Source organism: Klebsiella sp. MBT K-1 (assembly GCF_002556465.1).
In the GTDB taxonomy this organism is placed as follows: Bacteria; Pseudomonadota; Gammaproteobacteria; order Enterobacterales; family Enterobacteriaceae; genus Klebsiella; species Klebsiella grimontii.
Window position 1 is genome coordinate 1 of the sequence record NZ_PDEL01000007.1, and the last position, 323227, is coordinate 323227.

Here is a 323227-nt window from a genome sequence, read left to right on the forward strand (position 1 = left end):
ATGGAAACCGCCAGCCCATTCCCCGGAGGAAAACATGGTCAGGCAAAAGTGTAGCGGTATTAGGCGCAGCTATTTAGAAGAACCGGGAAGCAGTGACATAATGTCTCCGCTGTGTTCTTCTGTATGTGGTCATCCTGCCCCTGAAAGGATGCGATGAGTTACGGTTAAGGAATGCTGATTGCCAGCAGTGCTAGCTGCGCCAGCGTGAAGTGTACATAGGGACAGTGAATGTCATCATAAAATTAATTTCTCACTGTCTCCCTATAGTGCTACCTAATTCAAAACGCTTGACTTATGGTCAATTCTTAAGGCGATTTGGCGTATTTCCCTATAGTGAGTCGTATTAGACTTCCCCCCCTATAGTGTGCCCTAATTCCGAAGGACTATCCGGTAGCCTTGCCGTCCCGCTTTTCGATGCCTTGACGTGGACCTTCAGGCATACTCTGGAACATCGCTTCGATTTCTTTAGGTCTGGTGATGCGGTCATCGACAATGATATTCAATAACTTAAAGAGACTATGAGTTAACTGGGGGTCATCATCAAGGCTAATCTCTCCGGGATGCACGGCCTGATTACCAACGATACGACAAATGTCAGCAGCTTGTTGGATACGAGGAGGAAGACCTTTCTCAACGAGAGACTTAATGTCTTTGTTTATGTTCTCTCCCGGCTCGCCCAGATGGACCATGAGTTTCTGTAAACATAAGCGTAGGAGCGCAGCGGCACCTTTAGGAGACAGGTTGATTATGCTTCTGGCTTCCATGTAATCAGACTTACAATCTTCCGGCATGTCTACATTAGGCATTTCAACACTAGCTGAAGCCGGTAATATCATTATTTTTTTATACCAGTAAGTGAAATCATTACATCGACCACACATTGATATAATCATATCAGTTTCAGATAAATTAGAAGCATGAGGATAAATGCGATAGTGCAACGTCCTCCATTCTTGATGGGCATAAACGCCACAATGTGGGCAGTTAAAATTATCCTCACCATACTTTGCAGGAAAATACTCAGCCATTTACCCCTGTCTCCTTATAAATTTCAGCCAACACGTTAACCAATCGGTCTACCTCAACCTCTTTAGCGTAGCGGTCATAAGTAATAGACCCTGAGCTATGCCCCATAATAGCCTGAGCGTAAGCCAACTCGACGCCATGCTGTTTTAACTGAGTGGCGACCGTATGTCTAAACGAGTGGAACGCCAAGCCGTCACGGTCAGCCAGAACTTTAGGTAACAGCGTTCTGTTAAACCACTTGCTCACCTGCTCACCGTAGCCATTCTTCATGAGACGCAGACCATCGAATACCATAGCATTATCACTCCCAGCGTTTCTACGGGCTTCTAACAGGTCCATAAAGTCAGTCAATACAAAACCGTAGGCACCATCAACCAGAGGCACACAGCGATCACTGTGAGCGTTCTTGATGCTCTTACCGGGCAGGCTGCTGTCATCTTCATTGATATGAATATAAACAGTCCCGGCCTCAGTGACCCTAACATCTTTTACCTGAAGTTGAGCCACTTCATTGAGTCGCGCACCAGTGATGGCCGCCAGCGCTGTAACATAATAATGGTAAGGCTTGCCAGAGGTCTTCTGAGAGTATGCCTTAGCGGCGACCAGCAGTTGCCCTACCTGCTCTGTAGAGAAAGCGTTACGTGCCTCTGAGGCTTTACGCTGGGGAACCTTGAGTTCCAGCCCCTCAGTCATGTTCTTTTTAATCAGGTCATTACGTACAGCCCACTTAAAGACAGCCGCCATCTTAATGAGATATTTATTGTTGATGGTGACTACATCCAGACAATCTGTTTTCTCTTCACGGCCCAGCAAGTCAACCAACGGGGCATCCTTGAAGCGCTGCTTACGGTTCTTCGGTAACTGCTGGAGGACATCACGGACTCTAAGTACGTCAGCGCGTGTTACCGTATTGGCGTCAGCACCAAGACCCAGATAGTCGAAGATTTCGATTAACGCAGCGTGAGACGATTGGTTTTCCCTTAAGGTAGCAGGCTTCCAGTTCTGAGCGTTCTCCGCTTCGTATTGTTCAAAGAGGCTAGCCACAGTGACGCTTGGTGTGATTACTGGTTTTACTTCAGGAGCACTAACAGATAGGGACACAGAGGCTTGGTCATCTTGCCGATCAATACCATCAAAACGATCGACGTAATCTATCAGTGACTGACTGTCTCCCGCTTCGATACGCTTCATGCAAGCCTTGAGTACCTTCAGGGCCTCATTGATGTAGCGATGCTGATCAATACTCAGCGGTTCACTAGCCAGAGCATCGGTAAGGTTCTCACCAAGTTCTCCGTACTGGTCCCGATAGATATCCCTCATGTCCGGCTCGAAGAGGTCAGAGCGTCCCGTTGAAAGTTCCCACTCAGCGACATCCCGTAGGTGGCCCCTCATATCCTCATAGGAGGCTGTAGGGTCATCCGCATGTATTGCCTTGAGTGCTGCCTTAATATGCCGGGAGTGAGCCATAGCGGTTCGTCTATCCTTGGTCCTTAATGAAACTGAGGTCATTCTATCATTGTTTGATTGTCTAACTCGAAGACGAAAATAGTAGACGCCGTTACGCTGGTAAAGGTAGGTGTAGGAATTGAGCATGTACTGAGACCCTAGGTCCGCTCACTGTGTCAACATAAGGACGTAGCTTGGTCGCTACAGGGTTACAGTGTTGGTTACAGTGAGTAAAACTATCAGGAGGCTTAAAGCCGTATCCCTTAGGATTCAGTAAGTTGGAATACTTTAAGAAAGGTCATGGAGCGGGCGAAGGGAATCGAACCCTCGTATAGAGCTTGGGAAGCTCTCGTTCTACCATTGAACTACGCCCGCGAAGAGGTGCGTGGGTCATTATAGACCTTACGCACCCGCTGACAAGCCCAAAACAGGCTAACTGCCGATAAAATAACCTTTTAGCACTTAGGCTTACTGCCCTGCGGCGGCAAATAGCGCAGCGGGTCGATCGCCGTCGCCCGGTAGCGGATCTGGAAGTGCAGGCGCACGGAATCCGCGTCCGAGCTGCCCATGGTGGCGATCTGCTGGCCAATCTTCACGCTCTGGCCGTTGTTCACCATCAGCTTGTCGTTGTGCGCATAGGCGCTGATATAGTCCTCATTATGTTTAATCATAATCAGGTTGCCGTAGCCGCGCAGCTGGTTGCCCACGTACACCACTTTGCCCGCCCCTGCCGCATACACCGGCTGGCCGCGCTTACCGGCGATATCGATACCTTTATTGCCGCCATCGCTGGTGGAGTATGGCAGCACGACTTTACCGCTGGTTGGCCAGCGCCAGCAGCGTTGCCCGACCGGCGGCCAGGAGGACTGCGGCACCGCCGAAGAGGGCGTCACGGCGGCGGTACGTTTCGCTGACGATTTCTTGCCGGATGCCCCCGCCTTCGCCGTGGTTCCTGAACCGCTGTTCAGCTTCAGCTTTTGCCCGACTTCGATGGTATAGGGAGGTGAAATATTATTGAGACGGGCGAGATCCCTGACGCTGGTGCCAGTGGAACGTGAAATAGCGTACAGCGTGTCGCCGCGCTTCACGGTATAGGTGGAACCGGAATCGGATGAGCTGGAACACCCCGCGACGATCAGGCTGCTCAGCAACATTATTGCGATAACAAAGCGTTTTCTCATCAGGCGTCCTGCGCTTAACACAAACATTCACCTCAAAACCAGGGGCGATTATCATACCAGCCCGTAAGGCAATCCCCAATCGCTACCCTTCATACAGAAGTATTAAACGGATAGCCATGCGTAATAATATCCATCAGCGCGGGCAGATAAGGCATAGACGGCAATTTTACCAGCGCCGGGTAGAATATTTGCGGCGAGGGAAAAACATCGACCACGTAGCAGTGGCTAAGTTTATCGGCATCCACTTCTGAAGACGGTAGTAACGTCGCAGCCTCAAGGCCGGAGTCCAGCCAGTCGAGGATAACCCCTGGCTGCGTGATATGCATGATAACCTTCGCATTGACCCCAGATTTACGAAATAGATCCATCAGCATCTCGTAAGTCCCTGAATCTTTTGCACGATGCAACAACACTAATGGCAGCGCCGCCAGCGACGTGTAGCTATAGGGATTAGACGGCGGCTCCGGCAAGCATTTTTTATTGATCACCGCGACCAGCTTAATCGGATCAAAAGAGACATAATCAAAACCTTCGCTACGGTAGGGGCGCTGGATTAAGGCTAAATCAATTGCGCCCTCGGTTAATAACGTCTCGAGGTGGCTGGAGTCGGTAACGGAAATATTTATGGAAGTGTCGGGATGACGTCGATATACCTCCATCAGCAATGCTTTAAAATAATTCTGATAGAGATGAGTTAAGCCGATTCTCAATTCAGTTCTGTTTTTGTGCGCAATATCCGTCGTTTCCCGCGCCGTATCCTCTACCTGGCGTAATATTTCACACGCTTTTCGATAGAGAAAAAAACCGGCTTCCGTAGGCTCAATGCGGTTTCCCCGGCGAACAAAAAGCGATACCTGAAGCTCCTCTTCCAGCTCCTGAATTCGCTTGCTGAGCGGCGGCTGCGCCATGTTCAGAGACTTCGCCGCCTGGCTAACCGAACCTTGTTCCACCACCCGACAAAAATAGCGTAAGCGCTTTAAATCCATCATCATTATCCGCAGTGTAATTTATCACCAGTATCACACTTAGACGGAGAAATAAAAAGCCGCAGCGTTGCTCCTCATATTAATTAATCATTATTTAACACCTTTTTAAAATAAACTTTTTTGATCTACTGACCATCCGGTAAACGGTATTTGTTTATCCGCCGCAGTAAAAATATTGTGCTGGGAGCAAAACTTCTTTTCCGAAGGAACATCCCATGGCAAATAGTGATAACAAAACACCCTCATCGGTACATGATTTACGCTCCGCGCTGGAACTACTGAAAACCCTTCCCGGCGAGTATGTTGAAACCGATACCGAAGTCGACCCGCACGCCGAACTCTCCGGCGTCTATCGTTACGTAGGCGCCGGCGGCACCTGCCAGCGTCCAACCCGCAAGAATGGCCCGGTCATGGTCTTCAATAAAATTAAAGGCTTTGAAAATATCAGCGTGGCGATTGGCCTGAATGGCTCCCGTCAGCGCGTCAGCCATTTTCTCCAGTGTGAACCAGCTAAACTGGGGCATCTGCTGAAGGATTCAGTAGAAAACGCGATAGCCCCGGTGATGACCCAGAGCATAGCGGTTTGCCAGGAAGTGATTCATCTGGCGAGCGATGCCGATTTCGATCTGCGCAAGCTGCTGCCGGCGCCGACGAATACCGAAGAAGACGCCGGCCCCTATATTACGATGGGCCTGTGCTACGCCTCCGATCCAGAAACCCATGAGTCCGATATCACCATTCATCGCCTGTGCGTCCAGAGCCGCGACGAACTCTCCATGTGGCTAACGCCCGGCCGCCACATCGACGCATTTCGCATGAAGGCGGAAGCCGCAGGCCAGCCGCTGCCGATTTCAATCAGCATCGGCGTCGATCCGGCGATTGAAATTGCCGCCTGCTTTGAGCCGCCGACCACCCCGCTGGGCTTCAACGAGTTAAGCATCGCCGGCGCGCTGCGCGGCAAAGCGGTGGAGATGACGCAGTGTAAAACCATCAACGAGAAAGCGATCGCCCACGCTGAGATCGTGATTGAAGGCGAACTGCTGCCCCACGCCCGCGTACGCGAAGACCAGAACACTGATACAGGGCGCGCGATGCCGGAATTCCCCGGCTATACCGGCGAAGCGAAAGAAGCTATTCCGGTGATCAAGGTGAAAGCCGTCACCCATCGCATTAACCCTATCTGGCGCACCACCGTCGGGCCAGGCGAAGAACACGTCAATATGGCCGGTATCCCAACCGAAGCCAGCATCCTGGATATGGTCGAACGCGCGATGCCGGGCAAGCTGCTGAACGTCTTTGCCCATTCGGCGGGCGGCGGCAAGCTGCTGGCGGTGCTGCAGTTCAAAAAATCCTCCCCGGCGGACGAAGGGCGTCAGCGTCAGGCTGCTCTGCTGGCGTTCTCAGCCTTCCCGGAACTGAAGCACGTCATTCTGGTTGATGAAGACGTCGATATTTTCGACAGCGACGACGTGCTTTGGGCCATGCAAACCCGCTATCAGGGCGATGTCGATACAATCACTATTCCCGGCGTTCGCTGCCATCCGCTCGATCCGTCGCAGGTACCGGAATACAGCCCGAGCATCCTGCAGCAGGGAATGTCCTGCAAAACGATATTCGACTGCACGGTGCCGTTCCATCTGAAGCACAACTTCCAGCGATCCAGATTTAAAGAAGTGGACGTGAAGCGCTTCCTGGCAGATTTCGAATAAAAGGAGAACCTCATGACGGCACGCATCATCATTGGTATCAGCGGCGCATCCGGGTTTCAGTACGGCGTTAAGGCGCTGGAGCTACTGCGCCCGCATCCCGTTGAAGTCCACCTGGTCGTCTCTAAAGGCGCGGAAAAAACCTGCGAGCTGGAGACGGATTACCGCCTGGACGAGGTGATGGCGCTGGCCGACGTGGTGCATCCCATCGCCAATCTTGGCGCAGCTATCTCCAGCGGTTCATTTAAAACGCTGGGGATGCTGGTCGCGCCGTGTTCAATGCGTTCTTTGGGCGCCATCGCCCACTGCCTGACCGACAACCTGCTCACCCGCGCGGCGGACGTGGTGCTGAAAGAACGTCGTCGCCTGGTGCTGCTGGCCCGGGAAACGCCGCTGAACCTCGGCCACATCCGCAATATGGCCGCTGTAACCGAAATGGGCGGGATTATCTTTCCGCCGGTCCCGGCGCTTTACCAGCGTCCGCAAACGGCGGACGACATCGTTACCCATAGCGTCAATCGCGCGCTCGATCTGTTTGACCTGCAGGTCAACAACATCCCCCGCTGGGGTGAAGGCGAGCTACGTTTTAATTAACCGGAAATCATTCAATGTTAATCGGCCCATATGTAAACGGAGCCGCCGTGATTATCGGCGGACTCATCGGCGCTGCGGCGGGCGGCAAGCTCCCCGAGCGCGTCAAAACGGCGCTGCCGATGACCTTCGGCCTGTGCTCCGTTGGTCTTGGTATTACGCTGGTGCTCAAAGTGAAATATATGCCCGCCGTCGTGCTGGCAATGGTGATTGGCGCCATCCTCGGCGAACTGCTGCATCTGGAAAAGGGCATCGGTAAAGCCGCAGGCTCCACGCGCGGTTTGATCAACAAAGTGCTGCCGCCGGTCAATGGCCTTGGCCATGAAGAGTTTACCGAGAAATTTGTCGCCATCCTGGTTCTGTTTTGCGCCAGCGGCACCGGTATTTTCGGCGCGATGACCGAAGGCATGAGCGGCGATCCGTCAATTCTGTATATCAAAACGATTCTCGATCTGTTTACCGCCGGGATTTTCGCGACGCTGCTGGGCTACGCGGTGATGACCATTGCTATCCCGCAGGTCATTATTCAGATTGCGCTGGCGATGCTGGCGGTGGTTATTCTGCCGTCGATCTCGCCTGATATGATGGCGGATTTCTCCTGCGCCGGCGGGCTGCTGATGGTGGCGACCGGGCTGCGCATCTGTAACATTAAGCTCTTTCCAGTGGCCAACATGTTGCCAGGGCTTGTTTTGGTAATGCCTTTGTCCCATTTATGGGCTAACCTAGTGGCCTGAGTACATGACCCGGCGGGTTTGTGCCGGGTCATTTTTTATTTCAGGAGTTGTCATGGCCGGGGAACATGTCATTTTGCTGGACAAGCAAGATAAGCCTTCAGGTATGCTGGAGAAGTATGCCGCTCACACCCTCGATACCCCTTTGCATCTCGCGTTTTCCTGCTGGTTGTTCAATGAACAAGGCCAACTGCTGGTCACGCGCCGCTCGTTGGGCAAAAAAGCCTGGCCTGGCGTGTGGACGAACTCAGTCTGCGGGCATCCGCAAACCGGCGAAACCTTCGAACAGGCCGTTGAGCGCCGCTGCCGCTTTGAGCTTGGCGTTGAGATTACCCGCATCGCCCCAGTCTTTCCGGCATTTCGCTATCGGGCCGTCGCGCCGAATGGCATCGTCGAAAACGAGGTCTGTCCGGTCTATGCGGCACGAATAGCCAGCGCGTTACGGATAAATCCTGACGAAGTGATGGATGTTCAGTGGAGCAATCTTGCGGATGTTCTGAGCGGGATTCGCGCGACACCGTGGGCGTTTAGCCCGTGGATGGTGATGCAGGCAGCGGACGACAATGCGCGTAATGCGTTGATAAACTTTAGCCGTCAGGCATAAAAAACCCCAGCAGCGCTGGGGTTTCGTTTATTCGCGTAATGCTTATTTTACCGGACGCATCGCCGGGAACAGGATCACGTCGCGGATGGTGTGGCTGTTGGTAAACAGCATCACCATACGATCGATACCGATACCGAGGCCCGCGGTCGGCGGCAGGCCGTGCTCCAGCGCGGTAACGTAGTCTTCGTCATAGAACATCGCTTCGTCATCACCGGCGGCTTTCGCGTTAACCTGATCGAGGAAGCGCTGCGCCTGGTCTTCCGCATCGTTCAGCTCGCTAAAGCCGTTACCGATTTCACGCCCGCCGATGAAGAATTCAAAACGGTCGGTGATTTCCGGGTTTTCGTCGTTACGACGCGCCAGCGGAGAGACTTCTGCCGGATATTCGGTGATAAAGGTTGGCTGAATCAGATGCGCTTCCGCCACTTCTTCGAAGATCTCGGTCACGATGCGGCCCAGACCCCAGCTCTTCTCAACGTGAATGCCGATGCTTTCCGCAATGGCTTTTGCAGAATCGAAGTTATCCAGATCGGCCATCTCGGTTTCCGGACGGTACTTCTTGATCGCTTCGCGCATGGTCAGCTTTTCAAACGGCTTGCCGAAATCGAAGGTCTGATCGCCGTAAGGCACTTCAGTGTGGCCCAGAACGTCCTGCGCCAGGGTGCGGAACAGGGATTCGGTCAGCTCAATCAGATCTTTGTAGTCCGCATAGGCCATATAGAGTTCCATCATGGTGAACTCTGGGTTATGGCGAACGGAGATGCCTTCGTTACGGAAGTTACGGTTGATTTCGAACACGCGCTCGAAGCCGCCGACTACCAGACGCTTCAGGTACAGCTCCGGCGCGATACGCAGGTACATGTCCAGATCGAGCGCGTTGTGATGGGTGATAAACGGCCGCGCGGAAGCGCCGCCGGGGATCACCTGCATCATCGGGGTTTCAACTTCCATAAAGCCGCGGCCGACCATGAACTGACGGATGCCCGCCAGGATCTGCGAACGCACTTTAAAGGTGTTGCGCGATTCATCATTGGAGATCAGGTCCAGATAGCGCTGACGATAGCGCGCTTCCTGATCCTGCAGGCCGTGGAATTTGTCCGGCAGCGGGCGCAGGGCTTTGGTCAGCAGACGCAGTTCGGTGCAGTGGATAGAGAGCTCGCCGGTCTTGGTTTTGAACAGCTTACCGCGCGCGGCGATGATGTCGCCAAGGTCCCACTTTTTGAACTGCTCGTTGTAGACGCCTTCCGCCAGATCGTCACGGGCGACGTACAGCTGAATGCGGCCGCCAACATCCTGCAGCGTAACGAAGGAGGCTTTACCCATGATACGACGGGTCATCATGCGGCCAGCGACGGCGACTTCAACATTCAGCGCTTCCAGCTCTTCGTTTTCTTTAGCATCGAAGTCAGCGTGCAGTTGGTCTGAGGTGTGTTCACGACGGAAATCATTCGGGAACGGGATACCCTGCTCACGCAGCGCAGCCAGCTTTTCACGACGGGCTTTCAGTTCATTATTAAGGTCAATTGCCGCGTCAGCGCCCTGTGCTTGTTGTTCAGACATGTTGGTTCCTCATAACCCTGCTTTCAAACTTGCTTCGATAAATTGATCCAGGCTGCCGTCCAGCACCGCCTGAGTGTTGCGGGTTTCTACCCCGGTGCGCAGATCTTTAATGCGGGAGTCATCCAGCACGTAAGAACGGATCTGGCTGCCCCAGCCGATGTCGGATTTCGTATCTTCCATCGCCTGCTTCTCGGCATTTTTCTTCTGCATTTCCAGCTCATAAAGCTTCGCTTTCATCTGCTTCATGGCCTGGTCTTTGTTCTTGTGCTGCGAACGGTCGTTCTGGCACTGGGTCACTAAGCCGGTCGGAATGTGGGTGATACGCACCGCGGATTCCGTACGGTTAACGTGCTGGCCGCCCGCGCCGGAGGCGCGGTAAACGTCAATGCGCAGATCCGCCGGGTTGATGTCGATATCGATATCGTCATCCACTTCCGGGTAAACGAACGCGGAGCTGAAAGAGGTGTGGCGGCGGCCGCCGGAATCGAACGGGCTCTTACGCACCAGGCGATGAACGCCGGTTTCAGTACGCAGCCAGCCGTAGGCGTAGTCACCGATAATCTTGATGGTCACGGACTTAATGCCCGCCACTTCGCCTTCAGACTCTTCAATGATCTCGGTCTTGAAGCCGCGCGCTTCAGCCCAGCGCAGATACATGCGCGTCAGCATGCTGGCCCAGTCTTGCGCTTCCGTACCGCCGGAACCGGCCTGGATATCGAGGTAGCAATCGGCGCTGTCGTATTCCCCGGAGAACATGCGGCGGAATTCCAGCTGTGCCAGCTTCTCTTCCAGCACATCGAGCTCAGCGACGGCTTCGTTGAAGGTCTCTTCGTCGTCGGCTTCAACGGCCAGCTCCAGCAGGCCGGATACGTCCTCCAGCCCCTGAGACATCTGATCCAGCGTATCAACGATGGCTTCCAGCGAGGAACGCTCTTTGCCCAGCGCCTGTGCGCGCTCGGGTTCGTTCCAGACGTCCGGCTGCTCCAGCTCGGCGTTTACTTCTTCGAGACGCTCTTTCTTAGCATCGTAGTCAAAGATACCCCCTAAGAACGCCCGAGCGCTCCGTGAGGTCCTGAATGCGGTTTTTTACCGGATTTATTTCAAACATGGTCGGTTTCTTTTAATGGATTCGTCAAAATGCGGTGATAAGAGCGGAATTCTACCGGATTCGCGCTCTCATTAATATACTGTTGTCAATTTGGCCAGAGGTGGTCAATGATCAGCTGCAGGCTGCGGTTGCCGCGGAACTCATTGATATCCAGCTTATAGGCAAGCTGAACTTCGCGAACGCCGTTATCCGGCCAAAGGGAAGTATCAACATTGAACGCGATACCGTCCAGCAGCGGGCCGCCGCCGACCGGTTCAACCATCACCTTCAGATGACGCTCACCGACCAGCCGCTGCTGCAGCAGACGAAAACGCCCGTCAAACAGCGGCTCGGGGAACATCTGCCCCCACGGCCCGGCGTCGCGCAGCATCTGCGCGACCTCCATGCTCATTTCTGCTGCCGTCAGCGGACCGTCGGAGACCACTTCGCCCTGCAGCAGCGCCGGATCGAGCCACTCGGTCACCAGCTCGCCAAAGCGCTGCTGGAACTCTTCAAAGCGCGCCTCTTCCAGCGATAGCCCTGCCGCCATGGCATGGCCGCCAAACTTCATAATCAGCCCCGGATAGAGCGTATCCAGACGCTCCAGCGCATCGCGCATATGCAGCCCCTGAATCGATCGACCGGAGCCTTTGAGCGTACCGTCGCCGGTGGGCGCAAAGGCGATAACCGGACGATGGAAGCGCTCTTTAATACGCGAGGCCAGAATGCCGACGACGCCCTGATGCCACTGCGGGTGGTACATCGCCAGGCCGCCGGGCAGCGTCTCGCCGCTGCGCTCCAGCTTCTCACATAGGGTCAGCGCTTCCGCCTGCATCCCCTGCTCTATCTCTTTACGCGTCTGATTCAGCGCGTCCAGCTCATTGGCCAGCACCCGCGCTTCGCCGGTGTTGTCGCACAGCAGCAGCGCCACGCCGACGGACATATCGTCCAGCCGCCCCGCCGCGTTCAGACGCGGGCCGAGCGCAAAGCCGAGATCGCTTGCCGCCAGCTTTTGCGGGTCGCGGTTGGCGATTTCCAGCAGCGCTTTAATGCCCGGACGGCATTTCCCCGCCCGAATGCGGCTCAGCCCCTGCCAGGTCAGGATCCGGTTGTTGGCATCCAGCGGTACGACGTCCGCCACGGTGCCAAGCGCCACCAGATCGAGTAAGTCAGCCAGATTCGGCGGCGCGATGCCGCGCTCGTCAAACCAGCCTTTATCGCGCAGAAAAGTGCGCAGCGCCAGCATTAGATAAAAAGCTACGCCCACCCCGGCCAGCGATTTCGACGGGAACTCACAGTCGCGCAGGTTCGGGTTAATAATCGCTTCCGCCGCGGGCAGCGAATCCCCCGGCAGGTGGTGATCGGTTACCAGCACCGGAATACCCAGCGCATGGGCATGATCGACGCCAGCGTGCGAAGAAATGCCGTTGTCGACGGTCATAATCAGCTGCGCGCCGCGGGCGTGAGCCTGATCGACTACTTCCGGACTCAGGCCGTAGCCATCTTCAAAACGGTTTGGCACCAGGTACGAAACGTTGCCGTAACCCAGCGCGCGCAGAGCCAGCACGCTCAGCGCGGTGCTGGTGGCACCGTCAGCGTCAAAGTCGCCGACCACCACGATATGCAGCCCCTGCTTAAATGCGCCGTAAAGTATCTCTACCGCTTTTTCGACGCCGGTCAGCTGCGACCATGGCAGCATGCCTTTCACCCCGCGCTCCAGCTCCTGCGCGCTGCGCACGCCGCGGCTGGCGTACAGCCGCTGCAGCAGCGGCGGGAGATCGGCAGGTAAATCGACGCCGTCAACCGCCTCGCGGCGGCGTAGTTGTATCTGTTGTTTCACGCGAATCAGTTACCGCTTGTCTGTTTTTGATGCTCATCAAGGAGCGCTTTCAGGTCTTTCGGATCGCGATAGCCGGGCATAAGGGTGCCGTCGCTCAGCACCATCGCCGGCGTGCCGTTAACGCCAAGCTGCACGCCCAGCGTGTAGTGTTTAGCGATATCAACATCGCAGCTGGCCGGCTGCACGCCTTTGCCGCTCATCGCGTTATCCAGGGCTTTGTTGCGATCTTTGGCGCACCAGATAGCCTTCATGTTCTGCTCGGCTTCGCTTTGCAGCCCCTGGCGCGGGAAGGCCAGATAGCGCACGGTAATCCCCAGCGCGTTGTAGTCGCTCATCTGTTCGTGCAGTTTATGGCAGTAGCCGCAGGTAATATCGGTGAAGACGGTGATGACGTGTTTTTCCTGCGGCGCCTTATAGACGATCATCTCTTTTTCCAGCGCGTTCAGCTTACCGGCCAGCAGCGTATTGGTGACGTTTACCGGCTGCGCGCCGCTGACGTCGTACATCGGCCCCTGGATAATGTGCTTACCGTCATCGGTAACGTATATCACGCCGCTGTCCGTCAATGCGGTGCTGATGCCTTTGATCGGCGAAGGTTGCACGTCCGAACTCTGCACACCCAGCTTCGCCAGCAGTTGCTTAATCGCCGCGCTATCCGCATGCGCCGCACCGGATAAGGTGGTCGCCAGCAGAGTGAACATCAGTAAACCTTTTTTCATACTCAGTCCTTTTTTTCAGCACTCACGCACGCGGGTGATGCTGTTGATGGAGTTGTCGCAGACGCTCGGTCGCCACGTGGGTGTAGATCTGCGTCGTGGAGAGATCGCTGTGTCCTAACAGCATCTGCACCACGCGTAAGTCGGCGCCATGGTTAAGTAAATGTGTAGCAAACGCATGGCGTAACACGTGCGGGGAGAGCTTTTCGCTATCAATCCCCGCCAGTACGGCATAGTGCTTAATTCGATGCCAGAAGGTCTGGCGCGTCATCTGCTGCGCGCGCTGGCTGGGGAAAAGCACATCGGACGCCACGCCGTTCAGCAGCCAGGGGCGGCCGTATTCAAGGTAATTCTCAACCCACAGCACCGCCTCTTCGCCTAACGGTACCAGACGTTCTTTATTTCCTTTACCAATCACGCGCAGCACGCCCTGGCGCAGGCTAATGTCGCTCATGGTCAGGCCCACTAGCTCGGAAACGCGCAGACCGGTGGCGTACAGCACTTCCAGCATCGCTTTATCGCGCAGCTCCAGCGGCTGTTCAACCAGCGGAGCCTGGAGTAGCCGCTCCACCTGCGCCTCACTCAGATCCTTCGGCAGCCGCTGCGGCAGCTTTGGCGAGGCCAGCAGCGCGCTGGGATCGTCCGGACGAATTTTCTCCCGGTAAAGATGCTGGAAGAAGCGTCGCACGGCGCTTAGCAGGCGCGCGGTGCTGGTGGCCTTGTAGCCGCCGGTTTGCCGCTCCGCCAGCAGCGACTGGAGATCTTCGCCGCTGACGCTGGCAAGCGACAGGCCACGATGATGCAGCCATTCCACCACCATCGTCAGGTCCCGGCGGTAGGCGCTTAGCGTGTTCTCCGCCAGATTACGCTCCAGCCATAAGGCATCAAGAAACTGCTCGATTCGTGCGAGATCCTGTTCCACTCCGGCCTCTTTGCTTATTAAAACGGCGCCATTATACCCTAAATAATTCGAGTTGCAGGCGGGCGCGGCCTTTCTGGTACACTAAGCGCAAAGTCACAGCAAGAATTGAGACGTTTCCGCGATGAACATAGGTCTTTTTTACGGTTCCAGCACCTGCTACACCGAAATGGCGGCGGAAAAAATCCGCGATATTATCGGCCCTGAACTGGTCACGCTGCACAACCTGAAAGATGATTCCCCTGCCCTGATGACGCAGTATGACGTGCTGATCCTCGGCATTCCGACCTGGGATTTCGGCGAGATCCAGGAAGATTGGGAAGCCGTCTGGCAGCAGCTTGATACGCTGGATCTGCAGGATAAAATCGTCGCGCTGTACGGCATGGGCGACCAGCTCGGCTACGGCGAATGGTTCCTCGACGCGCTCGGTATGCTGCACGATAAGCTGGCGACCAAAGGGGTTAAGTTCATTGGCTACTGGCCTACCGAAGGCTATGAATTCACCAGCCCGAAACCGGTCATCGCCGACGGCCAGCTGTTCGTTGGCCTGGCGCTTGACGAAACGAACCAGTACGATCTGAGCGATGAGCGCATTCAGAACTGGTGCGAGCAAATCCTCGGTGAAATGGCTGAGCAGTTCTCCTGAGCCTTTGCCTACTCTTGCGTCGGTTTCTGTAACACCAGCCGACGCAGGTCGCGCCATTCTCCCGCGTCCATGCTATCCGCCGCGACCCATAAATGCTGGGTACGTTGGTTTTCCGTATTCCGCAGGCGCAGCAGCATGCCGCTGTTGATTACCCACGGCGTACCGATAATCTCCCACTCCGCCTTTTGCCAGCGCAGACGCGAATCGATCAGCAGCTTTATTTCGCCCTGACGGGCGTGGATCCGCCGCTGGCTGCGTACGCAGTCGAACACTACCAGCGACAGCAGTATCAGCCACAGCGGGGTATAGCTCAGCGGCCAGGGCATCAGCAGCACCAGCGCCGCCACCACGCCGTGCATCAGCAGTGAAAACCACTGCGCGCGCCACGAGATGCGTAAATCAGATTGCCACAGGACCACGTTCCCGATTCCGAGTCTGAATTAATTTTACCATCCGCTGCAGTTCAGCATCAGCCGGCTCGCCATGATTCATCAACCAGTTGAAGAGATCCGGATCGTCGTTTTCCAGCAGGCGGATGAATAACGCCTTATCGCCATCGCTTAGCGTATCGTACTCATGCTCGAAAAACGGCATGATGGAGATATCGAGTTCACGCATACCTCGACGGCATGCCCAATGGATACGGGCTTTATTGTTAATGTCCATGTTTTACTTCCTGCTTATAAATATCTCTTAGTTTAACCCGTTTTCGGCGCTGACTTCACTGGAATATCAAGATTCGCGAGCGCTATTCCATGAAATCCTTAAAATAATCAGGTTATTGGTTATTTCGCTCGTTTTAGCTCCCCGTTTTTTAGGGCACGAATGGCCTGTCAAAAGCGCTTGCATTGCACCATAGCTCTTTTACCATTAGTCACACACTCTGCGTTAAGCTATTCAGGATATGACTATGGCTTTTACACCTTTTCCTCCGCGTCAGCCCTCCTCTTCCGCTCGTCTGCCGTTAACGCTGATGACGCTGGACGACTGGGCGCTGGCGACGATTACCGGTCCGGATGGCGAAAAATATCTGCAGGGGCAGATCACCGCCGACGTCAGCCACCTGACCGACGAGCAGCATCTGCTTGCCGCGCACTGTGACGCCAAGGGCAAGATGTGGAGCAACCTGCGCGTTTTCCGCCGCAATGAGGGTTTTGCATGGATTGAACGCCGCAGCCTGCGTGATGCGCAGCTGACCGAACTGAAAAAGTACGCGGTGTTCTCTAAGGTGACGATCGCCGCCGATGATGAATCCGTGCTGCTGGGCGTTGCCGGTTTCCAGGCGCGCGCCGCGCTGACGCCGCTGTTGGGCGAACTGCCGAACGCCGAGAAACAGGTGGTCAGCGAAGGCGCTACCAGCGTGCTGTGGTTTGAGCATCCGGCCGAGCGCTTCCTGCTGGTGACCGATGCGGCAACCGCCACCCGCATCACCGATGCCCTGCGCGGCGAAGCGCAGCTTAACAATAGTCAGCAGTGGCTGGCGCTGAATATTGAAGCCGGTCTGCCGGTTATCGACAGCGCCAACAGCGCGCAGTTTATTCCGCAAGCCACCAACCTGCAGGCGCTGGGCGGCATCAGCTTCAAAAAAGGCTGCTATACCGGCCAGGAGATGGTGGCCCGCGCTAAATTCCGCGGCGCCAACAAGCGCGCCCTGTGGTATCTGGCGGGGACCGCCAGCCGCGTGCCGGAAGCCGGGGAAGACCTGGAGCTGAAAATGGGTGAAAACTGGCGCCGTACCGGCACCGTTTTAGCCGCCGTACAGCTGGACGACGGCCGTCTGCTGGTGCAGGTGGTGATGAATAATGATATGGAACCGGACAGCGTGTTCCGCGTGCGCGACGATGCCGGTAGCCTGAGCATCGAGCCGCTGCCGTATACGCTGGAAGAGCGTTAAAGCGATATTCCCGCCCGCCTTCTCCCCGGAGGCGGCGCTACCCAACCCGCAAACCACATAAAAACCGCGGCCTCATACTTTGAGCGAATGCGCCATCTCTGGCCCCAGACCACTTTCTTGCGTAGAAGAATAGTGTATGTTCTGAACAATCATTTATTTCTTAAGCGGTAAAGAGATGAGACGGATTGAGGTCATACTGGGGGAACTGGAGCGGCTAACGCGCGGGCTGAGTCTTGCGGATCTGGAACAGGAAACGGCTTTTACGGCCGAAGCCATCGGCTTTAACCTCGGGCTGGCGCGCAACTCGGTCAGTAAGGATCTCAATCAGTTATGGAACGACGGCCTGGCGATTAAGAGCAAAGGGCGACCGGTGTTCTTTCTGCACCGTCAGGCAATAGAAACGCTTCTGGGGCGCAGACTGAATGATACCGAATGTGAAGTGCGCACGGTTAGCGACCTTCTACCGCATCAGGAAGGTCGTTCGCCGGATGACCCCTTCAGCGGCCTGATTGGCTACGACCGCAGCCTCCGTGACGCGGTGGAAAAAGGCTGCGCCGCGGTGCTTTATCCTCACGGGCTCCATGTGTTGTTGACCGGTCCCTCCGGCGTGGGAAAAACTTTCTTTGCCGAACTGATGCACCGCTTTGCCTGCGAACACGCCGCGGGCTCTCCTCCGCCGCTGGTCTACTTCAACTGCGCGGAGTATGCGCACAACCCGGAGCTGCTCTCTTCGCATTTATTTGGTCATCGGCAGGGCGCTTTTACCGGCGCGAGTGAGAATAAAGCCGGTTTGGTGGAGCAGGCGGACGGCGGATACCTGCTGCTTGATGAGGTGCACCGCCTGCCGTATGAAGGACAGGAAAAACTCTTCTCCATTCTCGATAAAGGCCAATATCGCCCGCTCGGTTCAAGCGCTACGGCGCGTTCCATCACGGTACGCTTGATTTGCGCCACTACCGAACCGGTCAGCTCGGCGCTGCTGCGAACATTCCAGCGGCGCATCCAGGTCTGTATCGATCTTCCCGGGATCCGTCAGCGCTCGGTGGAAGAGCAGGTGGAGCTTATCGTCGGTTTTCTCCAGCGTGAGAGCCGAAAAATTGAGCGTACGGTTAGCATCGACAAAACGCTGTTGCTCTGGTTGCTGAATAAGCCGCTGGAAGGCAACATTGGCCAGCTCAAAAGCGATATCCAGTTTCTTTGCGCCCAGGCGTGGGCCGCGGGAATGACCGAGCATAACGACACGCTCCAGCTGGATAAACGGCTGGTAGAAGTGCCGTTCAACGCCACTCCGGAACAGCGTCTGCTGGTCGATACCTTGTTTGACGGTCAGGAGCGGCTAAGCGTTGATGCGCGCACGTTACCCGCATTGAAAACCTCTCTGGCGACAGGAGCGGAGATCGAAGAAAGCGATCTGTTTTACAGCTTCCTGACCCGCGAATACATCAACCTGCGCAACAGCAACGTCCCACCGGCGGAAACGCTGGCGATCCTCAAAAACAAACTCAGCTCCATCTTTGAATATGGCCTCTACAGCCGCGACAGCGTGGCCCATCCGCCGCGCTATGGCGATCGGATTGAAGAGCGGGTGACCCTGCTGATTGGCTGCGTGGAACAGGTGCTGGGCTTTACGCTGCCAGAAAACCTGATGAATCCGCTGCGTAAACACTTTCTGGCGCTGATTGGCTACGTCCAGCGCGGGCTGATCCCGCAGCTTTACTCCTCCAGCCTGATCCTCGACCGCTGCAAAGATGAGTATGAAAACGCGACTCTGCTGTGCCGGAAAATCAACGAACTGCTGCATATTCAGTGCCCGGCGACGGAGGTCGTCTGGCTATGTTTGTTCCTGAAAGAGTGCCGCCATTATCGCCAGCGTATCGACGCCAGCCCCGACTGCGGCGTCATTTTAATCGCCCACGGCGCGACGACGGCGACCAGCCAGGCCCAGTACGTCAATCGAGTGCTGGAGCGCGAGCTGTTCAACGCCATCGATATGCCATTTGAGCAGTCGGTGCATGACACGCTGGAAACGCTAACCCAGCTGATCCAAACCCAACGCTACCGGCGGCTGATTCTGATGGTGGATATCGGTTCGCTGGTGCATTTTGGCAGTACCATCAGCAAACTATTCCAGATTGACGTCCTGTTAATGCCCAATATTACGCTGACCAGCCTGCTGGAGCTGGGTCTGGATTTAAGCTATGAAACCAGCGAGCTACCGCAGCTTGCGGAATTACTGCAGAGTAAAAATATCCCCTGTCAGCTCTGTACTCCGCAGCAGGAGAACGGCGGTAAGGTGCTGGTGATCTCCTGCATTACCGGCATGGGAACCGCAGAGAAAATCAAAAAAGTGCTGGAGGAAAGTTTTGGCGAGCTGATGTCGCAGGATACGCGAATGGTGATCCTCGATTACAACGAGGTTCGCAGCCTTGAGCGCGTTCAGCAGTCGCTGCTGGCCGGTGAGCGACTGGCCGGGATTGTCGGCACCTTCCAGCCGGGGCTGCCGGACATTCCGTTTATCTCGCTCGAAGAGCTGTTCTCCGAGCAGGGGCCGGAGCTGGTGCTCAGCCTGCTCACGCCGGACCTTTCAAGCGGTGAGCGCCGTCTGGAGATGGAGCGCAGCGCGATGCGATTTATCAGCGCGCTGACCATGGAAAGTATCATCAACCATATTTCGGTACTCAACCCCCAGCGTATTCTTAAAGAGATGGAGGGCGTGTTTAACCATTTAACCACCTCGCTTTCGCTGAAACCCAGCCGCCAGGTGACACTACGCTTCCTGATCCACTGCTGTTGCATGGTCGAGCGTATCGTGATTAACCGAAAACCGTTACAGATGTCGCTAGAGAACAAGCCCGCTCTGGATGTCCGGGCGTTTAGTGTCATTAAATCCGCCTTTCAGCCGATCGAAGAGGCTTATGCCATTCGTTTATCCGACGCGGAATATTTTTATATCTACGAACTGCTGTATCGCTGATCCCTTAACTGACGTGGCGTAACGCCGCGCCAGCCCCCTTCTCTCTCCCGCGTGACACAAATTCTGGCACAGCCTTTGCTCTTACTACGTATGTCAACGTAATAGCGCCAGGAGGCCATTTTGATTCCCACTGAACCCTTGTCCCAGATCCTGCTGCTGACCCACGGCGGCTGGGGACAACAGCTCTGCAACAGCCTGTGCATGGTGACGGGCGAAATTAAAGGCGTAACGGAAATAGCCCTGATGCCGGTAGATACCTTGGGCGAGTTTTATCAGCGCGTAGAAGCCGTCGTGAAAACCCTGCCCGAAGGCTCACTTATTCTGACCGATTTTATCGGCGGGACCACCTCTAACGTGGCCGCGCGGCTAAGCGCCGATTATCCCGTGGCGGTGATTTCCGGACTGAATGCCTCGCTTCTTCTGGAGGCGCTGGACAAGCGTGAACAGGGGCCGCTATCCGCCTGCGTAGCCGAATTAGTTGAAGCCGCGCGCAGCAGCTGTCTGGACGTTGTCGCCCACGTTCGTCAGTTACAACAATCGCAATAAGGAAAAAATATCATGGCTAACATCGTGTTATGTCGTATCGACAGCCGCCTGATTCATGGGCAGGTGGTGACAAAGTGGGTCGGACAATCCCAGGCCAACCGGATCGCGGTAGTCAGCGATGAGCTGGACGCCGATCCATTTATGAAAAATATCTATCTGATGGCGGCACCGCCAAACATCAAAGTGGATTGCTACAGCAATCAGAGCTTTGCCGCATCGTGGAAAGAGAACCAGCTTGGCGACGGCAGCGTGCTGGTGCTGTTCCCCTCCCTCGCGGCGATTCAGGAGGCCGTACGGCTCGGGTTTGATGTTTCCGCCATTCAGGTTGGCGGCTTAGGCGGCGGGCCGAACCGCAAGGTCGTTTTCCAGAACATCACGTTGGATGAAAAAGACGTTGCTATTCTTCACGACCTGAAAAGTCGAGGGATTAAGGCGGTCTTCCAGACTATCCCGGAAGATAAGCCGCAGTCGCTGGACGATATCCTGAAAAAATTCTAATCCTCTGATAACAGGGTAAATAATTATGGATACTTTAGTCTTTGCAAGCCTGATGGGATTGTATTACTGGTTTGCCCGCTTACGCCTTGGCTACACCTTCTCCGCCATGCTGCTACAACCCGTGGTGATCGCCGTTTTTGTCGGCCTGCTGTTGGGCAACATGGAAACAGCGATGATTATTGGCGCTGGCATGCAGCTGGTTTACCTCGGCGTGACCTCAACGCCCGGCGGTAACGTGCCGTCAGATCCGGCGCTGGCCGCCTGTATCTCGATTCCTATTGCCGTAAAAGCCGGAATGGATCCGAATCTGGCCATCGCGCTGGCCATCCCGTTTGGCGTGATCGGCGTATTTCTTGACCAGCTTAGACGCACGCTGAACGCCGCGTGGGTTCATATGGCGGATAAACACGCGGAAACGGCCAACATGGGCGGCATTATGCGCTGCGCGTTCCTCTACCCGGCGTTGCTCGGCCTGGTGCTGCGTTTCCCGGTGGTGTTTGCTGCCAACTATTTTGGCCAGGACGTGGTGGAAAGTTTCCTCAAGCTGATGCCGCACTGGTTGACTCACTCCTTTGAAATTATGGGCGGAATTCTGCCGGCGCTGGGCTTTGCTATCACCATTATGGTGATCGGTAAGAAGAGCCTGCTGCCGTGGTTTATCGGCGGATTCTTTGCGGTGCTGTACCTGAAGGTGGACATCATGGCGATGGCGATCTTTGGTACCTGCGTGGCCTTCCTGATTAAAGGCCTGGCGAAAAATGAAGGAGCAGCATGATGAGCAGCGACGTAATGCAGCATGAACTGGTGGAGCGCGCACGTGAGAACGGCACGCTGACCAAAGCGGACATCACCAAGGCCTGGTTTATCTACTGGCTGGGCGCGGAAGTTTCCAGCTCCTATGAACGTTTACAAAGCCTGATTTTCTGCGCCTCCATGACGCCGATCATCAAAAAACTCTACCCGCAAAAAGAAGAACAGGTGGAGGCGCTAAAGCGCCATTTGAACTTCTTCAACTCTGAGCAGACCTTTGGCGCGGTGATACAGGGGATCTCCATTGCGATGGAGGAGCAGAAAACGCGTGGTGAACCCATCAGCGACGCTTCTATCACCGGTATTAAGACCGGGTTGATGGGGCCGCTGGCCGGGATGGGGGACTCGATCATCTGGGCGGCCGTCATGCCGTTGTTGATTGCGATTTTCATTCCGTTCGCCGCCAGCGGCAGCGCAATGGGCGGTATTGTGCCCTTAATTCTCTATCCGGCCATTACGCTGGCGATCAGCTACGGCATGGTACACAAAGGCTATACCCTAGGACGCGACTCAATAATCGGCCTGCTCCAGGGAGGGCGAATTAAGGAGCTTATCTACGGCGCGAACGTGCTGGGCCTGATAATGATGGGCGCGCTCTCCGCAAGCTACGTCAAAATAACCACCCCTTTAAAGCTCAGCGCGCTGAAGGGCTCAGAGGTGGTGGTCCAGCAGATCCTTGACTCTATCGCGCCCGGCCTGTTACCGCTGGCGGCGGTGTTCGCCATCTATTTCTATCTGGTGAAGAAAGGGCCGCGCTACACCACCATTCTGCTATCAATTGTCGCGCTCAGCGTGGTCTGTTCGCTGTTGGGAGTACTGTAAGCCATGACGCAGAATATCTATCAACAGCTGGGGCTAAAACAGGTGATTAACGCCTGCGGCAAAATGACGATTCTGGGCGTCTCCAGCGTTGCGCCGCAGGTGATGCAGGCAACGGCGCGGGCGGCGTCGGCCTTTGTGGAAATCGACAGGCTGGTAGACCGGACCGGCGAGCGGGTCTCCCGCTTTACCGGCGCCGAGGACAGCTATATCACCTCCTGCGCCTCGGCGGGAATCGCCATCGCCGTGGCCGCCGCGATCACCCGTGGCGACCAGGCGCGAGTGATGCAGATGCCGGACAGCGCCGGTATGGCCAACGAAGTTGTCATGCTACGCGGGCATAACGTCGATTACGGCGCGCCCATCACTAGCGCGATTCGCTTAGGCGGTGGGCGCGTCGTGGAGGTCGGATCAAGCAATCTGGCGGCGCGCTGGCAGCTGGAGAGCGCGATCTCTACCAGCTCCGCCGCCCTGCTGTATGTGAAATCACACCACTGCGTGCAAAAAGGGATGCTGGGCATTGAGGACTTCGCCCAGGCCGCGCAGCGCCACAACCTGCCGCTGATTGTCGACGCCGCCGCCGAGGAGGATTTGCTCGTCTGGGTCGCGAGCGGAGCGGACATGGTTATCTATAGCGGGGCAAAAGCGTTTAACGCGCCAACGTCGGGATTTATCACCGGGAAAAAACGCTGGATTGACGCATGTAAGGCACAGCATCACGGTATTGCGCGGGCGATGAAAATCGGCAAGGAGAATATGGTCGGTCTGGTTTATGCGCTGGAACACTATCATCAGGGGCAGAAGGTGGTCACTGCCGAAGAGCTCCAGCCTGTCGCGAAAGCGATTTCAGAGATCAACGGCTTAACCGCCGATATTGAGCAAGATGAAGCCGGACGCGCTATCTGGCGTATCCGCATTCAGGTGAATGCCCGTGAGCTGGGCCTGGATGCCCGCGAAGTCGAAGCACAGCTGCGCAACGGCGATATCGCCATTTACGCCCGGCGCTATAACCTTCATCAGGGAATCTTTAGCCTGGACCCGCGAACGGTAGCTGAAGGGGAAATGGCCCTGATCGTGGCGCGCTTAAAGGAGATTGCAAACCATGCAGCAAATTAATTTTTATCGCCAACGAGCGGCAATTAACGTACTGGCGAAAGATATCGCCAACGCCCGGGAAATTTATGATGCCGCCGAAGGCCATGCGGCGATCGGCGTCCTTTCGGCACAGTTTGCCTCGGTGGAAGAAGGTGTTGAGGAAGTAAAACGCTGGATGGCGGAGATACCCTCTATCTCCGTCGGCCTGGGGGCCGGCGATCCTGCGCAGTATTACAAAGCGGCGATGATCGCGTCCGCACTTCACCCGGCGCACGTTAATCAGACCTTTACCGGCAGCGGATTTGCCGCAGGCGCGCTGGCGGCAACGGGCGGGAAGCAGACCTATATTAATGCGCTGATCAGCCCAACGGGCACGCCTGGCGAGGTTCTTATCTCAACCGGCGTCTGCAGCAGTCAGGGCACACCGGCACGCGTCTCCTGCGATGCGGCGATACGCATGATGCAGGACATGGGGGCCCATGCGGCGAAGTTTTTCCCCATGGGCGGTGAGAAGTCATTACCGGAATTGTATATGCTGGCGACTACGGCAGCCCGTAACGGGATGACGCTGATAGAACCAACCGGCGGAATTGATCTCGATAACTTTGGCATTATTTTGCAAAGCTGTCTGGAAGCAGGCGTACCTCGCGTGATGCCTCATGTTTACAGCTCGATAATCGACCCGCAAACCGGCAATACCCGCCCAGAAGATATCCGCAGATTAATGGATATCGTGAAAGCTGTGGTCTGAATAAAAAACACCAGGCCGTAGCCCAGGCAAGCAAGCCATCACCAACGGAGAATGTCCCGGAGGCGACGCGACTCGCCTGTCCGGGCTACCAGCCCTCAGACGACCGTGAACCTGTAGCCCGGCTAAGCGTAGCGCGAGCCGGGAGATTTCTCAAAATTTAAACCTGCCCGACGTACAAATAAATGGCCAGGAAGTGGCACACGCTGCCGCCCAGGACAAAACCGTGCCAGATAGCGTGGTTGTATGGAATACGTTTGCAGACGTAGAAAATAACCCCCAGCGAATAAATAATCCCGCCAACGGCCAACAGCGTTACGCCGCCCACCGCCAGCTTAATCGCCAGTTGATAAACCACAATCAGCGACAGCCAACCCATCGTCAGGTAGGTCACTAAAGAGAGGATCTTAAAACGATGCGCAATCGTCAGCTTAAACAGGATCCCCAGCAGCGCCAGGCTCCAGATGACGATCATCAACCCGCGCGACAGCGGCGAATTTAGCCCTACCAGCAGAAACGGCGTATAGGTCCCGGCAATCAGCAGGTAGATCGCGCAGTGGTCGAATTTTTTCAGCCACAGCTTTGCCCGCTGATGCGGAATGGCGTGATAGAGCGTAGAGGCGAGGAACAGCAGAATCATGCTCCCGCCGTACAGGCTGTAGCTGGTGATGGCCGTTGCGCCGGCGTTACTATCCACCGCCTGTACTAGCAACAGCACCAGACCGACAATACCGAACACCAGCCCAATCCCGTGGCTGATGCTGTTGGCAATTTCCTCTGCCAGAGAATATCCCTGCGTGATTAACGATTTGCGAACCATATTTGACTCCGAAAACAAGTACGCTTTCAATAGCACACTTAGGTTAACTGAGAATGATTCCAGTGAACACCTGTTAGCTAAAATAAAAGGATGAATATTTATGAATATAATAAAATCAATAAGTTAAATTAAAATTTCAACTTACATTCGTTCATTATTTTATTAAAGCCTTTCGAATTCAATAACATAAAACAGCTTTTCTTCAGGGTAGATTTCCGCTATCACTTCGCGCAGCTGCGGCAGGGTCATATTCTCCTGCTGCGCGTGCCGTTCGTTCAGCGTATCCAGCGTCACCGTCGAGGTTGCGACTACGCGAATGGTGCAAAAATAGCCGTCATCTTCATAGCGACCAACGCGCAGTACATCGCCAGCTTTAAAGTGCGATTCCGCAGCATCGCGGATGGTAATGGTTTTGCGTCCGGCGAGGATGTCGTCCTGAAAACGCTGAAAAAAGGTTATGTTATTTGGCTGCATGATATCATTCCGTCCTGGTCATTATGAATTGTGAGTTTGCCACTGTGAGTATCTTCTCCCACGCCGCTATCGCCAGTCTCAATAATCTTGAGATGATGGTCTATCACTATGTCATTAAAAATCGCGACAAAGTGATGTACATGACCATCCGCGAACTGGCGGAAGCGGCCGGAGTCTCCACGACCACCGTCCTGCGCTTCTGCCGCAAGCTGCAGTGCGAAGGCTACTCGGAGTTTCGCGTACGCTTTAAATTATATCTGGAGCAGAATGAGCCTCAACAGGCAAATATCGGCGCCAGCGAAATAATGAGCTTTTTTAAAAGCGTTAATAACGATGAATTTGACCAACTGCTCGAGCAGGCGGTCGATATTATTCTGTCGTCAGAACGTATTATTTTCGTCGGCGCCGGCACCTCCGGCGCGCTGGCGAAATATGGCGCACGCTTCTTTTCTAACGTCGGAAAATTCAGCAACCATATCGACGATCCTTATTTCCCGGTGACCAATGATATGGCGCGTAATGCGCTGGCTATTGTACTGTCGGTCTCCGGAGAAACGGAAGAGATCCTGCGCTTTGCCAGCCAGTTCAGCCTGCATCGCTGTAAAGTGATGTCCATTACCAGCCACGAGCACTCACGGCTGGCAAAGCTTGCCGACTTTAATCTCTCCTGGCATGTTCCGCAAACGCGTATCGGCGGCGTCTACGACATTACCACTCAGATCCCGGTCATTTATATTCTGGAAACGCTGGGGCGTAAATTAGCGCGCAAACTCCGCTGAAAATAACAGGATGTTTTTTCGATGTAACAAATTCCATCCAGGACAAATTGTTATATCGTGACATTTATATCGCCTTTGTTAGACTCGAAACCAACAAGTAATTATGACGAGATGAGCAAAGATGAAGAAAATTCCTTTACCAAAAGACTTTTTATGGGGCGGCGCCGTCGCCGCGCACCAGGTTGAAGGCGGCTGGAATAAAGACGGTAAAGGTCCGAGCATCTGCGACGTGCTTACCGGCGGCGCGCACGGCGTGCCGCGCGAGATAACCCAGCAGGTAGAGCCGGGCAAGTACTATCCAAACCACGAAGCCATCGACTTCCATGGCCGCTACAAAGAAGACATCAAGCTGTTCGCCGAGATGGGCTTCAAGTGCTTCCGCACCTCCATCGCCTGGACGCGCATTTTCCCGCTGGGCGACGAAAGCCAGCCGAATGAAAAGGGGCTGAAATTCTACGATGATATGTTCGATGAACTGCTGAAGTACAACATCGAGCCGGTAATCACCCTCTCCCACTTTGAGATGCCGCTGCATCTGGTTCAGCAGTACGGCGGCTGGACCAACCGCAAAGTGGTCGATTTCTTTGTGCGCTTCGCCGAAGTGGTCTTCGAGCGCTATAAGCACAAAGTGAAATACTGGATGACCTTTAACGAGATCAATAACCAGCGTAACTGGCGCGCGCCGCTGTTTGGCTACTGCTGCTCCGGCGTGGTCTATACCGAGCATGAAAACCCGGAAGAGACCATGTACCAGGTGCTGCATCATCAGTTTGTCGCCAGCGCGCTGGCGGTGAAGGCGGCACGTCAAATCAATCCGCAGATGCAGGTTGGCTGCATGCTGGCAATGGTCCCTCTCTATCCGTACTCCTGTAAGCCGGAAGACGTGATGTTTGCCCAGGAATCGATGCGCGAACGCTACGTCTTTACCGACGTCCAGCTGCGCGGTTACTATCCGAGCTACGTCCTGAACGAGTGGGAGCGCCGCGGCTTCAATATCAAAATGGATGAAGGCGATGCGCAAATCCTGCGCGAAGGCACCTGCGCGTATCTCGGCTTCAGCTACTACATGACCAACGCGGTGAAAGCGGAAGGCGGCAGCGGCGACGCAATTTCCGGCTTCGAGGGCAGCGTGCCCAACCCGCACGTTAAAGCGTCCGATTGGGGTTGGCAGATTGACCCGGTGGGCCTGCGCTATGCGCTGTGCGAACTGTATGAGCGCTATCAGAAACCGCTGTTTATCGTCGAAAACGGCTTCGGCGCGTACGATAAAGTCGAAGAAGACGGCAGCATCAACGACGACTACCGCATCGACTATCTGCGCGCTCACGTCGAAGAGATGATCAAAGCGGTGACTTACGACGGCGTTGAGCTAATGGGCTATACCCCGTGGGGCTGCATCGACTGCGTCTCCTTCACCACCGGTCAATACAGCAAGCGCTACGGCTTTATCTACGTCAACAAACATGACGATGGTACCGGCGATATGTCCCGCTCGCGCAAGAAGAGCTTTAACTGGTACAAAGACGTTATCGCCAGCAACGGCGAGAAACTGTAAGCATCTTGCCCCTTTCCAGTCGGAAGGGGGTAAAACTTCCCACAAAACAGACACTTCTTTACAGCTTTAGCATTGCTAACGCGCGCTCAGCCGATAAGATAAACCCCATCAATCGTTGAGCCGCTGACCCTTACTCCGCAAATCAACGCCGCACGCTGCCGGCTTTTCCGGCGCATCACCATGTAGAAAAATGATGCTAAACGTCTTTAGACAGATCCTGACATGGCTGCTGATCGTTGCCGCCGTCAGCCTGGCGGTGGATTATCTGCGCAAACCGGCGCTGCCGCAGAATTTCTCCAGCACGCCGCTGCAAACGCTTGATGGCCGAACGGTCGATCTGGCGGCCATGAGCCACGAACGCCCCTTGCTGCTGTACGTCTGGGCGACCTGGTGCAGCGTATGCCGCTATACCACCCCGTCGGTGGCTGCTTTAGCCGACGATGGCGGTAATGTTATGACGGTAGCGTTACGTTCGGGCGATAACGCCACCCTGACGCGCTGGCTGGCGCATAAAAAAACGGCGCTGCCGACGATTAATGACGCCAGCGGTCAGCTATCCCAACGGTGGGAGGTACAGGTCACGCCGACCCTTATCGTTATCTCGCGCGGCGAGGTGAAGTCAGTCACCACCGGCTGGACCAGCAACTGGGGAATGCGCCTGCGGCTGTGGATGGCGTCGTAGGGAATTTCCCTGCTTGCTGAGCTACGGGTCGATGCGGTCTGAAGGTCTGGTAACCCGGAAATCCACAGTGTAATGGATCACAAAACTCCCGGTGGCGCTGCGCTGACCTGGCTACAAGTTCACAGTTGTCTGCGGGCTGGGAGCCCAGACAGGTGCGCAGCGCCGCCTCCGGGAAAGATTTACGGATTACTTCCCGCCCGCCAGCTCGAGGAAGCTGCCGGTAACGTAGGAAGCCTTATCGCTTAGCAGCCAGACGATGGCCTGAGCCACCTCCTCCGGCTGCCCGCCGCGCCGCATCGGCAGCATCGACTTGACGCGATCCACGCGCCCGGGCTCACCGCCGCTGGCGTGCATATCGGTATAGATTAAGCCGGGGCGCACGCCGTTGACCCGAATCCCCTGCGCCGCCACTTCCAGCGACAGGCCGGTGGTCAGGGTATCAACCGCACCTTTCGACGCGGCGTAATCCACATACTCCCCCGGCGCCCCGAGGCGCGATGCCGCGGACGACACATTCACAATCGCCCCACCCTTACCGCCGTGCTTGTGCGACATCCGCTTTACCGCCTCCCGGCAGCAGAGGAAGTAACCGGTCACATTGGTGGCCAGCACCCGGTTAATCCGGTCGGCGCTAAGGCTTTCAATCGTCCCCTGAGTAAATAAAATCCCGGCGTTATTGACCAGCGCGGAGAGCGGTTCGCCGAGACGGTCGATCGAGGCAAACATCGCCATCACCTGCGCTTCATCGCTGACGTCCGCCCGTAACGCAACGGCTTTGCCGCCGCTGGCGATAATCTCGTTCACCACGCCGGTCGCCGCGGCGCTATTCTGGTGGTAATTCACCGCCACGGTATAGCCTTCCTGCGCCAGCAGCAGCGCCGTCGCTTTACCTATTCCCCGGCTGCCGCCCGTCACCAATGCTATCGTCATACCATTCTCCCAAAATATAAAGGCGCCGCAGCGCCTTTAAAAGATAGTCTAATCAGCAGATTACTGGTATTCGCTCATCGGTACGCAGGAGCAGAACAGGTTACGGTCGCCGTAAACATCGTCCAGACGCTTAACGGTCGGCCAGTATTTGTTGTTCAGCCCTGCCGGGAAGACCGCCAGTTCGCGGGCGTACGGATGGTTCCACGCGCTCACCAGTTCACCCTGGGTATGCGGCGCGTTCACCAGCGGGTTATCCTCCAGCGGCCACTCGCCGGCTTTCACGCGGTCGATCTCGCCGCGAATCGCCAGCATCGCATCGATAAAGCGGTCCAGCTCCACTTTGCTTTCCGATTCGGTCGGTTCAACCATCAGCGTACCGGCGACCGGGAAGGACATGGTTGGAGCATGGAAACCAAAATCAATCAGTCGCTTAGCAATATCCAGCTCGCTGATGCCGGTCTCTTCTTTCAGCGGACGAATATCCAGAATGCATTCGTGCGCCACGCGACCGTCGCGGCCGGTATACAGCACCGGAAACGCGTCTTTCAAACGGGTAGCGATGTAGTTGGCGTTCAGAATCGCCATCTGGCTCGCCTGTTTCAGCCCTTCTGCGCCCATCATTCGGATATACATCCAGCTGATTGGCAGGATGGAGGCGCTGCCGAACGGCGCGGCGGAAACCGCGCCCTGGCGGGTCAGCATGCCTTCAATTTGCACCACGCTGTGGCCCGGCACAAACGGCGCCAGGTGCGATTTCACGCCAATCGGCCCCATACCCGGGCCGCCGCCGCCGTGCGGAATACAGAAGGTCTTATGCAGGTTAAGGTGCGAGACGTCCGCGCCGATAAAGCCCGGAGAGGTAATGCCGACCTGGGCGTTCATGTTCGCGCCATCGAGGTAAACCTGGCCGCCAAACTGATGCACCACTTCGCACACTTCGCGAATGGTCTCTTCGTAAACGCCGTGGGTGGACGGATAGGTCACCATGATGCAGGAGAGGTTCGCCGCATGCTGCTCGGCTTTCGCCCGCAGGTCCGCAAGATCGATATTGCCGTTTTTATCGCAGGCCACCACCACCACCTGCATTCCCGCCATCTGCGCGGAAGCCGGGTTGGTGCCGTGAGCGGAGCTTGGGATCAGGCAGATATCGCGATGCCCCTCGTTGCGGCTTTCGTGGTAATGACGAATCGCCAGCAGGCCCGCGTATTCGCCCTGCGCGCCGGAGTTCGGCTGCATGCAGACCGCATCGTAGCCGGTCAGCTTAACCAGCCAGTCGGAGAGCTGAGCGATCATCTGATGATAGCCTTCAGCCTGATCGACCGGACAGAACGGATGCAGTTCGGCGAATTCCGGCCAGGTGATCGGGATCATCTCGGCGGCGGCATTCAGCTTCATGGTGCAGGAGCCCAGCGGGATCATCGCCTGGTTCAACGCCAGATCCTTACGCTCCAGCGCGTGCATATAGCGCATCATCTCGGTTTCGCTGTGGTAGCGGTTAAACACCGGATGAGTAAGGATCGCATCGTCGCGCAGCATGCTGGCAGGGATCGAGCGGCTATCGAGGGCCACGTCTTTATCCAGGGTGTCGATATCCAGGCCATGATCGTCGCCAAGGATGGCGCGGAACAGGTTCAGGACGTCTTCACGCGTGGTGGCTTCGTCAAGGGTGATCCCGACGGCATGATGAATATCGCTGCGCAGGTTAATGCGCAGCGCTTCCGCCCGCGCCAGCACAGCGGCTTTATCGGCAACCTCAACGCACAGGGTATCGAAGTAGTGCGCATGGCGGAGCTTAAGGCCTTTTTTCTGCAGACCATCGGCCAGAATATCGGTCAGACGGTGAATACGGCTGGCGATACGCTTCAGGCCAGCCGGACCGTGGAATACCGCGTACAGGCTGGCAATGTTGGCCAGCAGCACCTGAGAAGTACAGATATTGGAGTTCGCTTTCTCGCGGCGAATATGCTGCTCGCGCGTCTGCATCGCCATGCGCAGCGCGGTATTGCCCGCCGCATCTTTCGATACGCCGATAATACGGCCCGGCATGGAGCGTTTGAATTCATCTTTGGCGGCAAAGAAAGCCGCGTGCGGGCCGCCGTAGCCCATCGGTACGCCAAAGCGCTGGGCGGAGCCAAAAACGATGTCCGCGCCCTGCTTACCCGGTGCGGTCAGCAGAACCAGCGCCATAAAATCGGCGGCGACGCTGACAATCACTTTGCGCGCTTTCAGGTCAGCAATCAGTTTGCTGTAATCATGAACCTCGCCGGTGGTGCCCACCTGCTGCAGCAGTACGCCGAAGACGTCCTGATGGTCGAGCGCTTTTTCCGCATCATCGACAATCACATCGAAACCGAAGGTCTCCGCGCGGGTGCGCACTACGTCCAGGGTCTGCGGGTGAACGTCGGCGGCGACGAAGAAACGGTTGGCGTTTTTCAGTTTGCTTACGCGTTTGGCCATCGCCATCGCTTCCGCGGCGGCGGTAGCTTCGTCCAGCAGCGAGGCTGAGGCGATATCGAGACCGGTCAGGTCGAGGGTCACCTGCTGGAAGTTCAGCAGCGATTCCAGACGGCCCTGAGAAACCTCCGGCTGATAAGGCGTATAGGCGGTATACCAGCCCGGATTTTCCAGCATGTTGCGCTGAATCACCGGCGGCAGCTGCACGGCGGTGTAGCCCATGCCAATGTACGACTTGAAGCGCTTGTTACGACCGGCGATCGCTTTCAGTTCCGCCAGCGCGGCGAATTCCGTGGTTGCCTCGCCCACCTGCGGCGGCGTCGCCAGCTGGATATCCTGCGGCACAATCTGGCCAATCAGGGCGTTAAGCGAATCGGCGCCAACGGTTTTCAGCATCTCCTGCTGCTGCAGGGCGTCCGGGCCGATGTGACGTTCAATAAAGGCGTCACGGTTTTCAAGCTGGCCTAAAGTCTGGGTCATGAGCGATGGTTCCTGAACGTGCGGTGAATCGTGATTGTCTGACTGGTTTGCCCGGCGAGCGCTGATGCTTGCCGGGCCAGAATACGCAAAATCATTGGCGTTGCAGGAAGCCAACGCCCCTGCAGCGTGAAGGATGAAGCGTATTTATTCGTCTTCTAACAGAGCTTCATATGCGGTCGCATCCAGCAGCGCGTCAACCTGAGCTTCGTCGCTGGCTTTGATTTTAAAGATCCAGCCGCCGGCGTACGGCTCGCTGTTGACCAGCTCAGGGGAGTCGTTCAGCTCGTCATTGACGGCAACGATTTCGCCGCTGATCGGCGCGTAGATATCGGAAGCCGCTTTGACGGATTCGGCAACCGCGCAGTCTGCGCCCGCTTCAACGGCGGCGCCCACTTCCGGCAGGTCGACGAAAACCATATCGCCAAGCAGCTCTTGCGCGTGCTCGGTGATACCAACGGTATAAGTGCCGTCCGCTTCTTTACGCAGCCATTCGTGTTCTTTGCTGTATTTCAGTTCTGCTGGTACGTTGCTCATCAATTCATCTCCAAAAGGGAAATCACACCACGGCTTTGCCGTTGCGTACAAAAACAGGTTTAGTCACTTTGACCGGCATTTCGCGGTTGCGAATCTGCACTACGGCGGTTTCACCGATGCCTTCCGGTACGCGCGCTAACGCAATACTGTAGCCCAGCGTCGGGGAGAAGGTGCCGCTGGTGATAATGCCTTCTTTCTGATTGCCGTCGGCATCGCTAAAGCGCACCGGCAGGCCGCCACGCAGAACGCCTTTCTCGGTCATGACCAGGCCCACCAGCTGCTCGGTGCCCTTTTCGCGCTGCATTTCCAGCGCTTCACGCCCGATGAAGTCACGGTCAGTCGGTTCCCAGGCAATGGTCCAGCCCATATTAGCCGCCAGCGGAGAGACGCCTTCGTCCATCTCCTGGCCGTAAAGGTTCATGCCCGCTTCCAGGCGCAGCGTATCGCGCGCGCCGAGGCCGCATGGCTTAACGCCCGCATCGAGCAGGCCGCGCCAGAAATCTACCGCCTGCTCGTTCGGCAGCGCGATTTCATAACCCGCTTCGCCGGTATAGCCGGTGGTCGCAATAAACAGATCGCCCGCCTGCACGCCAAAGAAAGGCTTCATGCCTTCCACGGCCTGACGCTGCGCGTCGGTAAACAGCGTCGCCGCTTTCTCTTTCGCCCTGGGACCCTGGACTGCGATCAGGGAAAGATCGTCGCGCACGGTTATTTCAAGACCATAAGATTCAGACTGCTGGGCGATCCAGGCGAGATCTTTTTCACGGGTGGCGGAGTTAACAACGAGGCGGAAATAGTCTTCAGAAAGGAAATAAACAATCAGGTCATCAATGACGCCGCCGGAGGCGGTCAGCATGCCGCTATAGAGCGCTTTGCCTGGCACGGTGAGCTTCGCTACGTCGTTAGCCAGCAAATAGCGCAGAAACTCGCGGATTCGGCTGCCGTGGAAATCGACGATGGTCATGTGCGACACATCGAACATTCCGGCATCGCCGCGCACCGCATGATGCTCATCAATCTGGGATCCGTAATGCAGCGGCATCATCCAGCCATGGAAATCCACCATGCGCGCGCCGCATAGCGTGTGTTGTTCAAACAACGGAGTCTGTTGAGCCATCTTTTCCTCATCGAATAAAACGGAACCAGCCACTATTTTTGGCGTTTTTGCGCCGCGAAAAACGCCGCCGGCATCGCTAACGGACACCGACGCAAACGTTCTCTTTGGCCTGAACTTACCACCGATATCCGCACTAAACCATAAGCCCGGTCAGGACATCACATTAGCTTATGACTAAAATCAGCCGAAGAGCCTACAGAGTTTTTAGCTACAATAAAGCGAGTTAAGCCGCATAAAATTAAACAAATAAGGTAAAAAAGCAGCGCATGATGATATTTTCTGCGAAATGACGAGCCTAATTTCTATAACAAAAAAAAGGTAACATTAATAAAACTAATGCGAAAAACGAGGTGAAATTAGATTATTTCAAATGAGAGGAGAAAACCCGGCGCGAGGCCGGGTGAGAGAAGTGTGATGGACTTAACGTAACCAGGCAGGCAGGTCGTGGAGCCCCATCGCCTGACGAATAAGCTGCGGCTTCACGCCGGGCAATGTATCCGCCAGCTTAAGGCCGATATCGCGCAGCAGTTTTTTCGCAGGATGGCTGCCGGAGAACATGTCGCGAAAGCCCTGCATCCCCGCCAGCATCACCGCGGCGCTATGCTTGCGGCTGCGCTCATAGCGACGCAGATACAGATGCTGACCGATATCCTTGCCCTGCGCATGCAGGCGTTTGAGCTCCTCGATCAGCTCAGCAGCATCCATAAAGCCAAGATTGACGCCCTGCCCGGCCAGCGGATGAATGGTATGGGCGGCATCGCCAACCAGCGCCAGACGATGGGCGGCAAACTGCCGCGCGTAGCGGCCGGTCAGCGGGAAAACCTGACGCTCGCTCTCCACGGCGCACAAACCCAGGCGGTTATCGAAAGCAATATTCAGCGCCTGGTTGAAAGCGGCATCGTCCGCCGCCCGCATCCGCTCCGCCTCTTCAGGAGAGAGCGACCAGACGATAGAGCAAAGGTGCGGATCGCTCAGCGGCAGGAACGCGAGGATCCCTTCGCCGTGGAACGCCTGACGCGCCACCGCTTCGTGCGGCTCTTCGGTGCGAATAGTGGCAACCAGCGCATGATGGTGATAATCCCAATAGGTCAGCGGAATATCGGCTTTGTTGCGCAGCCACGAATTGGCCCCATCAGCGCCAACCACCAGCCGGGCGGTTAACATGCCGCCGTCCTGCAGGCTAAGAAAGGCCTCATTCTCTCCCCACGCGACCTGCTGCAGCTGCGCCGGAGCCAGCAGGGTGACGTCCGCGCAGCGCTGCGCTTTTTGCCACAGAGCATGATGCACCACGGCGTTTTCAATAATGTGCCCAAGGTGGCTAAAGCCCATGCTCTGGTCATCAAAGCTGATGCGGCCAAAACTGTCTTTGTCCCACACTTCCATACCGTGGTAGCAGCTGGCGCGCTGGGCGATAATATCCTGCCAGACGCCCAGTTTGTTCAGCAGCTTCTCGCTGGCGGCGTTAATCGCCGACACCCGCAGCGCCGGCGGCGCATCCTCGCTCAAAGGCTGAGGCGCGGCCTGTTCCAGCACCGCAACGCGCAGCCCGCTGCCCTGTAAACCGCAGGCAACCGCCAGCCCCACCATTCCACCGCCAACAATAGCGACATCAACACTTTGCACGTTTCACTCCTTAACGGGGAACCCAACCGAGGGTACGCTGCGCCAGCGCATCGCGCGCCGGGGTAAATAATTCCATCGCCATCAGGCCCAGGTTGCGCCCCGCCACCAGCGGCGCCCAGCGATTGGCAAACAGATGCACCAGCCCGTCGGTGACGCCGATAGTGGCGGCCTTATCTTCGGCGCGCCGGGCCTGATAGCGACTTAAAAGCGAATAGCTACCCGGATCCTCTTCGTCAGCATGCGCCTGCGCCAGCATTTCCGCCAGGCTCATCACGTCCCGCAGACCGAGGTTAAACCCCTGTCCGGCAATAGGATGCAGCGTTTGCGCCGCGTTGCCGACCAATGCCAGCCGATGCGCAACCGTGCGGGCAGCCGAGGTCAGCGACAGCGGATAGACGCTGCGCTTTCCGGCCTGAACGATCCGGCCAAGACGCCAGCCGAATGCCTGCTGAAGTTCATGACAGAAGCGTTCATCCGACCAGCTCAGAACCTCTTCGTGCCGCGACTGCGAATGACACCACACCAGCGAGCAGCGGCCCTGCGACATGGGCAGCATCGCCAGCGGGCCGTGTGGGGTAAAGCGTTCAAATGCGCGCCCGCTATGCGGCTGAGCGGTACTAACGTTAGCGATAATCGCCAGCTGTTCATAGGGTTGCTGCTGCCAGCTGATACCGCAGCGGGCTCCCAGAGTGGAGCGCGAACCGTCGGCGGCAACCAGCAGCTTACCGCGGAGCGTTTCGCCGTTATCCAGCTGCAGGCTCACGCTCTCTTCGCTGCGGCTGACATTTTCTACCCTGGCCGGGCAGTGCAGCGTCACGCCCGGCGCTTTACGCAGTTGCGCAAACAGGCGCTGGCCGACATCGTGCAGCTCAACCACCTGACCCAGCGCCGCCAGCCCATAGTCCTCAGCCTCGAGGGTGACAAACCCCGCATGGCCGCGATCGCTAACGTGCACGCGCCGAATGGCCGTGGCGCAGTCGGCTATCTCTTGCCAGATATCCACGCGCGCCAGCTGCTGGCAGGTACCGGCGGCCAGGGCGATGGCGCGCGCGTCGAAGCCCGGATGCTGCGCGGACTCCGGCGCGGATGCTTCAACCAGATGCACCGGCAGCTTACCGCCGGTTAAGCGAGATATCGCTAACGCCAGCGTCGCGCCGGTCATTCCGCCGCCAACGATCAGGACGCTCATAGCTGGCGCGCCGCCGCCATCAGCGCCTCAATATCATCAGCCTTTTTCACTACCCCGGCGGTGAGGTTCTCGTTGCCGTCCTCGGTAATGACAATGTCGTCTTCAATACGAATGCCAATGCCGCGGTACTGGGCCGGAACGTCAGCATCCGTGGCGATATACAGCCCGGGCTCAACGGTCAGCACCATTCCCGGTTCGAGAATACGCGAACGTTCAACGTCATAGCTGCCGACATCATGCACGTCGAGCCCCAGCCAGTGGCTCAGGCCATGCATAAAGAAAGGACGATGGGCGTTATTAGCAATCAGCTCATCAATTTCGCCTTTCAGGATCCCCAGGCGCACGAGGCCGGTAATCATAATCCGCACCACCTGCTGGTTAACCTCGTTGATCGAGGTTCCGGGGCGATAGAGCTTCAGTGAGGTTTCCAGAGATTCAAGGACGATGTCGTAAATCTCGCGCTGCGCCGGGCTGAACTTGCCGTTAACCGGGAAGGTTCGGGTGATATCGCCCGCGTAGCCGCGGTATTCGCAGCCTGCGTCAATCAACACCAGATCGCCGTCGCGCAGCTCGCATTCGTTTTCGGTGTAGTGCAGGATGCAGCCATTTTCGCCGCCGCCCACGATAGTGTTATAAGAAGGGAAGCGTGCGCCGTGACGGTTGAACTCATGGAGGATCTCGCCTTCCAGATGATATTCGAACATTCCAGGACGGCATTTTTCCATAGCGCGGGTGTGGGCCAGCGCGGAAATCTCACCTGCGCGGCGCATCACCGCCAGCTCTTCTGGCGACTTAAACAGGCGCATCTCATGCACCATCGGTCGCCAGTCAATGACCGAGTTCGGCGCCTGCAGATTCTGCCGCACGCCTTTGCGCAGTTTTTCCAGCGCGTTAAACACAATTTCGTCGGCGTAGGCATATTCGCCTTGCGCAAAGTAGATAGCGTCGAGGCCGTTAAGGAGCTGGAACAGCTGCTGATTAATTTCACTAAACGCCAGCGCGCGATCGACGCCCAGCTTCGCGGGGGCAGCTTCCTGCCCAAGGCGGCGGCCAAACCAGATTTCAGCGGTCAGATCGCGCACGCGGTTAAACAACACGCTGTGGTTATGCGTCTCATCGCTTTTAATCAATACCAGCAGCGCTTCGGGCTCATTAAAGCCGGTGAAGTACCAAAAGTCGCTGCTCTGGCGGTAGGGATATTCCGAATCTGCGCTGCGTACCGCTTCCGGCGCGGCGAAAATAAGCGCTGCGCTGCCCGGCTGCATCTGCGCCAGTAGAGCCTGGCGACGAGAGAGAAATTCCTGCTGAGTCATGACGCCCCCTGAACGATTTAATGAATAATTAATGTAGCGTCGGCTTTTGCACTTCCGGCGCAGTGGGTTTCTGAAGAGAGAAGGTGTCGTGACACAGTAGCGCGGCAACGCGTACGTATTCGATAATCTCCTCCAGAGACATTTCGAGCTCTTCCTGATCCTCGTCTTCGTCATACCCAAGCTGAGCAATATTGCGCAGGTCGTCGATAGCTTCGCCGGTTTCGTCTTTGACTTTATCCAGCTTGGGCTGCGTCACGCCCAGCCCCAGCAGGAAATGGTTTACCCAACCCGCCAGCGCATCGGCGCGATCGAACACGCTCACCTCGTCGCCATCCGGCAGGTAGAGCTGGAATAAGAAACCGTCATCCTCCAGCGAATCGCTAGTGGCGGAATGCATGTTACGCAGCGCCTGCGCCAGCTCGTGACCAAAGGCCAGACCTTCGTTGGTCAGATCGTGCACCAACGGCTGCCAGCTGCTGTCTTTGTTGCCGCCGCACAGGATCCCGCTGATCAAACCGTGCATTTCGGCAGGGGTTAATCCCACCCCTTGTTGGTTCAGTAACTGGTCTACAGCGTTGTAGCCAGGCATTTCGTTCTGTATAGACATGCGCATTCGTCATCGTTGGGAGGAATATTCATGATATGCTACCACTTTGGACCCTGGTGAACCAGAATAGGGCTTGTATCTTAAAACCAGGGTAGCTATAGTGTCGCCCCTTCGCAGACCCTCCCAGGGCGTGAAGGCCGCGCAGTCAATCAGCAGGAAGGTGGCATGTCTGCACAACCCGTAGATCTCCAAATTTTTGGCCGTTCACTACGAGTGAATTGCCCGCCTGAACAAAGGGATGCCTTAAACCAGGCAGCTGACGACCTGAATCAGCGGTTGCAAGATTTAAAAGAACGCACTAGAGTCACAAATACTGAGCAGCTGGTCTTCATCGCCGCGTTGAACATCAGCTATGAGTTGACTCAGGAAAAAGCGAAAACCCGCGACTACGCCGCCAGCATGGAGCAGCGTATTCGGATGCTTCAGCAGACCATCGAACAAGCGTTGCTTGAGCAAGGTCGCATAAGCGAAAGACCCGGGCAGAAGTTTGAATAACACTTTGCATTTAACTGTGTTAGAGTAATCGCAAGAACAAAATTTCTCTGAGATGTTTGCAAGCGGGCCAGTCCCCTGAGCCGATATTTCATACCACAAGAATGTGGCGCTCCACGGTTGGTGAGCATGCTCGGTCCGTCCGAGAAGCCTTAAAACTGTGACGACACATTCACCTTGAACCAAGGGTTCAAGGGTTACAGCCTGCGGCGGCATCTCGGAGATTCCCTTCCTTTTTCGTTTCATCCCCTCTAAGTTAATTTTCGGCTTTTGCCATCGTGTATTAAACTACGCCTGTTTGTATCGTTTGCTTACCGATGAGACTCAGGTATGACTCTACTGTCAGATCCCCCCTGTACCAGACAGCAAATTCGCCAGCAGATCCGCCTGCGCCGACGCGCGTTAACGCCGGAGCAGCAAACGCAGTTCGCCCTCCTGGCGGCGGACAGAATGATGGCGTACCCGCCGGTTCTGCTCGCGCATACGGTCGCGGTATTTCTGTCGTTTGATGGCGAGCTGGATACGCGGCCGCTGATTGATCAGCTCTGGCGGGCGGGCAAACGGGTGTATCTCCCCGTGCTGCATCCGTTCAGCCCCGGCAATCTTCTGTTTCTCCACTACCACCCGAACAGCGATCTGGTGGTGAATCGCCTGAAAATCCGCGAACCAAAGCTCGACGTGCGCGATGTTCTCCCGCTTAGCCAGCTGGATGTACTGGTTACGCCGCTGGTCGCGTTTGATGCCGCCGGACAGCGTCTGGGAATGGGCGGCGGATTTTACGACCGGACGCTGCAAAACTGGTGGCAGCATCGCCTGCAGCCGGTCGGCTACGCCCATGATTGCCAGCAGGTCGACGCGCTGCCGACGGAGCAGTGGGATATCCCGCTGCCTGCGGTCATCACGCCGTCAAAAACCTGGCTCTGGTAGAATGTCCGAACAATTGACATTGCTGTTTTTTTCACCTAAATTCGGGTAAAGGGTGAGGGAGGCGAACCTCCCTCCTGCTTCCTCTCTGTTAATATGCTGGGTAGGCGATGATTAACAGGATAAGCAGCATGATGAAGAGTCTCATCATCGTCCCTTTCCTTTTTAAAGCCCCTGCTTCGGTAGGGGCTTTCCCGTTTCAGCCCCACGCTGAGTCTTTATCGTAAATCCCTTTCTTTCAGGCATAACGACATCTGACGGTTTTAATCGCCGTTTGCGGCCAGCCTCGCAAAGCGTTTGGAGGGCGACGGGAAATTGCTGAAGGGTCTGTCAGGAGAAAAGGGGCAGGTCGATGACCTGCCCGCTGGTAAAAAAGGCGTTAGAACAGCAGACGGGCGCGGATGGTGCCAGGAATAGCCTTCATCGCCTGCAGCGCAGCCTGCGCCACATCTTCTTCGGCTTCGATATCAATCACCACGTAGCCCATCTGCGGAGTGGTCTGCAGATACTGCGCCGCGATGTTAATGCCCTGGGCCGCGAAAATCTGGTTAAGCGCGGTCAGTACGCCCGGACGGTTTTCATGGATATGCAGCAGACGGCGCCCACCGTGCAGCGGCAGAGACACTTCCGGGAAGTTAACCGCGGAGAGCGTTGAACCGTTATCCGAGTATTTCGCCAGCTTGCCCGCCACTTCCAGGCCGATGTTCTCCTGCGCTTCCTGAGTTGAGCCGCCAATGTGCGGGGTCAGGATAACGTTGTCGAACTCGCACAGCGGAGAGTTGAACGGATCGCTGTTGGTGGCCGGCTCGGTCGGGAATACGTCGATCGCCGCGCCCGCCAGGTGTTTGCTCGCCAGCGCATCGCACAGCGCCGGGATATCCACCACGGTGCCGCGAGAGGCGTTGATCAGCAGAGCGCCGGGCTTCATCAGCGCCAGCTCTTCCGCGCCGATCATGTTCTTCGTCGAGGCGTTTTCCGGCACGTGCAGACTCACCACATCGCTCATGTTCAACAAATCAGAAAGATGCTGAACCTGAGTGGCGTTACCTAACGGTAGCTTGCTTTCAATATCGTAGAAATAGACGTGCATCCCCAGCGATTCAGCCAGAATCCCCAGCTGCGTGCCGATATGACCATAGCCGATGATACCCAGCTTTTTACCGCGCGCTTCAAAGCTGCCGACCGCCAGCTTGTTCCATACGCCGCGGTGCGCTTTAGCGTTTGCCGCCGGTACGCCGCGCAGCATAAGCAGCAGCTCGCCGATTACCAGTTCAGCAACGGAACGGGTATTGGAGAACGGGGCGTTAAACACCGGGATACCGCGTTTTGCCGCCGCGTTTAAATCAACCTGGTTGGTGCCGATACAGAAGCAGCCGACCGCGACCAGCTTCTCCGCCGCCGCGAAGATCTCTTCCGTCAGATGAGTACGGGAACGCAGGCCGATGAAATGGGCATCACGGATGGACGCTTTCAGCTCTTCGCTATCCAGCGCGCCTTTATGAAATTCGATATTGGTGTAGCCCGCTGCGCGGAGGCTGTCCACCGCTTTTTGGTGCACACCTTCAACCAGCAGAAATTTAATCTTGTCTTTTTCCAGTGATACCTTAGCCATTTCCCCGTCCTGTTTTTGTCTTAACTGATGTCGTGCGGAACGAAAGTTCTTCTCAGCAACATATCAAAAAAAACTATTGCGGCAATATGAACGTTTGCGTCGGCATCCTGAAGAAATATCAATCAGCGGGAAATAGCAGGACAAAACACCAGAAAGTAAAAGAAAGGTAGATTGTTACTGAGACAAGGCGCATAAATGTGACAGAAGTCACCAAAATAGGCCTGGAGAAAAAATATTTGCGAGGGAGCGATTCGCTCCCTCGGATCAGACTATTTAGTGATAGTTTTTACACCATCAGCGGTACCAATCAGCGCGACGTCCGCACCGCGATTCGCAAACAGGCCGACGGTCACGACGCCCGGAATACCGTTAATGGTATTTTCCAGCGCAATAGCGTCCAGAATTTCCAGACCAAACACATCGAGGATCACGTTACCGTTATCGGTCACGACGCCCTGACGATACTCCGGACGGCCGCCCAGCTTAACCAGCTGACGCGCTACGGCGCTGCGCGCCATCGGAATCACCTCTACCGGCAGCGGGAATTTACCTAAAATATCCACCTGCTTGGAAGCATCGGCGATGCAGATAAATTTATCGGCGACCGAGGCGATAATTTTCTCGCGCGTCAGCGCGGCGCCGCCGCCCTTGATCATCTGCATATGGCCGTTGATTTCATCAGCGCCGTCCACATAAATACCAAGACGGTCAACGCTGTTCAGATCAAAAACCGTAATACCGAGGCTTTTCAGTTTTTCAGTAGAGGCGTCGGAGCTGGAAACCGCTCCTTCAATCTGCCCTTTCATGGTACCCAGCGCATCAATAAAGTGCGCCGCCGTCGAGCCCGTGCCGACCCCAACGATGGTGCCCGGTTGTACATACTGCAATGCCGCCCAGCCTACTGCTTTTTTCAGTTCATCTTGCGTCATGATTATGGTCCGAGATGTGAATTCCTGTGGCGCATTATAGAACATCCGGGGTGCCATTGTCCCTGCGACGGCGATCACACAACGCAGTCGCCAATTTTTCATCTTCATCAAAAACAAATTTATGTCATAGTGCGAGTTAACGAAAAGTATTAGGGGGCACGCCAGAGCAATGAAACGACCGGACTACAGAACACTACAGGCGCTGGACGCGGTAATCAGGGAACGAGGGTTTGAGCGCGCCGCGCAGAAGCTTTGTATTACGCAGTCCGCCGTCTCTCAGCGCATCAAACAGCTGGAAAACATGTTTGGACAGCCGCTGCTGGTGCGAACCGTACCGCCGCGTCCCACCGAACAGGGGCAAAAGCTGCTGGCCCTGCTGCGTCAGGTTGAGCTGCTGGAAGAGGAGTGGCTGGGCGATGAGCAAACCGGCTCCACGCCGCTGCTGCTATCGCTGGCGGTCAACGCCGACAGTCTGGCCACCTGGCTGCTGCCCGCGCTCTCAAGCGTGCTTTCCGACTCCCCGATTCGCCTGAACCTGCAGGTGGAAGACGAGACCCGGACTCAGGAACGCCTGCGCCGCGGTGAAGTGGTCGGCGCGGTCAGTATCCAGCCGCAGGCATTGCCAAGCTGCCTGGTCGATCAGCTCGGCGCCCTCGACTATCTGTTCGTCGCCTCGAAGGAGTTTGCCCAACGCTATTTCCCTAATGGGGTGACCCGCTCGGCGCTGTTGAAAGCGCCGGTGGTGGCATTCGATCATCTCGATGATATGCATCAGGCCTTTTTGCAGCAGAACTTCGATTTGCCGCCGGGCAGCGTGCCCTGCCATATCGTCAACTCGTCTGAAGCCTTCGTGCAGCTGGCCCGCCAGGGAACGACCTGCTGTATGATCCCGCATCTGCAAATTGAAAGAGAGCTGAACAGCGGCGAGCTTATCAACCTCACGCCGGGCCTGTTCCAGCGCCGGATGCTCTACTGGCACCGTTTTGCGCCGGAAAGCCGCATGATGCGCCGGGTGACCGATGCGCTGATCGATTACGGCCACAAGGTGTTGAGGCAAGATTAACCCCCGCAAGCAGGCCGGAGTCATCCGGCCCGTGTGACCCACTATCCTCTTCTCATATCTTTGAAATACATCACAAAATAAAACATTCTATCCGGCAAAAAACGACGCATCGATGGCTGTTTTTTGCTGGCGACAGGGCCGATGAAAAAGCTCACCGTATTCGCAATACCCCATTTTATTGCGAATACGGAGCACAACATGTCTGAGTTGCAGGAGTGGCAAACGCTCGCCAACAAAGAGCTTAGCCGGCGAGAAAAAACCGTCGACGACCTGGTCAAACAGACGGCAGAGGGCATTGCCGTTAAGCCGCTGTATACCGAAGCCGATCTTGATAATCTGGAAGTGACCGGCACCCTGCCCGGCCTGCCGCCTTACGTTCGCGGCCCGCGCGCCACCATGTACACCGCACAGCCGTGGACCATCCGCCAGTACGCCGGTTTCTCTACCGCCAAAGAGTCCAACGCCTTCTATCGCCGCAACCTCGCCGCCGGGCAGAAAGGGCTTTCCGTCGCCTTCGACCTCGCGACCCATCGGGGCTATGACTCCGATAACCCGCGCGTGGCGGGCGACGTCGGTAAAGCGGGCGTGGCGATCGATACCGTCGAAGATATGAAAATTCTGTTCGATCGGATCCCGCTGGATAAGATGTCCGTGTCGATGACCATGAACGGTGCGGTGCTACCGGTGATGGCGTTTTATATCGTCGCGGCGGAAGAACAAGGGGTTGCGTCGGAGCAGCTCACCGGGACAATCCAGAACGATATTCTGAAAGAGTACCTGTGCCGTAACACCTACATTTATCCGCCGAAGCCCTCCATGCGCATTATCGCCGACATCATTGCCTGGTGTTCGGACTACATGCCGCGCTTTAACACCATCAGCATCAGCGGCTACCACATGGGTGAGGCGGGGGCTAACTGCGTGCAGCAGGTCGCCTTTACGCTGGCGGACGGTATCGAATATATCAAGGCCGCGCTCTGCGCCGGGCTGAAAATTGACGACTTCGCTCCGCGCCTGTCGTTTTTCTTCGGCATCGGCATGGATCTGTTTATGAACGTTGCGATGCTGCGCGCCGCACGCTACCTGTGGAGCGAAGCGGTGAGCGGCTTCGGCGCCACCAATCCGAAATCCTTAGCCCTGCGCACCCACTGCCAGACCTCCGGCTGGAGCCTCACCGAGCAGGATCCGTATAACAACGTGATCCGTACCACCATCGAAGCCCTCGGCGCCACGCTTGGCGGCACCCAGTCGCTGCACACCAACGCCTTTGACGAGGCGCTCGGCCTGCCCACCGACTTTTCCGCCCGCATCGCGCGTAATACGCAGATCATCATTCAGGAGGAGTCGGAGATCTGCCGCACCGTGGATCCGCTGGCCGGATCGTATTATGTGGAGTCGCTGACCGATCAAATCGTCAAGCAGGCGCGGGCCATTATTCAACAGATCGCCGAGGCGGGCGGAATGGCTAAGGCGATCGAGGCCGGGCTGCCGAAACGGATGATCGAAGAGGCCTCCGCCCGTGAACAGTCGCTGATCGATCAGGGCAAGCGCGTCATCGTCGGCGTTAATAAGTACAAGCTGGAAAAAGAGGATGAAACGGCGGTGCTGGAGATCGACAACGTCAAGGTGCGCAACGAGCAGATCGCCTCGCTGGAAAAAATCCGCGCTCAGCGTGACGATGTGACGGTAAAAGCCGCGCTGAACGCCCTCACCCACGCCGCGCAGCATCATGAAAATCTGCTGGCCGCCGCGATCAACGCCGCTCGCGTTCGCGCCACCCTGGGGGAAATCTCCGACGCGCTGGAGGCGGCGTTTGACCGCTATCTGGTACCCAGCCAGTGCGTCACCGGCGTGATTGCGCAAAGCTACCATCAGTCGGACACAGCCGCCGGCGAATTTGACGCCATCGTTGCGCAAACCGAACGGTTCCTGATGGATAACGGCCGCCGCCCGCGCATTCTGATCGCCAAAATGGGCCAGGATGGCCACGATCGCGGCGCCAAGGTGATCGCCAGCGCCTATTCCGATCTCGGCTTCGACGTTGACCTGAGCCCGATGTTTTCCACGCCGGAAGAGATTGCTCGTCTGGCGATAGAAAACGACGTGCACGTGGTTGGCGCCTCATCGCTGGCGGCAGGCCACAAAACCCTGATCCCCGAGCTGGTCGCCGCGCTGAAAAAATGGGGGCGGGAAGATATCTGCGTCATCGCCGGCGGCGTCATCCCGCCGCAGGATTACGCCTTTCTGCAGGCGCGCGGCGTGGCCGCCATTTACGGCCCCGGCACACCGATGCTGGAGAGCGTGCGCGACGTCCTGACGAGGATTAGCCAGCATCATGATTAACCCATCCACCCTGACCGACGCCATCCGACGATTACGTTTGGGCGAGCGGGCCACGCTCGCCCAGGCCATGACGCTGGTAGAGAGTCAGCATCCTCGCCACCAGGCGCTGAGCGCCCAGCTGCTGGATGCGATTATGCCCTTCACCGGCAACGCCCTGCGCCTCGGCGTCACCGGCACGCCGGGAGCCGGAAAGAGTACCTTTCTGGAAGCCTTCGGCATGCTGCTGATTCGCCATGGCCTGCGGGTTGCGGTGATCGCGGTCGATCCGAGCAGCCCGGTCAGCGGCGGCAGCATCCTTGGCGACAAAACGCGCATGATCGACCTGGCGCGATCGGATTCGGCCTTTATCCGCCCGGTGCCCTCCAGCGGCCATCTCGGCGGCACCAGCCTGCGCGCGCGGGAGCTGATACTGCTGTGCGAAGCGGCGGGCTACGACGTGGTGATTGTCGAAACCGTCGGCGTCGGCCAGTCGGAAACGGAGGTATCCCGCCTGGTGGACTGCTTTATCTCGCTGCAGATCGCCGGCGGCGGTGACGATCTGCAGGGCATCAAGAAAGGGATCATGGAGATGGCGGATATCGTCGTCATCAATAAGGATGATGGCGAGAACCGCGCCAGCGTCGCCATCACCCGGCATATGTATGAATCCGCCCTGCATATTCTGCGCCGCAAGCACGCCGCGTGGCAGCCGCGCGTTTTGAGCTGTAGCGCGCTGGAGCGGCGCGGCATCGAAGCCATCTGGCTCGCTGTTCTGGATTTCAAAACAACCCTGACTGACAGCGGCGATCTTGAAAAACTGCGCCAGCGCCAGGCGCTGGAGTGGCTGCAAAAGCAGACCGAAACCGAGGCGCTGCACCTGCTGTTTGCCCGAACCGACTTCGAGCGCTACTTCCAGCAAACGCTACAGGCGGTGAAAAACAACGGCCTCTCGCCGCGCACCGGCCTGCGGCAGATTAGCGAATTCCTTCAGAATCATTACTTTGCGTAAAAGGATATTTATGTCTTATCAATATGTTAATGTCGAAATTATCCGGAAGGTTGCGGTCATTGAGTTCAACTATAGCCGCAAGCTCAACGCCTTAAGCAAGGTGTTCATCGACGATCTGATGCAGGCGCTGAGCGACCTCAACCGGCCGGAAATACGCTGCGTTATTTTACGCGCGCCCGGGGGCGCAAAAGTCTTCTCCGCCGGCCATGATATCCATGAACTGCCCGGTGGGCGCCGCGATCCGCTCTCCTATGACGATCCGCTGCGTCAGATCACCCGCATGATCCAAAAATATCCGAAACCGGTGATCTCCATGGTCGAAGGAAGCGTCTGGGGCGGCGCGTTTGAGATGATCATGAGTTCCGATCTGATCATCGCCGCCAGCACGTCCACTTTCTCCATGACGCCGGTGAATCTCGGCGTGCCCTACAATCTGGTCGGCATTCACAACCTGACCCGCGACGCCGGTTTTCACATCGTCAAAGAGCTGATTTTCACCGCCCTGCCGATTACCGCCCAGCGCGCGCTGGCGGTCGGTATTCTCAATCATGTGGTGGACGCCGACGAACTGGAGGATTTTACCTTACAGATGGCGCACCACATCTCCGAGAAGGCGCCGCTGGCGATTGCGGTCATTAAGGAAGAGCTGCGCGTGCTTGGCGAAGCGCACACCATGAATTCCGATGAGTTCGAACGTATTCAGGGGATGCGCCGCGCCGTCTACGACAGCGAGGATTATCAGGAAGGCATGAGCGCGTTTATGGAAAAACGTAAACCTGAGTTCGTCGGCCATTAATCACGCCGGGTTAAGGAGTGCAAAATGAAACGGATGAGCGCCGATGAAGCGGCGGAGATTATCCAGCATGACCAGATGGTGGCGTTCAGCGGGTTCACGCCCGCCGGTTCGCCTAAAGCGCTGCCCGCGGCCATCGCTCGCCGCGCCGGTGAATTACATCAGGCGCAGCAGCCATTCCAGATCCGCCTGCTGACCGGCGCCTCCATCAGCGCTGCCGCCGATGATGCGCTCTCGGCGGCCGATGCCGTCTCGTGGCGCGCGCCGTATCAGACCGCCTCCGGCCTGCGGCAAAAAATCAACCAGGGGAAGGTGAATTTTGTCGACCTGCACCTGAGCGAAGTGGCGCAAATGGTCAACTACGGCTTCTTTGGCGAGATTGATGTCGCGGTGATCGAAGCCTCGGCGCTCGCGCCGGATGGACGGGTCTGGCTCACCAGCGGCATCGGCAACGCCCCAACCTGGCTGCTGCGGGCGAAGAAAGTGATCATCGAGCTGAATCACTACCACAATCCGCGCGTCGCCGAGCTGGCTGATATCATGATCCCCGGCGCGCCGCCGCGGCGCAACAGCATCGCCATCTTTCATACCATGGATCGCGTGGGCAGCCGGTACGTGCAAATCGATCCGCAAAAGATTGTCGCGGTCGTGGAGACCGAACTGCCCGACGCCGGCAACGCGCTTGATAAAATCAATCCCGTGTGCCAGCAAATCGCCGATAACGTGGTCACCTTTCTGCTGGATGAGATGGCTCGCGGGCGCATCCCGCCTGAATTTCTGCCGCTGCAAAGCGGCGTGGGCAATATCAATAACGCGGTCATGGCGCGGCTGGGTGAGAATCCGGATATTCCCGCTTTTATGATGTATTCGGAGGTATTGCAGGAGTCGGTGGTCCATCTGCTGGAAAGCGGGAAAATTACCGGCGTCAGCGCCTCCAGCCTGACGGTATCCGCCGATGCTTTGCGCAAGATTTACGACAATATGGATTTCTTCGCCAGCCGTATTGTCCTGCGCCCGCAGGAGATCTCCAATAATCCAGAAATTATCCGCCGCCTCGGGGTTATCGCCCTCAACGTGGGGCTGGAGTTTGATATCTACGGCCACGCCAATTCCACCCACGTGGCCGGGGTGAATCTGATGAACGGTATCGGCGGCAGCGGCGATTTTGAGCGCAACGCCTGGCTCTCCATCTTTATGGCCCCCTCCATCGCCAAAGAGGGGAAAATCTCCACCATCGTGCCGATGTGCAGCCACGTCGATCACAGCGAGCACAGCGTGAAGGTGATCGTGACCGAGCAGGGGATCGCCGACCTGCGCGGGCTATCGCCGCTGCAACGCGCCCGCGTCATCATTGATAACTGCGCGCACCCGCTCTATCGGGACTATTTACACCGCTACCTGGATAACGCGCCCGGCGGGCATATTCATCACGACCTCACCCACGCGTTCGACCTGCATCGTAATCTGCTTGAGCACGGCTCCATGCTCGGCTAGCCCTCCGTACCGTCGCGATCTTCCGTAATGTGCTGAAGCATCGTGGCGGTATAGCGATGGTTTTTCAGCGAATAGAGATACTCCTGCATATACATCGCGCTGCCGGGCGCATCGAAGTACTTCAGCTTCGCCGGGTTGACCAGACGCCAGGCGAAGTAGGGAATAACCGTCAAAAACTGCCCCCGCTCTACGGCGCTAATTTTGGCCATAAAGCTGTAGGGACGATAGATAATCGTCGGGTTGATCCCGCTGGGGCGCATATACGCGTCCAGCATCGCCTCAAAATTGGCCCGGTTCTGGAAGCGCATCTGCAGCCAGGGCAGCTCACGTAAAAGTTCCTGCGGCGGCCTATCTTCATAACGGCGGGAAACCAGAAACCCAAGCCGCAGCGGCGCGAGTTCGCTAATGGTCAAATTTTCCAGCTCCTGCACGCGGGCCGAAACGTGCTGCGGCGAGATAATAAAATCGAGCTGACGGTCGAACAGATTATCAATCACCCCGTTCTCGCTGAACTCCACGGCCTGGGTGGTCACCCCATCGTATTTATCGCCCAGGCTGATGAGCTGATCGAAAATAATCGTCGGATAGGTATTATCGATGCCGATAACAACGTTGCGCGAGCGGCGCGCGGAAAAGTGAATTTCGTTATCGATGGCCGATAAGCGCTGATAAATGGGAAACAGCTTCTGATAGAGCTCCTGCCCCGCTTTATTGAGGCTGATGCTGTTATCTTTGCGGGTAAATAGCGTATAGCCTATTCGATCCTCGAGCGCAGCAATGCTTTTGCCGAAGGGAGACGCGGTCATATGAATTTTTTCCGCCGCTCTGGCGATGTTGTTAGTCTGCGCCAACAAAATGAAATTGCGCATCTTTTTCGAAATAAAGATATCCATGCTCACCTCATAGTAGAACAGGGATATATCCTTACCTCATTCAGGGAAAAGACTTGTGTCGCGCTCTCACTTTTACAGATAGTCACAGAAAAAAGCCCGGCGCGAAGGCCGGGCGATAGGATTACTGCGCCGCTTTGGGTTGTTCGGCGGGTTTCGCCGGCTCCGCAGCTGCTGGCGCAGGCTGGGTCGACTGCAGCTCAAACACCACGTCCACCTGGTCATCAAACTGAATGGTCGCCTGCTCGTAGGTTTCCTGGGCAGAAACCGGCGCCGCATCGGCTTTCATCATCCGCACCATCGGGCTTGGCTGGTAGTTGGAGACATGATAGCGAACGCTATAGACGGGCCCCAGTTTGCCGTGGAAGCCGGTAGCCAGCTCCTGAGCCTGGTGAATGGCATCATCAATCGCCGCTTTACGCGCTTTATCTTTATAAGCGTCCGGCTGCGCCACGCCCAGTGAGACGGAACGGATCTCATTCAGACCGGCTTTAAGCGCGCCATCTAACAGACCGTTGAGCTTATCCAGCTGGCGCAGCGTCACTTCAACGCTACGCACCGCGCGGTAGCCCTTAAGAATGCTTTTGCCGTTCTGATAGTCGTAATCAGGCTGGGTACGCAGGTTGGCAGAGTTAATGTCTTTCTTCGCAATACCGCTCTTCTCCAGGAAGGAGAGATACTGGGCCACGCGCTCATCGGCCTGTTTTTTAGCGGATGCCGCGTCTTTCGCGGAGACGTTAACTTCAATCGCCAGCGTAGCGATATCAGGAACCGCCGCAACGCTGGCGGTACCTGAAGTGACAATATGTGGGCCGTTCGGCAACTCATTTGCCTGAGCTGCCATTGCGCTAAATCCGAGTGCCGCCGCCAGGGCCATGACTTTTAACTTCACTGTCGTTTCTCCATATTACATTGGTCGTCTATACACAGACGCATGCCAGCAAGCTTAGCGCTTACGCGGAGAAAGTCCATCGGACAAGGCTTAGTTAAGCAGCGCCTGCACGTGGGCCAGGCCATCTTTCGCCAGTTGCAGAGCAATGATCCACATCACCAGACCCACCAGCACGTTAATTATTCGCTGCGCCTTCGCCGTACGCAGGCGCGGGGCCAGCCAGGCGGCCAGCAGGGCCAGGCCAAAGAACCATAAGAACGACGCGCTGATGGTGCCTAACGCAAACCAGCGCTTTGGCTCCATCGCCAGCTGGCCGCCGAGACTACCAAGAACCACAAACGTATCCAGATAGACGTGGGGATTCAGCCAGGTCACCGCCAGCATGGTGACGATAATTTTCCAGCGCCCCTGCTTCATCACTTCCGCGCTGGCCAGCTCCAGATTGCTGCTAAAAGCCGTTTTCAGCGCGCCAAAACCGTACCACAATAAAAAAACGACGCCGCCCCAGGTCACCAGCGCCAGCAGCCACGGCGACTGCATCAGCAGCGCGCTGCCGCCAAAAATCCCGGCGCAGATCAGCAGCAGATCGCTGATGGCGCACAGCAGCGCGATCATCAGATGGTACTGACGGCGAATGCCCTGATTCATCACAAAGGCGTTTTGCGGGCCAAGCGGCAAAATCATGGCCGCTCCCAGAGCAAGGCCCTGAAAGTAATAAGATAACATGGGGAGTGATTTCCACTGAAAGAGTCAATGCCGGGGAATATAGCTCGCAAATAACATTAGAGGAAATTTAAAATATTAATCATTAATAAGCCAATCTAATGATCAGATTCGAATAAAAGGCCGGGCGTACCGGCCTTTTAGAGGGGAAACTACTCTGCTTTTTCCTGCGGACGAATCACATGCACATCCATCTGCGGATACGGGAAGCCGATGCCGTTGGCGTCAAAGTCGCGCTTAATGCGCTCCAGAACATCCCAGTAAACGCTTTGCAGATCGCTGCTTTTACTCCATACGCGTACCACGTAGTTCACCGATGACGCGCCCAGTTCATTCAGACGCACGGTCATTTCACGATCTTTGAGGATACGTTCATCCGATTCGATAATATTGGTGAGCAGCTGCTTCACTTTATCGATATCAGCATCGTAGGCCACGCCGATGATAAACTCGTTGCGGCGCACCGGCTCGCGGGAGAAGTTGATGATATTCCCGGCGATGATTTTGCCGTTCGGCACCACCACGATTTTGCCATCCGCGCTGCGCAGGGTCGTGGAGAATATCTGCACATTCAGCACGGTTCCCGCGATGCCGCCAAGGTCAACGTATTCACCGGCGCGGAACGGGCGGAAGACCACCAGCAGAACGCCAGCGGCAAGGTTAGACAGCGAGCCCTGCAGCGCCAGACCAACGGCTAAACCCGCGGCGCCGAGGACGGCAATGACCGAGGCGGTTTGCACGCCCACGCGGCCCAGAGCGGCTATCAGCGTAAAAGCAATAACGGCATAGCGCACCAGCGCAGAAAGAAAATCGGCAACGGTGGCATCAATATGCCGCGCCCGCATCAGGCGATTCACAGTATTGGAAACAATGCGCGCCACGATCAAACCGACAATAATAATCGCGAGAGCCGCGACGATGTTGACGGCATAGCTCAGCAGTAATGCCTGATTGCGCACCAGCCATGAACCGGCGTTATTTATGCTATCGACAACGTTCAAATCTTCCATTCAACTTTCCTTATGGATACCCGGACGGGAAATAAAAAAACCAAACCTGTAATGTCAGCCTGGTTAAGGGTAAACAATAACAGTGCGTTTTGCCAAATTGATCACATTTATTTAGCAACATTTCATATTGTTCAGATAATAAAAAAGCCCGCATTTCTGCGGGCTTCCGGGTAAGAAACGAAATTTTCTTACAGAACGTCGATCGCGTTCAGCTCTTTAAATGCCTGCTCCAGACGCGTCACCATGGAAGTCTGTGCAGCGCGCAGCCATACGCGCGGATCGTAGTATTTCTTGTTCGGCTGGTCTTCGCCTTTCGGGTTGCCCAGCTGGCCCTGCAGGTAAGCTTCGTTAGTTTTGTAGTACTGCAGGATACCGTCCCAGGTTGCCCATTGGGTATCGGTATCGATGTTCATTTTGATCACGCCGTAGCTTACGGAGTCTTTGATTTCCTGAGCGGAAGAACCGGAACCACCGTGGAATACGAAGTTCAGGCTGTTGTGCGGCAGGTTGTGTTTCTTAGAAACGTATTCCTGAGAGTCGCGCAGGATAGTCGGGGTCAGTACTACGTTGCCCGGCTTGTAAACGCCGTGTACGTTACCGAAGGAAGCGGCGATGGTGAAACGCGGGCTGATTTTGCTCAGCTCGGTGTACGCGTAATCAACGTCTTCCGGCTGGGTGTACAGCGCAGAAGCGTCCATGTGGCTGTTGTCCACGCCGTCTTCTTCGCCGCCGGTGCAGCCCAGTTCGATTTCCAGAGTCATGTCCATTTTGGCCATACGCGCCAGGTACTTAGAACAGATCTCGATGTTTTCGTGCAGGGACTCTTCAGACAGGTCGATCATGTGAGAAGAGAACAGCGGTTTGCCGGTTGCAGCGAAGTGTTTTTCACCGGCGTCCAGCAGACCATCGATCCACGGCAGCAGTTTCTTCGCGCAGTGGTCGGTGTGCAGGATAACCGGAACACCGTAGTGCTCAGCCATCTGATGAACGTGATGCGCGCCAGAGATAGCGCCCAGGATGGCTGCGCCCTGAGGAACGTCAGTTTTCACGCCTTTACCCGCGATGAACGCAGCGCCGCCGTTAGAGAACTGAACGATAACCGGAGAACGAACTTTTGCAGCTGCTTCCAGAACGGCGTTGATGGAATCAGTACCCACGCAGTTTACCGCTGGCAGAGCAAATTGGTTTTCTTTAGCGACCTGGAACACTTTCTGAACGTCGTCGCCAGTGATGACGCCCGGTTTTACGAAATCAAAAATTTTAGACATGTTACGTAGTCCTGTATCTGTATCTTCGACCGTTGAAGAAGGTTCGCGAGCTTTTACGCGCGCTGAAAAACAGGCGGGTCTCCCCGCCTGAACTGAATTACTGCTTAGCGCGCTCTTCGAGCATAGCTACTGCCGGCAGAACTTTACCTTCCACGAATTCGAGGAATGCGCCGCCGCCGGTGGAGATGTAGGAGATTTTGTCAGCAATGCCGAACAGGTCGATTGCTGCCAGAGTGTCGCCGCCGCCGGCGATAGAGAACGCTTCGCTGTCTGCGATGGCGTTAGCCACGATTTCAGTCCCTTTGCGGAAGTTCGGGAATTCGAACACGCCGACCGGGCCGTTCCACAGGATGGTTTTCGCATTTTTCAGGATTTCAGCCAGTTTCTCTGCGGAAGCATCGCCCAGGTCCAGAATCTGCTCTTCATCTTTGATGTCGTTAACAGATTTCAGGGTCGCGGTTGCGGTTTCAGAGAACTCGGTTGCCACGCGAACGTCAGTCGGAACCGGGATATCGCAGGTCGTCAGCAGACGTTTCGCTTCGTCAACCAGATCGGCTTCGTACAGGGATTTACCCACGTTGTGGCCCTGAGCGGCAACGAAGGTGTTGGCGATGCCGCCGCCAACGATCAGCTGGTCAGCGATTTTAGACAGGGAATCCAGAACGGTCAGCTTAGTGGAAACTTTAGAACCGCCCACGATAGCGACCATCGGACGGGCCGGTTCTTTCAGCGCTTTACCCAGGGCGTCCAGCTCAGCGGCCAGCAGCGGACCTGCGCAAGCGACGTCAGCGAATTTGCCGATACCGTGAGTAGAAGCCTGCGCGCGGTGAGCGGTACCGAACGCGTCCATGACGAATACATCGCACAGCGCAGCGTATTTTTTCGACAGCGCTTCGTCGTCTTTCTTCTCGCCTTTGTTAAAGCGAACGTTTTCCAGAACCACCAGCTCACCGGCAGCGACTTCTACGCCGTCCAGGTAATCTTTAACCAGACGTACCGGGTTAGACAGTTTGTCTTTCAGGTAGTTAACAACCGGCAGCAGAGAGAATTCTTCGTTGTACTCGCCTTCGGTAGGACGACCCAGGTGGGAAGTGACCATCACTTTCGCACCCTGCTTCAGGGCCAGTTCGATGGTCGGCAGAGAAGCGCGGATACGCGCGTCGCTGGTTACTTTCCCTTCTTTAACCGGTACGTTCAGATCCGCACGGATAAAAACGCGTTTACCAGCCAGATCCAGATCGGTCATCTTAATTACAGACATGGTGAATCCTCTCGTTGATTCTTGATAAAGTTTTGCAGGCGCCTGCGCGCCTTACCTGAAACCTTGTGCGGCCATCGCTAACGTGGTGTCGAGCATCCGGTTAGCAAAGCCCCATTCGTTATCGCACCAGACCAGCGTTTTGATCAAATGCGCGCCACTTACCCGCGTTTGCGTGCCATCGACGATGGCGCTATGGGGATCGTGGTTGAAATCTATCGAGACTAACGGCAATTCCGTATAGTCAACTATACCATGAAATACACCCTGCGCTGCTTTTTGCAGCAACTGGTTGACTTCACTTGCTTTTACCGGTTTTTTCACCGTGACGCTAAGGTCGATTGCCGTCACATTAATCGTCGGTACCCGGACCGCAATCGCTTCAAAACGATCGTTAAACTGAGGGAAAATACGCGTGATCCCCGCAGCAAGCTTAGTATCAACCGGGATGATCGACTGGCTGGCCGCTCGCGTCCGGCGTAAATCCGGATGCCAGGAATCAATGACCTGCTGATCGTTCATTGATGAGTGGATCGTCGTTACCGTACCCGACTCAATGCCATAGGCATCATCTAACAGCTTAATGACCGGAATAATGCAGTTGGTGGTGCAGGAGGCGTTGGAGACGATACGGTGCTCGGTTCTTAATTCGTCATGGTTTACGCCAAAAACGATCGTCGCGTCGAGATCGCCGCCGCCAGGATGTGAAAAAAGCACTTTCCTGGCGCCGGCCTGAAGATGGGCTTCGCCATGTTCGCGGCTGCCGTAAACGCCGGTACAGTCAAGTACCACATCAACCGCCAGTTCCCGCCAGGGCAACGCCTCAAGGGAAGGTTCATGCAGCAGACGGATGGCATCATCGCCAACAAACAGCTGCTCTCTCTCCTGACGCACATCCCAGGCAAAGCGCCCATGGCTGGTGTCATATTTCAATAAATGCGCGATGCCGGCAGCATCCGCCAGTTCATTGATTGCCACCACGGTAATTTCCGCACGACGCCCGGATTCATACAAAGCACGAACCACGTTACGCCCGATGCGACCGAAGCCATTAATCGCAATGCGTATGGTCATAGGTCTCCTGCAAGGCTGTCCATGATAAGAGGTGGCTGACAGAGTAATGCAGCAACGCTCTAAGGGAAACCTTACCTGTCGCAAACTGCGACTGATTGATTAATTGTCGAACATTTAGACGACTGAAACGCTTCAGCTAGAATAAGCCAAACAAGGAATAAAAGGAATGATTGTCCAGCTGGAGAAAGCATTTATCTGACTTACATCACACTTTCACGCTATCTGCTGGGGAATTTATTCCATATTCCAGAATGACGAATAAGCGTAGCAATATCTTTTCGTTGCCGGACCGCTAATACTGATTTATATCAGAAACTATACTGAAGAGCGGCGATATTATTACCGTTACGTCCGAGTTTCGGAGTCCCTCTAAAATCATGACAATTCCCCACATTCAGCCCTCTGCGGCACGTTACTATGCGCTTCGCTTACTTCCGGGCGAGGAGGTTTTTTCCCGCCTGCACGCGTTTGTGCAGCAACACCATATTCAGGCCGGCTGGATAGCTGGCTGCACCGGCAGCCTAAGCAACGTAGCGTTACGCTTTGCCGGTCAGGATCAAACCGCCTTATTGAACGGAATATATGAGGTGATTTCTCTGAATGGCACGCTGGAATTAGCCGGAGAACATCTCCATTTATCCCTATCCGATCCGCAAGGCGCCATGCTCGGCGGCCATATGATGCCCGGCTGTACCGTCCGCACCACCCTTGAGCTGGTGATCGGCGAACTGACCTCCGTGGCGTTTAGCCGTCAGCCGTGTGCGGTGTCCGGCTATGACGAATTGGTCATTTCATCCCGCTAACGTTTCACTTAAACGAGGTCTTCTATGGCGCGTCGCCAATTTTCCAGCCAGTCTCTGGTCCTGATTGTCATTGCTATCGCCATCAATATGGTCGGCGGTCAGCTGATCAGCATGCTGAAATTACCGATTTTTCTCGACTCTATTGGCACCTTAATCAGCGCGGTGCTGTTAGGCCCGGTGGTCGGAATGCTGACTGGCCTACTCACTAACCTGCTGTGGGGGTTATTGACCGATCCTATCGCCGCCGCCTTCGCTCCGGTGGCGATGGTTATCGGGCTGGTGGCTGGATGGCTGGCGCGGGCGGGATGGTTTCGCACCTTACCGAAAGTGGTGGCCAGCGGTGTCATCATTACTCTCGCCGTCACGCTTGTCGCCGTGCCTATTCGCACTACGTTGTTTGGCGGCGTCACCGGCAGCGGTGCCGATCTCTTTGTCGCCTGGATGCACTCGGTCGGCCAGAATCTGGTGGAGTCCGTCGCGATCACCGTGCTGGGCGCGAACCTGGTCGATAAAATCCTGACGGCGGCCATCGTCTGGGTCCTGTTGCGCCAGCTTCCGCTACGCACAACGCGCCATTTCCCAACCATGTCTGCTGTACGCTAAATGCATCCCTTTACCTCATTAAGCCTGTGGGCGCTCGCCGCCTGCTCCACGCTCCTGCTACCCGCGGGTGCGCCCTTAAGCCTTTACAGCGCGCTGACTTTCATCTGTTTACTGGGAATCAAGGCCACGCGACCACGGGCAAAATACGTACTCTGGCTGATGATCCCTTTAGGGTTAGGCCTGTGGCTGGTGCACGGCGGCTGGTTGAGCGAATGGATCGCTGGACAAGCGCGTGAACCTGAACGTTGGGCCAATGCCGTCACGCTCTGGCTGCGGATCCTGGCCATCGTATCAACATCGCAGCTGTGGATGCACTACGTGCCGGTTTCGCGGTTTATGCGCGCCCTGTTTGCCTCCCGCTTGCCGCCGGGTCTCGCCTATCTGTTTGCCGGCCCGTTGCTGGTTGTCGAGCAGCTCAAACGCCAGCTGGCGATTATTCATGAGGCCCAGTGCGCACGGGGCGTCCCGCTGGATGAGGCCTGGTATCATCGTTTACGCGCGATGCCTGCATTGATTGTGCCGCTTACCCATAATGCGCTCAACGATTTAGCCGTACGCGGTGCGGCGTTGGATATGCGAGGATTTCGCCTGCATCGGACACGCACCACGCTGTGGGCACCACCGGACAGCACCTTACAGCGTTGGGCACGCTACGCCATGGTGGCGCTGATAGTCACCGAGACCGGAGTCTGGATATGGTTACATTAGAACAGTTTCGCTATCTTCCAACCCATGCCACGCGCCCACCTACCTGCTTCGATTTTCACTACGCCGAGCCCGGTATGGTGGCGATTTTTGGCGATAACGGCAGCGGAAAAAGTACGCTTGCGCAGTTGATGGCGGGCTGGTATCCGGATTTCCTCCCCGGAGAAATTGAAGGTAAAGGAACGTTACTCGGGAACCCTATCGGACAGTTGTCGCTCGTCGAACAGGCGAGCACCGTCCAGCTGGTTCAACAATCCCCCTATCTCCAGCTTTCCGGCTGTACATTCAGCGTCGAAGAAGAGGTCGCTTTTGGTCCTGAAAATCTCTGCCTCAGCGAAGACGAGATTATGCGTCGTATTGATGAAGCGCTGACGCTGACGGCATGCCAGGCGTTACGTCATCGCCACCCGGCCACTCTCTCCGGCGGAGAAACCCAGCGGGTAGTCATTGCCAGCGCGCTTGCCATGCAGCCCAGGATATTGATACTGGATGAAGCGTTTAGCCGTTTGACGGCGCAGGCTAGCGCCATGCTTCTGGAGCGCTTGCGGCACTGGGCGCAGGCGCAGCGTTCCTTGATTATCCTTTTTGAACGAACTCCCTCGCCTTTTCTTGCCTGGTGTCAGCAGGGATGGCGACTGCATGATGGAGCGCTTTCCCCGCTATGCTGACGTTGAATCAGGTGACTTATCGCTGGCCCGGCGCGGCGGCAGACTGTTTGCAAAACATCTCGCTAAACCTCGGTGAAAACGAATGGCTGGCGCTCACCGGCGATAACGGCGCGGGGAAATCCACCCTGCTGCGGGTGATGGCCGGACTGCTACCCGCCACGTCCGGTACCGTCAATTTGCTGGATAAGCCGATGGCGCATTATAAAAATCGCCATCGCGCCGGTATGCTCGGCGTCCTGTTTCAGGAAGCTGAAAATCAAATCTTTCACAGCAAGGTGGCTGAAGAAGTCGCCTTCGGGCTGCGGCTACAGAAACGGTCTGCCGCAGAGGTTGCGCAACGCACCGCGGCAGCGCTGCAGCTTTGCCAGTTAGAGGACGTCGCCGATGCGCATCCGCTGGATTTGCATACCGCCCAGCGCCGCATGGTGGCCGTCGCCTGTCTGGAAGCGATGGCGCCAGCAGTTCTGCTGCTCGACGAACCCAGCCGCGATTTTGACCAGCACTGGCTGACGATATTTGAGGAGTGGCTTGCGGTTTGCCGCAAAAGGGGGACCAGCGTAGTGGCTATCAGCCATGACCCGGCTTTTATACAGCGCAACTTTTCCCGCATGGTGCGCCTGGAAAAGGGAAGGCTACTGAGTATTTCCTGAAAAAGAAACGGGCCGCCTGAGCGACCCGTTTTTTACGGTGACAACTAAAGTCTTTACCCGGAGGCGGTGCTGCGCACCTGCCCGGGCTACCCGACCGCACTGGCCCCGTAGCTCGGACAAGGCGCGGCTTTACCGCGCCGGAAGAGTGAAAGGACTACAGCAGCGCTTTCGCTTTCGCGATCACGTTGTCCACGGTGAAGCCAAACTCTTCAAACAGCAGCTCCGCCGGCGCAGACTCACCGAAGGTGGTCATGCCGACGATCGCGCCGTTCAGGCCCACATATTTGAACCAGTAGTCAGCGATACCCGCTTCGATAGCCACGCGCGCAGAGACGGCTTTCGGCAGCACGGCTTCACGGTAAGCGGCATCCTGCTTGTCGAACGCGTCGGTGGACGGCATGGAAACCACGCGCGCCTTCACGCCTTCGGCAGTCAGTTTTTCGTAAGCGGCGACCGCCAGCTCAACTTCAGAGCCGGTGGCGATGAAGATCAGTTCCGGCTGACCGGCACAATCCTTCAGCACGTAGCCGCCGCGGGCAACGTTCGCCAGCTGCTCTTCGGTACGCTCCTGCTGCGCCAGGTTCTGACGGGACAGAATCAGCGCGGTCGGACCGTCCTGACGCTCTACGCCGTATTTCCATGCGATGGCGGATTCCACCTGGTCGCACGGACGCCATGTGGACATGTTCGGGGTGACGCGCAGGGAAGCCACCTGCTCTACCGGCTGGTGAGTCGGGCCGTCTTCGCCCAGACCGATGGAGTCGTGGGTGTAGACCATCACCTGACGCTGTTTCATCAGCGCCGCCATACGTACCGCGTTACGCGCGTACTCGACGAACATCAGGAAGGTGGAGGTATACGGCAGGAAACCGCCGTGCAGGGCGATACCGTTGGCAATCGCGGTCATACCGAATTCGCGCACGCCGTAGTGAATGTAGTTACCGGCAGTGTCTTCGTTGATCGCTTTAGAACCGGACCACAGGGTCAGGTTACTTGGCGCCAGGTCAGCGGAGCCGCCGAGGAATTCCGGCAGCAGCGGGCCGAAGGCTTCAATGGCGTTCTGGGACGCTTTACGGCTGGCGATTTTCGCCGGGTTAGCCTGCAGCTTAGCGATGAACTCGTTCGCTTTCGCGTCGAAGTCAGCCGGCATGTCGCCTTTCATACGACGAGTAAACTCAGCGGCTTCCTGCGGGAAGGCTTTGGCGTAGGCGGCAAATTTCTCGTTCCACGCAGACTCTTTCGCCTGGCCGGCTTCTTTGGCATCCCACTGGGCATAGATTTCAGACGGGATTTCAAACGCCGGATGTTTCCAGCCGAGCGCTTCGCGGGTCAGCGCGATTTCCGCGTCGCCCAGCGGCGCGCCGTGGGAGTCGTGGGTACCGGCTTTGTTCGGCGAACCGAAACCGATAATGGTTTTGCACATCAGCAGGGACGGTTTGTCGGTGACCGCACGCGCTTCTTCTACCGCGCGTTTAATCGAGTCAGCATCATGGCCGTCAACGCCGCGCACCACGTGCCAGCCGTAGGCTTCAAAGCGCTTCGCGGTGTCATCGGTGAACCAGCCTTCTACATGACCGTCGATGGAGATGCCGTTGTCGTCATAGAACGCAACAAGCTTGCCCAGCTTCAGGGTACCGGCCAGGGAGCATACCTCGTGGGAGATACCTTCCATCATGCAGCCGTCGCCCATGAACGCGTAGGTGAAGTGGTCAACAATGTCGTGGCCCGGACGGTTGAACTGCGCCGCCAGAGTTTTCTCCGCAATGGCCATACCGACCGCATTCGCAATACCCTGACCCAGCGGGCCGGTGGTGGTTTCCACGCCCGCGGTGTAGCCGACTTCCGGGTGACCCGGCGTTTTAGAGTGCAGTTGACGGAAGTTCTTCAGCTCTTCAATCGGCAGATCATAACCGGTGAGGTGCAGCAGGCTGTAAATCAGCATGGAGCCGTGACCGTTGGACAGCACGAAGCGGTCGCGGTCGGCCCAGGACGGGTTCTGCGGGTTATGATTCAGGAAATCACGCCACAGGACTTCGGCAATGTCAGCCATACCCATCGGGGCACCCGGGTGGCCGGATTTGGCTTTCTGTACTGCGTCCATGCTCAGCGCACGAATAGCGTTAGCAAGCTCTTTACGTGAGGACATTTTGACTCCAGATCGGATAATGAAGGCCATGCCCGCAACGACTTGACGACAGCGCGTTTTGGGCTACGCCGGAAAAAAGTGTGAACAATGTAACCTAAGCGGCAAAGCATGTACATGGAGCATCCTTTTGCCGTTTAAGAAATCTCTGGAACACGTTGTGCTACGGCGTAATCCTCTCGCCCGCATTCTCATATAGTATTTATAATTTGCACAGGATACGGCAGGCAGCCATCGCCGTTTTTTCGGATAAATAACCATAAGATTGTGGAAGATAAAAAATGAAATTTCGTTCAGCTATTCTTGCCCTTGGGATCGCAGCAACGCTAACCGGATGCCAGAACATGGATTCCAACGGCCTGCTTAGCTCCGGCGCGGAGGCCTTCCAGGCTTACTCGCTCAGCGACGAGCAGGTGAAAGCCTTAAGCGACAAAGCCTGTCAGGAGATGGATGCGAAGGCGACTATCGCGCCTGCCAGCAGTGAATACAGCAAACGTCTGGGTAAAATCGCCGCCGCGCTGGGGGACAACATCAACGGCCAGCCGGTGAACTATAAGGTATACCAGACCAAAGACGTTAACGCCTTCGCCATGGCTAACGGCTGCATCCGCGTTTACAGCGGGCTGATGGATTTGATGAATGATAATGAAGTTGAAGCGGTCATCGGCCACGAAATGGGTCACGTCGCGCTGGGCCACGTGAAGAAAGGGATGCAGGTAGCGCTGGGCACTAACGCGGTACGCGCGGCGGCGGCCTCCGCGGGCGGCATCGTCGGTAGTCTGTCGCAATCGCAGCTGGGCGATCTGGGCGAGAAGCTGGTGAACTCGCAGTTCTCCCAGCGTCAGGAATCGGAAGCGGACGACTACTCGTACGATCTGCTGCGCAAGCGCGGAATCAATCCGGCGGGTCTCGCCACCAGCTTCGAGAAACTGGCGAAGCTGGAAGCCGGACGCCAAAGCTCAATGTTTGACGATCATCCGGCATCGGAAGCACGCGCTCAGCATATCCGCGATCGCATGGCGGCGGACGGCATCAAATAATTCTCGCCCCGGTTTGTAACAAATCGGACGTTATGGGCGGGCTCCGGACAGCGCACCGCCACCGGAGCGTACACGTCGTACGTGAGGATAGCGAGCGCTGCCCGGCTGCAAAATGGCGAGTAAAATAGTCCGCTTACTCGCCTTTTTTCGCCGCCTGGATATACAGCATTTCCAGCGCCAGCGTCGCCGCCGCCAGGGCGGTGATTTCAGACTGGTCGTAGGCCGGAGCGACTTCCACCACATCCATGCCGACGATGTTCAGATCCTTGAGGCCACGCACCAGCTTGATCGCCCGATCGGAGGTCAGCCCGCCGATCACCGGCGTACCGGTACCCGGGGCAAACGCCGGATCCAGACAGTCAATATCAAAGGTCAGATACACCGGCATATCGCCGACGATCTGTTTCACCTGAGCGATCACGTCGTCAACGCTGCGATCGTTGACCTGGCCCGCATCCAGCACCGTGAAGCCGTTGTCCTTATCAAACTCGGTACGGATACCGATCTGCACCGAATGATGCGGATCGATCAGGCCTTCGTTCGGCGCGGTGTAGAACATGGTGCCATGGTCAAATTCGCAGCCGTTAGCGTAGGTATCGGTGTGGGCATCGAAATGTACCAGCGCCATTTTGCCGAAGTGCTTAGCATGCGCGCGCAGCAGCGGTAGCGTCACAAAATGGTCGCCGCCGAAGGAGAGCATGCGTTTACCTGCCGCCAGCAGTTTTTCCGCGTGGGCCTGCAGCTTTTCACTCATTTCACGCGCGTCGCCGAAGGCATAAACCAGATCGCCGCAGTCCACGACGTTCAGGCGCTCGCGCATGTCAAAATTCCACGGGAAGCGGTTATGCTCCCACGCAAGGTTCGTCGACACCTGACGGATCGCCGCCGGGCCATGACGGCCGCCCGCGCGTCCGGAGGTCGCCATATCAAACGGTACGCCGGTGATGACCCAGTCCGCATCGCTGTCATACGGCATGAAATTCATCGGTAGACGCAGAAAACCAAATGCGTTGGATACCAGGGAGTTATCGTATTGATGACCTAAGGTGCTCATGGATATGACCTCTTTTACCGTCGTTGTATTGAAATACAAATATAAAAAAACCCCTCCGCGTCGTTAGGCCCGACGAGGAAGGGTTTTGAATGAGTTTACTGCTTAATTGGGCGAATTATCGCCGCAAATTTCTACGGGTTCAAGCAAGTTTGGCGAATGGCGCAATCGGCTTCGCCTTCCTCTTCCCTCTCCATTACGGAGAGGGCGTATATCACTCGTCTTCCAGATAAGTGTAGCCGTATAAACCTGCTTCGAACTCTTCAAGGAACTGCTGCTGCAGGGCGGCGTCCAGGTCCGTATTTTTCACCTGATCGCGGAATTGGGTCAACAGCGTGTTCGGATCGAGCTGTACGTACTGCAGCATGTCCGCAACGGTATCCCCTTCATCAGACAGCTCAACTTCCACGCTGCCGTCAGGGAAGACAAACACGTCTACGGCTTCCGTATCGCCGAACAGGTTGTGCATATTGCCGAGGATCTCCTGGTAGGCGCCCACCATAAAGAAGCCCAGCATAGGCGGATTCTCCGGATCGTATTCCGGCATCGGCATGGTGGTCGCAATACCGTCGCCATCCACATAGTGGTCAATCGCGCCATCGGAATCACAGGTGATATCCAGCAGCACCGCGCGGCGTTCCGGCACCATGTTCAGCCCTTCCAGCGGCATCACCGGGAACAGCTGATCGATACCCCATGCATCCGGCATCGACTGGAACAGGGAAAAGTTGACGTAAATCTTATCCGCCATGCGCTCCTGCAGCTCATCGATAATCGGACGATGCGCGCGGTTGCTGGGGTCGAGCTGCTTCTGGACTTCATGACACATATTCAGATACAGCTGCTCGGCCCAGGCGCGCTCCTGAAGATTAAAGGTGCCAGAGGAGTAGCCGATATGGATATCGTGCAGATCCATCTGGCTGTCGTGCAGCCATTCGCGCAGCGAGCGGCGGTTGCCGGTTTCCTGCATCTCCAGCCAGGTTTCCCACATGCTTTGCAGCGGACGCGCGGCGTCTTCCGCAGGCGGAGTCGCCTCGGTATATTCGTTACGCTCAACGCCGATAATGTTCGATACCAGCACGGTGTGGTGCGCCGTGACCGCACGACCGGATTCGGTGATCACCGTCGGATGCGGCAGACCGTTCTCTTCGCAGGCATCGCCAATCGCCCAGATGATGTTGTTGGCATATTCGTTCAGGCCGTAGTTCACCGAACAGTCGGACTGGGAGCGGGTGCCTTCATAATCAACGCCGAGACCACCGCCAACATCGAAGCACTGAATATTCACGCCCAGCTTATGCAGCTCCACGTAGAAGCGCGACGATTCACGCACGCCGGTGGCGATATCGCGAATATTGGCCATCTGCGAGCCAAGGTGGAAGTGCAGCAGCTGCAGGCTGTCCAGATGCCCGGCTGAGCGCAGAATTTCAACCAGCTGCAGAACCTGGGTCGCCGCGAGACCGAATTTGGATTTTTCGCCGCCGGAGGACTGCCATTTGCCAGAGCCCTGCGAAGCCAGACGCGCACGCACGCCAAGACGCGGCACCACGTTCAGCCGCTCGGCTTCTTCGAGCACGATGGCGATTTCCGACATCTTCTCGATGACCAGATAGACCTTGTGGCCCATTTTTTCGCCCACCAGCGCCAGGCGGATATATTCACGGTCTTTATAACCGTTACAAACAATCACGCTGCGGGTCATACCGGCGTGCGCCAGTACCGCCATCAGCTCGGCCTTCGAGCCGGCTTCCAGACCCAGCGGTTCGCCGGAGTGGATCAGCGATTCAATCACGCGGCGATGCTGGTTAACCTTGATCGGATAAACCAGGAAGTAGTCGCCGTTATAGCCATAAGATTCGCGCGCCCGTTTAAAGGCGGCGTTAATCGAACGCAGGCGGTGCTGCAAAATCTGCGGGAAGCAGAACAGTGCAGGCAGGCGCTGCCCCTGAGCTTCACGCGCTTTCACCAGCTCGGCAAGGTCAACGCGCGCTTCCGGGACGTCAGGATCCGGGCAGACGCTAATATGGCCCAGTTCGTTAACGTCGTAGTAGTTATTACCCCACCAGGCAATATTGTAAGTACGTAGCATCTTGCTGGCTTCCTGGGAGCTCATCGCAACCTCCTGCATGGAACGTAGTACACCGTGATCGCCTGCTGACGAAGGCGAAGATAAAGACATGTCGTCAGACATAGCGAACCTCAAATTTTAGTAACAAGTGTAAAACAGTTGACTACTATCGCAATCCGAAGAAGCGATAACAACCCATAAACAGTCCGAAATCCCAGTAGATAGTGCTGGTCTTGCGGCTGAGCGACCGGTTTCTTATTCATATCATCGTAAAACACGTACCCGAACGGAGTATGACAGTCCGGAGAAACCACGAGAAAACCCTTGCTATCGCAAGAGCGCCCTTGTTCAGTGTTCCAGCAGCCTGCCGGCCCGGGAATCCTGAGAAGCGCCGAGATGGGTAGAACATCGGCTGGTTTGCATGAGAGAGATGCGGGTTGCGGGATAGTGACGCGCGACGGAACGACGCGACGAATCAGGCGAAAAACGTGGGTTCATTATTTGGTATCACCTCCACACTGCCCCGAGACGGGCCAGCGACAAGCCAAAGCTATACGTTCCAGACAGCCAGCGAAAACGCCGCCGCGGGACTCTGTCAATACAGACTGCTTAACCCGGCTGGAAGTGGCGTCACGAAGCAAATGCTCGTGCGCTGTTTTAATGAGCCGCGCGCGGCGTTTTATACCGAGAAGCGGGGTAAAAAGCAAAATAAAAATATGCGCGTTGCCGGGGATTGTCAGGAAAAATTGCCACCGCCCTTTTTCTATAAATGCGACGAATATCAAAAAAGGCTGGAAATGGGGTCAAGAACTGCCCTAAAATAGCCGTCCAGAAGTTAATCCATCTATACTGATTAACACTCAGACTGCTCGTGTCGCTACCTGCAAGCTTTGGTAGAGTCATCCGTCAAAGCCATTCTACACAACAGTATGAGCTACCCGAATCGTCCACAGGTGAAATAAAACATGGCAAAACACCTCTTTACGTCAGAGTCCGTATCAGAAGGGCATCCCGACAAAATTGCTGACCAAATCTCCGACGCCGTGCTGGATGCGATCCTCGAACAGGATCCGAAGGCGCGCGTAGCTTGTGAAACCTACGTCAAAACCGGCATGGTTCTGGTCGGTGGCGAGATCACCACCAGCGCATGGGTTGATATTGAAGAGATCACCCGCAACACGGTCCGTGAAATTGGCTACGTGCATTCCGACATGGGCTTTGACGCCAACTCCTGCGCGGTCCTGAGCGCTATCGGTAAACAGTCTCCGGACATCAACCAGGGCGTTGACCGCGCCGATCCGCTGGAACAGGGCGCGGGCGACCAGGGCCTGATGTTTGGCTATGCCACCAACGAAACCGACGTGCTGATGCCGGCGCCGATCACCTATGCCCACCGTCTGGTGCAGCGTCAGGCCGAAGTGCGCAAAAACGGTACCCTGCCGTGGCTGCGCCCGGATGCGAAAAGCCAGGTCACCTTCCAGTACGACGACGGTAAAATCGTCGGGATTGACGCGGTTGTCCTGTCGACCCAGCACGCGGAAGATATCGACCAGAAATCGCTGCAGGAAGCGGTGATGGAAGAGATCATCAAACCGGTCCTGCCGACCGAGTGGCTGAACAGCGCCACAAAATTCTTTATCAACCCAACCGGCCGTTTTGTTATCGGCGGACCAATGGGCGACTGCGGCCTGACCGGGCGTAAAATCATCGTTGACACCTACGGCGGCATGGCTCGTCACGGCGGCGGCGCGTTCTCCGGTAAAGATCCATCTAAAGTGGACCGTTCCGCAGCCTACGCGGCGCGCTATGTAGCGAAAAATATCGTTGCCGCTGGCCTGGCCGATCGTTGTGAAATTCAGGTTTCCTACGCCATCGGCGTGGCAGAGCCGACTTCAATCATGGTTGAAACCTTCGGTACCGAAAAAGTGCCTTCTGAGCAGCTGACCCTGCTGGTGCGTGAGTTCTTTGACCTGCGTCCGTACGGCCTGATTCAGATGCTGGATCTGCTGCACCCGATCTACAAAGAGACGGCGGCATACGGTCACTTCGGTCGCGAACATTTCCCATGGGAAAAAACCGACAAGGCAGCCCAGCTGCGCGAAGCGTCCGGTCTGAAATAATCTCCGCACTCCCCCGATTTCAAGGCCAGCCCCGCGCTGGCCTTTTTACTTTAGCTCCCCTCCGCTGACGCCGAATTCTGCCTTAGCCCGCTCAAAATGGAAGCGATTACATCATATACAGAGCAAATATTTCCCTTAAATACGTGCAAAATGTAATAACGCTTCACTTTGTTACACAATATTTCAGCAAAGTCTGATTAGCGCTTTTAATTTCTTAAGCTAAACTCAATTAATATACTGATTTAAATACGTTTATAGTAATTACGTTTCTTTACTCTAGTGTAACCGATTACACAGCCGTGATTACTATCACATTTTTTTACTACGTATTTACCTACCCTACGCATCGACAGGATCAATAACTCAACCGGAGGGCGTTATGCCTGACAACAAAAAACAAGGGCGTTCGAACAAGACGATGACGTTCTTTGTCTGCTTCCTCGCCGCACTGGCTGGCCTGCTGTTCGGCCTTGATATCGGTGTTATTGCGGGTGCCTTACCCTTTATTGCCAATGAGTTCCAGATAAGCGCCCACACTCAGGAATGGGTGGTCAGCTCTATGATGTTCGGCGCCGCCGTCGGCGCGGTGGGCAGCGGCTGGCTCTCCTTCAAACTCGGGCGTAAAAAAAGCCTGATGATTGGCGCCATCCTGTTCGTTGCCGGCTCGCTGTTCTCCGCCGCCGCGCCGAACGTAGAAGTGCTGCTGATCTCCCGCGTGCTGCTCGGCCTGGCCGTGGGCGTCGCCTCCTACACCGCCCCGCTGTATCTGTCTGAAATCGCACCGGAAAAAATCCGCGGCAGCATGATTTCGATGTACCAGCTGATGATTACCATTGGTATTCTCGGCGCCTATCTTTCCGATACGGCATTCAGCTACAGCGGCGCCTGGCGCTGGATGCTCGGGGTGATTATTATCCCGGCGGTGCTGCTGCTGATTGGCGTGGTTTTCCTGCCGGACAGCCCGCGCTGGTTTGCCGCCAAGCGCCGCTTTGTCGATGCTGAACGCGTTCTGCTACGCCTGCGCGACACCAGCGCTGAAGCGAAACGCGAGCTGGATGAGATCCGCGAAAGCCTGAAGGTAAAACAGTCCGGCTGGTCGCTGTTTAAAGAAAACAGCAACTTCCGCCGCGCGGTATTCCTCGGCGTTCTGCTGCAGGTGATGCAACAGTTCACCGGTATGAACGTCATCATGTACTACGCGCCGAAGATTTTTGAACTGGCAGGCTATGCCAACACCACCGAACAGATGTGGGGCACCGTCATCGTCGGTCTGACCAACGTGCTGGCGACCTTTATCGCCATCGGGCTGGTCGACCGCTGGGGTCGCAAGCCGACGCTGATCCTTGGCTTTATCGTCATGGCGCTCGGCATGGGCATTCTGGGCAGCATGATGCATATCGGCATCCACTCCGCCACGGCGCAGTACTTTGCCGTCCTGATGCTGCTGATGTTTATCGTTGGCTTTGCCATGAGCGCCGGCCCGCTGATTTGGGTGCTGTGTTCCGAAATCCAGCCGCTGAAAGGGCGTGATTTCGGTATCACCTGTTCGACGGCCACCAACTGGATTGCCAACATGATCGTCGGCGCGACGTTCCTCACCATGCTGAACTCGCTGGGCAGCGCCAACACCTTCTGGGTCTATGGCGGCCTGAACATCTTGTTCATCTTCCTGACCCTGTGGCTGATCCCGGAAACCAAAAACGTTTCGCTGGAGCATATCGAACGTAACCTGATGAAAGGCCGTAAGCTGCGCGAAATCGGCGCGCGCGACTAGCCTGATACGCTTCCTCCCGCCCGGGAGGAAGCTTCTTCTTGCTCTCCTCACCCCGCCGCACTATCCTCTGGCGCTATGAAAACACCCCGAATTCCCATTGCCCTTCAACAGGCCGTTATGCGCAGCCTGCGGGAGAATCTGGCCAAAGCGAACCTCAAGCTGGGACGCCATTACCCTGAACCGGCGCTGGTTTATCAGCAGCGGGGAACCTCCGCCGGTACCGCCTGGCTGGAGAAAAACGAAATCCGCCTTAACCCGGTGCTGCTGCTGGAAAACCAGCAGGCGTTTATTGATGAAGTCGTGCCGCACGAGCTGGCCCACCTGCTGGTGTGGAAACACTTTGGCCGCGTCGCGCCGCATGGTAAAGAGTGGAAATGGATGATGGAAAGCGTGCTGGGCGTTCCGGCTCTGCGCACCCATCGTTTCGAACTCGATTCAGTCCGTAAAAATACCTTCCCCTACCGCTGCCAATGCCAGCAGCACCAGCTTACCGTCCGCCGCCACAATCGCGTGATGCGCGGGGAGGCCACCTATCGCTGCGTGCGCTGCGGAGATGTTCTGGTGGCGGAAAAGTAATCTCCGGAAATAATTGGAAATTTTCTGATCTGACTGATTGCGTCTGGCAATCACATTCGTTACGTTGCGGGCTCGTTTTGACACGGAGTTAACGATGTCCCGTATTCATACTTTTGCTGCCGCGTTTCTTAGCGCGGCGGTATGCGCCCCGCTTGCAGCGGAAGGAATCAACAGTTTTTCTCAGGCCAAGACCGCTGGGGTCAAGGTCAATGCCGACGCCCCCGGCGATTTCTACTGCGGCTGTAAAATCAACTGGCAGGGAAAAAAGGGGGTTATCGACCTGGAATCTTGTGGCTATAAAGTGCGTAAAAATGAAAATCGCGCCAGCCGGGTCGAGTGGGAGCATGTGGTTCCCGCATGGCAGTTTGGCCATCAGCGGCAGTGCTGGCAGGACGGCGGGCGCAAAAACTGCGCCAAAGATCCGGAATACCGCAAGATGGAAAGCGACATGCATAACCTGCAGCCGGCGGTCGGCGAGGTCAACGGCGACCGCGCCAACTTTATGTACAGCCAGTGGAACGGCGGCGAAGGCCAGTACGGCCAGTGCGCAATGAAGGTTGATTTTAAAGATAAAGTTGCCGAGCCGCCGGCGCGCGCGCGTGGCGCCATCGCCCGTACCTACTTCTATATGCGCGACCGCTACCAGCTCAATCTTTCCCGCCAGCAAACCCAGCTGTTTACCGCCTGGGATAAGATGTACCCGGTCACGACCTGGGAGTGCGAACGCGATGCGCGTATTGCCAAAGTTCAGGGCAACCATAATCCTTATGTCCTGCAGGCTTGCCAGGCGCAAAAGAGCTAACCTACACTAGCGGCAATTGTTAATTTGCAGCTTCACTCTTCCCCCTTGACTGGGGGAAGAGATATCTGCGCTAAGAACGGAACATCAAGCATGCGCATTCCTCGCATCCATCACCCGGAACGTATTACCACGGGTAGCCAGATAGCGCTTTCCGACGACGCGGCCAACCATGTCGGTCGCGTTTTACGGATGGGTAAAGGCCAGGCAATAGAGCTTTTTGACGGCAGCAATCAGATCTTCGAGGCGGTCATTGTCGAGGCCGGTAAGAAAAATGTTCTGGTTGAAGTACAGAGCAGCAAAGTTGATAACCGTGAATCCCCGCTGCATATCCATTTGGGCCAGGTGATGTCCCGCGGCGAAAAAATGGAATTCACCATCCAGAAATCGATCGAACTTGGTGTAAGCCTCATAACGCCACTGTTTTCCGAGCGTTGTGGCGTTAAACTGGACGCCGAACGTTTGCAGAAAAAGATCCAGCAGTGGCAGAAAATCGCCATTGCCGCCTGCGAGCAAAGCGGCCGCAACGTGGTGCCGGAGATCCGCCCGGCCATGCAGCTTGAAGCCTGGTGTGCGGAGCAGGACGAGGGTCTGAAGCTTAATTTGCACCCTCGCGCCAGCGCCAGCATTAACACGCTGCCGCTGCCGGTCGAACGCATCCGGCTGCTGATTGGCCCGGAAGGCGGCCTGTCGGCAGAAGAGATAGCGATGACCGCTCGCTACCAGTTTACTGATATCCTGTTGGGACCGCGCGTTCTGCGTACAGAGACAACTGCGCTCACTGCCATAACCGCCCTGCAGGTGCGTTTTGGCGACCTAGGTTGAAGCGTTAACGGAGAAGAACAATGATTAAGCTCGGCATCGTGATGGACCCCATCGCAACCATCAACATCAAGAAAGACACCAGCTTCGCCATGTTGCTGGAAGCGCAGCGTCGCGGCTATGAACTCCATTATATGGAGATGAACGATCTGTACTTAATCAACGGCGAAGCCCGCGCCCGTACGCGCAAGCTGAGCGTCGAGCAGAACTACGACAAATGGTACGCGTTCAACGGCGAGCAGGACCTGCCTCTCGCGGACCTTGACGTCATTCTGATGCGTAAAGATCCGCCGTTCGATACCGAGTTTATCTACGCGACCTACATCCTCGAACGCGCCGAAGAACAAGGCACGCTTATCGTCAATAAGCCGCAGAGCCTGCGCGACTGTAACGAAAAGCTGTTTACCGCCTGGTTCTCCGAGCTGACCCCGGAAACGCTGGTCACCCGTAATAAGGCGCAGCTGAAAGCCTTCTGGGAAAAACACGGCGATATCATCCTCAAACCGCTGGACGGTATGGGCGGCACCTCCATTTTCCGCGTTAAAGAGGGTGACCCTAACCTCGGCGTCATCACCGAGACGCTGACCGAGCTGGGCAACCGCTACTGCATGGCGCAGAACTATCTACCCGCCATTAAAGATGGCGATAAGCGCGTGCTGGTGGTTGACGGCGAGCCGGTTCCTTACTGCCTTGCCCGTATCCCGCAGGGCGGCGAAACCCGCGGTAACCTTGCGGCCGGTGGTCGTGGCGAAGCGCGCCCGCTGACCGAAAGCGACTGGGCCATCGCCCGCCGCGTTGGCCCCACGCTGAAGGCCAAAGGCTTAATCTTCGTCGGCCTGGATATCATCGGCGATCGCCTGACGGAAATTAATGTCACCAGCCCCACCTGCGTTCGTGAAATCGAAGCCGCCTTCCCGATTTCCATTACCGGGATGCTGATGGACGCCATTGAGCAGCGCCTCAATAAATAAAGCGCTTATTCCGGCTGCAGGCCTGCGCCTGTAGCCTGGAGCCAGCGCAGACGATTCGCTATCAGGTTCAGGCAGGCAATGCGCCTTGAGCCTGAAAGATAAAGTGAATCGACACTCCCTTGCTTTACCCGCATACTGGGTGCTGCTTTTTTGAACCAGGAACAGAACCTCTGACAATGAATTTACAGCATCACTTTCTAATTGCCATGCCTGCTCTCCAGGACCCGATGTTCCGTCGCTCCGTAGTCTATATCTGCGAGTATAACGATGACGGTGCCATGGGCATCATCATCAATAAGCCGATGGAAAATCTGCAGGTTGAAGGGATCCTGGAGAAATTAAAAATCACGCCTGAACCGCGCAATCCCGAGATCCGCCTGGATAAACCGGTGATGGTTGGCGGTCCGCTGGCCGAGGATCGGGGTTTTATACTGCATTCGCCGCCCTCCGATTTTTCCTCCAGCATCCGTATTTCCGATAACACGGTGATCACCACCTCTCGCGACGTGCTCGAAACGCTGGGTACGGATAAACAGCCAGAGAACGTACTGGTTGCGCTGGGCTATGCTTCCTGGGAGAAAGGCCAGCTGGAGCAAGAGATACTGGATAACGCCTGGCTCACCGCGCCGGCCGATCGGAATATTTTGTTCAGCACGCCGATAGCCGACCGCTGGCGCGAGGCTGCGAAGCTGATTGGCATTGATATCGTGACCATGCCAGCCGATGCGGGGCACGCGTAATGAGCGGAACGTTTTTAGGCTTTGATTTTGGTACCAAAAGCATTGGCGTCGCCGTAGGGCAGCGCATCACCGGCACCGCCCGCCCTCTCCCCGCGTTGAAAGCGCAGGACGGTAAGCCTGACTGGAACGTTATTGAGAAACTGCTGAAAGAGTGGCAGCCTGAAGCCGTGATTGTCGGCCTGCCGCTGAATATGGACGGCACGGAACAGCCCCTGACCGCCCGTGCGCGCAACTTCGCGAATAAAATTCATGGCCGCTTCGGCGTGCAGATAACCCTGCATGATGAACGTCTGAGCACGGTTGAAGCCAGAGCTGGGCTATTCGAACAGGGTGGATTCCGGGCGCTCAATAAAGGCAGCGTGGATTCCGCTTCCGCCGTTATTATTCTGGAAAGCTACTTCGAGCAGGGTTACTGAAGCTGAATGATGGCGCCCCATACCAGCGGCAGGCGCCATCATCCTGATTTCATGTTTAGTGGCGCAGATGTTCATTCGCCCAGCTGACCGCCTGAGTGCGGTTCTTCACGCTAAGCTTACGGAACACGTTGTACAGATGGGTACGCACCGTGTTTTCACTGATAAACAGCGCGCGGGCAATATCCAGATTGGTCGCCCCGCAGCGCAGTTCATTGAGGATTTCACATTCACGCTCGGTCAGCGGTGAATTTTCCGCAGGCGCCGATACATGATCCGCCGCATACATCGCCGGGTGCATCACGCTCAATTCAGCCGTCTGTTCGCCGTTCAGCACAGCCTTAACGCCCTCAATTAAGCGCGATTCATCATCGTCATGACGGAAAACACCATACAGCGCTGGCCACTGCGCCATTTCGTAGAGCTCATACTTTTGTGCGCTATTGATAATCAATAAACGAGGGTTATCTGCCTGCATGCGAATAATATCGCGCCATACGCTATTCAACTTTTTATTTGAAACCGCAATATCAAATAATATTACAGAATCTTTCAAAAGGCGTTGCGCGAGGGGTTTGTTAATATTTTGCAGAATGACCGATGCGGATAACCTTTCGGCCAGCCAGGTCGCAAATGCTTTGCTTTGAATGGAGGGGTGAGTAATAAAAGTAACCTGGTGAGAAAAAGCCGAATTCTCAGATAAATTAATCACTTAAAACTCTCCTTAGTTGATTTCCGCCTTCATAGCGGTTAAATGAATTAACAAGAATACGATCGCCTGTGTATTTATAAAAACAAATCATTTTTACACATTGAAACAATATTCCATGGGAATCTTCCTATCCCTGCAAACAGCATAAATCGAATGCCTTAAGAGAGTCAAAAGATTATCAAACTTTTTTCCTGGTTATGAGAGGTTTATGTCAATTCGTTTTTCATGGAATAGATTACTCGGCTTAATCTTAGGTGTTTATTTGTAATATCAAATAAAGGTACCAAACATTAATAAAACATTATTATAACAAGCTATTGGTAGGATCTCTGAATATAAAAAGCGCAGCTATAAAAGCCCCGCGGCCGTACGTTGCTGAAAGCTTTGCGTAAATGTTTGCATGCCCGATTGCTGCCCGGTTTGCATCACGCCGGGCAACTGATGCGCTTTCCCCTCTCTGATCAAATTAGCCACCGCCGGGGTGTTAACCAAAAGCTCGTATAACGCAACTCTGCCGCCAGCAGCATCTGGAAACAGTTTTTGTGCCAGCACCGCGCATAAGCTCCCCGCCAGCTGGCTGCGAACCTGCTCTTTCTCCTGCGCCGGGAAGACGTCCACCAGCCTCTCAACCGCCTGCGCCGCACCGCGCGTATGCAGCGTCGCCATCACCAGATGTCCGGTCTCCGCCGCGGTTAATGCCAGGCGGATCGTTTCGCTGTCACGCAGCTCCCCTAACAGAATGACATCCGGGTCCTGACGCAGCGCGGCGCGTAGGGCAGCGGCAAATGAGGGGCAGTGGCGGCCGATTTCCCGCTGCTGGATCAGACAGCGCTCGCTGCGGTGAATAAACTCAACCGGATCTTCCAGCGTCAGGATATGGCCGCTGAGGCGCTGGTTAAGATAGCCCACCATCGCCGCCAGGGTGGTTGATTTTCCGCTACCGGTAGCCCCCGTGACCAGGATAAGCCCGCTCTCTTCATTGAGCAGCTCCGTTAAGGCGGCCGGCGCGCCGAGATCCGCCAGCTGAGGGCAGGTTTCCGCCAGCAGACGCAGCGCCAGCGACAGACCGCGATTGTGCGCAAATGCGCTGGCGCGCAGGCGCGGCCCGTCCGCCGGAGTCAGCGCGAAATCGACCTGCCCGCAGGCCTGCCACTGCGCGAGCTGCTCGGCGTTGAGCCAATCAGTGAGTATCTTGCCAATATCGGGAGAGGTAAACGGCGCGGGCTCCAGCTTGCCCTGGCGACGCCAGCGCGGCGCTGAAGCATTGCACAGGTGTAGATCGGAGACGTTATGCTTTACACTAAGGGCCACTATTTCTTCCAGTTCCATAACTCATCCTCGGTATATGAACGATATTGCGCATAACCTGGCACAGGTCCGGGACAAAATCTCAGCCGCTGCCGCACGCTGCGGCCGTGCTCCAGAAGAAGTTACGTTGCTTGCAGTCAGTAAAACGAAACCTGCGAGCGCTATCGAAGAAGCGATGGCCGCCGGCCAGCTCGCGTTTGGCGAAAACTATGTTCAGGAAGGCGTGGATAAAATCCGCTACTTTCAGGAAACGGGCGCCACCGGGCTACAGTGGCACTTTATTGGTCCGCTGCAGTCCAATAAGAGCCGTCTGGTGGCCGAACATTTTGACTGGTGCCATACCGTCGATCGTCTCAAAATCGCCGTCCGCCTGAGCGAACAGCGCCCGGCTCAACTGCCGCCGCTCAACGTGCTGATTCAAATCAATATTAGCGATGAGCAGAGCAAGTCGGGTATTCCGCCTGAAGAGCTGGACGCGCTGGCGGCAGAAATCGCTAAACTCCCTAATCTGCAGCTACGCGGTTTAATGGCCATTCCCGCGCCAGAGTCAGAATATGTAAGGCAGTTTGCCGTCGCCCAACAAATGGCGGTAGCATTTGCGCGGCTAAAAACGCACTACCCTACCGTCGATACGCTGTCGCTGGGAATGTCGGATGATATGGAAGCCGCCATCGCGGCGGGAAGCACTATGGTGCGCATCGGAACCGCAATTTTCGGCGCGCGCGACTACAGCAAAAAACAAGGAATCTGAGGAACGCCATGAAGACGTTGACTTTCCTGCTCTCAACGGTCATTGAGCTTTACACAATGGTCGTGTTATTACGCGTCTGGATGCAGTGGGCGCGCTGCGACTTTTATAACCCGTTTTCGCAGTTCGTAGTCAAGGCTACGCAGCCTGTCGTTGGGCCGCTGCGCCGCATTATTCCGGCGATGGGGCCTCTCGATAGCGCTTCCCTGCTGGTCGCCTTTATTCTCTGCGTCGTGAAAGCTATCGTGCTGTTTATGGTCGTGACCTTCCAGCCGATTATCTGGATTTCCGCGCTGCTGATCCTCATTAAAACCGTCGGCTCGCTGATCTTCTGGGTTCTTCTGTTAATGGCGATTATGAGCTGGGTAAGCCAGGGCCGCAGTCCGGTGGAATTTGTTCTGATGCAGCTGGCCGATCCGCTGCTGCGCCCGATCCGCAGATTGCTGCCATCGATGGGCGGCATTGATTTCTCGCCGATGGTGCTGGTTCTGCTGCTGTACGTGATCAACATGGGTATCGCCGAACTGTTGCAGGCTACCGGCAACGTTCTGCTTCCGGGGCTGTGGATGGCGCTATGAGTGCCGTCGAAGCCTGCGCTGACGGGTTGGTCTTACGGCTGTATATTCAGCCCAAGGCCAGCCGCGACAGCATCGTTGGTTTACATGGCGACGAGCTCAAAGTCGCCATTACCGCGCCACCCGTTGACGGCCAGGCCAACGCCCATCTGGTAAAATTCCTCGCCAAACAGTTTCGCGTAGCGAAAAGCCAGGTGCTTATTGAGAAAGGCGAACTGGGTCGCCACAAACAGATAAAAATCATTCATCCGCAGCAGATCCCGGACGGGGTCGCCGCGCTGACGGAATAAACAGGATCTCTTATGCAAAAAGTTGTTCTCGCTACCGGCAACCCCGGAAAAGTGCGCGAGCTGGCCTCGCTGCTGGCAGATTTTGGCCTTGATATCGTTGCGCAAACCGAGCTGGGCGTGGATTCCGCAGAGGAAACCGGCCTGACGTTTATCGAAAATGCCATTCTGAAGGCGCGCCATGCCGCGCAGCTGACCGGGCTCCCGGCCATCGCCGATGACTCAGGTCTGGCCGTCGATGCGTTAGGCGGCGCGCCGGGCATCTACTCCGCCCGCTATTCCGGTGAAGGTGCGACCGACCAGCGGAATCTGGAAAAGCTGCTCGACGCGCTTCGCGACGTGCCGAACGATAAGCGCCAGGCGCAATTCCACTGCGTGCTGGTCTATCTGCGCCATGCGGAAGATCCGACGCCGCTGGTTTGCCACGGCAGCTGGTCGGGCATCATCGCTCGCGAAGCCGCAGGCAGCGGCGGCTTTGGTTACGATCCGATTTTCTTTGTTCCGACGGAAGGTAAAACCGCAGCGGAGCTAAGCCGTGAAGAAAAGAGCGCCATTTCCCACCGCGGACGCGCGCTTAAACTGTTACTGGAAGCCTTACGTAATGGCTAATTTGCCGCCCCTGAGCCTCTATATTCACATCCCGTGGTGCGTGCAGAAATGCCCGTACTGCGATTTCAATTCGCATGCGTTGAAAGGCGAGGTGCCGCATGACGACTACGTTCAGCATCTGCTGAACGATCTGCGAGCCGACGCTCACTATGCGCAGGGACGTGAAATCGGGACTATTTTCATTGGCGGCGGTACGCCGAGCCTGCTCTCCGGCCCGGCGATGCAAACCCTGCTCGACGGCGTGCGCGAGTCTCTTCCGCTGGCGTCCAACGCGGAAATCACCATGGAAGCCAACCCCGGCACCGTGGAAGCGGATCGCTTTGTCGAGTACCAGCGCGCGGGCATTAATCGTATCTCCATCGGCGTACAGAGCTTTAGCGAACAGAAGCTGCAGCGGCTCGGGCGCATCCATGGGCCACAGGAAGCCAAACGCGCGGCAAACCTGGCAAGCGGCCTGGGGCTACGCAGTTTTAACCTCGATTTAATGCATGGCCTGCCGGACCAGTCTCTGGAAGAGGCGCTGGACGACCTGCGCCAGGCGATTGCGCTCAATCCGCCGCATCTCTCCTGGTATCAGCTGACCATTGAGCCAAACACCCTGTTTGGTTCGCGGCCGCCGACCCTGCCCGATGACGACGCGCTGTGGGACATTTATGAACAGGGGCATAGCCTGCTCAGCGCGGCGGGCTATCAGCAATATGAAACCTCCGCCTACGCTAAGCCGGGCTATCAGTGCCAGCATAACCTGAACTACTGGCGCTTTGGCGACTACCTCGGGATTGGCTGCGGCGCGCACGGCAAAGTGACGTTCCCGGACGGGCGCATACTGCGGACGGCGAAAACCCGGCATCCACGCGGTTACATGGAAGGCCGCTATCTGGAGCGCCAGCATGATGTGGAAGATGCGGATAAACCGTTTGAGTTCTTTATGAACCGTTTCCGCCTGCTGGAAGCCGCCCCGCGCGATGAATTCAGCCGCTACACCGGCCTTGATGAGCGTACGATCCGTCCGCAAATCGATGCCGCCATCGCCGAAGGCTACCTGACGGAAGATGAGCGCTACTGGCAAATTACCGAGCACGGTAAGCTATTTTTGAATTCCCTTCTCGAACTCTTTCTCAGCGAATAACGCCCTCTCCGCCTATCCCGTTATAAAAATAACGGGATAATTAATTGCTCGACATTCTCGAAATATCAATAGCGCTATTTCCGAACTATTTCAATTCAACATTCATAATAAAAATATGTTCACATTAGTTTATTGAAAATAAATATAACCAACCGCACAAAAATACCTATTTGATCGATTCATTGAGAAAAAGTGTGAGTCAGACGGCTTAAAGATGTCAGACAACAAGGATAATATGTCATACAGAAACAAAGAATGACTCTTAAGATATTGACCAATTACCCCAAGTGCATGGAGCCGACTCATGAAAAAACTCTCTTTTTCTCGTTCTCTGGTGTGTGTATCTTTACTTGCCCTGCTCTCTTCAGGCGCCAGCGCGGCTGAAAAAGTCACGTTAAAACTGGCACATAACCTTGAACGCAGCCATGTTGTTCATCAGGCCTTTGAGGAGATGTCCAAAGAGGTTAACCAACTTTCCAACGGGGCTATGAAGATCCGTATTTATCCCAGTAGCCAAATGGGCAGCGCGCGAGAAACGCTGGAGTTATTACAAAATGGCGCGCTGGATATGACCAAAGGTTCCGCCAGCGATCTGGAGTCATTCGATAACGTCTACGCGATATATAATTTACCGTTCCTTTTTAAGGACCAGAATCACTTCAATAAAGTCGTTTTCGGTGAAGTAGGCAAAGAAATAATGGAGTCCACGAAAGATAAAGGCTTCTTTGCGCTTTCCGCTTATGTTGCCGGAACCCGCAGCTTTTACGCCAAAAAGCCCATCACTAAACCGGAAGATTTAAAAGGATTGAAGATCCGCGTCCAGGCCAGCCCGACAACCTTAAAAATGGTCGAATTAATGGGCGGTTCGCCAACGCCCATTTCCTTTGGAGAAGTTTATACCGCCATGCAGCAGGGCGTGGTGGACGGCGCGGAAAATAACGTGCCTTCCTGGGTGCAAACGCGCCATATCGAAATCGCTAAAGTGTTCTCTGAAGATGAACATGCCTCCATCCCGGATTTCCTCGTTATCTCCAGTAAAACCTGGGACAAACTGACGCCGGATCAGCAGCAAATCCTGATCAAGGCGGCGAAAGCTTCCGAAGTTTATCAGCAAAAACTGTGGGACAAGATCGACGCCGACACCCGCGCGCAGGCCAAAGCCATGGGCGGCGAAATCGTCAAAGTGGATAAAGCGCCGTTCCGCGCCGTCGTGCAGCCGCTGTTTGATGACTTCAAAAAAGATCCGAAGCAGGCTGCCCTGCTGGCCAAATTTGAAGCCGCTGCTGAATAACACTTAGCGGGCCAGCCGCTGGCCCGCTTTCACCGGGAAAACAATGATGATACTTAACCGCATAAAGCTGGCGGTAGACCGCGCGATCGCCGCATTCTCCGTCGCCGTTATGATTGCGCTGGTGGTCTGCGTCGTCTGGCAGGTGTTCAGCCGCTACGTGCTAAACCAGCCAAGCACCCTGACCGACGAGCTGGCGCGCTTTTTGATGATCTGGGTCGGGCTGCTGGGTGCGGCATATACCGTCGGCGCCCAGCGTCATCTGGCGATCGATTTACTCGCCATGACGCTTCCTCCCCGCAGGCAGGCACTGCTCAGCGTCATTATTAATCTGCTGATCTTTATTTTTGCCGGGTCAGTGATTGTCACCGGCGGCGTGAAGCTGATTGAAAAAACGCTATCGACGTCGCAGGTCTCGGCCGCGATGCAGATCCCCATGGGCTATGTGTATCTGATCCTGCCGCTAACCGGCATCATTATGATGTTTTACACGCTCTGTTTTATCAGCAACGGGCTGAAAAATATGAAGAACGAAGAAGCGGGGGCAAATTGATGGACAGCTATATCGCACTGATGCTATTTGGCTCTTTCTTTATTCTGGTTTTTATTGGCGTCCCCATCTCCTTCTCCATTGGCATCGCCACCGTCGGTTCAATGCTGCTGATGTTCCCGTGGGATATTGCCGTGATTACCGTTTCTCAGCGCCTGGCGAACGGCCTCGACAACTTCGCCCTGCTGGCGATTCCATTCTTTATCTTTGCCGGTACCCTGATGAACAGCGGCGGGATTGCCATCCGCTTAATCAACCTGGCGCAGGTGATGGTTGGCCGCGTACCAGGCTCATTGGGCCACGTTAACGTACTGGCGAACATGATGTTCGGCTCGATTTCAGGTTCGGCGGTCGCCGCGGCGGCGGCGGTAGGGGGAACGCTTAACCCCATTCAGACCCGGAAAGGTTACGATCCGGCTTTCTCCACGGCGGTTAACGTCTCGTCGTGCATCACGGGCCTGCTCATCCCGCCGTCAAACGTCCTGATCGTCTTCTCTCTGACGGCTGGGGGCGTCTCCGTCGCGTCGCTGTTTATGGCCGGTTATCTGCCGGGCATCCTGATGGGCCTGGCCATTATGGTGGTCTGCGCCATCATCGCTAAGCGTCGCGGCTACCCGGTTTCAGAACGTCCCACCTGCGCCCAGGCGGCAAAAGCGTTTTTCGACGCCCTGCCCAGCCTGCTGCTGGTGATCATTGTGATGGGCGGGATCCTCGGCGGCATTTTCACCGCGACCGAAGCATCGGCTATCGCCGTGGTTTACACCTTTATTCTGTCGGTGCTGATTTACCGGGAAGTGAAGTGGCGCGATCTGCCGAAGCTGATCCTTGAGTCGGTGGTGATGACCTCCATCGTGCTACTGCTGATCGGCTTTTCCGTCGGCATGTCGTGGGCGATGACCAATGCCGATATCCCCTACATGATAAGCGATGCGCTAATGGGGATTTCTGAAAACCCGGTGGTGATTCTGCTGCTGATTAATATCGTGCTGTTAATCGTCGGGATCTTTATGGATATGACCCCGGCGGTACTGATTTTCACGCCGATATTCCTGCCCATCGCGCAGGATTTGGGGATGGATCCGGTGCATTTCGGCATCATGATGGTCGCTAACCTGTGCATCGGTCTGCTGACGCCGCCGGTAGGCAGCGCGCTGTTTGTAGGCTGCTCTATTTCCGGCGTTAAAATTCAGCAGCTCATCAAACCGCTGCTGCCGTTCTACGCCGCCCTGCTGATCGCGCTGATGATGATTGTCTATATCCCGCAGATCTCGCTGTTTATTCCGCAGCTGCTGGGGCTGATGTGACCGACTGACCATAATCGCTACCTGCGCCCGCAGGTAGCGAATTAAAACTTACTTTAACGACCCCACCAGCGCTTTGCGGCTCTCCTCAAGGGAGACCACGCGGCCGCAGACGTCCTTACCAAACTGCTGGAAATCAGCCTCCTGGTTTTTCCATTCGTCCTGAATGGCCGTTTGCAGGCCGCCGAGGCTACCGAGGATCCCCTGCAGCGGGTTACCGCCGCCTTTGAGAACCGCCTTCGCGCCCATCTCGTTGATGCTGTCCTGCAGAATACCGCCCATCGCCTGGTTTACCAGCTGCTGGCCGTCGGCGCGCACCTGATCGATGGCTTTATAGTGGAAGGTCAGCCCATCGTTGCGATGTTCAATAATGCGGCCCATTTGCGCTTTCAGCTGCGCATCAAGCTTGGTCAGGCTGCTATGCATGCTGCTGCTGGCCCCCACCTGTTCGGTAATGATTTTATCCAGCGCGGCGCGGCCTTTTTCTACCCGCGTGCGGGCGCCTTCATCAATCCACGGCAGGCTGCTGCGCAGTCCAGCCTGATAGTCCTGCGCCTGCTCGCGCTGAGCGGCGTTCAGCGCATAGGCTTTCCCGTTAAAGGTCAGATTGCCATCCGGCTTAATCACCAGATCGCCGTTTTCGCCTTTCACCTGCACCTGCTGCGGGCTGAGGATGACATCGTCACGCGGCGTGACGCTACACTGGTAGTCCGCATGCGCGGACAAAGCGGTGACGGAAAGCGCCACTGCCAACAGCGTTTTGCGCATCATTTAACTCCCTTCAGACAAAACGGGCCGGCAGCTGCCGACCCTTGTCAAACTTAGTCCCACCAGATATCAAAAAGTTCGCTGGTGCGCACATCGGCAAGCCCGCGATCTTCCAGCCACTTACGCACGATGGCCTGGTGTTCTTCGGTGCATTTGCCGATTTCCTGCAGGCAGATCAGCCCTTCCCAGGAAAGATAGCCGCTGCCGTCAAAGGCCAGCTTATTAGGCTCAATCACTTCCTCAATCAGATCGTTAACGGTCTGGTCGATCTGCTCTTCGCTGGTTCCTTCCGCGAAGCGCCACGCGACGGAGAAACCTACTTCCTGAAACTCGTCGATATGCATTTTTTTACGCAGACGACGGCTACGATTCGTTGCCATTATTTCACCCTCTCGAACATTAAGTCCCATACGCCGTGGCCAAGACGATGACCACGCTGTTCAAATTTGGTTACCGGGCGCGATTCCGGGCGCGGCACATAGTCGTTGCTTTCTGACCGGTTACGATACCCTTCAAGCGAGGACATCACTTCCAGCATATGCTCGGCATATTGCTCCCAGTCGGTCGCCATATGGAAGACGCCGCCCAGCTTCAGTTTACTTTTCACCAGTTCGGCAAAAGGCGGCTGAACGATACGGCGCTTATTATGACGCGCTTTGTGCCACGGGTCAGGGAAAAACAGCTGCACCATGCTCAGGGAGTTATCCGGAATCATGGTATGCAGCACTTCCACCGCATCGTGGCACATGACGCGCAGGTTTTGCACGCCCTCTTCTTCGGCGGACGCCAGACAGGCGCCGACGCCCGGCGAGTGCACTTCAATGCCGAGGAAATTCTGCTGCGGCTTCTCTTTCGCCATCGCCACCAGCGACGCCCCCATACCAAAACCAATCTCCAGCGTGACCGGCGCTTCACGGCCAAACAGGGCGGCGAAATCGAGCGGCGCTTCGTTGAATTCAACGCCCATCACCGGCCAAATAGTGTCCAGCGCGTGCTGCTGACCTTTGGTCAGGCGGCCCTGACGACGGACGAAGCTGCGAATACGGCGCAGCGGGCGGCCGTTTTCATCGAATTCCGGAGATATGACGTCGTTTTTCATAAAAGTTAAGTCTGCTTGTGAGATGTGTTCGGAAAACGGGCATTATCCAAAGTTACCCGGCGGATGCAAGGGTTTACAGCCCCTCGCCCTTGTGCTGCAATCTGCCACCTTATAATCGCTTTCCCGGAGCCGTAGCTTTGACTTTTCTCGCCGCGCAATTTTCAGCCCAGGTACTGGACTGGTACGACAAATACGGGCGTAAAACCCTGCCCTGGCAAATCGGCAAGACGCCTTACAAAGTATGGCTCTCCGAGGTGATGTTGCAACAAACGCAAGTGGCGACGGTTATCCCCTATTTTGAACGCTTTATGGCGCGTTTCCCAACAATTACCGATCTGGCGAACGCGCCCCTCGATGAAGTCCTGCATCTGTGGACCGGACTCGGCTATTACGCCCGCGCGCGCAATCTGCATAAAGCGGCGCAGCAGGTGGCCACCCTGCACGACGGAAAATTCCCGCAGACCTTCGATGAAGTCGCCGCGCTGCCGGGCGTAGGCCGCTCCACCGCCGGCGCGATTTTGTCCCTTTCTCTCGGTCAGCATTATCCGATTCTCGACGGCAACGTGAAGCGCGTGCTCGCGCGCTGCTATGCTGTCAGCGGTTGGCCGGGGAAAAAAGAGGTTGAGAAACGCCTGTGGGATATCAGCGAAGACGTCACGCCAGCCAATGGGGTCGAACGTTTTAACCAGGCCATGATGGACCTTGGAGCGATGGTATGTACCCGCTCAAAGCCGAAATGCGAGCTTTGTCCGCTGAATAACGGCTGCGTGGCCTACGCAAATCATTCATGGGCTCAATATCCAGGCAAAAAACCGAAACAGACGATCCCCGAGCGTACCGGCTATTTCCTGCTGATGCAGCACGGCGACAAGGTGTTTCTCTCCCAGCGCCCGCCGGTGGGATTATGGGGGGGATTGTTCTGCTTCCCGCAGTTTGAAGATGAAGATGCGCTGCGGGAGTGGTTGGCCCAGCGGCAGATCGGGACCGAGAATCTGACGCAATTAACCGCGTTCCGCCACACTTTCAGCCATTTCCATCTGGATATTGTGCCGATGTGGCTTACAGTGCACTCATCCGGCGCATGCATGGATGAAGGGGGCGCACTCTGGTATAACTTAGCGCAGCCGCCGTCCGTCGGTCTGGCGGCCCCCGTGGAGCGCTTGTTGCAACAGTTAAAAGCCGGAGCACCGGTTTAGCTTTCTGGCGATTAAAGAGGATTAAGAATGAGCAGAACGATTTTTTGTACTTTCCTGCAGCGTGAAGCCGATGGCCAGGATTTTCAGCTATATCCGGGCGAGCTGGGCAAACGCATCTATAACGAAATCTCCAAAGAAGCCTGGGCCCAGTGGCAGCATAAGCAGACGATGCTGATCAACGAGAAAAAACTCAGCATGATGAACCCTGAGCATCGCAAACTGCTGGAGCAGGAGATGGTTCAGTTCCTGTTTGAAGGCAAAGACGTGCACATCGAAGGCTATACGCCGCCAGAAAAACAGTAAGGGCCTGACGGCCCTTTACAACAATAAACACAACACGCACTCCCGGAATGATGAAAAAATACTTAGCGCTAGCGCTGATTGCGCCTTTGCTCGTTTCGTGTTCCAGCTCAACCAAAAAAGGCGCCGAGTATAACGAGGCGTGGGTGAAGGACACCAACGGCTTTGATATCCTGATGGGCCAGTTCGCCCATAACATCGAGAATATTTGGGGTTATAACGAAGTTCTGCTCGCCGGGCCGAAGGACTACGTCAAATACACCGACCAGTATCAAACCCGCAGCCACATCAACTTTGATGCGGGGACGATTACCGTTGAAACCATCGCCGGCACCGACCCGGCCGGGCGCCTGCGCCAGGCGATTATTAAAACCCTGCTAATGGGCGACGACCCTAACTCCATCGACCTCTATTCCGACGTCGATGATATTCAGATTTCAAAAGAGCCGTTCCTGTATGGCCAGGTGGTGGATAACACCGGCGAGGCGATTCGCTGGGAGTGGCGCGCCTCGCGCTTCGCCGACTATCTGCTGCAAACCCGCCTGAAAAGCCGCAGCAACGGCCCGCGCATGATCTACAGCATCACCATCAACCTGGTGCCGAACCACCTCGACAAACGCGCGCATAAATACATTGGCATGGTCCGTCAGGCGTCGCGCAAATACGGCGTTGATGAATCGCTGATCCTGGCGATTATGCAAACCGAATCCTCCTTTAACCCCTATGCGGTCAGCCACGCCGACGCCCTGGGGCTGATGCAGGTGGTGCAGCACAGCGCCGGGAAGGACGTGTTCCGTTCACAGGGGAAATCAGGCCTGCCGAGCCGCAGCTACCTGTTCGACCCGGTCAATAACATCGACACCGGTACCGCCTATCTGGCGATGCTGAATAACGTCTATCTGTCCGGTATCACCAACCCTACCTCGCGTCGCTATGCGGTTATCACCGCCTATAACGGCGGCGCGGGCAGCGTACTGCGGGTCTTCTCCAGCGATAAGGTTCAGGCGGCGAATATCATCAACAACATGACGCCGGGCGATGTTTATCAAACCATCACCAGCCGTCACCCCTCCGCCGAGTCGCGTCGTTATCTGTACAAGGTTAACTCTGCGCAGAAAGGCTACCGCCGCAGGTAATCTCCCTCCAGCGCCCTTGTTTCCTCAAGGGCGCATTCCTTCTGCTATACCCAATAGAGTTGCGCAACTCTTTTACGATTTTCTGCGGCAGTTAACAAAAGCATCCACCGCATAAATGATAGAATCCAACCAAAATAACGCTATAAATGTTATTTAAAACACAAAACAATTCTATATCCGTGAGGATCAAAACATGAATCTTAAGCTGCAGCTCAAAGTACTGTCGTTCCTGCAGTTCTGCCTCTGGGGAAGCTGGCTCACCACGCTCGGCTCGTATATGTTCGTCACCCTCAAGTTCGACGGCGCGGCCATCGGGGCGGTGTATAGCTCGCTCGGTATCGCCGCGGTGTTTATGCCGACGCTGCTCGGTATCGTTGCCGATAAATGGATCAGCGCCAAGTGGGTTTATGCCATTTGCCATCTTGTCGGCGCGCTGACGCTGTGGCTCGCCGCCCAGGTCACCACGCCGGGCGAGATGTTCCTCGTCATCCTGCTCAACTCGCTGGCCTATATGCCAACGCTGGGGCTGATTAACACCATTTCGTACTACCGCCTGCAGTCTGCGGATATGGATATCGTGACCGATTTCCCGCCGATTCGTATCTGGGGCACCATCGGTTTTATCCTCGCCATGTGGGCCGTCAGCTTCTCCGGCTTTGAGCTGAGCCATATGCAGCTTTATATCGGCGCGGCGCTCTCCTTACTGCTGGTGCTCTTCACCCTGACGCTGCCGCATATTCCGGTGGCTAATCAGCAGAAAAACCAGAGCTGGACCGCCATGCTGGGCCTCGATGCCTTCGCGCTGTTTAAAAACAAACGCATGGCGATCTTCTTTATTTTCTCGATGATGCTGGGCGCCGAGCTGCAGATCACCAATATGTTCGGCAACACCTTCCTGCACAGCTTTGATAAAGATCCGCTGTTCGCCAGCAGCTTTATCGTGCAGCACGCCTCGGTGATGATGTCGATTTCGCAGATCTCGGAAACCCTGTTCATCCTGACCATTCCGTTCTTCCTCAGCCGCTACGGCATCAAGAACGTGATGCTGATCAGTATCGTGGCGTGGATGCTGCGCTTCGGCCTGTTCGCTTACGGCGATCCGACCCCGTTCGGCACCGTGCTGCTGGTGCTGTCGATGATCGTTTATGGCTGCGCCTTCGACTTTTTCAACATCTCGGGTTCGGTGTTTGTGGAAAAAGAGGTTCGCCCGGAAATCCGCGCCAGCGCGCAGGGGATGTTCCTGATGATGACCAACGGGTTTGGCTGCATACTTGGTGGGATGGTGAGCGGCAAAGTCGTAGAGCACTTTACCGTCGAAGGGATCACCGACTGGCAAACCGTGTGGCTGATTTTCGCTGGCTATTCGCTGGTGCTGGCGTTTGCCTTTGTGGCGCTGTTTAAGTACAAGCACGTCCGCGTACCAACCGGGGCGCAGACCGTCGCACATTAAATAAACGGCTTACCCCAGATTTACGAATAAAAAAACGCGCCCCGGTGTTATCAACGGGGCGCGTTTTTTATGCTTTCAGCACATAGCCATATAGCCGCTTAATGCCGTCAGGGTCCGTTTCGCTGTAGACCCCCTGGAGCTCCGGCGAGAAGCCCGGCAGCATATTGACGCCTTCCTCCAGCGCCAGGAAATAGCGCAGCACCGCCCCGCCCCAGATCTCTCCGGGCACGACGCACAGCACGCCAGGTGGATACGGCAGCGCGCCTTCCGCCGCAATCCGCCCTTCGGCTGCGCTTAAGCGCACCAGCTCAACGTTACCGCGAATAAACTCGCGGTTGGCGTCCTGCGGGTTCATCACCGCCCGCGGGAAGCTCTTCTTGCGGAACATCTCTTTTTGCAAATCCTTCACGTCAAAGCTGACGTACAGGTTATGCATCTCCTGGCACAGCTCGCGGATAGTGTAATCCCGATAGCGCACCGGATATTTGTTAAAGATGGTCGGCAGAACGTCGGCCAGCGGGGTATCGGATTCAATATGCTGCTCAAACCGGGCGAGCATCGCCACCAGCTGCGCCAGCTTCTCCGCGCTCTCTGCGGGCGTCAGCAGGAACAGAATGGAGTTCAGATCGCACTTCTCCGGCACGATGCCGTTTTCGCGCAGATAGTGCGCGAGGATGGTCGCCGGAATGCCAAAATCGGTATATTTCCCGCTCTCGGCGTCGATCCCCGGCGTCGTCAGCAGCAGTTTGCAGGGGTCAACGAAGTACTGATCGCTGGCATAACCTTCAAAGCCGTGCCAGCGCGCGCCCGGCTCAAAGCTAAAGAAACGCCGTTCGCGGGCGATGGCTTCGGTAGGATGATCCTGCCACGGACGCCCCGCCACCACCGGCGGAATAAACGGCTGGATCATTTTGCAGTTGGCGATAATCGCCTTGCGCGCTTCGATACCCAGCGCCACGCACTCCGCCCACAGGCGGCGCCCGCTCTCGCCTTCGTGAATTTTGGCATTCACGTCCAGGGCGGCGAACAGCGGATAAAACGGGCTGGTCGAGGCGTGCAACATAAAGGCGTTGTTCAGCCGCTTATGCGGGCAAAAACGTTCCTGTCCGCGCAGATGATTGTCTTTTTTGTGGATCTGCGACGTTTGCGAAAAACCGGCCTGCTGTTTATGCACCGACTGCGTGACAAAAATGCCCGGATCGTCCGGCGTCAGCTCCAGCAGCAGCGGTGAACAATCGGCCATCATCGGGATAAACTGCTCGTAGCCGACCCACGCCGAGTCAAACAGGATGTAGTCGCACAGGCTGCCGATTTTATCGACCACCTGGCGGGCGTTGTACACCGTCCCATCATAAGTCCCTAGCTGGATCACCGCGAGGCGGAACGGCCGCGGCGCATTGGCTTTTTCCGGCGCCGTTTCGCGAATCAGATCGCGCAGATATTTTTCATCGAAGCAGCGATCGTCAATCCCGCCGATAAAACCGAACGGGTTGCGCGATGCTTCGAGATAGACCGGCGTTGCCCCGGCCTGAATCAGCGCCCCATGATGATTGGATTTATGGTTGTTACGATCAAACAGCACCAGATCGCCGCGCGTCAGCAGCGCGTTGGTGACGACTTTGTTCGCCGCCGAGGTGCCGTTAAGGACAAAATAGGTTTTATCGGCGTTGAACACTTTCGCCGCGAACTTTTGCGCGTGTTTGGCAGACCCTTCATGAATCAGCAGATCGCCAAGCTTAACGTCGGCGTTGCACATGTCGGCGCGAAAGACGTTTTCGCCAAAGAAGTCAAAGAACTGCCGTCCCGCCGGATGCTTCTTAAAGAAGGCGCCGTGCTGATGGCCCGGACACGCGAAGGTGCTGTTATCCATCTCAACGTATTGGGTCAGCGTATCGAAGAACGGCGGTAGCAGATTCTCTTCGTAGCCGCAGGCGGCGGCTTCCAGTTCGAGCCACTCCTGCTCTTTGCCGCTAACGATCGCCGTCACGCCCTGCGGTTTTTCGTGGTCAGCTTCACTGAACAGATAAACCGGCAGGTTGAACCCGGTGCGTTTCAGCAACGCAAGGATGCCGCTGCGGCTGTCCGCTACGGTAATGACGACTGCCGCCACATCGGTAAAATCGGTACTGTCCAGGGCCACCACGCGACGATGGGTAGACAGGCGGGATACCAGCTCGCGGCTGGCGGCAATGTGCATTGATTTCATGAGCGCGAATACCCGTTTCCGGAGAGTAAAAGGCTTAGGCCAGGGCATCTGTGCTCTGGCCAACGAACTGTCAGGGTCTGGCTGGATCCCAGCTCCGACCGCCAGACATCAGTAAAAGCAGACCGCGTCCGATCTTACTGTTGTCCTGCAGTGAGCCTGCGTTACGCTCACCGCATGGCGGGCAGAAGTTGCAGAGTAAGGGTAGCAAGACGAGGCTGCCTGCGCATCTGTACGCAACGGCAACGGCGATGTAGCGGCGATGTCGTCATCACGGCGGCCTCATTCAGGAGAGGAGAAAATTCGCGCAATCATGTCACCTTTAAATCTACCGCGCAAGATGAATTACGTATGCAGCCACACCACGGATGCGCAAGCCTTTTTGCCCGTTTGGCGTCATAATAATGCAGTCATTAGGGATAATTAACAGGAGTCATGCTGTGGTTACAGGGCCATTTATTAACGCCGGCGCGGTCCTTTTGGGCGGCGTGCTCGGCGCGCTTTTAAGTCAAAGATTGCCAGAACGGATTCGGACATCAATGACCTCTATTTTTGGCCTGGCGTCGTTAGGAATCGGCATTCTGCTGGTGATCAAATGCGCCAACCTGCCGGTGATGGTGCTTTCAACGCTGGTGGGCGCGCTGCTCGGCGAAGTGTGCAACATGGAGAAAGGCATAAATACGCTGGTCAGTAAGCTCCAGCAGCTGCTTTCGCCCAAAAAGGGGCAGAAAAAGGTCTCAGCGCATGAGTCCTATATTCAAAGCTACGTCGCGATTATCGTGCTGTTCTGCGCCAGCGGAACCGGGATTTTCGGCGCGATGCGCGAAGGGATGACCGGCGACGCCAGCATTCTTATCGCCAAAGCGTTTCTCGACTTCTTTACCGCCACCATCTTCGCCTGCACCCTGGGGCTGGCGGTCTCGGCCATTTGCGTACCGATGCTGGCCATCCAGCTGGCGCTGGCGGCCTGCGCGTCGCTGATTATGCCGTTAACCACGCCGATGATGATGGCGGATTTCACCGCCGTCGGCGGCATGTTGCTGGTCGCAACTGGTCTGCGCATTTGCGGAATTAAAATGTTCGCGGTGGTGAATATGCTGCCGGCCCTGGTGCTGGCGATGCCGATTTCAGTGGCCTGGACGGCGTTTTTCGCCTGAAGATGCGTGCTTTTGACGCAATCTGGTGATAGATTGTTCAGTCTGCTGCGAAACAGATAAATTTCGTTGACGAGGTGCGGTGAATCAGGTTTAATGCGCCCCGTTGCCCGGATAGCTCAGTCGGTAGAGCAGGGGATTGAAAATCCCCGTGTCCTTGGTTCGATTCCGAGTCCGGGCACCACTATTTAAAGAACCCGCCCACAAGGCGGGTTTTTGCTTTTCTGCGACCGGACTCTCCATCGAACTGCATTCGATTATTCGCCGCAAGGTAGTCTTCATTTGCAATGATATTGGGTGGAAACTCGCTTATTAAAAGTTATACCCAAAACAACATGCTAAATCCGGTCAAAACGATAATACAAGCGATATTCAAAAACAGGCCGGCGCGCATCATCTCCTGCTGCTTGATATGACCGGTGGCGAAAACGATAGCGTTTGGCGGCGTCGCCACGGGCAGCATAAAAGCGCATGAAGCCGCAATGGCAATCAATACCGACAGAATCACAGGAGACATGCCGAACGCTTCGGCCACCGAGGCAAATACGGGAATGAGCAACGCAGCGCTGGCCGTATTACTGGCAAACTCGGTTAGAAACACCACGAATGTTGCAATCACCAGGATAATAATAAATATCCCCATATGAGCCACCATCCCGCTAATCTGGTTTGCCAGAAACAAGCTGGTGCCCGTCTCTTTCAACACATTACTTAAGCAAATACCACCGCCGAATAATAGCAGCACGCCCCAGTCAGCCGTTTTCTCTATATCCTTCCAGTGAACCACCCGGGCGAAATTGACCAATATAATGGCGCCTAAAGCCACGATGGTATCGAAGGATTTAAAACCGCCCAGCAGATCGTTAATGGGTCCGCTGAAAATCCAGAAGAATACGGTAAGCGCAAAAATAGCCAGGGTGACTATTTTGCCTTTATCCCAATCGACCCGTTCACTATTCGTTTCGAAGGTCCCCTTAAGTTCCGGCCTGAACACGAGGTAAAGAATCGCAATAGCGACAGGCAGTAAGACGATCATTGCCGGGAAACCGAACTTCATCCAGTCAAAGAAGGAGAGCCCCACCTCGGCGGCGGCAATCGCATTCGGTGGACTGCCGACGATAGTCGCCATCCCGCCAATGCTGGCGCTATAGGCAATCCCCAGGAGCACAAACACATAGGTCGAATGGCTGTTTTTGCTATCGACTTTGCTCAGGATCCCCAATACCAGCGGCATCATCATTGCGGCCGTCGCCGTATTACTGATCCACATTGACAGCAGCGCCGTCACGCCAAACAGCATAAAGACCGCGAGGCTCATTTTACCCCTCGCCATCGCTAATACCTTATCAGCAATGACTTTATCCAGCCCCTGCACATGCATCGCCGCCGCCAGAGCAAAGCCGCCGAGGAAAAGAAATATCGTAGAGTTGGCAAAACTGTTTAGCGCCGCCTGGGTATTAAATACCCCCAGCAGCACGGCCATGACGGGAACCATTATTGCCGTAACGGTCACATGCAGCGCTTCCGTTAACCATAATACGGCGATAAAAGCGAGCATACTCAGTCCCATGACCACCTTCGGCTCATAGGGTAGCGTGTTGTAGAGAACGATAAACAGAACAATATCGAGCAAAATGATGATGCTGTTACGATTAAAAAACCACTCGTGGGTATTGGTGGGTAAAGGACTCATGTCGTTTTTATTCATAGTAGCTTCCTTGTAACTGGTTACGACTGAATCATTACATGTATATGTCTTGCAGGTATAAATTATGTTCCTGTTCTGTTAACTGGATCGTACCAGACAATTTTCCGACTGATTAACTACTGGGCAGGATATTTTTGGAAATAGGGTTCCTGATATAGGTTATTTATTGAAGCGAGCAGGAACATCTTATCAGGATTAATTCACTCACCTGAATTTCCGTCGTTGAACAATGCCCCGATATACCGGGCGCTGATATTTTCGCTGGCACCTGAAAGTTGCCGCTGGGAACTATCGATTATTTTCAGCAATCCTTTTCTGAAATAGAGATAAAGCAGCGCGTAAAAACGGATAATTCGGTGAAAAACCCGGCAAAAAAGCTATTTTCTGGAAATCGACACATCCAGGCGGCTAACAACCTTTCCCTCCGGATGGCTAAAAAGCATCTTATATTCCTTTTTGCTCTTAACGGCAGACAAAAGTTCTTTAAAATGCCAATTTTGCAGCCCTACCATTCAAATCATCTCGATACGAATGGGCAAAATGTTATGTCAGTTTTTCATTCCGTTAGCGACCTGATTGGTCATACTCCCCTGCTGCAGCTGCATAAGCTGGATACCGGCCCCTGCAACCTGTTTCTAAAACTGGAAAATCAAAATCCCGGCGGCTCGATAAAAGACCGCGTCGCGCTATCCATGATTACCCAGGCAGAGCGCGAAGGAAAATTAAAGCCCGGGGGCACGATTATCGAAGCCACCGCCGGCAATACCGGCCTCGGGCTGGCGCTGATCGCCGCGCAGAAAAATTATCGCCTGATCCTGGTGGTGCCGGACAAAATGAGCCGCGAGAAGATTTTCCATCTGCGCGCGCTGGGAGCGCAGGTGCAGCTTACCCGCTCGGACGTTAACAAAGGCCATCCCGCCTACTATCAGGACTACGCCCGGCGTCTTGCCGACGAAACGCCAGGCGCCTTTTATATCGACCAGTTTAATAACGAGGCCAATCCGCTGGCGCATGCCACCACCACTGCCACGGAAATCTTCCAGCAGCTGGAAGGCGATATCGACGCGATCGTCGTCGGCGTCGGCTCCGGCGGAACGCTCGGCGGGCTACAGGCCTGGTTTGCTGAACACTCCCCTAAAACGGAATTTATCCTCGCCGATCCGGCGGGCTCCATTCTGGCGGACCAGGTCGAAACCGGGCGCTACGGTGAAACCGGCTCCTGGCTGGTTGAAGGGATCGGCGAAGACTTTATTCCGCCGCTGGCCCATCTTGAAGGCGTCCGCAGCGCTTACCGCGTCACCGATAGCGAAGCTTTCGCCACCGCCCGCCAGCTGCTGCAGGTTGAAGGTATTCTGGCAGGCTCCTCTACCGGAACATTGCTCACCGCCGCCCTGCGCTACTGCCGGTCGCAGACATCCCCTAAACGCGTGGTGACCTTCGCCTGCGACAGCGGCAATAAATATTTATCAAAGATGTTTAACGATGACTGGATGCGCCAGCAGGGCTTTTTAAGCCGCCCATCGCGCGGCGATCTCAGCGATTTTATCGCTCTGCGCCACGACGAAGGGGCAACCGTCACCGCCGCGCCGGACGATACCCTGGCGGCCATCCTCGCGCGTATGCGCCTCTACGACATCTCGCAGCTGCCGGTGCTGGAAAACGGCCGCGTCGTCGGCATCGTCGACGAATGGGATCTGATTAGCCACGTCCAGGGCGACAGCCAGCGCTTTGCTCTGCCGGTCAGGGAAGCGATGACCCGTAACGTGGAAACCCTGGATAAGCACGCGCCGGAAAGCGCGCTGAAAGCCATTTTCGATCGCGGCCTGGTAGCCGTTATCGCCGACAACGATCGTTTTCTTGGCCTCATTACCCGCAGCGATGTGCTGACCACCTGGCGTAACCGACTCGAACAGTAAGGACTTTTCAATGACAAATTTGCATACTCTGAGCGTACATAGCGGCACATTTACCGATGAACACGGCGCGGTGATGCCGCCTATTTATGCCACCTCTACCTTTGCCCAGCCCGCGCCGGGCCAGCATACCGGGTACGAATATTCGCGCAGCGGCAACCCGACCCGCCACGCGCTGGAAACGGCAATTGCCGACCTGGAAAGCGGCACGCGCGGCTACGCCTTTGCTTCCGGCCTTGCGGCCATCTCAACCGTGCTGGAGCTGCTGGATAAAGATAGCCACCTGGTCGCCGTCGACGATGTCTACGGCGGCACATACCGGCTGATTGAAAACGTTCGCCGCCGCAGCGCCGGCCTGCGGGTGAGCTGGGTGAAGCCCGACGATCTGGCGGCCATCGAAGCGGCCATTCGGCCCGATACGCGCATGATCTGGGTCGAAACGCCGACCAACCCGCTGCTTAAGCTGGCAGACCTCAGCGCTATCGCCGCCATTGCCCGGCGGCACAATATTATCAGCGTCACCGACAACACCTTCGCCTCGCCGGCTATCCATCGTCCGCTGGAGCTGGGCTTCGATATCGTGGTGCACTCGGCGACCAAATACCTCAACGGCCACTCCGATGTGGTCGCCGGGCTGGCGGTGGTCGGCGACAACACCGCGCTGGCGGAAAAGCTGGGCTATCTGCAAAACGCGGTTGGCGGCGTTCTCGATCCGTTCAGCAGCTTCCTGACGCTGCGCGGTATTCGTACCCTGGCGCTGCGTATGGAGCGCCACAGCAGCAATGCGCTGCTGCTCGCCGAGTGGCTGGAGCAGCAGCCGCAGGTCGAAAAGGTCTGGTTCCCGTGGCTGGCCTCGCATCCGCATCATCAGCTGGCGCGCAGGCAGATGGCGCTTCCCGGCGGGATGATCTCCGTGGTGGTCAAAGGCGACGACGGCTACGCCGAGCGGATCATTCGTAAACTGAAGCTGTTTACCCTCGCGGAGAGCCTCGGCGGCGTGGAAAGCCTGGTGAGCCAGCCGTTTAGCATGACCCACGCGTCGATCCCGCTGGAGCAGCGGTTAGCCAACGGGATTACTCCGCAGCTGATTCGTCTGTCGGTAGGGATTGAAGATCCGCAGGATCTGATCGCCGACTGGCGCCACGCGCTGCGCGACTAAGCAGATTGCCCGGCGGCGGCTAACCTCTTGCCGGGCCGACAAGCCCCCCATCACATCAGGCCCGCCGCCCGGCAGAGAATTAAGCGGTCAGCCCGTTCTGGCGCTGCCCCTGCAAAAGATGCTCAACAAACCGCGTCAGCTTCGGCAGCGGGCGCAGATCCTGACGCCAGAGTAGATGAACCGGTCTCGGCTGCGGAGTATAAGCCTCCAGCACGCGCACCAGTTGGCCGCACTCGAGCGCATCCGCCAGCAGCACTTCCGGCTGCAGCAGCAGTCCGGCGCCGGCGATCGCCGCCGTTCGCAGCGCGTAGCCATCATTACAGCGCAGAACAGCATCGCGCTTCCAGCGGACGCCCTCCTCCGCGCCCGGCAGCTTCCACTCATTGCGCGCGGTCCACACCGTATGCGACAAACAGAGGTGATCGGCCAGGTCCGCAGGCGTTGTCGGCGTACCGTGGCGGGCTAAATACCCGGGCGCGGCGCAGATCGTCATCCGGTAGGGCGCGAGATACTTTGCCACCAGATCGTTATTGCGGATCTCGCCGATGCGGATCGCCAGATCGATACCTTCATCCACCAGATCGACCATCCGGTTGGTCAGACCCAGCTCCACGCGCACGTCGGGCCAGGCCTGGAGAAAAGTGGCGGCCAGCGGTGCGATCACGCAGGCGCCAAACGACGTCGGCGCGCTTACCCGCAGCGTCCCCGCGGGCGCGATCCGCAGCCTCTCCACCGCGCTTTCGGCGATTGAAACCTGCTCAAGGACGCGTTTCGCCTCGTCAAAATAGACCCGCCCGGCGTCGGTGAGGCTCTGGCGGCGGGTATTGCGCTCAAGAAGACGGGTATTAAGCTGCCGCTCGATCAGCGCGATATATTTCCCGACCATCACCGCCGACATATCGAGCCGCGATGCGGCTTCGCTAAAGCTTCCGCATTCCACCACCGCAATAAAGGTCTCCATCGCCCGCAGCTTATCCATATTGCAAACCTCAGGTTAGTAATCATTTAACTTTTAGCCAGTTTATCCGATATCTGTTTTATTAAAGAATAGCCTCTCACCCGAGAGAGGAACCTGCTATGAAAATCATCGTTATTGGCGCCAGCGGTACCGTTGGCCGCGCGGTTGCGCAAGAGTTAAGTCAGCGTCATGAGGTTATTCACGTCGGCCGCACTCAGGGCGACTATCAAGTGGATATCACCTCACAGCAAAGCGTAGAGAGCCTGTTTGAGAAAACCGGCCGGGTAGACGCGATTGTTTCCGCCACCGGTAATCTGTTCTTTGGCCCACTGGCAACCATGACCGACGGCGATTTCAACCAGGGCTTACAGGATAAGCTATTGGGGCAGATTCGCCTGGCGTTGACCGGCCAGCATTATCTGAACGATAGCGGATCTATTACGCTGATTAGCGGGATCGTCGCCCATGAGCCCATCGCTCAGGGCGTCAATGCCACCACCGTCAACGCCGGGCTGGAAGGATTCGTTCGCGCCGCCGCCTGCGAACTGCCGCGCGGAATACGCATTAACCTGATTAGCCCGACCGTATTAACGGAATCGGCGGCAGCCTACGACGGTTTCTTCCCCGGTTTTGCCAGCGTCCCCGCCGCCAGCGTGGCTCAGGCCTACCGCCGCAGCGTAGAAGGCATCCAGAACGGACGGATCTATAAGGTCGGCTACTAACCGGCCGCTGCGGGCTGGAATCCCCCTTCCGGCCCGCGACGGCGCTTACATCCTGTTCCATCAACAGTTACACTGGCCCTTCAATTTGCCTTTTTGAACCACTCATGTTGAAAAAACTCGCTTTTATTGCCCCGCTTTTGGCGCTTATCGCCCTGCTTATCTGGTGGTTCACGCCCCGCTACGCCGAAGAGGATGTCGCGTACTACCGCTCCGTCTTCTGCGCGATCGACCATCAGGACAGCCGCGCGTTTCTCCGCGATATGGAAAATATGATTGAAGGCGGCAATTCGGACTATGCGCTACATAAGACCCATTACGTGCCCGCCCTGGGCCAACGGATGCTGGACACCTGGCAGCAGCTCACGCCGGAAGAACAGAAAAGTATCAGTAAGGACCAGCAGCGCTGTCGCCAGCTGATGAGCGAAAAACAGCGTTCGCGCTAAGAATTCGCGCTGAGCAAAACGAAACGCTGGCAGGAAAGGTTAAGCAGAAATTATGTTTCAATTGGCTATTGGCGGCGGCAATCATCAATCTGACGCCGGATTGCCCTTATCATAAAAAGTAGTTGATCTGGTATCGACAAGCTCTTATTTTGCTTCTCAGTTTTTCAACGAGATGAAACTGATGCCTACTATTACAGCCAGTAGTATGAAAGAAGCAAAAGAGTTAATGAATTGCGGGAAGTACAAAGAAATCGTCCTCAATTTCGATATCGATGCTGACGATTTTTTCACCCTCGCCACATCCCAGTCAGCAACCAAAGTCACCATCACAGACAGAAATAATCGCTCATCGGTCAACGCAGAAAAATAATAAAAACCCCTGAGGCTATTCTTATGCTGTTAGCTATTGGTACCGTCGCTGTTGCTTTTCTTTCCGCATTGATGCTGATCTGGCTTGACGATCGCATTGCCGACCAGGATTAACGACCCGGGCCGACGATAAGCCGCAGAAGGCCCGCCTCTGTGTTTCTCTCGCCCGTAGCCAAAGGCTACGGGCGATTCAAAAACCCCGCCCAGGCCATTTTCACGTTACTCATTGCTGTTTTTCGCTCAACGGGCAGACCATGCATTCGCATGAAGATGGGGGGCTTAGAGAAGAGAACGGCAAGGAAGCCCCGCGCCGCCAACGGCGCAGAGCAGGGCGATTACAGCGACTTCGCCAGACGCTCGACGGCGGTCATCAGACCGTCTGCCGACACCGTAGAGTAGGAGAGACGCAGCGTGCGGGTATCCGGGTTATCGTTATAGAACGCTTCCCCAGGCACGTAGACTACGCCGTTTTCCAGCGTTTTCTTCATCCATTCCATGGTATCGAACGGATAACGGAAGCGAGCCCACAGGAACATACCGCCTTTAGGACGGCTAAACTCCAGATGCTCGCCAAGCTGCGATTCCAGCGCGTCGGCCAGCGCCACGCACTTCTTACGATAATCTTCGCGAATCAGGGCAATCTGGCTTTCCAGACGGTTCATGCTCAGGTATTCCGCGGTGATCACCTGCGAGAGCATGTTAGTGTGCAGATCCGCCGCCTGTTTGACGATCACCGTCTGCTGCGCCAGCCAGTCCGGCATGACGATCCAGCCAATACGCATCCCCGGCGCGAGGATCTTGGAGAAGGTGGAGGTATAAACCACCTGATCTTCACAGCCCAACTCAACCGCGTACTGATACAGCGGGCGGCGCACTTCGTCAGTGAAGCTGATTTCACCGTACGGATCGTCTTCAATGATGACGAAGTCGTGCTTTTTCGCCAGCTCTACCAGGCGGCGACGGCGCGCTTCGCTCAGGGTTTTCCCGCCGGGGTTGCCAAACGTCGGCACCAGGTAAACGGCTTTCACCCGGGTGGTTTCCAGCAGGTCGGCCAGTTGCTCCACCAGCATACCGTCATCATCGGTATCGACGCTGAGAATGTTCGCCTGCGCCAGTTGGAAGACCTGCAGCGCCGCCAGATAGGTCGGGCGCTCAACGACGATGGCATCGCCCGGATCGAGCAGCGTGCGGGCGACGATATCCAACGACTGCTGCGAACCGGAGGTGATATAGACATGGCTTGCCGGGCAGGCAACGCCGCGCGCCTGACACAGTTCGCTAACGGCCTGACGCAGCGGCGGATAACCTTCGGTCAACCCGTACTGAAACGCATCGTTAAAACGCCCGTTCATCACCTGCTGCACCGCCAGGTTCAGGCCTTCGGTATCAAAAAGCTCCGGAGCCGGAATGCCGCCGCCCAGGGAGATCACGCCGGGCAGTTTACTGTGCTTGAGGAGTTCGCGGACGGCGGAGGGCTTAAGTTCACCCGCGCGGGCGGCGAGTCGCCGATCGTGCATACTATTTTCCTTTTCTGTCTTGTTGTTGTGATGTTTTATCTATTTTTTACCGATAATTCTCCCGGTCGCACTATGCTCACTGGGGCTACGGGTTCGTATGTTCGGTAGCCCGGACAGATGCGCAGCATCGCCTCCGGGATATTCTTCAGCATCCTGCGGCCTTCCCCCGGGGGCGGCGCGATGCGCCTTGCCCGGGCTACAAATGCCGCAGGTGACGAGAACCGCAGCCCGAATAAGGCGCTCATCGCCGCAATCCGGGCCAAACTTAACGGCTATCTGTGTCTTTTAGCACGATTAACGGCTCAATATCGCTCTCTTTTTTAACCACCAGAGAATCATCTCCGCGCAGGCAGGTCCCGCCGTAGTTACCGCCGACGGTGAAGGTGCAAACCTGGATGTATTTGCCATCCACTTTTGGCAGGCACCACAGCTGCTGGTAGATATTTTTGCGGTCGAAAAACTGGCCGCTGGTTTTATCCAGCACTTCGTCCTGCGGGCCAATCAGGTCGATATTGTTGCCGCAGCGGCCTGAGATAGGCTTAACCGCATAGCCGCTTTCCGCCAGCTGCTCGTTGACCACAAAATCGGTATCCAGAAGATAGCGATGGTTGGGGAACAGCGACCACAGCACCGGCAAAATCGCCTTATTGCCGGGGATGACCGTCCACAGCGGCTCGAAGACTAATACTTCCGGGCGCAGCAGAACGTCTATCAGGCGAACTTCATTATTCGGGTGTCCGGTACGGATCGGCACCGCCGCGTACTCATCGGCGCTGACTTCCCGCACCTGCTCAATGGCGGTTTCCCATGCCCAGGTTTTCCAGACGCAGTTAACCAGACGACCGTCGGCGTCGATCAGCTGCCCGGCGGCATCCCAGCGCAGCTCATCAAGGCCAAACAGAATTTTGCTCTCGAAACCGGCCTGGGTCAGCGAACGCTGGATAAACTGCGCGTGGTAGTTCTCCTCCAGATCCTTATCCTGCATGATGTGCACGAAAGGACGCGCCCGGCTGTGCTTCCACGCCCCAGCCAGCTCATCCAGCAGGTTTTCCGCCGGGTTGTGGCCGGTGCCGTAGTAGCCCTGTTTCAGCCACTGTTCGAGGATCAGCCCGCCTTCGGTATGGCAGGACGCGGAGTCGGCGTTGTACTCATATACCTTCAGCCCGCGCTCATCCATACAGAAATCCATGCGGCCGGTAATCATATGATGGCGACGCCGCTGCCACGAGAGGCGCAGGCGCGGCCAGAGAATTTTCGGAATATCGAACAGCGCCAGCAGGCTGTCATCCTTCATCACCTTGTCGGTGGCGTGCAGGTACATCAGATGCAGCTCGTTGGTGGCCTTGATAAGCTCCTGCTCGGCGCTTTCGGTGATGGTGAAATACTGGTAAGGGTCTTTATTGATGACGTGGCCGTTGGCTTCCACGTAGGCTTTTTGCAGCGAATCTTTCTCGTTGAGCCAGTTGCCGCGGTATTGGCCTTTATTAGGCAGCCGCGCGCCTTTGATGGCCATCGCCTCACCCGGCAGCACCGGCTGCGGCAGGCTGTGCTCGGTATCGGCGGTTTGGATCATCCAGCCGAGGATTTCGGTATCGGCAAAGGTGTCTTTAATCGTGTAGATGCCGTTTTTCACTTCCAGCGTCAGCTCTCGGGTCCACTGCTGGCCCTGCGGCAGCGGCGAGTGAATCACGTTCTGCTCGGCAATCCTGACCTTATTGCCTACCAGTTGCGTAATCACCGCCACGTGGCCAGTGTGCTTAAACTCGCCGCCTTTCTGCCAGATCAGCAGCGAGCCGGCGATCGGCGGACGGCGGGAGCCGTTGGCGAACGCCTGCAGCGGCAGAATATTGTCGTTGACCACCTCGCGTAAAAAACGCAGGGAGAAGATTTCGTAGGCCATGCCGACATCGGTGAAAACAAAACCGTAGGTGAGGAACAGAAAACGGCGCGCGAACTCCACGCACTGCCATTTGTGCCCCATATACTCATTACCGATATAGCTGCGGAACGTGGCGTCATCCGGGTAATCTTGCGGATTTAAGCTACTGTAATTCGAAGAATAAATCGCCACGCCGCCCGGTGCGTAGCCTAAGAGTGTACCAAACGGGGCGTCACTGCTTGTCGAACCTTTGCTCATTTAGCCTGACCTCAAATTAATGCAGCCCGGGCAGTTGGCGAAACAAAACTCCCTCTTCTTATCCTGCCGCAGGCACTTACCAGACAGAGGTGGAGTGATGATACCACTCATTCGATTCGCTAATCGTGCCCTTAAGGAAAATAAGCCTGCGCCGCCGGGCAAAAGTGATATCGTTATTTGAGATAAAAAAAAACAGGAGTCGACAATGAGCACACCTTCGCATCTGACTGCCCAACCGCTGGTCTGGGGGCATGGCCCACGCACCTTTGAGGTGTTCCTCGAACCCACCTGCCCTTTCTCCGTGCGCGCCTTTAATAAGCTGGATGATCTGCTGGATGAAGTTGGCGCGGATAACGTGACGATCAAAATTCGTCTCCAGTCCCAGCCCTGGCATCTGTTTTCCGGCGTCATCGTGCGCTGCATTCTCGCCGCTTCCACCTTGCCGCACGGCCGGGAGCAGGCGCATAAGGTGCTTAAAGCCGTCGCCGACCACCGCGAAGAGTTTGAGTTTACCGACCACTGCAGCGGGCCAAACATGGACGCCACGCCGCAGCAGATTATCGAGCGTATCGAACGCTATAGCCACGTTTCGCTGGCTGCGGCGTTTGCCCGCCCGGAGCTGCAAAACGAGATCAAATGGCACAGCAAGTATGCCCGCCAGAACGGCATCCACGTGTCCCCGACCTTTATGGTTAACGGCCTGGTGCAGGCGGATCTCGGCAGCGGCGACGACGTCAGCGTATGGGCCGCGCGGATTCTGGCTTAGACCGGCGCACCGAAAGGTTAGCGCCACGACTTCAACACCTCACTAAAAAGGCAGATCAGCATGTCAGAGAATAACTACCAGCCACCTAAAGTGTGGGAATGGAAGCAAAACAACGGCGGCGCATTCGCCAATATCAACCGTCCCGTTTCCGGCGCAACGCACGATCGGGTGCTGCCGGTGGGCGCGCACCCGCTTCAGCTCTATTCGCTGGGGACGCCTAACGGGCAGAAGGTGACCATTATGCTGGAAGAACTGCTGGCATTAGGCGTCAGCGGCGCGGAATACGACGCCTGGCTGATTCGCATCGGCGAAGGCGACCAGTTCTCCAGCGGCTTTGTCGAGGTTAACCCGAACTCGAAAATCCCCGCGCTCCGCGACCACTCCACCACGCCGCCGACCCGCGTTTTTGAATCCGGCAGCATCCTGCTCTATCTGGCGGAAAAGTTCGGCTTCTTCCTGCCCAAAGATCCGGCAGGCCGCACTGAAACTCTCAACTGGCTGTTCTGGCTGCAGGGCTCGGCCCCGTTCCTCGGCGGCGGTTTTGGCCATTTCTTCAGCTATGCGCCGGTGAAAATCGAATACGCGATCGACCGCTTTACGATGGAAGCCAAACGCCAGCTTGACGTGCTCGACAAGCAGCTTGCCCGCGGCCGTTTTGTGGCAGGAGAGGAGTACACCATCGCCGACATGGCTATCTGGCCGTGGTACGGCAACGTGGTGCTGGGGAACGTTTACAACGCCGCCGAGTTCCTTGATGCCGGTAGCTATAAAAACGTGCTGCGCTGGGCGCAGGACGTCGGCAACCGCCCGGCCGTTCAGCGCGGACGTATGGTTAACCGCACCTCAGGCCCGCTCAACGAGCAGCTTCACGAGCGCCATGACGCCAGCGACTTCGACACGCAAACCGAAGATAAGCGCCAGGCGTAACGCTCTGGCCCACCGGAGGCGCCCACCTCCGGTTTTTAGCTTTCCAGCCGATAGCCCGCCATAAAGTAGCGCTGCGCGGTAGACGAATTTCCCTCTTTAAAGAAGTCCATCACCCAATCTCTTTCCAGACCGTAGCGACGGGTGAGGATCCCCGCTTCCCAGGCGCTAAGCTGGCGATCGCCGGTTTTTTCAAACATGCGGTGCGAGTAGCCAAGCACAAACCCGCGTTTATAGTCGGCGCAAAAGTTCGCCGCATGCGTAGCGGTATCAGCATAGGATGCCTGTAGCCCCGCCATTAAGCCTTTACCAAAATGATTTTCCATCGCGCCCTCCCCACCCAATCGCTATATATTAAATTATATAGCGATTTTTTAAGCGAGCGGTAGCGCTATTTCTGACGAGTTCGCTAACGTAAATACCGTTCAAACCATGCCAGCGTGCGTTGCCAGGCCAGGTCAGCCGCAGCCCGATCGTAGCGCGGCGTGGAATCATTATGAAAGCCGTGATTCACGCCCTGATAGAGATAGGCCTCGTAGACTTTATGGTGTTCTTTCAACGCCTGTTCATAGGCGGGCCAGCCTTCATTAATGCCGCTATCGAGTCCGGCGTAATGCAGCAGCAGCGGCGCTTTAATTTTATCGACCTCCTTCAATGGCGGCTGGCGGCCGTAAAACGGCACCGCGCAGGCCAGCTCAGGGATAGCCACCGCCGCCGCGTTGCTGACGCCGCCGCCGTAGCAAAAACCGGTGATACCGACCTTCCCCGTCGCCTGCGGATGCTTCGCCATAAACGCGACCGCCGCAAAGAAATCATTCATCAGCTTCACGGGATCGACTTTCTGCTGCAGCGCGCGGCCTTCATCATCATTCCCCGGATAGCCGCCGACGGAGCTCAGGCCATCCGGCGCCAGCGCGATATAGCCCGCTTTCGCCACCCGCCGGGCAACGTCTTCAATATAGGGATTCAGGCCGCGGTTCTCATGAACCACCACCACGGCAGGCGCTTTGTCGGCTATTTTCGCCGGCATCACCTGATAAGCCCGCACTTCGCCGTGGCCGTCAGGAGAAGGGTAGTGAATATACTCCGGACGGATATCCGGGTCGGTAAACGCCACCTGCTCCGCCAGAGCATAGTCGGGCTTCAGCAGGTTAAACAGCGCCAGCGCGGTCATCCCGCCGACGGTATATTTCCCCGCCAGCTGGAGAAACTCGCGTTTGCTGATTTTGCCGTGGGCGTAGTAGTCATAGTATTCGAGCAGCTGCTGCGGGAAATCTTTGGCCGTTAATCGCGTCATCACCCTGCCTCCGTTGTTAAGCGCCCTTTAAGCAAAGCAGAAGCCCGGACATACGCCAGCGCAGAAAAGCAGAAACGGGGAGTAAAAAGCCCAGCGGCCAACGCCGCCGGGAGAGAAGGGATCAGTGTTTCACTTTGGTCAGACGATCGAGGTAGCCCATCACAAAGGCTGACAGCACAAAGGTCAGGTGGATGATGACGTACCACATCAGCTTATTGTCCGGGACGTTTTTCGCATCCATAAACACCCGCAGCAGGTGAATAGAGGAGATCGCCACGATGGAGGCGGCCACCTTATTTTTCAGCGAAGTGGCGTCCATTTTGCCCAGCCAGCTGAGCTTCTCCTTACCTTCGTTGATATCCAGCTGCGAGACAAAATTTTCATAGCCGGAGAACATCACCATCACCAGCAGACCGCCCACCAGGGTCATATCCACCAGCGACAGCAGGGTCAGAATCATATCCGACTCACTGACGCTGAAAATATGCGGCAGTATGTGGAAGATCTCCTGAAAAAATTTGATCGTCAGCGCAATCAAACCGAGCGAAAGGCCAAAATAAACCGGCGCCAGCAGCCAGCGCGAGGCGTACATAGCATTTTCCAGAAAGCGTTCCATAAGATCCTGTCAGTTAACATAAACGACCGCCATTATACCGCAACAGGGTAACGTTATAGCAACAGTCGTCCAACAGGAGAGCGATTCGAGGAGATAAAAAAGGCTGGCGCAAGGCCAGCCTGGGAGATGAGTCGGTAAGGGGTTACTTGGCTTTGACGGTCTCTTCGCCCACCAGGCCAATCTTCAGATAGCCCGCCTGGTGCAGGGTATCCATGACCTTCATCATCGTCTCGTAGTCCACGGTTTTATCCGCGCGGAAGAAGACGGTGGTATCTTTCTTGCCTTCGGTCAGGGCATCCAGGGACGCAATCATGCTCTCTTCGGTGATGGGGTCATTACCGAGGAACATGGTTTTATCCGCCTTCACCGACAGGTAGATCGGTTTTTCCGGGCGCGGCTGCGGCTGGCTGGAAGAAGCCGGAAGATTCACCTTCACGTCTACGGTGGCCAGCGGCGCCGCCACCATAAAGATGATCAGCAGCACCAGCATGACGTCGATAAACGGCGTCACGTTGATGTCGTGCATTTCACCGTTATCATCGAGGTTTTCGTTAAAATGCATGGCCATAAAGCATCAACCTACGCGGAGTTTCTGGGCGGTACGCACCGGCTTAACGCCGCTGGCGCTCAGGTCCAGGTCACGGCTTTGCAGCAGCAGAACCTGGGCGGCGACATCGCCAAGTGAAGCTTTGTAGCTGGCAATCATACGGGCGAAAATGTTGTAGATGACCACCGCCGGAATCGCAGCGAACAGGCCAATTGCCGTAGCCAGCAGCGCTTCCGCGATGCCTGGCGCCACGACCGCCAGGTTGGTGGTCTGGGTCTGGGCAATACCGATAAAGCTGTTCATGATGCCCCAGACGGTACCAAACAAACCGACGAACGGGGAAATCGCGCCGATGGTCGCCAGATAACCGTTGCCGCGCCCCATGTAACGACCCACCGCCGCCACGCGACGCTCCAGTCGAAAACCGGTACGCTCTTTAATGCCTTCGTTATCTTCAGAACCTGCGGACAGCTCCAGCTCGTTCTGCGCTTCGTTGATCAGTTGGGAAGTCAGGCTTTTCGCCTCGAACGCGTTAGCGATATCGCTGGCCTGGTCGAGAGAGCGTGCTTCGGCAACCAGCTGCTGTTCACGCTTGAGGCGACGCTTGCTGGCCAGGATCTCTGCGCCTTTGCCGAAAAAGATAGCCCATGTGACCACCGACGCCAGAATCAGGCCGATCATCACTACCTTAACGACAATATCGGCATGATGATACATACCCCAAACGGAGAGATCCGCCTGCATCAAATTATTACCCACACTGTATCTCCAGGACGTAAATCACAAAAACTGCGCACAATAATATCAAAACGGCATCGAATTGATAGTGGTTCTCATTAGTATTTACACTGTGCAGTAAATCACGATTATTTTCCTTGCGCTTACGCAGTAAAAAAGTTGCTGACCCCGCCGTTGGTAAAATTTTTACCTGTATCCGCCGCGACCCGGTACATCAACGGGTATTCATGTTAGTTTAGACGTCCAGACGTATAAAAACAGGTTATCTGAACATGGCTGATAAACATCTTGATACTGCGCTGGTTCATGCCGGGCGCAGCAAAAAATACACCCAGGGCTCGGTAAACAGCGTCATTCAGCGCGCCTCATCGCTGGTTTTCGACACCGTCGAAGCGAAAAAACACGCCACCCGCAACCGCGCCAAAGGCGAGCTGTTCTACGGGCGTCGCGGGACGCTGACCCACTTTTCTCTCCAGGAAGCGATGTGCGAGCTGGAAGGCGGAGCCGGCTGCGCGCTCTTTCCCTGCGGCGCGGCGGCGGTCGCCAATACCATTCTGGCGTTTGTCGAGCAGGGCGACCATATTCTGGTGACCAACACCGCCTATGAACCTACCCAGGATTTCTGCACCAAAATCCTCGCCAAACTCGGCGTCACCACCGGCTGGTTCGACCCGCTCATCGGCGGCGATATCGCCCGTCTGGTACAGCCGAACACCCGCGTGGTGTTCCTCGAATCCCCCGGTTCCATCACCATGGAAGTTCATGATGTTCCGGCGATCGTTGCAGCGGTGCGCCGCGTCGCTCCAGAAGCCATCATTATGATCGACAACACCTGGGCGGCGGGGGTGCTGTTCAAAGCGCTGGAGTTTGGTATCGATATCTCCATTCAGGCCGGCACCAAATACCTGATCGGCCATTCCGACGCCATGGTCGGTACCGCCGTGTCCAATGAGCGCTGCTGGGCGCAGCTGCGCGAAAACGCCTATCTGATGGGGCAAATGGTGGATGCCGATACCGCCTATATGACCAGCCGCGGTCTGCGCACCCTGGCGGTGCGCCTGCGTCAGCACCATGAAAGCAGCCTGCAGATTGCCGAATGGCTGGCGCAGCATCCGCAGGTGGCCCGCGTGAACCACCCCGCTCTGCCCGGCAGCAAAGGCCATGAGTTCTGGCAGCGCGACTTCACCGGCAGCAGCGGCCTGTTCTCTTTCGTGCTCAATAAACGCCTGACCGACGCCGAATTGTCCGCTTATCTGGACCACTTCAGCTTGTTCAGCATGGCCTACTCCTGGGGCGGCTTTGAATCGCTGATTTTAGCCAATCAGCCGGAACACATTGCCGCAATCCGACCTGATGCTGAAGTTGATTTCAGCGGCACGCTGATCCGCCTGCATATCGGGTTAGAAAATGTTACCGATCTGCAGGATGATTTAGCGGCGGGCTTCGCGCGTATCGTGTAAAGTGACACTCAGTGGCAACAATAGCGGACGTTTTTTAGAAAAACGGCCGCTTTAGTTGCGCCCGGGATCAAGGTGCCCGAGCCTCTTCAGGAGTACACTAGACAAAAAACACGGTACCACTTAGGAAAGTCCATGGTTGTCATTCAAGAAATTGTCGCCGCGCTGTGGCAGCATGATTTTGCCGCGTTGGCAAACCCCCACGTTGTGGGCGTTGTATATCTGGTCATGTTCGCAACCCTGTTTCTGGAAAACGGTCTGCTGCCCGCCTCATTTTTACCGGGCGATAGCCTGCTGCTGCTCGCCGGGGCGCTGATCGCCAAAGGCGTAATGGACTTTGTACCCACGGTCGCCATTTTAACCGCCGCGGCCAGCCTCGGCTGCTGGCTGAGCTATATCCAGGGGCGCTGGCTGGGTAACACCGTCACGGTTAAGCGCTGGCTTGGGCATCTGCCGCATAAGTACCATCAGCGGGCAACCTGCATGTTTGACAAACACGGCCTGCTGGCGCTGCTGGCCGGGCGTTTTCTGGCGTTTGTTCGCACCCTGCTGCCCACCATGGCGGGCATTTCCGGGCTGCCAAACCGCCGCTTCCAGTTCTTCAACTGGCTGAGCGCGCTGCTGTGGGTTGGCGTGGTTACCGGCCTGGGCTATGCGCTGAGCATGATTCCCTTCGTTAAGCGTCATGAAGATCAGGTCATGACCTGCCTGATGATTTTGCCTATCGCGCTGCTGATCGCCGGGCTGCTCGGTACGGTTATCGTGGTGATTAAAAAGAAATACTGTAACGCCTGAGCGTTTCCAGGGCGGCGCGGATTCGCCGCCCTCACATCCCCTGAATCGTTCTGATTCGCGCCGCATCTTCCCCCGGCGTCATGCCGAAATAACGCTTAAACTCGCGGCTGAACTGCGACGCGCTTTCATACCCTACCCGCATCGCCGCCGCGCTGGCCTTCATACCATCGTGGATCATCAGCATGCGCGCTTTGTGCAGACGGTAGGTTTTCAGATACTGCAGCGGGGAGGTGCTGGTGACCGATTTAAAGTTATGATGGAACGCCGAGACGCTCATATTGGCTTCCGCCGCCAGCTGATCGACGCTGAGGTTTTCCGTGTACTGGCTTTCAATACGCTTCAGCACGCGGCTGATCAGGCTGAAGTGGGTCTGCCGGCTGACCAGCGCCAGCAGCGCCCCACCGCACGGCCCGGTCAGCACGTGATAAAGGATTTCGCGGATAATCTGTTTGCCCAGAATGCGCGCGTCCAGCGGGCGCTCCATCACATCCAGCAGGCGCTCCGCCGCGCACAGAATCTCTTCGGACAGCACCGCGGAGTTGATCCCGCTCGACGCCATGGACGGCTGAAACTGCTCATCTTCACCGATATCCATCAGCAGCTCTTGCAGCTGCAGAATATCGACGTTCAGCCGAATCCCCGCCAGCGGCACTTCCGGGGTGGCGAAGGTTTCGCATTCAAACGGTAGCGGTACCGTCAGCAGCAGATACTCATTGGTGTCATAGCGAAAGGTACGCTCATTAATGTAGCCAATTTTATGCCCGGAAAAGAGAAAAACGATCCCCGGCTGATACATGACCGGCGTCCGCGTCCCCGGCTGGGTACCGTACAGCAGGCGAATATCCGGCAGCAGACCATTAAGCATTTCTTCTTTATCTTTCAGCTGATTAACTTTATGCGTTAATAGCTGGCATATCTCAGCGCGGTTCATTTTTCGGGCCTCTGCGAACGTTTTTATACCTCCGTATTGTGCGCACTTGCGGCGCATTTCTCCAGCCCCAAGGAGAAATGGGCAAGACAACGGCAGGAATGTGCATTGAGGGGAACGGGCGACGGGAACACAATGTCCGTCATCTGACAGAGGGATTGTCTCTGTTGGCGGTTTTATCTATTTGAGGGCACCAGCCATGAATAATTTCGACCTACATACCCCAACCCGCATTCTGTTCGGTAAAGGCGCGATTGAAAATCTGCGCGATCAAATCCCGGCGGATGCTCGCGTGCTTGTCACCTACGGCGGCGGTAGCGTGAAAAAAACCGGCGTGCTTGATCAGGTTCTCAGTGCGCTGAACGGCATTGACGTCCGGGAATTTGGCGGCATCGAGCCCAACCCATCCTACGAAACGCTGATGAACGCGGTGAAAATCGCCCGTGATGAAAAGATCACGTTCCTGCTGGCGGTGGGCGGCGGTTCCGTTCTCGACGGCACCAAATTTATCGCCGCAGCGGCCCACTACAATGCCGACAGCGATCCGTGGGAAATCCTCGAAACCTACGGTAGCAAAGTGGCCAGCGCCATCCCGATGGGCTCCGTGTTGACGCTGCCGGCGACCGGTTCCGAATCCAATAAAGGCGCGGTCATCTCGCGCAAAACCACCGGCGACAAACGCGCGTTTATGTCCAGCCACGTCCAGCCGGTGTTCGCTATCCTGGATCCGGTTTACACCTACACCCTGCCACCGCGCCAGGTGGCTAACGGCGTAGTCGACGCATTTGTCCATACCGTTGAGCAGTACGTCACCTATCCGGTCGACGGCAAAATTCAGGACCGCTTCGCCGAAGGCATTCTGCTGACCCTGGTGGAAGATGGCCCGAAAGCGCTGAAAGAGCCAGAAAACTACGACGTACGCGCCAATATTATGTGGGCGGCCACCCAGGCGCTGAACGGCCTGATTGGCGCAGGCGTGCCGCAGGACTGGGCGACCCATATGCTCGGCCACGAGCTGACCGCCATGCACGGTCTCGATCACGCCCAGACCCTGGCTATCGTCCTGCCTGCGCTGTGGAATGAAAAACGCGACGTTAAACGCGCCAAGCTGCTGCAGTACGCCGCTCGCGTCTGGAACATCACCGAAGGTTCTGAAGAACAGCGTATCGATGCCGCCATCGCCGCAACGCGTGATTTCTTCGAACAGATGGGCGTCCCGACGCGCCTTTCCGCCTACGGTCTGGATGGCAGCTCTATCCCGGCGCTACTGGCGAAGCTGGAAGAGCACGGCATGACCCAACTGGGCGAAAACCAGGATATTACGCTGGACGTCAGCCGCCGTATTTACGAGGCTGCGCGCTAATCAACCTCCTCTCCGACGCGTAAACTCGCGCAAAGGAGAGGAGTTTAACTACCGTTTTTAGCTATTTCGTCCAGACTTAATGCTACCCCTCGGCGGATTTTATTCCGCTGAGTTCATTAACAGGAGGAAGGCATGACACATCCAACCGTTATAAAACTACACGACGGCAACCTGATGCCGCAGCTGGGGCTCGGCGTGTGGAAAGCAGGCAACGAGGAAGTCGTCTCCGCCATTCATAAGGCGCTGGAAGTCGGTTATCGCTCGTTTGACACCGCCGCCGTGTACCAGAATGAAACCGGCGTCGGCAACGCATTGAGCAGCGCAGGCGTCCCCCGCGATGAGCTGTTCGTCACCACGAAACTGTGGAATGACGATCAAAAGCAGCCCAAAGAAGCGCTGCAGGAAAGCCTGAAAAAACTGAAGCTCGACTATGTCGATTTATATTTAATTCACTGGCCGGTTCCGGCAACGAACCACTTCGTCGACGCCTGGAAAAGCTTAATTGAGCTGCAGCAGCAGGGGCTGGCAAAAAGCATCGGCGTGTGTAATTTCCAGGTTCATCATCTGCAAAAAATCATCGATGAAACCGGCGTCGCGCCGGTGATAAACCAGATTGAACTTCACCCGCTGATGCAGCAGCGTCAGCTTCACGCCTGGAATGCGACGCATAAAATTCAGACCGAGTCCTGGAGCCCGCTGGCGCAGGGCGGCGAAGGGGTATTCGATCAGAAAATTATTCGTCAACTGGCGGATAAATACGGTAAAACCCCGGCGCAGATCGTTATTCGCTGGCATCTGGACAGCGGCCTGGTGGTGATCCCGAAATCGGTGACGCCATCGCGCATTGCCGAGAATTTTAACGTCTGGGACTTCCGTCTTGATAAAGATGAATTAAGTGAAATCACTAAACTGGACCAGAACAAACGCCTGGGGCCAGACCCGGATCAGTTTGGCGGCTAAACCGTAAAAAAGCCGGATAGCGCTAGCGCTTATCCGGCCTGGAGATGTTTTGTAAGCCCGGCAGACGCTAGCGCCACCGGGCAATGCAGCCGAATTAACGACCGGCGACCTTACCGCGTTTTACGGGCTTCTTCGCCGTCGCCCCGCCGTTCGAGCGCTGGTGCACAATCGGCGTATGCTTGGTCAGCGCCGGACGGGTATGGCGATTCTGGCGACGCGCTTCACGCATTTCGTCGATCGTCGGCGCCGGTACCAGGCAATCGCGACGACTGCCAATCAGGTGCTTTTTACCCATGGTTTCCAGCGCCTGGCGGATCAGCGGCCAGTTGGCCGGATCGTGATAGCGCAGCAGCGCCTTGTGCAGGCGGCGCTGTTTGTCGCCCTTCGGCACCACCACATCTTCACTCTTATAGCCAATCTTACCCAGCGGGTTCTTACCGGTGTAATACATGGTGGTTGAGTTCGCCAGCGGCGACGGATAGAAGTTCTGCACCTGATCCAGACGGAAACGATGCTGCTTCAGCCACAGCGCCAGGTTCACCATATCTTCATCGCGCGTCCCCGGGTGTGCGGAGATAAAGTAAGGGATCAGATACTGCTCTTTACCGGCCTGTTTCGAATAGGTATCAAACAGCTCTTTAAAACGATCATAGCTGCCCATTCCCGGCTTCATCATCTTCGACAGCGGCCCCTCTTCCGTATGCTCCGGGGCAATCTTCAGATAGCCGCCGACGTGATGGGTGGCCAGCTCTTTGATATAGCGCGGGTCTTCAACGGCGATGTCGTAACGCACGCCGGACGCGATAAGGATCTTTTTGATGCCTTTCAGGTCACGGGCGCGGCGATAAAGATTAATCGTCGGTTCATGGTTAGTGTCCATATGCGGACAGATATCCGGGTAAACGCATGACAGGCGGCGGCAGGTCTGCTCGGCGCGCGGCGACTTGCAGCGCAGCATATACATGTTAGCCGTCGGACCGCCAAGATCGGAAATAATGCCGGTAAAGCCGGGGACCGTGTCGCGAATCGCTTCGATTTCATTGATGATCGAATCTTCGGAGCGGCTCTGAATGATACGGCCCTCATGCTCGGTAATCGAGCAGAAGGAACAGCCGCCAAAACAGCCGCGCATAATGTTAATCGAGAAGCGGATCATCTCGTAGGCCGGAATGCGGGCATCGCCGTATGAGGGATGCGGAACGCGCTTATACGGTAGGGCAAACACGCTATCCATCTCTTCGGTGGAAAGCGGAATAGCGGGCGGGTTAACCCAGATATAGCGCTCGCCGTGTTTCTGCATCAGCGCGCGGGCGCAGCCGGGGTTGGTTTCATGGTGCAGGATCCGCGACGCATGGGCGTAGAGCACCTTGTCGCCCTTCACCTTTTCAAAGGAAGGCAGCAGGACGTAGGTCTTCTCCCACGGCTTCGGACGCGGCGGCTGCACGGTGACGCGCTTCGCTTCCTGTTTTGGCGGTGCGACGGTTTTGTTATCCGCGCACGGCAGATCTTCACCGTACGGATGCGGGATTGGGTCGATTTTCCCCGGCTTATCCAGACGCGTGGAATCGACTCCGCTCCAGCCCGGCAGCGCCTCTTTCACCATGATGGCGGTGTTGCGAACGTCGCGAATTTGCCCGATAGGCTCGCCGGCGGCCAGACGGTGCGCCACTTCCACCAGCGGACGCTCGCCGTTGCCGAACATCAGCATATCGGCCTTAGAGTCCACCAGCACCGAGCGGCGCACGGTATCGGACCAGTAGTCATAGTGCGCGGTACGGCGCAGGCTGGCTTCGATGCCCCCGAGGATCACCGGGACATCTTTCCACGCCTCTTTGCAGCGCTGAGTGTAGACCAGCGTAGCGCGATCCGGGCGCTTGCCGGCCACGTTACCCGCCGTGTAAGCATCGTCATGGCGCAGCTTACGGTCAGCGGTGTAGCGGTTGATCATCGAGTCCATGTTACCGGCGGTGACGCCGAAGAACAGGTTCGGTTTACCCAGACGCATAAAGTCATCTTTGTTGTTCCAGTCCGGCTGGGAAATAATCCCCACGCGGAATCCCTGGGATTCCAGCATGCGTCCGCAGATCGCCATGCCGAAGCTCGGGTGATCGACATAGGCATCGCCGGTAACCAGAATAATGTCGCAGCTATCCCAGCCAAGTTGATCCATCTCTTCTCGCGACATCGGCAAGAACGGCGCGGGGCCAAAGCAGGCGGCCCAGTACTGCGGCCAGGAGAAAAGGTCACGATCCGGTTGGATCAGGGATATTGCGCTCATATTGCTTCCGGGGAAATGATAAAAAAATAATCAAAAAGGGCGGCGATTATAAGCCGGAACGATGGAAGAAATGAAGGAGGTTTTTCCGATCCCGGCCAGCAGGGGCCGGGACAGAACACATTACGGCGCCGGATTCACCAGAATCTGGCCAATAGAGCCCCGGTCGGCAAGCTCCAGCGTCTGACTTAAGTACTGGAACGGGAAGTGCGGCCAGGAGGGCTGATTGTAATAGACCAGCAGCTCAACCTGGCCATCGATCCAGACGGTATCCTTCCAGCCGCGATCTTCCGGGAACGGCGCGGAGCCGTTGACGTTACGCACCTGGAACATGACGCCTTCAATATGGAACGACTGCGGCCGGTCGGCGCGCACCGTCCAGCGCTCCCAGGTTCCCTGCTGCGCCGTAATATCGATACGCTGCGGATCCCACAGCTGACCGTTAATACCCGGATCGTCGCCAAGCGTGATATCGCGGCTGCGAATCGCCGCGCCGGCCAGAATTTCCGTCGGCAGCAAACGCACGGGCAGGCTATCGGTCACCAGCGGCAGCAGGCCCGTCGGGCGCAGCGTCAGAATCAGCGTGGAAATCAGGATGCTCGACGGTTCGAAAAAGCCGCGAATACGATCGACGATGCTGGCCGCTTCCCCGCAGGTGATCGACACTTCATCGCCGTTGGTCATATCGACCAGAATTTCACGACGCTCGCCCGGCGCCAGCGACAGCTGCTTCAGCGAAACCGGCGCCGGCAGCAGCCCCTGATCGCCGGAAATCACGTGCAGCAATCGACCATCGCTCATCTGCAGTTGATAGCGACGGGAGTTGGACGCATTCAGCAGGCGCAGGCGCACCCAGCCGCGCGACACTTCCACGAAAGGCCCCTGAACGCCGTTCACCAGCAGCGTATCGCCAACGAACCCTCCGCTACCGGGCTCGCTATACTCAGGCGTACCGAAGTTATCCAGACGCTTGTCCTGAATAATCACCGGGAAATCATCCACGCCGTAGTGATTGGGGATCGGCAGATTTTTACTGACATCATCTTCCACCAGCCACATCCCGGCCAGGCCGTTATAGACCTGTTTTGCCATATGGTTTGGCGTGTTGGCCTGATACCACAGCGTCGCCGCGCTTTGGCGGATTGGTAGTACCGGAGCCCAGTCGGCGTTGGCGGACATCATGCGCGCGGCGCCGCCAATCAGCGGACCGGGGACCTGCAGACCGCGGATGGTCATCGCGACGTTTTCCGTCAGGCGGTTGCTGTAAATCAGCTTCACATCGTCGCCGTTCCAGACACGAATAGTTGGCCCCATATAGCGGCCGTTAATCCCCCACACCGATGCGCGGGTTCCGGGCGTAAACGACCAGTGCGCTCGCTGTAGCGTCAAAAATAGCGGCTGCCCGCGGCGGGACTCCAGCAGAGGAGGGATCGGCAGCGCAGGCTGCTGACCAGCGGCCTGTGCCTTCAGCGGCGCGGCGCCTGCGCACAGCGCTACGCCTGAAGCCTTAATGAACTGACGCCGACTGAGTGACATATTTACTCCATGAAATACTGACTAATTAACAAGGGAATTCGTTTCCCGCCAGCAATACGCGCGCGGTTCGCGGCGTTTCCTGTGTTATTTCTTTGCGGCCGCTTCGCGTTCGGCAACTTCTTTATCCAGCTCAGCGATTTTAGCGGACATCAGCTCGCGACAGTGTGTCGCCAGCGCGCGAACGCCCTCTTTTCCATACTGGCTGGTGTCTACCGGCGGCAGCATTTCTACAATCACCAGACCGTTATTCAGGCGATTGAGATTAATTTTATTCGATGTATTAGACACGCACACCGGAATAATGGGCACGCCAGCCGCGACAGCCGCATGAAAAGCGCCGGTTTTAAAAGGCAGCAGACCGCGACCGCGGCTGCGGGTCCCTTCCGGAAACATCCAAAAAGAGATATTGCGCTTTTTAAACGCGTTCACGACTTCGGCAATAGTGCCGTGCGCTTTTGCCCGGTTATTGCGGTCAATCAGCAGGTTCCCCGTGAGCCAGTAGAGCTGGCCGAAAAATGGGATCCACGCCAGGCTCTTTTTACCCACGGTAACGGTCGGCGGCTGCACGATATTTGATGCCGTCACCATATCATAGTTATTCTGGTGGTTAGCGATATAGATGGCGTTGCCGTAGCTTTCCGCATCGGCCGGCTTGCGCAGCTCGACTTTCAGGCCGAAAACCGGCGACAGTTTGCCAAACAGGTGACCGAAGGTGGCGACGTGCTTAGGATTACGCGGACTGAACAGACAATAAATACAGCCGAAGATGCAGACCAGAATACAATAGATGACAACGATAATTAGTCGAAAAATAAATAGCATAGCTACCTCTAAAACCCAAACCGCTTAGAATTATACTCGCTGTTTCGCAGATTGCAGGCATCGGGCATCATTGCAAAGCGCGTTAAGCACCCGAACGATGCTGGCGGATATTGTTAATCGCAATGCCTGAATAAACAACGATTTTGCGGTAAATATTAACCTCCCCCGCCGAACTGCGAGGGAGGGTCATCCTACTCTTCGCTATCGCCCGCGGAGGCGCGACGCGGTGAATCAATCTCCACCCGGTCGATCTTCTGCAGTCCGCGCATCAGAGAGCCGCGGCGGCCGCGCTCGCCGGTGACTTTTTGCAGCTCTTCCGGACGGAGTTTGATTTTCCGTTTGCCGACGTGAATCGTCAGCGTACTTTGCGGCGGCAGGACAAACAGATGCGCCAGGCCATCCTGGCCCGCAGCCGCTTCCGCCGACGGGATGTTGATAATCTTGTTGCCTTTGCCCTTCGACAGCTGCGGCAGGTCGCTGACCGGGAACATCAGCATGCGGCCGGCGGCGGTAATGGCCAGCAGCATATCGGACTCGTCCTCAATCACCAGCGGCGGCATCACGTGGGCGTTATCCGGAAGGCTAATCAACGTCTTACCAGCGCGATTGCGCGCAACCAGATCGTTGAAAGTACAAATAAACCCGTAGCCTGCGTCGGAAGCCAGCAGCAGTTTTTGATCATCGGCCTCCATCAGCATATGTTCCACCGTCGCCCCCGGCGGCAGCGTCAGCTTACCGGTGAGCGGCTCGCCCTGCCCGCGTGCGGACGGCAGGGTGATCGGATCAATCGCGTAGCTGCGCCCGGTGGTGTCAATGAAGACCACCGGCTGATTGCTCTTCCCTTTCACTGCGGCTTTGAAACTGTCGCCCGCTTTATAGTTCAGCCCCGGCGCGTCGATATCATGACCTTTGGCGCTACGAACCCAGCCGCTCTGCGACAGAACGATAGTGACCGGCTCGGACGGCAGCATATCGTGCTCGCTCATCGCTTTCGCTTCTTCACGCTCGCGCAGCGGCGAACGGCGATCGTCGCCGTAGGCGTCAGCGTCGGCCTGCAGTTCTTTCTTCAGCAGGTTATTCATCTTGCGTTCTGAAGCCAGAATGGCCTGCAGATGGTCGCGTTCTTTTTCCAGCTCGCTTTGTTCACCGCGGATCTTCATCTCTTCCAGTCGGGCGAGATGGCGCAGTTTTAACTCCAGAATCGCTTCCGCCTGGGTTTCGCTGATGCCGAAGCGCGACATCAGGGCCGGTTTCGGCTCATCTTCGTGGCGGATAATTTCGATAACTTCATCGATATTCAGAAACGCCACCAGCAAACCTTCCAGGATATGCAGGCGCTTGAGGACTTTTTCCAGACGGTAGCTGAGACGACGGCGTACGGTATCGCGACGGAAAGTCAGCCATTCCGAGAGGATTTCCAGCAGGTTTTTTACCGCCGGACGGTTATCGAGACCGATCATATTCAGGTTGATACGGTAGCTCTTTTCCAGATCGGTCGTCGCGAACAGGTGGTTCATCACCTGCTCCATATCCACGCGGTTAGAACGCGGGACAATCACCAGGCGAGTCGGGTTTTCGTGATCCGATTCGTCGCGCAGGTCATCCACCATCGGCAGCTTTTTATTGCGCATCTGGGCGGCGATCTGCTCCAGCACGCGGGCGCCGGAAACCTGATGCGGCAGGGCGCTGATCACCACCGCGCCGTCTTCTTTCGTCCACACCGCGCGCATACGCACCGAACCGCGGCCATTCTGGTAGATTTTACGGATCTCGGCGCGGGGGGTAATGATTTCCGCTTCGGTCGGATAATCCGGCCCCTGTACGATATCCAGCAGATCGTCGAGCGACGTCTGCGGTTTTTCAATCAGGGTAATGGCAGCCTGAGCGACTTCACGCAAGTTGTGCGGCGGAATATCCGTCGCCATGCCGACGGCGATGCCGGTAGTGCCGTTGAGCAGAATATTGGGCAGGCGCGCAGGCAGCATTTTCGGCTCCTGCAGGGTGCCGTCAAAGTTCGGTACCCAGTCAACGGTGCCCTGCCCCAGTTCGCTCAGCAGCAGTTCAGCATACTTCGACAAACGGGATTCGGTATAACGCATCGCGGCGAAGGATTTAGGATCGTCCGGCGCCCCCCAGTTCCCCTGACCGTCGACCAGCGGATAGCGGTAAGAGAAGGGTTGCGCCATCAGCACCATGGCTTCATAACACGCGCTATCGCCGTGCGGATGGTATTTACCCAGAACGTCGCCGACGGTGCGGGCGGACTTTTTGAATTTGGCGCTGGCGTTCAGACCCAGTTCAGACATCGCATAGACGATGCGACGCTGGACCGGCTTCAGGCCATCGCCAATAAACGGCAGCGCCCTGTCCATGATGACGTACATGGAGTAGTTAAGGTAGGCGTTTTCCGTAAATTCATGCAGCGCGAGGCGCTCTGCCATATCGCTCATTAATCGTGAATCCTCAATCTGCGTACCGGCCGTTCGGACGGCAAAACTACCGGCGATAATACCCTATCTGACGCCCTGAGTCACAGGGCGTTAGGCCGGTTGAGGATCCCTGATTCACGGGTTATGCCCCGACATGAGATCGGGGCCAAATATTATTGCGCGATTTTACGAATCTGCTTTACGTCGATTTCCACAGAGTTCCAGTCTTTATCGACTTCACCCTGAATCTCTACCGTGTCCTGCGGGGTTACGGTCACGCCGTTCCAGCGCTTATGATCGATATCGACGTTCACGATGCCGGAGCTGTCCTGGAATTTATACAGGTCGTCGGAAATACGCTCCACGATTTTACCGCGCAGGGTCACCCAGGTATCGTCACGCAGGGTTTTCGCATTGGCGACCGTTGTTACGCTCCCGTTCGGGCCAATGAACCCGCCGTTTTGCGTGGTCGTCTGGCTGGTTGGCGCGGATCCAGGTCCGGAAAATCCGCCCTGCTCAGCGGCCAGTACCGGCATGGAAACTAAGGCGATGATAGCGGTCATTGCGGCGATTTTCTTCATGATGTGTTCTCCCTTTGTGTTTATATCGTCACTATTACACCGGGCAAAACTTAACAACTTCTTAAGCGGAAAAAATAATTTTTTTTCCTGTACAGCGCGCGCCGCGACGCGCTTTACTGCTGGAATAGCCGAGGGACACAGGAGCAGGAGAATGCGCATTTTACTGGTGGAAGACGACAAACTGATCGGTGACGGCCTCAAAACCGGACTGGCCAAACTGGGCTTCAGCGTCGACTGGTTTACCCGCGGCGAGGAAGGCAAAGCCGCGCTGTACAACGCCCCGTACGACGCCATTGTCCTGGACCTGACGCTCCCCGGTATCGATGGGCTGGATATTCTGCGCGAATGGCGCGACAAAGGCCGCCACGAACCGGTACTGATCCTGACCGCCCGCGACGCGCTCAGCCAGCGTGTCGAAGGGCTTCGGCTCGGCGCCGATGACTATCTTTGCAAACCTTTCGCGCTGGTTGAAGTTGCCGCGCGCCTGGAAGCGCTGATGCGCCGCGCCCACGGCCAAAGCAGCAGCGAACTGCGGCACGGCAATGTGGTCCTCGATCCAGGCCGACTCACAACCACCCTGAACGGCGAGAGCCTGGCGCTCAAGCCAAAGGAGTTTGCTCTGCTGGAGCTGCTGATGCGCAATGCCGGACGCGTGCTGCCGCGTAAGCTTATTGAAGAAAAGCTCTATAGCTGGGATGACGACGTCTCCAGCAACGCCATAGAAGTGCACGTCCATCATCTGCGCCGTAAGCTCGGCAGCGCTTTCATTCGTACCGTACACGGCATCGGCTATACCCTGGGGGACGCATGAAGCGGCTGGGAAAACTGAGCCTGCGGGTCCGCCTGACGCTGCTTTTTTTGCTGCTGACCAGCGCCGCCTGGGGCATGGCCAGCTTTGTGGCCTGGCAACAGACCACCGACAAGCTGGATAAGCTGTTCGATACGCAGCAGCTGCTTTTCGCCCGCCGCCTAAGCGCGATGAATTTCGACGAGCTGCATACTCTCGCGCCGCAGGTGCGGACGAAGAAAAAGGTCAAGCACGGCCATCTCGACGACGATGCGCTGGCTTTCGCTATCTTTACGACCGACGGCAAAATGGTGCTTAACGATGGCGAAAATGGCCAGGATATCCTGTGGGGTAACGACCGGGAGGGGTTCAGCGACGGCTATCTGCGCGGCGACGATGACGAGTGGCGCTTTCTGTGGCTCACCACCCGCGACGGGCGCCATCGTATCGTCGTCGGCCAGGAGTGGGATTACCGCCGCGAGATGGCGCTGGATATCGTCACCTCACAGCTTACGCCCTGGCTGGTGGCGCTGCCGCTGATGTTTTTACTGCTCATCGTGCTGTTAAGCCGGGAACTGGCGCCGCTGAAAAAGCTGGCCACCACGCTGCGCACCCGGGCGCCGGATTCCGCCGAAACGCTAAATAGCGACAACGTGCCTAATGAGGTCCGTCCGCTGGTCGACGCGCTAAATCAGCTCTTTACCCGGACGCACGACACCATGATCCGCGAGCGTCGCTTCACCTCCGATGCCGCCCACGAACTGCGCAGCCCGCTGGCGGCGCTGAAGGTGCAGACTGAAGTGGCCCAGCTCTCGCTGGACGATCCGCAAGGGCTGGATAAAGCGCTGGAGCAGCTCCATCAGGGTATCGATCGCGCAACCCGCCTGGTCGACCAGCTACTGACTCTATCGCGCCTGGATTCGCTGGCGCAGCTGGATGATGTTCAAACGATCGCTCTTGATGAACTGCTCCAGTCGGCGGTCATGGAGATGTACCACCCGGCGCAGCTGGCCGGAGTTGAGCTGCGCCTGCACCTGAACGCAAAGAGCATCATGCGCACCGGGCAGCCGCTGCTGCTAAGCCTGCTGGTGCGCAATCTTTTAGATAACGCCGTGCGCTACAGCCCCGCCGGAAGCCAGGTCGACATCACCCTGGATGCCGGTGAATTCCGCGTACGCGACAACGGCCCGGGCATCAGCGCCGAGGCCCTGACGCGCGTCGGCGAGCGCTTTTATCGTCCTCCTGGCCAGGAGCAGCCCGGCAGCGGCCTCGGGCTCTCCATCGTCAAACGTATCGCCGCGCTGCACGGGATGACGGCAAGTTTCGGCAACGCCCGGGACGGCGGATTCGAGGCGCGCATTCGCTGGTAGCGGCATTATTGCTATAAAAGCAAAAGACTTTGCACATTTTGCTCATTTTACCGCTCTGCCCGACGGGGTAAAATTAACCACAAAATTGAAAAGTTGAGGATAAAAAATGAGCAACATCCTGATTATTAATGGCGCAAAAAAGTTCGGCCACTCTAACGGCCAGCTGAACGACACCCTGACTGAAGTCGCGGAAACCTATCTGCGCGACCTCGGGCATGATGTTAAAGTGGTCCGCGCCGATAGCGACTACGACGTGAAAACCGAAGTGCAAAACTTCCTGTGGGCCGATTCCGTTATCTGGCAAATGCCGGGCTGGTGGATGGGCGCGCCGTGGACGGTGAAAAAGTACATCGATGACGTCTTTACCGAAGGTCACGGCGCGCTGTATGCCAGCGATGGCCGCACCCGCTCCGATGCCAGTAAGAAATATGGCTCCGGCGGCCTGATTCAGGGCAAAAAATATATGCTGTCCCTGACCTGGAACGCGCCGATGGAAGCCTTCACCGAGAAAGATCAGTTCTTCCACGGCGTTGGCGTCGATGGCGTTTACCTGCCGTTCCATAAGGCCAACCAGTTCCTCGGGATGAGCGCCCTGCCGACCTTCATCGCCAACGATGTGATCAAAATGCCCGATGTTCCGCGTTATACGGCAGAATATCGCAAGCATCTGGCTGAAATTTTTGGTTAACTGTAATGAGTTATGAAAAGACGACAAGCGCGGCTAACCGAGCGGCGGCTTGAAGTATGATGAGAATAGACAGAAGGAGTTGAGTTAACCATGTTGACAGTGATCGCTGAAATTCGCACTCGTCCGGGCCAACACCACCGCCAGGCGGTGCTGGATCAGTTCGCAAAAATTACCCCGACCGTTCTCCAGGAAGAGGGCTGCCACGGCTATGCGCCGCTGGTGGATCACGCCGCTGGCGTCAGTTTTCAGACCACCTCGCCGGACTCAATTGTGATGGTCGAGCAGTGGGAAAGCGTCGCGCATCTTGAAGCGCACCTGCAGACCCCGCACATGAAAGCCTACAGCGAAGCCGTGAAAGGCGACGTGCTGGAGATGAGCATTCGTATTCTGGAAGCGGGCATTTAAGCAACGCTGGCCGCCCGGTAAGCGCACGCTACCGGGCAATAGCGTTACCAGTACAGTTTCCAGTTCTGCGTCATGCGCATCAGCGCTTCAACGTAAAAATAGTCCCCCCAGCTACAGCACTCATCGACGCCTTTATTACTCGCCAGATGGTAGACCGAGTGCTTGAGTAAACCATTACCCTTGTCACTTTTTGCCATCAGATAGCCCTTCGTTAGCGAGGCCATTATCGCCATCGCCCACTGTTGATAGCGTTCGCGATCCGGGTCGGTCGTTGGCAACTGCTTAACCAACTCCAGCAGACCGCATACGGCGATAGCAGCCGAAGAAGAGTCTCGCAGCGCATCGGTGTTTATCAGCGCCAGATCCCAATGACAGACATAGTCCTCTGGCAGGCGGTTGAGGAAATAGTTGGCCAGTTTTTTTGCCAGGCCGACCAGCGCCCTGTCGCCGGTATAGATATAGCTGAGCAGAAAACCATAAATTCCCCACGCCTGGCCGCGGGACCAGCAGGAATCATCGGCATAACCCTGCTGAGTATTCCCATAGCGCGGCTTCCCGCTGACAACATCCATATAATAGGTGTGCCAGGTCGAAGCATCTTCACGTACCAGAAAAGCCGCCGATTGCCTGACGTGCGCCAGAGCCGCATCCCTGAAGCGCGGGTCGCCCGTTTGCTCGCTTGCCCAATAAAGCAGCGGCAGATTCATCGTGCAGTCAATAATCATCCGCCCGGCCTGGGCGGGATCGTTGAGATCGCCCCAGGCCTGAATAATCTGCGCCTTCGCGTGAAAGCGCTCCAACAGAGCCTCCGCCGCCATCAGCGAGAACCCGCGCGCGTCGCGATTACCGGTTAAACGCCAGGCCGCCACGCAGGAAAGCGTGTAGAGAAAGCCCAAATCATGCGTATTGGTGTCGTGACGCCCTGCAATACGCAGACCGAAAGTCCGCACGTTTTTCTCCGCCATCTGACGAAACTTATCTTCACCGCTCATCTCCCACGCCAGCCATAGCTGTCCGGTCCAAAAACTGGTCGTCCACTCGACGTTTTCAGTCAACGGATAATAACCTTCGACGCAGGTCTCAGCGGGAAATTGTTCACCGAATTCCGTTAAATGACGGCCAATCAGTTCAAGGACATCTTCACGCGCCCGCTTCATTTCTTCCCGGAAGCAATCCATTGAGATCGGCTCGCCGGGGAAATCGCGCAATGGTTCCTCTACGATATTATTTAACATATTTCGGTTCCTTATCGCTTAGCTTATTTTGATGCGTTATTTTCTGAAACATTGAGGGTGGCAGAGCTGCGCCGTTTACTCTGGCATGACGATAAGGTAAATGCCGATATCACGGTAAAAACCAGCGCAATCATGCCCATAATAATATACGTTTTCTCAAACCCGATACGATCGTACATAAACCCGGCAGGTGACGAGACGACCACATTACCAACATATAACATCGCCTGATAACCTAACAAATACATCGTTGCATTAACGCGTTTGTCAAAGTGCTCGGCGATATACTTAAATACTGAAACCAACAGCAGGCATATTTCCAGGCCATACAATGGTTTTAATAGCGAAATCAACAGATGGGAATCACACAGGCCAGAAATCACCAACCTGGCGCCTACCAGCAGGCCAACAATTAATAATCCACGTTTTGCGCCAATGTAGTTAACAAAGAATGGAATGACCATATACATAATAAATTCCATCCCGGACTGTACCGTTCCCAGATAACCAAAAATGGCGTTGCCTTTATGGACATCGGCAAAGAACGTGACAAAATAGCGCGAAAACTGCTGCTCCGCGATAAACATCATCCACGCCACCCCGGCCACGTACAGGCAGAATGCCCAGAATTTACGGTTACGCAGAAGGGTATAAACATCCGCCGGAGAAATTTTATCTTTGACCAGCACCTGCGCGGCGTTCTCCGCATTTTCGTTGACTTTCAGGCTTAATAAAACGGCCAGCATCACTATCGACGTGACGCTTCCCAGGATAAAGTTATACGCTGGCGAGAGGTTAAACAGCAGGCCAGAGAAAGAAGACGCTACCGCCCATCCGAGCGATCCCCACATGCGAATTTGCCCAAACTCCATATTGTTCAGACGGCTGTAACGGTCGGTATAGGATTCACAGGCCGCGACGCCCGCATACCAGGCGAAGCTTAAATAGATCGCACCGACAATAATACCCAGCATCGTCTTGGTTAACAGTAGCGGCTGATAAACATAAATAAAAAAAGGCGCCATTAATGCCGACATCAGCACCACAAAATAGAGCAGATATTTACTCATCCCTATTTTATCAAGTATATAGCCATAAATGGGTTTAAGAACAACTGAAAATACGCCATTTACGGCAAAGACGGTGCCAATAACCGCGCCGCTTAGATTCGCTTTTTGCCCTAACCATATGGCGAGCAGGCCAATACTGGCAGACCAGGTGAAAAAATACAGAAAAATGAAGGCGCTTATTTTGTAATACTCAACTTTGTTATTCGTATAGGTACTTTCCATACTATCCTCAGCGAAAGCATGTAAAAAATCGAATAATGAGTTGCCGGGCGTTAGCCCGACCGCGTTTAAAAATAAATAGTTTGCTGGGTTTCTTTTTGGCTATCCATAATAATAAAGCGGCGATCTTGTCGAATGAGTAACGGCATATCGGCAAAAACTTTATTTATCTCAGCGCTGGCGATAACCGCACAGGCCAACCAATGTTCGCCAGGAGCCAGCTCGGTGGATAAAGTGGGAATGGCCGCGCAGGGCGCAAACATAATACTGCTATTGGGCGGCGTGATAACGGCCTCGCCCTGCCTGGCGATGCCGGGAGCAAGATTGGCTATCATGCTGCTCCCATTGCTGGCCAGAATCAGGCTGCTGCCGGCCTCCAGGCAGGGCTCCGCCTTCAGTACCGCAAAGCCCCCCTCCACGGACTGTAGCCGTCGAGCGCTGGCAATGTGGTGTACCCGAACGTGCCAGTCGCCGCAGGGGATAAGCCAGGTGCGGATATGTACGTCTGACCACGGCGACCAGCGGCAGAAAATCGCGTTCTCCGCTACCGTCACTTCCTCGCATTCGCGCCGTCCGCGCCAGTAATTATCGTTGTCAGATAGCAGGAGCATCGAGTCGCAGGCGGCATGCTTAAGGCCATACCGCCCCCGCTCAAGGGTAAAACCAAAGCGGCTGGAGTAGGCAAACCGGGTATATTTGGCTTCGGTATTGACGTAATTATTTAACTCCAGCTGGCCCGACGTCAGCATCGTTACATGGCGAGAATGGCGATCGTGCTGCAAAATTTGCGCCGCTTGGGGTATCACGCGCACCTTAGCCAGCGGCGGCAGCGGTAACTCTTCCGCTAGCCAAAAATCATGATCTGCCGGTAACGCCAGAATCAGGAAAACCTTCAGCGCCCAGTAAGGGGACCCGGGCGAATTATAGTCCTCGCACATCGCCAGATTGGGATAGGCAAAACCCAGCGTCAGAATACCGTCGCGATCGAAAATCGGCTGCTGCTGCCACCAGCGTAAATGGCGTAGGATCAGTCCTTTCACCACGCCAGGAGAAAATTCGTCCACCCCGGAAAACGCCACCGCGCTCCAGAAGGCAATCATGGCGAAACGATAGGTCAGACTGCGCCCAAAGGGTACGGATGAACCATCCGCCGCCGACATATAGATAAAATCCCGGGCAAACAAACGGGAGCGTTCGCGTAACGTGGCGGCCCGCTCTGCATCATCCGGACTCAGGGTGGCGTACAGTAGGCCGTAAAAATGAAAAGCCATAGAGATGTAGTAATCTTTTGGCCGCCCCGGCCCATCGGAGTACCATCCTTCGCCCAAATAGTAGGCTTCCATCATCGCAAACCGGCGATCGATGGCGGCCTGATCGAAGGCTAATCCCGCGCGCTTAAACCCAAGCTGAACGATAATAGCGAAATAGTTCCAGTTGCTGTCGGGCATCTGCGCATCGGTGATTTGATTCAGCCAGCGGTGGAAATTCGCCAGTTCCTTTTCGCTGAATACATCCGTCAGGCGCGTCTGCAGTAACGCCAGGCCCAGACCGTAGGCCGCCATCTCCACCAGCCGCTGATCGTATGGCCCCGTATCGCCCCAATACTGTGGGCTATCGGGATCGGTACCTAGCTTAATCGCCTGGATATATTTCTCAGCAAAAGGCGTCTCTTCACCGCCCGCCCACAGCGGAAATAGCCCCCATAGCGCTCTGGATAACCCCTCCATACCGGCAATATTCGTATCATAATGCGCGCAGGTATCGCCGAGCGTGAACTGCGCCTGACCGGCCGGAAATTGGGCGTCGAGCGCGCTCAGCATCGTTGTAACAGCGCGAATAACGTCGTCACGCGATGACAATGGATTTGATTTTTCTTTCGTTGCCGACCACATAGCTCCCCCCTGATTTAATGGGCAAAGCATAGTGAATCGCCGGGGATGAGAAATGTTACCTCAGTCACACCGGCAGGATAAAAATAAAACAGCAATTGATAAAATTTAAAAAGGTAGTTTATAAAACGAATAATCCCTGCAAAAGTTTAAATTTATTGCACTATGGCGCAGACCTTAAATGAAGAACGTCTGGAACTGATAACCCTCAATGACGCAACGGCGTCGTTTAGCCGGTTATTCGCCAATACGGTCCGCTATCATCACTGGCATCAGTGTCTTGAAGTACTGTACGTAGAGGAGGGGTTCGGCGTGGTGATTGTCGATCATAAGCAATACACCATGCGCCCGGGGAGGATGTTTTTCTTCCCTCCCTTTACGCTGCATAAAATCATCGTGGATGAGCAGGCGCAGGATCGTTACCGGCGAACCATCATTCATCTCGACCAGTATGCCCTGCTGAAAGGATTACGTGATTTCCCCTACTCCCGCCAGCGGCTCCATAATCTGACCCAGCGAGCGGGCCAATCCTGGGTAGTGGACATCGCCGATATTCACCCCCACATCGATTTTTTATTCAGCCGCTATGAAAAGCTGGCCGGAGACTCGCCGCTAAATAGCGAGCAGGTTTCCTGTCTGCTGCTCTCTTTACTCAGCATGCTGAGCGAAGATCATCCCAGCATGTCGAGAATAACCGATGGTACCGCAAGCCAGGTGATGTTCTGGCTTGACGAGAATTACATGCGAAAATTTAGCCTGAGCAGGCTGGCGGAAGAGTTGGGTAAATCGAAGAGCTATATTTCGCGCCGCTTTCATCAGGAAACGGGCGAAAGTATTGTCAATTATCTCAATACGATACGCCTAAGAAAAGCGTGCGAGGCGCTATTGCATAGCCAGCAGAGCGTGCGCGAGATCGCCCGAATGGTCGGGTTTTCAGATGTCACCTATTTTATCAGCGCGTTCGGCAAGGGCATTGGCGAAACGCCGCTGCAGTACCGGAAAAGACATAAAATTTAAAACTGTATCCCGGACGGGGCACGCGAGCCGCCGTCCGGCATTCGCCTGCGTTACCCTTCGATATCCGCCAGATCGCCCTTCTCCTGCAGCCAGTTACGCCGATCTTCAGAGCGCTTCTTCGCTAACAGCATATCCATCATAGCGGTTGTCTGCTGTTCATCTTCATCGTTGATAATCAGCTGTACCAGACGGCGGGTATTCGGATCCAGGGTAGTTTCACGCAGCTGCAACGGGTTCATCTCGCCCAGCCCTTTAAAGCGCTGTACGTTCGGTTTGCCTTTCTTACGCTTGAGCTGCTCGAGCACGCCCGCTTTTTCTTCTTCCGTCAGCGCGTAGTAAACCTCTTTGCCGAGGTCGATACGGTACAAAGGCGGCAGCGCCACGTAAACGTGGCCGTGTTTAACCAAAGTGCGGAAGTGCCTGACGAACAGCGCGCACAGCAGCGTCGCGATGTGCAGACCATCGGAGTCGGCGTCAGCCAGAATACAAATCTTGCCGTAACGCAGCTGGCTCAGGTCATCGCTATCCGGATCGATACCAATCGCGACGGAAATATCATGCACTTCCTGGGAAGCGAGCACTTCATCGGAAGAGACTTCCCAGGTGTTAAGGATTTTACCTTTCAGCGGCATGATCGCCTGGTATTCGCGGTCGCGCGCCTGCTTGGCAGAGCCGCCGGCGGAATCCCCTTCCACAAGAAACAGTTCGGTCCGATTCAAATCCTGAGCGGTGCAATCCGCCAGCTTGCCGGGAAGGGCAGGACCGCTAGTGAGCTTTTTACGCACCACTTTTTTCGCCGCGCGCAGACGACGCTGGGCGCTGGAAATCGCCATTTCCGCCAGCAGCTCCGCCGACTGGACGTTCTGGTTTAGCCACAGGCTGAACGCGTCCTTAACGACGCCGGAAACAAACGCGGCGCACTGACGTGAAGAGAGGCGCTCTTTGGTTTGCCCGGCAAACTGCGGATCCTGCATCTTCACGGAAAGCACGTAAGCGCAGCGCTCCCAGATATCTTCCGCCGATAGCTTCACGCCGCGCGGCAGGATGTTCCGGTATTCGCAGAACTCGCGCATAGCGTCCAGTAAACCCTGACGCAGACCGTTAACGTGGGTGCCGCCCTGCATGGTAGGGATCAGGTTGACGTAGCTTTCGGTCAGCAGCTCGCCGCCTTCCGGCAGCCACAGCAACGCCCAGTCGACCGCTTCGGTATCGCCAGAGAAGGTGCCGACGAACGGTTTTTCCGGCAGCAGAGGCAGGCCGTTAACCGCTTCGCTAAGATAGTCGGTCAATCCATCGGCGTAGCACCAGCGTTGTTCACTGTCGTTGACCAGATCGCGGAAAACAATCTCTACGCCCGGGCAAAGAACGGCCTTGGCTTTTAACAAATGCGAGAGGCGTGAGACGGAAAAACGCGGGCTGTCAAAAAAGCTTTCATCCGGCCAGAAGTGCACGCTGGTACCGGTATTGCGCTTACCGCAGGTGCCGGTCACATGGAGATCTTCTACTTTATCACCATTTTCAAAGGCGATGCTGTAGATCTGACCGTCGCGGCGCACGTTCACTTCAACGCGTTTCGATAGGGCGTTGACCACTGAAATCCCTACGCCGTGCAGGCCGCCGGAGAACTGGTAGTTCTTATTGGAGAATTTCCCCCCCGCGTGCAGGCGGCAAAGAATCAGTTCAACTGCCGGAACCCCTTCTTCAGGATGGATATCCACCGGCATTCCGCGGCCATCATCGATAACTTCCAGCGACTGGTCGGCATGGAGAATGACCTCCACGCGTTTCGCGTGACCGGCCAGGGCCTCATCCACGCTGTTATCAATAACTTCCTGACCAAGATGATTTGGACGTGTGGTATCAGTGTACATTCCCGGACGGCGGCGAACCGGCTCTAGCCCGGTGAGTACCTCAATGGCATCAGCGTTATATGAAGATTGCGTCATGGTGTGTATTCGTAGGTCGTTCCGAACCGCTCAGCGCAGGCCCAGAAAATCGATAATCTGAGTGAAATGATCTTCAAAGCCAACAAATGCGTGATTACCGCCCTCCTCTACCGTCTGTCGGCAGGAGGCGAAATAATCAACGGCCTGGCGGTAATCAAGCACTTCATCGCCCGTTTGCTGCAATAACCAGATTAAATCCGGCGCTTCCAGCGGGTCAATTTGCATGACTTTGAGATCGTAAATATGGCGAGACTCTAGCACATATTGATGCCCCGTGTATGGATTCTCATTGGGGCCAAGGAAATTGTTCAATAGCTCAAACGGGCGCACCGCAGGGTTCACGACCACCGCCGGCAGCATAAAGCACTGCGATAGCCAGGTCGCGTAATATCCCCCCAGCGAGGAACCGACAACGCCTAGCGGTTCGCCGCCGTGCTCCAGCACGATGGCCTCCAGATATTCCGCCGCTTGCGCGGGGTAAACCGGGAGCTCCGGTATCACCATTGAGATGTCAGGATAGGTCCGCGCCAGCCACTCTTTCAGCGCAGTCGCTTTTGCCGAGCGCGGCGAGCTGTTAAAACCATGCAGATAGAGAAGCGTAGACATCAGTATCCTTCTGAAGCGATATCCGGGTGAAATTTCACGCCTTCAAGGCGGCAAACTTCAGTGGTCAACGTGCCATCAGGATGCAGATCCAGCCAGCGCCAGCCCGGAGAGACGGTATCCAGCGTGAAGTTAGCGCAGTGCGGCTTAAACTGCACGCAGGTGGATGGCGTGGCCATCATGCGCCGACCGTTCCAGTCAAGATCCAGTTCCTGATGAATATGGCCGCACAGCAGATGCTTAACGCGAGGAAACGCGGCCAGCGCGCAATCAAGCGCCCCGGCATTGCGCAGGCTATGCTGATCCAGCCAGCTGCAGCCTGACGGCATAGGATGGTGGTGCAACAGCAGCAGCGTATACCGCTCCGGGACTTCCGCCAGCTTCTGCTCAAGCCATTCAAGCTGGAAATCGCTCAGCTCGCCGTGCGGCACGCCGAACACCTGGCTATCCATGAGCAATATTTGCCAATGGTCGCCCAGCAATACGCGTTTAGCGGGGGAGATGCCTGATTCCTGCAGCGTGCTATACATCGCCGGTTGAAAATCATGATTACCCGGCAGCCAGACGCAAGGTGCAGCAAAACTCGCGATGCCCTCAGCAAAATGCTGATAGGCCGCGGCAGAGTGATCTTGCGCCAGATCGCCTGTAGCAACAATCAGGTCGCATTCTCGCTGTGAGGCGTGGATAGCATCCAGTACGGCCTGATAGCTTTCCCAGGTATTGATACCTAACAGCGTTTCGTGTTTTTCAGCAAACAGGTGAGTATCGGTAATTTGTAATATCCTGACTCTGGCCTCACCAGCCAAAGGTAGGTTTAACAGGCTTTCCAAATGGTGTCCTTAGGTTTCACGACGCTAACAAACCGGAATCGCCATCGCTCCATGTGCTAAACAGTATCGCAGCCAATCGGCCAAAAACTGATTAATTTGATGCTTTTCGTCGCGTTGATGCAACTTTTTATTAGGATAATCATACCGCGCTTTGAAGCGAAAGATCTGCTGGCTTGAACACACTTCAGCGACCATTGCATCGTGATAGAGCCGTACCGTCATTGACGGCAGACTCCAGTAGCTCACCGACGGAGCCGTCTGCTCAATCGCCACTAACGTAGTGTAGCGGGTCGATTCGACGATGGTTAATCGGTATTGCGCGTTGCCCACCTGGTAACTCACCTTTTCTCCCGCTGCATCCGTTCGCGGCAACAGGCGGCGCAGCTGGGCAAAGTTGGTTTCACACAGGCGCATCATTTCAGGAAAGTCAGGCGTATAACGCTTCATTTTGTCCACTCGTTGCGTAAATTGTGATAATGCAGTTGCAGCCATTGCAGCGCGATGACAGAGGCTGCGTTGTCGATTTTCCCCTCTTCCACCCATCTGTAAGCCTGTTCCCGGCTCACCACGTGGACGCGAATATCCTCATTTTCGTCGGCCAATCCATGAATCCCTTTTGCCGTCGTGGCATCGACTTCCCCCACCATAATAGACAGTCTTTCACTGGTGCCGCCGGGGCTGGCCAGGTAGCTCAGGACCGGTTTAATCCGGCCAACATTAAGCCCGGCTTCTTCCACCGCTTCACGACGGGCGACATCTTCAGGAGATTCGCCTTCTTCTATCATACCGGCGACCATTTCAAGCAGCCACGGGCTCGCGCTGGTATCGTACGCCGCAATACGGATCTGCTCGACGAGCACAACTTCATCGCGCACCGGGTCAAAGGGTAGCAAGACTGCGGCGTGCCCGCGCTCAAAAATTTCACGCGTCACTTCATCACTCATGCCGCCGTTAAACAGGCGATGGCGAAAACGATATAAATCGAGCGAAAAAAAACCGCGATAAAGCGTTTCGCGTGCAATAATTTCTACATCGTTTTTAGAGAAGGTAATCCCCTGCTGATTGACGTCGCTCATTTCGATATCCTGTAGAACATGAAGTTATGAATTTATAGGCGGTGTGGCTACCGTTTTACGGTTCGTATGTTAGATTGGTGCAAATTACCGCCCCATGGCACATTACGCCAACTTTTTACGGTAACAGACTCTATACAATCAGTGATTATTTTTAGAATTTGAGTAGCGCTAAATGCTTCACAACAAGGAATGCAAATGAAGAAACTCTTTCCCATCCTTATCGGCCTGGGCCTGACTGGCTTCAGCGCCATGAGCCAGGCAGAAAACCTGCTGCAGGTTTATCAGCAGGCGCGTATCAGCAACCCTGATCTGCGTAAGTCAGCAGCCGATCGTGATGCCGCATTCGAGAAGATCAACGAAGCGCGTAGCCCATTACTACCACAGCTCGGTCTGGGTGCTGATTATACCTATACCAGCGGCTTCCGTGATGCTAAAGACCAGAATTCCGACGTCACCAGCGGCTCGCTGCAGCTCACGCAGGTTCTGTTCGATATGTCGAAATGGCGCGCGCTGACGCTGCAGGAAAAGAACGCTGGCATTCAGGACGTCACTTATCAGACGGACCAGCAAACGCTGATCCTGAACACTGCGACCGCCTATTTTAAAGTGCTGGCCGCTATCGATACGCTCTCCTATACCGAAGCGCAGAAACAGGCTATTTATCGCCAGTTAGATCAGACCACCCAGCGCTTTAACGTTGGCCTGGTGGCCATCACCGACGTGCAGAACGCCCGTTCACAGTATGATGCCGTACTGGCGAATGAAGTGACCGCGCGCAACGACCTCGATAACGCGGTTGAAGAGCTGCGCCAGGTGACCGGCAACTACTATCCGGAGCTGGCCTCGCTGAACGTCGATGGTTTTAAAACGACTAAGCCGTCAGCGGTTAACGCGCTGCTGAAAGAAGCGGAAAACCGCAACCTGTCGCTGCTGCAGGCCCGCCTGAGCCAGGATCTGGCGCGCGAGCAAATTCGCCAGGCGCAGGACGGGCATCTGCCGACCCTGAATTTAAACGCGTCCAGTAACGTATCTAATAGCAGCTACAGCGGTTCCAAAAGCACAACGCCGGACAGAGATATCGGGCAGAACCAAATCGGCCTGAACTTCTCCCTGCCGCTGTATCAGGGCGGGATGGTGAACTCCCAGGTTAAACAAGCGCAGTACAACTTTGTCGGCGCCAGCGAGCAGCTGGAAAGCGCGCATCGTAGCGTGGTGCAGACCGTTCGTTCCTCGTTTAACAACGTGAACGCGTCTATCAGCAGCATCAATGCCTACAAACAGGCCGTGGTCTCTGCCCAGAGCTCTCTGGATGCCATGGAAGCCGGTTATTCGGTGGGTACGCGTACCATCGTCGATGTCCTGGACGCGACGACCACGCTGTATAACGCCAAACAGCAATTGTCCAACGCCCGTTATAACTACCTGATTAACGAGCTGAATATCAAGTCTGCGCTCGGTACGCTGAACGAGCAGGATCTGGTTGCGCTGAACAATACGCTGGGTAAAGCGATTCCGACCTCACCGGACAGCGTCGCGCCGGAGAACCCGCAGCAGGATGCCAGCGCTGACGGCTACAGCAACACCGCCGCGGCAAAACCGGCATCAGCGCGCAGCACCAGCGGCAGCAATCCGTTCCGCCAGTAATCAAGTTTGCGCAGTCCGCGCTTCGCTTACCCGCCGGGTAAGCGAAGCGTTAAACGTAAGGCAACGTAAAGATCCCCCGCTTTCCGCCCCTATTCGCTTCATTTTCCACCACTCATCCTCTATCCTGAGCGTTAACAAAACGCATACCACTGGGTCCAGGAAGACAAATATGAAACGGACAAAAAATATTAAACACGCCTCCTTCCGCAAAAGCTGGAGCGCTCGACACTTAACTCCCGTCGCGCTTGCCGTGACGGCGGTATTTATGCTCGCCGGTTGTGAACAAAGCGATGAAACGGTTTCTCTGTATCAAAACGCCGATGACTGCTCTGCCGCTAACCCGAGCAAATCCGCAGAGTGCACCACCGCTTACAATAACGCGCTTAAAGAAGCGGAACGTACCGCGCCGAAATACGCCTCTCGTGAAGATTGCGTCGCCGAATTCGGTGAAGGTCAGTGCCAGCAGGCGCCGGCTCAGGCTGGCATGGCTCCGGAAAACCAGGCCCAGGCGCAAAGCAGCGGCAGCTTCTGGATGCCGCTGATGGCTGGCTACATGATGGGCCGGATGATGGGCGGCGGAATGGGCGCTCAGCAACCGCTGTTCAGCTCAAAAAATCCGGCCAGCCCGGCGTATGGTAAATATACCGACGCAGGCGGTAAGAGCTACGGCGCAGCGCAGCCGGGCCGTACCATGAACGTGCCGAAAACCGCGATGGCGCCAAAACCGGCCACCACCAGCACCGTGACGCGCGGCGGGTTTGGCGACTCGGTCGCTAAGCAATCAACTATGCAGCGTAGCTCAGCAAGCTCCTCTTCTTCACGCTCGATGGGCGGCTAAGCGACATGGAAAGAATCAGCATTACCGAGCGCCCGGACTGGCGTGAAAAAGCGACAGAATATGGCTTTAACTTTCACACCATGTACGGTGAGCCGTACTGGAGTGAAGAAGCCTATTATAAGCTGACGCTGGCGCAGGTTGAGAAGCTCGAAGACGTCACCGCTGAGCTGCATCAGATGTGTCTGCAGGCGGTAGAGAAAGTTGTCGCCAGCGATGAATTAATGGCCAAATTTCGCATCCCCAAACATACATGGGGTTTCGTGCGCCAGTCGTGGAAAACTCATCAGCCTTCGCTGTATTCGCGTCTCGATCTCGCGTGGGACGGCGTGGGTGAGCCGAAGCTGCTGGAGAACAACGCCGATACGCCGACGTCTCTGTATGAAGCGGCATTCTTCCAGTGGATCTGGATGGAAGATCAGCTCAACGCCGGTCAACTTCCGGCTGGCAGCGATCAGTTCAACAGCCTTCAGGAGAAGCTGATCGATCGCTTCGGCGAACTGCGCGAGCAGTTCGGTTTTCAGCTGCTACATATGGCCTGCTGCCGCGATACCATTGAAGACCGCGGTACCGTGCAATACTTGCAGGACTGCGCCGCAGAAGCGGGCGTGGCGACCGAATTCCTTTACATCGAAGATATCGGTCTTGGCGAAAAAGGTCAGTTTACCGATCTGCAGGACCAGGTGATTGGTAATCTGTTCAAGCTCTATCCGTGGGAGTACATGCTGCGCGAGGTGTTCTCCACCAAGCTGGAAGATGCCGGCGTGCGCTGGCTGGAGCCGGCATGGAAGAGCATTATCTCCAATAAAGCGCTGCTGCCGCTGCTGTGGGAGATGTTCCCCAACCATCCGAACCTGCTGGCCGCTTATTTCAGCGAAGATGCGCATCCGGAGATGGACAAGTACGTTATCAAGCCTATCTTCTCCCGCGAAGGCGCGAACGTCTCTATCATGGAGAACGGTAAGGTGCTGGAAGCTGTAGAAGGGCCGTACGGCGAAGAAGGCACCATTGTACAGGAGTTCTATCCTTTGCCGAAGTTTGGCGATAGCTACACGCTCATCGGCAGCTGGCTAATTAACGATCAGCCTGCGGGGATTGGCATTCGCGAAGACCGGGCGCTGATCACGCAGGACCTGTCGCGCTTTTATCCGCACATTTTCGTCGAGTAACATTGAACCCCGGCAGCACCGCTTACTGCCGGGGTTTTGTTTTTTCTCAAGCGCCAATCACTACTGACAGCATACTCAACGACCCCATCTCTATTCCTTCAACCGGAATAGTTATCGGCTCCTCGCCGTCCCAGGCGCCAAGAACATACAGCAGTGGCAGAAAGTGCTCGGCCGTCGGGTTAGATAACGATCCGCCTTCATGCGCCAGGTAATTCACCAGCGGATGCTCGGCTACGGGACCTTTCCAGTCCAGATTCGCCTTCACGTAGTCATTAAACGACTCCGCCCAAGGATAGGGCGTATTCTCGCCGTGCCAGCGCGCAGTACGCAGGTTATGCACCACATTGCCGCTGGCCACCAGCATAATGCCTTCATCGCGCAGCTGAGCCAGCTTACGCCCCATTTCTAAATGCCATGCGGCGGGTTTCGTACTATCAATACTCAGCTGCACCATCGGAATATCGGCATCGGGATACATTTTAATCAACACGCCCCATGAACCGTGGTCAAAGCCCCAGGCTTCTTTATCCAGCGTCACCGGCACCGGCGCCAGCAGCTCAACCAGGCGTTGGGCCAGCTCAGGTGAACCCGGCGCCGGATAATGCGTATCGTAAAGCGCCTGTGGAAAACCGCCAAAATCATGGATTGTTTTCGGCGCCTCCATCGCGGTCACTCCCGTACCGCGTGTAAACCAGTGCGCGGATATCACCACAATAGCTTTAGGCCGCGGCAGCGTCTCGCCCAGATGCCGCCAGGCGCGGGTATAGATGTTATCTTCCAGCACGTTCATCGGACTACCGTGGCCTAAAAACAGTGCCGGCATGCGGATACGTGACATAGTAATATCCTTGGTTGAGAATAGTGGATGCATTTACCTTACGCGCTTTTTATTCAGGATAAACTCAGATAAGCATGATGATGATCGTCAGAAAATTTGAATATCAATAAAATTGGATTGCAACCAGAATAGAACTTTAAATTTTCATTTAAATTCAACAAATTACCATCATTACACGCTGTTTATTTTCCGCATCTTAAACGTTTTTCAAAATCAGTCCACGGGCAACGTGAGTCACAGAAAGAGGCTTACTGGCAAAAACGTTCAATACTGACTGAGCCGATAAGCATTCTCTGTTATTTGTCGACAAAGAGGGAGCATCTTGTAGACACTCTATATCGCGTATTCGCATGTAGATGACAAGATCAACTCTGCATGGCGCACCCGCTCTATTTTTAATCAGCTCGTAATCATTACCTATCAGGAAAAGCTCACTAACGCTATATTTCTGCAGGATATTTTATTCATAACCATTCATTAAAAGAGAATAACCAACTATATACTCTGACAATGAGTATCGAGTTTTCCATATACATAGATTATACTAATAAATTGGTGTTAGCCGCCAACTGAATAAAGTCATGTTCTCCAATAACGTAGTCCAGACCATACTAATTTATGAGATTAATGGGTTAAAAGACCTACATATTAAGAACCGTGTCGCCATAAGACATAGTCTATGGCTGATTGGCAGATAAAATCATTTTATGTCAGGATCGGCATAGTCAATTCATCTCGTGAATCCATAACAAATAAGAAATAAGTTCAAATTATCCAATTTAACATTAAGTAATAAAAATAGTCAGCCGCATATTCTATAGTAAAGGACAATTTTAAGTTAACAGCTATTATGGTGATAAAAATCCGATAGCAAAAAGAAGAAGTTACATTCACATAAAATATATTAAAAGTTAAAAATCGCGCTAAACATGCTTAGCAATTCAGACTATAGTCTAAGAAACGCAATAATAACATATATATTAACTTAAACTAAAGATAAATGTTAACTATAAATAACGAGTGTAACAGATGGTGACATGATAATTTCGCGCCGTAAGTTAATATTAACCCCCAGGTTCTAATATTTAACTTTCAGGATTTTGTTTATATTCGCTAGATATGATTAATCTATAAAGGATTATATTCCATGTTAAAGAAAACACTGCTCGCTGTTGCCACCACTACCCTTTTATCTACAGCTGCTTTTAATGCAAGCGCAATCGATCAGGGTCACGGTATCGTTAATTTTTCCGGCACAGTAATTACTGCACCTTGCTCTGTTGCTCCGGAAAGCTCTCAGATTGACGTAAATCTGGGTCAGGTTGCTGACACCGTGCTGAATGGCGGCCAGTATTCTCAGTCTGCTGACTTCACTATTCAACTGCGTGATTGCGTACTGACCAGCACTGATACTGAAGGCAAAACCACTACTATTAACAAAGTTAATGTGACTTTTACCTCTGCTAACGTTGATGTTTCCGACACTAGCCTGATGTCCAACACCAAAGAAAACAACTACGGCGGCGCAACTAACGTTGGCGTGCGTATCCTGGATGCAGGTTACAACACCGTTACTCTGGGCACCGCAGTTCCGGTCATGTTTACCGATACCAACCCGACTCAGGATCTGAACTTCCACGCACGTATGGAATCTCCGACCAAAAAAGCTACCGAAGGTGATGTTTACGCTCAGGCAAACTACGTCCTGGCTTATCAATAATCACTATTTGTTGTCTTGCTTGATTAATCCAGGCCGGTGAAAAATCACCGGCTTTGTTGGCCTACTTTATTAAAAGAAACGGATTTTATGCGTAATCTCATTTATTCCGATTTAACGCCCAAAGGATTATCTCTTTTAATAAAGCGGGCCCTCTATTCTGTATGTATGGTATTTTCTTTATCAACGTCGATTTATGCCATTGAATTTAATACAGATATGATCGATGCCGAAGATCGGGAAAACGTCGATCTCTCGCAATTTGAAAAGAAAGGTTACATCCCTGTTGGTACCTATTTAGTACGCGTACAAATAAACAAAAATACGCTTCCGCGCGCCTATAATCTCGAATGGATAAAATCGGATAATGAAAATGGGTCTCTGCTTTGCCTGACTCAAGAACATCTAACAGAATTTGGTTTTGCGGATGCGTTTATCTTGTCTCTACAGCCGCTGAACCCGCAAGGTTGCCTCGATCTGAGCCATAAATCGGACCTGGTCACTCGCCTGGACAAAGCGAATATGATACTGACCTTAACGGTTCCCCAAGCGTGGATGAAGTATCGGGCCAAAAACTGGACCCCGCCGGAGTTCTGGGACGTGGGGGTTACTGGTTTTATCATGGATTATAACCTATACGCCAGCCAGTATGTTCCCAGCCATGGCGACAGCAACCAAAACGTAAATACCTACGGTACGCTGGGTTTCAACTTAGGCGCATGGCGTCTACGCAGCGATTATCAGTACGATCAGTCGTTTACTGAAAATAACTCCAACGGCAGCAACAGCAGTCTACCGCGAACCTATCTGTTCCGCCCTATTCCATCCCTGGCATCGAAACTCACCATGGGGCAGTATGATCTCAGTTCCGATCTCTACGATACGTTCCATTTTACCGGCGCTTCACTGGAGAGCGACGAACAGATGCTACCGCCGGACCTGCGCGGATACGCGCCGCAAATAAGCGGCATCGCTCAAACAAACGCCAGGGTCACCGTTTCACAGAACGGCCGTACTTTGTATCAAACTTCCGTTTCCCCCGGACCGTTTACAATTACCGATCTGGGGACCACGTTGCAGGGGCAACTGGATGTCACCATTGAAGAAGAAGATGGGCGTAAAAGCACGTTTCAGGTCGGTTCAGCCTCTATCCCGTTTCTGACGCGTCAGGGCCAGATACGTTATAAAAGCTCCGTGGGCAAGCCTACATCAACCACCCACAACGACATTAACAACCCACTCTTCTGGACGGGAGAGATTTCATGGGGCTGGCTGAGCGATATCTCTTTATACGGCGGCGCGATCGTTACCGCCGACGACTACCAGGCGGCGACCAGCGGAATCGGCTTTAACCTGAATAGCTTTGGCTCCCTCTCCTTTGATGTCACACGGGCAGAGGCCAATTTACGCGATGACAATGAAGGCAAGCAGCGCGGCTTCAGCTATCGCGCAAACTATTCTAAGCGCTTCGAGGAAACGGGCAGTCAGATAACCTTCGCGGGTTATCGTTTTTCGGATAAAGAATATGTCACGATGAGTGAATATATCAATTCGCGTGATGGTAACAATACCAACAATAATGAAAAAGAGAGCTATGTCCTCTCATTTAACCAATATATCGAACCGTTGGCGCTAAACAGCTATCTGAGCATAACGCGCAATACCTACTGGAATAGTGATACCAATACCAACTATTCATTCTCCGTTAGCCGCAACTTTGATATTGGCAATTTCAAGAATATGTCCGCCTCTCTGGCAATGAGCCGCGTGAGCTGGGGCGATGATGAAGAAAATCAATACTATTTCTCTATTTCAGTACCATTTGAAAACAACCGCAATGTTACCTACAGTTTGCAACGCTACGGCGACGACGCCGCTACACAAACTGCAACATACTATGACAGTTCGGACCGCAACAACACCTGGAATTTATCCGTATCTGGCAGCGATAAAGACTATAGCGATGGCGAAGCGGCCTTGCGTGGTTATTACCAACACTACTCTCCCTGGGGCCGGCTAAATGTTAACGGCAGCGTGCAGCCCAGCAACTATCGCACATTAAGCGCGGGCTGGAACGGTTCGTTTACGGCAACGCGTTATGGGGCGGCATTCCATGATTATAGCCCCGGTAATAGTTCCCGCGTCATGGTGGATGCGGATAGCATCTCTGGCGTTGAAGTGAATAACAATCGCAGTAAGACTAATATATTTGGTATTTCCGTGGTCCCATCGGTGGGTAACTATACTACCGCCACGGTAATGGTAAATAATAACAACCTACCTGAAGGTGTCGATGTCACTAACTCGGTTATTCGCACCACGCTAACCGAGGGAGCCATTGGTTATATGCCGCTCAGCGCGACCAAAGGCTATCAAATTATTGGCGTCATCCGCCTGGAAGATGGACGCTATCCGCCGTTGGGCGTTACCGTGACAGATAAATCGACCGGTCGTGATATCGGACTGGTGGCCGATGATGGCTTCGTGTACCTCAGCGGCGTGCAGGAAAATAGTATCCTGACGCTCAAATGGAACGATAAAGCCTGCGACATTACACCACCTAACCACAGTAATGCTGATGGTCAGGCCGTTATTTTACCGTGTAAGTCTCAACATTAATTCAGGATGAAGACAATGAAGATAAACGTAATGACAAAAGGAATTTTATGCCTGGCGGGCGCCAGTTTTGCGGCCAATGCCGCCGTATCTCCTGACAGAACACGCATCATTTATAACCAATCGGATAAAAGCGTCTCGGTGCGTCTGACCAACCAGAGTCCCGACACGCCTTTCCTTGCCCAATCATGGATAGAGGACAAGGATAATAAAAAATCTCGTACTTATATCACCGCAATACCACCAATGTTGCGCCTTGAAGCCGGCGAGCAGGCGCAGGTGCGCCTGATGGGGCAAGCAACGCTGGCGCAGCTTCCTGCCGACAGAGAATCGCTATTTTATTACAATATTCGGGAAATTCCGCCGCGTTCAGAACAGAAAAACGTTATGCAGATTGCCATGCAGAGCCGGATTAAGCTTTTCTGGCGACCAAAGGCTATCGAAATACCTGATGGACAGGTAAATCTGGTCGGCAAAGTCGACATTAGCCGAACCGCCAGTGGATTGACGCTGAAGAACAAGTCTCCCTACTTTATTACTGTCGGTTATATCGGCGTTAACGGCAAAACATTGCTACCGAAAACCGCCAGCATGATGGCCGAACCCTTTGGCCAGGCGGTCCAGGAAATTAAAAATTTACCGGCGAATTTCCAGGTCGGCTATATTGGCGATTACGGTGGCCTGCATATGTTTAAGATCAGCTGCAACTCTGTTCAGGCAACATGCCAGTCCGAACCGGTGAAAAAGGAATAATAATGAAAAAAGCAATCAGTTTTTTAGCATTATTAGCCTGCCTGTTTTCATTCCCTGCGTGGGCGGTTGACTGCTATCAAAATACCTATGGCGGCCCGGTGAGCGCAACGCTAACTCTCCCCCCATTCACCATCCCTAACGACATCCAGCTAGGGAAAAAGATATGGGAAAGCTCGGACATTAACATTACGGTTTACTGCGATAAAGCGAGCGAATGGTCTCCATCGAATCCCACAGAAAATATCTATGCGTGGATAAAGTTATCAGCTTTTAATAGCGGCGATGTGCTCAACAATCCCTATTTTACTTTTGGCGTAACATATGCCGGTGTCGATTATGAAGGCATTAATCAAGGGATCAACACCGGCGCCTGTCTTGATAGGATAGATCAGGCTCCAATCCCAAATGTCTATCATGATCCTGTATGTAATGGTTCGTCACTGCAAAAAAATATAACCTTTAACGCCCGCTTCCGCCTGTACGTTAAAATTGCAGCGATTCCTCCCGATAGTTCAACGGTCTATAATTTTGGCGATATTAACGTACTGCAATTTGATGGCCAAGGGGGAGCGAACCTGCTTAGCGACGCTAACAATTTACGTTACTATATTTCAGGGCTGGATAATATCCATATTCTGACCTGCACAGCATCAGTTAAGCTGTATCCTGAAAATCAATCTGTTGATTTCGGAGCTATTTATAACTATGAAAAAAACATGCCGGTCCTGAAAAAAAACTTTAGTCTTTCAACTATTCGAGATCAAACTGCAGGCTGCACTGAACGATTTGATATAACTACCAGTTTCTATATTAATGAAAATCCCTATGATTCCACACATCTGGATATAGGGAACGGGCTATTATTAAATATCGTAGATGACACGGCTAATACTGATGTTCTTTTCAACCAATATATGCCTTTTACAACATATATACCCGGTGAACCTTCAACAGTAACGCATAACTATACCGCCGAACTCACTAAAAAACCGTCTGAATCTGTGGCCGATGGGCCATTCAGTAAAGATGTCATCATCAAGATAAATTATCAATAGTCGTTAAAAATTTCATGACTGACAATAATAAAGCCGGGATAACCCGGCTTTATTATTTGGCGCAATGTCAGCGATCAGCTGGCTTTACGTTCGTGCTCACGACGGTAAGCCGCTAAATCTTCGATAGTGACCACAGCCATATTATGCTGCTGAGCAAACTCGATGCACTGCGGCGCGCGGGCCATAGAGCCATCATCGTTGGTCAGTTCGCACAGTACGCCAGCCGGTTTGAAACCTGCTAACGTCACCAGGTCGATAGTCGCTTCGGTATGGCCGCCGCGGGTCAACACGCCGCCCGGCTGCGCGCGCAGCGGGAAAACGTGGCCAGGACGGTTCAGGTCGGACGGCTTCGCGCCATCGGCAATCGCCGCACGCACGGTGGTCACGCGGTCAGCGGCGGAAACGCCGGTGGTCACGCCTTCAGCGGCTTCGATGGTCACGGTAAAACCGGTACCGTAGGCGCTGGTGTTGTTCTCAACCATCATTGGCAGGTCGAGCTGTTTACGGCGATCTTCCGTCAGGCACAGGCAAACAATACCGCTGCCGTGACGAATAGTCAGGGCCATTTGCTCAACGGTCATGGTTTCAGCGGCGAAAATCATATCGCCTTCGTTTTCACGATCTTCATCGTCAAGTACCATCACACCGCGGCCTTCGCGCAGTGCATCTAAAGCGTGTTCCACACGTTCAAAAGCGGTACCAAAAGAGGAAAGTAGCGTCTGATTCATGGTAAAAAAAACCTCATTAATTGTATGGTTACCAGAATCAGGGCAGTCTTAGGAGCGCCGGTTTAGCGGCAAAAGTCAACGCAAGCGGGCAGAAACCCGACTGAGCCGTTACTCTCTCCCATCCGGACTCTAACCGTCGGCCCCGGAATTACACCGGATCTGCTGACCTTTCTGCATTCACAGAAAGCGCTCGCGGGCTTTCAACGCTATGGTTGATTTACCGCCGGTGGGGAATTTCGCCCCGCCCTGAGAATAAGCAAGGTCACTATAACGCTATTGACTATCGTCGGCAATGCATAAGCTTCAAACATTTATGGTTTATAGGCACCGACGATCGCACTACAATGAGCCCATAACCGACCAGAGCAGGATACCACCATGATTGACCCGAAAAAAATTGAACAAATCGCCCGTCAGGTTCATGAATCGATGCCGAAAGGGCTCCGCGATCTGGGGGAAGACGTGGAGAAAAAAATTCGTCAGGTGCTCCAGTCGCAGTTAACTCGCCTGGACCTGGTAAGCCGCGAAGAGTTCGACGTGCAGACGCAGGTGCTGCTGCGCACGCGTGAAAAGCTGGCGCTGCTGGAGCAGCGTCTTAACGATCTGGAAAGCCGTTCGCTGAGCGCGTCGGCGACGCCTGACGCAGAAGAGAAGCAGTAAAAACAAGCAACGGGCCGCAAGGCCCGTTGTCATATCGGTAAGGTGGAAAGTTGATTAGTGCTCCAGCTCCGCTTCTGGCGTCATCGCGCTGTTCGCCTGCCGGCAGTAAAGCTCATAGCGTTGACAGAACCATTCACGATGCGCTTCATCCATATTGCCAACAATGGCCTGAAGATCGACGGGCTGACCTTGTGCGTTCATTCTGGCGAAACTCTGGGCCAGGAAATCAAAATTCTTCATTAAATACATATCGTTATTCTTCATACGCATACTCCTTCAGCCGTTGGTGTTCTGATTGGTCATATGCTTTTTACTTACTTCAGTATTTATCCTTACCTTAACGTTTTTTGTACGAAAAATGCGCCCAACATGGTGATTTATTGCGCCAAATCATTTATGCCGTCATTAAATAAAAAGAGGCCCGCGATTAGGCGATCGCGGGCCTCTTTTGCACTACTTTGTAGCGGAATCGTCGGTTACGCGGCGTTTAGCGCGATAATCCCGGATATACCGCCGCTACGGTGGGGAGAGAAAACATTACTGTTTGTTATCTTTCTGGATCTTCTTAATGATGTTGGTCGTCGAACAGCCGTCTTCGAAGTTGAGCACCAGCACCTCGCCGCCGTTTGCCCATACCTCTTCACTACCGGCAATCTGTTCCGGCTTATAGTCGCCGCCTTTCACCAGCAGATCCGGCAGAATGCCGGCAATCAGCCGCTGCGGTGTGTCCTCTTCAAAAGAGACCACCCAGTCGACGGCTTCCAGCGCGCCCAGCACGATCATACGCTGATCCAGCGGGTTGACCGGACGAGACTCGCCTTTCAGACGCTTCGTTGATGCGTCGCTGTTCACCGCCACAATCAGCCTGTCGCCCAGCTTGCGAGCGTTCGCCAGGTAGGAAACGTGGCCCGCGTGTAAAATGTCGAACACGCCGTTGGTCATCACCACTTTCTCGCCGCGCTTGCGCGCCGCGGCGACCGCCAGCTTCAGCTCCTCTTCGCCCATCACGCCAAAACCGGTCTCTGAGCGCCCGCGCACCGCGTTCTCCAGTTCGATAGGCGAAACGGTAGAGGTACCGAGTTTACCCACCACGACGCCCGCCGCCGCGTTGGCAAAATAGCAGGCCTCTTCCAGCGTGTTGCCGGAAGCCAGCGTCGCCGCCAGCACGCCGATGACCGTGTCGCCCGCGCCGGTAACATCATAAACTTCCTGCGCCTGAGTAGGCATATGCAGCGGCGGCCGCCCAGGCTGCAGCAGCGTCATCCCCTGCTCGGAACGGGTCACCAGCAGCGCGGAGAGATCGAAATCGGCAATGATTTTCATCCCGCGCTCAACGATCTCTTCTTCATCCTTACATTTACCCGCTACCGCTTCAAACTCTGAGAGGTTAGGCGTCAGCAGGGTGGCGCCACGATAGCGTTCAAAATCCGTGCCTTTCGGGTCAATGAGCACCGGAACGCCCGCGTCGCGAGCCAGCTTAATCATGGTCTGAACGCTGGTCAGCGCGCCTTTGGCGTAATCAGAGAGTACCAGCGCGCCAATGGAGCCCAGCGCCTGCTGAATACGTTCGTGCATCGGCTGCGGGTCAACGCCGGAGAACCCTTCTTCAAAATCGAGACGAATCAGCTGCTGGTTACGCGACAGCACGCGCAGTTTGGTAATCGTCGGGTGCGTCGGGACGGAGACAAAATCGCACTTCACGTTAACGTCGGCCAGCGCCTTACTCAACGCGCGGGCGGCATCGTCAATCCCGGTCAGGCCAACGAGGCGAGAGGTCGCGCCGAGGGACGCAATGTTCATCGCCACGTTTGCCGCGCCGCCAGGACGTTCTTCGATATTTTCCACCTTCACCACCGGCACCGGCGCTTCCGGCGAAATGCGGCTGGTGGGACCATACCAGTAGCGGTCCAGCATCACATCGCCAACCACCAACACTCCTGCACGTTCAAACTCTGGCAGCGTTACTTTCATTCCTCTCTCCTGCGAGACGCAAACTTTGCGCGCGATAATAGCACACCCGGTTTTTTAGTTAAGCCATCAACCACTTCTGCCAGCTGGCGCTGACCTGTTCACGCTCCTCGCTAAACGCCTCTGGCGCCACGTGCCCCGGCTGTTCCTGCAGCGCCAGGTGATGTAGCGCATCGCGCAGCGTAGTGTAAGCGTGAGTTAACGCCCTCGCCTCTCCCTCGTCCATAATGTCATTCTGCGCCAGCAGTTCCAGAATACGGACGTTATCGGACCAGCGCGTGAGCTTCGGTTTATCACTGGCATAGCGTAGGACCAGATACTGGGTAATAAATTCAATATCGGTGATCCCCCCGGCATCGGCTTTAATATCAAAGCGATCGGGATGCTTATTCCCCAGATGAGCGCGCATTTTTTCACGCATTTCCCGCACTTCGGTTTGCAGTTTTTCGCCTTCCCGCGGGGCGGTGAGAATATCCCGACGAATCGCGTCAAAGCGCGCCTGTAGCTCAGGATCGCCGTACACCACGCGGGCGCGAACCAGCGCCTGATGCTCCCAGGTCCATGCCTCGTTTTGTTGATAATCAGCAAAGGAATCGGCGGTAGTCACCAGCATGCCCGCCGCGCCAGAAGGACGTAAGCGAGCGTCCACTTCGTACAGAATGCCCGACGAGGTGCGGGTGCTGAAAAGATGCATGATGCGCTGCGCCAGGCGCAGATAAAACTGCCGACCGTCGATTTCGCGCTCGCCGTCGGTCATCACCTCCATCGGACAATCGTGGAGGAATACCAGGTCGAGATCGGAACTGTAGCCCAGCTCCCAGCCTCCCAACTTGCCGTAGCCGACCACCGCAAAACCGCGCCCCTGGCGCTCGTGAAGGTGCGTCGGCTGCCCGTAGCGGGCCACCATCTGCAGCCAGGCCTGCTGGACGACCGCATCAATCATCGCCTCCGCCAGCCAGGTCAAGTGATCGCTCACTTTCATCACCGGCAGGGTTCCGGCGATATCCGCCGCGGCAATATGCAGCAGCTGCGCCTGCTTAAACTGGCGAAGCGCCTCCAGCTGCTGCTCTTCATCCTCTTCCGGTACGCGCAGCAGATACTGCCGAAGCTCGTCGCGATAGGCATCGGTGGCCGTCGGCTGATAAAGCGTATTCGGGTCCAGCAGCTCGTCCAGCAGCAGCGGGTGACGGGCCAGCTGGCTGGCGACCATCGGCGATGCGGCGCACAGGCTAATCAGGTGCTTTAGCGCGCCGGGGAACTCGCTCAGCAGCTCCAGGTAGGTTGTACGGGTGACAATTCCGGTCAGCAGCGGCGTGATGCGCGCCAGCGGCACCGGGGCATCGGCGCGCGAACAGATTTCGCTAAGCAGATGCGGCATGAGCTGATCGAGCACCTGACGGCCGCGCGGACCAATCGTCCGCCGATCCAGCTCTTTACGAAAATCGGCGATCAGCGCCAGCACGCTGCGGCGATCGTTATCAGCAAGATGCGCCAGCGCCGGGCTGGTATCGTCCTCCTGCAGCGCGTCCTGCCACAGTTCGCGCCAGTACTCTTCAAGCTGTTCATCCGGCGACTGCGTTTCATCGTCGCCAATCAGTTCATTAAACACGCGGCGCACGTTGGCCATCTGCTCCGCCAGCCGCGCGCTGAGCGTCTCCCAGTCGGCAGCGCCCATCCCCCAAGCCAGCCGGGCGCGATTAAGCTCATCCTGCGGCAGAGTTTGCGTCTGCTCATCGTTGATACTCTGCAGCAGGTTTTCGAGGCGTCGCAAAAACAGATAGGCTTCGCGCAGCCTCTGCGCATCGCCTTCCGGCAGCAGGTGCAGCTCCTCGATGGCGGCCAGCGTCGGCAGCAGGGCCCGCTGTTGCAGCATCGGCTCGCGACCGCCGCGAATCAGTTGAAAGACCTGGACGATAAACTCCACTTCGCGGATACCGCCCGCGCCGAGCTTGATATTATCCTTCAGACCCCGGCGGCGCACCTCGCGGGCAATCATTCCCTTCATATTACGCAGGGACTGAATCACGCTGAAATCAATATAGCGGCGGAAGACAAATGGCCGCAGCATAGCGCGCAGCTCGCCGGCATAAACACCATCGTTATCGCCCATGATGCGCGCTTTCACCATCGCATAGCGCTCCCAGTCGCGCCCCTGCTCCTGGTAATAATCTTCCAGCGCGGCAAAGCTCAGCACCAGCGGGCCGCTGTCGCCAAACGGGCGCAGGCGCATATCCACGCGGTAGACAAAGCCATCCTGGGTGGGCTGATCCAGCACCTTAATCAGGCGCTGTCCGAGACGGGTAAAAAACTGCGCGTTATCCAGCTCGCGACGGCCGCCGCGGGTGGAGCCGTGCTCCGGCCAGGCGAAAATCAGATCGATGTCGGAGGAGAAATTCAGCTCGCCGCCGCCGAGCTTGCCCATGCCGAGGATCAGCAGCGGCTGAGCTGAACCTTCCGCATTACACGGCGTCCCCCATTCGCGGCAGCAGGCGGCGTAAAGCCAGTCGCGCGCGGCGACGATTAAGGTCTCCGCCAGCGCGCTGAGCTGCTGTAGACTGCTCTCTTCGCTGACCAGCGATAGCGCCTGGGCCCAGGCGATGCGCACCATAATCCAGCGGCGAAACTGGCGCAGCTCACGCATCAGCGCGGCCTCATCATTGACCTCGGCCAGGCGAACCCGCAGCCACTCGGCGTAGTGATGCCACTCCAGCGCCTCGGGAGGCGCACTTTCAAGCTCCGCCAGCCACTGCGGCTGCGCGATCAGACTCTGCGCGACAAAATCGCTGAAGGCCATAACCGATTGCGCCCGTTCGCTCAACGTCGATACGGGAAAATCCACTGGCAGTCGGTCTATGACCGTCTGCCAGTGCTGCTGTAACTGCGAAGAAAGCGGCATCTTAGGGGCTCCCTGGCCTGAAATTATCGTTTTCCACTATGCAGCCAGAACGGCTCCGCTGCCAGCGCCTGGCGACGAAAATATTCGATAACGCTACTGTCGTTATGCGCAATCGCCCGGCGGGTCTCTTGCCAGTTTTCCAGCCACGGCCCGGCGACGTCGAGATAGGCTCCGGATAACAGTTGAACGGTGTCAATTTCGCGGGTCAGGCGCGGAAGCTGATCGACATAACCGTCAGCGGACGGCTGGCGGAAGGCGTTTTTCAGCTCCGCCGCCGCTCTGGAGAGCTGAATATCCGCGAAGCGTTTAAACGATCCGGCAATCTTCTGTTCCCCGGCAGCGTTCAGGAAAGGACGCCAGCCGCGGTTTACCAGCAGATCGGTGAGCGTCAGCTTCGCTCTGACGGTCGCCACGCTGAAAAGCGCCGCCTGGGCCGTTTCGGCCTCCGCCAGCGCCGTTTCGGCTTCGTTCAGACGCTCACGCAGCAGCGTGGTGGCCTTGCGCGGGACAGTGCCGCCAAACAGCACCAGCGCATGCCGCACGCGGGCGATGGCGTGCAGAATCTCCGCTTTCGCTTTCGCATTGCCGCGATTGAGGAGTTCATCATGATACAGCCAGTGCGCGAGCGCGCTTTCCAGCGCCGCTTCCAGTGCCTGTTCGACGCTGGCCTTCGGCGCGACGCGAAGGATAGACAACGCGGTGAGCGGACGTTCTTCATTGCCCTGCGCCAGATGATAACCGCGCGCCGCCTTGCTCAGACTACCCTGGCGCAGTACGCCGGTATCCAGCAGGCGACGGGCAAGGGTCAGAATGTCCTGCGTTTTACCGGACAGCAGTTCCAGCTCCAGTTCACAAATCGGCTCCTGGTGTTCACCGGCTTTGACTGCGCCGCGGTCGAGCGCGATTTCAATTTCGCTATCGCCTTCCTTTACAACCCATCTTTCACGCGCAAAATCAGTGCTGAAAAGCGGCTGTACGTTCTGTGCGAGCTCCGCCGGCAGTTCTCCCTGCGGCCAGACCTCAGCCGGCAGTTTCTCCAGCGCCAGCTCCGGCGTGTCCAGCGGAATGTTGTATTCCGGACGCTGATGCAGGCCGCCGACGACGCGCCCGGCGATTTTCAGCGTCATTTCATAGCGTCCCTGGTCGCCGCGAATGCGCAGCCCCATGTCGTGGCGGCGCAGCCAGTTATCCGCCGTTTCATAGTAAATATTCAGCAATTGACCCGCGGGCGTATGCTTTGACTCCAGCGTGTTGAGGTGCTGACGCAGCGCGTCAACGCCATCCTGAGCGACGATAAACTTTAATTCGATTTCTTGAGCCATGACTGAATTCTTCCGCTTATATGCTGTGCCGGGAAATTGCGGCGAACTAACAACGATATTTCTTGTCAGTAAATAGTATTTTGCGGCGAATCGCCATGCAATGCGCATTTTGCCGGGCCACCTCCTGGATGATTCCGATTGTGGCGGAAAACTTTGCGTCGCTTCGGCGATGCCACTACTATCGTTCAACTTTTTATGACCAAACGATGACCTGATGCCTAAATTACGCCTTATTACATTGACTTTGCTGGCGCTGAGCGCCGCCACGGCGGTTCACGCGGAAGAAAAACGTTACGTTTCAGATGAACTGAATACCTGGGTGCGCAGCGGTCCGGGCGATAACTATCGTCTCGTGGGCACCATCAACGCCGGTGAGGAAGTCGCGGTGCTGCAAACCAACGACAGCACGAACTATGCTCAGGTACGCGACGGCAGCGGCCGTACAGCCTGGATCCCCCTGAAAGAGCTGAGCAACGAGCCCAGCCTGCGCACCCGCGTGCCGGATCTGGAAAACCAGGTCAAAACCCTGACCGACAAACTGAACAATATCGACACCACCTGGAACCAGCGCACGGCGGACATGCAGAAGAAAGTCGCCGGTAGCGACGCCGTTATCAACGGCCTGAAAGAAGAGAACCAAAAGCTGAAAAATGAGCTGGTTGTCGCGCAGAAAAAGGTAAACGCCGCGAATCTGCAGCTTGATGACAAACAGCGCACCATTATCATGCAGTGGTTTATGTACGGCGGCGGCGTGCTGGGCGTCGGCCTGATCCTCGGACTGGTGTTGCCGCACCTGGTACCGAGCCGCAAACGCAAAGACCGTTGGATGAACTAATTCGTCTTCTCTGCCAGACTTACGTATCATCGTAAGAAAATGAAGACGGGAGAGTAAGGCGTGAAGGTTTATCTGGTCGGTGGTGCAGTACGAGATGCGTTATTAAGGCTACCGGTTAAAGACAAAGATTGGGTCGTGGTTGGCGCCACTCCTCAGCAACTTCTCGACGCGGGCTACCAGCAGGTAGGCCGTGATTTTCCCGTGTTCCTTCATCCGCAAAGCCGCGAAGAGTATGCCCTGGCGCGTACCGAGCGCAAGTCAGGTTCCGGTTACACCGGCTTTACCTGCTATGCCGCAGCCGACGTTACCCTTGAACAAGATCTGCTGCGCCGCGATCTGACGATCAATGCGCTGGCCCAGGACGCCGACGGCCAGATTATCGATCCCTACGGCGGCCAGACTGACTTACGCCAGCGCCTGTTGCGCCACGTCTCGCCCGCTTTTAGCGAGGATCCGCTACGCGTCCTGCGCGTGGCGCGCTTTGCCGCCCGCTACGCGCACCTGGGGTTCCGCATCGCCGATGAAACCATGGCGCTGATGCGCGCGATGGCCGATGCCGGCGAGCTGGCGCACCTCACGCCTGAGCGGGTGTGGAAAGAGACGGAAAGCGCCCTTGCCACCCGCAACCCGCAGGTCTTCTTCCAGACACTACGCGACTGCCGGGCGCTCAAGGTGCTGTTCCCGGAAGTCGACGCCCTTTATGGCGTACCTGCTCCGGCGAAATGGCACCCGGAAATCGACACTGGTCTGCACACGCTGATGACCGTCACCATGGCGGCGATGCTCTCTCCGGAAGTGGATGTCCGTTTTGCCACGCTATGCCACGACCTGGGGAAAGGGCTAACGCCGAAAGCGCTCTGGCCCCGCCATCATGGTCACGGCCCGGCGGGGGTTAAGCTGGTCGAGCAGCTCTGCGCCCGTCTGCGAGTACCGAACGACATTCGCGACCTGGCTAAGCTGGTCGCCGAATTTCACGATCTGATTCATACGCTCCCCATCCTGCAGCCGAAAACGCTGGTCAAGCTGTTCGATAATATCGACGCCTGGCGCAAGCCGCATCGTGTCAGGCAAATCGCCTTAACCAGCGAGGCCGACGTGCGCGGGCGCACCGGCTTTGAAGCCTGCGATTATCCGCAGGGACGCCTGCTGCTGGAAGCCTGGGAAGTTGCCCGGTCGGTTTCAACAAAAGAGGTGTTGGCGGAAGGTTTTCAGGGCGTTGAGATTCGTGAAGAGCTAACGCGTCGGCGAATTCAGGCCGTCGCCCGCTGGAAAGAAAAGCGTTGCCCTCAGCCGCGCGACTGAGGGCGGGCGCTTAGAAGAAGACCACGTAGACCGCTGCCGCGACGATAAAGCGGTAAATGGCGAACGGGATAAACGAAATACGTTTAATCAGCTGCAGGAAGGTTTTAATCGCAATCAGCGCAACGATAAACGCCGTGACAAAACCGACGGCAAACATCGGAATATCGCTGGCGTTGAGGAACCCAATGCTCTTGTACATATCCAGTACGGTTGCGCCCATCATCATCGGCACCGCCAGCAGGAACGAGAACTCAGAGGCCGCATAGCGGCTTACACCCATCAGCATCCCGCCGGAAATCGTCGCTCCGGAACGCGAGAAGCCCGGCCATAGCGCCAGACACTGGAAGCAGCCGATGACGAACGCCTGACGATAGGTCATATCATCAATGCCCACCGCGCGCGGCTGTTTTGGCTTCAGCACTTCCGCCGCGATCAGCAGCACGCCGCCCACAATCAGCGCATACATCACGTTAATCGGGTTAAACAGCGACTTGATGGTATCGTGGAAAATTAGCCCCAGCACCACCGCCGGGACCATCCCCAAGAGAATATGAATAAGCGACAGGCGACCGCTGCCCTGGCCTTCATGTTCGGGCTTTTTACCAAAATGAATGCCGATAAGGCCAAACAGACGGCGCCAGAACATCACCACAACGGCCAGAATGGAACCAAGCTGAATCACTACTTCAAAAGTATTTGCGGTATCGCCTTCAAAACCCAGCAGATGACCGACAATAATCATATGACCAGTACTGGAGACAGGTAAAAACTCTGTCAAACCCTCAACCACACCCAATATTGCCGCTATCAGCAGCGAGTGTATATCGCTCATCCAATTAAACCCTTTAAAAAGTAAAATGAAAAAAACCAGGAACGAAGAACCGAGCTATCAGGCGTGCTTATTTGGCCACAGACAGCGCGCAGAAAACTGAGCGTACAGGTTGTACGCAAGGATTTCGAGCGCTGTTCAGGAACAAAACGGCAAATAGCATAGCCTGATAGCCGGATTCTATGACCGGTATAAACACGCTTTGTTTAACGAGTATGACCTGAAAAGTTTTGTTTCAGATTAAGGCCACGTTCAATAATGACGCCAACGTTGGCCGCTCGCGCTACCGCGCCGGGCTTGCTGACTTTAATACGTACCCATGGCGATTGAAACTTTTCCAGCAGCAGGTCGGCGATCTCTTCCGCCACGCGCTCCACCAGCGCAAAGCGCGCTCCCTCAACGTGGTTGATCACCAGCTCGCTGATATCAGCATAGCTGAGGCAATCGCTGACATCATCGCTGGCCGCCGCTTTGCGGTTATCCCACGCCATTTCGATATCGAACACCAGCTTCTGTTCGATGGTTTGTTCCCAGTCGTAAACACCAATTGTGGTGATTACCGAAAGTTGCTCTATAAATACAATATCCATCACGACCCGCCTGCTTTTTGACTAAACCGGATACCACTTCTGACCAATTATGCGTATTATCCACAGATGCAAAGACATCCCCTAAATAATTTGCGTTGCAGTAAGACCGCGACGCGGCAAGGCTCCAGGCGCACGGCGTTGCGATGCGTCCGGGCGGGCCAACGCGCCGACAGCGCTGGGGATAAACCAACTCTTTCTAAATGGAACAGCTGATGAGTGCAATCGCGCCTGGACTGGTTATCCTCGCCTACCTCTGCGGCTCAATCTCCAGCGCCATTCTCGTTTGCCGCCTCGCTGGCCTTCCTGACCCTCGCGACAGCGGCTCCGGCAATCCTGGGGCGACGAACGTCCTGCGAATTGGCGGCAAAGGCGCAGCCGTAGCGGTACTGATTTTTGATGTGCTGAAAGGCATGCTGCCGGTCTGGGGCGCGTGGGCGCTAGGCCTGACCCCGTTCTGGCTCGGTCTGGTGGCGATTGCCGCCTGCGTGGGCCATATCTGGCCGGTATTTTTTAACTTCCGCGGTGGTAAAGGCGTGGCGACCGCCTTCGGCGCCATTGCCCCAATCGGCTGGGATCTTACCGGCGTAATGGCCGGAACCTGGCTGCTGACGATTCTGCTCAGCGGCTACTCCTCTCTTGGGGCCATCGTGAGCGCGCTGATTGCGCCCTTCTATGTCTGGTGGTTCAAACCGCAGTACACTTTCCCCGTTTCGATGCTGTCGTGCCTGATCCTGCTGCGCCATCATGACAACATTCAGCGTTTGTGGCGTCGTCAGGAAACCCGAATCTGGTCTCGTTTCAAAAAGAAGAAAAAAGCGCCGGAGCAGAAATAACCTTTGCTTCGCCGCAAGGCGGCAATGAGCTTACTCCAGTCAGTGATTCGGGCGAGCGACAAATCTGCCGGGAGCAGATTTGAACGTCGCTTGCGACGGCCCGCCAGGGCGAGGCCCATGGATGGGCCGAGTAGCCCGTAGCCAACGCCGCTGCGGCTCGAAGTATGACGGGCATAAGCTTTTCATATGATCGGGATGATTGCCCCCCGATCAATACTCTTCGCTGCTGTTTTATCTTGATTTTGCAGGGGCGCGACATTGCACGGCACCGTGTTAGCACAGAATAAAAAAGGCTGGCAGGCCACGCTGGACCTCCAGTTTCAATTTCTCGGCGGGAAAACCACGCTCGCCTCCCGTCGCCATGTCGGTCCCCTCACCGTTCAGCGCCCGTTTTATCCCGAAGCAGAGACCTGCCACCTCTATCTGCTTCATCCGCCCGGCGGCATCGTCGGCGGCGATGAGCTCACCATTAGCGCGACCATTGATGCCGATTGCCATACCCTGATCACCATGCCCGGCGCCAGCAAGTTTTATCGCAGCAGCGGCGCGCAGGCGCGGCTTCAGCAAACCCTGACGCTGGCCGAAAACTCGACGCTCGAGTGGCTGCCGCAGGACGCGATCTTCTTTCCCGGCGCCAACGCCGCTTTGTCTACCGCCTTTCATCTCGCCGCCTCCAGCACGCTGCTGGCCTGGGACCTGCTGTGCCTTGGCCGACCGGTTATCGGCGAAGCTTTTAGCCACGGCGCGCTCGCCAATCGGCTGGAAGTGTGGGTCGACGGCTCTCCGCTGCTGATTGAGCGCCTGAGCCTGGCCGATGGACAGCTGGCCTGCGTCGCGCAGCAGCCGTGGGTGGGAACGATGCTGTTCTACCCGGCGAACGAAACGCTGCTGGAAGGCGTACGCGAAAAGCTTACGCCGCTGGCAAATTACGCCGGCGCTACGCTCACCGACGGCCTGCTAACGGTACGTTTTTTAAGCGATGATAATCTGCTTTGCCAGCGGGCGATGCGCGATATCTGGCAATTCATGCGCCCGCATCTGACCGGCAAATCTCCGGTACTTCCCCGAATCTGGCTGACTTAAGAGAACGCTATGGAACTGACACCCAGAGAAAAAGACAAGCTGTTGCTGTTTACCGCCGCACTGGTGGCGGAGCGTCGCCTGGCCCGCGGCCTGAAGCTCAACTATCCCGAATCCGTGGCCCTGATTAGCGCCTTTATTATGGAAGGCGCGCGCGATGGCAAAAGCGTCGCCGAGCTGATGGAAGAGGGACGCCACGTCCTGAGCCGTGACCAGGTCATGGAAGGCGTGCCGGAAATGATCCCCGATATCCAGGTCGAAGCCACCTTCCCGGACGGCTCGAAGCTGGTCACCGTTCATAATCCGATAATCTGAGGTAGCGTGATGATCCCTGGAGAATATCAGATAAAGCCCGGACAGATAGCCCTCAACGCTGGCCGCGCAACCTGCAGCATTATTGTTGAAAATCACGGCGACCGGCCGATTCAGGTCGGCTCGCATTACCACTTCGCCGAGGTCAACCCGGCGCTGAAGTTCGATCGCCAGCAGGCGACCGGCTATCGGCTGAATATCGCTGCCGGCACCGCAGTGCGCTTCGAGCCGGGTCAAAAACGCGAGGTGGAGCTGGTGGCGCTGGCCGGAACCCGTGCGGTGTACGGTTTTCGCGGCGAGGTGATGGGCGCGCTGGAGGCAAACGATGAGTGAAATTTCACGTCAGGCCTATGCCGACATGTTCGGCCCTACCACCGGCGATAAAGTTCGCCTGGCCGACACCGAGCTATGGATCGAGGTCGAAGATGATTTGACCACCTACGGCGAAGAGGTCAAATTTGGCGGCGGTAAAGTGATCCGCGACGGAATGGGGCAGGGACAGATGCTTTCCGCCGGGTGCGTGGATCTGGTGCTGACCAACGCCCTGATCGTCGATTACTGGGGGATCGTCAAAGCCGATATTGGCGTCAAAGACGGACGGATCTTCGCGATCGGCAAAGCCGGCAATCCGGATATTCAGCCCAACGTCACGATCCCGATCGGCGCGGCCACGGAAATTATTGCGGCGGAAGGTAAGATCGTCACCGCCGGCGGCGTCGATACGCATATTCACTGGATCTGCCCGCAGCAGGCGGAAGAGGCGCTGGTCTCCGGCGTCACCACCATGATCGGCGGCGGGACCGGCCCGGCGGCGGGCACCAACGCCACGACCTGTACGCCAGGGCCGTGGTATATCTCGCGGATGCTGCAGGCCGCCGACAGCCTGCCGGTCAATATCGGCCTACTGGGTAAAGGCAACGGCTCGAATCCCGACGCGCTGCGTGAGCAGGTCGCGGCCGGGGTTATCGGCCTGAAAATTCACGAAGACTGGGGCGCGACCCCGGCGGCAATCGACTGCGCGCTGACCGTGGCTGACGAAATGGACGTGCAGGTCGCGCTGCACAGCGACACCCTCAATGAGTCCGGATTCGTTGAGGATACCCTGGCGGCCATCGGCGGGCGCACTATCCATACTTTCCATACCGAAGGCGCGGGCGGCGGCCATGCGCCGGATATTATTACCGCCTGCGCGCACCCCAATATTTTACCGTCGTCGACCAACCCGACGCTGCCCTATACCGTCAACACCATTGACGAACATCTGGATATGCTGATGGTTTGCCATCACCTCGATCCGGATATCGCCGAGGACGTGGCGTTTGCCGAATCGCGCATTCGGCGGGAAACCATCGCCGCGGAAGACGTCCTGCACGACCTCGGCGCCTTCTCCCTTACCTCGTCAGATTCGCAGGCGATGGGGCGCGTCGGCGAAGTGGTGTTACGTACCTGGCAGGTAGCGCACCGGATGAAAGTTCAGCGCGGCCCGCTGGCGGAAGAGAGCGGCGATAACGACAACTTCCGCGTAAAGCGCTATATCGCCAAATACACGATTAATCCGGCGTTGACCCACGGTATCGCCCACGAAGTCGGCTCGATTGAAGCCGGTAAACTGGCGGATCTGGTGCTGTGGTCCCCGGCGTTCTTCGGCGTGAAACCGGCGACAATCGTTAAAGGCGGCATGATCGCCATGGCGCCGATGGGCGACATCAACGCCTCTATCCCAACGCCGCAGCCGGTGCACTATCGCCCGATGTTCGGCGCGCTGGGCAGCGCCCGTCACCGCTGCCGTTTGACCTTCCTGTCGCAGGCGGCGGCGGAAAACGGCGTCGCTGAACGGCTGAACCTGCACAGCGCGACGGCGGTGGTGAAAGGCTGCCGCGAGGTACAAAAAGCCGATATGCACCACAACGGCCTGCTGCCCAATATTACCGTGGATTCGCAAACCTACGAGGTGCGCATCGACGGCGAACTGATTACCAGCGAACCGGCGGACGTGCTACCGATGGCGCAACGTTATTTCCTGTTTTAAGGAGCGCACATGCTTTATTTAACCCAACGGGTGGAGACCCCGGCGCAGGCCACGGCCAGCGTTACCCTGCCGATTGACGTGCGGGTAAAAAGCCGCATAAAAGTCACGCTTAACGATGGTCGTCAGGCGGGCCTGCTGCTGCCGCGCGGCCTGCTGCTGCGCGGCGGCGATATTCTCAGCAACGAAAACGGCAGCGAGTTCATCGAAGTGATCGCCGCCGATGAAGCCGTTTCGGTCGTACGCTGCGATGACCCCTTTGTGCTGGCGAAGGCCTGCTATCACCTTGGCAATCGCCACGTGCCGCTGCAAATTATGCCCGGCGAGCTGCGCTATCATCACGATCACGTCCTGGACGATATGCTGCGCCAGTTTGGTCTGGCCGTGGATTTCGCGCATCTGCCGTTTGAACCGGAAGCCGGCGCCTACGCCAGCGAATCACACGGCCATCACCATCATCACCATCATGAGCACAGCCACTAAATGCCGACGCCGGAAAAACGTCTGCGCTTAATGCAGCTTGCCAGCAGCAGCCTCCCGGTTGGCGGCTACAGCTGGTCCCAGGGGCTGGAGTGGGCGGTGGAAGCGGGCTGGGTAGCGGATACCGCCGCCTTTGAGCGCTGGCAGCTGCGGCAGATGGAGCAGAGCTTTTTTACCGTCGATCTGCCGCTGTTCGCCCGGCTTTACCGGGCCTGCGAAGCGGGCGATCTGGCCTGCGCCAGGCGCTGGACCGCTTACCTGCTCGCCTGCCGGGAAACCCGCGAGCTGCGCGATGAAGAGCGCAACCGCGGCGCGGCCTTCACCCGGCTGCTGGCCGACTGGCAGCCGGACTGCCCGCCCGAGTGGCGCAAGCTGTGCCAGCAAAGTCAGCTAACCGGCATGGCGTGGCTCGGCGTACGCTGGCAAATCGCCATTCCTGACCTGGCCCTGAGCCTTGGCTATAGCTGGATTGAAAGCGCGGTGATGGCGGGCGTCAAGCTGGTGCCCTTTGGCCAGCAGGCGGCCCAGCAGTTGATTCTACGCCTGTGCGACCGCTACGCGGCGGACATGGACAGCGCCCTCGCCGCCCCGGACGACGCCCTCGGTTCGGCGACGCCGCTGGCGGCTATCGCTTCCGCCCGGCACGAAACCCAGTATTCCCGATTATTCCGTTCTTAGGAGAAGGTATGAACATGATTAAGCAACCGCTGCGCGTCGGCGTCGGCGGCCCGGTCGGCTCCGGAAAAACGGCGCTGCTGGAAGCCCTCTGCAAAGCCATGCGCGACACCTGGCAGCTGGCGGTGGTGACCAACGATATCTACACCAAAGAAGATCAGCGCATTCTCACCGAAGCCGGCGCCCTGGAGCCTGAACGAATTGTCGGTGTCGAAACCGGCGGCTGCCCGCATACCGCCATTCGGGAAGACGCGTCAATGAACCTTGCCGCGGTGGAAGCGCTGAGCGAGAAATTCGGCAATCTCGATCTCATCTTTGTGGAAAGCGGCGGCGATAACCTGAGCGCCACCTTCAGCCCGGAGCTGGCGGATCTCACCATCTACGTCATCGACGTGGCGGAAGGGGAAAAGATCCCGCGCAAAGGCGGACCGGGGATCACCAAATCCGACTTCCTGGTGATCAACAAAACCGATCTTGCACCGTACGTGGGCGCGTCTCTGGAAGTGATGGAGCGCGATACCCTGCGCATGCGCGGCGAACGCCCGTGGAGCTTCACCAACTTGAAAAGCGGCGACGGCCTGCAAAATATCATCGCCTTTATCGAAGACAAAGGCATGCTCGGCAAGTAACCCCTGCACCATCCCGGCGCAGAGGTGTCGGGATGGTGCATGCCCTGCCCTCTCTTTAGCCATCCCCTTCATGAAGCCCTGATAGCGCCTGCCCTGCGATGTGGCATAAGGTTTGCTAATTCCAGTCATGCCTAACCATTAAGGAATGACTATGTCATCACTGGATATAAAAACTGATTTACCTGCGCAAACCAGTGCCTCCGGCTCAAAAGAAACGCTGGAAGATTATACCCTTCGCTATGCTCCGCTGAGCTTTCGCCGCTGGGGACCGGGGGTTGTGGCGGTGACCGCCTTAGGCGGCATCGCCTATCTGGCTGACTTTTCTATCGGTGCCAGCATCGGCATGGCGTGGGGCACCACCAATGCGATTTACGCGATCCTGCTGGCGGCGCTGGTTATTTTTCTTACCGGTATCCCGCTGGCGATTACCGCCGCGCGCTATAACATCGACCTCGACCTGATCACCCGCAGCGCCGGTTTCGGCTACTTTGGCTCGGTGATCACTAGCATTATCTTCGCCGGATTTACCTTTATCTTCTTCGCGCTTGAAGGCTCGATCATGGCGCAGGGGCTGCTGGTGGGCCTGGGGATCCCGCTGTGGATGGGCTACCTCATCGCCACGCTGATGGTATTGCCGCTGGTGGTCTACGGCATGAAGGCGCTGACTCGCCTTCAGGTCTGGACAACGCCGCTGTGGCTGGTCCTGATGGTGGTTCCGGTGGCCTGGCTTATCGCCAAAGACCCGGATCTGGTGGATGGGTTTATGAACTTCGCCGGTAAAAACAACGCCGCAACGGTAGACTTGACCGCCATTATGCTCGGCGCGGGGGTATGCCTGTCGCTGATCATGCAGATTGGCGAGCAGATCGACTACCTGCGCTTTATGCCGCCGAAGACCGCGGAAAACAGCAAAAGCTGGTGGCTGGCGGTGTTCTCCGCTGGTCCGGGCTGGGTCGTGTTAGGCGCGATTAAACAGATTATCGGCGCTTTCCTCGGCTTCTATCTGCTGACCCGCTTCCCGGCAGTGCATAACACCGAGCCGGTACAGCAGTTCGTCAGCGTCTTCGATAACCTGGTCCCCGGCTGGCTGGCGCTTACCCTCGCGGTGGTACTGGTGGTTATCTCGCAGATTAAAATTAACGTCACCAACGCCTATTCCGGCTCGCTGGCGTGGACCAGCGCCTGGACGCGCACCACCAAGCGCTACCCGGGGCGGATTATTTTCGTCATCGTCAACCTGACCATTGCCCTTGCCCTGATGGAAGGCGACATGTTCAGCGCTCTGGCGTGGATCCTCGGCTTCTATTCCAACTTTGCCATCGCCTGGGTGGTGGTAGTCGCCACCGATATCACCGTCAACAAAGGCCTGCTGAAGCTGGCCCCGGCGCAGCCGGAGTATCGTCGCGGGATGATCTATAACGTCAACCCGGTTGGCGTGGTGGCTTTTGCCCTCGCAGCAGGCCTGTCGATTAGCGCCTTCTTCGGCCTGTTGGGCGAAACGCTGGCGCCGTTCTCGCCGCTGATCGCGCTGGCGGTGGCTTTCGTAATGACGCCGGTCATGGGGATCGCCACCCGCGGGCGCTATTACATTAAACAGCGCGATGACGGGATCCCCGAGCCGCGCTACGATGCGCAGGGCAACGCGTCGACCACCGTTTACCGCTGCCTGAGCTGCCGGGAGGAGTACGAACGTCCGGACGTAATGCATTCGCACAAGCATCAGGGCGCGATTTGCTCGCTGTGTAAGAGTATGGAATAAGTCAGGAAGGCAGGCCGACAGGACGTCGGCCTGTGAAACATCAGACGTTATGCCGCCGGGAGTTCAGCCAGCGGCCAGCGCGGACGAACGGTCACGCCGAGCTCCGCTTTCGCCCCGGAGCGCAGACGAACCATCCCGGCATAGGCAATCATCGCGCCGTTATCGGTGCAAAATTCAGGACGGGCATAGAAGACTTCCCCGCCGCGCTTTTGCATCATTTCCGCCAGCTTCGCGCGCAGCGTACGGTTAGCGCTGACGCCCCCCGCCATCACCAGCCGTTTAAAGCCGGTTTGCTCCAGTGCGCGGCGGCACTTAATCATCAGCGTATCCACGACCGCGTCTTCAAACGCGCGGGCGATATCGGCGCGGGTCTGGTCGTCATCGCCGTTGTTGCGGATGGTGTTCGCGGCAAAGGTTTTCAGACCAGAGAAGCTGAAATCCAGTCCGGGGCGGTCGGTCATCGGTCGCGGGAAGACAAAGCGCCCTTCGGTGCCCTGAGAAGCCATCTTCGACAGCATCGGGCCGCCGGGATAATCCAGCCCCAGCAGTTTAGCCGTCTTATCGAAGGCTTCGCCCGCCGCGTCGTCAATAGACTCGCCTAACAGCTCGTACTGGCCAATGCCGGTGACGCTGATCAGCTGGGTATGACCGCCGGAAACCAGCAGCGCGACAAAAGGATACTGCGGCGGATTATCTTCCAGCATCGGCGCCAGCAGGTGCCCTTCCATATGGTGTACCGGGATCGCCGGAACGTTCCAGGCGAACGCCAGCGATCGGCCAACCGTGGCGCCGACCAGCAGCGCGCCAACCAGACCCGGGCCCGCCGTATACGCAACGGCATCAATATCCTTTGCCGTCAGCCCGGCTTCCTTGAGCGCCGCCTGAATCAGGGGGACAGTTTTACGCACGTGGTCGCGCGAGGCCAGCTCAGGCACCACGCCGCCGTAGTCAGCGTGCAATTTCACCTGACTATACAGCTGGTTGGCTAACAGACCTTTTTCGTCGTCATAAATGGCGATGCCGGTTTCATCGCAGGATGTTTCAATTCCCAGTACACGCATGGCTAGTTTTACCTCGTTTCAATACCGCGCAGTGTAGGACCAATGCGGGTTGATGTAAAACTTTCCTCACCCCTGGCGTTCACTTCGTGTATACTCCCTGTCCTTATAAAAGTCCCTTTCAAAAATCGCGTCGGTGCTTTACAAAGCAGCAGCAATTGCAGTAAAATTCCGCACCATTTTGAAATAAGCTGGCGCTGATGCCAGCGGCAAACCGAATTTATCAAAGGTGAGAGTTACATGCCGGTAATTAAAGTACGTGAAAACGAGCCGTTCGACGTAGCGCTGCGTCGCTTCAAACGTTCATGCGAAAAAGCAGGTGTTCTGGCGGAAGTTCGTCGTCGTGAGTTCTATGAAAAACCGACTACCGAACGTAAACGCGCTAAAGCTTCAGCAGTGAAACGTCACGCGAAGAAACTGGCTCGCGAAAACGCACGCCGCACTCGTCTGTACTAATCTGTTGGGAGCATAGCTCTCAATTCAGACCGAGTTGTAGTTGTAAGGCCGTGCTTCCGAAAGGAATGCGCGGCTTATTTTCGTTTATGCATTAGCATATACACGACATCATTCAGGATGCACTCAGGCAGCAAGGGAGTGAGTCCCGGCGCTTACTCAAGTAAGTGGCAGGGGTGAACGAACTTAGCCAACGCAGAGGCAATCTGAAGGCTCAAGTGTATAAAACGGGGCATATGGCTGGACGAATCCCACGAGTATTTATCAATGACCTGCTGGCGCGCACCGACATCGTCGATCTGATCGATGCCCGGGTAAAGCTGAAAAAGCAGGGCAAGAATTATCACGCGTGCTGTCCGTTCCATAACGAAAAAACCCCCTCTTTCACCGTCAATGGTGAAAAACAGTTTTACCACTGCTTTGGCTGCGGTGCGCACGGCAACGCTATCGACTTCCTGATGAACTACGACAAGCTCGAGTTCGTGGAAACCGTCGAAGAGCTGGCCGCCATGCATAATCTTGACGTGCCGTATGAAGCAGGTAGCGGGCCCAGCCAGATTGAGCGCCATCAGCGGCAAAATCTTTATCAGCTGATGGATGGTCTGAACACGTTTTATCAACAGTCTCTGATGCAACCCGCCGCCGACCCCGCGCGCCAGTATCTGGAAAAACGCGGCTTAAGCAGTGAGGTCATTACGCGCTTTGCGATTGGCTACGCCCCTCCCGGCTGGGACAACGTTTTAAAACGTTTTGGCGGTAATCAAGAAAATCGCCAGTCGCTGATTGATGCAGGCATGCTGGTCACGAACGATCAGGGGCGCAGTTACGACCGCTTCCGCGAACGGGTGATGTTTCCCATCCGCGATAAGCGAGGCCGGGTGATTGGTTTTGGTGGTCGCGTGCTGGGTGATGCTCTGCCGAAGTACCTGAACTCCCCGGAGACCGATATTTTCCATAAAGGCCGCCAGCTGTACGGTCTTTATGAAGCGCAGCAGGACAACGCTGAACCGTCCCGACTGCTGGTGGTCGAAGGCTATATGGACGTGGTGGCGCTGGCGCAATTCGGCATCAACTATGCCGTTGCGTCGTTAGGAACGTCGACGACCGCTGACCATATTCAGCTGTTGTTCCGGGTCACCAATCAGGTGGTTTGCTGCTACGACGGCGACCGGGCTGGCCGCGATGCCGCCTGGCGCGCGCTGGAAACGGCGCTGCCGTATATGACCGACGGGCGTCAGCTACGCTTTATGTTTCTGCCGGATGGCGAAGATCCGGATACGCTGGTGCGCAAAGAGGGGAAAGCCGCATTTGAAGCGCGGATGGAGCAGGCTCAGCCGCTCTCCACGTTTTTGTTCAACAGCCTGCTACCGCAGGTGGATTTGAGCACCCCGGACGGACGCGCGCAGCTGAGTACGTTAGCCTTGCCGCTAATAACTCAGGTACCGGGCGAAACGCTGCGCATTTATCTGCGTCAGGAGTTAGGCAATAAGCTGGGGATTTTAGACGATGCGCAGCTTGAACGTTTAATGCCAAAACAGTCTGAAAATGGCATCCAGCGCCCTGCTCCGCAGCTAAAACGCACGACCATGCGTATACTGATAGGACTACTGGTACAAAACCCGGACCTGGCCCCGCTGGTACCGCCTCTCGAAGGGCTGGACCCGCGTAAAATGCCCGGGCTTGGTTTGTTCAACGAACTGGTTAAAACCTGTTTAGCACAGCCGGGCCTGACTACCGGACTGCTTTTAGAGCAGTATCGCGGCACAAATGAAGCCGCAACCCTTGAAAAACTGTCGATGTGGGACGATATAGCAGATAAGGATATTGCTGAAAAAACCTTCACCGACTCGCTCAACCATATGTTTGATTCACTGCTGGAACTGCGGCAAGAAGAGTTGATAGCTCGCGACCGCACGCACGGTTTAAGCAGTGAAGAACGCCGGGAGCTCTGGACTATCAGCCAGGAACTGGCCAAAAAATAAGCGAAAGATTAAATCATTCAAGTTGTATCAAGGCAGCAAGAGAACGAACTCCTGGAAGGAAACATAAATCCATGACCAGGATGAAGGAACGCAGCTAACGCTAAGACAACTTGAAGGATGACGTATTTAACGGCTTAACTGCCGAATATCGTTCGGGAAGCCCCCGACAGCCGCTCGAGGCGCAGCGGCAATAATATAAGTACGCCCTCGCTTTAAATGTTGGCAGTTCGCCTGCTTACACCAATCAAACGAATTAAGTGTGGATACCGTCTTATGGAGCAAAACCCGCAGTCACAGCTGAAGCTTCTTGTCCAACGTGGTAAGGAGCAAGGCTATCTGACCTATGCCGAGGTCAATGACCATCTGCCGGAAGATATCGTCGACTCCGACCAGATCGAAGACATCATCCAAATGATCAACGACATGGGCATTCAGGTGATGGAAGAAGCACCGGATGCCGATGATCTCTTGCTTGCTGAAACGAACAACAATACCGACGAAGATGCGGAAGAAGCTGCCGCGCAGGTTCTCTCCAGCGTTGAGTCTGAAATCGGACGCACAACCGACCCGGTGCGTATGTACATGCGCGAAATGGGTACCGTCGAACTGCTGACGCGCGAAGGCGAAATTGACATCGCTAAACGCATCGAAGACGGGATTAACCAGGTCCAGTGCTCGGTTGCGGAATACCCGGAAGCGATCACCTATCTGCTGGAGCAGTACGATCGCGTTGAAGCGGAAGAAGCGCGCCTGTCCGATCTGATCACCGGCTTTGTCGACCCGAACGCTGAAGAAGATCTGGCGCCAACCGCCACTCACGTCGGTTCTGAACTCTCTCAGGAAGAGATGGATGACGACGAAGACGAAGATGAAGAAGAAGACGACGACAGCAGCGATGACGACAACAGCATCGACCCTGAGCTGGCGCGCGAGAAATTCGCCGAACTGCGTACGCAGTACGAACTGACCCGCGACACCATCAAAGCGAAAGGTCGTAGCCACGCCGCAGCGCAGGAAGAGATCCTCAAGCTGTCTGAAGTGTTCAAACAGTTCCGTCTGGTGCCGAAGCAGTTTGATTACCTGGTTAACAGCATGCGTGTCATGATGGATCGCGTTCGTACTCAAGAACGTATTATCATGAAGCTGTGCGTTGAACAGTGCAAAATGCCGAAGAAAAACTTCATCACTCTGTTCACCGGCAACGAAACCAGCGAAACCTGGTTCAACGCGGCCATCGCCATGAACAAGCCGTGGTCAGAGAAGCTGCTTGACGTAAAAGAAGACGTCCAGCGCGGCCTGATGAAGCTGCAGCAAATTGAGCAAGAGACCGGCCTGACCATTGAGCAGGTAAAAGATATCAACCGTCGCATGTCCATCGGTGAAGCGAAAGCCCGCCGTGCGAAGAAAGAGATGGTTGAAGCGAACCTGCGTCTGGTTATCTCGATCGCCAAGAAATACACCAACCGCGGTCTGCAGTTCCTCGACCTGATCCAGGAAGGCAACATCGGTCTGATGAAAGCGGTTGATAAGTTTGAATACCGCCGCGGCTATAAGTTTTCCACCTACGCAACCTGGTGGATCCGTCAGGCGATCACCCGCTCTATCGCAGACCAGGCGCGCACCATCCGTATTCCGGTGCATATGATTGAGACGATCAACAAGCTCAACCGTATTTCCCGCCAGATGCTGCAGGAGATGGGCCGCGAGCCGACGCCGGAAGAGCTGGCCGAGCGTATGCTGATGCCGGAAGATAAAATTCGTAAGGTGCTGAAAATCGCCAAAGAGCCGATCTCCATGGAAACGCCGATTGGCGACGATGAAGATTCGCATCTGGGAGATTTCATCGAGGATAACACCCTCGAGCTGCCGCTGGACTCTGCCACCACCGAGAGCCTGCGCGCCGCCACCCATGACGTTCTGGCTGGCCTGACCGCCCGAGAAGCGAAAGTCCTGCGTATGCGCTTCGGTATCGACATGAATACCGATCACACGCTGGAAGAAGTGGGTAAACAGTTCGACGTTACCCGCGAACGTATCCGTCAGATCGAAGCGAAGGCGCTGCGTAAACTGCGTCATCCGAGCCGCTCTGAAGTGCTGCGTAGCTTCCTCGACGATTAATTATCGCCGCGTACCGCAAAAAGCCAGTCAAATGACTGGCTTTTTTTATGCCTGAACGGTAATCATTTATTTAAGAAATATTAAAACCAAAATATAAAACCCTTAAAAATATATTCAGGCCATATTCTTAATTACTTCTTTATAGGCAGATAAACAACTGGACTCACCGTTTTACGTTTGTACTATGGGTTTATGGATAGCCCGTAGGGCCTAAAACGGAAGATAAATCATAGGGAAATGGAATGAATAGCAAGCGTAAAATTCAGCTGGCTGATTTTAATAGAACGGTTATTTTAACCACATCTAATACCTTATTTCTCAGTCGCGGAATAGAAAATACCACCATGGATGTGATCGCCCATGAAACGGGTTTTAGCAAAACAACGCTTTATACCTATTTTGAAAATAAAAAAGATATTCTGGATCATCTTATCCTTCAGGGAATGGAGCATTTCCATCAGGAGGTGCTAAAAATAGCCAATCGGCAAAATTCATTTCGCGACTTTTATCGCGAGCTATGCCATGCGCTGATCGCTCTCCACGAAGCGAGCATTGCCTATTTTCCCGCTATTACAGGCAAAATCGCGAGTTCTGAAAAAATCACTAAAAACAATAAAGCGTTGAAAAGTATCTCTATGATTGGTGAACAGATAAACCATATTATCGCCGCGCAAATTACCGACGCCGCCGAAAAAAAAGAGATCGCGCTGAATGCTCCCGCCGCGGACGTCACGATGCTGTTCTGGCTCTGCCTGACCGGACTCGTAGAAAAATCCTCACATAGAGAATCCTATCTTTTACGTCACCTTGAAAAAGACCGTAAATCCTTTCTCGACTTCGCTTTTAACTCAGTACTATTAATGATAGAAAAAGGGAATATTAGCGATAACGCAAAAGCTGGCTAAAGCCTCAGGCTTTAGCCAGCGCAGAGTCGTCCGCAGTGCCTTAAAGCCCTCGCGTTGCCAGCGCCTCGTCAAGCTCCCGGTAGGCCTCCACCAGCTTATCCAGCGTCGCCCGGTTGAGCCCGCTGGGATTTGGCAACACCCATACTTCCGTCGCGCCTATGGTCACCTGCTGTTTACCCCATTTTACGCCGCGTACCTGAAACGCTTTCTCGAAGGCCTGTTTACCGAGGATCGCCAGCGCATACGGCTGATACTCTTCCATTTTTCTGACCAGCTCCCGGCCACCGTCACGGAGCTCCAGCAGCTCGACCTCGCTGGCCTGCACCGTTGGGCGCTCGACGAGCATGGTGATCCCGCAGCGAGTATCCAGCAGCTGAAGTTCCTCCTCGGGCTTCAGCAGACGGTCGGTAAACCCGGCCTGGTGAATCACCTTCCAGAAGCGATTTCCCGGATGGGCGAAATGAAAACCGGTATGGGCGGAAGACTTCCCCGGATTGATACCGCAAAAGACGACCCTCAGGTTCGGCGCCAGAATATCGTTAATCATATTTTCCCCAGCTCAATACCTAAAAGGTCATTATAAAGGATTGAAAATGCGTTGTTTATAAAAACAGCAGGCGTGCGTTTTAGGCTGGATTGCGGGGAACAGTTACTTTATAATCCTTCGCCACGGCCCCTTAGCTCAGTGGTTAGAGCAGGCGACTCATAATCGCTTGGTCGCTGGTTCAAGTCCAGCAGGGGCCACCAGATACAGCAAGGGCTGACGAGAAATCGTCAGCCCTTTTTGCATTATGCAGCACCATCCGGCGCCGCCGCTTAAAATGAGGTCAGGTTACACCAGCGCCTGCAGCTGTTCGCGCATATAGACGGTGAAGAATTCCGGGTTTTTAATGACGATCCGCTTACCGGAGGCAATTTTGTCCGCCCATCCGGCGACTTTTTCCGTGAACCCGGCATCCCATCCCTCCTTTTCACCCCGGGCCGTAACGTCGGCAGGGTTCGCCGGTACGCCTAGTTCATGTAAATACTTCAAAATTCCCTTCGCGGTACTTTCATCCATAGTATTCGGCACCGACAACGAGGTGTTCATACCACCAATAAAATCCAGGGCTTTATCGATTGCTGTTGGCATGCTCTTATCCTTAAAATTAACCACGTAATGAACATGCTTACACTATGGACCCATCTTTGCCGGGATATCAAAGAGATCGTTGCCTTTCTTTGATTCAGACCGCAGCTAAACGCTTGCGTGCTGCTTTTCTACTCGACTATTCCGCACCAGTCACCAGGAAACTACTCCATACGTCCGCGCTTAAACTGACCGGCATCGATATCGTAGTGCTTCATTTTTCGCCACAGCGTGGTACGGCCAATATTCAGCAGCTGCGCCATCTCCTGTACCCGACCGCTGGTCACCCGGGCGGCGTGGATAATCGCCTCTTTCTCAATGGCGCTAAAGGTCAGGCTGGCGGGCAGCAGCGATGACCCCGCGTCGGCGCCCGGCCGCTCGGCAAACAGATATTCCGGCAAATTACTCAGACGGATATGGCCGTTATCGCTGCTAATGGCGATATTCTCGATAACGCTATTCAGCTCAAAATCATTGCCCGGCCAGGAGTAGGCCACCAGCTGCGCCAGCGCATCGTCATCCATCTTCAGCCGCGAGGAAAAGCGTTTTTCCAGGCTCTTAAGGCGATTGTGCACCAGCGAGGGGATACTGTTGCGCCGCGCCCGCAGCGGGGGAATAACGATTTCAAAAGAGTGCAGCGCGTAGTAAAGCTGGCGGCTAAAGCGGTTTTGCTCCACCAGATTGGCAAGATCGACGGTAGTGGTGGCGATCACTTTGACGTCCACCGGGATCAAGCGACGGGCGTCCAGACGGGTTAATACCCCCTGCTTGATCACCTGCAGCAGCGCGGACTGCAGCTCCGGCGCCAGATATTCAATTTTTTCCAGAAACAGCGTCCCGCCGTTGGCCAGCTCAAGACGGCTAAGGCGACCGTTTTCATCGTCCGTCGGCGCGCTGCCCATAAAATCCTGGCCCAGGACGCTGTCGGCATACAGCTGGCAGTTGACCGCGATATACGGCCCGCCGCCCCGCTCGCTCTCATTGTGAATCGCCTGGCTGAGCAGCTCTTTACCCACCCCTTCTTCACCGCACAGCAGCACCGGGAAAGCGCCGCGCGCCGCCTGGCGGCCAAAGTGAATCAGCCGCCGGGTTTCCGGGTCGTCCGCCGACATCTGCTCAAAGGTATGGCTCACTTTGCCAAGCTGGCTGGTCATCAGCTGGCGCATCTGCTCGACCGGATGCAGCAGCAGAATAAAGCTGTTGCCCTGCTCTTCGACGATCGGCTTGAGCGTAATCACGGCGTCGACAAACTGATGCTGGCTCTCAAAGGTCACTTCGACATGGTTCAGCCCGCGCGCGTGCTTAATGGCCCGGCGCAGCAGGGCCGGGAGCGTCACCAGTTCATTGATGTTTTTCCCCTGGCTGGCCTGGGCATCAAGATGCAGCAGCCTCGCGGCCTGCACGTTAAGAAACTGCAAAACTCCCTGCTCATTCCACGCCATCACCCCGTCATCCATACTCTCCAGCAGACCGTACATCTGATTAAGATGGCGATTCGACTCTGACAACAGGCTGTCGGTCAGCAGCGAGTTACCGACTTCCCGCGCGATAGCCAGGGTCAGGGAGAGATCCGGCGAAGCCTGCTCTTCGGTCAGGCAGCACAGGGAAATGGAACCGAACAGGCGCCCGTGGTTATCAAACACCGGCGTGGAGCTAAACGACCATCCGTGCAGCGCATGTTTAAAATGCTGCTCGCCCGTCGTTTTGACCGGCTGCCCGAGCATTGAGGCCAGCGAGAGCGCGCAGCTGCCGATAATGCTTTCCGCGCAGTAGCTGCCGTCACGAAATCCCAGCGCCGCCAGCTGGTCGAGGGTCTGCGGATCGCCGCAGCGGCTGAGAATACAGGCGGACTCATCAAGGATAAACAGCGCGCAGGGGCGGTTATCCATAAACTCCCAGGCATCTTCCAGCGCCGCCTGACCAATCGTCAACAGCGCGGTCTTGCGCCGGCAAATCGATTCAAAGGTCAGCCCCTGCGCCTGATGCGGCGTCTGCCAGGTTTCCCGCTGCATAAACTTGCTGCAGCGATGCCATGACTGGGTTATCACCAAAGGAAAGCTCTGAGTCTGCGCAGTCATATCCATTTCCGCTGTTTCATAAACGACAACCCCTCCGGCGGCTACCGCAAGAGGGGGGGAAAAACGCCCCATCGTTTAAATGAGGCGGGGCTGGACCACGATAAATTAGCGCGCCAGCCACTGCTGTCCGAGCAGGTCAGCGGTCAGAATCGCCGCATGCACGCTCTGCGCGCTGACCGGGAAGGGCATATTATGAATGGTTTCACCTTCCGCGCAGGTCGCTTTAGCGACTGCCTGAATTTTCTCATCGATGCCCTCTTTAACGCCCATTTGCGCCAGCGTGACCGGCAGGCCGACGGTATGGCAGAAGTTCAGCACCGTTTCGATCTCTTCCATCGGGCTATTTTGCAGCACCAGCTGCGCCAGGGTACCAAAGGCCACTTTCTCGCCATGGTACAGATGGTGACACTCTTCGAGGATGGTGAAACCGTTGTGAATGGCGTGCGCGGCGGCCAGACCGCTACTTTCAAAGCCGATACCGCTGAGGTAGGTATTCGCTTCAACGATGCGTTCCAGCGCATCGGTCACCACCCCGGCCTGGGCGGCGAGGCGGGCTTTTTCGCCTTCCGCCAGCAGCGTATCATAGCACAGGCGCGCCAGGCTCAGCGCCGCCGCCGTCGACTGGCCGCCCGCCATGCTGGTGGCTCTGGCGTCGTAGCAGGCCTTGGCTTCAAACCAGGTTGAAAGCGCATCGCCCATCCCGGCCACCAGCAGGCGCACCGGCGCTTTGGCGATAATCGCCGTATCCATCACCACCATATCCGGGTTTTTCGGGTAGATCAGATACTCTTCAAACTCACCGGCTTCGGTGTAGATAACCGACAGCGCGCTGGTTGGCGCATCGGTGGAGGCGATCGTCGGGATCACCACCACCGGCAGCTTCTGGTAGTAGCCGATGGCTTTCGCCGTATCGAGCGTCTTACCGCCGCCGATACCCACCACGCCGCGGCAGCCGTGCTGCTTCAGAATGGCGATCAGGCGATTGATCTCAACGTGGCTGCACTCGCCGTTGAAACGCTCCGCATGGCAGCTAATGTTGTGGCTGTGCAAACCTTCCAGCACTTTCTCTCCCGCCAGCTTCATTACGAAGTCATCGGCAATCACGAAAAAGCTGTCCGCCAGGTTTTTGGCGTATTGCCCAAACAGCGTGGATGCATCTGGTCCCTGGAGATATTTGGCTGGAGATTGAATAACTTTTAGCATTCCGTTCACCCTCAAATAAGTGCATGTTTTGACATGATGGGCCCCGGTATTTCCTCGTCCGGCCATGTATTCAAGGCGGGAACGAAAGCGCTACCTGAGCGATGCCATCACTGTAGGGCGAGCCGCGGGCAAAAAAATCTTTCCGGTTTTTGTCCCAATATGAAACAGTACATAAATTTTATTGTTCCATATTGGAACATGAATTCACATGAAACGGTGGGATTGCGATCTCGATCCGCCCCTTCGACGCAAAAGAAGGCCACTAACCGGACGATCGTCGGCGTTTTTCAGCGTCATGGGCGGCAAGAACGGGCAAATTTATTTCTTTACGCAGACCTTGCAGCCAGGTGAAGCGAGATGAAATAGTCGCTTTAGCTCGCATTTTTTCATTTCCTCGCGCAAAAGCGTTTCATTTCGGAACAAAAATGAATAATTACGTTTCGTAATGAAACTCCTTTTATCACAATTTTTTTTCCCGCTAACTCAGCCAGAATCATTACATCGCCCGATATCGCACCTCGTCAGGCGGTACCCCTACACGATGACCGCCTCCATCAGCAGAGAGGCCGCATCGAAACTCCGACGGAGAATAAACAATGAAAAAACTGATTAACCGTGTCGAAGATGTCCTGAGTGAACAACTGGCGGGTCTGGCAAAAGCGCATCCTGAACTGAGGCTGCACCAGGACCCGGTCTACGTGACCCGCGCCGATGCGCCGGTGGCCGGAAAAGTGGCGCTGCTCTCCGGCGGCGGCAGCGGTCACGAGCCGATGCACTGCGGATATATTGGCCAGGGCATGCTTTCCGGGGCCTGTCCGGGGGAAATTTTCACCTCCCCGACGCCGGATAAAATGTTTGAGTGCGCCATGAACATCGACGGCGGCGAAGGCGTGCTGCTGATTATCAAAAACTACACCGGCGATATTCTTAACTTCGAAACCGCCACCGAGCTGCTGCACGAAAGCGGCGTTAAGGTCACCACCGTGGTGGTCGATGACGACGTGGCGGTGAAAGATAGCCTCTACACCGCCGGACGGCGCGGAGTGGCCAATACCGTCCTGATTGAAAAACTGGTAGGCGCGGCTGCCGAACGCGGCGACTCGCTGGAATCCTGCGCCGAACTGGGGCGCAAGCTCAACAACCTCGGCCACTCTATCGGCATCGCGCTCGGCGCCTGCACCGTGCCGGCCGCCGGGCAGCCCTCATTCGAACTGCAGGACGATGAGATGGAGTTCGGCGTCGGCATTCACGGCGAACCGGGCATCGACCGCCGCCGCTTCACCTCCCTCGATCGCACCGTTGACGAAATGTTCGATACCCTGCTGGAAAACGGCGCCTATAGCCGCACGCTGCGCCACTGGGACAACGTGAAAGGCGCGTGGCAGGAGGTAGCGCAGACCAAGCAGGCGCTGCAAAAAGGCGATCGGGTTATCGCGCTGGTCAACAACCTCGGCGCCACGCCGCTGTCCGAACTCTACGGCGTCTATAACCGTCTGACGCAGCGCTGCGAGGAAACCGGCATCGTTATCGAGCGCAATCTTATCGGCAGCTACTGTACCTCTCTGGATATGGTGGGTTTTTCCATCACCCTGTTAAAAGCCGATGACGAGACGCTGGCATTATGGGACGCCCCGGTTCACACCCCGGCGCTGAACTGGGGAAAATAAGGAGCACGACATGTCATTAAGCAGAACGCAAATCGTAGACTGGCTCTATCGCTGCGGCGATATCTTCACGAAAGAGAGCGATTTTTTGACCGGTCTGGACCGGGAAATCGGCGATGCCGACCACGGCCTGAATATGCATCGTGGTTTCAGCAAGGTAGTGGAAAAACTGCCGTCAATTGCCGATAAAGACATTGGTTTCATTCTTAAAAATACCGGTATGACGCTGCTCTCCAACGTCGGCGGGGCCAGCGGCCCGCTGTTCGGCACCTTCTTTATTCGCGCCGCCCAGGTGACCCAGGCCCATCAGAGCCTGACGCTGGAAGAGCTTTATCAGACCTTCCGCGAAGGCGCGGAAGGGGTGGTGAATCGCGGCAAAGCCGAGCCCGGGGATAAAACCATGTGCGACGTCTGGCTGCCGGTGGTGGAATCGCTGCGCCAGTCCAGCGAACAGCACCTGTCGATACCAAGCGCCCTTGATGCTGCCTGCGAACAGGCGCAAGCCGCCGTCAACGCCACCATCGCCATGCAGGCCCGTAAAGGGCGGGCTAGCTATCTGGGCGAACGCAGCATCGGGCATCAGGATCCTGGCGCAACCTCGGTGATGTTTATGGTTCAGATGCTGGCCGTAGCAGCTAAAGAGTAAGGAAAACGCGATGGTAAACCTGGTTATTGTTTCTCATAGCGCCCGTCTGGGCGAAGGTGTCGGAGAACTGGCCCGGCAGATGTTAATGAACGATGGCTGTAAGCTGGCGATCGCCGCCGGCATTGACGATCCCGCCAGCCCGATCGGCACCGATCCGATTAAGGTGATGGAGGCCATTGAATCCGTCGCCGACGCCGATCATGTACTGGTAATGATGGATATTGGCAGCGCCCTGCTGAGCGCCGAAACCGCGCTGGATCTGCTCGATCCGGCGATTGCGGCGAAGGTCCGCCTGTGCGCGGCGCCGCTGGTTGAAGGGACGCTGGCGGCGACGGTGAGCGCCGCCGCCGGGGCCGACATCGACAAGGTGATTGAGGACGCCATGAATGCGCTGGAGGCAAAGCGCGTACAGCTCGGGTTACCATCGCAACCGCAACCCCCTTCGCTTACCGCCGAGCTGGCCGATGACCGCGACGCGCGCTCGGTTTCCGTAGTGATTCAAAATCCTAACGGCCTGCACGTTCGCCCGGCGTCAAAGCTGGTCGCCGCGCTGGCGGGATTCAACGCCGACCTGGTGCTGGAGAAAGAGGGAAAGTGCGTCACGCCGGATAGCCTCAACCAAATCGCCCTGCTTCAGGTGCGCCGGAACGATACCTTAAGGCTGCTGGCCCGCGGCCCGGACGCCGACGCCGCGCTGGCGGCGTTCCAGGCGCTGGCGACGGAGAACTTTGGCGAGCAAACGGAGGCGACCCCCGCTTTGCAGCCCACCCATGCCGCCCGCATTCAGGGCCAGGTCGTGCTCTACCCTCGGCCTCAGAACAGCGTTACGCGGGAAAAGAGCGCCGCCATCGGTCAGCAGCAGCTGCGCCTGAAACGGGCTATTGATCGGACGCTGGACGATCTTAGCGCGCTGACGGCCCTGGCGGAGGAGAAGTATTCCGCCGACATCGCGGCGATCTTCTCCGGGCATCATACTCTGCTTGATGATCCTGATTTATATACGGCAGCGTGCGATATCGTGCGCGACGAGCAGTGCAGCGCGGAGTGGGCGTGGCATCAGGTGCTGAGCGATTTAAGCCAACAATATCGCCATCTCGACGATGCCTACCTTCAGGCACGCTATATTGATATTGAAGATATTTTGCACCGCACGCTGCGTCACCTTAACGAGAGCAGCGAAGCGCTGCCGCAGTTTAGCGCGCCTTCGATCCTCGTAGCCGACGATATCTTTCCTTCTACCGTCGTGCAGCTCGACGGCCGTCAGGTGAAGGGAATCTGTCTGCAGGAGAGCAGCGAGCACGCTCACGGCGCGATTATCGCCCGCCAGGCGGGCATTGCGATGCTTTGCCAGCAGCGCGATATGCTGACGACGCTGCAAAACGGAGAGACCATCACCCTTGATATTCCCGGCAAACGCGTGATTCGCGGCTAACCTGCCCCATCTTTCCACCCCGGAGGCTGTCCCCTCCGGGAACTCGCTTAACTTTCAGGATCCGTTATGTCTCAATTCTTTTTTAATCAACGCGCCAACCTCGTCAACGACGTGATTGAAGGAACCATTATCGCCAGCCCGTGGAATAACCTGGCGCGGCTGGAGAGCGATCCCGCCATTCGCGTGGTGGTGCGTCGCGATCTCGACAAAAACAACGTGGCGGTGATCTCCGGCGGCGGTTCCGGTCACGAGCCGGCCCACGCGGGCTTTGTCGGTAAAGGCATGCTGACCGCCGCCGTCTGCGGCGACCTGTTTGCCTCGCCGAGCGTCGATGCGGTGCTGACCGCCATCCAGGCGGTAACCGGCGACGCGGGCTGTCTGCTGATCGTCAAGAACTATACCGGCGATCGCCTGAACTTCGGCCTCGCGGCGGAGAAGGCGCGCCGCATGGGCTATAACGTTGAAATGCTGATCGTTGGCGATGATATTTCGCTGCCGGACAACAAACATCCGCGCGGCATCGCCGGGACGATTCTGGTGCATAAAGTGGCAGGCTACTTCGCCGAACGCGGACACAATCTGGCGACCGTGCTGCGCGAAGCGCAGTATGCCGCCGGACATACCTTCAGCCTCGGACTGGCTCTTGCCAGCTGTCATCTGCCGCAGGACGCGGAAACGGCCCCGCGCCATCACGCGGACCAGGCCGAGCTGGGCATGGGGATCCACGGCGAACCGGGCGCATCGGTCATCGCGACCCAGAACAGCGCGGAAATCGTTACGCTGATGGCGGAGAAGCTCAGCGCCGCCCTGCCGGAAACCGGTCGTCTGGCGGTGATGATCAATAATCTCGGCGGCGTATCGATTGCCGAAATGGCGATTTTGACCCGCGAGCTGGCGCATACGCCGCTGCAACAGCGTATCGACTGGCTGATTGGCCCGGCTTCGCTGGTGACCGCGCTGGATATGAAAGGCTTCTCCCTCACCGCCATCGTGCTGGAAGAGAGTATTGAGAAGGCGCTGCTTTCCGCGGTAGAAACCGCCGGCTGGCAGACGCCGGTGCAGCCACGCGAAATCAGCGTGATGCCGTCGTCGCTGCGCAGCACCCGGGTAGAGTTTGAGCCCTCGGAGAATAGCGTGGTTGCGGACTACGTCGAGCGGGTGACCGGCACGCTGTCCGATCTTGAAGCAGATCTCAACGCGCTGGATGCCAAAGTCGGCGACGGCGATACCGGCTCCACCTTCGCCGCCGGCGCGCGCGACATCGCCGACTTGCTACAGCGTCGCCAGCTGCCGTTGGCTAACCTCGCTACGCTATTGGCGCTGATTGGCGAGCGTCTGACGGTGGTGATGGGCGGCTCCAGCGGCGTGCTGATGTCAATTTTCTTTACCGCCGCCGGGCAGAAGCTGGAACAGGGGGCAAGCGTCGCCGAAGCGCTAAACGCCGGGCTGGCGCAGATGAAGTTTTACGGCGGCGCCGATGAAGGCGATCGGACCATGATTGATGCCCTGCAGCCGGCACTGGCGGCGCTGGCGGCCGAGCCGGAAAATCTGCAGGCCGCTTTCGCGGCGGCCCAGGCGGGCGCGGATCGTACGCTTCACGCCAGCAAAGCCAACGCCGGGCGCGCGTCGTATCTCAACAGCGATAGCCTGCGCGGCAATATGGACCCCGGCGCCCATGCGGTGGCGATGGTGTTTAAGGCGCTGGCGCAGAAATAATTCCCCTGCTCGCGCTGCGCTTAGCAGGGCTACGGGCGCACCGCCGTCTGTGGAGCGGTAGCCCGGACAGATGCGCAGCATCGCCTCCGGGAAATGATGCCTCTGCGCACTCTGCTCCCGGGGGCGGCGCTTGACGCGCCTTGCCCGGGCTACGGGCGCACCGCCGTCTGTGGAGCGGTAGCCCGGACAGATGCGCAGCATCGCCTGCGGGAAAATCACCGCGCAGTTTTCTTTCGTAGCCCGGGTAAGGCGTCAGCCGCAACCCGGGTTTTCTCCGCGCTTACTTGCTGTGCCAGTAGGCCTGCGAACGCACCAGCTGCGGGTCAATCTCTTCGCCTTCAAAGCGCGCCAGCAGCGACTTCACCGCCGCGCCTTCACCGGTCAGCCAGATAAAATAATCGTCCGCCGGAATCACCACCTGCGCCAGACGTTCGGCCACGGCGGCTGGGTTATGCCCTACCACCCACTCGATATTAAAGCCATCAAGATCGGCCAGGTAATCTTGATAAGACGCATCGCCAATAGTCACAATCGCCGTCACCTGCGGCGGCGTCGGAAGCTGCTGCAACCCGAGCAAACGGCGGCGCAGCGCGGGCATTCCGGACTCATCGGTCACGTACAGCTGCCATGCGTAATCTTCCGGCACCACCAGCGAACCGCGCGGGCCGCCGATCACCAGCTTATCGCCCGCTTGCGCCGTCAGCGCCCAGCGGCTGGCAATGCCGCCGTCGTGAATAAAAAAGTCGTACGCCAGCTCATGACGCCCGGCGTCGTACAGCGGCGTATAGTCGCGAGTCGCCGGACGCACGCCTTCGCCCCAGTTAATGCCTTCATCCGTCACCTCCGGCGGCGTGAATGCGGCGCCCGCTTCGGGGAAAAAGAGCTTGGTGTGGTCGTCAAAACCCTGAGAAACAAAACCGTCCAGCGCCTCTCCGCCCAGCACAATACGCTGGAAAGCGTGACCGATACGCTCGACGCGCTGCACGGTCAACTCGCGAAAACGCAGCTCGTTACGCACGCGCTGCGGGTATTTGGGGTTATTTGCCTTTGTCATTTTTCATCGCCTTCGTGAACTGAATAGATATATCTAAAAATCTTTCAAATGATAATGATTGCCATTAAAAAAGAATGCAAGTCTTTTTTGATATAGCCAAAGCAAAACGGCACAAAAGTCAAAAATGAAAAATAAATCATTTAAAATCATTAAGTTAAAAAATAAACAAAATCCTTCATTGCTACTTTTTATTTTTTAGATATAAATTAGATATATCAAAAATAGAGGAGCAAAACATGAGACATCATCACGAAGAAGGGCGTGGGCCACGCGGACGCCACGATGAGCATGGCGAACACGGCGAGCATGGCCGCAGGGGCGGCGGACGTCGGCAGCGCTTCTTTGGCCACGGCGAGCTGCGCCTGGTGATTCTGGATATCCTCACCCGTAACGCCAGCCACGGCTACGAGCTTATCAAAGAGATCGAAACCATGACCCAGGGCAACTACAGCCCGAGCCCCGGCGTCATCTACCCGACGCTCGACTTGCTCCAGGATCAGGGCTTAATCAGCGTGGCTGACGAAAACGGTCGTAAAAAAATCGCCATTACCGCCGACGGCAGCCAGCTGCACACGGAAAACCAGCAACAGCTGGAGCAGATTCAGGCCAAACTGCAGGCGCGTATGGTGGGTTGTGAACTGCGTAAAAATCCGCAGATGAAGCGCGCGCTGGAGAATTTTAAGGCGGTACTGGATTTAAAAGTTAACCAGCAGGCCATTACTGAAGCTCAGCTAAAGCAGATCGTCGGCGTGATTGACCGCGCGGCAATGGAGATTTCCCAGCTCGACTAACCCTCTGCCCCATCGCTGGGCAGCCTGCACCGCCGCGACGCGCGCGGCGGAAGCCCTTATTCACGGGGTTTTACGCCTTCAGGAGTAAAACATGCCAATAATAGCGCCGTAAGATTAAATTTTGCTCAATCGCAATTTCACGTTGCGTTTATCCCGATTTTCCTGGCCCGCGCCGAAGTGGCGTAATCCCTGCAATACTTAATTCAGTATCATGTGATACGCCCCGCCCAGGAGCATATTTTGAACAGGTTACCTTCCAGCGCATCGGCTCTGGCCTGCAGCGCACACGCATTGAATCTCATTGAGAAGCGAACGCTCGATCATGAGGAGATGAAATCACTTAACCAGGAGGTCAGAGAATACTTTAAAGAGCATGTGAACCCAGGATTTTTAGCGTATCGAAAATCGGTCACTGCTGGCGGGGATTACGGAGCCGTAGAGTGGCAAGCGGGAGGGTTAAATACGCTTGTCGACACTCAGGGACAGGAGTTTATCGACTGCCTGGGTGGGTTTGGGATTTTTAATGTAGGGCACCGTAATCCAGTTGTCGTTTCCGCCGTCGAAAATCAACTCGCTAAACAACCTCTTCATAGTCAGGAACTGCTGGACCCGCTGCGGGCCATGCTGGCAAAAACCCTCGCGGCCTTAACGCCCGGCAAACTGAAATACAGCTTCTTTAGCAATAGCGGCACCGAATCGGTCGAAGCGGCGTTAAAGCTGGCGAAAGCTTACCAGTCTCCGCGCGGCAAATTTACCTTCGTCGCCACCAGCGGCGCGTTCCACGGTAAGTCGCTGGGCGCGCTTTCCGCCACCGCGAAATCCACTTTCCGTAAGCCTTTTATGCCGCTGCTGCCGGGATTCCGGCACGTACCGTTCGGCGATATTAACGCCATGCGCACGTTGCTGAGCGAGTGCAAAAAGACCGGCGATGACGTCGCGGCGGTGATCCTTGAGCCCATTCAGGGCGAAGGCGGGGTGATTCTGCCGCCGCCGGGCTATCTGCCCGCGGTGCGCAAGCTGTGCGACGAGTTTGGCGCGCTGCTGATCCTCGATGAAGTACAAACCGGCATGGGGCGCACCGGCAAGATGTTTGCCTGCGAGCATGAAAACGTCCAGCCGGATATTCTGTGCCTTGCCAAAGCGCTGGGCGGCGGGGTGATGCCGATTGGCGCCACGATCGCCACCGAAGAGGTGTTCTCGGTGCTGTTCGACAACCCGTTCCTGCATACCACCACGTTCGGCGGCAATCCGCTGGCCTGCGCGGCGGCGCTGGCGACCATCAACGTGCTGCTGACGCAAAACCTGCCCGCGCAGGCGGAGCAGAAAGGCGACATGCTGCTGGATGGCTTCCGTCAGTTGGCCCGCGAATATCCGGATCTGGTGAATGAAGTTCGCGGCAAAGGCATGCTGATGGCGATTGAGTTTGTCGATAACGAAATCGGCTATGACTTTGCCAGCGAGATGTTCCGCCAGCGGGTACTGGTGGCCGGAACGCTGAACAACGCCAGGACGATCCGCGTTGAGCCACCGCTGACGCTGACGCTGGAGCAGTGTGAACAGGTGCTAAAAGCGGCCCGCCTGGCCCTGGCGGCGCTACGCGTTTCGGTAGAAGAGGCGTAGTGGCGCCCCTATGTCCGCAATATATGTCCCCTCACGCTATCCCATAGCAAAGGTTAGCGTGAGGGGACAGTCTTACACCTCCGGCAGCAGGCCGATAAAGCTGCGCTTCTGCCGCGGCTTCGACATCAGCGCCTCCAGCTTCTCTACGCAGGCCAGATAGTGCGGGGTTTTCTTGTGCGCCAGCACCGCCTCATCGTCGATATAGGCTTCATAGATAAAAAAGCGCGTCTTCACCTCCGGGTCCTGCAGCACGTCAAAGCGCAGATTGCCCGGCTCCTGCAGCGCCCCTTCGTGGTTGGCACGGAACACCTCACGAAACTCGTCGACCCGTTCCGGTTTGATATTGATTTCCACCAGCGTTACGTTCATTGCAGCTCTCCCTGTTTTTCCTCCTGCCAGAACTGATACGCCTCGCGGGCGCTCAGGTTCTCATGCACCACTTTTTTCACCGCCTTCAGCATCGCGCGCGGCGCGCTGGACTGGAAGATATTCCGCCCCATATCCACGCCGGATGCGCCCTGGTCGATCGCCCGCCAGCACATCTCCAGCGCCTCCTGCTCCGGCAGCTTTTTGCCCCCGGCGATGACGATCGGCACCGGGCAGCTGGCGGTGACTTTCTCAAAGCCTTCCTCAACAAAATAGGTTTTCACGAACTGCGCCCCCATTTCGGCGGCAATGCGGCTGGCCAGCGAGAAGTAGCGGGCGTCGCGGGTCATCTCTTTGCCCACGCCGGTTACCGCCAGCACCGGCATACCGTAGCGGTTGCCGGCGTCCACCAGCTTGATGATGTTGTTGATCGACTGATGCTCGTGCTCGCTGCCGATATAGACCTGCGCCGCCACCGCGCAGACGTTCAGGCGCAACGCGTCCTCCATCGCCACCGCCACGCACTCGTTGGAAAGTTCGCTGAGGATCGAGTTGCCGCCGGAAGCACGCAGCACCACCGGTTTGTTGGTCGCCGCCGGCACCTGACTGCGCAGCACGCCGCGGGTACACATCAGCACGTCGGTCTCTTCGAACAGCGGCGCGATAGAGAGATCGATCCGCTCCAGCCCGGTGGTCGGCCCCTGAAAATAGCCGTGGTCGAACGCCAGCATCACCGTACGGTTGCTCTGCGGATTGAAGATACGCGCCAGCCGCGACTGCATCCCCCACTCCAGCGACCCGCAGCCCTTCAGCGTATAGAGGGTGTTCTGCTGCGGACGGTCTAAGCCGAAGTTTTTTCCCTCTTTGATATCGTCTAAATCAGCCATCTCATCCTCCATCAGAAATCGTAGTTATTGATATTCTCTTTGGTGAACACCACCCGCTCCGGCAGCAGCACGATGCCGTTGCCTTTCGCTTCATACTGGTAGCCCTGCACGCTGTTCGGCTCGACTTTCAGGGCGCCGAGATCTTTCACATCGACGCTGTCGCCAACGTTAAGATCGCCCTTTTTCAGCAGACGATCGGCGACGTTAACCGCGATCTTGCCCTGCTGCACCACGTCCCACAGGCCGAAGGCTTTTACCGTGCCGCGATCCACGTAGGGGCGCATCACGTTCGGCGTGCTAAAACCAACGATCGCCACGCCCTGGCGCTTGAGGTTTTCCGCCGCCTGGGCGGCCGCCGGGAGCGCGTTGGCGTCAGGAGCGATAATAGCGTCGAGATCCGGGTACGCTTTTAAGATCCCCTCGGCGGTTTGCAGCGATTTAGTGGCGTCGTTATAGCCAAACTGGGTGGTCACCACTTCCCACTGCGGATGTTCTTTTTCAATTTTGGCCTTCGCCTCTTTTACCCACTGGTTCTGGTCGGTCACCGTCGGGCTGGAGTAGAAAAACGCCACTTTGGCGGTGGGTTTCGTCACCTGTTTTTCCGCCATCTCCACCAGCAGGCCGCCGAGCTGCTGCGGCGTCCCCTGGTTGATATAGATGCTCCGGCACTCCGGTTTGGTATCGGAGTCCCAGGTCAGGACCTTGACCCCGCGCTGCATCGCCCGCTTCAGCGCCGGGCACAGGCCGTCCGGCGATACGGCGGAGACGATAATCGCGTTGTAGCCCTGGTTGACGAAGTTGTTGATCAGCTGTACCTGGCCGGAGACGCTCGGTTCGGTCGGGCCGTCGTAGGTGACGTCCACGCCGAGCGCTTTGCCCGCCTCTTTCGCGCCGTTGCCGCCGCTGGTAAAGAAACCGACACCGACCAGTTTTGGAATAAAGGCGATGCGGTCCGCCGCCTGGGCCGATGCCATACCCAGCGCCATCGCCATCGCCAGCACCATCAGTTTTGTTTTCATTTTATGCTCCGATTGTTTTACGCGAGAAAAGACGCCGCCAGCTCATCCGCACCCATTCACGGTGCAGGCTCAGCGAACGCCCCATCACCACCACAACCAACAGCGCCCCTGACAGCGCGCTCGACACCTGGTTGGGGATGCCGACCATTTGCAAACCTTGTTGTAAATAGCCCACCAGCAGCGCGGCCAGCGCCGTGCCGATGATCGAGCCGGAACCGCCGTAGATATTGGCCCCGCCGAGCACCGCGGCGGTCAGCGCCGGCATCAGCAGGTCGCGGCCTAAGTCCGAGCGCGCCGAGCCGAAATAGGAGACCATCACCAGCGCCGCCACCGCCGACGCCACGCCCACCAGGCCATACAGCGCGTAGGGCATCCCGTTAACGGAAAGCGCGGCGTAGCGCGCGGCGCGCGGGTTCTGCCCGAGCAGAAAAAGGTGTCGCCCAAAGCGCCCGCGGTGGGCCAGCAGCCAGAAGAAAAAGGTGATAACGGCGAACAGCACCAGCGGGATCGGCAGGCCGAACAGGGTCAGGTTGGCGAAGGCGGTAAAGCTGTCCGGGAATCCGCCGATGCCTTCGTAGCCGGTGGCCCCGGCCATGCCCGAAAGCAGCAGCGCGCCGCCGCCGTAGAGGTACAGGGTGCCGAGGGTTATCACCAGCGGGCTAATGCCGGTGTAGTGAATCAGCGCCGCGTTCAGCAGCCCGCACAGCAGGCCGAGCAGCAGCGTCAGGGGGATCGCGAGGCTCATCGGCCAGCCCGCCTGCATCATCACCCCCAGCGCGATAGCGCACAGGCCGATGGTCGAACCGAGCGAAATATCAATCCCGCCGCTGATGATCACCAGCGTCAGCGGCAGCGCCACGATGCCAATGCAGATAAAGTCGCTGGTGCTGAACAGCAGCATATTGAGATCCAGCATGCGCGGATTGAGGGCGCCAAACAGCAGGATCTCCAGCACCAGCAACGCCAGCAGCGCGCTTTCCCAGTTGAGCTTCATTTACGCCACCTCTTTGTTTTTGCGTTCGGGAAACGGGGCCACGCGCTTGCCCCCTTTGTTGCCGGGCTGAAAGCGGCTGTACTTCAGCGCCCGCTGATGGCGGGCCAGCGCCTGGCGCAGCCGCCCGTCGAGCACCAGCACGCCGAGCAGCACCAGGCCGGCGATAAAGTCGTTCCACCACGCCGGGAGGCGGAACAGCACCAGTACAGTGTCGATCTGGGTGAGAAAGAAGGCGCCGAGAAAAGCGCCGAGCAGCGTGCCGGTACCGCCCAGCAGCGAGATCCCGCCGAGCACGCAGGCGGCGATGGCCTTCATCTCCAGGCCGCTGCCGGTCTGATTGGGCACAAAGCCGATCTGCGCGGCGAACACAATGCCGGCGCAGGCGGCCAGCATGCCGTTAAGGGTGAATGCCAGCATCCGCGTGCGGTTCACCGCCACCCCAAGCTGGCGGGCCGCGGCGAGGTTATCGCCGACGGCGTAAAAATCGCGGCCAAAGGCGGTGCGCGACAGTATCCCGCCGCCCGCCAGCAGCAGCGCCAGCACCAGCCAGCCCAGCGGCGAAATGCCGATGAACGCCGGTTCCGACAGCGCTTTCAGGCTGTTCGGCAAGCCTTCAATCCACTTACCGCCGGTCCACAGCAGCATCACTCCGCGATAAAGCCCGAGAGTGCCGAGGGTGGCGACAATCGCCGGGATACGCAGCCCCACCACCAGCAGGCCGTTAAAGGCGCCGGCCAGCGCGCCGATCGCCAGCGCGAAGGCGATGGCGGTCATCAGGCCATAGCCGCTATTGAGCGCCACGCCCACCGCGATAGCGCTCAGGCCGACGGTGGAACCCACCGAAACGTCGATATTGCGGGTCAGCATCACCAGGGTCGCCCCCAGCGCCAGCAGGCAAAGGATTTGCGAGCTGGCGAAAATCATGCCCAGGGTTTGTAAGCTGAAATAGGCCGGGTTGAGCGCCACCAGCCCGGCAAACAGCACCACGATGGCGAGAAAGGCGCTCAGTTCGCGATTTTTCAGTAACGTTTTCATGCCTGCCCTCCGAAGGCCAGGGTCATCATCCGGTCAACGCTGACCGCCTGCTGCGCCAGCTCGCCGCTCTGCCTGCCCTGATGCATCACCAGTACCCGGTCGGCCAGGCCGACGAACTCGTCGAGATCGCTGGAGATCATCAGCACCGCCACGTTCTGCGCGGCGACGCTTTTCAGCAGCTGATAGATATCGGCGCGGGCGGAAACGTCCACGCCGCGCGTGGGCTCATCAACGATCAGCAGCAGCGGGTTAGCCTCCAGGCAACGCGCCAACAGCACCTTCTGCTGATTGCCGCCGGAGAGCGTACGCACCGGGCGATCGCCATCGGCCATTTTGATCCCCAGCGCCCGGTGATAGCGCTCCACCACCGCCGCTTCGCGCCGGTTCTGCTGCCACAGCGACGGCTGGTTAAACATCACCGTGTTCCAACGCACCGGCGCATCGAGAAACAATCCGGAAACCTGCCTGTCCTCCGGCAAATAGACCAGCCCGCTGGCCAGCCTGGCGCGCGTGCTGTCGCGGCTGATATCGCGGTTCTCCAGCCACACCCGCCCGGCGCGAGCCGGGCGCAGACCGTAGAGCGTTTCGGCGAATTCGGTACGCCCGGATCCCACCAGCCCGGCGAGGCCGACGATCTCTCCGGCGCGGATCTCGAGGTTGAGATCGATAAAACCTTCCCCGGTCAGATCTTCTACCCGCAGCACCGGGAAATCCTGCGCCTGGGTGCGGCGATTGCCCGGCAGCGCCAGCCACAGCTTTTGCGTGTCGCTCAGGGCTCGATCGCGACTGACGGGCGTCATCGCGCCGATCAGCTGATTGTCGCCGTACTGCGCGGTTTCCCCGCTCAGCACCACCGCGCCGTCGCGCATCACCGAAACGTGGCTGGCGACCTGGCGGATCTCCGGCAGTTTGTGCGAGATAAACACGATCCCGACGCCGAGGGCCTGTAAAGAGCGGATCTGACGAAACAGGCGTTCGGTTTCCCCCGGCGTCAGCGAGGCGGTGGGCTCATCGAGGATCAGGATCTGCGCGTCGCGCATCAGCCCGCGCAGGATCTCCACCATTTGCTGATCGGCCACTTCCAGAGTGCTGGCCGCCACCTCAAGGTTGAGCTGGCAGTTAAGCTGTTGAAGCTTTTCCCGCAGGCGGGTCTCGTTATCCGCCCGCTTCGGCAGACGAAAAAGAATATTTTCCCGCACCGTCAGATTGGGGAATAACATCGGTTCCTGCGGCACCAGATACACGCCCTGCTGATGGGCCTGGGCGGGAGTGAGGCGCGCAAACGCGCGTTCGCCGAAGACAAGCTCACCGCTGTCGGGCGTTTCCACGCCGGCGATAATCTTCATCAGCGTCGATTTCCCGGCGCCGTTGCCGCCCATCAGCGCGTGTACCTGGCCGGAAAGCAGCGTGAAATCAATCTGCTTCAGCACGGTGACGCCGGAGAACTGTTTGCAGATTTGGCGAGCTTCAAGCAGTGGCTTCATCATCGCGCCTCATTTTGAACAAAAGATTTTTTAAATTAATAATGTTCAAAAGCGTAGACGGTGAACTATATTTACAACCGTGCAGCGATCACAGTTTTATGCTTTCGATCGTTTGAATAAAACCAGCGAACAACGAAAGATCGGTTTTGCCAGTCGGCTCACATTTTCCGACCACGCAACAACGAACATATGATCTAAATTTTTATAAGAGTTCACTTTATGAGCGAAAAACGCATTACGGAAGAGAGCCGCTACGCCGGGCTGGCGTTAGCCGAGGAGGAGCTGGTGGCGCGGGTGGCGTGGTGTTACTACCACGACGGCCTGACGCAGAACGACATCGGCGAGCGTTTAGGACTGCCGCGGTTAAAGATCTCCCGCCTGCTGGAGAAGGGCCGCCAGTCGGGGGTGATCCGCGTCCAGATTAACTCGCGCTATGAAGGCTGCCTGGCGCTGGAAACCGAACTTCAGCAGCGCTTCGGCCTGAAAATCGCCCGCGTGCTGCCGGCGCTGAATACGCCCCCGATGAACACCCGCCTGGGGATTGGCGCGGCGCAATCGTTAATGGGCGTGCTGGAGCCGGGACAGCTGCTGGCGGTGGGCTTTGGCGAGGCGACCATGAGCTGCCTGCAGCACCTGAGCGGGTTTATCGGCTCCCAGCAGGTTCGGCTGGTGACGCTTTCCGGCGGCGTGGGCCCGTATATGACCGGCATTGGCCAGCTGGATGCCGCCTGTAGCGTCAGCATGATCCCCGCGCCGCTCAGGGTGTCATCGGCAGATGTGGCGGAGATACTGCGCCGGGAAGCGAGCGTACGCGACGTGATCCTCGCCGCCACGGCGGCGGATGCGGCGGTGGTGGGCATCGGCGCCATCGATCAGCGCCGCGACGCCACCATCCTGCGCTCCGGCTATATCAGCGAGGGTGAACAACTGATGTACGCCCGCAAAGGCGCGGTAGGCGACATTTTAGGTTATTTCCTGCAGGCCGACGGCAAACCGGTCGAAGGGCTGGAGATCCATCGGGAACTGCTCGGCGTCACCCTTGATGAACTGGCGCAGCTGCCAACCATCGTTGGCGTCGCCGGGGGAGAAGAAAAAGCGCAGGCGATTTACGCGGCCCTGATCGGCAAGCGGATTAATGGCCTGGTAACGGAAGAGACAACAGCACGCGCGGTGCTTACGCTGGCCTCATAACGGCCTTGCGCCGCGCAACACGAGCGAGGCGCATGTCATGAGTTACCTGTTAGCGTTAGATGCCGGGACCGGCAGCATCCGGGCGGTGATTTTCGATCTCAACGGCCGCCAGATTGCGGTCGGCCAGGCCGAATGGAAACACCTGAGCGTGGACAATGTCCCCGGCTCGATGGAATTCGATCTCACCACCAACTGGCAGCTGGCCTGCCAGTGTATCCGTCAGGCGCTGGCCGCCGCCCATCTCTCTGCGGAGGATATTCAGTCCGTCGCCTGCTGCTCCATGCGCGAAGGCATCGTGCTTTACGACCGCAACGGCGAGGCCATCTGGGCCTGCGCCAACGTTGACGCCCGCGCCAGCCGCGAGGTGGCAGAGCTCAAAGAGATCCACGACGACCGTTTTGAATCGGAAGTGTACGGCGTGTCGGGGCAGACCCTGGCGCTAAGCGCCATGCCGCGCCTGCTGTGGCTGGCCCATCATCGCCCGGATATTTACCGCAGCGCGGCGACCATCACCATGATCAGCGACTGGCTGGCGGCGAAGCTTTCCGGCGAGCTGGCGGTCGACCCCTCTAACGCCGGGACCACCGGTATGCTCGACCTGTTCAGCCGCGACTGGCGTCCGGCGCTGCTGGATATGGCCGGACTGCGGGCCGATATTCTCTCGCCGGTAAAAGAGACCGGCACCGTACTCGGCGCAGTCACCGACGCGGCGGCGGCGCAGAGCGGTTTGCGGGCGGGAACGCCGGTGGTGATGGGCGGCGGCGACGTCCAGCTCGGCTGCCTGGGACTCGGCGTGGTGCGCGCCGGGCAGACGGCGGTGCTCGGCGGCACCTTCTGGCAGCAGGTGGTCAACCTGCCGGAAGTGCGTACCGACCCGGAGATGAATATTCGCGTTAACCCACACGTCATTCCCGGTATGGCGCAGGCGGAGTCCATCAGCTTCTTCACCGGCCTGACCATGCGCTGGTTCCGCGATGCCTTCTGCGCGGAGGAGAAGCTGATTGCCGAACGCCTCGGCGTCGACGCCTACAGCCTGCTGGAAGAGATGGCCAGCCGCGTGCCGGCGGGTTCCCACGGGGTGATGCCGATCTTCTCTGACGCCATGCACTTTAAGCAGTGGTACCACGCCGCGCCGTCGTTTATTAACCTCTCCATCGACCCGGAAAAATGCAATAAAGCCACCCTTTTCCGCGCGCTGGAAGAGAACGCGGCGATTGTCTCCGCCTGTAACCTGGCGCAAATTTCACAGTTTTCCGGCGTGAAGTTTGACGGCCTGGTTTTCGCCGGCGGCGGCTCGAAAGGGGCGCTGTGGAGCCAGATCCTCAGCGACGTCACCGGCCTGCCGGTACGGGTGCCGGAGGTGCGCGAGGCGACGGCGCTGGGCTGCGCGATCGCTGCCGGGGCTGGCGCCGGGTTGTACAGCGATATGGCGGCGACCGGCGAGAAGCTGGTGAACTGGCATCGGGAATTTACGCCCAATCCGGCGCACCGCGAGCTGTATCAGGAGATGATGGCCAAATGGCAGTCGGTGTACGCCGAGCAGCTCGGTCTGGTGGATAGCGGATTAACGACCTCAATGTGGCAGGCGCCGGGGCTGGCGCGCCGTGCTCCTGTTGTCCCCTCGCCCTAACCCTCTCCCCAAAAGAAGAGGAGAACAGTCCGGACTTATCTGGCCACCGGCGCCATTCCGCCCTTCCTCCTCTTCCTGTGGGAGAGGAGGAAGGGGAACCTTTCGCCGTTCTTTGAATCCCATCACAATCGCCGCACTCCCCTTTTCCCTTTTTGCCCGCGACGGCTAAATTAGTAACTCATCCGACCACATAACAATAATTTTACACTGGAAGAAATTATGAGCCGCTACCCGTCGCTTTTCGCCCCGCTTGACCTGGGGTTCACAACGCTCAAAAACCGCGTGTTGATGGGCTCGATGCATACTGGCCTGGAGGAGCTCCCGGACGGCGCGCAGCGGCTGGCGGCTTTTTACGCCGAGCGCGCCCGCCACGGGGTGGCGCTGATCGTCACCGGCGGAATTGCCCCCGCCCCTTCCGGCGTCACCATGGCGGGCGGCGCGGTGCTGAACGACGCCAGCCATCTCTCCCTCCATCGCCATATTACCGATGCGGTACACGAGGAGGGCGGTAAAATTGCGCTGCAGATCCTGCATACCGGGCGCTACAGCTACCAGCCGAAGCTGGTGGCTCCTTCCGCGCTGCAGGCGCCGATCAACCCCTTTACGCCTCACGCGCTGAGCCACGAAGAGATCCTGCAGCTGATCGATGATTTTGCCCGCTGCGCCCAGCTGGCGCGGGAAGCCGGGTACGACGGCGTCGAAGTGATGGGTTCGGAAGGCTACCTGATTAACGAATTCCTTGCCGCGCGCACCAACCTGCGCGACGACCGGTGGGGCGGCGACTACGCCCGACGCATGCGTTTTGCCATCGAGGTGGTCAGAGCCGTGCGGGAACGCGCAGGCAGCGACTTTATTATTATCTACCGCTTGTCGATGCTCGATCTGGTCAGCGGCGGCAGCACCCTGGCGGAAGTCACCGAGCTGGCAAAAGCCATTGAGGCCGCCGGGGCAACGATTATCAATACCGGTATCGGCTGGCACGAGGCGCGCATTCCCACCATCGCCACCCCGGTACCGCGCGGCGCGTTTAGCTGGGTCACCCGCAAGCTGAAGGGCGCGGTGTCGATCCCGCTGGTCACCACCAACCGGATTAACGATCCCGCCGTGGCGGAAGCGATCCTGGCCCGCAGAGACGCCGACATGGTCTCGATGGCCCGCCCTTTTCTCGCCGATAGCGAATTTCTCTCTAAAGCGCAGAGCGGACGGGCGGATGAGATCAATACCTGCATCGGCTGTAATCAGGCCTGTCTTGATCGGATCTTCGCCGGTAAAGTCACCTCGTGCCTGGTCAATCCGCGCGCCTGCCATGAAACCCTGATGCCGATAGCGCCTGCGACCACACCGAAGCGGTTGGCGGTAGTCGGCGCCGGTCCTGCCGGGCTGGCCTTTGCCGTTAACGCCGCCTCGCGCGGGCATCAGGTTACCCTGTTTGATGGTCACCGCGAGATTGGCGGCCAGTTTAATATCGCCAAACAGATCCCCGGCAAAGAGGAGTTCTACGAAACCCTGCGCTATTACCGCCGAATGCTGGCTCTTACCGGCGTCGCGCTGCGGCTTGAAACTCTGGCGACCGCGGACGATCTGCTGGCATTTGATGAGGTCATCCTCGCCACCGGGATCGCCCCGCGGATGCCGAATATCGAGGGAATCGAACATCCTAAGGTGCTGAGCTATCTCGATGTCCTGCGCGATAAAGCGCCGGTCGGCGAGAAGGTGGCGATTATCGGCTGCGGCGGGATCGGCTTTGATACCGCCATGTACCTCAGCCAGTCTGGTATCGCCACCAGCCAGAATATCGGCGAGTTCTGCGCCGAATGGGGGATTGATAACACCCTGCAGACCGCGGGCGGACTGCGCCCGGAAGGGATGCAATTAGCGAAAAGTCCACGCCAGATAGTGATGCTCCAGCGCAAAGCCAGCAAACCCGGCGACGGGCTGGGGAAAACCACCGGCTGGATCCACCGCGCCACCCTGCTGGCCCGCGGCGTCAAAATGATCCCCGGCGTCAGCTATCAAGGGATCGATGATGCCGGCTTACATGTGACGATCGGCGGCGAATCTCAGGTGCTTAACGTTGATCATGTGATTATCTGCGCCGGTCAGGATCCCCGCCGCGAGCTGGCCGATCCGCTACAGGCGGCGGGTAAAACGGTGCATTTGATTGGCGGCTGCGACGTGGCGATGGAGCTGGACGCCCGACGGGCAATCGCCCAGGGCACCCGGCTGGCGCTGTCAATTTAGGGAAAGAAAACCCGACCGGTAGCCCGGCTAAGGCGTCAGCCGCAAGCCGGGGAAACCGGGGAAGCCGATAAGGCTTAGCGCTGCTTGCGCACCTTTGTCGCTTTCAACACCACAAATTTATTATTGGTGGCGATCGTCGTGCAGTTACCGAACGCGCGCTTCAGCTTGCGGAAATAATCGAGGTGGCGGTTGCCGACAACGTACAATTCGCCGCCGTACTTCAGGCTGCGGCGGGCGTCGTTAAACATCTGCCAGGCAATATGATCGGTGATCGCATGCTGCTGGTGGAACGGCGGGTTACAGAGGATCGCGGCGAAACGGTCCGGCTCAATATCGGACAACGCGTTATTCACCACAAACTCGCAGCGCTCGATGTCATCCGGCAGGTTGGTTTCAACGTTCAGCCGGCTGGAGGCCACCGCCATATAGGACTCATCGGTGAACATCACCCGGGCGTCCGGGTTTAAGGCCAGCGCTTTCAGGCCAATCACGCCGTTGCCGCAGCCGAGATCGGCGATCTCGCCTTCAATATTTGCCGGCAGATGTTCCAGGAAGAAGCGCGCGCCAATATCCAGGCCGCTGCGGGCGAACACGTTGGCGTGGTTGTGGATCGTCCACGGCGTACCGTCCAGTTGCCAGCTATAGGTCTGCGGCGCATCGGCCACCTCAGGCGCGGTAAAGGTACAGAAAATCAGCCGCGCCTTTTTCCATGCCAGCGATGTGGTGGTGGTGCCGAGAATCTTCTCAAACAGCGCCAGGGTGGAATTGTGGACATCCCGCGCTTTCGCGGCGGCAACAATGCGGGTTTCCGGCGTGACAACTTCGCGCAGAGCGCGCAGCTGCTGCTCCAGCAGCGCCAGCTGTTTCGGCACTTTAATGAGCACCAGCGCCGGTGCCGCAGGCAGTTCGCTCAGGGGATCCTGGAAACGTACGCTCTCTTCATCAATACCGTTCATCCGCAGGTTGTAGCGGGTCGCCAGCTCAGATATGTAGGAATCGTTGATGCTGACCGGGTTGCGTTCCGCGAGCGCACAGCCCAGCGCGCCGAAGCTGTCATTGAAAATGAGCGTCAGGCCGTCGACGTCATTCACCTGTTGCAGCAGATATTCATCCGCCGCTTCCCACGCCTGAAGCGCTTCCTCTTCAGCATTTGGCGGGAACCGCTCTAATGTGAATAACTCACCGTTTAACTCTACCTGGCTCATCGCCTCTGTGCCTCCGGAACACTAAAACCCGCGAGTTTATACGCAAACTTCGCCCAGTAGAATAGAGATGCGCCGATTATCTCCTTCTTCCGGGCCACAGTCCGTTACGCCGGGAGGTCGTCCTGCGCCAGGCGTGACAGGCGCTTATCGTCCAGGCTGTACTTGCTCATGATGACCACCAGCAGCGCCACCAGCACGCCGGGGAAGACGGTGAACAGCAGCTTGATCATCTGCAGCGCGGAGTCGGTTTGCTGCGCTGCGCCGCCAACGTAATCGCCCCATGCCAGCATATAGCCCACCAGCGCGCCGCCGATGGCGATCCCCAGCTTGATGGCAAACAGGTTTGTTGAAAAAACGATCCCGCTGAGCTTTTTACCGCTGCGTTTTTCTTCCGCATCGATAATATCGGACAGCATGCTCCACTGCAGCGGCGTAGCGGCCAGCTGAATAATATTGATGATAATCACCAGCGCAAAGATAGCGGCCACGTTCCCCGCCGGGACGAAGTACATGCCTATCAGCAGCGCCGCCTCGATGGCCATCGAGATTTTAAACCCTCTCACTTTATCAATATTTTTAAAGATAAACGGAGAGAGCATCGCCCCCAGCACGCCGGAAGCCAGGGTGGTGGTCAGCAGCAGGCTGCCCAGATCCGCCCGCCCCATAATGTTATTGACGTAATAGAGCGTGGTCCCGCCTTTAAACAGCACCGCAATCAGGTTAACGACGTTGAGCGCGAACAGAATGCGCCAGTCCTTGTTGGCGAGCAGGGTTTTCAGATCATCAAGAATGCTGCTTTGATTGTTGACCGCAATATCCGTGGTGTAACGCTCTTTCGTCAGGCCGAAGCAGATAAAGAACAGGATGATGCTCAGGCACCCCATCACAATCATGGTGTAAAAATAGCCGTTTTGCACGTTACCCTGACCCAGCCAGGCCACCAGCGGCAGCGCGGTGAGCGAGACAATCAAACCGCCGAGCGTACTGAGCGCAAAGCGCCACGACTGGAGCGAAACGCGCTCGCGGGAATCGTTAGAGATATTATTGATCATCGCGCAATACGGAACGTTAATCGCCGTATACACCAGAGATAACAATGTATAAGAAACATAGGCATAAATTAGCTTGCCGGTATAGCCAAAATCCGGCGTATAAAACGTTAAGCAGCAAAGTACGCCAAAAGGAATCGCGAACCATAAAATATAGGGACGGAATTGCCCATATTTAGTCCGGGTACGATCCGCCACCGCCCCCATTAATACATCGGTCACCGCGTCTAATACCCTTACCGCCAGAAACATGGTCCCCATATGCGCCGGACTTAAACCAAATACGTCGGTATAAAACCAGGCCATAAACAACATGACCGTTTGCCAGACTAAATTACAGCCGGTATCCCCTAACCCATAGCTAAATTTTTCTTTAATACTGATACGGACAGTGTTCATCGCGCCTCCGCCAGAAGATCGTTAATATTTGTCCTCTGTACGTTATTGCTTAGGGCTTACCGATTATGTATAAATCATCCTGTTAAATATAAGAAGAGTGTACCCGATGAGTGACGAATCTCCCGTTTTCGAAAAGATCCCCGTGGGCGCCGGTGAGCTATTTACCCTGCGGGTAGATAACATAAATGATTTCAACGGTATAAACGTAGTCCCTCATTTTCATATGATGGACGAGCTGATGTGGTTCAGAGAGTCAGAGGGCAGCTATTCGATTGGTGATGAGAAATTTACGGTAAAAAACAATACCCTGATTTTCGTCCCCGCCTTGTTGATCCATGAAATGACGCTCCCGGCCGCCGCCAGCCACAAGCGTTATCTTATGCAATTCGAAAAAGAGTGGCTCGAGGGATACGACCTGTCGCTCCCCGCCGCCCACTGCGGCGCGGTCGCTTACCTTTCCGGCGAGGAAGCCGAGCGCCTGGAGCTGCTGCTAAGCTGGTGCGGTGAGTTCAGCGACTTCTCCGATTCGCTGTTTCGCTCCCTGATGCAAAGCGTGCTGCTGCATGCTTTTAATAGCCTTAAAGATTCTGTCCCCATTACCGAACGAACCAACCATCGCTACCTCAGCGAGCTTATTGAACTGCTTCAATCCATTGATGAAAATGAAAATTTTGAAATGACGACCGAAGAAGCCGCCTGCCGCTGCCGGTGGTCAAAATCCTGGTTTTCCCGCACCTTTAAATCCGCCTTTGGAATCAGCTTCAAGAAATTTATGCTGCTGCGCAAACTCAATATCGCTATCAACCTGCTGACCAATACCGACCTGAAGATCAGCGATATCTCGCAAAGCGCCGGCTTCACCGACAGCGCCTACTTCTGCCTCAAGTTTAAAGAGATGATGAACGATACCCCGCAATCTTTCCGGCACAAAGTCAGAAGTACTGCTGCCGTGGGCAGTCGGGCGGACAAATAACTCTTTTTTGTGAGCAACATCACCGGATAAGTAGACGTTTATTATATAAACAGAAACAGTCTATATATCCCCTGGGCTGTCGTCTATTTACAATTATCGCTATATTTTGCGCATTAAGGGTAAATACGATGATTCAGAATCCTGTGTTTAGAGGTTTTAATCCTGACCCCAGTATATGTCGGCGCGGCGATGATTATTATGTAGCGGTCTCTTCCTTTGAATGGTTTCCCGGCCTGCCGATTTACCATTCGAGAGATCTTAAACATTGGCAATTACTCACCCACGTTCTTACCGATGATAATAATCCGGATTTAAAAAAGCTGCCCTCCGCCAAAGGTATTTGGGCACCGAGCCTGACCTGGTGTGAAGAGGAAAAATTATTCTACGTTATTTATGGCGTGATGAATTCCATGAATTCGCGATATTTCGATGTAGATAACTATCTTATTACCGCCAGTGAAATCACCGGCCCGTGGAGTGAGCCGGTTTATCTCCACTCAGCCGGGTTCGATGCTTCTATCCTGCACGACAGCGACGGTAAAAAATGGATCGTTTCACTGGAGTGGGAAACCCGCGAAGGTTACGAAAAACCGGGCGCCATTTGCCTGGTGGAGTATTCGCCGCAAAGGCAACGCGTTGTCGGCTATCCGCAGCGAATCTGGCGCGGCGGTACCGATCGCGGCTGTATTGAAGCACCGCATTTGACGCGCCGCGGCGATTATTACTACCTGATGGTCGCCGAAGGCGGCACCGGCTACGGCCATGCGGTCACCATGGCGCGCGCAACGCAGGTCGCCGGCCCCTATGAAGGCGATCCGCAAAACCCCATCGTCACCGCCTGGCCGGAGAATTTTAACGAGCGCCACGACGCAGGCCATCTCAAACCACACTACTTCAATCCGCAAACCTATCTGCAAAAAGCCGGGCACGGCAGCTACGTCGAGACCCCGACGGGCGAAGTCTGGTTAACCCACCTTTGCAGCAGACCCTTCCGCCAGGAGCTGCGCTGCCCGCTAGGCCGCGAGACGGCGATACAAAAGATGATATGGAGCGATGATGGCTGGCTGCGGCTGGCGGCCGGGGGAAACCTCGCTCAGCACCAGGTGGAAGAGTCGAATCTGCCTTCTCAGCCGTTTCCGGCTAAACCAGACAGGGATGATTTTGATGGGCAAACGCTGGATAACGCCTTCTATGCGCCGCGGATCCGCTTTCAGCGCTTTACCAGCCTTGAACGTAAAGCGGGCTACCTTGCCTTACGCGGTCAGGAGTCGCTGAGCTCGCTGAATAAAGTTAGCCTGCTGGCGAAAAAGCTCACCTCGGTATACGCCACTATCGTCACGAAGATGGATTTCAGCCCGGAGATTTATCAGCACAGCGCTGGCCTGGTGCTCTACTACGACAACATGAACTATCTGTTTTTGCATAAAACCTGGGATGAAGCTTCCGGCGCAGCGCAGCTGGCCATCATTTATATGGATAACGGCGAGCGTCACGACGACCCGCAGAAAATCCTCCTTGCGACGGGGGAAGTCTATCTGGCGATGGCTATTAACGGCCGGGAGATACGGTGCTCGTGGTCCGTCGATGGCGAAAAATACCAACACATCGGCGCGGTCTACGACACCTCACGTTTTTCCGATGAATATAGCCGCTACGGCGAGTTTACCGGCGCGTTTGTCGGCATGGCCTGCGTGGATAGCATGCTGCATCGTAAAGAGGCGCTGTTTGACTTCTTTAGCTACCGGGCGGTAGAAGACGCGATAATCGAGTAACGCTGCCTTCTGGCATCCTGCCCGCGCGGGGTGCTAGAATCCCCGGCTGTTGTCGCTGAATGACCCAAACAGGCCGCATGAGCACTTTAACCTATCTCCAGGGCTACCCTGAATCCCTGCTGGCGCAGGTCACCGCGTTAATCAAACAGAACCGTCTCGGCGAAGTGCTGAAAAAGCGCTATCCGCAGGGTCACGATATCAACAACGATAAAGCGCTGTATCAGTACACCCAGGATCTGAAGTCACGCTATCTGCGCGGCGCGGCGCCGATCAACAAGGTGATGTACGACAACAAGATCCACGTGCTCAACAACGCGCTCGGCCTGCATACCGCCATCTCCCGCGTTCAGGGCGGCAAGCTGAAGGCTAAAGCCGAAATTCGCGTCGCCACCGTCTTTCGCGATGCGCCGGAGGATTTTCTGCGGATGATCGTGGTGCACGAGCTGGCGCACCTGAAGGAAAAAGAGCACAACAAGGCGTTCTATCAGCTGTGCTGCCATATGGAGCCGCAGTACCATCAGCTGGAGTTTGATACCCGCCTGTGGCTGACCCAGCTTTCGTTAGAGCGTTCTGCGCCATAGCGCACTGGTTTTGTCATGATGGCGTGCTACAGTGACGAAAGGTCCCTTTTACGGAGTTCGTCAACGTTTATGATACGTTTCGCAGTTGTTGGCACAAACTGGATAACCAAGCAGTTTGTCGATGCCGCCCATGAAACCGGCAAATATAAACTCACCGCCATCTACTCCCGCAGCCTTGAGCAAGCTCAGGCCTTCGCCAGCGATTATCCCGTCGAACACCTGTTTACTTCGCTGGAAGATTTAGCGCAGAGCCCTGACGTTGACGCGGTCTATATCGCCAGCCCTAACTCGCTGCACTTTCCGCAAACCCGCCTGTTTCTGCGCCATAAAAAGCACGTCATTTGCGAAAAACCGCTGGCCTCGAACCTGCAGGAAGTCGAAGCCGCGATGAAAACGGCGCGGGAAAATAACGTGGTCCTCTTCGAAGCGTTCAAAACCGCCAGCCTGCCAAACTTCCTGCTGCTTAAACAGTCGTTTGACAAGATCGGCAAGCTGCGCAAAGCCTTTATTAACTACTGCCAGTACTCTTCCCGCTATCAGCGCTATCTCGATGGCGAAAATCCCAATACTTTCAATCCGGCCTTCTCTAACGGCTCGATCATGGACATCGGCTTTTACTGCCTGGCCTCCGCGGTGGCGCTGTGGGGCGAGCCTCGCGCGGTGCACGCCAGCGCCAGCCTGCTGGAAAGCGGCGTCGATGGTCAGGGCACGGTCGTTCTGAGCTACGGTGATTTTGATGTCACCCTGCACCACTCGAAGGTAAGCGATTCCGCCATCCCGAGCGAAATCCAGGGTGAAGCCGGCGCGTTGGTGATCGAAAAAATCTCCGAATGCCAGAAAGTCTGCTTCGTGCCGCGCGGCGGCAAATCTCAGGATCTCACCCAGCCGCAGCATATCAATACTATGCTGTATGAAGCGGAGGAGTTCGCTCGTCTGGTCGAAGCCAACGAGGTGGCTCATCCGGGTCTGGAAGTGAGCCGCATCACGGCGAAGCTGCTGAGCGAAATTCGTCGCCAGACCGGCGTGGTCTTCCCGGCGGATAGTCAACCCGTGGCGTAAAGCTGTGTAAATGGTCCGTCGGCCTCCATTGACGCCATTTATAACCTGTAATACTTTGTTACGCGCAAAGGGGAGTAACTTCCTTGCCGGCCGATCGTCATTACGATGCGTGAAAAACCGCATCCGGTCGCCGGGCAACAGATTCTTGTTGTAAGTGAGACCTTGCCGGAAGGCGAGGTCTATGCATAAAAGCGCAGCGGCTGCCGTCTTCCGACGTCAGCCGTTTTGTTTTTATGTAAGGAATATCGTAATGAATACTGTCGGCACACCGTTGTTATGGGGCGGATTCGCAGTGGTCGTGGTCATCATGTTGGCTATCGATCTGCTGCTGCAGGGACGGCGTGGTGCGCATAGCATGACCATGAGGCAGGCCGCTGGCTGGTCCATTCTCTGGGTTACCCTCTCGCTGTTGTTTAACGCCGCTTTCTGGTGGTATCTGGTGCAGACCGAAGGTCGCGCCGTGGCCGACCCGCAAGCGCTGGCGTTCCTCACCGGCTATCTGATCGAGAAAGCGCTGGCGGTGGATAACGTCTTCGTCTGGCTGATGCTGTTCAGCTACTTTGCCGTTCCGCCTGCGCTACAGCGCAGAGTGCTGGTTTACGGCGTACTGGGCGCGATCGTACTGCGAACGATCATGATCTTCGCCGGCAGCTGGCTGATTTCCCAGTTCGAGTGGCTGCTCTACGTCTTCGGCGCGTTCCTGCTGTTTACCGGCGTGAAGATGGCGCTGGCGAAAGAGGATGATTCCGGCATCGGCGACAAACCGCTGGTGCGCTGGATCCGTAATCATCTGCGCATGACGGATAAAATCGAGGGTGAGCGCTTCTTTACCCGCCAAAACGGCGTGCTCTACGCGACGCCGCTGCTGCTGGTACTGATCCTGGTTGAGCTGAGCGACGTTATCTTTGCCGTGGACAGTATTCCCGCCATCTTCGCCGTGACCACCGATCCGTTTATCGTGCTGACCTCGAACCTGTTCGCGATTCTCGGCCTGCGCGCCATGTATTTCCTGCTGGCGGGCGTCGCGGAGCGCTTCTCAATGCTGAAGTATGGCCTGTCGGTGATTCTGGTATTTATCGGCATCAAAATGCTGATCGTCGATTTTTACCATATTCCCATCGGCATTTCGCTGGGCGTGGTTGGCGGAATTCTGACGTTGACGCTGCTTATCAATGCCTGGGTTAATAAGCAGCACGATAAGAAAAAGCAGCTGCAGTAAGGCCTGAACGGCCGGGTGAAGACCCTTTTCATCCGGCCAGCAACTTTCTCCGCGTATTATTCTTACTCATGTCACAAAATAGTTAATATACAGTTAAAAAATAAGATCTCAGCGCAGGTAACAGCATTTTACCCTTCCCCAATAGCGTTCTTTCCGTATACTCAACCAGGCAAACATTTATTTACATCCGGACATAAACGTGACCAATAATACGTCGCCGGGACGGACAGCAACATCACTGGAAGGAATGAAGCATGGCAACACAATCACCCCGCTCGACCCTGCTACGGCGGCTGGCTCAGGGTAGCCTGGTCAAACAAATTTTAATCGGTCTGGTGCTCGGCGTACTGCTGGCGACGGTCTCAAAACCGGCCGCCGTGGCGGTTGGGCTGCTGGGCACGCTGTTTGTCGGCGCGCTGAAAGCGGTAGCGCCGGTGCTGGTGCTGATGCTGGTCATGGCCTCCATCGCCAACCACCAGCAGGGGCAAAAAACCAGTATTCGCCCGATCCTGTTCCTCTATCTGCTGGGGACATTCGCCGCCGCGTTAGCCGCGGTAGTGTTTAGCTTTATCTTCCCGTCTACGCTGCACCTGAACGCCGCGGCAGAGAGCATCACTCCGCCATCGGGTATCGTCGAAGTCCTGCGCGGGCTGCTGATGAGCATGGTTTCCAACCCGATAGACGCGCTGCTGAACGCCAACTATATCGGGATTCTGGTGTGGGCCGTCGGTTTAGGATTCGCGCTGCGCCACGGTAATGAAACCACCAAAAACCTGATTAATGACGTTTCTCACGCGGTGACCTTTATCGTTAAAGTGGTGATTCGCTTCGCGCCGCTGGGCATCTTCGGCCTCGTCGCCTCGACGCTGGCGACCACCGGTTTTGAGACCCTCTGGGGTTATGCCCAACTGCTGCTGGTACTGGTTGGCTGCATGCTGCTGGTGGCGCTGGTGATTAACCCGCTGCTGGTGTTCTGGAAAATCCGCCGTAACCCCTACCCGCTGGTGCTGCTCTGCCTGCGCGAAAGCGGCGTTTACGCCTTCTTCACCCGTAGCTCCGCCGCCAATATCCCGGTGAATATGGCGCTGAGTGAAAAGCTGAACCTGGACCGCGATACCTACTCGGTTTCCATTCCGCTGGGCGCCACCATCAACATGGCCGGCGCGGCGATTACCATTACGGTACTCACCCTGGCGGCCGTGCATACGCTGAATGTTCCGGTAGATCTGCCGACCGCGCTGCTGCTGAGCGTCGTCGCTTCGCTGTGCGCCTGCGGCGCTTCCGGCGTGGCGGGCGGTTCGCTGCTGCTGATCCCGCTGGCCTGTAACATGTTCGGCATTCCGAACGATGTGGCCATGCAGGTGGTCGCCGTGGGCTTTATTATCGGCGTATTGCAGGACTCCTGCGAAACCGCGCTGAACTCCTCCACCGACGTTCTGTTTACCGCAGCCGCCTGTATCGCCGAAGACGAACAGATTGCCAAAAACGCCCTGCGCAACTGATTCCCTCCCCCTCCGCTAACGCGCGGAGGGGGTCTCTCCCTGTACCGCCTTTTCGACTTTAAACGGGTCGATTCCCCGCTTTTGCATCCGCCGGAAACGGATGATGTTCATACCGTTCATCAACAGGAAGCTGCCTTCAATCAGGGTGCCGCCGATCGAGCCCAGCCAGAAGTTGTGGATTACCCAGCAGGCGGTCGCGCACCACATGACGCAGCGGACGGTTAACCCCGAGCAGCGAAAGAGCGCCCAGGTGCTGGCCAGCGTGCCAATAATCGGCAGCAGCTCCATAGCATGCTGCAGCTTCGCCAGCCCCAGTACCAGCGTGAGTACGATAAACAGGGCCATCACCCACATCCTGCGGGTACGCATGGAGACCAGGGTGCGGACGGTATTCAGCTCGGCGCTCATTCCCGCCGGCCACGCGCCCATTAAAAAGAAATGCACGCCAATGGTGGCGCTATAGACAGCCAGCTGCAGCTTAAAGCGGCGCTCATCGCGGTTGAAAAAAGTCGTAATCCCGATCAGAAAGGCGATAACGCCGACGCCCTGGGCAAGCCAATACGCGGTCATGAAAAGTCCTTATAAAACAAAACGGCGCATCATTATCTGAAACGCCGCTTTTAAAAACGAGTGTCACGCTATTACCTGTGCCTGTTTATCAGGCCTACAACGTCACGCCGCTTTTAAATATCGCCAGCTCGCGGAAATCATTCCGCTCATTACAGGTCTGCTTACCGTTAGCGAAGTCCACAATGGTATCGACGAACTCCTCCAGCAGCTGCGGCATCGCTTTACCGTGAATCAGCTGACCGGCATCGAAGTCGATCCAGTGCTTTTTCTTCGCCGCCAGTTCGCTGTTGGTGGCAATTTTCACCGTCGGCACGAAACCGCCGTACGGCGTGCCGCGCCCGGTACTGAAGAGCACCATATGGCAGCCCGCGCCGGCCAGCGCGCTGGTCGCTACCGCGTCGTTGCCCGGGGCGCTCAGCAGGTTAAGACCGTGAACTTTCAGCCGCTCGCCGTAGCGCAGGACGTCAACCACCTGGCTGGAGCCCGCTTTCTGCGTGCAGCCCAACGATTTATCCTCAAGCGTAGTGATACCGCCCGCCTTGTTGCCCGGCGACGGATTCTCGTAAATCGGCTGGTCATGGGCGATAAAGTACTGCTTGAAATCATTGACCATCGTCACCAGCTTGCCGAAGGTCTCTTCGTCGCGACAGTGGCTCATCAGCAGCTGCTCGGCGCCGAACATTTCCGGCACTTCGGTCAGGACTGTGGTGCCGCCGTTGGCAATCAGATAATCCGAGAAGCGGCCCAGCATCGGATTAGCGGTGATGCCGGACAGACCGTCAGAACCGCCGCACTCGAGACCAAACTTCAGTTCGCTCAGCTTACCCGGCTCGCGCTTGTCATGGCGCATCACGTCATATAGCTGACGTAGATGCTCCAGCCCGGCTTCTACTTCATCATCCTGGTGCTGACAGATCATAAAGTGAACGCGCTCAGGGTCGAATTCACCCAGCGTTTCGCGGAAGGCGTCGACCTGATTGTTTTCGCAGCCCAGACCGACCACCAGTACCGCCCCGGCGTTCGGGTGACGCACCATGTTTTGCAGCATAGTGCGGGTGTTAATGTGATCGTCCCCGAGCTGCGAGCAGCCGTAGGTGTGGCTGAAAAGGTGAACGCCGTCGATACCTTCCGCGTCGTTGGTTTCCTTCAGAAAACGGTTCTGCATCTGGCGCGCCATGGCGTTGACGCAGCCGACGGTCGGCAGGATCCACAGCTCGTTGCGCACCCCGACTTCGCCGTTAGCGCGACGATAAATCTGGATGTCGCGATCCGCCGGCTGTGCGGCGGGCTCGCTAAGATCCGGTTGATAGCTATACGCGTCGAGATCGCTCAGGTTAGTACGCGTATTGTGGGAGTGAATATGTTCCCCCGGCGCAATATCCGCCAGCGCATGTCCTATCGGCAGACCATACTTAATGACGTTGTCTCCTTTCGCAATCCCGCGCAGCGTAAACTTATGCCCGCGCGCAATATCCTGAGCCAACGTGACCGTATCGCCGTCAATGGTGACTACCGTGCCTGCCGCCATATCCGCCAACGCTACCGCGACGTTATCGTGCGAATGGATTTTAATGTATTGCATATCAACCGACCTCTGGTCTTAGTTCAGTTCAATGGCGAAGTAGTCACGCGCATTGTTAAAGCAAATGTTTTTCACCATCTCGCCCAGCAGCTGAATGTCCGCCGGGGCTTCTCCCGCTTCAACCCAGCGGCCAATCATCTGGCACAGGATGCGGCGGAAGTATTCATGACGGGTGTAGGAGAGGAAGCTGCGGCTATCGGTCAGCATGCCGACAAAGCGGCTCAGCAGGCCAAGCTGCGCCAGCTGGGTCATCTGACGTTCCATACCGTCTTTCTGATCGTTAAACCACCAGCCGGAACCGAACTGCATCTTGCCCGGCATGCCTTCGCCCTGGAAGTTGCCGATCATGGTGCCCAGCACTTCGTTATCGCGCGGATTCAGGCAGTAGAGGATGGTTTTTGGCAGCAGGTTTTCTTCGTTCTGCTTGCTGAGCAGTTTGGACAGCTCTTCCGCCATCGGACGGTCGTTGATGGAGTCAAAACCCACATCCGGCCCTAACAGCTTGAACTGACGCAGGTTGTTATTGCGCAGCGCGCCGATGTGATACTGCTGTACCCATCCGCGGCGGGCATATTCCGCGCCGAGGAACACCAGAACCGCGGTTTTGAACTGCGCGACTTCATGCTCGCTGAGAGCTTCACCGGCCAGACGGCGCGCCAGGATGCTATCCAGTTCGCTTTCGTTGGCTTCCGCGAACAGCACCACGTCCAGCGCGTGGTCAGAAACTTTACAGCCGTGAGCGGCAAAGTGATCCAGACGTTTGGTCAGCGCGGACTGGAGATCGGCAAAGCGGCGGATATCGGTGTCAGACACGTCGCCCAGCTTCGCCATGTAGTCGTTGAAAGTTGCCTGCTCAATGTTGAACGCTTTGTCCGGGCGCCAGCTCGGCAGCACCTTGACGGAGAATGAGCTGTCTTTCGCGACGGAGGCGTGATGCTCCAGCGAATCGACCGGATCGTCGGTGGTGCCGACCATTTTCACGTTCATCTGCTGCATGATGCCGCGAGCGGAGAAGCTCTCCTGCGCCAGCAGATCGTTGCACTGATTCCAGATTTCATCCGCCGTTGCCGGCGAGAGCACCTTACCTGTAATACCAAAAGGGCGGCGCAGCTCAAGATGGGTCCAGTGGTATAACGGGTTGCCGATGGTATGCGGTACGGTGGCCGCCCAGGCGTCAAATTTCTCGCGATCGGAGGCGTCGCCGGTACACAGACGCTCGGCTACGCCGTTGGTGCGCATCGCGCGCCACTTGTAGTGATCGCCTTTCAGCCAGATGTCATACAGATTTTTGAAGCGATAATTCTCGGCAATCTGCTGCGGCGGCAGGTGGCAGTGATAGTCGAAAATCGGCTGGTCTTTCGCGTAATCGTGGTACAGGCGGCGGGCAAACTCGGTATCAAGCAGGAAATCTTCGGTCATAAACGGTGTCATTTTCGTGTCCTCTTCGCCCCCGGAGGAGCCCATCAGATGATTGACTATAATGCTGACAAAGTTATCACACCAATTTCTACAGACCGAAGTATTTTTCGTGAGTTAGATCAATAAACGACGACAAAAAAAGTACCATCAAAGGAGTAAAATCCCCGCTAAAGCGCGCCAGCTCTGGCCTTTGTCGCAAGAATGAATGCCCACACAAACTTTCCCACTTTTGTGACATCACTCAACTTTTGAAGTTGTATGACAAGTTATCTTGCTGCCGTCGAAACATATAAACCGACGGAATGCATTACCGACGAACAATCACGTCGGATTTACCGGTATGGACACCGAATTTAGACACAACAGTTGATGGCAAGGTTCGGGCCATACGAGGTTTCCTCTCCTGAACCCTCCGTTTCACCTTCTTCGCCTCAGTGACTGGGCTGGAAGATAGCCGCACCCGCTGCGGATATATAACAAACGATGAGGTTTACATGCGTAAAATTAAAGGGTTACGTTGGTACATGATCGCGCTGGTGACGTTAGGCACCGTGCTGGGGTACCTGACGCGTAACACTGTGGCGGCAGCTGCGCCGACTCTGATGGAAGAGTTACACATCTCCACCCAACAGTATTCCTATATCATCGCGGCCTATTCCGCTGCCTATACCGTTATGCAGCCCGTCGCCGGCTACGTGCTGGACGTGTTAGGCACTAAAATCGGCTATGCCTTCTTTGCTATCGCCTGGGCGGTGTTCTGCGGCTCTACGGCGCTGGCGGGAAGCTGGGGCGGACTGGCGCTGGCGCGCGGCGCGGTGGGTGCCGCCGAAGCGGCCATGATCCCTGCGGGTCTGAAAGCCAGCTCCGAATGGTTCCCGGCAAAAGAGCGTTCTATCGCTGTGGGTTACTTCAACGTCGGCTCCTCCATCGGCGCCATGATTGCCCCGCCGCTGGTGGTTTGGGCTATCGTGATGCACAGCTGGCAAATGGCGTTTATCATCTCCGGCGTTCTGAGCTTTGCCTGGGCGATGGCGTGGCTGGTTTTCTACAAACACCCGCGCGATCAGAAAAAATTAACGGAAGAAGAACGCAACTATATTATCGGTGGCCAGGAATCCCATCATCAGACCAACAACGGTAAGAAAATGTCTCCGTGGCAGATTCTGCGCAACCGTCAGTTCTGGGGTATCGCCCTGCCGCGTTTCCTTGCCGAGCCGGCGTGGGGGACCTTCAACGCCTGGATCCCGCTGTTCATGTTTAAAGTCTACGGCTTTAACCTGAAAGAGATTGCGATGTTTGCGTGGATGCCGATGCTGTTTGCCGACCTCGGCTGCATCGTTGGGGGCTATCTGCCGCCGCTGTTCCAGCGCTGGTTTGGCGTTAACCTGATCGTTTCGCGTAAAATGGTGGTGACCATGGGCGCGCTGCTGATGATTGGCCCAGGGATGATCGGTCTGTTCACCAGCCCGTTTGTCGCCATCGCCCTGCTGTGCGTCGGCGGCTTTGCTCACCAGGCGCTGTCCGGCGCGTTAATTACCCTCTCTTCCGACGTATTTGGGCGTAACGAAGTGGCGACGGCGAACGGCATGACCGGCATGGCCGCATGGCTGGCGAGCACTATGTTCGCCCTGGTGGTCGGCGCGCTGGCGGATACAATCGGCTTTAGCCCGCTGTTCGCCGTGCTGGCGGTTTTCGATGTGCTGGGCGCCGTAGTTATCTGGACGGTGCTGAAAAATAAATCAGCGGATGACGACAGTACGCCGCTGGAAACGAGTAAACCCGCCACGCAAAGCTAAACGCAGGCGAGTTGCCCCCATCCGAAGCCGCCTTGATACAGGCGGCTTTTTCGTCTGTTTTTATGGTGAGAAGCGCGTAAAAGTGGTATAACAAATCCAATATTGTCGCCATCTCCCGGGAGCGAATATGGAAATCACTGAATCGCGTCGTCTGTATCAGCAGCTTGCCGCTGAGCTTAAGTCGCGCATTGAACAAGGCGTCTACCTTGTGGGCGATAAGCTACCCGCAGAGCGGTTTATCGCTGACGAAAAAAGCGTGAGTCGTACCGTGGTTCGCGAAGCCATCATTATGCTGGAAGTTGAAGGCTACGTTGAGGTTCGCAAAGGCTCCGGCATCCACGTCATCTCCAATCATCCAAAACATCAGCAAATTGCCGATGAATCGCTGGAATTCGCCAATTATGGTCCTTTTGAGCTGTTGCAGGCCCGCCAGCTGATAGAAAGCAATATTGCCGAATTCGCGGCGACTCAGGTGACCAAGCAGGACATCATGAAGCTGATGGAGATCCAGGAAAATGCGCGTAAAGAGAAGTGCTTTCGCGATTCCGAATGGGATCTTCAGTTCCATGTCCAGGTGGCGCTGGCGACGCAAAACACCGCGTTAGCCGCCATCGTAGAAAAAATGTGGACCCAGCGCGTGCATAACCCGTACTGGAAAAAACTGCACGACCATATCGACTCGCGTACCGTCGATAATTGGTGCGACGATCATGACCAAATTCTTAAGGCGCTGATTCGCAAAGATCCGCATGCGGCGAAGCTGGCCATGTGGCAGCATCTGGAAAATACCAAGCTGATGTTGTTCAACGAAACCAGCGATGACTTTGAATTTAACGCCGATCGCTACCTGTTTGCCGATAATCCGGTGGTTCACCTCGATACGGCCGCCAACGGCGTAAAATAGACGCTTATCCCCATACCGGGCAGCGATTCCTTCACTGCCCGCAACGCCCTCAGGGTAAGCAAAGCATATATAGTGTCAGCCTGTGTAAATACACTCGCCACCCTCCTTCGCAATCAGCAAAATCAGAATGCAACAAACTGCAATTTCTCTGACGTAAAGTCAGCGGGTTTGTTACAATTAGATGCATTTTGTCGTTCTGAGAGTTAGCTTTGGCTTACTTCACTTTTAAACAGGGAACCGTTCAGAGCGCAGCAGCGACCCTAATCTAATAAAAAGCTATGTCGCCGTGCATATACCGCGTTCAGACGTGCCGTTAACCGATGTACCAGGAATCGTGAATGGAACTATTAACCCAATTATTGAATGCCTTGTGGGCTCAGGATTACGAAACTCTCGCTAATCCATCCATGATTGGCATGTTGTACTTTGTCTTATTTATGATTTTGTTCCTTGAGAACGGTTTACTGCCTGCCGCCTTTTTGCCCGGCGATAGCCTGCTGGTGCTGGTCGGCGTCCTGATTGCTAAAGGCGCGATGGGCTTTCCGGAAACGCTGCTGCTGCTTACCGCTGCGGCAAGTCTCGGCTGCTGGCTAAGCTATATTCAGGGCCGCTGGCTGGGTAATACGCGAATCGTACAAAACTGGCTATCGCACCTTCCCTCACACTACCACCAGCGCGCGCATCATCTGTTCCATAAGCACGGGCTTTCCGCGCTGCTGATTGGCCGCTTTATCGCCTTCGTTCGTACGCTGCTGCCGACCATCGCCGGGCTATCCGGCCTGAGCAGCGCACGCTTCCAGTTTTTTAACTGGATGAGCGGTCTGCTGTGGGTCCTGATTCTGACCTCCCTGGGGTACCTGCTGGGAAAAACGCCGGTATTCCTGAAGTATGAAGATCAGCTGATGTCCTGCCTGATGCTGCTGCCCGTCGCGCTGCTGGTATTTGGCCTGATTGGTTCGCTGATTGTCCTGTGGAAGAAAAAATACAGAAGCCGGGGCTAACAATGGCGATGCAACGATCCTCTCTGCGTCAGATAAGCTGGGTGCTGGGCGGTTCGCTACTCCTGTGCGGCCTGTTCTGGCTCTGGCTCACCGTGCAACAGCAGGAGTCGACCCTGGCTATTCGTCCCGTCAGCCAGGGTATCAGCATGCCGGACGGGTTTTCCGTCTGGCATCATCTCGACGCTAACGGCATCCGCTTTAAAAGCATTACGCCGCAGAATGACGGCTTGATCATCAAGTTTGACTCCAGCGCTCAGGGCGCCGCGGCAAAAGAAGTTTTGGGCCGCGCCCTGCCGCATGGCTATATTATCGCTTTACTGGAAGATGATGATTCGCCTACCGCCTGGATTTCGCGCCTGCGCGATACCCCGCACAGATTCGGATAATGCACGAAAATTCCGAATATTTTCACCCTGTTTGGTGATTTCCCGTTTTACTTACTATCATTAAGTCTGCGGGAGTCACCAGGCTCACGTTAATCAACTGGATAGGGTATATCCTTCAGATATTCCCTCACACAATGGAAGGTCGTATCCATGAAACACCGCATTGCTTTGATACTGGTTCTGTCTTCACTAAGCGCCAGCGCCTTTGCCATCTCCCCTTGTCAGGAAAAAGAACAAGATATTCAGCGGGAGATAAGCTACGCCGAAAAACATCATAACCAGCACCGTATTGATGGTCTGAAACGGGCGCTTAGCGAAGTGCAGGCAAACTGTAGCGACAGCCAGCTCAAAGCCGATCACCAGAAAAAAATCGCCAAACAGCAGGCAGAAATAAGCGAACGCCAGAATGACCTGCGCGAAGCCGAACAGAAAGGCGATGCTGATAAAATCAGCAAGCGTCAACGTAAACTTGATGAAGCGCAGCAAGAGCTGAAAGCGCTACAGTCTCGCGAGTACTAATCGATTAAGCAAGACCAATATGGACCACTTTCACAGGAGATAAAACATGGCTAAAGATAACGTTGCAGAAGACCTGCGTGCGGAACTGAAAACGCTGGCTGATACCCTGGAAGAAGTGCTGAACTCCTCCACGGATAAGTCGAAAGAAGAGATTGGTAAACTGCGTAGTAAAGCCGAAAGCGCGCTGAAAGAGAGCCGCGTTCGCCTGGGTGAAACCAGCGACGCCATTGTGAAGCAAACGCGCGAAACCGCTGCGCGTGCGGATGAATACGTCCGTGAAAACCCGTGGACCGGCGTAGGAATTGGTGCTGCCGTCGGGCTGGTGCTGGGTGTCCTGCTGACGCGTCGTTGATTATGGCGAATTCTCAAAGCACGCAAGGGCCGGGGCAAAGCGTTTTCGGCATTGGCCAGCGGATAGTCACCCTGCTGGTCGAAATGGTCGAAACGCGTCTGCGCCTCGTCGTCGTGGAGCTGGAAGAGGAGAAAGCCAATCTCTTCCAGCTATTCCTGATGCTCGGGCTGACGCTGCTGTTCGCCGCGTTCGGCCTGATGAGCCTGTTAGTCCTCATCATCTGGGCCGTCGATGCGCAATATCGGTTAAACGTGATGATCGCCACCACCGTGATTCTGCTGCTGGCGGCGCTCATTGGCGGGATCTGGACGTTACGCAAAGCGCGTCGTTCGACGTTCCTGCGCCTGACGCGCCAGGAGCTGGCTAATGACCGGGCATTGCTGGAGGATGACAAGTCATGAGCCGCGACCAGCAGGAACGCGAACGGCAAAAGGCGCTTTTGCTACGTCAAATCCAACAGCAGCGGCTGGATCTCAACGCCAGCCGCCGCCGCTGGCTTGAGGCGACCGCGCCAATCGACCGTGGCTGGAACACCCTGCTCAACCTGCGTTCATGGGCAATGGTCGGCAGCGGCCTCGTCGCGGTATGGTCCGTTCGCCATCCGCGCTTTTTGCTCCGCTGGACAAAACGCAGCCTCGGTATCTGGAGCACCTGGCGTATGGCCCGCAAGCTGTTGCAGCAGACCGCATCGCGCTAAGGCTGATTTCTCACGTCTGGGTTATGTCAGCCGGGTCAGGCGCCAGCCGCCGCCCGGCATCAATATCGTCGTACTGTCCCATCAGATTTGCCCTTCTGCTCGCCGCCCTAATCACTCTCCCGCTGCGCCGCTATATCACCCTTTCTATTCATTTCGTTTATCAATAATTGCTCAGAAACTTTGAAAAAGAACTACAGTTTTCCTTGCTAACAATCACATCTCATCCTCGCTAATATCCTCTCCATCGACAGCAAGCCCGCGTAACTACGCAGGATTGCACCAAAAAACGAAATCGCCGCCCTTTGGGTTTCCTGGAGTTAGAAATGAAAAAATTAGAAGATGTTGGTGTATTGGTTGCGCGCATTCTGATGCCCATTCTGTTCATTACCGCAGGTTGGGGAAAAATTACCGGGTATGCGGGTACACAACAATATATGGAAGCCATGGGGGTCCCTGGGTTTATGCTGCCGCTGGTTATCCTGCTTGAGTTCGGCGGCGGTCTGGCAATCCTGTTCGGTTTCCTGACCCGTACCACCGCGCTGTTCACCGCGGGCTTCACCGTACTGACCGCGTTTCTGTTCCACAGCAACTTTGCTGAGGGCGTGAACTCGCTGATGTTCATGAAGAACCTGAGCATCGCAGGCGGCTTCCTGCTGCTGGCTATCACCGGTCCAGGCGCGTTTAGTATTGACCGCGTCCTGAATAAAAAGTGGTAAGCACACTATACTGAGTGAAAATCTAAAAAAGCGAGGGGATATCTCCTCGCTTTTGCTATCTGAAGGAGGCAACAATGGGACAATTAGTTGACGGCGTCTGGCACGATACCTGGTATGACACCAAATCCACCGGGGGGCGATTCAAGCGTTCTGTTTCCGCCTTCCGCAACTGGCTAACCGCCGATGGCGCGCCGGGCCCAAGCGGCCAAGCCGGATTCGCTGCGGAAAAAGACCGTTACCATCTGTACGTTTCTCTTGCCTGTCCATGGGCGCATCGCACCTTGATTCTGCGCAGCCTGAAAGGGCTTGAGCCGTTTATTTCCGTCTCCGTGGTCAACCCCCTGATGTTTGAAAACGGCTGGACTTTCGACGATAGCTTCCCGGCAGCCACGGGCGATACCCTCTACCAGCACGAATTTCTCTATCAGCTCTATCTGCATGCCGATCCGCACTACAGCGGGCGCGTTACGGTGCCGGTATTGTGGGACAAGAAGCAGCAAACCATTGTCAGCAATGAGTCGGCGGAAATCATCCGCATGTTGAATACCGCCTTTGACGGACTGGGCGCCCGCGCAGGAGATTACTACCCGCCGGCGCTGCGCGCGCAAATTGATGAGCTGAACGGCTGGATCTATGACAACGTCAACAACGGGGTCTATAAAGCCGGATTCGCCACCAGCCAGCAGGCCTATGACGAAGCGGTCGATGGGGTATTTACCTCGCTGGAACGTCTGGAGCAAATCCTCGGCCAACACCGCTTCCTGACCGGTAATCAGCTGACGGAGGCTGATATTCGTCTGTGGACCACCCTGGTTCGTTTCGACCCGGTGTATGTGACCCACTTTAAATGCGACAAACGCCGCATCAGCGATTATCTCAATCTTTACGGTTTCCTGCGCGACATCTACCAGATGCCGGGCATCGCGGAAACGGTGGACTTCGCCCATATTCGCAACCATTACTACCGAAGCCATAAGACGATCAACCCGACCGGGATCATCTCCGTCGGCCCGCAGCAGGATCTTAACGAGCCGCACGGCCGCGATCTTCTCTTCCGCTAAGCGATTGGGCGCGATTTACCGCGCCCAATAATTCACAAAACAAATATTTACCGCCATTTCATTCACGTCTATTCTTATTTCGATCGCTTTAAAAACAAGTGATTGACGGTTAATCGAGGCGTAGAAATGGACTGGTATCTTAAAGTATTAAAAAATTACATTGGATTTGGCGGCCGCGCCCGGCGCAAAGAGTACTGGATGTTTATTCTGGTCAACATCATCCTGACCGGCGTACTCAGCATCATTGATAAAATGCTTGGATGGCAGCGCGCAGGAGGAGAGGGCATTCTGACGACCATCTATGGCGTGCTGATCTTCTTACCGTGGTGGGCGGTGCAGTTTCGTCGATTGCACGACACCGACCGCTCGGCCTGGTGGCTGTTATTACTGCTGATCCCCATTATCGGCTGGCTGGTGATCCTGGTCTTCAATTGCCAGAACGGCACTCCCGGCAATAACCGCTTCGGGCCGGATCCCAAACCGACTTCCTACTGAACAATGCGCCCCTCGTTAAAAAGGGGCGCATTTTGTTTTATCTGGCCATAAATAGCTTCGGAATTTCCCGCAGACACCATGATTTCGCCTCCCCCATGCTGTCCCGGCGCCAGGCCATAATAATGTCGATCTCGTTGCTGTACTCCGGGCTGACCACCCGAAGACGCCCCTCGGCAATATCCTGCTCAACCAGCGGATACGGCATCGTGGCGACGCCCAGTCCTGCCAGCAGGGCCTGGCGTTTATCTTCGATCGAGCTCACGGTTAATCGCGGCTGTTTGTCGAGCAGCTGCACCGTCAGCACCGGACGCTCGCGGGCGGTATCCGCCACCGCCACGCCGCGGTACTTAACGCGCGTCACTTCAGAGAGCGGCTCCGGTTCCTGGTGAATGGGATGATCCGGCGCGGCAACGTAGACGCTCATTACCGAATAGAGCTTCCGGGAGTTAATTTCCGAGGAAGAGCGAAAATGCATATCCGGCGCGACGACAATATCCGCCCTCCCCTGCTCAAGGCGCTCCCATGCCCCGGCCAGCACTTCGGTAATAATCGACAGCTGAGTGTTCGATTTGGTTGCCAGCTTTTCAATTAACGGGAACAGGCCGGTGGTGGGCACCAGCGCCTCGGTGACGATGGTCAGGTGCGTTTCCCAGCCGCGCGATAGCGCTTCGGCATCGGTTGTCAGTTTATCCGCCGCCTCCAGCAAAACGCGCCCGCGCTCGAGCAGCATTCGGCCAACGTTGGTGAATTTTGTTCGATGACCTGAACGGTCGAACAGAACGACATCCAGCTCCTCTTCCAGCTTTTGCATGGTATAGCTGAGCGCGGAAGGCACTCGACCCAGTTCATCGGCCGCCGCCGCAAAGCTTCCGCGCCGGTCAATCGCATCCATTACGCGTAACGCTTCCAGCGTTAATGCTCTCTCTTTAGCCATCGCACTCTCATTCAGGAAATTTGAACATACCGGGCAGAATATCTGGCTAACAATACAGCGTCCATACCTTTACCATTGATTTAGTGTAAAGAGAGGTCAAGAAGATGATTACAACCCGAACAGCCAAACAGTGCGGTCAAGCTGACTTCGGCTGGCTGCAGGCCCGCTACACCTTTTCCTTTGGCCACTACTTCGACCCGAAATTGCTAGGTTACGCGTCGCTGCGCGTGCTCAACCAGGAAGTTCTGGCGCCCGGCGCGTCGTTTCAGCCGCGCACCTATCCGAAAGTCGACATTCTGAACCTGATTCTGGAAGGTGAAGCGGAATACCGCGACAGCGATGGCAACCATATCCAGGCGAAAGCTGGCGAAGCGCTGCTGATTTCTACCCAGCCCGGCGTGAGCTACAGCGAGCACAACCTGAGCAAAGAGCGCTCGCTGACGCGAATGCAGCTGTGGCTGGATGCCTGCCCGCAGCATGAAAACCCGCTGGTGCAAAAAATCGCTATCGCCGAGGGAGCTCAGCAGCTGCTGGCTTCGCCGGATGGCAGCCAGAAGAGTCTCCAGCTGCGCCAGCAGGTATGGATCCACCATATCAATCTGGCGAAAGCCGAGCAGCTTAGCGTGCAGCTCCACGGCCCACGGGCCTACCTGCAGTCGATTCATGGCACGGTGCATGCACGGGTACAGGAAGAAGAGAAACAGGCACTGACCTGCGGCGATGGCGCGTTTATTCGTGACGAAGCTAACATTACCCTCGTCGCCGATACGCCGCTGCGCGCTTTGCTGATAGATTTACCAGTGTAACAACGGCAGTAAGGGAGTGTGTCAGTGGGCAAGAAGAAAACCAAAAAAGTGGCGCTAGCAGTGCCGCAGCCGCAACCAGAAACCATGACAACGGTGGGTTTTGGTTATGAAGAGATGTTAAGCGAGCTGGAGGCGATCGTCGCAGAAGCGGAGATACGGCTCCAGGATGAAGAAAGCGTTGCCTGACGTCAATATCGGCCCCAGCCGGGGCCGATAGATTTACTCACTCAGTGCCTGAGCTAAATCTTTTTGTACCTGCTTACGCTGTTCTGGCGTCAGGACCTGATTGACATCAAAATAGTACTTCACGCGATAATAGCGAACCTGCTGTTCGACTTTGCTAAACGCCGCCAGCTGATCTTTGACCGCTTTTTCATTCCATTTTCCGGAATCAATTACATCAAATAATACGCCGTCTTTAATATCTTTCTGCGAGATCTGCTGAACGCTTTTCTCCAGCTGCTGATGCAGGCTTTTAATTTTCGTTACCTGATCGTTGGTCAGTTTTAAGTGCTGGACGATCGGATCCTGCGCCGGGGCTGGCGCAGCGTTAACATCCGCAGCCTGTGCCGCCATTGAGAAGCCAGTGGCGAGGACGGTTGTCACTGCAATGCGGGTCATTAATTTCATTTTTTCTTTTATCCTGATTAATTATCACCGATGTGGCTGGCTATTATTTTTCAGAAGCAGATGAAGAAATGTAAAAAATAGTGCATATAAATGTAGTTAAAAAAAGAAAACACATAATAAATATGAATAATAAAACCAAATGCATTTATTTAAAATATATAATAAATAAGAAAGGAAAATTAATGGCCGTATGATTCATCCTGCGGTTGATGGCAGACCTGCCTTGCGCGTTGTCTCCGCTTTATTGCCAGGTGGTGGCTGACGCCTTACCTGATCGACTACACCCGCGCCCTATGCCCGCTAGCGTCGTGGACAGGCATTCATCTGCCCTGTGTTTCAACCTGCCATATGAAGCAAAAACCCCCGCCATTGCTGACGAGGGTTTTCTTTGAATGAGGAAGCTGACCGTTAAGCCGGGTTCTGTCGTGGACAGTCATTCATCTAGGCCAGCAATCGCTCACTGGCTCAAGCAGCCTACCCGGGTTCAGTACGGGCCGTACCTTGTGAACCCCTATTTGGCCTTGCTCCGGGTGGAGTTTACCGTGCCGCGAACTGTTACCAGACGCGCGGTGCGCTCTTACCGCACCCTTTCACCCTTACCTGATCCCACTTGCGTGGGCCATCGGCGGTTTGCTCTCTGTTGCACTGGTCGTAGGCTTGCGCCTCCCAGGCGTTACCTGGCACCCTGCCCTATGGAGCCCGGACTTTCCTCCCCTTCGCCCGTCTCCCCCGAAGAGGACGACGACGAAGCGGCGACTGTCTGGTCAGCTTCGGCGCGAAGTATAGAGGGTTTGCCGGCGGTTGTCATCCTTCCGTCGCCATCCCGACCTGCAATGTCGCCGCAATATTACGCGACGCACGATAAATATTGTCCGCCGCGCCGCGTAACGCCTCTTCCAGCGTCGTTACGCTGGTCAGCACGCTAAATACCGCATCAATCCCATACTGATGAACCACGCCCACGTCGCGGGTCAGGCTGCCGGCGATACCAATCACCGGTTTATGGTACTTTTTCGCCACGCTCGCCACGCCAACCGGCACTTTACCGTTAATGCTCTGGCTATCCAGCCGGCCTTCGCCGGTCACCACCAGCGAGCAATCGAGAATATGTTCTTCCAGATTCAGCGCCTGGGTCACGATTTCAATCCCGCTGCGTAATTCAGCATTGAGAAACGCCATCAGCGCAGCGCCCATACCGCCCGCGGCGCCCGCGCCAGCAACCTGCTTCACATCGACATGCAGATCGGCCTTAATAACGTCCGCATAGTGCGCCAGGTTGCTGTCCAGCTCGCGGATCATCGCTTCGGTAGCCCCTTTCTGCGGGCCAAAAATTCTTGATGCGCCGGTATCGCCGATCAGCGGATTGGTGACATCGCAGGCCACCCGAATGGCGCAATCATGCAGCCGCGCATCGAGGCCGGTGATATCTATCGAATTCAGACTACCCAGGCTACCGCCGCCGTGGCCGATCTCCGCGCCATTGGCATCGCAAAGACGCGCGCCCAGCGCCTGCACCATCCCCGCGCCCCCGTCGTTGGTGGCGCTGCCGCCAATGCCAATAATGATGTTTTTCGCTCCGTGATCCAGCGCGTGCAAAATCAGCTCGCCGGTACCGCGCGATGTCGTCAGTAGCGGATTACGCTGAGCGGGCGGCACCAGCCCCAGCCCGCTGGCCGCCGCCATTTCGATAAACGCGGTTTTGCCATCGCCGGAAAGCCCCCAGCAGGCATCCACCGGGACGCCCAGCGGCCCCGTCACGCAGGCGCTCATTTCGGTTCCCTGCGTCGCGGCAATCATCGCCTCAACGGTCCCCTCTCCGCCATCGGCGAGAGGAACCTTCACGTAGAGCGCATCGGGGAAAATTTCCCGAAAACCTTTTTCTATAGCCTGAGCAACCTCGGTGGCCGAGAGGCTTTCTTTATAAGAGTCTGGGGCGATTACGATTTTCATAGTTATGTAGCCTGACAGTGCCGCGCAAGGCAAGAATTACAGGGCGCGCATCCGCGCCCTTCTTGTTAGCGAGTGACTTCCACTTTCGCCAGTTTTTCGTAGTAACATGCAAGCGCGCTATGGTCGGCGGTACCCAAACCGTCGGCGCGCAGCGCCTGCATCATCTCCATCACCGCGGCGGTCAGCGGCAGCTGGGCGCCCACGCCGTGGGAGGTGTCCAGCGCATTCGCCAGATCTTTAATATGCAGATCGATACGGAAGCCCGGCTTGAAGTTGCGGTCCATCACCATTGGCGCTTTGGCATCCAGCACGGTGCTCCCGGCCAGCCCGCCGCGAATGGCCTGATACACCAGATCCGGGTTTACGCCCGCTTTGGTCGCCAGCGTCAGCGCTTCGGACATCGCCGCAATGTTCAGCGCCACGATCACCTGGTTGGCCAGCTTGGTCACGTTGCCCGCGCCGATCTCGCCGGTATGCACCACGGAACCCGCCATCGCTTTCAGCAGATCGTAATATTTGTCGAAAATCGCTTTATCACCGCCCACCATCACCGACAGCGTACCGTCGATGGCCTTCGGTTCGCCGCCGCTGACCGGCGCATCCAGCATATCGACGCCTTTCGCTTTCAGCGCTTCGCTGATTTCGCGGCTCGCCAGCGGCGCAATGGAGCTCATATCGATAAGCACGGTGCCCGGCTTCGCGCCTTCGATAATGCCGCCTTCGCCCAGCGCCACTTCTTTCACATGCGGCGAGTTCGGCAGCATGGTGATGATCACATCGCATTGCTCGGCAATCGCTTTCGCTGACGCGGCGGTTTCTGCGCCTGCGGCAATCACTTCGGCAATCGCTTCCGGATTACGGTCAGCAACCACCAACGAGTAACCTGCCTTGAGGAGGTTTTTACTCATTGGTTTACCCATGATACCGAGGCCAATAAAACCAACTTTCATTGTCATGTCTTTATCTCTCTAGTTTCGGTGGTGGTTATTTCTTAAAGGAGTCAGCCAGTTTCTGCGTGGCAGAGCGGAATACGCCCAGGTCGCTGCCGACGGCGACAAAGGTCGCGCCCCATTCCAGATAGCGGCGCGCGTCGGCTTCAACCGGCGCCAGAATACCGCTCGGCTTACCGTGCTTCTTCGCGCTGGCAAAAATGTGCTGAATCGCTTTCTGCACTTCCGGATGGGAAGCATTGCCCAGATGGCCCAGCGCAGCGGCCAGATCGCTTGGGCCGACAAAAATACCGTCCACGCCCGGCGTGGCGGCTATCGCATCAACGTTATCCACGCCCTGCTGGCTCTCGATTTGCACGAGAATGGTGATATTTTTGTTCGACTGCGCGAAGTAATCCGGCACGGTGCCAAACATATTGGCGCGGTGCGATACAGATACGCCGCGAATGCCTTCAGGCGGGTAGCGGGTTGAGGCGACGGCGTTAACCGCCTGCTCTTCCGTTTCGACAAACGGAATCAGGAAGTTATAAAAACCGATATCCAGCAGACGCTTAATGATCACCGGCTCATTGGTCGGTACGCGGACGACCGGCGCGCTGGCGCTGCCTTTCAGCGCCATCAACTGCGGGATAAAGGTGGAGATATCGTTCGGCGCATGTTCGCCGTCCAGTACCAGCCAGTCGAAACCTGCCAGACCTAAAACTTCGGTGCTAATTGGGCTCGCCAGCGCGGACCAGCAGCCAATCTGAACCTGATGCGCCGCCAGGGCCGCCTTAAATTTGTTCGGGAAGATATCGTTATTCATCACTTATACCTTGTCACTTAACCGTTAATTATTTCTGCAGTTCCATACGTTTGATGTCGCCGACCACAAACAGATAGCAAACCATCGCCATCAGGGCCGAGCATCCGACGAAGACCAGCGCTGCGTTGAATGAGTGCAGCTCGCTCACCAGGTAACCGATAACCAGCGGGGTTACGATGGAAGCGACGTTACCAAATACGTTAAAGACACCGCCGCACAGGCCGACAATCTCTTTCGGCGCGGTATCGGAAATCACCGGCCAGCCCAGCGCGCCGAACCCTTTACCGAAGAAAGCCAGCGCCATCAGGGTCACCACCAGCGCGGTGTTATCGGTGTAGTTACACAGAATGATGGTGGACGCCAGCAGCATTCCGAGGACGATCGGCAGTTTACGCGCCACGGTGATGGAAAAACCGCGTTTAATCAGAGAGTCAGAGAACACGCCGCCCAGCACGCCGCCGGCAAAACCGCACAGCGCCGGAATCGATGCGACCAGACCCACTTTCAGAATCGACATACCCTTTTCCTGCACCAGATAAATCGGGAACCAGGTGAGGAAGAACCAGGTAATGGTATTGATAAAATATTGACCGAAGAATACGCCCAGCATCATGCGGTTGGTCAGCAGCTGCTTGATATAGTGAAGCTTCGGGCCGCTGGCCGCCACGCTGCCGGGCTTTTTATGGTCCATATCAACCACTGCGCCATTCTCGGAGATAAACTTCAGCTCCTCTTGCGTCATGCGCGGATGGTCAGTGGGATTATGGATCAGTTTTATCCACAGGCCGGTCAGCACAAAACCAATCACACCCATCACGGTGAAAACGTGCTCCCAGCCCCAGGCGAAGGTCAGCCAGCCCAGCAGCGGCGAGAACAGCGCCAGGGAGAAATACTGTGCGGAGTTAAAGATCGCCGATGCGGTGCCGCGCTCTTTCGTCGGAAACCAGGCCGCGACGATACGGGCGTTTGCCGGGAAAGAAGGCGCTTCTGAAAAGCCCAGCATAAAGCGCATAAAAAACATTGAGATGCCCGCCCACGCCAGCGGAAACATATCCACAAAGCCTTGCAGGAAGGTGAACAGCGACCAGAAGAACAGGCTGTAAGAGTAGACCTTTTTCGATCCAAATTTATCGAGCAGCCAGCCGCCGGGGATCTGCATCAGCAGGTAGGCCCAGCCGAAAGCGGAGAAAATATAGCCCATTGATACCGCGCTCAGCTGCAGCTCTTTCGCCACCTCTGTACCGGCGATCGACAGCGTCGCCCGGTCGGCATAGTTAACGGCGGTAACAATGAAAATGATCAACAGAATTAAATATCGGGTTGGCACTTCCTTTTTCTGTTCTATCGTTGCATCCAGACTCATTTAATATTCCTCAGGTACAACACACCTTCCATTATTTATTTTGGTGTGACTCTTCATTATTCAGAAATCAATATCATAAGGTATCGATTTACTTATCCGGCGCATTGCAAGCATGACTCAGTATAATCAGCTTACGAGCGTTAAACACTGTGCACATAACCTGTAAATGGCGTTTAATTATCGTTATTGTTGTGCAAATGCAGCAATGAGTGGGCGCTGATCCACAGTTCCAGCGATTTCCCACTTTAGCGAATTGGCGCTCACAGCAATGGGTGATATAGATCACATTTTCAGATTCAAACACCTGACATTCTCTATTTCACAAATCTGCACATCAGAAATTGAATAAACGTTTTATTTATTATTCGCACCTTGCTGGAGAATACTGGACAATGGCTGACATTGAAATTAGACAAGAATCGCCAACGGCGTTTTATATAAAAGTACACGAAACGGATAACGTGGCGATTATTGTTAACGATCGAGGTTTAACGGCCGGAACGCGTTTCCCTGACGGGCTCACGCTGGTTGAACATATCCCGCAAGGCCACAAAGTCGCGCTGGTCGATATTCCTGTACACGGTGAAATCATCCGCTATGGCGAAGTGATTGGCTACGCGGTACGCGATATCCCGCAGGGCAGCTGGATTGACGAATCGCTGGTCGAACTGCCGAAAGCGCCGCCGCTGCATACTTTGCCGCTGGCGACCAAAGTCCCGGCGCCGCTGCCGCCGCTGGAAGGCTACACCTTCGAAGGCTATCGCAACGCCGACGGGAGCGTCGGCACCAAAAACCTGCTCGGCATTAGCACCAGCGTGCACTGCGTGGCGGGGGTCGTCGATTACGTGGTGAAAATTATCGAACGCGATCTGCTGCCGAAGTATCCCAACGTCGATGGCGTCGTGGGTCTGAACCACCTGTATGGCTGCGGCGTGGCGATTAACGCCCCGGCGGCGGTCGTGCCCATCCGCACCATTCACAACCTGGCGCTTAATCCAAACTTCGGCGGCGAAGTGATGGTCATTGGCCTCGGCTGCGAAAAACTGCAGCCGGAGCGCCTGCTGGAAGGCACCAATGATGTGAAAGGCATCCCGGTGGATAGCGCCAGCATCGTCAGCCTGCAGGATGAGAAGCACGTCGGTTTTAAATCAATGGTGGATGACATCTTGCAGGTCGCCGAGCGCCATCTGGAGAAACTGAACCAGCGCCAGCGTGAAAACTGCCCTGCCTCCGAGCTGGTTGTCGGTATGCAGTGCGGCGGCAGCGATGCGTTTTCTGGCGTCACCGCCAACCCGGCGGTGGGCTACGCGTCCGATCTGCTGGTGCGCTGCGGAGCGACGGTGATGTTTTCCGAAGTCACCGAGGTGCGCGATGCGATCCATCTTCTGACGCCGCGCGCCATCAACGAGGAAGTCGGTAAACGCCTGCTGGAGGAGATGGCCTGGTATGATAACTATCTCGATATGGGCAAAACCGACCGCAGCGCCAACCCCTCCCCGGGCAACAAGAAAGGCGGCCTGGCGAACGTTGTAGAGAAAGCGCTGGGCTCTATCGCCAAGTCCGGGAAGAGCGCGATTGCCGAAGTACTCTCTCCGGGGCAACGCCCAACCAAACGCGGTCTGATTTACGCCGCGACGCCGGCGAGCGACTTTGTCTGCGGTACTCAGCAGGTGGCGTCCGGGATCACCGTGCAGGTGTTTACTACCGGTCGCGGTACGCCGTATGGCCTGGTCGCCGTGCCGGTGATTAAAATGGCGACGCGTACCGAGCTGGCAAACCGCTGGTACGACTTAATGGATATCAACGCGGGAACCATCGCCACCGGCGAAGAAACCATCGAAGAGGTAGGGCTGAAGCTGTTTGAGTTTATTCTTGATGTCGCCAGCGGCCGCAAGAAAACCTTCTCGGATCAATGGGGATTGCACAATCAGCTGGCGGTGTTTAACCCGGCGCCGGTGACCTGATCGAATCAGCGATTTATCCCGCTCGTGATGCTTCGGGCGGGATACCTCCGCTATTGATGCGCGTTAAGAAAGGCCTCTATCTGCGCCTTCGTGGAAGTTCCCTCCATCGGGCCACGGCGGGAAATCGCCAGAGAGCCGCTGGCATTAGCCCATCTCAGTGCCTCCTGCGGCGATGCGCCGGACAGGAACAGGCTGACAAAGGTCGCGCCGAAGCAGTCGCCAGCTCCCGTTGGATCCACAACCGGGACATGAAACCCGGTAACATGATGCGTTTCCCGGGCGCTGAAATAGCTCGCTCCGCGCGGGCCGCGTTTAATCACCACGTGCTTTACGCCGCGCTTTAAAAGCTTATCCACCAGCACCTGTTCATCGCGCCCCGGGTTGAGGCCAAAGTAATCCAGTTCGCCGTCGCTTGGCAGGAAGATATCGGTATAATCAAGAATATATTCAAAGGCCTGCGACATTTCCGGGATATTGAGCATCTCTTTACGGATATTGGGATCGAACGAAACCGTGCCGTCGCGCGCTTTAATATTTTCAATCGCTTTACGCATCGCGTCGATCATGCGAAACGAAAACAGCGAAGAGCCCATAATGTGGAAATGGTTGCACTGGTTAAGCAGGCGGTCATCGATATGGTCGGCGGTTAGCAGACCACAGGCGCTGTTTGGCATATTGAAAATAAAATCGCGCTGCGCCTGGCTGCGGTAGCTCACAAAAGCGCTGCCTGTAGTCGCCTTTTGCAGCATCGCGATCCCGTTAACGTTGACGCCATCGCTTTCCAGCCGCGCAATATTCATTTCCCCAAAAGCATCGTTGCCGACGCAGCTGAAAAGCACCGAACCTAGCCCCAGCTTCGCCACCTGATCGGCGAAAATTGCTGGCGCGCCGCTGGGATATGGCCCCCAAAACTCTCCCGGACGAGAAAAACCCTGGCTCTCTTCTTTTGCCAGAAACTCCACCAGTAGTTCGCCAATGGTGCAAATGGTCACGTTCATCATCGCTCCTTTACTTTGCCTTTTGCAAAGCAGGGTTGAGCCATGTCAGGCACTCGTTATTGGTATAGCTATTCGTCAGTCCGGCAGCAAGAAGGCGGGCGTGATACTCCGCGGCAACCACCTGCGGCGTAACGATGCCGCTAAGTTGCTGCAACTCGCCAATCGCGTAACGCTTATCGCCATAGACCGGACGATGTGCGGCTACCGCGATCACCCTCTCGCTTTGCGACACCGCTTCGCTCAACAGGCGGGCGCTGGCTTCCTGCCTGACGCTTAAAGTGCCATCCTCAGCAATATGATCGACAGCTATCAGCGCTCGCGAGGGGCGATAATGACCCAGCGCGCTTAACGCCAGATCGCCTTCGACTATTTTGCCGCTGCTCCCTAGTACGCCGCCGAGCAGCACGGTTTCGCCATTCAGAAACTCCTGCGCCAGCGGCACATGCGCCAGGTCGTTCAACAGTAGACAGAGCTCGTCATAACCGGCAAGGAAGGGGATCACTTTACGTAATATCGAGCCCTGACCCAGGAATAGCGTTTCACTATCTTCGATCTGCGCGGCGATCTGGCGAGCCATTTCGGTCTCCAGCGCTTTATCGGTGACAACCGGCGCCTCCTGAACCAGGGCAACCGGCGTCCCTGCCTGGGAAGTGTATATTGCGCCGCCAAAAGAGCGCTTCAGGTAGCCCTGCTGTTCAAGGTAGTTAAGATCGTTACGAATCGTTACCCCGGAAACAGCCAGCATTTCAGCCAGATCGTCGACTTTGATCTCTCCGTTCTTACGCACGATCTCCGCGATGTCCAGGCGCCTTTTCAGCAGACTTGTTGACGGTTTTGCCACAGTGTTGTGCCTTCTTATTTTCTCCCAGAATAACTTTCATTTTTAAATTTCCCCGCCACATTGTCAAACGTAAGGCCGTCCATATGGGTTTGATACCAAATTAAAATCATTTAATTCAGAAACTTACAATCAACCTCACTTCTTAATATAATTTTAAAAAAGAAAACAAACAAGACAGAATAACTTTCATTTATAAAAAAATATCGCTGATGTGTGCGGTTGATCACAACAAAAACGCGGGTCGATCGCTACATTACTTTCAAAACGAAGGTTATATACGAAAACAAACTTACAATATAAAAGTAAAGGAGTAAGAATGTTCATTATCTCCAGTAAAAATATGCTGTTGAAAGCTCAACGCCTCGGCTATGCCGTTCCTGCCTTTAATATCCACAACCTGGAAACGATGCAGGTGGTGGTAGAGACGGCTGCCGAGCTGCGTTCTCCCCTGATTCTTGCCGGCACCCCGGGAACTTACAGCTATGCAGGAACCGGTAACGTAGTAGCGATCGCTCGCGATCTGGCTAAGATCTGGGATCTTCCTTTAGCAGTCCACCTCGATCACCATGAAGATCTGGCCGATATCACGCGCAAAGTACAGGCCGGTATCCGCTCGGTCATGATCGACGGATCGCATTCGCCTTTTGAAGAAAACGTCGCGTTAGTCAAGAGTGTGGTTGAACTGAGCCACCGCTATGATGCCAGCGTCGAAGCCGAGCTTGGCCGCCTGGGCGGTGTGGAAGATGATTTGGTGGTTGATGCAAAAGATGCGCTGTATACCAACCCGGAACAGGCGCGCGAATTTGTCGCCCGCACCGGCATCGACTCCCTGGCGGTGGCTATCGGTACAGCGCACGGCTTGTACGCTGCGGAACCTAAACTCGATTTTGACCGCCTTGCCGCCATTCGCGATCGCGTTGACGTTCCTCTGGTTCTTCATGGCGCGTCAGGCCTGCCCGATAGCGACATCCGTCGGGCAATTTCGCTGGGCGTGTGCAAGGTCAACGTCGCCACCGAACTGAAAATCGCTTTCTCCGATGCCCTGAAGCACTATTTCGAGGAAAATCCGGACGCTAACGATCCGCGTCATTACATGAAACCGGCCAAAGCGGCGATGAAGGATGTCGTACGCAAAGTCATTCACGTTTGCGGCTGTGAAGGACAACTGTAATTTTCGGATCGAAGGAGCAATGTCGTGATCCATACCCTGACACTCAATACGGCAATCGATATGAATATCTTTTGCGATCCGCTGAAGCCGTCGGCAGTGAACCGAACCCGACACACGGAATATTGCCCAAATGGTAAAGGAGTGAACGTATCGCTGATATTAAATCATTATCAGCAGCCCACTCACATTATAGGTATTTTCGGTGGTTTCACTGGCCGTTATATTGTGGAAGAGTTACGTCAGAAAAAAATTAAAGTGACGCCGGCATGGGTCTCTGAGCCAACCAGAATTAATATTTTTATTAATGACGGCGCTGAGGAATATAAGCTCGTTAATCCTGGAGCAAAAATTGATGATGAGTGTAAACAGCAGGTTATGCATCATCTGCAATGCGTCGCCTCTGGTGATTATTTAGCGATTAGCGGCAGCCTGCCCCCGGGGATTGAAAGCCGATTATATGCTGAAATTATTGAATTATGCCAGCAGAAAGGCTGTGAAGTTATCCTCGATATCAGCCATCCGGTCCTGCGCCAGCTGCTTGAATTACGGCCTTTGTTGATCAAACCCAACGATGACGAGCTGCGGGAAATCTTTGGTCTCGACGTCAGCAACCACCAGCAGGTACGCGAGGCAATGCGAACCCTGCATCAGCTGGGCGCTCGCAACGTGCTGCTGACGATGGGGGCGGAAGGACTCTACTTTTCTGATGGCGAAGGCGTGTGGTTTTGCTCCGCACCGAAAATTGCGCTGGTCAGCTCCGCCTGCGCCGGTGATGCCGCCCTGGGCGCTTTTCTTAGTAAATGGCTTAATAAAGAAGATGTTGCTCACGCCCTGGCACTAGCCAGTGCGACCGGCGCCGACGTCGCCGGCTCCGCCGGATTAGGAAAATTACAACGCACAGAAGAATTATTACAGCAAATTCAGGTCGTCCAATTATAAAGGTCCGATTATGAAAAAAATCATTGCAGTTACCGGTTGCCCTACGGGTATTGCGCATACTTTTATGGCTGAAGAGGCCTTAAAAACCGCAGCAAAGAAATTAAATATTGAAATTAAAGTCGAAACCAACGGCGCTTCAGGTGTTGAAAATGCGATTACGCCCGCGGATTTAAAAGATATTTATGGTGTTATTATTGCCGCTGATAAAGACGTTAACGCCGAGCGATTTAATGGTCTGCCGGTCATTGAAGTTCCGGTTAAAGAAGCCATTCACCATCCGGCCGACTTAATTAATAAAGTTATCAGCGGCCAGGCGGCGCGTCGTCAGGGTATTTCTGCCTCCGACGATTCAACGGAGAAATACGAGCGGGAGTCTTTCGGGCGCCAGGTATATAAGCACCTGATGAGCGGCGTCTCTAACATGCTGCCGTTTGTTGTCGCCGGAGGGATTTTGATTGCCATCTCCTTCCTGTGGGGCATCTACTCCGCCGATCCAAACTCGCCGCAATATAACGTTATCGCCGCCACGCTAATGAAAGTGGGTCAACAGGCCTTCTCAATCATGGTGCCGATTTTCACCGCTTATATTGCCTGGTCTATTTCCGGGCGTCCCGGTATGGTCGCGGGCTTTGTCGGTGGGCTATTAGCCAACGCAACCGGCGCAGGCTTTCTCGGCGGGATTATCGCCGGTTTCGCCGCCGGTTATTTTATGCTGCTGATCCGCAATATGCTCAACGGCCTGCCGCGCCAGTATGAAGGGCTGAAATCGATCTTCATTATGCCGCTCGTTGGCGTACTGGTGATTGGCGTGATGATGGTGCTGCTGGGTCAACCCGTCGCCGCTATCAACAACGCGATGATGAACTGGCTGAGCTCATTGCAGGAAGCAAACCCAATTCTGCTGGGTATTGTGGTAGGCGCGATGTGCTCCTTCGACTTTGGCGGCCCGGTGAATAAAGCCGCCTACGTCACCGGTACGCTGCTGCTTGGCCAGGGTAACTACTTCTTTATGGCCGGGGTTTCCGCCGCCTGCATTACGCCGCCGCTGGTTATCGCGCTGGCGACTACCTTCTTCCCGAAAGGCTTCAGTGAAGAAGAGCGCGCCGCCGGAATGGTTAATTATATCCTCGGCTGTACCCATATTACTGAAGGCGCTATTCCGTTCGCCGCGAAAGATCCTTTACGCGTCATCCCTATGATGATGATCGCCTCTTCCATCTCTGCGGTTCTCAGCTATAGCCTGCAAATCCAGGTTCCTGCTCCGCACGGCGGCTTCCTGATCCTGCCGCTGGTAAGCAAACCGCTGATGTGGGTACTGTGTATTCTCGCCGGTTCCGCCTGCGGCGCGGTCATGCTGGGATGCTGGAGGCTATGGCAAAAACGGAACCAGGAAGCGACAACGCTTGCCGGTGCCATTAAATAAGGAGCTATTTATGCAACTGAGTTGCGCAGATATCCATTTCGATCGCGAGATTAAAACGAAAGATGAAGCGCTGCAACGCGTCGTTGGCAGATTAACCGAAGCCGGGCATACCACGGCCGCTTATCTGAACGGTATGCGCGATCGCGAAGGGCAAATCAGCACGTACCTTGGCAACGGTATCGCCATTCCTCACGGCACGCCGCAGAGTCGCGATGCGGTACTGAAAACCGGAGTGAAAGTGCTGGCCTGCCCGCAGGGGGTAGATTGGGGAGAGCAACAAACGGCTTATCTGATTGTGGGTATCGCCGCACAGGATAGCGAACACCTCGATATTCTACGCCAGCTTACCCATGCCATGAGCGACGAGCGCGTGCCTGAAGCGCTCTCGCGCGCCGAGAGTCCGCAGGCGGTGCTGGAGATTCTGGCCGGAAATATCTTTCCTGCCGAAGGGGAAGATATGGAACCGCCTCCGGTGTTCGATGAAGAGGCGACGTTTACCCTCCGCAATCCCCACGGACTGCACGCGCGGCCAAGCGCGGTCCTGGTGAAAGCGGTGAAGCAGTGGCGATCGCAAATTCGGGTGGAAAATCTCGACACCCGTTCCGCTATTGTTGACGCCAAAAATCTGATGCGGGTCGTTTCTCTCGGCGCAAAGCAGGGGCATCGGCTGCATTTTATGGCCAGCGGGGAAGATGCCCATCAGGCGCTGGAGGCTATCGGTACGGCCTTTAATGCCGGATTAGGCGAAATTGCCGCACAGCCGCAGCGGGTCGTTCAGCCAGCAGAAAAGCCTAAACGGAGCTGGCTTTCACGAATATTTAGTTAAATTTCAATAAATTAAAAACGCTCTGCCGTTATCGCCAGAGCGTTTTTTTATCTTTAATTTTCGAAACATTACGTTTTATCTTTCTTTTTTTCGAGATTGATCACAAATCAAAACAAAGGAGTTTGCGAGCAAAACAAAACATAACGAATATATTCGAAAGAAAACGGAGGGTTGAAATGAAAGATATTATTTCCCGCCACAAAGCTGGCGAACACATCGGCATCTGCTCAGTTTGTTCCGCGCATCCGCTGGTTATCGAAGCCGCGCTACGTTTCGATCTGCATACCAACAACAAGGTTCTTATCGAAGCAACCTCTAATCAGGTTAACCAGTTTGGCGGCTACACCGGAATGCAGCCTGCGGACTTTCGTGATTTCGTGAATAAAATTGCCCGCGAAGTCGGTTTCCCGTCAGAGCGTATTATTCTCGGCGGCGACCATCTCGGGCCGAACTGCTGGCAGGGCGAACCCGCCGCCGAAGCGATGGAGAAATCGGTCGATCTGATTAAAGCCTACGTCGCCGCGGGCTTCAGCAAAATCCATCTCGATGCCTCCATGTCCTGCGCTGACGATCCGGTACCGCTGGACCCGGCCATCGTCGCCGAACGTGCCGCTCGCCTGTGCCAGGCCGCGGAAGAGACGGCAACCGACGAACAGAAACGCCATCTGACCTATGTCATCGGCACCGAGGTTCCGGTTCCCGGCGGCGAAGCCAGCACCATCGGCAGCGTCCACGTGACCCGCGCCCAGGATGCGGCGGCAACGCTGGAAACCCATGAAGCCGCCTTCCGCAAACTGGGTCTTAACGCAGCGCTGGAGCGCGTCATTGCTATCGTGGTGCAGCCCGGCGTTGAGTTCGACCATACGCAAATTATTCATTACCAGCCGGAGGCCGCCAAAGCGCTCTCCGCGTGGATCGAAGGCACGCCGATGGTCTACGAAGCGCACTCAACTGATTACCAGTCTCGTCAGGCCTACCGGGCACTGGTGCGCGACCATTACGCCATCCTGAAAGTGGGCCCGGCGCTGACCTTCGCGCTGCGTGAAGCCATTTTTGCCCTCGCGCAAATGGAAAATGAGCTGGTCGCTCCGGAGTCCCGCAGCCGCGTAATGGAAGTGATTGATGAAGTGATGCTTAACGAGCCGGGCTACTGGAAAAAGTACTACCGCCCGACCTGGAGCCAGGCAATGGTGGATATTCACTTCAGCCTGTCCGACCGCATTCGCTACTACTGGCCGCATCCACGTATTCGCCAGAGCGTGGAAAAGTTAATTGCAAACCTGACCGAAACTAAGCTACCGCTGGGCCTTATCAGCCAGTATATGCCCGTGCAGTTTGAACGACTGTCGTTAAACGAACTTGCCGCCGTGCCGCACGACCTCATCCTCGACAAGATTCAGGATGTGCTGCGAGCTTACCGTTACGGCTGTTCATCTGAAATCGCCTGAGTAAAGAGGATTTATGAGTCAATTGTTTGTTCGTACCGGCATTCATTTTAGCTCCAGCCAGCAGGCGTTGGAGCATATTGGCGAAGAGATGCTGGCGCGCGGCGTCGTGCACGATAGCTACCCACTGGCGCTGCTCGAACGAGAAGCAACTTTCCCAACCGGCATTGCGCTGGAGCAGCACGCGGTCGCTATTCCCCACTGCGAGGCAGTTCATGCAAAGTCTCCGGCTATCTATCTGATTCGCCCGGACAATCCGGTCCCTTTTCAACGCGCTGACGACGACGGAGAAATCGACGTTTCGTTAATCATCGCGCTGATTGTAGAAAATCCGACCGCACAGCTGCAGCTGCTGCGCCGGTTATTTAGTGAGCTACAGAATCCGACCACGCTTGAAGCATTATTGGCTGCCTCGCAAGAGCAGCTGCCCGAGCTGTTTCGGCACTCTATCCTTGAGTCAGAACCCAGCGTTCAGGCTTTATAACAGACTGATAATAAAAGGGGTACCCTATGAAACGTAAAGTAATTGTCGCCTGTGGAGGCGCTGTCGCCACCTCGACCATGGCCGCAGAAGAGATCAAAGATCTGTGCACGGACCATAGCATTGAACTGGACCTGGTGCAGTGTCGGGTGAATGAAATCGAAACCTACATGGACGGCGCGCACCTCATCTGCACCACCGCCCGGGTCGACAGAACCTTTGGCGATATTCCAGTGGTTCACGGTATGCCTTTCATATCCGGCGTAGGTATTGAAGAGCTGCAGCAAAAAATCCTGAACATCCTGACGGAGTAACGCTCATGTTTAGCGAAATCATGCGTTATATCCTCGATCTTGGTCCAACGGTGATGCTGCCGATCGTGATCATCATCTTCTCCAAAATACTGGGGATGAAGCTCGGGGACTGTTTTAAATCAGGCCTTCATATCGGGATTGGTTTCGTCGGTATCGGCCTGGTCATCGGCCTGATGCTCGACTCTATCGGCCCGGCGGCGAAAGCGATGGCGGAGCATTTCCAGATTAACCTGCACGTGATTGATATTGGTTGGCCAGGGTCGTCGCCGATGACCTGGGCATCGCAAATCGCACTGGTGGCGATTCCTATCGCTATCGCAGTCAACATCTTCATGCTGGTGACCCGGATGACTCGCGTTGTGAACGTCGATATCTGGAACATTTGGCATATGACCTTTACCGGCGCAATGCTGCATATCGCCACCGGCTCTTACTGGATCGGTATTCTCGGCGTGGTGGTACATGCGGCTTTCGTCTACAAGCTCGGCGACTGGTTTGCGAAGGATACCCGCGACTTTTTCGGCCTTGAGGGTATCGCTATTCCGCACGGTAGCTCGGCGTATCTAGGGCCAATAGCCGTGCTGGTCGATACGATTATTGAGAAAATCCCCGGCCTGAACCGCATTCACTTCAGCGCTGACGATATCCAGAAGCGCTTCGGCCCGTTCGGCGAGCCGGTCACCGTTGGTTTCGTGATGGGTCTGGTCATCGGCGCGCTGGCGGGCTACGACCTGAAGGGTATCCTCCAGCTGGCGGTGAAAACCGCCGCCGTAATGCTGCTGATGCCGCGCGTTATCAAACCTATCATGGACGGCCTGAACCCGATTGCCAAACAGGCGCGTAAACGCCTTCAGGCAAAATTCGGCGGCCAGGATTTCCTGATTGGCCTCGATCCTGCGCTGCTGCTTGGCCATACCTCGGTCGTGTCCGCCAGTCTGATCTTTATTCCGCTCAGTATTCTGATCGCGGTCGTGGTGCCAGGCAACCAGGTCCTGCCGTTCGGCGACCTCGCAACCATTGGATTCTTCGTCGCCATGGCGGTTGCAGTGCACCAGGGGAACCTGTTCCGTACGCTAATTTCCGGGATCATCCTGATGGGGATCACGCTATGGATTGCGACGCAAACCATCGGCCTGCATACCCAACTGGCGGCTAACGCTGGCGCTCTGAAGGCGGGAGGCCTTGTGGCCTCCATGGACCAGGGCGGTTCGCCGATTACCTGGCTACTCATTCAGCTCTTCACCTGGCAAAACGTGGTGGGTTTTGCGGTTATCGGTGTCATCTATGTTGCCGGCGTGCTGCTGACGTGGCGCCGGGCTCGCAACTTTGCCGCCGCAGAGAAAGCGGCCACCGCGCAACAAAGCCCAAGCATTTCTTAACCTCAAGGGGGAGCATCCGCTCCCCCGGACATTTCTGGAGAATTATATGCAATCAGTGGTAATCCATGCTGAGGGGACAGTGCGTGTTGAAGAACGCCCGATACCGACTCTGCAAACGGAAAACGATGTCCTGGTCAAAGTCGTCAGCTCCGGATTGTGCGGTTCTGATATTCCGCGCATCTTCGCCAAAGGCGCACACTACTACCCCATCACCCTGGGTCATGAGTTCAGCGGTTACGTTGAATCTTACGGCTCCGCGGTGACCGATCTGCAGCCTGGCGACGCAGTGGCCTGCGTGCCTCTGCTTCCCTGCTTTAACTGCCCGCAGTGCCAGCGTGAATATTTCTCTCTTTGCAAGCAGTACCAGTTTGTCGGTTCGCGTAGCGAAGGCGGCAATGCGGAGTATGTGGTGGTTAAGCGCGCCAACCTGTTCCGTCTGCCGGATCGGATGCCGATTGATGACGGCGCGTTTATTGAACCGATAACCGTCGGCCTGCACGCCTTCCATCTGGCTCAGGGCTGCGAAGGAAAAAACGTCATTATTATTGGCGCAGGCACGATTGGCCTGCTGGCGCTGCAGTGCGCCCGCGAACTGGGCGCCAAAAGCATTACGGCAATCGATATCAATCCGCAGAGGCTGGCGCTGGCAAAAACGCTCGGCGCAACGTACGTCTTTAACAGCAAAGAGATGAGCAGCAAAGAGATTCAAACGGCGCTGGAAGAGATTCAGTTCGACCAATTGGTGCTGGAAACCGCCGGTACGCCGCAAACCGTGGCGCTGGGTATTGAGGTCGCCGGACCGCGAGCGCAGCTGGCGCTGGTGGGCACACTGCACCACGATTTGACGCTGCTCTCCGCCACCTTTGGCCAGATTCTGCGTAAAGAGCTGACTATCGTCGGCAGTTGGATGAACTACTCAGGTCCGTGGCCGGGAGAAGAGTGGCAAACGGCGGTTCGCCTGCTGACGGAAAAACGCATTCAGCTTGCTCCGCTTATCGCCCATATCGGCAATGCAGAAAGCTTTGCCCGCGAAGTTCAGGCGCTGAACGGCGCGCCGATGCAGGGGAAAATTCTGCTAAAACTTTCCTGATCGACTGAGCCAGCAATCAGAGCTGGCTCACATAACCTTTCGAAAATTATCGTTCAACTTTCATTACCCTTCGATTACACTAAGATCAGTTAATTATCAGGCAAATTAATATGAACTCATTTGAGCGAAGGAACAAAATCGTCGAAATGGTTAATGCGCAGGGTAGCGTATTGGTACTGGACCTTTCGAATCTCTTTGGCATCTCCGAAGTGACTATTCGGGCCGATCTCCGTTTGCTGGAGGAAAAGGGGTTACTCACCCGCTTTCATGGCGGCGCCGCGAGGCCTGGCAGTAATTTGACCGAAGGAGATAATCTGGAAGTGGTACTTGAAGACCGTTATCAGCTGGCCAGCGATCCGAAAAAGCGGATCGCTCAGGCGGCGGTAGCGATGATTAGCGAAGGCATGACGGTGATCCTGGATAGCGGCAGCACTACTCTGCTGATTGCCGAGGCGCTGGTACGTATGACCAATATTACGGTAATTACCAACAGTCTGCCCGCGGCGTTTACGCTATCAGAAAACAAAGATATCACGCTGGTCGTGTGCGGTGGCACCGTGCGCCATAAAACGCACTCGATGCACGGCACCATCGCTGAACGCTCGCTTCAGGGTATCAGTGCCGATTTGATGTTCGTCGGCGCGGACGGTATCGACACCACCAACGGCATCACGACCTTCAACGAAGGCTACTCCATCAGCGGCGTCATGGCCGCCGCGGCGCATAAGGTGGTAGCAGTGCTGGATGCCAGCAAATTTAATCGTCGCGGGTTCAACCAGGTTCTGCCGATGGAGAAAATAAACTGCGTCATTACCGACAGCGGAATAAACGATGAGTATCGGAAGGCATTAAAAAGTACCCGGATTGAGTTACACATCGTATAGAAAATAAGGCAGATGCGGTGACATCTGCCCTATTGACCATCACGTTTTGTACGCTGATAACCCGCTAAAGAATGCGCCAGGCTCCCCTTTTTTTTGCGCCGGTCCGCTGTAATCTTCCCTTTTGCTGCAGCGTCTTCAGATACCGCTCAACGGTTCTGGCAGAAACATCCATTTCCTGAGCCAGGTCTTTCGCGGTACGCGTGGGTTCTTTGGACAAAAGCTTGAGGATCCGTTCCTCAACGGCAGCCAGCATTTCCACTTTTTCTTCCGACATTTTTTCCGACATTTCTTCCGACAGAGAAGCGGTTTGTCCCATGCCATCTTTCAACGCGATAACCATATTTTCCAGCATAAATTCAATAAACGGCGTGCTGTCACTCTGGCTATCACACATCCCTAAAACCTGGTAATAGCGCTCCTGCTGATAATGCATCAGCGTTTCAACTGGTAGCCAGGCAAGCTCCGCGCGCCACTGGCTAAGAATTAAGGTTTGCCACAGGCGTCCCATTCGGCCATTACCATCGGCAAATGGATGGATAAACTCAAATTCGTAGTGGAAGACAGCTCCAGCGATAAGCGGATGAATGTCAGTGACTTTCAGCCATAGCAGCAACTCGTTTATCAAACGCTCGACCTGAGAGGCGGGGGGAGCCATATGAACCAGTCGGGTATCCCGGTAGATCCCTACATCTCCGTCACGCAGCTGGCCAGGGTTATCAACCAGCCCTATCATCAGCGTCCGGTGGGCGGTCAAAAGATCGGTTAACCGGTGGCTTTTCCATGCAGGCATTTTTTCATATGCCAGAATAGCGTTTCTCACTTCCTGAATATCTTTTGCTGGCGCAAGAACACGTTTACCCTCCACTAGCGCAGTGACCTGATCGGTACTCAGGCTGTTATGCTCTATCGCCAGCGACGCCTGAATCGTACGAATACGATTCTCTTTTCGCAGAAGGGGGGAGGCTCGTCCCGTTTGAGCCGACCAGTGCCCTAACAGCTCACCAATCTCAACAACCAGATTGAGAATGGCAGGAGTAATGCTAAACGGCGGCTGGTAATGACTCATGAGGTTAGTCTCCCTGCTGCTCCAGGGCATACTTATACAGCGCATTTTTCTTCACACCGTGGATTTCCGCGGCCAGCGCGGCGGCTTTTTTCAGCGGCAGCTCGGCCTGCAGCAGGGCCAGCGTACGCAGCGCTACCGCCGGCAGCGCCTCTTCCTGCGCTTTAAAACCTTCTACGATCAGCACCATCTCGCCTTTACGGCGATTTTCGTCCTCTTTCACCCACGCCAGCAGCTCGCCGATCGGCGCCCCGTGAATCGATTCCCAGGTTTTGGTCAGCTCGCGCGCCAGCACCACGTAGCGGGACTCGCCCAGCACGGTACAAATATCTTCCAGGCTTTCCAGCAGGCGGTGGGTGGATTCATAAAAAATAATCGTCCGCGGCTCTTCTTCCAGCGCCTTCAGCGTATCGCGACGGCCTTTGGATTTGGCGGGTAAAAAGCCTTCATAGCAAAAACGATCCGAAGGCAGGCCGGCTGCGCTCAGCGCCGCAATCGCCGCACAGGGTCCGGGCAGCGGCACCACGCGGATATTGGCCTCGCGGCAGGTGCGCACCAGATGATAGCCGGGGTCGTTAATCAGCGGCGTTCCGGCGTCGGAAACCAGCGCGATGTTTTGCCCCGCTTTAAGCTTCGCGACCAGCGTTTCCGCCTTTTGCTGCTCGTTGTGGTCGTGAAGCGCGAATAAACGGGCATTGATCGCAAAATGCTGCAGCAGCAAACCGGTATGGCGGGTATCTTCCGCCGCAACTAAATCAACGGCTTGCAGCACTTCCAGCGCGCGCTGCGTGATATCAGACAGATTCCCTATCGGAGTGGGCACAATAAAGAGCTGTCCCTGAGAATTATCTGCTGATTCGTGTTGTTTCATTGTCTCGTCCGTATTGCCGAATTAATATTGAGCATTGAGCCAAAAAAATATCACTGGACACATATGGTACCGTCAACATTTCTTCGTTCTAAACCCGTGCGTTGTCTGCCCGTACTGCTGGCCGCTCTGATCTTTGCCGGCTGCGGTACCCATACCCCGGACCAAAGCACGGCGTATTTGCAGGGTACGGCCCAGGCAGACTCCAGTTACTATCTGCAACAGATGCAGCAAAGCGCGAATGATAGCAAGACCAACTGGCAATTACTCGCCATTCGTGCACTGCTGAAGGAAGGTAAGAAACCGCAGGCGGTCGATCTGTTCAATCAGCTGCCGTCTAACCTCAACGCCGCGCAAAGTCGCGAAAGGTCGCTGCTGGCGGTTGAAGTGAAGCTGGCGCAGAACGATTTCCAGGGCGCGCAGACGCTGCTCAGCAAGCTCGACCCGGCAAGCCTTGAGCAGAATCAGCAGCCCCGCTACTGGCAGGCGCAAATTGACGCCAGCCAGGGTCAACCCTCGCTGAACCTGCTGCGGGCCCTGATTGCCCAGCAGCCGCTGTTAAGCCTGCCTGCGCAAAAGCAGAAAAACATCGACGCGACCTGGAAAGCGCTCACCGCCATGACCAAAGATCAGGCCAACGCGCTGGTCATTAACGCCGACGAGAACGTCCTGCAGGGCTGGCTGGATCTGCAGCGCATGTGGTTTGATAACCGCAACGACCCGACGATGCTCAAGGCGGGGGTGAAAGACTGGCAGACCCGCTACCCGCAAAACCCGGGGGCGAAAATGCTGCCGACGCAGTTAGTGAATATGCAGAACTACCAGGCCGCATCGACCAATAAAATCGCCCTGCTGCTGCCGTTAAACGGCCAGGCGGCGATTTTTGGCCGCACCATCCAGCAGGGCTTTGAAGCGGCGAAGAACGGCGCGCCTGCCGTTGCAGGAAGCGCGGTGCCCGCCCAGGTCGCCCAGGCGGCGAATGTTGCCGAAAGCGCGGTGGTCAGCCCATCGCAGGCGGAGGTCACCGATCTGACGACGACCAATAACGTCCAGACCCCGGTACAGGCGCCAGCGGCCGACCAGGCGCAACCCGCGGCGCCGGTCACCGCGCCGGCGGCAGTACAAGCCCCGACGCCGGAGGCCACCAGCCAGCCGGCGGAAGCGCCACAGGCTCAGGCGGTCGCCGCAACGCCAGCCAACCCTTCGGCAGAACTGAAAATCTACGACACGACCACTCAGCCAATGAGCCAGCTGCTGGCCCAGGTGCAGCAGGACGGCGCAACCATCGTCGTCGGCCCGCTGCTGAAAGATAACGTCGAACAAGTCATCAAGAGCAATACCTCGCTGAACGTGCTGGCGCTCAACCAGCCGGAGAAAATCGAAAGCCGGGCCAATATCTGCTATTTCGCCCTCTCTCCGGAAGACGAAGCTCGCGACGCGGCGCACCACATACACGATCAGGGTAAACAGACTCCGCTGCTGCTGGTGCCGCGCGGCGCGCTGGGCGATCGGGTAGTTACCGCCTTCGCCAACGAGTGGCTGAAGCTGGGTGGCGGTACGGTGCTGCAACAGCGCCTGGGCTCCACCGCCGAGCTGCGCGGCAGCGTTAACAGCGGTATTTCATTAAGCGGTACGCCGGTCTCAACCCTGCCGTCAGGTCAGGACAGCGCCCTGGGCAGCCCGAGCGATGTGCCGGTCAGCAGCACCGGCGGCGTCGACGCCGCGTATATCCTGGCCACGCCAGAACAAATTGCCTACATCAAGCCGATGATCGCCCTGCGTAACGGTAGCCAGAGCGGTGTGACGTTGTACGCCAGCTCCCGCAGCGCCCAGGGGACTTCCGGCCCGGACTTCCGCCTGGAGATGGAAGGCCTGCAATATAGCGAGATCCCGATGCTGGCGGGAAGTAACCCTGCCCTGCAGCAGCAGGCGCTGGCGGCCGTTCGTAACGATTACTCGCTGGCGCGTCTGTACGCCATGGGCGCCGACGCCTGGTCACTGGCCAACCATTTCTCGCAGATGCGCCAGGTTCCCGGCTTTGAGCTGAACGGCAATACCGGCGATCTTACGGCCACGCAGGATTGCGTGATCAACAGGAAACTGTCATGGCTCAAATACCAGGGTGGGCAAATCGTCGCGGCCAACTAAGTAAACAGACCGGCGACGCCTGGGAAATCCAGGCGCGCCGCTGGCTGGAGAGCCAGGGTCTGCATTTTATCGCCGCCAACGTCCGCGAGCGCGGCGGCGAGATTGACCTCATTATGTGCGACGGCAGCGTTACCGTGTTTGTCGAAGTGCGCTATCGTCGCAGCGCAAACTACGGCGATGCCGCCTCCAGCGTCACGCCGCAAAAGCAACAACGACTGCTCAAAGCCGCGCGTCTGTGGCTCTGCCGACAGAATGGGAGCTTTGAGACTGTGGATTGCCGTTTCGATGTGGTAGCCTTCACCGGAAACGACATCCAGTGGCTAAAAAACGCCTTTGGCGAATAGCGTAAATGAATTAAGGGATCCCGTGCTCGACAGAATCAAAGCCTGCTTCACCGAAAGCATTCAAACCCAAATTGCAGCAGCGGAAGCACTCCCGGACGCCATCTCCCGTGCGGCGATGACGCTCGTTCAGTCGCTGCTGAACGGCAACAAAATCCTCTGTTGTGGTAATGGCACTTCCGCCGCCAACGCACAGCATTTTGCTGCCAGTATGATTAATCGTTTTGAAACAGAGCGTCCTGGTTTACCCGCCATTGCACTAAATACCGATAATGTGGTCTTAACCGCAATTGCCAACGATCGCCTGCATGACGAAATCTATGCTAAGCAGGTGCGTGCGTTGGGACACGCCGGCGACGTGCTGCTGGCGATTTCTACGCGCGGCAACAGCCGGGACATTGTGAAAGCCGTGGAAGCGGCGGTCACCCGCGATATGACTATCGTGGCGTTAACCGGTTATGACGGCGGTGAACTGGCTGGTCTGTTAGGGCAGCAGGACGTCGAAATCCGCATTCCCTCACATCGCAGCGCGCGAATTCAGGAAATGCACATGCTCACCGTCAACTGTCTGTGCGATTTGATCGATAACACGCTTTTTCCACACCAGGACGATTAAGGAGAACACATGAAGGCTCTCTCGCCCCTCGCCATTCTGCTGTCTGCGCTACTGCTTCAGGGATGCGTTGCTGCCGCGGTAGTCGGAACGGCAGCAGTCGGCACTAAAGCCGCGACGGACCCGCGTACGGTAGGTACTCAGGTGGACGACAGCACGCTGGAGCTGCGCGTCAACAGCGCGCTGTCGAAAGATGAACAAATCAAGAAACAGGCCCGTATCAACGTGACCGCCTACCAGGGTAAAGTCCTGCTGACCGGGCAGTCTCCAACCTCCGATCTCTCCGCGCGCGCGAAGCAAATCGCTATGGGCGTAGAAGGGACAACGGAAGTGTTTAACGAAGTGCGTCAGGGCCAGCCGATCGGCTTAGGCACCGCGTCTTCGGATACCTGGATCACCACCAAAGTCCGCTCTCAGCTGCTGGGTACCGACCAGGTGAAATCCTCCAACGTGAAGGTGACAACCGAAAACGGCGAAGTGTTCCTGATGGGTCTGGTCACCGACCGTGAAGGACGCGCGGCGGCGGATATCGCCAGCCGGGTGAGCGGCGTGTCTCGCGTGACCACCGCCTTTACCTATATCAAGTAAGCGTTCTGCCTCCCGGCTTGCGCTACGCTGAGCCGGGCGACAAAGCCACGCGGTCTGCATTTGTAGATCCCGCAACTCTTTTAGCTGACGCCGCCCTCTGCCCCTTTATCCCGGAGGCGGCGCTGCTCGCCTGTCCGGGCTACCGGCCCACAGCCGACGGCGAACCCGTAGCCTGGGTAAGGCGTTTACGCCGCAACCCGGGAAAATATCAGATTAAAGCCAACCCGCCTGCTACCGCGCCGCACAGCGCCACCAGTCCGCCGGTCAGCCACAGCGCCTTCGCCGGGAACGCTTTACGCAGCATAATCAGCGACGGTACGCTAACAGCAGGCAGCGTAATCAGCAGCGCCAGCGCGGGCGCCACGCCCATTCCAGCCAGCATCATGGTCTGCACAATCGGGATCTCCGCCGCCGTCGGTATGACAAACAGGCAGCCGGCAATCGCCATGGCAATCACCCAGAACAACGTATTATCCACCACGCCATCGGCGTGAGGGAATAGCCACACCCGCGCGGCGCCCAGCACCAGAACCGCCAGAATATAAACCGGGATGGTATTCCAGAACAGCGTCCACAGCGCGCGTAGCCAGCGGCTGAAGAAGCCGCCCTGCGCGGTTTCCGCCGGCAATTCAGGCACATCTGCGGGCTGCGTCGCCGCTTCTTTCACCCATTTCTGCACCAGCGTGGCGACCACCAGTACGGTCGCCAGTCCGGCCAGCAGGCGAATCAGCGCGAACTGCCAGCCCAGCACAAAGCCCATGAATGCCAGCGTCGCCGGGTTGAGCAGCGGATTGCCCAGCCAGAATGCCAGCGCGCCGCCCATGGAGACCTGCTGTTTACGCATGCCCGCCGCCACCGGCGCGGCGCAGCAGGTACACATCATCCCCGGCAGAGAGAACGCGGCCCCCAGCAGCGTGCCGCGAAAGCGCGACTGCCCCAACGTGCGCAGCAGCCAGTCACGCGGGATCAGCACCTGAATAAGCGATCCCAGCAGCACGCCTAATACCGCCGCTTTCCATACCGCCAGGAAATAGACCAGCGCGTAATCCCAGGCCGCGGCTAAAGGGTTCGCGTCAGCGTTAGCGAGGATAGATTTACCGATACTGTGCGTCTCGGCGGCGGTAAAAGCTTTGCCGTAGTAGGGCTGCCATTTGACGAACCACAGGCCGACGATAACAACGAGAAAAAAGAGCGCGGGCTTCCACCATTGAAACGGTGCTGCCGCCTGAGATGAAGACTGACCAGCCATAGCATTCCCCAGGGAGTGTCATGTTAAATTGAGGCCATGAATACTACGCTTTCAGGGAAATTTTGGAAATTATTAATCCCCTGACCGCGCCGCTCTCTCACGAAGCTGCGATGACGAGAGAATCTGTACGCCTTCATGTGTTGGCGATAGCGACTCCGCGAGCAGTGCGCTCGCTACGTCCCGCGCGTCTATCGATTTCAGGTTCCCCGGCAGGAGGCGGAAGAGCGGCGCAAACAGGGTCTCACTGGTCCGCTGCTTTTCCCGTTCGCCTATCAGCATGGACGGGCGAGCAATGGTCAACCGCGGCCACTGCTGCGCAATCAGCGCCTCTTCCATCTCGCCTTTTACCCGATTGTAGAAAAAGGGCGAATGAGCGTTCGCCCCCATCGCGCTGACCACCAGCATATGCTGCGCGCCCAGCCTTTTCCCCACCAGCGCGGTATCAATGACCAGCGTATAATCGGCATGCACAAACGCCTCTTTGCTCCCCGCTTCCCGGCGGGTAGTTCCCAGGCAGCAGAAAACGATATCGATCGGATCGACCACCTGCGCCAGGGCATCCGTAAGCTGCGGATCGTGCGGGTTAAATACGCCGGCGATATCGGCCAGCGGCCGACGCGTGGGCGCGGCAATGGATTTAATCGCCGGCGCATTAAGCAGCATTCGTAGTAAGTGACCGCCAACTAACCCGGTCGCCCCCGTTAACAGTACCTGACTCATCGAAACTCCTTTGCAGACTTTTCTGCCTTGCGATCCTCGGCTCATGTTCCAGGCTTAATACACTACGAGGTAATTATCCATCATCATCAGGGAAATGCCTCATTCCACACCGAAACACTGGAGGAAGAATGAGTAAGAAGATAGCCGTATTAATTACCAACGACTTTGAAGATTCAGAATTTACCTCACCGGCTGACGCCTACCGTCTTGCCGGCCACGAGGTGGTCACGATTGAAAAACAGGCGGGGAAGAAGGTAAAAGGGAAAAAAGGGGAAGCCGAAGTCGTTATCGATAAAGCCATTGATGACGTCAGCCCTGCGGACTTTGACGCCTTACTGCTGCCGGGCGGATATTCACCGGACTCGCTGCGCGGCGACGAACGCTTTGTCACCTTCACCCGCGATTTTGTCAACAGCGGCAAACCGGTCTTCGCCATCTGCCACGGTCCGCAGCTGTTGATTAGCGCCGATGTGATTCGCGGGCGTAAGCTGACGGCCGTGAAACCTATCATTATCGACGTGAAAAACGCCGGCGGCGAATTCTATGACCAGGAAGTGGTTATCGACAACGAGCAGCTGGTGACCAGCCGAACCCCGGACGACCTGCCGGCGTTTAATCGTGAAGCCTTACGCCTGCTCGGCGCCTGACTCACGCAGCCAGTGCAGCTTTTTACCAAAGCCCAGCGTGTTATCGGTGAACTTGATCTCATCGGGTCGAATCTCCCAGACGGGCGCCGATAGCATGCGGGCCACCGGAAAACGGCTAACGTAGCGCTTACGCATCGCCGCCTCTTCTTCCCCGGCCAGGCGGCGAATTTTGCCTTTAAACTGCACGCCGCGGATCAGCGCGACGGTTTTCGGCTGCCCGTTGACCGTCCCGGCTACGTTGGCGCCTTCCCCGGTCATTTGGCCGTGGCGCGTTTTTTCATCGCTGAGCAGATAAAATGCGACCTGCTGCGGGTCATAGACGTAAAAGGCGTTGGCGCACCATAGCTCGTCATCGCGGGCGACGCACCAGGTGACGACGTGCTGTTTGCCCAGCCAGCGGCTGATAGCAGCGAGCGTATCCATCTTTACTCTCCAGTATGTTATGGTGCTCACACCTTAACATAGCGATCTCTGTACCGTGTGCTGGTTTCTCTATCTGATTCGTACCGCCGATAATCGCCTCTATACCGGGATTACCACCGATGTCGCACGCCGCTTTTGCCAGCACCAGGACGGCAGGGGCGCGAAAGCGCTGCGTGGCAAAGGAGAGCTTCAACTGGCCTTTAGCAAGGAAGTTGGTGAACGCTCACTAGCGTTGCGTCTTGAATATCGTATCAAGCAGCTAACGAAGCGCCAGAAAGAGCGCCTCGTTGCCGGGGACGGTTCATTTGAGGCGCTGCTGGAAAGCCTCAGAAGCGATTAAAGTGGTCGCTATATTCGACCAGCCCGCTCACGCCGTTCAGCGCGTCATCGGCCAGACGATGAACCTGGAAAGCCTCGGCGCTATTGGGCCAGCGGCAGCGCAGATCGAAACGCGCCGCCGGTTCAAAGCCCAGACGGCCATAGAGCGCCGGATCGCCAAGCGTCACGACGGCGGCATAGCCAAACTCGTTCAGGGAATCAAGCCCTTCATAGACCAGCTGACGCCCGATGCCCTGACCGCGGTAGCTTTCATCGACCGCCAGCGGAGCCAGTCCGACCCACTGCAGCTCTTCGCCTTCGACGGCGACCGGGCTAAAGGCCACGTAGCCTACGACCTGACCTTCGTCATCCGTCGCCACCACGCCCAGCGTGATCAGGCCATCTTCACGTAGACTGTGCACCAGCTGCGCTTCCGCGTCGCCGCCAAAGGTACGACGCAATAAAGCATCGATTCCCGGCGCATCAATCCCAATCTCTACTCGAATCAGCATGCCTCACCTACCGATGTCTGTTCAGGTTTCTGCGGGCCTTTCAGGCCAGCTTCAACAAAGTCCGCCAGCTGCAGCAGCATGATGCGCAGCGCCTTCGGCATCTGCTCCAGCTCAATGGCATCCATCAGGTTTTTTACATACAGTCCCAGCTCGGTATCGCCTTCGATAACCAGACGACGCTGGAAGAACAGCGTATCCGGATCCTGCTTACGCGCCGCAATCATCAGCAGGTCGCTGGCGTCGGCGCTGAAGCTGACGTCCGCTTCGGCCGCAGGGCTGACCACCAGACGCCCATCAACCACCGAGGTATACCACAGCAGACCGATGTCGCGCACATGAATACTTAACCAGCGCCCCTCGAGAAAATCCAGTTCCCCATCCGCCAGCGCCTGGCGAAATTGCCAGCTTAATACTTGTTCCAGCACCTGGCGCTTGAGGGCAAATGGCGCCAGCTTAACCGGCACGCTCATCATCGACGGGCCAAAGTGAACCAGTTTGGAACGCAGTTTATCCAACACAAGCTTTACTCCATGAATGCAATAGTTCCTCTATTGTGCCATATCAAATAAACGACATAGCGGCGTAAATCAACAAAATCACGATGCCGGGCCGCTGGTATTGATTCCGCCAATACGCTTTTAACTGCCTCAAATCAAAAATTGTCACCAGAAGGTTAACTAAAATCCCAGCTCATTAACCATCCAGCGTCCCTGACGGGCCGCGTTTTTCAGGAAAAATTATGGAGCTGCTCTGCCCAGCTGGTAACCTTCCGGCGCTTAAGGCGGCCATCGAAAACGGCGCCGATGCCGTCTATATCGGGCTGAAAGATGACACCAACGCCCGCCACTTTGCCGGCCTTAATTTCACCGAAAAGAAACTGCAGGAAGCCGTCAGCTTTGTGCATCAGCATCGTCGCAAACTGCATATTGCCATCAACACCTTCGCCCATCCTGATGGTTATGCCCGCTGGCAACGCGCGGTCGACATGGCGGCGCAGCTGGGCGCCGATGCGCTAATCCTCGCCGATATCGCGATGCTGGAATACGCCGCCGAGCGTTACCCGCATATTGAGCGTCACGTTTCCGTTCAGGCTTCGGCCACCAACGAAGAGGCGGTGAAGTTTTATCATCGCAATTTCGACGTCGCCCGCGTGGTGCTGCCGCGCGTGCTGTCGATTCACCAGGTCAAACAGCTGGCGCGCGCCACGCCTGTGCCGCTGGAGGTTTTCGCCTTCGGCAGCCTGTGCATTATGGCGGAAGGACGCTGCTACCTTTCCTCCTACCTCACCGGCGAATCGCCGAATACCGTTGGCGCCTGTTCGCCGGCGCGCTTCGTGCGCTGGCAGCAAACGCCGCAGGGCCTGGAATCACGCCTTAACGAAGTGTTGATCGACCGCTACCGGGATGGTGAAAACGCCGGTTATCCCACCCTCTGCAAGGGGCGTTATCTGGTCGACGGCGAGCGCTACCACGCGCTGGAAGAGCCCACCAGCCTGAACACCCTGGAGCTGCTGCCGGAACTGATGGCGGCAAATATTGCCTCGGTGAAAATTGAAGGCCGCCAGCGCAGCCCGGCCTACGTCACCCAGGTGGCGAAGGTCTGGCGTCAGGCGATCGATCGCTGCAAAGCCGATCCGCAAAACTTCGTGCCGCAGTCCGCGTGGATGGAAACCCTCGGTTCCATGTCCGAAGGGACGCAAACCACCCTTGGCGCTTATCACCGTAAATGGCAGTGAGAACAGCAATGAAATATTCATTAGGGCCGGTGCTTTATTACTGGCCAAAAGAGACGCTGGAAGATTTTTACCAGCAGGCGGCAAACTGCAGCGCGGATACGATTTACCTCGGCGAAGCGGTATGCAGCAAACGCCGCGCCACCAAAGTCGGCGACTGGATCGAGATGGCGAAAGCGCTGGCGGGAAGCGGTAAACAGGTGGTGCTTTCCACCCTCGCGCTGGTGCAGGCCTCCTCTGAGCTGGGCGAACTTAAACGCTATGTCGATAACGGCGAGTTTCTGATTGAAGCCAGCGATCTCGGGGTCGTCAACCTGTGCGCGGAACGTAAGCTGCCGTTCGTCGCCGGCCATGCGCTCAACTGCTACAACGCCGTCACCCTGCGCCTGCTGCTCAAGCAAGGCATGGTGCGCTGGTGTATGCCAGTTGAGCTTTCCCGCGACTGGCTGGCGAACTTGCTGACCCAGTGTGACGACCTGGGCATCCGCCATCAGTTTGAAGTGGAGGTGCTCAGCTACGGCCACCTGCCGCTGGCTTACTCCGCCCGCTGCTTTACCGCCCGCTCGGAAGACCGGCCAAAAGATGAGTGTGAAACCTGCTGCATTAAATACCCTAACGGGCGCGACGTGCTCTCACAGGAGAACCAGCAGGTGTTCGTCCTCAACGGCATTCAGACCATGAGCGGCTACGTCTATAACCTCGGGAATGAGCTCAACACCATGAACGGGCTGGTGGATATGGTTCGCCTGTCGCCGTTGGGCAGCGAGACCTTTGCGATGCTGGACGCCTTCCGCGCCAATGAAAACGGCGCAGCGCCGCTGTCGCTGACGGCGAACAGCGACTGCAACGGCTACTGGCGACGGCTGGCCGGACTGGAATTGCAGAGCTGATTAACCGCTCACTTTGTTAATGGCTATCGCTGCTTTTTAATGCACTATTAAAGATGCAGCTTTTCTGGCAGGCGTATCCTGGATACGCCAGGCTGGAAGAAGACCTTCAATCTGATGACGATGCTGTAGCAAAGTGAGCCTTTATGACTGACAAACCTGTTTCGTTCTCGGTGCTCGATCTGGCGCCGATCCCGCAGGGGTCTTCCGCAAAGGAAGCCTTCTCCCACTCTTTAGACCTGGCGCAGCTGGCGGAAAAGCGCGGCTATCACCGCTACTGGCTGGCCGAGCACCATAATATGGTCGGTATCGCCAGCGCCGCGACTTCGGTGCTGATTGGCTACCTTGCCGCGAATACCACCACTCTGCATCTTGGCTCCGGCGGCGTGATGCTGCCAAACCATTCGCCGCTGGTGATTGCCGAGCAGTTCGGCACGCTCAATACGCTGTACCCAGGACGAATCGATCTCGGCCTTGGCCGCGCGCCGGGCAGCGATCAGCCGACCATGCGCGCGCTGCGTCGCCATATGAGCGGCGATGTCGATAACTTCCCGCGCGATGTCGCGGAGCTGGTGGACTGGTTCGACGCCCGCGATCCTAATCCGCACGTGCGCCCGGTTCCCGGCTATGGCGAGAAGATCCCGGTCTGGCTGCTCGGCTCAAGCCTGTACAGCGCCCAGCTGGCGGCGCAGCTTGGGCTGCCGTTCGCCTTTGCCTCGCACTTCGCCCCGGATATGCTTTTCCAGGCCCTGCACCTCTACCGCACCCACTTCCAGCCGTCAGAACGGTTAGAGAAGCCGTACGCGATGGTGTGCATCAATATTATTGCCGCCGACAGCGACAGAGATGCGGAATTTCTGTTTACCTCCGTGCAGCAGGCGTTCGTCAAACTGCGCCGCGGCGAAACCGGGCAGCTGCCGCCGCCGGTGCAAAATATGCATCAGCTGTGGTCCGCTTCAGAGCAGTACGGCGTGCAAAAGGCGCTGAGCATGTCGCTGGTCGGCGATAAAACCAAAATCCGCCACGGGCTGGAATCGATCCTGCGGGAAACCCAGGCCGATGAAATCATGGTTAACGGTCAAATCTTCGATCATCAGGCCCGCCTGCATTCATTTGATTTGGCGATGCAGGTGAAAGAAGCGCTTCTCGGATAGTGAGCAATGCGGCATTTTTGCCGCATTTTTTTCCGCCTGAATGACAATCTGTGACCCACCTCATTCTTCTCACGCCTTTTCCCTCATCTGGTTACGTTAAGCGTAATTACGTTACCCCGAGCGTAATTGTTCTCTAAAAAAAGCGATGTTACTTTCTCTCTTGTTTTACTTTTCATAAATGCACGCGTCAAAGAGAATCGCCATGAGCCAACCAACCGCCAATGCAATAAGGATCGGTGAGTGTTTATTAAAAGCGCTATTAATGGAAGTTTGCGCCTGGCCGAAACCCGGCCTGGTGACGCCGCACTCGCAGGGCGCGCATGACGATATGGATATATGGCTTTTTATTACCAGTAGCTCTGCCATAGCGCCCTGTTTTTATGCTTGCGCGCAGGCCGGTGAATATCATCAGGGCGAGCTGGCAGATTTATTTCCCAAAATACGTCTTATCGGTATTGAATACGAATCCAGGCTGCTGCAATCCACCCGCGAGATAAATACTCAGCGCGGCATACTCTTTGCCGGAGCCGTTCTGGCCGCCGCCGCCGGCTGGCTAAAAGGTCGGAGACAGCCGCTTTCCAGCGAGTCATTAAGCCAGTGCGTCGCCGGGCTGTGCCTCGATCTCTGCCGCAATGATTTCGCCGCGCTCGCCCATCGTTCCGCGCAAACTCACGGTGAAAAACTGTATCTGCAATTTGGTATCACCGGCGTGCGCGGCGAGGCCGAACGGGGCTTTCCGCTGGTCTGCCATATTGGTCTCCCAGCCCTGCGTCAGGCGCTCTCGCTGAGATTTAGCTGGCGTGAAGCACTGGTACATACGCTGCTCGCGCTAATGGCGCACTGCGATGATACGACGATACTTTCGCGCGCAGGTCCCCCTGCGCTGCACGAAATGAAACAGCGCGCGCAGCGCCTGGTCAACCTGGGAGGAATGAGCCACCCCGGCATAGAACATGAGCTCAACGAATTTAATGCCTGGTGCGTGGACAAATGGGTCAGTCCGGGCGGGTCGGCAGATTTATTAGCGCTGACCCTGGCGATGTACTTTCTTTGCCATCAATTGCAAGAGGACCCTAACGAGGAAGAGATATGAGTATCTATTTATATACATTATTAACTTATGCCATGACGATTGTTATTTCTTTTGCCGTGGTCGGAGTCATTGTTGGCGTTAATAGAGTCATGAATAAGCTGAATATTACCGACGACTAATACGCCTCTTTTTATGCGTTATCAGGAATATATTTTATGGATATCTTTATTAAGCTCTTTTCGGGCATTGGTACCTTTTTTATTGAAGATCCCACAATAGCCATTGCGCGAATATTATTAATTATTCTGGGTTTTGTCCTGGCGTGGATGGGTTTTCGCCGCACCCTCGAACCGCTGATTATGGTGCCGATGGGCTTAGGCATGATTGCCGTTAACGCCGGGGTGCTCTTTCTCGCGGGCGGGCAAACCGGCACCTTAATTCTCGACCCGATGATCAGCGACCCTACCGAGCTGGTTAACATTATGCAGATAAACTTCCTGCAGCCGGTTTATAACCTGACCTTCAGTAACGGCCTGATAGCCTGTATCGTTTTCTTCGGCATCGGCGCGATGAGCGATATCAGCTTTATTCTGCTCCGCCCCTGGGCCAGCATCATCGTTGCGCTGTTCGCCGAAGCGGGTACCTTCGCCGCGCTGCTGCTGGGAATAGAAGTATTTGGCCTCCCGGCTAACGAAGCGGCTTCTATTGCGACCATCGGCGGCGCCGACGGCCCGATGGTGCTCTTCGCCTCCTTGATTCTGGCGCCGAATCTGTTTGTCCCCATCGCCATTATCGCCTACCTGTATCTGAGCCTGACCTACGCCGGCTATCCGTATCTGGTGCGCCTGCTGGTACCGAAAAAGTACCGCGGGATGGAAGTGGATATCGAATATCCCACCGTATCAAAAAAAGCGAAGTTCATCTTCACCATCTGCGCCTGCCTGCTGCTGTGCCTGCTGTTGCCGGTCGCCGCGCCGCTGATCCTCTCATTCTTCCTCGGGATCGCGATTAAAGAAGCGGAGATCGAACCGTTCCAGAAGCTGCTGGAGACCACCCTGACTTATACCGCGACGCTGTTTCTCGGCCTGCTGCTCGGCACGCTGTGCGAAGCGCAAACCATTCTTGACCCGAAAGTCGGCATCATTCTGATTCTCGGTATTGGCGCGCTGGCTATCTCGGCAATCGGCGCCCTGCTCGGCGGCTGGTTTATCTGGCTTATCTCGAAAGGACGCTACAACCCGGCCATTGGCATCGCCGGGGTTTCGTGCCTGCCGACCACCGCCAAAATCGCGCAGAAAGAAGTCAGCCATGAAAACCCCTACGCCGTCATTCTGCCGCTGGCCATGGGCGCTGGCGTCAGCGGCCTGATCGTTTCGGCCATCGCCACCGGGGTCTTTATCTCCACGCTATTCCTGCTGAAATAAGGGAGTAAAAACATGCTTAAAGAGCACAACTGGCATCAACTTAAGGATGATACGGCGCAGCGCCTGAAGCTGCTGGCGCCGTATTTCCGCGATGGCAAGATTATTGATGCTAAAGATACCGTCGCGGTGCTGGAGGCAGCGATCCGCCGCTTTGATCGCGTCAATATTGAGGGCAACAACCAGAAGCAGGCGGACTTTCTCGCCGAATGCCTGTGCAAAGTGGACCCGGAAAAAATTTCCGGCCTGCATATGGTGCAGTCTTCCGTGCCGCTCAGTACGCACCTCGATCTGTTCGAGAAGGGCATTGCCGAAAAGCTCGACTTCGCCTACGCCGGCCCGCAGGATGGCCGCCTCGCGCAGCTTATTCAGCAGGGTAAGATTAAGCTCGGGGCGATCCATACCTACCTTGAGCTGTTCAGCCGCTACTTTGTCGATCTCACTCCGCGAGTCTCGCTGATCACCGCCTTTGCCGCCGACAAAGACGGCAACCTCTACACCGGCTTTAACACCGAAGACACGCCGGTGATCGCTGAAGCGACCCACTTCCGCCAGGGGATCGTGATAGCCCAGGTGAACAAGATCGTCGATAAAGTGCCGCGCGTCGATATTCCCGGCGACTGGGTGAACGCGGTTATTGAAGCGCCGCGCCCGTTCTACGTTGAACCCCTGTTCACTCGCGATCCGGCGCTGATCACCGATACCCACGTGCTGATGGCGATGATGGCGCTCAAAGGGATCTACGCCGAATACGGCGTCGAGCGCATTAACCACGGCATCGGCTTCTTCACCGCCGCCATTGAACTGCTGCTGCCCACCTACGGCGAAGAGCTGGGGCTGAAAGGCAAAGTGTGTACCCACATGGTGCTGAACCCGCATCCGACGCTGATCCCGGCGATCGAGAGCGGATGGATCCAGTCCGTTCACTGCTTCGGCGGCGAGCTGGGAATGGAAAAATACGTCGCCGAGCGCCCGGATGTGTTTTACATCGGCCAGGACGGCACTCTGCGCTCAAACCGCGCCTTCGCCCAGGCCGCCGGACACTATGCGCTGGATATGTTTATCGGCGGCACGCTGCAAATCGATAAGTACGGCAACAGCAGCACCGCTACCGCCAGCCGCGTTTCCGGTTTTGGCGGCGCGCCGAATATGGGCTGCGATGCCAAAGGCCGCCGCCACGTCACTCAATCCTGGCTCAAATGCGGCGAAGAGTTCAATGCGACTCAGCAGCAGCTAATCGGCGATATGCCGCGCGGCAAACGCCTGGTGGTCCAGATGCAGGAGACCTTCCGCGAGAAGCGCCAGCCCGCCTTCGTCGACAAACTGGACGCCTGGGAACTGGCGGAAAAAGCCGGTCTCGCCCTGCCGCCGGTAATGGTTTACGCCGATGACGTCACCCACGTGCTCACCGAAGAAGGTATTGCCCACCTGCACCGCTGCGAAGGGCTGGAGCAGCGGATGGCGGCCATTCGCGCCGTGGCGGGCTACACCGATATCGGCCTCGCCGCCGACCCGGCGCAAACGCAAGCACTACGCGATGTGGGCATTGTGCAAACGCCGGAAGATTTAGGCATCGACAGACGCCGCGCCAACCGCCAGATGCTGGCGGCGAAGAGTATTCGCGATTTGGTCGAGTGGTCCGGCGGCCTGTACAACCCTCCTGCTCGATTCCGTAACTGGTAAGGGAATAGCAAATGGCTCTACATCAAATGTCACATCATTTCAGCGGTAAAAGCGACCGTCCGTCTCTGCCGCAAACCGTGCACTGCGGCATCGTAGGCTCTGGCGATCTGGAAGTGTTGCTGGAACCTAAAGCCCTGGCAGGCGGAATCGACATCAGCATTTGTACGCCGGTCACCGGGTTCGACGCCATCTGGAAAATCGTCCTCACCCGCTTTTTAGACAACGGTCCGCTGGGCGATATGCAGGTCAGCATCAATGATAACAACGCGACGCCTGCCGTGGTGGCGTTACGCCTTCAGCAAGCATTACAACAGGCAATTCCGGGGGAAAACCATCATGAGTGATCTGCGTTTTCTGGAAGCCAGCGCCCGCGTTCGCGCCGAAGGGTTGGTGGATAAAGGCTCGTTTACCGAACTGATCGGTCCGGCGGCGAAACGGATTAGTCCGCATCTGCCGGTACTGGGCGAAGCGGTAGAGTTTGATGACGGCGTGGTGACCGGTATTGGCCTGCTCGGCCAGCATCCGACCATCGTTATCTCGCAGGAAGGACGTTTTATCGGCGGCTCCGTTGGTGAGGTTGGCGGCGCAAAGATGGTCGGCGCGCTGATGCTGGCCGACGAGCTGGCGGCGCAAACTAACGATCCGGCCCGCCGTCCCATCGTGCTCATCTCGTTTGAAACCGGCGGCGTGCGCCTGCACGAGGCCAACGCCGGGCTGCTGGCGCACGCCGAGTGCATGGATATGCTGCAAATCCTGCGCGGCCGCGTACCTGTGGTGGCGCTGATCGGCAGCAAGATCGGCTGCTTCGGCGGTATGGGCTTTGTCGCCGCCGCCACCGATCTGATCGTCATGAGCGAGTCGGGCCGTCTCGGACTCACCGGCCCGGAAGTCATTGAGCAGGAGATGGGTCGTAGCGAATTTGACGCCTCGGATCGCGCCCTGGTGTTCCGCACTACCGGCGGCAAGCACAAATATATCGTCGGCGACTGCAACTACCTGATTGCCGATTCGCTGGCTGCCTTCCACCAGCAGGCTTCACTGATTGCCGACCTGCCGTGGCCTGAGATTGAAGCGATGCGCCGGATCGGCAGCGAGGCGAAAGTCCGCGCACAGATGGCGCTGACGCAAAAAATCAACGAACTTGCGCCAACCGACGCGCGCGATGTCTGGGCTGCGGCGGGAAATTCAGTGCCGCAATCGCTGGTTGATATGAGCCTGGAGACCTTTCTGAGCAATGTCCAACGCCTGTCCGTGGAGGAAGCATGATGGAAAATTTACTCGGTCAGGGGCGCGCAGCCATCGACCTGATTGTCGATGAAGGCAGTTTTGCCGAAAACGCCCTTGAGCAACTTAACCTCCCCTGCGACGACTACGGCCCCGGCGCGGTCGTCGGCAGCGCGCGGATCAACGGCGAAACCTGCACGGTGATCGCCAACGACGCCATGACCTTCAACCCGCGTTTTCCGGTGGTTTACGCCGGGATAATCGGTCTCGAAGAGGGCTATAAAATGGCGCTGGCGGTCTACCGCACGCTGGCGATGGATAAAGACAAACCTGCGAGCGAGAAGCGTCCGCTGGTGCTGATTGTTGACACGCCGGGGAACGGGCCGGGCAAGCTGGAAGAGATTATCGGCATGAATAAAGCGACCGGCGCATACCAGCTGGCGCTGGCCGAAGCGCGCCATGCCGGGCACCCGATTATCGCCATGGTAATTGGCCGCGCCATCAGCGGCGCGTTCCTGTGCCACGGACTGCAGGCCGACCATATCCTCAGTCTGACCTCGGAATTCGGCACCATGATCCACGTGATGCCGCTGAGCAGCATCGCGCGTATTACCCGTCAGGACGTCGAGCGGCTGAGCGAACTCTCCCGTAGCAACCCGGTCTTTGCGGCAGGTCCGGAGTTTTTCTGGCAGCTGGGCGGCGTGGAAGAGTTAATCAAAACCATCCCGGCGATGAAAGAGGCGATCGTTCGACATATCGCTGAAGTACGCCAGCAGAAACAGGCTGCGGGTATTCAGGCCACCGGTCCGCAGGGGCGCGGCATCTCTGGCGAGGAACGCGGCGGCAGGAAAGCCCGCGGCGTGATTCTGGCGCAGATGCGCGAAGAGTATCAGCACGTCGCGGCGCGTTATCAGCCCGGCTGATCCAGGGGAAAAGTGAGATGAACGATCCCATCGCCACGCTTGAATGGCTTCTTGAGGCCCAGCCCGGCATTCCCTCTCTGCAAGAGATGCCGCGCCGGACGCTGGAGGACAAAGGCATTGCCGGCCCAACGGCTGCGCACGTGATTGAAGAGATCCATACGCCGCTTAACCTGGCGCTGGTCACCTTCACCACCGGCAGCAGCGCGTTTCAGAATATCGTCGGCGTCACGCACGATGAACTGGCGCTGCGCACCGCCGCCGGAAAGCGCGCGCTGGCGGCATGTGGCGTAACCGCAGGGCAGCAGGTGCTGGTGACCTACGCGCCGCTGGTCAACGTGTTTACCCGCCAGGCGCTGGATGAGAGCGGCCTTCGCTGGTCGTTTTTATCCCGCTCCTGCCGGGACGCGCTGCTGATCGCCCTGTGCCGGCAGCCGCCGGACGCGGTGGTGGGCGAGTCCTCTTTTTTACGCGCCACCCTGGAGCAGGCGCTGAAGATGGGCCTTGAGCACCGGCTAGCGAAAAAGCTGACGCTGATAACGGCCGGCACGCCGCTGGATGAAGCGCTGGTTCCGCTGGCGGCTTCTCTGGGTTATGCGCTGCACGATATGTATGGCTGTCAGGAATTCGGCTGGCTGACGCTTGATGGCATCCCGCTACGCGAAGATATTTCGCTGGTTCCCGCTCCGCAGGGCGGAGACTGGCGGGAAGCGATCGTTGGCGGTTTACCAACCGGCGACAGCTTTCCCGTCGCCGCCGGCGGACATCTCTGCAATCCGCAGGGCAAAATCCAGACCTGGAAGCGCCAGCGCACCACGCCGGAATACGACATGGTGGTCATGGCGACCACCGCGCGGCATCGGGAGATCGTGGAGCGCACCGCACGGACGATTTTGCGTATTAAGGGACGCGTTTGCCACGTGTCAACGCAGCTGATAACCGAGGCCACGGCCACCCATATTCGCCTCTGGCCAAAGGCGGTTCCCGGCGAATGTACCGCAGGCGTTGCGCCCATCGATATTATCGGTCCGCAGGCAACGGCCCAGTTTGACGCTCTGCTGCAGTCCCAGCGGGATTTACAGCGGCAGGCGAAAAACGATCCTGCCTGGTGTAAAGCGCGATGACCGCCCTGCAACGACATACCCTGTGCTGGCTGGAGCCTTCGACGCTGGATGAAATCGCGGCGCAGCTGGAGGATGAATTCGGCCACCTTCCTGCCGTATTGCGGCAGCAAGCGCGGGATTATCTGCTCAGCGGATCGCTACCGGGCATCGTACGTCGCGGCCTGCGGAGTGAGAATAGTGTTCCGCTTGGGTTCTCTTTCCCACTGCGCTGGCAAGGGCAGCGAGTGCGTCTGGCCACTGAAGCGGCGTTATCAGCGATAACACGTTACTCAACCCCAGAGCAAACGGCATCGCTCTCCATTGCAGAGCGCACTAATGCGATAGGCGCATTTCATGCCTTGCGCCAGGCATGGCGCTGGCCCGGGCTCCAGCTCGGGGTCTGGGGTTCGGTAGGGCTGGAAATGGCCACGCCGTGGCGATGGAGCGATGCCCACTCGGATCTGGATATTCGCGTTATCCCCACCGCGCCAGGCGAACTCAACGCATGCTGGGCCTGTTTACGTCATACCGAAGAGCAATTTCAGTTACGTATTGATGGCGAGATTGGTTTAGCTGACGGATACGCAATCAATATCAAAGAGTGGTTCAGCGGAAGCGCAACTCTGCTGGCTAAAGGAGAGGATGATGTTCAATTAAGATCGCGACAGCAGGTCACGGCAGCAATGAGAACATATCTCTGTTAAATACATCAAAAAGGAATCTAATATGTCTGAAGTTAAATCAAAAGTCCCGGGTGTGGTCGATGAAGTAAAAGCCGCTGCCGGGGATAAAATCGAAAAAGGCCAGGTGGTGATTGTGCTCGAAGCCATGAAAATGAAAATGCCGGTCGCCTCTCCGGAGACGGGTATATTAAAAACGCTGTCACTCAATACCGGAGACCGCGTCAACCCAGGCATGGTGTTATTTGAAATTATTGCAGAGTAAAGTGAGTTAACACGCATTTAATTAAAAAAACAATGCGACATTCTATTGTGAGATTATTTCTATGTTAATGTCATATCAGTAAGCATTTTGCTTGCTGATATGATAAATCATAGTGACTGAGCAAACCTGTGTTCTTACGAATGTCCGCAAATAAAAACGCGCTATGCTAAAAGCCGCTGATTAATTTTTTGTCATTTCTCCAACGCGGGCATTATCAACCCGCGTTGTGTAATTCGCTTTTAGTATGGATAGACAAAGAGAAACATCATGATTATTTACGGATTGATGTTAATGGGACTGTGCATGTTCGCCGGGCTAATCGTGGGCGATCTTCTTGGCCTGGTCTTGGGTATTTCCGCCAATATCGGCGGCATCGGCTTCGCGATGCTGTTTTTAGTTATCGTGTCACAAAAATTAGTGGATAAAGGATTGCTCTCCAAGCCTGCGGAACAGGGGGTAGGTTTCTGGAATGCAATGTATATCCCGATTGTCGTCGCTATGTCGGCAAACCAGAACGTTATCGCCGCCCTTAAAGGCGGTCCGGTTGCCTTGATTGCCGGCGTTGGCGCCGTTTTTATTGGTTTTCTGCTGATTAAGCCTTTGAGCAAAATCGGCGGTCGCGACCATCAGGAAAGCTCCGCCGTTAGCGAGGAGTGTAAATAATGGAACAGCTGACAAAGATTCTAACCGGTAGCTTCACCAGCAACGGTTTGATTACCGCTTTTGTCGTGGTGGGTATCGTATGCTGGGCCGCAAGCTGGATCTCAACGCATCTGCTTCGCGGCAAGATCCACAGCTCAGCTATTGCCATCGTCGCCGGATTGCTGCTGGCCTGGCTTGGCGGGGAACTGACCGGCGGTAAAAAAGGTCTGGCCGATATCAGCTTGTTCAGCGGTATTGCGCTGATGGGCGGCGGTATGTTCCGCGATTTCGCCATCATTTCCACCGCCTTCGGCGTTAAGCTTGAAGAACTGAAAAAAGCCGGCATGGCTGGCGCGCTGGCGCTGGTTATCTCGACGGTGCTCTCTTTTTATCTCGGGGCGATTGTCGCCTGGGCTTTTGGCTATACCGACGCCATCAGCATGGCGACCATTGGCGCGGGGGCCGTAACCTTCATCGTCGGCCCGGTAACCGGCGCAGCGCTTGGCGCAAGCTCGGATGTTATCGCGCTGAGCATCGCCGCCGGCGTGATTAAGTCTATTGCCGTCATGATCTTAACGCCGCTGGTAGCGAAAGCCGCGGGCCTGAACTCGCCTGCCGCCGCTATCGTCTACGGCGGGCTAATGGGCTCCACCAGCGGAGTCGCCGCGGGTCTGGCGGCCACGGACCCGAAACTCGTTCCCTATGGCGCAATGACGGCAACCTTTTATACCGGCCTTGGCTGTCTGCTGGCCCCTTCGGCCCTCTATCTCTCTTTAACCCCCTTCTTTTAATGACGGACGCCTGCTGTGATGCAGCAGGCGCAAGGGATGTTCAATGTACTCATTTCAGCGCATGAAACCTGGGCAAATCGCGCTTCTGGCCTCACTTTGTACGCAAGAAGACGAAGATAATTTTCGCCAGAAGCTATTAGCGGATAAGCCCGAACATAAGGTGGGTTTTGTTTTTATGACCGGGACATCGGATGAAATAAAAAATAAACTACAGCGCTGTATCATCGGCTGCGCGTTTAAGCATCAGATAATTACGCGCCAGGAATCGGCCATTTTTACGTTATGTCAGGTCAGCCATCAGGCGCTGACCCATGCTTTAGCGAACAGCATCAATGGCGATCGGATGAGAATAAAAATAGCCTTAGTCAGTAATCCAAAGTGGCTTGCCGTCGCTATCTACGGCGAAAGCGTGGTCTATCAGCGATTGAGTCATGAGCTTACGGGGTTTTCTCTGTCTCGCTTTTCTCCATCATAAGCTGTCTGGCGTACATACGGCACTCGGCTAGTAAGGACAGCAGACCCGGCTGATTTTCCTGGCTACGCGGGAAGACCAGCGAAATTTCCTGTTCCATTCGATAGGGCTCCTGCAGCGGCAGCAGGCGAATGCCGTTACTGAACAGGCCGCGCATCCGCCCCGGAATTAAGGTATAGCCCATGCCGGCATTCACCATACTCATCAGTGAAAAAATATCATGTACCCGGACGGTAATGTCGGGCGTAAATCCAGCAATCTGAAAGGCCTCCTGAAATCCTCGCCAGGTCGCGAAGCCTTCGCTCAAGGCAATAAACTTTTTATTTTGCAGATGCCGTAAATCTACGGGGGTCGATAAGCTATCCGCTTCGGTTACCGGAACTGCAAGGTAGATGGAATCAGAGAATATGGTCCATGTCTCAAATAACTGGGCGTTATAATCATCAGGAGTCGATATCAGAACCGCATCAATCTTCTCTTCATTAAGCGCTTCTAATAATTTCTTATTAGAGTTCATGATAAATTCAATGGTCAGTTCCGGGCAGCGTTTTTTCAATCCCTGAACAATTTGCGGTGCGGTTTTTAACACTAGCGAATAAAGTAGCCCTAAACGTAAAACCTGAGAATGATACCCCGAAGCCTTGCGGGTAAGATAAATACAGCGTTCCAGTGCATTAATGACTTCCCGCGCTTCCTTTTGCATAACCCATGCGCCAGGTAAAGGATAAAGATTGCGGCCATTATGGGTAAACAAAGGACAGCGTAAATTATCTTCCAACGAATGAAGCGCGCGATGAACGCTAACGGATGAAATGTTCATTAGCTCTGCAGTTTTTGATATATTCATCGACTCCATATAGCTAAGGAAAATCTCGAGCTTCCGCAGAGTAATATCGTTATTCAGCATATAAATATTCCCTTATTCAAGACAATATTCATAGTAAGAGAAATAAAGAAAATATTTTTTGAGCCAGATCGTTAAATCTGGCTCAGCGGAAAATTCAATTATTGATAGGTGGGTAATACATTAAAGCTCGACAGGAAATGCACAATCACGTTGCCCAGACCAAACAGCAGGACCAAAGCAATCATCGGCTTTCCGCCCCAAACGCGAAACAATGGGCTGCCAAAGCGTTTACGCGATGCGCGAGCCAGCAGCGCCGGTACGATTGCCGCCCAGATGGTCGCCGCCAGACCCGCATAGCCGATCGCGTAGAGGAACCCGTTCGGCCACAGCAGGCCGCCCACCATTGGCGGGACAAAGGTGAAAATCGCGGTTTTAAAGCGTCCCAGCGCGGAGTCGTCGAAACCGAAAAGATCCGCCAGATAATCAAACAGGCCGAGAGTGACGCCAAGGAATGAGCTGGCTACGGCAAAGTTTGAGAAGATCACTAACAGCAGATCCAGACTCCGGCTATTCAGTACCCCGCTGAGCGCCTGGACCAGGACATCAATATTGCCCCCCTTCTGCGCGATACCGATAAACTCCAGACGAGGGATATTGCCCATCGTCACCAGCAGCCACACCACGTACAGACCCAGCGCCAGCAGCGTACCGTAAACCAGGCACTTAACGATTGTGCGCGGATCTTTGCCGTAGTACTTCATCAGGCTCGGCACATTGCCGTGATAGCCGAAGGACGCGAGGCAGAACGGCAGCGTCATCAGCAGGTAGGGCAGATACGAGGCATTCTTTTCAGCAACGTTAAACAGGGTGGTCGGCTGAACGTGTCCCAACAGGCTGCCAAAGGTCAGAAAGAAAGTAATAACCTTCGCCCCGAGCACAATGGCCGTCATGCGGCTCACCGCTTTGGTACTCAGCCAGACGATAAACGCCACCAGCAGGGCAAAACCAAAACCTGCCGCCCTTGCCGGGACGTTCAGCGACATTTCGCTAAACGTATGGTGCAGGATCGAGCCGCTGGCGGAGATATAGGCGTAAGTCAGAATATAAAGCACAAAGGCAATCGACACGCCGTTAAGCAGATTCCAGCCCTTACCGAGCAAATCTTTGGTAATGGTATCGAAGCTGGAGCCAATGCGATAATTCAGGTTCGCTTCGAGGATCATTAACCCGGAGTGAAGCATACAAAACCAGGTAAAAACCAGCGCCGCCAGAGACCAGAAGAACCACGCGCCGGACATCACAACCGGCAGTGAGAACATCCCCGCCCCAATAATCGTCCCGCCAATAATCACTACGCCGCCAAACAGGGACGGTCGGGTTGCCGTAGTGGTAAGTGTCGCCATTTGCCGAAATCTCCAGTCGAAAATACTTTTGTTGTTATCAACGTGACGCACTGTACCAGTACACGAGTACAAAGGAAATAAAAAAAGCCCCAATCGTTAAGATCGGGGCTGTATCGTTTACTTTACGTTAGCGGAAAGCGCTAATTATGCATCGCCACCGAAACGACGACGACCTGCGGAGTCATCGCGACGCGGAGCTGAAGCATCATCGCGGCGCGGCGCGCGGCCGCCTTCACGACGTTCGCCGCTGAAACGACGACCTTCACTACGGCCGCCTTCGCGACGCTCGCCGCCGAAACCACGACCTTCACGACGTTCACCGCCGCCGAAGCTACGACCGCCTTCACGACGCTCACCGCCGCCACGACGTTCGCCGCTGCGCTCAGGACGCGGCTGAGCATCACCCAGCAGCTGCATGTTCATCGGCTTGTTCAGGATGCGGGTACGCGTAAAGTGCTGCAGCACTTCGCCCGGCATGCCTTTCGGCAGTTCGATAGTGGAGTGAGAACCAAACAGCTTGATGTTACCAATGTAACGGCTGCTGATGTCGCCTTCGTTGGCGATTGCGCCAACGATATGACGTACTTCAACGCCGTCATCACGGCCCACTTCAATGCGGTACAGTTCCATATCGCCAACGTCACGACGTTCACGCTTAGGACGATCTTCGCCGCTGCGTTCAGGACGGTCGCCGCGCGGGCCACGGTCGTTACGGTCGCCACGACGCTCAAAACGATCGTCACGGTCGCGGAACTCGCGCTTAGGACGCATTGGCGCATCCGGCGGCAGGATCAGCGGACGTTCGCCCTGAGCCATTTTCAGCAGCGCGGCGGCCAGCGTTTCCACATCCAGCTCTTCGCCTTCGGCAGACGGCTGGATTTTCGCCAGCAGCGCGCGGTACTGATCCAGATCGCTGCTTTCCAGCTGCTGCTGAACTTTCGCGGCAAATTTTTCCAGGCGACGTTTGCCCAGCAGTTCTGCGTTCGGCAGTTCAACTTCCGGAATGGTCAGCTTCATCGTACGTTCGATGTTGCGCAGCAGACGACGCTCGCGGTTCTCAACGAACAGCAGCGCACGGCCAGCACGACCCGCACGACCGGTACGGCCGATACGGTGAACATAAGACTCGGAATCCATCGGGATATCGTAGTTAACTACCAGGCTGATACGCTCAACGTCCAGGCCACGGGCCGCAACGTCGGTTGCAATCAGGATATCCAGACGACCGTCTTTCAGACGCTCCAGAGTCTGCTCACGCAGGGACTGGTTCATATCGCCGTTCAGCGCAGCGCTGCTATAGCCGCTACGCTCCAGCGCTTCGGCCACTTCCAGGGTCGCGTTTTTGGTACGAACGAAGATAATCGCCGCATCAAAATCTTCCGCTTCCAGGAAACGCACCAGCGCTTCGTTTTTACGCATACCGTAAGCAGTCCAGTAGCTCTGGCTGATGTCCGGACGAGTCGTTACGCTCGACTGGATGCGCACTTCCTGCGGCTCTTTCATAAAGCGGCGGGTAATACGACGAATCGCTTCCGGCATGGTGGCGGAGAACAGAGCGGTCTGATGACCTTCCGGGATCTGCGCCATAATCGTTTCTACGTCTTCGATGAAGCCCATGCGCAGCATTTCGTCAGCTTCATCCAGAACCAGACCGCTCAGCTTAGAGAGATCCAGCGTACCGCGTTTCAGGTGGTCCAGCAGACGACCCGGGGTACCGACAACAATTTGCGGTCCCTGACGCAGCGCGCGCAGCTGCACGTCATAACGCTGGCCGCCGTAGAGGGCAACCACGTTTACGCCGCGCATATGTTTAGAGAAATCCGTCATTGCTTCAGCTACCTGTACCGCCAGTTCGCGGGTCGGCGCCAGCACCAGAATCTGCGGTGCTCTTAGCTCAGGATCAAGGTTGTTCAGCAGCGGTAAAGAGAACGCTGCGGTTTTACCGCTACCCGTCTGGGCCATACCCAGAACGTCGCGGCCGCCCAGCAGATGCGGAATGCACTCAGCCTGGATCGGAGATGGTTTTTCGTAACCCAGATCGTTAAGCGCTTCAAGGATGGGAGCCTTCAGGCCCAGATCTGCAAAAGTGGTTTCGAATTCAGCCATGTAGTACGTGTGCCTCAAAATTAATGGCGGCCAGTCTACATAACTCATCGTGAAAATTTACGGTAATTTTCATTGAAAAGTGTGAACCGGCTCAAAGTAGGTGTATTAACGAACAACAACGCCCTCACCCGCAAAGGTGATGGCAATCAAAAAAGGGCTGATGTGTTCGTCAGCTATTGCTGGTCCGATTCTGCCAGGTCATCTTGCTCCTGGCCCAAGAGCGATAATTCCAACAATGCGTATCGGTGCTCAACGTAGTTATGAACGTTGTTTGCGACCGCCAGTTTGAACAGTGCCGTAGCGCTGTCCTTGTCCCCCAGACTTAGGTAGTACTTACCTAAATAGAAGTTGGTTTCACTGAGATGCTCAGCGAGCGAGGTGTTATCCGTTGCGTCTGCCTTCAGACGGGTCATTAGCTCTTTTTCGCTAATGTCGCCAAGGTAGAACCCGACAATGTTCCATCCCCATTGTTCTTTATCCGACTTGTCTAAGCGCTGTCTCAGTGCTTCAAGCGCCTGCTTCTCATCGAGCTGACGCTCGGCGAGATAAAGCCACAGGCTTCGGAAAGGATCATTGGGATCGTCTTGATAAAACGCCAGCAGATCATCTTGCGCTAACTTAGCACGACCGCCGTAATACAGGGCGATACCGCGATTTAAGTGCGCGTAGTTGTAAGTTGGATCAAGCTCAAGTACAGAATCAAACGCTTCATAGGCAGCATCAAAATTGCCTGCCTGCGTTAAATAAATGCCTAAGTAATTGAATACTTCAGGCATATCCGGTCGGATTGCCAGCGCTTGTGAAAAATCATTTCGCGCTAATGCCCTCAGACCGAGACTATCATACAACACTCCGCGCTCATATAAAAGCTGTGCGCGTTCGTCATCGGTTAAAGCCCGACTGGCAAGAATTTGTTCCATGCGCGCCAGAATCACTTCCTGCTGCAAAGTCGGTTGCAATGGCACCGCGAGGACTGCGTCCTTACGCCAGGCAGAGTTGCTGCATCCTGCCAGCGTGAGAGCTGTCGCCACGAAACACCAGCGCAAAAAAGGCTTCATTTCCCACTCCCGAAGACAACGATTGGATGAACGTCCAGTTCCCCGGCTGCAAACAGGGCGTCCTGCCCGTAATGCGCCCTCCGCTATGCGGAGGGCAAACGGCAACCTTACTCGCCCTGCTGTTCGGCAGCCGGAGCTTCCGGCGCAGCCGCAGGCTGAGTTTGTTCAGTTGCTTCTTTGATGCTCAGACGGACACGGCCCTGACGGTCAACTTCCAGAACCTTAACCGGCACTTCCTGACCCATCTGCAGATAGTCGGTCACTTTCTCAACGCGCTTGTCGGCGATCTGAGAGATGTGAACCAGACCTTCTTTACCGCCGCCAATGGCAACAAACGCGCCAAAGTCAACGATGCGGGTCACTTTACCGTTATAGATACGGCCAACTTCGATCTCAGCGGTGATCTCTTCGATACGACGAATCGCGTGCTGCGCTTTGTCGCCATCGGTTGCTGCGATTTTAACGGTACCGTCATCTTCGATTTCGATAGTGGTGCCGGTCTCTTCGGTCAGCGCGCGAATAACGGAGCCGCCCTTACCGATAACGTCTTTAATTTTGTCCGGGCTGATTTTGATCGTGTGGATACGCGGTGCGAATTCGGAGATATCGCCGCGCGGCGCGTTAATCGCCTGTTCCATCACGCCCAGGATGTGCAGACGCGCACCTTTAGCCTGGTTCAGAGCAACCTGCATGATCTCTTTGGTGATACCTTCAATTTTGATATCCATCTGCAGCGCAGAGATACCTTCGCGGGAACCCGCTACTTTGAAGTCCATATCGCCCAGGTGATCTTCATCGCCCAGAATGTCAGACAGTACGACGAAGTTGTCGCCTTCCTTCACCAGACCCATTGCGATACCCGCAACGGCGGCTTTCACCGGCACGCCTGCGTCCATCAGCGCCAGAGAAGCGCCACAGACGGAAGCCATGGAGGAGGAACCGTTAGATTCGGTGATTTCAGAAACCACGCGAACGGTGTACGGGAACTCTTCGATAGTCGGCATAACGGCCAGGACGCCGCGCTTGGCCAGACGACCGTGACCGATTTCACGACGCTTCGGAGAACCGACCATTCCCGTTTCGCCTACGGAGTACGGAGGGAAGTTATAGTGGAACAGGAAGGAATCCGTGCGCTCGCCCATCAGCTCATCGATGTTCTGCGCGTCGCGTGCGGTACCCAGGGTCGCGGTAACCAGCGCCTGAGTTTCGCCACGAGTAAAGAGTGCGGAACCGTGGGTACGCGGCAGAACGCCAGTGCGAACGTCCAGACCACGAATCATATCTTTTTCACGACCATCGATACGCGGCTCACCGGCCAGTACGCGGCTACGAACCACGTTTTTCTCGATTGCGTGCAGGATTTCACCCAGTTCGTTAGCGTCCAGGGATTCATCTTCCGCAACCAGGGTCGCGATAGTTTCAGATTTGATCGCGTCAACCTGAGCATAACGCTCCTGTTTGTCGGTGATACGGTAAGCATCGCTCAGGCGAGATTCAGCCAGCGCGGCAACGCGCGCGTTCAGCGCCGCATCAACCACTTCCGGCTGCCAGTCCCAACGCGGTTTACCGGCTTCTTTCACCAGGTCGTTGATGTTCTGAATAACAATCTGCTGCTGGTCGTGACCAAACACGACCGCGCCCAGCATCTGGTCTTCGCTCAGCAGTTCAGCTTCGGATTCAACCATCAGTACTGCGGCTTCGGTACCTGCAACAACCAGATCCAGTTTGCTGGACTTCAGCTCTTCCTGGGTCGGGTTCAGCACGTACTGGTCATTAATATAACCGACGCGAGCGGCGCCAATTGGGCCGTTGAACGGAATACCGGACAGGGACAGGGCTGCGGAAGCGCCAATCATCGCGACGATATCCGGGTTAACCTGCGGGTTAACGGAAACCACGGTCGCAATAACCTGGACTTCGTTCACGAAGCCTTCCGGGAACAGCGGGCGAACCGGGCGGTCAATCAGACGCGCGATCAGGGTTTCGCCTTCACTCGGACGGCCTTCACGACGGAAGAAACCACCCGGGATTTTACCTGCAGCGTAGGTACGCTCTTGATAGTTAACGGTCAGCGGGAAGAAATCCTGGCCTGGTTTCGCTTTTTTCTGGCCCACAACGGTAACGAATACCGCGGTGTCATCCATGCTAACCATAACGGCGGCAGTTGCCTGGCGCGCCATCATGCCGGTCTCCAGGGTTACGGTATGTTGGCCGTACTGGAATTTACGAACGATCGGATTAAGCAAAATTCTATCCTTATATCTATAGATGATGTCAAATCCACGATAAGACATCGTATGACCCGATCTTCTGCATCCTCGCGACTAATGACAACCTTTACCCGCCCCTGCGAGTCAAGCCTCTCATTAGCCGCGCGAACCTCTGCATGAAGATCATTAATAGCAACAATACATGAGTTTTTAATGAATTGCTGCCGCCCGGTCGAAAAAAGGGGCCGTGAGGCCCCTTCTTCTGAAACTCGCAGAATTAGCGACGCAGACCCAGACGCTCGATCAGCGCAGAGTAACGTGCAACATCTTTACGTTTCAGGTAGTCGAGCAGTTTACGACGCTGAGAAACCATGCGCAGCAGACCACGACGGCTGTGGTGATCTTTTTTGTGCTCTGCAAAGTGACCCTGCAGGTGGTTGATCTGTGCAGTCAGCAGTGCAACCTGAACTTCAGTAGAACCGCTGTCGTTTTCGCCACGACCGAACTCAGAAACGATTTTTGCTTTAGCTTCAACGCTTAGAGACATTTTCGAACTCCAAAATTAAAAGAAAGAAAGGGTGCCGATCTCTAATTCAGCAACCCCTGATATAACGCTCGCAAATGTTAAATCACTTTGGCGAGCGTTAAGCGGCGATATTCTACTCGCAGCAGCCTTTTATCGCAAGGAAAGCGCTCAGGCAGGGTATTCAACCACCAGACGACGAGGCGCAACGCGGCCTTCATCATCAATTTCACCCATACCAAGAAACTTCTCTTCCGCGCCTTCCGTGACGCGAACCAGCCCCTGTAGCGGCGCGCCCGATGTACGAACCGGGTTACCGTTTTTAAAGTAGACGGCTGAGGTTTCCGGAATATTAATCAACGGGTAATCCGAAGCCGGACTGTCCATCGGCATCAGCAGCGGGTCCAGCAGCTGAGCGGCGGGAATATCCTGCGCATTGGCCTGCTCGACCAGCGCCTGCAGTTGCTCCAGCGTCACCATTCGTTCGACAGGATATTTACTGACCGCCAGGCGACGGAGAAAAGTGACGTGCGCGCCGCATCCTAGTTTCTCGCCTAAATCATCAATAATCGTGCGAATGTAGGTGCCTTTCGAGCAGTGGATTTCCAGCTCAAGCTCGCTACCCTCATGACGAATAAATAGCAGTTCGTATACCGTAATCGGCCGGGATTCACGCGGTACTTCAATGCCCTGGCGGGCATATTCGTACAGCTTTTTGCCCTGGTATTTCAACGCCGAATACATCGACGGTATCTGCTGAGTTTCGCCGCGGAAGCCGTCAAGCGCGGCTGCCAGCTGCTCCGGGCTAAAAGCCAGCGGACGCTCTTCCACCACCTGGCCATCGGCATCAGAGGTATCGGTGCGCTGGCCGAGCTTTGCAATCACGCGGTAGCGCTTGTCAGAATCGAGCAGATACTGGGAAAACTTTGTCGCTTCCCCGAGGCAAATCGGCAGCATACCGGTCGCCAGCGGATCCAGCGCGCCCGTGTGCCCTGCCCGGTTGGCGTTATAAAGCCGTTTGACTTTCTGCAACACGTCGTTGCTGGATGCGCCTTGCGGTTTATCCAGCAACAGAACGCCGTGCACATCGCGGCCGCGACGACGAGGACGACTCATTAGTCCTCCTTGCTGTCGTCCGGGTTCACACGACGCTCATCGTCATGTTTCACCACGCTGGTCACCAGATTCGACATGCGCATCCCTTCGACTAACGAATTATCGTAGAAAAACGTCAGTTCAGGCACGATACGCAGGCGCATCGCTTTGCCCAGCAGCGAGCGAATAAAACCAGACGCTTCCTGCAAAGCCTTGATGCCCGCTTTCACGGCGGCTTCGTCTTTATCGTTCAGGAAGGTCACAAACACTTTGGCATAGGCCAGATCGCGGGACATTTCGACACCTGAAACCGTGGTCATCATGCCCAGACGCGGGTCTTTAATTTCGCGCTGCAGGATGATTGCGATCTCTTTTTGCATCTCCTGGGCCACACGCTGCGGGCGACCAAATTCTTTCGCCATAATAAATTCTCCAGACAAATAAGGGGGCCACGCGGCCCCCTTTAATTTTGTATAACCGGGTGGCGCTGCGCTTCCCCGGCCTACTAAACGATTAATCGATGGTACGTTGAATCTCGATGATTTCGAACACTTCGATCATATCGCCGACGCGAACGTCGTTGTAGTTCTTAACGCCGATACCACATTCCATGCCGTTACGGACTTCGTTAACGTCATCTTTAAAGCGGCGCAGGGATTCCAGCTCGCCTTCATAGATAACCACGTTGTCGCGCAGAACGCGGATTGGGTTGTGACGCTTAATCGTACCTTCGGTGACCATACAGCCCGCGATGGCGCCGAATTTCGGCGATTTGAACACATCACGCACTTCAGCCAGACCGATGATCTGCTGTTTCAGTTCCGGAGACAGCATGCCGCTCATCGCTGCTTTCACTTCGTCGATCAAATGGTAGATGACGGAGTAGTAGCGCAGATCCAGGCTTTCCGCGTCGATAACTTTACGCGCAGATGCGTCAGCACGAACGTTAAAGCCAACCAGAATCGCGTTGGATGCGGCCGCCAGGGTTGCGTCGGTTTCGGTGATACCACCTACGCCGGAACCAATGATCTTCACTTTCACTTCGTCGGTAGACAGTTTCAGCAAGGAGTCGGAGATCGCTTCCACAGAACCCTGAACGTCCGCTTTGAGGACGATGTTCACTTCGTGAACTTCGCCTTCAGTCATGTTGGCGAACATGTTCTCCAGCTTAGATTTCTGCTGACGAGCCAGTTTAACTTCACGGAATTTGCCCTGACGATACAGCGCAACTTCACGCGCTTTCTTCTCGTCACGCACGACGGTCACTTCGTCGCCGGCAGCCGGTACGCCAGACAGGCCGAGGATTTCCACCGGAATGGATGGACCCGCTTCCAGCACTTCCAGACCCAGTTCGTTACGCATCGCACGAACGCGACCGTATTCGAAACCGCACAGGACGATGTCGCCTTTATGCAGCGTACCTTCGCGTACCAGAACGGTTGCAACCGGACCACGACCTTTATCGAGGAAGGATTCGATCACCGCGCCGCTCGCCATACCGTTGCGAACCGCTTTCAGCTCCAGAACTTCCGCCTGCAGCAGAATAGCATTCAGCAGATCGTCAATACCGGTACCGGCTTTAGCGGATACAGGGATGAACTGCGCTTCGCCGCCCCACTCTTCCGGCATAACGCCGTACTGAGACAGTTCGTTTTTAACGCGATCCAGGTCAGCTTCCGGCTTATCGATTTTGTTCACCGCAACGACCAGAGGTACCTGCGCCGCTTTCGCGTGCTGGATAGCTTCGATGGTCTGCGGCATCACGCCGTCGTCTGCCGCCACAACCAGAACCACGATATCCGTCGCCTGCGCACCACGAGCACGCATAGAGGTAAACGCGGCGTGGCCCGGGGTATCCAGGAAGGTGATCATACCGTTGTCGGTTTCAACATGGTACGCACCGATGTGCTGGGTGATGCCGCCCGCTTCGCCAGAGGCCACTTTCGTTGAACGAATGTAGTCCAGCAGAGAGGTTTTACCGTGGTCAACGTGACCCATGATGGTCACTACCGGTGCGCGCGGTTCAGCCGCTGCGCCGGTGTCACGGTCGCTCATTACCGCTTCTTCCAGCTCGTTTTCACGACGCAGGATAACCTTGTGGCCCATCTCTTCGGCAACCAGCTGCGCGGTTTCCTGGTCGATGACCTGGTTGATGGTCGCCATGGCGCCCAGTTTCATCATCGCTTTGATGACCTGAGAACCTTTGACGGCCATCTTGTTGGCCAGATCGCCAACGGTGATGGTTTCGCCGATAATGACATCACGGTTAACCGCCTGAGCCGGCTTCTGGAAACCTTGCTGCAGAGCAGAACCTTTACGATGCTTACCGCCTTTACCGCCGCGAACGGCCGCACGGGCTTCTTCACGATCGGCTTTCGATTCAGCGTGTTTATTGCCTTTCTTCGCCGGGCGCGCTGCTTTCGCATTACGTCCGCGGCCGCGACCGCCTTCAACTTCACGATCGTTGTCGTCTTCAGCCTGACGAGCATGCTGAGAAGTCGTTACGTGATAGTCAGTGGTCTCTTCAGGCGTTTCTGGCGCTTCAGTCCAGTTCTTTTCATTTTCTTGAGCCATACGGCGTGCTTCTTCCGCTACACGGCGCGCTTCTTCTTCAAGTTTGCGGCGTGCTTCTTCTTCCGATTTGCGCTTGAGCTCCGCTGCTTCATTTTCGCGGCGTTGCTTTTCAGCCTGGGCGGTTTTGGTCATATCGTCGGTTTGTTGATTGCTCACTTTGTCTTTTTCCGCGGCTTCACGTTTCGCTTTATCGGCGAGTTCACGTTTCGCTTGTTCTGCGGCCTCACGTTCAGCTTTTAATTGCGCCTCGCGTTTGGCTGATTCTTCAGCTTCACGACGGGCTTGCTCTTCCGCTTCACGCTGCGCCTGCTCTTCCGCGGCAAGGCGTTCGGCCTCTTGCGGATCGCGTTTCACAAAGGTGCGTTTCTTGCGGACTTCGATTTGTACCGATTTGCTCTTTCCACCGGTACCCGGAATATTTAACGTGCTGCGCGTTTTGCGCTGCAGCGTCAGCTTGTCGGGCGCCGAGCCGTGTTCACGGTTCAGGTGCGTCAACAAGGTTTGCTTCTCTTGCGCGGTCACAGAATCATCAGCCGATTTGCGGATCCCTGCATCAGCAAACTGCTGTATCAGGCGATCCACAGAGGTCTGAATCTCTGAGGCCAGCGCTTTAATGGTCACATCTGTCATGCTGTTCCTTCCTGCTACAGTTTATTACGCTTCGTCGCCGAACCAACAAATATTACGAGCGGCCATGATAAGTTCTCCGGCTTTCTCGTCGGTCAAGCCTTCGATATCAGCCAGATCATCAATGCCCTGCTCGGCGAGATCTTCCAGCGTACAAACACCACGGGCGGCCAGGGTGAATGCCAGAGCGCGATCCATACCTTCGAGATTCAAAAGATCGTCGGCAGGTTTGCTGTCTCCCAGGCTCTCTTCTTTGGCCAGCGCCAGCGTGGTCAGCGCGTTTTTCGCCCGCTCACGAAGTGCTTCAACGGTTGCTTCATCCAGACCGTCGATTTCCAGCAGTTCCTTCATTGGCACATAGGCCAGTTCTTCCAGAGTGGCGAAACCTTCTTCAACCAGCAGCGTGGCGAAATCTTCATCAATATCAAGATATTTAGTGAAGGTATCAATCGCTGCATGGGCTTCGGCCTGATGCTTAGCCTGGAGGTCGTCAACGGTCATGACGTTGAGTTCCCAGCCGCTGAGCTGAGATGCCAGACGTACGTTCTGACCGTTACGGCCAATGGCCTGCGCCAGGTTGCCCGCTTCGACTGCGATATCCATGGTGTGCTTGTCTTCATCTACCACGATAGATGCGACGTCAGCCGGAGCCATGGCGTTAATCACGAACTGCGCCGGGTTATCGTCCCACAGCACGATATCGATACGCTCGCCGCCCAGTTCAGTCGAGACAGCCTGAACGCGCGCGCCGCGCATGCCGACGCAGGCGCCAACCGGATCGATACGCTTGTCGTTAGTTTTAACGGCGATTTTGGCACGAGAGCCAGGATCGCGAGCCGCCGCTTTAATTTCGAGAACTTCTTCACCAATTTCCGGTACTTCAATGCGGAACAGTTCAACCAGCATTTCCGGCTTGGAGCGAGTCACGAACAGCTGCGCGCCGCGCGCTTCCGGACGAACTGCGTACAGTACGCCACGGATACGGTCACCCGGACGGAAGTTCTCACGCGGCAGCATATCTTCACGCAGGATCACGGCTTCAGCGTTGTTGCCCAGATCCAGCGTAATGTTGTCGCGGTTCACTTTCTTCACTACGCCCGTGATGATTTCACCTTCGTGCTCACGGAACTGATCGACGACCATCGCACGTTCGGCTTCACGTACTTTTTGTACGATAACCTGCTTGGCGGTCTGCGTAGTGATACGGTCAAAGGTGACAGATTCAATCTGGTCTTCGACGTAATCGCCAGGATTCATGCTTTCATCTTCGTAGCGCGCAGCTTCCAGCGTGATTTCGCGCGTCGGCTGAGTGACTTCTTCAACCACCAACCAGCGACGGAAAGTATCGAAATCACCGCTTTTGCGATCGATTTCTACGCGCACGTCGATCTCTTGCTCATATTTTTTCTTGGTAGCCGTCGCTAACGCACTTTCCAACGCTTCGAAAATTTTCTCACGCGGCAGCGCCTTTTCGTTGGAAACGGCTTCAACAACAGCCAAAATTTCTTTGTTCATCGGGGCCTTTCACCTCAATCCAGACTGTTAAAAGTGGGGAACCAGGTTCGCCTTCTGGATGTTACTCAGCGCGAACACTTCATCTTTGCCTTCGACGGTTACCGTGATCATCTCACCGTCTACCGCTTTGATAAGGCCCTGCCATTTGCGTCGGTTCTGTACCGCCATGCGCAAAACCAGCGAAACTTCTTCACCAATGAAACGCTCATAGTGCTCGGCGGTGAACATGGGACGATCGAGACCAGGGGAAGAGACTTCCAGGTTATAAGCGACTGTAATCGGGTCTTCGACGTCCATGACAGCACTGACCTGGTGGCTCACATCAGCACAATCATCAACATTGATGCCATCGTCACTATCAATATAGATGCGCAGTGTGGACGTGCGACCGCGAATAAATTCGATGCCGACCAGCTCAAAGCCAAGCGCTTCAACTGGCGCAGTGAGCATCTCTGTTAATTTTTGCTCTAATGTGGACAAACCCACCCCCAAGACATAAAAAAAGGGCGTATAGCCCAGTTATTCTGAAGTCAGATAACAAAAAACCCCGATAAATCGGGGCTTTAGATAACTGAACCCTGAGATCGCAACTGCGATCTGGAACACTTTCCAGAAGAATTCTTTCAAATTCGTCTACGAAGGACCCGGTCCTCACAGTATATTTGAAAAAGTACTTAATGGGAAAGTGGTTGCGGGGGCCGGATTTGAACCGACGACCTTCGGGTTATGAGCCCGACGAGCTACCAGGCTGCTCCACCCCGCGCCTGAAACGTGGCATATTTTACTCGTTTTGAGCAAAAGACGCAAATACTGCTGGGATTTGGTACCGAGAGACGGGACATAAAATCGTAGTGAATTGTATTGATACTTCATATATTTTGTCAACATGAATTTCACATTGCAGGTTTCGGTTCATGCTGGTATTTCAGGCTTTTTTGGCAAAAATAGGCTCTGCCTCTTCCTGTCGCCAGCAAAAGATGATTAAATGAAAACTCACAATTAATGCATAAACATGCAATAAAGATTGTTGAGTTGAACTCACCACAGTCTATCTAGCAGGGTTTTATTTTATGACGACGATTCTCAAGCATCTCCCGGTAGGCCAACGTATTGGTATTGCTTTTTCTGGTGGGCTGGATACCAGCGCCGCGCTGCTGTGGATGCGTAAAAAGGGTGCAGTCCCTTATGCATATACTGCAAACCTGGGACAGCCAGACGAAGACGATTACGATGCCATTCCTCGTCGTGCCAAAGAATATGGTGCTGAAGGGGCTCGTCTGATCGATTGCCGTAAACAGCTGGTTGCCGAAGGCATTGCCGCGATTCAGTGCGGAGCATTTCATAACACCACCGGCGGATTAACCTACTTTAACACCACCCCGCTGGGCCGCGCGGTGACCGGTACCATGCTGGTCGCTGCCATGAAGGAAGACGGCGTCAATATCTGGGGCGATGGCAGTACCTATAAAGGTAACGATATTGAACGTTTCTATCGCTACGGCCTGCTGACCAATGCTGAGCTGAAAATTTACAAACCGTGGCTGGATAGCGACTTTATCGACGAGCTGGGCGGCCGTCAGGAGATGTCAGAGTTTATGATTTCCTGCGGATTTGACTATAAAATGTCCGTAGAAAAAGCCTACTCAACCGACTCCAATATGCTGGGCGCCACACACGAAGCGAAAGATCTCGAGTTCCTGAACTCCAGCGTCAAGATTGTGAACCCGATTATGGGCGTCAAGTTCTGGGACGAAAGCGTCAAAATCCCGGCGGAAGAAGTCACCGTTCGCTTTGAACAGGGCCACCCGGTTGCGCTGAACGGACAAACCTTTAGCGATGACGTTGAACTGATGCTGGAAGCTAACCGCATCGGCGGCCGCCATGGTCTGGGTATGAGCGATCAGATCGAAAACCGTATCATCGAAGCGAAGAGCCGCGGCATTTATGAAGCCCCGGGCATGGCGCTGCTGCATATCGCCTACGAGCGTCTGCTGACCGGTATTCACAATGAAGATACCATCGAGCAATATCATGCGCACGGTCGTCAGCTGGGTCGTCTGCTGTATCAGGGGCGCTGGTTCGATTCCCAGGCGCTGATGCTTCGCGACGGACTGCAGCGCTGGGTGGCTAGCCAAATCACCGGCGAAGTGACGCTTGAACTGCGTCGCGGCAACGACTACTCCATCCTCAATACCGTCTCTGATAATCTGACCTATAAAGCAGAGCGTCTGACGATGGAAAAAGGTGACTCGATGTTCTCCGCCGAGGACCGTATCGGCCAGCTGACGATGCGTAACCTGGATATCACCGATACCCGCGATAAGCTATTTGGCTACGCGCAGTCCGGACTGCTGACCGCCTCTTCCGCCACCGGCTTGCCGCAGGTAGAAAATCTGGAAAGTAAATCTAAGTAACGTTCCAGAGAAAATAGTGAAGGCCGCGCGAGCGGCCTTTTTTATGCAGAAATATCCGCGCCAAAGCGACGTGGAATATCCGGCACTGATGCTGCCGTTCACCTTTCTCTGGACGAAAAAAAAGACGCTTTTCAGCGTCTTTTTTCAAGAAATTGGTACCGAGGATGGGACTCGAACCCACAAGCCCGTTAGGGCACTACCACCTCAAGGTAGCGTGTCTACCAATTCCACCACCTCGGTACGGATACTGCTTATCAGTGCGGGATATCGCTGCTCGGCTGCGCCGGAGCTGTCGGCTGAGTTTGCTCAGTTTTCGGAGCGCTCAGATTATCCCACTCACTTCCTTTATTGGTCTTGTTGCTGTTGATATTGCCCAGCGCCAGACTGATGATGAAGAACAGCGCAGCCAGGATACCAGTCATGCGGGTCATGAAATTACCTGAACCGCTGGATCCAAACAGAGTGCCGGAAGCGCCTGCTCCGAAGGAGGCTCCCATATCAGCGCCTTTACCTTGCTGCAGCATAATCAGACCAACAAGGCCAATCGCCACAATAAGGAAAACAACTAAAAGAGCTTCGTACATAATCAACCTGTTCCTTGCGGATTTGCCGCATACCAAGTGCTTCGACCAATAAAGCGGGACGTTTCAACGTTTCCCACTGAAGCGGGTGTGAATACTAACCAAAGCGAATGACCTTCGCAAGGGCAATTTCAGCGCATTGTATCAAGTGCGGAAAAAAACAGCAAAAAGCGATTTATTGTCGACTAAAAAGGCGGCAAGCGTCGCCTTTTTAGTCACTTAGCAAGAGAGATTAAACGCTTTTCACCGCATCAGCGATACGGTGGGCAAATTCGTGCACCTGTTCTTCATGCTCGCCTTCCACCATAACGCGAATCAGCGGCTCAGTGCCTGATTTACGCAGCAGTACGCGGCCCCGATTCCCCAGCGCCGCTTCCACTTCTGCCGTTACCGCTTTGACGTGCTCATGTTCCAGCGGGTTACCGCTACCTTCCGTAAAGCGAACGTTAACCAGAAGCTGCGGGAACATTTTCATTCCGCTGCACAGGTCGTGCAGGCTCATATGGTTACGCACCATTGCCGCCACAACCTGCAGGCTGGCGACAATCCCATCACCCGTAGTGGTTTTATCCAGTAAGATCACATGACCGGAGTTTTCCGCGCCAATGCGCCAGCCCTTCTCCTGCAGCTTCTCCAGCACATAGCGGTCGCCCACTTTGGCGCGAACAAAAGGAATACCCAGCTGTTTGAGCGCCAGTTCGAGACCCATATTGCTCATCAGCGTCCCGACAGCGCCGCCCCGCAGCTGCCCCTGACGCAGGCCCTCACGGGCAATGATATAGAGGATCTGGTCACCGTCGACTTTGTTGCCTTCATGGTCCACCATAATGACCCGATCGCCATCGCCATCGTAAGCAATGCCCAGATCGGCCTTTTCCGCCAGCACGCGCGCCTGCAGAGCACGAACGTCCGTCGCCCCGACTTCTTCATTGATGTTGAGACCATCAGGCTCACAGCCCATCGCAATGACCTGAGCGCCCAACTCGCGGAAAACGTTCGGCGCAATGTGATATGTCGCCCCGTGAGCGCAATCGACCACCACTTTTAAAGAGTTGAGGCTCAGCTCGTTCGGGAAAGTGCCTTTGCAAAACTCGATATAACGACCGGCAGCGTCGACGATACGGCTGGCTTTACCCAGCTCGGCGGAATCCACGCAGGTGAGTTCTTTTTCCATTTCAGCTTCAATGGCTTCCTCTACCTCATCAGGAAGCTTCGTGCCCTCGATAGAGAAGAATTTGATGCCGTTGTCATAGAACGGATTATGCGAAGCGGAAATCACAATCCCGGCTTCCGCGCGGAAGGTGCGCGTCAGATAGGCAATTGCCGGCGTTGGCATCGGGCCGGTAAAAGAAGCGGATAATCCCGCGGCGGCCAGGCCAGCCTCCAGCGCGGACTCCAGCATATAGCCTGAAATACGGGTATCTTTACCAATAATAATCTTCCGTGAGCCGTGCCTTGCCAGTACCTTACCTGCCGCCCAGCCCAGCTTTAACACAAATTCTGGCGTTATTGGCGCATCGCCTACGCGGCCACGAATACCATCAGTACCAAAATATTTGCGGTTACTCATAACGTTTATTTTCCTTAGCGGCCAGGGTAGCTTCCACCACGCGCAGCGCTTCTACCGTTTCTTTGACATCATGGACGCGAATTATCTGCGCGCCCTGCATTGCAGCAATGACAGCACAGGCCAGGCTGCCACTCAGGCGCTCCGTCGGCCCGACATTAAGCAACTGACCTACCATCGACTTACGCGACATACCTACCAGCAGCGGAAGACCAAAATGATGGAACTCTCCAAGTCGGGCAAGCAGTTCATAATTATGAGAAAGATTTTTACCGAAACCGAATCCCGGGTCGAGCAACAATTTATCTTTTGCGATACCGGCCCGTTCGCAGCGCACAATATGTTCGACAAAAAAGCGCTCAACGTCAGCAAACACGTCCGCGTACTTCGGTGCGTCCTGCATTGTCTTCGGCTGACCCTGCATATGCATCAGACATACCGGCAAGCCCGTTTCAGCCGCAGCCTCCAGCGCTCCCGGTTCGGTCAGCGAACGGATATCATTGATGATATGCGCGCCAACACGCGCCGACTCGCGAATCACTTCCGGTTTTGAGGTATCAACGGAGATCCAGACCTCAAAGCGCTGGGCAATCGCCTCCACCGTCGGAATGACTCGCGCCAGTTCTTCCTCGACGCTGACATCCGCAGCCCCCGGACGCGTCGACTCCCCACCGATATCAATGATAGTCGCCCCGGCATTGATCATCAGATTGGCGTGTTTAACGGCTTCGACCAGCGTGTTGTGAGTCCCGCCGTCAGAGAAAGAATCAGGAGTAACGTTAAGAATACCCATCACATGTGGATGAGAGAGATCGAGGGTTGAGCCCTGGGCTACAAGTTTCATCGCTAAATCCCTGAGTCAGAGAAAGGTTGAAAAAGAAAAACCCCGGAGCATACGCTCAGGGGTTTTAAAAAGTACAACAGCGTCAATAACGGCTAACTTATTTGTCGCCCAGCTGTTCTGACATGGTATTGCCCGGGTTTGGCGTACGCGGTTCATCGACCGGACGCGGAGCACGAGGGGTGCCATTGTTGTCAGAATTGTTGGATGAACCCGGTTCTTCCCAGCCAGCTGGCGGGCGAACATCGCGGCGAGCCATCAGGTCATCAATCTGCGGGGCGTCGATGGTTTCATATTTCATGAGCGCATCTTTCATCGCGTGCAGGATGTCCATGTTATCGTTCAGGAGCTGGCGTGCACGATTGTAGTTACGCTCAATCAGTGACTTCACTTCCTGGTCGATAATACGCGCCGTTTCATCGGACATATGCTTCGCTTTCGCGACGCTGCGGCCAAGGAAAACTTCACCTTCTTCTTCGGCATACAGCAGCGGGCCGAGTTTGTCAGAGAAGCCCCACTGGGTGACCATGTTACGCGCCAGGTTAGTCGCGACTTTAATGTCGTTCGACGCGCCGGTAGAAACATGCTCTACGCCGTAGATAATCTCTTCCGCCAGACGACCGCCGTACAGGGTTGAAATCTGGCTTTCCAGCTTCTGACGGCTGGCGCTGATCGCGTCGCCTTCAGGCAGGAAGAAGGTGACACCCAGTGCGCGACCGCGCGGGATAATCGTCACTTTGTGCACCGGATCGTGTTCCGGCACCAGGCGGCCAATAATCGCATGGCCCGCTTCGTGATATGCGGTGGACTCTTTCTGCGCTTCCGTCATCACCATGGAGCGACGTTCCGCACCCATCATGATTTTGTCTTTCGCTTTCTCGAATTCAACCATCGATACAACGCGCTTGTTGCCACGAGCCGCAAACAGCGCCGCTTCGTTCACCAGGTTTGCCAGGTCAGCACCGGAGAAGCCCGGCGTACCGCGGGCAATAATTGCCGCGTCGATATCCGGCGCCAGCGGTACGCGGCGCATATGCACTTTCAGAATCTGTTCGCGACCGCGAACGTCCGGCAGACCTACCACAACCTGACGGTCAAAGCGGCCTGGACGCAGCAGCGCAGGGTCAAGAACGTCCGGGCGGTTGGTTGCCGCGATAACGATGATACCTTCGTTACCCTCAAAGCCGTCCATCTCAACCAGCATCTGGTTCAGGGTCTGTTCACGTTCATCGTGACCGCCACCTAAGCCCGCACCACGCTGGCGGCCCACGGCGTCGATTTCATCGATAAAGATGATGCACGGAGCCGCTTTCTTGGCCTGTTCGAACATGTCACGCACGCGGGATGCACCGACACCAACGAACATTTCAACGAAGTCAGAACCGGAAATCGTAAAAAATGGAACCTTAGCTTCACCCGCGATGGCTTTTGCCAGCAAGGTTTTACCGGTACCCGGAGGGCCGACCATCAGGACGCCTTTCGGAATTTTACCGCCCAGCTTCTGGAAACGGCTCGGCTCGCGCAGGTATTCAACCAGTTCAGCCACTTCTTCTTTCGCTTCGTCACAACCGGCGACGTCGGCAAAAGTGGTTTTGATCTGGTCTTCCGTCAGCATACGCGCCTTACTCTTACCGAACGACATGGCACCTTTGCCACCGCCGCCCTGCATCTGGCGCATAAAGAAGATCCAGACGCCGATAAGAAGCAGCATCGGGAACCAGGAGATGAAGATAGAAGCCAGCAGGCTCGGCTCTTCTGGCGGCTCACCAACCACCTTGACATTTTTAGTCAGAAGGTTATCAAGCAGCTTAGGATCGTTCACCGGGATGTAGGTCGTGTAACGGTTACTATCTTTCTTGGTAACGTTTATCTCACGTCCGTTGATACGCGCTTCGCGAACCTGGTCCTGATTGACCTCCTGCAGGAAGGTAGAATAATCCACCTTGCGGCCATTCGACTCGCTGGGCCCAAAGCTCTGGAATACTGACATCAGCACAACGGCAATGACCAGCCAGAGTATTAGGTTTTTCGCCATGTCACTCAAGGGATTAACCTCATATTACAACTGTGTTAAAAACAGCGTCAGGATACTCTATATCCAGCGTCTTTCAAACTTTCGTTTGAAATCTGCCGGTTATGGTTTACGCCCGGTCGCTACAATATACACTTCACGCGAACGGGCGCGAGAAGAGTCCGGCTTACGAACTTTGACCTTCGTAAACAGGGAGCGAATCTCTCTTAGATACTCATCGAAGCCTTCGCCCTGGAACACCTTCACTACAAAACTACCACCTGGCGCTAAGACATCACGAGCCATTCCAAGCGCCAGTTCCACCAGATACATGGCCCGGGGAATATCCACCGCCGGTGTTCCACACATATTTGGCGCCATATCGGACATGACAACTTGTACTTTACTGTCACCTACACGCTCAAGTAACGCTTTCAGGACTAATTCATCACGAAAGTCGCCCTGAAGGAAGTCCACACCAACGATTGGATCCATAGGTAGAAGATCGCAAGCAATGATGCGGCCGCTGTTACCGATCTGCGTAACCGCGTATTGCGACCAGCCACCGGGTGCAGCGCCGAGGTCAACTATCGTCATCCCCGGTTTAAAAATCTTGTCACTTTGCTGTATTTCATCAAGTTTAAACCAGGCACGGGAACGTAACCCCTTTTTCTGTGCCTGCTGAACATATTTATCGCTAAAGTGTTCCTGAAGCCAACGACTTGAGCTGGCAGAACGCTTTTTACCTGTCATTTAACATTCCCATTTCGGGTTCATCGTACTTCGCGACGTAAAAATCGACGCGGTAGTTTGGCGATATATGGGAGATGGCGGTAGAATGAACCGTTTTCAATCCCAACGTAAGCAAAAAAATACGATGAATCTGAGTACTAAACAAAAACAGCACCTGAAAGGTCTGGCACATCCGCTCAAGCCGGTAGTTATGCTTGGCAACAATGGTTTGACCGAAGGGGTACTGGCCGAGATTGAACAAGCGTTAGAGCACCATGAACTTATCAAGGTGAAGATCGCCTCGGAAGATCGCGAAACTAAAACCTTGATCGTGGAAGCTATCGTGCGCGAAACCGGCGCCTGTAATGTACAGGTCATCGGTAAAACGCTGGTTCTGTACCGCCCGACTAAAGAGCGTAAAATCTCGCTGCCACGCTAAGAATATCCTGGTTATCGACACAACTTTGTGTAAATCGAGGGTTTTCTGCGGGTAGACGAGCAAAATGCCATGCTCCGGACGCTGATAAAAGGCCGCTACGCGGCCTTTTTCCTTTCTTTACAATCCATCAACATCGTAGCGTTAAATTCGGATTAAAGGTACTCAACCTTCAGAATTTCGAATTCGACTTCACCGCCCGGTGTACGGATTACCACAACATCATCCTGCTCTTTACCGATTAAACCACGTGCAATCGGTGAGTTAACAGAGATCAGATTTTGCTTAAAATCGGCCTCATCATCGCCGACGATACGATAAGTTTGCTCTTCATCCGTATCGAGATTCAGAACGCTGACCGTCGAACCAAAAATCACCCGGCCATTGTTAGGCATTTTAGTGATGTCGATAACCTGCGCGTTCGACAGCTTTGCTTCAATATCCTTAATGCGGCCTTCACAGAAGCCCTGCTGTTCGCGGGCAGCATGATACTCAGCATTTTCTTTCAGATCGCCGTGCTCGCGCGCATCAGCGATGGCCGCGATGATTTCAGGACGACGTACGGACTTCAGGAAATCCAGTTCTTCGCGCAGTTTTTCAGCGCCACGTAAGGTCATCGGAATAGCTTGCATTTGTTATACCTCTTTTCATTCCTTCATGGAGCAGACAACACCGCTCCGCAACCGGTCAAGACTTGAGCAGGGCCGGAGCAAAAGAAAACCGACCCGGAAAGTCATCCCCAGGTCAGCAGCAATTTTCAATTTGATACGTATTTTACCCTGAAGTTCACTATGGGTCATCGTTTACTTTACAGGGCGATGCACCGTAGTATGACGGACTGGTTTCAGGCTGTTAGCGCGAGATTATGCGATTTCCCAGATTTATCATCGGATTGACCGCCGGTATAGCGTTTAGCGCTCAGGCGGCGAATATTGACGAGTACATCAACCAGCTTCCTGCGGGCGCAAACCTTGCCTTTATGGCGCAGAAGGTGGGATCCCCAACGCCGGAGATAGACTATCATAGCCAGCAGATGGCGCTTCCGGCCAGCACCCAAAAGGTGATAACCGCACTTGCTGCGCTGCTGCAGCTGGGTCCGGACTTCCGCTTCACCACCACGCTGGAAACGAAAGGCAGTCTCGATGGCGGTGTCCTGAAAGGCGACCTCATTGCGCGCTTTGGCGGCGATCCTACCCTTCGGCGTCAGGATATTCGTAATATGGTGGCCACGCTGAAGAAAGCCGGCGTCCAGCGAATTGAAGGTAATGTCCTGATCGATACCTCCATCTTCGCCAGCCATGACAAAGCGCCGGGCTGGCCCTGGAATGATATGACGCAGTGCTTTAGCGCCCCGCCGGCGGCAGCTATTGTCGATCGAAACTGTTTCTCCATCTCGCTCTATAGCGCGCAAAAACCGGGCGATCTGGCGTTTATCCGCGTGGCGTCTTACTACCCGGTGACCATGTTCAGCCAGGTACGAACGCTGGCGCGCGGCTCTTCTGAAGCACAGTACTGTGAGCTTGACGTGGTTCCCGGCGATCTGAACCGATACACCCTGACCGGCTGTCTGCCGCAGCGCAGCGAACCGCTGCCGCTGGCTTTCGCCATCCAGGATGGCGCCAGCTACGCCGGTGCGATTCTGAAAGCGGAGCTGACCGATGCCGACATCACCTGGAGCGGCACGCTGCTGCGTCAGACGCTGGCGAACGATCCGGGTACCGTCCTGGCGAGCACCCAATCTGCACCGCTGCACGATCTGCTGCGTATTATGTTGAAAAAATCGGACAACATGATCGCCGATACGGTATTCCGCACCATTGGGCATGCCCGCTTCAGCGTACCGGGTACCTGGCGAGCCGGATCCGATGCCGTACGGCAGATCCTGCGCCAGCAGGCCGGCGTCGATCTCGGCAATACCATTATTGCCGATGGCTCAGGTCTGTCGCGCCATAACCTCATCGCGCCAGCCACGATGATGCAGGTGCTGCAGTACATCGCCCAGCACGATAACGAGCTCAACTTTATCTCGATGCTGCCTCTGGCCGGCCACGACGGTTCTCTGCAATACCGCGCAGGTCTGCATCAGGCTGGCGTTGATGGCAAAGTTTCGGCGAAAACGGGTTCACTGCAAGGGGTGTATAACCTGGCCGGTTTCATCACTACCGCCAGCGGCCAGAAGATTGCGTTCGTGCAATATTTGTCTGGCTACGCCGTGCCTCCGGCCGACCAGCGTAATCGCCGCATTCCGCTGGTGCGCTTCGAAAGCCGATTGTACAAGGACCTGTACCAGAACAACTAAAAGCAAAAGGGCCGCATCATATGCGGCCCTTTTTGTGTACCCGGAATTAACGCTTGTAGATGAATTCGACGCCTTCTTCGTCGTCTTCGTCCCAATCGTCATCCCAGTCTTCATCATCTTCCACTTCAGCTTCTTCAAGCTGCTGACGATGATAGTCGTCCCACATAAACTCGACTTTTTCGGCCGGCTTCGCTTCTTCTGCATGGACAATCGGGTTTTCGATGATAAAGGTCATCACGTCCCAGCACAGGTCTTTTACGCCCTGCTGGCTGGCCGCCGAAATCAGATAGAATTTATCTTCCCAGCCCAGCGCCTGCGCGATAGCTTTCGCTTTCGCTTCCGCCTCAGCTTTATCCATCAGGTCAATCTTGTTAAAGACCAGCCAGCGCGGCTTAGAAGCCAGCTTCTCACTGTATTTTTCCAGCTCACCGATAATAATCCGCGCGTTCTCAACCGGATCGGAGCCGTCAATCGGCTCGATATCGATGAGATGCAGCAGCACGCGGCAGCGCTCCAGGTGCTTCAGGAAGCGAATACCGAGGCCTGCGCCTTCCGCTGCGCCTTCAATCAGCCCAGGGATATCCGCCACCACAAAGCTCTTCTCGTTATCCATACGCACCACGCCGAGGCTTGGCACCAGCGTCGTAAACGGATAGTCAGCGACTTTAGGCTTGGCAGCGGAAACGGCACGAATAAAGGTCGATTTACCCGCATTCGGCATCCCCAGCATCCCGACGTCCGCCAGCAGCATCAGCTCCAGTTGGAGATCGCGCTTATCGCCCGGCGTCCCCATCGTCTTTTGACGCGGAGTACGGTTTACGGACGATTTGAAACGGGTGTTACCCAGACCGTGCCAGCCGCCTTTGGCGACCATCAGACGCTGACCGTGCTTGGTCATATCGCCCATCGTCTCGCCGGTCCCCTGGTCGATTACACGGGTTCCTACCGGCACTTTCACCGTCACGTCTTTACCGCGTTTACCGGTACAGTCGCGGCTCTGGCCGTTTTGCCCGCGCTCGGCGCGGAAAGACTTCTCAAAACGATAGTCGATCAGGGTGTTCAGGTTTTCGTCCGCTTCAAGCCAGACGTCGCCGCCATCACCACCGTCACCGCCGTCCGGGCCGCCTCTCGGGATATATTTTTCGCGGCGGAAGCTAACGCAACCATTGCCGCCATCGCCTGCTACGACCAGGATCGTTGCTTCATCAACAAACTTCATTTTACTCTCCGTAAATCATTCGCCTGAGCGGGGGAGCGGCACAACCGCTTCTCGCTTACGCCATCGTCCCCAAAGACGATGACCGACGGCGGAATACATCGCGCCCGCAACCACGACAAACGCACCGAGATAACCCATCAGGTTCAACAGCGGTCTGGCGAAAACGTCGGGCCAGGCCAGTGATAATAAATCTGAAAACAGCAGCGTAAACAGCGGCGTTAAGGTAATCAACGCGCTCACCTGCGCCGCCTGCCAGCGCGCCATCGCTTCCGCCAGCGCGCCGTAGCCGACCAGGGTGTTCAGGCCGCAAAAAACCAGGCAGGCCAGCTGCCAGTCGCTTAATGCCAGTACCTGCGAAGGCTTCGCTAATGGCAATAGCGATATCGTACATAAAGTGTACAGCAAAAAAAGGATTTGCTGTGACGCCAGACGCCGCAATAACACCTTTTGCGCGACACCGTAGCACACCCACACCGTCGCCGCCCCGACGCCGAAAATTACCCCCCACGTGTAGTCCGTCAGGCGAGTAAAAATCTCAATCAGGCTGGTGTTAAAAAACATGACCAGACCGCTCACCAGCATCAGCGCTCCCACAACCTGAGTGCCGCGCATTTTTTCTTTAAGGACAAAAACGCTGGCCACCATCATGCCGACCGGGGACAGCTGGCCAATCACCTGGGAAGCGGTGGGGCTGAGATATTGCAAGGAAGAACTAAACAGAATGAAGTTACCGAACAAACCACCCGTCGCAATCACCAGCAGTATCAACCACCGCGGCTTACGAAAAATACGCAGCGGAGGCAGTTTTCTTTTCATGGCCAGAATGGCGCCAAGACCAAAACTTGCCATCAAAAAGCGATAAAAAACCACCGTCGGCGGCTCCATCACTTCAAGAACCTGCTTCATTGCGATCGGCAGGGCCCCCCAACACATCGCCGTGGTGAGCGCTAAAAGAATGCCGATGCCGGCCTGCTGCTTCATGCCCGTTTTCCCTGCAGAAAATTTTCCGGGTTTTCAATGTAAAAAGCCCCGCAACACGTTGCGGGGCTTTAATCCGTTACCGGACCACGAAAAACTTACTCAGCAACGATGCTGATGTATTTACGGTTGTTCGGGCCTTTAACTTCGAATTTCACTTTACCGTCTGCTTTAGCAAACAGAGTGTGGTCACGACCGCAACCTACGTTAGTGCCAGCGTGGAATTTGGTACCACGTTGACGAACGATGATGCTACCCGCCAGAACGGATTCGCCACCGAAACGCTTAACGCCCAGGCGTTTAGCTTCTGAATCGCGACCGTTACGAGTTGAGCCGCCAGCCTTTTTATGTGCCATTTAAATCTCTCCTCAGGTCTTAGGCGCTGATGCCAGTAATTTTCACATCAGTGAACCACTGACGATGGCCCTGCTGCTTACGGTAGTGTTTACGACGACGAAACTTAACGATTTTAACTTTCTCGCCACGACCGTGTGCAACAACTTCAGCTTTGATTACGCCGCCCTCAACGAAAGGAACGCCGATTTTAATTTCTTCACCGTTTGCGATCATCAGCACTTCTGCGAACTCAACAGCTTCGCCAGTTGCGATGTCCAGCTTTTCCAGGCGAATGGTTTGACCTTCGCTTACTCGGTGTTGTTTACCACCACTTTGGAAAACCGCGTACATATAGAACTCCGCTTCCGCGCACCTCTTCGTATGATTCAGAGTGCGCTATAAATATTCACAATAGGGCGCGAATATTACGCAAAACGCGAGCCTTTGACAAGAGCGATCAGCGATCAACGCAGAAAAAAAACACAACTTTCACTCCAGCGTTTATCTGCGGCAATTTTTCAGTACAATCACATCTTCTTTTAATTCTATCTTAATCCTTCTGTGATCCTATTGGATACGCGGGAACAGGACATTTGGCCCGGCTTTTGCGATGAATTTAGAAAAAATCAATGAGTTAACCGCGCAGGATATGGCGGGCGTCAATGCGACAATTCTTGAGCAACTCGACTCGGATGTTCAGCTTATCAATCAGTTAGGCTACTACATCGTTAGCGGAGGCGGTAAACGCATTCGCCCGATGATCGCCGTGCTGGCCGCGCGTGCCGTGGGATATCAGGGAAACGCTCACGTCGCCATTGCTGCGCTGATCGAATTTATCCATACCGCCACCCTGCTGCATGATGACGTCGTCGATGAGTCTGATATGCGCCGGGGCAAAGCCACCGCAAACGCCGCTTTTGGCAATGCCGCTAGCGTGCTGGTTGGCGATTTCATCTACACCCGCGCCTTTCAGATGATGACCAGCCTCGGCTCATTGAGAGTTCTGGAAGTGATGTCGGAAGCCGTGAACGTCATTGCTGAAGGCGAAGTTCTGCAGTTGATGAACGTGAACGACCCGGATATCACCGAAGAAAACTATATGCGGGTCATTTATAGCAAGACCGCCCGTTTGTTTGAAGCCGCAGCCCAGTGCTCCGGGATCCTGGCCGACTGCACCGCGGAACAAGAGAAAGCGTTACAGGACTACGGGCGCTATCTGGGCACCGCTTTCCAGCTGATTGACGATCTGCTTGACTACAGTTCAGACGGTGAGCGGCTGGGTAAAAACGTCGGTGACGATCTAAATGAAGGCAAACCCACTCTTCCGCTGCTGCACGCTATGCAACACGGCAGCGCAGAACAGTCCGCCATGATCCGCGGAGCGATCGAGCAGGGTAACGGCCGCCATCTACTCGAAGCCGTACTGGAAACCATGGCAGCCTGCGGCTCGCTGGAATGGACCCAAAAACGCGCGGAGGAAGAGGCTGATAAAGCGATTGCCGCCCTTCAGGTCCTCCCCGAATCCCCGTGGCGTGAAGCGCTAATTGGTCTTGCCCACATCGCCGTGCAGCGCGACCATTAACCCCTCCCCTCACTTTCCCGCGTAAAATCGCGGGAAAGTTCCAGTAAGCACCAATAAAGCCAATTTCAGCCTTATTTCTTGATATATTCCTAATATCAAAGCCATTAAAAGAACTTGTTAGAACATTACTGGAACTCAAGGTATAGTCATTTTGTCGCCCATTAAGGACGAACGGAATGTTTATTACCAGGAGAATTTATGGATAAGTTCATCGACTGGCATCCGGCGGATATTATTGCCGGATTACGCAAAAAAGGGACGTCGCTGGCAGCTGAATCGCGGCGTAATGGTTTAAGTTCTTCAACGCTCGCCAATGCGCTGACTCGGCCCTGGCCCAAGGGCGAGCTGATTATCGCTCACGCGCTGGAAACCGATCCGTGGGTAATATGGCCATCGCGCTATCACGATCCCCATACCCACCAGTTTATCGACAGAACGCAGATGATGCGTCAGAGGAAGAATAACAAGTAAAGCGAGGTTGCAGACAACAGCCCCCGGACCTACGTCAGAGGGCTGCTGTAATGGGCTTATTCGGCTTTGACGCGTTCAATATTCGCGCCAAGCGCCTGAAGTTTGTCTTCGATACGTTCGTAGCCGCGGTCAATGTGGTAAATACGATCGACAATCGTCGTCCCTTCCGCAATGCAGCCTGCCAGCACCAGGCTAGCAGACGCACGCAGATCCGTCGCCATGACCTGGGCGCCAGAAAGTTGCTTCACGCCGTGGCAAATCGCCGTATTGCTCTCGATTTCCGCATGCGCGCCCATACGGATCAGCTCCGGGATATGCATGAAACGGTTTTCGAAGATCGTTTCGGTGATCACGCCGGTTCCCTCGGCAACCAGATTCAGCAAGGTGAACTGGGCCTGCATATCGGTCGGGAAACCCGGATGCGGAGCAGTACGAACGTTGACAGCTTTCGGACGGTTGCCGTGCATATCGAGGCTAATCCAGTCCTCGCCCGTTTCGATGTCCGCGCCGGCATCGCGTAGCTTCGCCAGAACCGCATCAAGCGTATCAGGTTGAGCATTGCGGCACAGGATCTTACCGCCAGAAATCGCCGCCGCCACCAGGAAGGTCCCGGTTTCAATACGATCCGGCAGAACGCGGTAGACGCCGCCGCCGAGGCGCGCTACGCCTTCGATGGTGATACGATCGGTACCCTGACCTTTGATCTTCGCGCCCAGCGCGTTGAGAAAGTTGGCGGTATCGACAATTTCCGGCTCGCGCGCGGCGTTTTCGATAACGGTGGTGCCTTCCGCCAGCGTCGCAGCGCTCATGATGGTTACGGTAGCGCCAACGCTGACCTTATCCATCACAATATGCGCGCCTTTCAGGCGTCCATTAACCGACGCCTTGACATAACCTTCTTCCAGTTTGATTTCCGCACCCAGTTGCTCAAGACCGGTAATGTGTAAATCAACCGGGCGCGCGCCGATGGCGCAGCCGCCGGGAAGTGATACCTGTCCCTGACCAAAACGGGCCACCAGCGGACCCAGCGCCCAAATCGAAGCACGCATGGTTTTGACGAGGTCATACGGGGCACAGAAAACGTCAACCGGGCCGGCATCGATCCATACGGAGCCGTTGCGCTTAACGTTCGCGCCCAGCTGGCTCAGCAGTTTCATGGTGGTATCGATGTCTTTCAGCTTCGGTACGTTCTGGATCTCAATCGGCTCTTCGGCTAATAGCGCGGAAAAGAGGATTGGCAGGGCGGCGTTTTTCGCGCCGGAAATAGTGACCTCGCCCTGCAGACGAGTAGGCCCCTGAACACGGAATTTATCCATTGATTCTGTTCTCTGTTAAGAATTCACATACGCTGCGGGGAACATCCCCACAGCTTATAAGCCATTTAGTTTGCGGTCTCGCGCCCACTCCTGCGGGGTAAACGCTTTTATCGACAGAGCATGGATGCGGTTATCGGCAATATATTCCATCAGCGGGGCATAGATAGCCTGTTGCTTCTTGACCCGACTCATGCCGTCGAACATCTCACCCACAGCAATAACCTGAAAGTGGCTGCCATCGCCAGAGACGTGGACTTCCTGAAGGGAGAGTGCGTTCATCAGCACGGTCTGAATTTCATGATTTTCCATGGGCTACATTTATCTGATAGTGAAAACAGCCCAACATCTTAGAGGAAAGTGGCGCTGTCTTAAACAAGCAAAAAGCCCCATCGAAAAGTTTGATGGGGCTTTCAGAATAGCTTCAGCAGTAAAGCACTGAAAAAGTTATGGGATCATATCGGCAGGAAGGTTATACAACCTGACCAGGGTTTGCAGATTTTCACTCTTCCCGGTCAACTTCGCTTCCCCGCCCTGCCGACGAACCAGTGCGATAAAATGCACTAATAGCGCCAGCCCGGCGGTGTCCACGCGGGTCACGGCGCTCAGGTCGATTGCGGACACGCCATCCGTCGCCTGAGCGCGTGCTTCCCACAGCGGGACCAGAAGATCCTGGTCCAGCTCTCCGCGCAGCGCCAGCGTCTCACCATCGCGAGTCCAGCTCAGCTGCCCGGTCATTATTTTTTCTGTTCCAGAGTAATCGGCTGCGCGGAGCTTGCCTTCAGCTGCGCCGTCAGACCATCAACGCCTTTAGTACGCAGCAGGTCGCTCCACTCGTTTTGTTTAGTGGTGATCATGCTCACCCCTTCCGCAATCATGTCGTACGCCTGCCAGTTACCGGTCTGGGTATTTTTACGCCACTGGAAATCCAGGCGAACCGGCGGACGGCCATTCGGATCGAGGATGGTGACGCGAATAGGAACAATGGTCGCGCTGCCCAGAGGCTGCTCAGGCGCAATCTGATAGGTCTGACCGTGATACATCGCCAGCGCCTGGCCGTAGGCCTGTTTCAGATATTCGCGGAAGGCGGCGAAATAGGCTTCACGCTGCGCCGGGGTCGCTTCTTTGTAATAACGACCTAATACCAGCGCGCCGGCGTATTTCACCTGAACATAGGGCAGCAGTTCCTGATCGACGATGTCGCGCAGGTAGTTCGGGTTAGCCTGAATCTTAGGCTGCTCGTTCTTCAGGCGATCGAAGGTTTTCTGCGCCGCTTCGTCCATCAGCTTATAGGGATTGGATTGGTCCGCGGCGGTGGCCGCAGTCAAAGGGGCAATCACCAGCATGGCGACCATTAGTAAGCGTTTAAACATGTCTTATCTCTCCTGAAATTAGTGCGTCGTGCCGGCTGGCGGCGTAGCGTCAGTATGACTCTCCCCGGCAGACTGTTCATCGCCAGAATTCTTATTGTCGCTACCTTTACTGTTATAAAGGAACTGGCCTATCAAATCTTCCAGCACCATGGCGGATTTGGTGTCCTGAATGGTGCCGCCATCTTTAAGGATAGCCGTTCCCAACTCCGGGTCTTCAAACCCGATGTTCATCGCCAGGTACTGTTCGCCCAGCAGACCGGAAGTTCTGATCGCCAGCGAGCTGGTATCCGGGATATGGTTGTAGCGCTCATCAATATCGAGAGCGACGCGAGGCAGGTAGGTTTTAGGGTCGAGCGTGATATCCGCCACGCGTCCGACGACAACGCCGCCAATCCGTACCGGAGAGCGCGCTTTCAGACCGCCGATATTGTCAAAAGTGGCATAGAGCCGATAAGTCGGTTCGGTACGTAAAGAGGTTACGTTTGCCGCCTTCAGGCAGACAAACAGCGCAGCCAGCAGCGCAACCAGTAAAAATACCCCTACCCAGATTTCATTTTTTCTCGTTTGCATGAACTCAATTCCCAAACATCAGCGCAGTCAGCACAAAATCCAGCCCCAGAACCGCCAGCGACGCATGTACCACGGTACGCGTCGTCGCCCGGCTAATCCCGGCGGAAGTGGGGATAGCGTCATAACCGTTAAATAACGCGATCCATGTTACCGTAATGGCGAAAACCAGACTCTTAATCAGGCAGTTAACCAGATCCATCCGCCAGTCAACGGCGTTTTGCATCGCGCTCCAGAAGAATCCGCCATCGATGCCCTTCCAACTGACACCGACCAGCGAGCCGCCCCAAACGCCGACCGCCACAAAAATAATCGTTAACAACGGCAGTGAAATCACCCCCGCCCAGAAGCGCGGAGAGATCACGCGGCGAAGCGGGTCGACCGCCATCATCTCCATGCTGGAGAGCTGCTCGGTTGCGCGCATCAGGCCAATTTCGGCAGTCAGCGCCGAACCGGCACGCCCGGCAAACAACAGCGCGGCGACCACCGGCCCCAGTTCACGCAGCAGCGACAGCGCCACCAGCATGCCCAGACTGGTTTCGGCGCTATAGGTGGTTAACACCAGATAGCCCTGCAGACCCAGCACCATACCGATAAACAGCCCCGAGACAATGATGATCAGCATCGACAGCACGCCAACGTTATACAGCTGACGCACCAGCAGCGGCGCATGCTTGCGAAACTCAGGCTTGCCGACAACCGCGTTGAAGAGCATTAATCCAGCACGCCCGAACGTTGCGATAGTTTTAATACCGCGATGCCCAAGCGCGGCTAGCGCATTTAACAACATGAGTCGCTTAACTCCCTTTGCCCAATAAATCATGATGATAATCACCCGCCGGATAGCGGAACGGCACCGGGCCGTCGGCGATACCATCAATGAACTGACGAACCCGAGGATCGGCATTTTCGCGCAGCGACTGCGCACTCCCGTGCGCCACCACCTTTTTGTCCGCCACGATATATGCGAAGTCCGCGATGCTGAGCACCTCCGGCACATCATGCGAAACCACGATACAGGTGACACCCAGGGTGCTATTGAGTTCAGAAATCAGCTTCACCAGCACCCCCATCGTAATGGGGTCCTGCCCGACAAAGGGCTCATCGAACATGATTAAATCAGGTTCCAGCGCAATCGCCCTCGCCAGCGCGGCACGGCGCGCCATGCCGCCGGAGAGCTCAGAAGGCATCAGCTTCGCGGCTCCGCGTAGCCCGACGGCCTCCAGCTTCATCATCACCGTGGTGTGCAGCAGCGCTTCCGGCAAACGCGTATGCTCGCGCAGCGGATAAGCGACGTTATCAAACACGTTCAGGTCGGTGAACAGCGCGCCGGACTGAAACAGCATGCTCATGCGCTTGCGGACGGTATACAGGCGCGAGCGCGACATCTGCGGTACGTTTTCACCATCAAACAGGATCTCGCCTTTATCGGGCGGGATCTGACCGCCGATCAGACGTAACAGGGTGGTTTTGCCGATCCCTGATGGCCCCATTATCGCGGTGATCTTGCCGCGGGGTACCGATAGCGAGATATCATCGAAGATCACGCGATCGCCCCTCGAGAAGCGAATACCGCGCACTTCGACTAGATTCGCCGAACTCTGGCTCATAAAATCATCCTTACTAGACACCCGTCGGGCTAAGCATGGCGCTTTCTTTCACCACAAACCCAACATTTTTACAGAATCTTACCCGCCCGGGTTAGCGAAAGCTGGCATTTGTTTTACTTTTGGCACACATAAAGTCAAAATTAAGAATTCGTTACGCTGCCTACGGACGGCCAGCGAGGCGACGATTATACCTGAAGAAAGGACTTTAGATGCTCTTAGCGACGGCTCTGTTAATTATTGGTTTATTGCTGGTTGTCTACAGCGCCGATCGTCTGGTCTACGCCGCTTCAATACTCTGCCGTATGCTGGGAATCCCCCCCCTTATTATAGGGATGACGGTGGTCAGCATCGGTACCAGTTTACCGGAAGTCATTGTTTCCGCCGCCGCTTCCCTGCATGGGCAAACCGATCTGGCGATCGGCACAGCTCTGGGATCGAATATCACCAATATCCTGCTGATCCTCGGCCTCACCGCTCTGTTTCAACCTTTTACCGTGCATTCTGATATCCTGCGCCGCGAATTGCCGCTAATGTTGCTGGTCAGTTTACTGGCAGGATTTGTGCTGTACGACGGGCAGATTACGCGGATAGATGGCCTTTTTTTGCTGGCGCTGGCGGTACTGTGGCTGCTGTTTACCCTTAAGATTGCCCGCCTTGCGGAACGCCAGGGGAACGACAGCCTGACCCGTGAACAGCTGGCGGAGCTGCCGCGGGAGGGCTCGCTTCCCGTCGCGCTGCTCTGGTTGGGCGTCGCGATGATAGTGATGCCGATGGCCACGCGGATGGTGGTGGATAACGCCACGGTGCTGGCAAACTTTTTTGCCATCAGCGAACTGACCGTCGGCTTAACGGTCGTTGCCATCGGCACCAGCCTGCCCGAGCTGGCCACCGCCATCGCCGGAGCGCGAAAAGGCGAAAATGACATCGCCATCGGCAATATCATTGGCGCTAATATTCTGAATATCGTACTGGTTCTCGGGCTCCCCGCGCTGATTGCGCCTGGCGCCTTTGCCGCCGAGGCCTTTACCCGCGACTATGGCGTCATGCTGCTGGTCAGCCTGATCTTCGCGGTGCTGTGCTGGCGTCGTAAACAACAGCCCGGTCGCCTTGCCGGCGCCCTGCTGCTGGGTGGTTTTGTGCTTTGGTTAGCGATGCTGTACTGGACAGCGCCGCTCTTCGTTGAATGATTCGGGATAACATTATGTCGCAAATAGATTTGCCAGCGGATTTTGACTTTCAACGGGCAGGCCGTGAGGTGCTGGACATTGAACGTGAAGGTCTGGCCCAGCTCGATCAATATATTAATGAAGATTTTACCCGTGCCTGTGAGACCATTTTTCGCTGTACCGGTAAAGTTGTGGTGATGGGAATGGGTAAATCCGGCCATATCGGGCGAAAGATGGCCGCAACGTTCGCCAGCACCGGGACATCAGCATTCTTCGTCCATCCCGGCGAGGCCGCGCACGGCGATTTGGGCATGGTCACCCCCTGCGACGTAGTGATCGCGCTATCTAACTCCGGGGAATCAAATGAAATTCTCGCCCTGATCCCGGTGCTTAAGCGCCAGCAGGTGTCGCTTATCTGTATCACCAGCCGACCGGAAAGCAGCATGGCGCGCGCGGCGGATATTCATCTGTGCGTGAAGGTGCCCAAAGAGGCTTGCCCGTTAGGGCTGGCCCCCACATCAAGCACCACTGCCGCGCTGGTGATGGGCGATGCCCTTGCCGTCGCGCTGCTGGAAGCCCGCGGTTTTACCGCTGAAGATTTTGCGCTATCGCATCCCGGCGGCGCGCTGGGCCGTAAGCTACTGCTGCGGGTCAATGATATCATGCACACCGGCGATGAAATTCCGCATGTTGGCCTGGAGGCCACGCTGCGCGATGCGCTGCTGGAAATCACGCGCAAAAATTTAGGCATGACCGCTATTTGCGACGATGAAATGAATATCATCGGCATTTTCACCGATGGCGATCTGCGCCGCGTCTTTGATACCGGCATTGATATGCGTAACGCCAGCATCGCCGAAGTCATGACGCGAGGCGGCATCCGTATCCGTCCCGGTACGCTGGCCGTTGATGCGCTGAACCTGATGCAGTCCCGTCATATCACCTGCGTGCTGGTTGCCGATGGCGACCGTCTGGTAGGTGTGATACATATGCACGATCTCCTGCGCGCGGGCGTAGTGTAAGTAAGGAAAAAATAATGAATAATGCTGATGCCCTGATAACGACCTGCTATGGTCCGGTAAGTCAGGGCTTTATTGACCGGGCGGCGAAGATCCGTTTACTGATACTTGATGTGGACGGCGTTCTGTCCGACGGTCTTATCTATATGGGCAACAACGGCGAAGAGCTGAAAGCGTTTAACGTGCGCGACGGCTACGGTATCCGCTGCGCCCTGACTTCAGAGATTGAAGTAGCGATAATTACCGGGCGAAACGCTAAACTGGTGGAAGATCGCTGCCAGACGCTCGGCATCACCCATCTCTACCAGGGGCAGTCTGATAAGCTGCTGGCGTTTCATGAGCTACTCAATAAACTGGCCGTTAGCGCGGATGAAGTGGCCTATATTGGCGACGATCTGATCGACTGGCCGGTGATGGCTGAAGTGGGTTTAAGCATAGCGGTAGCCGATGCGCATCCGTTGCTGCTGCCGCGCGCGGATTACGTCACTCGTATCAACGGCGGTCGCGGAGCGGTACGCGAAGTGTGCGATTTGCTACTATTGGCGCAGGGCAAGCTGGATGAGGCCAAAGGGCAATCTATATGAGTAAAACCAGACGTTGGGTTATCATTTTACTATCGCTGGTCGCGCTGATCCTGATCGGCCTGAACCTGGCGAGTACGGACGATGCCACCCAGCAAGCGATCAATCCTGACGATCCGACGTATACCAGCGAGCATACTGATACCGTCGTTTATAGTCCCGAAGGGGCGCTTAACTACCGGCTAATCGCGGAACACGTAGAGTATTTTTCCGAACAGCAGCTCTCGTGGTTCGCAAAACCGGTGATGACCACCTTCGATACGAATAAAGTACCAACCTGGTCTATCAAAGCGGATAAAGCTAAGTTGACGAATGACCGCATGCTGTATCTTTACGGGCACGTTGAGGTTAATGCGCTGACGGCGGATTCTCAACTGCGCAAAATTACGACGGATAACGCCCAGATAAACCTGGTGACGCAGGATGTTACCTCCGATGACATGGTGACGTTGTACGGAACAACATTTAATTCCAGCGGCCTGAAAATGCGCGGGAACCTGCGCAGCAAAAATGCCGAGCTGATTGAAAAGGTTAGAACCTCATATGAAATTCAGAACAAACAAACTCAGCCTTAAGATTGCGCTCGCCAGCGCCTTACTGGCCGCCAGCCTGTCGGCACAGGCCAAAACGGGTGATACCGATCAGCCGATTCATATTGAATCCGATCAGCAGTCGCTGGATATGCAGGGCAACGTCGTTACCTTTACGGGTAATGTCGTCGTCACTCAGGGTACGATCAAAATCAACGCCGACAAAGTCGTCGTGACCCGTCCGGGCGGCGAAAAAGGCAAAGAGGTTATCGATGGCTACGGTAACCCGGCCACCTTCTACCAGATGCAGGACAACGGCAAACCGGTAAAAGGCCGCGCGTCGAAAATGCATTATGAACTGCAAAACGACTTTGTCGTCCTGACCGGCAATGCGCATCTGGAACAGATCGATAGCAATATCCAGGGTGACAAAATCACTTACCTGGTGAAAGAACAAAAAATGCAGGCTTTCAGCAATAAAGGCGGGCGCGTGACCACGGTTCTGGTTCCTTCGCAGCTGCAGGATAAAGGTAGCGATCAGTCAAAGAAGGGTAAGTAATTCGTTATGGCAACATTAACTGCAAAGAATCTTGCTAAAGCCTATAAAGGCCGCCGCGTCGTGGAAGATGTCAGTCTGACCGTGAATTCGGGCGAGATTGTTGGCCTGCTCGGTCCGAACGGCGCCGGTAAAACCACTACCTTCTATATGGTTGTTGGTATCGTACCGCGCGACGCGGGCAACATTATCATCGATGATGAAGACATCAGCCTGCTGCCGCTGCACGCGCGCGCGCGTCGCGGAATCGGCTATTTGCCGCAGGAGGCCTCCATTTTCCGCCGGCTGAGCGTTTACGATAACCTGATGGCGGTATTGCAGATTCGCGACGATCTCAGCAACGAGCAGCGCGAAGATCGCGCGAAAGAGCTGATGGAGGAGTTTCACATTGAGCACCTGCGCGATAGTCTCGGCCAGGCGCTCTCCGGTGGTGAACGGCGCCGCGTCGAGATCGCCCGCGCGTTGGCCGCTAACCCGAAATTCATCCTGCTGGATGAACCCTTTGCCGGCGTTGACCCCATCTCCGTTATCGATATCAAACGCATTATTGAACACCTGCGCGACAGCGGTCTTGGCGTCCTGATAACCGACCATAACGTCAGGGAAACGCTGGCCGTTTGCGAGCGTGCTTATATCGTCAGTCAGGGCCACCTGATAGCCCACGGTACGCCGCAGCAAATCCTTGAAGACGAGCAGGTTAAGCGCGTGTATCTTGGGGAAGACTTCAGACTCTGATAGGGTAGAGGTTACAGACGTTTTAGCCGGAGATATTGGCCCTGAATATGAAGCAAGGTTTGCAATTAAGGCTAAGCCAACAGCTTGCCATGACGCCACAACTGCAGCAGGCGATTCGTCTACTGCAGTTGTCCACGTTAGAACTCCAGCAAGAACTCCAGCAGGCGCTGGACAGTAACCCGTTGCTGGAGCAAACCGATCTTCACGATGAGGTAGAAACCAAAGAGGCCGAGGATCGCGAATCTCTGGATACCGTCGACGCCCTTGAGCAAAAAGAGATGCCCGAAGAGCTGCCGCTTGATGCCAGCTGGGATGAGATTTACACCGCCGGAACGCCATCAGGCAACGGCGTCGATTACCAGGATGACGAACTGCCCGTCTACCAGGGAGAGACCACGCAAAGCCTGCAGGATTACCTGATGTGGCAGGTTGAACTTACGCCATTCACCGATACCGATCGCGCCATCGCGACCTCTATCGTCGATGCCGTTGATGATACCGGCTACCTGACGATTTCTGTCGAAGACATCGTGGAAAGTATTGGCGACGATGAAATCGGACTTGAAGAAGTTGAAGCGGTTCTCAAGCGCATTCAGCGTTTCGACCCCGTCGGCGTGGCGGCAAAAGATTTGCGTGATTGCCTGCTGGTTCAGCTTTCACAGTTTGCCAAAGAGACGCCGTGGATTGAAGAAGCCCGCCTGATCATCAGCGATCATCTCGATCTGCTGGCCAACCACGACTTCCGCAGCCTGATGCGCGTAACCCGCCTTAAAGAAGAAGTGTTAAAGGAAGCGGTAAATCTGATCCAATCGCTGGATCCGCGCCCGGGACAGTCGATCCAAACTGGCGAGCCAGAATATGTCATTCCTGACGTTCTGGTGCGTAAAGTCAACGATCGCTGGGTGGTTGAGCTCAATTCAGATAGCCTCCCGCGCCTGAAGATCAATCAGCAGTATGCCGCTATGGGTAACAGCACGCGCAATGACGCTGACGGCCAGTTTATCCGTAGCAACCTGCAGGAAGCGCGCTGGCTGATCAAGAGCCTGGAGAGCCGCAACGACACCCTGCTGCGCGTCAGCCGCTGTATCGTCGAACAGCAGCAGGCTTTTTTTGAACAAGGTGAAGAGTTTATGAAACCGATGGTGCTGGCGGATATCGCTCAGGCCGTCGAAATGCATGAATCCACTATTTCACGCGTTACTACGCAAAAATACCTGCACAGTCCACGCGGTATTTTTGAGCTGAAGTATTTCTTCTCCAGCCATGTGAACACCGAAGGCGGCGGCGAAGCATCGTCGACGGCCATTCGCGCGCTGGTGAAGAAATTAATCGCCGCGGAAAACCCCGCGAAACCATTGAGTGATAGTAAGCTCACCACCATGCTATCCGATCAGGGTATTATGGTGGCACGGCGAACCGTTGCTAAGTACCGAGAGTCTTTATCCATTCCGCCGTCAAATCAGCGCAAGCAGCTGGTTTGACCCAACCGATAAGGAAGACACTATGCAGCTCAACATTACAGGACACAACGTCGAGATAACCCCCGCGATGCGCGATTTCGTTACCGCGAAGTTCAGCAAACTGGAGCAGTTTTTCGACAGGATCAACCAGGTCTACATTGTGTTAAAAGTGGAGAAGGTGACGCAAATTGCGGACGCCAATCTGCATGTCAACGGTGGCGAAATCCATGCCAGTGCGGAAGGCCAGGATATGTATGCTGCTATCGATGGTCTTATCGATAAGCTGGCAAGACAGTTAACAAAACATAAAGATAAACTGAAACAACACTAATTGTCCGGGCAATCGCCTACGCCAACCGCCTGCCGGCGGTTGGCAAGGAGAGCTCAGGTGAAATTATGATAAATAACGATTCGGCTCTACAACTGAGCAATGTCCTTAACCAGGAATGTACCCGTAGCCAGGTTCACTGCCAGAGCAAGAAACGCGCGCTGGAAATCATCAGCGAGCTGGCGGCAAAGCAGTTAGGCTTATCGTCCCAGATAGTGTTCGAGGCGATCCTTACCCGTGAGAAAATGGGCAGTACCGGGATTGGCAACGGCATTGCAATCCCCCATGGCAAACTCGAAGAGGATACGCTGCGGGCCGTGGGCGTGTTTGTCCAGCTGGAAACCCCCATTGCTTTCGATGCTATCGACAACCAACCCGTCGATCTGTTGTTTGCCCTTCTCGTCCCGGCCGATCAAACTAAGACGCATCTGCATACGCTCTCGCTGGTGGCGAAACGTCTGGCCGATAAAACAATTTGCCGCCGTCTGCGCGCTGCGCAAAGCGATGAAGAGCTGTATGAAATCATCACTGAAGCGGGAAGCAATAATGAGGCGTAACGAAAGCCGCACCTTACGCTTTTTCGTACTGAGGAGAAACGGTACATGGTACTGATGATCGTCAGCGGCCGTTCAGGGTCGGGGAAATCCGTCGCCCTGCGAGCGCTGGAAGATATGGGTTTTTACTGCGTGGATAACCTGCCGGTTGTGCTCTTGCCCGAGCTGGCGCGCTCGCTCGCCGACAGAAACATCTCGGCCGCGGTCAGTATTGACGTGCGAAACATGCCTGAGTCGCCGGAAATCTTCGAGCAGGCGATGAAAAATCTGCCCGCAGAGTTTTCACCTCAGCTGCTGTTCCTGGATGCCGATCGTAACACCTTGATTCGCCGCTACAGCGACACGCGTCGTTTGCATCCCCTCTCCAGCAAAAACCTGTCGCTGGAGAGCGCCATTGATGAAGAGAGCGACCTGCTGGAACCTCTGCGTTCCCGCGCTGACCTGATCGTCGATACCTCAGAAATGTCGGTACATGAGCTGGCAGAAATGCTGCGCACGCGTTTGTTAGGCAAGCGCGAACGCGAGCTGACGATGGTGTTTGAATCCTTTGGCTTTAAGCACGGTATTCCCATTGATGCTGATTACGTTTTCGACGTACGCTTCCTGCCGAACCCGCACTGGGATCCGAAGCTGCGCCCGATGACCGGTCTGGATAAACCCGTGGCCGCCTTCCTCGACCGGCACACGGAAGTTCACAATTTCATTTACCAGACCCGCAGCTATCTTGAGCTATGGTTACCTATGCTGGAGACCAATAACCGCAGCTATCTGACGGTAGCTATTGGTTGTACCGGTGGTAAACACCGTTCGGTTTACATCGCCGAACAGCTGGCTGACTACTTCCGCTCGCGCGGTAAGAACGTGCAGTCCCGTCATCGGACGCTGGAAAAACGCAAATCATGACCGTTAAGCAAACCGTTGAAATCACCAATAAGCTGGGGATGCACGCTCGCCCGGCGATGAAGCTGTTTGAATTAATGCAGAACTACGATGCTGAAGTGCTGCTGCGCAATGATGAAGGAACTGTAGCTGAAGCGAATAGCGTGATTGCCCTGCTGATGCTTGACTCAGCTAAAGGGCGGCAGATTGAGATTGAAGCCAACGGCCCGCAAGAAGTGGAGGCGCTGGCAGCGGTTATCGCGCTGTTCAACGCCGGGTTTGATGAGGATTAGATTTCACTCCCCCGGTCGCAGCGCGCCTTCCGGGGTACTGAGCCGTGAAATCATCAATGTAGCTGATTCGCCCGCATAAACCCTTCCCCGCCTAACTGCCTCATCTGGCGCAGGATCCACGCCTGGCGGCTGCGAATATAACCCGACGGCGCGTCAGCGCGAAAGCGAATGGGATTAGGCAAAACCGCCGCTAAAAGCGCGGCTTCAGCAGCCGTCAATCTGCTGGCCGGTTTGTGAAAATAGCGCTGTGATGCGGCTTCAACGCCAAACGTCCCTTCACCAAACTCCGCAATATTCAGATAAACGGTGAGGATCCGCTTTTTGCTCCAGACCGTCTCAATGCCAACGGTCAGCCCCGCCTCCAGCCCTTTTCTTAGCCAGCTGCGACCATCCCACAGGAACAGGTTTTTTGCCGTCTGCTGCGACAGGGTTGACGCACCGCGGATGCGGTTCTCATTGCGTTCATTGTGCGCCAGCGCCTTCTCAATCGCCGGGACGTCAAACCCCCAGTGCTCCGGGAATTTCTGGTCTTCCGCGGCAATAACCGCCAGCCCCATCCACGGAGAAATTTCATCCATGCCCACCCAATCGGAATGGGCGATGTAATGAAAATTCCCTGAGAGCCAGGCGCCGAGCTGCCGCTCCAGCATCACCGCTGAAAACGGGACGGGGACGATGCTAAACAGAGCAACCCCGCCGCCCCATAGCACCGCGCAAGCCAGCAGCAGCCTCAGCAAAAAACGTTTAATCAAGCGCAACGGCGAAAAGCGAAATGTCATGCCGTCAGAACCAATACGCGAGCAACCAGCTTTTCAATTCCGCTCGCCGCTTCGGCGATGTTCTGCGCCAGCATATACGCGGGAGTCGTCACCACTTTATTGTCTTCATCAACCACAATGTCATCGACCGGGCAAGGCACGTGTTCGGCCCCCATCTCCTCTACCGCATCGGCGGTATCAAGATCGGTACCAATAGTGACGCGTAGCGGAATAGAGAATATTTTAGGCAACAGCGCCGGAGCGATACAGATAAAGCCCAACGGTTTACCCGCCTGATGCATCGCCAGCGCCAGGGCCTTGAGATCGCTATCCACTTCACATTCACTTCCCTGCGAAGCAAAATTGCTGAGGTTCTTTGCCGCGCCAAAACCGCCGGGCACAATCAGCGCGTCCAGCGCATCCGCCCGGGCGTTTGCTAAAGGCTGAATCTCTCCGCGCGCGATACGCGCCGCTTCCACAAGCACATTACGGCTTTCCGCCTGCGCTTCGCCGGTCAGGTGATTGATAACATCGGTTTGCGCTTTATCAGGCGCATAGCAGATAGCCTGAGCGCCGCTGCGGGCAATAGCCAGCAGGGTAATAACGGCTTCATGAATTTCGCTTCCGTCATAAACGCCGCAACCGCTCAGCACGACACCAATTTTCTTCATCACATCAGCCCCTTAGTACAAGTTTATGAAAGCAGTCAAAAATTTTGATTTACTCGCTATGCTTCACATATTTTACTGTTTCACGTAACAAAATATTTAAGGTTTGCTATCTTAATGAGCGAGTAAGCCAAATCCTCAGGTTGCGCCGTGTAAAAAAATCACTCAAATGATTCTGGCGCAATGACCCGTTCCCTGGTGTTGGCGCAGTATTCGCGCACCCCGGTTTATCCGGGGTCATTTTTTATCTGCCGCCGCTACCCACGCCTTCAGTACCGCGACATCGTTTTGCCATTCGGATTTCATCTCTTCAACCCATTCGCCAACGTTATCCGACCAGGCCGGTAAATCCGGGGTTTGGATCTGCTGGCCTAGCTGCTGGATATGGCGCAAACCGATAGAGCCCGCAGCGCCTTTTATCTTATGCCCCTCATCGACGATACCTTTCTGGTCGCGAGCGGTTAAATTTGATTCCAGAACCGCCATGTAGCCCGGCATCATTCTTTCGAAAACGGCCAGACCGTCATTAATCAGCTTCGGCCCTACCAGTTCGATATACTGCTCAAGCATCGGAATATCCAGTACGGAAGCTGATTTACTGATATCTACAGATGGCATCTCATTCTCCTCCTCTTCCGGCGCATCCCAGAATTTTTTGATAATCGCGGTTAATGCCGGAACCGATAACGGCTTGCTCAGGACATCATCCATTCCCGCTTCCAGATACTCAGTCTTGTTCTTCAGGACGTTAGCGGTAAGCGCAACTAGCGGGGGAAGCTCATCGGCGGCAAAGCGCTGTTTCAGCTGACGAGAAATATCGAGCCCAGTCATATCCGGTAGTTGAATATCGAGCAGAACCAGATCGTACTCGCCGGGTACAAACATCTCCAGCGCAGCCTTACCGGTCATCGCCACATCCACGCTGTTGCCCAGCTTCTCCAGTACCGAACGCGCCACGATCACGTTGAGCTCAATATCTTCCACCAGCAGCACGTTCAGCGCAGGTAATGGCATTTCATCTTCCGCCAGCGTGTCTTCAACCTCTTCAGCCACGGCCGGCGCGTGTACGGTGAGCGTGAACGTGGCCCCTTTACCCGGCAGGCTGGCAACGCTAATGTCGCCGCCCATATTACGCGCCAGACGCCGCGACACGGCGAGTCCGATGCCGGTACCTGTCGCTGGCTTGCCGCCCTGGCTATCTTTCACCTGGTAATACATGGCGAAAATTTTATCCTGTTCCGCTTCAGGGATGCCAATGCCTGAATCTTCCACTTCAAAGTGCAGGATGTCCCCTTCGTCATAGCGCACGCGCACGTTCACGCTCCCACCCTGCGGGGTAAACTTCACGGCGTTGCTGATTAGATTCCACAAGATTTGGCGTAAACGCGTTCCGTCGGTGATCACTTTATGCGGCAGCGGAAGCGAAGGATCCAGCACAAAGCGCAGCCCTTTCTGCTGCGCCTGCAAGCCGGAGAGGTTTTCAAGGTCGGCAAGGAAGCCGGTGAAATCAACCGGCTGGTTATCCAACTGAATTTTACGCCGCTCCATCTTATCCATCTCAATAATATCATTGAAGATATTACCCAGCGTTACCGCTGAGACGTGGATGGTTTTCAGGTATCTTTCCTGTTCGTCGGTCAGGTCGGTATCGAGAAGGATTCGGCTCAGCCCGACGATGCCGTTAAGCGGCGTACGCAGCTCGTGGCTGATCGTTGAGATAAAGGTGGTCTTATCGCGGCTGGCCCGCTCCAGCGCGTCCTGATAGCGCTTACGCTCCGTAATATCACGACCGAACCCCATCAGGCCGCGCCGCTTACCGACGCGGTCATAATAGGGCACTTTGCGGATTTCAAAGCAGGCCTTGCGCCCGTCCGGATAATCCAGCCACTGCTCGTAGGTGAGCGAAACGTTATGGCGGAAGACTTTCTCATCCGTCTCCAGCACCTTCTCCGCCACCTCTTCGCTGTAGACATCCTGCGGCTTCAGATGAATAAGCTGTTTTTCGCTTTTACCGGTCAGCAGTTCCATGGCGCGGTTACAGCCTGAAAACTCTTTATCTTCATTACGATAGAAAACCAGGTCCGGTGAAGCGTCAAGGAAGGAGCGCAAAAAGGACGATTGCTGTTCAAGCTGAATTTGCGTTTCTTCACGCTCCTTCATCTCAATTTTCAGCTGTTCAAGCGTCGTTTCACGTTCCGCTTCAGCTTTTTCACGTTCGCCGATTTCCTGATTAAGTTGGGCGATATTGTCCTTAAGCTGCACATTCAGCTTGAGATCGCGCTCGCGCATCTCCTCCAGTTTCTCCACCAGCCGCGAAAGACGCTGCCGGGACTCTTCCAGCTGCTCAACGACCACCGACAGGAAATAAACCGCCCACGGCGTAATCAGCAAACCAAAGAAGATAGAGCGGATCACATCAATACTTTCCACCTGGCCGTGCAGCACCATAGTAACGGCCATCTGCACGACGATCGCCAGCACCACCAGCGCAAAGGCCAGCAGCATGGAAAAGCGCACCAGACCCAGCTTCATCATCAGGTCAACATAATACTGCGCCAGCATACGGATTTGCTTCATAAGGGATTCCTTCGCGACAACTTCGCACAATAATACTCAATTCTGAGCAAGACGCTGTAAGTTGTGCGAAAAATGCGGGAAGGATTGTAGTTACGCGCCTGCCTGGGGGTAGCAGTCAGCCGGAATGCGGCTGGCGATGACGTTATTCGGTAGCGGCCGGAGATCTCCAGCAACGACCAATAGCTGACCCCTGAACGCCGTATTCATTGAGATATTTATCCAGCTCAACCATCCCGGTCCAACGGTTCTCACACCACAGCGGCGCCAGCAGCATCGGACGTCGAGCACTGGCGGAAATACGGTGATAAATCACCTCTGGCGGGGTATGGCGGATCATCTCGCCTGCGCTGACCGTATAGTCCGCCAGATCAATACCCTGCAACCTTCCGGCCTGCCACGCCCTGGCCATAATGCTGCCCTTCACAATATGAAGTGGATGCAGCTTAATGCCGTCTACGCCGGTCTCTACCACCTGTTTTAGCGTTTCAAGGCATTCGCTCTGCCCTTCACCCGGCAGGCCAACGATAAGGTGGCTGCACACTTTGAGGCCCCGCTCGCGCGCCAGACGGGCTGTACGCTGGTAGCAGGCAAAATCGTGGCCGCGATTAATTCGGCGCAGCGTTTTATCGTGCGCGGTTTGTAAACCCAACTCGAGCCAGACTTCATAACCCTGCTGCCGATATTCAGACAGCAGATCCAATACCGCTCCGGGGACGCAGTCCGGGCGAGTGCCCACGCAGAGCCCGACGATATTCGCCTGGCTGACCGCCTGCTGATACATGGAGCGCAGTACCTGTACCTCGGCAAAGGTGCTGGTATAAGCCTGGAAATAGGCCAGATAGCGTTTTGCGCGGTTAACCCGCTGCGCCTGATGGGCCAGCTGTTCAGCGATCGAGCGGTGCTGCTGTTCTTCATCGGCAAAAGAGGCGACATTACAGAACGTACAGCCGCCGCGACCAAGGGTGCCATCGCGATTTGGGCAACTAAATCCACCGTGCAGCGTCAGTTTATGAACCTTTTCACCGTAGCGGCGCATAAGATCCCCACCAAACATATTGACTAATTTTTGTAACTGCATAATCTGATAGACCGGCCTTAAGAAAGGGGCCAAGCCTGCCATTTTTAGCTACCGACGGCGATGACCTGGATCAATCGTCAACGCGGCCGCTTATCTCATTGCATAAATAATCAAGATAACTGCAATTTAATTCACCATCATGGTAATGAGTTTTCCTTATATATAGCCTCTGATTTGCCATTATCTTTACCAGGGCATAAAACAGTATCAATAACTTTTAATCAAACAAAAACCAGTTTAAAAAACTGCAATAAATGAACACTTCAGCACAGAACGATAATAGCGTGCCGTCGATATAGTGAGACAGATCACACTCGATCAAGCCGTTCCCTGCGCTTCCCTGGCATTCAAAAGACCGTTATTTTATTAAAAATCAGTATATTAGATGTTGTATAGCACATTTTTGTATAAATAAGATTGCCATTTGACGTATGTGTGGATTCCCGATAAGTTGGGAATCCGCTGGAAGCTTTCTGGATGAGCGCTCTGCTCATCATATTTATGCAGTAATTGAGATTCCCTCTTAACAGCAAGTCCTCAAACTTGTGTACCGACGCGAAAAGGATTTAAAGAGGGCGAATGCGAGGTGTAAACCCCGTCGCCATGCTCTTTCTGTGCCCGTGCGCAATCGGTATCGGAGGGTGTCCCGTAGAGCCTGGGGAGGTTCACTGATATGTTGTACGATAAATCCCTTGAGAGGGATAACTGTGGTTTCGGCCTGATCGCCCACATAGAAGGCGAACCTAGCCACAAGGTAGTGCGAACCGCTATACACGCACTGGCCCGAATGCAGCACCGCGGCGCGATTCTTGCCGATGGAAAAACCGGCGACGGTTGTGGCTTGCTGCTACAAAAACCCGATCGTTTCTTCCGAATTGTTGCGGAAGAGCGCGGCTGGCGTTTAGCCAAAAATTACGCCGTTGGGATGCTGTTCCTTAATAAGGATCCTGAACTGGCCAAAGCGGCACGCCGCATCGTCGAAGAAGAACTTCAACGCGAAACGCTGTCTATCGTTGGCTGGCGCGATGTGCCGACTAATGAAGGCGTTCTTGGTGAAATCGCCCTCTCCTCGCTGCCCCGTATTGAACAAATCTTTGTGAACGCCCCGGCTGGCTGGCGTCCGCGCGACATGGAGCGCCGTTTATTCATCGCGCGTCGCCGTATCGAAAAACGCCTGCAGGAAGATAAAGATTTCTACGTTTGCAGCCTGTCGAACCTGGTCAACATTTATAAAGGTCTGTGTATGCCGGCGGATCTGCCGCGCTTCTACCTGGATCTTGCGGACCTGCGCCTGGAGTCGGCGATCTGCCTGTTCCACCAGCGCTTTTCCACCAACACCGTGCCGCGCTGGCCGCTGGCGCAGCCGTTCCGCTATCTGGCGCACAACGGCGAGATCAACACCATCACCGGCAACCGCCAGTGGGCCCGCGCCCGTACCTATAAGTTCCAGACGCCGCTGATCCCGGACCTCCACGACGCCGCGCCGTTCGTCAATGAAACCGGCTCTGACTCCAGCTCCATGGATAACATGCTGGAGCTGCTGCTGGCGGGCGGGATGGATATCATCCGAGCCATGCGCCTGCTGGTGCCGCCAGCCTGGCAAAACAACCCGGATATGGATCCAGACCTGCGGTCGTTCTTCGACTTTAACTCCATGCATATGGAGCCGTGGGACGGCCCGGCGGGCATCGTCATGTCCGACGGTCGCTATGCCGCCTGTAACCTCGACCGTAACGGTCTGCGCCCGGCGCGCTACGTCATCACCAAAGACAAGCTCATCACCTGCGCTTCCGAAGTCGGGATCTGGGATTACCAGCCGGATGAAGTGGTCGAAAAAGGCCGCGTCGGCCCGGGCGAGCTGATGGTTATCGATACCCGCGAGGGGCGTATTCTGCACTCCGCGGAAACCGACAACGATCTGAAAAGCCGCCACCCATATAAAGAGTGGATGGCGAAAAACGTCCGTCGCCTGGTGCCATTCGAAGATCTGCCGGATGAAGAGGTCGGTAGCCGCCAGCTGGACGATGATACCCTCGCCAGCTACCAGAAACAGTTTAACTACAGCGCTGAAGAGCTGGACTCCGTCCTGCGCGTTCTGGGTGAAAACGGCCAGGAGGCGGTCGGCTCAATGGGCGACGATACCCCATTTGCCGTGCTCTCCAGCCAGCCGCGTATCATTTACGATTACTTCCGCCAACAGTTCGCGCAGGTGACCAACCCGCCGATCGATCCGCTGCGCGAAGCGCACGTCATGTCGCTGGCCACCAGCATCGGCCGTGAAATGAACGTCTTCTGCGAAGCGGAAGGCCAGGCGCACCGCCTGAGCTTCAAATCGCCGATTCTGCTGTACTCCGATTTTAAACAGCTGACCACCATGGAAGAGGAGCACTATCGCGCCGACGTCCTGGATATCACTTTTGATGCCACCGCAACCACGCTGGCTGAAACCGTGAAGGCGCTGTGCGATAAAGCCGAACAAATGGTACGTAACGGTACCGTTCTGCTGGTGCTCTCTGACCGCAACATCGCGAAAAACCGTCTGCCGGTACCGGCTCCGATGGCGGTCGGCGCAATTCAGACCCGACTGGTCGATAAGAGCCTGCGCTGCGATGCCAACATTATTGTCGAAACCGCCAGCGCCCGCGATCCGCACCATTTTGCCGTGCTGCTCGGCTTCGGCGCGACGGCTATCTACCCGTACCTCGCCTATGAAACCCTGGCGAAGCTGGTGGATAACAAAGCCATCGACAAAGAGTACCGCGCGGTGATGCTGAACTATCGTAACGGCATCAACAAAGGTCTGTATAAAATCATGTCGAAGATGGGGATTTCGACCATTGCGTCCTATCGCTGCTCGAAGCTGTTTGAAGCGGTCGGCCTGCATCGCGACGTCTCCGACCTGTGCTTCCAGGGCGTCGTCAGCCGCATCGGCGGCGCGGGCTTCGATGACTTCCAGCAGGATCTGCTGAACCTGTCGAAACGTGCCTGGCTGGCGCGTAAACCGCTGGACCAGGGCGGCCTGCTGAAGTACGTCCACGGTGGCGAATATCACGCCTACAACCCGGACGTGGTGCGTACCCTGCAGCAAGCGGTACAAAGCGGCGAATACGGTGATTACCAGCAGTACGCGAAGCTGGTTAACGAGCGTCCGGCGGCAACGCTGCGCGATCTGCTGGCCGTGACGCCGGACGGCACCACGGTGAGCCTGGAAGACGTTGAGCCGGCCAGCGAGCTGTTCAAACGCTTCGATACCGCGGCGATGTCTATCGGCGCGCTGAGCCCCGAAGCGCACGAAGCGCTGGCGGAAGCGATGAACAGCATCGGCGGTAATTCCAACTCCGGCGAAGGCGGCGAAGACCCGGCGCGCTATGGCACGAATAAAGTCTCGCGCATTAAGCAGGTTGCTTCCGGCCGCTTCGGCGTAACCCCCGCTTATCTGGTCAACGCCGACGTTATCCAGATTAAAGTCGCTCAGGGCGCGAAGCCTGGCGAAGGCGGCCAGCTGCCGGGCGATAAAGTGACGCCCTACATCGCCAAACTGCGCTATTCCGTGCCGGGCGTGACGCTGATCTCCCCGCCGCCGCACCACGATATTTACTCTATCGAGGATCTGGCGCAGCTGATTTTCGACCTGAAGCAGGTCAACCCGAAGGCGATGATCTCCGTGAAGCTGGTTTCCGAACCGGGCGTCGGGACTATCGCCACCGGCGTGGCAAAAGCTTACGCGGATTTAATCACCATCGCTGGCTATGACGGTGGCACCGGCGCCAGCCCGCTCTCTTCAGTGAAGTACGCAGGCTGTCCGTGGGAACTGGGACTGGTGGAAACCCAGCAGGCGCTGGTTGCCAACGGGCTGCGCCACAAAATTCGTCTGCAGGTGGACGGCGGCCTGAAAACCGGCCTTGATATCATCAAAGCGGCCATCCTCGGGGCTGAGAGCTTCGGCTTCGGTACCGGCCCAATGGTCGCGCTGGGCTGTAAATATCTGCGTATTTGCCACCTGAACAACTGCGCAACCGGCGTAGCAACCCAGGACGACAAACTGCGTAAGAACCACTATCACGGTCTGCCGTTTAAAGTGACCAACTACTTTGAATTCATCGCCCGCGAAACTCGCGAGCTGATGGCGCAGCTGGGCGTGAAGCGTCTGGTGGATCTGATTGGTCGCACCGACCTGCTGAAAGAGCTGGACGGATTTACCGCCAAGCAGCAGAAGCTGGATCTGAGCAAGATGCTGGAAACCGCTGAGCCGCATCCTGGCAAAGCGCTGTACTGCACGGAGAACAACCCGCCGTTCGACAATGGCGTACTCAATGCCCAGCTTCTGCAGCAGGCGAAACCGTTTGTTGACAGCAAGCAGAGCAAAACGTTCTGGTTCGATATCCGCAACACCGATCGCTCCGTTGGCGCATCGCTGTCCGGTTATATCGCCCAGACTCACGGCGACCAGGGTCTCGCTGCCGACCCGATTGTCGCCCACTTTAGCGGTACTGCGGGCCAGAGCTTCGGCGTGTGGAATGCCGGCGGCGTCGAACTGCATCTGACTGGCGATGCGAACGACTATGTGGGTAAAGGGATGGCCGGCGGCCTGCTCGCCATTCGTCCTCCGGTAGGCTCGGCCTTCCGTAGCCACGAAGCCAGCATCATCGGCAACACCTGCCTGTACGGCGCGACCGGCGGTCGCCTGTATGCTGCGGGCCGTGCGGGCGAGCGTTTCGCGGTGCGTAACTCCGGCGCGATCACCGTCGTCGAAGGTATTGGCGACAACGGCTGTGAATACATGACCGGCGGCATCGTCTGCGTGCTGGGTAAAACCGGCGTCAACTTTGGCGCAGGCATGACCGGCGGCTTTGGTTACGTTCTGGATGAAGATGGCGACTTCCGCAAACGCGTGAACCCTGAACTGGTAGAAGTGCTGGACGTTGACTCTCTGGCCATCCATGAAGAGCACCTGCGCGGTTTGATTACCGAGCACGTGCAGCTTACCGGCTCGCAGCGCGGCGAAGAGATCCTGGCTAACTGGCCGGCCTTCTCAGCGAAGTTTGCGCTGGTTAAACCGAAGTCCAGCGATGTTAAAGCACTGTTGGGTCACCGTAGTCGTTCCGCAGCTGAGCTGCGGGTGCAGGCGCAGTAAGGGGTTAAGATGAGTCAGAATGTCTATCAATTTATCGACTTACAGCGAGTTGATCCGCCAAAGAAAGCGCTGAAGATCCGTAAAATTGAATTTGTGGAAATTTACGAGCCGTTTTCAGAAGGCCAGGCCAAAGCACAGGCGGACCGCTGCCTGTCCTGCGGCAACCCGTACTGCGAATGGAAGTGCCCGGTGCATAACTACATCCCGAACTGGCTGAAGCTGGCTAATGAAGGACGTATTTTTGAAGCGGCGGAGCTGTCGCATCAAACCAATACCTTACCGGAAGTCTGCGGGCGCGTTTGCCCACAGGATCGTCTGTGCGAGGGTTCCTGCACGCTGAACGATGAGTTCGGCGCGGTCACCATCGGCAACATCGAACGCTATATCAACGATAAAGCGTTCGAAATGGGCTGGCGCCCCGACCTTACCGGCGTAAAGCAAACCGGTAAAACCGTCGCCATTATCGGCGCGGGTCCAGCGGGCCTGGCGTGCGCCGACGTGTTGACCCGCAACGGCGTGAAGGCGGTGGTTTTCGATCGCCATCCGGAAATCGGCGGTCTGCTGACCTTTGGTATTCCGGCGTTTAAGCTGGAAAAAGAGGTGATGACCCGCCGTCGCGAGATCTTCACCGGCATGGGCATCGAGTTCAAACTTAATATCGAAGTGGGCCGCGATGTACAGCTCGACGATCTGCTGAAAGATTACGATGCGGTGTTCCTCGGCGTCGGGACCTATCAGTCCATGCGCGGCGGGCTGGAAAACGAAGACGCTAGCGGGGTCTTTGATGCGCTGCCGTTCCTGATCGCCAATACCAAACAGATCATGGGCTTTGGCGAAACGGCGGACGAGCCGTACGTCAGCATGGAAGGCAAGCGCGTCGTGGTTCTTGGCGGTGGCGACACCGCTATGGACTGCGTGCGGACCTCGATTCGCCAGAACGCCACTCACGTCATCTGCGCCTATCGCCGTGATGAGGAGAACATGCCGGGCTCGAAGCGCGAAGTGAAAAACGCGCGTGAAGAAGGCGTGGAGTTCCAGTTCAACGTCCAACCGCTGGGCATTGAAGTGAATGCCAACGGTAAGGTATGCGGCGTGAAGATGGCGCGTACAGAGATGGGCCAGCCGGATGCGAAAGGCCGCCGCCGCGCGGAAATCGTGGCCGGTTCTGAGCATGTGGTGCCCGCCGATGCCGTTGTAATGGCGTTTGGTTTCCGTCCACACAGCATGGAATGGCTGGCGAAGCACAGCGTCGAGCTCGATTCTCAGGGCCGCGTGATTGCGCCGGAAGGCAGCGACAACGCCTTCCAGACCAGCAACCCGAAAATCTTCGCCGGGGGTGATATCGTTCGCGGTTCCGACCTGGTGGTGACGGCGATTGCCGAAGGCCGTAAGGCGGCTGACGGGATCCTGAACTATCTGGAAGTGTAAAATGAGAAGCTTGCGGGCTCCGTGCCCGCAAGCTCTTTATTCAAAGATAAACAATGCTGATTACCGCCTCGCCGTCCAGCTACACCTTCTGCCCGCTTCTGATATTATCCCCAACCGCTGCGCTTATCTGTAAAGGCGTCTTTGCCTGTGATAGCGGAACTGGCGCGGGCATCTCATGCCGTAATGGCGATCCCGGTGGACGTCTCACAGTGAATCGTTAAAGTGATGTCCCGCGCGCCCAGTTGGGTAAAGGCGGTGGTTGATAGCAAGCCGACATGCCGCGAGCCAAAATCAACGACGTCGTTATTACTAAAGTCGGTGTATACCCCGCCGCCTCCGCGGTCACGGTAAAATCCATGTTCAGATTGTTGGCGGCATAAAGTATTGGGCCAGGGTCAATTTGGCCGGGATCGCAAAAAAATCCGGGAACTAAAACGGGTCTATTTACACCAAGGCCGCCGACTATAGGATAAAAAAAGCGAAGCATGTTCAGAAACACGCTTCGCTCATTTTCAATGATGTTATCAAATTCAGATGTGAATTAAGATATAAAACAGGCCCCGAAGGGCCTGGCAAAGATTATTTTACGACGCGCAGCGCCGGACGCCCACCGCGAGGAGGCGGCGTATCGTCGGGATCGTCGTCGTGATTATCCGGCTTATCGCCATCGATCACCGACATGACCGTTTCGCTGTCAGGCAGCTCTTCGTCATCGTTCAGGCTAGTGACATCTTCATCATAGGCCGCTTCCGGTTCGAACATGGTCCCTGCGCCATTCTCACGCGCGTAAACCGCCAGTACGGCAGCCATCGGCACGGAGACATTGCGCGGCACGCCGCCGAAGCGCGCGTTAAAACGCACTTCGTCGTTGGCCAGCTCGAGGTTACCGACAGCGCGTGGGGCAATATTGAGAACAATTTGCCCATCGCGAGCGTACTCCATCGGGACCATTACGCCCGGCAGAGTGACGTCAACGACCAGATGCGGAGTCGGCTGGTTATCCAGCAGCCACTCATAGAACGCTCGTAATAGATACGGGCGACGCGGCGTCAGCTGTGATACATCCATCATTTAGCCCCGACCGAGACGCATTTCACGTTCGGCTTCAGTTAAAGAAGCAAGGAAAGAGTCGCGCTCAAATACGCGAGTCATATAGCCTTTAAGCTCTTTCGCGCCAGCGCCGACCAGCTCTACGCCGAGAACCGGCAGACGCCACAGCAGTGGTGCCAGGTAGCAGTCCACCAGGCTGAACTCATCGCTCAGGAAGTAGGGCTTCTGGGTGAAAACTGGCGCAATCGCCTGCAGTTCTTCACGCAGCTGCTTACGCGCAGTATCAGCCTGCGCAGCGGTACCGGTCTGAATGGTATTCATCAACGAATACCAGTCCTTTTCGATACGCTGCATATACAGACGGCTTTCCCCACGCGCCACCGGGTAAACCGGCATGAGCGGCGGATGCGGGAAACGCTCATCCAGATATTCCATAATGATGCGAGATTCCCACAGAGTGAGCTCACGATCCACAAGCGTCGGTACGCTTTGATTCGGGTTGAGGTCAATCAGATCCTGAGGCGGGTTGTCCTTCTCCACGTGCTCTATCTCAAAACTAACACCTTTTTCGGCCAGCACGATGCGGACCTGATGGCTATAGATGTCAGTAGGACCAGAAAACAGCGTCATTACCGAACGTTTGTTGGCAGCGACAGCCATGAAAACCTCCAGGTATATTCAGAATTTTTGTACTGCTGCCGACCACGCATGGCCAGCCAGATGTAAAAACCCCATTTGCGTGACTTCATTTCGTTCGTCATCCAAACAAAAAATGAACAATCACCTGCATTTGGGCAGAAAATTGGATGATAGTTTACCAGATTTTGAAGACGTTGTGGTGAGGGGATTCTGGAAATGCTGAAAAAGTGGTAACAATGGGGCGTTTGTAGAGGGAAAATGGCAAATTTATCCATAAAAAAACCCGCCGAAGCGGGTTTTTTCGCAAATTGTTCTGCGTGAGCAGAAAACAATTAACGTTTGGAGAACTGAGGACGACGACGTGCTTTACGCAGGCCGACTTTCTTACGTTCAACCTGACGAGCATCACGAGTAACGAAACCAGCTTTACGCAGTTCGCCACGCAGGGACTCGTCGTACTCCATCAGAGCGCGGGTGATACCGTGACGGATCGCACCAGCCTGACCAGAGATACCACCACCTTTAACGGTGATGTACAGATCTAATTTCTCAACCATGTCGACCAGTTCCAGCGGCTGACGAACTACCATGCGGGCAGTTTCACGACCGAAGTACTGTTCCAGAGAACGCTGGTTGATAACGATTTTACCGTTGCCCGGTTTGATGAAAACGCGAGCTGCGGAACTTTTGCGGCGACCGGTGCCGTAGTATTGATTTTCAGCCATTGCCTATAATCCCGATTAGATGTCAAGAACTTGCGGTTGCTGTGCCGCGTGGTTGTGCTCGTTACCCGCGTAAACTTTCAGCTTACGGTACATAGCACGACCCAGCGGGCCTTTTGGCAGCATGCCTTTAACCGCGATTTCAATCACACGCTCAGGACGGCGGGCAATCATCTCTTCAAAGGTCGCTTCTTTGATACCACCAATGTGGCCGGTGTGGTGGTAGTACATTTTGTCTTCGCGCTTGTTGCCGGTTACAGCAACTTTTTCTGCGTTCAGAACGATGATGTAATCACCGGTATCAACGTGCGGAGTGTATTCCGCTTTATGCTTGCCGCGCAGGCGCAGAGCCAGTTCGGAAGCCAGACGGCCCAGAGTTTTACCGGTCGCGTCAACAACATACCAGTCGCGTTTTACGGTTTCTGGTTTAGCTGTAAAAGTTTTCATTAAAAGCTTACCCAAATAAATAAGTTACACGTTGGTGAACACCCAAACGTTTAGTCAGTTGAGGTTCACACGACATTGTCCAGCAAACCTACCCCTTCGAATAGCCTATGCCGGCACATAGAAAGTTTTGGGAAAAAAACCTTCTCGTAACGTGGGGTCGCAAGATTATAGAGAAGTCGGGGTCAAAGATCGACCCCTTTATGTGATTTGTACCCGGTTTTACCCCGGTAAGTGTTCCCGCTTCAGATACTCCTCGCTCTGCATCTCCTGCAGGCGCGACAAACAGCGCTGGAACTCGAATTTTAACCTCTCACCCTGATAGATCTCATAAAGCGGTACCGCCGCGCTGACCACCAGTTTAACGTGGCGCTCATAGAACTCATCAACCAGGGCGATAAAGCGCCGCGCCTCGCTCTCCATCAGCCCAGTCATCACCGGCACCTCAAAAAGCATCACGGTATGAAACAGACGCGAGAGCGCAATATAGTCATGCTGGCTGCGCGCATCCACGCACAGCGTGGCGAACGACGCCGCCAGCGTCTGGTTCTCTACGCCCAGCGTCGGCAGCGGACGATGGTTGATCTCCAGCGTCGGCGCCTGTTCGCGCTTCGCACCTGCCAGCGCCAGCCACAATTTATCCATCTGCTGCTGGGTCTCAGCATTCAGCGGCGACAGCCACAGATGCGCCTGGGTCAGCGTGCGCAGGCGGTAATCAATACCGGCGTCGACATTCATGATATCGCAATGTTGCTTAATGGCGTCGATGGCGGGCAGGAAACGGGCGCGCTGAAGGCCGTTCCGGTACAGCTCGTCAGGAGGAATATTCGATGTCGCCACCAGGGTTATGCCGCGAGCGAACAGCGCTTTCATTAGACCGCCCAACAGCATCGCATCGGTAATATCAGAGACGAAAAACTCATCGAAGCAGAGCACGTCGGTTTCAGCTTTGAAACGGTCCGCAACGATTTCCAGCGGATCGCTGTGCCCCTGCAGCGTCGTTAACTCTTCATGTACCCGCAGCATAAACCGATGAAAATGCAGACGTTGTTTACGTTCTCCCGGCAGGCTTTGATAGAACAGGTCCATCAGCCAGGTTTTCCCCCTGCCGACCCCGCCCCACATATAGAGACCGCGAACCGCGACCGTTTCGGCAACGGGTTCGCGCTTGCCCAGCAGCTTGCCGAATTTCGCCCGTAAACCGCCGCCGGTTTGCGGCGCTGCCGAAGGTTTATTCTGCAATTCATGAAAAATCGTATCGAGGCGGCTGACCGCTTCTCGCTGTACGTCGTCAGGTTGGTGGCTCCCCTCGTTGAGAGAGGAAAGGTAACGCGATGTTGGGGACAGGCTTTGCATGATCTAATTCTTATTCCTTGAAAACCGTAATGCCGTAGCTCACGATTGACGAAAAAAAGGCCGCTCTACACTACGTGATGATACGCCAGGATTCCACTTCTGTGGAATTAGCGGTTATAGTGGCACTATCGGGCGCAGGCGGAGAGCCTCACAGCCATCCTACGGAACCACAAAACAACGGGAGATGTTCATGACCTGGGAATACGCGCTAATTGGGCTAGTTGTCGGCATCATTATCGGCGCCGTCGCGATGCGTTTTGGCAATCGCAAATTACGCCAACAGCAGGCGCTGCAGTTTGAACTGGAAAAGAATAAAGCAGAGCTGGAAGAGTACCGCGAAGAGCTGGTAAGCCATTTTGCCCGGAGCGCAGAGCTACTGGATAACATGGCGCATGATTACCGCCAGCTGTATCAGCATATGGCGAAAAGTTCCAGCAACCTGCTGCCGGACAGCATGGCGGACGCCAATCCGTTCCGCAATCGTCTGGAAGAGTCTGAAGCGGGCAACGATCAGGCTCCGGTCCAGATGCCGCGCGACTACTCTGAAGGCGCCTCCGGCCTGCTGCGCGGCGGCGTAAAGCGCGACTAATCCGCCAACGACAGTAAAAATATTTTCCGGGCGCACCCTCAGCGCCCGTTTCAACCTCTCATCCCAGCTACAATTTAACTATCGCCCACATTGTTACCGGGCCGAAAATTCAATAACATCGGACCATTCGGGACGTTTCCCATACACCTCAGGTTACGAGAGCCAGCATCTAATGAATAAACAGACTTTGCTGTTAAGTGCGTTAGCGTTAAGCGTTGGGTTGTCGTTGTCCGCCTTACCTCCGGCAGCAGCGTCTTTACCGACACAGGTTCCCGGCCAGGGCGCGTTGCCAAGCCTCGCGCCGATGCTGGAAAAAGTGTTGCCGGCGGTGGTGAGCGTACAGGTTGAGGGCACCGCGTCACCCGCGCAGAATATGCCGGAAGAGCTGAAGAAGTACTTTGGCGACAATGCGCCGCAAGAGCAGGCGCAGCCGTTTGAAGGCCTGGGTTCTGGGGTCATCATTGACGCGGCAAAAGGCTACGTGCTGACCAATAATCACGTGATTAATCAGGCGCAGAAAATCAGCGTCCAGCTTAACGATGGTCGCGAGTTCGATGCCAAACTGGTCGGCAGCGACGAGCAGAGCGATATCGCCCTGCTGCAGCTGTTAAAACCCAGCAATCTGACGCAAATCGCGATCGCCGACTCCGATAAGCTGCGGGTAGGCGATTTCGCCGTCGCCGTCGGTAACCCGTTTGGTCTGGGTCAGACCGCCACATCCGGGATTATTTCAGCCCTTGGCCGCAGCGGCCTGAATCTTGAAGGGCTGGAGAACTTTATCCAGACCGATGCCTCAATCAACCGCGGCAACTCCGGCGGCGCGCTGCTGAACCTCAACGGCGAGCTGATTGGCATCAACACCGCCATTCTGGCCCCGGGCGGCGGCAGCGTCGGCATTGGCTTCGCGATCCCCAGCAATATGGCGAAAATCCTCTCCCAGCAGCTTATTCAGTTTGGTGAAATCAAACGCGGCCTGCTGGGCATCAAAGGCATGGAAATGAGCGCGGATATCGCCAAAGCGATGAATCTCGACGTCCAGCGCGGCGCTTTCGTCAGCGAAGTGCTGCCAAATTCAGGGTCGGCCAAAGCGGGCATCAAATCTGGCGACGTTATCGTCAGCCTGAACGGCAAGCCGCTCAACAGCTTCGCCGAACTGCGCTCCCGCATCGCCACGACCGAGCCGGGGACCAAGGTGAAGCTGGGGCTCCTGCGCGAAGGAAAGCCCGTAGAAGTTGAAGTCACCCTCGACAAGAGCACCTCTTCTTCCGCCAGCGCCGAACTTATCGCGCCAGCCCTGCAGGGCGCATCGTTAAGCGACGGTCAGATGAAAGACGGGACCAAAGGCGTCGTCATTGATAATGTCGATAAAGCCAGCCCTGCCGCCCAGGCGGGGCTGCATAAAGACGACATCATTATTGGCCTCAACCGCGAGCGCGTAAGGTCCATTGCTGAACTGCGAAAAGTGCTTGAAAGCAAGCCGACGGTGATTGCGCTGAACGTCGTTCGCGGCAGCGAAAGCATCTATCTGCTGCTGCGTTAACTCGCCTTCCGGGCATCGCGTGCAGTGCGATGTCCGGACAAGACGTGTTATGCTGCGCCTGTCCATCCATCAACGATATCTGCATCATGCCTGGAAAGCTTTTACGTTCGATACTTATTGGTTTGATTGTCGGCGGTCTGCTGCTGGCCGTTATGCCTTCGCTGCGCCAGTGGCAGCTTTCGCCGACCACGCAATACGATAGCGCGGATGAATCCCCCGCCAGCTATAATTCCGCCGTTCGCCGCGCCGCCCCGGCGGTCGTGAACGTCTATAACCGGGCACTCAACAGCACCAGCCATAACCAGCTAACGCTCGGTTCCGGCGTGATCATGGATCAGCGCGGCTATATCCTGACCAATAAGCACGTTATCAACGATGCCGATCAGATTATCGTGGCCCTACAGGATGGTCGGGTTTTTGAAGCGCTGCTGGTCGGCTCGGATACTCTCACCGATCTGGCGGTGTTAAAAATCAACGCCAGCGGCGGCCTGCCGGTGATTCCGATTAACCCGAAACGCGTGCCGCATATCGGTGACGTCGTGCTGGCGATCGGCAACCCGTACAACCTTGGGCAAACCATTACCCAGGGCATTATCAGCGCCACCGGCCGTATCGGCCTGAACCCCACCGGGCGCCAGAATTTCCTGCAGACCGACGCGTCAATCAATCACGGTAACTCCGGCGGCGCGCTGGTGAACTCGCTGGGCGAGCTGATGGGTATCAATACCCTGTCATTTGATAAAAGCAACGATGGCGAAACGCCGGAAGGGATCGGCTTTGCGATCCCTTTCCAGCTGGCAACCAAGATTATGGATAAGCTGATCCGCGATGGCCGCGTTATTCGCGGCTATATAGGGATCAGCGGCCGCGAAATTGCGCCGCTGCATGCGCAGGGCGGCGGGATCGATCAGCTGCAGGGGATCGTGGTGAATGATGTTGCGCCGGAAGGCCCGGCCGCCCAGGCAGGGATCCGCGCCAACGACGTCATTATTTCGGTTAACGACAAGCCCGCCGTTTCCGCCCTGGAAACCATGGACCAGGTCGCAGAGATTCGCCCGGGCTCGGAAATTCCGGTGGTGATTATGCGCGATGATAAAAAACTTACGCTGCATATCGCCGTCCAGGAATATCCTGCGACCAATTAACAGGCTCCCCGCCAGGGGAGCGCTTTTCAATCAGCAAACAATGGCCCGGCCGGGAATTTCGCCAGAAACCCGGTCACGGCCAGCAGCGACCACAGTCCGGGCCACGCAAACTGGCGCTCCCGCAGTTCATCATCGAGCGTCATCAGCGCAAACTCGCCGTTATCACCCAGAACTCCCCCCTGCCAGAGCAACCGCTGGGCCTGCTGCCGCGCCCAGGGGGAATCACTTTTCCAGGCCAGCAGATGCAGCAGCGCCTGCTGCAGGCAGATGCCATATGAATGCTTATCCCGCAGCAGCCGCCGGTAAACCGGCAGCGATATGCTGCGCACGGTATAGAAACCGCTGCGGATTTCGCTATCAACATCCGCAATGCCAGCACAGAACTGACCGGCGAGGTCGCACAGACGATTGTGCGTCAGCGGCTGACCAAGAATTTCCAGACGCCCGGCAGCCGCACACAGTAGCCCGCTCCCTTGCTGCTCATGTGTCAGCGAATCAGGTAAAGCCGCCACCGTTTCAGCGGCCCCGGCCTGCGCATGCCGTACGCCAGCGTCATAGCAACGGACAAAAAAATCATGGCTACCCTGAGCGATTGATGGGTGCGCCAGCAGATTCAGAGCCGGATGCAGTTGTTCAAGTTCCTCCAGCGACGCAAGGGTGTAATCAACAACGCTGTCCTTTGCCGACGCCCTGCTGTCAGGACGTAATGCTATGGTTTCATTCATCAAAGTCTCCTTACAGGAAATCTCCCGGGTCGCGGCTGACGCCTTACCCGGGCTACGGGTATACAGTCATCTGCGATCCCGTAGCCCGGACAGGCGCAACGCGCCGCCTCCGGGAAGAGCACAGAACTACATCGCCAGCACGTACTTGAGCATCACCCCGGCGGCTATCGCCGAGCCAATCACTCCCGCCACGTTCGGGCCCAT

At 55.9% G+C, this 323227-nt stretch carries 314 protein-coding genes, 5 tRNA genes, 2 other RNA genes, 4 pseudogenes and 1 riboswitch; of the genes and pseudogenes, 175 read left to right on the forward strand and 150 right to left on the reverse strand.

What is annotated here, in order from left to right:
* Positions 1–383: 383 nt before the first annotated feature.
* The 5 genes from CMQ96_RS11525 to CMQ96_RS11545 all read right to left on the reverse strand — a co-directional run bounded on the left by CMQ96_RS11525 (position 384) and on the right by CMQ96_RS11545 (position 4639).
* On the reverse strand, positions 384–1028 hold the full coding sequence (locus CMQ96_RS11525; RefSeq protein ID WP_098066856.1) for a DUF4145 domain-containing protein: 645 nt from the start codon (positions 1026–1028) through the stop codon (positions 384–386).
* Entirely contained in the window at positions 1021–2619 is a 1599-nt protein-coding gene (locus CMQ96_RS11530; RefSeq protein WP_098066857.1) for a site-specific integrase, read from the reverse strand. The genes CMQ96_RS11525 and CMQ96_RS11530 overlap by 8 nt, the downstream gene beginning before the upstream one ends.
* A gap of 154 nt (positions 2620–2773) precedes the next feature.
* Positions 2774–2847: transfer RNA gene (locus tag CMQ96_RS11535), tRNA-Gly, on the reverse strand.
* Between the two features lie 80 nt (positions 2848–2927).
* Positions 2928–3653, reverse strand: coding sequence for an amidase activator ActS (gene actS / locus CMQ96_RS11540; RefSeq protein ID WP_004124922.1), 726 nt, complete (start codon positions 3651–3653; stop codon positions 2928–2930).
* Between the two features lie 89 nt (positions 3654–3742).
* Positions 3743–4639 carry a LysR family transcriptional regulator gene (locus tag CMQ96_RS11545; protein WP_049099823.1) on the reverse strand — a complete coding sequence of 299 codons (897 nt, stop codon included), beginning with the start codon at positions 4637–4639 and terminating at the stop codon, positions 3743–3745.
* 215 nt (positions 4640–4854) lie between these two features.
* Between CMQ96_RS11545 and CMQ96_RS11550 the strand changes: the two genes are divergently transcribed.
* From CMQ96_RS11550 to idi, 4 genes are read left to right on the forward strand one after another with little or no spacing between them, the layout of a single operon-like run.
* Entirely contained in the window at positions 4855–6348 is a 1494-nt protein-coding gene (locus tag CMQ96_RS11550; RefSeq protein ID WP_049090247.1) for a UbiD family decarboxylase, read from the forward strand.
* A gap of 12 nt (positions 6349–6360) precedes the next feature.
* On the forward strand, positions 6361–6939 hold the full coding sequence (locus CMQ96_RS11555) for a UbiX family flavin prenyltransferase (RefSeq protein WP_023321611.1): 579 nt from the start codon (positions 6361–6363) through the stop codon (positions 6937–6939).
* A 14-nt stretch (positions 6940–6953) separates the two neighbouring features.
* Positions 6954–7670: a DUF554 domain-containing protein gene (locus CMQ96_RS11560; RefSeq protein WP_049090246.1), complete on the forward strand. Its 717-nt coding sequence runs from the start codon at positions 6954–6956 to the stop codon at positions 7668–7670.
* Between the two features lie 52 nt (positions 7671–7722).
* Entirely contained in the window at positions 7723–8271 is a 549-nt protein-coding gene (gene idi, locus CMQ96_RS11565; RefSeq protein ID WP_004134432.1) for an isopentenyl-diphosphate Delta-isomerase, read from the forward strand.
* Between the two features lie 42 nt (positions 8272–8313).
* Here idi and lysS read toward each other — a convergent pair whose 3' ends face one another.
* From lysS to xerD, 5 genes are all read right to left on the reverse strand, one after another.
* Positions 8314–9831: a lysine--tRNA ligase gene (lysS, locus tag CMQ96_RS11570; protein ID WP_098066858.1), complete on the reverse strand. Its 1518-nt coding sequence runs from the start codon at positions 9829–9831 to the stop codon at positions 8314–8316.
* A 9-nt stretch (positions 9832–9840) separates the two neighbouring features.
* A protein-coding gene (gene prfB / locus CMQ96_RS11575; RefSeq protein ID WP_098066859.1) for a peptide chain release factor 2 occupies positions 9841–10939 on the reverse strand; the annotation gives its coding sequence in 2 pieces (ribosomal slippage) (positions 9841–10863 and positions 10865–10939; 1098 coding nt in all).
* Positions 10940–11024: 85 nt separating this feature from the next.
* A complete protein-coding gene (gene recJ / locus CMQ96_RS11580; RefSeq protein WP_098066860.1) occupies positions 11025–12758 on the reverse strand; it encodes a single-stranded-DNA-specific exonuclease RecJ in 1734 nt (577 codons plus the stop codon).
* A 5-nt stretch (positions 12759–12763) separates the two neighbouring features.
* Positions 12764–13477 carry a bifunctional protein-disulfide isomerase/oxidoreductase DsbC gene (gene dsbC / locus CMQ96_RS11585; RefSeq protein ID WP_004134425.1) on the reverse strand — a complete coding sequence of 238 codons (714 nt, stop codon included), beginning with the start codon at positions 13475–13477 and terminating at the stop codon, positions 12764–12766.
* A gap of 22 nt (positions 13478–13499) precedes the next feature.
* Positions 13500–14396, reverse strand: a complete 897-nt coding sequence (gene xerD, locus CMQ96_RS11590) for a site-specific tyrosine recombinase XerD (RefSeq protein WP_004124942.1) — start codon at positions 14394–14396, stop codon at positions 13500–13502.
* 121 nt (positions 14397–14517) lie between these two features.
* On the opposite strand from xerD, the gene fldB reads away from it, so the two are divergent.
* Entirely contained in the window at positions 14518–15039 is a 522-nt protein-coding gene (fldB, locus tag CMQ96_RS11595; RefSeq protein WP_024358613.1) for a flavodoxin FldB, read from the forward strand.
* Between the two features lie 8 nt (positions 15040–15047).
* Here fldB and CMQ96_RS11600 read toward each other — a convergent pair whose 3' ends face one another.
* Both CMQ96_RS11600 and sdhE read right to left on the reverse strand, forming a co-directional pair.
* Complete coding sequence (locus CMQ96_RS11600; protein ID WP_024358614.1) at positions 15048–15458, reverse strand: protein YgfX; 411 nt, start codon at positions 15456–15458, stop codon at positions 15048–15050.
* Positions 15439–15705, reverse strand: coding sequence for an FAD assembly factor SdhE (sdhE, locus tag CMQ96_RS11605; protein WP_004124953.1), 267 nt, complete (start codon positions 15703–15705; stop codon positions 15439–15441). The genes CMQ96_RS11600 and sdhE overlap by 20 nt, the downstream gene beginning before the upstream one ends.
* Before the next feature lie 244 nt (positions 15706–15949).
* Here sdhE and ygfZ point away from each other — a divergent pair, with 244 nt between their 5' ends.
* From ygfZ to CMQ96_RS11645, 8 genes are all read left to right on the forward strand, one after another.
* A complete protein-coding gene (gene ygfZ, locus CMQ96_RS11610) occupies positions 15950–16933 on the forward strand; it encodes a tRNA-modifying protein YgfZ (RefSeq protein ID WP_024358615.1) in 984 nt (327 codons plus the stop codon).
* A gap of 175 nt (positions 16934–17108) precedes the next feature.
* Positions 17109–19907 (forward strand): transcriptional regulator DagR, encoded by a 2799-nt coding sequence (gene dagR / locus CMQ96_RS11615; RefSeq protein WP_049090243.1) that lies wholly within the window; start codon positions 17109–17111, stop codon positions 19905–19907.
* A 120-nt stretch (positions 19908–20027) separates the two neighbouring features.
* A complete protein-coding gene (locus tag CMQ96_RS11620; protein WP_024358617.1) occupies positions 20028–20453 on the forward strand; it encodes a PTS sugar transporter subunit IIA in 426 nt (141 codons plus the stop codon).
* Positions 20454–20465: 12 nt separating this feature from the next.
* The gene (locus tag CMQ96_RS11625) at positions 20466–20951 is read left to right on the forward strand and encodes a PTS system mannose/fructose/N-acetylgalactosamine-transporter subunit IIB (protein ID WP_024358618.1); all 486 of its coding nucleotides are present in this window, start codon (positions 20466–20468) and stop codon (positions 20949–20951) included.
* Positions 20952–20976: 25 nt separating this feature from the next.
* The gene (locus tag CMQ96_RS11630) at positions 20977–21726 is read left to right on the forward strand and encodes a PTS sugar transporter subunit IIC (RefSeq protein WP_004124968.1); all 750 of its coding nucleotides are present in this window, start codon (positions 20977–20979) and stop codon (positions 21724–21726) included.
* Entirely contained in the window at positions 21723–22583 is an 861-nt protein-coding gene (locus tag CMQ96_RS11635; RefSeq protein WP_014839507.1) for a PTS system mannose/fructose/sorbose family transporter subunit IID, read from the forward strand. The genes CMQ96_RS11630 and CMQ96_RS11635 overlap by 4 nt, the downstream gene beginning before the upstream one ends.
* Positions 22584–22586: 3 nt before the next feature.
* A complete protein-coding gene (gene dgaE / locus CMQ96_RS11640) occupies positions 22587–23696 on the forward strand; it encodes a D-glucosaminate-6-phosphate ammonia lyase (RefSeq protein WP_049131297.1) in 1110 nt (369 codons plus the stop codon).
* A complete protein-coding gene (locus tag CMQ96_RS11645; RefSeq protein WP_049090240.1) occupies positions 23683–24426 on the forward strand; it encodes a 2-dehydro-3-deoxy-phosphogluconate aldolase in 744 nt (247 codons plus the stop codon). Before dgaE ends, CMQ96_RS11645 begins: the two co-directional genes overlap by 14 nt.
* Before the next feature lie 157 nt (positions 24427–24583).
* On the opposite strand, the gene CMQ96_RS11650 is transcribed toward CMQ96_RS11645, so the two are convergent.
* Both CMQ96_RS11650 and yqfB read right to left on the reverse strand, forming a co-directional pair.
* Positions 24584–25243, reverse strand: a complete 660-nt coding sequence (locus CMQ96_RS11650; protein ID WP_004124978.1) for a hemolysin III family protein — start codon at positions 25241–25243, stop codon at positions 24584–24586.
* Positions 25244–25405: 162 nt separating this feature from the next.
* Complete coding sequence (gene yqfB, locus CMQ96_RS11655; protein ID WP_004133599.1) at positions 25406–25717, reverse strand: N(4)-acetylcytidine aminohydrolase; 312 nt, start codon at positions 25715–25717, stop codon at positions 25406–25408.
* A gap of 50 nt (positions 25718–25767) precedes the next feature.
* On the opposite strand from yqfB, the gene CMQ96_RS11660 reads away from it, so the two are divergent.
* The 3 genes from CMQ96_RS11660 (at position 25768) to CMQ96_RS11670 (ending at position 28733) form a co-directional block, all read left to right on the forward strand.
* Positions 25768–26496, forward strand: a complete 729-nt coding sequence (locus tag CMQ96_RS11660) for a MurR/RpiR family transcriptional regulator (protein ID WP_024358621.1) — start codon at positions 25768–25770, stop codon at positions 26494–26496.
* Positions 26497–26617: 121 nt separating this feature from the next.
* The gene (locus CMQ96_RS11665) at positions 26618–28051 is read left to right on the forward strand and encodes a 6-phospho-beta-glucosidase (protein WP_064343191.1); all 1434 of its coding nucleotides are present in this window, start codon (positions 26618–26620) and stop codon (positions 28049–28051) included.
* Positions 28052–28241: 190 nt separating this feature from the next.
* The gene (locus CMQ96_RS11670; protein ID WP_082237651.1) at positions 28242–28733 is read left to right on the forward strand and encodes a protein disulfide oxidoreductase; all 492 of its coding nucleotides are present in this window, start codon (positions 28242–28244) and stop codon (positions 28731–28733) included.
* A gap of 186 nt (positions 28734–28919) precedes the next feature.
* Here the strand turns inward: CMQ96_RS11670 and CMQ96_RS11675 are convergent, their stop codons facing one another.
* The 8 genes from CMQ96_RS11675 to CMQ96_RS11710 all read right to left on the reverse strand — a co-directional run bounded on the left by CMQ96_RS11675 (position 28920) and on the right by CMQ96_RS11710 (position 38980).
* A complete protein-coding gene (locus CMQ96_RS11675; RefSeq protein ID WP_004133590.1) occupies positions 28920–29663 on the reverse strand; it encodes an SDR family oxidoreductase in 744 nt (247 codons plus the stop codon).
* Between the two features lie 60 nt (positions 29664–29723).
* Positions 29724–32597, reverse strand: a complete 2874-nt coding sequence (gene gcvP, locus CMQ96_RS11680; RefSeq protein ID WP_024358625.1) for an aminomethyl-transferring glycine dehydrogenase — start codon at positions 32595–32597, stop codon at positions 29724–29726.
* A gap of 144 nt (positions 32598–32741) precedes the next feature.
* On the reverse strand, positions 32742–33131 hold the full coding sequence (gene gcvH / locus CMQ96_RS11685) for a glycine cleavage system protein GcvH (protein ID WP_024358626.1): 390 nt from the start codon (positions 33129–33131) through the stop codon (positions 32742–32744).
* Between the two features lie 22 nt (positions 33132–33153).
* The gene (gcvT, locus tag CMQ96_RS11690; RefSeq protein ID WP_049087335.1) at positions 33154–34248 is read right to left on the reverse strand and encodes a glycine cleavage system aminomethyltransferase GcvT; all 1095 of its coding nucleotides are present in this window, start codon (positions 34246–34248) and stop codon (positions 33154–33156) included.
* A 420-nt stretch (positions 34249–34668) separates the two neighbouring features.
* The gene (gene ubiI / locus CMQ96_RS11695; protein WP_024358628.1) at positions 34669–35871 is read right to left on the reverse strand and encodes an FAD-dependent 2-octaprenylphenol hydroxylase; all 1203 of its coding nucleotides are present in this window, start codon (positions 35869–35871) and stop codon (positions 34669–34671) included.
* Positions 35872–35881: 10 nt separating this feature from the next.
* On the reverse strand, positions 35882–37060 hold the full coding sequence (ubiH, locus tag CMQ96_RS11700) for a 2-octaprenyl-6-methoxyphenyl hydroxylase (RefSeq protein WP_024358629.1): 1179 nt from the start codon (positions 37058–37060) through the stop codon (positions 35882–35884).
* Positions 37057–38373 carry a Xaa-Pro aminopeptidase gene (gene pepP / locus CMQ96_RS11705; protein WP_024358630.1) on the reverse strand — a complete coding sequence of 439 codons (1317 nt, stop codon included), beginning with the start codon at positions 38371–38373 and terminating at the stop codon, positions 37057–37059. Before pepP ends, ubiH begins: the two co-directional genes overlap by 4 nt.
* Before the next feature lie 28 nt (positions 38374–38401).
* The gene (locus CMQ96_RS11710) at positions 38402–38980 is read right to left on the reverse strand and encodes a YecA family protein (protein WP_004133578.1); all 579 of its coding nucleotides are present in this window, start codon (positions 38978–38980) and stop codon (positions 38402–38404) included.
* Between the two features lie 165 nt (positions 38981–39145).
* On the opposite strand from CMQ96_RS11710, the gene zapA reads away from it, so the two are divergent.
* The 3 genes from zapA to CMQ96_RS11725 all read left to right on the forward strand — a co-directional run bounded on the left by zapA (position 39146) and on the right by CMQ96_RS11725 (position 40399).
* On the forward strand, positions 39146–39475 hold the full coding sequence (zapA, locus tag CMQ96_RS11715) for a cell division protein ZapA (RefSeq protein WP_004105598.1): 330 nt from the start codon (positions 39146–39148) through the stop codon (positions 39473–39475).
* A 41-nt stretch (positions 39476–39516) separates the two neighbouring features.
* Positions 39517–39700: non-coding RNA, 6S RNA (gene ssrS / locus CMQ96_RS11720), on the forward strand.
* Positions 39701–39802: 102 nt separating this feature from the next.
* Positions 39803–40399, forward strand: a complete 597-nt coding sequence (locus CMQ96_RS11725) for a 5-formyltetrahydrofolate cyclo-ligase (protein ID WP_098066861.1) — start codon at positions 39803–39805, stop codon at positions 40397–40399.
* A gap of 376 nt (positions 40400–40775) precedes the next feature.
* On the opposite strand, the gene serA is transcribed toward CMQ96_RS11725, so the two are convergent.
* Both serA and rpiA read right to left on the reverse strand, forming a co-directional pair.
* Positions 40776–42008 (reverse strand): phosphoglycerate dehydrogenase, encoded by a 1233-nt coding sequence (gene serA, locus CMQ96_RS11730; RefSeq protein WP_004133574.1) that lies wholly within the window; start codon positions 42006–42008, stop codon positions 40776–40778.
* A gap of 269 nt (positions 42009–42277) precedes the next feature.
* Positions 42278–42937 carry a ribose-5-phosphate isomerase RpiA gene (gene rpiA / locus CMQ96_RS11735; RefSeq protein WP_004125006.1) on the reverse strand — a complete coding sequence of 220 codons (660 nt, stop codon included), beginning with the start codon at positions 42935–42937 and terminating at the stop codon, positions 42278–42280.
* Positions 42938–43106: 169 nt separating this feature from the next.
* On the opposite strand from rpiA, the gene argP reads away from it, so the two are divergent.
* The 5 genes from argP to CMQ96_RS11760 all read left to right on the forward strand — a co-directional run bounded on the left by argP (position 43107) and on the right by CMQ96_RS11760 (position 49618).
* Positions 43107–44000, forward strand: a complete 894-nt coding sequence (gene argP / locus CMQ96_RS11740) for a DNA-binding transcriptional regulator ArgP (protein ID WP_004105608.1) — start codon at positions 43107–43109, stop codon at positions 43998–44000.
* Positions 44001–44198: 198 nt separating this feature from the next.
* The gene (gene scpA / locus CMQ96_RS11745) at positions 44199–46343 is read left to right on the forward strand and encodes a methylmalonyl-CoA mutase (protein WP_004133570.1); all 2145 of its coding nucleotides are present in this window, start codon (positions 44199–44201) and stop codon (positions 46341–46343) included.
* Positions 46336–47331: a methylmalonyl Co-A mutase-associated GTPase MeaB gene (gene meaB / locus CMQ96_RS11750; RefSeq protein WP_064343194.1), complete on the forward strand. Its 996-nt coding sequence runs from the start codon at positions 46336–46338 to the stop codon at positions 47329–47331. Before scpA ends, meaB begins: the two co-directional genes overlap by 8 nt.
* A gap of 10 nt (positions 47332–47341) precedes the next feature.
* Entirely contained in the window at positions 47342–48127 is a 786-nt protein-coding gene (gene scpB, locus CMQ96_RS11755; RefSeq protein ID WP_004133567.1) for a methylmalonyl-CoA decarboxylase, read from the forward strand.
* A gap of 24 nt (positions 48128–48151) precedes the next feature.
* Complete coding sequence (locus CMQ96_RS11760; protein WP_075210875.1) at positions 48152–49618, forward strand: acetyl-CoA hydrolase/transferase family protein; 1467 nt, start codon at positions 48152–48154, stop codon at positions 49616–49618.
* On the opposite strand, the gene CMQ96_RS11765 is transcribed toward CMQ96_RS11760, so the two are convergent.
* From CMQ96_RS11765 to epd, 7 genes are all read right to left on the reverse strand, one after another.
* The gene (locus CMQ96_RS11765) at positions 49615–50511 is read right to left on the reverse strand and encodes a LysR family transcriptional regulator (protein ID WP_004133564.1); all 897 of its coding nucleotides are present in this window, start codon (positions 50509–50511) and stop codon (positions 49615–49617) included. The two genes, CMQ96_RS11760 and CMQ96_RS11765, sit on opposite strands and share 4 nt — an antisense overlap.
* 121 nt (positions 50512–50632) lie before the next feature.
* Positions 50633–51400, reverse strand: a complete 768-nt coding sequence (locus CMQ96_RS11770) for an oxidative stress defense protein (RefSeq protein WP_004133562.1) — start codon at positions 51398–51400, stop codon at positions 50633–50635.
* 90 nt (positions 51401–51490) lie between these two features.
* Positions 51491–52126, reverse strand: coding sequence for an arginine exporter ArgO (gene argO / locus CMQ96_RS11775; protein ID WP_064343195.1), 636 nt, complete (start codon positions 52124–52126; stop codon positions 51491–51493).
* Positions 52127–52275: 149 nt separating this feature from the next.
* Positions 52276–53133, reverse strand: a complete 858-nt coding sequence (locus tag CMQ96_RS11780) for a small-conductance mechanosensitive channel MscS (RefSeq protein ID WP_024358637.1) — start codon at positions 53131–53133, stop codon at positions 52276–52278.
* A 188-nt stretch (positions 53134–53321) separates the two neighbouring features.
* The gene (fbaA, locus tag CMQ96_RS11785; protein WP_004125043.1) at positions 53322–54401 is read right to left on the reverse strand and encodes a class II fructose-bisphosphate aldolase; all 1080 of its coding nucleotides are present in this window, start codon (positions 54399–54401) and stop codon (positions 53322–53324) included.
* A gap of 97 nt (positions 54402–54498) precedes the next feature.
* Positions 54499–55662 (reverse strand): phosphoglycerate kinase, encoded by a 1164-nt coding sequence (gene pgk, locus CMQ96_RS11790; RefSeq protein ID WP_004125049.1) that lies wholly within the window; start codon positions 55660–55662, stop codon positions 54499–54501.
* A gap of 51 nt (positions 55663–55713) precedes the next feature.
* The gene (gene epd, locus CMQ96_RS11795; protein WP_098066862.1) at positions 55714–56733 is read right to left on the reverse strand and encodes an erythrose-4-phosphate dehydrogenase; all 1020 of its coding nucleotides are present in this window, start codon (positions 56731–56733) and stop codon (positions 55714–55716) included.
* A gap of 377 nt (positions 56734–57110) precedes the next feature.
* Between epd and CMQ96_RS11800 the strand changes: the two genes are divergently transcribed.
* From CMQ96_RS11800 to CMQ96_RS11820, 5 genes are read left to right on the forward strand one after another with little or no spacing between them, the layout of a single operon-like run.
* A complete protein-coding gene (locus CMQ96_RS11800; protein ID WP_098066863.1) occupies positions 57111–57536 on the forward strand; it encodes a PPC domain-containing DNA-binding protein in 426 nt (141 codons plus the stop codon).
* A gap of 24 nt (positions 57537–57560) precedes the next feature.
* Positions 57561–58139, forward strand: coding sequence for an ECF transporter S component (locus tag CMQ96_RS11805; RefSeq protein WP_004133556.1), 579 nt, complete (start codon positions 57561–57563; stop codon positions 58137–58139).
* Positions 58140–58847, forward strand: a complete 708-nt coding sequence (locus CMQ96_RS11810; RefSeq protein WP_004133554.1) for an energy-coupling factor transporter transmembrane component T — start codon at positions 58140–58142, stop codon at positions 58845–58847.
* On the forward strand, positions 58835–59512 hold the full coding sequence (locus CMQ96_RS11815) for an ABC transporter ATP-binding protein (RefSeq protein WP_098066864.1): 678 nt from the start codon (positions 58835–58837) through the stop codon (positions 59510–59512). Before CMQ96_RS11810 ends, CMQ96_RS11815 begins: the two co-directional genes overlap by 13 nt.
* Complete coding sequence (locus CMQ96_RS11820) at positions 59506–60162, forward strand: ABC transporter ATP-binding protein (protein WP_049090232.1); 657 nt, start codon at positions 59506–59508, stop codon at positions 60160–60162. The genes CMQ96_RS11815 and CMQ96_RS11820 overlap by 7 nt, the downstream gene beginning before the upstream one ends.
* A 154-nt stretch (positions 60163–60316) precedes the next feature.
* On the opposite strand, the gene tkt is transcribed toward CMQ96_RS11820, so the two are convergent.
* Positions 60317–62308, reverse strand: a complete 1992-nt coding sequence (gene tkt, locus CMQ96_RS11825; RefSeq protein ID WP_098066865.1) for a transketolase — start codon at positions 62306–62308, stop codon at positions 60317–60319.
* Between the two features lie 278 nt (positions 62309–62586).
* On the opposite strand from tkt, the gene CMQ96_RS11830 reads away from it, so the two are divergent.
* Positions 62587–63345 (forward strand): M48 family metallopeptidase, encoded by a 759-nt coding sequence (locus CMQ96_RS11830; protein ID WP_004133548.1) that lies wholly within the window; start codon positions 62587–62589, stop codon positions 63343–63345.
* Between the two features lie 133 nt (positions 63346–63478).
* Here the strand turns inward: CMQ96_RS11830 and speB are convergent, their stop codons facing one another.
* The 3 genes from speB to yqgB form a co-directional block, all read right to left on the reverse strand.
* Positions 63479–64399, reverse strand: a complete 921-nt coding sequence (gene speB / locus CMQ96_RS11835; protein WP_004105690.1) for an agmatinase — start codon at positions 64397–64399, stop codon at positions 63479–63481.
* A gap of 211 nt (positions 64400–64610) precedes the next feature.
* Complete coding sequence (gene speA, locus CMQ96_RS11840; protein WP_024358645.1) at positions 64611–66587, reverse strand: biosynthetic arginine decarboxylase; 1977 nt, start codon at positions 66585–66587, stop codon at positions 64611–64613.
* Between the two features lie 8 nt (positions 66588–66595).
* Positions 66596–66727, reverse strand: coding sequence for an acid stress response protein YqgB (gene yqgB / locus CMQ96_RS11845; protein WP_075210876.1), 132 nt, complete (start codon positions 66725–66727; stop codon positions 66596–66598).
* A 225-nt stretch (positions 66728–66952) separates the two neighbouring features.
* On the opposite strand from yqgB, the gene CMQ96_RS28340 reads away from it, so the two are divergent.
* The 9 genes from CMQ96_RS28340 (at position 66953) to ruvX (ending at position 74682) form a co-directional block, all read left to right on the forward strand.
* Positions 66953–67288 (forward strand): hypothetical protein, encoded by a 336-nt coding sequence (locus tag CMQ96_RS28340; protein ID WP_141522385.1) that lies wholly within the window; start codon positions 66953–66955, stop codon positions 67286–67288.
* A gap of 141 nt (positions 67289–67429) precedes the next feature.
* A complete protein-coding gene (gene metK, locus CMQ96_RS11860) occupies positions 67430–68584 on the forward strand; it encodes a methionine adenosyltransferase (protein ID WP_004125136.1) in 1155 nt (384 codons plus the stop codon).
* A gap of 379 nt (positions 68585–68963) precedes the next feature.
* Positions 68964–70358 carry a sugar porter family MFS transporter gene (locus CMQ96_RS11865; RefSeq protein ID WP_004125138.1) on the forward strand — a complete coding sequence of 465 codons (1395 nt, stop codon included), beginning with the start codon at positions 68964–68966 and terminating at the stop codon, positions 70356–70358.
* Positions 70359–70433: 75 nt separating this feature from the next.
* On the forward strand, positions 70434–70934 hold the full coding sequence (locus CMQ96_RS11870; RefSeq protein WP_004135858.1) for a SprT family zinc-dependent metalloprotease: 501 nt from the start codon (positions 70434–70436) through the stop codon (positions 70932–70934).
* Between the two features lie 94 nt (positions 70935–71028).
* A complete protein-coding gene (endA, locus tag CMQ96_RS11875; RefSeq protein WP_024358646.1) occupies positions 71029–71736 on the forward strand; it encodes a deoxyribonuclease I in 708 nt (235 codons plus the stop codon).
* A 90-nt stretch (positions 71737–71826) separates the two neighbouring features.
* Positions 71827–72558: a 16S rRNA (uracil(1498)-N(3))-methyltransferase gene (rsmE, locus tag CMQ96_RS11880; protein WP_024358647.1), complete on the forward strand. Its 732-nt coding sequence runs from the start codon at positions 71827–71829 to the stop codon at positions 72556–72558.
* A 20-nt stretch (positions 72559–72578) separates the two neighbouring features.
* On the forward strand, positions 72579–73526 hold the full coding sequence (gshB, locus tag CMQ96_RS11885) for a glutathione synthase (RefSeq protein WP_004135852.1): 948 nt from the start codon (positions 72579–72581) through the stop codon (positions 73524–73526).
* A gap of 176 nt (positions 73527–73702) precedes the next feature.
* Positions 73703–74266: a YqgE/AlgH family protein gene (locus CMQ96_RS11890; RefSeq protein ID WP_004135851.1), complete on the forward strand. Its 564-nt coding sequence runs from the start codon at positions 73703–73705 to the stop codon at positions 74264–74266.
* Positions 74266–74682 (forward strand): Holliday junction resolvase RuvX, encoded by a 417-nt coding sequence (gene ruvX, locus CMQ96_RS11895; RefSeq protein WP_004135849.1) that lies wholly within the window; start codon positions 74266–74268, stop codon positions 74680–74682. The genes CMQ96_RS11890 and ruvX overlap by 1 nt, the downstream gene beginning before the upstream one ends.
* A 55-nt stretch (positions 74683–74737) precedes the next feature.
* On the opposite strand, the gene CMQ96_RS11900 is transcribed toward ruvX, so the two are convergent.
* The gene (locus tag CMQ96_RS11900; protein ID WP_004135847.1) at positions 74738–75391 is read right to left on the reverse strand and encodes a LuxR C-terminal-related transcriptional regulator; all 654 of its coding nucleotides are present in this window, start codon (positions 75389–75391) and stop codon (positions 74738–74740) included.
* A 348-nt stretch (positions 75392–75739) separates the two neighbouring features.
* Positions 75740–76720 (reverse strand): type IV pilus twitching motility protein PilT, encoded by a 981-nt coding sequence (locus CMQ96_RS11905; protein WP_098066866.1) that lies wholly within the window; start codon positions 76718–76720, stop codon positions 75740–75742.
* Between the two features lie 16 nt (positions 76721–76736).
* Here CMQ96_RS11905 and CMQ96_RS11910 point away from each other — a divergent pair, with 16 nt between their 5' ends.
* The 8 genes from CMQ96_RS11910 to CMQ96_RS11945 all read left to right on the forward strand — a co-directional run bounded on the left by CMQ96_RS11910 (position 76737) and on the right by CMQ96_RS11945 (position 83189).
* A complete protein-coding gene (locus CMQ96_RS11910; protein ID WP_004125172.1) occupies positions 76737–77450 on the forward strand; it encodes a YggS family pyridoxal phosphate-dependent enzyme in 714 nt (237 codons plus the stop codon).
* A gap of 8 nt (positions 77451–77458) precedes the next feature.
* Positions 77459–78025: a YggT family protein gene (locus tag CMQ96_RS11915; protein ID WP_004135843.1), complete on the forward strand. Its 567-nt coding sequence runs from the start codon at positions 77459–77461 to the stop codon at positions 78023–78025.
* On the forward strand, positions 78022–78312 hold the full coding sequence (gene yggU, locus CMQ96_RS11920; RefSeq protein WP_004125173.1) for a DUF167 family protein YggU: 291 nt from the start codon (positions 78022–78024) through the stop codon (positions 78310–78312). The genes CMQ96_RS11915 and yggU overlap by 4 nt, the downstream gene beginning before the upstream one ends.
* 12 nt (positions 78313–78324) lie before the next feature.
* Positions 78325–78918 carry an XTP/dITP diphosphatase gene (locus CMQ96_RS11925; RefSeq protein ID WP_098066867.1) on the forward strand — a complete coding sequence of 198 codons (594 nt, stop codon included), beginning with the start codon at positions 78325–78327 and terminating at the stop codon, positions 78916–78918.
* The gene (gene hemW, locus CMQ96_RS11930; RefSeq protein WP_004135839.1) at positions 78911–80047 is read left to right on the forward strand and encodes a radical SAM family heme chaperone HemW; all 1137 of its coding nucleotides are present in this window, start codon (positions 78911–78913) and stop codon (positions 80045–80047) included. Before CMQ96_RS11925 ends, hemW begins: the two co-directional genes overlap by 8 nt.
* 304 nt (positions 80048–80351) lie before the next feature.
* Entirely contained in the window at positions 80352–81338 is a 987-nt protein-coding gene (locus CMQ96_RS11935; protein WP_098066868.1) for a TRAP transporter substrate-binding protein, read from the forward strand.
* Positions 81339–81384: 46 nt separating this feature from the next.
* The gene (locus tag CMQ96_RS11940) at positions 81385–81888 is read left to right on the forward strand and encodes a TRAP transporter small permease (protein WP_004135834.1); all 504 of its coding nucleotides are present in this window, start codon (positions 81385–81387) and stop codon (positions 81886–81888) included.
* The gene (locus CMQ96_RS11945; RefSeq protein WP_004135833.1) at positions 81888–83189 is read left to right on the forward strand and encodes a TRAP transporter large permease; all 1302 of its coding nucleotides are present in this window, start codon (positions 81888–81890) and stop codon (positions 83187–83189) included. Before CMQ96_RS11940 ends, CMQ96_RS11945 begins: the two co-directional genes overlap by 1 nt.
* A gap of 48 nt (positions 83190–83237) precedes the next feature.
* Here CMQ96_RS11945 and CMQ96_RS11950 read toward each other — a convergent pair whose 3' ends face one another.
* Genes CMQ96_RS11950 through trmB form a run of 3 tightly spaced genes read right to left on the reverse strand, consistent with a single transcriptional unit; the run spans position 83238 to position 85053 of the window.
* Entirely contained in the window at positions 83238–83957 is a 720-nt protein-coding gene (locus tag CMQ96_RS11950; RefSeq protein WP_098066869.1) for a DUF2884 domain-containing protein, read from the reverse strand.
* A 50-nt stretch (positions 83958–84007) separates the two neighbouring features.
* Positions 84008–84334, reverse strand: a complete 327-nt coding sequence (locus CMQ96_RS11955) for a YggL family protein (RefSeq protein WP_024358654.1) — start codon at positions 84332–84334, stop codon at positions 84008–84010.
* Positions 84334–85053 (reverse strand): tRNA (guanosine(46)-N7)-methyltransferase TrmB, encoded by a 720-nt coding sequence (trmB, locus tag CMQ96_RS11960; protein ID WP_004125186.1) that lies wholly within the window; start codon positions 85051–85053, stop codon positions 84334–84336. Before trmB ends, CMQ96_RS11955 begins: the two co-directional genes overlap by 1 nt.
* A gap of 137 nt (positions 85054–85190) precedes the next feature.
* Between trmB and mutY the strand changes: the two genes are divergently transcribed.
* The 4 genes from mutY to CMQ96_RS11980 all read left to right on the forward strand — a co-directional run bounded on the left by mutY (position 85191) and on the right by CMQ96_RS11980 (position 89135).
* On the forward strand, positions 85191–86249 hold the full coding sequence (gene mutY / locus CMQ96_RS11965) for an A/G-specific adenine glycosylase (protein WP_049086466.1): 1059 nt from the start codon (positions 85191–85193) through the stop codon (positions 86247–86249).
* Between the two features lie 27 nt (positions 86250–86276).
* Positions 86277–86552, forward strand: coding sequence for an oxidative damage protection protein (locus CMQ96_RS11970; protein WP_004105744.1), 276 nt, complete (start codon positions 86277–86279; stop codon positions 86550–86552).
* A 50-nt stretch (positions 86553–86602) separates the two neighbouring features.
* On the forward strand, positions 86603–87685 hold the full coding sequence (gene mltC / locus CMQ96_RS11975) for a membrane-bound lytic murein transglycosylase MltC (protein WP_004135825.1): 1083 nt from the start codon (positions 86603–86605) through the stop codon (positions 87683–87685).
* 193 nt (positions 87686–87878) lie between these two features.
* The gene (locus CMQ96_RS11980; RefSeq protein WP_004135823.1) at positions 87879–89135 is read left to right on the forward strand and encodes a nucleoside permease; all 1257 of its coding nucleotides are present in this window, start codon (positions 87879–87881) and stop codon (positions 89133–89135) included.
* A gap of 67 nt (positions 89136–89202) precedes the next feature.
* Here CMQ96_RS11980 and CMQ96_RS11985 read toward each other — a convergent pair whose 3' ends face one another.
* Complete coding sequence (locus tag CMQ96_RS11985; protein WP_098066870.1) at positions 89203–91341, reverse strand: ornithine decarboxylase; 2139 nt, start codon at positions 91339–91341, stop codon at positions 89203–89205.
* Between the two features lie 437 nt (positions 91342–91778).
* Between CMQ96_RS11985 and CMQ96_RS11995 the strand changes: the two genes are divergently transcribed.
* A complete protein-coding gene (locus CMQ96_RS11995) occupies positions 91779–92495 on the forward strand; it encodes a DUF554 domain-containing protein (protein WP_004135818.1) in 717 nt (238 codons plus the stop codon).
* A 105-nt stretch (positions 92496–92600) separates the two neighbouring features.
* Positions 92601–92676: transfer RNA gene (locus CMQ96_RS12000), tRNA-Phe, on the forward strand.
* A 135-nt stretch (positions 92677–92811) separates the two neighbouring features.
* On the opposite strand, the gene CMQ96_RS12005 is transcribed toward CMQ96_RS12000, so the two are convergent.
* A complete protein-coding gene (locus CMQ96_RS12005) occupies positions 92812–94200 on the reverse strand; it encodes a DASS family sodium-coupled anion symporter (RefSeq protein ID WP_049085001.1) in 1389 nt (462 codons plus the stop codon).
* Between the two features lie 545 nt (positions 94201–94745).
* On the opposite strand from CMQ96_RS12005, the gene CMQ96_RS12015 reads away from it, so the two are divergent.
* Entirely contained in the window at positions 94746–96116 is a 1371-nt protein-coding gene (locus CMQ96_RS12015) for a cystathionine beta-synthase (protein ID WP_098066902.1), read from the forward strand.
* A gap of 10 nt (positions 96117–96126) precedes the next feature.
* A complete protein-coding gene (locus tag CMQ96_RS12020) occupies positions 96127–97272 on the forward strand; it encodes a PLP-dependent aspartate aminotransferase family protein (protein WP_098066871.1) in 1146 nt (381 codons plus the stop codon).
* Between the two features lie 79 nt (positions 97273–97351).
* On the opposite strand, the gene CMQ96_RS12025 is transcribed toward CMQ96_RS12020, so the two are convergent.
* Positions 97352–98251 (reverse strand): LysR family transcriptional regulator, encoded by a 900-nt coding sequence (locus CMQ96_RS12025; RefSeq protein WP_098066872.1) that lies wholly within the window; start codon positions 98249–98251, stop codon positions 97352–97354.
* Positions 98252–98349: 98 nt separating this feature from the next.
* On the opposite strand from CMQ96_RS12025, the gene CMQ96_RS12030 reads away from it, so the two are divergent.
* From CMQ96_RS12030 to CMQ96_RS12040, 3 genes are all read left to right on the forward strand, one after another.
* Positions 98350–98952: a short chain dehydrogenase gene (locus CMQ96_RS12030; RefSeq protein WP_049131483.1), complete on the forward strand. Its 603-nt coding sequence runs from the start codon at positions 98350–98352 to the stop codon at positions 98950–98952.
* Positions 98953–99056: 104 nt separating this feature from the next.
* The gene (locus tag CMQ96_RS12035; protein WP_004135798.1) at positions 99057–99395 is read left to right on the forward strand and encodes a hypothetical protein; all 339 of its coding nucleotides are present in this window, start codon (positions 99057–99059) and stop codon (positions 99393–99395) included.
* A gap of 181 nt (positions 99396–99576) precedes the next feature.
* The gene (locus CMQ96_RS12040) at positions 99577–99765 is read left to right on the forward strand and encodes a hypothetical protein (protein WP_004135795.1); all 189 of its coding nucleotides are present in this window, start codon (positions 99577–99579) and stop codon (positions 99763–99765) included.
* Positions 99766–100099: 334 nt separating this feature from the next.
* Here the strand turns inward: CMQ96_RS12040 and CMQ96_RS12045 are convergent, their stop codons facing one another.
* The 3 genes from CMQ96_RS12045 to CMQ96_RS29030 all read right to left on the reverse strand — a co-directional run bounded on the left by CMQ96_RS12045 (position 100100) and on the right by CMQ96_RS29030 (position 103641).
* Positions 100100–101281, reverse strand: a complete 1182-nt coding sequence (locus tag CMQ96_RS12045; RefSeq protein ID WP_004135794.1) for a PLP-dependent aminotransferase family protein — start codon at positions 101279–101281, stop codon at positions 100100–100102.
* A gap of 265 nt (positions 101282–101546) precedes the next feature.
* On the reverse strand, positions 101547–103418 hold the full coding sequence (gss, locus tag CMQ96_RS12055; protein WP_004135792.1) for a bifunctional glutathionylspermidine amidase/synthase: 1872 nt from the start codon (positions 103416–103418) through the stop codon (positions 101547–101549).
* Positions 103419–103494: 76 nt separating this feature from the next.
* Entirely contained in the window at positions 103495–103641 is a 147-nt protein-coding gene (locus CMQ96_RS29030; protein WP_305955183.1) for a hypothetical protein, read from the reverse strand.
* Between CMQ96_RS29030 and CMQ96_RS12060 the strand changes: the two genes are divergently transcribed.
* Both CMQ96_RS12060 and yghU read left to right on the forward strand, forming a co-directional pair.
* Positions 103624–104184, forward strand: a complete 561-nt coding sequence (locus tag CMQ96_RS12060) for a thioredoxin domain-containing protein (RefSeq protein WP_004135790.1) — start codon at positions 103624–103626, stop codon at positions 104182–104184. The two genes, CMQ96_RS29030 and CMQ96_RS12060, sit on opposite strands and share 18 nt — an antisense overlap.
* Positions 104185–104244: 60 nt before the next feature.
* Positions 104245–105111: a glutathione-dependent disulfide-bond oxidoreductase gene (yghU, locus tag CMQ96_RS12065; RefSeq protein ID WP_024358669.1), complete on the forward strand. Its 867-nt coding sequence runs from the start codon at positions 104245–104247 to the stop codon at positions 105109–105111.
* 35 nt (positions 105112–105146) lie between these two features.
* On the opposite strand, the gene CMQ96_RS12070 is transcribed toward yghU, so the two are convergent.
* From CMQ96_RS12070 to exbB, 5 genes are all read right to left on the reverse strand, one after another.
* Positions 105147–105434: a DUF2623 family protein gene (locus CMQ96_RS12070; RefSeq protein ID WP_024358670.1), complete on the reverse strand. Its 288-nt coding sequence runs from the start codon at positions 105432–105434 to the stop codon at positions 105147–105149.
* An 83-nt stretch (positions 105435–105517) separates the two neighbouring features.
* Positions 105518–106405, reverse strand: a complete 888-nt coding sequence (yghX, locus tag CMQ96_RS12075) for a YghX family hydrolase (RefSeq protein ID WP_049087435.1) — start codon at positions 106403–106405, stop codon at positions 105518–105520.
* Between the two features lie 121 nt (positions 106406–106526).
* Positions 106527–107021 (reverse strand): TIGR00645 family protein, encoded by a 495-nt coding sequence (locus tag CMQ96_RS12080; protein ID WP_004105804.1) that lies wholly within the window; start codon positions 107019–107021, stop codon positions 106527–106529.
* Between the two features lie 142 nt (positions 107022–107163).
* On the reverse strand, positions 107164–107589 hold the full coding sequence (exbD, locus tag CMQ96_RS12085; protein ID WP_004135785.1) for a TonB system transport protein ExbD: 426 nt from the start codon (positions 107587–107589) through the stop codon (positions 107164–107166).
* Between the two features lie 6 nt (positions 107590–107595).
* Positions 107596–108327: a tol-pal system-associated acyl-CoA thioesterase gene (gene exbB / locus CMQ96_RS12090; RefSeq protein WP_004125237.1), complete on the reverse strand. Its 732-nt coding sequence runs from the start codon at positions 108325–108327 to the stop codon at positions 107596–107598.
* 251 nt (positions 108328–108578) lie between these two features.
* On the opposite strand from exbB, the gene metC reads away from it, so the two are divergent.
* Both metC and yghB read left to right on the forward strand, forming a co-directional pair.
* Positions 108579–109766, forward strand: coding sequence for a cystathionine beta-lyase (metC, locus tag CMQ96_RS12100; RefSeq protein WP_004125240.1), 1188 nt, complete (start codon positions 108579–108581; stop codon positions 109764–109766).
* A 132-nt stretch (positions 109767–109898) separates the two neighbouring features.
* Positions 109899–110558, forward strand: a complete 660-nt coding sequence (gene yghB / locus CMQ96_RS12105; protein ID WP_004125241.1) for a DedA family general envelope maintenance protein YghB — start codon at positions 109899–109901, stop codon at positions 110556–110558.
* Between the two features lie 31 nt (positions 110559–110589).
* Here yghB and CMQ96_RS12110 read toward each other — a convergent pair whose 3' ends face one another.
* Positions 110590–111489 (reverse strand): AraC family transcriptional regulator, encoded by a 900-nt coding sequence (locus CMQ96_RS12110; RefSeq protein ID WP_004115613.1) that lies wholly within the window; start codon positions 111487–111489, stop codon positions 110590–110592.
* A 196-nt stretch (positions 111490–111685) separates the two neighbouring features.
* On the opposite strand from CMQ96_RS12110, the gene yqhD reads away from it, so the two are divergent.
* Both yqhD and dkgA read left to right on the forward strand, forming a co-directional pair.
* Positions 111686–112849: an alcohol dehydrogenase gene (gene yqhD, locus CMQ96_RS12120; protein ID WP_004125245.1), complete on the forward strand. Its 1164-nt coding sequence runs from the start codon at positions 111686–111688 to the stop codon at positions 112847–112849.
* Positions 112850–112981: 132 nt separating this feature from the next.
* Positions 112982–113809, forward strand: coding sequence for a 2,5-didehydrogluconate reductase DkgA (dkgA, locus tag CMQ96_RS12125; protein ID WP_004135777.1), 828 nt, complete (start codon positions 112982–112984; stop codon positions 113807–113809).
* Between the two features lie 67 nt (positions 113810–113876).
* Here the strand turns inward: dkgA and CMQ96_RS12130 are convergent.
* From CMQ96_RS12130 to CMQ96_RS12150, 5 genes and pseudogenes are all read right to left on the reverse strand, one after another.
* Positions 113877–116177, reverse strand: a pseudogene (locus CMQ96_RS12130) (YgiQ family radical SAM protein).
* 30 nt (positions 116178–116207) lie between these two features.
* Positions 116208–117620 (reverse strand): cell division protein FtsP, encoded by a 1413-nt coding sequence (ftsP, locus tag CMQ96_RS12135; RefSeq protein WP_004125252.1) that lies wholly within the window; start codon positions 117618–117620, stop codon positions 116208–116210.
* An 84-nt stretch (positions 117621–117704) separates the two neighbouring features.
* On the reverse strand, positions 117705–118442 hold the full coding sequence (gene plsC, locus CMQ96_RS12140) for a 1-acylglycerol-3-phosphate O-acyltransferase (RefSeq protein ID WP_004125254.1): 738 nt from the start codon (positions 118440–118442) through the stop codon (positions 117705–117707).
* Between the two features lie 191 nt (positions 118443–118633).
* Positions 118634–120892, reverse strand: a complete 2259-nt coding sequence (gene parC, locus CMQ96_RS12145; protein ID WP_004135773.1) for a DNA topoisomerase IV subunit A — start codon at positions 120890–120892, stop codon at positions 118634–118636.
* 152 nt (positions 120893–121044) lie between these two features.
* Positions 121045–121452: a YgiW/YdeI family stress tolerance OB fold protein gene (locus tag CMQ96_RS12150; protein WP_004135770.1), complete on the reverse strand. Its 408-nt coding sequence runs from the start codon at positions 121450–121452 to the stop codon at positions 121045–121047.
* A gap of 151 nt (positions 121453–121603) precedes the next feature.
* Between CMQ96_RS12150 and qseB the strand changes: the two genes are divergently transcribed.
* From qseB to CMQ96_RS12170, 4 genes are all read left to right on the forward strand, one after another.
* Positions 121604–122263 (forward strand): quorum sensing response regulator transcription factor QseB, encoded by a 660-nt coding sequence (gene qseB, locus CMQ96_RS12155; RefSeq protein ID WP_004135762.1) that lies wholly within the window; start codon positions 121604–121606, stop codon positions 122261–122263.
* Positions 122260–123609 (forward strand): quorum sensing histidine kinase QseC, encoded by a 1350-nt coding sequence (qseC, locus tag CMQ96_RS12160; protein WP_049087439.1) that lies wholly within the window; start codon positions 122260–122262, stop codon positions 123607–123609. Before qseB ends, qseC begins: the two co-directional genes overlap by 4 nt.
* 106 nt (positions 123610–123715) lie before the next feature.
* Entirely contained in the window at positions 123716–124297 is a 582-nt protein-coding gene (locus tag CMQ96_RS12165) for an NAD(P)H-dependent oxidoreductase (protein ID WP_004125278.1), read from the forward strand.
* A 90-nt stretch (positions 124298–124387) separates the two neighbouring features.
* Complete coding sequence (locus CMQ96_RS12170) at positions 124388–124702, forward strand: putative quinol monooxygenase (RefSeq protein ID WP_004135759.1); 315 nt, start codon at positions 124388–124390, stop codon at positions 124700–124702.
* A gap of 44 nt (positions 124703–124746) precedes the next feature.
* On the opposite strand, the gene CMQ96_RS12175 is transcribed toward CMQ96_RS12170, so the two are convergent.
* The 3 genes from CMQ96_RS12175 to CMQ96_RS12185 all read right to left on the reverse strand — a co-directional run bounded on the left by CMQ96_RS12175 (position 124747) and on the right by CMQ96_RS12185 (position 129118).
* Positions 124747–125937, reverse strand: coding sequence for a glycoside hydrolase family 88 protein (locus CMQ96_RS12175; protein ID WP_049087440.1), 1191 nt, complete (start codon positions 125935–125937; stop codon positions 124747–124749).
* A 23-nt stretch (positions 125938–125960) separates the two neighbouring features.
* Positions 125961–127229 carry an oligosaccharide MFS transporter gene (locus tag CMQ96_RS12180; RefSeq protein ID WP_049132077.1) on the reverse strand — a complete coding sequence of 423 codons (1269 nt, stop codon included), beginning with the start codon at positions 127227–127229 and terminating at the stop codon, positions 125961–125963.
* A gap of 65 nt (positions 127230–127294) precedes the next feature.
* Positions 127295–129118 carry a DUF2264 domain-containing protein gene (locus tag CMQ96_RS12185; protein ID WP_098066875.1) on the reverse strand — a complete coding sequence of 608 codons (1824 nt, stop codon included), beginning with the start codon at positions 129116–129118 and terminating at the stop codon, positions 127295–127297.
* 162 nt (positions 129119–129280) lie between these two features.
* Here CMQ96_RS12185 and CMQ96_RS12190 point away from each other — a divergent pair, with 162 nt between their 5' ends.
* Entirely contained in the window at positions 129281–130132 is an 852-nt protein-coding gene (locus CMQ96_RS12190; RefSeq protein WP_098066876.1) for an AraC family transcriptional regulator, read from the forward strand.
* A gap of 50 nt (positions 130133–130182) precedes the next feature.
* On the opposite strand, the gene parE is transcribed toward CMQ96_RS12190, so the two are convergent.
* Genes parE through nudF form a run of 5 tightly spaced genes read right to left on the reverse strand, consistent with a single transcriptional unit; the run spans position 130183 to position 134587 of the window.
* Positions 130183–132078, reverse strand: coding sequence for a DNA topoisomerase IV subunit B (gene parE, locus CMQ96_RS12195; protein WP_024358676.1), 1896 nt, complete (start codon positions 132076–132078; stop codon positions 130183–130185).
* 30 nt (positions 132079–132108) lie between these two features.
* Positions 132109–132684 carry an esterase YqiA gene (gene yqiA / locus CMQ96_RS12200; protein WP_098066877.1) on the reverse strand — a complete coding sequence of 192 codons (576 nt, stop codon included), beginning with the start codon at positions 132682–132684 and terminating at the stop codon, positions 132109–132111.
* Positions 132684–133511, reverse strand: coding sequence for a 3',5'-cyclic-AMP phosphodiesterase (gene cpdA / locus CMQ96_RS12205; RefSeq protein WP_004135749.1), 828 nt, complete (start codon positions 133509–133511; stop codon positions 132684–132686). The genes yqiA and cpdA overlap by 1 nt, the downstream gene beginning before the upstream one ends.
* Positions 133512–133535: 24 nt before the next feature.
* Positions 133536–133958, reverse strand: coding sequence for a DUF1249 family protein (locus CMQ96_RS12210; RefSeq protein ID WP_004125296.1), 423 nt, complete (start codon positions 133956–133958; stop codon positions 133536–133538).
* Positions 133955–134587 (reverse strand): ADP-ribose diphosphatase, encoded by a 633-nt coding sequence (nudF, locus tag CMQ96_RS12215; RefSeq protein WP_024358678.1) that lies wholly within the window; start codon positions 134585–134587, stop codon positions 133955–133957. The genes CMQ96_RS12210 and nudF overlap by 4 nt, the downstream gene beginning before the upstream one ends.
* 195 nt (positions 134588–134782) lie before the next feature.
* Here nudF and tolC point away from each other — a divergent pair, with 195 nt between their 5' ends.
* From tolC to CMQ96_RS12230, 3 genes are all read left to right on the forward strand, one after another.
* Entirely contained in the window at positions 134783–136231 is a 1449-nt protein-coding gene (gene tolC / locus CMQ96_RS12220; RefSeq protein ID WP_024358679.1) for an outer membrane channel protein TolC, read from the forward strand.
* A gap of 169 nt (positions 136232–136400) precedes the next feature.
* Complete coding sequence (locus CMQ96_RS12225) at positions 136401–137069, forward strand: DUF1190 family protein (protein WP_004135743.1); 669 nt, start codon at positions 136401–136403, stop codon at positions 137067–137069.
* Positions 137070–137074: 5 nt separating this feature from the next.
* The gene (locus tag CMQ96_RS12230) at positions 137075–138235 is read left to right on the forward strand and encodes a glutathionylspermidine synthase family protein (RefSeq protein ID WP_004135741.1); all 1161 of its coding nucleotides are present in this window, start codon (positions 137075–137077) and stop codon (positions 138233–138235) included.
* Positions 138236–138281: 46 nt separating this feature from the next.
* On the opposite strand, the gene ygiD is transcribed toward CMQ96_RS12230, so the two are convergent.
* The gene (gene ygiD / locus CMQ96_RS12235) at positions 138282–139073 is read right to left on the reverse strand and encodes a 4,5-DOPA dioxygenase extradiol (RefSeq protein WP_049087447.1); all 792 of its coding nucleotides are present in this window, start codon (positions 139071–139073) and stop codon (positions 138282–138284) included.
* Positions 139074–140220: 1147 nt separating this feature from the next.
* Between ygiD and CMQ96_RS12240 the strand changes: the two genes are divergently transcribed.
* From CMQ96_RS12240 to CMQ96_RS12255, 4 genes are all read left to right on the forward strand, one after another.
* On the forward strand, positions 140221–140793 hold the full coding sequence (locus CMQ96_RS12240; protein ID WP_004135738.1) for a fimbrial-like protein: 573 nt from the start codon (positions 140221–140223) through the stop codon (positions 140791–140793).
* Positions 140794–140958: 165 nt separating this feature from the next.
* Entirely contained in the window at positions 140959–143409 is a 2451-nt protein-coding gene (locus CMQ96_RS12245) for a fimbria/pilus outer membrane usher protein (RefSeq protein WP_224239921.1), read from the forward strand.
* 15 nt (positions 143410–143424) lie between these two features.
* Positions 143425–144159 carry a molecular chaperone gene (locus CMQ96_RS12250; protein ID WP_024358683.1) on the forward strand — a complete coding sequence of 245 codons (735 nt, stop codon included), beginning with the start codon at positions 143425–143427 and terminating at the stop codon, positions 144157–144159.
* Positions 144160–144161: 2 nt separating this feature from the next.
* Entirely contained in the window at positions 144162–145214 is a 1053-nt protein-coding gene (locus tag CMQ96_RS12255) for a pilus assembly protein (RefSeq protein WP_098066878.1), read from the forward strand.
* Positions 145215–145288: 74 nt separating this feature from the next.
* Here CMQ96_RS12255 and ribB read toward each other — a convergent pair whose 3' ends face one another.
* Complete coding sequence (gene ribB / locus CMQ96_RS12260) at positions 145289–145942, reverse strand: 3,4-dihydroxy-2-butanone-4-phosphate synthase (protein WP_004125315.1); 654 nt, start codon at positions 145940–145942, stop codon at positions 145289–145291.
* A gap of 106 nt (positions 145943–146048) precedes the next feature.
* Positions 146049–146200: riboswitch (FMN riboswitch) on the reverse strand.
* A 120-nt stretch (positions 146201–146320) separates the two neighbouring features.
* On the opposite strand from ribB, the gene ubiK reads away from it, so the two are divergent.
* Positions 146321–146602: a ubiquinone biosynthesis accessory factor UbiK gene (ubiK, locus tag CMQ96_RS12265; protein ID WP_004135727.1), complete on the forward strand. Its 282-nt coding sequence runs from the start codon at positions 146321–146323 to the stop codon at positions 146600–146602.
* Positions 146603–146656: 54 nt separating this feature from the next.
* On the opposite strand, the gene glgS is transcribed toward ubiK, so the two are convergent.
* The gene (gene glgS / locus CMQ96_RS12270) at positions 146657–146866 is read right to left on the reverse strand and encodes a cell surface composition regulator GlgS (protein WP_004135725.1); all 210 of its coding nucleotides are present in this window, start codon (positions 146864–146866) and stop codon (positions 146657–146659) included.
* On the opposite strand from glgS, the pseudogene CMQ96_RS28660 reads away from it, so the two are divergent.
* Positions 146858–146998: pseudogene (locus CMQ96_RS28660) on the forward strand (hypothetical protein); the annotation flags it as partial. The gene glgS and the pseudogene CMQ96_RS28660 overlap by 9 nt on opposite strands.
* Positions 146999–147139: 141 nt before the next feature.
* Here the strand turns inward: CMQ96_RS28660 and hldE are convergent.
* Genes hldE through CMQ96_RS12285 form a run of 3 tightly spaced genes read right to left on the reverse strand, consistent with a single transcriptional unit; the run spans position 147140 to position 152788 of the window.
* Positions 147140–148573, reverse strand: a complete 1434-nt coding sequence (hldE, locus tag CMQ96_RS12275; protein WP_004125323.1) for a bifunctional D-glycero-beta-D-manno-heptose-7-phosphate kinase/D-glycero-beta-D-manno-heptose 1-phosphate adenylyltransferase HldE — start codon at positions 148571–148573, stop codon at positions 147140–147142.
* Between the two features lie 58 nt (positions 148574–148631).
* Positions 148632–151466, reverse strand: a complete 2835-nt coding sequence (gene glnE / locus CMQ96_RS12280) for a bifunctional [glutamate--ammonia ligase]-adenylyl-L-tyrosine phosphorylase/[glutamate--ammonia-ligase] adenylyltransferase (protein ID WP_098066879.1) — start codon at positions 151464–151466, stop codon at positions 148632–148634.
* Positions 151467–151489: 23 nt separating this feature from the next.
* A complete protein-coding gene (locus CMQ96_RS12285) occupies positions 151490–152788 on the reverse strand; it encodes an inorganic triphosphatase (RefSeq protein WP_098066880.1) in 1299 nt (432 codons plus the stop codon).
* A 214-nt stretch (positions 152789–153002) separates the two neighbouring features.
* Between CMQ96_RS12285 and CMQ96_RS12290 the strand changes: the two genes are divergently transcribed.
* Both CMQ96_RS12290 and CMQ96_RS12295 read left to right on the forward strand, forming a co-directional pair.
* Positions 153003–153623 carry a TIGR04211 family SH3 domain-containing protein gene (locus CMQ96_RS12290; RefSeq protein ID WP_004125329.1) on the forward strand — a complete coding sequence of 207 codons (621 nt, stop codon included), beginning with the start codon at positions 153003–153005 and terminating at the stop codon, positions 153621–153623.
* 60 nt (positions 153624–153683) lie between these two features.
* Complete coding sequence (locus CMQ96_RS12295) at positions 153684–154925, forward strand: multifunctional CCA addition/repair protein (protein WP_024358688.1); 1242 nt, start codon at positions 153684–153686, stop codon at positions 154923–154925.
* A gap of 10 nt (positions 154926–154935) precedes the next feature.
* Here the strand turns inward: CMQ96_RS12295 and bacA are convergent, their stop codons facing one another.
* Both bacA and folB read right to left on the reverse strand, forming a co-directional pair.
* On the reverse strand, positions 154936–155757 hold the full coding sequence (bacA, locus tag CMQ96_RS12300) for an undecaprenyl-diphosphate phosphatase (RefSeq protein ID WP_004135718.1): 822 nt from the start codon (positions 155755–155757) through the stop codon (positions 154936–154938).
* A gap of 203 nt (positions 155758–155960) precedes the next feature.
* Positions 155961–156344 carry a bifunctional dihydroneopterin aldolase/7,8-dihydroneopterin epimerase gene (folB, locus tag CMQ96_RS12305; protein ID WP_004135716.1) on the reverse strand — a complete coding sequence of 128 codons (384 nt, stop codon included), beginning with the start codon at positions 156342–156344 and terminating at the stop codon, positions 155961–155963.
* Positions 156345–156556: 212 nt separating this feature from the next.
* On the opposite strand from folB, the gene plsY reads away from it, so the two are divergent.
* Entirely contained in the window at positions 156557–157177 is a 621-nt protein-coding gene (plsY, locus tag CMQ96_RS12310; protein WP_004125351.1) for a glycerol-3-phosphate 1-O-acyltransferase PlsY, read from the forward strand.
* Positions 157178–157362: 185 nt separating this feature from the next.
* Here plsY and CMQ96_RS28875 read toward each other — a convergent pair.
* Positions 157363–157446, reverse strand: a pseudogene (locus tag CMQ96_RS28875) (short-chain dehydrogenase); the annotation flags it as partial.
* On the opposite strand from CMQ96_RS28875, the gene CMQ96_RS12320 reads away from it, so the two are divergent.
* The 8 genes from CMQ96_RS12320 (at position 157436) to CMQ96_RS12355 (ending at position 164138) form a co-directional block, all read left to right on the forward strand.
* The gene (locus CMQ96_RS12320) at positions 157436–158260 is read left to right on the forward strand and encodes an urease accessory protein UreD (protein WP_004135715.1); all 825 of its coding nucleotides are present in this window, start codon (positions 157436–157438) and stop codon (positions 158258–158260) included. The pseudogene CMQ96_RS28875 and the gene CMQ96_RS12320 overlap by 11 nt on opposite strands.
* Positions 158261–158269: 9 nt before the next feature.
* Positions 158270–158572 (forward strand): urease subunit gamma, encoded by a 303-nt coding sequence (locus CMQ96_RS12325; protein WP_004125356.1) that lies wholly within the window; start codon positions 158270–158272, stop codon positions 158570–158572.
* A gap of 9 nt (positions 158573–158581) precedes the next feature.
* A complete protein-coding gene (locus tag CMQ96_RS12330; protein WP_004135711.1) occupies positions 158582–158902 on the forward strand; it encodes an urease subunit beta in 321 nt (106 codons plus the stop codon).
* A complete protein-coding gene (gene ureC / locus CMQ96_RS12335; RefSeq protein ID WP_024358691.1) occupies positions 158895–160598 on the forward strand; it encodes an urease subunit alpha in 1704 nt (567 codons plus the stop codon). The genes CMQ96_RS12330 and ureC overlap by 8 nt, the downstream gene beginning before the upstream one ends.
* 9 nt (positions 160599–160607) lie before the next feature.
* Positions 160608–161078: an urease accessory protein UreE gene (gene ureE, locus CMQ96_RS12340; protein ID WP_004125362.1), complete on the forward strand. Its 471-nt coding sequence runs from the start codon at positions 160608–160610 to the stop codon at positions 161076–161078.
* The gene (locus CMQ96_RS12345) at positions 161079–161753 is read left to right on the forward strand and encodes an urease accessory protein UreF (protein WP_024358692.1); all 675 of its coding nucleotides are present in this window, start codon (positions 161079–161081) and stop codon (positions 161751–161753) included. It abuts the gene before it with no gap.
* 8 nt (positions 161754–161761) lie between these two features.
* A complete protein-coding gene (gene ureG, locus CMQ96_RS12350) occupies positions 161762–162379 on the forward strand; it encodes an urease accessory protein UreG (RefSeq protein ID WP_004105899.1) in 618 nt (205 codons plus the stop codon).
* A gap of 151 nt (positions 162380–162530) precedes the next feature.
* Complete coding sequence (locus CMQ96_RS12355; protein WP_098066881.1) at positions 162531–164138, forward strand: cytosine permease; 1608 nt, start codon at positions 162531–162533, stop codon at positions 164136–164138.
* A gap of 47 nt (positions 164139–164185) precedes the next feature.
* Here the strand turns inward: CMQ96_RS12355 and tsaD are convergent, their stop codons facing one another.
* Entirely contained in the window at positions 164186–165199 is a 1014-nt protein-coding gene (gene tsaD / locus CMQ96_RS12360; RefSeq protein ID WP_004872392.1) for a tRNA (adenosine(37)-N6)-threonylcarbamoyltransferase complex transferase subunit TsaD, read from the reverse strand.
* A 237-nt stretch (positions 165200–165436) separates the two neighbouring features.
* On the opposite strand from tsaD, the gene rpsU reads away from it, so the two are divergent.
* The 4 genes from rpsU (at position 165437) to CMQ96_RS12385 (ending at position 170654) form a co-directional block, all read left to right on the forward strand.
* A complete protein-coding gene (rpsU, locus tag CMQ96_RS12370) occupies positions 165437–165652 on the forward strand; it encodes a 30S ribosomal protein S21 (protein ID WP_001144069.1) in 216 nt (71 codons plus the stop codon).
* Between the two features lie 233 nt (positions 165653–165885).
* Positions 165886–167631, forward strand: a complete 1746-nt coding sequence (gene dnaG, locus CMQ96_RS12375; RefSeq protein ID WP_004872393.1) for a DNA primase — start codon at positions 165886–165888, stop codon at positions 167629–167631.
* Between the two features lie 273 nt (positions 167632–167904).
* Positions 167905–169749: an RNA polymerase sigma factor RpoD gene (rpoD, locus tag CMQ96_RS12380; protein WP_004125383.1), complete on the forward strand. Its 1845-nt coding sequence runs from the start codon at positions 167905–167907 to the stop codon at positions 169747–169749.
* A gap of 242 nt (positions 169750–169991) precedes the next feature.
* A complete protein-coding gene (locus CMQ96_RS12385; RefSeq protein ID WP_024358694.1) occupies positions 169992–170654 on the forward strand; it encodes a TetR/AcrR family transcriptional regulator in 663 nt (220 codons plus the stop codon).
* Between the two features lie 40 nt (positions 170655–170694).
* Here the strand turns inward: CMQ96_RS12385 and mug are convergent, their stop codons facing one another.
* The gene (gene mug, locus CMQ96_RS12390) at positions 170695–171201 is read right to left on the reverse strand and encodes a G/U mismatch-specific DNA glycosylase (RefSeq protein ID WP_024358695.1); all 507 of its coding nucleotides are present in this window, start codon (positions 171199–171201) and stop codon (positions 170695–170697) included.
* 124 nt (positions 171202–171325) lie between these two features.
* Here mug and CMQ96_RS12395 point away from each other — a divergent pair.
* Positions 171326–171401 (forward strand) — tRNA-Ile (locus CMQ96_RS12395).
* Between the two features lie 85 nt (positions 171402–171486).
* Here CMQ96_RS12395 and CMQ96_RS12400 read toward each other — a convergent pair.
* The 3 genes from CMQ96_RS12400 to CMQ96_RS12410 all read right to left on the reverse strand — a co-directional run bounded on the left by CMQ96_RS12400 (position 171487) and on the right by CMQ96_RS12410 (position 175064).
* A complete protein-coding gene (locus CMQ96_RS12400) occupies positions 171487–171810 on the reverse strand; it encodes a DUF1889 family protein (protein WP_071830695.1) in 324 nt (107 codons plus the stop codon).
* 137 nt (positions 171811–171947) lie between these two features.
* Complete coding sequence (gene dhaR / locus CMQ96_RS12405) at positions 171948–173867, reverse strand: dihydroxyacetone kinase operon transcriptional regulator DhaR (protein ID WP_170960560.1); 1920 nt, start codon at positions 173865–173867, stop codon at positions 171948–171950.
* A gap of 99 nt (positions 173868–173966) precedes the next feature.
* Complete coding sequence (locus CMQ96_RS12410; RefSeq protein WP_024358697.1) at positions 173967–175064, reverse strand: glycerol dehydrogenase; 1098 nt, start codon at positions 175062–175064, stop codon at positions 173967–173969.
* Positions 175065–175660: 596 nt separating this feature from the next.
* On the opposite strand from CMQ96_RS12410, the gene dhaK reads away from it, so the two are divergent.
* The 4 genes from dhaK (at position 175661) to CMQ96_RS12435 (ending at position 180522) form a co-directional block, all read left to right on the forward strand.
* Entirely contained in the window at positions 175661–176731 is a 1071-nt protein-coding gene (dhaK, locus tag CMQ96_RS12420; protein ID WP_049089049.1) for a dihydroxyacetone kinase subunit DhaK, read from the forward strand.
* A gap of 10 nt (positions 176732–176741) precedes the next feature.
* The gene (gene dhaL, locus CMQ96_RS12425) at positions 176742–177374 is read left to right on the forward strand and encodes a dihydroxyacetone kinase subunit DhaL (RefSeq protein WP_098066882.1); all 633 of its coding nucleotides are present in this window, start codon (positions 176742–176744) and stop codon (positions 177372–177374) included.
* Between the two features lie 10 nt (positions 177375–177384).
* A complete protein-coding gene (gene dhaM, locus CMQ96_RS12430) occupies positions 177385–178806 on the forward strand; it encodes a dihydroxyacetone kinase phosphoryl donor subunit DhaM (protein ID WP_098066883.1) in 1422 nt (473 codons plus the stop codon).
* 66 nt (positions 178807–178872) lie between these two features.
* Complete coding sequence (locus CMQ96_RS12435; protein ID WP_049086671.1) at positions 178873–180522, forward strand: glycerone kinase; 1650 nt, start codon at positions 178873–178875, stop codon at positions 180520–180522.
* Positions 180523–180802: 280 nt separating this feature from the next.
* Here the strand turns inward: CMQ96_RS12435 and CMQ96_RS12440 are convergent, their stop codons facing one another.
* Positions 180803–181576 (reverse strand): siderophore-interacting protein, encoded by a 774-nt coding sequence (locus CMQ96_RS12440; RefSeq protein WP_024358702.1) that lies wholly within the window; start codon positions 181574–181576, stop codon positions 180803–180805.
* 236 nt (positions 181577–181812) lie between these two features.
* Here CMQ96_RS12440 and CMQ96_RS12445 point away from each other — a divergent pair, with 236 nt between their 5' ends.
* Both CMQ96_RS12445 and ygjG read left to right on the forward strand, forming a co-directional pair.
* Positions 181813–182367 carry a PadR family transcriptional regulator gene (locus CMQ96_RS12445; protein ID WP_024358703.1) on the forward strand — a complete coding sequence of 185 codons (555 nt, stop codon included), beginning with the start codon at positions 181813–181815 and terminating at the stop codon, positions 182365–182367.
* A 240-nt stretch (positions 182368–182607) separates the two neighbouring features.
* Entirely contained in the window at positions 182608–183987 is a 1380-nt protein-coding gene (gene ygjG / locus CMQ96_RS12455) for a putrescine aminotransferase (protein WP_049089047.1), read from the forward strand.
* 72 nt (positions 183988–184059) lie between these two features.
* Here the strand turns inward: ygjG and lsrG are convergent, their stop codons facing one another.
* Genes lsrG through lsrA form a run of 6 tightly spaced genes read right to left on the reverse strand, consistent with a single transcriptional unit; the run spans position 184060 to position 189772 of the window.
* A complete protein-coding gene (lsrG, locus tag CMQ96_RS12460; protein WP_098066884.1) occupies positions 184060–184356 on the reverse strand; it encodes a (4S)-4-hydroxy-5-phosphonooxypentane-2,3-dione isomerase in 297 nt (98 codons plus the stop codon).
* Positions 184353–185240, reverse strand: coding sequence for a 3-hydroxy-5-phosphonooxypentane-2,4-dione thiolase (gene lsrF, locus CMQ96_RS12465; protein ID WP_004125444.1), 888 nt, complete (start codon positions 185238–185240; stop codon positions 184353–184355). The genes lsrG and lsrF overlap by 4 nt, the downstream gene beginning before the upstream one ends.
* Positions 185241–185251: 11 nt before the next feature.
* Positions 185252–186259: an autoinducer 2 ABC transporter substrate-binding protein LsrB gene (gene lsrB, locus CMQ96_RS12470; RefSeq protein ID WP_098066885.1), complete on the reverse strand. Its 1008-nt coding sequence runs from the start codon at positions 186257–186259 to the stop codon at positions 185252–185254.
* 1 nt (position 186260) lies between these two features.
* A complete protein-coding gene (gene lsrD, locus CMQ96_RS12475) occupies positions 186261–187253 on the reverse strand; it encodes an autoinducer 2 ABC transporter permease LsrD (protein WP_049113935.1) in 993 nt (330 codons plus the stop codon).
* On the reverse strand, positions 187254–188288 hold the full coding sequence (gene lsrC, locus CMQ96_RS12480; protein WP_004135938.1) for an autoinducer 2 ABC transporter permease LsrC: 1035 nt from the start codon (positions 188286–188288) through the stop codon (positions 187254–187256).
* Positions 188285–189772, reverse strand: coding sequence for an autoinducer 2 ABC transporter ATP-binding protein LsrA (lsrA, locus tag CMQ96_RS12485; RefSeq protein ID WP_064343424.1), 1488 nt, complete (start codon positions 189770–189772; stop codon positions 188285–188287). Before lsrA ends, lsrC begins: the two co-directional genes overlap by 4 nt.
* Before the next feature lie 219 nt (positions 189773–189991).
* Between lsrA and lsrR the strand changes: the two genes are divergently transcribed.
* From lsrR to CMQ96_RS12500, 3 genes are all read left to right on the forward strand, one after another.
* Positions 189992–190963: a transcriptional regulator LsrR gene (gene lsrR, locus CMQ96_RS12490; RefSeq protein ID WP_024358708.1), complete on the forward strand. Its 972-nt coding sequence runs from the start codon at positions 189992–189994 to the stop codon at positions 190961–190963.
* A gap of 37 nt (positions 190964–191000) precedes the next feature.
* On the forward strand, positions 191001–192593 hold the full coding sequence (lsrK, locus tag CMQ96_RS12495) for an autoinducer-2 kinase (RefSeq protein WP_098066886.1): 1593 nt from the start codon (positions 191001–191003) through the stop codon (positions 192591–192593).
* Between the two features lie 219 nt (positions 192594–192812).
* Positions 192813–194834 carry an NADPH-dependent 2,4-dienoyl-CoA reductase gene (locus CMQ96_RS12500; RefSeq protein ID WP_098066887.1) on the forward strand — a complete coding sequence of 674 codons (2022 nt, stop codon included), beginning with the start codon at positions 192813–192815 and terminating at the stop codon, positions 194832–194834.
* A gap of 74 nt (positions 194835–194908) precedes the next feature.
* On the opposite strand, the gene rlmG is transcribed toward CMQ96_RS12500, so the two are convergent.
* Together rlmG and CMQ96_RS12510 are read right to left on the reverse strand one after the other, a co-directional pair.
* Entirely contained in the window at positions 194909–196039 is a 1131-nt protein-coding gene (gene rlmG, locus CMQ96_RS12505; RefSeq protein ID WP_004135930.1) for a 23S rRNA (guanine(1835)-N(2))-methyltransferase RlmG, read from the reverse strand.
* A gap of 104 nt (positions 196040–196143) precedes the next feature.
* Complete coding sequence (locus tag CMQ96_RS12510) at positions 196144–197487, reverse strand: glycoside-pentoside-hexuronide (GPH):cation symporter (protein ID WP_049085101.1); 1344 nt, start codon at positions 197485–197487, stop codon at positions 196144–196146.
* A gap of 106 nt (positions 197488–197593) precedes the next feature.
* On the opposite strand from CMQ96_RS12510, the gene CMQ96_RS12515 reads away from it, so the two are divergent.
* The 6 genes from CMQ96_RS12515 (at position 197594) to sstT (ending at position 204593) form a co-directional block, all read left to right on the forward strand.
* Complete coding sequence (locus CMQ96_RS12515) at positions 197594–198460, forward strand: AraC family transcriptional regulator (RefSeq protein ID WP_049089042.1); 867 nt, start codon at positions 197594–197596, stop codon at positions 198458–198460.
* A 128-nt stretch (positions 198461–198588) separates the two neighbouring features.
* Complete coding sequence (locus tag CMQ96_RS12520) at positions 198589–200232, forward strand: glycoside hydrolase family 43 protein (protein WP_004135923.1); 1644 nt, start codon at positions 198589–198591, stop codon at positions 200230–200232.
* A gap of 77 nt (positions 200233–200309) precedes the next feature.
* Positions 200310–200813 (forward strand): M48 family metallopeptidase, encoded by a 504-nt coding sequence (locus CMQ96_RS12525; protein ID WP_004135921.1) that lies wholly within the window; start codon positions 200310–200312, stop codon positions 200811–200813.
* A gap of 69 nt (positions 200814–200882) precedes the next feature.
* Positions 200883–201872 carry a Gfo/Idh/MocA family protein gene (locus tag CMQ96_RS12530; protein WP_024358713.1) on the forward strand — a complete coding sequence of 330 codons (990 nt, stop codon included), beginning with the start codon at positions 200883–200885 and terminating at the stop codon, positions 201870–201872.
* A gap of 250 nt (positions 201873–202122) precedes the next feature.
* Positions 202123–203091 carry a TerC family protein gene (locus CMQ96_RS12535; protein ID WP_024358714.1) on the forward strand — a complete coding sequence of 323 codons (969 nt, stop codon included), beginning with the start codon at positions 202123–202125 and terminating at the stop codon, positions 203089–203091.
* Positions 203092–203345: 254 nt separating this feature from the next.
* On the forward strand, positions 203346–204593 hold the full coding sequence (gene sstT, locus CMQ96_RS12540) for a serine/threonine transporter SstT (RefSeq protein WP_082237627.1): 1248 nt from the start codon (positions 203346–203348) through the stop codon (positions 204591–204593).
* Between the two features lie 15 nt (positions 204594–204608).
* On the opposite strand, the gene CMQ96_RS12545 is transcribed toward sstT, so the two are convergent.
* The 3 genes from CMQ96_RS12545 to uxaC all read right to left on the reverse strand — a co-directional run bounded on the left by CMQ96_RS12545 (position 204609) and on the right by uxaC (position 208176).
* Entirely contained in the window at positions 204609–205163 is a 555-nt protein-coding gene (locus tag CMQ96_RS12545; protein ID WP_004135916.1) for a YgjV family protein, read from the reverse strand.
* A 94-nt stretch (positions 205164–205257) separates the two neighbouring features.
* Positions 205258–206745: a UxaA family hydrolase gene (locus CMQ96_RS12550; protein ID WP_064411709.1), complete on the reverse strand. Its 1488-nt coding sequence runs from the start codon at positions 206743–206745 to the stop codon at positions 205258–205260.
* 18 nt (positions 206746–206763) lie between these two features.
* On the reverse strand, positions 206764–208176 hold the full coding sequence (uxaC, locus tag CMQ96_RS12555) for a glucuronate isomerase (protein ID WP_004135913.1): 1413 nt from the start codon (positions 208174–208176) through the stop codon (positions 206764–206766).
* 482 nt (positions 208177–208658) lie between these two features.
* Here uxaC and CMQ96_RS12560 point away from each other — a divergent pair, with 482 nt between their 5' ends.
* From CMQ96_RS12560 to CMQ96_RS12610, 11 genes are all read left to right on the forward strand, one after another.
* Entirely contained in the window at positions 208659–209960 is a 1302-nt protein-coding gene (locus CMQ96_RS12560; RefSeq protein WP_004135911.1) for an MFS transporter, read from the forward strand.
* A gap of 127 nt (positions 209961–210087) precedes the next feature.
* Entirely contained in the window at positions 210088–210864 is a 777-nt protein-coding gene (gene exuR / locus CMQ96_RS12565) for a transcriptional regulator ExuR (RefSeq protein WP_004135908.1), read from the forward strand.
* A 338-nt stretch (positions 210865–211202) separates the two neighbouring features.
* Positions 211203–211865, forward strand: a complete 663-nt coding sequence (yqjA, locus tag CMQ96_RS12570; protein ID WP_004125499.1) for a DedA family general envelope maintenance protein YqjA — start codon at positions 211203–211205, stop codon at positions 211863–211865.
* An 8-nt stretch (positions 211866–211873) separates the two neighbouring features.
* Positions 211874–212251 carry an EnvZ/OmpR regulon moderator MzrA gene (mzrA, locus tag CMQ96_RS12575; RefSeq protein WP_162626098.1) on the forward strand — a complete coding sequence of 126 codons (378 nt, stop codon included), beginning with the start codon at positions 211874–211876 and terminating at the stop codon, positions 212249–212251.
* A gap of 150 nt (positions 212252–212401) precedes the next feature.
* Positions 212402–212770 (forward strand): DUF1090 domain-containing protein, encoded by a 369-nt coding sequence (locus tag CMQ96_RS12580; RefSeq protein ID WP_004125504.1) that lies wholly within the window; start codon positions 212402–212404, stop codon positions 212768–212770.
* A 46-nt stretch (positions 212771–212816) separates the two neighbouring features.
* On the forward strand, positions 212817–213122 hold the full coding sequence (locus CMQ96_RS12585; protein WP_004125506.1) for a YqjD family protein: 306 nt from the start codon (positions 212817–212819) through the stop codon (positions 213120–213122).
* 2 nt (positions 213123–213124) lie between these two features.
* Entirely contained in the window at positions 213125–213523 is a 399-nt protein-coding gene (locus CMQ96_RS12590; protein WP_024358717.1) for a phage holin family protein, read from the forward strand.
* A complete protein-coding gene (locus CMQ96_RS12595; protein WP_004135905.1) occupies positions 213520–213819 on the forward strand; it encodes a YqjK-like family protein in 300 nt (99 codons plus the stop codon). Before CMQ96_RS12590 ends, CMQ96_RS12595 begins: the two co-directional genes overlap by 4 nt.
* Before the next feature lie 323 nt (positions 213820–214142).
* Positions 214143–214535: a DoxX family protein gene (locus tag CMQ96_RS12600; protein WP_004125512.1), complete on the forward strand. Its 393-nt coding sequence runs from the start codon at positions 214143–214145 to the stop codon at positions 214533–214535.
* A 74-nt stretch (positions 214536–214609) separates the two neighbouring features.
* Positions 214610–215596 carry a glutathione S-transferase family protein gene (locus tag CMQ96_RS12605; protein ID WP_004135904.1) on the forward strand — a complete coding sequence of 329 codons (987 nt, stop codon included), beginning with the start codon at positions 214610–214612 and terminating at the stop codon, positions 215594–215596.
* A 126-nt stretch (positions 215597–215722) separates the two neighbouring features.
* On the forward strand, positions 215723–216091 hold the full coding sequence (locus CMQ96_RS12610; RefSeq protein WP_004135903.1) for a DUF805 domain-containing protein: 369 nt from the start codon (positions 215723–215725) through the stop codon (positions 216089–216091).
* A 37-nt stretch (positions 216092–216128) separates the two neighbouring features.
* Here the strand turns inward: CMQ96_RS12610 and CMQ96_RS12615 are convergent, their stop codons facing one another.
* On the reverse strand, positions 216129–217025 hold the full coding sequence (locus CMQ96_RS12615) for a LysR family transcriptional regulator (RefSeq protein WP_049085097.1): 897 nt from the start codon (positions 217023–217025) through the stop codon (positions 216129–216131).
* 104 nt (positions 217026–217129) lie between these two features.
* Here CMQ96_RS12615 and CMQ96_RS12620 point away from each other — a divergent pair, with 104 nt between their 5' ends.
* Both CMQ96_RS12620 and CMQ96_RS28665 read left to right on the forward strand, forming a co-directional pair.
* Positions 217130–217831, forward strand: coding sequence for a pirin family protein (locus CMQ96_RS12620; protein WP_024358720.1), 702 nt, complete (start codon positions 217130–217132; stop codon positions 217829–217831).
* A gap of 60 nt (positions 217832–217891) precedes the next feature.
* The gene (locus tag CMQ96_RS28665) at positions 217892–218017 is read left to right on the forward strand and encodes a hypothetical protein (protein ID WP_224231906.1); all 126 of its coding nucleotides are present in this window, start codon (positions 217892–217894) and stop codon (positions 218015–218017) included.
* Positions 218018–218050: 33 nt separating this feature from the next.
* Here CMQ96_RS28665 and CMQ96_RS12625 read toward each other — a convergent pair whose 3' ends face one another.
* The 6 genes from CMQ96_RS12625 to garP form a co-directional block, all read right to left on the reverse strand.
* Positions 218051–218461, reverse strand: a complete 411-nt coding sequence (locus CMQ96_RS12625) for a Spy/CpxP family protein refolding chaperone (protein WP_004135900.1) — start codon at positions 218459–218461, stop codon at positions 218051–218053.
* A 393-nt stretch (positions 218462–218854) separates the two neighbouring features.
* Positions 218855–219233, reverse strand: an RNA gene (gene rnpB, locus CMQ96_RS12630) — RNase P RNA component class A.
* A gap of 32 nt (positions 219234–219265) precedes the next feature.
* Positions 219266–220411, reverse strand: coding sequence for a glycerate 2-kinase (garK, locus tag CMQ96_RS12635; RefSeq protein WP_098066888.1), 1146 nt, complete (start codon positions 220409–220411; stop codon positions 219266–219268).
* Positions 220412–220476: 65 nt separating this feature from the next.
* Positions 220477–221367, reverse strand: coding sequence for a 2-hydroxy-3-oxopropionate reductase (gene garR / locus CMQ96_RS12640; protein ID WP_004105999.1), 891 nt, complete (start codon positions 221365–221367; stop codon positions 220477–220479).
* A 28-nt stretch (positions 221368–221395) separates the two neighbouring features.
* Positions 221396–222166, reverse strand: a complete 771-nt coding sequence (gene garL / locus CMQ96_RS12645; RefSeq protein WP_024358723.1) for a 2-dehydro-3-deoxyglucarate aldolase — start codon at positions 222164–222166, stop codon at positions 221396–221398.
* 28 nt (positions 222167–222194) lie between these two features.
* Complete coding sequence (gene garP, locus CMQ96_RS12650) at positions 222195–223529, reverse strand: galactarate/glucarate/glycerate transporter GarP (protein WP_098066889.1); 1335 nt, start codon at positions 223527–223529, stop codon at positions 222195–222197.
* Positions 223530–223921: 392 nt separating this feature from the next.
* On the opposite strand from garP, the gene garD reads away from it, so the two are divergent.
* Positions 223922–225493: a galactarate dehydratase gene (gene garD, locus CMQ96_RS12655; protein ID WP_098066890.1), complete on the forward strand. Its 1572-nt coding sequence runs from the start codon at positions 223922–223924 to the stop codon at positions 225491–225493.
* 50 nt (positions 225494–225543) lie between these two features.
* On the opposite strand, the gene CMQ96_RS12660 is transcribed toward garD, so the two are convergent.
* Positions 225544–226491, reverse strand: a complete 948-nt coding sequence (locus CMQ96_RS12660) for a sugar kinase (protein WP_004135886.1) — start codon at positions 226489–226491, stop codon at positions 225544–225546.
* Positions 226492–226501: 10 nt separating this feature from the next.
* Entirely contained in the window at positions 226502–227296 is a 795-nt protein-coding gene (locus CMQ96_RS12665; RefSeq protein WP_155553545.1) for a DeoR/GlpR family DNA-binding transcription regulator, read from the reverse strand.
* Between the two features lie 352 nt (positions 227297–227648).
* Between CMQ96_RS12665 and CMQ96_RS12670 the strand changes: the two genes are divergently transcribed.
* From CMQ96_RS12670 to CMQ96_RS12715, 10 genes are all read left to right on the forward strand, one after another.
* Positions 227649–228503 (forward strand): tagatose bisphosphate family class II aldolase, encoded by an 855-nt coding sequence (locus CMQ96_RS12670; protein WP_024358725.1) that lies wholly within the window; start codon positions 227649–227651, stop codon positions 228501–228503.
* Between the two features lie 24 nt (positions 228504–228527).
* The gene (pfkB, locus tag CMQ96_RS12675) at positions 228528–229442 is read left to right on the forward strand and encodes a 1-phosphofructokinase (protein WP_024358726.1); all 915 of its coding nucleotides are present in this window, start codon (positions 228528–228530) and stop codon (positions 229440–229442) included.
* A 10-nt stretch (positions 229443–229452) separates the two neighbouring features.
* Complete coding sequence (locus CMQ96_RS12680; protein WP_024358727.1) at positions 229453–230865, forward strand: PTS fructose transporter subunit IIC; 1413 nt, start codon at positions 229453–229455, stop codon at positions 230863–230865.
* 10 nt (positions 230866–230875) lie between these two features.
* Complete coding sequence (locus tag CMQ96_RS12685) at positions 230876–231691, forward strand: HPr family phosphocarrier protein (protein ID WP_024358728.1); 816 nt, start codon at positions 230876–230878, stop codon at positions 231689–231691.
* 176 nt (positions 231692–231867) lie between these two features.
* Positions 231868–233139 (forward strand): tagatose-bisphosphate aldolase subunit GatZ, encoded by a 1272-nt coding sequence (gene gatZ / locus CMQ96_RS12690; RefSeq protein ID WP_004135878.1) that lies wholly within the window; start codon positions 231868–231870, stop codon positions 233137–233139.
* A gap of 13 nt (positions 233140–233152) precedes the next feature.
* The gene (gene gatA, locus CMQ96_RS12695; protein WP_004135877.1) at positions 233153–233620 is read left to right on the forward strand and encodes a PTS galactitol transporter subunit IIA; all 468 of its coding nucleotides are present in this window, start codon (positions 233153–233155) and stop codon (positions 233618–233620) included.
* Positions 233621–233646: 26 nt separating this feature from the next.
* Positions 233647–233931 (forward strand): PTS galactitol transporter subunit IIB, encoded by a 285-nt coding sequence (gene gatB, locus CMQ96_RS12700; protein WP_004135876.1) that lies wholly within the window; start codon positions 233647–233649, stop codon positions 233929–233931.
* Positions 233932–233936: 5 nt separating this feature from the next.
* Positions 233937–235310, forward strand: coding sequence for a galactitol-specific PTS transporter subunit IIC (locus tag CMQ96_RS12705; RefSeq protein WP_024358729.1), 1374 nt, complete (start codon positions 233937–233939; stop codon positions 235308–235310).
* Between the two features lie 46 nt (positions 235311–235356).
* Entirely contained in the window at positions 235357–236400 is a 1044-nt protein-coding gene (gatD, locus tag CMQ96_RS12710) for a galactitol-1-phosphate 5-dehydrogenase (protein WP_049131701.1), read from the forward strand.
* A 110-nt stretch (positions 236401–236510) separates the two neighbouring features.
* Complete coding sequence (locus CMQ96_RS12715) at positions 236511–237284, forward strand: DeoR/GlpR family DNA-binding transcription regulator (protein WP_004135871.1); 774 nt, start codon at positions 236511–236513, stop codon at positions 237282–237284.
* 64 nt (positions 237285–237348) lie between these two features.
* On the opposite strand, the gene CMQ96_RS12720 is transcribed toward CMQ96_RS12715, so the two are convergent.
* The gene (locus CMQ96_RS12720) at positions 237349–238350 is read right to left on the reverse strand and encodes a Fic family protein (RefSeq protein WP_098066891.1); all 1002 of its coding nucleotides are present in this window, start codon (positions 238348–238350) and stop codon (positions 237349–237351) included.
* A gap of 4 nt (positions 238351–238354) precedes the next feature.
* Entirely contained in the window at positions 238355–239218 is an 864-nt protein-coding gene (rsmI, locus tag CMQ96_RS12725; RefSeq protein ID WP_004135868.1) for a 16S rRNA (cytidine(1402)-2'-O)-methyltransferase, read from the reverse strand.
* A gap of 63 nt (positions 239219–239281) precedes the next feature.
* On the opposite strand from rsmI, the gene CMQ96_RS12730 reads away from it, so the two are divergent.
* The 4 genes from CMQ96_RS12730 to dolP are packed head-to-tail and all read left to right on the forward strand — an operon-like array spanning position 239282 to position 242905.
* Positions 239282–241363 carry a penicillin-binding protein activator gene (locus CMQ96_RS12730; protein WP_049089722.1) on the forward strand — a complete coding sequence of 694 codons (2082 nt, stop codon included), beginning with the start codon at positions 239282–239284 and terminating at the stop codon, positions 241361–241363.
* A complete protein-coding gene (locus tag CMQ96_RS12735) occupies positions 241321–241707 on the forward strand; it encodes a YraN family protein (RefSeq protein WP_098066892.1) in 387 nt (128 codons plus the stop codon). Before CMQ96_RS12730 ends, CMQ96_RS12735 begins: the two co-directional genes overlap by 43 nt.
* A 22-nt stretch (positions 241708–241729) precedes the next feature.
* On the forward strand, positions 241730–242320 hold the full coding sequence (gene diaA, locus CMQ96_RS12740; protein ID WP_002918211.1) for a DnaA initiator-associating protein DiaA: 591 nt from the start codon (positions 241730–241732) through the stop codon (positions 242318–242320).
* Positions 242321–242329: 9 nt separating this feature from the next.
* Positions 242330–242905: a division/outer membrane stress-associated lipid-binding lipoprotein gene (dolP, locus tag CMQ96_RS12745; protein WP_004125578.1), complete on the forward strand. Its 576-nt coding sequence runs from the start codon at positions 242330–242332 to the stop codon at positions 242903–242905.
* A gap of 208 nt (positions 242906–243113) precedes the next feature.
* Here the strand turns inward: dolP and CMQ96_RS12750 are convergent, their stop codons facing one another.
* Together CMQ96_RS12750 and CMQ96_RS12755 are read right to left on the reverse strand one after the other, a co-directional pair.
* On the reverse strand, positions 243114–244154 hold the full coding sequence (locus CMQ96_RS12750; protein WP_098066893.1) for a permease: 1041 nt from the start codon (positions 244152–244154) through the stop codon (positions 243114–243116).
* Positions 244155–244226: 72 nt separating this feature from the next.
* Positions 244227–244874: an NAD(P)H-binding protein gene (locus CMQ96_RS12755; protein ID WP_024358734.1), complete on the reverse strand. Its 648-nt coding sequence runs from the start codon at positions 244872–244874 to the stop codon at positions 244227–244229.
* Positions 244875–245002: 128 nt separating this feature from the next.
* On the opposite strand from CMQ96_RS12755, the gene CMQ96_RS12760 reads away from it, so the two are divergent.
* Positions 245003–245521, forward strand: coding sequence for a type 1 glutamine amidotransferase domain-containing protein (locus CMQ96_RS12760; protein ID WP_004139883.1), 519 nt, complete (start codon positions 245003–245005; stop codon positions 245519–245521).
* Here the strand turns inward: CMQ96_RS12760 and CMQ96_RS12765 are convergent.
* Positions 245501–245944 (reverse strand): YhbP family protein, encoded by a 444-nt coding sequence (locus CMQ96_RS12765; protein WP_004139879.1) that lies wholly within the window; start codon positions 245942–245944, stop codon positions 245501–245503. The genes CMQ96_RS12760 and CMQ96_RS12765 overlap by 21 nt on opposite strands.
* Before the next feature lie 55 nt (positions 245945–245999).
* On the opposite strand from CMQ96_RS12765, the gene CMQ96_RS12770 reads away from it, so the two are divergent.
* Positions 246000–246284: a GIY-YIG nuclease family protein gene (locus CMQ96_RS12770; RefSeq protein WP_004139877.1), complete on the forward strand. Its 285-nt coding sequence runs from the start codon at positions 246000–246002 to the stop codon at positions 246282–246284.
* Here CMQ96_RS12770 and CMQ96_RS12775 read toward each other — a convergent pair.
* Together CMQ96_RS12775 and CMQ96_RS12780 are read right to left on the reverse strand one after the other, a co-directional pair.
* Positions 246271–246774: a GNAT family N-acetyltransferase gene (locus tag CMQ96_RS12775; protein WP_024358736.1), complete on the reverse strand. Its 504-nt coding sequence runs from the start codon at positions 246772–246774 to the stop codon at positions 246271–246273. The genes CMQ96_RS12770 and CMQ96_RS12775 overlap by 14 nt on opposite strands.
* Positions 246768–247292, reverse strand: coding sequence for an SCP2 domain-containing protein (locus CMQ96_RS12780; RefSeq protein WP_004125595.1), 525 nt, complete (start codon positions 247290–247292; stop codon positions 246768–246770). Before CMQ96_RS12780 ends, CMQ96_RS12775 begins: the two co-directional genes overlap by 7 nt.
* A gap of 221 nt (positions 247293–247513) precedes the next feature.
* Here CMQ96_RS12780 and CMQ96_RS12785 point away from each other — a divergent pair, with 221 nt between their 5' ends.
* The 15 genes from CMQ96_RS12785 to CMQ96_RS12855 all read left to right on the forward strand — a co-directional run bounded on the left by CMQ96_RS12785 (position 247514) and on the right by CMQ96_RS12855 (position 260784).
* Complete coding sequence (locus CMQ96_RS12785; RefSeq protein ID WP_004106058.1) at positions 247514–248509, forward strand: peptidase U32 family protein; 996 nt, start codon at positions 247514–247516, stop codon at positions 248507–248509.
* An 8-nt stretch (positions 248510–248517) separates the two neighbouring features.
* Positions 248518–249396, forward strand: a complete 879-nt coding sequence (locus CMQ96_RS12790; RefSeq protein WP_024358738.1) for a U32 family peptidase — start codon at positions 248518–248520, stop codon at positions 249394–249396.
* Between the two features lie 143 nt (positions 249397–249539).
* Complete coding sequence (locus CMQ96_RS12795; protein ID WP_004139862.1) at positions 249540–250547, forward strand: LLM class flavin-dependent oxidoreductase; 1008 nt, start codon at positions 249540–249542, stop codon at positions 250545–250547.
* Between the two features lie 202 nt (positions 250548–250749).
* Positions 250750–251640, forward strand: a complete 891-nt coding sequence (locus tag CMQ96_RS12800) for a triphosphoribosyl-dephospho-CoA synthase (protein ID WP_098066895.1) — start codon at positions 250750–250752, stop codon at positions 251638–251640.
* A gap of 155 nt (positions 251641–251795) precedes the next feature.
* Positions 251796–253004: a Na+-transporting malonate decarboxylase, carboxybiotin decarboxylase subunit gene (madB, locus tag CMQ96_RS12805; protein WP_024358741.1), complete on the forward strand. Its 1209-nt coding sequence runs from the start codon at positions 251796–251798 to the stop codon at positions 253002–253004.
* Positions 253005–253016: 12 nt separating this feature from the next.
* Positions 253017–254684: a malonate decarboxylase subunit alpha gene (gene mdcA / locus CMQ96_RS12810; RefSeq protein WP_098066896.1), complete on the forward strand. Its 1668-nt coding sequence runs from the start codon at positions 253017–253019 to the stop codon at positions 254682–254684.
* 11 nt (positions 254685–254695) lie between these two features.
* Complete coding sequence (gene mdcC / locus CMQ96_RS12815; protein WP_098066897.1) at positions 254696–255028, forward strand: malonate decarboxylase acyl carrier protein; 333 nt, start codon at positions 254696–254698, stop codon at positions 255026–255028.
* Entirely contained in the window at positions 255021–255950 is a 930-nt protein-coding gene (locus CMQ96_RS12820; RefSeq protein ID WP_049087419.1) for a biotin-independent malonate decarboxylase subunit beta, read from the forward strand. Before mdcC ends, CMQ96_RS12820 begins: the two co-directional genes overlap by 8 nt.
* On the forward strand, positions 255950–256831 hold the full coding sequence (gene mdcE, locus CMQ96_RS12825) for a biotin-independent malonate decarboxylase subunit gamma (protein WP_004139842.1): 882 nt from the start codon (positions 255950–255952) through the stop codon (positions 256829–256831). Before CMQ96_RS12820 ends, mdcE begins: the two co-directional genes overlap by 1 nt.
* Before the next feature lie 17 nt (positions 256832–256848).
* Positions 256849–257952: a hypothetical protein gene (locus CMQ96_RS12830; protein ID WP_024358745.1), complete on the forward strand. Its 1104-nt coding sequence runs from the start codon at positions 256849–256851 to the stop codon at positions 257950–257952.
* Positions 257949–258635 (forward strand): malonate decarboxylase holo-[acyl-carrier-protein] synthase, encoded by a 687-nt coding sequence (mdcG, locus tag CMQ96_RS12835; protein WP_098066898.1) that lies wholly within the window; start codon positions 257949–257951, stop codon positions 258633–258635. Before CMQ96_RS12830 ends, mdcG begins: the two co-directional genes overlap by 4 nt.
* A gap of 22 nt (positions 258636–258657) precedes the next feature.
* Positions 258658–258876 carry an acetyl-CoA carboxylase biotin carboxyl carrier protein subunit gene (locus CMQ96_RS12840; protein ID WP_004139836.1) on the forward strand — a complete coding sequence of 73 codons (219 nt, stop codon included), beginning with the start codon at positions 258658–258660 and terminating at the stop codon, positions 258874–258876.
* A gap of 267 nt (positions 258877–259143) precedes the next feature.
* Entirely contained in the window at positions 259144–259539 is a 396-nt protein-coding gene (gene madL, locus CMQ96_RS12845; RefSeq protein WP_024358747.1) for a malonate transporter subunit MadL, read from the forward strand.
* Positions 259539–260309, forward strand: a complete 771-nt coding sequence (gene madM / locus CMQ96_RS12850) for a malonate transporter subunit MadM (RefSeq protein WP_004139827.1) — start codon at positions 259539–259541, stop codon at positions 260307–260309. Before madL ends, madM begins: the two co-directional genes overlap by 1 nt.
* 43 nt (positions 260310–260352) lie before the next feature.
* Positions 260353–260784, forward strand: a complete 432-nt coding sequence (locus tag CMQ96_RS12855) for a HutP family protein (RefSeq protein WP_004139824.1) — start codon at positions 260353–260355, stop codon at positions 260782–260784.
* On the opposite strand, the gene CMQ96_RS12860 is transcribed toward CMQ96_RS12855, so the two are convergent.
* The 13 genes from CMQ96_RS12860 to CMQ96_RS12925 all read right to left on the reverse strand — a co-directional run bounded on the left by CMQ96_RS12860 (position 260747) and on the right by CMQ96_RS12925 (position 275502).
* Positions 260747–261688 carry a LysR family transcriptional regulator gene (locus CMQ96_RS12860; RefSeq protein WP_004139823.1) on the reverse strand — a complete coding sequence of 314 codons (942 nt, stop codon included), beginning with the start codon at positions 261686–261688 and terminating at the stop codon, positions 260747–260749. The two genes, CMQ96_RS12855 and CMQ96_RS12860, sit on opposite strands and share 38 nt — an antisense overlap.
* A gap of 98 nt (positions 261689–261786) precedes the next feature.
* Entirely contained in the window at positions 261787–263031 is a 1245-nt protein-coding gene (gene mtr / locus CMQ96_RS12865; RefSeq protein ID WP_098066899.1) for a tryptophan permease, read from the reverse strand.
* 144 nt (positions 263032–263175) lie between these two features.
* Positions 263176–265137: a DEAD/DEAH family ATP-dependent RNA helicase gene (locus CMQ96_RS12870; protein ID WP_024358749.1), complete on the reverse strand. Its 1962-nt coding sequence runs from the start codon at positions 265135–265137 to the stop codon at positions 263176–263178.
* Positions 265130–265210, reverse strand: a complete 81-nt coding sequence (gene yrbN / locus CMQ96_RS12875; RefSeq protein ID WP_085903200.1) for a protein YrbN — start codon at positions 265208–265210, stop codon at positions 265130–265132. The genes CMQ96_RS12870 and yrbN overlap by 8 nt, the downstream gene beginning before the upstream one ends.
* Before the next feature lie 100 nt (positions 265211–265310).
* A complete protein-coding gene (gene nlpI, locus CMQ96_RS12880) occupies positions 265311–266195 on the reverse strand; it encodes a lipoprotein NlpI (protein WP_004139820.1) in 885 nt (294 codons plus the stop codon).
* A gap of 107 nt (positions 266196–266302) precedes the next feature.
* Positions 266303–268441, reverse strand: a complete 2139-nt coding sequence (gene pnp / locus CMQ96_RS12885) for a polyribonucleotide nucleotidyltransferase (protein ID WP_004139819.1) — start codon at positions 268439–268441, stop codon at positions 266303–266305.
* 241 nt (positions 268442–268682) lie between these two features.
* A complete protein-coding gene (rpsO, locus tag CMQ96_RS12895; protein WP_002918244.1) occupies positions 268683–268952 on the reverse strand; it encodes a 30S ribosomal protein S15 in 270 nt (89 codons plus the stop codon).
* A 147-nt stretch (positions 268953–269099) separates the two neighbouring features.
* Positions 269100–270044 (reverse strand): tRNA pseudouridine(55) synthase TruB, encoded by a 945-nt coding sequence (gene truB, locus CMQ96_RS12900; RefSeq protein WP_024358750.1) that lies wholly within the window; start codon positions 270042–270044, stop codon positions 269100–269102.
* Entirely contained in the window at positions 270044–270445 is a 402-nt protein-coding gene (gene rbfA / locus CMQ96_RS12905) for a 30S ribosome-binding factor RbfA (protein ID WP_004106092.1), read from the reverse strand. The genes truB and rbfA overlap by 1 nt, the downstream gene beginning before the upstream one ends.
* A gap of 91 nt (positions 270446–270536) precedes the next feature.
* Positions 270537–273227 (reverse strand): translation initiation factor IF-2, encoded by a 2691-nt coding sequence (gene infB / locus CMQ96_RS12910; RefSeq protein WP_004125655.1) that lies wholly within the window; start codon positions 273225–273227, stop codon positions 270537–270539.
* A gap of 24 nt (positions 273228–273251) precedes the next feature.
* The gene (nusA, locus tag CMQ96_RS12915) at positions 273252–274739 is read right to left on the reverse strand and encodes a transcription termination factor NusA (RefSeq protein ID WP_004125657.1); all 1488 of its coding nucleotides are present in this window, start codon (positions 274737–274739) and stop codon (positions 273252–273254) included.
* Between the two features lie 27 nt (positions 274740–274766).
* A complete protein-coding gene (rimP, locus tag CMQ96_RS12920) occupies positions 274767–275219 on the reverse strand; it encodes a ribosome maturation factor RimP (protein WP_004139810.1) in 453 nt (150 codons plus the stop codon).
* A gap of 206 nt (positions 275220–275425) precedes the next feature.
* Positions 275426–275502: transfer RNA gene (locus CMQ96_RS12925), tRNA-Met, on the reverse strand.
* Between the two features lie 307 nt (positions 275503–275809).
* On the opposite strand from CMQ96_RS12925, the gene argG reads away from it, so the two are divergent.
* Entirely contained in the window at positions 275810–277153 is a 1344-nt protein-coding gene (gene argG, locus CMQ96_RS12935; protein WP_004139807.1) for an argininosuccinate synthase, read from the forward strand.
* Positions 277154–277306: 153 nt separating this feature from the next.
* On the opposite strand, the gene CMQ96_RS12940 is transcribed toward argG, so the two are convergent.
* The 6 genes from CMQ96_RS12940 to rlmE all read right to left on the reverse strand — a co-directional run bounded on the left by CMQ96_RS12940 (position 277307) and on the right by rlmE (position 282906).
* A tRNA-Leu gene (locus CMQ96_RS12940) sits at positions 277307–277393 on the reverse strand.
* Positions 277394–277407: 14 nt separating this feature from the next.
* Entirely contained in the window at positions 277408–277737 is a 330-nt protein-coding gene (gene secG, locus CMQ96_RS12945) for a preprotein translocase subunit SecG (protein WP_004106103.1), read from the reverse strand.
* Positions 277738–277966: 229 nt separating this feature from the next.
* Positions 277967–279304 (reverse strand): phosphoglucosamine mutase, encoded by a 1338-nt coding sequence (glmM, locus tag CMQ96_RS12950; protein WP_024358752.1) that lies wholly within the window; start codon positions 279302–279304, stop codon positions 277967–277969.
* Complete coding sequence (folP, locus tag CMQ96_RS12955; protein ID WP_004125673.1) at positions 279297–280145, reverse strand: dihydropteroate synthase; 849 nt, start codon at positions 280143–280145, stop codon at positions 279297–279299. The genes glmM and folP overlap by 8 nt, the downstream gene beginning before the upstream one ends.
* A 97-nt stretch (positions 280146–280242) precedes the next feature.
* A complete protein-coding gene (gene ftsH / locus CMQ96_RS12960; RefSeq protein ID WP_004139802.1) occupies positions 280243–282177 on the reverse strand; it encodes an ATP-dependent zinc metalloprotease FtsH in 1935 nt (644 codons plus the stop codon).
* A 99-nt stretch (positions 282178–282276) separates the two neighbouring features.
* Positions 282277–282906 (reverse strand): 23S rRNA (uridine(2552)-2'-O)-methyltransferase RlmE, encoded by a 630-nt coding sequence (gene rlmE / locus CMQ96_RS12965; RefSeq protein ID WP_004106110.1) that lies wholly within the window; start codon positions 282904–282906, stop codon positions 282277–282279.
* A 124-nt stretch (positions 282907–283030) separates the two neighbouring features.
* Here rlmE and yhbY point away from each other — a divergent pair, with 124 nt between their 5' ends.
* Positions 283031–283324 (forward strand): ribosome assembly RNA-binding protein YhbY, encoded by a 294-nt coding sequence (gene yhbY, locus CMQ96_RS12975; protein WP_004139797.1) that lies wholly within the window; start codon positions 283031–283033, stop codon positions 283322–283324.
* A 152-nt stretch (positions 283325–283476) separates the two neighbouring features.
* On the opposite strand, the gene greA is transcribed toward yhbY, so the two are convergent.
* Complete coding sequence (gene greA, locus CMQ96_RS12980; RefSeq protein WP_004125674.1) at positions 283477–283953, reverse strand: transcription elongation factor GreA; 477 nt, start codon at positions 283951–283953, stop codon at positions 283477–283479.
* Positions 283954–284186: 233 nt separating this feature from the next.
* Between greA and dacB the strand changes: the two genes are divergently transcribed.
* The gene (gene dacB / locus CMQ96_RS12985) at positions 284187–285620 is read left to right on the forward strand and encodes a serine-type D-Ala-D-Ala carboxypeptidase (protein WP_024358753.1); all 1434 of its coding nucleotides are present in this window, start codon (positions 284187–284189) and stop codon (positions 285618–285620) included.
* A gap of 46 nt (positions 285621–285666) precedes the next feature.
* Here the strand turns inward: dacB and cgtA are convergent, their stop codons facing one another.
* From cgtA to rplU, 4 genes are all read right to left on the reverse strand, one after another.
* Complete coding sequence (gene cgtA / locus CMQ96_RS12990; protein WP_004125676.1) at positions 285667–286839, reverse strand: Obg family GTPase CgtA; 1173 nt, start codon at positions 286837–286839, stop codon at positions 285667–285669.
* Between the two features lie 15 nt (positions 286840–286854).
* Positions 286855–287820 (reverse strand): DMT family transporter, encoded by a 966-nt coding sequence (locus CMQ96_RS12995; protein WP_004125677.1) that lies wholly within the window; start codon positions 287818–287820, stop codon positions 286855–286857.
* A gap of 95 nt (positions 287821–287915) precedes the next feature.
* Positions 287916–288173 carry a 50S ribosomal protein L27 gene (gene rpmA, locus CMQ96_RS13000; protein ID WP_003861831.1) on the reverse strand — a complete coding sequence of 86 codons (258 nt, stop codon included), beginning with the start codon at positions 288171–288173 and terminating at the stop codon, positions 287916–287918.
* Between the two features lie 19 nt (positions 288174–288192).
* Entirely contained in the window at positions 288193–288504 is a 312-nt protein-coding gene (gene rplU, locus CMQ96_RS13005; protein WP_004106123.1) for a 50S ribosomal protein L21, read from the reverse strand.
* A 259-nt stretch (positions 288505–288763) separates the two neighbouring features.
* On the opposite strand from rplU, the gene ispB reads away from it, so the two are divergent.
* Together ispB and sfsB are read left to right on the forward strand one after the other, a co-directional pair.
* Positions 288764–289735, forward strand: a complete 972-nt coding sequence (gene ispB, locus CMQ96_RS13010) for an octaprenyl diphosphate synthase (protein WP_049100548.1) — start codon at positions 288764–288766, stop codon at positions 289733–289735.
* A 198-nt stretch (positions 289736–289933) separates the two neighbouring features.
* Positions 289934–290206 (forward strand): DNA-binding transcriptional regulator SfsB, encoded by a 273-nt coding sequence (gene sfsB, locus CMQ96_RS13015; RefSeq protein WP_004139786.1) that lies wholly within the window; start codon positions 289934–289936, stop codon positions 290204–290206.
* A gap of 56 nt (positions 290207–290262) precedes the next feature.
* Here sfsB and murA read toward each other — a convergent pair whose 3' ends face one another.
* The 7 genes from murA to mlaF form a co-directional block, all read right to left on the reverse strand.
* The gene (gene murA / locus CMQ96_RS13020; RefSeq protein WP_024358754.1) at positions 290263–291522 is read right to left on the reverse strand and encodes a UDP-N-acetylglucosamine 1-carboxyvinyltransferase; all 1260 of its coding nucleotides are present in this window, start codon (positions 291520–291522) and stop codon (positions 290263–290265) included.
* A gap of 54 nt (positions 291523–291576) precedes the next feature.
* The gene (ibaG, locus tag CMQ96_RS13025; protein ID WP_004106141.1) at positions 291577–291831 is read right to left on the reverse strand and encodes a BolA family iron metabolism protein IbaG; all 255 of its coding nucleotides are present in this window, start codon (positions 291829–291831) and stop codon (positions 291577–291579) included.
* Positions 291832–291966: 135 nt separating this feature from the next.
* Entirely contained in the window at positions 291967–292257 is a 291-nt protein-coding gene (gene mlaB, locus CMQ96_RS13030; protein WP_004125681.1) for a lipid asymmetry maintenance protein MlaB, read from the reverse strand.
* On the reverse strand, positions 292257–292892 hold the full coding sequence (gene mlaC / locus CMQ96_RS13035) for a phospholipid-binding protein MlaC (protein ID WP_004125682.1): 636 nt from the start codon (positions 292890–292892) through the stop codon (positions 292257–292259). Before mlaC ends, mlaB begins: the two co-directional genes overlap by 1 nt.
* Before the next feature lie 18 nt (positions 292893–292910).
* Positions 292911–293462, reverse strand: coding sequence for an outer membrane lipid asymmetry maintenance protein MlaD (gene mlaD, locus CMQ96_RS13040; RefSeq protein ID WP_004139782.1), 552 nt, complete (start codon positions 293460–293462; stop codon positions 292911–292913).
* 4 nt (positions 293463–293466) lie between these two features.
* Entirely contained in the window at positions 293467–294249 is a 783-nt protein-coding gene (gene mlaE / locus CMQ96_RS13045; protein ID WP_004125690.1) for a lipid asymmetry maintenance ABC transporter permease subunit MlaE, read from the reverse strand.
* A gap of 7 nt (positions 294250–294256) precedes the next feature.
* Positions 294257–295069: a phospholipid ABC transporter ATP-binding protein MlaF gene (mlaF, locus tag CMQ96_RS13050; RefSeq protein WP_004125691.1), complete on the reverse strand. Its 813-nt coding sequence runs from the start codon at positions 295067–295069 to the stop codon at positions 294257–294259.
* Positions 295070–295278: 209 nt separating this feature from the next.
* Here mlaF and CMQ96_RS13055 point away from each other — a divergent pair, with 209 nt between their 5' ends.
* From CMQ96_RS13055 to npr, 11 genes are all read left to right on the forward strand, one after another.
* Positions 295279–296256 carry a calcium/sodium antiporter gene (locus CMQ96_RS13055; protein WP_004139780.1) on the forward strand — a complete coding sequence of 326 codons (978 nt, stop codon included), beginning with the start codon at positions 295279–295281 and terminating at the stop codon, positions 296254–296256.
* Positions 296253–297257 carry an arabinose-5-phosphate isomerase KdsD gene (gene kdsD / locus CMQ96_RS13060; protein WP_171820852.1) on the forward strand — a complete coding sequence of 335 codons (1005 nt, stop codon included), beginning with the start codon at positions 296253–296255 and terminating at the stop codon, positions 297255–297257. The genes CMQ96_RS13055 and kdsD overlap by 4 nt, the downstream gene beginning before the upstream one ends.
* Before the next feature lie 14 nt (positions 297258–297271).
* Positions 297272–297838 (forward strand): 3-deoxy-manno-octulosonate-8-phosphatase KdsC, encoded by a 567-nt coding sequence (gene kdsC, locus CMQ96_RS13065; RefSeq protein ID WP_024358756.1) that lies wholly within the window; start codon positions 297272–297274, stop codon positions 297836–297838.
* The gene (gene lptC, locus CMQ96_RS13070; RefSeq protein WP_004125700.1) at positions 297835–298410 is read left to right on the forward strand and encodes an LPS export ABC transporter periplasmic protein LptC; all 576 of its coding nucleotides are present in this window, start codon (positions 297835–297837) and stop codon (positions 298408–298410) included. The genes kdsC and lptC overlap by 4 nt, the downstream gene beginning before the upstream one ends.
* Positions 298379–298924, forward strand: a complete 546-nt coding sequence (lptA, locus tag CMQ96_RS13075; RefSeq protein WP_004125703.1) for a lipopolysaccharide ABC transporter substrate-binding protein LptA — start codon at positions 298379–298381, stop codon at positions 298922–298924. Before lptC ends, lptA begins: the two co-directional genes overlap by 32 nt.
* A 6-nt stretch (positions 298925–298930) precedes the next feature.
* On the forward strand, positions 298931–299656 hold the full coding sequence (lptB, locus tag CMQ96_RS13080; protein ID WP_004125705.1) for an LPS export ABC transporter ATP-binding protein: 726 nt from the start codon (positions 298931–298933) through the stop codon (positions 299654–299656).
* A 47-nt stretch (positions 299657–299703) separates the two neighbouring features.
* The gene (rpoN, locus tag CMQ96_RS13085) at positions 299704–301137 is read left to right on the forward strand and encodes an RNA polymerase factor sigma-54 (RefSeq protein WP_049087000.1); all 1434 of its coding nucleotides are present in this window, start codon (positions 299704–299706) and stop codon (positions 301135–301137) included.
* A 22-nt stretch (positions 301138–301159) separates the two neighbouring features.
* Positions 301160–301447: a ribosome hibernation promoting factor gene (gene hpf, locus CMQ96_RS13090; protein WP_004106167.1), complete on the forward strand. Its 288-nt coding sequence runs from the start codon at positions 301160–301162 to the stop codon at positions 301445–301447.
* Positions 301448–301512: 65 nt separating this feature from the next.
* Complete coding sequence (ptsN, locus tag CMQ96_RS13095) at positions 301513–302001, forward strand: PTS IIA-like nitrogen regulatory protein PtsN (RefSeq protein WP_004125714.1); 489 nt, start codon at positions 301513–301515, stop codon at positions 301999–302001.
* Between the two features lie 45 nt (positions 302002–302046).
* A complete protein-coding gene (rapZ, locus tag CMQ96_RS13100; protein ID WP_004106169.1) occupies positions 302047–302901 on the forward strand; it encodes an RNase adapter RapZ in 855 nt (284 codons plus the stop codon).
* On the forward strand, positions 302898–303170 hold the full coding sequence (gene npr / locus CMQ96_RS13105) for a PTS phosphocarrier protein NPr (protein ID WP_004139771.1): 273 nt from the start codon (positions 302898–302900) through the stop codon (positions 303168–303170). Before rapZ ends, npr begins: the two co-directional genes overlap by 4 nt.
* 53 nt (positions 303171–303223) lie before the next feature.
* On the opposite strand, the gene mtgA is transcribed toward npr, so the two are convergent.
* The 4 genes from mtgA to CMQ96_RS13125 form a co-directional block, all read right to left on the reverse strand.
* Positions 303224–303949: a monofunctional biosynthetic peptidoglycan transglycosylase gene (mtgA, locus tag CMQ96_RS13110; protein WP_004139770.1), complete on the reverse strand. Its 726-nt coding sequence runs from the start codon at positions 303947–303949 to the stop codon at positions 303224–303226.
* Positions 303946–304599, reverse strand: a complete 654-nt coding sequence (gene elbB / locus CMQ96_RS13115; protein ID WP_004139768.1) for an isoprenoid biosynthesis glyoxalase ElbB — start codon at positions 304597–304599, stop codon at positions 303946–303948. The genes mtgA and elbB overlap by 4 nt, the downstream gene beginning before the upstream one ends.
* A 234-nt stretch (positions 304600–304833) precedes the next feature.
* Positions 304834–307173: an aerobic respiration two-component sensor histidine kinase ArcB gene (gene arcB / locus CMQ96_RS13120; protein ID WP_024358760.1), complete on the reverse strand. Its 2340-nt coding sequence runs from the start codon at positions 307171–307173 to the stop codon at positions 304834–304836.
* Positions 307174–307315: 142 nt separating this feature from the next.
* Positions 307316–308251, reverse strand: a complete 936-nt coding sequence (locus CMQ96_RS13125; RefSeq protein ID WP_098066900.1) for a TIGR01212 family radical SAM protein — start codon at positions 308249–308251, stop codon at positions 307316–307318.
* Between the two features lie 673 nt (positions 308252–308924).
* Between CMQ96_RS13125 and gltB the strand changes: the two genes are divergently transcribed.
* The gene (gene gltB / locus CMQ96_RS13140) at positions 308925–313385 is read left to right on the forward strand and encodes a glutamate synthase large subunit (RefSeq protein WP_049250658.1); all 4461 of its coding nucleotides are present in this window, start codon (positions 308925–308927) and stop codon (positions 313383–313385) included.
* Positions 313386–313394: 9 nt separating this feature from the next.
* Positions 313395–314813 (forward strand): glutamate synthase subunit GltD, encoded by a 1419-nt coding sequence (gltD, locus tag CMQ96_RS13145; RefSeq protein ID WP_024358762.1) that lies wholly within the window; start codon positions 313395–313397, stop codon positions 314811–314813.
* Positions 314814–314986: 173 nt separating this feature from the next.
* On the opposite strand, the gene CMQ96_RS28880 is transcribed toward gltD, so the two are convergent.
* The 6 genes from CMQ96_RS28880 to zapE all read right to left on the reverse strand — a co-directional run bounded on the left by CMQ96_RS28880 (position 314987) and on the right by zapE (position 319024).
* The gene (locus CMQ96_RS28880) at positions 314987–315082 is read right to left on the reverse strand and encodes a DUF1120 domain-containing protein (RefSeq protein WP_223226930.1); all 96 of its coding nucleotides are present in this window, start codon (positions 315080–315082) and stop codon (positions 314987–314989) included.
* A 310-nt stretch (positions 315083–315392) separates the two neighbouring features.
* Positions 315393–315881, reverse strand: coding sequence for a ClpXP protease specificity-enhancing factor (gene sspB, locus CMQ96_RS13155; RefSeq protein WP_098066903.1), 489 nt, complete (start codon positions 315879–315881; stop codon positions 315393–315395).
* A gap of 3 nt (positions 315882–315884) precedes the next feature.
* Positions 315885–316523, reverse strand: coding sequence for a stringent starvation protein SspA (gene sspA / locus CMQ96_RS13160; protein ID WP_004134697.1), 639 nt, complete (start codon positions 316521–316523; stop codon positions 315885–315887).
* Between the two features lie 311 nt (positions 316524–316834).
* Positions 316835–317227: a 30S ribosomal protein S9 gene (rpsI, locus tag CMQ96_RS13170; RefSeq protein WP_000829815.1), complete on the reverse strand. Its 393-nt coding sequence runs from the start codon at positions 317225–317227 to the stop codon at positions 316835–316837.
* A 15-nt stretch (positions 317228–317242) separates the two neighbouring features.
* On the reverse strand, positions 317243–317671 hold the full coding sequence (gene rplM / locus CMQ96_RS13175; protein WP_004106200.1) for a 50S ribosomal protein L13: 429 nt from the start codon (positions 317669–317671) through the stop codon (positions 317243–317245).
* Between the two features lie 219 nt (positions 317672–317890).
* Entirely contained in the window at positions 317891–319024 is a 1134-nt protein-coding gene (gene zapE / locus CMQ96_RS13180) for a cell division protein ZapE (RefSeq protein ID WP_049100555.1), read from the reverse strand.
* A 190-nt stretch (positions 319025–319214) separates the two neighbouring features.
* Between zapE and zapG the strand changes: the two genes are divergently transcribed.
* From zapG to degS, 3 genes are all read left to right on the forward strand, one after another.
* Positions 319215–319613, forward strand: a complete 399-nt coding sequence (gene zapG / locus CMQ96_RS13185; RefSeq protein ID WP_004125749.1) for a Z-ring associated protein ZapG — start codon at positions 319215–319217, stop codon at positions 319611–319613.
* A gap of 172 nt (positions 319614–319785) precedes the next feature.
* Positions 319786–321153, forward strand: a complete 1368-nt coding sequence (degQ, locus tag CMQ96_RS13190; RefSeq protein WP_024358764.1) for a serine endoprotease DegQ — start codon at positions 319786–319788, stop codon at positions 321151–321153.
* Between the two features lie 86 nt (positions 321154–321239).
* A complete protein-coding gene (gene degS / locus CMQ96_RS13195; protein ID WP_004134703.1) occupies positions 321240–322298 on the forward strand; it encodes an outer membrane-stress sensor serine endopeptidase DegS in 1059 nt (352 codons plus the stop codon).
* A 26-nt stretch (positions 322299–322324) separates the two neighbouring features.
* Here the strand turns inward: degS and CMQ96_RS13200 are convergent, their stop codons facing one another.
* Together CMQ96_RS13200 and CMQ96_RS13205 are read right to left on the reverse strand one after the other, a co-directional pair.
* Entirely contained in the window at positions 322325–323023 is a 699-nt protein-coding gene (locus CMQ96_RS13200) for a triphosphoribosyl-dephospho-CoA synthase (protein ID WP_098066901.1), read from the reverse strand.
* A 126-nt stretch (positions 323024–323149) separates the two neighbouring features.
* Positions 323150–323227: pseudogene (locus tag CMQ96_RS13205) on the reverse strand (oxaloacetate decarboxylase beta chain); the annotation flags it as partial.

Excerpts from the sequence above, each read along its gene's own strand:
- CMQ96_RS11525 (WP_098066856.1), bottom strand. The coding sequence starts at position 1,028 with ATGGCTGAGTATTTTCCTGCAAAGTATGGTGAGGATAATTTTAACTGC.
- CMQ96_RS11530 (WP_098066857.1), bottom strand. The coding sequence starts at position 2,619 with ATGCTCAATTCCTACACCTACCTTTACCAGCGTAACGGCGTCTACTAT.
- actS (WP_004124922.1), bottom strand. The coding sequence starts at position 3,653 with ATGAGAAAACGCTTTGTTATCGCAATAATGTTGCTGAGCAGCCTGATC.
- CMQ96_RS11545 (WP_049099823.1), bottom strand. The coding sequence starts at position 4,639 with ATGGATTTAAAGCGCTTACGCTATTTTTGTCGGGTGGTGGAACAAGGT.
- CMQ96_RS11550 (WP_049090247.1), top strand. The coding sequence starts at position 4,855 with ATGGCAAATAGTGATAACAAAACACCCTCATCGGTACATGATTTACGC.
- CMQ96_RS11555 (WP_023321611.1), top strand. The coding sequence starts at position 6,361 with ATGACGGCACGCATCATCATTGGTATCAGCGGCGCATCCGGGTTTCAG.
- CMQ96_RS11560 (WP_049090246.1), top strand. The coding sequence starts at position 6,954 with ATGTTAATCGGCCCATATGTAAACGGAGCCGCCGTGATTATCGGCGGA.
- idi (WP_004134432.1), top strand. The coding sequence starts at position 7,723 with ATGGCCGGGGAACATGTCATTTTGCTGGACAAGCAAGATAAGCCTTCA.
- lysS (WP_098066858.1), bottom strand. The coding sequence starts at position 9,831 with ATGTCTGAACAACAAGCACAGGGCGCTGACGCGGCAATTGACCTTAAT.
- dsbC (WP_004134425.1), bottom strand. The coding sequence starts at position 13,477 with ATGAAAAAAGGTTTACTGATGTTCACTCTGCTGGCGACCACCTTATCC.
- fldB (WP_024358613.1), top strand. The coding sequence starts at position 14,518 with ATGAACATAGGTCTTTTTTACGGTTCCAGCACCTGCTACACCGAAATG.
- sdhE (WP_004124953.1), bottom strand. The coding sequence starts at position 15,705 with ATGGACATTAACAATAAAGCCCGTATCCATTGGGCATGCCGTCGAGGT.
- ygfZ (WP_024358615.1), top strand. The coding sequence starts at position 15,950 with ATGGCTTTTACACCTTTTCCTCCGCGTCAGCCCTCCTCTTCCGCTCGT.
- dagR (WP_049090243.1), top strand. The coding sequence starts at position 17,109 with ATGAGACGGATTGAGGTCATACTGGGGGAACTGGAGCGGCTAACGCGC.
- CMQ96_RS11625 (WP_024358618.1), top strand. The coding sequence starts at position 20,466 with ATGGCTAACATCGTGTTATGTCGTATCGACAGCCGCCTGATTCATGGG.
- CMQ96_RS11630 (WP_004124968.1), top strand. The coding sequence starts at position 20,977 with ATGGATACTTTAGTCTTTGCAAGCCTGATGGGATTGTATTACTGGTTT.
- CMQ96_RS11635 (WP_014839507.1), top strand. The coding sequence starts at position 21,723 with ATGATGAGCAGCGACGTAATGCAGCATGAACTGGTGGAGCGCGCACGT.
- dgaE (WP_049131297.1), top strand. The coding sequence starts at position 22,587 with ATGACGCAGAATATCTATCAACAGCTGGGGCTAAAACAGGTGATTAAC.
- CMQ96_RS11645 (WP_049090240.1), top strand. The coding sequence starts at position 23,683 with ATGCAGCAAATTAATTTTTATCGCCAACGAGCGGCAATTAACGTACTG.
- CMQ96_RS11650 (WP_004124978.1), bottom strand. The coding sequence starts at position 25,243 with ATGGTTCGCAAATCGTTAATCACGCAGGGATATTCTCTGGCAGAGGAA.
- yqfB (WP_004133599.1), bottom strand. The coding sequence starts at position 25,717 with ATGCAGCCAAATAACATAACCTTTTTTCAGCGTTTTCAGGACGACATC.
- CMQ96_RS11665 (WP_064343191.1), top strand. The coding sequence starts at position 26,618 with ATGAAGAAAATTCCTTTACCAAAAGACTTTTTATGGGGCGGCGCCGTC.
- CMQ96_RS11670 (WP_082237651.1), top strand. The coding sequence starts at position 28,242 with ATGATGCTAAACGTCTTTAGACAGATCCTGACATGGCTGCTGATCGTT.
- CMQ96_RS11675 (WP_004133590.1), bottom strand. The coding sequence starts at position 29,663 with ATGACGATAGCATTGGTGACGGGCGGCAGCCGGGGAATAGGTAAAGCG.
- gcvP (WP_024358625.1), bottom strand. The coding sequence starts at position 32,597 with ATGACCCAGACTTTAGGCCAGCTTGAAAACCGTGACGCCTTTATTGAA.
- gcvH (WP_024358626.1), bottom strand. The coding sequence starts at position 33,131 with ATGAGCAACGTACCAGCAGAACTGAAATACAGCAAAGAACACGAATGG.
- gcvT (WP_049087335.1), bottom strand. The coding sequence starts at position 34,248 with ATGGCTCAACAGACTCCGTTGTTTGAACAACACACGCTATGCGGCGCG.
- ubiH (WP_024358629.1), bottom strand. The coding sequence starts at position 37,060 with ATGAGCGTCCTGATCGTTGGCGGCGGAATGACCGGCGCGACGCTGGCG.
- pepP (WP_024358630.1), bottom strand. The coding sequence starts at position 38,373 with ATGACTCAGCAGGAATTTCTCTCTCGTCGCCAGGCTCTACTGGCGCAG.
- CMQ96_RS11710 (WP_004133578.1), bottom strand. The coding sequence starts at position 38,980 with ATGTCTATACAGAACGAAATGCCTGGCTACAACGCTGTAGACCAGTTA.
- zapA (WP_004105598.1), top strand. The coding sequence starts at position 39,146 with ATGTCTGCACAACCCGTAGATCTCCAAATTTTTGGCCGTTCACTACGA.
- CMQ96_RS11725 (WP_098066861.1), top strand. The coding sequence starts at position 39,803 with ATGACTCTACTGTCAGATCCCCCCTGTACCAGACAGCAAATTCGCCAG.
- serA (WP_004133574.1), bottom strand. The coding sequence starts at position 42,008 with ATGGCTAAGGTATCACTGGAAAAAGACAAGATTAAATTTCTGCTGGTT.
- rpiA (WP_004125006.1), bottom strand. The coding sequence starts at position 42,937 with ATGACGCAAGATGAACTGAAAAAAGCAGTAGGCTGGGCGGCATTGCAG.
- argP (WP_004105608.1), top strand. The coding sequence starts at position 43,107 with ATGAAACGACCGGACTACAGAACACTACAGGCGCTGGACGCGGTAATC.
- scpA (WP_004133570.1), top strand. The coding sequence starts at position 44,199 with ATGTCTGAGTTGCAGGAGTGGCAAACGCTCGCCAACAAAGAGCTTAGC.
- meaB (WP_064343194.1), top strand. The coding sequence starts at position 46,336 with ATGATTAACCCATCCACCCTGACCGACGCCATCCGACGATTACGTTTG.
- scpB (WP_004133567.1), top strand. The coding sequence starts at position 47,342 with ATGTCTTATCAATATGTTAATGTCGAAATTATCCGGAAGGTTGCGGTC.
- CMQ96_RS11760 (WP_075210875.1), top strand. The coding sequence starts at position 48,152 with ATGAAACGGATGAGCGCCGATGAAGCGGCGGAGATTATCCAGCATGAC.
- CMQ96_RS11765 (WP_004133564.1), bottom strand. The coding sequence starts at position 50,511 with ATGGATATCTTTATTTCGAAAAAGATGCGCAATTTCATTTTGTTGGCG.
- argO (WP_064343195.1), bottom strand. The coding sequence starts at position 52,126 with ATGTTATCTTATTACTTTCAGGGCCTTGCTCTGGGAGCGGCCATGATT.
- CMQ96_RS11780 (WP_024358637.1), bottom strand. The coding sequence starts at position 53,133 with ATGGAAGATTTGAACGTTGTCGATAGCATAAATAACGCCGGTTCATGG.
- fbaA (WP_004125043.1), bottom strand. The coding sequence starts at position 54,401 with ATGTCTAAAATTTTTGATTTCGTAAAACCGGGCGTCATCACTGGCGAC.
- pgk (WP_004125049.1), bottom strand. The coding sequence starts at position 55,662 with ATGTCTGTAATTAAGATGACCGATCTGGATCTGGCTGGTAAACGCGTT.
- epd (WP_098066862.1), bottom strand. The coding sequence starts at position 56,733 with ATGACCATACGCATTGCGATTAATGGCTTCGGTCGCATCGGGCGTAAC.
- CMQ96_RS11800 (WP_098066863.1), top strand. The coding sequence starts at position 57,111 with ATGACAATTCCCCACATTCAGCCCTCTGCGGCACGTTACTATGCGCTT.
- CMQ96_RS11805 (WP_004133556.1), top strand. The coding sequence starts at position 57,561 with ATGGCGCGTCGCCAATTTTCCAGCCAGTCTCTGGTCCTGATTGTCATT.
- CMQ96_RS11810 (WP_004133554.1), top strand. The coding sequence starts at position 58,140 with ATGCATCCCTTTACCTCATTAAGCCTGTGGGCGCTCGCCGCCTGCTCC.
- CMQ96_RS11815 (WP_098066864.1), top strand. The coding sequence starts at position 58,835 with ATGGTTACATTAGAACAGTTTCGCTATCTTCCAACCCATGCCACGCGC.
- CMQ96_RS11820 (WP_049090232.1), top strand. The coding sequence starts at position 59,506 with ATGCTGACGTTGAATCAGGTGACTTATCGCTGGCCCGGCGCGGCGGCA.
- tkt (WP_098066865.1), bottom strand. The coding sequence starts at position 62,308 with ATGTCCTCACGTAAAGAGCTTGCTAACGCTATTCGTGCGCTGAGCATG.
- CMQ96_RS11830 (WP_004133548.1), top strand. The coding sequence starts at position 62,587 with ATGAAATTTCGTTCAGCTATTCTTGCCCTTGGGATCGCAGCAACGCTA.
- speB (WP_004105690.1), bottom strand. The coding sequence starts at position 64,399 with ATGAGCACCTTAGGTCATCAATACGATAACTCCCTGGTATCCAACGCA.
- speA (WP_024358645.1), bottom strand. The coding sequence starts at position 66,587 with ATGTCTGACGACATGTCTTTATCTTCGCCTTCGTCAGCAGGCGATCAC.
- yqgB (WP_075210876.1), bottom strand. The coding sequence starts at position 66,727 with ATGAATAAGAAACCGGTCGCTCAGCCGCAAGACCAGCACTATCTACTG.
- metK (WP_004125136.1), top strand. The coding sequence starts at position 67,430 with ATGGCAAAACACCTCTTTACGTCAGAGTCCGTATCAGAAGGGCATCCC.
- CMQ96_RS11865 (WP_004125138.1), top strand. The coding sequence starts at position 68,964 with ATGCCTGACAACAAAAAACAAGGGCGTTCGAACAAGACGATGACGTTC.
- CMQ96_RS11870 (WP_004135858.1), top strand. The coding sequence starts at position 70,434 with ATGAAAACACCCCGAATTCCCATTGCCCTTCAACAGGCCGTTATGCGC.
- endA (WP_024358646.1), top strand. The coding sequence starts at position 71,029 with ATGTCCCGTATTCATACTTTTGCTGCCGCGTTTCTTAGCGCGGCGGTA.
- rsmE (WP_024358647.1), top strand. The coding sequence starts at position 71,827 with ATGCGCATTCCTCGCATCCATCACCCGGAACGTATTACCACGGGTAGC.
- gshB (WP_004135852.1), top strand. The coding sequence starts at position 72,579 with ATGATTAAGCTCGGCATCGTGATGGACCCCATCGCAACCATCAACATC.
- CMQ96_RS11890 (WP_004135851.1), top strand. The coding sequence starts at position 73,703 with ATGAATTTACAGCATCACTTTCTAATTGCCATGCCTGCTCTCCAGGAC.
- ruvX (WP_004135849.1), top strand. The coding sequence starts at position 74,266 with ATGAGCGGAACGTTTTTAGGCTTTGATTTTGGTACCAAAAGCATTGGC.
- CMQ96_RS11905 (WP_098066866.1), bottom strand. The coding sequence starts at position 76,720 with ATGGAACTGGAAGAAATAGTGGCCCTTAGTGTAAAGCATAACGTCTCC.
- CMQ96_RS11910 (WP_004125172.1), top strand. The coding sequence starts at position 76,737 with ATGAACGATATTGCGCATAACCTGGCACAGGTCCGGGACAAAATCTCA.
- CMQ96_RS11915 (WP_004135843.1), top strand. The coding sequence starts at position 77,459 with ATGAAGACGTTGACTTTCCTGCTCTCAACGGTCATTGAGCTTTACACA.
- yggU (WP_004125173.1), top strand. The coding sequence starts at position 78,022 with ATGAGTGCCGTCGAAGCCTGCGCTGACGGGTTGGTCTTACGGCTGTAT.
- CMQ96_RS11925 (WP_098066867.1), top strand. The coding sequence starts at position 78,325 with ATGCAAAAAGTTGTTCTCGCTACCGGCAACCCCGGAAAAGTGCGCGAG.
- hemW (WP_004135839.1), top strand. The coding sequence starts at position 78,911 with ATGGCTAATTTGCCGCCCCTGAGCCTCTATATTCACATCCCGTGGTGC.
- CMQ96_RS11935 (WP_098066868.1), top strand. The coding sequence starts at position 80,352 with ATGAAAAAACTCTCTTTTTCTCGTTCTCTGGTGTGTGTATCTTTACTT.
- CMQ96_RS11940 (WP_004135834.1), top strand. The coding sequence starts at position 81,385 with ATGATACTTAACCGCATAAAGCTGGCGGTAGACCGCGCGATCGCCGCA.
- CMQ96_RS11945 (WP_004135833.1), top strand. The coding sequence starts at position 81,888 with ATGGACAGCTATATCGCACTGATGCTATTTGGCTCTTTCTTTATTCTG.
- CMQ96_RS11950 (WP_098066869.1), bottom strand. The coding sequence starts at position 83,957 with ATGATGCGCAAAACGCTGTTGGCAGTGGCGCTTTCCGTCACCGCTTTG.
- CMQ96_RS11955 (WP_024358654.1), bottom strand. The coding sequence starts at position 84,334 with ATGGCAACGAATCGTAGCCGTCGTCTGCGTAAAAAAATGCATATCGAC.
- trmB (WP_004125186.1), bottom strand. The coding sequence starts at position 85,053 with ATGAAAAACGACGTCATATCTCCGGAATTCGATGAAAACGGCCGCCCG.
- CMQ96_RS11970 (WP_004105744.1), top strand. The coding sequence starts at position 86,277 with ATGAGCAGAACGATTTTTTGTACTTTCCTGCAGCGTGAAGCCGATGGC.
- mltC (WP_004135825.1), top strand. The coding sequence starts at position 86,603 with ATGAAAAAATACTTAGCGCTAGCGCTGATTGCGCCTTTGCTCGTTTCG.
- CMQ96_RS11980 (WP_004135823.1), top strand. The coding sequence starts at position 87,879 with ATGAATCTTAAGCTGCAGCTCAAAGTACTGTCGTTCCTGCAGTTCTGC.
- CMQ96_RS11985 (WP_098066870.1), bottom strand. The coding sequence starts at position 91,341 with ATGAAATCAATGCACATTGCCGCCAGCCGCGAGCTGGTATCCCGCCTG.
- CMQ96_RS12005 (WP_049085001.1), bottom strand. The coding sequence starts at position 94,200 with ATGAATAAAAACGACATGAGTCCTTTACCCACCAATACCCACGAGTGG.
- CMQ96_RS12015 (WP_098066902.1), top strand. The coding sequence starts at position 94,746 with ATGTCAGTTTTTCATTCCGTTAGCGACCTGATTGGTCATACTCCCCTG.
- CMQ96_RS12020 (WP_098066871.1), top strand. The coding sequence starts at position 96,127 with ATGACAAATTTGCATACTCTGAGCGTACATAGCGGCACATTTACCGAT.
- CMQ96_RS12025 (WP_098066872.1), bottom strand. The coding sequence starts at position 98,251 with ATGGATAAGCTGCGGGCGATGGAGACCTTTATTGCGGTGGTGGAATGC.
- CMQ96_RS12030 (WP_049131483.1), top strand. The coding sequence starts at position 98,350 with ATGAAAATCATCGTTATTGGCGCCAGCGGTACCGTTGGCCGCGCGGTT.
- CMQ96_RS12035 (WP_004135798.1), top strand. The coding sequence starts at position 99,057 with ATGTTGAAAAAACTCGCTTTTATTGCCCCGCTTTTGGCGCTTATCGCC.
- CMQ96_RS12040 (WP_004135795.1), top strand. The coding sequence starts at position 99,577 with ATGCCTACTATTACAGCCAGTAGTATGAAAGAAGCAAAAGAGTTAATG.
- CMQ96_RS12045 (WP_004135794.1), bottom strand. The coding sequence starts at position 101,281 with ATGCACGATCGGCGACTCGCCGCCCGCGCGGGTGAACTTAAGCCCTCC.
- gss (WP_004135792.1), bottom strand. The coding sequence starts at position 103,418 with ATGAGCAAAGGTTCGACAAGCAGTGACGCCCCGTTTGGTACACTCTTA.
- CMQ96_RS12060 (WP_004135790.1), top strand. The coding sequence starts at position 103,624 with ATGAGCACACCTTCGCATCTGACTGCCCAACCGCTGGTCTGGGGGCAT.
- CMQ96_RS29030 (WP_305955183.1), bottom strand. The coding sequence starts at position 103,641 with ATGCGAAGGTGTGCTCATTGTCGACTCCTGTTTTTTTTTATCTCAAAT.
- yghU (WP_024358669.1), top strand. The coding sequence starts at position 104,245 with ATGTCAGAGAATAACTACCAGCCACCTAAAGTGTGGGAATGGAAGCAA.
- CMQ96_RS12070 (WP_024358670.1), bottom strand. The coding sequence starts at position 105,434 with ATGGAAAATCATTTTGGTAAAGGCTTAATGGCGGGGCTACAGGCATCC.
- yghX (WP_049087435.1), bottom strand. The coding sequence starts at position 106,405 with ATGACGCGATTAACGGCCAAAGATTTCCCGCAGCAGCTGCTCGAATAC.
- CMQ96_RS12080 (WP_004105804.1), bottom strand. The coding sequence starts at position 107,021 with ATGGAACGCTTTCTGGAAAATGCTATGTACGCCTCGCGCTGGCTGCTG.
- exbD (WP_004135785.1), bottom strand. The coding sequence starts at position 107,589 with ATGGCCATGCATTTTAACGAAAACCTCGATGATAACGGTGAAATGCAC.
- metC (WP_004125240.1), top strand. The coding sequence starts at position 108,579 with ATGGCTGATAAACATCTTGATACTGCGCTGGTTCATGCCGGGCGCAGC.
- yghB (WP_004125241.1), top strand. The coding sequence starts at position 109,899 with ATGGTTGTCATTCAAGAAATTGTCGCCGCGCTGTGGCAGCATGATTTT.
- CMQ96_RS12110 (WP_004115613.1), bottom strand. The coding sequence starts at position 111,489 with ATGAACCGCGCTGAGATATGCCAGCTATTAACGCATAAAGTTAATCAG.
- yqhD (WP_004125245.1), top strand. The coding sequence starts at position 111,686 with ATGAATAATTTCGACCTACATACCCCAACCCGCATTCTGTTCGGTAAA.
- dkgA (WP_004135777.1), top strand. The coding sequence starts at position 112,982 with ATGACACATCCAACCGTTATAAAACTACACGACGGCAACCTGATGCCG.
- ftsP (WP_004125252.1), bottom strand. The coding sequence starts at position 117,620 with ATGTCACTCAGTCGGCGTCAGTTCATTAAGGCTTCAGGCGTAGCGCTG.
- plsC (WP_004125254.1), bottom strand. The coding sequence starts at position 118,442 with ATGCTATTTATTTTTCGACTAATTATCGTTGTCATCTATTGTATTCTG.
- parC (WP_004135773.1), bottom strand. The coding sequence starts at position 120,892 with ATGAGCGATATGGCAGAGCGCCTCGCGCTGCATGAATTTACGGAAAAC.
- CMQ96_RS12150 (WP_004135770.1), bottom strand. The coding sequence starts at position 121,452 with ATGAAGAAAATCGCCGCAATGACCGCTATCATCGCCTTAGTTTCCATG.
- qseB (WP_004135762.1), top strand. The coding sequence starts at position 121,604 with ATGCGCATTTTACTGGTGGAAGACGACAAACTGATCGGTGACGGCCTC.
- qseC (WP_049087439.1), top strand. The coding sequence starts at position 122,260 with ATGAAGCGGCTGGGAAAACTGAGCCTGCGGGTCCGCCTGACGCTGCTT.
- CMQ96_RS12165 (WP_004125278.1), top strand. The coding sequence starts at position 123,716 with ATGAGCAACATCCTGATTATTAATGGCGCAAAAAAGTTCGGCCACTCT.
- CMQ96_RS12170 (WP_004135759.1), top strand. The coding sequence starts at position 124,388 with ATGTTGACAGTGATCGCTGAAATTCGCACTCGTCCGGGCCAACACCAC.
- CMQ96_RS12175 (WP_049087440.1), bottom strand. The coding sequence starts at position 125,937 with ATGTTAAATAATATCGTAGAGGAACCATTGCGCGATTTCCCCGGCGAG.
- CMQ96_RS12180 (WP_049132077.1), bottom strand. The coding sequence starts at position 127,229 with ATGGAAAGTACCTATACGAATAACAAAGTTGAGTATTACAAAATAAGC.
- CMQ96_RS12185 (WP_098066875.1), bottom strand. The coding sequence starts at position 129,118 with ATGTGGTCGGCAACGAAAGAAAAATCAAATCCATTGTCATCGCGTGAC.
- CMQ96_RS12190 (WP_098066876.1), top strand. The coding sequence starts at position 129,281 with ATGGCGCAGACCTTAAATGAAGAACGTCTGGAACTGATAACCCTCAAT.
- parE (WP_024358676.1), bottom strand. The coding sequence starts at position 132,078 with ATGACGCAATCTTCATATAACGCTGATGCCATTGAGGTACTCACCGGG.
- yqiA (WP_098066877.1), bottom strand. The coding sequence starts at position 132,684 with ATGTCTACGCTTCTCTATCTGCATGGTTTTAACAGCTCGCCGCGCTCG.
- CMQ96_RS12210 (WP_004125296.1), bottom strand. The coding sequence starts at position 133,958 with ATGAAGCGTTATACGCCTGACTTTCCTGAAATGATGCGCCTGTGTGAA.
- nudF (WP_024358678.1), bottom strand. The coding sequence starts at position 134,587 with ATGAGCGACGTCAATCAGCAGGGGATTACCTTCTCTAAAAACGATGTA.
- tolC (WP_024358679.1), top strand. The coding sequence starts at position 134,783 with ATGAAGAAACTCTTTCCCATCCTTATCGGCCTGGGCCTGACTGGCTTC.
- CMQ96_RS12225 (WP_004135743.1), top strand. The coding sequence starts at position 136,401 with ATGAAACGGACAAAAAATATTAAACACGCCTCCTTCCGCAAAAGCTGG.
- CMQ96_RS12230 (WP_004135741.1), top strand. The coding sequence starts at position 137,075 with ATGGAAAGAATCAGCATTACCGAGCGCCCGGACTGGCGTGAAAAAGCG.
- ygiD (WP_049087447.1), bottom strand. The coding sequence starts at position 139,073 with ATGTCACGTATCCGCATGCCGGCACTGTTTTTAGGCCACGGTAGTCCG.
- CMQ96_RS12240 (WP_004135738.1), top strand. The coding sequence starts at position 140,221 with ATGTTAAAGAAAACACTGCTCGCTGTTGCCACCACTACCCTTTTATCT.
- CMQ96_RS12245 (WP_224239921.1), top strand. The coding sequence starts at position 140,959 with ATGGTATTTTCTTTATCAACGTCGATTTATGCCATTGAATTTAATACA.
- CMQ96_RS12250 (WP_024358683.1), top strand. The coding sequence starts at position 143,425 with ATGAAGATAAACGTAATGACAAAAGGAATTTTATGCCTGGCGGGCGCC.
- CMQ96_RS12255 (WP_098066878.1), top strand. The coding sequence starts at position 144,162 with ATGAAAAAAGCAATCAGTTTTTTAGCATTATTAGCCTGCCTGTTTTCA.
- ribB (WP_004125315.1), bottom strand. The coding sequence starts at position 145,942 with ATGAATCAGACGCTACTTTCCTCTTTTGGTACCGCTTTTGAACGTGTG.
- ubiK (WP_004135727.1), top strand. The coding sequence starts at position 146,321 with ATGATTGACCCGAAAAAAATTGAACAAATCGCCCGTCAGGTTCATGAA.
- glgS (WP_004135725.1), bottom strand. The coding sequence starts at position 146,866 with ATGAAGAATAACGATATGTATTTAATGAAGAATTTTGATTTCCTGGCC.
- hldE (WP_004125323.1), bottom strand. The coding sequence starts at position 148,573 with ATGAAAGTAACGCTGCCAGAGTTTGAACGTGCAGGAGTGTTGGTGGTT.
- glnE (WP_098066879.1), bottom strand. The coding sequence starts at position 151,466 with ATGCCGCTTTCTTCGCAGTTACAGCAGCACTGGCAGACGGTCATAGAC.
- CMQ96_RS12285 (WP_098066880.1), bottom strand. The coding sequence starts at position 152,788 with ATGGCTCAAGAAATCGAATTAAAGTTTATCGTCGCTCAGGATGGCGTT.
- CMQ96_RS12290 (WP_004125329.1), top strand. The coding sequence starts at position 153,003 with ATGCCTAAATTACGCCTTATTACATTGACTTTGCTGGCGCTGAGCGCC.
- bacA (WP_004135718.1), bottom strand. The coding sequence starts at position 155,757 with ATGAGCGATATACACTCGCTGCTGATAGCGGCAATATTGGGTGTGGTT.
- folB (WP_004135716.1), bottom strand. The coding sequence starts at position 156,344 with ATGGATATTGTATTTATAGAGCAACTTTCGGTAATCACCACAATTGGT.
- plsY (WP_004125351.1), top strand. The coding sequence starts at position 156,557 with ATGAGTGCAATCGCGCCTGGACTGGTTATCCTCGCCTACCTCTGCGGC.
- CMQ96_RS12325 (WP_004125356.1), top strand. The coding sequence starts at position 158,270 with ATGGAACTGACACCCAGAGAAAAAGACAAGCTGTTGCTGTTTACCGCC.
- CMQ96_RS12330 (WP_004135711.1), top strand. The coding sequence starts at position 158,582 with ATGATCCCTGGAGAATATCAGATAAAGCCCGGACAGATAGCCCTCAAC.
- ureC (WP_024358691.1), top strand. The coding sequence starts at position 158,895 with ATGAGTGAAATTTCACGTCAGGCCTATGCCGACATGTTCGGCCCTACC.
- ureE (WP_004125362.1), top strand. The coding sequence starts at position 160,608 with ATGCTTTATTTAACCCAACGGGTGGAGACCCCGGCGCAGGCCACGGCC.
- CMQ96_RS12345 (WP_024358692.1), top strand. The coding sequence starts at position 161,079 with ATGCCGACGCCGGAAAAACGTCTGCGCTTAATGCAGCTTGCCAGCAGC.
- ureG (WP_004105899.1), top strand. The coding sequence starts at position 161,762 with ATGAACATGATTAAGCAACCGCTGCGCGTCGGCGTCGGCGGCCCGGTC.
- CMQ96_RS12355 (WP_098066881.1), top strand. The coding sequence starts at position 162,531 with ATGTCATCACTGGATATAAAAACTGATTTACCTGCGCAAACCAGTGCC.
- tsaD (WP_004872392.1), bottom strand. The coding sequence starts at position 165,199 with ATGCGTGTACTGGGAATTGAAACATCCTGCGATGAAACCGGCATCGCC.
- rpsU (WP_001144069.1), top strand. The coding sequence starts at position 165,437 with ATGCCGGTAATTAAAGTACGTGAAAACGAGCCGTTCGACGTAGCGCTG.
- dnaG (WP_004872393.1), top strand. The coding sequence starts at position 165,886 with ATGGCTGGACGAATCCCACGAGTATTTATCAATGACCTGCTGGCGCGC.
- rpoD (WP_004125383.1), top strand. The coding sequence starts at position 167,905 with ATGGAGCAAAACCCGCAGTCACAGCTGAAGCTTCTTGTCCAACGTGGT.
- CMQ96_RS12385 (WP_024358694.1), top strand. The coding sequence starts at position 169,992 with ATGAATAGCAAGCGTAAAATTCAGCTGGCTGATTTTAATAGAACGGTT.
- mug (WP_024358695.1), bottom strand. The coding sequence starts at position 171,201 with ATGATTAACGATATTCTGGCGCCGAACCTGAGGGTCGTCTTTTGCGGT.
- dhaR (WP_170960560.1), bottom strand. The coding sequence starts at position 173,867 with ATGGATATGACTGCGCAGACTCAGAGCTTTCCTTTGGTGATAACCCAG.
- CMQ96_RS12410 (WP_024358697.1), bottom strand. The coding sequence starts at position 175,064 with ATGCTAAAAGTTATTCAATCTCCAGCCAAATATCTCCAGGGACCAGAT.
- dhaK (WP_049089049.1), top strand. The coding sequence starts at position 175,661 with ATGAAAAAACTGATTAACCGTGTCGAAGATGTCCTGAGTGAACAACTG.
- dhaL (WP_098066882.1), top strand. The coding sequence starts at position 176,742 with ATGTCATTAAGCAGAACGCAAATCGTAGACTGGCTCTATCGCTGCGGC.
- dhaM (WP_098066883.1), top strand. The coding sequence starts at position 177,385 with ATGGTAAACCTGGTTATTGTTTCTCATAGCGCCCGTCTGGGCGAAGGT.
- CMQ96_RS12435 (WP_049086671.1), top strand. The coding sequence starts at position 178,873 with ATGTCTCAATTCTTTTTTAATCAACGCGCCAACCTCGTCAACGACGTG.
- CMQ96_RS12440 (WP_024358702.1), bottom strand. The coding sequence starts at position 181,576 with ATGACAAAGGCAAATAACCCCAAATACCCGCAGCGCGTGCGTAACGAG.
- CMQ96_RS12445 (WP_024358703.1), top strand. The coding sequence starts at position 181,813 with ATGAGACATCATCACGAAGAAGGGCGTGGGCCACGCGGACGCCACGAT.
- lsrG (WP_098066884.1), bottom strand. The coding sequence starts at position 184,356 with ATGAACGTAACGCTGGTGGAAATCAATATCAAACCGGAACGGGTCGAC.
- lsrF (WP_004125444.1), bottom strand. The coding sequence starts at position 185,240 with ATGGCTGATTTAGACGATATCAAAGAGGGAAAAAACTTCGGCTTAGAC.
- lsrB (WP_098066885.1), bottom strand. The coding sequence starts at position 186,259 with ATGAAAACAAAACTGATGGTGCTGGCGATGGCGATGGCGCTGGGTATG.
- lsrD (WP_049113935.1), bottom strand. The coding sequence starts at position 187,253 with ATGAAGCTCAACTGGGAAAGCGCGCTGCTGGCGTTGCTGGTGCTGGAG.
- lsrC (WP_004135938.1), bottom strand. The coding sequence starts at position 188,288 with ATGAAAACGTTACTGAAAAATCGCGAACTGAGCGCCTTTCTCGCCATC.
- lsrA (WP_064343424.1), bottom strand. The coding sequence starts at position 189,772 with ATGAAGCCACTGCTTGAAGCTCGCCAAATCTGCAAACAGTTCTCCGGC.
- lsrR (WP_024358708.1), top strand. The coding sequence starts at position 189,992 with ATGAGCGAAAAACGCATTACGGAAGAGAGCCGCTACGCCGGGCTGGCG.
- lsrK (WP_098066886.1), top strand. The coding sequence starts at position 191,001 with ATGAGTTACCTGTTAGCGTTAGATGCCGGGACCGGCAGCATCCGGGCG.
- CMQ96_RS12500 (WP_098066887.1), top strand. The coding sequence starts at position 192,813 with ATGAGCCGCTACCCGTCGCTTTTCGCCCCGCTTGACCTGGGGTTCACA.
- rlmG (WP_004135930.1), bottom strand. The coding sequence starts at position 196,039 with ATGAGCCAGGTAGAGTTAAACGGTGAGTTATTCACATTAGAGCGGTTC.
- CMQ96_RS12510 (WP_049085101.1), bottom strand. The coding sequence starts at position 197,487 with ATGAACACTGTCCGTATCAGTATTAAAGAAAAATTTAGCTATGGGTTA.
- CMQ96_RS12515 (WP_049089042.1), top strand. The coding sequence starts at position 197,594 with ATGAGTGACGAATCTCCCGTTTTCGAAAAGATCCCCGTGGGCGCCGGT.
- CMQ96_RS12520 (WP_004135923.1), top strand. The coding sequence starts at position 198,589 with ATGATTCAGAATCCTGTGTTTAGAGGTTTTAATCCTGACCCCAGTATA.
- CMQ96_RS12525 (WP_004135921.1), top strand. The coding sequence starts at position 200,310 with ATGAGCACTTTAACCTATCTCCAGGGCTACCCTGAATCCCTGCTGGCG.
- CMQ96_RS12530 (WP_024358713.1), top strand. The coding sequence starts at position 200,883 with ATGATACGTTTCGCAGTTGTTGGCACAAACTGGATAACCAAGCAGTTT.
- CMQ96_RS12535 (WP_024358714.1), top strand. The coding sequence starts at position 202,123 with ATGAATACTGTCGGCACACCGTTGTTATGGGGCGGATTCGCAGTGGTC.
- sstT (WP_082237627.1), top strand. The coding sequence starts at position 203,346 with ATGGCAACACAATCACCCCGCTCGACCCTGCTACGGCGGCTGGCTCAG.
- CMQ96_RS12545 (WP_004135916.1), bottom strand. The coding sequence starts at position 205,163 with ATGACCGCGTATTGGCTTGCCCAGGGCGTCGGCGTTATCGCCTTTCTG.
- CMQ96_RS12550 (WP_064411709.1), bottom strand. The coding sequence starts at position 206,745 with ATGCAATACATTAAAATCCATTCGCACGATAACGTCGCGGTAGCGTTG.
- uxaC (WP_004135913.1), bottom strand. The coding sequence starts at position 208,176 with ATGACACCGTTTATGACCGAAGATTTCCTGCTTGATACCGAGTTTGCC.
- CMQ96_RS12560 (WP_004135911.1), top strand. The coding sequence starts at position 208,659 with ATGCGTAAAATTAAAGGGTTACGTTGGTACATGATCGCGCTGGTGACG.
- exuR (WP_004135908.1), top strand. The coding sequence starts at position 210,088 with ATGGAAATCACTGAATCGCGTCGTCTGTATCAGCAGCTTGCCGCTGAG.
- yqjA (WP_004125499.1), top strand. The coding sequence starts at position 211,203 with ATGGAACTATTAACCCAATTATTGAATGCCTTGTGGGCTCAGGATTAC.
- mzrA (WP_162626098.1), top strand. The coding sequence starts at position 211,874 with ATGCAACGATCCTCTCTGCGTCAGATAAGCTGGGTGCTGGGCGGTTCG.
- CMQ96_RS12580 (WP_004125504.1), top strand. The coding sequence starts at position 212,402 with ATGAAACACCGCATTGCTTTGATACTGGTTCTGTCTTCACTAAGCGCC.
- CMQ96_RS12585 (WP_004125506.1), top strand. The coding sequence starts at position 212,817 with ATGGCTAAAGATAACGTTGCAGAAGACCTGCGTGCGGAACTGAAAACG.
- CMQ96_RS12590 (WP_024358717.1), top strand. The coding sequence starts at position 213,125 with ATGGCGAATTCTCAAAGCACGCAAGGGCCGGGGCAAAGCGTTTTCGGC.
- CMQ96_RS12595 (WP_004135905.1), top strand. The coding sequence starts at position 213,520 with ATGAGCCGCGACCAGCAGGAACGCGAACGGCAAAAGGCGCTTTTGCTA.
- CMQ96_RS12600 (WP_004125512.1), top strand. The coding sequence starts at position 214,143 with ATGAAAAAATTAGAAGATGTTGGTGTATTGGTTGCGCGCATTCTGATG.
- CMQ96_RS12605 (WP_004135904.1), top strand. The coding sequence starts at position 214,610 with ATGGGACAATTAGTTGACGGCGTCTGGCACGATACCTGGTATGACACC.
- CMQ96_RS12610 (WP_004135903.1), top strand. The coding sequence starts at position 215,723 with ATGGACTGGTATCTTAAAGTATTAAAAAATTACATTGGATTTGGCGGC.
- CMQ96_RS12615 (WP_049085097.1), bottom strand. The coding sequence starts at position 217,025 with ATGGCTAAAGAGAGAGCATTAACGCTGGAAGCGTTACGCGTAATGGAT.
- CMQ96_RS12620 (WP_024358720.1), top strand. The coding sequence starts at position 217,130 with ATGATTACAACCCGAACAGCCAAACAGTGCGGTCAAGCTGACTTCGGC.
- CMQ96_RS12625 (WP_004135900.1), bottom strand. The coding sequence starts at position 218,461 with ATGAAATTAATGACCCGCATTGCAGTGACAACCGTCCTCGCCACTGGC.
- garK (WP_098066888.1), bottom strand. The coding sequence starts at position 220,411 with ATGAAAATCGTAATCGCCCCAGACTCTTATAAAGAAAGCCTCTCGGCC.
- garR (WP_004105999.1), bottom strand. The coding sequence starts at position 221,367 with ATGACAATGAAAGTTGGTTTTATTGGCCTCGGTATCATGGGTAAACCA.
- garL (WP_024358723.1), bottom strand. The coding sequence starts at position 222,166 with ATGAATAACGATATCTTCCCGAACAAATTTAAGGCGGCCCTGGCGGCG.
- garP (WP_098066889.1), bottom strand. The coding sequence starts at position 223,529 with ATGAGTCTGGATGCAACGATAGAACAGAAAAAGGAAGTGCCAACCCGA.
- garD (WP_098066890.1), top strand. The coding sequence starts at position 223,922 with ATGGCTGACATTGAAATTAGACAAGAATCGCCAACGGCGTTTTATATA.
- CMQ96_RS12660 (WP_004135886.1), bottom strand. The coding sequence starts at position 226,491 with ATGAACGTGACCATTTGCACCATTGGCGAACTACTGGTGGAGTTTCTG.
- CMQ96_RS12670 (WP_024358725.1), top strand. The coding sequence starts at position 227,649 with ATGTTCATTATCTCCAGTAAAAATATGCTGTTGAAAGCTCAACGCCTC.
- CMQ96_RS12680 (WP_024358727.1), top strand. The coding sequence starts at position 229,453 with ATGAAAAAAATCATTGCAGTTACCGGTTGCCCTACGGGTATTGCGCAT.
- CMQ96_RS12685 (WP_024358728.1), top strand. The coding sequence starts at position 230,876 with ATGCAACTGAGTTGCGCAGATATCCATTTCGATCGCGAGATTAAAACG.
- gatZ (WP_004135878.1), top strand. The coding sequence starts at position 231,868 with ATGAAAGATATTATTTCCCGCCACAAAGCTGGCGAACACATCGGCATC.
- gatA (WP_004135877.1), top strand. The coding sequence starts at position 233,153 with ATGAGTCAATTGTTTGTTCGTACCGGCATTCATTTTAGCTCCAGCCAG.
- gatB (WP_004135876.1), top strand. The coding sequence starts at position 233,647 with ATGAAACGTAAAGTAATTGTCGCCTGTGGAGGCGCTGTCGCCACCTCG.
- CMQ96_RS12705 (WP_024358729.1), top strand. The coding sequence starts at position 233,937 with ATGTTTAGCGAAATCATGCGTTATATCCTCGATCTTGGTCCAACGGTG.
- gatD (WP_049131701.1), top strand. The coding sequence starts at position 235,357 with ATGCAATCAGTGGTAATCCATGCTGAGGGGACAGTGCGTGTTGAAGAA.
- CMQ96_RS12715 (WP_004135871.1), top strand. The coding sequence starts at position 236,511 with ATGAACTCATTTGAGCGAAGGAACAAAATCGTCGAAATGGTTAATGCG.
- CMQ96_RS12720 (WP_098066891.1), bottom strand. The coding sequence starts at position 238,350 with ATGAGTCATTACCAGCCGCCGTTTAGCATTACTCCTGCCATTCTCAAT.
- rsmI (WP_004135868.1), bottom strand. The coding sequence starts at position 239,218 with ATGAAACAACACGAATCAGCAGATAATTCTCAGGGACAGCTCTTTATT.
- CMQ96_RS12730 (WP_049089722.1), top strand. The coding sequence starts at position 239,282 with ATGGTACCGTCAACATTTCTTCGTTCTAAACCCGTGCGTTGTCTGCCC.
- CMQ96_RS12735 (WP_098066892.1), top strand. The coding sequence starts at position 241,321 with ATGGCTCAAATACCAGGGTGGGCAAATCGTCGCGGCCAACTAAGTAAA.
- dolP (WP_004125578.1), top strand. The coding sequence starts at position 242,330 with ATGAAGGCTCTCTCGCCCCTCGCCATTCTGCTGTCTGCGCTACTGCTT.
- CMQ96_RS12750 (WP_098066893.1), bottom strand. The coding sequence starts at position 244,154 with ATGGCTGGTCAGTCTTCATCTCAGGCGGCAGCACCGTTTCAATGGTGG.
- CMQ96_RS12755 (WP_024358734.1), bottom strand. The coding sequence starts at position 244,874 with ATGAGTCAGGTACTGTTAACGGGGGCGACCGGGTTAGTTGGCGGTCAC.
- CMQ96_RS12760 (WP_004139883.1), top strand. The coding sequence starts at position 245,003 with ATGAGTAAGAAGATAGCCGTATTAATTACCAACGACTTTGAAGATTCA.
- CMQ96_RS12765 (WP_004139879.1), bottom strand. The coding sequence starts at position 245,944 with ATGGATACGCTCGCTGCTATCAGCCGCTGGCTGGGCAAACAGCACGTC.
- CMQ96_RS12775 (WP_024358736.1), bottom strand. The coding sequence starts at position 246,774 with ATGCTGATTCGAGTAGAGATTGGGATTGATGCGCCGGGAATCGATGCT.
- CMQ96_RS12785 (WP_004106058.1), top strand. The coding sequence starts at position 247,514 with ATGGAGCTGCTCTGCCCAGCTGGTAACCTTCCGGCGCTTAAGGCGGCC.
- CMQ96_RS12790 (WP_024358738.1), top strand. The coding sequence starts at position 248,518 with ATGAAATATTCATTAGGGCCGGTGCTTTATTACTGGCCAAAAGAGACG.
- CMQ96_RS12795 (WP_004139862.1), top strand. The coding sequence starts at position 249,540 with ATGACTGACAAACCTGTTTCGTTCTCGGTGCTCGATCTGGCGCCGATC.
- CMQ96_RS12800 (WP_098066895.1), top strand. The coding sequence starts at position 250,750 with ATGAGCCAACCAACCGCCAATGCAATAAGGATCGGTGAGTGTTTATTA.
- madB (WP_024358741.1), top strand. The coding sequence starts at position 251,796 with ATGGATATCTTTATTAAGCTCTTTTCGGGCATTGGTACCTTTTTTATT.
- mdcA (WP_098066896.1), top strand. The coding sequence starts at position 253,017 with ATGCTTAAAGAGCACAACTGGCATCAACTTAAGGATGATACGGCGCAG.
- mdcC (WP_098066897.1), top strand. The coding sequence starts at position 254,696 with ATGGCTCTACATCAAATGTCACATCATTTCAGCGGTAAAAGCGACCGT.
- CMQ96_RS12820 (WP_049087419.1), top strand. The coding sequence starts at position 255,021 with ATGAGTGATCTGCGTTTTCTGGAAGCCAGCGCCCGCGTTCGCGCCGAA.
- mdcE (WP_004139842.1), top strand. The coding sequence starts at position 255,950 with ATGGAAAATTTACTCGGTCAGGGGCGCGCAGCCATCGACCTGATTGTC.
- CMQ96_RS12830 (WP_024358745.1), top strand. The coding sequence starts at position 256,849 with ATGAACGATCCCATCGCCACGCTTGAATGGCTTCTTGAGGCCCAGCCC.
- mdcG (WP_098066898.1), top strand. The coding sequence starts at position 257,949 with ATGACCGCCCTGCAACGACATACCCTGTGCTGGCTGGAGCCTTCGACG.
- CMQ96_RS12840 (WP_004139836.1), top strand. The coding sequence starts at position 258,658 with ATGTCTGAAGTTAAATCAAAAGTCCCGGGTGTGGTCGATGAAGTAAAA.
- madL (WP_024358747.1), top strand. The coding sequence starts at position 259,144 with ATGATTATTTACGGATTGATGTTAATGGGACTGTGCATGTTCGCCGGG.
- madM (WP_004139827.1), top strand. The coding sequence starts at position 259,539 with ATGGAACAGCTGACAAAGATTCTAACCGGTAGCTTCACCAGCAACGGT.
- CMQ96_RS12855 (WP_004139824.1), top strand. The coding sequence starts at position 260,353 with ATGTACTCATTTCAGCGCATGAAACCTGGGCAAATCGCGCTTCTGGCC.
- CMQ96_RS12860 (WP_004139823.1), bottom strand. The coding sequence starts at position 261,688 with ATGCTGAATAACGATATTACTCTGCGGAAGCTCGAGATTTTCCTTAGC.
- mtr (WP_098066899.1), bottom strand. The coding sequence starts at position 263,031 with ATGGCGACACTTACCACTACGGCAACCCGACCGTCCCTGTTTGGCGGC.
- CMQ96_RS12870 (WP_024358749.1), bottom strand. The coding sequence starts at position 265,137 with ATGGCTGAATTCGAAACCACTTTTGCAGATCTGGGCCTGAAGGCTCCC.
- yrbN (WP_085903200.1), bottom strand. The coding sequence starts at position 265,210 with ATGAAAATTACCGTAAATTTTCACGATGAGTTATGTAGACTGGCCGCC.
- nlpI (WP_004139820.1), bottom strand. The coding sequence starts at position 266,195 with ATGAAGCCTTTTTTGCGCTGGTGTTTCGTGGCGACAGCTCTCACGCTG.
- rpsO (WP_002918244.1), bottom strand. The coding sequence starts at position 268,952 with ATGTCTCTAAGCGTTGAAGCTAAAGCAAAAATCGTTTCTGAGTTCGGT.
- truB (WP_024358750.1), bottom strand. The coding sequence starts at position 270,044 with ATGAGTCGTCCTCGTCGTCGCGGCCGCGATGTGCACGGCGTTCTGTTG.
- rbfA (WP_004106092.1), bottom strand. The coding sequence starts at position 270,445 with ATGGCGAAAGAATTTGGTCGCCCGCAGCGTGTGGCCCAGGAGATGCAA.
- infB (WP_004125655.1), bottom strand. The coding sequence starts at position 273,227 with ATGACAGATGTGACCATTAAAGCGCTGGCCTCAGAGATTCAGACCTCT.
- nusA (WP_004125657.1), bottom strand. The coding sequence starts at position 274,739 with ATGAACAAAGAAATTTTGGCTGTTGTTGAAGCCGTTTCCAACGAAAAG.
- argG (WP_004139807.1), top strand. The coding sequence starts at position 275,810 with ATGACGACGATTCTCAAGCATCTCCCGGTAGGCCAACGTATTGGTATT.
- secG (WP_004106103.1), bottom strand. The coding sequence starts at position 277,737 with ATGTACGAAGCTCTTTTAGTTGTTTTCCTTATTGTGGCGATTGGCCTT.
- glmM (WP_024358752.1), bottom strand. The coding sequence starts at position 279,304 with ATGAGTAACCGCAAATATTTTGGTACTGATGGTATTCGTGGCCGCGTA.
- folP (WP_004125673.1), bottom strand. The coding sequence starts at position 280,145 with ATGAAACTTGTAGCCCAGGGCTCAACCCTCGATCTCTCTCATCCACAT.
- ftsH (WP_004139802.1), bottom strand. The coding sequence starts at position 282,177 with ATGGCGAAAAACCTAATACTCTGGCTGGTCATTGCCGTTGTGCTGATG.
- rlmE (WP_004106110.1), bottom strand. The coding sequence starts at position 282,906 with ATGACAGGTAAAAAGCGTTCTGCCAGCTCAAGTCGTTGGCTTCAGGAA.
- yhbY (WP_004139797.1), top strand. The coding sequence starts at position 283,031 with ATGAATCTGAGTACTAAACAAAAACAGCACCTGAAAGGTCTGGCACAT.
- greA (WP_004125674.1), bottom strand. The coding sequence starts at position 283,953 with ATGCAAGCTATTCCGATGACCTTACGTGGCGCTGAAAAACTGCGCGAA.
- dacB (WP_024358753.1), top strand. The coding sequence starts at position 284,187 with ATGCGATTTCCCAGATTTATCATCGGATTGACCGCCGGTATAGCGTTT.
- cgtA (WP_004125676.1), bottom strand. The coding sequence starts at position 286,839 with ATGAAGTTTGTTGATGAAGCAACGATCCTGGTCGTAGCAGGCGATGGC.
- CMQ96_RS12995 (WP_004125677.1), bottom strand. The coding sequence starts at position 287,820 with ATGAAGCAGCAGGCCGGCATCGGCATTCTTTTAGCGCTCACCACGGCG.
- rpmA (WP_003861831.1), bottom strand. The coding sequence starts at position 288,173 with ATGGCACATAAAAAGGCTGGCGGCTCAACTCGTAACGGTCGCGATTCA.
- rplU (WP_004106123.1), bottom strand. The coding sequence starts at position 288,504 with ATGTACGCGGTTTTCCAAAGTGGTGGTAAACAACACCGAGTAAGCGAA.
- ispB (WP_049100548.1), top strand. The coding sequence starts at position 288,764 with ATGAATTTAGAAAAAATCAATGAGTTAACCGCGCAGGATATGGCGGGC.
- sfsB (WP_004139786.1), top strand. The coding sequence starts at position 289,934 with ATGGATAAGTTCATCGACTGGCATCCGGCGGATATTATTGCCGGATTA.
- murA (WP_024358754.1), bottom strand. The coding sequence starts at position 291,522 with ATGGATAAATTCCGTGTTCAGGGGCCTACTCGTCTGCAGGGCGAGGTC.
- ibaG (WP_004106141.1), bottom strand. The coding sequence starts at position 291,831 with ATGGAAAATCATGAAATTCAGACCGTGCTGATGAACGCACTCTCCCTT.
- mlaB (WP_004125681.1), bottom strand. The coding sequence starts at position 292,257 with ATGACCGGGCAGCTGAGCTGGACTCGCGATGGTGAGACGCTGGCGCTG.
- mlaC (WP_004125682.1), bottom strand. The coding sequence starts at position 292,892 with ATGTTTAAACGCTTACTAATGGTCGCCATGCTGGTGATTGCCCCTTTG.
- mlaD (WP_004139782.1), bottom strand. The coding sequence starts at position 293,462 with ATGCAAACGAGAAAAAATGAAATCTGGGTAGGGGTATTTTTACTGGTT.
- mlaE (WP_004125690.1), bottom strand. The coding sequence starts at position 294,249 with ATGTTGTTAAATGCGCTAGCCGCGCTTGGGCATCGCGGTATTAAAACT.
- mlaF (WP_004125691.1), bottom strand. The coding sequence starts at position 295,069 with ATGAGCCAGAGTTCGGCGAATCTAGTCGAAGTGCGCGGTATTCGCTTC.
- CMQ96_RS13055 (WP_004139780.1), top strand. The coding sequence starts at position 295,279 with ATGCTCTTAGCGACGGCTCTGTTAATTATTGGTTTATTGCTGGTTGTC.
- kdsD (WP_171820852.1), top strand. The coding sequence starts at position 296,253 with ATGATTCGGGATAACATTATGTCGCAAATAGATTTGCCAGCGGATTTT.
- kdsC (WP_024358756.1), top strand. The coding sequence starts at position 297,272 with ATGAATAATGCTGATGCCCTGATAACGACCTGCTATGGTCCGGTAAGT.
- lptC (WP_004125700.1), top strand. The coding sequence starts at position 297,835 with ATGAGTAAAACCAGACGTTGGGTTATCATTTTACTATCGCTGGTCGCG.
- lptA (WP_004125703.1), top strand. The coding sequence starts at position 298,379 with ATGAAATTCAGAACAAACAAACTCAGCCTTAAGATTGCGCTCGCCAGC.
- lptB (WP_004125705.1), top strand. The coding sequence starts at position 298,931 with ATGGCAACATTAACTGCAAAGAATCTTGCTAAAGCCTATAAAGGCCGC.
- rpoN (WP_049087000.1), top strand. The coding sequence starts at position 299,704 with ATGAAGCAAGGTTTGCAATTAAGGCTAAGCCAACAGCTTGCCATGACG.
- hpf (WP_004106167.1), top strand. The coding sequence starts at position 301,160 with ATGCAGCTCAACATTACAGGACACAACGTCGAGATAACCCCCGCGATG.
- ptsN (WP_004125714.1), top strand. The coding sequence starts at position 301,513 with ATGATAAATAACGATTCGGCTCTACAACTGAGCAATGTCCTTAACCAG.
- rapZ (WP_004106169.1), top strand. The coding sequence starts at position 302,047 with ATGGTACTGATGATCGTCAGCGGCCGTTCAGGGTCGGGGAAATCCGTC.
- npr (WP_004139771.1), top strand. The coding sequence starts at position 302,898 with ATGACCGTTAAGCAAACCGTTGAAATCACCAATAAGCTGGGGATGCAC.
- mtgA (WP_004139770.1), bottom strand. The coding sequence starts at position 303,949 with ATGACATTTCGCTTTTCGCCGTTGCGCTTGATTAAACGTTTTTTGCTG.
- elbB (WP_004139768.1), bottom strand. The coding sequence starts at position 304,599 with ATGAAGAAAATTGGTGTCGTGCTGAGCGGTTGCGGCGTTTATGACGGA.
- arcB (WP_024358760.1), bottom strand. The coding sequence starts at position 307,173 with ATGAAGCAAATCCGTATGCTGGCGCAGTATTATGTTGACCTGATGATG.
- CMQ96_RS13125 (WP_098066900.1), bottom strand. The coding sequence starts at position 308,251 with ATGCAGTTACAAAAATTAGTCAATATGTTTGGTGGGGATCTTATGCGC.
- gltB (WP_049250658.1), top strand. The coding sequence starts at position 308,925 with ATGTTGTACGATAAATCCCTTGAGAGGGATAACTGTGGTTTCGGCCTG.
- gltD (WP_024358762.1), top strand. The coding sequence starts at position 313,395 with ATGAGTCAGAATGTCTATCAATTTATCGACTTACAGCGAGTTGATCCG.
- sspB (WP_098066903.1), bottom strand. The coding sequence starts at position 315,881 with ATGGATGTATCACAGCTGACGCCGCGTCGCCCGTATCTATTACGAGCG.
- sspA (WP_004134697.1), bottom strand. The coding sequence starts at position 316,523 with ATGGCTGTCGCTGCCAACAAACGTTCGGTAATGACGCTGTTTTCTGGT.
- rpsI (WP_000829815.1), bottom strand. The coding sequence starts at position 317,227 with ATGGCTGAAAATCAATACTACGGCACCGGTCGCCGCAAAAGTTCCGCA.
- rplM (WP_004106200.1), bottom strand. The coding sequence starts at position 317,671 with ATGAAAACTTTTACAGCTAAACCAGAAACCGTAAAACGCGACTGGTAT.
- zapE (WP_049100555.1), bottom strand. The coding sequence starts at position 319,024 with ATGCAAAGCCTGTCCCCAACATCGCGTTACCTTTCCTCTCTCAACGAG.
- zapG (WP_004125749.1), top strand. The coding sequence starts at position 319,215 with ATGACCTGGGAATACGCGCTAATTGGGCTAGTTGTCGGCATCATTATC.
- degQ (WP_024358764.1), top strand. The coding sequence starts at position 319,786 with ATGAATAAACAGACTTTGCTGTTAAGTGCGTTAGCGTTAAGCGTTGGG.
- degS (WP_004134703.1), top strand. The coding sequence starts at position 321,240 with ATGCCTGGAAAGCTTTTACGTTCGATACTTATTGGTTTGATTGTCGGC.
- CMQ96_RS13200 (WP_098066901.1), bottom strand. The coding sequence starts at position 323,023 with ATGAATGAAACCATAGCATTACGTCCTGACAGCAGGGCGTCGGCAAAG.